General features: G+C 72.9%; 414 protein-coding genes, 6 pseudogenes and 1 riboswitch (1 of these 421 cut by a window edge). Of the genes and pseudogenes, 210 read left to right on the forward strand and 210 right to left on the reverse strand.

The features are described from left to right. Window positions 1-33 precede the first annotated feature (33 nt). Window positions 34-780, reverse strand: a complete 747-nt coding sequence (locus tag NI25_RS00805; protein ID WP_061440548.1) for a DUF1838 domain-containing protein — start codon at window positions 778-780, stop codon at window positions 34-36. A gap of 101 nt (window positions 781-881) precedes the next feature. Further along, complete coding sequence (locus NI25_RS00810) at window positions 882-3,104, reverse strand: bifunctional glycosyltransferase/CDP-glycerol:glycerophosphate glycerophosphotransferase (protein ID WP_061440549.1); 2,223 nt, start codon at window positions 3,102-3,104, stop codon at window positions 882-884. A gap of 164 nt (window positions 3,105-3,268) precedes the next feature. On the opposite strand from NI25_RS00810, the gene NI25_RS00815 reads away from it, so the two are divergent. Continuing rightward, window positions 3,269-3,922: a dihydrofolate reductase family protein gene (locus NI25_RS00815; RefSeq protein ID WP_061440550.1), complete on the forward strand. Its 654-nt coding sequence runs from the start codon at window positions 3,269-3,271 to the stop codon at window positions 3,920-3,922. Window positions 3,923-4,006: 84 nt separating this feature from the next. Further along, window positions 4,007-4,996 carry an NAD(P)-dependent alcohol dehydrogenase gene (locus tag NI25_RS00820; protein ID WP_061440551.1) on the forward strand — a complete coding sequence of 330 codons (990 nt, stop codon included), beginning with the start codon at window positions 4,007-4,009 and terminating at the stop codon, window positions 4,994-4,996. Between the two features lie 36 nt (window positions 4,997-5,032). Here the strand turns inward: NI25_RS00820 and NI25_RS00825 are convergent, their stop codons facing one another. Further along, window positions 5,033-6,049, reverse strand: coding sequence for a homoserine dehydrogenase (locus tag NI25_RS00825; protein WP_061440552.1), 1,017 nt, complete (start codon window positions 6,047-6,049; stop codon window positions 5,033-5,035). A 116-nt stretch (window positions 6,050-6,165) separates the two neighbouring features. After that, window positions 6,166-7,146, reverse strand: coding sequence for a PmoA family protein (locus NI25_RS00830; RefSeq protein WP_061440553.1), 981 nt, complete (start codon window positions 7,144-7,146; stop codon window positions 6,166-6,168). A 226-nt stretch (window positions 7,147-7,372) separates the two neighbouring features. Here NI25_RS00830 and NI25_RS00835 point away from each other — a divergent pair, with 226 nt between their 5' ends. The 3 genes from NI25_RS00835 (at window position 7,373) to NI25_RS00845 (ending at window position 9,079) form a co-directional block, all read left to right on the forward strand. Continuing rightward, window positions 7,373-7,603, forward strand: coding sequence for a hypothetical protein (locus NI25_RS00835; RefSeq protein WP_061440554.1), 231 nt, complete (start codon window positions 7,373-7,375; stop codon window positions 7,601-7,603). Between the two features lie 83 nt (window positions 7,604-7,686). Further along, window positions 7,687-8,523: an alpha/beta fold hydrolase gene (locus tag NI25_RS00840; RefSeq protein ID WP_061440555.1), complete on the forward strand. Its 837-nt coding sequence runs from the start codon at window positions 7,687-7,689 to the stop codon at window positions 8,521-8,523. Between the two features lie 22 nt (window positions 8,524-8,545). Beyond that, the gene (locus NI25_RS00845; RefSeq protein WP_061440556.1) at window positions 8,546-9,079 is read left to right on the forward strand and encodes a TetR/AcrR family transcriptional regulator; all 534 of its coding nucleotides are present in this window, start codon (window positions 8,546-8,548) and stop codon (window positions 9,077-9,079) included. 49 nt (window positions 9,080-9,128) lie between these two features. On the opposite strand, the gene NI25_RS00850 is transcribed toward NI25_RS00845, so the two are convergent. Continuing rightward, entirely contained in the window at window positions 9,129-10,073 is a 945-nt protein-coding gene (locus tag NI25_RS00850) for an aldo/keto reductase (RefSeq protein WP_061440557.1), read from the reverse strand. Window positions 10,074-10,157: 84 nt separating this feature from the next. Between NI25_RS00850 and NI25_RS00855 the strand changes: the two genes are divergently transcribed. Further along, window positions 10,158-10,781 carry a TetR/AcrR family transcriptional regulator gene (locus NI25_RS00855; RefSeq protein ID WP_061440558.1) on the forward strand — a complete coding sequence of 208 codons (624 nt, stop codon included), beginning with the start codon at window positions 10,158-10,160 and terminating at the stop codon, window positions 10,779-10,781. A gap of 14 nt (window positions 10,782-10,795) precedes the next feature. On the opposite strand, the gene NI25_RS00860 is transcribed toward NI25_RS00855, so the two are convergent. Then, entirely contained in the window at window positions 10,796-12,124 is a 1,329-nt protein-coding gene (locus NI25_RS00860; RefSeq protein ID WP_061440559.1) for an SGNH/GDSL hydrolase family protein, read from the reverse strand. A 292-nt stretch (window positions 12,125-12,416) separates the two neighbouring features. Between NI25_RS00860 and rpmF the strand changes: the two genes are divergently transcribed. Beyond that, window positions 12,417-12,587, forward strand: a complete 171-nt coding sequence (gene rpmF, locus NI25_RS00865) for a 50S ribosomal protein L32 (RefSeq protein ID WP_061440560.1) — start codon at window positions 12,417-12,419, stop codon at window positions 12,585-12,587. 22 nt (window positions 12,588-12,609) lie between these two features. Here rpmF and NI25_RS00870 read toward each other — a convergent pair whose 3' ends face one another. The 4 genes from NI25_RS00870 to NI25_RS00885 form a co-directional block, all read right to left on the reverse strand. Continuing rightward, the gene (locus tag NI25_RS00870; protein ID WP_061440561.1) at window positions 12,610-13,635 is read right to left on the reverse strand and encodes a DUF2891 domain-containing protein; all 1,026 of its coding nucleotides are present in this window, start codon (window positions 13,633-13,635) and stop codon (window positions 12,610-12,612) included. After that, on the reverse strand, window positions 13,635-14,285 hold the full coding sequence (pcp, locus tag NI25_RS00875) for a pyroglutamyl-peptidase I (RefSeq protein ID WP_061440562.1): 651 nt from the start codon (window positions 14,283-14,285) through the stop codon (window positions 13,635-13,637). Before pcp ends, NI25_RS00870 begins: the two co-directional genes overlap by 1 nt. An 81-nt stretch (window positions 14,286-14,366) precedes the next feature. Continuing rightward, the gene (locus NI25_RS00880) at window positions 14,367-15,341 is read right to left on the reverse strand and encodes a DUF979 domain-containing protein (protein ID WP_061440563.1); all 975 of its coding nucleotides are present in this window, start codon (window positions 15,339-15,341) and stop codon (window positions 14,367-14,369) included. Next, a complete protein-coding gene (locus NI25_RS00885) occupies window positions 15,338-16,057 on the reverse strand; it encodes a DUF969 domain-containing protein (protein ID WP_061440564.1) in 720 nt (239 codons plus the stop codon). The genes NI25_RS00880 and NI25_RS00885 overlap by 4 nt, the downstream gene beginning before the upstream one ends. A gap of 217 nt (window positions 16,058-16,274) precedes the next feature. Here NI25_RS00885 and NI25_RS00890 point away from each other — a divergent pair, with 217 nt between their 5' ends. From NI25_RS00890 to NI25_RS00900, 3 genes are read left to right on the forward strand one after another with little or no spacing between them, the layout of a single operon-like run. Further along, window positions 16,275-17,027: a LamB/YcsF family protein gene (locus NI25_RS00890; RefSeq protein ID WP_061440565.1), complete on the forward strand. Its 753-nt coding sequence runs from the start codon at window positions 16,275-16,277 to the stop codon at window positions 17,025-17,027. Further along, the gene (locus NI25_RS00895; protein WP_061440566.1) at window positions 17,024-17,806 is read left to right on the forward strand and encodes a 5-oxoprolinase subunit B family protein; all 783 of its coding nucleotides are present in this window, start codon (window positions 17,024-17,026) and stop codon (window positions 17,804-17,806) included. Before NI25_RS00890 ends, NI25_RS00895 begins: the two co-directional genes overlap by 4 nt. Continuing rightward, window positions 17,803-18,660, forward strand: coding sequence for a biotin-dependent carboxyltransferase family protein (locus NI25_RS00900; protein WP_061440567.1), 858 nt, complete (start codon window positions 17,803-17,805; stop codon window positions 18,658-18,660). Before NI25_RS00895 ends, NI25_RS00900 begins: the two co-directional genes overlap by 4 nt. Here NI25_RS00900 and NI25_RS00905 read toward each other — a convergent pair. Beyond that, the gene (locus NI25_RS00905; protein ID WP_061440568.1) at window positions 18,647-19,045 is read right to left on the reverse strand and encodes a DUF2809 domain-containing protein; all 399 of its coding nucleotides are present in this window, start codon (window positions 19,043-19,045) and stop codon (window positions 18,647-18,649) included. The two genes, NI25_RS00900 and NI25_RS00905, sit on opposite strands and share 14 nt — an antisense overlap. Before the next feature lie 145 nt (window positions 19,046-19,190). On the opposite strand from NI25_RS00905, the gene NI25_RS00910 reads away from it, so the two are divergent. After that, window positions 19,191-20,246 carry a helix-turn-helix domain-containing protein gene (locus NI25_RS00910; protein WP_078884470.1) on the forward strand — a complete coding sequence of 352 codons (1,056 nt, stop codon included), beginning with the start codon at window positions 19,191-19,193 and terminating at the stop codon, window positions 20,244-20,246. Here NI25_RS00910 and NI25_RS00915 read toward each other — a convergent pair. Both NI25_RS00915 and NI25_RS37150 read right to left on the reverse strand, forming a co-directional pair. Continuing rightward, window positions 20,183-21,481: a hypothetical protein gene (locus tag NI25_RS00915; protein WP_061440569.1), complete on the reverse strand. Its 1,299-nt coding sequence runs from the start codon at window positions 21,479-21,481 to the stop codon at window positions 20,183-20,185. The two genes, NI25_RS00910 and NI25_RS00915, sit on opposite strands and share 64 nt — an antisense overlap. Continuing rightward, the gene (locus NI25_RS37150) at window positions 21,475-22,857 is read right to left on the reverse strand and encodes a peptidoglycan recognition family protein (RefSeq protein WP_078884471.1); all 1,383 of its coding nucleotides are present in this window, start codon (window positions 22,855-22,857) and stop codon (window positions 21,475-21,477) included. Before NI25_RS37150 ends, NI25_RS00915 begins: the two co-directional genes overlap by 7 nt. A gap of 338 nt (window positions 22,858-23,195) precedes the next feature. Between NI25_RS37150 and NI25_RS00925 the strand changes: the two genes are divergently transcribed. The 3 genes from NI25_RS00925 to rhaS (NI25_RS00935) all read left to right on the forward strand — a co-directional run bounded on the left by NI25_RS00925 (window position 23,196) and on the right by rhaS (NI25_RS00935) (window position 26,301). Beyond that, entirely contained in the window at window positions 23,196-23,642 is a 447-nt protein-coding gene (locus tag NI25_RS00925; RefSeq protein ID WP_061440570.1) for a MarR family winged helix-turn-helix transcriptional regulator, read from the forward strand. 64 nt (window positions 23,643-23,706) lie between these two features. After that, window positions 23,707-25,053 carry an MFS transporter gene (locus NI25_RS00930; RefSeq protein ID WP_420710804.1) on the forward strand — a complete coding sequence of 449 codons (1,347 nt, stop codon included), beginning with the start codon at window positions 23,707-23,709 and terminating at the stop codon, window positions 25,051-25,053. Between the two features lie 168 nt (window positions 25,054-25,221). Next, window positions 25,222-26,301, forward strand: coding sequence for a rhamnose ABC transporter substrate-binding protein (rhaS, locus tag NI25_RS00935; RefSeq protein WP_061440572.1), 1,080 nt, complete (start codon window positions 25,222-25,224; stop codon window positions 26,299-26,301). 37 nt (window positions 26,302-26,338) lie between these two features. Here the strand turns inward: rhaS (NI25_RS00935) and NI25_RS00940 are convergent, their stop codons facing one another. Further along, window positions 26,339-27,328, reverse strand: coding sequence for an MASE1 domain-containing protein (locus NI25_RS00940; RefSeq protein ID WP_061440573.1), 990 nt, complete (start codon window positions 27,326-27,328; stop codon window positions 26,339-26,341). Window positions 27,329-27,367: 39 nt separating this feature from the next. After that, window positions 27,368-28,198 carry a PP2C family protein-serine/threonine phosphatase gene (locus NI25_RS00945; protein WP_061440574.1) on the reverse strand — a complete coding sequence of 277 codons (831 nt, stop codon included), beginning with the start codon at window positions 28,196-28,198 and terminating at the stop codon, window positions 27,368-27,370. 366 nt (window positions 28,199-28,564) lie between these two features. On the opposite strand from NI25_RS00945, the gene NI25_RS00950 reads away from it, so the two are divergent. From NI25_RS00950 to NI25_RS00985, 8 genes are all read left to right on the forward strand, one after another. Next, window positions 28,565-29,464 carry an NAD-dependent protein deacetylase gene (locus NI25_RS00950; protein WP_061440575.1) on the forward strand — a complete coding sequence of 300 codons (900 nt, stop codon included), beginning with the start codon at window positions 28,565-28,567 and terminating at the stop codon, window positions 29,462-29,464. Between the two features lie 143 nt (window positions 29,465-29,607). Beyond that, the gene (locus NI25_RS00955; protein WP_061440576.1) at window positions 29,608-30,897 is read left to right on the forward strand and encodes an ABC transporter substrate-binding protein; all 1,290 of its coding nucleotides are present in this window, start codon (window positions 29,608-29,610) and stop codon (window positions 30,895-30,897) included. A gap of 82 nt (window positions 30,898-30,979) precedes the next feature. Beyond that, window positions 30,980-31,921, forward strand: coding sequence for a carbohydrate ABC transporter permease (locus tag NI25_RS00960; protein WP_061440577.1), 942 nt, complete (start codon window positions 30,980-30,982; stop codon window positions 31,919-31,921). Window positions 31,922-31,935: 14 nt separating this feature from the next. Further along, window positions 31,936-32,763 carry a carbohydrate ABC transporter permease gene (locus NI25_RS00965; protein ID WP_061440578.1) on the forward strand — a complete coding sequence of 276 codons (828 nt, stop codon included), beginning with the start codon at window positions 31,936-31,938 and terminating at the stop codon, window positions 32,761-32,763. After that, window positions 32,760-33,803: a LacI family DNA-binding transcriptional regulator gene (locus NI25_RS00970; RefSeq protein ID WP_061440579.1), complete on the forward strand. Its 1,044-nt coding sequence runs from the start codon at window positions 32,760-32,762 to the stop codon at window positions 33,801-33,803. Before NI25_RS00965 ends, NI25_RS00970 begins: the two co-directional genes overlap by 4 nt. A 67-nt stretch (window positions 33,804-33,870) precedes the next feature. Then, the gene (locus NI25_RS00975; protein WP_061440580.1) at window positions 33,871-35,805 is read left to right on the forward strand and encodes a glycoside hydrolase 5 family protein; all 1,935 of its coding nucleotides are present in this window, start codon (window positions 33,871-33,873) and stop codon (window positions 35,803-35,805) included. After that, on the forward strand, window positions 35,802-38,105 hold the full coding sequence (locus NI25_RS00980) for a glycoside hydrolase family 3 N-terminal domain-containing protein (protein WP_061440581.1): 2,304 nt from the start codon (window positions 35,802-35,804) through the stop codon (window positions 38,103-38,105). The genes NI25_RS00975 and NI25_RS00980 overlap by 4 nt, the downstream gene beginning before the upstream one ends. A 15-nt stretch (window positions 38,106-38,120) precedes the next feature. Next, window positions 38,121-38,939, forward strand: a complete 819-nt coding sequence (locus NI25_RS00985) for a siderophore-interacting protein (RefSeq protein WP_061440582.1) — start codon at window positions 38,121-38,123, stop codon at window positions 38,937-38,939. Window positions 38,940-38,956: 17 nt separating this feature from the next. Here NI25_RS00985 and NI25_RS00990 read toward each other — a convergent pair whose 3' ends face one another. Together NI25_RS00990 and NI25_RS00995 are read right to left on the reverse strand one after the other, a co-directional pair. Next, window positions 38,957-39,889, reverse strand: coding sequence for a ketopantoate reductase family protein (locus NI25_RS00990; RefSeq protein ID WP_061440583.1), 933 nt, complete (start codon window positions 39,887-39,889; stop codon window positions 38,957-38,959). Window positions 39,890-39,942: 53 nt separating this feature from the next. Next, a complete protein-coding gene (locus tag NI25_RS00995) occupies window positions 39,943-40,773 on the reverse strand; it encodes an alpha/beta fold hydrolase (protein ID WP_061440584.1) in 831 nt (276 codons plus the stop codon). A gap of 292 nt (window positions 40,774-41,065) precedes the next feature. Between NI25_RS00995 and NI25_RS01000 the strand changes: the two genes are divergently transcribed. From NI25_RS01000 to NI25_RS01015, 4 genes are all read left to right on the forward strand, one after another. Next, on the forward strand, window positions 41,066-41,902 hold the full coding sequence (locus tag NI25_RS01000; RefSeq protein WP_078884472.1) for an alpha/beta fold hydrolase: 837 nt from the start codon (window positions 41,066-41,068) through the stop codon (window positions 41,900-41,902). A 9-nt stretch (window positions 41,903-41,911) separates the two neighbouring features. Then, on the forward strand, window positions 41,912-42,766 hold the full coding sequence (locus tag NI25_RS01005; RefSeq protein ID WP_107071579.1) for a helix-turn-helix domain-containing protein: 855 nt from the start codon (window positions 41,912-41,914) through the stop codon (window positions 42,764-42,766). A gap of 11 nt (window positions 42,767-42,777) precedes the next feature. Then, window positions 42,778-43,860, forward strand: coding sequence for a P1 family peptidase (locus NI25_RS01010; protein ID WP_061440585.1), 1,083 nt, complete (start codon window positions 42,778-42,780; stop codon window positions 43,858-43,860). A 214-nt stretch (window positions 43,861-44,074) separates the two neighbouring features. Further along, the gene (locus NI25_RS01015) at window positions 44,075-44,467 is read left to right on the forward strand and encodes a VOC family protein (RefSeq protein WP_061440586.1); all 393 of its coding nucleotides are present in this window, start codon (window positions 44,075-44,077) and stop codon (window positions 44,465-44,467) included. Between the two features lie 49 nt (window positions 44,468-44,516). Here NI25_RS01015 and NI25_RS01020 read toward each other — a convergent pair whose 3' ends face one another. Continuing rightward, window positions 44,517-44,924: a MerR family transcriptional regulator gene (locus tag NI25_RS01020; protein WP_186779130.1), complete on the reverse strand. Its 408-nt coding sequence runs from the start codon at window positions 44,922-44,924 to the stop codon at window positions 44,517-44,519. 395 nt (window positions 44,925-45,319) lie between these two features. Between NI25_RS01020 and NI25_RS01025 the strand changes: the two genes are divergently transcribed. After that, window positions 45,320-46,825, forward strand: a complete 1,506-nt coding sequence (locus NI25_RS01025; protein ID WP_061440587.1) for a SulP family inorganic anion transporter — start codon at window positions 45,320-45,322, stop codon at window positions 46,823-46,825. A gap of 46 nt (window positions 46,826-46,871) precedes the next feature. Here the strand turns inward: NI25_RS01025 and NI25_RS01030 are convergent, their stop codons facing one another. Together NI25_RS01030 and NI25_RS01035 are read right to left on the reverse strand one after the other, a co-directional pair. Continuing rightward, the gene (locus tag NI25_RS01030; RefSeq protein WP_061440588.1) at window positions 46,872-47,963 is read right to left on the reverse strand and encodes a ferritin-like domain-containing protein; all 1,092 of its coding nucleotides are present in this window, start codon (window positions 47,961-47,963) and stop codon (window positions 46,872-46,874) included. 195 nt (window positions 47,964-48,158) lie between these two features. After that, window positions 48,159-48,980 carry an inositol monophosphatase family protein gene (locus NI25_RS01035; protein WP_061440589.1) on the reverse strand — a complete coding sequence of 274 codons (822 nt, stop codon included), beginning with the start codon at window positions 48,978-48,980 and terminating at the stop codon, window positions 48,159-48,161. Window positions 48,981-49,493: 513 nt separating this feature from the next. Here NI25_RS01035 and NI25_RS01040 point away from each other — a divergent pair. Together NI25_RS01040 and NI25_RS01045 are read left to right on the forward strand one after the other, a co-directional pair. Beyond that, window positions 49,494-50,012, forward strand: coding sequence for a lytic polysaccharide monooxygenase auxiliary activity family 9 protein (locus NI25_RS01040; RefSeq protein WP_061440590.1), 519 nt, complete (start codon window positions 49,494-49,496; stop codon window positions 50,010-50,012). A 107-nt stretch (window positions 50,013-50,119) separates the two neighbouring features. Beyond that, on the forward strand, window positions 50,120-50,863 hold the full coding sequence (locus NI25_RS01045; protein WP_061440591.1) for a chitinase: 744 nt from the start codon (window positions 50,120-50,122) through the stop codon (window positions 50,861-50,863). A gap of 178 nt (window positions 50,864-51,041) precedes the next feature. On the opposite strand, the gene NI25_RS01050 is transcribed toward NI25_RS01045, so the two are convergent. From NI25_RS01050 to NI25_RS01065, 4 genes are all read right to left on the reverse strand, one after another. Continuing rightward, a complete protein-coding gene (locus NI25_RS01050; protein WP_061440592.1) occupies window positions 51,042-51,572 on the reverse strand; it encodes an ATP-binding protein in 531 nt (176 codons plus the stop codon). Between the two features lie 44 nt (window positions 51,573-51,616). Then, entirely contained in the window at window positions 51,617-52,612 is a 996-nt protein-coding gene (locus NI25_RS01055) for a helix-turn-helix domain-containing protein (RefSeq protein WP_061440593.1), read from the reverse strand. Between the two features lie 158 nt (window positions 52,613-52,770). Then, on the reverse strand, window positions 52,771-53,970 hold the full coding sequence (locus NI25_RS01060) for a S1 family peptidase (protein ID WP_061446687.1): 1,200 nt from the start codon (window positions 53,968-53,970) through the stop codon (window positions 52,771-52,773). A gap of 248 nt (window positions 53,971-54,218) precedes the next feature. Then, window positions 54,219-54,431: an MbtH family protein gene (locus NI25_RS01065; RefSeq protein ID WP_061440594.1), complete on the reverse strand. Its 213-nt coding sequence runs from the start codon at window positions 54,429-54,431 to the stop codon at window positions 54,219-54,221. 88 nt (window positions 54,432-54,519) lie between these two features. Between NI25_RS01065 and NI25_RS01070 the strand changes: the two genes are divergently transcribed. Further along, entirely contained in the window at window positions 54,520-55,635 is a 1,116-nt protein-coding gene (locus tag NI25_RS01070; RefSeq protein ID WP_061440595.1) for an alpha/beta hydrolase-fold protein, read from the forward strand. Window positions 55,636-55,680: 45 nt separating this feature from the next. On the opposite strand, the gene NI25_RS40715 is transcribed toward NI25_RS01070, so the two are convergent. The 9 genes from NI25_RS40715 to NI25_RS01110 all read right to left on the reverse strand — a co-directional run bounded on the left by NI25_RS40715 (window position 55,681) and on the right by NI25_RS01110 (window position 76,023). Further along, window positions 55,681-55,758 carry a 50S ribosomal protein bL37 gene (locus tag NI25_RS40715; protein WP_370454205.1) on the reverse strand — a complete coding sequence of 26 codons (78 nt, stop codon included), beginning with the start codon at window positions 55,756-55,758 and terminating at the stop codon, window positions 55,681-55,683. Window positions 55,759-55,889: 131 nt separating this feature from the next. Further along, complete coding sequence (locus NI25_RS01075; protein ID WP_061440596.1) at window positions 55,890-57,590, reverse strand: ABC transporter transmembrane domain-containing protein; 1,701 nt, start codon at window positions 57,588-57,590, stop codon at window positions 55,890-55,892. Further along, window positions 57,577-68,583, reverse strand: coding sequence for a non-ribosomal peptide synthetase (locus NI25_RS01080; protein ID WP_061440597.1), 11,007 nt, complete (start codon window positions 68,581-68,583; stop codon window positions 57,577-57,579). The genes NI25_RS01075 and NI25_RS01080 overlap by 14 nt, the downstream gene beginning before the upstream one ends. A 61-nt stretch (window positions 68,584-68,644) precedes the next feature. After that, complete coding sequence (locus tag NI25_RS01085; protein WP_061440598.1) at window positions 68,645-70,447, reverse strand: ABC transporter ATP-binding protein; 1,803 nt, start codon at window positions 70,445-70,447, stop codon at window positions 68,645-68,647. Then, window positions 70,444-71,502, reverse strand: a complete 1,059-nt coding sequence (locus NI25_RS01090; RefSeq protein WP_061440599.1) for an iron-siderophore ABC transporter substrate-binding protein — start codon at window positions 71,500-71,502, stop codon at window positions 70,444-70,446. The genes NI25_RS01085 and NI25_RS01090 overlap by 4 nt, the downstream gene beginning before the upstream one ends. 87 nt (window positions 71,503-71,589) lie before the next feature. Beyond that, on the reverse strand, window positions 71,590-72,453 hold the full coding sequence (locus NI25_RS01095) for an ABC transporter ATP-binding protein (RefSeq protein WP_061440600.1): 864 nt from the start codon (window positions 72,451-72,453) through the stop codon (window positions 71,590-71,592). A 38-nt stretch (window positions 72,454-72,491) separates the two neighbouring features. Then, window positions 72,492-73,583: a FecCD family ABC transporter permease gene (locus NI25_RS01100; protein ID WP_199561082.1), complete on the reverse strand. Its 1,092-nt coding sequence runs from the start codon at window positions 73,581-73,583 to the stop codon at window positions 72,492-72,494. A gap of 11 nt (window positions 73,584-73,594) precedes the next feature. Next, window positions 73,595-74,659: a FecCD family ABC transporter permease gene (locus NI25_RS01105; RefSeq protein ID WP_061446688.1), complete on the reverse strand. Its 1,065-nt coding sequence runs from the start codon at window positions 74,657-74,659 to the stop codon at window positions 73,595-73,597. 11 nt (window positions 74,660-74,670) lie between these two features. Continuing rightward, window positions 74,671-76,023 carry a lysine N(6)-hydroxylase/L-ornithine N(5)-oxygenase family protein gene (locus tag NI25_RS01110; protein ID WP_061440602.1) on the reverse strand — a complete coding sequence of 451 codons (1,353 nt, stop codon included), beginning with the start codon at window positions 76,021-76,023 and terminating at the stop codon, window positions 74,671-74,673. Window positions 76,024-76,201: 178 nt separating this feature from the next. On the opposite strand from NI25_RS01110, the gene NI25_RS01115 reads away from it, so the two are divergent. Next, window positions 76,202-77,149: a methionyl-tRNA formyltransferase gene (locus NI25_RS01115; RefSeq protein ID WP_061440603.1), complete on the forward strand. Its 948-nt coding sequence runs from the start codon at window positions 76,202-76,204 to the stop codon at window positions 77,147-77,149. An 87-nt stretch (window positions 77,150-77,236) separates the two neighbouring features. On the opposite strand, the gene NI25_RS01120 is transcribed toward NI25_RS01115, so the two are convergent. Both NI25_RS01120 and NI25_RS01125 read right to left on the reverse strand, forming a co-directional pair. Beyond that, window positions 77,237-77,476, reverse strand: a complete 240-nt coding sequence (locus NI25_RS01120; protein ID WP_061440604.1) for a DUF5302 domain-containing protein — start codon at window positions 77,474-77,476, stop codon at window positions 77,237-77,239. A gap of 38 nt (window positions 77,477-77,514) precedes the next feature. Then, entirely contained in the window at window positions 77,515-79,380 is a 1,866-nt protein-coding gene (locus NI25_RS01125) for a CocE/NonD family hydrolase (protein WP_061440605.1), read from the reverse strand. A 264-nt stretch (window positions 79,381-79,644) separates the two neighbouring features. On the opposite strand from NI25_RS01125, the gene NI25_RS01130 reads away from it, so the two are divergent. The 11 genes and pseudogenes from NI25_RS01130 (at window position 79,645) to NI25_RS01180 (ending at window position 92,587) form a co-directional block, all read left to right on the forward strand. Then, a complete protein-coding gene (locus tag NI25_RS01130) occupies window positions 79,645-80,079 on the forward strand; it encodes a PGPGW domain-containing protein (RefSeq protein WP_061440606.1) in 435 nt (144 codons plus the stop codon). A 169-nt stretch (window positions 80,080-80,248) separates the two neighbouring features. After that, entirely contained in the window at window positions 80,249-81,568 is a 1,320-nt protein-coding gene (locus tag NI25_RS01135) for a DEAD/DEAH box helicase (protein ID WP_061440607.1), read from the forward strand. Window positions 81,569-81,711: 143 nt separating this feature from the next. Next, entirely contained in the window at window positions 81,712-84,729 is a 3,018-nt protein-coding gene (locus NI25_RS01140; RefSeq protein WP_061440608.1) for a family 16 glycoside hydrolase, read from the forward strand. A 137-nt stretch (window positions 84,730-84,866) separates the two neighbouring features. Beyond that, a complete protein-coding gene (gene nadE / locus NI25_RS01145; RefSeq protein WP_061440609.1) occupies window positions 84,867-85,697 on the forward strand; it encodes an ammonia-dependent NAD(+) synthetase in 831 nt (276 codons plus the stop codon). Window positions 85,698-85,840: 143 nt separating this feature from the next. Continuing rightward, window positions 85,841-87,364 carry a glycerol kinase GlpK gene (gene glpK, locus NI25_RS01150; protein WP_061440610.1) on the forward strand — a complete coding sequence of 508 codons (1,524 nt, stop codon included), beginning with the start codon at window positions 85,841-85,843 and terminating at the stop codon, window positions 87,362-87,364. 117 nt (window positions 87,365-87,481) lie between these two features. After that, a complete protein-coding gene (locus NI25_RS01155; protein ID WP_061440611.1) occupies window positions 87,482-88,135 on the forward strand; it encodes a maleylpyruvate isomerase N-terminal domain-containing protein in 654 nt (217 codons plus the stop codon). Between the two features lie 226 nt (window positions 88,136-88,361). Then, the gene (locus NI25_RS01160; RefSeq protein WP_061440612.1) at window positions 88,362-89,015 is read left to right on the forward strand and encodes an ankyrin repeat domain-containing protein; all 654 of its coding nucleotides are present in this window, start codon (window positions 88,362-88,364) and stop codon (window positions 89,013-89,015) included. Beyond that, entirely contained in the window at window positions 89,012-90,166 is a 1,155-nt protein-coding gene (locus NI25_RS01165; RefSeq protein WP_061440613.1) for a YncE family protein, read from the forward strand. Before NI25_RS01160 ends, NI25_RS01165 begins: the two co-directional genes overlap by 4 nt. A gap of 60 nt (window positions 90,167-90,226) precedes the next feature. Continuing rightward, entirely contained in the window at window positions 90,227-90,799 is a 573-nt protein-coding gene (locus tag NI25_RS01170) for a TetR/AcrR family transcriptional regulator (RefSeq protein ID WP_061440614.1), read from the forward strand. Between the two features lie 95 nt (window positions 90,800-90,894). Next, a pseudogene (locus NI25_RS01175) lies at window positions 90,895-91,706 on the forward strand (SAM-dependent methyltransferase). 47 nt (window positions 91,707-91,753) lie between these two features. Further along, on the forward strand, window positions 91,754-92,587 hold the full coding sequence (locus NI25_RS01180) for an alpha/beta fold hydrolase (protein ID WP_061440615.1): 834 nt from the start codon (window positions 91,754-91,756) through the stop codon (window positions 92,585-92,587). 93 nt (window positions 92,588-92,680) lie between these two features. Here NI25_RS01180 and NI25_RS01185 read toward each other — a convergent pair whose 3' ends face one another. After that, window positions 92,681-92,884: a cold-shock protein gene (locus tag NI25_RS01185; RefSeq protein ID WP_061440616.1), complete on the reverse strand. Its 204-nt coding sequence runs from the start codon at window positions 92,882-92,884 to the stop codon at window positions 92,681-92,683. 331 nt (window positions 92,885-93,215) lie between these two features. Here NI25_RS01185 and NI25_RS01190 point away from each other — a divergent pair, with 331 nt between their 5' ends. Next, window positions 93,216-93,968, forward strand: coding sequence for a hypothetical protein (locus tag NI25_RS01190; RefSeq protein ID WP_061440617.1), 753 nt, complete (start codon window positions 93,216-93,218; stop codon window positions 93,966-93,968). A 37-nt stretch (window positions 93,969-94,005) separates the two neighbouring features. Here NI25_RS01190 and NI25_RS01195 read toward each other — a convergent pair whose 3' ends face one another. Next, window positions 94,006-95,427, reverse strand: coding sequence for a Gfo/Idh/MocA family protein (locus tag NI25_RS01195; protein WP_061440618.1), 1,422 nt, complete (start codon window positions 95,425-95,427; stop codon window positions 94,006-94,008). 186 nt (window positions 95,428-95,613) lie between these two features. Further along, window positions 95,614-96,459 carry a GntR family transcriptional regulator gene (locus NI25_RS01200; RefSeq protein WP_061440619.1) on the reverse strand — a complete coding sequence of 282 codons (846 nt, stop codon included), beginning with the start codon at window positions 96,457-96,459 and terminating at the stop codon, window positions 95,614-95,616. A gap of 227 nt (window positions 96,460-96,686) precedes the next feature. Between NI25_RS01200 and NI25_RS01205 the strand changes: the two genes are divergently transcribed. The 5 genes from NI25_RS01205 (at window position 96,687) to NI25_RS01225 (ending at window position 102,997) form a co-directional block, all read left to right on the forward strand. Next, window positions 96,687-97,955, forward strand: coding sequence for an extracellular solute-binding protein (locus NI25_RS01205; RefSeq protein WP_061440620.1), 1,269 nt, complete (start codon window positions 96,687-96,689; stop codon window positions 97,953-97,955). A 48-nt stretch (window positions 97,956-98,003) separates the two neighbouring features. After that, complete coding sequence (locus NI25_RS01210) at window positions 98,004-98,984, forward strand: carbohydrate ABC transporter permease (protein WP_061440621.1); 981 nt, start codon at window positions 98,004-98,006, stop codon at window positions 98,982-98,984. Further along, complete coding sequence (locus tag NI25_RS01215) at window positions 98,981-99,832, forward strand: carbohydrate ABC transporter permease (RefSeq protein ID WP_078884474.1); 852 nt, start codon at window positions 98,981-98,983, stop codon at window positions 99,830-99,832. The genes NI25_RS01210 and NI25_RS01215 overlap by 4 nt, the downstream gene beginning before the upstream one ends. Window positions 99,833-99,902: 70 nt before the next feature. Further along, the gene (locus NI25_RS01220) at window positions 99,903-101,474 is read left to right on the forward strand and encodes a beta-N-acetylhexosaminidase (protein ID WP_061440622.1); all 1,572 of its coding nucleotides are present in this window, start codon (window positions 99,903-99,905) and stop codon (window positions 101,472-101,474) included. A gap of 92 nt (window positions 101,475-101,566) precedes the next feature. After that, complete coding sequence (locus NI25_RS01225) at window positions 101,567-102,997, forward strand: cellulose binding domain-containing protein (protein WP_061440623.1); 1,431 nt, start codon at window positions 101,567-101,569, stop codon at window positions 102,995-102,997. 30 nt (window positions 102,998-103,027) lie between these two features. Here the strand turns inward: NI25_RS01225 and NI25_RS39900 are convergent. Next, window positions 103,028-103,250: pseudogene (locus NI25_RS39900) on the reverse strand (hypothetical protein). A 373-nt stretch (window positions 103,251-103,623) separates the two neighbouring features. On the opposite strand from NI25_RS39900, the gene NI25_RS01235 reads away from it, so the two are divergent. The 9 genes from NI25_RS01235 to NI25_RS01275 all read left to right on the forward strand — a co-directional run bounded on the left by NI25_RS01235 (window position 103,624) and on the right by NI25_RS01275 (window position 115,782). Beyond that, window positions 103,624-104,451: an endo alpha-1,4 polygalactosaminidase gene (locus NI25_RS01235; protein ID WP_061440624.1), complete on the forward strand. Its 828-nt coding sequence runs from the start codon at window positions 103,624-103,626 to the stop codon at window positions 104,449-104,451. Window positions 104,452-104,488: 37 nt separating this feature from the next. Then, window positions 104,489-105,817 carry an ABC transporter substrate-binding protein gene (locus tag NI25_RS01240; RefSeq protein WP_061440625.1) on the forward strand — a complete coding sequence of 443 codons (1,329 nt, stop codon included), beginning with the start codon at window positions 104,489-104,491 and terminating at the stop codon, window positions 105,815-105,817. Between the two features lie 14 nt (window positions 105,818-105,831). Continuing rightward, window positions 105,832-106,782 carry a carbohydrate ABC transporter permease gene (locus tag NI25_RS01245; RefSeq protein WP_061440626.1) on the forward strand — a complete coding sequence of 317 codons (951 nt, stop codon included), beginning with the start codon at window positions 105,832-105,834 and terminating at the stop codon, window positions 106,780-106,782. Next, entirely contained in the window at window positions 106,779-107,666 is an 888-nt protein-coding gene (locus tag NI25_RS01250) for a carbohydrate ABC transporter permease (RefSeq protein WP_061440627.1), read from the forward strand. The genes NI25_RS01245 and NI25_RS01250 overlap by 4 nt, the downstream gene beginning before the upstream one ends. 46 nt (window positions 107,667-107,712) lie before the next feature. Beyond that, window positions 107,713-108,669: a carbohydrate kinase family protein gene (locus NI25_RS01255; RefSeq protein ID WP_061440628.1), complete on the forward strand. Its 957-nt coding sequence runs from the start codon at window positions 107,713-107,715 to the stop codon at window positions 108,667-108,669. Beyond that, the gene (locus tag NI25_RS01260; RefSeq protein ID WP_061440629.1) at window positions 108,666-109,991 is read left to right on the forward strand and encodes an alpha-glucosidase/alpha-galactosidase; all 1,326 of its coding nucleotides are present in this window, start codon (window positions 108,666-108,668) and stop codon (window positions 109,989-109,991) included. Before NI25_RS01255 ends, NI25_RS01260 begins: the two co-directional genes overlap by 4 nt. 273 nt (window positions 109,992-110,264) lie before the next feature. Continuing rightward, complete coding sequence (locus tag NI25_RS01265; RefSeq protein ID WP_061440630.1) at window positions 110,265-112,931, forward strand: SpoIIE family protein phosphatase; 2,667 nt, start codon at window positions 110,265-110,267, stop codon at window positions 112,929-112,931. Between the two features lie 129 nt (window positions 112,932-113,060). Then, window positions 113,061-114,227, forward strand: a complete 1,167-nt coding sequence (locus NI25_RS01270; RefSeq protein WP_061440631.1) for a M23 family metallopeptidase — start codon at window positions 113,061-113,063, stop codon at window positions 114,225-114,227. Window positions 114,228-114,255: 28 nt separating this feature from the next. After that, window positions 114,256-115,782: a CYTH and CHAD domain-containing protein gene (locus NI25_RS01275; RefSeq protein WP_061440632.1), complete on the forward strand. Its 1,527-nt coding sequence runs from the start codon at window positions 114,256-114,258 to the stop codon at window positions 115,780-115,782. A 56-nt stretch (window positions 115,783-115,838) separates the two neighbouring features. Here NI25_RS01275 and NI25_RS01280 read toward each other — a convergent pair whose 3' ends face one another. Then, complete coding sequence (locus tag NI25_RS01280) at window positions 115,839-116,207, reverse strand: hypothetical protein (protein ID WP_061440633.1); 369 nt, start codon at window positions 116,205-116,207, stop codon at window positions 115,839-115,841. Window positions 116,208-116,417: 210 nt separating this feature from the next. On the opposite strand from NI25_RS01280, the gene NI25_RS01285 reads away from it, so the two are divergent. Then, on the forward strand, window positions 116,418-118,964 hold the full coding sequence (locus NI25_RS01285) for a discoidin domain-containing protein (protein ID WP_061440634.1): 2,547 nt from the start codon (window positions 116,418-116,420) through the stop codon (window positions 118,962-118,964). A gap of 64 nt (window positions 118,965-119,028) precedes the next feature. Here the strand turns inward: NI25_RS01285 and NI25_RS01290 are convergent, their stop codons facing one another. The 4 genes from NI25_RS01290 to NI25_RS01305 all read right to left on the reverse strand — a co-directional run bounded on the left by NI25_RS01290 (window position 119,029) and on the right by NI25_RS01305 (window position 125,086). Then, window positions 119,029-122,403, reverse strand: coding sequence for a pyruvate carboxylase (locus tag NI25_RS01290; RefSeq protein ID WP_061440635.1), 3,375 nt, complete (start codon window positions 122,401-122,403; stop codon window positions 119,029-119,031). A gap of 129 nt (window positions 122,404-122,532) precedes the next feature. Beyond that, complete coding sequence (locus NI25_RS01295; protein WP_061440636.1) at window positions 122,533-123,534, reverse strand: ACP S-malonyltransferase; 1,002 nt, start codon at window positions 123,532-123,534, stop codon at window positions 122,533-122,535. Further along, window positions 123,531-124,811, reverse strand: a complete 1,281-nt coding sequence (locus NI25_RS01300; protein ID WP_061440637.1) for a beta-ketoacyl-[acyl-carrier-protein] synthase family protein — start codon at window positions 124,809-124,811, stop codon at window positions 123,531-123,533. Before NI25_RS01300 ends, NI25_RS01295 begins: the two co-directional genes overlap by 4 nt. Continuing rightward, on the reverse strand, window positions 124,808-125,086 hold the full coding sequence (locus NI25_RS01305) for an acyl carrier protein (RefSeq protein ID WP_061440638.1): 279 nt from the start codon (window positions 125,084-125,086) through the stop codon (window positions 124,808-124,810). Before NI25_RS01305 ends, NI25_RS01300 begins: the two co-directional genes overlap by 4 nt. A 464-nt stretch (window positions 125,087-125,550) precedes the next feature. Between NI25_RS01305 and NI25_RS01310 the strand changes: the two genes are divergently transcribed. Then, entirely contained in the window at window positions 125,551-126,426 is an 876-nt protein-coding gene (locus NI25_RS01310; RefSeq protein WP_061440639.1) for a CAP domain-containing protein, read from the forward strand. 30 nt (window positions 126,427-126,456) lie between these two features. Here the strand turns inward: NI25_RS01310 and NI25_RS01315 are convergent, their stop codons facing one another. Next, window positions 126,457-127,785: a sensor histidine kinase gene (locus NI25_RS01315; protein WP_061440640.1), complete on the reverse strand. Its 1,329-nt coding sequence runs from the start codon at window positions 127,783-127,785 to the stop codon at window positions 126,457-126,459. Continuing rightward, a complete protein-coding gene (locus NI25_RS01320) occupies window positions 127,782-128,471 on the reverse strand; it encodes a response regulator transcription factor (protein WP_061440641.1) in 690 nt (229 codons plus the stop codon). Before NI25_RS01320 ends, NI25_RS01315 begins: the two co-directional genes overlap by 4 nt. A 36-nt stretch (window positions 128,472-128,507) precedes the next feature. Here NI25_RS01320 and NI25_RS39905 point away from each other — a divergent pair, with 36 nt between their 5' ends. Next, window positions 128,508-129,086 (forward strand): hypothetical protein, encoded by a 579-nt coding sequence (locus NI25_RS39905; protein WP_233520667.1) that lies wholly within the window; start codon window positions 128,508-128,510, stop codon window positions 129,084-129,086. Between the two features lie 36 nt (window positions 129,087-129,122). On the opposite strand, the gene NI25_RS01335 is transcribed toward NI25_RS39905, so the two are convergent. The 6 genes from NI25_RS01335 to NI25_RS01360 all read right to left on the reverse strand — a co-directional run bounded on the left by NI25_RS01335 (window position 129,123) and on the right by NI25_RS01360 (window position 136,888). Continuing rightward, window positions 129,123-130,829: a cellulase family glycosylhydrolase gene (locus NI25_RS01335; protein WP_061440642.1), complete on the reverse strand. Its 1,707-nt coding sequence runs from the start codon at window positions 130,827-130,829 to the stop codon at window positions 129,123-129,125. Between the two features lie 183 nt (window positions 130,830-131,012). Further along, window positions 131,013-132,614: a molybdopterin-dependent oxidoreductase gene (locus tag NI25_RS01340; RefSeq protein WP_061440643.1), complete on the reverse strand. Its 1,602-nt coding sequence runs from the start codon at window positions 132,612-132,614 to the stop codon at window positions 131,013-131,015. Between the two features lie 105 nt (window positions 132,615-132,719). Continuing rightward, a complete protein-coding gene (locus NI25_RS01345) occupies window positions 132,720-132,986 on the reverse strand; it encodes a hypothetical protein (protein WP_061440644.1) in 267 nt (88 codons plus the stop codon). Between the two features lie 58 nt (window positions 132,987-133,044). After that, window positions 133,045-134,046 (reverse strand): phosphotransferase, encoded by a 1,002-nt coding sequence (locus NI25_RS01350; protein WP_061446691.1) that lies wholly within the window; start codon window positions 134,044-134,046, stop codon window positions 133,045-133,047. 139 nt (window positions 134,047-134,185) lie between these two features. Continuing rightward, window positions 134,186-136,408, reverse strand: a complete 2,223-nt coding sequence (gene katG / locus NI25_RS01355; RefSeq protein WP_061440645.1) for a catalase/peroxidase HPI — start codon at window positions 136,406-136,408, stop codon at window positions 134,186-134,188. A 24-nt stretch (window positions 136,409-136,432) separates the two neighbouring features. After that, window positions 136,433-136,888: a Fur family transcriptional regulator gene (locus NI25_RS01360; protein WP_061440646.1), complete on the reverse strand. Its 456-nt coding sequence runs from the start codon at window positions 136,886-136,888 to the stop codon at window positions 136,433-136,435. A 211-nt stretch (window positions 136,889-137,099) separates the two neighbouring features. On the opposite strand from NI25_RS01360, the gene NI25_RS01365 reads away from it, so the two are divergent. Together NI25_RS01365 and NI25_RS01370 are read left to right on the forward strand one after the other, a co-directional pair. After that, window positions 137,100-138,200: a DUF475 domain-containing protein gene (locus NI25_RS01365; protein ID WP_061440647.1), complete on the forward strand. Its 1,101-nt coding sequence runs from the start codon at window positions 137,100-137,102 to the stop codon at window positions 138,198-138,200. A 98-nt stretch (window positions 138,201-138,298) separates the two neighbouring features. Beyond that, a complete protein-coding gene (locus tag NI25_RS01370; protein ID WP_061440648.1) occupies window positions 138,299-138,721 on the forward strand; it encodes a DUF350 domain-containing protein in 423 nt (140 codons plus the stop codon). Window positions 138,722-138,733: 12 nt separating this feature from the next. Here NI25_RS01370 and NI25_RS01375 read toward each other — a convergent pair whose 3' ends face one another. The 5 genes from NI25_RS01375 to NI25_RS01395 form a co-directional block, all read right to left on the reverse strand. Continuing rightward, window positions 138,734-140,167 (reverse strand): WGR domain-containing protein, encoded by a 1,434-nt coding sequence (locus tag NI25_RS01375; protein ID WP_061440649.1) that lies wholly within the window; start codon window positions 140,165-140,167, stop codon window positions 138,734-138,736. A gap of 112 nt (window positions 140,168-140,279) precedes the next feature. Then, window positions 140,280-141,440, reverse strand: coding sequence for an oxygenase MpaB family protein (locus tag NI25_RS01380; RefSeq protein ID WP_061440650.1), 1,161 nt, complete (start codon window positions 141,438-141,440; stop codon window positions 140,280-140,282). Window positions 141,441-141,453: 13 nt separating this feature from the next. Further along, window positions 141,454-142,512 carry a polyprenyl synthetase family protein gene (locus NI25_RS01385; RefSeq protein WP_061440651.1) on the reverse strand — a complete coding sequence of 353 codons (1,059 nt, stop codon included), beginning with the start codon at window positions 142,510-142,512 and terminating at the stop codon, window positions 141,454-141,456. Continuing rightward, window positions 142,505-142,789, reverse strand: a complete 285-nt coding sequence (locus tag NI25_RS01390; RefSeq protein WP_061440652.1) for a hypothetical protein — start codon at window positions 142,787-142,789, stop codon at window positions 142,505-142,507. The genes NI25_RS01385 and NI25_RS01390 overlap by 8 nt, the downstream gene beginning before the upstream one ends. Window positions 142,790-142,914: 125 nt before the next feature. Further along, window positions 142,915-143,988 (reverse strand): polyprenyl synthetase family protein, encoded by a 1,074-nt coding sequence (locus NI25_RS01395; RefSeq protein ID WP_061440653.1) that lies wholly within the window; start codon window positions 143,986-143,988, stop codon window positions 142,915-142,917. Between the two features lie 152 nt (window positions 143,989-144,140). Between NI25_RS01395 and NI25_RS01400 the strand changes: the two genes are divergently transcribed. Next, entirely contained in the window at window positions 144,141-146,126 is a 1,986-nt protein-coding gene (locus NI25_RS01400; protein WP_061440654.1) for a TerD family protein, read from the forward strand. 80 nt (window positions 146,127-146,206) lie between these two features. Here NI25_RS01400 and ykgO read toward each other — a convergent pair whose 3' ends face one another. The 5 genes from ykgO to NI25_RS01425 form a co-directional block, all read right to left on the reverse strand. Further along, window positions 146,207-146,329 carry a type B 50S ribosomal protein L36 gene (ykgO, locus tag NI25_RS01405; protein ID WP_003978293.1) on the reverse strand — a complete coding sequence of 41 codons (123 nt, stop codon included), beginning with the start codon at window positions 146,327-146,329 and terminating at the stop codon, window positions 146,207-146,209. A gap of 29 nt (window positions 146,330-146,358) precedes the next feature. Continuing rightward, on the reverse strand, window positions 146,359-146,523 hold the full coding sequence (gene rpmG / locus NI25_RS01410) for a 50S ribosomal protein L33 (protein WP_019330754.1): 165 nt from the start codon (window positions 146,521-146,523) through the stop codon (window positions 146,359-146,361). A gap of 104 nt (window positions 146,524-146,627) precedes the next feature. After that, complete coding sequence (locus NI25_RS01415) at window positions 146,628-147,965, reverse strand: M20/M25/M40 family metallo-hydrolase (RefSeq protein WP_061440655.1); 1,338 nt, start codon at window positions 147,963-147,965, stop codon at window positions 146,628-146,630. Next, complete coding sequence (locus NI25_RS01420) at window positions 147,962-149,356, reverse strand: cytosine permease (RefSeq protein ID WP_061446692.1); 1,395 nt, start codon at window positions 149,354-149,356, stop codon at window positions 147,962-147,964. Before NI25_RS01420 ends, NI25_RS01415 begins: the two co-directional genes overlap by 4 nt. A 2-nt stretch (window positions 149,357-149,358) precedes the next feature. Beyond that, window positions 149,359-150,312 carry a DUF1177 domain-containing protein gene (locus tag NI25_RS01425; RefSeq protein WP_061440656.1) on the reverse strand — a complete coding sequence of 318 codons (954 nt, stop codon included), beginning with the start codon at window positions 150,310-150,312 and terminating at the stop codon, window positions 149,359-149,361. Window positions 150,313-150,443: 131 nt separating this feature from the next. Here NI25_RS01425 and NI25_RS01430 point away from each other — a divergent pair, with 131 nt between their 5' ends. Both NI25_RS01430 and pepE read left to right on the forward strand, forming a co-directional pair. After that, a complete protein-coding gene (locus NI25_RS01430) occupies window positions 150,444-151,286 on the forward strand; it encodes an IclR family transcriptional regulator (protein WP_061440657.1) in 843 nt (280 codons plus the stop codon). A gap of 60 nt (window positions 151,287-151,346) precedes the next feature. Next, complete coding sequence (gene pepE / locus NI25_RS01435) at window positions 151,347-152,072, forward strand: dipeptidase PepE (protein ID WP_061440658.1); 726 nt, start codon at window positions 151,347-151,349, stop codon at window positions 152,070-152,072. 58 nt (window positions 152,073-152,130) lie between these two features. On the opposite strand, the gene NI25_RS01440 is transcribed toward pepE, so the two are convergent. The 6 genes from NI25_RS01440 to NI25_RS01465 are packed head-to-tail and all read right to left on the reverse strand — an operon-like array spanning window position 152,131 to window position 158,212. Beyond that, a complete protein-coding gene (locus tag NI25_RS01440) occupies window positions 152,131-153,006 on the reverse strand; it encodes a phosphogluconate dehydrogenase C-terminal domain-containing protein (protein ID WP_061440659.1) in 876 nt (291 codons plus the stop codon). Continuing rightward, entirely contained in the window at window positions 153,006-153,806 is an 801-nt protein-coding gene (locus tag NI25_RS01445) for a sugar phosphate isomerase/epimerase family protein (protein ID WP_061440660.1), read from the reverse strand. The genes NI25_RS01440 and NI25_RS01445 overlap by 1 nt, the downstream gene beginning before the upstream one ends. Next, window positions 153,806-154,591, reverse strand: coding sequence for a triose-phosphate isomerase (locus NI25_RS01450; RefSeq protein WP_061440661.1), 786 nt, complete (start codon window positions 154,589-154,591; stop codon window positions 153,806-153,808). Before NI25_RS01450 ends, NI25_RS01445 begins: the two co-directional genes overlap by 1 nt. After that, a complete protein-coding gene (locus tag NI25_RS01455) occupies window positions 154,591-155,100 on the reverse strand; it encodes a ribose-5-phosphate isomerase (protein ID WP_061440662.1) in 510 nt (169 codons plus the stop codon). The genes NI25_RS01450 and NI25_RS01455 overlap by 1 nt, the downstream gene beginning before the upstream one ends. Before the next feature lie 11 nt (window positions 155,101-155,111). Further along, entirely contained in the window at window positions 155,112-156,848 is a 1,737-nt protein-coding gene (locus NI25_RS01460; RefSeq protein ID WP_061440663.1) for a dihydroxyacetone kinase family protein, read from the reverse strand. Continuing rightward, entirely contained in the window at window positions 156,845-158,212 is a 1,368-nt protein-coding gene (locus NI25_RS01465; protein WP_061440664.1) for an MFS transporter, read from the reverse strand. Before NI25_RS01465 ends, NI25_RS01460 begins: the two co-directional genes overlap by 4 nt. 236 nt (window positions 158,213-158,448) lie before the next feature. Here NI25_RS01465 and NI25_RS01470 point away from each other — a divergent pair, with 236 nt between their 5' ends. Then, entirely contained in the window at window positions 158,449-159,210 is a 762-nt protein-coding gene (locus NI25_RS01470) for a FadR/GntR family transcriptional regulator (RefSeq protein WP_061440665.1), read from the forward strand. A gap of 92 nt (window positions 159,211-159,302) precedes the next feature. After that, on the forward strand, window positions 159,303-160,526 hold the full coding sequence (locus NI25_RS01475; RefSeq protein ID WP_061440666.1) for a cytochrome P450: 1,224 nt from the start codon (window positions 159,303-159,305) through the stop codon (window positions 160,524-160,526). Between the two features lie 13 nt (window positions 160,527-160,539). Here the strand turns inward: NI25_RS01475 and NI25_RS01480 are convergent, their stop codons facing one another. From NI25_RS01480 to NI25_RS01500, 5 genes are all read right to left on the reverse strand, one after another. Beyond that, window positions 160,540-161,802, reverse strand: coding sequence for a cytochrome P450 (locus NI25_RS01480; RefSeq protein ID WP_061440667.1), 1,263 nt, complete (start codon window positions 161,800-161,802; stop codon window positions 160,540-160,542). Further along, window positions 161,799-162,458, reverse strand: a complete 660-nt coding sequence (locus NI25_RS01485) for a GTP-binding protein (protein WP_228954666.1) — start codon at window positions 162,456-162,458, stop codon at window positions 161,799-161,801. Before NI25_RS01485 ends, NI25_RS01480 begins: the two co-directional genes overlap by 4 nt. After that, a complete protein-coding gene (locus NI25_RS01490) occupies window positions 162,439-162,795 on the reverse strand; it encodes a DUF742 domain-containing protein (RefSeq protein ID WP_031038983.1) in 357 nt (118 codons plus the stop codon). The genes NI25_RS01485 and NI25_RS01490 overlap by 20 nt, the downstream gene beginning before the upstream one ends. Then, window positions 162,792-163,211: a roadblock/LC7 domain-containing protein gene (locus NI25_RS01495; RefSeq protein ID WP_061446693.1), complete on the reverse strand. Its 420-nt coding sequence runs from the start codon at window positions 163,209-163,211 to the stop codon at window positions 162,792-162,794. Before NI25_RS01495 ends, NI25_RS01490 begins: the two co-directional genes overlap by 4 nt. 160 nt (window positions 163,212-163,371) lie before the next feature. Further along, on the reverse strand, window positions 163,372-165,102 hold the full coding sequence (locus NI25_RS01500; protein WP_061440668.1) for an ATP-binding protein: 1,731 nt from the start codon (window positions 165,100-165,102) through the stop codon (window positions 163,372-163,374). Window positions 165,103-165,423: 321 nt separating this feature from the next. Between NI25_RS01500 and NI25_RS01505 the strand changes: the two genes are divergently transcribed. Beyond that, complete coding sequence (locus NI25_RS01505; RefSeq protein WP_061446695.1) at window positions 165,424-166,257, forward strand: lysozyme; 834 nt, start codon at window positions 165,424-165,426, stop codon at window positions 166,255-166,257. Between the two features lie 30 nt (window positions 166,258-166,287). Here the strand turns inward: NI25_RS01505 and NI25_RS01510 are convergent, their stop codons facing one another. The 3 genes from NI25_RS01510 to NI25_RS01520 form a co-directional block, all read right to left on the reverse strand. Next, window positions 166,288-167,010 carry an FAD binding domain-containing protein gene (locus NI25_RS01510; protein ID WP_061440669.1) on the reverse strand — a complete coding sequence of 241 codons (723 nt, stop codon included), beginning with the start codon at window positions 167,008-167,010 and terminating at the stop codon, window positions 166,288-166,290. A gap of 109 nt (window positions 167,011-167,119) precedes the next feature. Further along, entirely contained in the window at window positions 167,120-167,935 is an 816-nt protein-coding gene (locus tag NI25_RS01515) for a hypothetical protein (protein ID WP_228954664.1), read from the reverse strand. A 106-nt stretch (window positions 167,936-168,041) separates the two neighbouring features. After that, window positions 168,042-168,782 carry a class I SAM-dependent methyltransferase gene (locus NI25_RS01520; protein WP_061440670.1) on the reverse strand — a complete coding sequence of 247 codons (741 nt, stop codon included), beginning with the start codon at window positions 168,780-168,782 and terminating at the stop codon, window positions 168,042-168,044. A gap of 44 nt (window positions 168,783-168,826) precedes the next feature. Between NI25_RS01520 and NI25_RS01525 the strand changes: the two genes are divergently transcribed. Further along, on the forward strand, window positions 168,827-169,432 hold the full coding sequence (locus NI25_RS01525) for a flavodoxin family protein (protein ID WP_061440671.1): 606 nt from the start codon (window positions 168,827-168,829) through the stop codon (window positions 169,430-169,432). Window positions 169,433-169,526: 94 nt separating this feature from the next. Continuing rightward, complete coding sequence (locus NI25_RS01530) at window positions 169,527-170,090, forward strand: Dps family protein (protein ID WP_061440672.1); 564 nt, start codon at window positions 169,527-169,529, stop codon at window positions 170,088-170,090. Between the two features lie 65 nt (window positions 170,091-170,155). Here the strand turns inward: NI25_RS01530 and NI25_RS01535 are convergent, their stop codons facing one another. Continuing rightward, entirely contained in the window at window positions 170,156-170,512 is a 357-nt protein-coding gene (locus NI25_RS01535; protein WP_061446697.1) for a PRC-barrel domain-containing protein, read from the reverse strand. A gap of 175 nt (window positions 170,513-170,687) precedes the next feature. Between NI25_RS01535 and NI25_RS01540 the strand changes: the two genes are divergently transcribed. The 3 genes from NI25_RS01540 (at window position 170,688) to NI25_RS01550 (ending at window position 172,964) form a co-directional block, all read left to right on the forward strand. Then, window positions 170,688-171,041 carry an STAS domain-containing protein gene (locus NI25_RS01540; RefSeq protein ID WP_061440673.1) on the forward strand — a complete coding sequence of 118 codons (354 nt, stop codon included), beginning with the start codon at window positions 170,688-170,690 and terminating at the stop codon, window positions 171,039-171,041. Beyond that, window positions 171,038-171,967, forward strand: coding sequence for an anti-sigma factor RsbA family regulatory protein (locus NI25_RS01545; protein ID WP_061440674.1), 930 nt, complete (start codon window positions 171,038-171,040; stop codon window positions 171,965-171,967). Before NI25_RS01540 ends, NI25_RS01545 begins: the two co-directional genes overlap by 4 nt. Before the next feature lie 151 nt (window positions 171,968-172,118). Beyond that, window positions 172,119-172,964, forward strand: a complete 846-nt coding sequence (locus NI25_RS01550) for an RNA polymerase sigma factor SigF (RefSeq protein WP_061440675.1) — start codon at window positions 172,119-172,121, stop codon at window positions 172,962-172,964. A 32-nt stretch (window positions 172,965-172,996) separates the two neighbouring features. On the opposite strand, the gene NI25_RS01555 is transcribed toward NI25_RS01550, so the two are convergent. Then, window positions 172,997-174,058 (reverse strand): Ku protein, encoded by a 1,062-nt coding sequence (locus tag NI25_RS01555; protein ID WP_061440676.1) that lies wholly within the window; start codon window positions 174,056-174,058, stop codon window positions 172,997-172,999. Between the two features lie 298 nt (window positions 174,059-174,356). On the opposite strand from NI25_RS01555, the gene NI25_RS01560 reads away from it, so the two are divergent. Continuing rightward, window positions 174,357-175,478, forward strand: coding sequence for a lipid II:glycine glycyltransferase FemX (locus NI25_RS01560; protein WP_061446698.1), 1,122 nt, complete (start codon window positions 174,357-174,359; stop codon window positions 175,476-175,478). A 154-nt stretch (window positions 175,479-175,632) separates the two neighbouring features. Here the strand turns inward: NI25_RS01560 and NI25_RS01565 are convergent, their stop codons facing one another. Beyond that, window positions 175,633-176,799, reverse strand: a complete 1,167-nt coding sequence (locus tag NI25_RS01565) for a GDSL-type esterase/lipase family protein (RefSeq protein ID WP_061440677.1) — start codon at window positions 176,797-176,799, stop codon at window positions 175,633-175,635. Window positions 176,800-176,984: 185 nt separating this feature from the next. Between NI25_RS01565 and NI25_RS01570 the strand changes: the two genes are divergently transcribed. The 7 genes from NI25_RS01570 to NI25_RS01600 all read left to right on the forward strand — a co-directional run bounded on the left by NI25_RS01570 (window position 176,985) and on the right by NI25_RS01600 (window position 183,159). Continuing rightward, window positions 176,985-177,923: a GlxA family transcriptional regulator gene (locus NI25_RS01570; RefSeq protein ID WP_061440678.1), complete on the forward strand. Its 939-nt coding sequence runs from the start codon at window positions 176,985-176,987 to the stop codon at window positions 177,921-177,923. 79 nt (window positions 177,924-178,002) lie between these two features. Beyond that, the gene (locus NI25_RS01575; RefSeq protein ID WP_061440679.1) at window positions 178,003-178,308 is read left to right on the forward strand and encodes a hypothetical protein; all 306 of its coding nucleotides are present in this window, start codon (window positions 178,003-178,005) and stop codon (window positions 178,306-178,308) included. 42 nt (window positions 178,309-178,350) lie between these two features. Further along, entirely contained in the window at window positions 178,351-179,328 is a 978-nt protein-coding gene (locus tag NI25_RS01580; RefSeq protein WP_061440680.1) for a hypothetical protein, read from the forward strand. 73 nt (window positions 179,329-179,401) lie between these two features. After that, window positions 179,402-179,740, forward strand: coding sequence for an SCO0607 family lipoprotein (locus NI25_RS01585; protein ID WP_199560795.1), 339 nt, complete (start codon window positions 179,402-179,404; stop codon window positions 179,738-179,740). A gap of 154 nt (window positions 179,741-179,894) precedes the next feature. Then, on the forward strand, window positions 179,895-180,698 hold the full coding sequence (locus tag NI25_RS01590; protein WP_061440681.1) for a hypothetical protein: 804 nt from the start codon (window positions 179,895-179,897) through the stop codon (window positions 180,696-180,698). Between the two features lie 78 nt (window positions 180,699-180,776). After that, window positions 180,777-181,640, forward strand: a complete 864-nt coding sequence (locus NI25_RS01595) for a DMT family transporter (protein ID WP_061440682.1) — start codon at window positions 180,777-180,779, stop codon at window positions 181,638-181,640. Between the two features lie 256 nt (window positions 181,641-181,896). Further along, on the forward strand, window positions 181,897-183,159 hold the full coding sequence (locus NI25_RS01600) for an arginine deiminase (protein WP_061440683.1): 1,263 nt from the start codon (window positions 181,897-181,899) through the stop codon (window positions 183,157-183,159). Between the two features lie 11 nt (window positions 183,160-183,170). Here the strand turns inward: NI25_RS01600 and NI25_RS01605 are convergent, their stop codons facing one another. Beyond that, window positions 183,171-183,455 carry a hypothetical protein gene (locus tag NI25_RS01605; RefSeq protein ID WP_061440684.1) on the reverse strand — a complete coding sequence of 95 codons (285 nt, stop codon included), beginning with the start codon at window positions 183,453-183,455 and terminating at the stop codon, window positions 183,171-183,173. Between the two features lie 295 nt (window positions 183,456-183,750). Between NI25_RS01605 and NI25_RS01610 the strand changes: the two genes are divergently transcribed. After that, entirely contained in the window at window positions 183,751-184,209 is a 459-nt protein-coding gene (locus NI25_RS01610; RefSeq protein ID WP_061440685.1) for a hypothetical protein, read from the forward strand. A gap of 21 nt (window positions 184,210-184,230) precedes the next feature. Here the strand turns inward: NI25_RS01610 and NI25_RS01615 are convergent, their stop codons facing one another. Both NI25_RS01615 and NI25_RS01620 read right to left on the reverse strand, forming a co-directional pair. Further along, window positions 184,231-186,609, reverse strand: a complete 2,379-nt coding sequence (locus NI25_RS01615) for a glycoside hydrolase family 65 protein (protein WP_061440686.1) — start codon at window positions 186,607-186,609, stop codon at window positions 184,231-184,233. Further along, complete coding sequence (locus NI25_RS01620; RefSeq protein WP_061440687.1) at window positions 186,606-188,996, reverse strand: phosphoketolase; 2,391 nt, start codon at window positions 188,994-188,996, stop codon at window positions 186,606-186,608. Before NI25_RS01620 ends, NI25_RS01615 begins: the two co-directional genes overlap by 4 nt. A 415-nt stretch (window positions 188,997-189,411) precedes the next feature. Here NI25_RS01620 and NI25_RS01625 point away from each other — a divergent pair, with 415 nt between their 5' ends. Then, window positions 189,412-190,794 (forward strand): MBL fold metallo-hydrolase, encoded by a 1,383-nt coding sequence (locus NI25_RS01625; protein WP_061440688.1) that lies wholly within the window; start codon window positions 189,412-189,414, stop codon window positions 190,792-190,794. Next, window positions 190,791-191,534 carry a sulfite exporter TauE/SafE family protein gene (locus NI25_RS01630; RefSeq protein WP_061440689.1) on the forward strand — a complete coding sequence of 248 codons (744 nt, stop codon included), beginning with the start codon at window positions 190,791-190,793 and terminating at the stop codon, window positions 191,532-191,534. Before NI25_RS01625 ends, NI25_RS01630 begins: the two co-directional genes overlap by 4 nt. A gap of 22 nt (window positions 191,535-191,556) precedes the next feature. Here the strand turns inward: NI25_RS01630 and NI25_RS01635 are convergent, their stop codons facing one another. Next, window positions 191,557-191,835 carry a metal-sensitive transcriptional regulator gene (locus NI25_RS01635; RefSeq protein ID WP_003978241.1) on the reverse strand — a complete coding sequence of 93 codons (279 nt, stop codon included), beginning with the start codon at window positions 191,833-191,835 and terminating at the stop codon, window positions 191,557-191,559. Window positions 191,836-191,987: 152 nt separating this feature from the next. Between NI25_RS01635 and NI25_RS01640 the strand changes: the two genes are divergently transcribed. From NI25_RS01640 to NI25_RS01650, 3 genes are all read left to right on the forward strand, one after another. Continuing rightward, on the forward strand, window positions 191,988-192,557 hold the full coding sequence (locus tag NI25_RS01640) for a rhodanese-like domain-containing protein (RefSeq protein WP_061446700.1): 570 nt from the start codon (window positions 191,988-191,990) through the stop codon (window positions 192,555-192,557). An 84-nt stretch (window positions 192,558-192,641) separates the two neighbouring features. Continuing rightward, window positions 192,642-193,319: a TetR/AcrR family transcriptional regulator gene (locus NI25_RS01645; RefSeq protein WP_061440690.1), complete on the forward strand. Its 678-nt coding sequence runs from the start codon at window positions 192,642-192,644 to the stop codon at window positions 193,317-193,319. Window positions 193,320-193,368: 49 nt separating this feature from the next. Continuing rightward, on the forward strand, window positions 193,369-194,982 hold the full coding sequence (locus NI25_RS01650) for an MDR family MFS transporter (RefSeq protein ID WP_061440691.1): 1,614 nt from the start codon (window positions 193,369-193,371) through the stop codon (window positions 194,980-194,982). A gap of 83 nt (window positions 194,983-195,065) precedes the next feature. On the opposite strand, the gene NI25_RS01655 is transcribed toward NI25_RS01650, so the two are convergent. The 7 genes from NI25_RS01655 to NI25_RS01685 form a co-directional block, all read right to left on the reverse strand. Then, the gene (locus NI25_RS01655; RefSeq protein WP_061440692.1) at window positions 195,066-196,070 is read right to left on the reverse strand and encodes a twin-arginine translocation signal domain-containing protein; all 1,005 of its coding nucleotides are present in this window, start codon (window positions 196,068-196,070) and stop codon (window positions 195,066-195,068) included. A gap of 34 nt (window positions 196,071-196,104) precedes the next feature. After that, window positions 196,105-197,385 carry a TRAP transporter large permease subunit gene (locus tag NI25_RS01660; protein ID WP_061440693.1) on the reverse strand — a complete coding sequence of 427 codons (1,281 nt, stop codon included), beginning with the start codon at window positions 197,383-197,385 and terminating at the stop codon, window positions 196,105-196,107. A 3-nt stretch (window positions 197,386-197,388) separates the two neighbouring features. Beyond that, on the reverse strand, window positions 197,389-198,003 hold the full coding sequence (locus tag NI25_RS01665; RefSeq protein ID WP_061440694.1) for a hypothetical protein: 615 nt from the start codon (window positions 198,001-198,003) through the stop codon (window positions 197,389-197,391). Next, window positions 198,000-200,129 (reverse strand): hydantoinase/oxoprolinase family protein, encoded by a 2,130-nt coding sequence (locus NI25_RS01670; protein ID WP_061440695.1) that lies wholly within the window; start codon window positions 200,127-200,129, stop codon window positions 198,000-198,002. Before NI25_RS01670 ends, NI25_RS01665 begins: the two co-directional genes overlap by 4 nt. Before the next feature lie 101 nt (window positions 200,130-200,230). Continuing rightward, window positions 200,231-201,829: an FAD-dependent oxidoreductase gene (locus tag NI25_RS01675; RefSeq protein ID WP_061440696.1), complete on the reverse strand. Its 1,599-nt coding sequence runs from the start codon at window positions 201,827-201,829 to the stop codon at window positions 200,231-200,233. Between the two features lie 38 nt (window positions 201,830-201,867). Beyond that, window positions 201,868-202,995 carry a LacI family DNA-binding transcriptional regulator gene (locus tag NI25_RS01680; protein WP_061446701.1) on the reverse strand — a complete coding sequence of 376 codons (1,128 nt, stop codon included), beginning with the start codon at window positions 202,993-202,995 and terminating at the stop codon, window positions 201,868-201,870. Window positions 202,996-203,169: 174 nt separating this feature from the next. Beyond that, window positions 203,170-203,691 carry a GNAT family N-acetyltransferase gene (locus tag NI25_RS01685; RefSeq protein WP_061440697.1) on the reverse strand — a complete coding sequence of 174 codons (522 nt, stop codon included), beginning with the start codon at window positions 203,689-203,691 and terminating at the stop codon, window positions 203,170-203,172. 327 nt (window positions 203,692-204,018) lie between these two features. Here NI25_RS01685 and NI25_RS01695 point away from each other — a divergent pair, with 327 nt between their 5' ends. Together NI25_RS01695 and NI25_RS01700 are read left to right on the forward strand one after the other, a co-directional pair. Continuing rightward, window positions 204,019-204,603, forward strand: coding sequence for a sigma-70 family RNA polymerase sigma factor (locus NI25_RS01695; protein WP_061440699.1), 585 nt, complete (start codon window positions 204,019-204,021; stop codon window positions 204,601-204,603). Continuing rightward, window positions 204,603-205,358 carry an anti-sigma factor gene (locus NI25_RS01700; protein ID WP_061440700.1) on the forward strand — a complete coding sequence of 252 codons (756 nt, stop codon included), beginning with the start codon at window positions 204,603-204,605 and terminating at the stop codon, window positions 205,356-205,358. Before NI25_RS01695 ends, NI25_RS01700 begins: the two co-directional genes overlap by 1 nt. Window positions 205,359-205,396: 38 nt before the next feature. Here the strand turns inward: NI25_RS01700 and NI25_RS01705 are convergent, their stop codons facing one another. From NI25_RS01705 to NI25_RS01725, 5 genes are read right to left on the reverse strand one after another with little or no spacing between them, the layout of a single operon-like run. Further along, the gene (locus tag NI25_RS01705) at window positions 205,397-206,212 is read right to left on the reverse strand and encodes a DUF1295 domain-containing protein (RefSeq protein ID WP_061440701.1); all 816 of its coding nucleotides are present in this window, start codon (window positions 206,210-206,212) and stop codon (window positions 205,397-205,399) included. Beyond that, window positions 206,209-207,513: an SAM-dependent methyltransferase gene (locus tag NI25_RS01710; RefSeq protein ID WP_061440702.1), complete on the reverse strand. Its 1,305-nt coding sequence runs from the start codon at window positions 207,511-207,513 to the stop codon at window positions 206,209-206,211. The genes NI25_RS01705 and NI25_RS01710 overlap by 4 nt, the downstream gene beginning before the upstream one ends. Continuing rightward, window positions 207,510-208,796 (reverse strand): SAM-dependent methyltransferase, encoded by a 1,287-nt coding sequence (locus tag NI25_RS01715; protein ID WP_061440703.1) that lies wholly within the window; start codon window positions 208,794-208,796, stop codon window positions 207,510-207,512. Before NI25_RS01715 ends, NI25_RS01710 begins: the two co-directional genes overlap by 4 nt. After that, the gene (locus NI25_RS01720) at window positions 208,793-209,536 is read right to left on the reverse strand and encodes a DUF1365 domain-containing protein (RefSeq protein WP_061440704.1); all 744 of its coding nucleotides are present in this window, start codon (window positions 209,534-209,536) and stop codon (window positions 208,793-208,795) included. The genes NI25_RS01715 and NI25_RS01720 overlap by 4 nt, the downstream gene beginning before the upstream one ends. Continuing rightward, complete coding sequence (locus NI25_RS01725) at window positions 209,533-210,816, reverse strand: NAD(P)/FAD-dependent oxidoreductase (RefSeq protein ID WP_061440705.1); 1,284 nt, start codon at window positions 210,814-210,816, stop codon at window positions 209,533-209,535. Before NI25_RS01725 ends, NI25_RS01720 begins: the two co-directional genes overlap by 4 nt. Window positions 210,817-210,989: 173 nt before the next feature. Between NI25_RS01725 and NI25_RS01730 the strand changes: the two genes are divergently transcribed. The 3 genes from NI25_RS01730 (at window position 210,990) to NI25_RS01740 (ending at window position 214,128) form a co-directional block, all read left to right on the forward strand. After that, window positions 210,990-211,751: an alpha/beta fold hydrolase gene (locus NI25_RS01730; protein WP_061440706.1), complete on the forward strand. Its 762-nt coding sequence runs from the start codon at window positions 210,990-210,992 to the stop codon at window positions 211,749-211,751. Window positions 211,752-211,953: 202 nt separating this feature from the next. Next, entirely contained in the window at window positions 211,954-213,588 is a 1,635-nt protein-coding gene (gene abc-f / locus NI25_RS01735; RefSeq protein WP_061440707.1) for a ribosomal protection-like ABC-F family protein, read from the forward strand. Window positions 213,589-213,672: 84 nt separating this feature from the next. Next, window positions 213,673-214,128: a flavodoxin family protein gene (locus NI25_RS01740; RefSeq protein WP_061440708.1), complete on the forward strand. Its 456-nt coding sequence runs from the start codon at window positions 213,673-213,675 to the stop codon at window positions 214,126-214,128. 86 nt (window positions 214,129-214,214) lie between these two features. Here the strand turns inward: NI25_RS01740 and NI25_RS01745 are convergent, their stop codons facing one another. Continuing rightward, window positions 214,215-214,577 carry a helix-turn-helix transcriptional regulator gene (locus NI25_RS01745; RefSeq protein WP_061440709.1) on the reverse strand — a complete coding sequence of 121 codons (363 nt, stop codon included), beginning with the start codon at window positions 214,575-214,577 and terminating at the stop codon, window positions 214,215-214,217. Between the two features lie 103 nt (window positions 214,578-214,680). Here NI25_RS01745 and NI25_RS01750 point away from each other — a divergent pair, with 103 nt between their 5' ends. Together NI25_RS01750 and NI25_RS01755 are read left to right on the forward strand one after the other, a co-directional pair. Continuing rightward, a complete protein-coding gene (locus NI25_RS01750) occupies window positions 214,681-215,064 on the forward strand; it encodes an STAS domain-containing protein (RefSeq protein ID WP_061440710.1) in 384 nt (127 codons plus the stop codon). A 1,169-nt stretch (window positions 215,065-216,233) separates the two neighbouring features. Next, window positions 216,234-217,418 (forward strand): AAA family ATPase, encoded by a 1,185-nt coding sequence (locus tag NI25_RS01755; protein WP_061446702.1) that lies wholly within the window; start codon window positions 216,234-216,236, stop codon window positions 217,416-217,418. A 636-nt stretch (window positions 217,419-218,054) separates the two neighbouring features. Here NI25_RS01755 and NI25_RS01760 read toward each other — a convergent pair. Continuing rightward, the gene (locus NI25_RS01760; RefSeq protein WP_061440711.1) at window positions 218,055-218,297 is read right to left on the reverse strand and encodes a DUF5133 domain-containing protein; all 243 of its coding nucleotides are present in this window, start codon (window positions 218,295-218,297) and stop codon (window positions 218,055-218,057) included. A 184-nt stretch (window positions 218,298-218,481) separates the two neighbouring features. Then, on the reverse strand, window positions 218,482-218,865 hold the full coding sequence (locus tag NI25_RS01765) for an STAS domain-containing protein (RefSeq protein ID WP_078884478.1): 384 nt from the start codon (window positions 218,863-218,865) through the stop codon (window positions 218,482-218,484). A 251-nt stretch (window positions 218,866-219,116) separates the two neighbouring features. Here NI25_RS01765 and NI25_RS01770 point away from each other — a divergent pair, with 251 nt between their 5' ends. Then, window positions 219,117-219,476 carry a helix-turn-helix transcriptional regulator gene (locus NI25_RS01770; protein ID WP_061440713.1) on the forward strand — a complete coding sequence of 120 codons (360 nt, stop codon included), beginning with the start codon at window positions 219,117-219,119 and terminating at the stop codon, window positions 219,474-219,476. A gap of 233 nt (window positions 219,477-219,709) precedes the next feature. On the opposite strand, the gene NI25_RS01775 is transcribed toward NI25_RS01770, so the two are convergent. The 6 genes from NI25_RS01775 to NI25_RS01800 all read right to left on the reverse strand — a co-directional run bounded on the left by NI25_RS01775 (window position 219,710) and on the right by NI25_RS01800 (window position 225,273). After that, window positions 219,710-220,483 (reverse strand): ABC transporter ATP-binding protein, encoded by a 774-nt coding sequence (locus NI25_RS01775; protein WP_061440714.1) that lies wholly within the window; start codon window positions 220,481-220,483, stop codon window positions 219,710-219,712. Next, window positions 220,480-221,556, reverse strand: coding sequence for a FecCD family ABC transporter permease (locus NI25_RS01780; RefSeq protein ID WP_061440715.1), 1,077 nt, complete (start codon window positions 221,554-221,556; stop codon window positions 220,480-220,482). The genes NI25_RS01775 and NI25_RS01780 overlap by 4 nt, the downstream gene beginning before the upstream one ends. Continuing rightward, window positions 221,553-222,629, reverse strand: coding sequence for an ABC transporter substrate-binding protein (locus tag NI25_RS01785; RefSeq protein ID WP_078884479.1), 1,077 nt, complete (start codon window positions 222,627-222,629; stop codon window positions 221,553-221,555). The genes NI25_RS01780 and NI25_RS01785 overlap by 4 nt, the downstream gene beginning before the upstream one ends. Before the next feature lie 63 nt (window positions 222,630-222,692). Then, window positions 222,693-222,879, reverse strand: a riboswitch (cobalamin riboswitch). A 65-nt stretch (window positions 222,880-222,944) separates the two neighbouring features. After that, the gene (locus NI25_RS01790; protein WP_061440716.1) at window positions 222,945-223,604 is read right to left on the reverse strand and encodes a fasciclin domain-containing protein; all 660 of its coding nucleotides are present in this window, start codon (window positions 223,602-223,604) and stop codon (window positions 222,945-222,947) included. Between the two features lie 301 nt (window positions 223,605-223,905). Next, a complete protein-coding gene (locus NI25_RS01795) occupies window positions 223,906-224,838 on the reverse strand; it encodes a M56 family metallopeptidase (protein ID WP_061440717.1) in 933 nt (310 codons plus the stop codon). Window positions 224,839-224,844: 6 nt separating this feature from the next. Next, window positions 224,845-225,273 carry a BlaI/MecI/CopY family transcriptional regulator gene (locus NI25_RS01800; RefSeq protein WP_061440718.1) on the reverse strand — a complete coding sequence of 143 codons (429 nt, stop codon included), beginning with the start codon at window positions 225,271-225,273 and terminating at the stop codon, window positions 224,845-224,847. Between the two features lie 94 nt (window positions 225,274-225,367). Here NI25_RS01800 and NI25_RS01805 point away from each other — a divergent pair, with 94 nt between their 5' ends. Beyond that, a complete protein-coding gene (locus NI25_RS01805; RefSeq protein WP_061440719.1) occupies window positions 225,368-225,943 on the forward strand; it encodes a TerD family protein in 576 nt (191 codons plus the stop codon). An 85-nt stretch (window positions 225,944-226,028) separates the two neighbouring features. Here NI25_RS01805 and NI25_RS01810 read toward each other — a convergent pair whose 3' ends face one another. The 3 genes from NI25_RS01810 to NI25_RS01820 form a co-directional block, all read right to left on the reverse strand. Further along, window positions 226,029-226,715: a lytic polysaccharide monooxygenase auxiliary activity family 9 protein gene (locus tag NI25_RS01810; protein WP_061440720.1), complete on the reverse strand. Its 687-nt coding sequence runs from the start codon at window positions 226,713-226,715 to the stop codon at window positions 226,029-226,031. A 230-nt stretch (window positions 226,716-226,945) separates the two neighbouring features. Then, entirely contained in the window at window positions 226,946-229,009 is a 2,064-nt protein-coding gene (locus NI25_RS01815) for a DUF1996 domain-containing protein (RefSeq protein WP_107071588.1), read from the reverse strand. A 109-nt stretch (window positions 229,010-229,118) separates the two neighbouring features. Next, window positions 229,119-230,132: a zinc-binding dehydrogenase gene (locus NI25_RS01820; protein WP_061440721.1), complete on the reverse strand. Its 1,014-nt coding sequence runs from the start codon at window positions 230,130-230,132 to the stop codon at window positions 229,119-229,121. A gap of 112 nt (window positions 230,133-230,244) precedes the next feature. Here NI25_RS01820 and NI25_RS01825 point away from each other — a divergent pair, with 112 nt between their 5' ends. The 21 genes from NI25_RS01825 (at window position 230,245) to catB (ending at window position 248,221) form a co-directional block, all read left to right on the forward strand. Continuing rightward, entirely contained in the window at window positions 230,245-230,829 is a 585-nt protein-coding gene (locus NI25_RS01825; RefSeq protein WP_107071589.1) for a TetR/AcrR family transcriptional regulator, read from the forward strand. 126 nt (window positions 230,830-230,955) lie between these two features. After that, window positions 230,956-231,759: an SDR family NAD(P)-dependent oxidoreductase gene (locus tag NI25_RS01830; RefSeq protein WP_061440723.1), complete on the forward strand. Its 804-nt coding sequence runs from the start codon at window positions 230,956-230,958 to the stop codon at window positions 231,757-231,759. 89 nt (window positions 231,760-231,848) lie between these two features. After that, window positions 231,849-232,502, forward strand: coding sequence for a class I SAM-dependent methyltransferase (locus tag NI25_RS01835; RefSeq protein ID WP_061440724.1), 654 nt, complete (start codon window positions 231,849-231,851; stop codon window positions 232,500-232,502). Between the two features lie 42 nt (window positions 232,503-232,544). Then, window positions 232,545-232,862, forward strand: a complete 318-nt coding sequence (locus tag NI25_RS01840; protein WP_061440725.1) for a gas vesicle protein — start codon at window positions 232,545-232,547, stop codon at window positions 232,860-232,862. Window positions 232,863-232,898: 36 nt separating this feature from the next. Then, window positions 232,899-233,384: a gas vesicle structural protein GvpA gene (locus tag NI25_RS01845; RefSeq protein ID WP_061440726.1), complete on the forward strand. Its 486-nt coding sequence runs from the start codon at window positions 232,899-232,901 to the stop codon at window positions 233,382-233,384. Beyond that, window positions 233,381-234,175, forward strand: coding sequence for a GvpL/GvpF family gas vesicle protein (locus NI25_RS01850; protein WP_061440727.1), 795 nt, complete (start codon window positions 233,381-233,383; stop codon window positions 234,173-234,175). The genes NI25_RS01845 and NI25_RS01850 overlap by 4 nt, the downstream gene beginning before the upstream one ends. Window positions 234,176-234,179: 4 nt before the next feature. Beyond that, entirely contained in the window at window positions 234,180-234,458 is a 279-nt protein-coding gene (locus tag NI25_RS01855; RefSeq protein WP_061440728.1) for a gas vesicle protein GvpG, read from the forward strand. Further along, window positions 234,455-235,060: a hypothetical protein gene (locus NI25_RS01860; RefSeq protein WP_061440729.1), complete on the forward strand. Its 606-nt coding sequence runs from the start codon at window positions 234,455-234,457 to the stop codon at window positions 235,058-235,060. Before NI25_RS01855 ends, NI25_RS01860 begins: the two co-directional genes overlap by 4 nt. After that, window positions 235,057-236,004: an SRPBCC family protein gene (locus NI25_RS01865; protein ID WP_061440730.1), complete on the forward strand. Its 948-nt coding sequence runs from the start codon at window positions 235,057-235,059 to the stop codon at window positions 236,002-236,004. Before NI25_RS01860 ends, NI25_RS01865 begins: the two co-directional genes overlap by 4 nt. A gap of 24 nt (window positions 236,005-236,028) precedes the next feature. Then, window positions 236,029-236,373, forward strand: coding sequence for a gas vesicle protein (locus tag NI25_RS01870; protein ID WP_061440731.1), 345 nt, complete (start codon window positions 236,029-236,031; stop codon window positions 236,371-236,373). Continuing rightward, on the forward strand, window positions 236,370-237,212 hold the full coding sequence (locus tag NI25_RS01875; protein ID WP_061440732.1) for a GvpL/GvpF family gas vesicle protein: 843 nt from the start codon (window positions 236,370-236,372) through the stop codon (window positions 237,210-237,212). The genes NI25_RS01870 and NI25_RS01875 overlap by 4 nt, the downstream gene beginning before the upstream one ends. Next, the gene (locus tag NI25_RS01880) at window positions 237,209-237,457 is read left to right on the forward strand and encodes a gas vesicle protein (RefSeq protein ID WP_203715430.1); all 249 of its coding nucleotides are present in this window, start codon (window positions 237,209-237,211) and stop codon (window positions 237,455-237,457) included. Before NI25_RS01875 ends, NI25_RS01880 begins: the two co-directional genes overlap by 4 nt. Next, window positions 237,454-237,765 carry a gas vesicle protein K gene (locus tag NI25_RS01885; protein ID WP_061440733.1) on the forward strand — a complete coding sequence of 104 codons (312 nt, stop codon included), beginning with the start codon at window positions 237,454-237,456 and terminating at the stop codon, window positions 237,763-237,765. Before NI25_RS01880 ends, NI25_RS01885 begins: the two co-directional genes overlap by 4 nt. A gap of 88 nt (window positions 237,766-237,853) precedes the next feature. After that, complete coding sequence (locus NI25_RS01890) at window positions 237,854-238,960, forward strand: substrate-binding domain-containing protein (RefSeq protein WP_061440734.1); 1,107 nt, start codon at window positions 237,854-237,856, stop codon at window positions 238,958-238,960. A gap of 125 nt (window positions 238,961-239,085) precedes the next feature. Further along, window positions 239,086-240,417, forward strand: a complete 1,332-nt coding sequence (locus NI25_RS01895) for an ABC transporter substrate-binding protein (RefSeq protein ID WP_061440735.1) — start codon at window positions 239,086-239,088, stop codon at window positions 240,415-240,417. A 26-nt stretch (window positions 240,418-240,443) separates the two neighbouring features. Continuing rightward, a complete protein-coding gene (locus NI25_RS01900; RefSeq protein ID WP_061440736.1) occupies window positions 240,444-241,430 on the forward strand; it encodes a carbohydrate ABC transporter permease in 987 nt (328 codons plus the stop codon). Then, complete coding sequence (locus NI25_RS01905) at window positions 241,427-242,290, forward strand: carbohydrate ABC transporter permease (protein WP_061440737.1); 864 nt, start codon at window positions 241,427-241,429, stop codon at window positions 242,288-242,290. Before NI25_RS01900 ends, NI25_RS01905 begins: the two co-directional genes overlap by 4 nt. Beyond that, the gene (locus NI25_RS01910) at window positions 242,287-243,318 is read left to right on the forward strand and encodes a hydroxyacid dehydrogenase (protein WP_078884481.1); all 1,032 of its coding nucleotides are present in this window, start codon (window positions 242,287-242,289) and stop codon (window positions 243,316-243,318) included. Before NI25_RS01905 ends, NI25_RS01910 begins: the two co-directional genes overlap by 4 nt. After that, window positions 243,315-245,210 carry a DUF2264 domain-containing protein gene (locus tag NI25_RS01915; RefSeq protein WP_061440738.1) on the forward strand — a complete coding sequence of 632 codons (1,896 nt, stop codon included), beginning with the start codon at window positions 243,315-243,317 and terminating at the stop codon, window positions 245,208-245,210. Before NI25_RS01910 ends, NI25_RS01915 begins: the two co-directional genes overlap by 4 nt. 368 nt (window positions 245,211-245,578) lie before the next feature. Then, the gene (locus tag NI25_RS01920; RefSeq protein WP_061440739.1) at window positions 245,579-245,806 is read left to right on the forward strand and encodes a hypothetical protein; all 228 of its coding nucleotides are present in this window, start codon (window positions 245,579-245,581) and stop codon (window positions 245,804-245,806) included. 135 nt (window positions 245,807-245,941) lie between these two features. After that, the gene (gene catB / locus NI25_RS01925; RefSeq protein ID WP_061440740.1) at window positions 245,942-248,221 is read left to right on the forward strand and encodes a catalase CatB; all 2,280 of its coding nucleotides are present in this window, start codon (window positions 245,942-245,944) and stop codon (window positions 248,219-248,221) included. A 54-nt stretch (window positions 248,222-248,275) separates the two neighbouring features. On the opposite strand, the gene NI25_RS01930 is transcribed toward catB, so the two are convergent. Together NI25_RS01930 and NI25_RS01935 are read right to left on the reverse strand one after the other, a co-directional pair. Then, the gene (locus NI25_RS01930) at window positions 248,276-249,157 is read right to left on the reverse strand and encodes a YegS/Rv2252/BmrU family lipid kinase (RefSeq protein ID WP_061440741.1); all 882 of its coding nucleotides are present in this window, start codon (window positions 249,155-249,157) and stop codon (window positions 248,276-248,278) included. A gap of 72 nt (window positions 249,158-249,229) precedes the next feature. Beyond that, on the reverse strand, window positions 249,230-250,828 hold the full coding sequence (locus NI25_RS01935) for an FAD-binding oxidoreductase (protein ID WP_061440742.1): 1,599 nt from the start codon (window positions 250,826-250,828) through the stop codon (window positions 249,230-249,232). 71 nt (window positions 250,829-250,899) lie between these two features. Between NI25_RS01935 and NI25_RS01940 the strand changes: the two genes are divergently transcribed. Both NI25_RS01940 and NI25_RS01945 read left to right on the forward strand, forming a co-directional pair. Continuing rightward, window positions 250,900-251,517: a TetR/AcrR family transcriptional regulator gene (locus NI25_RS01940; RefSeq protein ID WP_061440743.1), complete on the forward strand. Its 618-nt coding sequence runs from the start codon at window positions 250,900-250,902 to the stop codon at window positions 251,515-251,517. Then, window positions 251,514-253,133, forward strand: a complete 1,620-nt coding sequence (locus NI25_RS01945) for a glycerol-3-phosphate dehydrogenase/oxidase (protein ID WP_061440744.1) — start codon at window positions 251,514-251,516, stop codon at window positions 253,131-253,133. The genes NI25_RS01940 and NI25_RS01945 overlap by 4 nt, the downstream gene beginning before the upstream one ends. 127 nt (window positions 253,134-253,260) lie before the next feature. Here the strand turns inward: NI25_RS01945 and NI25_RS01950 are convergent, their stop codons facing one another. After that, complete coding sequence (locus NI25_RS01950; protein WP_061446706.1) at window positions 253,261-253,539, reverse strand: hypothetical protein; 279 nt, start codon at window positions 253,537-253,539, stop codon at window positions 253,261-253,263. A gap of 182 nt (window positions 253,540-253,721) precedes the next feature. On the opposite strand from NI25_RS01950, the gene NI25_RS01955 reads away from it, so the two are divergent. Then, window positions 253,722-254,087, forward strand: a complete 366-nt coding sequence (locus NI25_RS01955) for an STAS domain-containing protein (protein ID WP_061440745.1) — start codon at window positions 253,722-253,724, stop codon at window positions 254,085-254,087. A 5-nt stretch (window positions 254,088-254,092) separates the two neighbouring features. Here the strand turns inward: NI25_RS01955 and NI25_RS01960 are convergent, their stop codons facing one another. Both NI25_RS01960 and NI25_RS01965 read right to left on the reverse strand, forming a co-directional pair. After that, entirely contained in the window at window positions 254,093-254,521 is a 429-nt protein-coding gene (locus NI25_RS01960) for an ATP-binding protein (RefSeq protein ID WP_061440746.1), read from the reverse strand. Window positions 254,522-254,757: 236 nt separating this feature from the next. Continuing rightward, complete coding sequence (locus tag NI25_RS01965; RefSeq protein WP_061440747.1) at window positions 254,758-256,122, reverse strand: endo-1,4-beta-xylanase; 1,365 nt, start codon at window positions 256,120-256,122, stop codon at window positions 254,758-254,760. A gap of 277 nt (window positions 256,123-256,399) precedes the next feature. Here NI25_RS01965 and NI25_RS01970 point away from each other — a divergent pair, with 277 nt between their 5' ends. The 3 genes from NI25_RS01970 (at window position 256,400) to NI25_RS01980 (ending at window position 262,854) form a co-directional block, all read left to right on the forward strand. Beyond that, complete coding sequence (locus tag NI25_RS01970; protein WP_061440748.1) at window positions 256,400-258,982, forward strand: SpoIIE family protein phosphatase; 2,583 nt, start codon at window positions 256,400-256,402, stop codon at window positions 258,980-258,982. A gap of 130 nt (window positions 258,983-259,112) precedes the next feature. Continuing rightward, complete coding sequence (locus tag NI25_RS01975; protein ID WP_228956325.1) at window positions 259,113-261,848, forward strand: SpoIIE family protein phosphatase/ATP-binding protein; 2,736 nt, start codon at window positions 259,113-259,115, stop codon at window positions 261,846-261,848. 160 nt (window positions 261,849-262,008) lie between these two features. Further along, a complete protein-coding gene (locus tag NI25_RS01980; RefSeq protein ID WP_061440750.1) occupies window positions 262,009-262,854 on the forward strand; it encodes a chitosanase in 846 nt (281 codons plus the stop codon). A 115-nt stretch (window positions 262,855-262,969) separates the two neighbouring features. On the opposite strand, the gene NI25_RS01985 is transcribed toward NI25_RS01980, so the two are convergent. Next, a complete protein-coding gene (locus tag NI25_RS01985) occupies window positions 262,970-263,143 on the reverse strand; it encodes a CsbD family protein (RefSeq protein ID WP_061440751.1) in 174 nt (57 codons plus the stop codon). Between the two features lie 156 nt (window positions 263,144-263,299). Between NI25_RS01985 and NI25_RS38220 the strand changes: the two genes are divergently transcribed. Continuing rightward, window positions 263,300-263,446: a hypothetical protein gene (locus NI25_RS38220; protein ID WP_199560798.1), complete on the forward strand. Its 147-nt coding sequence runs from the start codon at window positions 263,300-263,302 to the stop codon at window positions 263,444-263,446. A gap of 37 nt (window positions 263,447-263,483) precedes the next feature. Here the strand turns inward: NI25_RS38220 and NI25_RS01990 are convergent, their stop codons facing one another. Further along, window positions 263,484-264,953, reverse strand: a complete 1,470-nt coding sequence (locus tag NI25_RS01990) for an MFS transporter (RefSeq protein WP_061440752.1) — start codon at window positions 264,951-264,953, stop codon at window positions 263,484-263,486. Between the two features lie 254 nt (window positions 264,954-265,207). Between NI25_RS01990 and NI25_RS01995 the strand changes: the two genes are divergently transcribed. Continuing rightward, on the forward strand, window positions 265,208-266,572 hold the full coding sequence (locus tag NI25_RS01995; RefSeq protein ID WP_061440753.1) for an FAD-dependent oxidoreductase: 1,365 nt from the start codon (window positions 265,208-265,210) through the stop codon (window positions 266,570-266,572). 110 nt (window positions 266,573-266,682) lie between these two features. Here NI25_RS01995 and NI25_RS02000 read toward each other — a convergent pair whose 3' ends face one another. Genes NI25_RS02000 through NI25_RS02015 form a run of 4 tightly spaced genes read right to left on the reverse strand, consistent with a single transcriptional unit; the run spans window position 266,683 to window position 268,850 of the window. Next, window positions 266,683-267,057, reverse strand: a complete 375-nt coding sequence (locus NI25_RS02000; RefSeq protein WP_061440754.1) for a hypothetical protein — start codon at window positions 267,055-267,057, stop codon at window positions 266,683-266,685. A 55-nt stretch (window positions 267,058-267,112) separates the two neighbouring features. Then, a complete protein-coding gene (locus tag NI25_RS02005; RefSeq protein ID WP_061440755.1) occupies window positions 267,113-267,637 on the reverse strand; it encodes a roadblock/LC7 domain-containing protein in 525 nt (174 codons plus the stop codon). Between the two features lie 38 nt (window positions 267,638-267,675). Further along, window positions 267,676-268,446, reverse strand: coding sequence for a hypothetical protein (locus NI25_RS02010; RefSeq protein ID WP_061440756.1), 771 nt, complete (start codon window positions 268,444-268,446; stop codon window positions 267,676-267,678). Continuing rightward, window positions 268,443-268,850, reverse strand: a complete 408-nt coding sequence (locus NI25_RS02015; protein WP_061440757.1) for a hypothetical protein — start codon at window positions 268,848-268,850, stop codon at window positions 268,443-268,445. The genes NI25_RS02010 and NI25_RS02015 overlap by 4 nt, the downstream gene beginning before the upstream one ends. A gap of 190 nt (window positions 268,851-269,040) precedes the next feature. Here NI25_RS02015 and NI25_RS02020 point away from each other — a divergent pair, with 190 nt between their 5' ends. Then, the gene (locus tag NI25_RS02020) at window positions 269,041-270,138 is read left to right on the forward strand and encodes a YihY/virulence factor BrkB family protein (RefSeq protein ID WP_061446707.1); all 1,098 of its coding nucleotides are present in this window, start codon (window positions 269,041-269,043) and stop codon (window positions 270,136-270,138) included. A 12-nt stretch (window positions 270,139-270,150) separates the two neighbouring features. Here the strand turns inward: NI25_RS02020 and NI25_RS02025 are convergent, their stop codons facing one another. Next, window positions 270,151-270,945, reverse strand: a complete 795-nt coding sequence (locus NI25_RS02025; protein WP_061440758.1) for an SDR family NAD(P)-dependent oxidoreductase — start codon at window positions 270,943-270,945, stop codon at window positions 270,151-270,153. 192 nt (window positions 270,946-271,137) lie between these two features. On the opposite strand from NI25_RS02025, the gene NI25_RS02030 reads away from it, so the two are divergent. The 11 genes and pseudogenes from NI25_RS02030 to NI25_RS02075 all read left to right on the forward strand — a co-directional run bounded on the left by NI25_RS02030 (window position 271,138) and on the right by NI25_RS02075 (window position 282,858). Beyond that, window positions 271,138-272,298 carry a hypothetical protein gene (locus NI25_RS02030; RefSeq protein WP_107071592.1) on the forward strand — a complete coding sequence of 387 codons (1,161 nt, stop codon included), beginning with the start codon at window positions 271,138-271,140 and terminating at the stop codon, window positions 272,296-272,298. A gap of 339 nt (window positions 272,299-272,637) precedes the next feature. Next, window positions 272,638-273,201: a (2Fe-2S)-binding protein gene (locus tag NI25_RS02035; RefSeq protein WP_061440760.1), complete on the forward strand. Its 564-nt coding sequence runs from the start codon at window positions 272,638-272,640 to the stop codon at window positions 273,199-273,201. Then, the gene (locus NI25_RS02040) at window positions 273,198-274,190 is read left to right on the forward strand and encodes an FAD binding domain-containing protein (protein ID WP_061440761.1); all 993 of its coding nucleotides are present in this window, start codon (window positions 273,198-273,200) and stop codon (window positions 274,188-274,190) included. The genes NI25_RS02035 and NI25_RS02040 overlap by 4 nt, the downstream gene beginning before the upstream one ends. A gap of 29 nt (window positions 274,191-274,219) precedes the next feature. Further along, window positions 274,220-276,349, forward strand: a complete 2,130-nt coding sequence (locus NI25_RS02045; RefSeq protein ID WP_061440762.1) for a xanthine dehydrogenase family protein molybdopterin-binding subunit — start codon at window positions 274,220-274,222, stop codon at window positions 276,347-276,349. An 828-nt stretch (window positions 276,350-277,177) separates the two neighbouring features. Continuing rightward, complete coding sequence (locus NI25_RS02050; RefSeq protein ID WP_019359437.1) at window positions 277,178-278,278, forward strand: NAD(P)/FAD-dependent oxidoreductase; 1,101 nt, start codon at window positions 277,178-277,180, stop codon at window positions 278,276-278,278. 134 nt (window positions 278,279-278,412) lie between these two features. Continuing rightward, window positions 278,413-279,246 carry an aldo/keto reductase gene (locus tag NI25_RS02055; protein ID WP_061440763.1) on the forward strand — a complete coding sequence of 278 codons (834 nt, stop codon included), beginning with the start codon at window positions 278,413-278,415 and terminating at the stop codon, window positions 279,244-279,246. Window positions 279,247-279,875: 629 nt separating this feature from the next. Continuing rightward, entirely contained in the window at window positions 279,876-280,352 is a 477-nt protein-coding gene (locus NI25_RS02060) for a hypothetical protein (protein ID WP_061440764.1), read from the forward strand. Between the two features lie 89 nt (window positions 280,353-280,441). Then, window positions 280,442-280,756, forward strand: a pseudogene (locus NI25_RS39910) (alcohol dehydrogenase catalytic domain-containing protein); the annotation flags it as partial. 118 nt (window positions 280,757-280,874) lie between these two features. Further along, window positions 280,875-281,519 (forward strand): zinc-binding dehydrogenase, encoded by a 645-nt coding sequence (locus tag NI25_RS39915; protein ID WP_228953077.1) that lies wholly within the window; start codon window positions 280,875-280,877, stop codon window positions 281,517-281,519. A 315-nt stretch (window positions 281,520-281,834) separates the two neighbouring features. Then, window positions 281,835-282,245 carry a GlcG/HbpS family heme-binding protein gene (locus NI25_RS02070; protein WP_061440765.1) on the forward strand — a complete coding sequence of 137 codons (411 nt, stop codon included), beginning with the start codon at window positions 281,835-281,837 and terminating at the stop codon, window positions 282,243-282,245. 304 nt (window positions 282,246-282,549) lie between these two features. After that, window positions 282,550-282,858 (forward strand): putative quinol monooxygenase, encoded by a 309-nt coding sequence (locus NI25_RS02075; protein WP_061446708.1) that lies wholly within the window; start codon window positions 282,550-282,552, stop codon window positions 282,856-282,858. Between the two features lie 329 nt (window positions 282,859-283,187). Here the strand turns inward: NI25_RS02075 and NI25_RS39925 are convergent. Next, window positions 283,188-283,339, reverse strand: a pseudogene (locus NI25_RS39925) (transposase); the annotation flags it as partial. A 572-nt stretch (window positions 283,340-283,911) separates the two neighbouring features. On the opposite strand from NI25_RS39925, the gene NI25_RS02085 reads away from it, so the two are divergent. Together NI25_RS02085 and NI25_RS02090 are read left to right on the forward strand one after the other, a co-directional pair. After that, complete coding sequence (locus NI25_RS02085; protein ID WP_019359430.1) at window positions 283,912-284,469, forward strand: type 1 glutamine amidotransferase domain-containing protein; 558 nt, start codon at window positions 283,912-283,914, stop codon at window positions 284,467-284,469. A gap of 189 nt (window positions 284,470-284,658) precedes the next feature. Beyond that, window positions 284,659-285,852 carry an alcohol dehydrogenase catalytic domain-containing protein gene (locus NI25_RS02090; protein ID WP_040247054.1) on the forward strand — a complete coding sequence of 398 codons (1,194 nt, stop codon included), beginning with the start codon at window positions 284,659-284,661 and terminating at the stop codon, window positions 285,850-285,852. A 707-nt stretch (window positions 285,853-286,559) separates the two neighbouring features. Here NI25_RS02090 and NI25_RS02095 read toward each other — a convergent pair. From NI25_RS02095 to NI25_RS02105, 3 genes and pseudogenes are all read right to left on the reverse strand, one after another. After that, entirely contained in the window at window positions 286,560-287,405 is an 846-nt protein-coding gene (locus NI25_RS02095) for an IS5 family transposase (RefSeq protein ID WP_061440767.1), read from the reverse strand. A gap of 64 nt (window positions 287,406-287,469) precedes the next feature. After that, the gene (locus NI25_RS02100) at window positions 287,470-287,889 is read right to left on the reverse strand and encodes a hypothetical protein (protein WP_061440768.1); all 420 of its coding nucleotides are present in this window, start codon (window positions 287,887-287,889) and stop codon (window positions 287,470-287,472) included. 2 nt (window positions 287,890-287,891) lie between these two features. Next, a pseudogene (locus NI25_RS02105) lies at window positions 287,892-288,892 on the reverse strand (DUF6192 family protein). Between the two features lie 1,053 nt (window positions 288,893-289,945). On the opposite strand from NI25_RS02105, the gene NI25_RS02110 reads away from it, so the two are divergent. Then, window positions 289,946-291,433, forward strand: a complete 1,488-nt coding sequence (locus tag NI25_RS02110) for an NF041680 family putative transposase (RefSeq protein ID WP_061440448.1) — start codon at window positions 289,946-289,948, stop codon at window positions 291,431-291,433. A 94-nt stretch (window positions 291,434-291,527) separates the two neighbouring features. Here the strand turns inward: NI25_RS02110 and NI25_RS02115 are convergent, their stop codons facing one another. Continuing rightward, a complete protein-coding gene (locus NI25_RS02115) occupies window positions 291,528-292,976 on the reverse strand; it encodes a hypothetical protein (protein WP_107071595.1) in 1,449 nt (482 codons plus the stop codon). A 203-nt stretch (window positions 292,977-293,179) separates the two neighbouring features. On the opposite strand from NI25_RS02115, the gene NI25_RS02120 reads away from it, so the two are divergent. The 3 genes from NI25_RS02120 (at window position 293,180) to tgmB (ending at window position 294,813) form a co-directional block, all read left to right on the forward strand. Then, window positions 293,180-293,500, forward strand: a complete 321-nt coding sequence (locus NI25_RS02120) for a YkvA family protein (protein WP_061440769.1) — start codon at window positions 293,180-293,182, stop codon at window positions 293,498-293,500. A 118-nt stretch (window positions 293,501-293,618) separates the two neighbouring features. Beyond that, a complete protein-coding gene (gene tgmA / locus NI25_RS02125; RefSeq protein ID WP_003978169.1) occupies window positions 293,619-293,810 on the forward strand; it encodes a putative ATP-grasp-modified RiPP in 192 nt (63 codons plus the stop codon). A 16-nt stretch (window positions 293,811-293,826) separates the two neighbouring features. Continuing rightward, entirely contained in the window at window positions 293,827-294,813 is a 987-nt protein-coding gene (gene tgmB / locus NI25_RS02130; protein WP_061440770.1) for an ATP-grasp ribosomal peptide maturase, read from the forward strand. Between the two features lie 45 nt (window positions 294,814-294,858). On the opposite strand, the gene NI25_RS02135 is transcribed toward tgmB, so the two are convergent. The 6 genes from NI25_RS02135 to NI25_RS02160 form a co-directional block, all read right to left on the reverse strand. Continuing rightward, a complete protein-coding gene (locus NI25_RS02135; RefSeq protein ID WP_061440771.1) occupies window positions 294,859-295,074 on the reverse strand; it encodes a hypothetical protein in 216 nt (71 codons plus the stop codon). Between the two features lie 108 nt (window positions 295,075-295,182). Further along, a complete protein-coding gene (locus NI25_RS02140) occupies window positions 295,183-295,668 on the reverse strand; it encodes a hypothetical protein (RefSeq protein WP_061440772.1) in 486 nt (161 codons plus the stop codon). 271 nt (window positions 295,669-295,939) lie between these two features. Then, window positions 295,940-296,200, reverse strand: coding sequence for a DUF5133 domain-containing protein (locus NI25_RS02145; protein ID WP_061440773.1), 261 nt, complete (start codon window positions 296,198-296,200; stop codon window positions 295,940-295,942). A gap of 171 nt (window positions 296,201-296,371) precedes the next feature. Then, entirely contained in the window at window positions 296,372-298,141 is a 1,770-nt protein-coding gene (locus NI25_RS02150) for an ABC transporter ATP-binding protein (protein ID WP_061440774.1), read from the reverse strand. Window positions 298,142-298,339: 198 nt separating this feature from the next. Continuing rightward, entirely contained in the window at window positions 298,340-298,885 is a 546-nt protein-coding gene (locus NI25_RS02155) for a hypothetical protein (RefSeq protein ID WP_061440775.1), read from the reverse strand. Between the two features lie 28 nt (window positions 298,886-298,913). Further along, a complete protein-coding gene (locus tag NI25_RS02160) occupies window positions 298,914-299,447 on the reverse strand; it encodes an ATP-binding protein (RefSeq protein WP_404963937.1) in 534 nt (177 codons plus the stop codon). Window positions 299,448-299,673: 226 nt separating this feature from the next. Here NI25_RS02160 and NI25_RS02165 point away from each other — a divergent pair, with 226 nt between their 5' ends. Both NI25_RS02165 and NI25_RS02170 read left to right on the forward strand, forming a co-directional pair. Beyond that, the gene (locus tag NI25_RS02165; protein WP_061440777.1) at window positions 299,674-299,901 is read left to right on the forward strand and encodes a DUF397 domain-containing protein; all 228 of its coding nucleotides are present in this window, start codon (window positions 299,674-299,676) and stop codon (window positions 299,899-299,901) included. A gap of 121 nt (window positions 299,902-300,022) precedes the next feature. Continuing rightward, the gene (locus tag NI25_RS02170; protein WP_061440778.1) at window positions 300,023-300,946 is read left to right on the forward strand and encodes a helix-turn-helix domain-containing protein; all 924 of its coding nucleotides are present in this window, start codon (window positions 300,023-300,025) and stop codon (window positions 300,944-300,946) included. A gap of 91 nt (window positions 300,947-301,037) precedes the next feature. On the opposite strand, the gene NI25_RS02175 is transcribed toward NI25_RS02170, so the two are convergent. From NI25_RS02175 to NI25_RS02215, 9 genes are all read right to left on the reverse strand, one after another. Beyond that, window positions 301,038-301,856 (reverse strand): SAM-dependent methyltransferase, encoded by an 819-nt coding sequence (locus NI25_RS02175; RefSeq protein WP_061440779.1) that lies wholly within the window; start codon window positions 301,854-301,856, stop codon window positions 301,038-301,040. A gap of 147 nt (window positions 301,857-302,003) precedes the next feature. Next, window positions 302,004-303,284 (reverse strand): ABC transporter substrate-binding protein, encoded by a 1,281-nt coding sequence (locus NI25_RS02180; protein WP_061440780.1) that lies wholly within the window; start codon window positions 303,282-303,284, stop codon window positions 302,004-302,006. Beyond that, entirely contained in the window at window positions 303,281-304,435 is a 1,155-nt protein-coding gene (locus NI25_RS02185; RefSeq protein WP_061440781.1) for a branched-chain amino acid ABC transporter permease, read from the reverse strand. Before NI25_RS02185 ends, NI25_RS02180 begins: the two co-directional genes overlap by 4 nt. Continuing rightward, window positions 304,428-305,327, reverse strand: a complete 900-nt coding sequence (locus NI25_RS02190) for a branched-chain amino acid ABC transporter permease (RefSeq protein WP_061440782.1) — start codon at window positions 305,325-305,327, stop codon at window positions 304,428-304,430. Before NI25_RS02190 ends, NI25_RS02185 begins: the two co-directional genes overlap by 8 nt. Then, window positions 305,324-306,133, reverse strand: a complete 810-nt coding sequence (locus NI25_RS02195; protein WP_061440783.1) for an ABC transporter ATP-binding protein — start codon at window positions 306,131-306,133, stop codon at window positions 305,324-305,326. The genes NI25_RS02190 and NI25_RS02195 overlap by 4 nt, the downstream gene beginning before the upstream one ends. Continuing rightward, entirely contained in the window at window positions 306,130-306,921 is a 792-nt protein-coding gene (locus NI25_RS02200; RefSeq protein ID WP_061440784.1) for an ABC transporter ATP-binding protein, read from the reverse strand. Before NI25_RS02200 ends, NI25_RS02195 begins: the two co-directional genes overlap by 4 nt. A gap of 420 nt (window positions 306,922-307,341) precedes the next feature. Next, window positions 307,342-308,625: a PucR family transcriptional regulator gene (locus tag NI25_RS02205; protein WP_061440785.1), complete on the reverse strand. Its 1,284-nt coding sequence runs from the start codon at window positions 308,623-308,625 to the stop codon at window positions 307,342-307,344. A 120-nt stretch (window positions 308,626-308,745) separates the two neighbouring features. After that, entirely contained in the window at window positions 308,746-311,526 is a 2,781-nt protein-coding gene (locus NI25_RS02210) for a helix-turn-helix transcriptional regulator (RefSeq protein WP_061440786.1), read from the reverse strand. A gap of 172 nt (window positions 311,527-311,698) precedes the next feature. Further along, window positions 311,699-312,631: an alpha/beta hydrolase family protein gene (locus NI25_RS02215; RefSeq protein ID WP_061440787.1), complete on the reverse strand. Its 933-nt coding sequence runs from the start codon at window positions 312,629-312,631 to the stop codon at window positions 311,699-311,701. A 389-nt stretch (window positions 312,632-313,020) separates the two neighbouring features. Here NI25_RS02215 and NI25_RS02220 point away from each other — a divergent pair, with 389 nt between their 5' ends. Further along, window positions 313,021-313,908 carry a Gfo/Idh/MocA family protein gene (locus NI25_RS02220; protein ID WP_061440788.1) on the forward strand — a complete coding sequence of 296 codons (888 nt, stop codon included), beginning with the start codon at window positions 313,021-313,023 and terminating at the stop codon, window positions 313,906-313,908. A gap of 6 nt (window positions 313,909-313,914) precedes the next feature. On the opposite strand, the gene NI25_RS02225 is transcribed toward NI25_RS02220, so the two are convergent. Beyond that, complete coding sequence (locus NI25_RS02225; protein ID WP_061440789.1) at window positions 313,915-314,283, reverse strand: hypothetical protein; 369 nt, start codon at window positions 314,281-314,283, stop codon at window positions 313,915-313,917. 132 nt (window positions 314,284-314,415) lie between these two features. Next, a complete protein-coding gene (locus NI25_RS02230) occupies window positions 314,416-315,315 on the reverse strand; it encodes a GNAT family N-acetyltransferase (RefSeq protein ID WP_061440790.1) in 900 nt (299 codons plus the stop codon). Window positions 315,316-315,708: 393 nt separating this feature from the next. Here NI25_RS02230 and NI25_RS02235 point away from each other — a divergent pair, with 393 nt between their 5' ends. The 3 genes from NI25_RS02235 to NI25_RS02245 all read left to right on the forward strand — a co-directional run bounded on the left by NI25_RS02235 (window position 315,709) and on the right by NI25_RS02245 (window position 318,592). Beyond that, window positions 315,709-316,917: a glycoside hydrolase family 64 protein gene (locus NI25_RS02235; protein ID WP_061440791.1), complete on the forward strand. Its 1,209-nt coding sequence runs from the start codon at window positions 315,709-315,711 to the stop codon at window positions 316,915-316,917. Between the two features lie 246 nt (window positions 316,918-317,163). Beyond that, window positions 317,164-318,294: a PP2C family protein-serine/threonine phosphatase gene (locus NI25_RS02240; protein WP_061440792.1), complete on the forward strand. Its 1,131-nt coding sequence runs from the start codon at window positions 317,164-317,166 to the stop codon at window positions 318,292-318,294. Window positions 318,295-318,370: 76 nt separating this feature from the next. Next, the gene (locus NI25_RS02245) at window positions 318,371-318,592 is read left to right on the forward strand and encodes a hypothetical protein (RefSeq protein ID WP_061446710.1); all 222 of its coding nucleotides are present in this window, start codon (window positions 318,371-318,373) and stop codon (window positions 318,590-318,592) included. A gap of 131 nt (window positions 318,593-318,723) precedes the next feature. On the opposite strand, the gene NI25_RS02250 is transcribed toward NI25_RS02245, so the two are convergent. From NI25_RS02250 to NI25_RS02265, 4 genes are all read right to left on the reverse strand, one after another. Further along, window positions 318,724-319,200 carry a DUF5709 domain-containing protein gene (locus NI25_RS02250; RefSeq protein WP_061440793.1) on the reverse strand — a complete coding sequence of 159 codons (477 nt, stop codon included), beginning with the start codon at window positions 319,198-319,200 and terminating at the stop codon, window positions 318,724-318,726. A gap of 73 nt (window positions 319,201-319,273) precedes the next feature. Beyond that, entirely contained in the window at window positions 319,274-320,770 is a 1,497-nt protein-coding gene (locus NI25_RS02255) for a hypothetical protein (protein ID WP_061440794.1), read from the reverse strand. Between the two features lie 147 nt (window positions 320,771-320,917). After that, complete coding sequence (locus NI25_RS02260; protein ID WP_061440795.1) at window positions 320,918-323,296, reverse strand: glycoside hydrolase family 65 protein; 2,379 nt, start codon at window positions 323,294-323,296, stop codon at window positions 320,918-320,920. Continuing rightward, the gene (locus NI25_RS02265; RefSeq protein WP_061440796.1) at window positions 323,293-324,033 is read right to left on the reverse strand and encodes a beta-phosphoglucomutase family hydrolase; all 741 of its coding nucleotides are present in this window, start codon (window positions 324,031-324,033) and stop codon (window positions 323,293-323,295) included. The genes NI25_RS02260 and NI25_RS02265 overlap by 4 nt, the downstream gene beginning before the upstream one ends. Window positions 324,034-324,087: 54 nt before the next feature. Here NI25_RS02265 and NI25_RS02270 point away from each other — a divergent pair, with 54 nt between their 5' ends. Then, window positions 324,088-324,786: a nucleoside/nucleotide kinase family protein gene (locus NI25_RS02270; protein WP_061440797.1), complete on the forward strand. Its 699-nt coding sequence runs from the start codon at window positions 324,088-324,090 to the stop codon at window positions 324,784-324,786. 46 nt (window positions 324,787-324,832) lie between these two features. Here the strand turns inward: NI25_RS02270 and NI25_RS39585 are convergent, their stop codons facing one another. Further along, window positions 324,833-325,003, reverse strand: a complete 171-nt coding sequence (locus NI25_RS39585) for a hypothetical protein (protein ID WP_199560799.1) — start codon at window positions 325,001-325,003, stop codon at window positions 324,833-324,835. A gap of 190 nt (window positions 325,004-325,193) precedes the next feature. On the opposite strand from NI25_RS39585, the gene NI25_RS02275 reads away from it, so the two are divergent. Beyond that, window positions 325,194-326,135 (forward strand): MurR/RpiR family transcriptional regulator, encoded by a 942-nt coding sequence (locus NI25_RS02275; RefSeq protein ID WP_107071597.1) that lies wholly within the window; start codon window positions 325,194-325,196, stop codon window positions 326,133-326,135. Between the two features lie 327 nt (window positions 326,136-326,462). After that, window positions 326,463-326,846, forward strand: a complete 384-nt coding sequence (locus NI25_RS02280; RefSeq protein ID WP_199560800.1) for a hypothetical protein — start codon at window positions 326,463-326,465, stop codon at window positions 326,844-326,846. 14 nt (window positions 326,847-326,860) lie between these two features. Here the strand turns inward: NI25_RS02280 and NI25_RS02285 are convergent, their stop codons facing one another. Both NI25_RS02285 and NI25_RS02290 read right to left on the reverse strand, forming a co-directional pair. Then, a complete protein-coding gene (locus NI25_RS02285) occupies window positions 326,861-327,352 on the reverse strand; it encodes a flavin reductase family protein (protein ID WP_061440799.1) in 492 nt (163 codons plus the stop codon). 65 nt (window positions 327,353-327,417) lie between these two features. Next, window positions 327,418-328,251: a hypothetical protein gene (locus NI25_RS02290; RefSeq protein ID WP_061440800.1), complete on the reverse strand. Its 834-nt coding sequence runs from the start codon at window positions 328,249-328,251 to the stop codon at window positions 327,418-327,420. A gap of 129 nt (window positions 328,252-328,380) precedes the next feature. Between NI25_RS02290 and NI25_RS02295 the strand changes: the two genes are divergently transcribed. Together NI25_RS02295 and NI25_RS02300 are read left to right on the forward strand one after the other, a co-directional pair. Next, window positions 328,381-329,106 (forward strand): TetR family transcriptional regulator, encoded by a 726-nt coding sequence (locus NI25_RS02295; protein WP_061440801.1) that lies wholly within the window; start codon window positions 328,381-328,383, stop codon window positions 329,104-329,106. Between the two features lie 142 nt (window positions 329,107-329,248). Continuing rightward, the gene (locus NI25_RS02300) at window positions 329,249-329,671 is read left to right on the forward strand and encodes a Zn-ribbon domain-containing OB-fold protein (RefSeq protein WP_061440802.1); all 423 of its coding nucleotides are present in this window, start codon (window positions 329,249-329,251) and stop codon (window positions 329,669-329,671) included. Window positions 329,672-329,678: 7 nt separating this feature from the next. On the opposite strand, the gene NI25_RS02305 is transcribed toward NI25_RS02300, so the two are convergent. Together NI25_RS02305 and NI25_RS02310 are read right to left on the reverse strand one after the other, a co-directional pair. Continuing rightward, entirely contained in the window at window positions 329,679-330,086 is a 408-nt protein-coding gene (locus NI25_RS02305) for a PPOX class F420-dependent oxidoreductase (protein WP_061440803.1), read from the reverse strand. 93 nt (window positions 330,087-330,179) lie between these two features. Next, complete coding sequence (locus NI25_RS02310; RefSeq protein WP_061440804.1) at window positions 330,180-331,361, reverse strand: MalY/PatB family protein; 1,182 nt, start codon at window positions 331,359-331,361, stop codon at window positions 330,180-330,182. A 131-nt stretch (window positions 331,362-331,492) separates the two neighbouring features. Between NI25_RS02310 and NI25_RS02315 the strand changes: the two genes are divergently transcribed. Next, complete coding sequence (locus tag NI25_RS02315) at window positions 331,493-332,836, forward strand: S1 family peptidase (RefSeq protein ID WP_061440805.1); 1,344 nt, start codon at window positions 331,493-331,495, stop codon at window positions 332,834-332,836. A gap of 72 nt (window positions 332,837-332,908) precedes the next feature. Here NI25_RS02315 and NI25_RS02320 read toward each other — a convergent pair whose 3' ends face one another. The 3 genes from NI25_RS02320 to NI25_RS02330 all read right to left on the reverse strand — a co-directional run bounded on the left by NI25_RS02320 (window position 332,909) and on the right by NI25_RS02330 (window position 335,183). Continuing rightward, window positions 332,909-333,094 (reverse strand): hypothetical protein, encoded by a 186-nt coding sequence (locus NI25_RS02320; protein WP_003978128.1) that lies wholly within the window; start codon window positions 333,092-333,094, stop codon window positions 332,909-332,911. Window positions 333,095-333,528: 434 nt separating this feature from the next. Continuing rightward, window positions 333,529-334,224 carry a L,D-transpeptidase family protein gene (locus NI25_RS02325; RefSeq protein WP_061440806.1) on the reverse strand — a complete coding sequence of 232 codons (696 nt, stop codon included), beginning with the start codon at window positions 334,222-334,224 and terminating at the stop codon, window positions 333,529-333,531. A gap of 158 nt (window positions 334,225-334,382) precedes the next feature. After that, window positions 334,383-335,183 (reverse strand): SDR family NAD(P)-dependent oxidoreductase, encoded by an 801-nt coding sequence (locus NI25_RS02330; RefSeq protein ID WP_061440807.1) that lies wholly within the window; start codon window positions 335,181-335,183, stop codon window positions 334,383-334,385. A 51-nt stretch (window positions 335,184-335,234) separates the two neighbouring features. On the opposite strand from NI25_RS02330, the gene NI25_RS02335 reads away from it, so the two are divergent. Next, window positions 335,235-335,774 carry a hypothetical protein gene (locus tag NI25_RS02335; RefSeq protein WP_061440808.1) on the forward strand — a complete coding sequence of 180 codons (540 nt, stop codon included), beginning with the start codon at window positions 335,235-335,237 and terminating at the stop codon, window positions 335,772-335,774. Here the strand turns inward: NI25_RS02335 and NI25_RS02340 are convergent. The 3 genes from NI25_RS02340 to NI25_RS02350 all read right to left on the reverse strand — a co-directional run bounded on the left by NI25_RS02340 (window position 335,758) and on the right by NI25_RS02350 (window position 338,550). Then, the gene (locus NI25_RS02340; protein ID WP_061440809.1) at window positions 335,758-336,684 is read right to left on the reverse strand and encodes an SDR family oxidoreductase; all 927 of its coding nucleotides are present in this window, start codon (window positions 336,682-336,684) and stop codon (window positions 335,758-335,760) included. The two genes, NI25_RS02335 and NI25_RS02340, sit on opposite strands and share 17 nt — an antisense overlap. A gap of 148 nt (window positions 336,685-336,832) precedes the next feature. Then, window positions 336,833-337,462, reverse strand: coding sequence for an MBL fold metallo-hydrolase (locus NI25_RS02345; protein WP_061440810.1), 630 nt, complete (start codon window positions 337,460-337,462; stop codon window positions 336,833-336,835). After that, window positions 337,462-338,550 (reverse strand): S-(hydroxymethyl)mycothiol dehydrogenase, encoded by a 1,089-nt coding sequence (locus tag NI25_RS02350; RefSeq protein ID WP_061440811.1) that lies wholly within the window; start codon window positions 338,548-338,550, stop codon window positions 337,462-337,464. Before NI25_RS02350 ends, NI25_RS02345 begins: the two co-directional genes overlap by 1 nt. 177 nt (window positions 338,551-338,727) lie before the next feature. On the opposite strand from NI25_RS02350, the gene NI25_RS02355 reads away from it, so the two are divergent. Next, window positions 338,728-340,482 (forward strand): ABC transporter ATP-binding protein, encoded by a 1,755-nt coding sequence (locus NI25_RS02355; protein WP_061440812.1) that lies wholly within the window; start codon window positions 338,728-338,730, stop codon window positions 340,480-340,482. Window positions 340,483-340,493: 11 nt separating this feature from the next. Here NI25_RS02355 and NI25_RS02360 read toward each other — a convergent pair whose 3' ends face one another. Beyond that, window positions 340,494-340,778 (reverse strand): hypothetical protein, encoded by a 285-nt coding sequence (locus NI25_RS02360; protein ID WP_061440813.1) that lies wholly within the window; start codon window positions 340,776-340,778, stop codon window positions 340,494-340,496. Between the two features lie 181 nt (window positions 340,779-340,959). Here NI25_RS02360 and NI25_RS02365 point away from each other — a divergent pair, with 181 nt between their 5' ends. Continuing rightward, window positions 340,960-341,325: a nuclear transport factor 2 family protein gene (locus NI25_RS02365; protein WP_061440814.1), complete on the forward strand. Its 366-nt coding sequence runs from the start codon at window positions 340,960-340,962 to the stop codon at window positions 341,323-341,325. Window positions 341,326-341,354: 29 nt separating this feature from the next. On the opposite strand, the gene NI25_RS02370 is transcribed toward NI25_RS02365, so the two are convergent. Beyond that, complete coding sequence (locus NI25_RS02370; RefSeq protein ID WP_061440815.1) at window positions 341,355-342,359, reverse strand: CU044_5270 family protein; 1,005 nt, start codon at window positions 342,357-342,359, stop codon at window positions 341,355-341,357. After that, window positions 342,352-342,930, reverse strand: coding sequence for an RNA polymerase sigma factor (locus NI25_RS02375; RefSeq protein ID WP_078884484.1), 579 nt, complete (start codon window positions 342,928-342,930; stop codon window positions 342,352-342,354). Before NI25_RS02375 ends, NI25_RS02370 begins: the two co-directional genes overlap by 8 nt. 105 nt (window positions 342,931-343,035) lie before the next feature. On the opposite strand from NI25_RS02375, the gene ctaD reads away from it, so the two are divergent. Both ctaD and NI25_RS02385 read left to right on the forward strand, forming a co-directional pair. Next, window positions 343,036-344,652 carry a cytochrome c oxidase subunit I gene (gene ctaD, locus NI25_RS02380; RefSeq protein WP_107071997.1) on the forward strand — a complete coding sequence of 539 codons (1,617 nt, stop codon included), beginning with the start codon at window positions 343,036-343,038 and terminating at the stop codon, window positions 344,650-344,652. Further along, on the forward strand, window positions 344,649-345,002 hold the full coding sequence (locus NI25_RS02385) for a hypothetical protein (RefSeq protein WP_061440816.1): 354 nt from the start codon (window positions 344,649-344,651) through the stop codon (window positions 345,000-345,002). Before ctaD ends, NI25_RS02385 begins: the two co-directional genes overlap by 4 nt. Here NI25_RS02385 and NI25_RS02390 read toward each other — a convergent pair. Continuing rightward, entirely contained in the window at window positions 344,999-345,688 is a 690-nt protein-coding gene (locus tag NI25_RS02390) for a TetR/AcrR family transcriptional regulator (protein WP_061440817.1), read from the reverse strand. The two genes, NI25_RS02385 and NI25_RS02390, sit on opposite strands and share 4 nt — an antisense overlap. 222 nt (window positions 345,689-345,910) lie before the next feature. On the opposite strand from NI25_RS02390, the gene NI25_RS02395 reads away from it, so the two are divergent. Continuing rightward, window positions 345,911-347,170: a YncE family protein gene (locus NI25_RS02395; protein WP_061440818.1), complete on the forward strand. Its 1,260-nt coding sequence runs from the start codon at window positions 345,911-345,913 to the stop codon at window positions 347,168-347,170. 261 nt (window positions 347,171-347,431) lie between these two features. Here the strand turns inward: NI25_RS02395 and NI25_RS02400 are convergent, their stop codons facing one another. Next, window positions 347,432-347,932, reverse strand: a complete 501-nt coding sequence (locus NI25_RS02400) for a metallophosphoesterase family protein (protein WP_061440819.1) — start codon at window positions 347,930-347,932, stop codon at window positions 347,432-347,434. A gap of 132 nt (window positions 347,933-348,064) precedes the next feature. On the opposite strand from NI25_RS02400, the gene NI25_RS02405 reads away from it, so the two are divergent. After that, window positions 348,065-348,649 carry a hydrolase gene (locus NI25_RS02405; protein WP_061440820.1) on the forward strand — a complete coding sequence of 195 codons (585 nt, stop codon included), beginning with the start codon at window positions 348,065-348,067 and terminating at the stop codon, window positions 348,647-348,649. Between the two features lie 85 nt (window positions 348,650-348,734). On the opposite strand, the gene rfbB is transcribed toward NI25_RS02405, so the two are convergent. The 5 genes from rfbB to NI25_RS02430 form a co-directional block, all read right to left on the reverse strand. Continuing rightward, window positions 348,735-349,709 (reverse strand): dTDP-glucose 4,6-dehydratase, encoded by a 975-nt coding sequence (gene rfbB / locus NI25_RS02410; protein WP_061440821.1) that lies wholly within the window; start codon window positions 349,707-349,709, stop codon window positions 348,735-348,737. A gap of 163 nt (window positions 349,710-349,872) precedes the next feature. Then, complete coding sequence (locus tag NI25_RS02415) at window positions 349,873-350,052, reverse strand: hypothetical protein (RefSeq protein ID WP_061446713.1); 180 nt, start codon at window positions 350,050-350,052, stop codon at window positions 349,873-349,875. Between the two features lie 117 nt (window positions 350,053-350,169). Next, on the reverse strand, window positions 350,170-350,592 hold the full coding sequence (locus tag NI25_RS02420) for a CBS domain-containing protein (RefSeq protein WP_061440822.1): 423 nt from the start codon (window positions 350,590-350,592) through the stop codon (window positions 350,170-350,172). Window positions 350,593-350,720: 128 nt separating this feature from the next. Then, window positions 350,721-353,207, reverse strand: coding sequence for a SpoIIE family protein phosphatase (locus NI25_RS02425; protein WP_061440823.1), 2,487 nt, complete (start codon window positions 353,205-353,207; stop codon window positions 350,721-350,723). Window positions 353,208-353,630: 423 nt separating this feature from the next. After that, the gene (locus tag NI25_RS02430) at window positions 353,631-354,896 is read right to left on the reverse strand and encodes a S1 family peptidase (protein ID WP_061440824.1); all 1,266 of its coding nucleotides are present in this window, start codon (window positions 354,894-354,896) and stop codon (window positions 353,631-353,633) included. A 605-nt stretch (window positions 354,897-355,501) separates the two neighbouring features. On the opposite strand from NI25_RS02430, the gene NI25_RS02435 reads away from it, so the two are divergent. The 9 genes from NI25_RS02435 to NI25_RS39590 all read left to right on the forward strand — a co-directional run bounded on the left by NI25_RS02435 (window position 355,502) and on the right by NI25_RS39590 (window position 364,972). Continuing rightward, window positions 355,502-355,717, forward strand: a complete 216-nt coding sequence (locus NI25_RS02435) for a hypothetical protein (RefSeq protein WP_061440825.1) — start codon at window positions 355,502-355,504, stop codon at window positions 355,715-355,717. Between the two features lie 99 nt (window positions 355,718-355,816). Next, window positions 355,817-356,623, forward strand: a complete 807-nt coding sequence (locus tag NI25_RS02440) for an HlyD family efflux transporter periplasmic adaptor subunit (RefSeq protein ID WP_061440826.1) — start codon at window positions 355,817-355,819, stop codon at window positions 356,621-356,623. After that, window positions 356,620-358,842, forward strand: a complete 2,223-nt coding sequence (locus tag NI25_RS02445; RefSeq protein ID WP_061440827.1) for an NHLP family bacteriocin export ABC transporter peptidase/permease/ATPase subunit — start codon at window positions 356,620-356,622, stop codon at window positions 358,840-358,842. The genes NI25_RS02440 and NI25_RS02445 overlap by 4 nt, the downstream gene beginning before the upstream one ends. Before the next feature lies 1 nt (window position 358,843). Then, on the forward strand, window positions 358,844-361,666 hold the full coding sequence (locus tag NI25_RS02450; protein ID WP_061440828.1) for an NHLP bacteriocin export ABC transporter permease/ATPase subunit: 2,823 nt from the start codon (window positions 358,844-358,846) through the stop codon (window positions 361,664-361,666). A 30-nt stretch (window positions 361,667-361,696) separates the two neighbouring features. Then, window positions 361,697-362,707, forward strand: a complete 1,011-nt coding sequence (locus NI25_RS02455; protein ID WP_061440829.1) for a hypothetical protein — start codon at window positions 361,697-361,699, stop codon at window positions 362,705-362,707. 76 nt (window positions 362,708-362,783) lie between these two features. Then, complete coding sequence (locus NI25_RS02460) at window positions 362,784-362,963, forward strand: hypothetical protein (RefSeq protein WP_061440830.1); 180 nt, start codon at window positions 362,784-362,786, stop codon at window positions 362,961-362,963. Between the two features lie 55 nt (window positions 362,964-363,018). Next, the gene (locus NI25_RS02465; RefSeq protein ID WP_061440831.1) at window positions 363,019-364,050 is read left to right on the forward strand and encodes an iron-containing redox enzyme family protein; all 1,032 of its coding nucleotides are present in this window, start codon (window positions 363,019-363,021) and stop codon (window positions 364,048-364,050) included. Window positions 364,051-364,080: 30 nt separating this feature from the next. Then, the gene (locus NI25_RS02470) at window positions 364,081-364,725 is read left to right on the forward strand and encodes a HemK2/MTQ2 family protein methyltransferase (protein ID WP_199560801.1); all 645 of its coding nucleotides are present in this window, start codon (window positions 364,081-364,083) and stop codon (window positions 364,723-364,725) included. Continuing rightward, window positions 364,706-364,972, forward strand: coding sequence for a CDGSH iron-sulfur domain-containing protein (locus tag NI25_RS39590; protein WP_061440833.1), 267 nt, complete (start codon window positions 364,706-364,708; stop codon window positions 364,970-364,972). The genes NI25_RS02470 and NI25_RS39590 overlap by 20 nt, the downstream gene beginning before the upstream one ends. Window positions 364,973-365,139: 167 nt before the next feature. On the opposite strand, the gene NI25_RS02480 is transcribed toward NI25_RS39590, so the two are convergent. Next, window positions 365,140-365,574, reverse strand: coding sequence for a protease inhibitor (locus NI25_RS02480; protein WP_061440834.1), 435 nt, complete (start codon window positions 365,572-365,574; stop codon window positions 365,140-365,142). A gap of 358 nt (window positions 365,575-365,932) precedes the next feature. On the opposite strand from NI25_RS02480, the gene NI25_RS02485 reads away from it, so the two are divergent. Further along, the gene (locus NI25_RS02485) at window positions 365,933-367,102 is read left to right on the forward strand and encodes a lactate 2-monooxygenase (protein ID WP_061440835.1); all 1,170 of its coding nucleotides are present in this window, start codon (window positions 365,933-365,935) and stop codon (window positions 367,100-367,102) included. A gap of 43 nt (window positions 367,103-367,145) precedes the next feature. Here the strand turns inward: NI25_RS02485 and NI25_RS02490 are convergent, their stop codons facing one another. The 3 genes from NI25_RS02490 to NI25_RS02500 form a co-directional block, all read right to left on the reverse strand. After that, window positions 367,146-368,753: an RICIN domain-containing protein gene (locus NI25_RS02490; protein ID WP_061440836.1), complete on the reverse strand. Its 1,608-nt coding sequence runs from the start codon at window positions 368,751-368,753 to the stop codon at window positions 367,146-367,148. Between the two features lie 341 nt (window positions 368,754-369,094). Next, window positions 369,095-371,338: a cellulase gene (locus NI25_RS02495; RefSeq protein WP_061440837.1), complete on the reverse strand. Its 2,244-nt coding sequence runs from the start codon at window positions 371,336-371,338 to the stop codon at window positions 369,095-369,097. Between the two features lie 157 nt (window positions 371,339-371,495). Continuing rightward, complete coding sequence (locus tag NI25_RS02500; RefSeq protein ID WP_061440838.1) at window positions 371,496-374,582, reverse strand: glycoside hydrolase family 2 TIM barrel-domain containing protein; 3,087 nt, start codon at window positions 374,580-374,582, stop codon at window positions 371,496-371,498. 279 nt (window positions 374,583-374,861) lie between these two features. On the opposite strand from NI25_RS02500, the gene NI25_RS02505 reads away from it, so the two are divergent. Next, window positions 374,862-377,243: a SpoIIE family protein phosphatase gene (locus NI25_RS02505; RefSeq protein ID WP_061440839.1), complete on the forward strand. Its 2,382-nt coding sequence runs from the start codon at window positions 374,862-374,864 to the stop codon at window positions 377,241-377,243. Window positions 377,244-377,434: 191 nt separating this feature from the next. Next, the gene (locus NI25_RS02510; protein WP_061440840.1) at window positions 377,435-378,100 is read left to right on the forward strand and encodes a DUF4232 domain-containing protein; all 666 of its coding nucleotides are present in this window, start codon (window positions 377,435-377,437) and stop codon (window positions 378,098-378,100) included. A 29-nt stretch (window positions 378,101-378,129) separates the two neighbouring features. On the opposite strand, the gene NI25_RS02515 is transcribed toward NI25_RS02510, so the two are convergent. The 4 genes from NI25_RS02515 to NI25_RS02530 all read right to left on the reverse strand — a co-directional run bounded on the left by NI25_RS02515 (window position 378,130) and on the right by NI25_RS02530 (window position 381,256). Continuing rightward, on the reverse strand, window positions 378,130-379,098 hold the full coding sequence (locus tag NI25_RS02515) for an aldo/keto reductase (protein ID WP_061440841.1): 969 nt from the start codon (window positions 379,096-379,098) through the stop codon (window positions 378,130-378,132). A 78-nt stretch (window positions 379,099-379,176) separates the two neighbouring features. After that, on the reverse strand, window positions 379,177-379,725 hold the full coding sequence (locus NI25_RS02520; protein WP_061440842.1) for a flavoprotein: 549 nt from the start codon (window positions 379,723-379,725) through the stop codon (window positions 379,177-379,179). Between the two features lie 82 nt (window positions 379,726-379,807). After that, a complete protein-coding gene (locus tag NI25_RS02525) occupies window positions 379,808-380,008 on the reverse strand; it encodes a ferredoxin (RefSeq protein WP_061440843.1) in 201 nt (66 codons plus the stop codon). 12 nt (window positions 380,009-380,020) lie between these two features. Further along, a complete protein-coding gene (locus tag NI25_RS02530) occupies window positions 380,021-381,256 on the reverse strand; it encodes a cytochrome P450 (protein ID WP_061440844.1) in 1,236 nt (411 codons plus the stop codon). Window positions 381,257-381,631: 375 nt separating this feature from the next. On the opposite strand from NI25_RS02530, the gene NI25_RS02535 reads away from it, so the two are divergent. After that, window positions 381,632-382,099 (forward strand): nitroreductase family deazaflavin-dependent oxidoreductase, encoded by a 468-nt coding sequence (locus NI25_RS02535; RefSeq protein ID WP_061446714.1) that lies wholly within the window; start codon window positions 381,632-381,634, stop codon window positions 382,097-382,099. A 90-nt stretch (window positions 382,100-382,189) separates the two neighbouring features. Here the strand turns inward: NI25_RS02535 and NI25_RS02540 are convergent, their stop codons facing one another. Beyond that, the gene (locus NI25_RS02540; RefSeq protein ID WP_061440845.1) at window positions 382,190-383,116 is read right to left on the reverse strand and encodes a cation diffusion facilitator family transporter; all 927 of its coding nucleotides are present in this window, start codon (window positions 383,114-383,116) and stop codon (window positions 382,190-382,192) included. A gap of 209 nt (window positions 383,117-383,325) precedes the next feature. Here NI25_RS02540 and NI25_RS02545 point away from each other — a divergent pair, with 209 nt between their 5' ends. Then, entirely contained in the window at window positions 383,326-384,351 is a 1,026-nt protein-coding gene (locus NI25_RS02545; RefSeq protein ID WP_061440846.1) for a glutathione S-transferase family protein, read from the forward strand. Window positions 384,352-384,416: 65 nt separating this feature from the next. Continuing rightward, a complete protein-coding gene (locus tag NI25_RS02550; protein ID WP_061440847.1) occupies window positions 384,417-384,725 on the forward strand; it encodes a DUF4235 domain-containing protein in 309 nt (102 codons plus the stop codon). Window positions 384,726-384,796: 71 nt separating this feature from the next. On the opposite strand, the gene NI25_RS02555 is transcribed toward NI25_RS02550, so the two are convergent. Both NI25_RS02555 and NI25_RS02560 read right to left on the reverse strand, forming a co-directional pair. Further along, entirely contained in the window at window positions 384,797-385,192 is a 396-nt protein-coding gene (locus NI25_RS02555; protein ID WP_061440848.1) for a VOC family protein, read from the reverse strand. A gap of 77 nt (window positions 385,193-385,269) precedes the next feature. Then, window positions 385,270-385,734 carry a pyridoxamine 5'-phosphate oxidase family protein gene (locus NI25_RS02560; RefSeq protein ID WP_061440849.1) on the reverse strand — a complete coding sequence of 155 codons (465 nt, stop codon included), beginning with the start codon at window positions 385,732-385,734 and terminating at the stop codon, window positions 385,270-385,272. Window positions 385,735-385,909: 175 nt separating this feature from the next. Between NI25_RS02560 and NI25_RS02565 the strand changes: the two genes are divergently transcribed. Beyond that, a complete protein-coding gene (locus NI25_RS02565; protein ID WP_061440850.1) occupies window positions 385,910-386,851 on the forward strand; it encodes an NADP-dependent oxidoreductase in 942 nt (313 codons plus the stop codon). Window positions 386,852-387,048: 197 nt separating this feature from the next. Further along, window positions 387,049-387,435: an anti-sigma factor antagonist gene (locus NI25_RS02570; protein WP_061440851.1), complete on the forward strand. Its 387-nt coding sequence runs from the start codon at window positions 387,049-387,051 to the stop codon at window positions 387,433-387,435. On the opposite strand, the gene NI25_RS02575 is transcribed toward NI25_RS02570, so the two are convergent. Further along, window positions 387,401-388,354, reverse strand: coding sequence for a ribose-phosphate diphosphokinase (locus tag NI25_RS02575; RefSeq protein WP_061440852.1), 954 nt, complete (start codon window positions 388,352-388,354; stop codon window positions 387,401-387,403). The genes NI25_RS02570 and NI25_RS02575 overlap by 35 nt on opposite strands. 202 nt (window positions 388,355-388,556) lie before the next feature. On the opposite strand from NI25_RS02575, the gene otr(A) reads away from it, so the two are divergent. From otr(A) to NI25_RS02595, 4 genes are all read left to right on the forward strand, one after another. Then, entirely contained in the window at window positions 388,557-390,428 is a 1,872-nt protein-coding gene (gene otr(A), locus NI25_RS02580; RefSeq protein ID WP_061440853.1) for a tetracycline resistance ribosomal protection protein Otr(A), read from the forward strand. A gap of 109 nt (window positions 390,429-390,537) precedes the next feature. Further along, the gene (locus tag NI25_RS02585) at window positions 390,538-391,221 is read left to right on the forward strand and encodes a DUF4230 domain-containing protein (RefSeq protein WP_061440854.1); all 684 of its coding nucleotides are present in this window, start codon (window positions 390,538-390,540) and stop codon (window positions 391,219-391,221) included. A gap of 418 nt (window positions 391,222-391,639) precedes the next feature. Further along, window positions 391,640-392,179 (forward strand): VanZ family protein, encoded by a 540-nt coding sequence (locus NI25_RS02590; RefSeq protein WP_061440855.1) that lies wholly within the window; start codon window positions 391,640-391,642, stop codon window positions 392,177-392,179. A 125-nt stretch (window positions 392,180-392,304) separates the two neighbouring features. After that, complete coding sequence (locus tag NI25_RS02595; protein ID WP_061440856.1) at window positions 392,305-393,561, forward strand: glycoside hydrolase family 16 protein; 1,257 nt, start codon at window positions 392,305-392,307, stop codon at window positions 393,559-393,561. A gap of 28 nt (window positions 393,562-393,589) precedes the next feature. Here the strand turns inward: NI25_RS02595 and NI25_RS02600 are convergent, their stop codons facing one another. Then, complete coding sequence (locus NI25_RS02600; protein ID WP_061440857.1) at window positions 393,590-393,826, reverse strand: hypothetical protein; 237 nt, start codon at window positions 393,824-393,826, stop codon at window positions 393,590-393,592. A 197-nt stretch (window positions 393,827-394,023) separates the two neighbouring features. Here NI25_RS02600 and NI25_RS02605 point away from each other — a divergent pair, with 197 nt between their 5' ends. From NI25_RS02605 to NI25_RS02620, 4 genes are all read left to right on the forward strand, one after another. Next, complete coding sequence (locus tag NI25_RS02605) at window positions 394,024-395,055, forward strand: PHP domain-containing protein (protein ID WP_061440858.1); 1,032 nt, start codon at window positions 394,024-394,026, stop codon at window positions 395,053-395,055. Window positions 395,056-395,106: 51 nt separating this feature from the next. After that, a complete protein-coding gene (locus NI25_RS02610; RefSeq protein ID WP_061440859.1) occupies window positions 395,107-395,763 on the forward strand; it encodes an HAD family hydrolase in 657 nt (218 codons plus the stop codon). A gap of 121 nt (window positions 395,764-395,884) precedes the next feature. After that, entirely contained in the window at window positions 395,885-397,114 is a 1,230-nt protein-coding gene (locus NI25_RS02615; RefSeq protein ID WP_199560802.1) for an FUSC family protein, read from the forward strand. Window positions 397,115-397,508: 394 nt separating this feature from the next. Next, on the forward strand, window positions 397,509-398,540 hold the full coding sequence (locus tag NI25_RS02620) for an SDR family oxidoreductase (protein ID WP_061440860.1): 1,032 nt from the start codon (window positions 397,509-397,511) through the stop codon (window positions 398,538-398,540). A 130-nt stretch (window positions 398,541-398,670) separates the two neighbouring features. On the opposite strand, the gene NI25_RS02625 is transcribed toward NI25_RS02620, so the two are convergent. Next, complete coding sequence (locus NI25_RS02625) at window positions 398,671-398,979, reverse strand: hypothetical protein (RefSeq protein WP_061446716.1); 309 nt, start codon at window positions 398,977-398,979, stop codon at window positions 398,671-398,673. A 103-nt stretch (window positions 398,980-399,082) separates the two neighbouring features. Next, complete coding sequence (locus tag NI25_RS02630) at window positions 399,083-400,372, reverse strand: ROK family transcriptional regulator (protein WP_061440861.1); 1,290 nt, start codon at window positions 400,370-400,372, stop codon at window positions 399,083-399,085. 183 nt (window positions 400,373-400,555) lie between these two features. On the opposite strand from NI25_RS02630, the gene NI25_RS02635 reads away from it, so the two are divergent. The 4 genes from NI25_RS02635 (at window position 400,556) to NI25_RS02650 (ending at window position 404,832) form a co-directional block, all read left to right on the forward strand. Further along, window positions 400,556-401,050, forward strand: a complete 495-nt coding sequence (locus tag NI25_RS02635; RefSeq protein ID WP_061440862.1) for an FBP domain-containing protein — start codon at window positions 400,556-400,558, stop codon at window positions 401,048-401,050. A 105-nt stretch (window positions 401,051-401,155) separates the two neighbouring features. After that, the gene (locus NI25_RS02640; protein WP_199560803.1) at window positions 401,156-402,412 is read left to right on the forward strand and encodes an FUSC family protein; all 1,257 of its coding nucleotides are present in this window, start codon (window positions 401,156-401,158) and stop codon (window positions 402,410-402,412) included. A 74-nt stretch (window positions 402,413-402,486) separates the two neighbouring features. Beyond that, a complete protein-coding gene (locus NI25_RS02645) occupies window positions 402,487-403,539 on the forward strand; it encodes a hypothetical protein (RefSeq protein WP_061440864.1) in 1,053 nt (350 codons plus the stop codon). A gap of 72 nt (window positions 403,540-403,611) precedes the next feature. Next, window positions 403,612-404,832, forward strand: a complete 1,221-nt coding sequence (locus tag NI25_RS02650) for a lactonase family protein (RefSeq protein ID WP_061440865.1) — start codon at window positions 403,612-403,614, stop codon at window positions 404,830-404,832. Here NI25_RS02650 and NI25_RS02655 read toward each other — a convergent pair. Then, on the reverse strand, window positions 404,800-405,525 hold the full coding sequence (locus NI25_RS02655) for a DUF2470 domain-containing protein (protein ID WP_061440866.1): 726 nt from the start codon (window positions 405,523-405,525) through the stop codon (window positions 404,800-404,802). The genes NI25_RS02650 and NI25_RS02655 overlap by 33 nt on opposite strands. Window positions 405,526-405,631: 106 nt before the next feature. Further along, window positions 405,632-406,240: a TetR/AcrR family transcriptional regulator gene (locus NI25_RS02660; RefSeq protein ID WP_061440867.1), complete on the reverse strand. Its 609-nt coding sequence runs from the start codon at window positions 406,238-406,240 to the stop codon at window positions 405,632-405,634. Between the two features lie 121 nt (window positions 406,241-406,361). Here NI25_RS02660 and NI25_RS02665 point away from each other — a divergent pair, with 121 nt between their 5' ends. Continuing rightward, on the forward strand, window positions 406,362-407,963 hold the full coding sequence (locus tag NI25_RS02665) for a cytochrome P450 (RefSeq protein ID WP_061440868.1): 1,602 nt from the start codon (window positions 406,362-406,364) through the stop codon (window positions 407,961-407,963). Here NI25_RS02665 and NI25_RS02670 read toward each other — a convergent pair. From NI25_RS02670 to NI25_RS02715, 10 genes are all read right to left on the reverse strand, one after another. After that, window positions 407,925-408,773 (reverse strand): pentapeptide repeat-containing protein, encoded by an 849-nt coding sequence (locus NI25_RS02670; protein ID WP_061446717.1) that lies wholly within the window; start codon window positions 408,771-408,773, stop codon window positions 407,925-407,927. The two genes, NI25_RS02665 and NI25_RS02670, sit on opposite strands and share 39 nt — an antisense overlap. A 71-nt stretch (window positions 408,774-408,844) precedes the next feature. Continuing rightward, window positions 408,845-409,774 carry an RNA polymerase sigma factor SigJ gene (sigJ, locus tag NI25_RS02675; RefSeq protein ID WP_061440869.1) on the reverse strand — a complete coding sequence of 310 codons (930 nt, stop codon included), beginning with the start codon at window positions 409,772-409,774 and terminating at the stop codon, window positions 408,845-408,847. A 4-nt stretch (window positions 409,775-409,778) separates the two neighbouring features. After that, entirely contained in the window at window positions 409,779-410,522 is a 744-nt protein-coding gene (locus NI25_RS02680) for a PIG-L deacetylase family protein (protein ID WP_061440870.1), read from the reverse strand. A 55-nt stretch (window positions 410,523-410,577) separates the two neighbouring features. Next, window positions 410,578-411,879, reverse strand: coding sequence for an alpha/beta fold hydrolase (locus tag NI25_RS02685; RefSeq protein ID WP_061440871.1), 1,302 nt, complete (start codon window positions 411,877-411,879; stop codon window positions 410,578-410,580). Window positions 411,880-412,006: 127 nt separating this feature from the next. Then, complete coding sequence (locus tag NI25_RS02690; RefSeq protein WP_061440872.1) at window positions 412,007-413,032, reverse strand: LacI family DNA-binding transcriptional regulator; 1,026 nt, start codon at window positions 413,030-413,032, stop codon at window positions 412,007-412,009. 87 nt (window positions 413,033-413,119) lie between these two features. Next, window positions 413,120-413,440, reverse strand: a complete 321-nt coding sequence (locus NI25_RS02695) for an L-rhamnose mutarotase (protein WP_061440873.1) — start codon at window positions 413,438-413,440, stop codon at window positions 413,120-413,122. An 81-nt stretch (window positions 413,441-413,521) separates the two neighbouring features. Further along, window positions 413,522-414,604, reverse strand: coding sequence for a rhamnose ABC transporter substrate-binding protein (rhaS, locus tag NI25_RS02700; protein WP_061440874.1), 1,083 nt, complete (start codon window positions 414,602-414,604; stop codon window positions 413,522-413,524). A 39-nt stretch (window positions 414,605-414,643) separates the two neighbouring features. Continuing rightward, complete coding sequence (locus tag NI25_RS02705) at window positions 414,644-415,657, reverse strand: ABC transporter permease (protein WP_061440875.1); 1,014 nt, start codon at window positions 415,655-415,657, stop codon at window positions 414,644-414,646. After that, window positions 415,650-416,690, reverse strand: coding sequence for an ABC transporter permease (locus tag NI25_RS02710; RefSeq protein ID WP_061440876.1), 1,041 nt, complete (start codon window positions 416,688-416,690; stop codon window positions 415,650-415,652). Before NI25_RS02710 ends, NI25_RS02705 begins: the two co-directional genes overlap by 8 nt. Continuing rightward, on the reverse strand, window positions 416,687-418,204 hold the full coding sequence (locus NI25_RS02715) for a sugar ABC transporter ATP-binding protein (RefSeq protein WP_061440877.1): 1,518 nt from the start codon (window positions 418,202-418,204) through the stop codon (window positions 416,687-416,689). The genes NI25_RS02710 and NI25_RS02715 overlap by 4 nt, the downstream gene beginning before the upstream one ends. Window positions 418,205-418,482: 278 nt before the next feature. On the opposite strand from NI25_RS02715, the gene rhaI reads away from it, so the two are divergent. The 8 genes from rhaI (at window position 418,483) to NI25_RS02755 (ending at window position 428,436) form a co-directional block, all read left to right on the forward strand. Further along, the gene (gene rhaI, locus NI25_RS02720; RefSeq protein ID WP_061440878.1) at window positions 418,483-419,643 is read left to right on the forward strand and encodes an L-rhamnose isomerase; all 1,161 of its coding nucleotides are present in this window, start codon (window positions 418,483-418,485) and stop codon (window positions 419,641-419,643) included. A gap of 107 nt (window positions 419,644-419,750) precedes the next feature. Further along, window positions 419,751-421,790: a bifunctional rhamnulose-1-phosphate aldolase/short-chain dehydrogenase gene (locus tag NI25_RS02725; protein ID WP_061440879.1), complete on the forward strand. Its 2,040-nt coding sequence runs from the start codon at window positions 419,751-419,753 to the stop codon at window positions 421,788-421,790. Then, window positions 421,787-423,241 carry a rhamnulokinase gene (locus NI25_RS02730; RefSeq protein WP_061440880.1) on the forward strand — a complete coding sequence of 485 codons (1,455 nt, stop codon included), beginning with the start codon at window positions 421,787-421,789 and terminating at the stop codon, window positions 423,239-423,241. The genes NI25_RS02725 and NI25_RS02730 overlap by 4 nt, the downstream gene beginning before the upstream one ends. Window positions 423,242-423,320: 79 nt before the next feature. Next, on the forward strand, window positions 423,321-424,076 hold the full coding sequence (locus NI25_RS02735) for a (Fe-S)-binding protein (RefSeq protein WP_061440881.1): 756 nt from the start codon (window positions 423,321-423,323) through the stop codon (window positions 424,074-424,076). Continuing rightward, a complete protein-coding gene (locus NI25_RS02740; protein ID WP_061440882.1) occupies window positions 424,073-425,566 on the forward strand; it encodes a LutB/LldF family L-lactate oxidation iron-sulfur protein in 1,494 nt (497 codons plus the stop codon). Before NI25_RS02735 ends, NI25_RS02740 begins: the two co-directional genes overlap by 4 nt. After that, entirely contained in the window at window positions 425,563-426,210 is a 648-nt protein-coding gene (locus NI25_RS02745; RefSeq protein WP_061440883.1) for a LutC/YkgG family protein, read from the forward strand. Before NI25_RS02740 ends, NI25_RS02745 begins: the two co-directional genes overlap by 4 nt. A 120-nt stretch (window positions 426,211-426,330) precedes the next feature. Then, the gene (locus NI25_RS02750; protein WP_061440884.1) at window positions 426,331-427,122 is read left to right on the forward strand and encodes an ABC transporter ATP-binding protein; all 792 of its coding nucleotides are present in this window, start codon (window positions 426,331-426,333) and stop codon (window positions 427,120-427,122) included. 3 nt (window positions 427,123-427,125) lie between these two features. Then, window positions 427,126-428,436, forward strand: a complete 1,311-nt coding sequence (locus NI25_RS02755; RefSeq protein WP_061440885.1) for an FtsX-like permease family protein — start codon at window positions 427,126-427,128, stop codon at window positions 428,434-428,436. 73 nt (window positions 428,437-428,509) lie between these two features. Here NI25_RS02755 and NI25_RS02760 read toward each other — a convergent pair whose 3' ends face one another. From NI25_RS02760 to NI25_RS02770, 3 genes are all read right to left on the reverse strand, one after another. Continuing rightward, entirely contained in the window at window positions 428,510-428,869 is a 360-nt protein-coding gene (locus NI25_RS02760) for a cupin domain-containing protein (RefSeq protein WP_061440886.1), read from the reverse strand. 79 nt (window positions 428,870-428,948) lie between these two features. Further along, on the reverse strand, window positions 428,949-429,926 hold the full coding sequence (locus tag NI25_RS02765) for a threonine/serine dehydratase (RefSeq protein WP_061440887.1): 978 nt from the start codon (window positions 429,924-429,926) through the stop codon (window positions 428,949-428,951). Window positions 429,927-429,934: 8 nt separating this feature from the next. After that, window positions 429,935-430,615, reverse strand: coding sequence for a helix-turn-helix transcriptional regulator (locus NI25_RS02770; protein ID WP_061440888.1), 681 nt, complete (start codon window positions 430,613-430,615; stop codon window positions 429,935-429,937). Window positions 430,616-430,761: 146 nt separating this feature from the next. Here NI25_RS02770 and NI25_RS02775 point away from each other — a divergent pair, with 146 nt between their 5' ends. From NI25_RS02775 to NI25_RS02790, 4 genes are read left to right on the forward strand one after another with little or no spacing between them, the layout of a single operon-like run. Beyond that, window positions 430,762-431,229 carry a GntR family transcriptional regulator gene (locus NI25_RS02775; RefSeq protein ID WP_061440889.1) on the forward strand — a complete coding sequence of 156 codons (468 nt, stop codon included), beginning with the start codon at window positions 430,762-430,764 and terminating at the stop codon, window positions 431,227-431,229. Beyond that, on the forward strand, window positions 431,226-432,116 hold the full coding sequence (locus NI25_RS02780) for an ATP-binding cassette domain-containing protein (protein WP_061440890.1): 891 nt from the start codon (window positions 431,226-431,228) through the stop codon (window positions 432,114-432,116). The genes NI25_RS02775 and NI25_RS02780 overlap by 4 nt, the downstream gene beginning before the upstream one ends. Further along, window positions 432,113-433,069 (forward strand): ABC transporter permease, encoded by a 957-nt coding sequence (locus NI25_RS02785; RefSeq protein WP_061440891.1) that lies wholly within the window; start codon window positions 432,113-432,115, stop codon window positions 433,067-433,069. Before NI25_RS02780 ends, NI25_RS02785 begins: the two co-directional genes overlap by 4 nt. Before the next feature lie 55 nt (window positions 433,070-433,124). Continuing rightward, window positions 433,125-433,925 carry a class I SAM-dependent methyltransferase gene (locus NI25_RS02790; RefSeq protein ID WP_061440892.1) on the forward strand — a complete coding sequence of 267 codons (801 nt, stop codon included), beginning with the start codon at window positions 433,125-433,127 and terminating at the stop codon, window positions 433,923-433,925. A gap of 49 nt (window positions 433,926-433,974) precedes the next feature. Here NI25_RS02790 and NI25_RS39935 read toward each other — a convergent pair. Then, a pseudogene (locus tag NI25_RS39935) lies at window positions 433,975-434,281 on the reverse strand (hypothetical protein). A 149-nt stretch (window positions 434,282-434,430) separates the two neighbouring features. Between NI25_RS39935 and NI25_RS02800 the strand changes: the two are divergent. Together NI25_RS02800 and NI25_RS02805 are read left to right on the forward strand one after the other, a co-directional pair. Then, on the forward strand, window positions 434,431-436,092 hold the full coding sequence (locus NI25_RS02800) for an alkaline phosphatase D family protein (RefSeq protein ID WP_061440893.1): 1,662 nt from the start codon (window positions 434,431-434,433) through the stop codon (window positions 436,090-436,092). A gap of 204 nt (window positions 436,093-436,296) precedes the next feature. Next, complete coding sequence (locus NI25_RS02805) at window positions 436,297-437,673, forward strand: alpha-lytic protease prodomain-containing protein (protein WP_061440894.1); 1,377 nt, start codon at window positions 436,297-436,299, stop codon at window positions 437,671-437,673. Between the two features lie 103 nt (window positions 437,674-437,776). On the opposite strand, the gene NI25_RS02810 is transcribed toward NI25_RS02805, so the two are convergent. From NI25_RS02810 to NI25_RS02840, 7 genes are all read right to left on the reverse strand, one after another. Continuing rightward, complete coding sequence (locus tag NI25_RS02810) at window positions 437,777-438,871, reverse strand: serine hydrolase domain-containing protein (RefSeq protein WP_061440895.1); 1,095 nt, start codon at window positions 438,869-438,871, stop codon at window positions 437,777-437,779. Next, window positions 438,868-439,788: a DUF6895 family protein gene (locus NI25_RS02815; RefSeq protein ID WP_061440896.1), complete on the reverse strand. Its 921-nt coding sequence runs from the start codon at window positions 439,786-439,788 to the stop codon at window positions 438,868-438,870. Before NI25_RS02815 ends, NI25_RS02810 begins: the two co-directional genes overlap by 4 nt. Then, on the reverse strand, window positions 439,785-440,762 hold the full coding sequence (locus tag NI25_RS02820; RefSeq protein WP_061446718.1) for a DUF6895 family protein: 978 nt from the start codon (window positions 440,760-440,762) through the stop codon (window positions 439,785-439,787). The genes NI25_RS02815 and NI25_RS02820 overlap by 4 nt, the downstream gene beginning before the upstream one ends. A 26-nt stretch (window positions 440,763-440,788) precedes the next feature. Continuing rightward, window positions 440,789-441,496 carry a hypothetical protein gene (locus NI25_RS02825; protein ID WP_061440897.1) on the reverse strand — a complete coding sequence of 236 codons (708 nt, stop codon included), beginning with the start codon at window positions 441,494-441,496 and terminating at the stop codon, window positions 440,789-440,791. Between the two features lie 20 nt (window positions 441,497-441,516). Continuing rightward, window positions 441,517-441,705, reverse strand: coding sequence for a hypothetical protein (locus NI25_RS02830; protein WP_030399561.1), 189 nt, complete (start codon window positions 441,703-441,705; stop codon window positions 441,517-441,519). Window positions 441,706-441,803: 98 nt separating this feature from the next. Beyond that, a complete protein-coding gene (locus NI25_RS02835; RefSeq protein ID WP_061440898.1) occupies window positions 441,804-442,451 on the reverse strand; it encodes a class I SAM-dependent methyltransferase in 648 nt (215 codons plus the stop codon). Window positions 442,452-442,592: 141 nt separating this feature from the next. Beyond that, window positions 442,593-443,594: a mechanosensitive ion channel family protein gene (locus tag NI25_RS02840; protein WP_061440899.1), complete on the reverse strand. Its 1,002-nt coding sequence runs from the start codon at window positions 443,592-443,594 to the stop codon at window positions 442,593-442,595. Between the two features lie 142 nt (window positions 443,595-443,736). On the opposite strand from NI25_RS02840, the gene NI25_RS02845 reads away from it, so the two are divergent. Both NI25_RS02845 and NI25_RS02850 read left to right on the forward strand, forming a co-directional pair. Further along, entirely contained in the window at window positions 443,737-443,949 is a 213-nt protein-coding gene (locus tag NI25_RS02845; protein WP_061440900.1) for a hypothetical protein, read from the forward strand. A 102-nt stretch (window positions 443,950-444,051) separates the two neighbouring features. Then, window positions 444,052-444,474, forward strand: coding sequence for a pyridoxamine 5'-phosphate oxidase family protein (locus NI25_RS02850; RefSeq protein ID WP_061440901.1), 423 nt, complete (start codon window positions 444,052-444,054; stop codon window positions 444,472-444,474). Between the two features lie 24 nt (window positions 444,475-444,498). On the opposite strand, the gene NI25_RS02855 is transcribed toward NI25_RS02850, so the two are convergent. Together NI25_RS02855 and NI25_RS02860 are read right to left on the reverse strand one after the other, a co-directional pair. Next, window positions 444,499-446,607: an MMPL family transporter gene (locus NI25_RS02855; protein WP_061440902.1), complete on the reverse strand. Its 2,109-nt coding sequence runs from the start codon at window positions 446,605-446,607 to the stop codon at window positions 444,499-444,501. 142 nt (window positions 446,608-446,749) lie between these two features. Next, a complete protein-coding gene (locus NI25_RS02860; RefSeq protein ID WP_061440903.1) occupies window positions 446,750-447,256 on the reverse strand; it encodes a MarR family winged helix-turn-helix transcriptional regulator in 507 nt (168 codons plus the stop codon). A 105-nt stretch (window positions 447,257-447,361) separates the two neighbouring features. Between NI25_RS02860 and NI25_RS02865 the strand changes: the two genes are divergently transcribed. Continuing rightward, window positions 447,362-448,903 (forward strand): SDR family oxidoreductase, encoded by a 1,542-nt coding sequence (locus tag NI25_RS02865; RefSeq protein ID WP_420710695.1) that lies wholly within the window; start codon window positions 447,362-447,364, stop codon window positions 448,901-448,903. On the opposite strand, the gene NI25_RS02870 is transcribed toward NI25_RS02865, so the two are convergent. From NI25_RS02870 to NI25_RS02880, 3 genes are read right to left on the reverse strand one after another with little or no spacing between them, the layout of a single operon-like run. After that, entirely contained in the window at window positions 448,900-449,343 is a 444-nt protein-coding gene (locus NI25_RS02870) for a hypothetical protein (RefSeq protein ID WP_061440905.1), read from the reverse strand. The two genes, NI25_RS02865 and NI25_RS02870, sit on opposite strands and share 4 nt — an antisense overlap. Further along, window positions 449,336-449,677 (reverse strand): DUF3140 domain-containing protein, encoded by a 342-nt coding sequence (locus NI25_RS02875; RefSeq protein ID WP_061440906.1) that lies wholly within the window; start codon window positions 449,675-449,677, stop codon window positions 449,336-449,338. Before NI25_RS02875 ends, NI25_RS02870 begins: the two co-directional genes overlap by 8 nt. A gap of 16 nt (window positions 449,678-449,693) precedes the next feature. Beyond that, window positions 449,694-449,921 carry a DUF2945 domain-containing protein gene (locus NI25_RS02880; protein WP_061440907.1) on the reverse strand — a complete coding sequence of 76 codons (228 nt, stop codon included), beginning with the start codon at window positions 449,919-449,921 and terminating at the stop codon, window positions 449,694-449,696. Window positions 449,922-450,102: 181 nt separating this feature from the next. Between NI25_RS02880 and NI25_RS02885 the strand changes: the two genes are divergently transcribed. Further along, window positions 450,103-450,906 carry a thioesterase family protein gene (locus NI25_RS02885; protein ID WP_061440908.1) on the forward strand — a complete coding sequence of 268 codons (804 nt, stop codon included), beginning with the start codon at window positions 450,103-450,105 and terminating at the stop codon, window positions 450,904-450,906. A gap of 79 nt (window positions 450,907-450,985) precedes the next feature. Here the strand turns inward: NI25_RS02885 and NI25_RS02890 are convergent, their stop codons facing one another. Next, window positions 450,986-451,669: the 3' portion of an NADPH:quinone reductase gene (locus NI25_RS02890; protein WP_061440909.1), read on the reverse strand. The gene runs 318 nt beyond the window's last position; only the last 684 of its 1,002 coding nucleotides appear in the window; the start codon falls outside the window, past its right edge; the stop codon is at window positions 450,986-450,988.

Below are 451,669 nucleotides of genomic sequence, written 5' to 3' on the forward strand. Positions count from 1 at the left end.
ACGGATGGGGCGAGCCCTCGACCGGGCGACGGTTCACGCGGGCGGGTTGAGCTTGCGGAAGTACGTCCAGCTGGTCTCGTTCGGCTCGCTCCACTTCCGCGGGGCCCGCGCGAACTGCGGGTGGTGCTCGGCGATGTGGGCCCGGGTCCGCTCGGGGACCTCGGTGTAGGCGTCGAGCTTGCGGCCCCTGCAGTGGTAGGCGAGGCCCCCCGGTCGCCCGCCGCGGGCCATCCACGGAACCCACGGGGACATCCGGGTCCACGACATGGTGGCCGGCACGCCGGGGGCCGGACCGGCGAGGTCCGCGCGGTGGGTGAAGAACTGGAAGAGCTCCAGGGCCCGGTAGGTGTCGCCGGCCGAGTGCTCGGGATACTGGGCGGCCGGCAGGGGCGAGGGGTAGGCCAGCGGGATCTCCAGGCTGAAGCAGACCTGCCCGTCGAGGTCGGTCGTCGGCACCGGGAAGGGGCGCCACTTCTGGTTCACCGGGTCGTTCCAGATGTGCACCACCGGCAGGTCCCGCCAGGTCTCCAGGATCTCGCCGGTGACCGGGTCGAGGTAGAAGGCCGCCTCGCGGCTGAGCAGCCGGTAGGAGCCGGGGCCGTCCTCGGCGTCGTGGACCAGGCGGGCGACGTTGACGCCCTCGAAGCCGAAGAGGCGCTCGTAGGGTTCGTCGGGTGCCCAGGAGTAGACGCTTCCGGACCACCAGTACGTGACGTCCGCTCCGTCGAGGGAGGCCCGGGTCCGGGCGAGGGAGCGGAGCGCGAGCTCGGGTGTCGTCATGGGCACCACTCTGCGCGGCGGCCGCCCGCGCCGGGCGGGAAACGCCGCGTCCCGCCCCGGAAACGGCCGGAAGCAGTCTTCCGGGGCGGGGCGCGTCCCGGTCAGCCGAGGGCCGGTGACGGCGCCGGGGTGCGCTGGGCGAGCGGGACCGTCGCCGGGCCGGCCTCCTGTCCGAGGAAGAAGTGGCGCACCACGCGCTCCGCGGCGTGCCCGTCGTCGTACTGGCAGAAGCGTTCACGGAAGGCGGCGCGCAGCGCGGCCGCCTCGGTCCCGCGCCAACGGCCGCTGCGGAAGGTGTCGATGAGTTCGTCCTCGGTGGTGGCGACGGCGCCCGGTGTGTCGCCGGGGCGGCCGGAGAGGAGGTCGAAGGTGACGCCGCGGACCTGGGAGTAGATCTCCCAGTCGTCGGCGTATATGACGATGGGCCGGTCGAGGTTGGCGTAGTCGAAGGTGATGGACGAGTAGTCGGCGACGAGCGCGTCGGCCGCCAGGCAGAGGTCCTCGACACTGGGATGGCGGGAGACGTCGACGACGGCGCCCCGGGCGGCGAGGTCGCTCAGCTCCGGATTCCGGTCGTAGAAGTAGTGGGTGCGGACCAGCAGCACGAAGTCGTCGCCCAGGGCCCTGGCCAGGCGGGCCAGGTCGAAGGAGGGCGTCCAGCCGGTCCGGTAGTCGCGGTGGGTCGGCGCGTACAGCAGGGCGGTCCTGCCCGGGGCTATGCCGAGCCGGGCGCGGATGGCGGCGATGTCCTCGGCGCCGGTGCCGTAGTAACGGTCGTTGCGGGGGTAGCCCGCCTCGAGGGACTCGTAGGAGCCGGGGTAGGCGCGCTCCCACTGCTTGGTGGAGTGCTGGTTGGACGAGACGCTGACGTCCCACCGGTCCACGCGGTCGAGGAGACGCGCGAAGTCCATGCCCCGGGCGGCCGCGGGATAGGCCTGCTGGTCCAGGCCCATGCGCTTGAGCGGCGTCCCGTGGTGCGTCTGGAGGTGGATCTGCCCGGGGCGCTTGACGATGTGGTCGGGGAAGTTGACGTTGTTCACGAAGTACCGTGCGCGGGCCATGACTTCCCAGTAGCGGCGTGAGTCGCGCACGACGTAGTCGATGCCTTCGGGCACCCGGCCGGCCAGTTCCTTGCGCACCACCCAGACGCCGTGCACGTCGGGGGCGAGTTCCCTGGCCTTGTCGTGGACGGCGAGCGGGTTGCAGGCCGGCAGCCGGTCCCAGTACGAGGTGTACACGGCGAGGCGGGGGTCCGTGGAGCGTCTGCGCTGGAGGGTGTACAGGCCCGCGTACGCGCGCCGGCCGGCCCGGGTCTTGGCCTTGAGCACCTTCTTGGGCCCGGCCGTCTTGGCCCGGGCCGCGAACTGGGTGGCCTGGTAGGCGCGGTAGAGACGTTTGGCCACGGCCCGCATGTACACGCCGGTTGGGCCGTCGGGCATCGTGAAGCCGTCCGGGACGTGCGCCGCGTAGAAGTCCGCGGTGCGGTCGAAGAACTCCTTGCGGTCGGCGACCCGCACCCGCTCGGGGCGCTTCAGCGCGAACAGCATGTGGGACACGGCCCGTTCGAACAGCATGGGCGTGGCCCAGGCCAGTTCGGGACGCTCCGCGAGGAACGCGAACAGCCCCTCGTACTGTCCGAAGATGTCGAAGTGCTTGCGCCCCGGCGTCTTCGTGATCGCGCCCTGGCGGCGCTGGCGGTACTCGACACCGACCCTGTTCAGACAGCCGATGCGTTCGGCCGTGACCATCGCCATGTGGGTGACCGGCGCGTCCTCGTACAGACCGGGGGCGTACTGGAAGCCGTGCTCGAGGAAGAACTCACGTCGGAAGGCCTTGTTCCAGGCCACCAGGAACAGTTCCACGTACTCGGGCCGGTCCTTGAGACGGAAGACGTCCGTGCCCGCCTTCTCGAACAGGCCCGCGGTCTGGCTGCGGCCGCCCGTGCCCCACCAGTAGGTGCGCACGTGGTCGAAGACGAGGATGTCCAGCTCCCCGACGGCGTCGAGCCGGCCGGCCAGCGCCTCCAGCAGGCCGGGGGTATAGGAGTCGTCGCTGTCGAGGAACAGGACGTAGTCGCCCCTCGCGTGCTGGAGCCCGGTGTTGCGCGCCCGGCCCAGGCCGACGTTCTCCGGCAGGTGCACGGCCCTGACGCGGGCGTCGCGGGCGGCGTACTCGTCGATGATCGCGCCGCAGGAGTCCGGTGAGCAGTCGTCCACGGCGATCACCTCGATGTCCCGGTACGACTGCCCCAGAACCGAGTCCAGGCACTCGCGAAGGTACCCCTGCACCTTGAACACGGGAATGACGATGCTGAACCGAGGCATGCGGACAACTCCAGGTGAAGCGTGGATTGAGCGAGGTTGAACAGGGAGACTCGCGACACTTGTGAAACGTTGTATGCGCACTGTGAATGTCTGGGGAGGGCCGGAACCGGCATGTGTCCCGCCGCGTGGCGATGAATTCGGGCGGCGCATCGGGTCGACCCTGTATGACTCACATCATCGCGGACATCTCGGTCTCCCTCGACGGCTACGTCACCGGTCCCGACCCCGGCCCGGGCAACGGTCTGGGCACCGGCGGCGAAGCCCTGCACACCTGGGCCTTCTCCGACGACCCCGAGGAACGCCGGATCGTGCGTGAGACGACCGCCCGCTCGGGCGCCGTCGTCCTCGGCCGCCGGCTCTTCGACCTCGTCGACGGACCGGGCGGCTGGGACGACACCGTCGGCTACGGCGCCGCGGAGGTGGGCAAACCCCCGTTCGTCGTCGTGACGGGCTCGGAGCCGGAGTCGGTCCGGCTCACCGGCCTCGACTGGACGTTCGTCACGACCGGCCTGCCGGACGCGGTCGCCGTCGCGCGCGGCCGTGCCGAGGCGGCCTCGGCGGATCGGGGCGAGGATCTCGACGTCGTCCTGATGGGCGGCGGCACCCTGATCGGTTCGGCCCTCGACGCCGGGCTGGTCGACGTGCTGTCGCTGCACCTCGCACCCGTCGTGCTGGGATCCGGAACACCGCTGTTCACCGGCGGGACCCCCCGCACACTGGTCCGGCGGAGCGCGACCCCAACGCCGAACGCCGTCCATCTCGCCTACGACGTCCGCCGCGGCGCGCGCGGGTGGAGCCCGGCCCGGTTCGGCCATTGACGGGCCTGGGCCGGGCCCCTACGGTGCCCTCACCGCGCGACCCGCGATCGGTCCCGGGGCCCCCGAGGGGATGGTGGCAGGGCGATGAAGGCAGTGGTCCAGGAGCGGTTCGGCCCGCCGGACAGCCTGCGGCTGCGGGAGATCGACCAGCCTGCCACCGGGGCCGGCCGGGTGCTGGTGCGCGTGCACGCGGCCGCGGTGAACCCCTACGACTGGCACATGCTGCGCGGAGACCCGTACGCGGCGCGGCTGTCGGGCGGCATGGGGCTCACCCGGCCCAAGCACCGGGTGGCCGGGATCGACGCGGCAGGCGTGGTGGAGCGGGTCGGCGCGGGCGTGCGGGAATTCAGCCCCGGCGATCCGGTCCTGGGCTTCTGCCACGGGGCCTTCGCCGAGTACGCGTCCACCACCGCGGCGCTGCTGGTGCCCAGGCCCGAGGGCCTGACCTTCGAACAGGCCGCGGCGCTGCCGATGAGCGCGGTGACCGCCCTGCGCGGTATCCGCACCGTGGGCCGGGTGCGTGCCGGGCAGCGGGTGCTGGTCAACGGATCGGGCGGCGGAGTGGGCACCTTCGCCGTCCAGATCGCGGCGGCCCTGGACGCGGAGGTCACCAGGGTGTGCGGCGCCCGCAACACCGGTCTGGTGCGTTCCCTCGGCGCCGCCCACGTCCTCGACTACGCGCGTGAGGACTTCACCGACGGACGCGAGCGCTACGACGTCGTCCTGGACCTCGTGGGCAACCACCCGCTGGGGCGGCTGCGACGGGTGCTGACCCCGGCGGGCGTGCTGGTGGCGGGTGGCGGCGGCGCTCCGGGCCGCGTGTTCGGGGCGATCGGCGCCATGGCGAAGGTGGCGGCGGTCAACGCGGTCACGCGCCACCGGCTGCGCCCGATCCTCCCGGCGACCCCGGACGGGCCGGCCCACGAGGACCTGCTCGCCGTCACCGCGCTCGTCGGCGCCGGGCAGCTCACGCCCGTGATCGGCCGGACCTTCGCCCTGGCCGGCACCGCGGAGGCGGTCCGGCACGTCGAGGAGGGGCACTCCCGCGGCAAGACCGTGATCACGGTGCCGTGAGCGTCCCGCACGCCGAGTCGGCACGGGACCCGCGGTTCAGCGAAAGCCGGTACGCGGGGCCGTGACCTCGACGGTGTCCTTCACCAGGGCCAGCGCCGCTCCCTCCGGGCTCGACCGTCCACCGCTCACGGTCACGTCCCCCGCGTCGGGGCAGCCGAAGACCACGGCCTTCTCCGGCCCGGTCAGCGCGTACAGCGGATCCCCCGGCTCCGTCTCCTCGAGCCGGACGTGCACGACGCCGGGCTCGTCCGCCGACGCCCCGGCGACGGCGCGCAGCCGGCGGGACCTGGAAGCCGCGTCGCGGGCCCGGTCCGCGGTGGTCTGGTCGACCGGCTGCGCCCGCACCCGCGCCTCGGAGGGGTCCCAGCCCCACGCCAGAGCGGCCAGCAGCCGCACCTTGGTGGCGGAGTCCTCGCCCGACAGGTCCGCCGAGGGATCCGCTTCCGCGATGCCCAGGAGCCGCGCTGCGCGGACCGCGTCGCCCAGCGTCCGGCCTTCGGCGAGGCGGTCGAGGACGAAGGTGGCGGTGCCGTTGGGACAGGCGCGGATCGTCCGGCAGTCCAGGCCGCGCAGGGAGGTGCGCGCGAGGTCGCCCGCCGGGAGGGCCGCACCGGTGGCCCCGGAAATCCTGATCATGCTGCCGCCCGCTCGCGCGGCCTCGTCCAGTTGCCGCCAGTGCGTGAGCAGGTGGCTCTTGGTGGCGGTCACCACGTGGATGCCCCGGCGCAGTGCGGTCAGGGCCTCCTCGGCCGCGCGCGGGCGCAGTTCGGGTGAGGACGGTACGGCCTGCACGAACACGCCCGCGCCGGTGCGGTCGAACGTCTCGCCCAGCGGCTCCGTGGGGCCCCAGTCCGGGCGCGGGGGCACCGACCCGTCGGCGGCGGGCCGGCACTGGGCCGCGCTCGCGCGTACGGCGGCCACCCGCGGCCGTACGCCGTAACGGTGTCCGAGCGCGGCGCCGTCCCGGGCCACCCGGTCGGCGAACGCCCGCCCCACCGGGCCGTACCCGGCGAGGACCACGGGGGTCCGAGTCTCTTCAGTGCCTTCACCCATGGACCCGGGATCCTCTCACATCGCCGGCGGCCGGATCCCGGGGGCGTTGACCAGGCGGGCGTGCCCGGTCAGGCGGGCGACGCCCACCGCGGCCGGGAAGCCGTCGTGGGCCGGGCTCACCACGCGAGGCCCTCGAGGTGCGCGGCGACCCGCGCACGGTCCCAGGCGCCGTCGGCTACGACCACGCGGTAGGTGCGGGCGAGGGTCTCGCCGGGCGGCAGGACCAGTTCCTCGTGGAAGGCCCAGGAGGGTGCGACCGCGGCGAAGGGGTCGCTGCGCACGAACCAGTGGGCCGGGTGGGCGCCCTTCACGCCCAAGTGGTCGTTGGAGGGGGCGTGTTCGAAGACGAGCGTGGCGTGTCCGTCCCGTCCGTCGTGCTCTCCGACGTAGGCCAGCCAGGGGGACTGCGAGCCCATCGGGTCGCCGCCGGAGGGCGCGGACGAGGCGGAGGAGGCGGAGGAGGTCGCGGACTCGGCGGACTCGGCCGGCTGCGCGGTGAAGACCCGGCCGCCGCGGAAGGCGCGCGGGCCGCGCCAGAACAGCCCGGTGTATCCCGCGGCGGGGCGTCCGTGGGTGGTCGGGCTGCCGAACCGCAGTGGTTCGGCACGCCGGTTGGTCACCGCCGACGTCCAGGTGAGCGTCCAGCTGCCGGTGTCCGGGTCGGCGTCGCCGGCCTCTATGCGGCGCTCCTCCTCGGCCCACAGTTCGCCGCCGTGCGGGTGCCAGGTCAGCTTCTCGGCGATGACGGCGCGGCCCCCCTCGACGCCGACTTCCCCGAAGGCCACGTGGGCCATCGAGCCGACGCGCTCCGGCAACGCGCGGTAGCCCTCGCCGTGGACGTAGGTGTTGCCGCCCCACAGGTTCTGGCCGGAGAGGTGGGAGGCGGTCAGCTGCAAGCCCTTGTGCCAGCGGTGGTCGTTGGGCCGGTAGTCCGTGACGAGAGCCCCGGAAAGCGTCCGGACCGGGTGGAGGTACGGCTTGGGCGCCTCCCAGTCGGCTTCGGGGCGGTAGACGTAGGAGAACAACTCGGTTCCGGCCGCCCCGTGGGACACGGTGACGCGATCGCCGTGAACATGGGTGAGCGAGAGACGCGTCATGCGTGGTCCTCTTCCTCGTAGCAACCGCTTACTATCCGGCGTTTCCACGTTCTAACCGGCGCGCGTCCGCACGGTCAAGCCCCTGGCGACGGGGGCGCGCCTCCGGCCCCGCGGCACCGCCGGGCCGCGTGGGCAGCGGCGGGGGCAACGACGAGTGCCCTCGTCAGGAGCACTTCCGCTCGACGGGGCACCGGAGCGAGCACCGTGTCGCCCTAGGTTTTCGACCATGGAAATCCCGAGACGACTCATCGAACTCAGGCGTGCCGTCGAGGCCGCCGACAACCGCTACCGCAACAACAGGGGCGAGAACGCCACGGTCGCCCTGGCGGTCTGGTCCGACGCCACCGCCGCCCTCGCCCAGGGCATCGCCGCCTACGCCGACGAGATCGGCGTCCCGCACCGCGAGGTGGAGTCGGCCGTACAGCGTGCGGCAGGACGGCGCACACCCGCCGACTGAGCGTCGCGGGTCCGCCGTTGACAGTCTTGGCTAACGTCAGTAGCTTTTAGTTAATGACGTTAGCCAAGACTGGGGAGCCGGGCATGACCGAGTACCTTGCCGTCGACGGCGGCACGATCGCGTACGAGGTGACGGGGTCGGGACCGCTGATCGTTCTCGCGCACGGCATGGGGGACAGCCGCGCCGCCTACCGTGCGGTGATTCCGCGGTTGGTGGCCGCCGGTCACCGGGTCGCCGCGGTGGATCTGCGCGGCTGCGGCGAGTCGGGGGCCGACTGGCCGGAGTGGAGCCGCACCGCCATCGCGGGTGACCTGCTCGCCCTGATCCGTCACCTGGGCGGTCCGGCGGTCCTCGTCGGCCACTCGGTCTCGGGCGGCGCCGCCACCATCGCCGCGGCACGGGAACCCTCGCTGATCACATCCGTCGTCGAGTTGGCGCCGTTCACCCGCAAGCAGTCGGTGCGCCTCGGGGACCTGCGGGTCAGGCGGTTCCGGCAGGGCATGCTGCGTCTGCTCGGTACGGGTCTGTTCGGCAGCCTGCCGCTGTGGCGCTCGTACCTCGACGTGGCGTACCCGGGCGTGAAGCCGGCCGACTGGTCCGAACGGCTCGGCCGCATCGAGTCCCTGCTGCGCGAGCCGGGCCGGATGAAGGCCATGCAGAACATGGGCCGCAGCGCGCCCACCGACGCCGGCGCACAGCTCGGCAACGTGCGCTGCCCCGTACTGGTCGTGATGGGCACGCTCGACCCGGACTGGGCCGACCCGCACGCGGAGGGCTCCGCGGTCGTCGAGGCCCTGCCGCCCGGGCTCGGCCGCCTGGAGATGATCGAGGGCGCCGGTCACTACCCGCACGACCAGTTCCCCGACCAGGTGGTCTCGCTCGTGCTGGCCTTCCTCCGCTCGGACGCCACCCGTGCCTAGGGCGGGGCTGGACGCGGCTGCCGTGGTCGCGGCCGGTGCCGCGCTGGCCGACGAAGTGGGCTTCGCCCGCCTCACGATGGGGCTGCTGGCCGAGCGGGTCGGGGTGCGCACCCCTTCCCTCTACAAGCACGTCGGCGGGCAGGACGACCTCAACCGGCGGATCGCGGCCCTCGCCCTGAACGAGGCCGCCGACGCCGTCGGTGACGCGGTCCGGGGGTACGCGGGCCGTGACGCCCTGGCGGCCGCGGCGCGCGCCTTCCGCGCCTTCGTCCTGGCGCATCCCGGCCGGTACGCCGCGACGATCGGCCAGGAACCGTCGGGACCGGAGGACCCGCTGGCCACCGCGGGACAGCGGCTGCTCGGCGCGTTCACCGCGGTCCTGCGCGGCTACGACATCCCCGACCACGAGGTGAACCACGCCCTGCGCCTGCTCCGCAGCCTCTTCCACGGCTTCGCCACGCTGCAGGCGGCGGACGGCTTCCAGTGGAGCACCGACGTCGACGAGAGCTTCGAGTGGCTCATCGCCTTCGCGGACCGGGGCCTGCGCACCTTGTGACACCGGCGCCGCCGCGCGTCCCCGGTCACGTCGCCGGGGCGGGGTTCGGTCAGCCGAGCCGCACGTCCGCGGAGCGGCTCCGCACGGCGTCGAGCGCCGCGAGGGAGGACTCGTCCAGGACGATGCCGCCCACGGCGAGGTTCGCGTCCAGGTGCTCGGGGTCGGCGGTGCCGGGAATGAGGAGCACGTTCGGGGCGTGGTGAAGCAGCCAGGCGAGGCCCACCTGGGCCGGCGTCGCGCCGAGCGCCTCGGCGACGGCGTGCACCGCGGGCTCGTCGGCGACCTTGGGCATGGCGGGGAACGCGCCGCCGAGCGGGAAGTACGGCACCCAGGCGATGCCCTCGGCGGTGCAGAGCGTCAGCATGTCCTCGTCGTCCCGGCTCACGACGCTGTACGCGTTCTGCACGCAGACGATGCCCGCCGGAAGGGCCCGGCGCAGTCCGTCCAGGGTCACGCTGCTCAGGCCGATCGCTCCGATCTTGCCCTCGTCGCGCAGCCGGGTCAGCTCGGCGAGCTGGTCGTCGAGGTCCACCGCCTGGTCGCCCTCGGCGCGCAGACCGGGGCCGGTGTCGAGGCGGCGCAGATTGACGACCGCGATCCGGTCGGTGCCGAGGCTCTTGAGGTTGTCCTCGACGCTCGCCCGCAGTTCCTCCGGCCGCTGGGCGGGGCGCAGCGGGAGGGGGCCGCCGGGGTCGGAGTCGGCGCCGACCTTGCTCACGACGACGACGTCGTCCGTGGGGCGCAGCGCCTCGCGGATGACCTCGTTGACGAATCCGTCGCCGTAGAACTGGGCGGTGTCGAGGTGGTCGACACCGCGGTCCACCGCACGGCGCACGAGGTCGACGGCGGCCGCGCGGTCGGAGCGCAGGCGTTCGAGCTGCATCGCGCCGTAGCCGATCCGCGAGACGGCGCGGCCGGCGAGCGACCCCGTTCCGCCGGGGCGCGGGGCGGCGTTCGTGGCGCGAGAAGAGGAAGAGGTACCGGATGACGTCATGGGAAGTCCGTCCTCGTGAGAAGATGACAGAAGCGGAGGACCCTCCGCTTCATCGACTGTAGCACTACCGGAGGACCCTCCGCTTTGAGTCCGGACCAGGAACCGAGCCACGCCGCCGATCGGCCCGACGAGCAGACCGGCGCCGAGCGGCCGCTGCGCGCCCACGCACGGCGCAACCGCGAGAAGCTCGTCGCCGCCGCACGGGCCGCGTTCACCGCCGCGGACGACACCGTCCCCCTGGACGGCATCGCCCGCGCGGCGGGTGTCGGCATCGGCACGCTCTACCGCCACTTCCCCACCCGGGAGGCGCTGGTCGAGGCCGTCTACGCCGCCGAGCTGGACGACGTCACGACCAGCGCCTCCGCCCTGCTGGACGAGCTGCCGCCCGAGCGGGCGCTGCGGGCCTGGATGGAGCGCTACGCGGCGTTCGTCGCGACGAAGCGCTCCATGCTCAACACCCTGCACAGCGCCTGGGCCTCGGGACGCCTCGCGACACCCGCCACCCGCGAGCGCATCACGGCCGCGATCGGCACCATGCTCGCGCAGGGGGCCCGGGCGGGCACCCTGCGCGCGGACGTGGCACCCGACGACGTCACCGCGATGCTGCTCGGCGTGTTCCTCTCGACGGCCGCCGACGACGAGCCGGAGCGCACCCGCCGGCTCCTCGACCTCGTCGTCGACGCCCTTCGCCCGCCCGGGAGTTCATGACCCGGACGGGCGGGTCACCGGCGGGCCGACGCGGCCAGCATCGGGAGCGAGACGATGTCGGCGAGGGCCTGCTGGCCGGCGATGTTGGCGTGGACGCCGTCACCGGTGTCGTACGGCGGGTGGATGCTGTTCGGCCGCACGGGGTCTTCGAGTACCTGGTCGAAGGGGAGGACCCCGTCACAGGTGCCGCCGCAGCTGTTCCACTTCGAGACGAACGTACCGACCGCGTGCCGGTCGCGGTTGTGCTGGTCCGTGTAGCCCGGGCGGGGGGTGATGGGCGTGACGTACACCTTGATGCCCGCGGCCCGCAGCCGCCGGAAGACCTCGCGGTAACTCGCCTCGATCTGCGCGGCGTCGCAGCCGGCCGGGAGGTCGTTGGTTCCGTAGTAGTAGAGGACCCCCGTGACTCCGTGCAGGGACAGGACGTCGCGCTCCAGCCGCGCGGCGGCGTCCAGGCCGCGCACCGGCTCACCGATGCCCGGACAGGTCGCGGCGCTGGTGGTGCCGCCGATCCCCGCGTTGGCGACGGCGAACTGCCGGGTGGGCGGCAGTTCGGAGGTGATCCGCCGGGCGAGGACGTCGGTCCAGCGCAGGTTGGCTCCGGGGCGGCTGCAGTCCGGCCCGCAGTTCGTCGATCCGGTTCCGTCGACGACGGAGCTGCCGTAGGCGACGAGGCTGCCCCGCAGGCGCGGGTTGCGCACGTCGACCGCGCTGACGAGGAGGGTCGAGCCGGTCGTCTCGGTGTACGCGGTGCCGGCCGGGTCGGCGGTGTGGTCGCCTGAGCCGGGCGGGGTCAGGTAGTTGGTGCGGAAGGCGGTGTCGTGCCGCCCCGGTGCCACCGTGCCGGAGACGGAGAGCGACACGGCGACGTCGTCCTGCGCGGCGGTGCGGAGCCCGGTGGTGTCGCTCCACACCTCACCGCCGGGCGGCACGACCACCCGGCGTCTGCCGTCGAACGTGACGGCGCGCGGGCGCCCTTCGGTCGCGGCGTCCTTGCCGTCGCTGTGTGCCACGGTCGCCGCGTCGACGGTCAGCGGTGTCTCGCCGAAGGTGTTCTGGACGCGTATCCGGACCGCGTCGCCGCCCTGGCTCAGGTGGGTGATCATGCGCAGTGACTGGTCGCGCAGCGGGGTGGGCGCGAGGTTCTGCTGCGAGGCGGCCCAGGAGGTGAACCAGGCACCGCCCCCGGGGCGCCGGTCCGGCCCGGCGCCGGCGGGAGCGGCGGCGGTGCTCGTGGAGGCGGCGAGGACGGAGGACGCCAGGGCGAGGGCCAGGGCGGCCGCGACGCCTCTGGCCAGGGACGCCCGGGCGGTGGGGAGTGATCGGGCGAGGAGACGGTGCATCGGTGCCTGCCTTTCCGACGTGACTGGAAGGGTGCGGACGAGATCCTCCCCGCCCCTCCCCCACCTCACGCCACACGGGGCGCCGCGGCCCCCGGCATCCCCGGCGCCAACTCCGCATGCATCAAAGGGTGTTGTGCGCGCCGACCGCCCGGACCGACGTGGGCGGCGCGGTCCGTCAGCGTGATTTCGTAATGAACACCGTTTTCATGTAGCGTCGTGGTCCCACGCACGGCTCCGCCGCTGCCCGAGCGCACGCGGAGCCGCCAGGCCGTCTGCCGAGAGGACCCCTGCCATGGCCGTTCCCAAGCGGAAGATGTCCCGCAGCAACACCCGTCACCGCCGGGCCCGGTGGAAGGCGAGTGCGCCGAACCTGGTGCCCGTGACGGTGGACGGGGTGACGCTGCGGGTCCCGCAGCACCTGGTGGCCGCGTACCGGCGCGGCCTCCTGCGCCCGGAGGACTGACGCGCCCCCGGACGCGGCTGCGTCAGTATCGCGCGACCGCCGGAGCCGGCGGGTCGAGCGCGAGTGCGGCGAAGGTCGCCAGCCAGTGGTCGGTGGTGAAGTCACCGCGCTCCACCGCCGGCAGGCCCGCCGCGAGGTGTGCGGCCGCCGCCTCGGCCAGGCGGGCGCGGACGGGACCGTCGGGCAGGGCCTCGGCGAGGGAGCGCAGCGCGGCGGCCCTGCTGAGCGTCAGACCGAGCAGATGGCCGATCTGCGGGTCCGCGTGGTCGGAGACCACCGGCACGTCCAGCAGCGCGCAGGGAGCGCCGGTGCCGAGCCCGGGCAGGAAGCGGTCGAGCCACTCCGCGAGCCGTTCGGGCGCGAGGACCCTGCGCATCGCGTCGGCCTCGGTGAGCGCCGGGGACAGGAAGTCCTGCCCCGACGGTTCCCAGTGCGCGGGCGCGTCGTGGTCGTCGGCGAACCAGCTCAGCAGGCGGTCCCGGACGGCCCGGTCGGTCCCGGCCGACAGCTCGCCCGAGTCCAGTGCGAGGCTCAGTGCGAAGGCGCTGTTGGGGTGGTTGCCGTGCCGTACGGGATAGGTGGCCTTGGGGAGCCAGTCGGCCAGCAGACCGTCGACGGCGTCCACGGCCGGCCGCAGTGCCCCGGTCCATCGCTCGCCCTCCGTGCCGCCGTACGCCCGGCACTCGGCGGCGAGCGCGAGCAGCCACGCCCAGCCGTAGGGACGCTCGAAGGAGGGGCGGTCGCGCAGGTAGGCGGCCTCGGTGTCGAGGTTGGCGGGGGTGAGGTGCCGGTCGAGGACGTCGACGACCGCCTCGGTGCCGGGGAGTGCGGAGGTGCCGCCGTACCGGCCAAGCAGGCGGACGAGCAGCCAGTGCATGTGCACCGAGGAGTGCCAGTCGTAGGCGCCGTAGAAGGCCGGATGCAGGGAGCGGGGTTCTTGGTGTTCGCCGGCCGAGGTGATCAGGTGGGCGGGGAAGTTGGGGTACTCGCGGGTGACGTTCGCCAGGGCGAGCTGGGCGAAGGTGGCCGCGTGGGCGCTCAGCGGCATCAGTGGGTGGCTCCTTCGGTGACCTTCAGGTCCTGCTCGGCGGTTGTGCGGGCGGCGACGGCCAGCAGGGCGCGCAGGCCGTGGGCGACGGTGGCGGGCGGCAGGGCGGGCGCGGTGCCGTCGGGCACCTGTTCCGGCGCCCAGGGCACGTGCGCGAACCCGCCGCGCAGGTGCGGGAACTCGGTGGCGATGAGGTGGCCGAGGCCGTACGCGACGTGGTTGCAGACGAAGGTGCCGGCCGTGTTGGAGACGGCGGCCGGGACGCCCGCCTCGCGCATCGCGGCGACGCACGCCTTCACGGGGAGGCTGGAGAAGTAGGCGGCGGGGCCGCCCGGGACCACCGGTTCGTCGATGGGCTGGGCGCCGGCGTTGTCGGGGATGCGGGCGTCGTCGACGTTGATGCCGACGCGCTCGACGGTGACGCCCGGACGCCCGCCCGCCTGGCCCAGACAGAGCACCAGGTCGGGTTCCCGGGCCCGGATCGCGTCGCGCAGGGCGTCGAGGGACTCGCCGAAGGCGCAGGGCAGTTCGGCGGCGCTGACCGTGAGCCCGGCCGGAGGTTCGGCGGCCACCAGGGACGCCGCCTGCCAGGACGGGTTCACGCGCTCGCCGCCGAACGGGGCGAAGCCGGTGATGAGGACACGGGTCATGGGCGTTCCTTGCCTTGCGGATCGGGTCGTACGGGTGCCGGCGCGGGCCGGGCCCGAGCCGGCGGTCGCCGGGCGGGAAGGTCAGAAGGCGAAGAGCGCCATGATGACCGTGCAGCAGCCGAGCAGGGCGATGCCCGTCGGGAGCTGTGCCTTGATCGGCCCGTACTGGTCCTTCAGTTCGAGCAGAGTGGCCGGGACGATGTTGAAGTTCGCGGCCATCGGGGTGCACAGCGTGCCGGCGAAGCCGGCCAGCATGCCGATCGCGAGGACGGCGGGCTCGTTTCCGTGCATCTGCTGGATGAGCACGGGCCAGCCGATCGCCGCCGTCATCACCGGGAAGGCGGCGAAGGCGTTGCCCATGATGACGGTGAACAGGAACATGCCCACGCAGTAGGCGACGACGGCGAGGTACTTGGAGTCGTCGGGCAGGACCTTGTTCATGATGTCGCCGACCTGGTCGCCGACCCCGGCGGCGGCGAAGATGGAGCCGAGCACGGCCAGGAGCTGGGGCAGCAGCAGGGCGGAGCCCATCGCCTCCAGCATGGAGCGGCCGGAGTGGATCGGGACGGAGACCTTCCTCTCGCCGGTCACCAGCATCCCGACGAGGAGCGCGGCGATGCAGCCGAGGCCGAGCCCGAGGAGGGTGGCCTTGCCCGTCTCGAAGAGTCCCGACTCGTCCAGCACGGAGGCGCAGACGATCGCGACGAGCGGGATGGTCAGCGCGGGGATGAAGATCTTGTTGCCGAGCCGGCCCGCGGCGGCCTCGCGCTGCTCGCCGGTGGTGGTGACCGGGACGCCCTTGCCGAGGAAGTTGAAGCCGGCCAGCACGATCAGGGCGAGGACGGCGACGCCGAGCGGTTCGGCGGGCAGGGTCCAGCCGCCGTTGCCCGCGGTGGCGTTGGCGACCCCGGTGCCGTAGGGGAAGGTCAGTCCGAGCAGGCCCCAGAACGCGGCGGACGTCCACCGCTTGGGGTTGCTGCGGTCCGCGGCCATCTGCACGGCCATGACGACGAAGACGAGGCCTATCAGCCAGTAGAGCCATTCGACCTTGATCACTTGTCGGCCCCCTCGGGAAGCGGAAGGTCGTGCTCGGCGGCGGCCTGCGCCATCTCGCGCTCAAGCTGCCTGTCCATGAGCAGCAGCCGGGCGCCGTGGATGAGGAAGGCGCAGACGGCGAGCGGGATCGCCCACAGGGCGAGCTGGGTCGGCTCGATGTCCTGGTGGTACGTGGAGTTCACGAAGCCGGTGATCAGCAGGATGGAACCGATGGCGATGAAGCAGTCCTCGCCGAAGAAGACGCCCACGGTGTCGGCCGAGGCCGAGTAGGAGCGGACCTTCTCACGCAACTTGTCGGGGAGCTTGGCCCCGGTGGAGCGTTCGGCGGCGGCCTCGGCCATCGGTGCCACCAGGGGCCGCACGGTCTGCGCCGGGCCGCCGATGCTGTTCAGGCCGAAGGCCGCGGTGACCTGCCGGACCAGCAGGTAGACGGTGAGGAACCGGCCGGCGCTGAGCTTGCCCAGGCGGCCGATGAGATTGCGGGCCTGCTCGCGCAGGCCGTAGCGCTCGAGCAGCCCGATCACCGGGAGCACGATGGCGTAGACGGTGACCGAGCGGCTGTCGGCGAAGGACCGGCCGAAGGCCGCGAGGACCTCCAGCGGGTCCATCTTGCCGAGCAGTCCGGTGACGATACCGGCGACGCCCACCACGAGGACGGGGTTGCGGCGCGTGACGAATCCGAGGATCACCACGACCACACCGAGGAGAACGATCATTCGGTGGCCTTCTTCAGGCATGAGGGGGCAGGGCACGGATCCGGAGCTTCGGAACGTGACTCATCGGTCCCGGGGACCATAGCTCCAGATACGTGGCAGATGCACGGACACTAGCGATCGTTGAACGATCTAACAAGAGGTGAATCCTCACCGATTCGGAAGCGGACAAGCCGGAGGTCCCTTGTCGGATCGTTCAACGATCGTCTACGTTCAAGGGGTGATCGACCTCAACGCAGATCTCGGTGAAGGCTTCGGCCGCTGGACCCTCACCGACGACGACGCCCTGCTCTCCGTCGTCACCAGCGCCAACGTCGCCTGCGGATTCCACGCGGGCGACCCCTCGGTGATGCGCCGCGTCTGCGACCTCGCCGCGGAGCGCGGGGTGCGGATCGGGGCGCAGGTGTCCTACCGCGACCTGGCGGGCTTCGGACGGCGCGCCATGGACGTGCCCGCCGACGAGCTGACGGCCGAGGTGGCGTACCAGATCGGCGCGCTCCGGGTCTTCGCCGAGGCCGCCGGGGCCACGGTCGCCTACGTCAAGCCGCACGGCGCGCTCTACAACCGCACCGTCCACGACGACGCACAGGCCCGTGCGGTCGTGGCCGGGGTACGGCTGGCGGGCGGCGCACTGCCGGTGCTGGGCCTGCCCGGCTCGCGGCTGCTCGCGGCCGCCGCGGACGCGGGACTCACCGGCGTCCCGGAGGCCTTCGCGGACCGCGCCTACACCTCGCGGGGCACCCTGGTACCCCGCAGCGAGCCTGGCTCGGTGGTGACGGACGAGGACGCGGTGGTACGCCGTGCGGTGACCTTCGCCGTGGAGGGCTCCGTCGAGGCCGTGGACGGCAGCACCGTCGCGGTCGCCGCCCGCTCGCTGTGTGTGCACGGCGACACACCGAACGCCGCGCGGATCGCGGCCCGGGTGCGTGCGGCGCTGGAGGCGTCCGGGGTCGGGATCGGGGCGTTCGCGTGAGCGGTGCCCGGTCCCTCACGGCGCGTCCCGCCGGTCGCCACGCCCTCCTCGTCGAGCTGGCCGACGCCGAGCACACCGCGGCCTTCCACGCCGAGGTGCTGCGCCGCCGTGCCGCCGGCACGCTGCCGCCGGTCACCGAGGTGGTGCCGGGGGCGCGGACCGTCCTGCTGGACGGCGTGCCGGACCCGCGGGCGCTGGCCCGCGCGGTCGCCGGCTGGGAGGTGCCGCCGGTCGCGGACGACACGGGCGACGTGGTGGAGATCCCCGTGTGCTACGACGGGCCGGACCTGGCCGAAGTGGCGGCCCTGTGGGGGGTCGCGCCCGACGAGGTCGGCGCGCGCCACCGCGCGCACACCTACCGGGTCGCGTTCTGCGGCTTCGCGCCCGGCTTCGGCTATCTCACCGGGCTGGCGCCCCGGCTGCACGTCCCGCGCCGGTCCACGCCCCGGACCCGGGTGCCGGCCGGCGCGGTGGCCCTCGCCGGTCCGTACAGCGCCGTCTATCCCCGCGCCACTCCGGGCGGCTGGCAGCTGATCGGCACCATGCCCGACCCGCGGCCGCTGTGGGACCCGGCGCGGGAGCGGGCCGCACTCCTCACGCCGGGGACGCGCGTGCGGTTCGTCACAGCGGACGACGTCACGACCACCGGCGCCCCGGGGGACGGCGCCACGGCCACCGGTCCCCCGGGGGACGACGTCACCGCCACCGGCGTCCCGGCGGAGGGCGCCACGACCGGCGACGGCAACGCGGCCGGGACGAGCCCGGAGGCCGGGGCATGACGGCCAAGCTGACGACGGTGCGCTCCGGTGCGCTCACCACGGTGCAGGACGCGGGCCGGCCCGGCCACGCCCACCTGGGCGTCCCCCGTTCCGGCGCGCTGGACGCGCCCGCGATGCGGCTCGCCAACCGTCTCCTCGGCAACGACCCCGACGCCGCCGTCCTGGAGACGACGGTGACCGGCTGCGCCCTGCGAGCCGACCAGGACGTCGCCGTCGTGGTCGGCGGGGCGCCCTGCCCGGTGACGGTCGACGGCCGGCCGGCCGCCTGGGGCTCCCCGGTACGGGTGCCGGCGGGCGCGGTCCTGGACGTCGGGACGGTGACCGCGGGCGTCCGCTCGTACGTCGCCGTCGCGGGCGGTGTCGCCGCCCAACCCGTCCTGGGCAGCCGCTCGACGGACCTGCTGTCGGGGCTGGGCCCCGCCCCCCTGCGGGACGGGGACGTCGTGGCGGTGGGCGCCCCTGCGGGGCCGGTGCCGCTGCCCGTCGCCGCCCCCTGGGCCGGGCCGCCCGCCGAACTGGTCCTGCCGGTGCGTCCGGGTCCCCGCGCCGACTGGTTCGCCCCGGCCGCGCTGCGCACGCTCACCTCGGCCGCCTACCGTGTCTCCCCGCACAGCAACCGCATCGGCCTGCGCACCGAGGGGCCGCCGCTGCGGCACACGTCGACGGGGGAACTGCCCAGCGAGGGCATGGTTCTGGGCGCCGTACAGGTCCCGCCGGACGGACGCCCGGTGATCTTCCTGCACGACCACCCGACGACAGGCGGATACCCGGTCATCGCGGTCGTCCCGGAGCCGGCTCTCGCGGCGGCGGCCCAGGCCGCGGTCGGGACACCGGTGCGCTTCAGCGTCGCCTGACGGCCAGCGGGCCGGTCACCGCGCCGACCGCGTACCAGAACAGGTCCGGTGCGTTGAAGGTGGACCCCAGGACCAGACGGGCAGCCGTGCTCTGCCGGGCGAGGTGTGCCGGCCCGTCGGTGAGCTGGAGGAACTCCACGCCCCAGCTCACCGCCAGGGCCAGTGCGGCGGCCCTGACCGGTGCCGTCCTCGGCGCCGCCACGAGGACGAGGGCGAACAGCAGCAGGGTGTACAGGGCGTCGCCGCCGTACTTGGCCACCTCCCCCGTCGCCACGGCCCTGAGCGTGAGTCCGGCACCGACGATCACCGCCGCGGCACCGGCGGCCGCCAGACGCGTCCGCGTCGGGGCGTCCCGCACGGCGGCCCTGGTGGAGGAGGAAGTCATGCGCCCATTGTGCGATCGGTTCCGTCGCCGATTTCCCGCGGGCTCTGGCGGACGCGCGTAGACCTCGGGCACCATCGTCTCGCGCCGCACGACTGCGCGGTCAGCTTCCGCGAGAACCCGCCGGGACGCGAGTGGAGTGGGGTCAGTGCTGCAAGTCGAGTTCGATCAGGGCGCGTTGGCCCGGTTACGGGTGGCCCGCGGCACCGACGCCCTCTGGGAGACGGTGCTGAGCCTCCAACTGCTCCAGAACGGCCAGGAGTCCCTGACCTACGACCCCTGGCGGCGCGAGGTGCGCCGGGCCCTGCACCGGGCCGGACTGGCCGGCGACGTCAGGGCGTTGATGCCGCTGTGCCCGGCCGTCGGCTACTTCCCGGACTTCCTGACGCCCGGTCACGGCGACCTCGGTCTCGAGGACGCCGTCGACCGGGTGCAGTCGACGCCCCGGCGCCGGCTCGTCGCCGAACTGGCCCGGTTGGGTGGCCGGTCGCACCGTCCCCTGCCGCGCAGCGTGCGCTGGGTCGCCACCGGGGAGCCGGCGGCACTGCGGTGGCTGGGCGGCACGCTGCGGAGGTACTACGCCCTCGCCGTGGCGCCGTACCTGCCCGTGATCCGCGCCCGGGCCGGTGAGGACCGTGCCCGCCGGGCCGAGGCGGCGCTCACCGGCGGGGCGGAGGCGCTGCTGGGGAGCTACGCGGAACTGCCGGGCTGGCGGCGGCCGGACCGCACCCGGCTCGCCGCCCCCTACCCCGAATCCCGGGTGCTGCGGCTGGGCGGGCGCCCGCTGACGCTGGTGCCCGCCTTCTTCTGCGTACGCGCCCCACTGGCCCTGGTGGACGAGTCGCTGCCGCAGGTGCTGGTGCACCCGCTGGCCCCGGAGCCCGGCTGGCTCCCGCGGTCGCGGGCCGGGGCGGCGGGGCCGTCCGTCGCTCGGCTGATCGGCACCTCCCGGGCCTGGATGCTGGAGTCCCTGGAGACGCCGATGACGACGACGGCCCTCGCCGGCGCGCTGCGCCTGGCCCCCTCCACGGCGAGCCGGCATGCCGCCGTGCTGCGCGAGGCGGGGCTGGTGAGCACCCGGCGCGAGGGCAACCGGGTGCTGCACCGCCGCACGGCGCTCGGATCCGCCCTCCTGGAGGCTCAGCAGGTGGGCACGCCCGGGAGCCAGGCGTCGGCCACGTCGATGAAGATGTTGGAGACGTAACCGCCGTAGTCGGGCAGGTAGGACCAGGCGTCGTTGCTGTAGCCGTCGTAGTTCACGAGCTGGCCGTGGACCTGGCACCGCACCCGCACGGTCGTCGGCCCGGGCAGACTCGCCACGCGCGTGGACGCGGTCGTCGCCTGCTGCCGGATGCTCACGTCGGTGCCCCAGGTCGGGAACGACGTGGTGTCGCCGCCGCCCTCGGTCCACAGGTAGGTGACGGTCACCCAGCCGTTGTCGTTCAGGCCGACGTTGTAGAAGGTGCCGTCGGCGAGGTCGATGCCGGCCGGGTTGGCGACCTGTCGGCCGAACTCGTCGCGTCCGCCGTTGTAGCCGTCCTCGTACGCGGCCTGCGCCTCGGGCAGACCCTGCGGGAGGTCCTTCCACTGCTCGCGCACCGACGAGGGGTTCCAGTGGTCGTCGTGGGTGTTCCACGGGCCGACGTCCCACACGGGCGCCGTCTCGCAGCGGGCCGGCCCGCACACCTGCACCGAGTACTGGCCGCTGCCGTTGGGTGACAGGGCGCGGCGGGAGGGGAGCGCCACGAAGTGGTCGTTGGCCTGGATGACGTGCCCGTTGGCGGTGGTGTGCCCGACGAGGCCCTCGCGGGTGGCGTAGACGCGCGCGGAGAACGCGGAGGCCCTGGTCGTCGGCGCCGGCTCGGCGGGGGCGGTGCCCGTGTCGTAGGCCGTCAGGGTCACCGCCCGTACGGCCGCGGTGGGTTCGCCCTCGGCGTTCCACAGGGTGAGCCGTGCCTGGACGTCGCCGACGTACCGGGGCAGGTCGGCCGGGGCACCGGCCGCCGCCCGCCGCCACTCGGTCCAGGTGCCGTCGGCCGCGCGTCCTCGCACGTCGACCTCGACGCTCGCCGCGTCGGGCACCGTCGCGTCGAGATCCACGGCGACCCGGTTCACGGGCCGGTCCACGCGGTGCGCCTCCAGTACGGCGGAGGCGTAGCCGCGGTCCCGGCCGAGGGAGGCGGGGCTGACGGAGCCGTCCCGCACCCGCAGGGCGCCCGCGTCGTACCGGACGTTGACGTCGTCGGCACCGGTGCGGGACAGGTCCGCGCGCCAGGTCACCGGGGCGGGCGGGGCCGCGGCGTCGGCGGCCGGGGCGGGGGCGGCGGCGAGGGCCGCACCGGCGAGGGCGAGCAGGCACACGGTGCCCGTCAGGGCGCGGGCGGTGCGGGGGCTGCGGCGCGGGGCGGATCCGCCGCGCCGGGAGGAAGGGGTCAGCATGCGGGCACTCCTGGGAGCCAGGCGTCGTCGACGTCGATGAAGATGTTGGAGACGTAACCGCCGTGGTCGGGCAGGTACGACCAGGCGTCGTTGCTGTAGCCGTCGTACTCGACGAGGCCGCCGTGGACCTGGCAGGCCACGCGGACGGTCGTCGGTCCGGGCAGACTCGCCACCCGTGCGGAGTCGGTCGTCGGCTGCCGGCGGACGCTCACGTCGCTCCCCCAGGTGGGGAAGGGGGTGCCGGCGGCGCCGTCGTCGTCGCCCCGGACCAGGCTCATGTAGTGGGCCCAGTCCCAGTTCGGGCCGGGATCGGTGTGGTCGTTGCCGGGGACCTCGCTGTGTCCCACGATGTGCGCGCGGTCCCTGGGGATGCCGTACTTGTCGGTGAGGTAGCGGGTCAGCGCCGCCGAGGAGCGGTACAGGGCTTCGGTGAACCAGGCGGGGTCGTCGACGTAGCCCTCGTGCTCCACGCCGACGGAGTAGGCGTTGGCCGAGCGGGCGTGCCAGGCGGTGTCGCCCTCGCGGACCGTCTGGGTGGTCTGCCCGTCGGAGGACCGCACCACGTAGTGCGCGCTGACCTGGGCGGAGGGGTTCTGGAACCAGCTGATGGACCCCGCGTAGGAGCCCTGGGTGACGTGGACGACCACGGTGGTGATCGCCGAGCCGCGGCCTGCGGTGTAGTTGCCGGAGTAGGCCGGATTCCACAGTGCCGAGGGGTATTCGGCGGCCGCGGCGAGCCCCGCGTCGGCGTCGGTCCCGGCGTACCGCCCGCGTTCGGGCCGCACCGTGCGCGGGGCGACGGCGACCCGTTCGCCGCCGTCGACGCGGGCCCGGACGCCGTCGGCGAGGAGGTCGTAGACGGCGTCGGCGTACAGCCGGGCCGTGGCCCCGTCGCCGGGGGCGCCGTAACGGGCGGTGACGGGATACCAGGCGCCGAGCCGGTCGCGGTCGGCGGCGTCGAGTCCGGCCTCGTCGGCCAGGGCGCGCAGTACGGCGGCGGCGCCGTCGATGTTGGCGCCGGTGTCCCGTCGGAGGTCGGCGAGGCTCGCGCCGGTGAGCCGCGCGGCCTGCTCCAGGGTGTGCCGTTCGGGGTTGCTGACCAGGTGCATCATGCCGTAGCCGTTGTCCTGGCTGGGCAGTCCGGCGTGGTCGTCGAGGCGGGTCTCGCCGTAGCCGACGGCGACCAGCAGGTCCCGGGGGACGTCGTGGGCCTCGGCGGCGCGGGCGAACGCCGTGGTGACGGAGGTGCCGGGCGGGGCCGACGGTGCGGCGACGGCCGGGGACGGGGGGCCGGTCAGGGGCAGGGCCAGGGCGGCCGCTACGGCCGTCGCGCACAGGGTGGTGCGCGCACGTCTGGCGGGGAGTCCGGAGGACATGTGGGGTGCTCCGCTCTCTCCGGTGCCCGTGGTGGGTGTGGCGACCGCACGGGCACCGGGAGGGTGCGGCCGGCCGGGTGCGGGGCCGAACCCACCTGTGAGGCACAGAAGTTGACCGCACACCGGCCGTCGCATGATGGATCGACCAACTTGTCGTGAGCAAGTCATTGCAGCGTGGGCGAAACACCTCGCCCTCACGCGCGCATCCCCGTGCGCAGCCGCGCCGCACCGGCCGGCAGACGCAGCGGACGGACGCAGCCGGCACGCAGCACGCACGCCCGCCGACACATGTGCAGTTAAGCCTGTACAGCCTGCCCTGTGGACATTAACCTGGAGCCATGAGCGAGAACGAGAGCCCTTCACCCTCCGCCGTCCAGGCGTCGCGCGAGGTCCGTGCCGTCATCAGCCGGTTGCGCCGCCGCATCCTGAAGGCGTCGGAGGTCGAGGACCTCACCCTGGGTCAGTCCTCGGTCCTGGCCAGGCTGTCCGACAAAGGGGGTGTCACGGCCAGCGAGCTCGCCGCCACCGAAGGCGTCCGCCACCAGTCGATGACGGCGACGATCGCGGCGCTCGCCTCCAAGGGACTGGTCGAGCGGCATCCCGATCCGGACGACGGGCGCCGCCTGCTGATCACGCTGACCGCTCAGGGCGTGCGACGCGTGGAGGAAGGGCGGCAGGTCCGGACGGAATGGCTCGCCGACCGGCTGCAGGCCAGGTGCACGGAAGAGGAGCGCCGCGCGGTGATCGCGACCATGGCCGTCCTGGAGCGACTGACCCGTGACTGACGCGAAGGCGGGCCCGGCGGTCGGAGCCGAGAAGCCCGGCTTCGACCGCGGACTGCTGCCGCCGATGCTGCTCGGTTCGGTACTGAACCCGATCAACTCCACGATCATCGCCGTCGCCCTGGTACCGATCGGGAGGGCGCTCGGCGCCCCCGCCTCGCAGACCGCCTGGCTGGTCTCCGCCCTCTATCTGGCCACCTCGCTCGGGCAGCCGGTCGTCGGCCGGCTGATCGACGTCTTCGGCCCGCGCCGGCTCTTCCTCCTCGGCACCGGCCTCGTGGGCGTCGCCGGCGTCGCCGGCGCCCTGGCCCCGAACCTGGGCATTCTGATCGGCGCACGCGTCCTGCTCGGGTTCGGCACCTGCGCCGGCTATCCGGCGGCGATGGCGCTGGTGCGCAGCGAGGCCGAGCGAACGGGGCGGGACGGTCCCGGCGGGGTGCTCACCGCGCTCGCGGTCGCCAACCAGACCATCGCCGTCGTCGGCCCGTTGCTGGGCGGTCTGCTGATCGCGGTGGGCGGATGGCGCGCCACCTTCGCGCTGAACGTGCCCCTGGCCGTCGCCGCCGTAGTGCTGGGCCTGCTGCGGCTGCCCAAGGCGTTGCCGACGAGCGGTTCCACGCGGCACGGAAACCTGGCCTCCCGGCTCGACCTGCCCGGCATGGGCCTGTTCGCCGCCCTGCTCGTCACGCTGCTGCTCTTCCTGATGAACCCGCATCTGCGCGACTGGTACCTGCTCGCCCTCTCGGCCGCCGCCGGAGTCGCGTTCGCCCTACGGGAGCTGCGGGCCGCCACCCCGTTCATCGACCTGCGCGTGCTCGGCGGCAACACCCCGCTGCTGGCCACCTACGGGCGGGCACTCGTCGCCTACGTCGTCGCGTACGCCTTTCTCTACGGCTTCACCCAGTGGACCGAGGAGGGATTCGGGCTGACGCCCTTCCACGCAGGTCTGGCGCAGACGCCGATGTTCCTGCTGGCGATCGGCGTCTCGATCGTGTCGGGACGCAGCACGGGCGTGCGGGGGAAGCTGCTGCTCGGCGCTGCCGGACAGATCGTCGCGTGCCTGGTGATGCTCACGCTGACCGGAGACAGCCCGCTGTGGACGCTGCTCCTGGTCGCGCTGGTCTTCGGCGTCCCGCAAGGGCTGAACAACCTGGCCCTGCAGAATTCCGTCTACTTCCAGGCCGATCCGGAGCGCACCGCCTCCTCGGCCGGGCTGCTGCGCACGTTCGCCTACATCGGCTCGATGGTCGCCTCCTCCGCCACCGCCGCCTCCTTCGGGCAACACGCCGACACCGGCGGCCTGCACCGGCTCGCCTGGGTCATGCTCGGCGCCGGTGTGCTCTACCTGCTGCTCACCCTCTTCGACCGCACACTCGGCCGGGCGTCGGGGACGGGCACACGGGCCCCGGCCTGAACGACTTCCGCAGGAGCACGCCCCCCGGGGGACCGCGGGCCCAAGAACTGTTTCCCGCAAGTGCATTGACCGCAACGATCTTTCTGCCTAACGTCCGGTCAAGCTTCATTGAATCCTTTCAGTGCCCCTGCCCCCCCACGCCAGGGCGGCCCCACGCGAAAGAAGCGCATGCACCAGTCCCCCTCACGCCGTGCCTCCGTACTCGTCGCCGCCGTTTCCTCCCTGAGCCTCCTCACCGCCGCGTGCGGTGACGGCGACGGCTCGGCGGGCGGCGACACGACGGCGAACGCCAAGAACGCCGAGGCCTCCCCCAACGCGCCCACCAGGACGGGCCTGACCGTCGGCTTCCTTCCCAAGCAGGTCAACACGCCGTACTTCTCGGTCGCCGACCGGGGCGGGGAGCGCGCCGTCAAGTCACTGGGCTCGACCTTCAGGGAAGTCGGTACGGACCAGGGCGCCGACGCCTCCGGGCAGGTGTCCCACATAGTCGACCTCACCGAGCAGGAGGTCGACGCCATCGCGGTCTCGGCACTGGACCCGGACACGCTGTGCGACGCCCTGAAGCAGGCCATGGACGAGGGCATCAAGGTCGTCACCTACGACTCCGACACGAAGCCGGAGTGCCGCTACGCCTTCGTCTCTCCCGCGAGCGCCGAGGACATCGCCGTACGGCAGCTGGAACTGCTCGGTGAGCAGACCGGCTACCAGGGGGACATCGCGATCCTGTCCGCCGCCCGGACGGCGACGAACCAGAACGCCTGGATCAGCAGCATCAAGAAGGAGCTGGAGGATCCGCGGTACAAGGACATGCGGCTGGTCGACGTCGTCTACGGGGACGACGAGGCGCAGGAGTCGTACCGGAAGACCGAGGAGCTGCTCCGGGAGCACGGGGACCTGAAGGGGATCATCTCCCCCACCACCAACGGGATCAAGGCGGCCGCGAAGTACCTCTCCCAGTCGTCGCACAAGGGCGAGGTGAAGCTCACCGGGCTCGGCGCGCCCAACGACATGCGTCCGTACATCGAGGACGGCACGGTGGAGGCGTTCCTGCTGTGGGACCCCGCCAAGCTCGGTGAGCTGGCCGGTCACGCCGCGGTGGCCCTCGCCTCGGGGCAGATCACCGGCCGGGAGGGGCAGATGTTCCTCGCCGGCGGCATGGGCTGGTTCAAACTCGGCGAGAACGGTGTCATCACCCTCGGCGACCCGACGGTCTTCGACGCCGGGAACATCGACGACTACGACTTCTGACCTCCCCGCGCCCGGCGGCGGGGCACCGCCGCCGGGCTCACGGGACGCCCCTCTCGTGCGGCCCCGGGCTGCCGGAGCCGCCGGCGTTCAGGTGCTGCAGCGCCTCGACCAGCTCCTGACAGGCCAGTTCCACCGACCGCCTGGTGTGCAGCTGTTCGCTGATCACCGCGGAGAGCAGGAGCGCGGTCAGTCCCAGCGTCCCGTTGAACGCCTGGAGCTTCATCATCGTCTCGACCTCGGTCAGCTTCCCGAAGGACCCGGCCTCCTGCCGGGCCACGACCGTGGCCATCACCGACACGAACAGGGCGCACGGGATGCCGCCCGCCAGCTGGAAGCGCAGCACCGACCAGATCAGGATCGGATAGGCCAGGAACAGCACGCTCACCGAGCTGTACATGATCAGCGGCACCAGGACGCACACGGCCGCGGTGAGCACGAAGGCCTCGGTCCAGCGCACGGACGGGGGCGGCAGGCGGGCGCGGTACAGCAGGAGCAGCAGCGGGGTGACGAGGACGACTCCCATCGCGTCGCCGACCCACCAGGCCAGCCAGACGATCCCGAGATGGTCGGTGGGGAGTTTGCCCGACAGCACGAGCATGCCCACGCCCGACCACGAGCTGATCAGCATGGCGGTCAGCGCCCCCAGGAAGACGAGCGCCAGCCCGTCCCTCAGGCGGCTCAGGCTCACGCGGAACCCCACCGCGCGCAGCATCAGCCAGGCGCAGACGGGGGCGGCGGTGTTGCCGGCCACGATGCCGGCGCTTGCGACGTCGGGGACTCCCAGGGAGAGGATGACCAGCAGCGCGCCGAGGGCGATGCCCGGCACGCACCAGGGCCCGAACAGGAGCAGACAGGTGACCGCGAGGCCGGTGGGCGGCCAGATGGGCGTGACGACCGCCCCGTCGGCGGTCAGCTGCTGGGACAGCCCGAGTTGCCCCGCCGCGTAGTAGCAGCCGGCGACCAGCAGCGTGGCACAGACGAGGACGACCGGTCGCGGCCATGCACGGATACCCACCACAGCAGCCATCAGACACCGGTGCCGCCGGGCGGGCGAGGCGGGAACGTCCTACGGCGTGACCGAACGCCCGTCATGGCCGACGACGAGCACGGCCGCGTCGTCCTCGTGCCCTATCAGCGCGGCGTTCTTGAGTACGGCGGCCGCCAGCGCGTGGGCCTCCATACCGACGGCGGCGGCGAGACTCGCCAGCCGCACCACCCTGTCCAGGCCTTCGTCGACGCTCAGGGACGGTCCCTCCACCACGCCGTCCGTGACCAGGACGAACACCCCGCCCGTACCCAGCCGGTACTGCGTCACGGGATAGTCGGTGCCCTCCATGACGCCCAGCGGAGGCCCGCCCTCGTCCCGGCAGACCTCCGCCCTGCCGTCCGCGGTGGCCCGGACACACGGGATGTGGCCGGCCCGGGCGCTCTCCAGCAGGCCGGTCGCCGGGTCGTACCGCATGAAGGTGCAGGTGGCGAACAGGTCCTTGTTGAGGGAGAGGACCAGTTCGTTCGTGCAGGCCAGGAGGTCGCCGGGTTCGCTGGTCACGGAGGCGAGCGCCCGCAGGCCGACCCTCACCTGCCCCATGAAGGCTGCGGCGTCGATGGCGTGACCCTGGACGTCACCGACGGAGAGGCCGATACGGCCGTCGGGGAGGGTGAAGGCGTCGTACCAGTCGCCGCCCACGTTGAGTCCGGCGTACGCGGGCGAGTAGCAGGCGGCCAGGTGGATGCCGGGTACGGCGGGGAGGGCCGCGGGGAGCATGTCGCGCTGCAGCGCGATCGCCAGCTCCACCTGGGACCGCCGCAGCTCGGCGAGCTCCTTCGCCTGAGTGGTCAGCGCGGCCAACCGGGCGAGCAGCTCCTCACCGTCAGGTGCGGGACTCTTGCGGAACATCGACCACTCCCCGCCAGGGCCGCCTCTCCCGGCAGGGCCTCTCGGCCCCCTGGACAGTGCCAAGTCTGTCACCCGGGAGGCGAAAGGTCATGCCGGAGCCGTCCGGGGCCGGGGCGGCGCACGGGTGCGTGTCAGGCCGGAAGCGCGGGGGGCGGCGGTTTGCGCCAGGACGGGAGGCACGGCGGCAGCCGTGTTGCCGGCGGCAGCCGTCGCGCCGGGACGCACGGCGGCAGGCGACGCGCCTCGCCCTCCGGGAGCACGGCGTCCGGCGCGGGACAGGCTCCCTCACGCCTTCGGCGCGCGGGGCCGGCGGGCAGCGCCGCCCCGTGGCGCCGGGAACGGCGGCGCGTTCCGTACCCTTGCGGCATGCGCATGCGCCCCACTCTGAGCTGGACCCCGGGAGCGGACCTGCCGCCGGGCACCACGGACCTGGCACCCGTCACCGACGCCCTGGCCGCCGGCGGCGTGCTGGTGCTCAGCGGGGCGGGCATCTCCACCGAGTCGGGCATCCCCGACTACCGGGGCGAGGGCGGCAGCCTGAGCCGGCACACGCCGATGACCTACCAGGACTTCACCGGCTCGTCCGACGCCCGCCGCCGGTACTGGGCGCGCAGTCACCTCGGCTGGCGCACCTTCGGCCGCGCCCGGCCCAACGCGGGTCACCGCTCGGTGGCGGCGTTCGGGCGGCACGGTCTGCTCACCGGTGTGATCACCCAGAACGTCGACGGTCTGCACCAGGCCGCGGGCAGCGAGGACGTCGTGGAGCTCCACGGCAGCCTGGACCGGGTCGTCTGCCTGTCCTGCGGCGCCTTCAGCCCGCGTCGTGAACTCGCCCGCCGGCTCGAGGAGGTGAACGCCGGTTTCTCACCGGTGGCCGCCGGCATCAACCCGGACGGCGACGCCGACCTCACGGACGAGCAGGTCGGGGACTTCCGGGTGGTGCCGTGCACGGTGTGCGGCGGCATCCTCAAACCGGACGTGGTCTTCTTCGGGGAGAACGTGCCGCCGCGCCGCGTCGAGCACTGTCGCGAACTGGTGCGTGCGGCGTCCTCGCTGCTGGTCCTCGGCTCGTCGCTGACGGTCATGTCGGGGCTCCGCTTCGTCCGCCAGGCGGCCGAGGCGGGCAAACCGGTTCTGATCGTCAACCGGGACGCCACGCGCGGGGACCGGCTGGCCGTCACCAGGATCGCGCTCCCGCTGGGACCGGCCCTCACAGCCGTGGCGGACCGGCTGGGCCTGACCGTCGCGTCCGCGACGACGGGCTGACCAGGCAGCTCGCGCCGCTCGCCCGGTACGCAATCTCCTCGCCTCACCCCCTTGACCGTGGTCCCTCCACTCCATATGGTCCTCGCACCTCACGAGGTACATCGATTAACCAATCGTTAACCGCTTGGTTGGAGACCACCCCTGTGCGCTCATCGCTGACACGGCGCGAACTGCTCGCCGCCGGTTCCGGTCTGGCCGCGGCCGCGGCCCTGCCCGCTCTGTCCGGCTGCTCGTCGCTGGCGTCGGCGGACTCCGACCCGGACACGCTCGTCGTCCACACCCAGCTCGGCACCACCGCGCCGGGCTCCCCCACGTACCTCGCGGCCGTGGACCGCTTCCGCGAGGAGAACCCGGGGGTGAAGGTCAAGAACCTGATCAACGGCGACGACCTCGCCCAGGTGTACGAGACCTCACGGCTGGCCCGCAAGGAGGCCGACGTCGTGATGGTCAACCTCTACGACAAGACGCTGGCCTGGACGGACGTGGGCGCGACCGTCGACGTCAAGCCCTACCTCGACGACTGGGGGCTGCGCGGACGGGTCCTGCCCACCGCGCTGGCCGACTGGACGGACGACCAGGGCCGGGTCCGGGCCTTCCCCTACTTCGCCACGAACTGGCCCGTCGCGTACAACCGCGCCCTGCTGGACCGGGCCGGGGTCGGCGAGATCCCCACCACCGGTGACCAGCTGATCGCGGCGGCCCGCAGGCTGCGCGCCAAGGGCATCGCCCCGGTGACCGTGGGCGGCAACGACTGGACCGGCCAGAAGCTGCTGGCGCAGATCATCCAGACCTTCCTGTCCCAGGAGGAGGCCCGGCACGTCTACTCGACGGGTGACTTCTCCGGGCGCGGCGCCCGCCGGGGCATCGAGTACTTCACGCACCTGCGCGACGCCGGCGTCTTCGCGGACAAGGCCCAGGGCCTCACCTCCGACTCGATGACGACGCAGTTCAACACCGAGGAGGCGGCCGTCCAGTCGGCGATGTCCTCCGCGCTGGCCAAGGTGCCCGAGCACGTGGCCCGGCACACGGAGGTCGGCGGCTGGCCACTCGCGGACGGGGCGGCGCACGACGGTCCGACCGTCATCCGCGCCTACACCCTCATCGGCTTCTGGATCAGTCCCAACGGCGTCCGCAAGATCGGGCACGTCGAGAAGTTCCTGCGGTTCATGTACCGCGAGGACGTCGTCGCGCGGTTCGTGACCGAGAGCGGCCGGGACATGGCCCTGCGCACGGACGCCGTCTCCACCGGCTTCCCGCTGGTCGGCGCGGCCCAGCGGCTCGGCTCCGAGGTGAGCCAGGTGCTGCTGCCCGACGTGTACGTGCCGCCCGCCGCGGCGCAACCGCTGATCACCGCGACCAGCACGTCGTTCACCCGCGGCACCAGTCCGGCCCGCGTGCGCGCCGCCCTCGAGTCCGCGTACCGGTCCGCATGAGCCGCCCGGACACCCCCGCGCTCGCCGCCCGGCGCCCTCTCGTCCCCCTCCCCCACTCCACCCGTTCTCCGGGAGTCACCGCATGACGACGCTCACGACGACGCCGGACGGGAGCGCGGCCCGCCGGTCCGCCCCGCCCGCCTCCCCCGTCCCGGCCGCGCGCCGGCCCCGGCAGGGCGGCACCGTCCTCGCGGTGCCCGCGCTGGTGTGGTACCTGGTCTTCATGGTCGGGCCGCTGCTCGCCATCTTCGTGATCGCGGCCCTGCACTGGCCGGGCATGCTCCAGCCGGTGTCCTTCGCGGGTCTCGACAACGCCCGGGTGGTGCTGGACGACCCGGTGTTCTGGGACGCGGTGCGCAACACCGCCGTGCAACTGGCCGTCGCCGTCCCGGTGATGATCGTCTGCGCCTACATGCTGGGGTACTACGTGGCCCAGCGGCCTCCCGGCCACCGGGTCCTCCGCTACCTGCTCTTCATCCCGGGGCTCATCTCGACGCCCGCGAAGGCGATGGTCTTCTACGCGGCCCTCTCCCCGGACGGCCTGCTCAACGGCGGTCTGGAGAGCGTCGGCCTCGGCTCCCTGACCGACGCCTGGCTGGCCTCGCCCTCGACGGCGCTGGCATGTCTGATCGCCCTGGACATCTGGGCCGGCATCGGCTTCACCGCCGTACTGTTCGCCGCCCGGCTGGGCAGCGTGCCGGACGAGCTGGGCGAGGCCGCGCAGCTCGACGGGGCCGGGCACTGGCGGACGATGTGGTCGGTCCACTTCCCCGTCATCCGCGACTACGTGGGCGTGGTGACGATGCTCCAGTTCCTGTGGACACTGTTCGGCTCCGCGCAGCACGTGCTGCTGCTCACGCAGGGCGGTCCGGGCACGTCGTCCACCACGCTGTCGTTCCTCGTCTACCAGAAGGCGTTCATCGCCGCCGACCTCGGCTACAGCCAGACCGTCGGCGTCCTCCTCTTCCTCGCCGGACTCGTCGGACTGCTGACGATCCGCCGCGTCTTCCGCCAGAACTACTGATCGGAGCAGCACTGATGAAGCTCGGCAAGCGCTGGCTCCCGGCCCACCTCCTGGTGTGGACGTACGCGGTGCTGCTCGTCGTCCCGCTGTACTACTTCCTGGCCTCGGCGTTCAAGTCCAACGACGAGATCTTCGCGCACCCCTTCGCCCCGCCCGCCTCGCTCGGGTTCGGCAACTTCCGTACGGCCTTCGAGAGCGCCGACCTCGGGCTCGCGGTCGTCAACTCGGCGCTGGTGACGGTGTTCTCGCTGGCGCTCACGCTGCTGCTGGCGATTCCGGCCGCGTTCGCGCTGGCACGGTCGACCGGGCGGCTGGCGGGCGCGGTCGAGAAGGTCTTCTCGCTGGGCTTCCTGATCCCGACGTTCGCGGCGCTCTTCCCCACCTTCCTCCTGGCGGCGGCCACCGGGCTGTTCCACACCCGGATCTTCATGGTGCTCTTCCTGCCGGCCACGGCGCTGCCGCTGTCGGTGGTGATCCTGGTGCAGTTCATGCGCACCATCCCGCCGGAGATGGAGGAGGCCGCCCGGCTGGACGGGGCGTCCACCTTCGCGGTGCTGCGGCACGTGTACACGCCGATGTGCCTGCCGGGCATCGCCACCGTGCTGCTGCTGAACTTTCTGACCTTCTGGAACGAGTACCTGTACTCGCTGGTCATCATCGGCCCGGACCCGGCGCAGCGCACGGTCCAGGTGGCGCTGCCCACGCTGAAGTCCATCACCGGCACGGACTACGGCGTGCTGACGGCGGGCACGGTGCTGACGCTGGTGCCGGTGTGGGTCGTCTACACCCTGCTCCAGAAGCGCATGCAGCAGGCCCTGGTCAGCGGGGCGGTGAAGATGTGAGCGTCTCCACCGAGCGGGCCGGGCGCCGGCCCACGATCAAGGCGGTCGCCGCGGCGGCCGGGGTGTCGACGGCCGCCGTGTCCCAGGCCTTCAACAACAAGGGCCGGCTCTCCGAGGCGACGCGCCGCCGGATCCTGGACGCCGCGCTGGAGCTGGGCTGGTCGCCCAGCGCCTCCGCCGCTGCACTGCGCAACGCGCGTACCCGCAGTCTCGCGCTGGTGGTGCGGCGCCCCACGGACGTGCTGGGCTCCGACCCGCACTTCAGCGAGCTGATCACCGGCATAGAGGGCGAGTTGGCGCCGCGCGGCTACGGCCTGCTGCTGCATCTGGTCAGCGGTCACCGCGAGGAGAACGCGCTGTACGAGCGGCTCGCGGCCGAGGGCCGGGTGGACGGCGCCGTGCTCACCGACGCCCGCGACGACGACGCCCGGCCGGCGCTGCTCGCCCGCCTCGGGCTGCCGGCGGTGCTGCTCGGTTCGCCCGACGACACGGCCGTCGTCCCGCGGGTCGGGCTGCGCGACCAGGGCGCGGGGATCGCCGAGGCCGTCACCCACCTGCTGGGCCTCGGCCACCGGCGCGTCGCCTACGTCAGCGGGCCGCCCGAGCTCCAGCACACCCGGGTACGCAGGGCGGCCTTCGAGGAGGCCCTGCGCGAGGCGGGCCTGCGCCCGTTCGCGGTCCTGCCCACCGACTTCAGCGAGCGGCGCGCCGTGGGCGCCACCGAGGCGCTCCTCGACTCCGCCGACCGGCCCACCGCGATCGTCTACGCCAACGACTCGATGGCGGTCTGCGGCATCGGCACCGCGCAGCGCGCCGGACTTGCCGTGCCCCGGGACGTGTCCGTCGTCGGCTACGACAACCTGCCCCTCGGTTCCTGGCTCCACCCGCGGCTGACCACGGTCGACCAGCAGGTGCAGCGGGTGGGGGCGGCCGCCGCCCGCATGCTGCTGGCCCTGTGCGGCGAGGAGGTCGAGGACACCGCCCTCGCCGAACGGCCGCGCCTGGTCGTCCGCGAGTCCACGGGGCCCGCCCCCGCCTGACCATCACCGGCCGCGACCGGCCGCGCCCGCCACGCACCATCCGCACCCCCACCACCCGAGAAGGACCATGCGACGCCACAGCGCCCAGCTCACCCACACCACCGACGTCCTGCCCTGGCTCGGCGCCAACTTCTGGTCCCGCACCGGCGGCCCGCTGATGTGGCGGAACTACGACCCGAAGACCGTCCGCGACGAACTGCGCGTCCTCGCCGACCACGGCCTCAACACGACCCGGTCCTTCTTCTACTGGCCCGACTTCCACCCGGAGCCGCACCGGATCGACGACGAACTGTGCGCGCGCTTCGAGGACTTCCTCGACGCCCACACGGAGACGGGCATGGGGACCATACCGACGTTCATCGTCGGCCACATGTCCGGCGAGAACTGGGACCCGGCCTGGCGCGGCAACCGCGACCTGTACGAGGACGTGTGGATGGTCGGCCGGCAGGCGTGGTTCGTCTCCCGCATGGCACGCCGCTTCAAGGACCACCCCGCGGTCACGGGCTGGCTGATCACCAACGAGATGCCGGGCTACGGCCGGATCTACCAGGTCGACCCGCCGTCCTGCGACGTGGTGACCGCGTGGGCCCAGGCCATGTGCAACGCGGTGCGCGCGACGGGCGCGACGCAGCCGGTGTCGCTGGGCGACGGCGCGTGGGGCATCGAGGTCACGGGCCGCGACAACGGGTTCTCGCTGCGGGAGACGGCCGAGTACGTCGACTTCGTGGGCCCGCACGTCTACCGCTCCGACACCGACCGGCCGCGGCAGCACTACCGGGCCGCGTTCGAGTGCGAGCTGGCCTCGGTGACCGGACAGCCCGTCGTACTGGAGGAGTTCGGACTGTCGACCGACACCGTCTCGGCCGCCAACGCGGGCGTCTTCTACCGGCAGACTCTGCACAACTCGCTGCTGGGCGGCGCCACCGGCTGGCTCGCCTGGAACAACACCGACTACGACGCCCTGTGGGACCAGTCCCCCTACGACCACCACCCCTTCGAGATGCACTTCGGCATCACCGACTCCACCGGGGCGCCCAAGGAACCGCTGCGGGAACTGGCCGCCTTCGCGGGGGTGCTGAAGGCGGTCGACTTCCCGCGCTGCTCCCGCGCCGACGCCGACGCCGCCCTGGTCGTCCCCGCCTTCCTCGAACGGGGTTACCCCTACAGCCGCCCCGCCGACCGGCCGCTCATCTTCACGTCCCTGCACCAGGGTTACGTCACCGCGCGCGCCGCCGACCTGCCGGTGGCCCTCACCCGCGAGGCCGACGGGCTGCCGGGCGAGGCGTCGCTCTACCTGCTGCCGGCCACCCGGCAGCTCACCACCCGCACCCGCAGGGAGCTGGCCCGCCGGGCCGCCGAGGGCGCCACCGTGTACCTGTCCTTCTGCTCCGGCGAGCACCCGGTCACCCGCGGCCCCTGGTTCGACGACCTCGACGGGCTCTTCGGCGTGGAGCTGCAACTGTCCTACGGCGTCGCCGAGCCGATCGAGGACGACGTGCTGGAGATGAGGTTCACCGAGGACTTCGGCGACCTGCGCGCCGGCGAGGTGCTGCGCTTCCCGGTCGCCGGGAACGAGGACAGCCGCGCCTATCTGCCCGTCGCACCGCGTGCGGGACGGGTCGTGGCCGTGGACGCCCACGGCCGGCCGGCGTTGATCGTCCATGAGACCGGAGTCGGCCGCACGGTGCTGGCCACCTATCCGCTGGAGCACATGGCGGCCCGCACCGCACGTGTCAACCCCGATGTCACGCAGCGCCTCTACGCCGCACTGGCCCAGGTGGCGGGGGCGCGCCGACCGGTCGTCGTCGCCGATCCGCACGTCTCGGCGGACGTCCTCGTCCACGCCGACGGCCGCCGCTTCGTGTGGCTGGTCAGCCAGAGTCCGGAGCCGCTCGTGGTCCGTCCGGACGCGGAGGGGAAGCTGCACGAGCTGACCGGCGGCCGCCCGGTCGAGGACGTGGCGCTCGACGCGTACGGCGTCGCGGTACTGGAGCTGCGATGACCCTCCCCCGCTACCGCGACCCCGCGGCGACGGTGCCGGACCGCGTCCGTGACCTGCTGGACCGCATGACCCTGACGGAGAAGGTCGGTCAGCTCAACCAGCGCATGTACGGCTGGGACGCCTACGAGCGCGCCGGGGACGGCCATCGCCTCACGGACGCCTTCCGCACCGAGGTCGCCGCCTTCGACGGCATGGGCGCGCTCTACGGACTGCAGCGGGCGGACGCCTGGTCCGGCGTCGGCTTCGCGGACGGCCTCGACGCACGGGACGGGGCGCGGACGGCGGCGGCCGTGCAGCGGTACGTCATGGAACACACCCGGCTCGGTATTCCCGCCCTGCTGGTGGAGGAGATGCCGCACGGCCACCAGGCGTTGGACGGCACGGTGCTCCCGGTGAACCTCGCGGCCGGCGCGACGTGGGATCCGGGGCTGTACGCCGATGCCGTGGCCGGGGCGGCGGCCGAACTACGGGCGCGGGGCGCGCACATCGCGTTGGTGTCGGCCCTGGACCTGGTGCGTGACCCGCGCTGGGGGCGCAGCGAGGAGTGCTTCGCGGAGGACCCGTACCTGGCGGCGCGGATGACCGAGGCGCTGGTCGAGGGCGCGGGGCGGGCCGGGGTGGCCGTGGTGCTCAAACACTTCGCCGGGCAGGGCGCCACGGTCGGCGGGCGCAACAGCGCCGCGACGGAGCTGGGCCCGCGCGAACTGCACGAGGTGCACCTGGCGGCGGCCAGAGCCGGGGTGGCGGCGGGCGCGGCGGGGGTGATGGCCGCCTACAACGAGTTCGACGGTCTGCCCTGCGTCGCCAGCCGGTACCTGCTGACCGACCTGCTCCGTTCGGAGTGGGGCTTCGAGGGCGTCGTCATGGCGGACGGCACGGCGGTGGACCGGCTCGTGCGGCTCACCGGTGACCCGGTGGCGGCGGGAGCGCTGGCCCTGGACGCCGGGTGCGACCTGAGCCTGTGGGACGACTCCTTCGCGCGGCTGGACGAGGCGGTGGACCGGGGCCTGGTGTCCGAGGCGGCCCTGGACGCGGCGGTGGCCCGGGTGCTCACGCTGAAGTTCCGCCTGGGCCTGTTCGAGGCGCCCCTGCCGCCGGCCGTACGGGGAAGCGAAAACCTGCCGGATCCCGGCGAGACGGGCGAGCGCCTCGCCCGTGCGTCGGTGACGCTGCTCTCCCACGAGGGCGGGGTGCTTCCCCTGTCCCGAGCGGTGCGGCGGATATCGGTCCTCGGACCGAACGCCGACTCCCTGGCGCAGCAGATCGGCGACTACACGGCGCCGCAGCGGCCGGGCAGCGGCATCACGGTGCTGGAGGGCATCCGCGCGGCGGTCGCGCCCGGCACCGAGGTGGTGCACGGCCCGGGGTGCGGTCTGGTGGGTGACGACGTGTCGGACGTCCCGGCGGCCGTGGCGCTGGCGGCCGGCTCCGACGTGGCCGTGCTGGTGCTGGGCGGTTCCAGCGCGCGCTCCTCGGACACGGTCTTCGACGCCAACGGCGCGGCCGTCACGGGGTCCGGAACGCCGTCGGGGATGACCTGCGGAGAGGGCGTCGACCTGGCGGACGTGGCGCTGCCGTACGGGCAACGGGCGCTGCTGGCGGCGGTGTCGGCGACCGGGACCCCGGTCGTGGTGGTGCTGGTCCAGGGCCGCCCGCACGCCCTTCCCGCGCCGGACGCGCCCGCGGCGGCGGTGCTGAGCGCCTGGTATCCGGGGCCGCGCGGTGGCCGTGCCGTGGCCGAGGTGCTGTTCGGGGACGCCGAGCCGCGCGGCCGGCTTCCGGTCTCCGTGCCCCGGTCGGCCGCCCAACTGCCCGTCCACTACAACGGCAAGGACCACCGCTATCGCGGGTACGTCGACCAGAGTGCCGTTCCGCGCCACGCCTTCGGGCACGGTCTGTCGTACACGAGCGTCGCCTACGGGGCACCGCGCCTGTCGCACGCGCGGGTCGGTGTGCGGGCCCCGCGGCTGACCTGCCGGGTCACGGTCCGCAACACGGGGGCCCGGACGGCCGAGGAAACGGTCCAGCTCTATGTGCGCCGCCTGTCCGGGGGCACGTCCTGGCCGCGCGTGCGCGAGCTGCGCGGTTTCGTCCGGCTGAGCATCTCCCCCGGCGAGGAGGCCGAGGCGGTCTTCGAGGTGGGTTTGGACACGCTGGCGTCGGTGGGGCGCGACCTCCGCCTCGCCGTGGAGCCGGGGGTGGTGGAACTGGAGACGGGCCCGGCGTCCGACCGGACCCGTGGCGCACGCCTGGAGATCACGGACTCGGAGATCACACCCTCGGAATCGAACGCAATTTAGGCTAGCCTTACCTTCATGGCGAAGGTTCGACGGCTCACGCCCCAGCACCCGCAGATGTTCCGCGCCCGCGTCGTGCGGACCGAGCGGGTCTCCCCGTCCATGCAGCGCGTCACGGTCTCGGGGCCGGCCCTGGGCGGCTTCCCGTGGCGGGGGTACGACCACTGGTTCCGGCTGTTCTTCCCGCTCCCCCACCAACGCGACCTGCGTCTGCCGGAGTTCACGGGCTCGCAGTGGTGGCAGCCGTATCTCGCGATCCCGGAGGAGGAGCGGCCGCACTGCGCCAACTACTCCGTGGCCGACTACCGCGCGCAGGCGGCCGAGCTGGACATCGACTTCGTCGTCCACCGCGGGCCCACCGGCGAGATCGAGGGCCGGGCCGCGGTCTGGGCCTGCGGCGCCCGCACCGGGGACACCCTCGCCCTGCTCGACCAGGGCATCCTCTTCGACTGCCCGCAGGACGCCTCGGAGGTCATCGTGGTGGCCGACGAGACCGGACTGCCCGCGACGGCGGGCATCATGCGCTCGCTTCCCCGAGGCGCCGTGGGGCGGCTCATCCAGGAGATCCCCACCGACGGCGACCGCCGCGAGCTGGACGCCCCGGCCGGCATGAGGGTCTCCTGGGTCGTACGGCGGGACGGCACCTCGGTCCCCGGGGCCGCCGCACTGCGTGAACTGCGCCGGCTGACCCGTGCCGACGCGACGGGATACGCCTTCGTGGTCGGCGAGTCGACGCTGGCCACCGAGGGACGCAGGCACCTGCACCGCCTCGGCCTGCCGAAGGAACGCATCACGTTCTCGGGGTTCTGGAAGCACGAGGCAATGGCGGCAGCCTGACTCCACCGCCGCCCCGGTCAGGAAACGGCGTCCGGGCGGCCGAGGACGTACGGCGCGAGGATGTCGGCCACCGTCCGGTTGCGCGGCGCGGGAACACCCAGCCGGTCGGCGAGGTCCGCCACGCCCCCGCTGAGCCAGGGCAGTTCGAGGCGGTTGCCCTTCTCCAGGTCGTTGTGCATGGAGGAGGTCATGGCGGCGGGGAGCGTGTCGCAGAAGCCGAGCCGGTCCTCGGCGAAACCGCTGTCCAGCCGCACACCCGACGCCTGCGCCACGGCCACCGTCTCGGCCATGACGTCGTAGAGCAGTCGCCGGCTCTGTTCGTTGGCGCGGATGACGCCGACCGGCTGGCGGACGGTCGCCGTGGTCGCCGACAGGCCCACGAGGAACACGAACTTCTCCCAGATCACCCTCTCGATGTCGTCGTCGGCCTCCGCGTCGATGCCCGCGTCCCGGAAGGCGGCGAGCACGGCCCGGACAGTCTCCGCCGGACCCGGCCGGTAGGAGCCGAGCACGATCTTCTGCAGGGTGCCGTTGTGCCTGACCACTCCCGGCTCCTCGATGAAGGCGGAGATGAAGCAGACACCGCCCAGGACCTGTTCGTCCGCCAGCCGGCCGCGCAGGACGGCGTCCTTGTGCACCCCGTTCTGCAGGGACAGCACCGTCGCGTCGCCCGCCGCCGAGGACTTGAGCTGCTCGGCGACGGACTCGGTGTCCCACAACTTGACGGCGACGAGGACCAGATCGGCGGGGCCGAGTTCGGAGACGCTCGCGACGACGGAGCCGGGCGAGGTGCGCAGGTCGCCCAGCGGACTGTGCACGACCAGACCCGACCGGCGGATGGCCTCGAGGTGGCCGCCGCGGGCCACGAAGGTGACCTCGTGCCCCGCCGCGGCCAGCCGGGCTCCGAAGCAGCCTCCGACTCCACCGGCCCCGATCACCGCGATGCGCATGCCCGTTCCCCCACTGCCTCGGCAACCGTCCGCACGGTCGCCATCATGCCCGCCTACGACTTCACGAAGTCCAGCAGGTCGGGGTTGAGGATCTCCGGGTGGGTCGAGAGCATGCCGTGCGGGAGTCCCTCGTACGACTTCAGGGTGCCGTTCCGCAGGAGCTCCACCGACCGGGGCGCCGCGTCCTCGTAGGGCACGACCTGGTCGTCCGTGCCGTGTGCGACGAGGACGGGGACGTCGATCCGCTTGAGGTCGTCGGTGAAGTCGGTCTCCGAGAAGGCCGCAATGCACTCGTAGTGCGCGTTGGCGGCGCCCATCATGCCCTGCATCCACCAGTGGTCGATCAGCCCCTGGGAGACCGTCGCGCCGTCCCGGTTGAAGCCGTAGAAGGGGCCGGACGGCACGTCGATGTAGAACTGCGCGCGATTGGCGGCCAGGGCCGCGCGGAACTCGTCGAAGACCTCGATCGGCAGTCCGCCGGGATTGGTCTCGGACTTCACCATCACCGGGGGGACGGCACTGACGAGCACGGCCTTCGCGACCCGGCCCGGCTTGGCGCGGGCCACATAGCGCGCCACCTCGCCGCCCCCGGTGGAATGCCCGATGTGCACGGCGTCCCGCAGGTCGAGGGCGTCGGTCAGCGCCGCGACGTCGGCGGCGTAGGTGTCCATGTCGTGGCCGCCGGAGGGCTGGCCCGAGCGTCCGTGGCCACGCCGGTCGTGGGCGATGACCCGGTAGCCGTGGGAGAGGAAGAACAACATCTGGTTGTCCCAGTCGTCGGCACTGAGCGGCCAGCCGTGGTGGAAGACGATCGGCCGGCCGTCGCGCGGCCCCCAGTCCTTGTAGAAGATGTCCGTGCCGTCGGAGGTGGTGACCGTGCCCATTGCCGTTCCTTCCGCGTGGATGACGCATCCCCGGCAGCCACCCTACGCCGGAAACCGGCATTCGACATTTTTCACCCATCTTGCTCCGGAGTGCTGGTCAGCCGGAAGCCGGTGGTCTGCGCCGTCACCCGAACTCCCCGCCCGCGGGCCACAGTCGTCCGCGGTGCGACGATGCCGCGAAGCGACACCGTGGGAGCGGCCGTCTCCGGGACCGCGGGTGATCGGGCGGCGGATCCCGGTCCGGCGACTTTTGTACAAGACCGGCGTCGGGTGCCCGGAGCAGCATCACCGCATGAGTCAGTACGACACCGGTCTCTCGCACGGAATGCACCTGGTCCACGACGGCCCGCCACAGGCACCGCCCATAGTGCTCATCCACGGTTCCGGCGCCTCGGGAGCCTTCTGGGCTCCGCTGGTTCCCGCGCTGGCCGAGCACCGGCACGTCCTGCGTGTCGACCTTCCGGGCTGCGGCAAGTCCCCGCCCGTCGACAGGTACGACGTGCCCCGGCAGGCGGGCCGGGTGGCGGCGCTCCTGGACGAACTCGGGCTGCGTCCGGTGACCGTGGTCGGCCACTCCAGCGGCGGCTACGTCGCCACGGCGCTCGCGGAGCTGCGCCCCGACCTGGTCGGCGCCGTCGCCCTGGTCAGCACGGGTCCGGGGCTGGACGCGTTCCTGCCCCAGCCGCTGATCCTCCGGCTGCTGCTGGCCCCGCCCTTCGGCCCGCTCCTGTGGCCGCGGCGTACGGACGCGATGCTCCGCAAGGGGATCGACGCGACGGCGGCCGGCCCCGTGGACGTGCCGGCCGGCCTGATCGAGGACCTGCGGGGGACGTCGTACCGCTCCTTCCGGACGGCCGCGCGCGGGAACACGGCCTACCTCGCCGAGCGCGGCGTGCCCGAACGCCTCGCCGCCCTCACCGTCCCGGTGCTGGTGCTCTTCGGCGCCGACGACCCGCGCTGGGAGCCGTCGTCGGCGCACCGGTACGAAGCCGTGCCCGACGCGCGGATCGAGATGCTGCCGGGGGTCGGGCACCTGCCCCCGCTGGAGGCACCAGGAGCGACCGCCGAGCTGCTGCTGGGTCTCACCGCACAAGGCGTCGACGTCCCGGCCGCCGGCCCCGAGACCTAGACTGGCGACGTGTCGTCCACCAGGGCACCCGACGGGGCGCCGCCCGACTGGTCGAGCGTGCACGTCGCGGTCCCGCCGCCCTCGGTCCGGCTGCCGGGGGTGAGCATGGCCGGGTTCAGTCAGCGCGTGCCCGCCTTCGTGGACATGGCCATGGTCGCGCATCCGTCCGTCACCGTGCTCATCGACCTGAGCGAGGGCGACGGCCTCCTGTACGGCGCCGCCGGCCGGCACGGCCACGGCAGCTTCGTCGTCGGCCTCGCGCCGGGAGACCTCAGGGCCGCCGGCCGGGTCGGCGCATGCCTGCAGATCCGGCTGGAACCGGCCGTGGCGGCCGCGGTGCTCGGCCCGTCGGGCGGGCTCGGCGGGCGGGTGGAGTCCTTCGAGGACGTCTGGGGCCGCGAGGCGGCGCGGGCCCAGGAGGAACTGCGCGCCGCCGGGTCCTGGGACGAGCGGTTCGCGGTCGCGGCGGACCTCCTGAGGCGCCGCACGGCGGACCGGTCGCCGGTCGATCCGGAGGTCGCCCACACCTGGCGGACGACACTGGTCAGCCGGGGGCGCGTACGGGTCGAGGATCTCGCCGACGAGGTCGGCTGGAGCCGCAAGCGGCTGTCGGCCCGCTTCCACGCCCAGCTGGGCATCACGCCCAAGCGGGCCGGCCGGCTGGTGCGGTTCGACCACGCCGCCCACCTGCTCGCGGCGGGTCTGGCCCCGGCCACCGTCGCCTTCGAGTGCGGCTATGCGGACCAGTCCCATCTCCACCGGGAGGTGGGGGCGTTCACCGGGCTCACCCCCACGGCCGTGGCCGGCGCCCCGTGGCTCGCGATCGACGACGTCGCGTGGCCGGGCCAGTCGCCCGGGGCGTAGCGTCTGGCCGCATGGGATCACCGCCTCGTCCGCACTCCGCGCCCGGCGCCGCCCGGTGCCGGGCCCGTGACCTGGGAATCGTCATCGGGTCCTGCGACACCGGGCCCTTGAACACGATCACCGACGTGCCCGGTGTCCGCGTCGGGCACACCACCGTGCGCCGGCCGCCGGAGGTGCACACCGGAGTCACCGCGGTCGTGCCGGACCTCGTCGGTCCCCGCACGCCGCTGCCGGCCGGGGTGTTCACGGGCAACGGCTACGGCAAGCTGATCGGTACCACTCAGCTCACCGAGCTCGGTGAGCTGGAGACCCCGGTGCTGCTCACCTCCACCCTGTCGGCGTTCCGGGCGGCCGACGCCCTCGTCGGCTGGGTGCTGGGGCGGCCGGGGTGCGAGGAGGTACGGAGCCTCAATCCGGTCGTGGGCGAGTGCAACGACGGCTTCCTGTCCGACATCCGGGCCCGGCCCGTCCACGAGGAGCACGTGCGGGCCGCCCTGGACACGGCTTCGGGCGGTCCGGTGGCCGAGGGGTGCGTCGGCGCGGGGACCGGCACCGTCGCGCTGGGGTTCAAGGCCGGTGTCGGCACCGCCTCCCGCGTCCCGGCCGTGGGAGACCGGCGCTTCACGGTGGGCGTGCTGGTGCAGGCGAACTTCGGCGGCACGCTTCGGGTCCTCGGCCGGACCTTCGCTCCCCCGCACCCGGGCGCCGCACCGGAGGGTCCGGGGCCGGACGCGGACGTCGGTTCCTGCATGATCGTGGTCGCCACCGACGCTCCCGTCGACTCCCGGCAGCTCACCCGGGTCGCACGGCGCGCCGTGTTCGCGCTGGCCCGCACGGGCGCGGCGTACAGCCACGGCAGTGGTGACTACGCCGTCGCCTTCGGCACACGGCCGCACGCCGGTCATCCGGTGGCGGACGCCGATCTGGGCCCGCTGTTCGAGGCCGTCCTCGACGGGGTCGAGGAAGCGGTGCTCAACTCGCTGCTCGCGGCGAGCACGACGACCGGTTTCGGCGGCCGTACGGTGCCCGCGCTCTCCGCGGAGGCCCTGGTCGCCGCCCTGGCCGGTCCGGTCCAGGGACTCGGCGGCCGTTGAACGGACGCGCACGGGAGGGCCCTCACGACGTCGTCCCGCCCCGGCCGGACAGTGACCGACCCGGCCGGATGCTCACCACCTCGGCTCCGGCCGAGGCCGGGGCCGTTTGCCGGACGCGCGGGCAGTTGATAGGGAAGTGGTGTCCCGGAGGGTTTCGGCCCGCCCGAGCACCTCGCGACCCGACGGCCCGGAACCCACGACCGGAGAAGCTCCCATGAAGATCCAGCTCACCAGCGTTTTCGTCGACGACCAGGCCCATGCCCTGCGCTTTTACACCGAGACGCTGGGCTTTGTGAAGAAGCACGACGTGCCCGTGGGGGCCGGAGGGGACCGCTGGCTGACGGTGGTCTCCCCGGAGCTTCCCGACGGGACCGAGCTGCTCCTCGAGCCCTCCGGTCATCCCGCGGTGGGGCCGTACCGGACCGCGTTGGCCCAGGACGGCATTCCCGCCGCCTCCTTCGCCGTGGACGACGTGCGGGCGGAGTACGACCGGCTGCGCGGACTCGGGGTGCACTTCACCCAGGAGCCGCTGGAGATGGGTCCGGTCACCACGGCGGTCCTGGACGACACCTGCGGCAATCTGATCCAGATCATGCAGGGCCAGTAGCCGCGAGCGCGTCCGGCGGAACATCCGGGGCCCGGGAGAACCCTCGTGCCTACGGAGCCGTCGCGCTCTCCAGCCGGTCGGCCAGCGTCGCGGCGAACTCCTCCGCCCGTGCCAGCTGGGTCCGCAGGTCGGCCACCCGCTGCCGGGCCGCCCGTTCGAAGTCTCGGACGCGTTCCAGGAGTTGCTCACGCTCGTCGGCCGGCAGCGGCCCGTCGCCGCGGTCCAGGCGGTCGGTGGCCTCCAGCAGATCGCGCATCTCGTCGAGGGTGAAGCCGAGCGGCTTCATGCGGCGCACGACCATGAGGCGGGCGACGTCGGCCTCCGTGTACAGCCGGAAGCCGCCCTGTGAGCGTGCGGAGGGGACGACCAGGCCGGTCTCCTCGTAGTGCCGGATCGTGCGCAGCGACAACTCGGTCCTGGCCGCCACCTCGCCGATCTGCATGTGCCCGCCGCTCACGCTGCGCCTTCCTCGTCGTCCGTCCTGCCGCCACCGCGACGGCTTGGATCTCTACCGTAACGTTAGGGTAGAGTTGCCCGGGTGCCGGGCCGCTGTGCCGTTCGGCACTCTATGGTGCGGGAGGCCCGACACGGTGCGGGAGACCCGGTCCACCATGCCACTGCCGGGGCCGAGGAAGCTCCCGGCGAAGACCGACGCCGGCAGGAGAGAGCGAGCGCATGCCCATGATGCCCCGCGCCGCCGTCTGCCCGCCGTGACGCTTCGCCCCTGAGCCGGCGGCCGTTCTCGACGGCACGCCGTGTTCTTCCCACCTCGGCCCACCACCGCGCGGCCCCCGCGCTTCCCCGCACGCCCCTCGCCGCCGGGCGTGCCCGACCACGACGGGTACCTCCCTCTTGTCTGCTCCCGCGCTTTCCCCCGCCGCGCGTCTGCGCGGCCTCAAGCCCGACTGGATCTCCGACCCCAAGGTGTGGCGCACCGAGGTCCTCGCCGGACTCGTCGTCGCCCTCGCCCTGATCCCGGAGGCGATCTCGTTCTCGATCATCGCCGGGGTCGACCCGGAGATCGGCCTGTTCGCGGCCTTCACCATGGCCGTCACCATCTCGGTCGTGGGCGGCCGCCGCGCGATGATCTCCGCGGCGACGGGCGCCGTCGCCCTGGTGATCGCCCCGTTGAACCGCGAGCACGGCCTGAGCTACCTCGTCGCGGCGGTCATCCTCGCCGGTGTCTTCCAGGTGGTCCTCGGCGCGCTCGGGGTGGCCAGGCTGATGCGCTTCGTGCCGCGCTCGGTGATGGTCGGCTTCGTCAACGCCCTGGCCATCCTCATCTTCATGGCGCAGGTGCCGGAGCTGACCGACGTGCCCTGGCCCGTCTACCCGCTGGCAGCGGGCGGGCTGGTGCTGATGGTGCTCTTCCCGAAGGTCACCCGGGTGGTCCCCGCGCCGCTCGTCTCCATCGTCGTCCTGACCGTCGTCACCGTGGCGGCCGGCATCGCCGTGCCGACCGTCGGAGACAAGGGGGAGCTGCCCCACGCGCTGCCGGTGCCGGGGCTGCCCGACGTGCCGTTCACCCTCGACACGCTGACGACCGTCGCCCCGTACGCACTCGCCATGGCGCTGGTCGGGCTCATGGAGTCGCTGATGACGGCGAAGCTGGTGGACGACATCACGGACACCCACTCCGACAAGACCCGCGAGTCGATCGGTCAGGGCATCGCCAACATCGTCACCGGCTTCTTCGGCGGCATGGGCGGATGCGCCATGATCGGCCAGACGATGATCAACGTGAAGGTGTCCGGCGCGCGTACCCGCCTGTCCACGTTCCTGGCGGGCTCGTTCCTGATGGTGCTGTGCATCGTCTTCGGCCCGGTCGTGTCCGACATCCCGATGGCCGCCCTCGTCGCGGTGATGGTGATGGTGTCGTTCACGACGTTCGACTGGCACTCCGTCGCCCCGAGGACGCTGAAGCGGATGCCGGCCGGTGAGATCCTCGTCATGGTGATCACCGTCGCGGTCGTGGTCGCCACCAGCAACCTGGCCGTCGGCGTCGTGGTCGGCTCCGTCACCGCGATGGTCGTCTTCGCCAGGCGGGTGGCCCGCCTGGCCGACGTCACCTCGGTGACCGACCCCGACGGCGGCCAGGTCGTCTACTCCGTCACCGGCGAGTTGTTCTTCGCCTCCAGCAACGACCTGGTCTCGCGCTTCGACTACGCCGGTGACCCCGACCAGGTGGTCATCGACCTGTCCGCCACCCACATCTGGGACGCCTCGTCCGTCGCCGCCCTGGACGCGATCGAGACCAAGTACGCGCAGCGCGGCAAGCAGGTCGAGATCGTCGGCCTCAACGAGCACAGCACCGTCATGCGCGAGAGGCTCGGCGGCACCCTCACCGGCAACCACTGACCCTCCGGGCCGTCACACGGGGCGGGCATCACGCGCGGGGCGGGCATCATGCGCGGGGCGGGCGGAACTGGGGGCCGTAGGTGCCGCGGGCTCCCGGGAGGGGGATTTCCATGAGCTCGAGCGCGGGGGCCTCCAGCCCGCCCATGGTCCGGACGGCGGAACCCAGGGTGCGGGCGTCGCCGTCGGCCCAGGCCGTCTCGAGGGTGCTCAGCACGTTGGCGTAGGCGGTGTCGAAGCGGTCGAGGAGATCCCGGACGCGCTGCGACGGGTCGGGCCATCCGCCGGCCGAGACCCGGGCCATGGGACGCGCGTCCGGGAAGGGCACGGGGGCGCCGGTGAACCGCCAGCCGTCGTCCTCCCGGCGCAGTTGCCGTCCGTGGTAGATCTCGCCGAAGGCGTAGTAGTGGGCCGGGTAGTCGTCCCCGAAGGCGTCCTCGGGGGAACTGGTGGTGCCCTCCCCCTGTTCCTTGATGGTCTCGATGGCCCGCTCGACGCCGTCGAGGTCGGTCACGGGTTCCAGGACGTCGGAGCCGATGCGCTGGGAGAGCTGCCCGCGGGCCGACAGTTCGGGCGCCGTGGACCGGAAGGCGCTCATGAGCTCGTCGTAGAAGTGGCCGATGCTGGGCGAGCCGTTCAAGCCGCGGGCGAGGGGCGCCTCGGGGGCTTCGATCGCCATCATCACGTCGTGCACGAAGGGCCTGTTGAGGCCCGAGAGGTAGACGTTCACCCCGTCGCGCACCCCGCCGGGCAGGGGGCCCGGGTAGGCGAGGGCCGCGTCCGTGATCCGCGGCCGGCCTCCCACGGCCACCAGCAGGTTGCAGACGACGCCCATGTGGTACATCTCGTCGCCGATGATGCGCCGGATGAGGCGCGCGACGTGGCTGGTGCGATCCCCCACGGACCACCATCCGCACAGGTAGGGCGGGATCGTGGCGAGTTCGAGGGCCACGGCGACCTGCAGGGCCTCCCGCAGCCAGCCGGCACCGCGGCCGCCGCGGGGTACGGCGAGCAGCCGGGCCACGGACCGGCAGCCGGAGACGGCACCTTCGGGCCGCCCGGCCGCCCGGACGGGCGCGGCGGCCGAGACGGGGGCGGCCGCCGAGAGGGGGGTCGCGGCCGTCAGGACGGCCGACGCCATGAAGGTCCTTCGCCCGAACGGGGCGCCCGTCCCCGACGCTTCCTCGCGCACACCAGTCACCCGTACTCCCTCTGCAAGCGATGCCCGCCTCTGACCGAGACGTCCGCGTTTGTCCGACGGCTGGCGAAACTAGCAGCGCCGAGGCCGTTTCCCGGGCGGGCGGCACCGAGCGGGGCATCCTCTACCCGGTCGGCCCTACCGGCGGCGCCCGGGTGCGGCGCCGAGTGGCTCACGTATCAGCGACAGCAGCAGCCCGTGCGTCTCGGCGTCGGCCGCCGCCACCAGCCCCCGGCCGGCGGGACCGACCGGGCCGCCGTCGACTCCGGTGACGACGCAGCCGACCGCCCGGCACAGCGCGATGCCGGCGGCGAAGTGCACGCTCTCCGTGAGGCCGGTGCCGTCGGTGACATAGGCGGCACGTTTCCCGGCCGCGACCCAGGCCAGTGCCAGTGTCGTCGACACCACCCGGGGCCGGAACTCCTGCCGGAACCCGGGGTGGGCGAGCAGGTCCACCGCACGGAACGCGGGCGCGCCGGGGAAGGGCGGATCGAGGTTCACGTCGACGAGCCGGGTGGCCGCGGTGGGCGCCAGTGCGGTGTCCCGGCCGTCGCGCCGTACCCGGGCGCGCTCCCCGTCGGTGTGGAAGACCTCGCCGCCGAACGGGTCGGCCACCGCCGCGGGGCCGCCGCGCAACGCCACGTTGACGGCCACGAGCGCGGTACCGACGGCGTAGTTGAGGGTGCCGCACAGGGGATCCACCAACCACTCCCGCCCGGCGTCGGCCGGTCCCCGCCGCCCGCTCTCCTCCCCGCGCACCGCGTCCCGCGGCCGGGCCGCATGGATGACGTCGAGGATCGCCTCCTCGGCCGCCACGTCGACGTCGGTGGCGAAGTCCCCACCCCCCTTGTCGAATCGGGCCAGCCGACGCCCGTACCGGGCCCGTACGATCTCCGCGCCGGCCCGGGCGGCGGCGATTGCGACCTCGGTGTCGCCATGACTCACAGGTGAGTTGATCACGGGTGCAGGGTAACGGCCGTCGCGGTCCCGGCCTGTCCGCACCCGTTCGCGGCCAGGGCACAATGCCTGCTGTGAGCCATCTCCTGTGCGGCGTCGCCGGACGACGGCCGCGGACTGGCGCCCGAGGCTGCCACCAACCCCCGGGGGCGTTCGCAGCCTTCCGGAGGAAATGACCCGGCCCGGGAAAGCGGCACGGGCATGAGAACACGGCGCGCAGCGCACTGAGCGAGATTGCCCGGCACCCCCGCGTCGACTTGCCCGGCCCACTGTTCGCCGTTGACACACTCTTGACACGGTCACGTCGACCGCTTGTATGGTCTAGTCCAACAGAACTCACCGCTCCGCTTGCGGAGTTGAGCCCTGCCGGGGTCCCCACGCCCCTGCGGGGACGGTGAGTGCGCGTCGCCTTCGCGCCTCCTGGCCCCACCCACGAGAGGCCGTACCGGCGTGCGCGCGGTCCCCCACACACGGCCGCGCGTGGCCCCGGGACGGCCGGAAGTGAAGGAGTTCCCCATGCACGCACGTCGGAAGACCGCTGCCCTGATCGGCGCGGCCCTCGCCCCTGTCGTGGCAGTGAGCCTGCCCGCCTCGTCGGCGAGCGCACACGGCTACATCTCCGACCCGCCCAGCCGTCAGGCCCAGTGTGCGGCGGGCACGGTGTCCTGCGGCGACATCACGTACGAGCCCCAGAGCGTCGAGGGTCCCAAGGGCCTGACCAGTTGCAGCGGCGGCAACAGCCGGTTCGCGGAGCTGGACGACGACAGCAAGGGGTGGCAGGTCACCCCGGTGTCGAAGACCACGACGTTCTCGTGGCGGCTGACGGCACAGCACGCCACCAGCACGTGGGAGTACTACGTCGGCGGTCAGCGGATCGCGCGGTTCGACGACGGCGGCGCGAAGCCGGACGCGGTCGTGAACCACCAGGTCGACTTCGGCGGGCTCACCGGGCAGCAGAAGGTCCTCGCCGTCTGGAACGTCGCCGACACGTCCAACGCGTTCTACGCCTGCATCGACGTCAACGTCGGCGGCTGACGGGCCGGGCGGAGCAGTCCGGGAGCGGCCACGTCCCCTCGCGGGTGCGCGGTCGCTCCCCTCCGCCGCCCCTGCCTCCTCCCTCCCACCGAGCAGGAGTCCCCACCGTGCAGCACCGCAAGCTCGCTCTGCTGGCCGCCACCGGCGCGGCCGCCGCCCTGTGCACCCTGACCATGGCTCCGACGGCCGTCGCCGAGAAGGCCGAGAAGCCGGGCACCCGGGCCACCGCCGCCGCATTCGTGGTCAGCGAGGCCCAGTTCGACCAGATGTTCCCGAACCGGAACTCCTTCTACACCTACAGTGGCCTCACCGCCGCGCTCAGCGCCTACCCGGGGTTCTCGAACACCGGCAGCGACACGGTGAAGAAGCAGGAAGCAGCCGCCTTCCTCGCCAACGTCGGCCACGAGACCGGCGGGCTGGTGCACGTCGTCGAGCAGAACACCGCCAACTACCCGCACTACTGCGACGCCTCCCAGCCGTACGGCTGCCCGGCCGGCACGGACAAGTACTACGGGCGCGGGCCCGTCCAGCTGAGCTGGAACTTCAACTACAAGGCCGCCGGGGACGCCCTCGGCATCGACCTGCTCAACAATCCCGACCTGGTCCAGAACGACTCGGCCGTGGCCTGGAAGACGGGCCTTTGGTACTGGAACACCCAGTCCGGACCCGGCACCATGACGCCGCACGACGCCATGGTCAACGGCGCCGGGTTCGGGGAGACCATCCGCGCCATCAACGGCAGCCTGGAGTGCGACGGGGGCAACCCCGGACAGGTCCAGAGCCGGATCGACAACTACGAGCGCTTCACCCAGCTCCTCGGCGTCGAGCCCGGCGGCAACCTGAGCTGCTAGGCGCCGGCCGGCCCGACCGCCCCCTCACGCCCACCGGCACGCCCGGCCGTGAGGGGGCCGTGCCGTCTGCGGAACCGGCGTCCCGGGCCGGGGCGCGACCTGCAGCGGTCGTGACGAGCCGCTCCGGATGCGCGGGGTCGACCGCGAGTACGACGCCCGCGGGGCGGGTGGCCCCGCCCTACGACGTCCACGACCGGGTCGGTCGTTCCGGCCCCGGGAGCAGCGCCCCCAGCAGCCGGCCCCCGGCCGGCGTGAGCGACCACCGCTCGTGCTCGGCGTCGTCGCCGGCGAGGGCGACCGGCGGCACCGCCTCCCCCTGCCGGACGGGGGCGTTGAGGTCCACGACCGCGAAGCAGCGCTTCCCGGTCTCCGTGGCCTCCGCACCCCGCAGGACGCACAGACCGTCAAGGACGGCGAGCCCGCGTCCTCCTTCGGCATCGGGGTCAGCACGGCGCCGCCGGGGCAGGCGCGGGTTCGTGTCGGACACCTCGACGACGAGGAGGTGTTCGTCCAGGACGACGTCCACGGCCAGCCGTCCCCCCGCGTGCAGCAGGCCGTTGGTCAGCAGTTCCGAGGCCACCAGTTCGAGACGTACGCGCTGTTCCTCGGACAGCAGGACACCCCACGACCGCACGGTGGCGGCGATCCTCTTGCGCCCGGCGCGGACGGTGGCGGGGGTGGCTTCCACGGTGAAGCGGGATCGAAGCATCGTTGTCTCCTGGCGGGGACGCGCACCGTCGTCGGCGGTGCGCGTCAGTCGGCCGAGTACTGCGGTGGCCGCTCGTGGGGCCCGGCGTTCTCCCGCCGGCCCCAGGCGATTCCGTAAATACCGGCCTGACATTTCGCGGGCAGTATGTGGACGCTGTGGGAAGCGTCCAGGCCGAGCGGACGGAGTTCCTCCCGCTCGGCTTCGGAATTGTGGCGGTAGTACCCGTGCACGGCCGACGGAAGGTACCGGGGATGGAAGAAGACGTGCAGGAGATACTGCCGGACCGGGACGGGCAGGGTGCGCTCGTGATGGTTCGAGGGCCGGCACCGGGGCCCGATGTCGAGGGTGTAGTCGATGATCGCGGTTTCGCCGCGCCGAAGGGCGCGCCCGAATCCGATGTCGAATACCGCGGAACTGACGTCCTGACGGAAACACAGTGCCTGCAGGCGCCCGCAATTCACGGTCACTTGCACGGAGGGCGTGCCGGGATCGTCCAGGTTGTGGTGGGCCGTCAGGTGCCGCACGTCGTCACGGGTGGCGCGCACCACGTGGTTGACCGTGTAGCGCTCGATGCACCCGTGGTCGTCGAGGTGCACGGTCTCCGACACGGAGAGGGTGAGGAGGTTCTCGTTGAACCGGTAGGCGTCCTCTCCCAGGGCCCGCTCGAGGGGCGCGCCGGGGCTCAGAACCCGCGAGAGGGCGTCCGGCACCCGGTTCGTCGGGGCGAGCGCCCTGCCGCGCGGGCGCCGGTGGGCCAGCAGGGACTGCAGCGTTCCCGGCGCCAGCTTCAGGATGACCTCGATCTCCGCCACCGCCCGCAGGGACTGCCGGCGCTCGGGCTGACTGCGGCCCCGCTGCCAGTGGCTCAACGTCACCGGACTCACCGAGATGCCGCGTTGCCCGAGGTGGTGGTGCAGACGCTGCAGGGACAGTCCGCGCGCCTTCAGCGCCCGTTGGAGGGCCTCCCCGAAGGTGAGCCCGTCCGCGCGCCCCGCCTCCTCGGGCGGGGCTGCCTCCGGCCGGTCGTCCCGCTGGTTCATCGACGGCTCCCGAACGGTTCTGTCAGGGGGCGGCAGGGCTGCCGCCGCCGGTGAGCGGGGCAGCCCTGCCGTCGTGGATCACCACAGGGTACGGGTGGTCCACCGGCTCGGCGCGGCGCCTGGGGAGAACGTCGCGCCGGGCCCGGTCCGCGGATCGGTCAGGCGGTGTTCAGGCTCAGCCCGTAGTACCGCAGCGCGTCGTCCAGCGGCTGGAAGTACGAGGTGCCCTGCCCGTAGACGCCGTTGCAGCGGTTGTCGGTCAGGCCGCCCGAGGTCAGGCCCTGGCCCTGGTTGCCGGAGATCCAGGGGCCGCCGCTGTCCCCGCCCAGGTCGCAGGCGTCGCTCAGCCCGAGGTCGGTCACGAGGGTGGCCGGCTGGCCGGGGTCGGTGTACGTCACCGAGTAGTCGTAGGCCTTGATGGAGCCGCAGGTCCAGCCGGAGGTGGCGCCGGACTTGCAGACGTCGGAACCGACCGGGGCCCGCCGGCTGCCCCGGACGGCGATGTTGCCACCGTTGCCCCAGGTGCCGACCTGGGGCGCGATGGTCGTGCCGGCGTCGACCGAGGCGAGGCCCATGTCGACGCTGTCCCGCCCGTGGTGGAACCGGGTGGTGGTGCCCTTGGCGAAGTGCGAGCCGTCGTAGTACAGGTCGGGCAGGTTCTCCACGCAGTGCCCGGCGGTGACCAGGACCTGCCGGCCCGACGAGTCGCGGGCGCCGTAGCCGACCGAGCAGTAGTGGTTGCCGTAGTCCATCCGGCTGCCGGGGTAGACGGTGCCGGCCATCGAGACGGCCTTGCCTTCGCTGTCCTGTACGGCGACCGCGGCCCCGTAGGACGCGGCCTTGTTCAGGAACTCGCGGTCGGCCGCCGTCGCCGTGTCGCGTACCCGGACGACCACCTTGTTCTTCACGGGGTCGACACCCCACCCCTGGACGCCGGTCGGCAGTTCCCGCTTCGCGGCCTTGTCCAGCGCCTCCTTGACGGCGTCCAGTTCGCCGGCGCTGTGCCGTGCTATGCGTGCCACGAGGCCGGCGGCCTCGACCTCACGGGCCGTGCTCGCGTCGGTGACGTTCACCGTCAGGCGGCCGTCGTCGAAGAAGGCCCCGCGCGGGTCGACACCGGAGGAACGCAGGGTGGCGAGCACCGACTGCTGACGGGCCTGCGAGTCGAGCCGCCGTGCGGCGCTCGCGTCGCTGATCCCCAGCGAGTCGCCGAGAGCCCGCACCATCTGCGCCGGGTAACGTCCGCCGGGCGCGGGAGAGTCCGCCCCGGTGGTGCCGTGTGCCGAGACCGCGCCCGAGGACACGACCAGCGCCGCCGCTGCGGCACCCGACGCCATGATCGCGCGTAGACGAAGCATCATTTCTCCATTTCCGGACAGCCGCCTGCGGCGGCTTGTGGGGGAAGTGCGGATCGAGGGCGAGGAGAGAAGGCCCTGTTCGCATGGAGAACTCTGCTGGCCGGACGCGCCCATGACAAGATCGGCGAACGGCGCAAAAATTAACAGAACTGCGGACTTCTGTTTCTGCGGGCAATTCACCGACGCACCGTCAGGCGCATTTCACGGGAGCGGAAAAGGGCGGGAATGGACGGCGGGGGCGGCGCCGGTCAGGAATCGGCGGACTCGGCCAGGGAACGGGGGCGCAGGTCCGTCCAGTTGGTCTCGACGTACTCCAGGCAGGCGTCCCGGGTGTTCTCCTCGAAGGCGACGGTCCATCCGCCGGGCACCTGGGCGAAGGAGGGCCACAGCGAGTGCTGTCCCTCGTGGTTGACGAGGACGAGGAAGCGGCCGTCGGTGTCGTCGAACGGGTTGGTGCTCATATCCGGAACCTCCCGTGGGATTAGGTTAGGCTCGCCTAATAACTGGCGAGCTTAGCCTTCGGGCTTCGCGCTCCACAAGGAGGCCTTCATGGAGTTGGCGGGGGAAGAGCCGTTCACCGGGTTCGGGCTGCCCGGCACTCCCGGTACGGACGCCTTCTGGGCCACCGCGCGCACGCCCGCGTCGGTGCCGGACGGCGCGGGCGGCTGGACGACACTGTTCCTGCGGCGCGGGTCCGAGGCGGCGACCGTCGCCTTCGAGAGCTGGTCGGAGCCGGTGCCGCTGCGCCGGTGGGGCGTCACGGACTGCTGGTACGCGCTGGTGCGCATGCCGGCCCGGCTGCGGGTGACGTACCGCTTTTTGGTGGGCGACGCCGCGTACGCCGACCCGTGCAACCCGGCCGGTGCGGGCGGCGAACGGTCCGTGGCCGCGACCCCGGACGCGCCGCCCCAGCCGCACTGGCCGGCGGTCGGCGCCGACGACGTCCTGCCCCTCCCCCGCACCCGGCTGCGGTGGACGAGCGAACGACTGGGCGGGCGGCGTACCGTGCGGGTCCACCCGGCGGGCGGGGGCGGACCGTTGGTACTGCTGCTCGACGGGGACGACTGGCTGCATCTGCACCCGGCCGCGACCGCGTTCGACTCGGCCGTCGAGAGCGGTGAGATGCCGCCGGTCACGCTGGTGTTCCTGCCCGCCAGGGACCGCGCGGCCGAGTTCGGCTGCCGGCCAGGACTGTGGGAGGCGGTGCGGGACGAGTTGCTGCCCCTCGTGGCCGAGAGCGGTGTGCCCGCCGACGCGGACCGGCTCGTGGTCGCGGGGCAGAGCCTGGGCGGGCTGAGTGCCCTCTACGCGGCGGTGGAGTTCCCCGGTCTGGTCTCGCGGGTGGCCTGCCAGTCGCCGTCGGTGTGGTGGACTCCGGAGGCCGTGGACCGGGCGGACCCGCTGGGCGGCCCGCTCGGCGGCACCCTCGCGGCCCGGCTGCGCGGGCGCCCCGACCTGTCCGGGCTGCGGGTGGCCTTCGACGTGGGCGAGCACGAGAGGCGGATGCTTCCGCACTGCTGCCTGGTGGAGGATCTCACCGAGCGGGCCGGTGCGACCGTGCGGGTCTCCAGGTCGGCGTCGGGCCACGACCGGGCGGGCTGGCGGCAGGCGCTCCTGCGGGACGTGGCCTGGGTACTGGCGCGGGACGGCGTGGCCGGAACGTGAGGGTGGGCGGCGCGGCCGCCGCCCACCCTCGACGCCGGGGCGTCCTCAGCTCTGGGGACGCTTGCCGTGGTTGGCGCCGTTCTTGCGGCGGGCCTTCTTCTTGCGACGTCGTTTCGAGGACATCGATACCTCCTTGCGCTCGGGTTACACACGATTTGCACCGGATTGTCGCCTCCGGTGATCACAGAGCCCCTTTCCTGTCGGCGCCGGGCCAAACATCCGGCGCGGGGGCACCTGGTCAACGGGCCGGCCGGTCATCTGGTCACTGCCAGGCGGTACTGCTCGTCGGTGGCCAGCAGGCGGCGGTGCGTGTCCTCGGCGGTGACGACGCCGTCGTCCAGGACGAGCACCCGGTCGGCGGCGTCCAGCAGGGCGGGGCTGCTGGTGATCACCAGGGTGGTGCGGCCCCGGCGCAGTTCGGCGACGCCCCGCGCGATGAGCTGTTCGGTGACGGCGTCGACGGCCGTGGTCGGGTCGCGCAGCACCAGGACGTCGGTGTCGGCGGCCAGGGCGCGGGCCAGGGAGAGCCGCTGGCGCTGGCCTCCGGAGAGGTTGGCGCCCCGGTCCCGGACGGCGTGGTCGAGCCCCTCCCGGTGCAGGGCGACGACGTCGGTCAGCATCGACGCCTCGACCGCTTCGGAGACGACACGGCTGGTGCCCGTCGGGTCGATGTTGGAGCGCAGGGTGCCCGCGAAGATCTCGCCGTCGTACGGGTTGACCAGCAGATGCTCGCGGACCGCCTCGACCGCGAGGTCCGCGACGTCGCGCCCGCCGACCCGCACCGTGCCCTCGTAGGCGTCGGGCGGGACGTTCAGGGCGAGGACCGCCGCGAGGTCGGCGGCGGCGCGCGGCTGGTACGCGGCGACGGCCACGAACTCGCCCGCGGACACCCGGAAGCGCACCTTGCGCAGTGTCCCGTGGCGGACGCAGTCCACCTCCAGGCCGGTGCCCCCGGCCGGCCGTTCCCGCCCCGGTGTCGTCACCGGCGGCGCGGTGAGGACCAGGGCCATCCGCTCGGCGGAGGCACGGGCGATCATCACGTACTTCGGCATCTCGGAGAACAGCTTCAGCGGTTCCATGATGAACTGCGCGAGACCCACGGCCATGACCAGTTCACCGACGTTGATCCGCCCCTCGAAGGCGAGCCACCCCGCCGTGAGGGTCACGGCCGCGGCGAGCACCGCGTTGAGGGCGAGGGCGGTGCCCGCGTAGACACCGCCCACGCGGGCCACGGTGACCGACTGGTGCTTCGCGTCGGTGCTGACCCGGCGGTAGGAACGGAACGCCGCGTGGTTGCCGCCGAAGCCGTGCAGGGGGCGCAGGCCGATGATGAGGTCGGCGACCTTGGCGCCCGCACGCGCCACCCGCGCCTGCTGCTCACGGGTGCTGGAGCCGATGCGTTTGGACATCACGCTCAGGACGGACAGGATCCCGACGGTGCCCACGATGACCAGCAGTCCGAGCCGCAGGTCGGCCAGCCCCAGGGCGAGGGCCGCGATCAGCACCGCCACCAGCGAGCTGATCAGCAGCGGCACCACCTCGATGATGTCGGCGGTCTGGTCGGCGTCCTCGGTGGCGATGGTCAGCACCTCGCCGGACTTGAGGTCGACGTCCCTGGCGACCGGCTGGAGTCCCGCGCCCGCGACCCGGACCCGCCAGCGGTGCGCCTCGGTCGTGTTGGCCTTCTGCAGGATCCGCATCCCGAACCGCCAGGACAGCGACACGGTCGTGATGATCACGGCCAGCGCGGCCACGGAGAGGCCGAGTGCGCCGGGGCTGCGGTGGCGCATGGTGTGCTCGACGATCAGGCCGAGCGCGATGGGGAAGGCGGTCTCACCGGCCTGGTAGAGACCCATGAGGACGGTGCCCCAGGCCATCGCGCCGACGTTGCGCCGCAGGGCGGTACGGAGGATGTCGGACCCCGCGCGGGGCCGCTGGGTGTCAGGAGTGGTCATCGAGGTGGCGGGCAATCGCTTCCGGGGTTCGCAGGGTGAACAGATCGCGAATCGTGATCACTGGACCGTACTCCCGGCGGAGCAGCCCGGTCAGCCGCACCGCCAGCATGGAGTGGCCGCCGAGGGCCGTGAAGTCGCTCACGGCGCTCACCTCGTCGTCGTCCAGGTCCAGGGCCTCGGCGAAGAGTTCGCACACCGTCGTCTCGGTCTCCGACTCCGGTGCCCGCTCCCCTGCCGTGGTCAGCGCGCCCAGCGGCTTGGCCTCCGGGAGCGCCTTGGTGTCGGCCTTCCCGTTCACGGTCAGCGGGATGCCGTCGACCTGGGCGTAGTGGGTGGGACGGAGGAAGTCCGGCAGTGCGGCGCCGACTTCGGCGGCGACCTCGGCCAGGTCCGCGCCGTCCAGGACGAGATACGCGGCCAGCCGGTGGGCGCCGTCGACCTGCGGATCGGGCTGGGCGACGGCGGCGACGAACCGCACCGCCGGGTGGGCGGCGAACGCGGCCTCGACCTCGCCGAGTTCGACCCGGTGGCCGCGGATCTTGACCTGCTGGTCGGTGCGGCCGAGGTAGGTCAGGTTCCCGTCCGGCCGCCGCGCCACCAGGTCCCCGGTGCGGTACATGCGCTCGCCGGGGGCGCCGAACGGGCAGGCGACGAAGCGGTGCGCGGTCTGCGCGGGCTGCCCGAGGTAGCCGCGCGCGATACCGATGCCCGCGACGTACAGCTCGCCGGGGACGCCGTCGGGCAGCGGTCGCAGCCACGGGTCCAGGACGTACACGTCCGTGTTGTCGATCGCCACGCCCACCACCGGGTCGGAGCACTCGAAGGTGCCGACGCCGAGGGTGTTGATGGTGTATTCGGTGGGCCCGTACAGGTTGTAGCCGACGGTGCCCTCGGTCTCGGCCAGCCGCGTCCACAGTGCCGGGGTGACGGCCTCGCCGCCCAGCAGCACCAGCGCGGGCCTGCGGGCCGGGTCGTCGAGCAGGCCCTCGGCGACCAGTTGCTGCGCGTAGGTCGGGGTGACGTTGACGACGTCGATCCCGTGCTCCAGGCAGTACTCGACCAGCCTGGGCGCGTCGCGGCGCAGTTCCTCGTCGCAGACGTGCACCTCGTGGCCGTCGGCGAGCCAGAGCAGTTCCTCCCACGACATGTCGAACGCGAAGGACACGGTGTGGGCGATGCGCAGGGTCCGGTGGCCGTGCGCCGCCAGGACGGGTTCGAAGATCCGCCGCCGGTGGTTGAGCAGCATGTTGGTGAGTCCCGCGTACTCGGTCACCACCCCCTTGGGCCGGCCGGTCGAGCCGGAGGTGTAGATGGTGTAGGCGGGGTGCCGCAGCCGGTCCGGGTCGTCCGGCGCGAAGGTCACGAACGGCTCGGCCTCGGGCAGCGGACGGTCCAGCTCGATCAGGTCGAGGCCGCCGCCGAGCCGGTGCGCCACCGTACTCACGGTGAGTACGGCGTCCGGGCGGGCGTCCGCGACGATCGCGGCGATCCGCTCGTCCGGGTGGTCCAGCTCGAGCGGCACGTACGCCGCGCCGGTGCGCAGCACGGCGAAGAGGGCCACGATCGAGTCGAGGGAGCGCGGGATCGCCAGGCCCACCGTCGTCTCCGGGCCGATGCCGCGCCGGACGAGCACACCGGCCACCGCCCGGCTGCGGTCCCGCAGTTCGGCGAAGGTCAGGGTCGATCCGTGGGCGACGAGTGCCGTCCGGCGCGGGGCGCGGTCGGCCGCCCGGTCGAAGCGGTCCACGACGGTGTCCGTGCCGACGTCGGTGCGTTCGGCGGGCTCGGGCGCCGGCGCCAGACCGGGAAGGGCCCCGATCGTCGCCGTGGGCCCGGCGGCCCCGGTCAGGTCGTCGAGCACGCGCAGGTAGTCGTCGAGGAGGCCGCGGGCGCCCGGGGTGTCGTGGTCGCGGTACTCCAGTTTGACGGTGAGCCGGTCGCCGGGGGTGACCACCCAGGTGAACGGATAGTGGGTCGAGTCGTCGGCGCGCACCGAGGTGATGCCGTGCCTGGCGTTCATCTCGGCGAGGGCGTCCAGGTCCAGGAAGTTCTGGAGGACGAACAGGTTGTCGAACAGCGTGTCGTGGCCGCCGGCCCGCTGGATCTCGCCGAGCCCGAGGTGCTCGTGCTCCATGGCCTCGACCCTGGCCGCCTGCACGGCCGTCAGATAGGCGCCGACCGTGTCGTGCGGCCGGGCCCGCGTCCACATGGGCACGGTGTTGAGCAGTACGCCCACGACGTCGGCCAGTCCCGCGCCCTCCCGGCCGGAGACGGTCACGCCGAAGACGGCGTCGGCTCGGCCGGTGCGCGCGCCCAGGAGCAGGCCGAAGGCTCCGGTCAGCACGGTGTTCAGGGTGACGCCGTGGGTCCGGGCCGCCTCGCGCAGGGCGTCCGACTGTCCGGAGGACAGCGTGTGCACGAGTGCGCGCGGCAGGGCGTCGGGAAGGGCGGGCGACGGTCCGGCGAGCAGGGTCGGGCCGGGCAGATGGGCGAGGTGCCGGGCCCAGAAGCGTTCCGCCGGGGCCGGATCCTTCGCGGCGAGGGCCCGGGCGTGGTCCTCGAATCGCGGGCCGGCCGGTACGGCGTCCAGGGGAGCGCCCTCCAGCACGGCACGGTAGGCGTCGAACAGGTCGCGCAGCACGATCTCCCGCGACCAGCCGTCCCACAGCAGCAGGTGGTAGCTGAGCAGCAGGCCGTCGCGGTCGTCGGGCAGACGGACCACGGTGAGCCGGATCAGCGGCGGTTCGCCGGGGTCGAATCCCGCCTCCCGGTCCCGGAGGCGGAGGGCGTCGGCCTCCGCCTCCGTCGCCGCCTCGACCGTGCGGACGTCCACCCGCCGGCCGGCGGAGAGGACCTGGACGGGGTTCCCGTCCTCGTCCGAGGTGAAGCCCGCGCCCACGGCCGAGTGCCGTGCGAGCACGTACGCCATCGCCTGGGACAACGCCTCGGGGTCCAGGCGCCGTTCGAAGGTGAACCAGCTCTGGGCGACGTAGTGCCCGGCCGGGCCCGCCAGCTGGGCCTGGAAGTACAGGCCCCGCTGGAGCGGGGTGACCGGCGCCGTACGCTCGGCCGTGCCGGCGGCGTCCGCGAGGTGTTCAAGGGCACGGTGCCAGTGCTCGGTGATCTCGTCGGGGACGCCCTCGGCGAGGGTGAAGGCCGCGTGCAGGCTGCCGGTGGCGGCGTCGGTCCAGGCGTTGACCTCGACGGCGTACGGACCGCCCGGGTCCGCGCCGGTGAGCCGCGGTGCCTCCGACTCGCCGCCCCGGCCCAGGTAATTGAACAAGACCTGCGGGTGGGCGGCGGCGAGCAGCGGGGCGGTCTGCGGGTTGAGGTACCTGAGCCCGCCGTAGGCGACGTGCGCGTGCTCGTCCGGCTGGCGTTCGGCGACCTCGCGGGCCGCGGCGACGGGGTCGGTGTGGGCGGTGAGCCGTACGGGCGCGATGGCGGTGAACCAGCCGACCGTGCGGGTGTAGTCGTGGTGCTCGAGGGCCGGGACCCTGCCGTGCCGCTCCAGGTCGACCGCCAGGTCGGTGGGCGACGGCTGGACGCGGGTCAGGGCGGTGCGCAGCGCGCCGCACAGCAGTTCGGTGAGACCGAGGCCCAGTGCGGCGGGCGCGGTGCGCGTGACGCGGTCGCTCACGTCGGGTGCGAGTACGACCGTCCGCTCGCGCGGGTTCCGGGCGGCGGGCAGCGGGGCGGGGGCCTGGAGCGTGGTGATCCAGTGGGCCAGGCCGTCGGACCCGCGAGTGGACCGGTGCGTGAGTGCTTCCGCGTACTCGGCGTAGGAGGTGGTCGGCGGGGCCAGGGCCGCACCGCGCATGGCGGTGGCCAGGTCGTCCAGCAGGATCAGCCAGGACACTGCGTCGACGGCGAAGTGGTGCACGACCACCACGAGGGTGCGGCTCGCCTCCAGCCAGGTGAACGCGATGACGTCGCCGGTCTCGGGGTCGAGCCGGCCGGCCGCCTCGTCGGCCGCGGTCGTCGCGTCCGTGCCGGCGGCGCGGGCGACCGTGACCTCGCGGACGGGGTCGGTGCGCAGGGACCACACCCCGTGGTCGGTCCGCAGCCGCAGTCGCAGCGCCGGGTGCGTGGCGACGACGGCCCGTGCGGCGCGCTCCGCGTCGGCGAGTCCTGTCCCGTCGGGTGCCGTCAGCGTTCTGGCCTGGGCGAACCGGGCGAGGGAGCCGCCCAGTCCCCGCCGGCGCAGGATGATCGGCGTGGGCGGCAGCGGGCCGTCCTCCTGGCGGGCGGGTGCGGGTGCCGTGGCACGGGGCGTGCGGGTGGCCAGGTGCTCGGCGAGCGCGCGCGGGGTGCGGAGCAGGAACACGTCGCGGGGTGCGACCGGCAGGCCCAGCGCCCTGGCGCGGTTGATCACGGTGATGGCGACGATGCTGTCGCCTCCGGCGGTGAAGAAGTCGGTGTCGGCGTCCGGGACGGAACCGGGCAGCGTGTCGGCGAAGATGTCGACGAGGGCGGCGAGGGCGGCGCCGTCCCCGCCCCCTGTCGCCCCGCCGTCCGGCGCAGCACCGTGCAACGCACCACCGATCGGCGCACCCGCGCTCGGCGCGTCCACGCTCGCGGCCGGTGGCAGCGCCGCGCGCTCGGCCAGCGCGTTGCGGTCCAGCTTCCCGTTGACCGTCAGCGGCAGGGCGTCCACCGTGAGGACCCGGCCGGGCACCATGTGCGCGGGCAGTTTCGCCGCCAGCAGCGCGGTGAGGTCCGCGGGCACCCGGCCCACGACGTGCGCGACCAGGTGGTCCTCACTGTCCGCCACGGTGACGGCGGCGTCGACCACGCCGTCGAGATCGCGGATCGCCGACTCCACCTCGCCCGGTTCGATGCGGAATCCCTTCAGCTGCACCTGGTCGTCGGCGCGGCCGACGAACTCCAGCTCGCCGCCGAACGTCCGGCGGGCGAGATCACCGGTGTGGTACATGCGGGAGCCGTCCGCCTTGAACGGGTCCGCCACGAACCTGCCCGCGGTCAGCCCCGGCCTGCCCAGGTAGCCGAGCGACACCTGGTCGCCGGCGACGTAGATGGCGCCCACCCGGCCGGGCGGCACCGGGCGCAGCCGGTCGTCGAGCAGGTGGGTGACGAGGCCGGGGACCGGTCCGCCCACCGGGCTGGCGGTGGCGGCGCCCGGAGCGAAGTCGGCGGCGGTCAGCACCCGTTGGGTGACGTGGACGGTGGTCTCGGTGATGCCGTACATGTTGACCAGCCGGGGCGAGTCGGTGCCGTGCCGTTCGACCCAGTCGCGCAGCCGCCCGAGGTCCAGCGCCTCCCCGCCGAAGATGATCCGGCGCAGTGCGGGCAGCGGCTCGCCCGCGTGCCGGTCGGCCTCGGCGAAGCGGTGGAACGCCGACGGGGTCTGGTTGAGCACCGTCACCCCGCGCTCGCGGACCAGGCGGTGGAAGTCGACCGGGGAGCGGGTCAGCCCGTAGTCCGGCACGAGCAGCTCACCGCCGTGCGCGAGGGCGCCCCACAGCTCCCAGACGGCGAAGTCGAAGGAGAAGGAGTGGAACTGGACCCACACGTCGTCCGGGCCGAAGGCCATCTCGGGCCGGGTGCGGTCGAGGAGCGTCACGACACTGGAGTGCGGGACGACGACGCCCTTGGGCCGGCCGGTCGATCCGGACGTGTAGATCACGTACGCCGGGTCGTGCCAACCGGGTCCCGGCTCCGGTTCCCCGGCGGGGTGCGGGTGCTCGTCGTGCTCCTCCCCCGGCACCAGCACGCGGGCCGGCACGCCGGTGCGGGCCAGCAGCCGGGTGAAGCGGTCGCGCTGCCCGGGGTCCACGAGGACGACCTGCGGGGCGGAGTCGGCGAGCACGTACTCCAGACGCTCGTCCGGGTACGCCGGGTCCAGCGGCACGTAGGCCGCGCCGGTGGCGACGACGGCGACCAGGGCGGCGACCTGTTCGACGGAGGGCGGTACGGCGACGGCGACCCGCTTGCCGGGGCCGGCGCCGGCCGCGCGCAGGACGGCGGCCAGGTCGTCCTTGGCCCGGGTCAGTTCGCCGTAGGTCACGGACCGGGTGGCGCCGTCGAGCGCGCACTGGGTGACGGCGGTGGCGGCCGGGGCACGGCGCGCCGCGGCGTCGAACAGTGCGCTCAGGGTCGTCGGTGCGACCGGTTCGGCGCGTCCGGCTCCCCCGGGCGCCAGGTCGTCCACCGGGGTGTCCGGCCGGGTGAGCAGGCCGGTGAGGTTGCTCGTGAACGTGTTCAGGATCCCGCGGACGTCGGTCTCCCGCAGCAGCTCGGCGTCGAAGATCAGATTGAAGCGCGCGGCGCCTTCCGGCGTACGCTCCACCACCAGGGTCAGCGGATAGTGCGGGGAGCCCTCGTTGACGACGTCGGTGACGACGAGTGTGTCGCCGGGGCGGCTCAGCGCGTGCACGTCGGCCGCCACGTCGAAGACCACCAGGGTGTCGAAGAGCGCACCGGTGCCGGCCCGGCGGGCGATGCGCGCCAGCGAGACGTGCTGGTGCGGCAGTACCGCGCTCTGGTGCGCCCGGACGGAGGCGAGCAGTTCGCGGGCGGTCGTGGTGGCGGTCCACCGGGCGCGCAGGGGGACCGTGTTGATGAACAGGCCCACCATGTCCTCGATGCCGGGCACGTCCGCGTCCCGTCCGGACACCGTGGAGCCGAAGACGACGTCGTCGCTGTGCAGGATGCCGCCGAGCGTGAGCGCCCAGGCGCTGTGCACGGCCACGCTCAGGGGCACACCGGCCGACCGGGCCGCCGCGTCGACGTCGGTGTCCGCCGTCACGGCGACGTCGGCGAAGTGCTCCGAGGGTGTGTGTCCTTCGGCGATCAGGGACGGCCCCGCAAGCCCGGCCAGTTCCCCGGCCCACACCCGGTCGCTCGCCTCGTCGTCCCGCGCCGCGAGACGGCGTGCGTGGTCGGGGAAACCGCCGCGCGCGTAACCGGACCCCGGGGCGTGGTACTCGGCCAGCAGGGTGCGCAGCATGGGCGGCACCGACCAGCCGTCGGCGACGATGTGGTGCACCGTCTGCACCAGGACGTGCCGGCCGGCTCCGGCGCGGATCAGCGTGTACCGCATCAGCGGGCCGGCGGCCAGGTCGAATCCCGCGCGGCGGTCGCGCTCGGCGAGCTCGTGGATCTCGTCGTCGGTGATGCCGGGACGGTCCAGTGTGGTGAAGGGCGCCTCGGCCCCGCTCTCCAGTACGCAGACCACGCGGCCGTCGGCGAGGGCCACGAAGCGTGCGGCCAGGTTCGGGTGCAGGGTGAGCAGCCGGGTGGCGGCCGCCGCCAGCCGGGCCGGGTCCGCCTCGCCCTCCAGGGTGAGCAGTTGCTGTTCGACGTATCTGCCGGTGGCTTCGTCGTAGACCGAGTGGAAGTACAGGCCTTCCTGCAGCGGTGTCAGGGGGAGGATGTCCCGCAGCGCCGGGCCGTCCAGGGCGTCGACGTCGTCCTGGGTGAGCGTCAGCGGGCGGAAGTCGCTGGGTGAGTGGCCGCCGTGCTCCAGCGCGGCCAGCCCGGTGAGCGCCTCCCGGTAGTAGGTGCCGAGGGTCGTGATGTCCGCGTCGGTGAACACGCCGTCGGGCCAGGAGACGGCGGTGACCAGTTCGTAGGCGCCGTCGGCCGCGGGTTCGGCGATCGCGTTGAACTCCAGGGCGCGGGGCAGGCGCATGCGCGGGTCGCGTTTCTCGCCCAGTTGTCCCGTGGTGCGGGCGAGTTGCCAGTCGGCGGACGTTCCCGCGTCGAAGCGGCCCAGGTAGTTGAAGAGCACCTGGGGTGCCGGGGCGTCGAAGGCGACCTGGGCCAGATGGCGCAGGGCGCCGTAGGAGACGCCGTTGTCCGGGACGCGCGCGAGGTCTTCCTTGACCGCCTTGAGGGCGGCGGCCAGGTATTCGGGTGCGGTGGGGTCGGCGGCCGTGCCGGGGTCGACGGTCACCGGGAAGAGGGTGGTGAACCAGCCGACGGTTCGGGAGAGTTCCGGCTCGAAGCCGGCGGACGGGGCGACGAAGCGCGGCTCACGGCCGTGGCCCTCGAGTTCGATGTGCGCGAAGGTCTGCTCCTGGCCGAGGTGGCGGCGCCATCGGGCGAGGGCGACGGCGAGCGCGGTCACCAGTACGTCGTTGACGCCCGCGTGGAACTTCGCGGGTGTCGCACCGAGGAGCGCGGCCGTGGTCCGGGCGTCGACCGGGAGGGCCCGGACCCGCTCGCGCGCCACGGTGTCGTCCGCGGTCAGGTCGCGTCTGCCGAGCGGTTCGTCCGGCCCGGGCAGCGGGCGCCGGTAGGGGGCGCCGTCCGCGTCGAACGCCGCGCGCTCGAGCAACTGGGTCCAGCGCCGGAACGACGTTCCCTCCGCCGCAAGTTCGATCGCCGCGCCGGAGGCGAGCTGTCGCCAGGCCGTGGCCAGGTCGTCCATCAGCACCCGCCAGGACACGCCGTCGATCACCACGTGGTGGACGACGAGGACCAGGTGCCGTGACGTGCGGCGCCAGACGGCGCGCAGCATCGCGCCGCCCGTCGGATCCAGCCCTTCGGTGGCGAGGGCGAGGCACGCTTCGAGCGGCAGGTCGCTCTCCTGCCAGAGCGCCGCTGCCGGTGCCGCGTCAGTGTCCGCGTCCGCGTCCGGGATGTCGAACCCCCAGCGCTCACCGCGCACGAGCCTGGCCCGCAGCATGGGATGGCGGTGGACGACCGCGGCGAGGATCGTGTCGAGGGCGTCGGCGGTCAGGTCCGCCGGGGTGTTGAGCACGACGGACTGGACGAAGCCGTCGACGGCGTCGGTGGTCTCGCCGAGCCACTGCACGACGGGGGAGCCCACGACGGTGCCCGTGGGCACGTCGCGGTGGTCCACGGCCGTGGTGTCCTCGCGACTCGCCACCGCCGCCAGCGCGCCCACCGTGCTGTGGGTGAAGATCTGCCCTGCCGTGACGTACAGTCCGGCGTCGCGCAGTGCGCTCAGCAGGGAGATGGCCAGGATGCTGTCTCCGCCGAGCCGGAAGAAGTCCTGGTCGACGCCGACCCGGTCGAGGTGGAGCAGTGCCGCGACCGCCGCGCACACCGTCCGCTCCTCGTCGGTGGTGGGCGGGACGACCGAGGCGGTGCCGACGACCGGCTCGGGCAGCGCGTTCCGATCGAGCTTGCCGTTCGCGGTGAGCGGGAACTCCGTCATCACGACGACGTGGGTGGGCACCATGTACTCGACCATGTGCGCGCCGGCCCAGGCCTTGACGTCGTCCGCGCGCAGGTCCTCGTGGCCGGCGGCCGGGATGACGTATCCGACGAGGTAGGTGCCGCCCGCCGTGTTCTTCTTCGCGACGACGCAGGTGTGCCGTACTCCGGGGTGCTCCGCGAGGCCGGCCTCGACGTCCTCGATCTCCAGCCGCATGCCGCGGATCTTGACCTGGTTGTCCGCGCGGCCGAGGAAGTCGAGGGTGCCGTCGGGGGCGAAGCGCGCGAGGTCGCCGGTCCGGTACAGCCGGGAGCCGTCGTTCGCGAAGGGGTTCGCCACGAACCTGGAGGCGGTGAGCCCCGGGGCGTTCACATAGCCGCGCCCCAGCAGCAGTCCCCCCGCGTACAGTTCGCCCCCGACGCCGACCGGGACCGGCCGCAGTTCGTCGTCCAGGACGTAGAGCTGGGTGTTGGGGTTGGCCCGGCCGATCGACGTCGACAGGCGCTCCGCCGCGCCCCGGTAGACGACGTGCGAGACCCCGATCGTCGTCTCGGCCGGGCCGTAGCCGTGGTACAGGGGGATGCCGAGTCGGGCTCGGAAGCGCTCGTACAGCTCGGGAGTGAGGACCTCGCCGCCGCACCAGACGTGCCGGAGGCTGTCGAGGCGTCCCGAGTCGCCCGCCATTTCCAGCAGTACGTCCAGCATGGACGAGACGAGGTAGGTGAAGGTGACGCGCTGTTCGGCGATCACACCGAGCAGGTGGTGCGGGTCGCGTTCCCCGCCGGGCCGCAGGACGACGAGCCTGCCGCCGCTGACGAGGGGCAGGAAGATCTCGTTGACGGAGATGTCGAAGGACAGCGGGGCCTTGAACAGGGACGCGTCGTCGTGCCCGAAGCCCAGGATCTCGTGGATCTGCCACAACAGGCGCTCGCTGATGGCTTCGTGCCGGATCATGGCGCCCTTGGGCCGCCCGGTCGAACCGGAGGTGAAGATGACGTACGCCAGTGAGTCGCCGGGGACGGTGACGCACGGCCCTTCGGTGGGGTGGGTCCCGAACCGCCAGTCGCCGAGGTCCACGGCCACGGCTTCCGGCTCGTTGGGGGCGTGCTCGCCCGAGGAGTTGAGCTGTAAGGCGACCCGGGCGTCCTCGACGACGACGGCCCGGCGCTCCGCGGGCCAGTGCGGGTCGAGCGGGACGAACGCGCCGCCCGCCTGGAGGACCCCCAGCAGCCCGATCACCATCTCGGCGGAGCGTTCCAGCGAGATGCCGACGACGTCTTCGGCGGTGAGCCCGCGGGCGACGAGATGGTGGGCCAGTTGCGCGGACAGCTCGGCCGTCTGGCGGTAGGTCAGGGTCCGGTGTTCGTCGACGACGGCCACGGCGTCCGGCCTGGCGCGGGCCTGTTCGCGGAACATCTCCACCAGGGTGGGGCGCACCCGGTCGGCGCCGGTGTCGTTCCAGCGGGCGAGGTCCTCCAGCCGCTCCGCCGGGCCGGACGGGCCGATGGTGCCGAGCGGCCGGTCCGGAAAGCCGGCCAGGTCGTCGAGCGCGCGCTGGACGTCGTCCGGTGCGACACCCTCCGGGAGGGTGATGCTCCGGCCGTCGGCGGCGACGGCCCAACCGCAGGGCGCCGTACCGCCGTTGTCGACCCAGGCGAGCACGTCGGTGAAGAGCGTGCCCGCGGTGAGGTCGAGGCCGGAGGGGCCCTGGCCCGAGGCCCAGTACGACAGTCCGACGGCGCACGCCTCGGCGATCACCCGGTCGGAGAAGCCGCCGGTGCGCCGGCGTATGTCGGTCAGCTGCCCAAGAGAGAGCCGGACGAGAGAAGCGGTCGGTTCCATCATCGAAGACTCAACGCCCCTTCCAAGGAATGAAGGCAGGCTAACCTAACTAAGGCTTGCCTAACTACCCCGCCCGGCCGCCCTCCCGCCAGGCCCGCCACAGCCGTGCGTAGCGTCCGCCCAGAGCCACCAACTCCTCGTGCGTGCCCTCCTCGACGACTCGCCCGGCATCCAGGACGGCGATCCGGTCGGCGGCCATGGCCTGGGTCAGGCGGTGTGCCACGAACAACGTGGTGCGGCCCGCGCACGCGGCCAGCACCGCGCGTTCCAGCTCTGCGGCGCCCTCGCTGCCCGCCTCCGCGGTCGATTCGTCGAGCACCACCACCGGCGTCCGGCCGAGCACCAGCCGGGCCAGCGCGACCTGCGCGACCCTGGTCCCGTCCAGACGCTCGCCGCCCTCCCCGACCAGGGTGTCCAGCCCGTCGGGCAGCGTGTCGGCCCACCCGGCGGCACCCACGGTGCGCAGGGCGTCCAGGAGTTCGGCGTCACTCGCCTCGGGCGCGGCCAGCCGCAGGTCGTCGGCGAGCGACCCGGAGAACACGTGCGTTTCCTGGGTCAGGATGCTCACCAGGGCTCGCGCCCCGGCCTCGTCCAGTCCCGCCAGGTCGGTCGGCCCGACGCACACCGATCCCGCCTGCGGGGTCCCGATGCCCGCGACCAGCGCGGCCAGCGTCGTCTTGCCGGCGCCGGTGGCGCCCACCAGGGCGAGCGAGCCGCCCGCGGGGATCGTCAGGTCGACGTCCCTGAGGACCGGTTCCTCGGCACCCGGATAGGTGAACGTCAGCCCCCGCACGGTCACCGGGTACGCTCCGGCCGCCGCCGTCCCGGCCGACGTGTCGCCCACCAGCCGGTCCTCCGCGTCCTCCCCCAGCACGCCGACCAGCCGGGTCAGGCTCGCGCCCGACTTCTGCGCCTCGTCGAAGGTGAACATGATGGCGCCGAGGGGGGTGAAGAGCCGGTGGAACAGCAGCGGGGCCGCCGACACCTCGCCCAGGGTGGCGGCGTCCGCCTCCAGCAGCGCGTAGCCCACCACGATGATGAGGGTCAGCCCGATGAACTCGGCGCGGTTCTCCCGGCCGACGAAGCGGCCGAAGAACCGGAACACCTCGATGCCGAGGTCGCGCACCCGCCAGGACTCCCGGGTGACCCGCTCGCGGAAGGCCTCCTCCAGCCGGTAGGCCCGGACCGTGTCGATGCCGTTCAGACCGCTGATCAGGGCCTGCGCCCGGTCGGCCTGGGCGGCCCGCTGCTCGCGGTACAGCGGCGCGGACCTCGGCAGGTACCAGCGCAGGGCCAGCGCGTACGCGGGCAGCGCGCCGGCACCCGCCAGACCGAGCCGCCAGTCGAGGCCGAACATGCCGGCCGTGGCGATGGCGACGAGGACGCCCGCGGAGAACACCGTGGGGACGGCCGTGCGGATGCCCTTGGAGATCACGGCGACGTCGTCACCGACCCGGGACAGCACGTCTCCGCGGCCCACCTGTTCCACGCGTGCACTGGGCATGCCGAGCACCGCGCGGACCGCGCCCTCCCGCAGCCGGGCGAGCAGGTCGGCGCCGAGCCGCCCGATCAGGTAGGTCGACACCGCGGTCGCCGCCGCGCCGAGCAGCGCGGCAGCGGCCATCAGGGCTCCGACGGTGACCAGGACCGACGGCGACTCGTCCCCGGCCACCGCGTCGACCACGCGGCCGAGCAGCAGCACCGGGAGCACCTGGAGCGCCGCTCCGGCCACCGTGCTGAGCACCGTGGCGGCCGTCAGCCACGGCATCTCGCGGCAGTGGACGGCGACCCAGCGGCCGGCCTGGCGTCCGGTCGCCGTGCGCAGGACCGCCGGGGCCGCGGCGACGCGGGGGCCGGCGACGCTCACACCTGCCCGGCCGACTTGACGAGTTCGTCGACGGCGTACGGCATGGACAGCAGGGTGCCCTGGGAGATGGCCGCGCCGACCGCCGGGCCCTCGCTGTCCAGCAGGTAGGAGACCTTGCCGTTCTTGACGGCGTCCAGGTTGGCGAACAGCTCGAACTTCTTCAGCGCGTCCTGGTCCGCCTTGTCGTTGATGACGAAGACGCGGTCCACGTCGACGAGGTCGACGCGCTCGGGCGAGAGCGTGGTGTAGAAGTCGCCGCCGGCGACCTCGTCGATCGCGGTCTGGTACTTGAACCCGATGCCGGTCACGAGCCGGCCGCGTACGTCGGTGGAGGTGAACGGAGCCACCGAGTCCTTGTACCAGGACAGGACGACCGCGGTCTGGTCGGCGAACTCCGGGTGCGCCTGCTTGGCGGCGTCCAGCTTGCCCTGGATGTCGGCCACCATCTTCTCGCCCTCCTCGGCCTTGCCGAGCGCCTTGGCGATGTGCAGCGCGTTGTCCTGCCACGGGGCGCTGAACGGCTCCTTCTCGCCCTTGGTGCGGCCCACCGTGGGCGCGATCTTGGAGAGCTTGTCGTAGGCGGCCCGGTCGATCTCGGAGTAGACCGCGATGATCAGGTCGGGGCGCAGGGCGGCGATCTTCTCGTAGTTGGGGCCCGAGTCACCGTTCTCCATGATGACCTCGGGCTTGGCGTCGCCCCACTTGTCCTTCACCCAGGGCCACTGGGTGTTGATGTCCGGGCTCTGGCCGGCCGGGTTGGGGTACTGGTCGACCATGCCGACGGGCTTGATGCCGAAGGCGAGGATGGTCTGGTCGTCGGTGTAGCCGACGGAGACGACCCGCTCGGGCGCCTCCTCGATCTTCGTCGTTCCGAACGCGTGCTCCACGGTGACCGGGAAGGCACCGGCGGCGGCCGGGGCTTCGCCGCCGCTCTTGTCCGCCGGGCCGTCCGAGTCGGAGCCGCATCCCGCGAGGAGGCCGACGCCGAGCGCGGCGGCCGACAGGACCGCCGCGATTCGTCGCCAGGGCTTCATACGCGTCGTTCTGAGGAGCATCCGGAGATCCCTTTGCTGTCGCGCCGTCCACTGGGCCCCGCCTGAGGGCAGCAAACCTTACCGCGCCCGAGTGAGGTTAGCCTACCCTCACCGCGACAACTCCGGTGCCGGTCGCACGAGTTCGGCGTGGGTACGCCCGATCGGCACGATGAGCGGACGGTCCCCGACCGGGTCGTCGATCACCTTGGCGCGCAGCCCGAACGCCTCGTGCAGCAGGTCGGCCGTGATCACCTCGCGCGGGTGTCCCTGGGCCAGGATCGCGCCCTCCCGCATGACGACGAGGTTGTCGCTGTAGCGCGTGGCCAGGTTGAGATCGTGCAGCACCATGACCACGGTGCACCCGGACTCGTGCAGGTCGTCGACCAGGTCGAGCACGTCGACCGCGTGCGCCAGGTCCAGATACGTGGTCGGCTCGTCGAGCAGCAGCAGGTCGGTGCCCTGGGCCAGGGTCATCGAGATCCACACGCGCTGACGCTGTCCGCCGGACAGCGAGTCGACCGGACGGTCCGCGAGGTCGGCGACGCCGGTCATGGCCAGTGCGCGCCGTACGACGTCGGCGTCGTCCGACGACCACTGCCGCAGCCAGCTCTGGTGCGGGTGGCGGCCCCGGGCGACCAGGTCGGACACCGTCAGGCCCTCCGGCGCCACCGGCGCCTGGGGCAGCAGGCCGAGCTTCTTGGCGACGTCGCGGGTTTTGAGCGCGGCGATGTCCTCACCGTCCAGGACCACCGTGCCGCTGGTCGGCCGCAGCAGCCGGGAAAGGGTCCGCAGCAGGGTCGACTTGCCGCAGCCGTTCGGTCCGATGACGGTGGTGATCACGCCGGGCGGGATCGCCACATCCAGGCCGTCGATGACGGACCGCGCCCCGTACCCGACGCTGACGCCCCGGGCCGCCAGCCGTGAGGTGCCGTCAATTCCCGTCTCGGTCCCGGTGATGGACTGAACGACCACAAGGCCCCCTCGATTAGGCTCACCTTACTTTGTACCAGCTATCTGCGGTTGGCCCGCACCAGCAGATAGACCAGGAAGGGCCCGCCGATGGCCGCCGTCACCACGCCGACCGGCAGCGAGACGGGCAGGGCGGTGCGCGCGACGAGGTCCGAGCCGGTCAGCAGCAGCGCCCCCACCAGGCCGGAGGCGACCAGGGGCGGCGTCGGGCAGCGTGCCAGCCGCATCGCCACCTGCGGCGCCACCAGCGCGACGAACGGCACCGGTCCGGCCGCACTCACCGCCACGCCGGCCAGCAGCACCGCGCACAGCAGCAGGACCGCCCGCACCGCGCCGTACCGGACGCCGAGCCCGGCGGCGACCTCGTCGCCGAAGTGCAGTGGCTTGAACTGGAAGGCGACACAGGTGACGACGGCCAGGAGGACGAGCGTGCACCACAGCGCGACGTGGACCTCGCTCCACGACCGGTCGTCCAGCGAGCCGACCAGCCACGCCTGGGCCCGCGCCACGTCCCTGATGTCGGCGGTCACCAGCAGCCAGGTCGTGATCGCCTGCATCACGGCGTTCACCGAGATGCCGATGAGGATGAGCCGGAGGCCGTCGATGCCGCGGCGCCACGCCATGAAGTACACCAGCAGACCGGTGCCGAGCCCGCCCGCGAGCGCCGCGGCCGAGAGGCCCACGGAGTCGACGACGGCCGTCGCGACACCACCCGACACCGTCACGAGGAACACCGCGACCGTTCCGGCACCGCTGGTGATGCCGAGGACGTCCGGGCTGGCCAGCGGGTTGCGGGCGATCGACTGGGTGAGGGCGCCGGACACCCCGAGCGCGACGCCCACGACGAGCCCCGCCAGGGCCCGGGGCATGCGCAGATCCATGATCACGAACTCGTCGACCTGCTCACCCCGGCCGAGGATCGTGGCGACGACCCGGGGCAGGCCGATGGGGAAGTCCCCGACGCCGATGGAGAGACAGAACACCAGGAAGCCCGCCACGGCGAGCAGGAGCGTGACGCCCGCGACCCAGGGCCGCCACACGAACGACACGCCGCCGAACCGCACACCGGGCGGGACCGACGCCTGTCCGTCCGCCTCCACGCCCGCTGCCGTGTCCGTCCCGCTCGCCTTCATGTCCGCCCCGTTCACGCGTTCTTGAACTTTCCGCGCCACACCAGGACGGCGAAGAACGGTGCGCCGAGGAGCGAGACGACGACGCCCGCGTCCAGCTCCCCCGGCCGTACGACCAGGCGCCCCACGATGTCGCAGACCAGCAGCACGACGGCCCCGAGCAGCCCGGCGTACGGCACCAGCCAGCGGTAGTCCGGACCGGTGAGGTACCGGGCGACGTGGGCCACCATGAGCCCGAGGAACGCGATGGGGCCGCAGGCCGCCGTCGCCGCCCCGGCCAGCAGGGTGATGGCGACAATGCCCACGGTGCGGGTCAGCGCGATGTTCACACCGAGTCCGCGGGCCACGTCGTCGCCGAGGTTGAGCAGGTTGACGGCGGGCAGCGTGATCAGTGCCGGCAGCAGCCCGGCGGCGACGAAGGCGGACACGGGCCAGATCACGTCGAAGCCGACACCGGTCAACGAGCCCGCGTTCCAGAATCGCAGCGCGTTCAGCGAGGCCTTGTCCGTCAGCGCGACCGCCGTGGTCATGGCCGCCAGGAACACCGTGACCCCCTGCCCGGCCAGCGCCAGCGTGAGCGGGTTGCCCGCGCCCCGGCCGATGCTCGACAGCCCGAACACGACGACACCGGCGACCGCCGCGCCCGCGAAGCCGAACCAGACGTACTGGAAGGGGCTGGTGAAGCCGAAGGCGGCGATCCCCGACACCACGGCGAACGAGGCACCGGAGTTCACTCCCAACAGCCCCGTGTCGGCGATGGGGTTGCGCGTGTACCCCTGGATCAGCGCCCCCGCGACGCCCAGCGCGACGCCGGCCACGACCGCGAGCACCGTGCGGGGCACCCGCACGGTCCGCACGATCAGCCGGATCTCGGTGAGCCGCTGGTCGGGTTCGGGCGCCGCGAACAGCCCGTGCCAGACCTCGGCGGGACTGAGCGCACGCGCTCCCACCGCCAGCGAGGCCGCCGCCGCCACCACGAGGAGCGCCGCCAGCACGCCCAGTCCGGCAACTCGACGTCGCCGGGCCTCGGTTGGGCCTCTCGGCGGGGACTCGGGGCGCTGGGCCGCAGTCGTGGTCATGGCGTCGTACACTAACGCGCGCCGGTGCCGGTCCCGTCGGCGACCGTACGGGCCTCGTCGGAGGCGGACTTGAGGCCCCCGAGGAGCGACTCGAGGATCTCGCCGACCCGGACGGCGGTGTTGGACAGCAGCGACGACGTGATGCCGTGCGTGTGTTCCGTGCCGCCCTGCAGATAGATGCCGCAGCGCAGACCGGGGTCCGTGGCGACCCGGTAGTCGCGTTCGACCCGGACCCGGCCCTCGTCGTCGCGCAGACAGCGGTCGGCGACCTGGCCGAGCAGTCCGAGGGGGTCGGCGGGGCCGTAGCCGGTGGCGAGGACCAGGACGTCCGCGTCCAAGCGGGTCTCCTCGCCGGTGACCAGCGAGGTCACCGTGGCGCGCACCCGGTCCGGCGTCTCCTCGACGTCGCCGAGCCGGGACACGTTGAGGAAGCGGAGCCGCTCGGTGCCGAGGACCTTCTCCCGGTACATCTGCCGGTACAGATCGTCGATGAGATCGATGTCCACCACGGAGTAGTTGGTGTTGCCGTGGTAGTCCATGAGCCGGCGTTTGACGCTGCCGGGCGCGGTGAAGTAGTCGTCGACCGCCGCCGGGTCGAAGATGCGGTTGGCGAACGCGCTGTCGTCGGCGGGGCTGTAGCCGTAGCGGGCGAAGACGGCGCAGACTTCCGCCCGCGGGAAGCGGCGGTGCAGGTAGGCGACGTTCTCGGCGGCGCTCTGCCCGGCACCGACGACGATGAACCGGGAGGGCGAGGTGCCCTCCAACGCGTCCACTCTGGCGAGCAGTTCGGAGTTGTGCCAGACCCTGTCGCCGCGCTCCACTCCCTCCGGGACGAGGGGACGCAGCCCGGTGCCGACGACGAGGTTGCGCGCCCGGTGGACCTCGAGCCCCTCTCCCGAGCGGACCGTCACCTCCAGGTGGTCCACGGCTCCGTCCCGCTCGACGGGCGCGACGCCGACGACCTCGTGGCCATAGGAGACCATGTCGTCGACCTTGGCCGCGGCCCACTCGAAGTAGTCGTGGAACTCGACCCGCAGCGGGAAGAGGTTCTTGTGGTTGATGAAGTCGATCAGCCGCCCCTTGCTCTGCAGATAGCAGAGGAAGCTGTACTCGCTGGCCGGATTCCGCAGGGTCACCAGGTCCTTGAGGAAGGACACCTGCATGGTCGCGTCGTCGATCAGCATGCCGCGGTGCCAGCCGAAGCGCGGTTGCTGCTCGAAGAAGCGGGCGTCGAGCGCCTCCTGCCCGCCGGTCTGTGCGTCGTGTTCGCGGATCGCGATCGCCATGGCGACATTGGACGGCCCGAAGCCGATCCCAATGAGGTCGTGGACCAGCGTCGAGTCAGCAGGAAGAACCTGTGACATGTCACTCCCATCGTGCGCGCCGGAAACTTAGGTGAGCCTAAGCTAATGAGATACGGCTGTCGATAGGGCGCACACGGGTCCGATTCCAGCCAACTGACGCCTTCAGTGCGGGTGTTGCGCACTAAGGTAAGGCTTGCTTAACTGCCCGGGTCAGTCCCTGCCTCGAGGAGGAACGCCCATGCGGGTCGTCATGTTCGGCTACCAGACCTGGGGGCACCGCACCCTGCGAGCCCTGCTGGACTCCGAACACGACGTGGTCCTGGTGGTGACGCATCCCAAGAGCGAGCACGCGTACGAGAAGATCTGGAGCGACTCCGTCGCCGACCTCGCCGAGGAGCACGGCGTCCCGGTGCTGATCCGCAACCGTCCGGACGACGACGAACTGTTCGAGCGTCTCAAGGAGGCCGATCCGGACATCATCGTGGCCAACAACTGGCGGACCTGGATCCCCCCGCGCATCTTCGGCCTGCCGCGCCACGGCACGCTGAACGTGCACGACTCGCTGCTGCCGAAGTACGCCGGGTTCTCCCCGCTGATCTGGGCGCTGATCAACGGAGAGACCGAAGTGGGCGTCACCGCGCACATGATGAACGACGAGCTGGACGCCGGGGACATCGTCCGCCAGGAGGCGGTGCCGGTCGGACCGACGGACACCGCCACCGACCTGTTCCACAAGACCGTCGACCTGATCGCCCCGGTCACCATCGGCGCCCTCGGGCTGATCGCCGCCGGGCAGACGGAGTTCACCCCGCAGGACCGGTCCGCGGCGAGCTTCTTCCACAAGCGGTCCGCCGAGGACATCCGCATCGACTGGAACTGGCCGGCGGAGGACCTGGAGCGCCTGGTCCGGGCCCAGTCCGAGCCCTACCCCAGCGCCTTCACCTTCCACCGGGGCAGGCGCCTCGAAATCCTCGCCGCCGTGGTCTCCGACGGCCGCTACGGCGGTACGCCCGGCCGGATCTTCTACCGCGAGGGCGAGGGTGTGGTGATCGTCGCCGGAGCCGACGCGCGCCGGGGCCGCAACCACGGCCTCGCCGTCACGCGGGTACGCACGGAGGACGGACGGGAGCTGGCCGCCACGGAGTACTTCACCTCCATGGGCGGCTACCTGACCGCCCGGGCTTGAACTCCCCCGTCCGGTCGGTTTCCGTGACGGACAGGGCCCGGCCGTGCCGACACGGCCGGGCCCTGCGTGGTGCGGTCGTGCGCGGCCTCAGCCGCTCTTGCGCCGGAACGAGCGCTGGCTGGCCGCGGGGCCGTGAGCACCCCGGATCTTGGCCACGTCGGCGGTGGCGGCGAGGGCCGCGGCCTCCGCCTGTTTGCCGCGCTTGCGCTCCAGGGCCTGCCGGAACTTGTCCTTCAGGTCGTACTGACCGTCGGCGCCGGGCGTCAGCGTGGCGCCCTCCCCCTCCGCCGGTTCCGAACCTGCCTGCGGTGAAGACTCTTCCGTCATGACGACCTCCTGGGCTCGGACAACAGGAGCACAGCTTGTCACGCCCGGCCGCCCGGAACCACCGAGAATGTGCCCGGGCCGGCCGGCAGGTTCACCGTGTACTGGCGCAGGTACGTGTCCAGGTACGGCGACCGGTCGCCGGGGGTGGCGACGTCGTCGGCCGGATCGTCCAGGGCGAGGCGCAGCTTCGCTCCCCTCACCTCGACGGTTTCGCCGGAGGGCGTGTCGCGCCAGGAACCGGTCTGGATGGATCCGATCTCCACGGCCAGGACGTGCCCGGCGGCGAGGGTCCAGTCGGTCGCCTTCAGGTCGACTCTCATCCGGCCGGGCTTCACCAGGGAGACCTGCTCGTCGAACATGACGGCGGTGCCGTCGGGGGCGACGTCGTACAGCTTGAGCATGACGTTGCCCTCGCCGCGGGCCGTCAGGGACACCTGCGGGGTGCCGGTGACGCGGGTGTCCTTCGCCAGCGGCTTCGACCAGACGAAGAAGCTGGAGGCGACCTCACCGGCGCGCTGGCGCTTCGCCGCCTCCGCGGCCAGCCCGGGCGGGGTCCGCTGCTCGGTCGCGGGCGCGTTCTCCATGTCCCACCGGCCGGTCGGCTGCGGCGGCGCCTTCGGTGCCGGGCTGCCGGACGCGGTCAGGGCCGCGCGGGCGGACGCGCCGCCGTCGTCCACGTAGGAGCCGCCGCCGAGCGGTACGGTGACCGGCCTCTCGCCGACGGGCCACGTGCGCTGGGCCCTCCAGGCGCCGGTGGAGTCCTCGACGGCGTAGGCCGGGTAACGCACGGCCGGCCTGATGCCCTTCAGGTACTGGTCGTAGAAGGAGAGGGTCTCCTCGTACCAGCCCTCGCGGCCCATGGCCAGGCGTCCGTCCTCGACGCGGTCGCCGCCGCGCACGTGATCCCACTGTCCGAGCCAGCCGCGCTCGGGGCCGTGGTGGTTGTCGAGGTACTCCTCCATCTCCTCGGGCTTGGTGTTGTTCTCGATGAAGCCCTGCGTGACGAAGAGCGGCGTGTCGCTGCCCCTGGCCATCCTCGCCAGGTCGCGGGAGGTCCAGTGCTCGTCCCGCTGATCGGATATCCGGTAGCCCGCCGAGTTCTCCGTCAGGCACTCCGGGTGACTCTCCTCGTAGCGCGCGGCGGCCCGGTACTGGGGATCGTCGTCCGCCATCGGGGGCATCGAGGCGATGGAGTTGTACGCGCCGGCGGTCCCGGTCACGTTCGGGCGGGGCACCCCGTTGGAGTAGATGTACTGGTACATGTCCCACAGGGGCTCCTGGGCCACGACGGCCTTGAGCGCGCGCTGGTCCAGGTTGTTGCCGATGAGGCCGGTGACGGCGTCGTACGACTTGCCGTACATGCCGACCGCGCCGGTGGACCACGGCTGCTTCGACGCCCAGTCGATCGCGGCCTTCACGTCCGCCTGTTCGCCGGGTCCGCCCCAGTCCAGGCAGCCGGTGGAGCCGCCGAAGCCGCGCAGGTCCACCATGACGAAGGCGTAGCCCTGTTCGAAGAGGTCGGTGCCCTCGATGAAGTCCTGGAAGCGGGCGGAGGGCCCGGTGTGCGTCCAGCCCTCGGGGCCGGTCTGGCCCGCGTGGGCGAAGTACGGGCCGATCGACAGGATGACCGGCACCTTCTCCTTCCGCTTCAGCCCTTCGGGGAGCAGGACGTCGGCATGGAGCCGGGTGCCGGAGCCGTCGGAGGACGGGAAGTAGTGCTGGGTCCAGACCGAGCCCTGTGGAACGCGGTCGTTCTGCTCGTGCGTGACGGGGCCGGTCCCGGTGGCGGCCGGCCCGGCCTCCGCCTCGTGCGCCGCGACGGCGGGGCCGCCGAGTCCGGCGGTCAGGGCGAGGGCGGCGACGAGTGCCGATGCGGTTCGTACGGCCGCGCGACGTGGTCTCACATGCTCCTCCTTGTAAGGCGGGTGCAGGTGGTACGGGTGGTGCAGGTCTAGCAGCGAAGTCCTCGCACGTCGATGGGGCGTTCCCACAACTGCCCGTCACACAGGGGGCATTGACGGACAGGGCGGGCGGAACGGCCCACGGGCGCCTGGCGGGACCCCCGTCTGCGGGCATGTGCCGGAATCGCCCGCGCGCCGATTGCTGCCTAAGGTTGGGCACGCCGACGGAAGCGGAGTCCTTTCCCGACCGCAGGAGAGTGGGGCGCCATGGCGCGGGGTGTCGAGTCGATCCGGCGGACTGCCCTCGGCGTCCTCGGGGCCGTCCTGCTGCTGATCGGCGTCGCCCTGCTGGTGCTGCCCGGGCCGGGCCTGCTGCTCGTGTTCGCCGGGGTGGTGCTGCTGGCACGCGCCGTTCCGGCCCTCGACCGGTTCGTGGCCCCGGTCCGTGTCCGGGCGATGCGCGCGGCGGAGGAGAGCGTCGCCTCCGGATGGCGGATCGCGGGCTCGGTGCTGGTGGGCCTGTTCCTCCTGGCCGCCGGGGTGGTGTGGGCCCTCGTTCCCGAACTGCCGTACTCCGGATGGGCGACCGGGGCGAGTCTGATCATCTCCGGCATCGTGCTGTTCGCCCTGCTCGTGTGGAGTCACCGCCGCGTCCGGGCGGCGCGGCGCGGCTCGCCGCCGGAGTCGGAAGCAGCGCGCTGAGCCGTCGGGACGGCGCTCGGCTCGGCCGACCGGTCCCGGGGCCCACGCTGGTGGAACCGGTCCCGGGGCTCACGCTGGTAAAATGGCGCCACGCTTTGAGGCGCCCGGGTCCGTACCGAGGGGTACGGACCCGGTCGCGTTCCGGGCGGCTGATCAGAAAGGTCCCCCCATGAACGCGAAGCCGACCGCATCCTTCGACGCCCTCGGGCTGCCACCGGCGCTGGTGGAGACGATGACCGGCCTCGGGGTGACGGAGCCGTTCCCGATCCAGGCGGCGACCCTGCCCGACGCGCTGGCCGGGCGGGACGTCCTCGGCCGGGCGCGGACCGGGTCCGGCAAGACGCTGGCCTTCGGGCTGCCCCTGCTCACCAGGACCGCCGGCCGGCGCGCGGAGTCGAAGCGGCCCCTTGCCCTGGTCCTGGTGTCGACCCGGGAACTGGCCCAGCAGGTGACCGAGGCGCTGACGCCGTACGCGCGCGCACTGGACGTGCGCCTGACGACGGTCGTCGGCGGCCTGTCGGTCAACCGGCAGGTGGAGGCGCTGCGCGCCGGCGCCGAAGTGGTCGTCGCGACGCCCGGACGGCTGGCCGATCTGGTGGCACGCCGGGACTGCCACCTGAACCGCGTGCGGATCACGGTGCTGGACGAGGCGGACCAGATGTGCGACATGGGGTTCCTGCCGCAGGTCTCCGGCATCCTCGAACAGGTGCCCTCGGACGGCCAGCGGCTGCTGTTCTCGGCCACTCTCGACCACGACGTCGACCAGCTGGTGCGCGACCACCTCCACGACCCGGTCCTCGTCTCGGTCGACCCGGCGTCGGCCTCGGTGACGACGACGGAGCACCACGTACTGCTCGTCCGTCCCGCCGACAAGTACGCGACCGCGACCGAGATCGCCGCCCGCGACGGCCGGGTGCTGATGTTCCTGGACACCAGGGCGGGCGTCGACCGCTTCACCCGGCACCTGCGCGACGCCGGGGTGCCCGCGGCCGCCCTGCACAGCGGCAAGCCGCAGCCGCAGCGCACCCACACCCTCGCCCGGTTCGCGGAGGGCGGGGTCACCGTGCTGGTGGCCACCAACGTCGCGGCGCGGGGCATCCACGTCGACGATCTCGACCTCGTCGTCAACGTCGATCCGCCGGCCGAGGCCAAGGACTACACGCATCGCGGCGGGCGTACGGCGCGCGCCGGCCGGGCGGGGAGCGTGGTCACGCTGGTCACCCCCGACCAGCGGCGCGAGGTGAACCGGATGATGTCCGAGGCCGGGATCCGGCCGACGGTCACGCCCGTGCGCTCGGGCGAGCAGAAGCTCACCGACCTCACCGGCGCGAAGCGCCCGCCGGCCGGCCGGGGCAAGGAGGGCGGCAACGCGCCCTTCCGCGGGATGGGCACCCGCCCGGGCCGCGCCGCCAAGGGGTCGCGCAAGGGCTCCGAGGCGCGCAAGGCGGCGGAGGCCCGCGCGGCGGCCCGGGTGCGCAGGGGCCGCTGACAGCCCAGAACTTTGAACACAGCGATGACAAAGTATGGACATGCCAAGCGGAAGTCTCCTACCTTGACGGCGGAACACCCGTCCCACCGCACAAGACCGGAGCGAAATCCGGCACGGTCCGGTCCCCACCTTCCGGAGGACCAATGCGCCAACGGCTGTTATCGCGTGCCCGAAGACACCTCATCCTCCTGCTGACGTCGGCCGTCTCGATCGGCGGTGTCTGGGCCGCCCCGGCGGCCTCGGCCTCCCCGGCGGCCTCCGCCGACATCCCGCCGCAGGAACCCGGCGTCACGCTGCGCGTGTTCGACGTCCAGACGCCCCTCGACGAACTGTGCACCCTCAAACCGGGCCAGACCCCCAACCACGACAAGCTGATGCCGACGGTCGACTGGTCCACCACCGCGGACTTCGGCGGCATCGCGGACAACTTCGTCTCCGAGGCCTCCGGTTATCTGGTCGCCCCTCGTGACGGCACGTATGTGTTCCGGCTGGTCAGCGACGACGGTTCCCGGCTGGCCCTCGACGGCTCCACGGTGATCGACCACGACGGACTGCACGGCGCGGAACCCAAGGACGGCACGGTCGAGCTCACCGCGGGCGCGCACCCGCTGCGCATCGAGCACTTCGACCGCGGCGGGGGCCAGCAGCTCCAGCTCTCCTGGATGCCGCCGGGCGAGAGCGCGTTCACCGTCGTACCCACCGAGGCGCTGAACACCGACGCCGGGGTCGTGCGGGTGACGGCGCCGGGCCGCAAGGAGTGCGAGGCCGGGCGCGACACCCCCGGCGACGGTCTGCCGCTCACCTCGGTGCGCCCCGACCTCGACCTCACCGACCTGCGCCCCGAAGGCTTCGAACCGCAGGTCACCGGCATGGACTGGCTGCCCGACGGCCGCCTGGCGATCAGCACCTGGGGCGGCACCGACAACGTTGCCGGAGAGGTGTACCTCCTGGACAACGTCACCGGTGACACCAGCCGCGACAAGGTGACCGTGGAGAAGGTGGCGAGCGGGCTGCGCGAGCCCATGGGCATCAAGTACGTCGACGGTTCGCTCTACGTCTCGCAGAAGCACGAGCTGACCCGGCTGGTCGACCGCGACGGCGACGACGTGACCGACGAGTACCGCACGGTCGCCACCTGGCCCTACGGCGGCAACTTCCACGAGTTCGCGTTCGGCCTGCTCTACCGCGACGGCTACTTCTACGTGAACCTCTCCGTCGCCATCGACCTCGGCGGCGCGACCACCAACCCGCAGCCTGCGCCCAACCGCGGGACGACCTACAAGATCAACAAGAAGACCGGGAAGATCAGCCCGGTCGCGGGCGGACTGCGCACGCCCAACGGAATCGGCTGGGGGCCGGGCGGCGGTCTGTTCGCCACCGACAACCAGGGCGGCTGGCTGCCCGCCTCGAAGCTCGTCCAGATCAAGCAGGACCGCTTCTTCAACCACTACACCGAGCCCGCCGGGCCCTTCGAGGACTCCCCCGTCACCGAGCCGGTGCTGTGGCTGCCGCAGAACGAGATCGGCAACTCGCCCTCCACCCCGCTGTACCTCACCAAGGGCAGGTTCGCGGGCCAGATGCTGATCGGCGACGTCACCTACGGCGGCCTGCAGCGCGCCTACCTGGAGAAGGTGAAGGGCCAGTACCAGGGCGCCGTCTTCCGCTACACGCAGGGCCTGGAGGCGGGCGTCAACCGGGTCTCCATGGGCCCCGACGGTGCGATCTACACCGGCGGCCTGGGCGCCGACGGCAACTGGGGGCAGGAGGGCAAGCTCAAGTTCGGCCTGCAGAAGCTGACGCCCAACGGGGGCAACACCTTCGACGTCCAGAAGATGCGGGCCGTGCCCGGCGGCTTCGACCTCACGTACACCCAGCCGGTGTCCGAGGAGACGGCCGCGGAGCTGGCCTCCCGCTACGAGGCCCAGCAGTGGCGCTACACGCCGACCGGCGACTACGGCGGCCCGAAGATCGCCGAGGAGGAGCTGGCCGTACGGTCCGCGACGCTCTCGGACGACGGCCGCACGGTCCGGCTGCGGCTGGACGGCCTCAAGCCGGACCGTGTCGTGCACGTGCGCTCGCCGCGCCCCTTCACCTCGGCCTCCGGCGAGACGCTGTGGAGCACCGAGGCCTGGTACACGCTCAACGAGATGCCCGGCAAGCAGCCGCCCGCCGCGACCCTCTACGAGGCCGAGGAGGCGCGCCTCACCGGGAAGGCGGGCGTCAACACCGACCACGTCGGCTACTCCGGCAGCGGGTTCGTCGACCGTTATGCCGCCGAGGGCAAGGTCACCACGACCTTCGACGTGACCGTCCCGAAGACCGGCACCTACGACGTGGGCCTGCGCTACTCCAACGGCCCGAACCCCTTCGAGGGCACGAAGTCGCTCTCCCTGTACGCCAACGGGAAGAAGGTGCGCCAGACACAGCTCCCCTCCACCGGGGACTGGGACACGTGGTCCACGCGGACCGAGAGCGTGCGACTGCGTGCCGGCCACAACACGGTCTCCTACCGCTACGACCCCGGTGACACCGGCCACGTCAACCTCGACCTGATCACCGTGCACCGGCAAGGCGCGGGGATCGCCCTGTTCGACGGCACCGCCGCCTCGCAGGAGCAGTGGCAGCACACGGACGGAAGGAAGGTCGCCTGGCCGCTGGCCGAGGAGCGGTCGATGGAGGTGTGCTGCGGCGACATCCGCACCAAGGACGCCTACCAGGACTTCAGGCTGCACGTGGAGTTCCGCGTGCCCCTGCTGCCGGACGACGTGACCGGACAGGACCGCGGCAACAGCGGCATCTACCTCCAGGACCGCTACGAACTGCAGATCCTCGACTCCTACGGCGACACCACCCCGGGCACGGACGAGGCCGGGGCGATCTATCTGAAGAAGGCACCCGACACCAACGCGGCGACGGCCCCGGAGACCTGGCAGACGTACGACGTCGTCTTCCGTGCCGCCCGCTTCGACGAGAACGGTGCCAAGACCGCCGACGCGCGGGTGACGGTGGTGTGGAACGGCAGGACGGTCCACGACGACGTCGCCCTCGACGGCCCCACCGCGGCGGGCCGGGCCGAGACGCCGGCCGCCGGGGCGATCCGGCTCCAGGACCACGGCAACAAGGTCCGGTTCCGCAACATCCGGGTCGAACCGCTGCACTGACCCACGGCCGTGCGGGGCGGTCGCTCAAGGCCGCCCCGCACCGCCCGTTGCCCGGATCCGGTGGGCGGGCCGGTGCCGGGGGCGCCTCTGGGTAGGCTGAAACGGGAAACACCCTGCCCGTCGAACAAGGAGCGGAATTGAGCGAGCCGGCGTCCATCGCCCTGCAGAAGGAGATCGCCCGGGAGCTGGAGGTCGCGGAGACCTTCGACGCCGAAGCGGAGATCGAGCGCCGAGTGGCCTTCCTCGCCGACCGGCTGACCTCCGCCGGTCTGCACGCCCTCGTGCTCGGCATCAGCGGCGGTGTCGACTCGACCACCGCGGGCCGGCTGTGCCAGCTCGCCGTGGAGCGGGCCCGCGCCGCCGGGCACGAAGCCCGTTTCTACGCGATGCGGCTGCCGCACGGGGTCCAGGCGGACGAGCACGACGCACAGCTCGCGCTCTCGTTCATCCAGGCGGACCACGTGCTGACCGTGGACATCAAGCCCGCCAGCGACGCGGCGCTCGACGCCCTGCTCGCCGCCGACGTGGCTTTCCGCGACGCCCACCACCAGGACTTCGTGCTGGGCAACATCAAGGCCCGGCAGCGCATGATCGCGCAGTACGCAGTGGCGGGTGCGCACGGCGGTCTGGTCGTCGGCACCGACCACGCGGCCGAGGCGGTCTCCGGCTTCTTCACCAAGTTCGGCGACGGCGCCGCCGACGTCGTACCGCTGACGGGACTCACCAAGCGCCGCGTCCGCGCCGTCGCGGAGGCGCTGGGCGCCCCGGCCGAGCTGGTGCGGAAGGTTCCGACGGCCGATCTGGAGACCCTCGACCCCGGCAAGGCCGACGAGGACGCCCTGGGAGTCACGTACGACGAGATCGACGACTTCCTGGAGGGCAAGCCGGTGAAGCAGGAGACCTTCGAGACGATCGTCACCCGCTACCGGCAGACCGACCACAAGCGCCGGCTGCCGATCGCGCCCTGACCCGCCGCCGGTGGCGGCGCCGCCGTCACCGGCGTCCCCGGCGCCCGCCCTGTCCTGTATATGCGGTTTGCCGGGACCCGCCTTAGTCTGTCCGAGGAGGTGCCCGAACCAGGACCTACACCGGCCGGAGAGGCGGAGCGAACATGGCGGACTTCATCGGCGCGGTGGACCAGGGAACCACCAGCACCCGGTTCATGATCTTCGACCACGGGGGCAACGAGGTCGCGAAGCACCAGCTTGAGCACGAGCAGATCCTCCCCCGCTCCGGGTGGGTGGAGCACGACCCGGTGGAGATCTGGGAGCGCACCAACTCGGTGATGCAGAACGCCCTGCGCAACGGCGGTCTGTCGGGGACCGACCTGGCGGCCATCGGCATCACCAACCAGCGGGAGACCACGGTGGTCTGGGACCCGCGCACCGGCCGTCCCTACTACAACGCCATCGTCTGGCAGGACACCCGCACCGACGCCATCGCGGCGAACCTGGAGCGGTCGGGCCGGGGCGACGTCATCCGCCGCAAGGCCGGGCTGCCGCCCGCGACGTATTTCTCCGCCGGGAAGATCCAGTGGATCCTCGAGAACGTCGACGGCGTACGTGAGGCGGCGGAACAGGGGCACGCGGTGTTCGGCAACACGGACTGCTGGGTCCTGTGGAACCTCACCGGCGGCCCCGACGGCGGCATCCACGCCACCGACGTGACCAACGCGAGCCGCACCATGCTGATGGACCTGGAAACGCTCGACTGGGACGACGAACTGCTCGGCTTCTTCGGCATCCCGCGCAGCATGCTTCCCACCATCAACCCGTCCTCGCACCCGGAGGCCTACGGCACGACCCGGACCTCCCGGCCGCTGCGCGCCGCCGTTCCCATCACCGGGGTCCTGGGCGACCAGCACGCGGCGACCGTCGGCCAGGTCTGCTTCTCCCCCGGCGAGGCCAAGAACACCTACGGCACCGGCAACTTCCTGGTCCTCAACACCGGCACCGAACTGGTCCGCTCCCAGCACGGTCTGCTGACCACCGTGGCCTACCAGTTCGGCGACAACCCGCCGGTCTACGCGCTGGAGGGCTCCATCGCCGTGACCGGGTCCGCCGTGCAGTGGCTGCGCGACCAGATGAAGATCATCAAGACCGCGGCCGAGAGCGAGGAACTCGCGCGCACCGTCCAGGACAACGGCGGCATGTACTTCGTCCCGGCCTTCTCCGGCCTCTTCGCCCCGTACTGGCGCTCCGACGCCCGGGGCGCGATCGTCGGTCTCTCCCGGTACAACGACAACGCGCATCTGGCCCGGGCGACGCTGGAGTCCATCTGCTACCAGAGCCGCGACGTCGTCGAGGCCATGGAGCAGGACTCCTCGGTCCACCTGGACGTGCTGCGGGTCGACGGCGGTGTGACCGCCAACGACCTCTGCATGCAGATCCAGGCCGACGTCCTCGGCGTGCCCGTCAGCCGTCCCGTCGTCGCGGAGACCACCGCCCTGGGCGCCGCCTACGCGGCGGGGCTGGCCACCGGTTTCTGGCGGGACACCGACGAACTGCGCACCCACTGGAGCGAGTCCAGGCGCTGGGAGCCCCAGTGGTCCGAGGAGCAGCGTGCACAGGGGTACGCGGGCTGGAAGACGGCGGTGGAGCGCACGCTCGACTGGGTCAAGGTCCCCGAGAGCTGATGCCGGCGGGCACCGTTCGCGAGCGCCGGCCACAGCGGGTGCCGTCGCCGCGGCGGCGTCCGGTGACACCGCGAAATCCGGTCGCGCGGGACCGGGCGGTGGTGTTGGCTGTCGGGCGTGGATGCCTTCACCCGTTCCTGGTCCGCGTTGCTCGCCGCGGTCGCCGGCCTCTCCGACGAGGACTTCTCCCGGCCGTCCGGCTGCACCGGCTGGCTCGTCCGTGACCTGGTGTGCCACCTGGTCATCGACGCCCAGGACGTCCTGATCACCCTGGCCACCCCTTCCGCCGGGGAGCCGACCCGGGACGCGGTGACCTACTGGCGGGTCGTCGAGCCCCCGACGGGGGACGACCCGCTGGACGCGCTGACCGTCCGGCTGGCCGCCGCCTACGAGCAGCCGGGACTGCTCAAGTTCCACCTGGACGACGTCGGTTCCGCCGCCGGGCGCGCCGCCGCGCTCGCGGATCCCGCCGGCCGGGTCGGCACCCAGGGCCAGGTGCTCGCGGCGGGCGACTACCTCTCGGCGTACGTCCTGGAGTGGACGCTGCACCATCTGGACCTGATCGCACACGTCCCGGGCGCGGTGGGACCGCCCGCGGAGGGGCTGGGGCACTCGCGGGAGCTGCTGGAAGGGGTCGTCGCGGCGACGTTTCCCGCGTCGTTCACCGACCGGGACGCGCTGCTGATCGGCACCGGTCGGCGCGCGCCGACCGCGGCGGAGACGGCCGCGCTGGGCGCGTTGGCGGCGCGGCTCCCGTTTCCGGTCGGCTGACCGGCGCGTCCGCGCGGGCGGCCGGCGGGTCGACGGGCCGGTGGGTGGCTCGGCGGGCCGGTGGGTGGCTCGGCGGGTCGTCGGGCGGGTCGGCGGGTCGTCCGATCGGACGACAGGGCCGTCGTCCGTCCGGCAGTCGCGAAGGAGCCGGTGCGCCGATCCGCCCCGGTGCCCGGCGGGTCCAGGCTGGAGGCACACGTCCCCGAGCCCGCGGAGCTGTCCGACCATGACCGCAAAGCCCCCCAACCCCGCCGACCTCGCCCTGTCGGACGCAGTCCGCCGCGGCGACGCCGACGCCGTCCGGGCCGCGTTGCGGGCCGGTGCCGACCGGGAACTGCGCGACGACCAGGGCCGCACACCGCTCCTGCTGGCGGCCCTGGGGGACCGGGTCGCGGTCGCCGAGGTGCTGGTCGCGGCCGGCGCGGACGTCAACGCGCAGGACGCGCGCGACGACAGCGCGTGGCTGGTCACCGGGGTCACGGGCAGCGTCGCGATGATGCGGGCGCTGCTGCCCGGCGGCCCGGACGTCACGCTCACCAACCGCTTCGGCGGCGTCTCGGTCATCCCGGCGAGCGAACGCGGCCACGTGGCGTACGTCCGGGCCGTGCTCGCGGAGACGGACATCGACGTCGACCACGTCAACCGGCTCGGCTGGACGGCGCTCCTCGAGGCGGTCGTCCTCGGCGACGGCGACCGTACGCACCTGGACGTCGTGGCGGCCCTGCTCGACGCGGGCGCCGACCCCTCGCTGCCGGACGGCGACGGTGTCACGGCCCGGGCCCATGCCGAGCGCAGGGGCTTCGGGGCCATCGCCGACCTGCTGCGGCGGGCCGGGTCACGCGACGGCGGCGGGGCTCGCGAAGAGGGCGGGCGGCGGTGAACCGGCGTTCCCCCGGGAGCCGTCTCGCCGCGCTGGCCGCCGTCGCCGCGGCGCTGGCCGGATGCGCGTCGGACGCCGGCGAGGACCGGACCGCGCCCGCGGTGTCCGCCCCCGCCTCCGGCACGTCCGGGCGCACGCACGACTCCGGCGGCGCCTCGGCGCGCACCCCGGAAGGCGCCCTGCTGGTCACGGACTTCGGCGCCGACACCGTCACCTTCGTCGACCCCGCCGGCCGGGGCGACGCGGCCGACCTCGGCTCGGTACGGGTCGGGACGGCACCGTACGGGATCGCCCTGGGCGAAGACGGCACGGCGTGGGTGGCGACCGCGGAGGGTGTGGCCGCGGTGGACACCCGCACCCGCGAGCGCACCGCCCTCATCCCCTACCGCACGGACACGGGCCCCGTTGCGACCGGCGAGTACCGGGGCGGCGGCATGGGCATCGCCCTGTCCCCCGACGGCAGCCGCGTCTACGTCGGGGTCAACGTCCCCGGCGGGAAGGGCACCCTGGAGGTCGTCGACACCGAACGGCGGGAGGTGACGCGGGTCCTTCCGGCCGGCCGCCGGCCCTTCGACGTCGACGTGTCGCGCGACGGGCGGCACGTCTACGCCACCAACCACGACTCCTTCGACGTGAGCGTCGTCGACACCGGCGACTGGACGACACGCCGCATCGAGGTCGCCCCGTACGGCACCGAGGGCGGCCTCGGCTCCTGGCTCAAGCCGCACTACACCGCCGTACGCCCCTCCGACGGTGCCCTGTTGCTGCCCTTCGAGGGCGAGCGCCTGGCGGTCGTCGATCCCGGCACCGGGCGCGTCCGCATCGAGGAGATGACCGCCGACACCCACCAGCACGGTGTCACGGCCGGTGCCGACGGCACGCTCTACGTGGTCGGCACCGGTCCGATCGACCCGTCCGAGGACGACGGCCCGTCCCTGACCGTTCGTACGCCCGACGGCGACGAACGGGTCATCCCCCTGGACGGCCCGCACGAGACCGTGGCCCTCTCGGCCGACGGCCGCACCGCCTACGTCTCGGGCGGCTTCACCCGCGACGGCTACTGGGACGGCCTGAGCGTCGTCGACGTCGGCACCGGCCGGGTGACCCGGCTACCGGTGGGCGAGCGGCCCCTGGCCGTCGCGGTCCTGTGAGCCGCCGCCGGGGGCGCATCGCCGCTCATGACAGTGGCTGCCCTCGCGTAGACTCGCGGCATGGGTCGATGGGAGCCGAACGCACGCGGCCGCCTGGAGCAGGCGGCGCTGGAGCTGTACGTGGAGCGCGGCTACGAACAGACCCCGGTGGCCGAGATCACCAAGCGTGCGGGACTGACGGAGCGGACCTTCTTCCGGCACTTCGCCGACAAGCGGGAGGTCCTCTTCGGCGGGTCCGGCAGGCTCGAGGAGCTCTGCGCGGGCGCCGTCGCGGCGGCGCCCGCCGCCGCCACGCCGATGGAGGCGGCGGTGGCCGCCCTCGACGCCGCGGCGGGCGTCTTCGAGGAGCGCGGGGACCTGGTCCGTCTGCGGCAGAGCGTCATCGACGCCAACGCGGAGCTGCGGGAACGCGAACTGATCAAGCTCGCGTCCCTCTCCGGTGCGCTCGCCGACGCGCTGCGCGACCGCGGCGTGCCGGACCTGACGGCGCGGCTGACCGCTGAGGCGGCGATCGCCGTGCTCAAGGTGGCCTTCGGGTGCTGGATCCACGGGCCCGGAAAGCGGACGCTGCGGCAGCTCGTCGGCGAGTGCGTCGACGCCCTGGGTGCCGCGGTGGCGGGCGAGCCGGCCTGACCGGTCCGGTGGGTCAACCGGTGTACAGGAAGGGGCCATTGCGACGTAGGTTGTGGTCAAGCACCCACGCCTCGGCTGAAAGACGGACCGCACCCATGAGCGACCCCTCGACCCCCGCCAACGCCGCACAGCAGAAGATCGACACGTCTGTGCCGCACTCGGCCCGGATCTGGAACTACTGGCTGGGCGGGAAGGACAACTACCCGGTCGACGAGCAGGCCGGCGACGCCTACACCGCCGTCTTTCCCGGCATCGTCACCGTCGCCCGCAGCAGCCGCGCGTTCCTGCGCCGCAACATCACCCACCTGGTGGCCGAGGCGGGCATCCGGCAGTTCCTCGACATCGGGACCGGCCTGCCGACCGCGGACAACACCCACGAGGTCGCCCAGCGCATCGCCCCCGAGGCGCGGATCGTCTACGTCGACAACGACCCGATGGTCCTCGCCCACGCCCGCGCGCTGCTCTACTCGACCCCGAGGGCGCGACCTCGTACATCGACTCCGACGTGCTCGACCCGGACACCGTCCTCGCGGCGGCCGCCGAGACGCTGGACTTCGACCAGCCCATCGCGTTGATCCTCAGCAACATCCTGGGGCACATCCCCGACTACGACCAGGCACGTTCCGTCGCCGCCCGGCTCGTCGACGCCCTTCCCTCCGGCAGCTATCTCTCGATCAACGACGGCTCGCGCGGCATCGACCCGGAGTTCGACCGGGCCCAGGACGCCTACAACGAGAGCGGTGCCGCACCGTACATCCTGCGCACCGTCGACCAGATCACGGCGTTCTTCGACGGTCTGGAGCTGGTGGAGCCCGGCGTGGTGCCGGTGACCCGGTGGCGTCCGGAGGCGGGCGCCGACCAGCCGGAACTCATCGGCGAGCACGGCGGACTCGCCCGCAAGCCGTGACGCCCTGACCCGCGCCGTACCGAGCCGTACCGGAAGGAGGCCGCACCATGTCCGCTTGGCCGTTGCCCGAGTCGTTCCCCAGCGCTTCGGGCACCGTCCGCTGGAACCGGCTGGGCACCCCGGACGGGCGCCCGCTGGTCCTGCTGCACGGCACGCCCTTCTCCTCGTACGTCTGGCGCGCGGTGGCCCGCTCGCTGGCACGCGACCACCTGGTGTTCGTCTGGGACATGCCGGGCTACGGACTGTCGGAGAAGGCCGACGGGCAGGACGTGTCCCTGGCTGCGCAGGGCCGCGTCTTCGCGGAGCTGCTGGAACACTGGGGGCTGCGGCGTCCCCTCGTGGCCGCCCACGACTTCGGCGGCGCCGTCGCGCTGCGGGCGCATCTGCTGCACGGCGCCCGGTACGGGGCGCTCGCCCTGGTCGACCCGGTCGCACTGGCACCCTGGGGGTCCCCGTTCTTCCGGCTGGTCCGGGAGAACGCCGAGGTTTTCGGGCGGCTGCCCGAGGGGCTGCACCGGGCGCTGGTGCGCGAGTACGTGGGTTCCACCGGCGGTCCGGGGCTGCATCCGGCGGTCCTGGACCGGCTGGTCGAGCCCTGGCTCGGCGAAACGGGTCAGCCGGCCTTCTATCGGCAGATCGCCCAGGCGGACCAGCGGTACACCGACGAAGTACAGGACCGGTACGCCGGTATCGAGGTCCCCACGCTGGTCTGCTGGGGTGAGGACGACGCGTGGATTCCCGTGGCCAAGGGACGCGAGCTCGCCGGTCTCGTCCCCGGCGCCCGGTGGGAGCCGATCGCCCATGCGGGCCATCTGGTCCAGGAGGACGCGCCCGCCGAGCTGACGGCGGCCCTGCTGGACTTCTTCCGCCGCGTTCCCTGACGGCCGCGCGCGGACTGCGGGGGCTGTGTGCCACGGGGCGGGCCCCGGGAAACCAGCGTTTCCCGGGGCCCGCCCCGCTGGACGGTCTCCCGGTCAGGCGGGGTTGATGTTCTCCGCCTGCGGGCCCTTCTGGCCCTGGGTGATGTCGAAGGTGACGGCCTGGCCTTCCTGCAGCTCGCGGTAGCCCGTGGCGTTGATGTTGGAGTAGTGCGCGAAGACGTCGGGGCCGCCGCCGTCCTGCGCGATGAAGCCGAAGCCCTTTTCAGAGTTGAACCACTTGACGGTTCCGCTGGCCATGCCTTTTGCCTTTCAGCCGTTATCGGATCCGCACCGCGCGAACCCGGAGGTGGTCGTCCTGGTCCTCCGGCATTGCACAGCAAACCGCCCGCACTCCGGCGCGGGCGGTCTGGGCGAACCACGACATCTGCTGCTGACGCTACACGGCATGTCCGAGCCCCACCAGTGAGTAAGGGGTGTGAGCGGCAACCATGTTGCCGAGTTGGCCCCCTCGGCCACCGCGGTGCGGGTCTGCGCTGCGCCATCCGGGGGAGACGGCGAGGCGGCCGCACAACCCGGTTCCGGAAGTGGTCTAGCTATGAAGAGTCCACCCACGGAGTCGGAGATCGATATGACCGTCAGGAAAGCGCTGGCCCTGGTGATCGGCGCCGTCATGTGCACCGGTGCGCTGGCGACCGGCTGCGCCCGGGAGCCCGCGGGCGCCTCCTCCCAGGACGCGCACGCACCCGCGAACTCCGCGGCCCCGCGCCCCGCTCCCCCGCGTTCCTTCCCCCGTCCACTGCCCGGCGTCGGGCCGGCCATGCGGGAGCGTCTCCCGGCCGGCACCCGGCAGGCCGTGGTGGTCACGGGCGAGACCGAGGACTCGTCCCGGGCCCGGGTGGTGCTCTACGAGCGGTATCCGGGCGAGGGCTGGCGGGCGGTCGCCGGTCCGTGGCCCGCCCACAACGGCCTGCGCGGCTGGACCGACGACCACGAGGCGGGCGACCTGCACACGCCCATCGGCGTCTTCGGCCTCAGCGACGCGGGGGGCAGGCTGCCCGACCCGGGCAGCCTGCTCCCTTACGACGAGGATCCGGAGTTCTCCGTGTCGGGCACCGGCTATCTGGGCGAACCCCTGGAGGGGTCGTTCGACTACGTGATCGCCATCGACTACAACCGGGTGCCCGGCACCACCCCGCTGGACAAGACGCGCCCCCTGGGCGAGGACAAGGGCGGCGGCGTCTGGATCCACGTGGACCACGACGGGCCGACCAACGCCTGCGTGTCCCTCAGCGAGGAGCACATGCGCACGTTGCTGACCACTCTGGACCCGGACAAGGAGCCGGTCGTCGTCATGGGCCCGGAGGAGGTCCTGGCTCGGTAGGGCGTCCCGGCCCGCATGGCGGACCGGTGTACCGTGCTCAGCCGACCGGCGGCATGTCGGTGGGCTCCGAGTCGAGGCCGGGCCTGCGCTCCCGCCAGGCACCCCGGGTGAAGTCCGGTATCTCGACGGGGCGGCCGCCCCTGGCCAGTGACGTGACGCTGAGGGGTACGGGCGAGCACCAGGCGGCCGAGTCGTAGACGTCGATGTCGGGCACCAGTCCCGCGCGCATCAGCTGGACGGTGCGCCACTGCAGCACGTAGTCCATGCCGCCGTGGCCGCCGTTGTTCGCGGCGTCGTCGCCGACCTTCCGCCACAGCCAGTGGTCGTATTCCTTGCGGTAGGTCTCGAAGTCGCGCCAGCTGTGGCCGCTGTGGTCCGGTTCGACGTAGATGCGGGCGCCGGTCGGGGCGGGTCCCGCGTAGTCCTCGACGATGCCGCGGCTGCCGGCGAGGGTGTTGATACGACTGTAGGGCCGGGGCGAACTCACGTCGTGCTCCGCCCGGATGGTCCTGCCCTTCGCGGTTTCGATCATGCAGGTGACCAGGTCACCGTTGATGTAGGTCTCCTTCCACGAGGGGTGGTCGCGCGGGACGAAGCGGGCCCGGTAGTCGGCGAGTCCCTTCGGGGCCGTCGTGGTGGCGCGCAGGGTGGTCATGCGGTCGCCGCGGTTGACGTCCATGGCGGCCGCGATGGGGGCAAGACCGTGCATGGGATAGAAGGAGGCGGTGCTGCGGGTGTGCCACAGGCGGCGCCAGGAGTCCGTGTAGTAGGTGTCGGAGAAGAGGAGCTCGCGCAGGTCGTGCAGGTAGCCGCCGTGGCCGTTGGTGATGTCGCCGAACAGGCCGTCGTGCGCCGCTTTCAGCATGGCCAGCTCGTTGCGGCCGTAGTTGCAGTTCTCGGACAGGAGCAGGTGCCTGCGGGTGCGTTCCGAGGTGTCGACGAGGTCCCACAGCTGGCGCAGTTCCGTCGCGATGGGGAGTTCCACGACGGCGTGCCTGCCGCTGAGCAGCGCGGCCCGGCCGTGCTCGTAGTGGAACTCCCAGGGCGTGGCGATGTACACGAGGTCGATGTCGTCGCGGCGGAGCATCCGGGCGTAGGAGTCGGCGGAGCCGCCGTACTCGGCCGGACGCGGCTTGCCCTTGCTCTCCAGGCGGTCGGCGGCGCGTTCCGCCCGGTCGGGGCGGATGTCGCAGACGGCGGTCACGGTGCAGCCGGGCACGGCCGCCCAGCCGGTGATCATGCCCCCGCCCCGGTTGCCGAGGCCGATGATGCCGACGCGGACGGTTCTGTGGGCGTCGAAGGGCACGCCGATCATCGACTTCTGGCCCGGCCTGCGGCGGGGCGCCTGCTCGGACGCCGCGGCGGAGGGGGCGGCGGCCCCGACCCCGGCCGCGAGGGCGCCGGTGGCGGCCGCGGAGCCCAGGAGCAGTCGGCGGGAGACAGCGGGCGTTCGGGACATGACGGCAACACTCCTCGTGGCGTTCGCATCACGGTCGGGGCGCGGTCGGGCGTTGTCGGGCAACGTCGGGCTGTCGAACACTTTCGGGGCATGACTCTGCGGGCTCCGCCGTGACATGTCAATACGTGCTCGATGTGCAGCCGTTCCGAGCATTTCCGCGCACCGGGAGGGTCGGAGGCGGTTGCGCTACATCCCGTCCTGCACCACTCCGCGCGTGGAGAGCGTGACGGGGTCCTTGGTGGTGAAGTCCCCCGGCGGGATGCCCGGGTGGTGCCCGTCGCCGGGTGGCGGCGCCTGGTCGCGCGGGCCGAGGGTGAGCCGGGAGACGATGCGGTAGCGGTCGCCCCGGTAGAGGGAGTGCACGTACTCGACGGGCCGCCCCCCGGTGTCGGTGGTCAGGCGCTCGAAGAGGAGCGCCGGGGAGAGTTCGGGCACGTCCAGCAGGTCGGCCTCCGCACGGGTGACCACGGTGGGCTCGATGGACTGCACGGCCTCGCTGACCCGGACGTCGTGCCGCGCGCCCAGGTGCTCGTACAGGTCGCCCTGCTCCAGTTCCTCACTGGTCAGGTCCGCGACGAGATCGGCCGGTACGTGCAGGTACTCGATGGCCATGGGCGATCCGTCGACCAGGCGCAGGCGCGCCACGTAGTGGATCTGCGCCGCAGGCGACATACGCAGTTTGCGGCCCACTCGGGCACCCGCGGGCAGGGTGCGGACCTCCAGGAGCCTGCTGGTCCAGGCGCCGGCGGCCGGCGGGAGGCTGAGGGCCTGCCGGCCGGAGACCAGTTCCTGGGTGATCTTCTCGGCGGCGACGAACGTGCCCCGGCCGTGCTCGCGCACCAGCACCCCGGCGACCACCAGTTCGTCGACCGCGGCCCGCAACGTGGGCCGCGAGACGCCGAGTTCGGCGCACAGGACGCGCTCCGAGGGGATGGCATCCCCCGGGCGCCGTTCCTCGACGAGTTCCAGGATGGCGTCGCGGACGCGCTCCCGCTTGAGCACCGCACCGGAGGCGGCGGCGTCGATCTCCATGCAGTACTCCCGTGACTGGTCCACTGGTCAACCGAGCTTACCTGTCCACACCGTTGCGAACCAGCCACACCTCGCGTCGGTGCGGCTGAAATCCCGTACATACGTGAGGGGTTGACGCCCTCATTGGTCCATGCCACCTTCGAGCAACAACGCGACTGGTAAGTAAAGCGCCCCTTACTGGTCAAGTGTGAGTGCGCCGTCCCTTCCCGCTCTCCCAGAGGTGAACCGTGAAGTACCGTTCGCTCGCCCTGCTCTCCGCGCTGGTGCTCGGCGCCGGGCTCACCGCCTGTTCCTCGTCCGGCGACGCCGCTTCGGACGGCGCCGACGGCAGCACCGCCCTCGACGTGTGGCTCATGCGCGACAGCGTCTCGGCCCGGTTCCAGAAGGAGTTCGAGACCGGGTTCGAGAAGGCCCACCCGGACATCGACCTGAGAATCCAGATCCAGGAGTGGGAGGGCATCGGCGAGAAGGTGACCGCGGCCCTGGCCAGCAACGACGCCCCGGACGTCATCGAGGTCGGCAACACCCAGGTCGCCCAGTACGCGCAGAGCGGCGGTCTCACCGACTTCACGGACCGGGTGGCGGAGCTGGGCGGCGGTGACTGGCTGGAGGGGCTCGCCGAGCCCGGGTCGTACGACGGCAAGCAGTACGGCATCCCGTACTACGCCGCCAACCGGGTCGTCATCCACCGCACCGACCTGTTCGAGAAGGCCGGTGTCGACGCCTCGCGGATCAAGACCCGGGACCAGTGGATCGCCGCCACCCGCAAGCTCAACAGGGGCGGGACCCAGGGCATTTACCTGCCCGGGCAGAACTGGTACGTCCTGTCCGGCTTCGTCTGGGACGAGGGCGGCGACCTGGCCGTGAAGTCCGGCGGCGCGTGGAAGGGCGGCCTGGACAGCCCCGGGGCGCTGCGGGCGATGGACTTCTACCGGCGGCTCCAGGCACTCGGCAAGGGCCCCAAGGACTCCGACGAGGCCCAGCCGCCGCAGGCCGAGGTGATGGCGAAGGGGCAGGTCGCCCAGATCATCGCCGTGCCGGGCGGCGCCAAGGTCATCGAGGAGAAGAATCCGGAACTCAAGGGCAAGCTCGGCTTCTTCCCGGTCCCCGGCAAGACCGCCGACCGGCCGGGCGCCGTCTTCACCGGCGGTTCCGACCTGGTCGTTCCGGCCGTCGCCGCCCACCAGGAGCAGGCGTTCACCTTCATCCGCGAACTGACGGGCGACGCCTGGCAGAAGAAGCTCGCCGTCGCCATGAGCTACGTACCCAACAAGACCACGCTGGCGGACGCCGTCGCCGACGACCCCGGCACCGCGGCCATGGCGGCCGGCGCGGCGAACGGTCATGCCACGCCCAACACGCCCCAGTGGGCGGCGGTCGAGGCCAAGAACCCGATCAAGGAGTACATGACGGCCGTACTCACCGGCGAGGACGCGGCGTCGGAGGCGGCGAGGGCCTCCCGGACCATCACCGAGACGCTGGGCGCCGACTCCTGACCTCGGCCGCGTCCGACACCACGACGAGCACCAGACCCAGGAGGCGACGTGCCGACCGTCCGTGAGCGAAGTGTGCCGCGCGCCGCCGGCCGCCGCCGACCCCCGCCCACGGGGCGCTCCGGCGGTCGCGGCGGGGCCGGGCGGGGCACCCTCTGGCCCTACCTGCTCATCGCTCCCGCGGTGCTGGGCATGCTCTACCTGCTGCTCTATCCGCTGGCCCGCGCCGTACTCATCTCCTTCCAGGACTTCCGTCTGCGTCAACTCATCCTGGGGGACGCCCGGTTCGTCGGCCTGCGCAACTACCGGACCCTGCTCGGGGACCCGGGGTTCTGGGAGGTGGTGCGCCGGACGTTCGTGTTCATGGCGGTCAACGTCGTCGCGATCATGGTGCTGTCCACCCTGGTCGCGCTGATGACCGAGCGGCTGGGCCGGGCGGCCAGGACCGTGGTCCTCAGCTCCCTGGTACTGGTCTGGGCGGTGCCGGTGGTCGCGGCGACCACCGTGTTCCAGTGGCTGTTCCACTCCGAGTTCGGCATCGTCAACGAGACCCTCACCGGGCTCGGCTTCGAGTCGTACGAGGGCTATCCGTGGTTCGCGCACGGCGGGGCGGCGTTCGGCATCGTGGTGGCCCTGATCGTCTGGCAGTCCGTGCCGTTCGCCGCGATCACGCTCTACTCGGCGCTGGTCACGGTGCCGACCGAGCTGTACGAGTCGGCCCGCATGGACGGCGCGGGGGCCGCGCGGGTCTTCCGCTCCGTCACCTTCCCGCTGATCCGCCCGGTCTTCATGCTGGTCCTGTCCCTCGAAGTGATCTGGACGTTCAAGGCGTTCGTGCAGATATGGGTGATGACCCGCGGCGGGCCGGGCGAGGCCACCACCATCCTGCCGGTGTACGCCGTGCAGACCGCGCTGGCGGGCCAGCGCTACGACCTGGGCTCGGCCGCCTCGATGCTCACGGTCCTGCTGATGAGCGGCGTCCTGGTCCTGTACTTCCGCCAACTGTTCCGTCAGGAGGGCGAGCAGCCGTGAGCACCCCGCGTCCCCCGCTGCGCCGCACGCTGCGCCGCCTCCCGCTCAACGCCGCCGCCGCGCTCACCGTGGTGATCTGCCTGTTCCCGGTGTACTGGATGGTCACGACGGCCTTCAAGCCGTCCACGGACATCCAGTCCTACGATCCGCGGCCGGTGCCCCGCAGCTGGACGCTGGACCACTTCCGCACAGCGGTCGGCGCCGACGGCTTCGCGCTCTTCTGGCGCAACAGCATCCTGGTCACCCTCAGCGCCGTCCTGCTCGCCCTGCTGGTCGCCCTGGGCGCCGCCTACGCCGTGGCCCGCATGCGCTGGCGCGGGCGCCGGCAGTTCATGCTGGCGGTGTTCGTCGCGCAGATGGCGCCCTGGGAGTCACTGATCATCCCGGTCTACATCATCTCCCGCGACACCGGGATGCTCGACCGGCTGCCGACGCTGACGCTGATCTACTTCATGATCACACTGCCGTTCACGGTGGTCGTGCTGCGGGGCTTCATCGCCGGCATCCCGCCGGAGCTGGAGGAGGCCGCGCAGGTCGACGGCTGCACCCGGGCCGGTGCCTTCCGCAGGGTGGCGTTCCCGCTGCTCGCGCCCGGTCTCATGGCAACCTCGCTGTTCGGCTTCATCACCGCCTGGAACGAGTTCACCTACGCCAACTTCCTCATCATCAAGCAGCAGGACAGCCGCACGCTGCCGGTGTGGCTCTCCTCGTTCCAGTCCACCTTCGGCACCGACTGGGGGGCCACCATGGCGGCCGCCACGCTCTTCGCCCTTCCCGCGCTGATCATCTTCCTCGCCCTGCAACGGCATGTGACGGCCGGGCTGGCCTCCGGAGGCGTCAAGGGCTGACCGCGTCCGCCGTCTCATCCGCTCTTCCTCCCCCTCACCTTCGTGCCCCGCCGACCACCGGAGCCGTCCCGTGGACCTGCCACGCCCCGAACTGTCCCTCGTTCCCCGCCCGACCCGCCTCTCCACCCGCTCCGGCCGTTTCCGCCTCGACGGAACGACCCGGCTGCGGGTCACCCCGGGGGCCGGTCCGGCCGCGAACCTGCTGCGCACCCTCCTCGCCCCGGCCACCGGACTGCGTCTGGACTCCGCCTCCGACGGGGCCTTCGTGCTCGCCCTGGACCCCGCCCTGGCCGGCCTCGGAGACGAGGGGTACGGCCTGACCGTGAGTTGCCGGGGTGTGCTGCTGCGGGCCGCCCGCCCGGCCGGTCTCCTGCACGGTGTGCAGACGGTGCGGCAGCTCCTGCCCTACGGCGCCCTGTCCGCGCGGCCGGAGCGCGGGGTGCCGTGGGAGCTGCCGGCCGTGGAGATCACCGACGTACCCCGCCATGCCTGGCGCGGCTCCATGCTCGACGTGGCCCGGCACTTCCAGCCGGTGTCGTTTCTGCGGCGCTACGTCGATCTGCTGGCGCTGCACAAGCTGAACGTCTTCCACCTCCACCTCACCGACGACCAGGGGTGGCGCATGCCGGTGGCCGCCCATCCCCGGCTCACCGAGGTCGGCGGCCGGCGCGCGGAGTCGATGGTGGGCCCGGCGGGCAGCGACCGCTTCGACGGCGTGCCGCACGACGGTGCCTACACCCGTGCGGAGCTGCGGGACCTGGTCGCCTACGCGGCCGAGCGCGGCGTGAGCGTACTGCCGGAGACCGGCGTGCCGGGGCACGTCCGCGCCGCCCTGGCCGCCTACCCGGAGCTGGGCACCGACCCCGAGCGCCGACTGGACGTGTGGACGCACTGGGGCGTGTGCGAGAACGTCCTCGGGCCCGGCGACCACGTCCTGGACTTCTTCCGCACCGTCCTGGACGAGGTGATGGACGTCTTCCCCTCGCCGTACGTCCACATCGGCGGCGACGAGGTCCCCACCACGGAGTGGGAGCGCAGCCCCCGGGCGCGTGCCCGTGCCGCCCGTGAGGGGCTCGCGGGGCCGCGCGCGCTGCACCCCTGGTTCATCGCGCGGTTCGCCGAACACCTGGTGCGCGCGGGGCGCAGGCCGGTCGTCTGGGCCGAGAGCGGCGTCACCCTGCCCCTTCACTGCACGGTGATGAGCTGGCGGGACCCCGCGCACGCCAGGGCGGCGGCCCTGCGCGGGCACCAGGTCGTGCACGCCGACCACCGCGCGACCTACTTCGACTACGCGCGGGGCCCCGGCCCCGGGGAACCGCCGGCACAGCCCGGCGGGATCGTGGACCTGCGCGCCGTCCACGACGTGGACCTCGCGCCGCCGGCGCCGGAGGCGGCGTCCCGGGTGCTGGGCGCCCAGGGCCAGTTGTGGACGGAGTTCGTGCGGACGCCGGAGCACATCGAGTACCTCACCTACCCGCGGCTGTGCGCGCTCGCCGACCGGGTGTGGGGCGGCACCCCGGACTGGCCGGGCTTCAGCGCCCGGCTGGCCGGACACCGGTCCCGCCTCGACGCCCTGGGCGTCCCGCACGCCGTCCCGCCGGCCCCTGCCCCGGTCCCGCCCCGCGTGGGCGGCGTCCACTGACCCGGTGGCGGCCGGCCCCCGTCGTTCCCCCACACCGCGCACCACCCACCGAGGCTTCCGCGCAGGCGGGAGCCGTGCCGAAAGGACCCCGCATGAGAAACCGACCCTCCGTCGGCCGCGCCCGCCTGGCGCTCGCCCTGTCCGTCCTCCTGGGCGGCGGTGCGCTGACCGCCCTCCCCGCCCAGGCCGCTCCCGCCGCCGACGGCCTCACCGTCCAGTACCGCACCAGCGCGAGCGGAGCCACCGCGGACCAGACGGAGCCCTGGTTCAAGGTCCGCAACACCGGCTCGTCCACCGTGCAGTTGAGCCAGGTGAAGATCCGCTACTACTTCAAGGCGGACTCCCCGAACGCCTCCTACCGCTTCGCCTGCTCCTGGGCGGTGCGCGGCTGCGCCGCCGTCACCGGCACGTTCGGCACCCTGAGCAACCCGACCGCGACGGCCGATCGCTACCTGGAGATCGGTTTCACGGCGGCGGCCGGCACACTGGCGCCCGGCGCGGACACCGGTGACCTGCAACTGCGCTTCTACCAGAGCGACTGGCAGACGCTCCGGCAGAGCGACGACTACTCCTTCAACGGCGCGCAGACCTCGTACGCGAGCTGGGACAAGGTCACGGCCCGGTTGGCCGGTGCCACCGTCTGGGGAACGGCTCCCGAGGGCAACGATCCCACCGACCCGACCGATCCCACCGACCCGACGGACCCGCCCGGTGGCGGTCAGACGCTGTTCGACGACTTCGACTACGGCTCGCACTCCGACCCCGCGCTCTCCGCGCACGGCTGGAGCGTGCGCTCTAACTCCGGCGGACCCGGCGTGCCCGGGGCGACCTGGGACCCGTCGAAGGTCACCTTCGTCTCCTCGGGCGGCAACTCGGTGATGAACCTGGAGACCTCCACGGCCGGCACCGGCGCCTCCACCACGCAGACCGAAATCCTGACCAAGTTCACGAAGTTCCGGAACGGGACCTACGCGGCCCGCGTGAGGTTCTCGGACACGCCGAAGTCGGGGCCCGACGGGGACCATCTGGTGCAGACGTTCTTCACCATCAACGACCTCAAGGCTCCGATGGCCGACGACTACGCCGAGTACGACTTCGAGTACCTGCCCAACGGAGGGTGGGGCGAGCCGTCGAACATCCTCTACACGACCTCCTGGGAGACCTACGACCCCGATCCCTGGCAGGCCGTCAACCAGCACTCGGAGCAGCGCAGCAGCTACGCCGGCTGGCACGACCTCGTGGTGACCATCGACGACAGCGCCATCACGTACTACGTCGACGGGCAGGTGTTCGGCACCCACGACGCGCGGTACCTGCCCGAGCGGCCGATGTCGATCAACTTCAACCAGTGGCTGATCGACCTGAACGGCCAGACGTCGACGACCCCGCGCGCCTACGACCAGCAGGTCGACTACGTCCTGCACGTCAAGGACCGGGTGCTCACCCCGGCCGAGGTCACCGCGAAGGTCGCCGGGTACCGCACCGCCGGCACCGGGTTCGTGGACGAGGTGCCCGCCTCCTGACCCTGGCGAGGAGGCACCGTGCGGGGACGGTCAGAACAACGGTTCCTGGGCCGCCGAGGGCCGTCCCCGCCCCTTGCGGCGCCGGGTGCCGGGCGCGGGTGCCGTCTCCCCGAACAGGGGGGGCGGTGCCGTACTCGTCCGGCTCGGCCGGGACGGTGGCGGGCCCGGTGCTCACGTTGAGGACCAGTGGGGCGTCCCGGTCGAAGTCGCCCGGCGTCATCGCCACCCACTCACGGTCCTGCCGCTCTCCCACGCACCGACACCTCTCTCGCGCCGCCCGCCGCGACCACGCGACGCTACCAGCCCCGCCGGGGCCGTGCGATCACGGCTCCCACCTGGCACGCGTCCATCGTTCCCGGACAGCCGGGGGCCGATGCATCGTGATTGATCCTGCATGGAAGAAGCTCCTTCCGATCATCTTCACGCACATGCTCTCTCGCTTCGAACCCTTGACAGGCGCTTGATCCGGTCGATTTACTCCCGATCAACGCCGATGTCGTGTGATCGGCGGCAGAGGTACGCCCAGCCGGTAGCTGGCCTCGCGCCAGAAGCCCGGACTGAGTCGCCAGGACGGCCACGCGCCTCCGAGGCGGGGACGTGCCCACCACCCCTCCGGAGCTCGAACCATGAGCCGTACGCAGGTGCACACCCGTAGAAAGCCGGTGCTGGCGGGCCTGGGCGCCACCGCCGTCCTCGTCACCGCCGCCGCCCTCCTCCCGGGCGGCGCCCGGGCCGAGGCGGCCGCCTACTCCCCGCCCCCCGCCCACGCGGGCTTCGACTACCAGATCGGCGGCGCCTACACCCCGCCGGCCGGCGTGGACGTGGTCAGCCGCGACCACACGGCCTCCCCCGCGCCGGGCCTGTACAACATCTGTTACGTCAACGCCTTCCAGGCCCAGCCCGGCGCCGAGGGCGACTGGGACGACGACCTGTTGCTGCGCGACGCCAACGGCGACGTCGTCTACGACACCGACTGGGGCGAGGCCTTCCTCGACATCCGCACCGCCGACAAGCGCGAGCGCGTCGCCGCGAAGGTCGGCACGTGGATCGACGGCTGCGCGGACAAGGGCTTCCAGGCAGTCGAGCCGGACAACTACGACAGCTACACCCGCGCCGGCGACCTGCTGGACGCCGCGCACGCGCAGGGCCTGATCAGGCTGCTGGCGGAGCGCGCGCACTCCGACGGACTGGCGATCGGTCAGAAGAACACCGTCGAACTGGCCCCGAACCGCGAGGAGAACGGGCTGGACTTCGCCGTCGCCGAGGAGTGCGGCGAGTGGGACGAGTGCGGCGACTACACGGCCGCGTTCGGCGACCGGGTGATCGTCGTCGAGTACACCGCAGAGGGCCTGTCGAAGGCGTGCGCGGGCTTCGGCGACGAGTTGAGCATCGTCCGGCGCGACCTGGACGTGGCGCCGAAGGGCAGCAGCGGCTACGTCCGTGAGACCTGCTGACACCGGCCGACGGCCAGTGAAGTCCTTGGAGGTACAGATGGATGCGGTCCGACGTGCCGCGCGCCCCTCGCGCAGGGGCGTGCTGCGGGCCGGCGGGGGCGCGGCGCTCGCGGCGCTCGCGGGCACCGCGGTGACCGGCTGCGGGGCCGGTACGGACGACGGCGTCGCGGCCGACGGCACGGTCACCGTCGAGATGTGGCACGGTCAGGCGGACACGGCGAAGAAGGCCCTGGAAGGGCTCGTCGCCGACTTCGAGCGGGCCCACCCGAAGATCAGGGTGAAGCTGGGCGGCGGGGTGCTCGCCGACGTGATGCTGCAGAAGGTGACGGCCGCCCTCGCCGCCGGCTCCTACCCGGACATCGCGTACATCTTCGGGTCGGACCTGGCCCGGGTGGCCCGCAGTCCGCAGGTCGTCGACCTCACCGGCACGGTCGGCTCGGGACCCGTGCCGTGGAAGAGCTACTGGGCTGCCTCCAGGGACGCCGTCACGCTCAACGGCAGGGTCAGGGCCGCACCCGCGGTGCTCGACTCGCTCGCCGTGGTCTGCAACAGGAAGCTGTTCCGCGAGGCCGGTCTGCCGCTGCCGAAGGCCGGCTGGACGTGGCAGGACTTCGTCTCCGCGGCCCGCACGCTCACCGAGTCGGGCCGGGGCCGGTTCGGCACCGGCTGGCCGGGCACGGGCGACGAGGACACCGTGTGGCGTCTGTGGCCGCTGATCTGGGACCTGGGCGGCGACGTCGTCGACAGCGGCGGCAAGGGCATCGGCTTCGCCGACACCGGCGCCCGGGCCCTTCAGGTGGTGGCCGAACTGGCCCGGGACAAGAGCGTGTACGTCGATCCCAAGCCCGGCAGCGAGCAGATGTACCAGGTGTTCCAGTCCGGCCGCATGGGCATGGTGGTCACCGGGCCGTGGCAGCTGCCCGACATCGAGACCGCCGGGATCGACTACCACGTCGTCCCCCTGCCCTCCTTCAGCGGGCGCCCGGTCACCATCTCGGGGCCGGACACCTGGACGGTGTTCGACAACGGCGAGGCCCGGTCGAAGGCCGCCCGCACCTTCCTGGCCTGGCTGGCCCGGCCCGAGCAGGACGTGCGCTGGGACATCGAGGCCGGCAGCCTCCCGCTCAGCCGCCGCACCGAGGCCCTGTCCGCCTGGCAGGACAAGGTCGCCCGCACCGAGGGCCTGAACGTGTTCACCAAGGCGTTGGAGACGGCGCGCGTGCGCCCCGTCCACCCGGCGTACCCGGAGGTCTCGCAGGCGCTGGGGCAGGCGGTCGTCGCCGTGCTCCTGGGGCGCAGCACCCCCGAGAAGGCGCTGCGGGCCTGCGCCGACGACGCCAACGCCGCCCTGCTCATACCGCGTTGAGGAGCCACACCGCCATGCCGCGCCTCCCCCGCCCCATCACCGTCGAGGGTCCGCCGCCGGACCCACGGCCGCTGCGCCGCAAGCGCCGCCGCGAGACCGGCACCGCCTGGGCGTTCGTCTCACCGGCGGTCCTGATCGTCCTCGGTCTGAGCATCGTGCCGGTCGTCTGGTCGCTGCTGCTGTCCTTCCAGGCCAGCGACCTGGTGACGCCCAGCCGCTGGGTCGGCCTGGACAACTACCGCGCCCTCGCCCAGGACCCGAACTTCAGCCAGGCGGTCCGCAACACCCTGCTCTACACCGTCCTGTACGTGCCGCTGAGCCTGCTGTTCGGCCTGGCCCTCGCCCTGGTCCTGAACCGGCGCATCCGCCTCGTCGGCCTCTACCGCACCCTGATCTTCGTGCCGTTCGTGCTGTCGGCGACCGCGCAGGGCGTGCTGTTCTCCTTCATCCTGGACCCGGAGTTCGGCGCGGCCAACTCGGTGCTGCACCGCCTCGGCGTCTCCTCGCAGGGCTTCCTGTCCGATCCCTCCCAGGCGCTGCTCGTGCTGGTGGCGATCACGCTGTGGAGCGGGACCGGGTTCTGCGTCGTGGTCTACCTCGCCGCCCTCCAGGACGTGCCGCAGTCGCTGATCGAGGCGGCCCGTCTCGACGGCGCCGGCCGCCGGCACCTGCTGCGCCATGTCACGCTGCCCACGCTCACCCCCGTCACCGTCTTCCTGGTGCTCTGGCAGGCCATCCAGTCCCTCCAGGTCTTCGACCTCGTGTACGTCACCACCAAGGGCGGCCCGCTCGGCTCGACGACGGTGGTCGTCTACTTCATCTGGGAGCAGGCCTTCAAGAACGCCACCGCCGGGTACGGGGCGTCGGCCGCGTACGTCCTGGCCGTCGCCCTCGCTCTGGTCGCGGGGGCCGTCCGTCTCGTCCGGCGTCGGGGACGCCACCGTCTCGAAGGGGCCCGATCATGACGGCGACCTCCGCCCGGCCGGGCGCGAGCACTGTGGCGACACGGCCCGCCGTCGCCGAACGGCGCCGCCCCCGGCTCCCGTTCAGCCCCTGGCACCTGCTGCTCGCCCCGCTCGCGCTGGTCTTCGCGGTGCCGCTGGTGTGGCTGGTGCTCAGCTCCGTGATGAGCAACGCGGAGATCAACCGGTTCCCGCCGGCCCTGTGGCCGTCCGGCATCGACCTCGGCGGCTACCGGTACGTGCTGGGCAACGCCATGTTCCCGCGCTGGTTCGTCAACTCGCTGATCGTCTCCGCCGTCACGGTCGCCGCGAACCTCGTCCTCGGCTCGCTGGCCGGGTACGCCTTCGCCCGGATGCGGTTCGCGGGCTCCCGGGTGCTCATGGGGCTGATGCTGGCCACCATGGCGGTGCCCTTCCAGCTGACGATGATCCCGACGTTCCTGGTGATGAAGAAGCTCGGCCTCATCGACACCCTGGGCGCGCTGATCGTGCCGTCGCTGGTCACGCCGTTCGCGGTGTTCCTGCTGCGGCAGTTCTTCCTCTCACTGCCCAGGGAGCTGGAGGAGGCCGCCTGGATCGACGGCTGTTCCCGGCTGCGGGTGCTGTGGCGGATCGTGCTGCCGCTGTCGCGTCCGGCGCTGGCCACGGTGGCCGTCCTGACCTTCCTGACCACGTGGAACGACCTGACCTGGCCCCTGATCGCCATCAACCACGACACGCAGTACACGCTGCAACTGGGGCTGACCACGTTCCAGGGGCAGCACCACACCCAGTGGGCGGCCGTGATGGCGGGCAACGTCATCACCGTGCTGCCGGTCCTGCTCGCCTTCCTCGGCGCGCAGAAGACCTTCATCCAGTCGATCACCTCCAGCGGACTCAAGGGCTGACCTCCCGCCCGTCGTCCGCCGTCCACCCTCACTCCAGGGAAGACCCATGCCGCACAGCCTCGACCTGCTCGTCGTCGGCGACGCCAATCCCGACGTCGTCGTGGGGCCCCTCGACGCCCCCCTCGCCTTCGGACAACGCGAGCAACTCGTCCCGGACGGCGCCCTCACGCTCGGCGGCTCCGCCGCGATCATGGCGTGCGGCGCGGCCCGCCTCGGTCTGCGGGTGGCGTTCGCCGGCCGCGTGGGCGACGACGACGCCGGCCGCTACGTCCGCGACACCCTCGACGCGCACGGGGTCGACACCGGTGCCCTGCTCGTCGATCCGCGGCTGCCGACGCCGCTCACCGTCGTCCTCACCCGGGCCGACGACCGTGCCATCGTCACCGCCCCGGGCACGCTCCCGGCCACGACGGCCGCGGACGTCCCGGCCGCGCTGCTCACCGCCGCCCGGCACGTGCACGCGGCGTCGTACTTCCTGCTGCCCGCGCTCGCCGCCGGCCTGCCCGAACTGCTGCGCACGGCGCGCTCGCACGGTGCGACGACGTCGCTGGACACCAACGACGATCCCTCCGGCCACTGGGACCCGTCCGGCCTGGACGCCGTACTCCCGCACACCGACTACCTGCTGCCCAACGCTGCCGAGGCACGGCGGCTGGCCGGGCTCGACGGCCCGGACCTCGGGAAGGCCGCCGCCGCGCTCGCCGACCGGGGGCCGACGGTCGTCGTCAAGAACGGCGCCGAGGGCGCCCTGTGCCACGACGGGCACACCCTGCTCACCACGCCCGGCATCCCGGCCCTGCCCGTGGACACGGTGGGCGCCGGCGACAGTTTCGACGCCGGGTTCGTGGCCGCGCTCCTCGCGGGGCTCGCCCTGCCCGAGGCCCTCGAACTCGCCGCCGTCTGCGGCGCGCTGTCCACCCGCGCGCACGGCGGCACCACCGCCCAGCCCACCTGGGGCGAAGCGTTCGCCCAGGTCACCCGCAACGGAGAGAACCCCGCATGAGCACCGCCCACCCGACCGCACCCAAGATCACCTTCGTCGGAGCCGGCAGCGTCGTCTTCACCCAGGGTCTGCTCGCCGACCTCTTCGCGTTCGACGAGCTGAAGTCCACGCACATCGCGCTGCACGACATCGACGCCGAGCGCCTGGCCACCGCGCGGGCGGCCGCCGAGTACATCGCCGCCGAACGCGGCGCGCGGCCCCGCGTCACCGCGCACGCGGACCGCCGCGAGGCCCTGGCCGGTGCCGACTTCGTCATCAACATCGTGCAGGTCGGCATGGGCGAGGCGACCCGCACCGACTTCGAGGTGCCGGCCCGCTACGGACTGCGCCAGACCATCGGCGACACCCTCGGCGTCGGCGGCATCTTCCGCGCGCTGCGCACCTTCCCGCTGCTCAAGGCGCTCGGGCAGGACATCGCCGAGGTCTGTCCGGACGCCTGGCTGCTGAACTACACCAACCCGATGGCCATGAACGTCCAGTACCTCGCCGAGGCCACCGGTCTGACGCGGGTGGTGGGCCTGTGCCACTCGGTCTACTGGACGGTCCAGGGCCTGTGCGAACTGCTGGAGGTCCCCTACGAGGAGGTCACCTACCGGGCCGCGGGCGTCAACCACCAGGCGTGGGTGCTGCGTCTGGAGCACGGCGGCGAGGACCTCCATCCGCGTCTCGACGCCCTCGTCGCCGAGGACCCGCAGCTGCGCCGCCGGGTCCGCATGGACATGTACCGGCGCCTCGGCCACTACCCGACGGAGACCAGCGAGCACTCCAGCGAGTACGTGCCCTGGTACCTGCACCACGACAGCGAGATCGAGCGGCTGCGGCTGCCCGTCGGCGCCTACCTGGGCATCGTGGACGAGAACGTGGCCGAGTACGAGCGCACCCGCGACGCGCTGGCCTGCGGGGCGCCGCTCACGGTCGAGGGCACCATGGAGTACGCGCCCCAGATCATCCACAGCATCGTGACCGGCACGCCCCGCACGGTCTACGGCAACGTGCCGAACCACGGCCTGATCGAGAACCTGCCCGCCCGTGGCACCGTCGAGGTGCCGTGCCTGGTCGACTCCGCGGGCATCCAGCCCACCCGGATCGGGGCGCTGCCCCCGCAGCTGGCGGCCCTGAACCGGGCCTACCTCAGTACCACCGATCTGGTGGTGCGGGCGGCCGTGGAGGACGACCCGCGGCACATCCGGCACGCGGCCATGGCCGACCCGGCGACGGCGGCGACGCTCAAGGTCGAGGAGATCTGGGAGCTGTGCGACGACATGGTCCGCGCCCACGGGGACCGGCTTCAGCCGGGGCTGCGGGGCGCGCTCGCCCGCTGAGCCGGCCGTCGCGCGGGGCGGCCTGGTGCGGCCCCGCGTACGGGGGAGAACGCGGGGCCGCACCAGCAAGCTATCGGAGTAACCGGCCGCCTGCCAGACCCGGCGCCGTACCGCGCACCGTCAACTCCCTCCCCCGGCCGCGACTCGGCCCCTCTGCCCCGCCTTCCACCGGGCGCCCGTCACCCGACCGGCGGACAGGAGCGCCGGCGGGAGCGGGACGCGCCGGGACGGCGCGCGCTGCGGGGCGGGCCGGGACGGGCACAGACTGGGGTCATGGGTTGCTCCGATCCGCCGTCGGCAGCGGTGTCACGGCGTTTTCCCGACGGGCCGACGAGCGTGGTGGCGGCCCGCCGGTTCGTGCGTGCCGCACTGGACGGTGCCGCCTCGGACCTGGTGGCCACGGCCGAGCTGCTGGTCAGCGAGCTGGTCACCAATGCGGTGCTGCACGCGCGCACCGAGGTGGAGGTGAGCGTGGCACGCCTCGACGGCCGGGTGCGGGTGCGGGTCGGGGACCGGCGGCCCGGCCGTGGACTCGTGCCGCAGCGCCTTACGCCGTACGCCGGTACGGGACAGGGTCTGGCTCTGGTGGAGCAGTTGGCCTCACGGTACGGGGCGGACGGCGGTGACGCGGGCAAGACGGTGTGGTTCGAGCTGTGGCACGACGGTCCTCCGCCGCCGTCGTCCGGGTGGGAGACCGCCGTGCCGCCGCGGGCGGCCGAACGGACGGTGACGCTGGTCGACGTGCCGACCGCCCTGGAGTCGGCGTGCCGGCAGCACCGGCACGTGGTGCTGCGCGAGCTGACCCTCGCCGCGTCCGCGGGAGACCTCCTGGGGGCAGCGCCCGAGGACCTCGCGGCCGCCAACGACGTCAACAACGTGATCAGTGCCGGTGTGACGGCCGCGCTGGAGGCGCCGCCTTCCGAGTCGGGGCTGCGCACCCTGTCCCTCTTGCTGCCGCCCGACGCCGGGCCCGCGGTGCGATCGCTGCGCCGCGTACTCGACCTGGCCGAGGAGCGGGCGCGGGAGGAACGGCTGCTGGCTCTGCCGGAGCTCCCCCGCGGCCGCGCCTTCCGGGAGTGGCTCTTCGACGAGATCGCCGGGCAGCTGACCGGGGCGCCGCCCGCCGCCTGGACCGTGGTCCCCCGCGAGCCGGAGATCAGCTCCGCCGAGCTCGTGCCGTGGGACGTCGGCCAGGTGCGGGCCAGCAGGATGCCGACCATCGCCGCCGACGAGGGCAACCGGATCGTCGCGGCCAACGGGGCGGCGGCCGACCTGCTGGGCTGGGGGCCGGACGACCTCGTCGGCCGCCGCCTGACCACCCTCATCCCCGAGCACCTGCGCGAGCGGCACACCGCCGCGTTCACCTCGATGCTGCTCACCGGCCGCACCCGCATCGTGGGACGCTCCGTGCCGCTTCCCGCGCTGCACCGCAGCGGACGGCTGGTGCCGGTCCGGCTGTACATCCAGACCCAGGAGACGGCCGACGGCCGCACCGTCTTCGTCGCCCAGCTCGTCCCGCGGGCGACCACGTTCCTCGACGGGCCGAGGACTCCCGGCAGGATCAGGGAGGCGGCGACCGGGGAGCCCGACGGCGGCCGGTCACCCGGCGTCCCGGAGGCCGGCCCCCGGGCGGCCGGTGCGCGGGGCGGCATGTCGGCGCTCGACCGGCTCACCCTCCTGGCCGAGTTGGGGGCGCAGCTCAACAACACGCTCGACCTGGACGAGGGGCTGCAGCGGGCGGGCCGGCTGCTGACGGAGCGCCTGGCCGACTGGTGCGTGGTGGACCTGTACACCACCGACGCGCGGGTGGACCGGGCCTGCGTCGTCCACCGTGACCCCCGCGCCCTGCGCCCGGGGGCGTACGAGGGAGCGCTGGCTGAAGTCTCCGAGGAGTCGCGCGGCCCGCTGGCCCGGGTGCTGCGCGGCGCCGGACCGCTCCTGCTCACGGGCCCTCCGCAGCCGGGCCGGACCGAGAGCGCGCTGGACCGGACGTACGTCGAACTGTTCCGGGAACTGCGGGCGGGCAGCGCCGTCGTCGCTCCGCTGCGGGCCCGCCGCCGGATCTTCGGGGCTCTCACCCTGGCGCGCGCGCCCGGCGGCCGGCCGTTCACGGAGGACGACCTGACACTCGTCGACGACCTGGTGCACAGTCTCGCGCTGGGGGTGGACAACGCCCGCCTGTACCAGGACACCCGCTCCATCGCCGAACGGCTCCAGCGTTCGCTGCTGCCGGCGCTGCCGGAGGTCGCAGGGCTGCGGATGGCCGCTCGCTACGCCGCCTCCTCGACCACCGCGCAGGTCGGCGGGGACTGGTACGACAGTTTCGTGCTGCCCGGCGGGAACACCGCGGTGATCATCGGTGACGTCACGGGGCACGATCTGGACGCGGCCATCGCGATGAGCCAGTTGCGCAGCATGCTCCGGGGCATCGCCGTGGACCGCGAGGAGCCGCCCGCCGAGGTGCTGCGCCGACTGGACCTGGCCAACCACAGCCTCCACCGGGAGGCCACCGGCACCTGCGTCTACGGCCTGGTCAAGGGGCCGGCGCACGGCCCCTGGGAGCTGACGCACTCCTCCGCCGGCCATCTGCCGCCACTGCTGGTCACCCGGGACGGCCGGGCCCGCTACCTCGACGGCGGCGCGGGACTGCTGCTCGGCATGGACCCCGACGCGGCCCGTGGCACGGCGCGTGACGCGCTGCCCGCCCACTCGACGCTGCTGCTGTACACCGACGGCCTCGTCGAGCGTCGCGACGAGCCCCTGGACGACGCGCTGGAGCGGTTGCGCCGGCACGCCGCCGACCTGGCCCACGAGCCCCTGGACGTGTTCTGCGACGAGCTGCTCATCGGCCTGGGGGCGGACAGCGCGGACGACATCGCGGTCCTCGCCGTCCGCCCCACACCGCCCTCGTCCGGGCACGACGCACCGGCCGAGGGGTGACGTTCGCGGCGCCGGGCGCCGCCCGGCCTGCCCGTTCGGGCATCTCCTTGTGCCTCGTAGGCTCCTGACGCCTGCGGGCGGGCGGCGTTAACGTCCCCTCGTGAGCATCACGTCCCGGCGAGCGGCCAGGTGAACGACGAGCGGCTGACCGTGGCGCGGGCGGCCGACGACACGGGCGGGCCACGGCCGGCACCGCACCGGCCCGGTCGGCCGGACCAGCCGGTCCCGCACGAACAGCCGGAGCGACCCCGCGGACGCAAGCGCCGTGGGCCGGGTCCGGTCACCCTGTTGCTGCTGCCGGCTCTCGTGACCGTCACCGGGGTGGCCGCCTTCCTCGCGCTGGGCGGGCTGCCGAGCCCGGGACCCGACGACGACTCCGCCACGGACCCGTCCGCCGCTGTCGACATCGACCCCTCGTACATCCCCTGGCTGCGCAAGGCGGCCTCGGCCTGCACCGTCCTCGAGCCGTCCGTGCTCGCCGCGCAGATCGACCAGCTCTCGGGCTGGAGCGACGACTCCGACGACCTCTCCGGGCAGAAGGGCATCGCCGCCTTCACCGACGACGAGTGGCGGGCCTGGGGCAAGGACGACGACGGCAACGGCCGGTCCTCGCCGCGCGACCCGGCGGACGCCATCATGGCGCTGGGCCGCCGGGACTGCTCGCTGGCCGGGAAGGTGACCGAACTGCGCACCGAGGGCAGGATCAACGGCGACCTGGTGGAACTGACGCTGGCCGCGTACGCCGTGGGAGAGGACGCCGTGACGGAGGCGGGGCGCGTACCGTCGGCGGCGAAGACGTACCTCGACGAGGTCCAGTCCCTGCTGCCCCGTTACGAGGCACTCGACCGGGAGGACTCCGGCGGCGGTGCGGGCGGGGCGGCCGGCGCCCTGCTGACCGCGCCGGTCAGCCCGCTCACCATCACCTCGCCCTTCGGGTCGCGGGAGCACCCGCTGACGGGGGTGACCAAGCTGCACACCGGCGTGGACTTCGCCGCGCCGCAGGGCGCGCAGGTCGTGGCGGCACGGCGGGGCCGGGTCGTGTTCGCCGCGCTCACCAGCGCGTACGGCAACCGCGTCGTGATCGACCACGGGACCATCCAGGGCAAGCGGGTGGAGACGACCTACAGTCACCTCTCCTCCCTGGGCGTGGCCGTGGGGCAGACCGTGGAGGCCGGGGCCCCGGTCGGACGGGTCGGCTCCACCGGCCTGTCCACCGGCCCGCACCTGCATTTCGAGGTCATCCTCGACGGGTACTACACGGATCCGCGCCCCTGGGTCGTGCCGAACGGGGTTTGATCCGGCGGATCGTGCCGAAGGACTGAGCATGACCCAGTCGAAGCGCGAGATTGAGCGGAAGTACGAGCCGCCCTCCGGCGGCGTCGCCGGGCTGCCCGACCTCACCGGCGTCGGGCCCGTCGCCTCGGTCACCACGGCCGGGCCCGAGGAACTCGACGCGGTGTACCACGACACCGAGGATCTGCGGCTCGCCGGGGCCTCGGCCACGTTGCGCCGTCGTACGGGCGGTCCGGACGCGGGCTGGCACCTGAAGCTGCCCCTGGGCGGGGACACCCGGGAGGAGGTGTGGGCTCCGCTCTCGGACGAGGTGCCGGAGTCGCTGCGCGAGCTGGCCCTGTCCCGTACGCGGGGCGCCGAGCTGCGTCCGGTCGTACGCATCCGGTCCACCCGGACGGTGCGGCAGTTGCGCGACGCGGAAGGCAGGGTGCTCGCCGAGCTGAGCCTCGACGAGGTGCGCGCGGACGCGGCGGCGTCGGGCGGTGGGCGTGCCGAGTGGGGCGAACTGGAGGTCGAACTCGCCGAGGGGGTCCACGCCGGGCTGCTGGATGTCGTCGAGAAGAAGCTGCGGAAGAGGGGAATCGTCCGCGCCGACAGCCCGTCCAAGCTCGTCCGGGCGCTGCGGGAGACGGGAGCGGAGGCGGGGGCGGAGCGCTGCCCGGAGGTGGTGGCCGGGTCTCCCGGCGCGTATGTGCTCGCGTACGTGCGGGAGCAGGCCGGCAGGCTGGTGTCGCTGGACCCGGCGGTCCGCGGTGACCTGCCCGACGCCGTGCATCGGATGCGCGTCCCGTGTCGACGGCTGCGCGGTTGCCTGCGCTCCTACCGGTCGGTGCTCGACCGGCGGGTCACCGATCCCGTGCGCGCGGAGCTGCGCTGGCTGGCGGGTGAGTTGGGAGTGGCGCGCGACCAGGAGGTGCTGGGCGAACGGATCGGCGCCGCGCTGGACCGGCTGCCGGACGAACTCGTGCTGGGTCCCGTCGCCGCCCGGCTGCGCGTCTGGGAGGTGTCCCACGGCGGCGAGGTGCGGTCCCGTACGCGGGAGGCTCTGGCCACGTCCCGTTATCTGCGCCTCCTGGACGCGCTGGACGCCCTGGTCCGGCAACCGCCCCTGCGGGCCGGGGCCGCTCGGAAGCCCGCCCGTACGATGGCCCGGGCGGTGCTCAAGGAGTACGGCCGTCTCGCCGGACGGATGGAGCTCGCACTGGCGCAGCCTGCGGGCCGGTCGCGGGAGACGGCGCTGCACGAGGCCCGCAAGGCCGCCAAGAAGCTCCGCTACGCGGCCGAGGTGGCGCGTCCCGCGCTCGGCAAGTCGGTCGCCCGCCTCGGCGAGCGCGCCAAGGCGGTGCAACTGCTGCTCGGCGAGCACCAGGACGCGGTGGTCGCCCAGGACATGCTGCGTGAGCTGGCGGTGGCCGCCCACGGGGCGGGGGAGTCCGCGTTCACCTGGGGGCTGCTGCACGGTCTGGAGCGAGCGGGGGCCGAGGCCCGGCAGCGGGAACTGCCCGAGGTGTGGCGGGCGGCGGCGGACCCGGCGCTGCGGGCGCCGCTCGGACACTGATGCGCGGTCGCGCCCCGCGTGAGACGGCCCTTCGCGCGCGTGCGGACGGTCCGCTCTCACGCCGCGCGCGCCCGCCGGGGCAGCGCGTGCAGCGGCGCCGCCGGGGTGCGGGTGGCGCTGACCCGGTAGGTGATCCGGTCCGGGTCGGCGAGCGGCTCGCCGAGTGTCGTCCGGCCCGCGGCGTGCAGCGCGTCGCACACCGCGGTCGGCAGCGCGACGTAGCAGCCGCCCCGGCCGGTGCCGGAGTCCAGGGGACGCCAGTAGCTGTATCTGCGCCGTCCGTCCGCCCGCACGGTGACGAAGACGGGTGTGCGCGCGTCGGTGACGATGCGCAGGACCTCGGCCTCGGCGGCACCGAGCGGGGCGGGGCGCCGCGCTCCGCGGAGGTCGGTGGTGTGCGGACGGGCGGCGGCGGTGAGCGGCATCGGCTGTGGCCTTTCCAGGTCAGTGACTCGAGAACGCCTACCCGGTCCGGCCGGTGTTGATCTCGATGGACCGCATTCTTCAGTACGGCACTGACAACTCCTGTCCGGAGTCTTGCCGGATCGATGGCTCACCACTTAAATCACACCTTGAACTAAGTCGCTGCGCAGCGCGATCGACCGGTCCTGTCCGCATCCTCAGAAAGCACTCGCATGAGACTGAGATCCTTGGGTGTCGCGCTCGCCGCCACGGCGGCGCTCGTCACCCTTCCCGCCCCGATGACGGCCACCGCGGCCGACACCCCCCTCTCCCAGGGCCGGACGGCCACGTCGTCGTCGGCAGAGAACGCCGCGACGCCGTCCGGCAACGCCGTCGACGGCGACGCGACCACCCGGTGGTCGTCGGCAGCGAGCGACGACGAATGGCTCCAGGTCGACCTCGGCACCACCGCCTCCGTCACCCGTGTGGTGCTCGACTGGGAGGCGGCCTACGGCAAGGATTACAAGATCCAGCTCTCCCAGGACGGGAGCGCCTGGACCGACGCGAAGACGGTCACCGGCGGCGACGGCGGCACCGACACGCTCGACGTCTCGGGGCAGGGCCGCTACGTCCGCATGCAGGGCGTCCACCGGGCCACGCCCTGGGGCTACTCCCTGTGGGAGTTCCAGGTCTTCGGCACCACCGGCGGCACCGCGCCGGGCGGCTCGTGCGACAGCGCCAATGCCGCTCAGGGCAGGCCCGCCTCCGCCTCCTCCGTCGAGAACGCAGGGACGCCCGCCGCCGCGGCCTTCGACGGCGACCCCGGCACCCGCTGGTCCAGCCAGGCCTCCGACCCCCAGTGGGTGCGGGTCGACCTCGGCGCCGTACGGGACCTGTGCGAGGTGGACCTGAACTGGGAGGCCGCGTACGCCGAGGACTTCCGGATCGAGGCGTCCCCGGACGGGCAGAACTGGCAGACGCTCAAGAGCGTCACGGGCGCGACCGGGGGCAAGTCCTCCTACGCCGTCAGCGGTTCCGGCCGCTACGTCCGCGTCCTCGGCACGGCCCGCGCCACCGGCTACGGCTACTCGCTGTGGGAGGTCGCCGTGCACACCGGCACCACCGGCACTCCCCCGGTCGAGGGCGGCGGCGACCTGGGTCCGAACGTCATCGTCGTGGACCCCTCCACGCCGAACCTCCAGCAGAAGTTCGACCAGGTCTTCGCCCAGCAGGAGTCCAACCAGTTCGGCAGCGGGCGCTACCAGTTCCTGCTGAAGCCGGGCACGTACAACGGGATCAACGCGCAGATCGGCTTCTACACCTCGATCTCCGGTCTGGGCCTCAACCCGGACGACACGCAGATCAACGGTGACGTCACCGTGGACGCGGGCTGGTTCAACGGCAACGCGACGCAGAACTTCTGGCGTTCGGCCGAGAACCTCGCCATCACACCGTCCAACGGCACCGACCGCTGGGCCGTCGCCCAGGCGGCCCCCTTCCGCCGGATCCACGTCAAGGGCGGTCTCAACCTCGCCCCCAACGGCTACGGCTGGGCCTCCGGCGGCTACATCGCCGACTCGAAGATCGACGGCACCGTCGGCCCCTACTCCCAGCAGCAGTGGTACACCCGGGACAGCTCGGTCGGCGGCTGGACCAACGGGGTCTGGAACATGACGTTCACGGGCGTCGAGGGGGCGCCGGCCGGCAACTTCGAGACCGGCCCGTACACCACGCTCGACACCACTCCGATCTCGCGCGAGAAGCCGTTCCTCTACCTGGACGGCGACGAGTACAAGGTGCGGGTGCCCGCCAAGCGGACCAACGCGCGCGGTGTCTCCTGGCCCGCCAACGCGGGCGGCACCTCGCTGCCGCTGAGCCGGTTCTACGTCGTCAAGCCCGGCGCGACGGCGGCGACCATCAACGCCGCGCTCGACCAGGGACTCAACCTGCTGTTCACGCCCGGCGTCTACCACATCGACCAGACCATCGAGGTCGACCGGGCGAACACCGTCGTGCTGGGCCTCGGTCTGGCCACGATCATCCCGGACGGCGGCGTCGACGCCATGCACGTGGCCGACGTCGACGGCGTACGGCTCGCGGGCTTCCTCATCGACGCGGGCCCGGTGAACTCCGACACGCTGCTGCGGATCGGGACGCCGGGCGGGAACGCCGACCACTCCGCCAACCCCACGACCATGCAGGACGTCTTCATCCGCGTCGGCGGTGCGGGACCGGGCAAGGCCACGGACTCCGTGGTGATCGAGAGCGACGACGTGCTGGTCGACCACACCTGGATCTGGCGGGCCGACCACGGCGAGGGCGTCGGCTGGGAGACCAACCGGGCCGACTACGGCCTGCGGGTCAACGGCGACGACGTGCTCGCGACGGGGCTGTTCGTCGAGCACTTCAACAAGTACGACGTGTACTGGAGCGGGGAGCGGGGGCGGACCGTCTTCTTCCAGAACGAGAAGGCCTACGACGCCCCGAACGAGGCCGCCATCACCCACGACGGCATCGTCGGCTACGCGGCCTACAAGGTCGCCGACTCGGTGGACGTGCACGAAGCGGTGGCCCTGGGCAGCTACTGCAACTTCACCGCCGACCCGAGCATCGTCCAGCACCACGGATTCCAGGTGCCGGTCAAGCCGGGGATCAGGATGCGCAACCTCCAGGTGATCTCGCTCGGCGGCATGGGCCAGTACCGCCATGTCGTCAACGACACCGGCGCGGCCACGTCGGGGACGGACACCGTGCCGTCCAAGGTCGTCCAGTTCCCCTGAGACGACGACGCGCCCCGCAGCGGTGCGGGGCGCGTCGCCCGTCGGGCCGAAGGGCCCGGGTCCCTCAGGCGAGTTGGACGAGGAGGTCGCCGCCCTCGACCTGCTGGATGCGGTTGATGGCGAGCCTGGTCACCTTTCCGGACTTCGGCGCGGTGATGGACGCCTCCATCTTCATCGCCTCGATGGTGGCCACGGTCGCCCCGGCCTCCACCTCGTCGCCCTCGGCGACGGCGAGGGTCACCACGCCGGCGAACGGCGCCGCGACGTGGCAGGGGTTCGTCCGGTCGGCCTTCTCCGTCACCGGGACGTCGGTGGCCGCCGACCGGTCGCGGACCTGGATCGGGCGGAGCTGACCGTTCAGGGTGGCCATCACGGTCCGCATGCCGCGCTCGTCGGCGTCGCCGACCGCCTGCAGTTCGATGAGGAGCCGCACGCCGGGGTCGAGGTCGACCGTGTACTCCTTGCCCGGGCGCAGCCCGTAGAAGAAGTCCTTGCTGTCGAGGACGCCGGTGTCGCCGAACGAGGCCCGATGGGTCTCGAACTCGCGGGCCGGGCCCGGGAAGAGCAGCCGGTTGAGTGTCGCCCGGCGGTCCTTCTCCAGGCCGGTGCGGTCGTCCTCGGACAGGTCGGCGAGCGGCTTGGCCTCGCCGCGGCCCCGCAGTGCCTTGGTGCGGAACGGCTCGGGCCAGCCGCCGGGCGGGGTGCCCAGCTCTCCGCGGAGGAAGCCGACGACGGAGTCGGGGATGTCGAACCGGTCCGGTTCCGCCTCGAAGTCCGCCGGGGAGACTCCGGCGCCCACCAGGTGCAGGGCGAGGTCGCCGACGACCTTGGAGGACGGGGTGACCTTCACCAGGCGGCCCAGCATCCGGTCGGCGGCGGCGTACATGGCCTCGATGTCCTCGAAGCGGTCGCCGAGGCCGAGCGCGATGGCCTGGGTGCGCAGGTTGGAGAGCTGGCCGCCGGGGATCTCGTGGTGGTAGACGCGGCCGGTCGGGGAGGCCAGGCCCGCCTCGAAGGGGGCGTAGACCTTGCGGACGCTCTCCCAGTAGGGCTCCAGGTCGCCGACGGCCTGGAGGTCGAGGCCGGTGGGCCGCTCGGTGTGGTCGGTGGCGGCCACGATGGCCGACAGAGAGGGCTGCGAGGTGGTCCCGGCCATGGACGCCACCGCTCCGTCGACGGCGTCCGCGCCGGCCTGGATCGCGGCCAGGTAGGTGGCGAGCTGGCCGCCGGTGGTGTCGTGGGTGTGCAGGTGCACCGGCAGGTCGAACTCCCGGCGCAGCGCGGACACCAGGGTCGCGGCGGCCGGGGCGCGCAGCAGTCCGGCCATGTCCTTGACCGCCAGCACATGGGCACCGGCGTTCACGATCTGCTCGGCGAGCCGCAGGTAGTAGTCGAGGGTGTAGAGCCGCTCGGACGGGTCGGAGAGGTCGGCGGTGTAGCAGAGCGCGACCTCGGCGACGGCGGTCCCGGTCTGCCGTACGGCCTCGATGGCGGGCCGCATCTGCTCGACGTCGTTGAGCGCGTCGAAGATGCGGAAGACGTCGATGCCGGTGGCGGCGGCCTCCTGCACGAAGGCGTCGGTCACCTCGGTGGGGTACGGGGTGTAGCCCACGGTGTTGCGTCCGCGCAGCAGCATCTGGAGGCAGATGTTGGGCACCGCCTCGCGCAGGGCGGCCAGCCGCTCCCACGGGTCCTCGGCGAGGAAGCGCAGCGCGACGTCGTAGGTGGCGCCGCCCCAGCACTCCAGGGACAGCAGCTGGGGCAGGGTGCGGGCGACGACGGGCGCCACGGCGAGCATGTCCTTGGTGCGCACCCGGGTGGCGAGCAGCGACTGGTGGGCGTCGCGGAAGGTGGTGTCGGTGACGCCGATGGTGGGCGACTCCCGCAGCCGGCGGGCGAAGCCCTCCGGACCCAGCTCGGTGAGCAACTGGCGCGAACCGGCCGGGGGTTCACCGGCGGGCACGGCCGGCAGCTTGGTCAGCGGGTCGATCAGCTCGGGGCGTTCGCCGTGCGGCTTGTTGACGGTGACGTCGGCGAGGTAGGTCAGCAGCTTGGTGCCGCGGTCGGCGGAGTGCCGGGCGGTGAGCAGGTGCGGGCGCTGCTCGATGAACGAGGTGGTGACCCGGCCCGCCTGGAAGTCGGGGTCGTCCAGGACCGCCTGGAGGAACGGGATGTTGGTGGCGACGCCGCGGATGCGGAACTCGGCGACCGCGCGCCGGGCCCGGTTCACGGCGGTGGTGAAGTCCCGTCCCCGGCAGGAGAGCTTGACCAGCATCGAGTCGAAGTGCGCGCTGATCTCCGTACCGGCGTGGGTGGTGCCGCCGTCGAGCCGGATGCCGGAGCCGCCGGGCGAGCGGTAGGCGCTGATGCGGCCGGTGTCCGGGCGGAAGCCGTTGGCCGGGTCCTCGGTGGTGATGCGGCACTGCAGGGCCGCGCCGCGCAGGGTGATGTTCTCCTGGGCGAGTCCGAGGTCGGCGAGCGTCTCGCCGGCGGCGATGCGCAGCTGGGACTGGACCAGGTCGACGTCGGTGACCTCCTCGGTGACCGTGTGCTCGACCTGGATGCGCGGGTTCATCTCGATGAAGACGTGGTTGCCGTCGCGGTCGACGAGGAACTCCACGGTGCCCGCGTTGCGGTAGCCGATCTGCCGGGCGAAGTTCACCGCGTCGGCGCAGATCCGCTCCCGCAGGGCCGGATCGAGGTTCGGCGCGGGCGCCAGCTCGATGACCTTCTGGTGGCGGCGCTGCACCGAGCAGTCCCGCTCGAAGAGGTGGATGACGTCGCCCTCTCCGTCGGCGAGGATCTGCACCTCGATGTGACGGGGTTCGACGACCGCCTTCTCCAGGAAGACCGTGGGGTCGCCGAAGGCGGAGGCGGCCTCGCGGGAGGCGGCCTCGATGGCCTCGCGCAGCTGGGCGGGTTCCTCGACGCGGCGCATGCCGCGCCCGCCGCCGCCCGCGACGGCCTTGACGAACACGGGGAAGCCGACCTCGTCGGCGGCGCGCACGAGTTCGTCCACGTCGGTGGAGGGCGCCGAGGAGCCGAGCACCGGCACGCCGGCCTCGCGGGCGGCGGCCACGGCACGGGCCTTGTTGCCGGTCAGCTCGAGGATGTGGGCGCTGGGCCCGACGAAGGTGATTCCGGCCTCTTCGCAGGCGCGGGCGAGTTCGGGGTTCTCGGACAGGAACCCGTAGCCCGGGTAGACGGCGTCGGCCCCCGCTCGGCGCGCGGCGCGGACGATCTCCTCCACGGAGAGATACGCGCGCACCGGATGCCCCTGCTCCCCGATCTCGTAGGCCTCGTCGGCCTTGAGCCGGTGCAGCGAGTTGCGGTCCTCGTGCGGGAAGACGGCGACGGTGCGCGCGCCGAGCTCGTAGCCCGCACGGAACGCACGGATCGCGATCTCACCGCGGTTGGCGACCAGCACCTTGCGGAACATTCTTGATCCCTTCAGCCTGCCGGGTGACGAGACCATGGTGTCGGCGCCGTCCTCGGTACGCCATGTGAGCCGGGCCACTCCCGGCTCCCTCATGTACGCGCGCCGTCGCCGTCGGGTCAAGGGCCTTCGTCACGGCAGGGCGGTGGCGAGGCGGCGGCGGATGCGGTCGAGGCCGGCCGGTGTGCGGGAGGGGGCGGCGGTGGTGCAGCCGGGCAGGCCGGCCTTGGCGAGGGTGCTCAGCAGGGCCCGGGGGCCGCTGTCGAGGTAGGTGGTGAACCCGGCCCGGCGCATCGCGTGCAGCGTGCGGGGGAGCGCGAGCGGCTCGGTGAGGTGGGCGGCCGCCACGGTGCGCAGGTGGGCCGGGGTACGGGCGGGCCCCGCCGTGGTGGCCGTGTACACGGCGAGGGCGGGCGGGGCGACGGGCTGCGCCCGCAGGAGGCGCCGGAAGGCCTGGTGGACCTCGGTGAGCAGCGGATGGTGGTAGGCGGTACGGCTGGTCAGCGGGGTGGCGCGGCGGCCGAGCGCCAGGGCGGTGCGCCGGACGGCGGCCAACTGGTCGTCGGGACCGGCCAGGACGGTCTGCCCCGGGGCGTTGCTGGCGGCGATGCGCACCTGCGGCAGGTCCTCGGCGCTCAGCAGGTCCGCCGCCTGCTCGACGGTGAGGTCGGTGGCCAGCAGGCCCGCCGCGGGCAGCGCGGCCTCGCGCAGCAGCCGGTCGCGGACGTGCAGCAGCCGGACCCCCTGTTCCAGGGTGACGGCGCCGGCCACGGTGAGCGCGGCGAGGTCGCCCATGCTGTGACCGAGCACCGCGTGGACGGGCGGTACGCCGAGGTCGAGCAGGACGGTGGCGCAGGCGACCACCGCGGCGTAGGTGGCCAGGTCGAAGCCCAGGGGGTCGGTGCGCACGAGGCGGCCGGGTTCGGGTGCCGCGGGGTCGGTGAGGAGGCCGGCGACGGACGCCCGGGGGCCGCCGAGTGCGGTGCTGTGGGTGTCCACCGTCCGCAGCACCCGGGCGACGGAGGGGACTTCGCCCAGATGGCGCAGGGCGCCGGGGAGGTAGGCCCCCTGGCCGGGGCACATCAGCACGGTGCGCGGTGTGCCGCCGGCGGGGGCCGGGAGGCCGTCCCTCATGAGGCGAAGGCGAGCGCCACGTTGTGCCCGCCGAAGCCCATGCTCGTGGTGATGGCCGCGAGCGGCCCGGAGGGCAGTGCCGCGGGGCTGCGGCCGACGACGTTCAGGCCGATCTCCGGGTCCACCCGTTCGAGAGTGCACGCGGGCGGTGCGGCCTTGTCCCGCAGGGCGAGGACGGTGAGGACCGCCTCGATGGCTCCGGCGGCACCGAGGGTGTGCCCGAACGCGGCCTTGGTGGCGCTGACCGCGATGTCGTCCACTCCCTTGGCGAAGACGCTGTGCAGCGCCTGCGCCTCGCCGAGGTCGCCGAGCGGCGTCGAGGTGGCGTGGGCGTTGATGTGCTGGACCTGCTCCGGGGCCAGCCCCGCGTCGCGCAGCGCGGCGTCGACCGCGGCCGCGCAGCCGGTTCCGCCGGGTGCCGGCTGGGCCACGTGGTGGCTGTCGTTGGTGATGCCGGCGCCGGTCAGCCGGCCGTGGACGCGGGCGCCGCGGGCCGCGGCGTGCCGGGCGCTCTCGACCACGAGCAGGCCGGCACCCTCCCCCATCACGAAGCCGTCCCGGTCGGCGTCGAAGGGCCTGGAGGCCCCCTTGGGGTCGTCGTGGCGCCGGGAGAGGGCCCGCAGCCGCGCGAACCCGGCCAGGGCCAGCGGATGCAGTGCCGCCTCGGCGCCGCCGGCGACCACGATGTCGGCGCGGCCGTCCCGGATCATGCCGAGGGCCTGGGCGAGGGCCTCGGCCCCGGAGGCGCAGGCGCTGACCGGGGCGTGCACTCCGGCCCTGGCGCCGACCATCAGCCCCACTTCGGCGGCCGGGTGGTTGGGCAGCATGACCGGGATGGCGCGGGGGCTCACCCGTCCGGGACCCTGCGTCCGCAGGCGGCGGTTCTGCTCGAGGATGCTGGTGAGTCCGCCCAGCCCCACCCCGACGACCACGGCCACGCGCGCGCCGTCCGCCGCGAGGGCCGACACGTCGGCGAACCCCGCGTCGCGCACGGCCTCCCGGGCCGCGACGAGGGCGAACTGCGCCGCGCGGTCGCAGTGCGCCGCCTTGGCGGGCGGCAGAACGCTCCCGGGGTCGACGGCGGCCGGGGCCGCGAGGTACTCCTGCGCGGGCCCGTCCGGCTCCCCGAAGTCGACCCGCTCGACGCCGCACACGCCGTCCAGCAGGGCCCGCCAGGTGGTGGGTACGTCCCCGCCCAGCGAGGTGGTCAGTCCGAGCCCGGTGACGACGGCGGCCCGCTCCTCGGGGTCCGGACCGGCCGCGTGCCGTGGGCTCACGCGGTGCCGCCCGCGGGGGCGGCGACGGCTTGGGCGAGGTGGGCGGCGATCTGCCGCACCGTCGTGAGCTGTTCCGCCTGCTCCTGGGGCACCTCGATCTGCCAGCGGTCCTCGATGGCGGCCACCAGTTCCAGCCGGGCCAGCGAGTCGACGCCCAGGTCGTCCTGGAGGGAGGAGTCGGGGTCGATCTCCTCCACGGTCAGGTCCTCGACCGTGGCGGCCAGCAGGTCACGTACTTCGTCGAGCAGCTGTGGTTCGTCGGCGGTGGACGGCATGTCCGGTTCCTCCTCGGTCGGTGCACGGTGCGCCCGGAAGCGGTGGGCGGGAGGACCCGGCCCCTGGGCGCACCGGTGGTGTCCGGCCGTCTGCCGGTTGCACGCCGACAGGCTGTCCGGCCGTCCGGGGCGGCAATCGCCGGGGCGGGGGTGACGGCGGAGCGTCGGGGGCACGTCCGGGTCCTCCCGTGGGCACCCGTGTCCTTCTTTCACTGTGAAGCGCCCCGCCGTGGACCGAGGGTGGCGGACGGCGGGTGCGTAAGGGGCGAGCGGGGGTGCCGTACTTCCTCAACGGACTTTGGCGGCTCTTTTAAGGCTTTCTGAAGATGACCTTCGAACTGCCGTTTCCACGCCGGTCCCGTCCTAGGCTCTCGAACACCCCCCACAGTCCCGGTGGGCGCACTCGCGTCCACCGGGTACAGGGGGACTCCGTCAGCCGACCGACAAGCCGAGGTGTCCTGCGCATGGGTTCCCGCCGAGCCGCTCGCCCGTCCCGCTCCCACGCCCGTCCCCGCGGCGGACTCAGGGCCCGGGGTACCGCGCTGGCCCTCGGCGCCGTCACCCTGACGGCGGGCGTCGGGATCACGCTGGCCGTCACCGACGGCGAGGACGGCGGGGCCTCGGACCGGGTCACCGCGAACGCCGCCGGCCAGGAACCGAACGCCGAGGACGCGGCGGGCGGAGCGGCGCCGCTCGCGCCCACGTCGGCGAGCCCGAGCGCCACGGCGAGCGGCTCCCCGAGCGAGAGCGCCGAGCCGGAGAGGAAGCCGGAGAAGACGGCGAGCCCGACGACCAGCGCCGCCAAGGCTCCGGCACCGGCCTCCAAGGCTCCCGTCAAGGTCACCACGAAGAGCGCCGGCGACGGGTCGGGCGGCAACGGCGCGTCCGGCGGGGGCAGCGGCTCGGGGGCGGGCGGCGGATCGGGCACCGGGTCCGGCTCGGGCTCCGGCGCGACCGGTGGGGCCGAGGCGCAGGTCCTGGCGCTGGTGAACGAGGAGCGGGCCGCGGCGGGCTGCTCGCCGGTCACCGCGAACGACAGGCTGACCCGGGCGGCGGACGACTACAGCGACGTCATGGCGAGCAGCGGTGTGATGTCCCACACGGGCCCCGACGGCTCCACCATGGCGAGCCGCGTCGAGGCCGCCGGCTACCGGTGGTCGACGCTGGGCGAGAACATAGCCCGTGGCCAGGCGGACGCCGCCTCGGTGATGGACTCCTGGATGAACAGCCCCGGCCACCGCGCGAACATACTCAACTGCTCCTTCAAGGAGCTGGGCGTCGGCGTCCACTTCGGCGACGGCGGCCCCTGGTGGACGCAGGACTTCGGCACCGGCCGCTGACCCCGGTCGGCCGGGGCCGCCCACGGCTCCTCAGCGTGTACCGCCGCCGGGTACACGCGCTTGCGCCAGCGCGAACGACACGGTCACCCGCGCTCCCCCGAGCGGCGCGCGGGCGATCGTCAGTTCGCCGTCCGCCGTACGGGCAGCCCGGGCCACGATGTCGAGGCCGAGCCCGGTGGAACCGCCGACGCTGACGCCCCGGGTGAGTGCCGCCTCCGGATCCGCCACCCCGGGCCCGGCGTCGTCGACGGTGAGGTGCACGTGCCTCTCCCGCCGTTCCACGCGCACGAGGAAGCGGGTGCCCTGCGGGGTGTGCCGGAAGACGTTGCCGATCAGGGCGTCGACGACGGCGGCGAGGTCGTCCTCGGGGAAGGCGACGGGCGTCGGCCGCGGGGTGAGGGAGCGCTCGAACGGACGCTGCTGCTGGGCGGCGAGGACCGACCAGAAGTCCAGGCGCATGGCGACCACCTCGGCGACGTCGCACGGTTTCGCCGTGCCCGGCCCGGACCCGGCGAGCTGCGCCGACGCCAGGGGCGTGCGCGCCGCCGCGATGATCGAGTCCAGCTCGCGCTCGAGCTGCCCGGCCGCCTCCGTGACCCGCTGCGCGCTCGGCGTCGCGCCCATCCGGTCGGCCTCCAGGTAGAGGGCGGTCAGCGGGGTTCGCAGCCGGTGCGAGAGGTCGGCGACCAGTTCGCGTTCGACGGCGAGCAGGTCGACGACCCGGTCCGCCATGGTGTTGAACGCCGCTCCCGCCTCCTGCAGCTCGGGCGGACCGTCCGGTTCCACCCGTACGCCGAGGTCGCCGGAGCCGAGGGCGAGCGAGGCCCGCTTCAGGCCCCGGGAGGACCGGACCACGCGGGCGCCGAGCCGGTCGGCGACCAGCACCGAGCCGCCCACCAGGCCGACGGCGAGCAGGGCCATCACGCCCCAGGAGGCCGCGACGCCCCGGGTGAGGTCCGCGGCGGGCACGTACGCCTCGACGACCGCGACCCGCTCGCCCCGCAGGACGACGGGCTGGAGGTAGGCCCAGCCGTCGGGGGTGTCGACGGCGAGGGTCTCGCGCCCCCGTACGGCGCGGTCGAGCGCCTCCTCGGACGCGTGGGGTGTCCCGACGAAGGTGCCGTCGGGCAGCCGTACGACCAGTTGGTCGGAGGAGCCGAGTTCCGCGACGGCCTGCTGGACGTCGGCACGCCGGGTGGTGAGGGCGAGCACCGGCGAGAGGGCCGCGGCGCGCTGTTCGGCGGCGGTGGTGACCCGGTCGCGGGCCTGTTCGCGGACGAGGAGGGCGAGCGGGATGAGGAACGACAGGGCCACCATGGACGTGACGGCCAGGGCGATCCCGGCGAGGGCTCGTCTCATGGCGCGCTGACCAGCTTGATGCCGATACCCCGCACGGTGTGGAGGTAGCGGGGCTTTCGCGGCTTCTCGCCCATTTTGCGGCGGAGTGCGGAGAGATGGACGTCGACCGTCTGGTCCTCCACGTACGGCTGCTGCCACACCTCGGTGAGGATGCGCTGCCTCGAGATGACCTGGTCGGCGTTGGCGGCCAGGTAGGCGAGCAGGTCGAACTCGCGCCGGGTGAGGCCGAGTTCCCGGCCGTCGAGGTGGGCGGTGCGCGCGGTGGGGTCGATGCGGAGGTCGGCGACCCGGAGGACGGGCGGCCGTGCGGCGGGGAGGTCGGCGGGCGCGGAACGGCGCAGCACGGCGGCGAGCCGGGCCGCGAGCTGACCGCCGGAGAACGGCTTGACCAGGTAGTCGTCGGCCCCGGCGTTGAGCAGCCTGATGATCTCGGACTCCTCGTCCCGGGCGGTGGCGACCAGCACCGGGACGCGGGATATCCCCCGGATCATCCTGAGCACGTCGAGTCCGTCGAGGTCGGGCAGCCCGAGGTCGAGCACGACGATGTCCGGCGGGCTCTGGGTGATGTCGCGCAGCGCCTCGAAACCCTGGTGTGCGGTCTTCACCGCGTAGCCGTGTCCGGTGAGGACCTCGATCAGCGCGGCCCGGATCACAGGGTCGTCCTCGACGACAAGTACGGAGGCCATGGGCAGGCACGTTAGCCGGTCCGTCACTATGGTGTCGTGTCCCGCCTCCTGCGCTACCTGATCATCTGGCTGTCCTGCACGGCGGCCAGTGTCACGGCCGTCATCATCACGATCCACTTCGTGGTGGGCTCGACCCGGCCGACCGCACCGGTCGCGCAGACGGCACCGAAGGAGCTCCCGGCCTCGCCCAGGCCGACCGTGTCCAAAACGGTGACGGCCACTCCCAGCCCGTCGCCCACCAGCCGGGCACCCCGCCCGACGCCGTCCCGTACCAGCGAGGAGCCGCCCGGGCCTGCGCCGACCCCCACGCCGACGCCGAGCGCCCGCACCACTCCCCCGCGGTCTCCCGGGAGCGGGGACGGCGACCCGGGGTGCGAGGAGGGCGGTGCGGGCGTCTACACGGTGCCGTCCGAGGGCGGCAAGGCGACCGTGCGGTTCGGCGGCGGCGGGGTCTGCCTGATCTCGGCGGTGCCGGACCAGGGCTTCACGGTGAGCACGGAGCAGAGCTCGCCGCAGACGCTGAAGGTGACGTTCGCGGCGAGCCGTCACCGTTCGGAGATCACCGCGACGACGCAGCCGCAGAGCCGGGCCGACGTCCGTGAGGTGTCCTGGTGACGTTCCTCACCCTCGCCCTGCTCTCCTCGCCCCGGGTCATGCGGTGACGCAGGAGGCCCCGTCGAGAGTGAACGCGGCCGGGGCGGTGTTGGTGTCGCCCTTCCGCGCCGTGAAGCCGAGGGTGACCGTGCCGCCGGCCGGGATGGTGGAGGTGTAGGGGGCCGGGGCGACGCTGACCGCGCCCGCGTCCTGGGTGGCGGTGCCTCCCCACATGTTCGTGATGCTCTGGCCGTCCGCGAAGGAGAAGGCGAGCGTCCAGGGACCGACGGCGGCGCTTCCGGTGTTCCGGACGGCGATCTCGCCCTGGAAGCCGCCGGGCCACTCGCCCACGACGCGGTACCCGACGGAGCAGGAGGCGTCCGGGGTGCCGCCGCCCTCGTCGGTGGTGACCTCCACGGCGGCGGAGCGGGCGGACCGGTTGCCCGCCGCGTCGCGGGCGTAGACCGCGAAGGTGTACGTGGTGCCGGCGGCGAGCCCGGTCACGGTGGCGGTGGTGCCGGTCGAGGAGGCGACCGTGGTCTCGGTGCCGTCGCCGACGCGGACGACGTCGTAGCCGGTGACCGCGGTGTCGTCGGTGGCGGCGGTCCAGCCGAGGGTGACGGAGGTGTCCGTGACCGCGGTGGCGGCCGGGGTGCCGGGTGCCGTCGGGGCCCGGGTGTCGCCGGGGGTGTCGCCGCCGTAGACGGTGGCCTCCTTCGAGGTCTGGGCGATGCCGTTGACGCCGTGGAAGATGCGTTCGCCCCAGTCGCTGAGCCTGTCCGGGTCGAAGTCGAGCGCCAGGTCGAGGACCGGGTCGGTGTTGCCGCTCCACGACCAGGCGAGGTAGCCGAGGCCGAGCTGCTCGGCGGTGGCCATCATGGTGTCCTCGTCCGGGTCGCCGTACTGGTCGGCGGGGCCGCCGAACTCGCCGATGAGGATGGGCAGTTTCGCGTCGACGAAGGCGTTCAGGTAGTCGGTGATCTCCTGGGCGGTGTCGAAGACGCTGTACATGTGGATGGAGAAGACGAGGTTGCCGGTGGGGTCGGCGTCGTAGACGGTCCGCGCGTTGGCGCGCATGACGCCCTGCCAGTCCTGGCCCCAGTTGGGGGCGTCCACCATGATCGTGTGCCGGAGTCCGGCGGCGCGCAGCTTCTCGACGGCCGCCGTGGTCGGCTCGGTCCAGCCGGCGGGGTCGGTGTTGCCCCAGGGCTCGTTGCCGATGTTGACGACGACGTAGTCCTCCTGGCCGGCCAGCACGTCCTTGAGGCCGATCCAGTAGTCGGCGGCGTGGTCGAGGGTGCCGGCCGCGGCGTCCTCGCCGTATCCGGTGGTGTCGTGCACCTCCAGGACGCAGATCAGCCGGTTGGCCTTGCACTGCTCGATGACGGCGGCGACGTCCTCCGGACCGTTCTCGCTCCAGCGGTGCCCGTCGGAGAGGACGACCCGGACACTGTTGGCGCCCAGCGCCTTGACGTCCGCGAGCGACTGCGTCTCGCCGGGGTACCAGGTGTGGGCGTGGTTGACCCCGCGCATGACGAAGTCGTTGCCGTTGCCCTCGATGAGCCGGCCGTCACTGATGTGCAGGCCGACCGCCTGCGCGCCCGCCGACGGGACGCCGGACGCCCGGGTGCCGGATGACTGCGCCAGGGCCGCTCCCGGGAAGAGTGCCCCGACGACGACCAGCCCGATCAGGGTGGCCAGTCCGGTCAACAGGCGGGCGGAGAGCGTCTTCGGTACGGGTGTATCGCGTCTTGCTGTGCGCACGGCGACTCCAGGGCGGATAGTGCGGACACGGACGGCGAACACTGTGGGAGCGCTCCCACAGACAGCACCATGAAACTGGCGCCGCCGCGTACACGTCAAGCCACGGGACAGAAAACGCTTGCCGTGTCCGGGCGGGCCGGGCGGACCGGGCGGGTCCCGACCCGGCGGCGGCGCCCGCCGGGGTCATCCGTCGACCGTCACCACCACGGAGTGCCGGCCGCTCGCGCCGTCGGGCACGGTGCGGGTGCGCTTGTCGGTCTGCACCTCGCCGGTGCGGTCGGTGGCCCGCACGGTGAGGGTGTGGCCGCCCTTGGTGGCCTGCCAGGCGTACGACCACTGCCGCCAGGTGTCGCGCGAGTCCTCGGCCGCGAGGGTGGCCTCCTGCCAGGGTCCGTCGTCGACGCGGATCTCCACCTTGCCGATGCCGCGGTGCTGGGCCCAGGCGACTCCTGCGACCATCACCGTGCCCGCCTTCGGCCGGGCGAACGGTTTCGGGGTGTCGATCCGGGACTGGGTCTTGATCGGTGCCTCGCGGGCCCAATCGCGCTCGACCCAGTACGCGTCGTAGGCGTCGAACGTGGTCAGCTCGACGTCCTCGATCCACTTGCACGCGGAGACGTAGCCGTACAGGCCGGGCACGAGCATGCGGACGGGGAATCCGTGGTCGAAGGGCAGGGGCTCGCCGTTCATGCCGACGGCGAGCATGGCGTCGCGGCCGTCCATGACCTCCTCGACCGGGCTGCCGATGGTCATGCCGTCCACGGAGCGGGCCACGAGCTGATCCGCCGGGCCGCCCTTCGACGGCGGCCGGACGCCGCACTCCTCCAGCAGGTCGGCGAGCCGGACGCCGATCCACCGGGCGTTGCCGACGTACGGGCCGCCCACCTCGTTGGACACGCAGGTGAGGGTGATGTCCCGCTCGATCAGCTCCCGCCGCAGAAGGTCGTCGAAGGTCAGCGTCTTCTCCCGGACGACCCCGTCGCCGTGGACGCGCAGCCGCCAGGTGGTGGCGTCCACCTTGGGGACCACCAGAGCGGTGTCGACCCGGTAGAAGTCGCCGTTGGGAGTGATGAAGGGACTGACCCCCTCCGCCCGGACCTGCGCCCGCCGGGGCACCGCCGGGGCCGGGGAGCCGGGCGGCGGAAGGGTGACGTTCTCGCGGGAGGCGACCGCCTCCCGGCCGCCCGCGCCGCTCAGGGCCCGGCCCAGGACTCCGGTCCCCGCCGAGGCCGCGGCCGCGGCGGTCGCCGCGAGGACGAAACGGCGCCGGTCCCAGCCCTCGCCCCGCTTCCCCGGATCCGTCCGGCGCGGTGCCGGGAGAAGGCCGACGAGGACGTACAGGAGCACCGCGCCGGCGATCGCCCCCAGAACGGAGGGGAAGGCGTCCGTGACACCGGCGGAGTCGGGCCTGCCGAGGGCCGCCGCTGCGCCGACGGCTCCGAAGACGAGGACGCCCGCGGCGCCGGTGCGCCGGTGGCGGACGGCGAACGCGCCGAGGGCCAGGGCGAACAGGGTCAGCACGGCGAGGATGCCGAGCTGGAGCACGAGCTTGTCGTTGGTGCCGAACGTGCGGATGGCCCAGTCCTTCACGGCGGTCGGCGTACGGTCGACGGCGGCTCCGCCGACCGCGACGACCGGCCCGGCCTGCGGGCGTACGGCCGCCGCCACCAGCTCGGCGACGGCCAGCGCGGCGCCGCCCGCCAGGAGACCGCTCAGCGCACCCGTCCCGAGGCGCATCCAGGTCCGGGCCGGCGCTTTGCGTGGGGTCGTGTCTTCGTCACTCACGTCGGTAATCCGGGGCCGCACGGCACACGGATTGGTGAGCGCCGTCGCCGGGGCGCGGCGCCGGGTCCGGGCGCGGCCGGCCGCCGGGACGGGACGAGGGCCGGATCACGGCACGTCACCCCGCCAGTCGAAGCGGCGCGCGTCGCCCGGCCTCGGGATGTAGGACGCGCGGCCGCCGGGGCCGTAGCGGCCTATCTCCGTCGCCAGCGCGACCCCGCGGTCGCGCTCCCGTTCCGTGAGGTCCGTGACGTCCAGCAGCAGGCCGTCCAGGGGGCCGCCCACCAGATGCGCGTACACGCGGCCGGCGCGCGGTCCGGGGTTGTCGTGGTCGGCGCCGTAGACCCTGCCGCGCATGAACTCCACCTCATCCATGCGTGAAGCGTCGCATCCACCACTGACAACGGCCCGTGCGACGGGGGCCGAGCCCCTGTTAGAACGGTGGCTCGTCCAGCAGTTCCAGCAGACAGCGCGCCCCCTCAGCGGCCGTCGTGGCACCGGCGGCACCGGCCGCGGTGGGGAAGAGCCGGCCGTACGCGGCGGCGCGGTTCAGGGCGCTGAGCCGCCAGGCGAGGCTCGCCGCGCGCCGCAGCTGCGCCGCCGTACGGCCGGTGTCCGTCCAGGGTTCGAGGTAGGCGTCGCGCAGGCGCGGCAGCACGTGCGGACCCTGGTGTTCGACGGCCCGGCGGGCGGGGACGACGAGGCCCGCGAAGGGGTGGGCGACGACGGCGTCGCCCCAGTCGAAGAAGGTGAACCTGCCGGGTGCGGGACGGAACGACTGCCCCTCGTGCAGGTCGGCGTGGTCGAGGGAGTCGGGAACGCCCAGGGCGTCGAGTTCCGCGCACCAGTCCAGCAGGCGGGGGCGCAGGTCCCGCAGCGCGACCCGGTCCCGGTGCGGCAGCGGGGTGTCGTCGAGCCGGTCGAGGACGCCGGGCAGCGCGCCCACGGGCACGGCCGGGACGCCCAGGCGTTCGATCTCTCCCGCCCGCGCGGTCAGGGCGTGTTGCACGGCCGCGTACTGGCGCACGAGTTCTTCCCACGCGCCGGGGGTGACCGTCTCCCGTGCGAGGACCTCGCGGAACAGCGGTCCGCCGTCGGGCAGAAGCGACCAGCCCCGGTCGGTGTCCACCGCCAGCGGCTCCAGTACGTGCCCGGGGACCCAGCGGGCCAGGGCCGCGGTCAGCGCGCCCTCGAAGGCGCTGCCCGGCGGGTTCGCCTTGAACCAGACCGCGTCGCCCTCCTCGACGGACAGCCGCAGCAGGACGGACCACGGCCGCAGCCGCACCCGCCGCTGTCCCGTCGGCCGCAGACCGCGGGCGGTGAGCCCGGACCTGACCCAGTCCAGGACCTCGGCGCGCCAGGCCGGTTCCTCCCACGGGGTGACGGTGTCCTGGTACCGCCCCCGGTCCACGGCCACCGGTGCGTCACTGAGCATCGGGCCATCCCAGCACGGCGCGCTGCCCGTGACCACCGGTTTTCCTCGCGCAAGAACCGCCGGGGCCCCGGACCGGCCGGTGCCGGCTGTTCCGGCACCGGCCGGTACGGCGGCCGTGGGACTGGGAGGGCGGGGCGGATCAGGCCAGGTCGAAGCGGTCGAGGTTCATGACCTTGACCCAGGCGGCGACGAAGTCGTGCACGAACTTCTCCTTGGCGTCGTCGCTCGCGTAGACCTCGGCGAGCGCCCGCAGTTCGGCGTTGGAGCCGAAGACCAGGTCGGCACGGCTGCCGGCCCACCTGACCTCGCCCGTGGCGGCGTCGCGGCCCTCGAACGTGGTCTGGTCCTCGGACGTCGACTTCCACGTGATGCCCAGGTCGAGCAGGTTGACGAAGAAGTCGTTGGTCAGCGAGCCGGGCGTCCGGGTGAACACGCCGAGCTGGGACTGCTGGTGGTTGGCGCCCAGCACGCGCAGGCCACCGACCAGGACGGTCATCTCGGGCGCGCTCAGGGTGAGCAGGTTGGCCCGGTCGAGGAGGAGGAACTCGGCCGGCAGCCGGTTGCCCTTGCCGAGGTAGTTGCGGAAGCCGTCGGCGGTCGGCTCGAGCGCCTCGAAGGACTCGGCATCCGTGTGCTCCTCCGTCGCGTCCACGCGTCCCGCGGCGAAGGGGACCTCCACCTCGAATCCGGCTTCCTTGGCGGCCTTCTCGACGGCCGCGGAGCCACCGAGGACGATCAGGTCGGCCAGGGAGACGTGCTTGGCGCCCGCGCCGGCGTTGAACTCCCGCTGGACGCCCTCCAGGACGCGCAGGACCCGGGCCAGCTCGTCGGGCTCGTTGACCTCCCAGCCGCGCTGCGGCTCGAGGCGGATGCGGGCGCCGTCGGCCCCGCCGCGCTTGTCGCTGCCGCGGAAGGTGGACGCGGAGGCCCAGGCGGTGGACACCAGCTGCGCCACGGACAGGCCGGACTCCAGGAGCTTGGTCTTGAGGATGGCGACGTCCTCGGCGTCGATGGCCTCGCCCTCGGGCTCGGGCAGCGGGTCCTGCCAGATGAGGGTCTCCTCGGGCACCTCCGGGCCGAGGTACAGCGACTTGGGGCCCATGTCACGGTGGGTCAGCTTGAACCAGGCGCGGGCGAAGGCGTCCGCGAACTCCTCCGGGTTCTCGTAGAACCGGCGGGAGATCGGCCCGTAGATCGGGTCGAGACGCAGCGACAGGTCGGTGGTGAGCATCCGGGGGCGGTGCTTCTTGGCCGGGTCGTGCGCGTCGGGGATGATCTCCGAGGCGTCCTTGGCCACCCACTGGTGGGCCCCGGCCGGGCTCTGCTCCAGCTCGTACTCGAATTCGAAGAGGTTCTTGAAGAAGCCGTTGCCCCACCGGGTCGGCGTGCTGGTCCAGGTCACCTCGAGCCCGGAGGTGATGGCGTCGCCGCCCCTGCCCGTGCCGTGGGTGGACTTCCAGCCCAGGCCCATCTGCTCCATGGGAGCGGCCTCGGGGTCGGCGCCGACGGCGTCGGCGGGGCCGGCGCCGTGGGTCTTGCCGAAGGTGTGGCCGCCGGCGATGAGCGCGACGGTCTCCTCGTCGTTCATCGCCATGCGGCGGAAGGTCTCACGGATGTCGCGGGCGGCGGCGAGCGGGTCCGGGTTGCCGTTGGGGCCCTCCGGGTTGACGTAGATCAGGCCCATCTGGACGGCGCCGAGCGGGTTTTCCAGCTCGCGGTCCCCGGTGTAGCGCCGGTCGTCGAGCCAGGTGGTCTCGGGGCCCCAGTAGACGTCCTCCTCGGCCTCCCAGACGTCGGCGCGGCCGCCGGCGAAGCCGAAGGTCTCGAAGCCCATCGTCTCCAGTGCGACGTTGCCGGTGAGGATCAGCAGGTCGGCCCAGGAGAGGTTCCGGCCGTACTTCTTCTTGACCGGCCACAGCAGGCGGCGGGCCTTGTCGAGGTTGCCGTTGTCCGGCCAGCTGTTGAGCGGGGCGAAGCGCTGCTGGCCGGCGCCCGCGCCGCCGCGGCCGTCGCTGATGCGGTAGGTGCCCGCACTGTGCCAGGCCATCCGGATCATCAGCGGGCCGTAGTTGCCGAAGTCGGCCGGCCACCAGTCCTGCGAGGTGGTCAGCACCTCGGCGATGTCCCGTTTCACGGCCGGCAGGTCGAGGGCGTTGAAGGCGGCCGCGTAGTCGAACTCCTCACCCAGCGGGTTGGCGACGGCGGGGTTCTTGGCGAGGATTTTCAGGTTGAGCCGCTCCGGCCACCACTGACGGTTCCCGCCGCCCTGCGTGGGGTGCGGGGCGCGTCCGTGGGTGACCGGGCAGCCGCCCGTCTCCTCGGCCTTCGCGTCGGTCACGATGGCGTCGTGGTTCTCGGACATGGGAATCCTTCCGAACGGGGCGGATCACGGTGCTGGGGAACTGCCGGGGATGGAGCAGTCGGGGCACAGGCCCCGGTAGATCACCTCGGCCTCGTCTATCACGAAGCCGTGGTCGTCGGAGGCGGTCAGGCACGGCGCGTCACCCACGGCGCAGTCGACGTCCGCGAGGGTGCCGCACGCCCGGCACAGGACGTGGTGGTGGTTGTCACCGACCCGTCCCTCGAACCGCGCCGGGCCGCCGGGGGGTTCGATACGGCGCACGAGCCGTGCGGCGGTCAGGGCGTGCAGCGCGTCGTACACGGCCTGGAGGGAGACGTGCCCCACCCGTCGCCGCACCCCCGAGGTGAGGGCCTCGGCGTCGAGGTGGTCGCCCTCCCGGACGGTCTCGAGCAGCGCGACGCGGGCGGCGGTCACCCGCAGTCCCGCTCGGCGCAGCTCGTCGGCGGTGGCCGGATTCCGGGAGCGCCGGGATGCCGTCATGGGGGCGAACCTACTCCCTGGAAGACGAACGACTCAAGGAAACGAGCGACTCAACGAAACGAGCGACTCCACTCTGGACGGCCGGCGCCGTCGGGCGTCCTCCGGAACGCCTGTCCGGGTGCCGCCGGACGAACGTGGTAGTAAACGTGCGTGGCGGGCACTGGCATGGGATGCCGCCCCGTATCAGCGCGACGACAGGAATGAGTTGCCGGTGCTTGTGAAGACGTTCCGCTGGGCCTTCGTGGTCACCGCCCTGGGTCTGGCCGCGGGGGTGTTCTACGACGGCTGGACCGCCCTCGGCATCGTGGCGATTCTCTCCGTCCTGGAGATCTCGCTGTCCTTCGACAACGCGGTGATCAACGCCGGGATCCTGAAGAAGATGAACGCCTTCTGGCAGAAGATCTTCCTCACCGTCGGCATCGTGATCGCGGTCTTCGGGATGCGGCTGGTCTTCCCCGTGGTGATCGTGGCGGTCAGCGCCCGGCTGAGTCCGTGGAACGCGGTGCACCTGGCGCTCACCGACAAGGACCGCTATCAGGAGCTGGTGACGGACGCCCATCCGTCGATCGCCGCCTTCGGCGGCATGTTCCTTCTGATGATCTTCCTGGACTTCGTCTTCGAGGACCGGGAGATCAAGTGGCTGGGGTGGCTGGAACGTCCGCTGGCCAGGCTCGGCAGCATCGACATGCTGTCGGTCTGCATCGCCCTGATCGTGCTGCTGATCTCGGCGACCACCTTCGGCGCCCACGCCCACCAGCACGGGGGCACACACGCCGACAAGGCCGAGACCGTCCTGCTCGCGGGCGTCGCCGGCCTCATCACCTACATGGTCGTCGGTGGCCTCTCCGGCTTCTTCGAGCAACGGCTGGAGCAGGAGGAGGAGCGCGAACAGGAGGCGGAGGACAAGGCGGAACGGGCGGGGAGGCGCGGGTCCCCCGTCCAGCTGGCGGGCAAGGCGGCCTTCTTCATGTTCCTCTACCTGGAGGTCCTGGACGCCTCCTTCTCCTTCGACGGGGTCATCGGCGCCTTCGCCATCACCAACGACATCGTCCTGATGGCCCTCGGCCTCGGCATCGGCGCCATGTACGTGCGGTCCCTGACCGTCTATCTGGTCCGCCAGGGAACCCTCGACGACTACGTCTACCTGGAGCACGGCGCCCACTACGCGATCGGCGCGCTGTCGCTGATCCTGCTGGTCACCATCCAGTACCAGATCAACGAGATCGTCACCGGCCTCGTCGGCGTCGTCCTGATCGGTGCGTCGTTCTGGTCGTCCGTGCGGCGCAACCGCGCGCTGCGGACCGCCTCTTGAGCGACATGGCGGGTGCGCTACATTTTGCAGCGCCTTGACCACGATCATTCGCGATCCCTGACGCGCGCGATCTCTCACGCTACGGAGCCGGCAACGCCATGACCGACATCGTCAACGGACTCGGCCGGGCCGCCGCCTACGGCGGCCTGGGGCTGGTCCTCCTGGTCCTCGGCATCGTCCTCGTGGACCTGCTGACGCCCGGAAAGCTCGGCCGGCAGATCTGGGAGCAGCGCAACCGCAACGCCGCCCTGGTGCTCAGCTCCGCGCTGCTCGGCATCGGCGGCATCGTCTTCACCTCCATATGGACGACGTACGAGGACTTCGGCAAGGGCCTGGTGTCCACGGCCGTGTTCGGGCTGCTGGGGCTCGTGATGATGGCCGTGGCCTTCCTGGTGGTCGACCTGATCACCCCGGGGCGGCTGGGCGCGACGCTGGTCGAGCCGGAGCCGCACCCGGCCGTGTGGGTGACGGCGTCGTGCAACCTGGCGGTCTCCGCCGTCATAGCCGCCTCCATCGCCTGACGCCCCTCCCCGTCACTGGAGGCGCCTGATGTCCCCGCGCACCCGGTAGAAGCCGCCCGACGCGGCGTGCAGGGCGTCGACCACGTACCGCGCGCCCGGTTCCCTGATCGCCCTCGGGAACTGGACGTTCCACGAGTGGTCGTACCCCTCCGACACCACGTGGATACGGGTACGGCCGTTCTCCTGGACGCACTCGACCACCACCGAGCCCGCGGGCGCCGCGGTCACGGTCGCCACGGAGGCGGCCGCGGTGGCCGGCGCGTACGTCGGCAGGGTGGCGGCGAGCTTGACGTCGCGGGCGACGGGAACCGAGCCCTGCTGCGCGGCCGCGACCGCCGTCTCGCTCGCGTCCACGCACACCAGGGAGCCGTCCGTGGTGACGAGGAAGAGCCGCTCGTCGCGGTACTGCATGGACAGGGCGGAGCCGCCGCCCGTGCCGAGCTTCCACAGGCGGGTGCCGTCCCGGTCGAAGCAGTACACCGAGGACGCGGAGTCCCCGGCGAAGACGAACCGGCCGCCGGGTGAGGTGGCGCAGGAGTAGACCGGGCTGTCGCAGTGGTAGGTCGCCTCGATGACGCCGGTCGCCTTGGACAGGCGCTGGACGGTGTGGCGCGCCGTGCCCGCGTACACCGCGTCGTCCTCCTGCCAGCCGAAGAGGACGGCCCCCTGGGTGGGGGTGTGCCACAACTCGGTGCCGCCGTCGGGTGCGTGGGCCGTCACGCCGCGGGTGTGCCCGTGGTAGACGGCGCGGTCGTCGGCGCGCACCATCCAGGCGTGCTCACCGCGCCCGCCGCGCGACCACTGGTGCTCGTCCTCGTGGTCGATGACGGTGAGCCGGCCGGCGCGGTCCGCGACGTTCAGCACGCCCTCGTGGATGTCGAGCCAGAAGATGTCCACGTCGGCGGCGATGTCGTAGGCGGCGAAGGGCAGTTTGGACGACAGGTCGTAGACCCGGCCGTCGTCGCAGCCGGCGTAGATCCAGAAGTCGTCGGCCACCAGGCACTTGACGCCGTCCGGCAGCTGGTAGCGCGCGAGGACCTCGCCGCCGTGGGCGAGGGTGTAGACGTCACCCGCCTGGTTGCCCACCCAGCACTTGTCCTCGTCGATGTGGATGCCGAACGCCGCGGAGCCGGTGCGGAACCGCCACAGGACCGGGGCGACCGCGCGGGCCGTGGAGGGTGCGGAGGCCACCTGCCGGCGGGTGACCGCGCGGGGCGCGCGCTGTCCCTGCACGGCCGGCTCGTAGCCCTTGCGGATCTTCTCGCCTATCTTCTTCGCCGCGGCGGCCTCGGCCTTCTGGGCGGTGGGGAAGGTGGACGTCTGGGTCTGCCCGGCGGCGCCGATCCGGCCGTAGCGCACCGACACGACCTGTCCCTGGACGGTGACTTCGTAGAACTTGTGCGCGCCCCCGCCGTCCTGCGACAGCTCCAGGTACGTCCTCGACATGGCAGACCTCTCCCCGGTCGGTCCCGCGGCGTGTTCCGCGGGTTCCACTGACAGAACCGTAGAAGGTGCCACTGACAATCGGCCGGGGCGGCGGACGGGGATGTGCGGTGGCTCAGGACACGGTCGCGGGCGGCGGTGTCCAGCGGCGGGTGCGGGCTGCGGTGCCGGCGACGCCGTATTCCTGTCTCAGCTGCTCGGGGATGGCGTAGTGCATGACGCGTCCGCGGGTGAGTGAGGAGAGTTCGAGGGCCGTGGTGAGGTGACCGAGCCGGTCCAGGGCCCATGCGCCCAGCGGTGAGCGGTCCTCGATCGTCTCCAGGACGCCGAGGAGGTGCGGGGCGGTCTTGACCACGGTGTCCCAGGCGGTGCGGGGCACCTCCAGCCAGTCGGCGCACGTGTCGCCGACGAGGTAGCGGATCAGCGCGGAGACGACCGGGTCGCAAAGGGTGCCGGGGACGACTTCCTCATACAGGTCGATCAGTTGCCGCGTCAGGTGGACGCCCTCCTCTGAGGGGCCCATGTGGCGGAGCATGTACAGGTCGAGAAACCGGCGTGCCTCGTCGATCGTGGCGGGGACGGCCGTCTGGTCGACGCCGAGGACGGCACCGACGACGCGCCAGGCGTAGTAGTAGGCGTCCGCGCCCTCGGCGGACATGTGGATGCCGAGCCGGTGCAGGCTGTCCAGGACGAGCAGCGAGAAGAACATCTGCCCGCCGATCATGTCCTCCTGGCAGATCGGTACGCCGAGGGTGTCGGTGTCCCAGCGGTCCTCCCGCTTCAGGTGGTGGCGGATGGCGGCGTGCAGCAGGCGTACCTTCTGGGCGGCCGGGATGAAGCGTCCGCCGGCCTCGAACGCGTCGGGCTGCATGAGGTAGACGGTGAACTGACCGGTCTCCGCCATGCGTTTGGAGGGGTAGTTCAGACCGTGGGTCGCCGACAACAGCCGGGCCACGTGCGGAACGACGTAGCAGGCGGGCATGGAGGCGAACGACAACGCGGTGGAGATGTGCACGTTGTTGTCGATGAAGAACAGGCGGGCCCGCTCCATCTCGTCCCAGTCCACCCAGGCCGGCGGGGTACCGGTCACCCTGAGGTACTCCCGGGCGACGCCGGGGAGGCCGTCCGGGAGTTCCTGGCCGGCGGTGGAGACGTAACGCATCAGGGAGTTGAAGGTGCCGACCTCGCCGCGCTCGAACAGGGTGGCGACGACCGCGTCGGCCAGTTCGTCACCGCTGCGGCGCAGGGCGTCCATCGACTGCTCGGTGTGGGTCATCCCGGTCTCCTCTTCAGTACGTACGGTCGGTGGCCTGCAGGGCGAGTTCGCGCAGCGCCCGACGCGCGTGCGGTGGCGTCCCGGCGGCGTCCAGGGCGCGGACGGCCCTCTCCACGCGGGTCGCGATCATCTGCTCGACCCGCTGTGGCGCCTTCAGCTCCACCATGAGCCGACGTACGTCCCGCAGGCGGTCCGAGTCCAGGTCGTCACGGTCCAGCAGGCGTCGCAGCCGGTCGCGTTGGGCAGCGTCGGCGGCCTTCCAGGTCTCCGCGAGCAATGCGGTGGGCCGCCGGGCGCGCAGGTCGTCCAGGGCCGCCTTCCCGGTGCGTTCCGGGTCCCCGAACAGGCCGAGCAGGTCGTCGCGCAGCTGGAAGGCTTCGCCGAGCGGCAGGCCGTAGGCCCGGTAGGTGTCCCGCAGTGCGGGGGCGGCGCCCGCGAGCAGGCCACCGATGAGCAGGGGATGCTCGACGGTGTACTTGGCGGTCTTGTAGCGGACGACCTTCAGGGACGTCTCGGTGTCCGGTGGTCCGCCGGTGTGCAGGAGCTCCAGGCACTCTCCGGCGATGAGTTCCCGGGCGAGGGCGGCCCACAGGTCCCGGGCGCGGGCCAGGTAGGCGGCCGGCAGGCCGCTGCTGGTGAACAGGCGGCCCGCGAGGACCATCAGGTGGTCGCCCACCAGCATGGCCAGGGATCGCGCCGCGGCCCGTGCCACGGGACGGCCGTCCCGGTCGAGTACGGCCTCCAGGGCCACGTGGGCGGTGGGCAGGCCGTGGCGCAGAGCGCTGTCGTCGATGAGGTCGTCGTGAACGATCGCGGCGGCGTGCACCAGTTCCATGGAGGCGGCCGCCCGCACCAGGGCTTCGCTCTCGGGCTGTCCGGCGGCCCGCCAGCCCCAGTAGCAGAAGGCCGCTCGCAGCCGTTTTCCGTGGTCGGCCGAGCTCCGCACTTGCCGGGCCACGGGCGCGAGGGCCTCGTCGACCGCGACGAGCCGGCGGGCCTCCTCCGCAAGGAAGTCCCGCAGGACGCGGTCGATGCGGGCCCTGAAGCCGGTCGGGTTCCAGGGGTCAGGCATCGTCGGCGCCGGCGGACCGTCGCGCGTTGACGTGCTGGGCGAGCACCTCCAGGTGGGCGGGGGGCACGTGCGCGCAGCGGTCCAGGGCCAGCCTGCCCCGCGCCCGCAGGTCCTGTTCCGCCTCCCGCAGCAGGTCGGTGGTGTCCGAACGGCCGAGGAGCCCGCGCAGCCCGCCCACCGCCGAGCCGATCGTGCTCACGGCCAGCTCGGCCAGCCCCGCGACCAGCAGCACGGCCCGGTCGCCCCCGTCCGGTTGCGGTTGTGTCGAACCAGTCATGCTTCTCTCCCGGGGGCCTCGTGATCACGGATGCGCCCGGTCGACGGCGCGTCCGCTCAGAGCATGACCGGACGCAAGGGGCGGAAGATCCCGAATACCCCTACGAGCGACGTGGGGAACAGGTGTCAGGCGGCCCGTTCGACGCTCCATCGCGGCAGTCGCTCGAAGAAGGCGACGGCGTCCTCGCGCCAGCGCGGACGCCAGCTTTCCGCCACCAGGCGGGCCCGTTCGGCGTACTGCCGCATGTCGGCGCGCATCCGGTCGGCGACGCCGGCCCGCTCGGCGATCGCCCGGATCTCGGCGATGGTCTGCTGTGTGCAGGCGGGGTCGCCGAGGGCCCGGTGCACGAAGTCCCGCTCGGTGCCGCTCACGGCGGACAGCAGCCGGACCACGGTGTAGGTGTGCCGGCCCTCGCGGATGTCGGTACCGGTCGGCTTTCCCATCGCCTCCGCGTCGCCGAACAGGTCCAGATAGTCGTCGCGCATCTGTCCGCAGATCCCGAGCAGGCGCGCGTAGTCGCTCAACCCGGGCTCGTGGGCGTCCGGTCGCTCGCCCGCGGCCAGGAGGCCGAGACGCAGGGGGGCCAGGACCGAGTAGCGGGCCGACTTGTGGTCGGCGACGGCGTGCAGGACGTCGTCGTCCGGGGGTGCGGCGGTGAAGTCGCGTTCCAAATCGACGATCTGGCCGACGAAGGTGTCGGCCGCGGCCCGGGTCTGGACCTCGACCATGGCCTGGCGCACCTCGGTGGGAAGCCGCGCCTCCAGCAGAACACGCAGGGAGAGGGCCAGGGCGAGATCGCCCGCGAGCACGGTGAGGGCGAGCGCGGCGCGGGGATGCCGGGGGAACTTCTCCCGGTAGGCGTAGTACGTGGTGGGGCCGCCCCTGCGGGTGGCGCTGTCGTCGATGAGGTCGTCGTGCACCAGGCCGTGGGTCTGGAGCAGTTCGACGCTCAGCGCGGCGGCGTCCAGCCCTTCGACCGGCTCGGCGGTCACCAGGCGGGCGGCCTCGTGCAGCAGGACGACCCGCATCCGCTTGCCGCCGCGCAGCGACAGGTCGCGCAGCAAGTTCACGCAGTCCGGGGTGAAACGGCTGAATGACGGGGTGTCCAGGGTCGCCCCCAGGGTGTCGAAGTACTGCGCGAAGAGCGTGTTGAACCGGCGCTCGTACCCGGCGACGCGGGCCGGCGGCTGCTCGGTCATGACGAAGTCCTCCTGTGGGCGGGGCGGATGACGCGCTCCGCAGTGTGTCAGGGCGGGCCGGGGGGTGTGCGACGCGGGTGGACAAGACCGCGAAACGGGAGGAATGGGCGTTGGAGTTGAAGGAGATGTGGATATGCCTCCATCCTTCCTTCATGTCTCTCGCGTCTGCCCCCTCCGACCTGTCCGACCTGCGCGACTACGCCTTCGAATGGGCGTTGGTCGACGTGGAGACCTCCGGCCTCGTACCGCGCCGCGACCGGGTGCTGTCCGTGGCCGTGGTGACCCTGGGCCCGGACGGCGAGCAGACCGGCGAGTTCTCCACTCTGCTGGACCCCGGCTGCGATCCGGGGCCGGTGCACGTGCACGGACTGACGGCGGAGCGGCTGCGCGGGGCGCCGGCCTTCGAACAGGTGGCGGAGCGGATCGGGGCCCTGCTGGAGGGCCGGGTGCTGGTCGCCCACAACGCCCAGTTCGACTACGACTTCCTCGCCCACGAGTTCGCACGGGCCGGGCTGCGGCTGCCCGTGGACAGGCGGCTGTGCACCCTGGCCCTGAACCGGCGCGTCGACCCGCCGACCGACGACCTGAAGCTCGGCACGCTCGCCGCGCACTACGGCGTGCCCCAGCTCAAGGCGCACGACGCGCTGGACGACACGCGGGTGCTGGCGGGGGTGCTGCGCGCCTCGCTGCGGGCGGCGGCCGGGCTCGACCTGCCGCTGCCCCTGGTGGCCTGCCCACCGCGGCAGGACCCGCGGTTCGCACCGAAGCCGCCGAAGACGCCGTGCGCCTTCCGCAACCCGGGGCGGCTGACCCCGGGCGGGCCGCTGGTGCAGGGCATGAAGATCGCCGTCACCGGGGAGACCGGGACCGCCCGCGCTGACCTGGTGCTGCGGGGCGTCGCGGCGGGCCTCAACATGATGGGCTCGGTCAGCAGGCACACCAGTGCCCTGGTCGCCAACGAGCCCTCCGGGGGCTCGGCCAAGGCGCGCCGGGCACGTGCCGAGGGCGTCCCGGTGATCGACGAGTCGGCCTTCCTGCGGCTGCTCGGCGACGTCCGCCCCGGCACCCCGCACGAGGGGGCGGCGATCCCGGAAACCGCGCGGCCCCCGCACCCCGTACCGGCCCCGGAACCCGCGCGGCCCCCGCACCCCGTGCCGCCGACCCCGGCAGCCGTACCGGACCGGGGACTCGCGCCGGTCCGGGAACCCGCACCGGCTCCGGAGCCCGCGCCCCCGTCCTCCCCCGCGCTCCCGGCCGTGCCGGCCCCGCGTGAACCCGACGCGGGCGGGGCCGCCGGTCCGAAGCCCGGCGCGAAGCGCTCCGCGAAGCCGCGCGGGCCACTGACCGGGCGCCGGGTCCTCGTGCTCGGCGGCACCCACCCCGACGCGGTGGCCGCCCGCACCCGTGTCGTCGAACTCGGCGGAGCCGCGGCCATCAACCTCTCCGCCGGTGTCACCGACGTGGTCGTCCTCGACGGCGGCCACGGCGACCGCCGCCTGGCGAGGATCACCGAACTGCTCCTGCCCGTCCATGACGCCGCGTGGCTGGTCGCACCGGTGGTCACGCAGGCGTCCGGGGCGGAAGGCCGGCGTGCGGCCGCCCATGTGCTGCCGCGCGGCGGTGTGGTCGACCTTCCGCTGCCCAGGGGCCGGGGACCTGCGGACCGCTGGACCGTCACCGCCTCCTGGGCCCAGCAGACGGCGTGCGAGATCGACGTGGTGGCGTTCGTGCTGGACGAGGACGAGCAGGTCTCCTTCGACGAGGACTTCGTCTTCTACGGCGCCCCGGAGAACCCGGGCGGCACGGTGCGACTGCTGAGCGACGGGCCGACCGAGCAGACCGTCAGCGTGGACCTCGCGACGCTGCCGCCCTCGGCCCGCAAGGTCGTCGTCGCCGCGGCGATCGACGGCTCCCCCGCCTTCGGCGACGTGGGCGCGCTGCACATCGTCTCCGGCCCCGGCACCAGCGCGGCCGCCCTCGCCCAGGCCACGCTGGACGCCGCCACCACCGAACGCACGATGCTCCTGGCGGAGATCTACCGGCGCGGGGAGAGCTGGCGGCTGCGCGCCGTCGGGCAGGGCTACGACCACGGCCTCGGCGCCCTCGCCCGGGGGTACGGCGTCGACGTGACCGACTGACCCCGGCCGCGTACCCGAACGGACACGCCTCGGCCCGGCCCCCCGTCGGCAGCGGGGACCGGGCCGTAAAGCGCGGCCGCTCAGCCCTGGCGGGCCTTGAAGCGCGGGTCCTTCTTGTTGATCACGTAGGTGACGCCACGGCGGCGCACCACCTGGGCGCCGGGCCGGGCCTTGAGGGCGCGCAGTGAGTTTCGGACCTTCACGACTGCCTCCTCCTGTTCCTCGGCGCCGTTCAGCGTTCCTCGCGGAACGGCACGTGCTCCCCCGCCACCGGGTCGTACTTGCGCAGGACGAGCCGGTCGGGGTCGTTGAGGCGGTTCTTGCGGGTGACGTAGGTGACGCCGGTGCCCGCCGTCGACTTCAGCCTGACGACCGGGCGTGCGGTGCTGCGTGCCATGGTGCTCCTTCCGACCGCGGCGCGGGCTGCCGTTCTGTCCCGCGCATGTCAGTCACCGGACACAACACGGACGGCCGCGGGGGCATTCCCCACGGCCGTACCGGTCAGCACTGCTGCCACAGCCGCGTCATCACCCGCACCCCGAAACGCAGGCCGTCCAGCGGCACGCGCTCGTCGACGCCGTGGAACAGCCTGCCGTAGTCGAGGTCGTGGGGCAGCTTGAGCCCCTTGAACCCGAAGCAGCGGATGTCCAGCTTGGTGAAGGCCTTGGCGTCGGTGCCGCCCGGGTTGCAGTACGGCACGGGGTGGCCGTCGGGGTCCTCGGCGCGCACGGCGGCACACATGGCGTCGACGAGCGGGCCGTCGAAGGAGGTCTCCATGGCGATGTCGTGGTTGACCCACTCGCGGGACACCGAGGGCAGGAGCAGGGCGTCGATCGTGTCGATCAGCTCCTGCTCGTGGCCCGGCAGGAAGCGGCCGTCCACGCGGGCGGTGGCCCGGCCCGGGATGACGTTGGTCTGGTAGCCGGCCGTGAACATGGTCGGGTTGGCGGAGTTGCGCAGCACGACCTGCATGAAGTCGGCCACGTGGCCCAGCTTGGCCAGCTCTGCGTCCAGATCCTCGGCGTTGAGGTCGAGGTCGACCCCCTGGAGGCGCGCGGCCTCGGCGAGCAGGGCGCGCACCGGCTCGATCAGGCGGACGGGGAAGGTGTGGCGGCCGATGCGGGTGAGGGACTCGGCGAGGTCGGTGACGGCGTTCTCGTCGTTGGGCGACGAACCGTGTCCGGCGCGGCCCGACGCCGTCAGCTCCATCCACGCCATGCCGCGCTGGGCGTTCTCGATCGGGTAGAGGCGCCGAGTGTCGTCCAGGGCGTAGCTGAAGCCGCCGCCCTCGCCGATCGCCTCGGTGACCCCGGCGAACAGCTCGGGCCGGTGCTCCACCAGCCAGTGGGCACCGAACCTGCCGCCCGCCTCCTCGTCGGCGAGGAAGGCGAGGACGATCTCGCGGGCGGGCCGGGTGCCGGTGCGGGCGAAGTGGCGGGCGGTGGCCAGCATGACCGCCACCGTGTCCTTCATGTCGATGGCGCCGCGGCCCCACAGGTAGCCGTCGCGGATCTCGCCGGAGAACGGCGGCACCCGCCACTCGGCCGCGTCCGCCGGTACGACGTCCAGGTGGCCGTGGACCAGCAGGGCACCCCGGGAGGCGTCGGCGCCGGGGATGCGGGCGACGACGTTGGCGCGGCCCGGGGCGCTCTCCACCAGCTCGGAGGCGATGCCCGCCTCGGCGAGCTTCGCGACGACCCAGTCGGCGCAGGCGCGCTCGTCGCTGGTCGGGTTGGAGGTGTCGAAGCGGATCAGCTCCGCGCACAGGCCGACGACTTCCCGCTGGGCCTCCTCGGAGGCCGGAACGGTGGGAACGGGACTGGGGACGGTGGTGCTCACGGTGCTCCTACGGTGGCCGTGCCGGAGGCGGCCGGGGTGGGTTCGGCGGTGTCGTCCAGGGCTGTGGTGCCGTACGCCCTGATCCAGCCGGCGAGGCCGAGGACGCAGTAGAGGACGAAGGCGGTCAGCAGGGAGTTCAGGGCGGGGATGCCGCCGTCGTAGAACTTTCCGACGCAGAAGGCGACCGCCCAGATGACCAGGGACATCGGCACCCAGGTCGGCGAGGTGGCGGGCAGGGTCTCCGCGGCGCGGGTGGCGTCCAGTGGCGCCCGCATGCGGCGCACCACCCAGTACTCCGCGACGATGATGCCGCCCACCGGCGGGATGGCGACGCCCAGCACGGACAGGAAGTCGGTGAAGTGGGTCATGATGCCGACGGCGGAGAGCAGGGTGCCCGCGATGCCGAGGACGATGGTGACCGCGCCGCGGTGCACGCGCTTGCCGAAGACGACCTGGAAGAAGTTGACGACGCCGAGCGAGGAGCCGTACAGGTTCCAGTCGTTGATCTTCGCGGTGGACATCAGGACGACGAGCACGCCGAAGACGCCGGAGGTGGAGAGCACGATCTGGGAGACCTGGCCGCTGCCGACCATGTGCCCGAGCAGCACGCCGGTCAGGCCGACGATGTACTCGGAGAGGATCATGGACGAGGCGCTCTGCAGGAAGACGTGACTGCCCTTGCGGTTGTAGCGGGTCATCTCCGGGGAGACGATCGCGCCGGTCATGAAGCCGCCCGCGATGGCGGTGGCGGCGACCGCGAGCGGGATGCTCTCGCCGGGCGCCGGGGAGTGGATCAGCTCGGAGAAGGAGTGGTCGCTCAGCGCGTCGGTGACCGACCAGGCGACCATGGCGAAGAACAGCGGCGTGACGATCTTCGCGAAGACGGCCATGTACCGGAAGCCGAAGATCACCAGCACGGTGATCCCGACCCCGGCGGCCGTGCACCACAGCCAGGAGGGGCCGCCGACGAGCGCGGACACGCTGTCGCCGAAGATCGTGTTCTGCACGCCGAACCAGCCGACGAGGCTGACCGAGATGACCAGGCTGACCAGGGCCGATCCGTTGCGGCCGAAGCCCGCCCAGCGGGTGAGCAGCGGGGTCGCCAGACCCTCGCGCATGCCCGCGAGGCCGATCGCGAAGATCACGACTTCCAGGATCACCGCGCCGAGGGTGAAGGCGAGGAACGCGTCGCCGAAGGTCATGCCGACGCCGATGGTGGCGCCGAGGGTGAACTGCGAGATGGAGCCGGACTGCGCGAGCCACTGCAGCAGCATGGTCCAGAAGCCGAGCCGCTTGTCGCGCGGGACGCGGGAGAGGGCGTAGTCGTCGCTGCCCACGGCTCCCGTGGCCGCTCGCGCCGATTCCGCGGCGGTGTTCTTGTCCATGGCCATGATCACGACCCCCCGGGTTCGCGGCCGAGGGTCTGCAGCCGGGTCAGCGAGCCGTAGCGGGACACGAGGGCGTCGAACTCCTGGTGGTCGTGGAAGTCGAGTTGTCCGCCGCCGAAGGCCTTGGCGGTCTCGACGGCGAACCGGGCGGCGGCCGCGATGTCGGTCTCGTGGCTCGCGCCCGTCTGGCAGCCGGGCACCGCCGCCGCCGAGGTGATCGCGAGGCCGACCACCGGAGCGGCCGTCGCCGTGGCCGGCTGCAGGATCGAATTGATGTGGTGTACACCGTTACCGTACGGGGTGATGTCCTGGGTGGTCACCGGGTACGTGACCAAGGGCTCACCGGTGACGACGGCCAGCAGCTCGCCGAGCCGCTCGCTCACCTTGAGCACCCAGCCCTCCTTCACGGTGGGCGACAGGGCGAGGCCCTTGTGGTTGACGATCCGGTTGCCCTTGGTGGTGTCGACGGAGAGCACGGCCTCCATCTCGCCGGTGACCTCGTGCCGGTTCATGGTCGCGATGTCGACCGGTGAGTCCATGAAGGGGACCGGGTCGTGCGGTGCGGTCGGGGCGTTCGGGCAGATGTGCGTGGCCACGATCACGTCGCCGTCGAGTACGTCGCCCCGGCGCCGCATGTCGAGGAGCTTGGCGGCGGTGGCGAGCGCCGCGACGGCGCCGTCCGCGTCGGAGACCAGCCCAACGGCCTCCGGGCGTGCCCCGACGCCGCCGAGGCGCCCCACCACGCCGAGCGTCCGCGCGGTACCACCGCTGCTGCGGCCCGCCCGGCCCGGTATGCGCACGAGCACGAAGTCCGTCGAGCCGCGCTCGCCGGTGACGGTGGTGACCTCGGCGCCGGAGCCCTCCGGGCCCGCCACGGAGTCGAGGTGGGCGGCGACGCGCTTGCCGTCGACGTCGGGATCGTCGAGCAGATCCACGAGGTCCAGGACGTACTTCAACATGGGCAGTTCTCCTGATCCGCACCGGGGGCGGTGCTCACAGCAGGTTCGGGATCGACTAGCGTTGTCCGCAACTGTTTCCCGTTATCTGCAATACGAGTCTGAATGGCGAGATGTGAAGGAGAGGAGCCGTCATGCCCGGTCGCCCCGTTGAGCCCCTGGACCGCCGGACACCGGCCGGGGCGCTGCAGACCGTCGACCGCGCCCTGCTGGTGCTGCTGGCGTTCGAGCGCACCCGTCCGGACTGGGGGGTCACCGAGATCGCCGCCGAGTTCGGCTGGGACACCTCGGTCGCCCAGCGGCTGCTCTCCACCCTCGCGGGCCGCGGTTTCCTGGTCTCCGACCCGGCGACCCGCCGTTACCGGATCGGCCCGGCCGCCCTGCGCCTGGGGCGTCTCTGGGAGCGTTCGGGATCCCTGGAACTGCTCGCGGAACCGGTCCTCCAGGAGTTGCGGGCGGCGACCGGCGACACGGTGCTCTTCTGCCTGCCGGACAGCTTCCACATGCGCTGTGTCGCGGCCGTCGAGGGCGAGGAGGGACCGCTGCGCTACTACCCGCTGGTCGGCGAGCTGTATCCGGCGCACGCGGGCGCCACCAGCAAGTCGTTCTACGCCTTCCTCCCCGACGACCAGCGCCACCGGCTCTTCCGCGGGCGCCCGATGGCACGCTTCACCGAGCGCACGGTCACCGATCCGGACCAGCTGGAGCGCGAGTTCCGCACCGTCCGCGCGCAGGGCTACGCGTGGACGGTCGGCGAGTACGACGCCGGCATCGGAACGGTCGCCATGCCGGTGTTCCTCGGCTCGGAGCCCTACGGCAGCCTCAGTCTCGGCGCCGCCAAGGAGCGCTTTCCCGAGGGGCCCGAGGACCGGCTGGAGGTGCTGCGCCGGGCCGTCCGGCTGCTGGAGCAGCGGCTGACGCATCCGCCCCAGCACCACCGACGCCCGCGTTCGCCGCGCACGCCTCCCAGCGCCTGACCCACCGCTTCACCCGACCCACCCGATCCGCCCGATCCACCCGTCTGCGAGGACCGACCCGTGAATCTTCTGCTCCTGTCCAACTCCACCCAGCACGGCCGCGGTTACCTGGAACACGCCCTCGACACCGTGACCGGCTTCCTGCCCACCGGGGCCCGGCTCGCCTTCGTGCCGTACGCGCTCGCCGACCACGACGCGTACACCGCCCGGGTGCGCGGCGCGCTGTCCGGCGCCGGGATCGAGGTGCGGGGCGTGCACGAGGGCGGCGATCCGCTCGCGCGGCTCGGCGAGGCGGACGCGGTGTTCGTCGGCGGCGGCAACTCCTTCCGGCTGCTGTCCGCGCTGTACCGCACGGGGATGCGAGAGGCGCTGATCAAGGCCGTGGCCGGCGGGCTGCCGTACATGGGGGCCAGCGCCGGGACCAACATGGCGGCGCCCTCGCTGCGCACCACCAACGACATGCCGATCGTCGAGCCGCCGTCCTTCGAGGCGCTCGGGCTGGTCCCGTTCCAGATCAATCCGCACTACCTCGACCCGGACCCGGCCTCGACGCACAAGGGCGAGACCCGTGAGGAGCGGCTCCGGGAGTTCCTGGAGGAGAACGACGTACCCGTGCTGGGCCTGCGCGAAGGCTCCTGGCTGCGGGTGGAGGGCGAGAGGGCCGTGCTCGGCGGCGAGCGCGACGCCCGGCTGTTCCGGCGGGGAGCCGAGCCGCGCGAGCTGGCGGTGGGCTCGGACCTGTCCGAACTGCTCGCGGTGCGGGGCGGGTTCGACATCCGATCCTGACAGCACGCGCGACGCCGGAGGCCCGTGCGGGTCTCCGGCGTCGGCCGTACGGGGTGGGTCAGCGCTTGATCTCCTTGATCTTCAGCATGCGCGTGATGACCTTGTCCAGCTCCTCGTCCTCGAAGACCTTCTTCCAGTCCTCGCGCACGATGGACTCGCGGCCGTAGTCCATGGCGATCAGGCAGGCGTCCGAGAACGGGTTGGAGCCCTTGAGGGTGTTGGCGAGGGCGACCTGGGTGTGGCCGAGCAGCATCGCGCGGGCGGCCTTCTCGGGGACGCCGACGGTGTGGACGGTCTCGTGCAGGGCCTCGGTGAGCAGGGCGCCGACCATGCAGGCGATGGTCTCGACGAGGGTCGGCTCCAGGACCGCGAGCTGCTTGACGGTGACCCAGTGGACGTCGACGACCGGGGCGTACATGACGCGGATGACGGAGTCGGCGAGTTCCCGCTTGGCGGCGTCCCCGCCCTCGTAGGCGGCGACGACCTCCTGCGGGGCGGCGATGCCGCCGAAGGTGTCCTGCCACTCCTCCTTGGTGGTGCGCTCCAGGAACACCGAGGGGTGGCAGGGGTGGGCGCAGGCGTAGTGGATGTCGTCGCGGGCGAGGAGCAGACCGGCGTAGGCGGCGGCCGGGTCGAGGGTGAGGACGACGGTGCCCGGCTTCATCAGCGGCACCAGTTCCTCGGAGACCTTGCCGAGGACCACGTCGGGCACGGCGAGGATGACGACGTCGGCCTCTGCTGCGGCCGCGGCGGACTCCGTCAGTTCACGCCCCAGGCCGCGGATCAGCTCCTGCCCCTTGGGCGACGCCTCGCTGAAGAGCACCCGGAAGTCGCTCTCGACCAGGTTGTTGGAGACACGCTGGCCCATCTTGCCGGCGGCCCCGATGACGGCGACGGTCGTGACGTCGGCCCGGGTCTGGATCTCGGTGGCCATTACTCGCTCCTCAGGAGGGTGTTGATGCTGTGTTGCGTCCACTGGTGTTCGAGCCGGGCGGTGGCGTCGTAGCCCTCGTCCTGCCACGGGAGCCAGTGCTCCACGATCTGGTTGACGCCGCGTTCCTCGGGTCCGACCGCGGCGATCATGGCGTCGTAGTCCAGGAGGCCCTCGCCGAGCGGGCAGCCGGCGTAGGTGAAGCCGACCCAGCCGTCGCGACGGGTGAAGGCGAAGTCCTTGACGTGGATGTTGACCACGTGGGGCGCGGTGGCGGCCACGACGTCGGCGGGTCGTTCGAGCCGGGCGACGCTGTTGCCGGGGTCGAGGACGATGCCGAGGTGCGGGTCGTCGACGGCGCGTACGACGCTCACGAGGTCGTCGGTGGCGACCTGTTCGTAGGTCTCCAGGCCGAGGGTGACGCCCGCGGCGGCGTAGCGCGGCACCGCTTCCTTCAGGAGGGCGACCGCCTCGGCGGTGCCCGGTCGGTGGTCGGCCGTGTTGAGCATCGAGCGGACCAGGGTCACGCCCAGTTCACCCGCCGTGTCGAGGTACTTGAGCAGGTGCTCGGGGCGGATGCCGCGGGTGCCGAGTTCCAGGGTCAGGCCGAGGTCGTCGGCGGTGGCTCGGAGGTCGGCGAGTCGCGCGCGGTCGTAGGACTCGATCGGCGCGTAGTCGCAGATCTGGAAGACCTCGCCGCCGAGTCCGGCCGTGTCGCGCAGCATCGCGGGCAGGGACATGGGCTCGGTGGCGCGGGCCGAGACGCGCCAGAAGTAGGCGTAGGTGCTGATGCCGTACGCCATCACGCCACCGCCGCCGGGGTCGTGGCCGGGGAGCGGATCTCGTCGAGGACGGCCTCGACGTTCGCCGGGTCGTGGGCGAAGCGGCCGAGGAAGAGGCCTCCGACGGTACCGTCCAGGCGGGTGAGCAGACCGGGGCCGGCGCTGCCGCCGTAGATGACGGTGGAACCGGCGTGCCGGGGCTGCGAGTCGAGCCAGCCGCGCAGGGCGGTGCAGACGGTCGCGATGTGGTCGGCGGAGGCGGGCCGCGGGGCACCGATGGCCCACTGCGGCTCGTAGGCCAGGACGACCGCGCCCTCCAGCCCGGCGAGCAGCCGCTCCGCCTCGGCGACCGTGCGGGCCGCGGCGTCGGCCGGGTCGGCCTCGTCTCGTTCGCCGACGCACAGGACGGGCGTGAGGCCGTTGCGCAGGGCGGCGGCGGTCTTGGCGGCGACGACGGTGTCGCCCTCGCCGTACAGGCGGCGGCGCTCGGCGTGGCCGACCTCGGCGTAACGGCAGCCGATCTCCTTGAGAAGGGGGCCGCCGACCTCGCCGGTGTAGGGGCCGGTGTCCTCGGTGGCGATGTCCTGTGCGCCGAGGGCGACGCCGTAGGGGGCGAGGATGCCGGTGGCCGGGACCAGGGCCGGGAAGGCGGGCAGGACGAAGAGGCGGGCGGCACCGGAGGTGACGGCGGGGTGGCGCTCGGCGAGGGCCGCGATCCTGCGGGACCAGTTGAGCGTCTGGTGGTGGCCGAAGTACATCTTGAGGCTCACCCCCAGCAGGAGGGGGGAGGCTGCGGGGGCGGGCATCAGGCGGCCGCCCCGTCACCGGCCGCGCTCCCGTCGCCCGGGGTCCCGTCGGCGGTCTCGTAGTCGCTCATCAGCTGGACCTTGGCGGCCGACGCCGAACTCTCGTCGAAGCGGTAGGTGAGCCACTCCGCGGCCAGGCGGCGGGCGAGTTCGAGGCCGACCACGCGCTGGCCGAAGGTCAGGACCTGGGCGTTGTTGGAGAGGATCGCCCGCTCGACGGAGAAGGAGTCGTGGGCGGTGACGGCCCTGATGCCCCTCACCTTGTTGGCGGCGATGGCGACGCCGAGGCCGGTGCCGCACACCAGCAGGGCTCGGTCGGCGTCGCCGCGGGCGACCATCTCGGCGGCGGCGATGGCCACCTTGGGGTAGGCGGTGTGTCCGTCGGCGTCGACGCCGACGTCGGTGACCTCGGCGACCAGGGCGCTGTCGAGGAGGTCCTGCTTGAGGGCTTCCTTGTACTGGTGGCCGGCGTCGTCGGAGCCGACGACGATGCGGAGCTTGTCGGTCATGGCGGCTTTCCTCAGTGGTCGAGCAGTGCGCCGTGGACGGCGCGGGTGATCAGGGCGAGCGAGTGGGCGCCCGCGTCGGGGGTGCCGAGGGACTTCTCGGCATGGGGGCGGGCCCGTCCCCGGCGGGGCAGCAGGTCCGCGGTCCCGGCGGCGGCCGCGGTCGCGACGGTGGCGGCCCGGTCCCAGGCGCCGGTGAGGGACAGCCCCTCGGCGGTGGCGGCGGCGAGCGCGTCGGCGAACGGGACCAGGACGTCCACCATGGTCTTGTCTCCGGTCTCGGCGCCGCCCAGCCGGCGTACGGCGGCGGAGGCCTCCGTGACCCCGTCGGCGACCCGGCGGGCGTCGGGGGCGTCCTGGTCCCCGAGGGCCGTGCCGAGCGAGCGCAGGATCATGCCCCACAGGGCGCCGGAGGTGCCGCCCGCCTTGTCGGCCCAGGCGTCGGCCGCACGGGCCAGGACGGTGCCCGCGCCCGCGCCGAGCCCGTGGGCGTCGGTGGCGGCCCGGTGGGCGGCGGTGGAGCCGCGCCGCATGCCGATGCCGTGGTCGCCGTCGCCGGCCACCGCGTCGATGCGGCCGAGTTCGTCGGCGTGGGCGTCCACCACGCGGGCCACCGCGTCCAGTGCGGCGAGGACGGTGGCGGCCGCCTCGCGGGAGGCGTCGGAGGCCGGGGGTACGGCGGTGGCGGCGGGTACGGCGGTGTCCTGGACCTGTGTGGTCACGGGCGCCTGCTCCGGGGTGCCGAGGGCGCCCTTGCGGTAGGCGGGCGTGTCGGCCGGAGCCCGCCACAGCTCCTCCAGCCGGTCGTCCAGCCAGGTCAGGGTGAGCGAGACGCCGGCCATGTCGAAGCTGGTGACCAGTTCGCCGACCTCGGGGTCGACGATCTCCACGCCAGCCTCGCCGAGGAGTGCGGCGACCTTGCGGTAGACGACGAACAGTTCCTCGTACTTGACGGAGCCGAGGCCGTTGAGGATGACGGCGGCGCGCTGTCCGGCCGCGTCCGCGACGTCCTCGGGGAGTTCCTTCAGCAGTGTCCCGACCAGCAGCCGGGCCGCCTCGTCGGCGGTGGGCAGCGCCTCCTCGCCGATGCCGGGCTCGCCGTGGATGCCGAGGCCCACGGCCATGCGGGCCTCGGGGACGGTGAACAGGGGGTGATCGGCGCCGGGCAGGGTGCAGCCGGAGAAGGCGATGCCGAAGGAGCGGGTGCGGGCGCCGGCCCGTTCGGCGACGCGCAGTACCTCGTCCAGCGGCAGGCCCTGCTCGGCCGCGGCGGCGGCCGCCTTGAAGACGGGCAGGTCACCGGCTATGCCGCGCCGCTTGGCGGACTCGTCGGGGCCCGCGCTGGAGATGTCGTCGGCGACGGCGAACGTGCGGGTGTCGATGCCGTCGGCGGCGAGCCGCTCGGCGGCCTGTCCGAAGTGCAGGACGTCACCGGCGTAGTTGCCGTACATCAGCAGGACTCCGGCGCCGCCGTGCGCGGCCCGGGCCACCGAGTGGATCTGCCGGGCGGAGGGGGAGGCGAAGACGTTGCCGACGGCCGCGCCGTGGGCGAGCCCGCGGCCGACCAGCCCGGAGAAGGCGGGGTAGTGGCCGGAACCGCCGCCGATGACCACGGCGACCTGACCGGCCGGTGTGGCCGCGGCCCGGACGACTCCGCCGGTGACCGGCCGCACCCAGCGCCGGTGCGCGGCGGCGAAGCCCTCCAGCGCCTCGTCGGCGAAGGCGGCCGGGTCGTTGAACAGGCGGGTCATCCTATGGCCTCCTTGGCCTGGTGCTCGGCGGCTGCGGCCGGTTCGTCGGTGCTGTGGCGCACGGCGAGCAGGATCATCAGTGCGGCGGAGAGCAGCATGAAGAAGCCGACGAGGTAGAGCGGTACGTAGTAGGCGCCGGTCCAGTCCTTGAGCCAGCCGGTGATGTAGCTGGACGCGAACCCGGCGATGTTGCCCGCGGTGTTGATGAGGGCGATGCCGGCCGCGGCGGCGGCTCCGGTCAGGAACCGGGAGGGCACCGACCAGAAGACCGGCAGGGCGGCGAAGATGGCGCAGGCGGTCACGGTGATGACGGCGACCGTGGCGGTCGGGGACCCCATGTAGAGGGCGAGCGGGATGGACACACCGCCGACGACGGCCGGTCCGGCCACGTGCCAGGTGCGGGTGCCGTGGCGGGTGGCGTGCCGGGTCCAGAAGAAGAGGACGATCGCGGCGGGCAGGTACGGGATGGCGGTGATCCAGGCCTTGTCCATGACGCTGAACGTGGTGTCGTACTGGTCCTGGAAGCCGTTGATGATGGTCGGCAGGAAGAAGGCCAGGGCGTACAGGCCGTAGACGAAGCCGAAGTAGACGGCGGCGAGGATCCACACGCGTCCGCTGCTGAAGGCCTTCTTGAGGTCGCCCTTGGCGTGCTTGCCCTCGTGGCCGGTCTTCCGGGCGTTCTCGGCGGCGAGTTCGGTGGTCAGCCAGTCGCGCTCGGCGGGGGTGAGCCACTTGGCGTCGGCGGGCTTGTCGATCAGGTAGAACCAGGCGACGACGCCCAGAATGATCGCGGGCAGCGAGACGAAGAGGAACATCACGCGCCAGCCCTCGAGGCCGAACAGGCCGTGCCGGCCGATCAGCCAGCCCGCGAGCGGAGCCCCGAACACCGTGGTCAGCGGCTGGGCCAGGTAGAACAGGCCCAGGATCTTGGTGCGGTGCCGGGAGGGCACCCACTGGCTGAGGAAGAGGATGGCGCCGGGGAAGAACCCGGCCTCCGCGACACCGAGCAGGAAGCGGAGCGTGTAGAGCTGGCCGCTGCTGCTGACCCACGTGAAGAGCAGGGAGACGATGCCCCAGGTCACCATGATCCTGGCGAGCCAGCGGCGGGCCCCGAAGCGGTGCAGGGCCATGTTGCTGGGGACCTCGAGCACGATGTAGCCGAGGAAGAAGATCCCGGACGCGAAGCCGAACTGGGCGGCGGTCAGGGCGAGGTCCTGGCCCATGCCGTTCGGTTCGGCGAACGAGACGGCCGTGCGGTCCAGGTAGTTCACGAAGAACATCAGCGCCACGAACGGCACGAGGCGGACTGAGACCTTCTTGATGGCAGTTCTCTCGACTGCCGCGGATGGCGCTTGGGCACCCATGGCGACTCCTCGGCTCGCCCGGACAACTCCGTCCGGGTTGGGTCACACCGGGCGGTCCGCCACGAAGGCGGCCGACCGGTTCGTCTTCACGCTATGCCTCCGGAGCCAAATTGGTCACCAATTTACCAGTGTGGCGAGGTTCATAGATCTTCCCTTGACCCGACTCTTGACAAACCACACCCGAAAACGCCATGAACTGCCTGGTCAGCCGCGTACGCGCGGCATCTGGTTGACTGGTGACCGTGACCAGTCAGCCTGATCAGCACAACTCCGCCGCCACGCCCGACCTCGCGCAGCTGCTGCGTCCCGTGGTGCGCGAGTCGTCCGTGAGCGAGGTCGCCAAGCGGCTCCTCGACCACCTCTCGGCCGGCGACATCCGGCCCGGCACCCGGCTGCCCGCGGAGCGCCAGCTGGCCGAGGCCCTCGGCGTCGCCCGCTCCAGCGTGCGCGGCGCCCTCTCGGCCCTGGACGTGCTCGGGATCATCGAGATCCGCCCCGGCTCCGGTTCCTACGTGCGCGAGGGCACCTCGGAGTTCCTGCCCCGTGCGATCAACTGGGGCCTGATGCTGGGCCAGCGGCGCACCCAGGACCTGGTCGAGGTCCGCACGTACATGGAGGGCGTCTCGGCCCGGCTGGCGGCCGAGCGGGCGAGCGACGAGGACGTGGCCCGGCTGGAGGAGCACCTGCGGCACATGCGGGACGCGGGCGGGGACGTGACGGCGTTCATCGACGCCGACATCGCCTTCCACCTGGAGACGGCCCGTATCGCCCGCAACACCGTGCTCAGCGACATCCTGCACAGCATCCGGGCGCTGCTCCAGGTCTGGATGGAGCGCGTCAGCGACATCGAGGGGACGGTCAGCGGCACGCTGTGCGAGCACGACGCGGTGCTTCAGGCGATCCGTGCCCGTGATCCGGAGGCGGCGGACCGGGCGATGGCCGAGCACATGCGGATGGCCAGCGCACGGCTGCGCGCCTCGGTGGACGGCGAGGCCTGACCCGGCCCGAACCGCCGCTCCGCGCGGTCTGTCGAAGACACCATGTCGTCAATAGCCTGGTGGGAAAAGGCCGTTGTCGACCGAGGAGTCTCATGTCCACCGCGCAGCAGGTCCCCGACATCCTCTCCCCCGAGTTCGCGGCGAACCCGTATCCGGTCTACCGGATGATGCGGGAGAGCGCGCCCCTCATCCGGCACGAGGCCACCCGGAGCTGGGTCGTCTCGCGCTACGAGGACGTGGAGCGCGTCTTCAAGGACCGCGCCGGTCAGTTCACGACCGAGAACTACGACTGGCAGATCGAACCCGTGCACGGCCGGACGATCCTCCAGCTCAGCGGCCGGGAGCACGCGGTCCGGCGCGCGCTGGTCGCCCCGGCCTTCCGCGGGTCCGAACTCCAGGAGCGGTTCCTGCCGGTGATCGAGCGCAACTCCCGTGAGCTGATCGACGCGTTCCGGCACACCGGCCGCGCCGACCTGGTCGCCGACTACGCCACCCGGTTCCCCGTCAACGTCATCGCGGACATGCTGGGTCTGGACAAGGCCGACCACGACCGGTTCCACGGCTGGTACACCTCGGTCATCGCGTTCCTGGGCAACCTCTCGGGGGACCAGGAGGTCGCCGCCGCCGGTGCGCGCACCCGCGTGGAGTTCGCCGAGTACATGATCCCCATCATCCGGGAGCGCCGCGAGAAGCCGGGCGACGACCTGCTGTCCACGCTGTGCGCCGCGGAGGTGGACGGAGTGCGGATGAGCGACGAGGACATCAAGGCGTTCTGCAGCCTGCTGCTCGCGGCGGGCGGCGAGACCACCGACAAGGCGATCGCCGGCATCTTCGCCAACCTGCTGGCCCACCCCGAGCAGTTGGCGGCCGTGCGCGAGGACCGGAGCCTGATTCCGCGTGCCTTCGCCGAGACGCTGCGCTACACCCCTCCGGTCCACATGATCATGCGTCAGACGGCGACGGACGTCACGCTCAGCGGCGGCACGATACCCGCCGGCGCCACCGTCACCTGTCTGATAGGAGCGGCCAACCGGGACGAGAGCCGCTACCGCGACCCGGACCGCTTCGACATCATGCGGGACGACCTGACCACCACCACCGCCTTCTCGGCCGCCGCCGACCATCTCGCCTTCGCGCTCGGCCGGCACTTCTGCGTCGGGGCGCTGCTGGCGAAGGCCGAGGTGGAGACCGGGGTCGGGCAGCTCCTGGACGCCCTGCCCGACCTGCGCACGGAGGACGGGTTCGAGGTCGTGGAGCGGGGCGTGTTCACCCGGGGCCCGCAGTCGCTGCCGGTGCGGTTCACCCCCGCTGCCTGACGGGCCGTGCGCGTCAGGCCACGACGGGCGTGAAGACGGCGGGCAGCGTCGTCAGACCGCGCATCCAGATGGACGGGCGCCAGGTCAACTCCCCCGGCTCGACGGCGAGTACGAGATCGGGGAGCCGTTCCAGCAGGGTCTCGACCGCGGTGCGGGCGATGACGTCGGCGAGCAGCGGCGCCGGGTAGGGGCACCGGTGCTCGCCGTTGCTGAAGGACAGGTGCGCGGAGTTCTCGGCGCCGACGTGGGCCTCGGGCCACAGCTGCGGGTCGGTGTTGGCCGCGGCGAGGCCGAGGACGAGGCAGTCGCCGGCCCGGATCTGCCGGCCGCCCAGCTGGGTGTCGCCCACGGCCCAGCGGCCGATGAAGTTCTGCGTGGGCGTGTCCAGCCACAGCACCTCGTTGAGGGCCTCCCCCACGCTCAGGCGGCCGCCGGAGACGTTGAGGGCGAAGCGTTCGTCGGTGAGCAGCAGGCGGAGCGTGTTGCCGATCCAGTTGGCGGTGGGCTGCTGGGCGGCGGCGATGACGGAGATCAGGTCCTGGACGATCTCCTCGTCGGTCAGCCCCGCCGGATGGGTCAGCATCCGGGAGGTGACGTCGGGTCCGGGGCGCTCGCGCTTGTGCCGGACCAGCCGGTGGATGCGCTCGCCCACGCGCGTGTACGCGGCGACCGGGTCGTCCCCCTCGGCCGCGTCGAGGGAGATCCGCAGGTCCTCGACGAGCTGCCGGGTCTCGGCACCGCCGTGCGGCATCCCGCACATGCGCACGGCGGCGATCATCGGCAGGGGGTGGGCGTAGCCGCTCATCAGCTCGGCGCGGCCGCTGCCGGCGAAGGCGGCGATGAGCCGGTCGGCGAGCTGCCGGCAGTCCCGGGCCAGTTCGAACTGGTCGATGCCGGCGAGTGCCTGGGTGATGACGCCGGCCCGCCGCCGGTGTTCCTCGCCCTCGGTGAACAGGACGGACGGCTGATGACCGACGTAGGGCAGCAGGGGCCAGTCGGGCGGGATGCTGCCCCACTGGTTCCAGCGGCGCGAGTCCCGGGCGAACAGGTCGTCGTGGCTGGTCACATAGCTGACCTCGGGATAGCCGAGGACCAGCCAGGCCGGGATGCCGCCGTCGAGGAGCACGGGTGCGACGGCGCCGTGTTCGGCACGCAGTCCTCGGTACAGCTCCGACGGTGTCTGCTGGTACTCCAGCCCGGCCAGCGGCACGGCGTCCGGGTGCGCGGGGCAGCCCGGCGCGGCGACGGGGTGGGGTGAGGGGTCTAGATCGGTCACGATGCGCTCTCCTGGGCCAGGGCCAGTTTGTAGAGGTGGTCCACGAGGGTGACCAGTACGTTCTTGCCCGACGTCCGCACCCGCGCGTCGCAGTCGACCAGCGGCACCTGGTCGGGCAGCGCGAGGGCCAGCCGGATCTCGTCCAGGGAGTGCCGGGCGGTGTCGTCGTCGAAGCGGTTCACGGCCACCACGAAGGGGGTCCGGTGGTGTTCCAGCCGGTCTATCGCGTACCAGGAGTCGTCCATACGGCGGGTGTCCACCAGGACGACCGCGCCGAGGGTGCCGGAGAACAGCCGGTCCCACAGGAACCAGAAGCGTTCCTGACCGGGGGCGCCGAACAGGTACAGCACCATGCGTTCGTTGAGGCTGATGCGGCCGAAGTCGAAGGCCACCGTGGTGGTCGTCTTCGCGGTGACCGAGCCGGTCTCGTCGACACCGACTCCGGCCTGGGTCATGACCTCTTCGGTGTTGAGCGGCCGGATCTCGCTCACGGAGCGGACGAGCGTGGTCTTGCCGACTCCGAAGCCGCCCACGACGACGATCTTCAGCCCGGTCTCCGCGGCGTCGGTCAGCGGCGTGCGGCCGGAGGGCGCGAGGGCTTCCGCGGCCGTGTGCGTGGCTGCGGAGGCCGTCGGGTCAGAGGTTGCGGAGTCCATGGAGCACCTCCTGGAGCAGGGCGGTATCGGGGTGCGACGCGGCGGTCTGCCCCAGGCGCGGGTGTCGGGCGGTGATGCTGCCGGTGGCCAGCAGGTCGCCGAGCAGGATGCGGACCACCGTGATCGGCAGGGCCAGTTCGGCGGCGAGTTCGACCACGGCCGTGGGGTGCCGGCACAGGTCGAGGATGCGGACGTGTTCCGACTGCATGCCGGCCGTCGGCCCGCACTCGGCGACCACCAGGGTGACGAGGTCGAACGAGTCGTCGGCACGGCTGCGCCCGCCCGTGACCGTGTAGAGCCGGTCGGGTGCGCCGGTGTCCACGGGCCTGCGCGTCACGACGAGCTGCTCCCGGGGACGGCGTGGCGCGGCTCGGCCCTCAGATGGTCGCCGATCTGCTCGACCATCTCGGTCATCTGGTGGCCGACGACACCGGGGTCGGCGTCCTCGACCGCGACGACGGCCAGGTGGGCGCCCTCACCCGCCTCCACGATGAACAGCAGGCCGCCGTGGAACTCGGTCATGGAGTGGCGCACGCCGCCGGTTCCGTTGCCGAACTCGACGGAGGCGCCCTGGGCGAGGGCCTGGATGCCCGAGCAGATCGCGGCGAGCTGGTCGGCCCGGTCCAGGGTGAGGTGCTCGGTCCAGCAGAGTTTGAGGCCGTCGCGGGACAGGACGAGGGCGTGGCGGGTACCGGGGGTGCGGTCCAGGAGGTTCTGCAGGAGCCAGGTGAGGCTGTTGTCGGTGGTCTGCATGGTGGGTTCCGGGCCGGTGGTTCCCGGTGCTGCGGTCACCGGCCCGTTCCTCCAATCTCACGAGCGGCACGAGCGATAGGGGCGAAAGGCGGGGCGAGGGACAGCCGACCAGCGCCGTCCGGTGCGAGGCGGCATGCCGGTACGGGTGTCGGCCCGGTTCCTAGTCCGGGGCGGGCGGTTCGGACTCCGGTGCCCCGACGGCCCCCGCGGACCGCCGTCCGCGGTGGAAGGCGCCGAAGCTGGCCCCGGCGTCGCGGTGGGCGGACGCCGCCGGGTCGGCGGGTCGCCGGTGGTGGTCCCGCCGTTCGCGCTCGGCCTCGGCCTCGGCCATGGTGCGGCCCGGGGAGCGCACGGGCAGGCCGCCGGGCGTGGCGGTCGCGGGGCCGGGACGCTCCGACTGTTCGGGCAGGACGACCCGCTCCACCGGCCGGACGTCGGGGACACGCCGCGCGCGTGCCGGGGCTTCCGCGGCGGGGGCCGGCCCGGGGACGGCGTGTCCTCCGCCACCGCCGAACGTACGGCCGGTCAGTGCGGGCCCCGGGTCCCGTTGCTGGGCGAGCAGCTGGGGCGGCACCAGGACGACGACGCCCGTACCCCCGCGCGACGAGGGCCGGTAGCTCACTCCGACGCCGTACTTGGCGGCCAGCCGTCCCACCACGGCGAGGCCGAGGCGGGTGCCCTGCAGGGAGGCCAGGTCGTTCATCCGCCCCGACACCGCCTCTTCGGCGTGGCGCATGGCGGCGTCGGCCATCTTCAGACCGCTGTCCTCGATGGTGACGACGATTCCGGCGGTACGTTCCTCCACGTAGACGTGGACCTCGTCGATGGGCGGCGAGAAGTTGGCCGCGTTGTCCATGAGTTCGGCCAGCAGGTGCATGACGCCCTCGGCCGCGTAGCCGGAGATCGCGGCGTCGGTGGAGCAGTGCATCCGGACCCGCCGGTAGGCGGCGATCCGGCCGACGGCGCCGCGCAGGATGCTCTCCATCACGATGGGCCTGTTCCACGCCCGGCTGGAGCGCCCGCCCATCAGGAGGGCCAGCCGGTCGGTGATGAGGCCGAGCTGCGAGGTGCTGTGGTCCAGGCGCAGCAGATCGCCGAGGACCTCCTCGCCGTGACGATCCTGCATCTCCCTCAGGTCGGCGAGCATGCTGACGGCCTTGGCCTGGACACGGCTGAGGGACTTGGCGGAGGCGGCCTGCGCGGCGGCGGTGCGGCGCTCGCTGTGGGCCAGTTCCCGGACGAACAGCTCGGCGCAGGCACGCGGCCCCGCTCCCCGCGGCCACTCCAGCTCGGACAGGACGATCTCCGCCGAGGTGCCGTCCCGCAGCTTCTCCACAGCGGCGGGCAGCGTGCTTCGGGTCAGCTGTTCCAGCTCGGCGGCGCTCCTGCTTGCCTCGTGCACCGCCTGCTGCCGTCGGGACTCGGCGTCCGCGGCCTGCCGTACCGCGTCCTCCACCAGGGCGGCGAAGCTCTGTACGACCTGGCGCAGGTGGGGGCCGGAGGCGGGGGCGGTGTTGGCGACGGCCTCCTCCGCACCGGTGCCGTCGCGGACCTGCTGCGCGATGCCCGGCAGCGCCACGTTGACGAGGTGGACGAGGCCGGCGTTCTCCTGCGCGAGCCGGCCCTTGAGGGCGCCGATCTCCGCCCGCCGGGCCTCCGCCGTCCGGCGCGCCCGTCCGACCAGGTGGGAGCCGAGAACGACGGAGAGAGCGACGCACAGCCAGGAGGTGACGGCGAGGGTCGCGGTCCAGCTCCGTGCGGTGTCGGGAGCGGCCGCCCAGGCGGCGCCCGCGGCCGCGGCGGCGGCCGGGAGCACGAGCAGCGGGACGGCCGGGGCGGAGCGGCCGGCTTTCTGCGTCCGGGGCGGGGTGGGGGGTGCAGACACTGACATTCCGCGGTCCCTCGGGTCCTTGAGAGCGGGGAGAAGGCCGGTCGACCTGGGGCGGCCGCGGGCCGGAGCCGTGCCACCGGCTGCGTGGTGATCACTCCGGTGGGCCTGTGGCTCATGCTAGTCAGCGCGTCGGCCTTCCATGCCGGACCGACCGCAGACCCCACCGAGGAGGGAACTTTCCCGGCATCTCGTCAATCGAACGCAGCGATGTGGTACTGGCGTTCTTGTCGTGGCGCAGGTTCTCCGGGCCGGACCGTCCGGCAGCACCGTCTGGACGAACGCGGGATGCGGTGGCGCCCGACTCCGGTTCGGATGGATGCCATGCGCAGACCCATAGCCGTGGCGAAACGCCACTCACGCCTGCTCACCTCAGGCGTCATCCTCGCCGCCCAGTCACTCCTCCTGACGCTGTCCGCCGTCCCGGCCTCGGCCGACGACACGCGGACGCCCGCCCGTGGTACCGCCCACATGGGCGCGGGTGTCCTCGCCCACGAAGGGGTCCAGGGCCGGCCCGTCGGCACCCGCGTCGCCCAGACCGAGGGGGTGGACGTCTCCAGCCACCAGGGGAACGTCGCATGGTCGACCCTCTGGAACAGCGGTGTGAAGTGGGCCTATGTGAAGGCCACCGAGGGGACCTCCTACCGGAACCCGTACTTCGCCCAGCAGTACGGCGGTTCGTACGACGTCGGCATGGTCCGCGGCGCGTACCACTTCGCGACCCCCGACACCGCCGGCGGCGCCGCCCAGGCGGACTACTTCGTCGACCACGGCGGGGCCTGGTCCAAGGACGGCAAGACGCTGCCGGGCGTCCTGGACATCGAGTACAACCCGTACGGGGCCACCTGCTACGGGCGGACGCACAGTCAGATGGTGAGCTGGATCCGGGCCTTCCTGGACCGGTACAAGGAGCGCACCGGCCGCCACGCCGCCATCTACACCTCCACCAACTGGTGGACGCAGTGCACCGGGAACTACAGCGGTTTCGGCGCGAGCAACCCGCTGTGGATCGCCCGGTACGCCTCGACCGTCGGGGAGCTCCCGGCCGGCTGGGACTTCCACACCATGTGGCAGTACACCTCGTCGGGGCCGACCGTCGGCGACCACGACAAGTTCAACGGGGCGCTGGACCGTGTGAAGGCCCTGGCCAACGGCTGACGCGCACCCGCGCCCTCGCCGGCCGTCGTCTCAGCGGCCGGCGAGGGCGCCCAGGATGTCGGCGACCTGCTCCCGGACCACGTCCCGGGCCCCCGCGGGCAGGGCGCCGATGTCCGTCCGTTCCAGGATGCCCAGGGCCTCGTCGGCGCCGGCGTCGCAGGTGGCGCTCTCGCTGAGCACGTCGTAGCCGTCGCGGACGGCGACGCGCAGCCGCTGCCTGCCGTCGCCGTCGGTGTGCACCGCGGTGGCGACCACCAGCGGCGGCGGTCCCCCGGCTTCGGCGGGCTGCTTGCGGTAGCCGCTGGCCAGGGGGGTGCGCCAGCGCAGACCGAGCATCAGGTGACGCTTCGCCATCACCTCGGCCAGATCGGTCTCGTAGGGGCGGTCCGGTCCCAGCACCGTGGCCCGGGCCTCCAGTACGAGGGCCGCGGGCAGCAGGCAGCGCAGGCTGCTGCCCACGAGGTTGCCGCCGACGGTGGCCGTCCGGCGTACCGCTCCGGTGCCCACCGAGCCCGCCGCCCGGCGCAGCACCTCCGGTACCCGGTCGTCTATGCGGTGCAGCACCACGGCCGCGCCCAGCGACTCGGGCTCGACGGTGTTCGCCTCCGGCAGGGCGCGCAGCGACATGGCCAGTTCCGGGAAGCCGTCGCGCTGCCAGGTGGCCCACACGAGCGTGGCCCCGCCGATGGGCACCGCCCCCCGCGCCATGCACTCCTGCGCTTCGGACACGGATGTGGGCTGACGCAGCAGCATGGCGATCGACCTGCTTCCCGGGAGTCGGCGGCCGGACGACACCGCGTCTTCCGCCGGGTGATCACGGTCACTGGGATTGTCCGCATCGCGGAGGGGGCGCGTACAGGGCTCACTCCGTTTCCGTGTGCGCCCTTGACGCGCCGAGCAGTGCGTCGATCAGTTCGGCGCGCAGGCGTTCGCCGTCCTTGCGGACGAGTGCGGGAACCCGTGCGTTCCACGCCCCCGCGGCCCGGTCCAGGGACTCGGCGCAGGCACGCCGGGCGCGGCGTCCCAGCAGCGCGGCAGCGAGGGGCAGGAGGGGGCGGGCGACCGAGCGGCCCCTGGCCCGTATCTTCACGGTCACCAGCCAGCGTCCGTCCGGGGCGGGGCGCGGCACCACCGTGACGCTGACGCGGGCGAGTGCGTGCGTCAGGGTTCCGCTCAGGGGCGCGCGGGACGGGTGGCGACCGTGGCCGGCCGCCTGCCACCATCTGCCGAGGTCGAGATGTGCACGTCCGGTGCCGCCCAGGTACTGCTCCCGCTTGCCGCCGCTCGGCGCCAGCGTCGCCGACAGCGACGCCTCGCGCGGCCGTTCGGCGCTCGTGAGCGTGAGGGCGCAGTCCAGCCGGGCGGGGTGGTCGGGGCCGCCGTCGACGGTGACGACCTCCAGTGCGGTCTCCCGGCGACGGTCCCAGGCGCGCACGGTGACGCACTGGTCCGCGTACGGCTGCCCGTCCTCCTCGTTCACGGGCCGGTACCGCGCGCCCGGCCGCAGATGCCGTCCCCGCGCCAGCACCAGACCGGGCAGCGGGCGGCCGTCGGGCAGCCGCAGGCGCGCTCCCTCGGCGTCCGTGCCCTCGGCCAGGTCGTGCAGCGTGGCGACGCACGACTCGAACCACCGGCGCGGGACGGGGGCGAGGGTCACGGTGTGCTGGAAACGGGCCATGCGGCGAGGGTGACCGTCCGGAGGGTGCCGTGTCAGGAGGGCGGCCTGGCAGTGACGAGGCGGCGTTGGCTGCCGGATTCCGGCGGTAGCCGCGGCGGGGGCGGCGTCAGCGCCCGTCCTCCTCCGGGCGCCGTGCGACGAAGACGAACTCCCGGCCCTCACGGTCCGGGGCCCCGCGCACCTCCCGCACCACGTACCCCTGTCCGGTCAGGTCGGCCGCCACCTCGTCCCGCTCCCGGAAGCGCAGCGTCGAGTCGGAGGTGAGCACCTGGCCGTCCGCCGTGAAGACGTAGGTCCACCGGAAGGTGACCAGCGCTCCGCTCACGTCCAGGAGTCGGCACCAGCTCTCGACGGGGCCCGTGCCGGGGACGTCCACCACCCGGCGGGTGTGTTCGGGGGTCCACTCCTCCCAGGCGCGCCGGGCCGGGTCCCGCGTCTCGAACACCAGGTGTCCGCCGGGCCGCAGGGCCTCGTACGCGCCGCGCAGCGTCGCCTGCCAGTCGGAGCGGCCGGTGATCGCCTGGGCGACGTTCGCCGTCATGGTCGCCAGGTCGACGCGCAGCGCGGGCAGCGAGGCGGCGTCGCCCTCGATCCAGCGCACCCGCTCGGCGCCCGGTTTGCCCCGGGCCACGTCGAGGCTGGCCCCGGCGGGGTCGACGCCGACGACGTCCCTGCCGCGCTCGGCCAGCAGCAGGGCGAACACACCGGTCCCGCAGCCGATGTCCAGCACGCTCCGCGCGCCGAGCTCGTCGGTCATGCCCAGGTACGGGCCGAGGTCGCCGCGGTCGGTGTCGAGCACGTCGTAGAGCGCGGCGAGCCGCGGATGCCGGAAGCACTCGTCAGCCATACGGCCGACGATAGCGCCGACCCGGCCGGGGAACAGGGGATTTTATGCGCGCACTCGTCATCAACTGCACCCTCAAGCCCTCGCCCCTGCCGTCCAACACGGAGGCGCTCGCCGCCACCGTGATCGCGGCGCTCAAAGGTCACGGAGCGGAGGTGGACGTCGTACGGGCCGTCGACCTGAATCTGAAGCCGGGGGTCGAGACCGACATGGGCGACGGGGACGACTGGCCGGGCGTGCACGAGAAGCTGCTGGCCTCGCAGATCCTGGTCGTCGCGTCGCCGACCTGGCTCGGCCGCCCGTCGTCCGTGGCCCAGCGGGTGCTGGAGCGCATGGACGCCATGCTGAGCGAGACCGACGACGAGGGCCGCCCGGTCGCCTACAACCGGGTCGCGGGCGTCCTGGTCACCGGGAACGAGGACGGCGCCCACCACGTCATCAGCGAGATCAGCGGCGGGCTCGCGGACATCGGCTACACCATCCCCGGCCAGGCCTGGACCTACTGGCACCTCGGCCCCGGTCCCGGTCCGGACTTCCTCGACGACGAGCGCGGCCACGACTGGTCGGTGTCCACCGGCCGGGCCATGGCGTCCAACCTCGTGCACGCGGCGCGCGCCCTCGGTGCGATGCCGCTGCCGGCTCCGCCGTCCTGATCGCGGCGCCGCACCGGCATGTCTGCCGATGCCGATACGGGGCATTCGTGCACGAGCAACGACGTACGCAACGCATGAGGAGCTGAGGTCCGCCATGACGCACGACCTGACCCCGAAGTACACGGTCCCCGGCATCGAGCGCGAGGCCGCCGGGCGGCTGATCGGTGTGCTGCGGCTGCGCCTGCACGCCCTCAACGACCTTCACCTGACGCTGAAGCACGTGCACTGGAACGTGGTGGGTCCGCACTTCATCGCGGTCCACGAGATGATCGACCCCCAGGTCGACCAGGTGCGCGACATGGCGGACGACGTCGCGGAGCGCATCGCCGCGCTCGGCGGGGTGGCCCAGGGCACCCCCGGGGCGCTGGTGGCCGAGCGGAAGTGGGACGACTACTCCATCGGGCGGGCGGACGCCATCGCCCACCTCGGCGCGCTGGACGTCGTGTACACCGGCGTGGTCGAGGGCATGCGTGCCGCGGTCGAGGAGGCCGGCAAGATCGACACCGCCACGGAGGACCTGCTGATCGGGCAGCTCAGGGACCTGGAGCAGTTCCAGTGGTTCGTGCGGGCCCACCTCGAGAGCGCGGGCGGCACCCTCGCCACGGGCAGTGCCACCTCCGAGACGGAGGCGGCGGCACGGGGCGCGGACGTCTCGTAACCGGGTCGTCCGGACCTGCGGGGGTGTGGCCCCGCCGTGCGGCGGGGCCACACCCCCGGGGCGCCTCAGCGCCGGCCAAGGCGCCGTTCGCCGCGGCTGCCCTGCTCGTAGGGCAGGTGGTAGTGGGCGAAGACCGCACCCTCGTCCTCGGCCGCGAGCTCACCGTCCGGGTCGATCCCCGGGGCGTCCTTGACCAGTGACTTGTCGTAGGTCACCTTCAGGTACTGCGGTCCGACGGTGGCCTTGTCCACCGGGACGAAGACGAGCCGCCGGCGGGTCGGCAGGCCGATCGTGACCGTGGCGAACGCGGGCCGGTCGGTGAGGGTGTCGAAGTAGATGGACTCCAGGGTCCCGATCTTGCGGCCGTCGTAGTCCACGACGTCGACGCCGCGCCAGTCACGAATGTTTTCGGCTTCAAACATGCCCATTCTTCCCTTCCGAGGACGCGCTCACTGTCGTGTTCCCCGCTTCGCCCCGCTGTCGCCCGTCTGTCCCCTCACCGGCGTACGGAGACGGATCCGGGATAGGCTGCCTGGCCGGAAGGAGCGCCCGGCCGGCGGACGGGTGCCGGGCGCGGCTCCGAAAGGGGGACCGAGTGTGGACGGTGCAGGCGCTCCGGGCGGCCCGGCCCGTGTGCGGACCGGGGCGGTGCTCGACGTGGGCCCGCTGTCCGGCCGTCCCGGCATCCGTGCCAGCGGTGAGATCAACGTGAGCACCCGGCTGTCCTGGGAGAAGGCCCTGACCGAGCTGTCCCGGCAGCACACCGACGTGTCCTACGTGGAACTGTCCGGCGTGCGGTTCGTCGACGTGGCCGGGGTGGCGGCGCTGGCCGTCACGGCCATGCACCTGCCCGTCGGCCGGGTCGTGGTGGAGCGCCCGCCCCCGCAGCTTCCGCGAGTACTGGACCTCTTCTGGCCGTCCCTGCACCGGATCGAGGTGGCGCCGCGATGAGCACGCCGACCACCGAGGAGACATTCACCCATCCGGCGCTGTTCTACCGCTCGGAGGCCGAGTACACGGACCGGACGGTGGCGTTCGTACGGGAGGGGCTGGCCGCGGGCGAGCCGGTGGCGGTGGCCGTGCCCGGCCCCAACCTGGAGCTGGTGCGGGAGGGACTCGGCGCGGACGGGCGGGACGTCACCTTCCTGGACATGACCGAGGCCGGGCGCAATCCGGGACGGATCATCCCGGGCGTGCTGCGCGCGTTCGCCGACGCGCACCCGCGGGTCCGGGCGCGGATCGTCGGCGAGCCGATCTGGGCCGGGCGCAGCGCCGCGGAGTACCCGGCGTGCGCCCAGCACGAGGCATTGATCAACGCCGCCTTCGCGGGCCGCCCCGCGACGATCCTGTGCCCGTACGACGAGACCCGGCTGGCCGCGAACGTCCTGGCCGACGCCCTGGCCACCCACCCGACCGTCATCGCCGGGGGGAGTGCGCGGGCCAGCGAGGCCTACGACTGGCGTGCCGTCGTCGCCCGCTACAACGAGCCGCTCGCCTGCCCGCCCGACGCCGGCGTCCTCGCCTTCGGGGCCGGGGAGTTGCCCGAGGCGCGCCGCTTCGCGGTCGACCGGGCGGCCTCGCTCGGGCTGGCCGGGCGGCGGCTGCAGGACGCGGAGCTGGCGGTGGCCGAGCTGACCACCAACAGCGTGATACACGGCGGAGGCGGTGGAACACTGGCGGTCTGGGCGGAGGCGGGACAGGTGGTGTGCGAGGTCCGCGACGGCGGGCGGCTGACGGATCCGCTCGCCGGCCGCCGGCCCCCGGAGCCCGGCCAGATCGGCGGCCGCGGCCTCCTGCTCGTCCACTACGTCGCCGACCTGGTGCGGGTGCACACCACCGACGGGGGCACCGCGGTCCGCTTCTGTCTCGGCCTGTGAGGCGCCCGCCGCCCGGCGTCGGAGGCACCGTCCCCGAGCCCCCGAAGGCCCTTCCGGTGTTTTCCATGCATGCACCGTCTGACTCGGGGTAGGCGACCGTGCGTCGGCCGACAGGGTGACAACGACGACCGATCAACCGGGAGGGCACATCATGACGACGACGACCGCGCAGACCACCGAGCACGCCACGGCGGAGATGCCGGAGATCGCGGACCCGTCCAAGGTGGCGCCCAAGGACGCGCGGGAGTTGTCGAAGCTGTTCTTCGAACAGCTGACGGTGCTGGAGGAGGGCACGCCCGAGTACCAGTACGCCCGCAACACGCTGATCGAGATGAACATGTCCCTGGTCCGCTTCGCGGCCGGCCGGTTCCGCAGCCGCGGACCGGAGGAGATGGAGGACATCGTCCAGGTCGGCATGATCGGCCTGATCAAGGCCATCGACCGGTTCGAACTCACCCGCGAGGTCGAGTTCACCTCCTTCGCGGTGCCCTACATCGTGGGTGAGATCAAGCGGTTCTTCCGGGACACCTCGTGGGCCGTGCACGTGCCCCGCCGTCTCCAGGAGGCCCGCGTCCAGCTCGCCCGCGCCACCGAGGAGCTCCGCAGCCGCCTCGGCCGCAACCCCACCACGCAGGAGCTCTCCGAGCTGATGAGCCTGCCGGAGGACGAGGTCGTCGAGGCCCGGCTGGCGGCCAACGGCTACAACTCCGCGTCCCTGGACGCCACCATCAACGGCAGCGAGGACGGCGAGTCCGCGCTCGCGGACTTCATCGGCGCCGACGACGCCGCGCTGGCCCTGGTCGACGACTTCCACGCTCTGGCTCCGATGATCGCCGAGCTGGACGAACGCGACCGGCAGATCATCCACTGGCGGTTCGTCGAGGAGCTCACCCAGAAGGACATCGGCGAGCGCCTCGGCGTCTCCCAGATGCACGTGTCCCGGCTGATCTCGCGACTGCTGGCCCGGCTGCGCGAGGGCATGCTCAGCACCACCTGAGGCGCCGGCCGGCTGCTCCGCGGTCCGGCGGCTCAGGCCGCGGTCGTCTTCTTCTTCCGGCGGCCGCGGCCGGCGCTGCCGCCGAGCGCGTCGACGAGTTCCTGGCGGCTCATCTTCGACCGGCCCGCGATGTCCTGTTCGGTGGCCCGCTGGTAGAGCTCGGCCTTGCTCAGCTCCCGCAGCTCGCCCCGGGAGGGAGCGGTGGCCTTCTTCCGGGGCTTGGCGGGCCGTTCGGCGTCCGCCTTCCGGGACTCGGACGCGGCCCGCTTGCCGCCGGGGCTCCCGGATCCGGACGCCGTCCGCTTGCCGCCGGTGCCCTTCGCCTGCTCCAGGCTGCCGCGCAGGACCTCCATCAGGTCGACGACGTTGGTGGCCTCGGGCGCCTCCTGCGCGACGGCGATCTCCTCGCCCTCGGCCTTGGCCCGGACCAGCTCGCGGACTTTCTCCTGGTAGGTGTCGCGGTAGCGGGCGGGCTCCCAGTCGCCGCTGAGGGCGTCGACGAGACGCAGTGCCATGTCCAGCTCCTTGCCGCGGCCCACCCGCTCCGACGGCAGTTCCGGCAGCTCGGCGACCGGGTCGCGCACCTCGTCGGCCCAGTGCAGCGTCTGGAGCAGCAGTACCCGGTCCTCTGCGCGCAGGGCGGTCAGGTACTGCCGGTTGCGCATGACGAAGGTGGCGACACCGACCTTGCCGGCCTCGGCGAGGGCGGTGCGCAGCAGTTCGTAGACCTTGAGGTACTCCTTGCCGCGCGGGGCCAGGTAGTAGGTGCGGCCGAAGTAGACCGGCTCGATCCGGTCGAGGTCCACGAAGTCGGTGATCTCGAGGGTGCGGGAGCGTCCCGGCGCGATCTCGTCGAGCTCCTCGGGTTCCACGACGACGTACTCGCCCTCGCCCGCCTCGTAGCCCTTGACGATGTCGGCGGCGTCGACCTCCTTGCCGGTGCGCTCGTTGACCCGGCGGTTGCGGATCCGGTCCGAGGTGCCGCGCTGGAGCTGGTGGAAGTGGACGGTGTGGTCCTCGGTCGCCGTGAACAGGCCGACGGGCACCGAGACCAGCCCGAAGGTGATCACGCCCGTCCAGATCGCCCGTGCCATCGCCGTCCGCTTTCTGTGTGCCGCCCGTACCGCCCGGTCCAGCCCGTACCGCCCGCACCGCGCGGTCCTGCCGCGCTGCACCGCGCGGTCCTGCCACGTTGCCATCCGGCCCGCTTCCCCGCGCGCCGGACGCAGCACACGGGTGGGCGGCCGGGTGACAGCGCGCGGATCGGCCGCGGCCGTTGTTCCCTGTGAGGTGCGGGACGGCAACCGCGACCAGCGCCTCCGCCGTCTCCCCCGTCGGACCGTCGAACGACGCCGCAGCGAGCCGCACCACCGCCGAACCGAGGGACGCCCCATGAGCTTTCGTCTGAAGCCGATCACCCGCGAGGAGCACCTGCGCTTCGTCACGGCCCGGCCTTCCGTGAGTCACCTGCAGGTCCCCGCCTGGGGCGACGTGAAGCCGGACTGGCGGGCGGAGAGCCTGGGGTGGTTCGACGAGGGCGGTGAACTGGTGGGGGCGGGGCTGGTGCTGCTGCGCCCGCTGCCGAGGCTGAAGCGGTACCTGGCCTATCTGCCCGAGGGCCCGGTCGTCGACTGGACGGCGGACGGCCTGGAGCGGTGGCTGGAGCCGATGCTCGCGCACCTGAGGGAGCGCGGTGCGTTCACGGTGCGGATGGGGCCGCCGGTGGTGGCACGGCGCTGGAGCGCCGACGCCGTCAAGGCGGCCATCGCCGACCCGGGGGCCCGGCGGCTGGGTGATGTGGAGGCGACGGTGTGCGAGCCCGGCGCGGACGAGGTCGCGCAGCGGCTGCTCCGGATGGGCTGGCGGCGCACGGAGGCGGGCGGCGAGGACGGCTTCGCCGCGGGCCAGCCGCGGTACGTGTGCCAGGTGCCGCTCGCGGGACGGACTCTGGAGGACCTGCAGAACGGCTTCAACCAGCAGTGGCGGCGCAACGTCAAGAAGGCCGAGAAGGCCGGCGTGAAGGTCGTCCGGGGCGACCGGGAGGACCTGGCCACCTTCTACGAGCTGTACGTCGAGACGGCGGAGCGGGACCGGTTCGTGCCGCGCCCCCTCGCCTACTTCGAGCGCATGTGGACCGCGCTGACGGCCGAGGACCCGGACCGCATGCGCCTGTACCTCGCCCATCACGACGGCGAGGTGCTCGCCGCGGCCACGATGCTGACGGTGGGTGAACACGTCTGGTACTCGTACGGCGCGTCGACCGGCCGTCGGCGCGAGGTGCAGCCCAACAACGCCCTCCAGTGGCGGATGATGTGCGACGCCCGTGAACTGGGCGCCGCCGTCTACGACTTCCGGGGCATCACCGACACCCTGGAAGAGGACAACCACCTGCTCGGACTGCTCCGGTTCAAGGTCGGCGCGGGCGGACAGGCCGTGGAGTATCTCGGCGAGTGGGACTTCCCGCTCAACAAGGTGCTGCACAAGGCCGTGGCCCTGTACCTGGCGCGGCGCTGAGTCAGCCCGACGGCCGTCGCCGGCCCTCATCTGCTCACCGGGCGCCGAGACGGCGTGGCGCACGGAGGCCACCACCCCGCCGGCCGGCGGGAGAGGTCGATGTCGCCCGGGGCGCGGGCGGTTCACGGTGGTACTCCTCGGCCCCGCCATGGGTTCAGTCCGCGAAGGCGCCCCGTCCGGTGAAGGCCCGTTCGGCGAACCGTTCGCCGATCAGACGGTGCGTGGCGGCGTCCGGGTGGACGCCGTCGGGCAGGGGCAGGTCCGCCGCGTCGGCCTCTCCGTAGAGTTCGCGGCCGTCGAGGTGGTGGAGGTTCTGGTCCTCGGCGGCCCTCTCCCCGACGATCCGGGACAGCTCGTCCCGGATGACGTTCAGGGTCAGCTTCCCGCTCGCGCGTTCCGCGGGGTCACCCGTGGCGACGAACCGCACGCGGCCGTCGGTGAAGTCGGGAGCCAGGGGGCCGGGGGTGTCCTCGTGCACGGGGCACAGGATGGGTGAGACGACCAGCAGCGGGGCGGTGGGATGGCCCTCCCGGACGGTGTCGAGGAAGCCGTGGACGGCGGGGCCGAAGGCGCGCAGCCGCATGAGGTCGGCGTTGACCACGTTGATGCCGATCTTGACGCTGATCAGGTCGGCGGGGGTGTCGCGCATGGCCCGTGCGGTGAACGGGTCGAGCAGGGCGCCGCCGCCCAGGCCCAGGTTGACCAGTTCGACGCCGCCGAGGGAGGCGGCGAGGGCGGGCCAGGTGGTCGTGGGGCTCGCCGCGTCGGAGCCGTGGCTGATCGAGCTTCCGTGGTGCAGCCAGATCCGGCGGCCAGGGTCCGGGGAGGGCGCCACGGGGGCGTTGGTGCGCAGCGCGACGAGTTCGGTGGTCTCGTTGTGCGGCAGCCAGATCTCGATGTCCTTGCTGCCCCCGGGCAGGTCCGTGAAGCGGAGGGTGCCGGCCGGACCGGGCTCGAGATCCGCCGTGCCGGCGGTCATGTCGATGGTGAGGGTGTTCCCGCCCGCGACGCTGCCCCGGCCCGCCGGGCGGCCGTCCACGAGCAGGTCGTACACGCCGTCCGGGCGCGGCGGGGCTCCGGCGTACACGCGCTTGGTGGGCAGCGTGTCCAGTTCGAGGGCGGTGGCGCGGGTACGCAGGGCCAGGCGCACTCCGGAGGGCTGGCTCTCGGCCATGGCCAGCTGTCCGTCGTTGTTCTGCGCGCGGGCGCGGGCGGGCAGTCGGTGGGGCAGCAGACCGCGCTCGGTCCGCTCCAGATCCAGGGCGCCCCGCAGAAGGTCAGGGGTGATCGGCGTGGTGATCCAGTCGTCCGTGGTGTTCATGTCGCCTCCGGCGGTGGTGCGTCTTGCGAATTGCCGCTCATTCCTTCGTCGATTATGCACAAACCTAAAAGCATTAGGCAAACCGCTTATCGCGGCAGACACCGTCCCGTGGCAGGAGTGACAACTTCCGACGGGAAAACGCCACGGCTGCCGGCCACCGCCCCGCGAAGAGGTACTTTCCCGCCATGCACACCGTCGCCGTTCTCGCCCTGGACCGGGTGATCCCGTTCGACCTGTCCACCCCGCTCGAGGTCTTCACCCGCACCCGGCTCCCCGACGGCAGCCCCGGCTACCGGATCCGCGTGTGCGCCGAGCACCCCGAGACCGACGCCGGAGCCTTCACGCTGCGGGCGCCCTGGGGACTGGACGGGCTGCGGGACGCGGACACGATCATCGTCCCCGGTACGGCCGCCGCGACCGCCCCGCCCTCCCCCGCCGTCCGCGACGCGCTGCGCACGGCCGCCGGGAGGGGAACACGGATCGCGTCCATCTGCTCCGGCACCTTCCCGCTGGCCGCCACCGGGCTGCTCGACGGGCTGCGGGCCACCACCCACTGGACCGCCGCCCAGACCCTGGCCGACACGCATCCGGACGTCGACGTCGACCCTCACGTCCTGTACGTCGACAACGGCCAGATCCTCACCTCGGCCGGCGCCGCCGCGGGCCTCGACCTGTGCCTGCACATGATCCGGCGCGACTACGGCTCGGCGGTCGCCGCGCACGCCGCCCGGCTGTCGGTGATGCCCCTGGAACGGGAAGGCGGGCAGGCCCAGTTCATCGTCCACGACTACACGCCCGTGCCCCGCGGCTCCGCCCTCGAACCCCTGTTGGCCTGGCTGCGGGAGAACCTGGCCCGCGACCTCACCCTGGCCGACATCGCCTCCCACGCGGGCATGAGCACGCGGACGCTGATCCGCCGCTTCCGGGAGCAGACCGGCAGCACCCCGCTGCAGTGGCTGCACCGGGCCCGGGTCCGGCAGGCACAGCACCTGCTGGAGACGACGCAGCACTCCGTGGAACGCATCGCCGCCCAGGTCGGCTTCGGCTCCCCGACGGCCTTCCGGGACCGCTTCAAACGCACCACCGGAGTCAGTCCGCACGCCTACCGGCGCGCCTTCGGCTGACGGGCACCGTGCCGGACCGTGCCCGGGGGCGGGCCCCGTCCGGGTCGCGGCGCGGCCGCGGGCGCCGTAGACAGGAGACGTGGACGCAGGCGACGAGGGGACCGGCACCGACAGGTCCCGGTTTGATCCGGTCATGTTCGGGATCGGCACCGCGGGACGCGCGGAGCCGGCCGGACTGCTGCGTGCCGCCGGTGTGGCCTCGGTGGCCGGCGTCAGGACCGCCCCCGGCAGCCGCCGCGACCCCGGCCTGTTCGCCGCCGCCGTGGACGAAGCGCCGGCCCAGGTGGCGGAGGAGCGCACCGCGGTCATGTACGCCGGCGGCGTGTGGTGGCGCCGGCACCGTCTCCTCGCCGACGTCACGGCGCCGGCGTCCGGACGGTCGTAGCGGTCGAGGCGGTCGAGGCGGTCGAAGCGGAGGCGGAGGACCATGCAGCGCAACGGCGGGCGTCGCGGGAAAGCGGGCGGGCAGGACGCCGAGACGGTCGAGGAGGTCCTGGACGAGCTCTTCACGACGCCTCCGCCCGCCTTCGTGGCCCGCCGTGAGGAACGCGCCGCGGCGGCCAGGACGACCGGCCGCAAGGAGGACGCCCGCCGCATCCACGCCGCGCGCCGGCCCACGCTCGCGGCCTGGGCGGCGAACCTGCTGGCGCACTCCCGGCCGGAGGAGACCCGGCGGTTCCTGGAACTGGGGCAGGCGCTGCGCCAGGCACACCGCACCCTGGACCCCGCCGGGCTCAAGGAACTCTCCGCGCAGCGCCGGCGCGTCGTGGCCGCCCTCTCCCGGCAGGCCGCTCAGTTGGCCGGCGAGGCGGGACACCGGCTCTCCCAGGCGGCGCAGCGGGAGGTCGAGTCGACCCTGCGTGCCGTCCTCGCGGACCCGGACGCGGCCGACGCGTGGGCCCGAGGGCGCCTGGAGGTCTCCCTGACCCCGCCGTCGGCCTTCCCCTCGGGCAGCGCTGCCCCACAACCCTCCCGGGCCGCACCCGAACCCGAGACCGCACCGCGCCCGGAGTCCACCCGCACCGCGTCCCGCACTCGGGCGAAGGACGAACTCGCCGAGCGGCGCCGCAGACGGCAGGAGGAACTCGCGCGTGCCGAACGGGAGGCCGATCGTGCCGCGCGGCACCTGCGCGACGCACGCGCAAAGCAGGCGGACGCCGAGGAGTCGCTGCGCGCGGCCGACGCCGAACTCGCCCACGTCCGGGAGACGGTGGCCGCCGCCGAGGAACGGCTGCGGGCCGCGCACGAGGACCGCGACCGGGCCGAACGGAAGCGGCGCGAGGCCGAGGAGCGCGGCCGTACGGCCGCACACACGGTGGCCGAGGCCGAGCGGGAGGCACGGGCGAGCACGCGCAGGGTGGACCGCCTGGGCGGCCGGGCCCGGTCATACGGCTCGTCCGTTTGAGTACCCGTACTCATGAGGTGCTCGCCTCCACCGGGGGACGCTTGCCGCACGAGCCACCCACAGGGAGTCAACCGTGCTTATCACCAACCGAGTTCACCGGTCGTCGGCTGCGCCCGTCGGCCGCGCCACCCGTTCCGTCCGCGGTCTCGTCCTGGCCTGTGCCGCCGCCGCGGCCGTCCTGACCGGCTGTTCCATGGAGGAGGCCACCTGCGGCGGCGGCGAGTACCCGGTCCTGACCATCGGTGGCACCGGCGCGGCATGTGTGCCCCATGGCGAGGAACCGCCCGAGGGTTACACCCGCTACCCCGAGGGCAAGGTCCCGGAACACGTGGGTGACAAGTGGGACACCTACTGGCGGACACACACCGTCGACGAGCACGGGAAGATCGTGGAGGTGCCCGGGGGCGGGTGACTGCCGCTCTCCGCGGTCCGAACACATGGGCGGGGTTGCGGCGGCACATACCACGGCAGCGGCCATACGTGGTATACCGACTCGGCAGCGCACAGGGCAACAACCGGGGCTGCACGTCAGCCTTCACGGCCGTGAACCAAGGAGAGTCACCACCATGTCCGAGAGCACCACGCAGTCCGCCACGGAACTGGCCTCGCAGTACAGCACCCAGGTCAACGACGACCTGGAGCGCAACGTCAAGGAGCAGGAACGTGTCAGCGCGGAGATCACGGCCCTCCAGCAGCAACTGGCCGCGCTGCAGCACGACCACGCCCTGCTGGTGAACATGCAGCAGGCACTCGGCATCACCTCACCGCCCCAGTCGCCCACCGCGCCGGAGCCCGCGGCCGAGAAGGCAACCGTGCCGGCGCCGCGGGGCGGCACCGCCGCGCAGTCGGCCAAGGGCAGGCGGACGCGGAGCAAGAAGACCACCACCGCGCCCAAGCGGGCCGCCGCCCCGAAGCCGGGTGCCAAGCCGGCTTCGAAGCCGGCCGCCAAGAAGGCCACCGGTTCGACGTCCACGACCGCGGCCGAGACGGCCGCCGAGGCACCCGTGAAGACGGCCACCAAGCCGGTCGCCAAGTCGGCCGCCAAGCAGGGGTCCAAGTCCGCCGGGAAGTCCGCGGCCAAGAAGGCACCCGGCCGGCCCACACTCGTGGAACTGGTGCGCGAGCACCTCGCCGGACAGCGGGAACCGCGCTCCGCCGCCGAGGTCACCACGGCGCTGGGTGAGGCCCACGCCGGACGCACCATCAAGACCACGGTCGTGCGCACCACGCTCGAGGGACTCGTCGCCAAGAACCAGGCCCAGCGCACCAAGCAGGGCACCTCGGTCTACTACAGCGCCACCGGAGCACCCGCGCCCGCGCAGCGGCAGGACGCCGCGGCCGAGGCCCCGTCCGCGCAGAGCGGCAGCTGAGCGACCCCGTCGCCCCCTCACCCCCTCACCCCGGTGCGACGCCGCGCGACCGGGCCGGAACGGGGTGAGTATCGGTGGATGGGTGTTGTACTGCCGGTGCTCTTCGCACTCCTCGCCGCGTTCAGCAACGCGCTGGCCACCGTGCTCCAGCGACGCGCCGCGCTGAGCGTGCCGCAGTCCCAGGGCTTCCGCCCCGGGCTCGTCCTGGATCTGCTGCGGCGGCCCGTGTGGCTCGGCGGCATGCTGGCCGTGGTGGTCGCCGGTGTCGGGCAGGCGGTGGCCCTGGCGACGGGGCCGCTGTCACTCGTACAGCCCTTGTTCGTACTGGAACTTCCGCTGGCCCTGCTGCTGGCCTCGCTGCTGACCGGCAGCCGGATGCCGGAGGCCGTGTGGCTCGCCGTGGGCGGGGTGGTCGTGGGGCTCGGTGTCGCGCTGGCCTCGGCGTCGCCGGACGGCGGGAAGGCCGACGTGCCCCTGGACCGCTGGGTGCCGGCGCTGGCGGCCTGCGCCGGGGCGGCCGTACTGCTGGCGGCGGTGGGTCTCAAGCGGCCCGTCGGCAAGGCCCGCGCCGGGTGCCTCGGCGCGGCCACGGCGGTGTGCTACGCGCTGACGGCCGCGCTGATGAAGGATTCCATGCGCATGCTGGACTCCGACGGCGTCGTCGGCTTCTTCACCGCCTGGCAGACCTACGGCTTCGCCCTGGCAGGGGTGTGCGCCGTACTCCTGCTGGAGCATGCCATGCAGGGCGGTCCGCTCGTCGCCTCCCAGCCTGCGCTCACCCTGGGCGACGCGACGCTGAGTCTCCTGCTCGGCGTGGTCCTGTACCAGGAGGATCTGCGCGGCCACTGGTGGGTCCTGCCGCAGTTGCTCGGGGTGGCACTCGTCGTCGTGGGCGTCCTCAACCTGGCCCGGCGCGGCGTGGATCTGCGCACCTCTCGGTGAACCGGCTCCCGGCCGGGGGCCGGTGCCCGGCCCGCACGGCCGACCGAGATGCCCGAAGCGACCACCTGATGCACAGTGGTCACGATCGACCGGCCGTCCGGAGGGACGGCATGCCGCAGGCCGCTGCTTGCGACGCGGGGCCGTTCATGCTGGGCACCGGTGCGGTCCGGACGCCGATGACGGCCGAGCCCCGCTTCGTCGCGGCCAAGGACGACGACATGCCGCACTTCGTGCGCCGCGCCCACAAGGAGGCCGTGTGTCCAGCAATGAGAGCGCCGTGCAGCCCGCGCTCGGTGTCCATTCCGAGGTCGGCAGGCTGCGCAAGGTCCTGGTGTGTTCTCCCGGACTGGCGCATCGGAGGCTGACTCCCACCAACTCCGGCGAGTTGCTCTTCGACGACGTCATGTGGGTGGAGAACGCCCAGCGCGACCACGCCGCGTTCGTCGGTGAACTGCGGCGGCGCGGGGTGGAGGTGGTGGAGCTGCACGACCTGCTGGCGCAGATCATGGCGATGCCCGAGGCGAAGGCGTGGCTCCTCGACCGGAAGATCGTCGCCAATCAGGTCGGCGTCGGCCTCATCGACGCGACCCGCGCCTACCTGGAGACCCTCTCGCCGAGGGAACTGGCCGAGTACCTGGTCGGCGGGCTCGCCACCGACGACCTGCCGGAGGACTTCCGCTCCCCGCACCTCGCACTGGCCCGGGAGGCCACCGGCGCCCGCGAGTACCTGATGCCGCCGCTGCCCAACACCCTTTACCCGCGCGACACCACCTGCTGGCTGTACGGCGGCCTCACCCTCAACCCGCTGTACTGGTCCGCGCGGCACGACGAGACGCTGCTGATGAAGGCGATCTACACCTTCCACCCCGACTTCAAGGGCTCGACGGTGTGGTGGGGCGACCCCGAGCAGGACTGGGGCCAGGCCACCCTCGAGGGCGGCGACGTCATGCCCGTGGGCAACGGGGTCGTCCTCATGGGCATGAGCGAGCGCACTTCCCGGCAGGCCATCACCCAGGTCGCTGCCGCGCTGTTCCGCAACGGGGCCGCCGAGCACGTCGTCGTCGCCGGGATGCCGAAGCTGCGCTCCGCCATGCATCTGGACACCGTCTTCACCTTCGCCGACCGCGAGGTGGTGACCCTCTACCCCCGCATCATGGACGCGGTGCGCACCTTCTCGCTGCGCCCCGGCGACCGGGGCCCCGGATTCGACGTCGTCGACGAGGGGACGACGCCCTTCGTCGACGTCGTCGCCAAGGCCCTCGGACTGGGGAAACTGCGGGTGGTGGAGACGGGCGGCGACGCCTACGCCTCCGAGCGCCAGCAGTGGGACGGCGCCAACAACGCCGTCGCCGTGGAACCGGGGGTGGTGCTCACCTACGACCGCAACACCCTGACCAACGCGCTGCTGCGCGAGGCCCGGGTGGAGGTCGTCACCATCGTGGGCGCGGAACTGGGCCGGGGACGGGGCGGCGGGCACTGCATGACGTGCCCGCTGGTGCGGGATCCGGTGGACTTCTGACCCCACCGCCCTCAGCGGCAGAACCCGTAGGCCTGCTCCAGCCAACGGTGGAGCGCCGTGTGCACACTGCCGGGGAGCACACTGAGCTGATCGATGGCGGCCCGGTCCCCGGCGGAGGGCGCGATACCGGCGGTGGTCAGCAGGGCGAGCAGGTCGAGACGGCGCAGGTCGACGGGGTCGACCCGACAGGCCACGCGCTCGGCGGGGTTGGGCGGCTGGAGCAGGAAGTCGCCCGTCGTGTCGCGGGAGCGCGAGGGCGTCGGGACGGTGGCGGTCGGAGCAGTCGTCGGGTGCATACCGCGGTCCTCCACTTGAGGGGTCGCCTGGACGGGTCCCCTGGTCGGGTCGCCGTTCTTGACGGCTGGAGACACCGGGGCGGCGACGGCGGTTGCGGACCGCCGCGAGGACCACACGGTGGATGCAATCGGCGTCTTGTCGCACGAACCGGGTGCCCGGCGCGGTACGCAGGCCGGCCCCCCGGGGCTCCCGGGGCTGCTCCGTACGAGTGGTGCGTTCCCCGACTCGGTCGTACGGTCGGAACGGAGAAAGGGGAAAGCGGAGACAAGCGACCCCGAGACGGCGGGAGCAGACATGGGCAGGAACCCGATGAGGGCAGCGGTCACACTCTGTGCCGCCGCCGCGCTGGCAGTCCCCCTCGGCACGGCCTCCGCCGCACCGTCGGCACAACCCGCGGCGCGGACCCAGCAGACCCAGGATCCGGTACTGATCGACTGCTCCGGGCAGCCGCAGATCGGGCCCGCGGCGTACGTGCTCGCCTGCGGCGACGGCAACAGCCGCCTGGTCTCGCTGCGCTGGTTCCGCTGGGACCCGCAGGCCGCCGTGGGCCGCGGCACGAACGCCGTCAACGACTGCGACCCGTACTGCGCCGCGGGCGCCTTCCACTCCTACCCGGTGACCGTACGGCTCGACATGCCGACGGGCGGGGAGCAGGGCACGGGCCAACCGCACTTCACCCGGATCACCCTCACCTACACCGACGGCAGGCCGGACGGGTCCCCGCGCACGGTGACCTACCCCTTGCCCGGCTGACCGGCCGGCGGGCGGGACCGGTCAGTCCGGCAGCACCAGCCGGCAGGTGTCCCCCGGCTGGAGGCGCACCTCGCGGTCCGGCAGCCGGACGTCGATCGGCAGCGGGCCGGCCGCGGGTACGGCGATCTCCAGCCGGCCGTGCTCCAGCCGGAACCGCACCCCCCAGTGGCCCTGGTAGCGCACGGAGAACCCGTACGACGACAGTTCGGGCAGCGGCACGGGGTCCAGCCACAACGCGCCCGCGCGGCTCTCCAGACCGGTCAGCCCGCGCTGGACCAGGTCGAGGGTGCCCGCCATGGCGCCGAGGTGGATGCCCTCCCCGGTGGTGCCGCCCTGGAGGTCGGCGACGTCGCCCTTGAGCGCCTCCTGGAAGTACGCCCAGGCCTCGGCGCGGCGGGCGCGGGCCAGGATCCAGCCGTGGACGAGTCCGCTGAGGGTGGATCCGTGGCTGGTGCGGGCCAGGTAGTGGTCGACGGTGCGCTGCCAGGTCTCCTCGTCGAGCCGGTACCCCAGGCGGCCGAAGAGGGCGCGGAGTTCGGCCGGGGAGAACAGGTAGCCCAGCATGAGGACGTCGGCCTGTTTGGACGCCTGGTAGTTGTTGACGCTGTCGTTCTCGGCCTCCAGGAGGCGGTCGAGGCGCCTGATGTCGCCGTACCGCTCGCGGTAGCCCGCCCAGTCGAGTTCGGCGAGGTCGCCGTACCCCTCGAACTGGCTGACGACGCCCTCGTGGAAGGGGACGTGGAGGGTGCGGGAGACGCTGTCCCACTGTTCCAGTTCCGCGTCGTCCAGCGCGGTGCGTTCGACGAGTTCGCGGCGGCGGGGCTCGGGCAGGCCGTCGAGGACTTCGAGGGTGCGGGACAGCACCCAGGCGGCGGTGACGTTGGTGTACGCGTTGTCGTCGAGACCGGGGCGGTCGGCGCCGGGGTAGGCCTCGTGGTACTCGTCGGGGCCGACGACGCCCCTGATGCGGTACCGGCCGACCTGTTCGTCCCAGGTGGCGGAGTCGGCCCAGAAGCGCGCGATCTGCAGCAGCATCTCGGCGCCCTTGGTGTGCAGGAACTCGGCGTCGCCGCTGGCCTCGCAGTACTGCCACACGTTGTACGCGATGGCGGAGCCCACGTGGTGCTGGAGGTGGGAGTGGTCGGGGAGCCAGCGGCCCGAGCGCGGGTTGAGGTGCAGCTGCTGGGTCTCCTCGCGGCCGTCGCTGCCGCTCTGCCAGGGGTAGAGCGCGCCGCGCCTGCCGATCGCGCGGGCCGCGGAGCGGGCCCTCTCCAGGCGGCGGTGCCGGTAGTGCAGCAGGGCCCGCGACACTTCGGGGAAGTGCAGGTTCAGGTAGGGCAGGACGAACAGTTCGTCCCAGAAGACGTGGCCGCGGTAGGCCTCCCCGTGCAGCCCGCGCGCCGGTACGCCCACGTCGAGGTCGGCGGTGTGCGGGGAGAGGGTCTGGAGCACGTGGAAGAGGTGCAGGCGCAGGATGCTGCCCGCCTCGCCGGGCACCTCCAGTTCGGCGCGGCGCCACAGCTGGCCCCAGGCGGTGCGGTGGGTGACCAGCAGGTCGTCGAAGCCGGGGGCTTCGGCCACCCGGTCGACGGCGGCCTGGAGCGGGTCGCTGATCGCCGGGTCGCGCGAGGTGTGCAGGGCCACGACCTTGTCGACGACGGCGGTGCGGCCCGGCTCCACGCGCAGGACGGTGCGCTGGGTGACGCACAAGTGCTCGCGTGCCGCGGTGACGGGCGCGTCGGCGGTGGTGCGGGCGGCCATGCCGATCCGGGTGTCCGAGGTCCGGGTCCGGCAGCGCAGCCACACGGTGTCGGCGGCGTCGGCGCCGCCGGTGTGCACGTGGGTGAGGTGGTGGCCGTCGAGTTCCCGGTAGCGCGGCACCCCGCTGTTGGTGACGCCCCCGTCGAGGGCCGCCTCCACCTCCAGGTCGGCCGGGCCGCCCTCGGCGGTGAACTCGGTGCGCAGGGCGGCGAGATGGGGGTCGGCCATGTGCACCAGACGCACCTGGCGCACGTACAGCACGCGTTCCCCGCCGAGCGCGAACCCGGTGCGGCGCTCCAGCACGCCCGTGTCCAGGTGCACGGTCTGGCGGTGGTCGAGCACCTCGGCGGTGTCGGGCGTGAGCCAGTCGCCCCCGGCGGGCCGGAAGCGCAGCGGCAGCCAGTTGGGCAGGTTGACCATGTCCTCGTTCTCGACCTCGCGCCCCGCGACGCCGGAGGTGAGCCGGTTGTAGCAGCCGGCGACGTAGGTGCCCGGGTAGTGCACGTCGTCGGCGGCGCACTCGGGCAGCGCGCCGCGGGTGGCGAAGTAGCCGTTGCCGAGGGTGCACAGGGACTCGCGCAGCCGTTCCTCCGCAGGGTCGTAGTGGTCGTAGTCCCAAGTCGACGGGGTCGCGGTCACCGCGAGCCGTCCCAGGTCCAGTCGGCGACCTCGGGCAGGTCCACGCCGTGCTCGCGGATCCAGTCGTGGTGCCGCAGGCGGGCGTCCTCCATGCGCTGCCGTACGGCCGCCGCGCGCACGGCGAGGCCGGGCACGCGGTCGATGACGTCCATGACCAGTCGGTAGCGGTCCAGGTCGTTGCCGACCACCATGTCGAAGGGTGTGGTGGTGGTCCCGATCTCCTTGTAGCCGCGCACGTGCAGGTGGGCGTGGCCGGTGCGCCGGTAGGCGAGCCGGTGGATGAGCCAGGGGTAGCCGTGGTAGGCGAAGATCACCGGTTTGTCGGCGGTGAACAGGCCGTCGTACTCGAAGTCGCTCATGCCGTGCGGGTGTTCGCCGCTGGGCAGCAGTCGGGCGATGTCGACGACGTTGACCACACGCACGGCCAGTCCGGGCAGGTGCTGACGGATGAGCTGTGCGGCGGCCAGGATCTCCTGGGTGGGGACGTCTCCCGCGCAGGCGAGCACCACGTCGGGTTCGCGGCTGCCGTCCTCGGTGCCGGCCCAGTCCCAGACGCCGGCGCCGCGCGCGCAGTGCACGCGGGCCTGCTCCATGGAGAGCCAGTCGAAGCAGGGCTGCTTGCCGGCGACGATCACGTTGACGTAGTCGCGGCTGCGCAGGGCGTGGTCGGCGACGGAGAGCAGGGTGTTGGCGTCCGGCGGCAGGTAGACCCGTACGGCTTCGGGACTCTTGTTGAGGATGTGGTCGACGAAGCCGGGGTCCTGGTGGGAGAAACCGTTGTGGTCCTGCCGCCACACGTGGGAGGTGAGCAGGTAGTTGAGGGAGGCGATGGGTGCGCGCCAGGGCAGTCGGCGGGTGACGCGCAGCCATTTGACGTGCTGGTTGACCATCGAGTCGACGATGTGCACGAAGGCCTCGTAGCAGGAGAACAGTCCGTGCCGGCCGGTGAGGAGGTAGCCCTCCAGCCAGCCCTGGCAGGTGTGTTCGGACAGGATCTCCATGACGCGGCCGTGCCGGTCCAGGTCCTCGTCGACGGGCAGCGTCTGTTCCTGCCAGGCCTTGCCGCTGGCCTCGTAGACGGCCTGGAGCCGGTTGGAGGCGGTCTCGTCGGGGCCGACGAGGCGGAAGTCGCGGCGGTCGGCGGTGGCGTCCATGACGTCCCGGAGCAGGTCGCCGAGGACCCGGGTGGGCTCGTGCATGCTCGCACCGGGCTCGCCGACGGGCACGGCGTACTTCTCCAGGGCGGGCAGGGGCAGCTCGCGCAGGAGGAGGCCGCCGTTGGCGAAGGGGGTGGCGCCGAGGCGGCGGGGCCCCTCGGGGACGGCGGCGAGGACGGCGGGCCGCGGGGCCCCGGCGTCGTCGAACAGCTCCTCGGGGCGGTAGGAGCGCAGCCACCGCTCCAGCTGCGCGAGGTGCTCCGGATCGGTCCGTACGGCGGGCAGGGGCACCTGGTGGGCGCGCCAGGTGTTCTCCACGGGCAGTCCGTCGACCTCGGCGGGGCCGGTCCAGCCCTTGGGGGTGCGCAGGACGATCATGGGCCAGCGGGGGCGGCCGGTGGCGCCCTCCTCGCGGGCGGCCCGCTGGATCGCGGCGATGCGGTCGAGGGCGGTGTCCATGGCCCGGGCCGTCGCACGGTGGACGGCGGCGGGCTCGTCGCCGGTGACGTGGATCGGGTCGTGGCCGTAGCCGCGCAGGAGTTCGTCCAGCTCGCCCTCCGGGAGGCGGGCGAGCACCGTCGGGTTGGCGATCTTGTAGCCGTTGAGGTGCAGGATCGGCAGGACGGCGCCGTCGTGCACCGGGTCGAGGAACTTGTTGGAGTGCCAGGACGTCGCCAGCGGGCCGGTCTCCGCCTCGCCGTCGCCGATCACGCAGGCGACGGTGAGGTCCGGGTGGTCGAAGGCTGCGCCGTAGGCGTGCGAGAGCGCGTAGCCCAGCTCGCCGCCCTCGTGGATCGAGCCCGGCGTCTCGGGCGCGACGTGGCTCGGTACGCCGCCGGGGAACGAGAACTGCTTGAAGAGCCGGGCCATCCCGGCCGCGTCCCGGGTGACGTCCGGGTAGGTCTCGGTGTACGAGCCCTCCAGCCACGCGTTGGCCAGGACCGCGGGACCGCCGTGGCCGGGGCCCCAGACGCACAGGGCGTCGAGGTCGCGCGCCTTGATCACCCGGTTGAGATGGGTGTGGACCAGGTTGAGGCCGGGTGAGGTGCCCCAGTGGCCGAGCAGCCGCGGCTTGACGTGCTCGGGGCGCAGGGGTTCGGCCAGCAGCGGGTTGGCCATCAGGTAGATCTGGCCGACGGAGAGGTAGTTCGCGGCTCGCCAGTGGGCGTCCAGGCCGGCGAGCTCCTCCTCGGTGAGGTCGGTGGGCGCCTGCTGCGTGTCGACGGACATCGGTGGTCCTTCCGTGTCGGGACAGCCGGTCGGGGCGCGCGGGCACGGGGTGCCCGTGCACATCCCAACCCTGCGCCGACCGGGCGGGTACCCGAGAGGACCGTTCGGGTCACGTCGTGTGCCGAACGGGTCACGGGCGCCGGTACCGGGAGGAGGCGGGCAACGGTGCGTGACGAGAACAGCACGGTCGTCACCGGCGCCGACCCCGGTGTCGACCGTGCTGGTGCACCGGATACCCCGACTTCTGCCCCGCACACGGCAGTTGTCCGAGTTCCGCGACAGGGTCCGGAACGGCGGCGAAGCGGGCCCGTGAAGCGGTGACCCCACCTCGGAGAATACCCCCGTGGGTATATCTGTTACGGTGGCCGGGAGTGATACCCCCGGGGGTAATTCGGAAGCGAAAGGAGAGAGCACGGTGTTCTTCGTCGACGTCCTGGAAACCGAGGGACTGGGCAACCGCAGCTATCTGGCGGGCGGTCCCCGCTCGGCCGTGGTCGTGGACCCGCCGCGGGACATCGACCGCGTCGTCGCCGCGGCCGCCCGGCGCGGGGTGCGGATCACCGCCGTCGCCGAGACCCACGTGCACAACGACTACGTCACCGGCGGCCTGGAGCTGGCCCGCCTCACCGGCGCGCGCTATCTGGTGCCGGCGGCGGCCGAGGTGGCGTACGCGCGGGTGGCGGTGTCGGACGGTGAGGTTGAGCCGGTCGACGCGGGGCTGGAACTGCGCGCGGTGGCCACGCCGGGCCACACCCCGCACCACACCTCGTACGTCCTCCAGGAGGCGGGGCGGGCCGTGGCCGCCTTCACCGGCGGTTCGCTGCTGATCGGCACCGTGGGCCGGCCCGATCTGGTGGAGCCGCGGCTGACCGAGGAGCTGGCCCGCGCCCAGCACGCCTCCGCGCACCGTCTCGCGGACCAGCTCGAGGACGGCGTGAGCGTGCTGCCCACCCACGGTTTCGGCAGCTTCTGCTCGTCCTCCTCCTCCGGCGGCGAGCACAGCACGATCGGCGCCGAGAAGGCCGCCAACCCGGCGCTCGTCCAGGACGTGGAGACCTTCGTCCGGGAGCTGCTGGCGGGGCTGGACGACGTGCCCGCCTACTACGCCCACATGGCACCGGCGAACTCCGAAGGACCCGCCCCGCTGGACCTGACCGAACCCCGGCGTGCCGACGCCGAGGAGATAGCCCGGCGGCTGGCCGCCGGCGAGTGGGTCGTGGACCTGCGCTCCCGGGTGGCCTTCGCCGCCGGTCATGTCGCCGGGTCGCTCAACTTCGAGCTCGACGGGCAGCTCGCGACCTATCTGGCCTGGATGATCCCGTGGGGCAGGCCGGTGGCGCTGCTCGCGCACAGCGCGGACGACCTGGCCCGCGCCCAGCGCGAACTGGCCCGGGTGGGCATCGACCGCCCGGCCGCGGCGGCGGTGGGCTCGCCGGCCGACTGGGTCGCGGACGGGGACCGGCCGGCCTCCTTCCGCCGTGCCGCGTTCGCCGAGCTGGCCGCGGCGCGGCGGGACGGCGAGGACGTGGTGGTCCTCGACGTGCGCCGGGACGCGGAACGCGCCCACGGGTGGATCGGGGGCAGCGTGCACGTGCCGGTCCACGAGCTGCCCCGGCGCCTGGACGAGGTGCCGCAGGGCACGGTGTGGGTGCACTGCGCGGGCGGGATGCGGGCGGCGGTCGCCGCGTCCGTGCTGGACGCCGCCGGCCGCGAGGTCGTCGCGGTCGACGACGGTTTCGCCGCGGCGGCCGAGGCCGGTCTGCCGCTCGTGACGCCCGCCGACGACACCGCCGCATGACGCCGCTGGTCCTCGCCCTGATCGCCGGCGCCGTGGCCGGTGTGTCCCTGGGCGCGCTGGGGGCCGGCGGCAGCATCCTCACCGTGCCCGCGCTCATCTACCTGCTCGGCTTCACCCCGGCGGCGGCGACCACCGCGAGCCTGGTCGTCGTGATCGTCACGTCGGTCACCGCGCTGGTGGCGCACGCCCGGGCGGGGGCGGTGCGGTGGCGGGCCGGGCTGCTGTTCGCGGCGGCGGGTGTGCTGCCGGCCGCCGTGGCCGGAGCCCTGTCGGCGCGGGTGCCCGAGGCGGTGCTGACCGTGCTGTTCGCGGCCCTGGCGGCCCTGGCCGGCCTGCACATGCTGCGCCGGCGCACGCCGCTGGAGACCGGCACCGTGTCGGGGACGCGTGCGGCCGGGGCCGGGGCCGGCCTCGGCGCGGTGACCGGGTTCCTCGGAGTCGGCGGCGGCTTCCTGGCGGTGCCCGCGCTGGTGACGGTGCTGGCGGTGCCGATGAGCGCGGCGGTGGGCACGAGCCTGCTGGTGGTGTCCGCCAACGCGCTGGTGGCCCTCGCCGGCCGGGCGCACAGCGCCGTGCACCTGGATCTCGGGCTGCTCCTGCCGTTCCTGGCCACCGCCGTCCTCGGGGCCTGGGACGGCAGGCGGCTGGCCGCGAAGGTCTCCGCGGGGACGCTGCGGCGCCTCTTCGGTGCCGTGCTGCTCGCCGTGGCCGCGGCGATGGGCGCGACGGCGGTACTGTGATCCGCCGCCCTGCCCGAGCGCGTCAGGCCAGGGACAGGAAGAGCTTCTCCAGACGGGCCCGCATCTGCGCCGAGTCCCGCACCTCCGGGTCGTCGCTGGTCATGCACTGCTGCAGCCCCGTGGCGATGATGGAGAACCCGGCCCGGTCCAGGGCCCGGGAGACGGCGGCGAGCTGGGTGACCACGTCCTCGCAGTCGCGGCCCTCCTCGATCATCCGGATGACTCCCGCGAGCTGCCCCTGGGCGCGCCGCAGCCGGTTCAGCGCCGACTTCAGTTCGTCGGCCGACATGTCGAGTTCCACGCTTCTCCCTCTCCTCCACCCGATGTCCAACTGATCACTAGCGGCCCCACATACCCCCGCGGGTATCCTACCGCGCGGGGGGACCGCAACGAGAAAGGTTTCCGTACGTGAGCACCCCCATCGAACCGGCCGCCCCCGCGACCGCCCCCACGGTGACCATCGCCACCGTGACCACCGAGCAGGCGGCGACCCGCCTCGGCGAGTTCACCGTCGTCGACGTCCGCTCGGCGGGCGAGTACGCCGGCGGGCACCTGCCCGGCGCGCACAACGTTCCTCTGGAGCGCCTCGACGAGGCCGCCGACGCCCTCGGGACGGCCGCCGCACGGGGACCGCTGCTGCTGGTGTGCGCCTCCGGGAACCGGTCCGCCAAGGCCTGCGCGCGCCTTGCGGGGCGGGGCACGGAAGCGGCCACGCTCGAGGGCGGCACCAGCGCCTGGGCGGCGGCCGGTCACCCCGTCGAGCGCCCGGCCGGAGCGCGTGCGCCGTGGCCCATGGACCGCCAGGTGCGCCTCGCCGCGGGGTCGCTCGTCGCCGCCGGTTTCGTCGCGGGCCGGTTCTGGCGCCCCGCGCACTGGCTGTCCGGCGCGATAGGCGCGGGACTGGTCTTCTCCGGGGTGACCGACACCTGCGGCATGGCCGCGGTCCTCGCCCGGCTGCCGCACAACCGCCCCGCCGGGAACGCCGTCACCTTCGAGGAGACCCTGGCGCGACTGGCGGCCTGAGACACAGCCGTGACGGCGGGCGCCGATCCCTCACTGGGGGGGGCGGCGCCCGCCTATTTTGCATGCCATGCATCTTTGCATACCATGCAACTTATGTCGGAGAAGAGTGCTGCCGGGGGCGGTCTGCGGGAGCGGAAGAAGCGGGCCACGCGTGCCGCTCTGGCCGAGGCCGCGGTACGGCTCGCCGCCGAACACGGGGCGGAGAAGGTCACCGTCGAGGCGATCAGCGCCGCGGCCGGGGTCTCCGTACGCACCTTCTTCAACTACTTCGACAGCCGCGACGACGCCTTCGTGGTGGTCGACGCGGACGCGGGCGCGCGCATGCGGCGCGCCGTCCTGGACGCACCGGCCGTTCTCTCCCCGTTGGAAGCCCTGCGCGAGGCCATGGCGGCGGAGCTGGCCGAGGCGGAACAGCAGCACGAACTGTGGCGGCTGCACGCCAAGGTCCTGCACGCCTCGCCGCACCTCCTGGCGCGGGGCGTCGGGGCCCACATGGCGGCCGAGGCGGACCTGGCCGACGCCATCGCCGAACGCCTGCGCGGGGTCGGCGACACGGGCGGCCCGGGCTCCGGAGCCGGGCCGGGGTCCGTGACCGGCCCCGGTTCCGGGCTCTACCCGCGGCTGCTGGCCGCGGTGGCGGGCGCCGCGGTGCGCACCAGCATGGACCACTGGTCCGCCCACCAGGAGGAAGCCGCCTTCCTCGACGTCTTCCACGAGGTGTTCACCCTCCTCGCCGCCGGTCTTCCGGCACCCTCCGCGTAGCTCCGCGCCGGGCTCGCGACCCAACAGGACCTGAACCGAAAGAGATTCCGTGACCGCTACCGAGGCGCCCGCCGACGCGCCGCCCACCTCCATGAACCACCGGCAGATACTCCAGGCGATGTCGGGCCTGATGGCCGGCATGTTCGTCGCGATCCTGGCCGGCACGGTCGTGGCCAACGCGCTGCCCACGATCATCGCCGACCTCGGTGCCAGCCAGTCGTCGTACACGTGGGTCGTCACCTCCGAACTGCTCGCGATGACCGCGACCGTGCCCCTGTGGGGCAAGCTCTCCGACCTCTTCAACAAGAAGCTGCTGCTCCAGCTGTCGCTGAGCATGTTCGTGGTCGGCTCGCTGCTGGCGGGCTTCTCGCACGGCGTCGGTCTGCTGATCTTCAGCCGGGTCGTGCAGGGCATCGGCGCGGGCGGTCTGACCGCGCTCGCGCAGGTCGTGATGGCCTCCGTCATCCCGCCCCGCCAGCTGGGCAAGTACGCCGGCATCTTCGGTGCCGTCTTCGCCGTGGGCACCGTGGCCGGACCGCTGGTCGGCGGTGTCCTGGTGGACACCTCGTGGCTGGGCTGGCGCTGGTGCTTCTTCATCGGCGTGCCGTTCGCGCTGCTCGCCATCGCCCTGCTCCAGCGCACCCTGCGCCTGCCCACGGTCAAGCGCGAGGTGCGCATCGACTGGCTCGGCGCGCTCCTGATCGTCGCCGGTGTCTGCGCACTGCTCATCTGGGTCTCGCTGGCCGGCAACGAGTTCGACTGGGCGTCCTGGCAGACCGGTGCCCTGACGGTCGGCGGCGTGCTGCTGCTGGTCGCCGCGGTGTTCGTCGAGGCCCGCACCCCCGAGCCGGTCATCCCGCTCGGCATCTTCAGGAACCGCACGGTCACCCTGACCACCGTCGCCAGTCTCCTGGTCGGTGTCGCCATGTTCGGCGGGACGGTCTTCCTCTCGCAGTACTTCCAGATCTCCCTGGGCAAGTCGCCGACCGTCGCGGGTCTGATGAGCCTGCCGATGATCCTCGGCCTGCTGGTGTCCTCCACCGTCGCCGGACAGGTGATCAGCCGGACCGGCAAGTGGAAGCGGTACCTGGTGGCGGGCGCGGTGATCATGGCCGTCGGCCTCGCGCTGCTGGCCACGATCGACGCGAAGACCAGCTTCGGCCTGCTGAGCCTCTACATGGCGGTCCTGGGTGTCGGCGTCGGCATGCTGATGCAGAACCTGGTGCTGGCCGCCCAGAACGACGTGCCCGCCACCGACCTGGGCGCCGCGACCTCCGTGCTGTCGTTCTTCCGCAGCATGGGCGGCACCATCGGCGTCAGCGTCCTCGGCGCGATCCTCGCCAACCGGGTCGCCGACGAGATGACCAAGGGTCTCAGCGCCGCGGGCGTCGCCGTACCGGGTGGTGGCGGCTCGGGCGAGGGCAGCGTCCCGGACATGTCCACGCTGCCCGGTCCGATGCGGACGATCGTCGAGCACGCCTACGCCGTCGCCACGGCCGACCTGTTCCTGATCGCCACGCCGTTCGCGGTGCTCGCGCTGGTCGCCGTCGTGTTCATCAAGGAGAAGCCGCTGAAGACCACCAGCGGCATGGAGCGCCTGGCCGAGGAGTCCGGCGAGGGCCCCGCCGCGCCGACCGGCAAGGACGCGGCGCCGGTCGCCTGAGGCGCCCGGCGGGAAGACAGCGGGGCCGCCCGTCCGATCCGGACGCGCGGCCCCGTTGCCGTTGTACGGCGGCGCAGTGGGGGTCAGCCGCGGGCCATGGCGATCGATCCGGCCAGCCGCTCCCCCGCCTCGTAGATCATGTACGGGACGCCGTGGTCGGTGCCGAAGGACGGGGAGGCGGCGCGGCCGTTCTCCGGCGCGGAGGCCCGGGAGTCGTAGAAGACGCCGAGGTGCCTGCGGAGCGAGAAGTCGTTGCCGACTTCCGTGATCATCAGGTCGCCGCCGCTCTCCTTGTCCTTGTTGTAGACGACGTACGTGCTGTTGTTCCGGTGCAACAGGTGCGGACCGCCCACGTTGACCGCGCCCACGTCGCCGTGGCGGACCAGGGGCTCCTGGGAGAACGTCCAGGTGCGGCCGTCCGCGGACCAGCCCCAGCCGATGTCACGGTGGTTGGTGGTGTTGTTGACCATGAAGACCATGACGTAGTGGGCGCCGCGCGAGGGCAGTTCGTGCGGGAAGACCCGGGCGTAGGAGGTCTCGGTGGTGCCGGACGGCAGCATCGAGGTGTTCAGCACGACCTTGTCGTAGGTGAAGTGGATGCCGTCGGTGGAGCGGGCGAGCCGGGTCGTGGTGTTCTCGCCGTGGAAGTACAGCCACATCTCCTTCCGCCCGGCGTGCCACATCACGTGCGGGGAGGAGACGTGGCTGACGGAGTAGTGAGGCGACCAGTTGTTGGAGACGATCGGGTTGTGCGGGTACTCCGTGAAGGGCCCCTCCAACGAGTCGCCGTAGGCCAGGCAGATGCCGCCGGGGGCGTCGTGCGGGGCGTAGTACAGGTAGTAGCGGCCGAGCCGGCCGCTCGCGGGCAGCCGGTCGTAGACGCCCCTCACGGTCGGGAAGATGATCTCACCGGTGGGGTTGTAGGCCAGCTGGGACGGCGTGAGCAGGGTGCGGACGTAGGTGTAGTCGGGGAAGCCGCCGGGTGCGGCGGAGGCGGCGGGCGCGGCGGTCGCGCCCAGTGCGAGGGCGGCGCCGGTGACGGCCGTGCCCTTCAGGAACAGACGGCGGTCGAGGTGCGGCTCGTGCATGTCGACTCCTGGGAGAGGCTGGGAGAGGGGGATGTCACAGGTAGAGGGCGGCGGTGACGCACATGCCGCCGAGGGCGACCAGCCACACGTAGGGCAGGGTGCGGACCATGACCTGCTGCGGGCTGACGCCCGCGTACTGCGCGGCCCACACGGTCTGGGTGCTGGTCGGGTCGGCGACGCCGAAGACCTGGTTGTACGAGGTGGCCATGCCGAGGACGGCGACGGCCGGGTAGATGCCGGTGGCGATCAGGACGCCCGCGATGCCCGCGCCGAGCCCGAACACGTTGAGCGGCCCGCGGTACAGGCACAGCGGCACCAGCACGGTGAAGACGACGACGAACAGCACCGGGTTCTGCGGGCTGACCGCCTTCATCAGCGGCTCGAGCGCGTCCACCGCGCCGGGCAGTTTGACGGCCGCGAGCAGTATGCCGATGGCCACGAACAGGGCGAGCGGCGGCGCGGCCACCTCGAAGCCGCCGTACAGGGTGCGCAGCAGGCGCTTGTTCATCTCGCCGGGCCGGGTGGTGGTGACCAGCGCGTAGAGCACGCCGGCCAGCATCGAGGGGATGATGGCCACTTCCAGGCCGAGGGCCAGGACGAGCGGGACCACCGGGGCGAGCAGCGCGTACCAGGGCGCGTCGCCGAGCCGTTCGCGGCGTGAGGACGGGCGGGCGGAGACCGACGTGAGGGACCAGGCGTGCTCGGTGCCGCGCCGCCGGTTCTCGACGACGACGTAGGCGACGGCGGCGACCAGGGCGAAGGGGAAAAGCTTCACCATGAAGCCGCGGACGGTGTCGACGGGCAGGTCGAGAGCGGTGGAGAAGAACTGCCACACCGGCAGTTCGAAGGGGACCCCGACCGCGATGCCCATCAGCACCGTGCCCGCGGCGGTCACCTTGGGCACGCCGACCGCGACCATCGCGGGGATGCCGATGATGCCGGCCAGCATCGCGGCCGGCGCGGAGCCGGTGACGGTGCCGACGAGCGCCGAGACGGCGAGGACGCCGAGGGCGACGACGGTGGGGCGGTCGCCGCCGAACTCGACGATCTTGCGGACGAGGGTGCCGGCGATGCCGGTCTCGTCGAGCAGTCTGCCGAGCCAGGAGCCGAGGATGATGGCGACCATCGTCGCCGCGAGCGCCGGGGCGCCCTCCTGGAGCACCGTGTCCAGGACGCTGTTCTCGCCGGTCAGGGGCGCGCCGGAGAGGAAGGCGATGACCACGGCCAGCAGCACCAGCGCGAACGCGGTGGGCAGCTTGCGGGTGAGCATCGCGGCGACGCCGGCCGCCATGACGAGGAGGATGACGACACCCATGGGTCAGTTCTCTCTTCTTGCGTCACGTGCGGGTGGTGGGGTGGACGTGCCCTCGGCCTCGGCGGCCAGGGCGGCGGTCAGCAGCAGGGGGCTGCGCCCGAGCCCGCAGACGGTGCGGGCGTAGGCGTGGGCGGCCACCTCCTCGGCGCCGGCGACATGGCCGGGTACGCGCAGCCGGCCCAGGCGCAGGGCGCTGTGGCCGAGGGCGTGCCTCAGGGCGGCCTTCGCGCGGCCGTGGTGGAGGTGGACGTGCACCGCCTCGTGGGCGAGGGCGGCCGCCCGCACGGAGCCGGGCGGGTACCAGTCGCGCCAGCCGCGGGCGTCGACGACCCGTTCGGCGAGCGCGAGGGTGTCGGTGAACAGCTCCACCGTGGGCGGTCTGGAGGTGTAGCGGGCGAGCAGCCCCCGCTCCAGACCGCCGTCGCGCTCCACGACCCTCGCCTCGCAGCCGACGGGCGCGAGCGCGGCGCCGAACGCGTCGGCCGCCCGCGCCCACCGGCGCAGCAGCTCCGGGTCGCGGTGCTCGTGGGTCGGGGTGGCGGCCAGCAGCCGTACGGCCCAGCCGATGTCGTCGGTGTCGGCGAGACCGTCCGTCACCGGGGCCCGGGACGCGCTCATTCCCGCACCTCCAGTACGGCGACCACCGGTTCGTCGGCGGCGCGGGAGCGCAGTTCGCTGCGCGCGAGGGCGAGCAGCGGCTGCGGGTCGAGGACGCCGGAGAGGTCGGCGATGCGGGAGCCGAGCAGCAGCCGCACGGCGGGGGCGCGGACGCCTCCGTCGCCGTAGGAGGTGTGCTCGGCGACCAGCTTGGCCAGCACCTCGGGGGCGGCGGCGACGGTGGTCGCCTCGACCCGGGCGTCCGGCGCGTGGTGGCGCACGACCCCGTCGGCGTCGACGACCCGCACCGGGTGGCGGACCGGCCGGAAACGGCGGTGGACCTCGGTGCCGTAGACGGTGTGGGCCGGGGTGCCCGCCAGGACCTGCACCTTCGACGGGTCGGTCCTGAGGCTGGCGGCGGCCAGCCGCAGACGCTCGGCGTCGTCGGTGCGGTGGGCCCGGTCCTGGGTGCGCAGTTCGGTGGCGCCGGTGGCGACGGCGCGTACGACGTTGGTCTGCGGGTCGACGGTGACCTCGACCTCGACGCCGTCGGCGGCGGCGCCCTGTGCGACCACGGCGCGCTCTGCCTCGGCGCGGACGGCGAGGATCTGCTCCTGGGTGGCACCCGGCACGATCCGCTCGACCTGTTCGCGGACCAGGGCGAGGGCGACGCCGATGGGGCTGATGACCTCGTTGTGCCGTGCGATGCGGCCGGTCATGTCGGTGCGGGCCGCCAGGTGCGGAGTGACGGAGGCGGCACCGCCGCCCCCGCCGACCAGGACGGCGGCGTCGGTGTCCAGCCGGTACTCGCGTACGAGGTCGTCCACGACGGACTTCACCTGGTCGGTGCCGGCGTCCAGGAGCCTGGTGGCGGCGGTGTCCACGTCCGTGCCGAGGGCGGCGGCGAGCGGGGCCAGCGCGGCGCGGGCGGTGGCGGGGTCGGCGTGGGCGAAGTCCCCCTCGGGGACGCGGCCGAGCGCGTTGGCGGCGCACGTCATGGTGAGGGCGAACCGGCCGCCGGCCGCGTCGAGCACGGCGTAGTCGGCGGGGTCGCCGGGCAGCGGGCTGACGGTGGTCAGCTCGGCGTCCCGCAGGTCGGCCGGGTCGGCGTAACAGGCGTACGGCAGCCCGGCGATGTGCGCGCTGCGCGGCCCGGTGCCGGTGACCCGGCCGCCGGAGACCCGCACCATGGAGCCGCCGCCGACGCCGACGGTGCGGACGTCCAGGGCGTTGAGGTAGGAGGTCCGGCCGAGCAGCACGGCGTGCCGTACCGCGACCTTGCCGCGCTTGACGACGCTGATGTCGGTCGAGGTGCCCCCGGTCTCCAGGAACACGCCCTCGCTGACGCGTTCCTGCATCAGCGCGCCGGCGACCCCGGCGGCCGGTCCGGACAGCACGGTCAGCAGGGGCCTGCGGCGCATCTCGTCCAGGGACATCACTCCCCCGTCGCAGCGCATCACCATCAGCGGGGCGGTGACACCGGCCTTGGTGATGGAGGCGTCGACGAGGTCGGCGGTGGCCAGCATGCGCGGCAGGATCGCCGCGTTGACGACGGCGGTGCGGGTGCGCTTGCGCAGACCGTACAGGGATGTGATCTCGTGCGCCGCGGTGGTCGGCAGGCCGGTGGCGCGGGCCGCGTCGGCGACCGCCTCCTCGCCCTCGGGCCGGTCGACGCCGAAGGGTTCGCTGGCGACCAGGGCCTTCGCTCCGGCGGCGGTGAGCTGTTCGACGGCGGCCCGTACGGCGGGGGCGTCCTCGGGGTCGGGCACGTGGGCGTAGTGCAGCGGGAGCCGTGTGCCGGGGGTGAGTTCGAGCTTGGCGAGGGTGGCGAGCCTGCGGGTGAAGTACGTCCCGGCGCCGGTCCCGATGCCCAGCAGGCCGACGGTGGCGACGTCGCCCTCCAGCAGGGCGTTGGTAGCCTGGGTCGTGCCGTGTGCCAGGAAGGCCACGTCGGCGGGTGCGTGTCCGGTCTGCGTCAGCAGCCGGTCGAGCGCCTCGACGATGCCGTGCGCGACACCGTCCTCGTGATGGTGGCTCGTGGGGACCTTCACCTGGCCCACGAGTCGGAGCGTCGTGGCGTCGACCGCCACGGCGTCGGTGAAGGTTCCGCCCACGTCGATGCCGACGCGGATGCGGTGGGTGGTCATGTCCGGGCACCTCCTTGTGCTGGGTCGGTCCGCGCGCGGGCGGTCACCGGGCGGGGCAGGTGGTGCTGCCCCGCCCGAACTCGCACCCCACGCGGGGTCGTTCAGTAGCCCCTGACGTCGGGCCAGTGACGCTGTACGCCGTCGCGGTCGAGCACCCTGGCGAACTCCTCGAACCTCTTGTCCTCGGACTGCACCTGGTGCGGCTCGACGTCCTCGGCGAGGCAGTGGGCGGCGAGGGCGCCGGCGACCTCGCCGACGTTCCACTCCACCGGGTGCAGGCGGTAGCAGCCGTTGGTGATGTGGGTGGTGCCGAGGTTCTTGCCGGCCGGCAGCAGGTTGCGCACCCGGCGCGGGACGAGCGCGCCGAGCGGTATCTCGAAGGGGACGGAGCCGATGTCGATGTAACCGTCGCCGCCGGTGGAGGGGTGCAGGTCGATGCGGTAGTTGCCGACGCCCACGGAGTCGCGGTGGCGGGTGCGGCCGTAGGGGCCGAGCAGGTCGATGGAGACGTCGTGCTCGGTGACGGTGGTGACGGCCTTGATCCGGCGGGACTCGCGGACGTAGGCCGCCTTGGCGAGGCCGTCCGCGGTACCGGTCACGTCGGGGCGCGGGCGCAGCCCGGGGAAGCCGGTGCCGCCGTCGGTGCGGGGCGCCTCGGTCTGGAGCCAGTAGAGCACCGACAGGGACAACTGCCGCGCCTCGCGCAGGGCTTCGGCCTCCTGGCCGATGTAGGGCCTCAGCCAGTAGTCGTTGAGCGGCCAGTTGACGAGGGTGATGTCTGAGTCGAAGGCGCCGTCGGTGTGCAGCTTGCGGGCGAGGATGCGGCGGAAGCCCCACAGCTCCTTGTCGCCCGCGTCCGCGCTCTGGTCGGCGCTGACGGCCAGGGGGTCGAGGTCGGGGTTGGGTTCGAAGGTGCGCGGCACCGGTTCCAGGGTGCGCGGGTCGGGGGCCTCGAAGCCGAGCAGCGGTCCCGGCCAGAAGTCGGGCTTGTAGTCGCGCCAGAAGTCGTAGTCGGCGGGACGGTCGATGGTGTGGTCCTCGCGCTCGTGGTGGGAGAGGGCGAAGCAGACGGTGATGCCCTGCTGGTTGCCCGGCTGCGCCAGGTCGGGGGCGTGCGGCTCGTCGAACTCTGCCCGGGACTCGGCGCCGTTGACGTGCTCGACCCCGGCGAGGTGGAGCAGTTCGCCGGTCTCGGTGGCGTCCAGCACGTAGCGGGCGGGGACGGTGCGCCGGGTGCCGTCGCGGAGGTCCTCCAGGGTGACGGCGCGTACGACATCGTTGTCGGCCTCGGCGGCCACCGGCCGGTGCTCGGTGAGAACGGTGAGCCGTCCGGCTGCGCGGTGCGGGGCGAGCATGCCCTCCAGGACGGCGAGGGCGACGCGCGGCTCGTGGCAGAGCTTGCTGACCCGGCCGGCGCCCGGGTTGAGGTCGGTGAGGGCGGCGGCCTCGGCGCGCAGCGGGTACCACTGGCGGTAGTACTGTCGGATGCCCTCGCGCAGTCGCCGGTAGGCGGCCGTGGTGCCGAACTGTTCGACCCACGGGTGCTCGTCGGGCGGTACGGCCTGGCTGGTGAGCTGGCCGCCGATCCAGTCCGTCTCCTCGGTCAGGACGACGCTGCGGCCGGCCCGGCAGGCGGCGAGCGCCGCGGCGACGCCGCCGAGGCCGCCGCCGACGACGAGGATGTCGGGTTCCGGTATCACGCTGCTGCTCCTTAGGTGGTGCGGTGGGTGTGGTCGGTTCAGGACGACGGGTGTGGGGTTCGGGGGCTGGGCGGTGGACCCGCGGTCGCGCCCGGTCTGAAGGCGCAGGCGACGAGGGTCCCTTCGGCGGGCCCGCCCGCGATGCGGGAGGCGAGCAGCCGCACGGCCTCGGCGCCCAGCGCGGGGCGCGGGATGTCGAAGCCCATCGGCGCGGGTTCGTCCGCGAGGTCGGCGGGCGGGCTGCCGAGCAGCGCGAGCGACACCTCGCCGGGACAGTCCAGGCCCGCCGCGTCGACGGCGGCACGCAGGGCCCGCCAGGCGGCACCGGTGTCGGTCTCCTCGGCGACGAAGGCGGTGACGCCCTCGGCCACCCAGGCGCGGACCCGCTCGGCGGTGAGGTCGTGGCGCGGATCCCCGGACCGGTACACGGCGTCGGAGCCCGCGGGCAGTCCGCTGTCCGCGAGCCCGTCGAGGAAGCCGCGTTCGCGGTCGGTGGAGGCGGGGGCGTCGTCGTCCTCGCGGACGAGGAGGACGCGCCGGTGGCCGAGCCCGGCGAGCGCGGCGACGACCTCGCGGCTGGCGCTCACGTAGTCGGCGCCCACCCAGGCGAGGCCCTCCGGTTCGTCGCGCCGGCCGACGTGGACGACGGGGAAGTCGTCGGCGACCAGTCGGCGCAGTTCGTCCGCGGGGGCGTGGCGGCCCAGGAAGAGGCAGCCGTCCGCCAGCCGTACGCGGCTGAGCGCGCCGCCCCCGGCGCCCGCTCCCCCGGTGCTCGACCCGGTGAACAGCACTAGGTCGTAGCCCTGCGCGGCGGCCTCCTGCTCCACGCCGACGAGGAACGGGTAGTACGAGTGCCGGACGTCGGTCGGGAAGGTCGCGGTGAAGCTGAAGACGCCGAGCAGATTGTTGCGGGCGGCGGCGAGCCGGCTGGCGGCCGGGTCGGGGACATAGCCGAGGCTGTGGGCGGCGTCCAGGACCTTCGCGCGGGTCTCCGCCGAGATCGGCCGGCCCGTCGCGAGATCGCGTCCGGACAGCACCAGGGACACCGTCGCCTGCGAGACACCCGCGAGCCTGGCCACCTCCGCCTGCCTGGGCCGGGCCCGGCGGCCGGCCGGCGCGGGGGCCCTCCCCGGCCTGGCACGCCCTGCGGCTTCCTTCGCCACCACCACTCCTCTCCGTCGCTCCCTCGCCCGGTCGCACCGTGGCGAGGTGTTAATGCGCATTACCTAATGCGCATTAACGAGTAATCTGAAGGACCGCGGGCGTCGGGTCAAGGGGTTGCGCGGAGGAAATGCCGGGTGGCGGCGGAAGAGACGCCCGCCGCCACCCGGCCTGCCGGATCAGATGCCGAACGGCGCCGCGTACCGGACGGTGCCCGCGGGCAGCGGGTGGGCGGCGTCCAGGGTGAGGGCCATCAGGGCCTCGTCCGGGACGTCGATGGTCAGCCCGATGCCGTGGGCGGAGGCCCTGCCGAAGCCGAAGCGGGGGTAGTACTCGGGGTGCCCGAGGACGACGACGTGGTGTTCGCCGAGGCGCTCGGCCGCCAGGAGCGCGGCCCGGACGGCGGCCCCGCCGGCACCGGTCCTCTGGTGCTCGGGCCGGACGGCGACGGGGGCCAGACACAGCGCGGGACTGTCCCCGATGTGGCAGCGGGTCAGCAGGGCGTGGCCGACCGGGCGGTCGGCGTCGTCCACCGCGACGAGGGACAGGCCCTCGATCCACGCCCCGGTGTCGGCGCGCAGCGCGTCGACGAGGGCGGCTTCCTCCGGCGTGGGGAAGGCGGCCCGGACGATCTCACGGATGACGGGGACGTCGGCGCCGGTCTCGGCGCGGGTGTTCCAGGAAGAACGGGAAAAGGACATGGCGGAATGAGGATCCGTTTCTGAGGTTGCGTTCGTGGGAGGCGGGGTCAGGCCGCCGCTCGGGACGCGAGGGAGACCGCGAGGGACATCCGGGCATCGCGAAGGACGGCGTCGAGCACGGTCATCAACCTCACCTCCCTGTCTTCCCGCTCCTGTGGAGCCCGATCGAACGCGAACGGCGTCAGTGTACCCGGGTCGCCCGTGGGAAGGTGGGCGTCGGGCGGGATCACCGCGACTTCCGGGAGCCCGGGACCAATCCGCAGGCCGCGCGGCCCCGGATTACGCGGGGACATCCCCGCCCGTCGCACATCCTTTGGAGCGCCCGTCGTGAAGGAAGCCGTACACATCGGCAGAAATCCATCCGCCCAGCCCGATCTGCAGCAGCTGATCCGTGAGGTGGCCCTGGGCGACCAGGACTCCTTCGCCGCCGTGTACGACGCGGTCGCGGGGCCCGTGCTCGGGGTCGCCCGGGCGGTGCTGCGCGACCAGGCCCAGTCGGAGGAGGTGGCGCAGGAGGTGCTGGTCGAGGTGTGGCGCACGGCGCCCCGCTACCGGCCGGAGCGCGGCACGGTGGTCAACTGGATCCTGACCCTGGCCCACCGGCGGGCCGTGGACCGGGTGCGGTCGGTGGAGGCCGCCGCGGCCCGGGACCACAAGGCCGCCCTGCTCGACCGGACGCCCGAGTACGACGAGGTGACCGAACAGGTCGAGACCCGGCTGGAGCGGGAGCAGGTGCGGCGCTGTCTGCGCACCCTGACCGAGATCCAGCGCCAGTCCGTGACCCTCGCCTACTACCGCGGCCTGACCTACCGGCAGGTGGCCGAGGCGCTCGCGCTGCCGCTCGGCACGGTCAAGACACGGCTGCGAGACGGTCTCATCCGGCTCCGCGACTGCCTGGGGGTGAGCGCGTGATGCGCACCGAGGACCTGCACAGCCTGACGGGCGCCTACGCCCTGCACGCCCTGTCCGACGACGAGCGGGACGCCTTCGAACGCCATCTGGCGGACTGCGCCGACTGTGCCCGGGAGACCAGGGAGTTCGCCGCCGCGACGGCCCGGCTGGGGCTGGCCGCGACGGTGGTGCCCGGCACCGCGCTCAGGGAACGGGTGCTGCACCGCATCACCGCCGTGCGCCAGGTCCCGCCGGGTGGCGGCACCGTGGAGAAGGCCGCGCGCCGCGTCGTGCCCCGGCGGCGCGGACTGGCCCGCTGGGCGCTGGCCGCCTGCCTGGCCGCGGCGGTGGGGCTCGGCGGCACGGCGGTGTGGCAGTACGAGCGGGCGCAGGACGCCGGGGAGCGGGCCGCGCAGGCCGAGCGGCGGGCCGAGACCCTCGCCGGGGTGCTGGCCGCGCCGGACGCCGAGTCGCGTACGGCACGGCTGGCCGACGGTGCGAGCGGGACGCTGGTCGTCTCCGAGCGTCAGGACCGGGCGGTCTTCCTGGCCTCGGGCCTGGCGGAACCGCCGCGGGGCAAGGTCTACCAGCTCTGGTTCGACGACCACGGCACGATGCGCCCGGCCGGCCTGATGGACCCCGGCGACACCAGCCAGGCGGTGCTGATGGAGGGGGCCGTCGGCGGTGCGGCGGGCGTGGGCATCACGGTCGAGCCGGCCGGCGGCTCGAAGCAGCCGACGTCGGACCCGATCGCGCTGCTGGGCATGCCGGCCTGACGGGGGCGAGGGCCGCGGCCCTCGCCCCCTGCCGAGTCCTACCGGGACCGGCGCGGCGGACGCGGGAGGAAGCCGCTGGTGCGCGCCGCGTACGCGGCCCATCCCGGCCGGTCCGCCATGCGTCGCTCCACCAGCCGCTTCCCGCTGCCGCCGATCAGCAGGTACGTCATCGCCAGCGGGGAGACGACGGACACCGTGGCGGCGGCGAGGCCCGCGTCGCAGGCGACCAGGAACAGGCCCCACCAGACGCAGAAGTCACCGAAGTAGTTGGGGTGCCGGGTCCAGCCCCACAGTCCGCGGTCCATGAGGCGGCCCCGGTTGGCCGGGTCCGCCTTGAACCGGGCCAACTGGGCGTCCCCGACGGCCTCGAAGGCCAGCCCCACCGCCCACACGACCGTTCCGGCCCAGGCCAGGACCGACAGCGGTCCCGGCCCGTACGCGGCGGTCTGCACCGGCAGCGACACCAGCCACACCAGGGCACCCTGGAGCAGGTAGACCATGCGCAGGGCGTACAGGTTCCGGTTGCCGGGGGCCCTGGCGAGCATCGCGTCGTAGCGCGGGTCCTCGCCGTGCCCCCGGCCGCGCCGCGCGATGTGCGCGGCCAGCCGCAGGCCCCATACGACGGTCAGGACCTCCACCAGCGTCCGGCGGCCCGCGTCGCCCTCCCCGGCCGCCGCCGCGACCACGCACGTCACGAGGGCGACGGCGGCGAAGCCGAGGCCCCAGGCCACGTCCACGACCCGGTGCACGCCCCTGCGCACGGCGACGGCGAAGGTGGCCAGCATGACGGCGAACGCGGTCGCCGCCGCCCAGCCGAGGCCCACGGCGAACGCGCCCCACGGGAAGCCGCTCACGGGCGGTCCAGCCGCTCGTACCACTCCCCCGGGGTCGCGGGCATGCCGCTGACGCCCTCGGCGGTGGGCCGGACGCCCAGGATCTGGTCGACGCCCATCCGCCGCTGCTCGAAGGCGAGTGCCCCGCCCACCAGGTACAGCCGCCACACCCGTGCGGTCTCCTCGCCGACCAGCGCGACGAACTCGTCCCAGCGCTCCTCCAGGGTGCGTTCCCAGGCGGCGACCGTGCGGACGTAGTGCTCGCGCAGCGACTCGACGTGCCGCACCTCGAGACCGGCGTCCTCCAGGAGCTGGACCGTCTCGCCGAGCGGCCGCATGTGCATGTCGGGCGCGATGTACGCCTCGATGAAGGCGCCGCCGCCGGGCGCGTTGCGCCCCCGGGACATCTGCTGCACCAGGACGCGTCCCCCGGGACGGACCCTGCGGTGCAGGGCGGCGGCGAAGGCCGGGTACTCGGCGTCCCCCACGTGCTCGCCCATCTCGACGGTGCAGACGGCGTCGTAGTCCCCGCCCGTGATGTCGCGGTAGTCCTGGCGGACGACCTCCACGCGGTCCTCCAGGCCGCGCTCCCGCACCTGTTCGCGGACGTACGCCGCCTGCTCCGCGGCGAGGGTGACGGCGGTGACCTTCGCCTTGTGCCGTTCGGCCGCGTACAGGGTGAGCGACCCCCACCCGCAGCCGATGTCGAGCAGACGGGAACCGGCGGCGAGGCCCAGTTTGCGGCAGATCAGCTCCAGCTTGGCCCGCTGTGCGTCGGCGGCGTCGGCGTACGTGTCCTGCCACACTCCGCACGAGTAGGCCATGGTCTCGTCGAGGAGGAGGCGGTAGAAGTCGTTGGAGAGGTCGTAGTGGTGGCTGATGGCGGCGCGGTCGCGGGACTTGGTGTGCAGGCCGCCGCGCAGCCGGGCCTGGGAGCCGGGCGTCGCGGGACGCGGACCGACGGCGCCGAGGCGGACGGCGGTGCCGGCCGCACGGGCCCGGTCGGCGAGGGAGAGGCGGGGCGGGTGCACCCGGCGTTCGCGGGCGGCCGCCCACATCCGGCGCAGGCCGTCGGCCAGGTCGCCGTCGACGTCCAGTTCGCCCGTGACGTAGGCCTGCGCCAGGCCCAGTTCGCCGGGCCGCCAGCACAGGCGGCGCAGGGCGCGCCGGGAGCGGACGACGACCACGGGGCCGTCGGCGGGGCCGGTCTCGGATCCGTCCCAGGCGCGCAGCCGGACGGGGAGCGGGCCGCCGAGCGCGCCCTCGACGAGCGCGGCGAGCCGGTGGGCGGCGCCGGGCCTGGTGGAGCGGACGGTGCTCATCGGGCGGGGCCCTCCTTGGTGAACAGGTACTGCTGGACGTCGAGATAGGCGGCGCGGAAGCCGGCCTCGGAGTAGGCGAGGTAGAAGGTCCACAGGCGCCGGAAGGTCTCGTCGAATCCGAGGGCGTCCACTTCCGCGGCGGAGTCGGTGAACCGCTCGCGCCACAGCCGCAGGGTCTCGGCGTAGTGCGCGCCGAAGGCGTCGCGGCGGGCGACGCGCAGGCCGGTGTGGTCGCGGACCGTCGTCTCCATCGCCTCGGTGGAGGGGATCAGGCCGCCGGGGAAGACGTACTTCTGGATCCAGGTGTGGGTGTGGCGGGCGGCGAGCATGCGGTCGTGCGGCATGGTGATGGCCTGGAGGGCGACCCGGCCTCCGGGGGCGAGGCGCTCGTCGAGGGTGCGGAAGTAGACCGGCCAGAACTCGGCGCCGACGGCCTCGATCATCTCGACGCTGACGATCGCGTCGTAGGTGCCGTTCTCCTCGCGGTAGTCGCGCAGTTCCACCCGGACACGGTCGGCGAGGCCCGCCTCGTGGGCGCGTTCGAGCGCACGGTCGCGCTGTTCGCGGGAGAGGGTGAGGGAGGTGACGTCGGCGCCGCGCGCGGCGGCGCGCAGGGCGAGTTCGCCCCAGCCGGTGCCGATCTCCAGGAGCCGGGTGCCGTCGCCGACCCCGGCGAGGTCGAGCAGCCGGTCGATCTTGCGGTGCTGGGCGGCGGCGAGGGACTCGCGGCGGGCCGGGAAGACGGGGAAGACGGCGGACGAGTAGCTGAGGGTGTCGTCCAGGAAGAGGGCGAACAGGTCGTTGGACAGGTCGTAGTGGCTGCTGATGTTGTCCCGGGCACCCTCGGGCGTGTTGCGCAGGGCGGCGGGCCGGCGCTGGTGCCACAGGCCGCGCAGCCGCTGGAGCGGGGCGGGTACCAGTCGCGCGGCGTTGGCGGCGAGCACGGTGAGCGCTCCGACCAGGTCCGGGGCGTCCCACTCACGGGCCATGTAGGACTCGCCGAAGCCGATGAGGCCCTGGGCGCCGATCCGCCCGTGGAAGGCGTCCGGGTCGTGGACCTCCACCAGCGGACCGCCGAGGCCCACGGTGTCGCCGTCGGCGAACCTGACCCGCAGCGGCAGCCGGTGCAGGGCGCGGCGCACGACGGCGGCCGCGGTGACGCGGCGGACGCGGGAGGCCCGGGGCGGGGCTGCGACGTCGGGCCAGCGGCGCGGGTCGACGGGGGTGACGCGGCCTTCCGGGGCCGGGGTCGCGGCGGCGGGGCGTGGGTGGGTTGCGGTCATGTGGCCTTCTCCGTGGTGCGGTGACTCGGGCGCGGCTGGACGGGCAGGCCGCGCAGGTAGAGGCGGATGCCGTGGCGGCGGATGCCGGCCGACACCGCGAGGGTCGACAGGGGGTGCCGCACGGCCAGTCGCAGGAGGGCGGCGGGCGTCGCCTCGCGCCGGGTGCCCCGTACCGTCGCGGTGAACGGCCGGGCGCCGGGCCGGTCCAGGCGTACGGTCAGGTCGAGGCGGTCCGCGGGCAGCGGGAGGCGCATGCGGTAGGCGCCGTCGACGGGGAAGAACGGGGAGACGTAGAAGTCCTTGTCGACGTGCGCGACGCCCGCCTCGTCGGGGTGCAGCAGGTAGGTGTGGCGTTCGCCGTAGGTGTTGTGCACCTCGGCGACCACGCAGCGGGGTGTGCCGTCCGGGTCGTGACACCAGTACAGGGTCAGCGGGTTGAAGACGTACCCGAGGACGCGGGCGTGGGTGAGCATCAGCACCCGGCCGCCCGCCAGGTCGACCCCGCGGGAGGCGAGGAAGCGCTCCAGGCCGGCCCGCAGCGAGGGGGCGTCGCCGGTGAAGTGGTCGCGGGCCCGGAAGCCCGCCAACGGGCGTAGCGGGCGAGGCGGTTCGGGGAGGTGGTCGAGGTCGACGAGCCACATGTAGGTGCGGTGGCGCAGGGTGTACCGGACGGGATCGAGGCGTATGTGCCCGATCTCGCAGGGGTAGAGGCCGGGGCGTGCCGTCGGGGCGGGGGTCACCAGGTCACTCCGAGCGCCGCGGCGGCCTCCGCCCCGGAGCGGCAGCCGTCCTCGTGGAACCCCCAGCCGTGGTAGGCGCCGGCGTAGGCCGTGACCGGGGTGCGCAGTTCGGGCAGACGGCGCTGGGCGGCCACCGACTCGGGCGTGTAGACGGGGTGTTCGTAGGTCATGCGGGCCAGCACCCGGCCGGGGTCGACGCGGTCCTCGCCGCCGAGCGTGACGACGTGGGTGTCTGCGGCGTCGAGGCGCTGCAGCCGGTTCATGTCGTAGCTGACCCGGACCCGGTCGGCGCCCGCGTCGCAGGCCGGCATGAGGTAGTTCCAGGAGGACCGGGCTCCGCGCGAGCGCGGCAGCAGGGCCGTGTCCGTGTGCAGCAGGGTGGCGTTGCGCAAGTACCGGAAGGCGCCGAGGACGTCCTTCTCGTCGGGCGTCGGGTCGGCCAGCAGCTCCAGTGCCTGGTCCGGGTGGACGGCGACCACGAGGTGGTCGTAGGTGTCGGTGGTGCCGTCGGCGGCGGTGACGTCCACGCCGCCCGCGTGCCGGGCCACCGAGCGGACCGGGGTGGCGGTGCGCACGTCGGGCAGCCGCTCGGCGATCCGGTCGACGTAGGAACGGGAGCCGCCGGTGACCGTGCGCCACACCGGGGAGCCGCCGACGGCGAGCATGCCGTGGTGGTGCAGGAAGCGGAACAGGTAGGCGGCCGGGTAGCGCAGGGCGGTGGCGGCGTCACAGGACCAGACGGCGGACACCACGGGTGTCATGAAGTGGGCGCGGAAGTACGGCGAGAAGTCCTCGCGGTCCAGGAACTCGCCCAGGGTCAGCGTCTGTTCGGCGGCGTTCCCGGCGAGCAGTCGGCGGGCGGCGCGGTGGAAGCGGGGCACCTGGGCGAGCATGCGCAGGTAGGGGCCGTTGAGGGCGTTGCGCGGGCGGGCGAGCAGTCCGGCGGGGCCGCGGGCGCCGGCGTACTCCAGGCCGCAGCCCTCGCACCGCACCGACATGCTCATCTCCGACTCCTGGGTGGCCACGCCGAGTTCGCCGAAGAGGCGCAGCAGGTTCGGGTAGGTGCGGCGGTTGTGCACGATGAAGCCCGAGTCGACCCGGTGAACCCGGCCGTCGGACGCCGTCAGCTCGTGGGTGTGGGCGTGCCCGCCGAGGCGGTCGTCGGCCTCGTAGAGGGTGACGCGGTGCTCGCGGCCCAGCACGTACGCGGCGGTCAGACCCGCCACTCCGCTGCCGACGACGGCGGTGCGGCGTGCGGCCTCCCCTGACGCTCGCGGCATGTCCCTGCTCCTCCACCCCACGGTGATCAACGCTTGCGTGGGTAATCCGGAGCCGCGGGCCGGGCGGATTGGAGCAGGTTGCGGACGGCTGGGAGGACCAACCAGTCCGGGAGCGGCGCGGCAACGGATCATCCGAGACGGGCAGGGCACGGCAGCGAGGGAAGGGGACCGACATGAGCGCTGAGGACGATCCGTCGACGGGTGGGGCGCTTCGGGTGCGGCGCCGGCCGGCGCGGCCCCGCGCGGCGGTGCTGGTGCTGCACGGCGGCCGGGCGGAGAGCCGGGGCACCGCACGGCCCTGGCAGCTCGCGGCGCTGCGCATGCACCCGTTCCTGCGGGCACTGGAGGCGGCTACCGGTCGCGACGACGTGTTCCTCGGCCAGGTGCGCTACCGCAGCCGCGGCTGGAACGGCGCCGCCGCGGAGCCGCTGCGGGACACCCGGCGCGCCCTCGCGGAGCTGCGCGGCCTCGTCGGTGACGTGCCGGTGGTCCTGCTCGGCCACTCCTTGGGCGGCCGGGCGGCCCTGCGCGCGGCGGACGCCGACCGGGTGCGCGGTGTCGTGGCCCTCGCGCCCTGGTGCCCGCCGGGCGAGCCCGTCGCCCAGCTGCGGGGCCGGGACGTGCTCGTCCTGCACGGCGACCGCGACCGCGTCACCGACCCCGCCGAGTCGGCGGCGTACGTCGTGCGGGCCCGCGCCGCCGGGGCCCGGGCGGGCATGCTGCTCGTGGCGAACGGCGACCACGCCATGCTCCGCCACCCCACCCGGTGGCACCGCACCGCGACCGCGGCCGTCGGCCACCTGCTGGCCCCGGAGACGGCGCCCTGCGAGCCGTTCGTCCGGGCCCTGGCCGCGGCCGAGCCTCCGGTGCTCCGCACGGCACGGCGCACCCCGTCCGGCCCGGCACCCGGACCGGTGCGGGAGCCCGGCTGTTAGGCTGGTGGAATCGTTGATCGTGCGGTGAGGAGTGGCGGACATGGTGGGTGACGACGACATCTCCGGGTGAGATCCGGTTCCGGTAGGCCGCAGCGGGCGTTTGTGAGCGCCGTCGCAGTGGCCCCTTCGTCGTTCCCTTTCCCTGTCTTCCGCTCCGGGCAGAGGTCTGTCTCCTGCCCCTCATCCCCACGAGGTCGTCTCCATGTCCGACGCAGTCCTGCGCTGCTCCCAGCTGTCCTTCTCCTGGCCCGACGACACCCCCGTCTTCGAGGACCTGTCGTTCACCGTGGGCGCGGGCCGTACGGGTCTCGTGGCCCCCAACGGGGCCGGCAAGTCCACCCTGCTGAAACTGATCGCCGGTGAGCTGCGGCCCACCGCGGGCTCCGTGACGGTCTCCGGCGTCCTCGGCCATCTGCCGCAGACCCTCCCCCTGACGGGCGGCCTCACCGTGGCCGAGGTCCTCGGCGTCGACGCCGTGATCCGGGCCATCGACGCCGTGGAGTCCGGTGACGTGGCCGAGGAGCACTTCACCACGATCGGCGACGACTGGGACATCGAGGAACGCACCCGTGCCCAGCTCGACCGCCTGGGCCTGGGCCATCTCGCCCTGGACCGGCGGCTGAGCACGCTGAGCGGTGGGCAGATCGTCTCCCTCGGGCTCGCCGCCCAACTGCTGAAGCGGCCCGACGTGCTCCTCCTCGACGAGCCCACCAACAACCTCGACGCGGACGCCCGCGGCAGGCTCCAGGACGTGCTCACGGACTACAACGGCTGCCTGCTGCTGGTCAGCCACGACCGCGAGCTGCTCGACCGCATGGAGCGCATCGCCGAACTGGACCGTGGCGAACTGCGCTTCCACGGCGGAAACTTCACCGCGTACGAGGAGGCGGTCCGTGCCGAGCAGGAGGTCGCCGAGAAGAACGTCCGCAACGCCGAGCAGGAGCTGAAGCGGGAGAAGCGGGAACTGCAGCAGGCCCGGGAGCGTGCCGACCGCCGCGCGAGCAACGCCGCCCGCAACCTCAAGAACGCCGGGCTGCCCCGCATCTTCGCGGGCAACATGAAGCGCGGGGCCCAGGAGTCCGCGGGACGGGCGGGTCAGACCCACGCCAACCGGGTGGGCGAGGCGAAGGCACGGCTGGACGAGGCGGAGCGTTCGCTGCGGGAGGAACAGCGCATCGCGCTGGACCTGCCGGAGACCGACGTCCCCGCAGGACGCACCCTGTTCCTCGGTGAGCGGCTCCGGATCCGGCTCGGCGAGCGGGAGGTGTTCGCCGGAGCGGGCGTCGACCTGACGGTCCGGGGGCCCGAGCGGATCGCGCTGACCGGGGCCAACGGCGCGGGCAAGAGCACGCTGCTGCGACTCCTGAACGGTGACCTGGATCCGGAGAGCGGCGACATCCGGCGCGCCGACGGGCGCGTCGCCTACCTCTCGCAGCGGCTCGACCTGCTGGACGAGGAGCGCACCGTCGCCGAGAACTTCGCCGCGTACGCCCCGCACCGGCCGGAGGCCGAGCGGATGAACCTCCTCGCGCGCTTCCTCTTCCGGGGTGCCCGAGCCCATCTGCCCGTCGGCCTGCTCTCGGGCGGCGAGCGGCTGCGGGCCACGCTGGCCTGTGTGCTGTGCGCGGAGCCGGCCCCGCACCTGCTGCTCCTGGACGAGCCGACGAACAACCTCGACCTGGTCGGCGTGGGCCAGCTGGAGAGCGCCCTGAACTCCTACCGGGGTGCGTTCGTGGTCGTCAGTCACGACCGGCGGTTCCTGCGCGAGATCGGCGTCGACCGCTGGCTGCGGCTGGCCGACGGCGAGCTGGCGGAGACGGGGGCACCCGAGGAGTAGGGGGGGGCGTCGGCGGGGATGCGGCCTCGCGGGCGCCATCGTGTCCGTTTGCGGTCGGGGGGTGCCGGGCGGCAGGCTGCCGGTGTGGCCACTTTGCTGATCGTGCATCACACGCCGTCGCCGAACTGTCAGGCGATGCTGGAATCCGTCGTGTCCGGGGCGACCGCGCCCGAGATCGAAGGGGTGCGGGTGGTCCGGCGGGCGGCCCTGGCGGCCACGGCCGTCGACGTGCTGGAGGCGGACGGTTTCCTGCTGGGCACCCCGGCCAACCTGGGCTACATGTCGGGTGCGCTCAAGCACTTCTTCGACCAGGTCTACTACCCCTGCCTGGACGAGACGCGTGGCCGCCCGTTCGGTTACTGGGTGCACGGGGGCAGCGACACCACGGGCGCGGTGCGCGGCATCGAGTCGGTCACGACCGGTCTCGGCTGGCAGCGTGCGGCCCCCGCGGTGAGCGTGGCCGGTGAGCCCGGCAAGGCCGACCTGGAGGCCTGCTGGGAGCTGGGGGCCACGCTCGCCGCCGGTCTGATGGACGACTGAGCCCGCCGGGGCGGCCGCTCGCAGCCGCTCCCAGGAGCTGTTCGGGCGATCGTGCGTGTTCCGGCCCGGGCGGCACGGCCCCCTCGCTATCGCGCGCCGCTGGCACCGGTCAGGCGGGATGCGTGGCCGGCGGGACCGTGTGCGCGGTCGGTCTCGTCCTGTACGAGCAGGGAGAGGAGCGAGGCCACGGTCAGGCCCGCCTCCGCGGGGTGGCGCAGGACCTTGTCCGGCTGGATGCGGTAGGTGTTGGTACGTCCGTCACGGGTGTGCGAGAGGTACTCGTCCTGCTCCAGGTCGGAAATGATCCGCTGGACCGCGCGCTCGGTGAGCCGGCAGCGGGCGGCGATGTCACGGATCCGGACGTTCGGATTGTCGGCGATGGCGGCCAGCACGCGCGCGTGGTTGGTGACGAACGTCCATCCGGTGTGAGATCCAGGCACTTCTACCATGCACGGCATTCTAGGGACCCCCTTTGCGCGACACACGATGCATGACATACTTTTCGCGCAACAGGCGACATGATTCGTTCGGGAGCCAGAGGAGGGGCCTGAGGTGTCTGTGGACACAGCGGTGGCGAGGGACCCGATGAGCGTCGGCGGGAGCCGAGTGCAGGTCCTGGACGAGGCCACGGTGGTGCAGTACGAACGGTGCGGCGCGTGGGTGGTCAGCCCGCGAGGCCCTTACGACATGTCCACGATCACGCAGCTGGCGGACGCGCTGGACACTGCGGCCAAGGAGCATCCGAAGGTGGTCCTCGACGCCTCCGGCATCACCTTCGCGGACTCGGCGCTGCTGAACCTGCTGATCCTCACCCACCAGGCAGCCGAGTTCCGCGTGGCCGCACCCCCGCGGCAACTGAGGAGGCTGCTGCAGCTCACCGCGGTCGACACCGTCCTGAAGATAAGGGAAACGGTGGACGATGCCGCTGCCTGCTAGGGACGTCCCGCGCCCACCACGGCGTGGCTGGACATCGTCGTGATCCTTCCAGCAGAGAAGAAGCATGCTCCGCCTCACCGAGGACGCGATCTTCGACGGCTCCGGTGAAGCTGTTCGTGACGATCGGGGCACGTAACCGTTCCCCGTCGCCCGCCGCAACGGCACCGTCGACCTGCTCGTCGCCGCTGGTGCGCGGGAAGATCGCCCGCATCTCCTGGGTGGTTGCCGCCCTGCTGACGGCGTTCGGCACGTTCCCCCCGGCCGCCGTCGCGATCCTCGTGCCGACCGGCGGGGTGCCCTTGGTGGTCCTGCCCTGGTCGTGGCGCACAGAGCGGCAGCGCAACACCTGTCCGGCCGGTCGCGGCGGGGCGCCCCATAGCGACAGTCGGCGAGCCGGGACCGGCCTGCCTCAGCGCCGGCCTGCGGTGTTCGTGTCAGCTCTCCTCGGCATCGGAGCCGGCTGTGGAACGAGCGCTTGGGGTTCGGACGGTCAAGCGCTTCGCGGGCCTTGCCGTGGGAGTCGGGATGCCTGTACTCCAAGGCTCGCCGATAGGCCCCTTGGGCGCTCTTTCGATCCCCCATCCGCTCCAGCAGCCGTCCCAGGCTGACCGCTGCGATAGGCGCACATTCCGGGTCGCCCCGTTTCAGGGCCTCTTGACAGGCAGCACGAGCTCCCTCCGGATCACCCCGCTCCCCCAGCACACCGGACGCGTCGGACTGTGACGGCCCCGGCCCGGTCCCGCCCCCTCCGCCCGACTGACGGCGGCCTTCACGACACGGCGCGTACCGCGTACGCCCTGCGCGCGGCCGTGAGAACGGTCCGCGACAGGCTGCCGCGTACCCCTTGCGTGGGGGCGGCCTACCTCCATGTCGGGGCGTGAAGACGACGGTTGAGCCAGACTGAGCGGGCAGAGACCGCGGAGAAAGCCGGGTTGCGTCCTGCGTGTACTGATCGACGCAGTCCTCTGGTCCTCCAGAGGGCGGCGGTGCTCGGCGCCTGGTCCTGCTCCTCGTGGGGCGTTTCGCGTGCGCGCCGAAATCCGTCGACAGGTACGTGCGCGACGGAGAGAATCCGGGACCATGGTCTTCGTCATCGGGTCCGTGCCTCGAGGGCTCACCGCGCCTCGCGCGGATCTGGCGGCAAACCGGTGAGGAGTGCTGTGTTCCCCGTGTTGTGGCTCTGCGGCCCGCCAGGAGTCGGTAAGACCACGGTCGCCTGGGAAATGTACTCGCGCCTCGTGCGGGCCGGGATCGCGAGCGGCTTCGTCGACATCGACCAGTTGGGGATCTGCTACCCGGAGCCTGTGGGAGATCCAGGGCGGCACCGTATGAAGGCGCACAACGTCGATGCGGTGGTGGCCGGTTTCCGGGCGGCCGGAGCGCGGTGTCTCATCGTCTCGGGTGTCGTCGATGCCGCCCGTGGAGTGCACGTCGATCTGATGCGGCAGGCCGCGGTGACGGTCTGCCTCCTGCGCGCCGACCGGGAGGTGCTTCGGCAGCGGTTCACCGGTCGCGGGGGACCTGCCGGGTTGGTCGAGGAGCTGCTGCGGGAAGCCGACGCCCTGGACGCCGCCACCTTCGCGGACACCTGTGTCGACACGAGCGATCTGCCGGTGAATGAGGTGGCGCGGCATGTCGAGGAGCGAACCGGCGGATGGCCCGCCTCGGCTCTGGGCCGGTCGTGCGACGTGGCCGAGCCGTCCGTGGTCACCGCTGCGGGCGGGAACTCGGCCTTGTCACAGACGGAGCCTTCCGCCGAACTTCCGGTTCTGTGGCTGTGCGGCGTGACCGGCGTCGGCAAGTCGACGGTCGGCTTCCAGGTCTACCAGAGGGTCCTGGGCACTGGTGCCACCGCCGCGTATCTCGATCTCGACCAGCTCGGCTTCTGCCGCCCGGCTCCGGACGATCCCGGCAATCACCGGGTCAAGGCCCGCAATCTGGCTGCGGTGTGGCGGTCTTATCGTGCCGCCGGGGCCCGGTGCCTGATCATGTCCGGTCCCGTCGAGGACGAGGCCACGGTCAAGGCGTACACCGACGCGATTCCTGCTGCCGAGCTCACGCTGTGTCGTCTGCACGCCGGACGGCAGCACTTGACGGAACGCATCATGTCCCGCGGGCAGGGCGGCAGTTGGCCTCAACCGGGCGACCCGTTGCGCGGGCAGTCCGTCTCGTTCCTGCTCCGCGTCGCCGACCAGGCGGTGACATCGGCAGCCGTCCTGGAAGATGCCGGGATCGGTGATCTGCGCATCGACACCGACGGACGTACCGTCGAGCAGGTGGCCGACGCGATCACCGTCGATGCCGCGTCCTCGCTGTGCCGGGTCGGCGCATCGGACACCTCGTCGGGAGGCTAACCCGGACAGGCCCGGGCGATCCTGCCAGGCCCCGCCATCGGGTGTGGCACGGTGTCGTGCCCGCCCATCGCTCGCATCCAGCTCCTCGCCGCCCCGCTGCTGGCGCCCGTGCTGGAGGTCTCCGGTCCCGCCGACCTCACCCCGGCTCAGGGGGCGTGCGTCGTGGGACTCGCCTCGGGCGACGATGTCGGCACATCCGGCGCGCCGGGCGGGTACTCACACGGCCCTCCGGCTCGGTCGGCGACCGCCGCGCCGACGGCGCGCTCCGGTGACGTACTCGGACCGGCCCCGCGCTTCTTCGGTGACGGTCTGCTCATCGGGGCCCCAGTCGGGGGCCAGGAAGAGGTTCCGCCACTGTGGTGCCGGGATGCCGGGGTCCGGCCTGCTGCTCGCCTCGGTACGCCGCCGAAGCCGGGTGTCGCCCATGTCTGTCTCACTTCCTCATGTGCTCGGGTCGCCGCCGCTCCGGCACCGTCTGCGACTCGCCGTCACCTACGGGGCACTCGCCCACGGCCCGTCGGACCGCGGCCCGGCCGGTTTCTGACGCTCACCCGACTGGGATTGACGTGGTGCCATCGCCCAGTCACTCGGCTGCGTCGCCGGGGGCGGTGGGAGAGCCGGGTGGCCGTCACCGGCTCATGCGGCCAGGGTCTCGTCCTCCACGGAGACGGTGACGCGTCCGGCGTACTGTTCAAGCAGCGTGTCCGCCGTGCGCAGGGCCTGTTCCGCGGTGCGGGCCCCGGTCAGCACGCACAGCGTGTACGTGGCGTCCTCGAGGATCCTGCTCGTGGAGCCGGTGGGACACACGTCGTGGTCGATGCGCGCCTGGGCGAACCGAGCCAGCACCGTGCGCAGTTCCCTCTCTGCCGGAAGGATCATGGATGTCTTTCCTCTCCCCTCGCAAGTCCTTCCTCCGGCACGGCCGGCCGTGCCACGGGGAAGTGACTGTTCTCCATGACGCCTGACGGCCACGGATCCAAGCCGGGAGCGTCAGGCAGAACATCGGATGCCCTGTATCCGCGTCTCCAAGCGACACGGCTCGCGTTCGGTCGGGGCCCCGTGGTCAGTAGTCGCTAGCGGCCTCCTCCACCGTCGCCCCCAGCTTCAGGACGGTGTCGACGCCGGTGATGTGCAAGAGCCGCTGAACCTGCCGCGTCGGCGCGGCCACCCGGAAGTCGGTCGCCTGGTGGGTGAGGATCAGCAGATTCAGCAGGGTGGAGTCGGCGAAGGCGATGCCGGAGGCGTCCAGGACCACCCTCGGGAATTCCTTGGTCGCGGCTTCCAGTGCGACGGCCAACGGCTCGATCGAGTGCATGTCGTACGAGCCCCGAGCGCAGACGACCCCGGCTCCGTGCAGCTCGTACTGCGCCTGTGTGGGTCGGTCCGTGACCGGGAGCCGGCCCTGGCCGGTGTGCGAGCACGCTGCGACCGCTTCGTCCAAAGACACTCTCGAGCCTCCTCCGTCTCACCCTGGACGGAACACGTCACCTTTAGCGCGAAAAGTATGTCATGCATTTGCCGTCACGCAAAGACGGTCCCACGACTGTGCGTGCGGGCCACTGGCCGACGCCGGGTCAGGACGGCGAGCACCGGCACCCCATCGATCCCGGCACCCCCTCGCGTCCGCACCAGTGACATTGCGCGACACATGTGTCACGTATAAAGTGTCTGCTAAAAGTAGTCCCTAGGATGCTGCGTATGGTTGAAGTGCCTGAATCTCACTCCGGATGGACGTTCGTCACCAACCACGCACGTGTGCTGGCGGCCATCGCCGACAATCCGAACGTGCGGATCCGGGACATCGCCGTCCACTGCAGACTCACCGAACGCGCCGTCCAGCGGATCATCTCCGACCTGGAGCAGGACGGCTACCTCTCCCACACCCGCGAGGGACGCAGCAACACGTACCGCATCGAACCGGACAAGGTCCTCCGCCACCCGGCGGAAGCGGGCCTGACCGTGGCCGCGCTACTGTCCCTGCTCGTACAGGACGAGACGGACCACAGACGGCCTGCCGGCTCCGCCTCCCGTGCGGCCCGCTTCAGCGCCGCGCGATAGACGGGCCGGACGGTCCCGCTCTCGTGGAGTTCCCCGCGCCGTTCTCCAGTAGGGAGGCGACGACTCCCGGAGGGGGCGATGACGTCCTGCGTGCACTCCAGTACCACGACGTCCATTGCCCCCCGGCGGGAACGGCCGCAGCCGGTCCCACCCGGCATCTGTCACATCGCCCGGCCTTATGCCCACGACAACGACCCGGACACGGGGCGGTCACATGATCGCCCGTACAGTTCCTAGCCCCGCAGTGTGCCCAGGAAGCGCACGTGCGGGCGGCCGGACGGGCCGGCGGGAGTGATCTCGGCGTCTACGCGGTAGACCTTCGCGACCAGGTCCGCCGTCAGGACCTCGGCCGGATCGCCGCAGGCCACGACCCGCCCTTCCGAGAGGACGACGAGGTGGTCGCAGTACATCGCGGCGAGGTTGAGGTCGTGCAGGGCGACCACGCTGGTGACGGGCAGGGCGGCGACGAGGGCCAGCACGTCCAGTTGGTGCTGGATGTCGAGGTGGTTGGTCGGTTCGTCGAGCAGGAGTTCGCGCGGCTGCTGGGCAAGGGCGCGGGCGATCTGGACGCGCTGGCGTTCGCCGCCGGAGAGGGTGTGCCAGAGGCGGCCCGCTTGGCCCGTCAGACCGGTGCGGTCCAGGGCGTCCGTCACCGCCTCCTCGTCGGCCGCCGACGCCGGTGTCCAGGCGCTGCGGTGCGGGATGCGGCCGAGCCGCACGACGTCCCGGACCGTCAGTTCCACCTGGGTGTCCGCCTGCTGCTCCACCACGGCGACGCGCCGGGCTACGTCCTTGCGGCTCACCCGGTCGAGGGGGCGTCCGTCGAGGGTGACGAGGCCGGAGGTGGGGACGAGGACGCCGGCGAGCAGCCGCAACAGGGTGGACTTGCCGGAGCCGTTGGGCCCGAGCAGCCCCGTCATGGCGCCGGTGCGCGGGCTCAGGTCGACGCCGTCGAGGATGAGCCGGCCACCGGTGGTGCGGGAGACCCGCTCGGCGTTCAGGGTCACCGTGCCCTCCGGGTGCGGTACAGCACGAGCACGAACGCCGGTACACCGATCAGCGAGGTCACCACGCCCACCGGGACCTCTTGGGGTTCGAGGACGGTACGTGCCAGGGTGTCGACCCACACCAGGAACACGGCACCGGCGAGCGCGCAGACGGGCAGCAGCCGGGCGTGACCGGGGCCGGTGAGGGCCCGTACCGCGTGCGGCAGCACCAGTCCGACGAAGCCGATGGCGCCGGCCGACGCGACCAGGGCCGCGGTGAGCAGGGCAGTGGCGCACAGCAGCACCAGCCGGGTACGGGCCACGTGGACACCGAGTGCGGCCGCCGCCTCCTGGCCGAAGGCGAAGGCGTCCAGGGTCCTGGCGTACCCGAGGCACACGGCGAGGACCAGTACCAGGATCGCGGCGGTGGTCCACACGTCGCTCCAGCCCGCGCCGCCGAGCGAGCCGAGCAGCCAGAACAGCACGCCGCGGGTGGTCTCGGCGTCGGCAGCGGTCATGACCACGAAGGAGGTGAGCGCGGAGAACAGCTGCATCGCCGCCACGCCGGCGAGGACCACCCGGTCCGTGGTGCCGCCGAGGCTGTGGCTGAGCAGCATCACCAGCGCGAAGGAGCAGACCGCGCCGATGAACGCCCCGCCGGGGACGGACAGCGCGCCGCCGCCCACGCCGAGCACGACGACCAGGACGGCGCCGGTCGAGGCGCCGGAGGAGACGCCGAGGACGAAGGGGTCGGCGAGCGGGTTGCGCAGCAGGGACTGGAGCACGGCACCGCACACGGCGAGTCCGGCGCCGCACACCGCGGCGAGAAGGGTGCGGGGCAGCCGCAGGTCCCAGACGATGCCGTCGCGGATCGGGGACACGTCGCCGGCGGTGGTGCCGGCGCCGAGGTGGGCGGCGATCACGGACCACACGTCGGCGACGCCGATGTCCGCAGGCCCGATGGTGACGGCGACGGCCACGGAGGCGCACAGGGCGACGATCCCGGCCGCAGCCCACGCGAGAGGGGCGCGGCGGAGTGCGCGTATGCCGGGGACGGAGTCCCGGGCCGAGGCCGCACGGCCCGCGGACGTCACTTGGCGAGTCCGAACTCGCGCAGCGCCGCCGCCACCTGCTCCACGCCCTCGACGGTACGGACGGTGGGGTTCATGGCCTGCCCGCTGAGCAGCACGTAGCGTTTCTCGCGGACGGCCGTCATGTTCCTGGTGACGGGGTTGGACTCCAGGAACTCGATCTTCTTCGCGGCCGTCTCGGCCGTCTGGGACCTGCGGGTGAGGTCGCCGAGGACCAGGACGTCGGGATCCCGGTCGGCGACGGTCTCCCAGCCGGCCTGTGGCCACTCCTCGTGGGTGTCGTCCATGGCGTTCCGGGCGCCGACCGCGCGGGTGATGACACCGGGGGCGCCGCAGCAGCCCGCGAGGTAGGGCGAGGCGGAGTTGGCGAACCAGTACATGAGGGTGACACCGGAGGCGTCGAGGCCGGATGTCGCCTTGGCCACCCTGGACTTGAGCTCGGCGACCAGCTTCTCGCCGCGCTGCTCGACGTCGAAGAGGCGGGCCAGGTCGCGGACTTCGCCGTAGACGGTGTCCATGGTCAGGGCCTCGGACCGGACGCCGTCGCCGTCGCCGCTGTTGTCCTTGCCGGCGCAGTCGGACGGGGACAGGTAGGCCGGTACGCCGAGTTGCGTGAACTGGTCGCGGGTGGCCACGCCGCCGGTGCCGAGCGTGGAGGCGAAGGAGGCGGCGACGAAGTCGGGTTCGGCGTCCAGGACCGTCTCGAAGGACGGCATGTCGTCGGCGAGCCGGGGGACGCCGGCGTTCGCCTTCTCCAGTCCCTTCATGACCGGGTCGGTCCAGGTGGCGGTGCCCGCCATGCGGTCGGCGAGGCCGAGCGAGAGCAGGATCTCCGTGGTGCCCTGGTTGAGGGAGACGGCCCGGCGCGGCGGCGCGTCGACCCGGACGTCGTGGCCGCAGTCGTGGACGGTGCGTGGGTAACCGGCCGCGTCGGCCCGGGCGGCCGGGTCGTCGCCGGCCGCGCCGGAAGCACAGCCGGAGGCCAGCAGGGCGCCTGCCAGGAGCAGTACGGGACCGCGCGGGGCACGGTGGGAAGGGCGGAGGCGTCGGGAGCCGGCGGGGGGTGCTGCGGGCAAGGAAGGATCCTCTGGCGTCGAGGGCTCATGCGCGAAGCCCGTCCGTACGGTGCGGCCCGCGCCGCACGCGGCACGGGTGCCAGCAGGTCTTCGGACTCGGGTTCGACCGGACGGAACGCCTTCCCGGGCGGCGTACGCCGCCCAGTGGCCCGTGTCCCGCCCGTCCCCCTCACCGCTGCGCGTCAGTTCCGGATTCGCACCGGATTCCCTGACCCACCAGGTGGGTTCGACTGGCTTCCGCAAGCTACCACAGGGCCCCCGCCCCGCCGGGGGGCGGGCCACTGCCCGACCCTCCTCCCCCCGGCGGGCCGTGCGTCAGCTCTTGGGCATGAGGACGGTGTCGATGATGTAGACGTTGGCGTTGGCGGTCTTCACGTTCCCGCAGACGACCTTGGCGGAGTCGTTGACCGTGTAGGACCCGTCCGAGCCCGACGTGGTCAGCCTGGACTTCTGCAGCGTCTCGAAGGAGCCGTTCTCCAGGTCCTTCGGTGCGAGCTTCCGGCCCACGACGTGATAGGTCAGGATGTCGGTGAGCATCTCCTTGTCGTTGAGGACCTTGTTCAGGTCGGCCTCCGGGATCTTGGCGAAGGCGTCGTCGGTGGGCGCGAACACGGTGATGTTCTCGGCGTTGTTGAGGGTGTCGACCAGACCGGCCTTCTTCACCGCGGACACCAGCGTGGACAGGGCCGGGTTGTTCGAGGCGGCCGTGGCGACCGGGTCCTTGGCCATGCCGTCGAACGAACCGGCGCCCTCCTTCGGCACCGTGGAGCAGGCCGGACCGAACGGCTCGTCGGAGTCCGCCGTGCCGCCGGAGGCGTCGGCCGACTGGTCGCCGGTCGCCGCGGGGGCCGAGGAGGCGGCCTGCGCGGAGTCCGAGGAACCGCTGTCGCCGTCGTCGGAACAGGCGGCCAGGGACAGGGGCAGGACGGCGGCCGCGACGACGGCGACGGCGGAGCGGCGGATACGGGCGTTCATGGAACATCTCCCTGAAAACGGGCAGCACGAAGGCTGCGTCGGTACGGAGTCCTGGTACAGAGCTGAAGGGGTGTGCGGCGGGCCGCCGAGGAAGCGGTGCCGTTACGCGGCGGCCGGCCGACCCGGGTCCGGGGTCAGCCGCCCGTTCGCGGTCGGCACGGTCTCGATTCTTCCCTCACACGGGGAATCCGGAGCAGGCCCCACCCCGGATTGGTCTCTCACTCGATCGAGTGAGGAAGTTGCGACGGAGCTCCTGTGGCCTGCGGGTTCCCCGGGGTTGCCGTCGGAGGGTGAGGGGCGCTCAGAACGGCGTCGCGGCCCGCAGGATGAGGAACATGGTGACGGCGGCGTTCGCGGACGACATCGCCGAGACGGCGGTTCCGGCGGCCGCGGCCCACGCCGCCAGGCCCACCGAGGTGAACGCCGGGGGCCAGGTGCGCACGGCGGGAGCGGGGCCCAGCAGGGCGGCCACCCGACGGGGCACCGGGCCGGGCGCCGCGAGACCGGCGAGGGTGGCGACGGGAGTGCCGCGGGAGACGAGGGCCGCCTTGCCGATCGCGGTCGCCACGGCGCGGCGGTCACCGACCGCGCGGGCGGCCGCCTCGTCCGCCCACCGCTCCGCCGTGTAGGACACGGCCGTGCGCAGGGGGCGCAGGAACGGGTTGGCCAGCGCGGCGAGCCGGACGGCGAGCAGGTAGCGGTGGTGCCGGGCGGCGAGATGGGCGCGTTCGTGGGCGAAAAGGGCGCGCCGTTCCCCCGGTTCGAGGCAGTCGAGCAGGGCGGTGCTCACCACCACGCGGTCCCTTCGGCCGCCGGGCAGCGCGTAGGCGTAGGGCACGTCGTCCGGCAGCACGGCCACCCCGGTGCCCGGCAGTCCGGCCAGCGCGCGGTGGGCGCGACGGCGCACCCTGCCGTGTCGCCACAGGGTTCGCGCCGAGGCCGCGACCACCGCGCAGAGCGCGGGAATCGCGGCCTTGCCGACGACCTCGTCGTAGGGCACCGCTGCCCGTACCTCGGGGTCCGACCAGCCGTCGGGCAGCGGGTTGCCCGGGAGCTGGGCGGTGCCGACGACCATCACCAGGGCCAGGCACACGGTGCTGCACAGGGCCATCACGGCGGCGACGGCGGTGAGCAGCCTGGTCGCGGTGCGCGGGTGCAGGTGCTGCTCGGCCAGTCTGGCGATCGGCCACGCCGTCAGCGGCAGGACCAGGGGCAGGAAGACGAAGACGCCCATACGGTGTCAGCCGTCCTCCGCGGCGCGCGCGTGCCCGAGCAGTGCGCGCAGCAGTCGCTCGTCGTCCGGGTCGAGGCCCGTGACGAAGCTGGCCAGCACCGCCTCGCGGTCGCTCTCGGCGTCCAGGACCTTGCGCATCTTCCGCGCGGCGAGTCCGGCCTGGTCCGAGGCGGGCGTCCAGGCGAAGGACCGGCCCGCGCGCTCACGGCTGACGGCGCCCTTCTCGAGGAGCCGGGTCAGGATCGTGATCACGGTGGTGTAGGCGAGGTCGCCGCCGAGGCGTTCTTGCACCCAGCCGGCCGTCGCGGGCCCGTCCGCCTCGCGCAGCGCGGACAGCACCAGCGCTTCCAGCTCGCCCTGCCCCCGTCGCCGCGGACGCCGGTCATCCCTCACGGCCCGCCTCCTTCCGCCGCCGATCGTCTTCCGGAGCGACATCGTATAGAAGGCTTACTTCTACAGTGTTGTAGATTTACGGCAGGCAGCACGCACGAGGAACACGAACGCAGCGAACGCGACGAAGGAGAACACAGTGGGAGTTTCCCTGGCCAAGGGCGGCAACGTCTCGCTCAGCAAGGAGGCGCCCGGCCTGACCGCCGTGCTGGTCGGTCTGGGCTGGGACGTGCGCACCACGACCGGCACCGACTACGACCTGGACGCCTCCGCGCTGCTCCTGGACGCGTCGGGCAAGGTGCTCTCGGACCGGCACTTCGTCTTCTACAACAACCTCACCAGCCCCGACGGCTCGGTCGAGCACACCGGCGACAACCTCACCGGCGAGGGCGAGGGCGACGACGAGGCGGTCAAGGTGAACCTGGCCGGCGTCCCGGCCGAGGTGGACCGGATCGTCTTCCCGGTCTCCATCCACGACGCGGAGAACCGCGGCCAGAGCTTCGGCCAGGTCCGCAACGCCTTCATCCGCGTCGTCAACCAGGCCAACAACCAGGAACTCGCCCGCTACGACCTGTCCGAGGACGCCTCGACCGAGACCGCGATGGTCTTCGGCGAGCTGTACCGGCACGGCGCCGAGTGGAAGTTCCGGGCGGTCGGACAGGGGTACGCCTCGGGCCTCGCGGGCATCGCCGCGGACTTCGGCGTCAACGTCTGATCCGGCACCCCGGCCCGACGGCAGGACCGGTGTCCCCGCCGGGCGCGGGGCGCCCGGCGGGGGTGGGGGGAGGGAGTGGCGCGGGTCAGCCGAAGTCGACGTCGCTGCACAGGAAGTACGTCTGGTCCATGTGTGACGCCTGCCAGATCGTGTAGACGACGTGCCGGCCGCTCAAGCCCGAGGTACTCACCGGGATCTCGTAGTTCTGGCTGGGCGCGTAGCTGCCCGTCCGGGCGACCTGCTGGAGGCTGTCCCAGGTCAGGGCCTGGGTGGCGGGGTCGAAGCCCTCCTTGGTGACGTAGACCAGGAAGTAGTCGGCGCCGTGGCCGGCCTGGTCGTGGAGCCTGACGGTGAAGTCGTCGGCGACGTCCGTGGTCTGCCAGGGGCCCACGGCGTCGAGGGAGTTGTAGCGCCCGCTCTCGGTCCGGCCGCCGCTGCAGAGCTGGCCGTCGGGGACCACGGCCTCGAAGTTGCCCGCCGAGCCGTTGCGGTACAGGCCGTTCCAGTTCCACATGGCGTTGGGGTTGTCCTGCCACGCCTGCCAGCACATGGGATCCTCGTCGGCCATGGCCGGGTTCTGGAAGTCGTCGCCCCAGCGCTCCCAGCAGCCGTAGTTGCGGGAGGCGGGGTCGACGACCGAGCCGTGGGCGACGGCGGTGCCGCTCCAGGGGATCAGGGTGAGCAGGGCCGCGGTCAGCGTGCCGAGGGCGAGGGTCGTCGCCCGGCGGGCCCTTCGGACCGGCTGCGCATTGATGCGATCATGACAACTCATGGGGTGCCCTTTCGCGTGGGGGGACCGTGCCGGCTTCGCAGGCGCCGATGGGAGCGCTCCCAAGACGCCGCAGACCAGGCTGCGCCCGGGTAGAGGGATCGGCAACACCCCGAATGAGCCAGTTCTCGCGGTGCGGTGGCGTGTTCGGCACCGTCGGCGCGTGCGGACCCCGACGGGTGGGCGGGGGACGCCGACCCCGCCCACCCGTCGTCATGCCGCCGCAACAGCCGTCACAGCGCACGCCGCCTGGAACGGACCAGCAGAACGCATCCGCCGGCGAAGAGCACGCCTCCGACCGCCGCGGGCCACAGTCCGAGCCCGGAACCCGTCTCGGCGAGTCCGCCCTGCGCCTGCGGTTCGGACGCCGCCCCGGAGCCGCCCCCGTCGCCGCTGTCGCCCGTGTTGCCGGTCTTCTCCGGTACGGCCGCGGCGCCGCTCACGTCGTTCGGGGCGTCGGCCGGTGTCGTCGCGGCCCTGGGTTCGGCGCTCGTGGAGGCGCCGGTGTCCCGCGTCTCGGTGGCCGGGGACGGCGTCTCGGCACCGCCGGGCCGCACGTCGTCCTGACCGTCGCCGCCGCCGTCGTCCTGGCCCCGCGCCGGAGGCTTGCCGTCGCTCTTCCCGTCGTCCGCGGGTGCCGAGGCCGTGGCGGTCCGGTCGGCCGGGGGCTCGGCGGTCTGCCCGCCGTCGTTGCCGCCGGGCTGCTCCTCGCCCTCGCCCGGGCGGGACCCCGGGGGCGTGTCCCCGCCGCACTCGCGGCCGGAGTTGATGCACTCGACCATCTCGCGCATCAGGTCCTCGTCGAAGACGTTGATGAAGTCGCTGTGGTCGGTGACCGGCTTGTGCAGCTGCTCCGGGAAGGAGTCCACGGCGAACAGCGGAACGGTCCTGCCCCCGTCCGCGAGGCTCGGCGCGGCCACGTCGTACACGACCCGCTGCACCAGTCGCGGAACGGGCCGGAACCCCTCCGGGCAGCTGCCGTCGGCCGCGGCGAAGGCCATGTGGGTGCGGTGGTTGGCGCTGTCGATGTTGCGCCCGTCCCAGCAGCTCTGGAAGGTGAAGGTGCGCACCACGTCGCTGCCCGAGGGGCAGAGCGGGTACTTGTCCTTCAGCTGCCGGTCCTCGAAGCCGGTGCAGCTCCAGGAGGCGTTCGCGTTGGTGTCGCCGTTGACGAACGCCTTGGCGTCGCCGGTGATGATGCGCAGCAGCCGCGGCATCTCGGTGACCTTGCCGCGCTCGTTGCCCTCGAACGTCAGGGTGACCTCGGCCGGCGTGACGATCTCGCCCGCGTTGCCCTCGATGCCGCCGCCGGGTGACCGGGCGTCCTGTTCGGCGGTGCCGTTCTGGAGGCGCAGCACGGGCCAGTAGTACGAGGACTTGTCACGCTGGTCGGCACAGCTGGTGTCGGCTGCGGCCAGGTCCTCGTCGCTCGCGAAGGCGTCGTTGGCCTGGTTGCCGACGTAGTCGTGGAAGTGGTGGGCGCCGTTGCCGACGCCGGGGGCGGCGATCAGGTTGTCCGAGTTGAACAGGCCCTCGGCGTTGACGCCGCAACTGGTGGCGAAGGAGCCGGTCGAGGCGTTCCGCTGCCGGGGCGCCCGTTCGACGTTGGGCTGGACGGATTTGATGTCGGCGTAGTCCGCGGCCACGGGGCCGTTGCCCGCCTGCCCGCCGTTGCCGGCCTGCTCCCCCTTGCCGTCCTCCTGCCCCTGTTCCTGGTCCTGGCCCTGTTCCTGGCCCTGTTCCTGGCCTTGGTCCTGGCCTTGGTCCTGGCCTTGGTCCTGTCGCTCGTCCCGGCCTTGCTGGTCCGGGCTGCCGCTCCCCGCGGCGGTCGACGCGGTCTCGGTGCGGCGCAGGGTGCACTCGGCCAGGGCGTCCAGGCCCTCGGGGCGGTCGCCGGCCTTGTCGACGGCGGCGGCGATGCGCTCGATCGTCGCCGCGCGCTCCTTCTTCAGCGGACCGAGGATCGCGCCCTCGTCGAGGGTGCCGTCGTCCGCGGTGCGGGCGGCCTCCTGGAGCTGCCGGTAGGCCGCGGCGACCTGCTCGTCGAGGTGCGCGAGTCCGGCGTCGACCTCGGGCCGCGCCTGCTCCGGAACGGCCGTGAGCCGCTCGGTCAGGTCGGGGCAGTCGACGGTGGCCGCGACTCCGGAACTGCCCAGGGGGACGGCGGCGTTGCCGGACTCCGTCGCGGAGGCGAAGACGTTCGCGGCCACCAGGCCGCCGCCCCCCAGTATCAGCGCGACCGCTGCGAAGGTCGCGCGCCGCGCCCCGGTCGGGCGTCTGCGCCTGTTGTGTCCCAAGGCGTGCTCCTGTGTCATGACGGACTCGGACGTGAAATGCCCCCGGCTCCATACGGAACCGGGGGCCGGAGCGTTCAACCGCCTCTGGAATTCTCGGTTTTCCCTCACCTCACGGGCGCAGGACCAGCCGGATCGGGTCGCCCTCCTTCTTCTCCAGCCGGGCGACCGCTTCGGCGGCGTCGGCGAGCGGCAGCACTCCGCTGACGGAACCGGAGAAGTCCAGCCGCCCGCCCTGGATCAGCCGCAGCAGCTGCGGCAGGGCCACCGGCATGTCGGAGCCGTAGTGGCCGAGGACGCGCTGCTGGAGGTAGCTGAAGCGGGTGCCGTCCGTGACGGTGAGCGGCTTGTCGGTCAGGCCCACCAGGACCAGCCGCCCCTTGGGTGCGAGGACGGAGACCGCCTGCTCCCGCACGGGCGGCACGCCCGCGAAGTCGAAAGCGGCGGCGAGCCCCGCACCGCCGGTGGCCGCACGGACCCTCTGCCGCAGCTCGGGATCGGCGGAGTCCAGGGCGAGGTCGGCGCCCGCGGCCAGGGCACGTTCGCGGGCGACCGGGTTGGGGTCGACGGCGACGACGGGGCAGGCGCCGATCGCCCGGAGCAACTGCACGGCGTGGACACCGAGGCCGCCGACGCCCCACACGCCCACCGCCTCGGCGGGCCGGACCGCGCCGGTCTCGGTGATCGCGCCCCACGGGGTGGACACGGCGTCCGGGATGATCGCGCCCTGCTCGAACGGGATGGCGTCGGGCAGCACCGTCATGGCGTCGGCGGCGGACAGGGCGTACTCGGCCCAGCCGCCGTCGTAGTCGACGCCGCGGGTGTAGGTGACGCCGTCGCGCATCTCGCCGGCGTGCAGCACGACCCGCTGCCCGGGCGACCAGGCGGTGACGCCCGCACCGGTCTCGACGACGGTGCCGGAGACCTCGTGCCCGAGCGTGACGGTGTCGCCCTGGAGGAGCAGCGGGGTGAGGGTGCCGTCGATGAGGTGCACGTCGGACAGGCAGACGCCGGCCGCCTCGACCTTGACCAGCGCCTCCCCCGGGCCGGGCTGCGGGCGGGGCACCTCTTCGAGCCGCAGGGTGCGGCTCGGGACGTGCAGGCGGGCGGCGAGCATCTGTGCCATGACGGGACCTCCTCGGTGGGGCGGCGACCCGGACGGCCCCCAGCGGTCCATCGCAGGTCGACTTGCGTTAACCGTACACCCAACGCAGGGCGACTTGCTTTACGCTGTTCCGATGAGCTCACCGGACCCCGTCGCCCCTCCCCTGCGCCGCCGCGGGGAGCGCATGCGGCGGGCCGTGCTGGCCGCCGCGGTGGACCTGCTGTCGAGCCAGGGGCTGGCGGGCGCGACCGTCGGCGCCGTGGCCCGGGCGGCCGGGGTGCACGAGACCTCGGTGTACCGGCGGTGGGGCACGCGCGAGAACCTGATCCTGGACGCGCTGACCACGGAGCTGGACGCCGCGCTGCCGGTCCCGGACACCGGGCGGGTCCGGGACGACCTGCTGGCGTTCTTCTCCGCCCTGGCCCGGCTCCTCGCCACCCCGCAGGGCCGGGCGCTGCTGCGGCTGAGCGTCGAGCACGACGACACCCTGGAGGACCGGCGCGGCCCCTACTGGAGCGAGCGCCTGGACCGCGCGGTGGTAATGGTGCGGCGGGGCGTCGAGCGGGGCGAGCTGGCGGCGGACACCGATCCCGGGCTGCTGATCGAGGCGGTGAGCGGTCCGCTGTTCGTGCGGGTGCTGCTCAGCGGGGCACCGCTGGACGACGTACTCGTACGGGGTCTGGTGGACCTGGCCCTGACCGGCGCCCGTCCGCGGTGAGCGCGCCGGCCGGTGCCGGACGGCGGTGCTGCGGAGGCGGGGATGGCACCGTGGTGACGTGAAGGCAGGGATCGGGGGAACCCGGCGGGCCGCAGGGGGCGCGGGTGCGCCGAGGACGGAGGAACCATGGACGGCAGCAGGCCGCTCGCCCTGGTCACCGGGGCCTCCAGCGGTATCGGGTACGAACTCGCCGCGCTGTTCGCGGAGCACGGCTACGACCTCGTGGTCAACGCCGAGGACGAACGGCTGGAGCACGCCGCCCAGCGGCTGCGGGAGACCGGCGTGGAGGTGCGGGCCGTACGCGCCGACCTCCGGCGCCCCGAGGGCGTGGACCACCTGGTCGCCGCCCTGACCGGGCTCGCGGTGGACGTGGCGGCCCTCAACGCCGGGGTGGGGCAGGGCGGCGCCTTCGTCGACACCGACCTCGCGGACGACGAGTCCGTCATCGACCTCAACGTGACGTCGACCGTGCGGCTCGCCAAGCCGCTCCTGCGGGACATGGTGGCGCGCGGGGTGGGGCGGCTCATGTTCACGTCCTCGGTCGCGGCGACGATGCCGGGCTCGTTCCAGTCGGTCTACAACGCGTCGAAGTCGTTCGTGCAGTCCTTCGCGCAGGCGCTCCAGGAGGAGGTCGGGGACACCGGTGTCACGGTCACCTCCTTCATGCCGGGGCCGACGGAGACCGACTTCTTCCGGCGGGCCGGCATGTCGGACACCAAGGTCGGCACCATGCCGAAGGACGACCCGGCGCAGGTGGCCCGGCAGGCGTTCGACGCCGTCATGAAGGGCCGCGGCAAGCTGGTCACCGGCTCGGCGAAGACCAAGGCGCAGGGGGTGGCCGACAAGGTGCTGCCCGACCGCGTCAAGGCGGCCGTGCACCGCCGGATGGCCGAGCCCGGGACGGCACGGGACGACGGCGGGGACCGCTAGGAAGATGTCGCCCGAAGGGCCCCTTGTCGGCGACTCGTTCCCGGTGGAACGATGCCCGGGCACCGGCTCACCGCACCGGAGGGAACGCCGTGACCGACGACCGCGAACGCCCACGGGCCGCCGCCGCGTTCGACGCGCTGGGCGCCGAGTACGAGAAGGCGTTCGCCGGGTCGAAGACCCACCGCCGCTCACTGGAGTGGCTGCTGGCGCGGCTCGCGCCGGGCAGCCGGGTGCTGGACGTGGGCAGCGGCACGGGCCGGCCCACCGCCGAGACCCTCTCGAACGCCGGGCACGCGGTGCTGGGCATCGACATCTCGCCCGTCATGGTGGAGCTGGCCGCGCGGCAGGTGCCGGGCGCCACCTTCCAGTGCGCCGACGTCCGTGACGTACCGCTCGCGGACGCCTCGTTCGACGCCGTCTGTGTGTACTTCTCGCTGCTCCAGCTGGACCGGCGCGAGCAGCGGGATCTCGTACGGCGGCTGGCGCGGCTGCTGAAGCCGGAGGGCTACCTGGTCCTGGCCACCGTGCCGCTGGACGTGGACGGCGTCGACGCCACCTTCATGGGCCAGCCGGTGCGCGTGACCAGCTTCCCCGCGCAGGAGCTCGTCGCCCTGACCGAGGAGGCGGGCCTGGAGGTGCTGGCGCAGGAGGCGTCGATGTTCACCCCGGCCCACCCGGACGCCCGGCCGGAGCCGCACCTCTTCCTGCACTGCCGGCGCCCGGGGCAGCCTCGGATGGGGTAACTGCGCACGCGCGGACCGGGGTCCGCGGTCAGAGTGGGCAGCATGACAGAACCTGGCGAGCGACGGCGCCGTACCACTTCCACGGCCACGCGCGAGCGTGGCGTGCGGGGCGCCCGTGACGCCGCCCGGCACGCCGCCGACGCCCTGTCCGAGCTGATCCGGCACCACCTCGAAGGGGTCTCCGCGGTGTGCCGGAGCGAGGACGGCGGCTGGATCGTCCACGTGGACGTGCTGGAGGTGGCGCGCATCCCCGACACCACCAGCCTGCTCGCCACCTACGAGGTCGAGCTGGACCCGGCGGGCGACCTGGTCCAGTACCGCAGGATCGCGCGCTACCGGCGCGGTGCCCAGGACCAGTGAGCGGACCGTGAGGCCCGCACCCGGAAGGACCACCGCATGATCACCTACGACGACGAGGTCGTCTGCGCGCCCCGCGCCGGAACCCTCTACGACGTCCTCGAACTCATTCTCGACCGCGGCATGGTGATCGACGTCTTCGTGCGCGTCTCCCTGGTCGGCATCGAGATCCTCAAGGTGGACGCGCGCATCGTGGTCGCGAGTGTCGACACGTATCTGCGCTTCGCCGAGGCCTGCAACCGCCTGGACCTGGAACACGACGTGCGTTCCAAGACCGTGCCCGAGATGTTCGGCAGCCCGGTCGCCAAGACCGTGGGCAGGGCGGGCGCCAGGCGGACGGCGCGCTCCCTGACCGACAAGGTGCGCGACGTCCTCGCGCCCGAGCACGAGGAGGCGGCGGAGGCGGAGGCCCGTACCCGTGAACGCGCGGAGCGGCCCCGCAGCCGGCCCGCCGCACGCCCCCGCGGCGAGGACGACCGCCCCCGTTCCCGCCCCCGCCGGCGCACCGAGACGGAGGACGAATGACCGCGCCCACCACCACCGCCCCCGAATCCGCTCCCGAATCGGCCCCCGAATCCGCCGCCGCACCGAAGGCGCTGTACGTCTACGGCATTGCCCCCGCCGGCATCCGGACCCCCCGGTCCCGAGGCGTCGACGGCGCTCCCGTGCGGCTGTTGACCGAGGCCGGGCTGTGCGCCGCGGTGTCGGCCGCGCCCCCGCGGCTGCGGCCCCGGCGCCGTGATCTGCTGGCCCACCAGGCAGTCCTGGACGAACTGGCGGAGCAGGGACCGGTGCTGCCCATGCGGTTCGCGGTCCTCAGCCCCCGGACCGACACCCTGCTCACCCAACTGCGCTCCGACGCCGCTCATTTGACACAACAGCTCGACGGCGTACGCGGTTGTGTGGAACTGAACGTCAAGGGAACGGTGGTGCCCGGCCACTTCGCCGACCTGGTGCGCCGGGACGACAGGCTGCGGACCCTGGCCCTGCAGACGCGGCGCCGGCCGGACTACGAGGCCAACGTCCGGCTGGGCGAGGCGATCGCCCTCGGTGTGCGCCGCGAGGCACGACGCGCCGCGCGGGAGGTCGTGGACCGGCTGGCCCCGCTCGCCGTGCGCACGGTCCAGGGAGCGACCGACGACGAGCAGGTGCTCAGCGCGTCGTTCCTGCTGCGTTCCGCTGACGAGGCGCGGTTCCGGGAAGCCGTGGCGGAACGGGCCCGGGCCTGCGGCGACCGGCTGGCCCTCAGCGTGACCGGGCCGCTGCCCTGCTACAGCTTCGTCGACCCGCGTCCCGCGTCGCCGGCCGGCCGGTGACCGCATGGGCCTCGTGAGCGGTCTCCTCCTGCTGCCCCTCGCGCCGGTGCGCGGCACGGCCTGGATCGCCGACCACCTGCTCCAGGAGGCCCGGCGCCAGGCTCACGACCCGCGCGCCGTGCAAGCGCGGCTGGCCGCCCTCAACCGCGCCCTGGACGAGGGCGCCCTCGACGAGGCGGCCTTCGAACGGGAGGAGGAGCGCCTGCTCACCCTCCTTGAACGCCCCACCCGGTCCCCCGGCCGTACCACCACCACGAATCCAGCACGGAGACGACACGTATGAACGACAACAGGGCGGCCATGGCGGCGGCCGTGGCGGGCGGATACCTTCTGGGGCGCACCAAGAAGGCCAAACTCGCCTTCGCGGTCGGCTCCTACCTCGTGGGCAGACGCGCCGGCCTCTCCCCCGGCCGGATCCTCGGCCAGGGGCTGGGCGGCCTGCAGCGGACACCACAGGTGCGGGAGCTGACGGACCAGGTGCGGGGCGAGCTGCTGACCGCCGGAAGGGCGGCCGTCACCGCCGCGGCGAACCGCCGCCTCACCGGCCTCGCGGACACCCTCCGCGACCGCACCGACGCGCTCACCGGTGAGAGCCGCCGGAACGACGACTACGGCGACCACGACGACTACGGCGACACCGACGGCTCCGGTGACTCCTGGGACGAGCAGGCTCCGGACGAGGACGCCTACTTCGACGAGGAGGACCGGGAAGAGGATCGGAGGCCCGCGTCGGCGCCGCCCCGGAAGACGGCCGAGAAGACTCCTCCGCGCAAGGCCGCCCCTCCCGCGAAGAAGGCGGCGAAGAGGGCGGCCGCCGCCAAGAAGGCCGCACCGGTGAAGCGGCCGGCGGGCCGTGGTGTCGGACGTGGGGGTGGGCTCCGATGACCCCCGACCGGCAGGGCGACGGCGCACCGTCCCCCTTCGGCGACCTCAAGGACGCCCTGGGCGGCTATCTCTCCGCGGCGGGGCACAGCCTCGTCGGCAGGGCGGGGGAACGGGTCGGGTCCCTGACCGACCGCCTGACCGAGTCGGTCGACGCAGGGGGGTCCAGGGGCCGCGGCAGTGGGTCCAAGGGCGGTGGCGGTGGGTCCAAGGGCGGTGGCGGTGGTTCCGGGAGCGGCGGCGGCAGCGTCAAGGCGACGCACATCATGGAGACCGTGGACATCGGCGTCCCCCTGCGCACGGTCTACGACCAGTGGACGCAGCTCCAGGATTTCAGCGGCTTCACCAAGGGCGTCCAGAGCGTCAGTCCCCAGGACGAGGTGACCTCGGACTGGACCGCCAAGATCGCCTTTTCGACCCGCAGCTGGAAGGCGACCGTCCGGGAGCAGATCCCCGACCAGCGGATCTCCTGGACCTCCGAGGGCGCCAAGGGCAGTACCAACGGTGTGGTCACCTTCCACGAACTGGCGCCCCGGCTGACCCGGGTCGTCGTGGTCGTCGAGTACTACCCGGCGGGCTTCTTCGAGAAGACCGGCAACCTCTGGCGCGCCCAGGGACGCCGGCTGCGGCTGGACCTGAAGCACTTCGCGCGGCACGTGACCCTGACGGACGGCGAGGACGTCGAGGGCTGGCGCGGCGAGATCCGCGACGGCGAGGTCGTCAGGAGCCACGAGGAAGCGCTGGAGGAGGAGAACGCCGAGGAACCCGAGGAGTTCGAAGAGTCCGAGTACGAGGACGACGAAGACGACGCGGACGACGACGAGAGCGCCGACGACGCGGAGGACGCGTACGAGGACGACGAGGACGGCGAGTACGACGACGAGGAGGAGCCGTATGCGGACCAGGAGGAGGGCGAGGACGACGAACGTGTCCGCCGCCGTCGCTGACCACGCAACCGTTAGGGGTGCGCGGTGACCGACCTGGAACACCGTTACCCGGCCCGGGAGACGGAGCCCTACGGGCCTCCCTCCGGCAGCCTCGCCGACCTCCTCGAACGCGTCCTCGACAAGGGCATCGTCATCGCCGGCGACATCAAGATCGACCTGCTCGACATCGAACTGCTGACGATCCGGCTGCGGTTGTTCATCGCCTCGGTGGACACCGCGAAGAAGGCCGGCATCGACTGGTGGGAGACCGACCCGGCGCTGTCGTCCCGGGCCGCGCGGGACGCGCTCGCCGAGGAGAACGCGAGGCTGCGGGAACGCCTCGACGCGCTGGAGAGTGCCGCCGAGGAGACGACGGGAGCCGTGCGATGAGTACCACCGCCGCCGGGCCGGAGGCTCCCGGCATCGTCTGCGCCTTCGCCGTCTCCCGCACCCCGCCGGACCCGGCCCTCCTGGCGGCGGCGCGAGGGCACGAGGAGGGCGGTCCGCTGCGCGCGGTGCGCGCGGGCGGCCTGTACCTGGTCGTGCAGGACGTCCCCGCGGCCCTGTTCGGCGAGGAGGCGCTCACGGAGCGCCTCAACCGGCCCGGCGACCTGGAACGCTGCGCCCGCGCCCATCACCGGGGCGTCGAGGCGGCGGCCGGGCGGGGCCCCGTCGTGCCGCTGCCGATGGCGACCCTGTACCGCGGCGACCTGACCGCGGTGCGGGCCGTCACCGCCCGGCAGCCGGTCCTGGAAACGCTGCTCGCCCGCCTGTGCGACCGTACGGAGTGGGCGGTGAAGGTGCACGCCGCCGAGGCGCCGCCCGAGTCCGCCACGGATCCCGGAGCCCGCACCGCTCCCGGCGGCGGTGGCCGTGCCTACCTCAGCCGGGTCAGCGCACGGCGGCGTGACCGGCGGGGAGCCCACGAGAAGGCGCTGGCCGAGGCGGAGGCCGTCGACGCCGAACTGCGCCGGTACGCGGTCGCCGCGACACGGCACCGCCCGCAGAGCGAGCGGCTGACGGGCCGCCGGGCCCCGCAGCTCCTGAACATCGCCTACCTGGTGGACGACGCCCGGCGCGCCGACTTCACCGAGGCGCTGGCCCGGATCGCCGCCGACGGCGGGCGTCGGGCCGTCCGGGTCGACGCCTCGGGCCCGTGGATCCCGTACTCCTTCGCCCGCTGGGACGAGGATCCGCAGGCCGGCCCGGAGCAGGAGGTCCGTCCATGACCGTTCCGGACGCCCGTACGCCCGGCCCGGCGCCCGTGCCCTGGGGCGGCGCCGAGCCGTACGCACCGGTCGGCGTGCCCCTGGTCGACCTGCTGGACCGGGTGCTGGCGACCGGCGTCGTGGTCAGCGGCGATCTGGTCCTGGCCATCGCGGACGTGCCGCTGGTGCGGATCTCCCTGCACGCGCTGCTGTCGTCGGTGAACGAGCGGGTGCCCGCCCCCTGGCCGGACAGCGGGCCCCTGTGACCGCGCCCCGGGCCCATGCAGCCCCAACCGCCCACGCCCTGGACCTGGACCCCGAGCGGGTCACCAACGACCTGGCCGCGCTGGTCCTCACCGTGGTGGAACTGCTGCGCCAGCTCATGGAACGCCAGGCCGTGCGCCGCTTCGACGAGGGGACGCTCAGCGCGGAGCAGGAGGACCGGCTCGGCACGGCGCTCATGCTGCTGGACGAGCGGATGGACGACCTGTGCGCCCAGCACGGTCTGAGCCGCTCCGACCTGAACCTCGACCTCGGCCCGCTGGGCCCCCTCCTCGCCGACCCGGATCCCTAGGGTGGTGAAAGCCCCGGGCACCCCGCGCGAGCGATCGTTATGATGACGCGGAATCGCTCAAACGAACATTCCCGGGTGGGGAGGCCTGATGCGGGAGCCGGTCGATCTCAGGCGCCAGCGGATACTGGCGGCGGTCCAGGCACGCGGTACCGCGCGGGTGCGCGACCTCGCCGACGAGTTGCAGGTCTCGGTGGTCACCGTGCGCCGCGACGTGGAGGAGCTGACGCGGGAGGGGCTGCTGAGCCGCGGCCACGGGGTCGTCCGGTCGGCGCTGTCCGCCCAGGAGACGGCCCACGACCCGGCCCCGGCGGGCAGGGACCGGGTGGCCGTGGTGGTTCCCGTACGGCACTCGTACCTGACGGAGACCCTGCACGGGGCCCGCACGGTCCTGGAGCGGGCCGGCGTGCGCATGGCCCTGCACCTCGCGCCGCAGGCGTCCGGCGCGGAGCGACCGCTGGTGGAACGGGCGCTGTCGGACGGCGCGGACGGGCTGCTGATCGCCCCGCGGTGGCGCGGCCGGGCCCACGAGGAGGCCGACCACGAGTGGCTGGCCGGGATCGGGGTTCCGACGGTGCTGATGGAGCGCCGGCCGTGGCGCGGCAGCGCGCTGCACGCCCTGGACTCGGTCTGCTCGGACCACTGGTACGGCGCGCACCTGGCGGTGGAGCACCTGGTGGGGCTCGGCCACCGGCGCATCGTCTTCGCCACCCGGCACGACAGCCCCACCGCCCGCTCGCTGCGGGCCGCCTTCACCGGGATCGCCGGGGCGCATCCGCTGGTGGAGCAGTGGGCGTGGGCGCTGGTCGCGCCGGAGGCCGGCGCCGACGGGCCGTATGCGGCGGACGAGACGGCGGAGCCGCCGGCGTTGATGCGCAAGGTGGGTGCGACCGCGATGGTGCTGCACGGCGACGTGGACGCGCTGATGGTCGTCCAGCGGCTCGCGGAGGAGGGGGTCCGGGTGCCGGAGGACTGCTCGGTGGTGGCGTACGACGACGTGGTGGCCGGTCTTGCCTCGCCCCCGCTGACGGCCGTGTCGCCGCCGAAGGCGGACGTCGGTCACGCGGCGGCGGAACTGCTGCTCCAGCGGCTGTCCGAGGCGCCCGGCAGCCGGCAGCCGGGCCGGCGGATCGAGCTGCTGCCGCGGCTGATGGTGCGGGGGTCGACGGCCCGGCCGGCCGAACTCCCTGACGAATGAGCGTTTGAGCGTTTCATTTTCTTCTGATCGATCTATTGACCGTTTGGGTCGGGGCGTTCAGGATTCCGGTGTCTCGAAGAGTCGCGTCCGCCCCCGCGCGGACCCGCAGGAGCCGCGGAGGCGCCATGCCCGGACGACCCAGCCGTCGCTCCGTGCTCGCCGCGATGACCGCCCTCCCCCTGACAGGAGCCGTGAGCGCCTGCAGCGGGGGGAACAGCGCATCGTCGGCCCGTACGGGCAGCACCACCCGCATCACCTTCTGGTCCGCCCTGCGCGGCAGCCAGGAAGTGGTCGACGCGTTCAACCGGACCCACCGCAACGTCCAGGTGGAGTTCCAGCAGATCCCCTCCGGCGGGCAGGGCGGCTACGCCAAGCTCAGCAACGCCGCCCGGGCGGGCAACGCGCCCGACGTCGCCACCCTCGAGTATCCGCAGGTACCGGGGTTCGCCATCGACGGTGTCGCCCGCGACATCACCGACCTGGTCAGTGACCGTCTGCGCCGCAAGCTGCTCCCGCAGGCGCTCGGCCTGACCACCTTCGAGCGCCGGGTGTTCGCCGTGCCGCTGGACGTCGAGCCCATGGTGATGCACTACCGCGCCGACCTGTTCGACCACTACGGGCTCCGAGTCGCCCGCACCTGGGACGAGTTCGCCGAGCAGGCCGCGACCGTGCGCCGCAAGGCCGCCGACCGCCGGCTGGTGCTCTTCCCGACCGACGGGATGACGCAGTTCGCCTGTTACGCCTGGCAGGCTGGCGCCCAGTGGTTCGACACCTCGAAGGGGGCGTGGAACGTCTCCCTCGCCGACGCGCCCTCCCGGCGGGTCGCGGAGTACTGGCAGGGGCTGATCGACCGGGACGACGTCTTCATGAACGCCGTCGAGAGCAGACAGTCCGACGCGCAGATCGGCAACGGACTGGTCCTCACCCGGCTCACCGGCGCCTGGGACGCCGGTGCCCAGATGAACGCGCGTCCCGGGCAGAAGGGCCGGTGGCGGATCGCCCCCATGCCCCAGTGGGACGCCTCCGCCCCCTCGACCGGTACACACGGCGGCTCGACCTTCGCGGTCACCGAGGACAGCCGGCACCCGGAGGCCGCGATGGAGTTCATCGAGTGGCAGGTCTCCCACCCCGACGCCCTGCGCGCCCGGCTCTCCAGCGGCACCAGCAGCCAGTACCCGGCCGCGCCCGGCCTGGTCGCGGTGGGCCGCGACGCCTTCGACCGCTCGTACTACGGCGGTCAGGACATCTACAGCCTGTTCGAGCAGGAGGCCGAGAAGATCGGCGACCAGTGGCTGTGGGGGCCCCGGATGAGCGCCACCCAGAAGGTCATGCAGGACTCCTTCGCCCGGGTCAGCGGTGGCCAGGGCAGCCTCGTCGAGTCGCTGCGCACCGCGCAGGAGGGCACCATGCCCGACCTCAGGGCCCTCGGCCTGTCCACCACCCAGCACAGCACCTGAGCCGACGAAAGGCAGGTGACACACCCATGACCGCGACCACCCACGCACGGGTGCCGGCCGGCGCCGCCCGCGCCGCCTCCCCGGCACCTTCGGACTCGGGCCTGCGGGCCCGCAGAGCGGCCAAGCGCCGTCAACTGACCGCCGCCGGCGTCCTCATGACGCCGTTCTTCGCCCTGCTGGTCACCGTCTTCCTGGTTCCCGTCGGCACCGCCGTCTACCTCAGCTTCTTCAGCGACGACCAGCCGGGCCTCGGCTTCGGTCCCGAGCGCACGGTCTTCGTCGGGCTGCGCTCCTACGCGGCCGTCCTCACCGACCCCACGTTCCTCGGCGGGCTCGGCACGGTCGCCCTGTACTGCCTCATCTACATCCCGCTGATGGTCGTCGGCGCGCTCGCCCTCGCCCTGCTGCTCGACTCGGGCGTGGTCCGGCTGCGCGCCTTCGCCCAGCTCGGCCTGTTCCTGCCGCACGCGGTGCCCGGCATCATCGCGGCGCTGATCTGGCTGTACCTGTACACGCCCGGCATCAGCCCGGTGATCGAGCTGTTCGCGAAGGGCGACATCACGATCGACTTCCTGGGCGTGCACACGGTGGTCCCGTCCATCGTGAACATCGCTCTGTGGAGCAACCTCGGCTACAACATGGTGGTCTTCTACGCCGCCCTCCAGGCCGTGCCGCGCGAGGTGATCGAGGCGTCCGTCGTCGACGGCGCGGGGCCGGTGCGCACGGCGCTCCAGGTCAAGACGCCGCTGGTGCGGGCCTCCATCGTGATGGTCTCGATCTTCACGCTAATCTGGGCGCTCCAGCTGTTCACCGAGCCGATGCTGCTCAGCCAGTCCTCCCCGATGATCAGCTCTCGGTTCTCGCCCAGCATGTACATCTACGACGCGGCCTTCACCCGCAACAACTACAGCCTCGCGGCGGCCGCCTCGGTGGTCCTGCTGGTGTGCACCATCGCCCTGTCCTACGGCGTCACCCGCTTCACCAGCCGCGCCGACTCCGAGGAGGCCCGATGAGCGCCGCCGACAGTTCCCTGCTCCGCCCCAAGCTGCTGGGCCCTGCCACCGTCAACGTGGTCGTCGCCGTCTCCGTGCTCTACACGCTGCTGCCGGTGCTGTGGCTGGTGCTGGCCTCGGCCAAGAACCGCGACGCGCTCTTCAGCAGCGACCTGCTCTCCCTGAGCGACTTCTCCTTCCTGCAGAACCTGAAGGACCTGTTCGCCATGGACGGCGGGCTGTACGGCCGCTGGTACGTCAACAGCCTGCTGTACGCGGTCCTCGGCGCGGCCGTCGGCGCGCTGGTGAGCGTGGCCTGCGGCTACGCCTTCGACAAGTACCGCTTCCGGCACAAGGAGAAGCTGTTCGGCCTGGTGCTCGCGGCGGTGATGGTGCCGCAGACGGTGCTCGCGCTGCCGCTGTACCTGATGGCCTCCGAGGCCGGCCTGGTCAACACCTTCTGGGCGGTCTTCATCCCGGTGCTGTTCAATCCGTTCGGCGTCTACCTCGGCCGGATCTTCGCGCGGGGCTACGTGCCCGACGAGGTGCTGGAGGCGGCGCGCGTGGACGGGGCCGGCGAGCTGACCACCTACGCGCGGGTGGCGCTCAGGATGCTCGGACCCGGTCTGATCACCGTCTTCCTCTTCCAGCTCACCGCGATCTGGAACAACTTCTTCCTGCCCATGGTGATGCTGTCCGACCAGGACCTGTATCCCGTCAGTCTCGGCCTGTACCAGTGGAACAGCTCGGCGTCCGTGTCCCCCGAGTACTACCCCGTGGTCATCATGGGCTCGCTGCTCGCCGTACTGCCGCTCATCCTCGCCTTCGTGCTGCTCCAGCGATTCTGGCGCAGCGGCCTGACCGCCGGAGCCGTCAAGTGACCGTGCACGACCCCGGACCCGGCCACCGGCCCCGTGCCGCCGTGGCCATGTCCCCGGACGCCGCCTCGGCCGTCCTCGACCCCGAGTCCCTCGCCGCCTTCCGCCGGGTCTGCGACCTCGCGCCGTTCCCGGTGCTCGACGACCTGACCACGGCGCGGGCGAAATCCGTCCTGGCGGACGTGGAGCTGCTGATCACCGGGTGGGGCTGCCCGCCGCTGGACGCGGAGGCGCTGCGGTCGGCGCCCCGGCTGCGGGCCGTGGTGCACACGGCGGGCAGCGTCCGCGGGCACGTCACGGAAGCGTGCTGGGAGCGCGGCGTCGAGGTCTCCTCGGCCGCCGCGGCCAACGCGCTGCCGGTGGCCGAGTACACCCTCGGCATGATCCTGCTGACCGGCAAGCGGGTGCTGGAGCGGGCCCGCGACTTCCGGGTCTCCCGCACGCGCGGCAACTGGCTGCGCACTCCGCGCGGCGTCGGCAACTACCGGCGCACGGTCGGCATCCTGTCGGCCTCGCTGATCGGCCGCCGGGTCGTCGAACTGCTGCGGCCGCACGACGTGGAGGTCCTGCTGCACGACCCGTACGTGAGCGAGGCGGAGGCCGCCGAGCTGGGCGTCGAGAACGTGGGGCTGCCCGAGCTGTTCGCGCGCTGCGACACCGTCAGCGTGCACACGCCGCTGCTGCCGGAGACCCGGCACCTGGTCGGCCGTTCGCTGATCGACGCGATGCCGGCCGACGCGGTGCTGATCAACACCTCCCGGGGGGCGGTGATCGACCAGGACGCGCTCACCGAGGCCGTACTGGCGGGCCGCGTCCGGGCCGTCCTCGACGTCACCGACCCCGAGGTGCTCGCGCCGGACCACCCGCTGTGGGACTGCGAGCACGCCCTGATCACCCCGCACCTGGCCGGCTCCGAGGGCAACGAATGGCGCCGTCTCGCCGACCTCGCCCTCGCCGAGACGACCCGCTGGGCCGCCGGTTCCGGCTTCCTCCATCCCGTACGACGCGAAAGGCTGGCGTTCCTGGCATGAGCATCCCGTTCGAACTGCCCACCGAGGACCGTGCGTCGAGCCCGTACACCGGTTACACCCGCGCCCACTGGGAGGCCGTCGCGGACGGGCTGCTGTGGGCCGCGTGGCGCTGGAGCACCCCGGGCCGCGCCCTGCTCGACCTGCCGGGACGTCCCTCGCGCTCGGGAGTGCGCTCCGACGGGCTGGAGGGCTTCGCGCGGACCTTCCTCGCGGCGGGCTTCCGCGTCGCCGGTGCGGACGGCGCGGACCCGCACGGCTGGCTGGACCGCTACGCGGAGGGTCTGGCCTCGGGCACCCGCACCCCCGGGCGCGACGACACCGAGTCCTGGCCGCTGATCCTCGACCACGACGTGCAGGGCCAGCCCATGGTCGAGTCGGCCTCGGTGGCACTGGGACTGCGGCTGACCGCGCCGTGGCTGTGGAAGAACCTCGACGCCGGGGTCCAGGACCGGGTGGAGGAGTGGCTGCGCGGGGCGCTGCGGCACGTGCCGGCGCCGAACAACTGGTACCTGTTCCCGTACACGGTCGCGGGATTCCTGGAGTCGGTCGGCCGCGGCGACGCGGAGACGGCCGCGGCCCGGCACCGGGCGCTGGAGTTGATGGAGGGCTGGTACCGGGGCGAGGGCTGGTACGCCGACGGCGACGGACGCGCCTTCGACCACTACAACGGCTGGGCGCTGCACCTCTACCCGGTGCTCGACGCCCACCTCGGCGGTGACGCCGGCGCCCTCGCCCGTTACGGCGAGCGGCTGCGCGCCCATCTCGACGGCTTCGCCCTGATGTCCGGGGCCGACGGTGCGCCGCTGCACTTCGGCCGCTCCCTCACCTACCGCTTCGCCGCGTCGTCGGCCGTGGCCCTGGGCGCGCTGACCGGGCACACCCCGCTGACGCCGGGCGCGTCGCGGCGGCTGGTGAGCGGCAGTCTGCGGTACTTCGTGGACCGCGGGGCGCTGACGGACGAGGGGCTGCTGAGCCTGGGCTGGTACGGCCCGCACGAGGCGACCCTGCAGGAGTACTCGGGCCCGGCCTCCCCGTACTGGGCGTCGAAGGCCTTCGTGTCGCTCCTCGCCCCGGCGGACCACCCGCTGTGGACGGCGACGGAGGAGCCCGCGCCGGTCGAGGAGGGCGACCGGGTGCTGGCGCTGACGGCACCCGGGCTGCTGGTGCAGGCGACCCGCGGCGACGGGATCGTACGGCTGCACAACCACGGCAGCGACCATGTGCGCCCGCACGAGGGCGAGTCGGCGGCCGAGGACGACCCGCACTACGGCCGGCAGGCCTATTCGACCCGGACGGGTCCCACGGCCCGCGAGAACGTGGCGGACAACCACCTGTCGGTCGAGGTGAACGGCCGGTCCAGTGTGCGGCGCCGCATCCATCCGCTGGGGGCGGGAGGCGGCGACGGCTGGGGCTGGGCGGCGTCCTGGCACCGGCCCGTCTTCGTGGCCGGGCCGCCGATGGTCCCGGGGCTGCGGGTGGAGAGCGTGACGGTGGCCCGGGGGCCGTACGAGCTGCGGGTGCATCGGGTGGTCGGGGCGCCGGCCGGGGCGCGGGTCACGCACACCGGGTGGGCCACCGGCCCCGAGGAGCCCCTGGCCTCCGTGCTGCACGGCCTGTACGGCTGGGAGCCGGAGGCGGAGACGGTGCGCGCACCGCAGGGCACCGCGTTCGTGCCGTGGGCGGAGCTGCCCCGGCTGTCCGGCGCGGCGGGCGGCACCTCCGTGCACGTCAGCCTGGCCGCACTGACCGGCGAACCGGTGCACGTCCCGGTGGCCGACGCGGTCGCGGAGGTGGTGCCCGGCGAGGACGGTGTGGAGGTGGTCTGGGCGGCCGACGGCGCCCGCACCCGGGTCTCGTTCGGGCCGGTGGGGGTGACGCACGCGGAGGGCTAGGGCCTGCTACGGCGGATCAGGTCGCAGGACAGGCACGGCACCTCGTCGACGCTGGTGAGCGGGGTCTGGTGCGTGCAGCCGCAAGGCGGAGGAGGGCGTCGACGCGGAGCGTCGGCAACCGACGACAACGCCGCGGACGCGCGTGCCGGGCCCCGCGTCCGGGGCATGATCCGCCGGACAGGCCCTATGGCCTGCTACGGCGTTTCGAGGACTCCGACGCGTGTCCGCGGTCGGAGCCCTCCCGCATGTGCCCCTCCCGCGTGCGCGCCCCTGCCCGCATGCGCCCTCCCCCGTGCGCCCTCCCCCGGTGGCGCGCCCCGGCCGGGACGGTGACGCTGGAACGGCACCCGTGAGAAGGAGCCGTCTCCATGCGCAAGTCGTCGTGCACCGTGATCGCGGCCGTAACCCTGTGGATCCTGTGCGCCGCCGGAGCGGAGGCCGCGGAGCCCGGCGCCCCGGGGCTTCCGGGCGAGGTGACGGCGACCGAGTGCATCGAGGGCGGCGGAGTGATCATCATCTCGGCGGACGGGGACGGGACGGGCTCCTTCACGGCGCTGTGCCGGGGCGGCACCCACGACGGACAGACCGTCACCTGAGCCCACCGCCTCCGCTCGTCACGCCCATGCCTTGAGTCCCGAACGCTGGGTACGCGGTCACGGCCCACCACGGCAGTCGGTACCCGAACACGACCGGGCGCGTGCAGCGGCCCGTCCAGAAACGGAGAATGGCCGATGAGCGAGGCCAACCCCCTGAAGCGAGCAGCCCGCAAGGTGACCGAGGGCCTGCACGGCGAGGCCGGCGGGCCGCCGGACGGAATTCCCGGCCGGCCCGGTCCCGAGTCGCCTCCCGTCGCCGAACCCACCGAGCCCCGCGAGCCGCTGCCCCCGAAGCCGGACCAGACCGGCCCGGACACCGTGTCGCCGACCGGACAGCCCACGGGTGCGGACCAGGCACGGGTGGCACAGTCCGGCAGCTACCTGACGGACGCCCAGGGGACGCGCCTGTACGACACCGACCACTCGCTGAAGGCCGGGCCGCGCGGGCCCGTACTGCTGCAGGACCACCATCTGCGCGAGAAGGTCATGCACTTCGACCACGAGCGCATCCCGGAGCGCGTGGTCCACGCCCGGGGCGCCGGCGCGCACGGGGTGTTCCAGAGCTACGGCACGGCGGCCTCCGTGACCAAGGCCGCTTTCCTGGCCGCCGACGTGGAGACGCCGGTGTTCACGCGGTTCTCCACGGTGGTCGGCTCGCGCGGGTCGTCGGACACCGTGCGGGACACACGCGGCTTCGCGACGAAGTTCTACACCAGTGAGGGCGTCTTCGACCTGGTCGGCAACAACATCCCGGTCTTCTTCATCCAGGACGCCATCAAGTTCCCGGACGTGGTGCACGCGGCGAAGCCGCACCCGGACCGGGAGATCCCGCAGGCGCAGAGCGCCCACGACACCTTCTGGGACTTCGTCTCGCTGCACACCGAGGCGACGCACCACACCATCTTCTTCATGGGCGACCGGGGCATCCCGCGCTCCTACCGGATGATGGAGGGCTTCGGCGTCCACACCTTCCGGCTGGTGAACTCCGAAGGTGCCACGACGCTGGTGAAGTTCCACTGGAAGCCCAAGCTGGGCGTGCACTCGCTGGTCTGGGACGAGGCCCAGATCATCAACGGCGTCGACCCCGACTTCCACCGCCGGGACCTCGCGGACGCCATCGAGGCGGGCGCGTACCCGCAGTGGGAGCTGGGCATCCAGACCTTCCCCGACACCCCGGAGCAGACCTTCGAGGGGATCGACCTGCTGGACCCGACCAACCTCGTGCCCGAGGAGCTGGCACCGGTGCAGCCGGTCGGTCTGCTGACCCTGAACCGCAACCCGTCCAACTTCTTCGCCGAGACCGAGCAGGTCGCCTTCCACGTCGGCCACCTGGTGCCCGGCATCGACGTCACCGACGACCCGCTGCTCGCGGGGCGGCTCTTCTCGTACCTGGACACGCAGATCACCCGTCTGGGCGGCCCCAACTTCCCGCAGCTGCCGATCAACCGGCCGCAGGCACCGGTCAACGACATGCTGCGCGACGGCATGCACCAGACGGCCGTGCACCGGGGTGTGGCTCCCTACCGGCCCAACTCCCTGGACGGCGGCTGCCCGTTCACCGCGGGTGCGGACACCAACGCGTTCATCGAGGCTCCGGTGCGGGTGCCGGAGGGGAGGAAGGTCCGCGAGGCGCCCGAGTCGTTCGCGGACCACTTCAGCCAGCCGCGCCGGTTCTGGCTGAGCATGAGCCCGGTGGAGCGCGAGCACATCATCGGCGCCTACACCTTCGAGCTGGGCAAGTGCTACGAGCAGGCCATCCGGGAGCGGACGCTGCAGGTCCTGGCCAACATCGACCCCGAGCTGTGCGCGGGTGTCGCCGAGGGCCTCGGCCTGCCCGCCCCGGAGCCGACCGTGCCGCCGGCCGACGTCGAGCCCAGTCCGGCGCTGTCCCAGGTCGGCGGGACCTGGCCGCTGGACGGCAGGGTCGTCGGCATCGTGACCGGCGGGGCGGACCTGGAGGGCGTGGCGGCCGTGCGGGAGGCGGTGCTGAACGCCGGGATGGTGCCGCTGATCGTGGCACCGACCGGCGGCACCCTCGGCTCGGGCGACGCCGCGCTGACCGTGCAGCGCAGCTATGTCACCGCGCGGTCGGTCGAGTTCGACGCGGTGCTGGTCGCGGGGACGCCCGACATGGGCGGCGACGCCTACACCCCGCGGGACTACAAGGCGGGCCCGGCGCCCTCGGGTCCCGGAACGGTCGACCCGCGGGTGAGTCTGCTGCTGTCGGAGGCGTTCCGGCACGGCAAGGCGATCGGGGTCTGGGCCGGCGGGACACCGGCGCTGGAGGCTTCCGGTGTGCCCGCCGACGCACCGGGCGTGATCGTCGCCGACTCCGGTACCGCCGCGCTGGAACAGATCACGGAACTGATGGGCTCGCACCGGGTGTGGGAACGCTTCACCACGCCGCGGGGCTGATCCACCGGACCGTGGGGCCGGGCACCGTCGTGGGTGCCCGGCCCCCTGGTGTGTTCAGCACAGGACGCGCAGCGCGCCGGGCAGCACCCTGGCCGTGACGGGCACGACGGCCTCGACCTCGCCGTCGGCGCCGTAGGGTATCGCCCGGTTCGCCTCGATGCGGACCTCCCGGCCGCGCAGGACGTGCACTTGGGGGCGGTGGACGTGGGCTCCCGTCGCCAGTTCGCTCATCAGGGCGAAGAACAGCCGCCGCGGCGCCTGGTGGATCATCACCACGTCGAGCAGGCCGTCGTCCACGCGGGCTGAGGGGGCGATGAGACGGTTGAAGCCGTAGTAGCCGGAGTTGGCGGCGACCACCGTGTAGCCGGTGAAGGCGTGCTCCTCGCCGTCGACCGTGACGCGGTAGCGCGTCGCGCGCCACCCCGCCACGGCCCGGACCGCCCCCGCGTAGTAGGAGGCGGCACCGCGCAGCAGGCGCGTGGTGTTGGCGTGCCGGTTGGCGAGCGCGTCGACACCGGCGTACACGCTGCCGAGGACGACGGTGCGGTCGTGGACGGCGGAGGTGACCTCGACCGTGTCGACGGGCCGCGGGTCGCCGTGCAGCAGCACCTCGGCCAGGGCGGCCGGCTCGGTGGGCAGCTTCAGGGCGCGGGCGAAGTCGTTGCCGCGCCCGGCCGGGACCAGGCCGAGCACGGCGCCGGTGCCACTGAGGGCGCCGCCGATCCCGCCCGCCATGCCGTCGCCGCCGACGGCGAGCACCACCCGCCCCGACGCTCCGGCCCGCCGGGCGAGTTCGCGGGCGTGGGCGAGGCTGTGGCTGTACTCGGTCTCCAGCTCCGCGCCGGCCTCCCGCAGCAGCCGGGCCACCCCGAGCAGCGCGGCGGCCGAGGTGGCGCCGCCCGCGGTGGGGTTGACGACGGCGGTGAACTGTCGCATCGGTGTGCCTCCGGGCTGACGGGTGGTGCCGGACTGTTGTCTCACGGGGTCGGGGTGCTCGGTCGGGCGGGGTCAGTCCGCGGGCAGCAGGACGCCCGGACTGAGCAGTCCGGTGGGGTCCAGGCTCCGCTTGACCGCGCGCAGCGCCTCGACGCCGAGGGGGCCCGCCTCCCGGACGTACCAGTCGCGGTGGTCGGTGCCGACCGCGTGGTGGTGGGTGATGGTGCCGCCGGCGGCGAGGATGGCCTCGTTGGCGGCGTGCTTGGCCCGGGTCCAGTGCGCCACGGCGTCCTCGCCCTGGGCGGAGACGACCGTGAAGTAGAGGGAGGCTCCGTTCTCGTAGACGTGCGAGATGTGGCACATGACCAGGGGCGGGGTGCCGGCCTCGGTGAGGGTGCCGGTGAGCGCCTCGCGGACGGCGGCGTACAGGGCGGGCAGGCGGGACCAGTAGGCCGCCGTCTCCAGGGTCTCGGCGAGCGCGCCGGCGTCGAGCAGGGAGTCGCGCAGGTACGGCGCCGAGTAGCGGCCGCGGGCCCAGCGCTCCCCCGGTTCGTCGCCGGCGAAGGTGCCGCCGCTCTCGCGCAGGACGGCGGCGGCGCCCTCGCGGCGGTGGGCGGTGTCCTCCTCGGTGCCCTCGAAGCCGACGACCGCGAGGCAGCCGGCGTCCTGCTGGTCCAGTGAGGCTCCGACGGCGTCGGGCTGGGCGAGGCCGATCAGGGTCTCGGTCTCGTCGGACAGCCGCAGCACCGTGGGCCGGGGGCCGTCCTGGGCGAGCCGGCGCAGGGCCGCGGCGCCCTCGTCGAAGGAGGCGAAGCGCCAGCCCTCGTAACGGCGGACCTTCGGCACGGGCCGCACCCGCACGGTGACGGCGGTGATGACGCCGAAGGCGCCCTCCGAGCCCAGGACGAGCTGGCGCAGGTCGGGGCCGGCGGCCGAGCGCGGGGCGCGGCCCGTGTCGAGGGTGCCCGAAGGGGTGGCGAGGGTGAGGCCGAGGACCATCTCGTCGAAGCGGCCGTAACCGGCGGAGGCCTGGCCGCTGGAGCGGGTCGCGGCGAAGCCGCCGACGGTGGCCCACTCGTAGGACTGGGGGAAGTGGCCGAGGGTGTACCCGTGCTCGGCGAGCAGCGCCTCGGCCTCGGGGGCGCGCAGCCCCGGCTGGAGGGTGGCGGTGCGGGAGACCTCGTCGAGGCCGAGCAGGCGGTTCATGCGGCGCAGGTCGAGTGCGACGAACGCACCCTCGCGGCCGGGCGCGAGACCGCCGACGACGGAGGTGCCGCCGCCGAACGGGACGAGGGCCAGCCCGTGTTCCGCGCAGGCGGCCAGCACGGCGAGCACCTCGTCGTGGCCGTCCGGCAGGACGACGGCGGCCGGGGTGTCGGCGGTGTCGCCGGCCCGCATGCGCAGCAGGTCGGGAGTGGACTTCCCGCGGGTGTGCCGGACGCGGCTCTCCGCGTCCGTGCGCACGTCGTCCGCGCGGCCGCCGACGGCTGCTTCCAGTGCGCGGCGGGCGTCCTCGCCCAGCGGCGAGACGGGTACGGCGATCTCCGGCAGCGGGAGCGCGGCGGCTTCGCGGGGTGTGACACCGAGCAGCTCGCGCAGCAGTCCGGTCACCGTGTCGGGCAGCGGCGTCGCCCTGGCCGGGTCGCCCCAGCCGTTCCACAGCATGTCCATCGCCTGTCGTCCTCACGGTCGCTTCGGGGAATGCCGACCGCATCACCCCGCTAGGCGTTACACTGTGACACATGACGCCCAACCGTCACAACCATGCGAGCAGGCAGACCCCCGCGGACAACGACACGGTGCTGGACGCCGTGCGCGACTGCGTGATGGCCGTCGGGGTGCGCCGTACGACGATGACCGACGTCGCCCGCCGCGCCGGTGTCTCCCGGATGACGCTGTACCGGCGCTGGCCGGACGTGCGGTCGCTGGTCGGCGACCTGATGACCCGGGAGTGGATCGCGGTGGCCACCGGCGCGATCCCCGGGCCCGGGGAGGCCACCGGCACCCGCTCGCGCATCGTCGACGGCCTGGTGGCCGGGGTGGAGGCGTTCCGCGCCCACCCCCTCTTCCGCAAGATCGTCGACGTCGACCCGGAGCTGCTCCTGCCCTACGTCCTCGACCGGCGCGGGGCCAGCCAGGAGGCGCTCCTCGAGCTGCTGGCCGACGCGCTCGAGGAGGGCCACGCCGACGGGTCGGTGCGCACGGTGCACACCGGGCGGCAGGCCCGGTCGGTGCTGCTGCTCGTCCAGTCCTTCGCCCTGTCGCTGCGGACCATGACCGACGAGGACGACGCCGAGCTGACCCCCGCGGCCCTCCTCGCGGAGCTGCGCATCATCCTGGAGAGGACCCTCACGCCATGAGCACCGCCGACCGCCCCGCCGCCGGGGCCTCCCTGTCCGCCGCACGGCGCTCGCGCGAGGTGGCCGACACCGTCGGCGGCCCCGTCGTGGACGTCCTCGTCGTCGGGCTCGGCGCGACCGGCGCGGGCGCCGCCCTGGACGCCGCCGCCCGTGGCCTGAGCGTCGCCGCCGTGGACGCACACGACCTGGCCTTCGGCACCTCCCGCTGGAGCTCCAAGCTCATCCACGGCGGCCTGCGCTACCTCGCCTCCGCGCAGCTGGACGTCGCCCACGAGAGCGCGGTGGAACGCGGGGTGCTGATGGAGCGCACGGCACCCCACCTGGTGCGCGCCCAGCCCTTCGTACTGCCGCTCACCCCGCTCGTGTCCCGCGGCCAGGCCGCCCTGGCGTGGGCGGGGTTCCGGGCCGGCGACACCCTGCGGCTCGCGGCGCGCACCGCACGGGCCACGCTGCCCGCGCCGCGGCGCCTGTCCGCCGTGGAGACCCGCCACCTCGCCCCGGCGCTGCGCTCCGACCGGCTGCGCGGCGGACTGCTCTCCTGGGACGGCCGGCTCACCGACGACGCCCGGCTGGTGACGGCGCTGGCCCGGACCGCCGCGGCCCGCGGAGCTCGGATCCTCACCCGCGTCAGGGCCCTGGAGCTGACCGGGTCCGGCGCCCGCGTGCGGGACGAGCTGACCGGCGAGGAGGGCGTGATACGGGCCCGCGCGGTGGTCAACGCATCCGGGGTGTGGGCCGGCGACCTCGTGGACGGCATCCGGATCCGCCCCTCCCGCGGCACCCACCTCGTCCTGCGCTCCGAGCACCTCGGCCCGCTCCCGGCGGGCCTGCACGTGCCGGTCCCCGGCGAGACCAACCGCTTCGTCCTCGTACTGCCCCAGGGCGACGGCCGTGTCTACGTGGGTCTCACCGACGAGCCCGTGGACGGGGACGTCCCGGACGTGCCCGACGTGCCCGAGACCGACGTCGGCTTCCTGCTCGACGTGCTCGGCTCGGTGCTGGAGGTGCCGGTCCACCGCGAGGACGTGGTCGGCGCCTTCGCGGGACTGCGCCCGCTGCTCGACACCACACCGTCGAACCGGTCCGGCGCCGGGCCCCGCACGGCGGACGTCTCCCGCCGGCACGCCGTGCTCACCTCGCCGGAGGGCGTGATCACCGTGGTCGGCGGCAAGCTCACCACCTACCGGCGCATGGCCGAGGACGCCGTGGACGCCGCCGTCGCCGCCCGGGGCCTGGCCGCCGGACCGTCCCCCACCGCCGCGCTGCCCCTGGTCGGCGCCGCCGCCCCGCACGCCCTGGCCCGGGTCCGGGCGCCGCGCCGCCTGGTGCGGCACTACGGCACCGAGGCGCCGGCGGTGCGGGCCCTCGCCGCCCGCGATCCCCGTCTCGCCGAGCGGGTGCTGCCGGGCCACCCCGTCACCGGGGCCGAACTGCTGTGGGCGCTGCGTCACGAGGGCGCCCTGGACGCGGCCGATCTGCTCGACCGGCGCACCCGCATCGGTGTGGTTCCCGAGGACCGCGCGGCGGCCCTGGACGCGGTGCGCGCCCTCGTCGGCGAGACCGGCGGGACGGGCGGGACCGGCGGCGCCGGCGAGGTCACGGCGGACCGGGGCTGATACCGGCCGCGGCTCCCGGTCCGTACGCATCCGCCCGGCCCGACGGGCTGGGGCGTCGGGCCGGGCGGGCCGGCCGAGCGGGGTCGGCCGGCGCGGCAGGCGGCCGGAGGGGCGGGCGCCTGCCCGGTCAGGTGTCGCGGTCGTCCTCCTGGACGGCCTTGCGGAGTTTCGCCTCGACTTTGTGCTGGGACTGGCCTCCCTCCTTGACGTACTCCGTCATCGCGGTCCGCGCGTCCCGGTCCAGGTCGCGCCAGGCCCGTACGGCCGTCTCGTAGGTGCGGGACTGCCGCGGGGTCCACTGGTGCTGCGTGGGCGGCCCGTACGAGTCGCGCAGTTCCTCGACCCGGTGCTGTGCCAGGTCCGCCGCGCGGCGCTTGTGCACGAGCTCCTCGAATGTGTGTGCCACCACACCTCGACGGTAGTCAGTGGAGCGCCCGGGCGCGCGTCGAACCCGCGGCGGCCGGTGTGCCGGTGCGTGCCGATGCGCTCCGGTCCGCACAAGTGGTCCACGCGGGCGGCGAAGAGCCTTAACATCAAGCCACCGACGACGGCCGGGCACGGGCGGCACACACGAGAGCTGAGGGCAGCGTGGCGGAGACCGAGGGAGCGGCGGTACCGGAGCGGCTGCTGATCACCCGTACCACCACGGGCGACGGCGTCAGTCTCGTGGTCCTCGCCGGAGAAGTCGATCTCGACGGCAGCGGCCGGCTGCGGGAGGTCCTGCTGGCCTCGGTGGAGTCCGCGCCCGGCACGGTGGTGGACTTCGGCGAGGTGGGGTTCCTGGACTCCAGCGGCATCAACGTCCTGATCTCCGCCCACCGGGCCGCCGAGTCCCGCGGCGTCTGGTTCCGGCTCGCCGCCCCGCGCGACGCCGTCGAACGCGTGCTGCGGCTGGTGGGCGTCGACGCGCTCATCCCCTGCTACCCGAGTGTGGAGCGGGCCCTGACCGCCTGACCGCGTCAGGTCAGCGGCAGGCGCGCGTACACCGTCTTGCCCGTCGCGTGCGGCTTGGTGATCACCTCGTCGCACAGCCGTGTCACGATCTCCAGCCCGTGCCGGCCGACGCGGACGGGGTCGCGCGGCAGGAAGGTGGGAAACGCGTCCCCCGTGTCCGACACCGCGATCTCCACACCGTCGCCGACCAGGGTCAGCTCCAGCCGGCAGGGGCCGGGCGCGTGCCGCAGCGCGTTCGTCACCAGCTCGCTCGCGACCAGCCGGGCGGCGTCCAGGAAGGTGTCCGCCGGCTTCACGCCCCGCTCGGCGAGACGTGCCGCGAATCCGCGCACGGCGTCCCTGGCAGCGGGGATCATCGCGGATCCGCCCCTGAAATCCACCACCGCGCAGACGACGGAGCCGTCCGCGGTGTCGGGTCCGTGCGCCGGGGTCATACCGAGCCTCACCGTCCGGTCCGGGGCCGAGTGGGGAGCGAAGGTCCCCCACTCTCACGATACGCACCGGCGCGCCTCCCACGATCCCTTCGCCCCAACTTCCGCCGCACGCGCCGTTTTCCGGGCGGCACCGCCTCACATCGCGAGAACCGGACACCGCCCCCGTCCCGATCGGCGCGCGGGACGGGGGCGGGGCCGGAGACGGAAGCGGTCGAACGGCCAGCCGGAGGGCCGGATCAGGAGGCGGTGCAGGTGCCGAGCGTGGGCGCGGCGTCGCTGCCGTTCTTCGCCGCGGTGAACCCGAAACCGGTCGACGCGCCGGCCGCCAGGGCCCCGTTCCAACTCGGCCTCACCGTCATGACGTTGCCGCTCCAGGTGGGCGTGCCGTTCCAGAGGGAGGAGACGGACTGCTGCGCCGGCAGGGTGACCGTCACGGTCCAGGCGCTGACCGGCTCGTCGCCCGCGGTGATGGTGACCTGGCCGTTGTAGCCGCTGTTCCAGTCCGCGGTCCTGGTGTACGTGGCGGTGCAGGTCACGGTGGCGTCGCCCGGGTCACCGGGGTCTCCGGGATCGCCCGGGTCACCCGGGCCGTCCGAGCCGCCGAGGGCGGACAGGACGGCGTCGTAGGCCGGCTTCTCCTGGTAGTTGCCGTCGAACAGCAGCGGGGTGCCGCCGCTGCGCCACGAGTACTTGTCGGTGACGCCCCAGACGGTCATGCCGGTACAGCGGTCGACCGCGAGGCAGGCCTCGACGACCTTCCGGTAGTCGGCGGCCTGGGCCGAGCCGGAGCCCTCGATGTCCAGCTCCGTGATCTGCACGTCCACGCCGAGGTCGGCGAAGCGCTGGAGGTTCTGCCGGTAGTCGGACGGGACCGGGGAGTTGCTGTTGAAGTGGGACTGGAAGCCCACGCAGTCGATGGGCACGCCGCGGGACTTGAAGTCCTTGACCATGGCGTAGACGGCATCGCTCTTCGCGTTGACGCCGTCGGTGTTGTAGTCGTTGTAGCAGAGCTTGGCGGCCGGGTCGGCGGCGCGGGCGGTGCGGAACGCCTCCTCGATGAAGCCGTCGCCCAGCTTGTCCTGGAAGGGCGAGCTGCGCCGCGCGCCGCTGCCGCCGTCCTGGAACGCCTCGTTGACGACGTCCCAGCTGTGGATCTCTCCCTTGTAGTGGCCCATCAGGCCGTTGATGTGGTCCTTCATGGCGGTGCGCAGGTCGGAGGCGCCCAGCGAGCTCACCCAGGAGGGCAGTTGGGAGTGCCAGACCAGGGTGTGGCCGCGCACGTCCATGCCCCGGCTCTGCGCGTGGTCCACGATCCGGTCGGCGGAGGTGAAGGTGAAGGTGCCGCGGCTGGGTTCGGTGGCGTCCCACTTCATCTCGTTCTCGGGGGTCACCGAGCTGAACTCGCGGTCCAGCGTGGCGGTGTAGTCGGCCTCCCCGAGGTGGCTCGCCGCGACGGCGGTGCCGAAGTAGCGGCCCTGTCCGGCGGCCGCGGACCCGAGCGTGTCGGCGGCTTCGGCGGAGTGGGCCGCGGCCGTCAGAGCGGCCGCGGCCACGAGACCGGCGGTGGCCGCTCTCGACAGGCGTCTCAACTTCATGCTCATGTCATCCCGTTCCTTGAATCGGTGCGCGGAGGCCGTCCGGAAGGGCGGAAGCCGCCGAACTCCACCCCGAGAGGCCGAAAGTTTCGGTCGTATTTCCGAATGTCGCGGAGGAGATTACGGACTCCCGTGCGGGAGGTCAACGCCCCGTCACGGTGACGTCACGGTCACCCGTGCGACCCGACCGCGTGCGCGACCGGGCGCGGGGGGCGCATTCTGGCTGTGTCGCCCGCACGGCCCGTGTCGTCCCGCGCGGCGGCGCACGGACGAGGTGGGGCCGATGAGCACAGGCGCCGGGAACGCCGGGCGGACCGACCGGGTGCCCGGGCGGCTGACCGCGGCGCTGATCGACGCGTCGACCCGGGCGATCGGAGCGGCCGGCGGCCACGTGGGCGGTGTGTACCTGCGCTCCTCCGCCCCCGGCGTGCTGCGGCTCGCCGTCCTGGCCGGACTGCCCGGACCGCTGTTCCGCCCCTGGTGGCGCCTGCACGCCGACAGCCCGTTCCCGGTCGCCGACGCCTACCGGCTGGGAGTCCACGTGGTGCTGCCCAACGCCGCCGAGACCATGCGCCGGTACCCGCAGTTCGCGGCCGGTCTCCCCTTTCCCTTCGGCTCCCTGTACGTACCCCTCTCCGGTGCGAGCCGGGCCTACGGCGTGCTGACCGTCCTGCGGCCCGCGGCCCCCCACGCCGCCGACGTGCTGGAGGGCGCGGACCGCTTGGCCGGGCTGGCGCAGGACCTGGGCGCGGCACTGGAGCGGCTGGAGGCCGACGCCGACGCGCCGCCGGTCGTCTGGGAGGGCGAGCCGCTGTGCGTACGGCCGCCGGCCGCGGGCCGGCGCGCGCAACGCGCCGGAAGTTTCGGCTGGGATCCGGACACCGGCGCCGTCACCCTCGACGAGCCGCTGTGCGCGCTGCTCGGCATCGCGGCCGGGCACACCGGAGCGCCGGCGGGGCTCGGGACGCTCACCGGTGTGCTGGCCCCCGACGACGGTCACCGGATCGCCGCGGCGCTGCGGGAGACCGCCGCGGGCCGGCCGCCCCGGCTGCCCCTGTACGTACGCACCGTGGACGGTTCACTGCGCCTGGTGGAGCTGTGGCGGCCGCCGTCGGCGCCGCCCGCGGGCGGGCCGGTGCGCGGCGCCGTGCGCGACCCCTCCGACGGCACCGTGGCCGACGCCGCGGCCGACCTGCTGCCGGAGGGTGTCCTGTGCGTCGACCGGCTCGGCACCGTCGTGTACGCGAACCCCCGCGCCGCCCGGTTGCTGGGCGGGCCGCGGGCGGGACTGGCCGGCCGCTCCCTGTGGGAGGCCGTGCCGTGGCTGGACCAGCCCGCCTACGAGGATCATCTGCGCGGTGCCCTGCTCTCCCCGGAGCCGGTCCGCTTCCACGTCCGGCGACCGCCCGACGCCGGCCGCCGGAGCACGCCGCGGCCCTACGAGGGCGACTGGCTCGCCGTCAGCGTGTATCCCGGGCCGGACTTCCTGACGGCCACACTCCGCCCGGCCAACCGGGTGGCCGACGCGTCGGCCGGACTCACGCCCGAGCACGGCGTACCGGCAGGGGGCGGGACCGAGGCGGCCCCCGAGCCGGACGCGGGTGACCCGGCGCCGCCGGTCGCCACGACGGCACCGGAGTACCGCCCCATCGTCCTGGCCGTGGCCCTCACCGAGGCGGTCACCGCCCGCCAGGTGTCCGCCGTGGTCGTACGGGAGCTGCTGCCGGCGTTCGGCGGCCGCCGGCTCGCCATCTACCTGCTCCAGGACCGCCATCTGCATCTGGCGTGGGAGACGGGCTTCCCGCCCGGCTTCCTGGCGCCCTTCGAAGGGGTGCCGCTGGACGCCCGGCTGCCCGGGGTGGAGACGCTGACCAGCGGCCGGCCGCTCTTCTTCGACTCGATGCAGGACCTGGCCGCCGCGTATCCGGGCATTCCGCTGGACGCCACGGAGGGTGCCCGTGCCTTCCTGCCGCTGATCGCCTCCGGGCGGCCGGTCGGCTCCTGCATCCTCGGCTTCGAACGGTCCCGGGGCTTCGGCGCCGAGGAGCGCACGGTGCTCACGGCGCTCGCCGGCCTCGTCGCCCACGCCATGGAGAAGGCCCGGCGCTACGAGTCCGAGACCGCGCTCGCCCGCGGGCTGCAGGAGGCGCTGCTGCCCCGGCGGCTGCCCGCGCACCCGCTGCTGGAGACCGCGGGCCGCTATCTGCCCGGCACCGCGGGCATGGAGGTGGGCGGGGACTGGTACGACGTGGTGGCCTCCGGGGAGAGCATGGCACTCGTCATCGGGGACGTGCAGGGCCACGGCGTGCAGGCCGCGGCGACCATGGGGCAACTGCGCAGCGCGGTGCGCGCCTTCGCCCTCGGCGACCGTCCGCCCGACGAGGTGATGAGCGGCGTCAACCGCCTGCTGGCCGATCTGGACCCGGGCCTGTTCGCGAGCTGCTGCTACATCCGGCTCGACCCGGCCACCGGACGGGCCTGCGCGGCACGGGCGGGACACCCGCCGCCGCTGCTGCGCCACCCGGACGGACGCACCGAGACCCTCGACCTGCCCGGCGGGGTGGTGCTCGGGGTGGACCCGGGCGCGCCCTACCCGCTGACCGATTTCGTGGTCGAACCCGGCGCCGTGCTCGCCCTGTACACCGACGGTCTCGTGGAGCGGCCCGGCGCCGACATCGACGACGGGATCAACGCGCTGCGGCTCGCGCTGGCCCGGGCCGGCGCGCCCGCCGTACGGCCGGGGAGCCGTTCGCTGGCGGGTGTCGCGGACCGGATCGTCGTGACCGCCCGCCACACCGCGGACCGCCCCGACGACATCGCCCTGCTGCTCGCCACCCGCCGCATCCGCCCCGGAAGCCCCGGGTGAGGCCGGCCGTGCACGTCCTGGCGCCCGGCGCGGACACCCGGGTGCCCCGTCCGGCGGTCCGCCGTGTCCCACGGGGCGCCCCTCGCCTCCCGGGGCCCGGCAGTGTAGACATGAGCACATGGTCCGACTGATGGGTCGATCGGGAGAACGGTCACCCCGTCGTCCCGGCGGCCCGCACGTCCGACACCGGCAGGACGCGGACCGGTCACGGCGGGGAGCGGACGCGGGGCGGTCCGCCTCGGCGCTGCGCTCGGCGCTGTCCGGACGCAGCGTGGCCGGCCAGGTCTTCGTGATGAACGTGGTCATCGTGCTGCTGCTCGTGGTGGCCGCGGCGGTCGCGCTGGTGCTCCAGGTGCGGCACGACAGCACGGTGGAGGCCCGCAACCGGTCCGTCTCGGTGGCCGCGACGTTCGCCAACTCCCCCGGCATCCTCCAGGCGCTGCGCGGTCCCGACCCCACGGCGGTGCTCCAGCCCCGCGCCGAGTCGGTGCGCAAGGCCACCGACGTGGACTTCGTGGTCGTCACGAACCCCGAGGGCATCCGCTATACGCATCCCAAGCCGGACCGCATCGGCAAGAAGTTCGTCGGGAACATCGCGCCCGCGCTGGCCGGCAAGACGGTGACCGAGGAGATCGAGGGCACCATCGGACCGCTCGTCCAGGCCATCGTGCCCGTCAAGGCGCCCGACGGGAAAGTGGTGGGCCTGGTCTCGGCCGGCATCACGACCGAGAACGTGGGCGGGGCCGCCGACCGCCAGCTCCCCCTCGTCCTGAGCGCGGCGGCCGTCGGGCTGGCCCTCGCGACCGGGGGCACGGCCCTGGTGAGCCGGCGGCTGCTGCGGCAGACGCACGGCCTGGGGCCGAACGAGATGACCCGGATGTACGAACACCACGACGCCGTCCTGCACAGCGTCCGCGAGGGCGTGCTCATCGTCGGCGGCGAGGGCAGGCTGCTGCTGGCCAACGACGAGGCGCGGCGCCTGCTCGCCCTGCCGCCGGACGCCGAGGGCCGGCACGTCGGCGCCCTCGGGCTGCCGTCCGACCTGGCGGAGCTGCTCGCCTCCGGCCAGGCCGCCACCGACGAGGTGCACCTGGTCAAGAACCGGCTGCTGGCCATCAACCAGCGGCCCACGGACGTACGGGGCGGACCGGCCGGCAGCGTCGCGACGCTGCGCGACTCGACCGAGCTGCGGGCCCTGTCCGGCCGGGCCGAGACCGCCCGGGAGCGCCTGGACATCCTGTACGCGGCCGGGGTGGGCATCGGCACCAGCCTCGACGTCACCCGCACCGCCGAGGAACTGGGCGAGCTGGCCGTGCCCCGGTTCGCGGACTACGTCACCGTGGACCTGTTCGACACCGTGCTGGCCGGCGGTCAGCCGGACAGTGCGACGCCGCTGCGCCGCACCGCGCGCAGCGGCGTCAGCGAGGAGGTCCCGCTCTATCCCGTGGGCCGGCAGATCCGTTACGTCGACTCCTCGCCGCAGGGCCGCACGCTGCGGACCGGCCGGGCCGTCCTGGAGCCCCGCCTCGGCGAGGCGCCGGGCTGGCAGGCGCAGGACCACGAGCGCTCCGCGCAGGTGGTGGAGTACGGCGTCCACTCGCTGATCACCGTCCCGCTGCGTGCGGGCAGCCTGGTGCTCGGGGTGGTGAGCTTCTGGCGTTCGGACAAGCCCGAGCCGTTCGACGAGGACGAGCTGGCGCTCGGCGAGGAGCTGGTCGCGCGGGCCGCGGTCTCCATCGACAACGCGCGCCGCTACACCCGCGAGCACAGCATGGCGGTGACCCTCCAGCGCAGTCTGCTGCCCCGCAGGCTGCCGGACCAGAACGCCCTGGACGTCGCCTACCGCTACCTGCCCGCGCAGGCCGGGGTCGGCGGGGACTGGTTCGACGTGCTGCCGCTGTCCGGGGCCCGGGTCGCGCTCGTCGTCGGCGACGTCGTCGGGCACGGGCTGCACGCCGCTGCCACCATGGGCCGGCTGCGGACGGCGGTGCACAACTTCACCGCTCTCGATCTCCCGCCCGACGAACTGCTCGGGCTCCTGGACGAGCTGGTCGGCCGCATCGACCAGGACGAGGCGGCCGACGACAGCAGCGCCCCGGTGACCGGTGCGACCTGCCTCTACGCGATCTACGACCCGGTCGCCGGCTCCTGTGTGATGGCCCGGGCGGGCCATCCGCCGCCGGCCCTGATCCGGCCCGACGGCACGGTGGAGTTCCCCGAGGTGCCCGCGGGGCCCCCGCTGGGCCTGGGCGGTCTCCCGTTCGAGACGACGGAACTGCGGCTGGCGGAGGGCAGCCGGCTCGTGCTGTACACCGACGGGCTGGTCGAGGACCGCCTGCACGACATCGACGTCGGCCTGGAACAGCTGCGCCGGGCACTGGAGACGGCCGGCGAGACGCCCGAGGAGACCTGCCGGACCGTCCTGGACGCCCGGCTCCCGGACCGGCCGGGCGACGACATCGCGCTGCTGGTCGCCCGCACCCGGACGCTGGGCCCCGACCAGGTCGCGGAGTGGGACGTCCCGAACGATCCCGCGGCGGTCGGCGAGGTGCGTTCCCAGGTCACCCGGCGGCTGGGCGAGTGGGGCCTGGACGAGCTGGTGTTCACCACGGAGCTGATCCTCAGCGAGCTGGTCACCAACGCCATCCGGTACGGCGGCGAGACCGTCCACGTCCGGGTGGTGCGCGACCGCAGCCTGATCTGCGAGGTGTTCGACAGCTCCAGCACCTCGCCGCATCTGCGGTACGCGGCCATGACGGACGAGGGCGGGCGCGGCCTGTTCCTGGTCGCGCAGCTCGCGGAGCGCTGGGGCACCCGCTACACCCCGGCGGGCAAGGTCATCTGGGCGGAGCAGCCGGCGCCCTGACGGCCGCGGAGGCCCTCCCCCGGACCGACCCGGGAGCCTCGGTCGCCCTCGGTCCGTACCGATTCCGTGCGAGACGGGTGTCCGGCGGGCCGATTGTCTGGTAGGAAACTTTCCTATCAGTGCCCGGCACTCCCGACCCCCCACCACACCTGGAGATTCCGTGAGGCACCCCTTCCCCGACCCGGCGCGCCCCTCAGGCCCCTCGCGCCGTACCGTGATCGCCATGGCATGCGCGTCCCTGGCGACAGTCCCTCTCCTCACCCCCTCGCGGGCCGCGGCGGCCTCCGCGCGGGCGACGGGGCTCGACGACCCGGCGAAGAAGGAGATCGCCATGCAACTGGTGTCGAGCGCGGAGAACTCCTCGCTCGACTGGAAGGCGCAGTACCGGTACATCGAGGACATCGGCGACGGCCGCGGCTACACCGCCGGCATCATCGGCTTCTGCTCCGGCACCGGTGACATGCTCGACCTGGTGGAGCTGTACGCCGAGCGCAACCCCGGCAACCTGCTCGCGCCCTATCTGCCCGCGCTGCGCCGGGTGGACGGCTCCGACTCGCACGAGGGCCTCGACCCCGGCTTCCCGGACGACTGGCGCCGGGCCGCCGACACGGACCCCGGGTTCCGCCGGGCGCAGGACGACGAGCGCGACCGCGTCTACTTCGACCCCGCCGTACGGCGCGGCAAGGAGGACGGGCTGCGGACGCTGGGGCAGTTCGCGTACTACGACGCGATCGTCATGCACGGCGACGGCGGCGACCGTCTGAGCTTCGGCAGCATCCGCGAGCGCGCCCTGGGCCGGGCCCGGCCGCCGGCCCGGGGCGGGGACGAGGTGGCCTATCTGCACGCCTTCCTCGACGCGCGGGTGTGGGCCATGAAGCAGGAGGAGGCGCACAGCGACACCAGCCGGGTCGACACGGCCCAGCGCGTCTTCCTTGACGAGGGCAGCCTGGACCTCGAGCCGCCGCTGGACTGGCACGTGTACGGGGACGCCTATCACATCGGCTGACCCCGCGCCCCGGTGAGGCCGGCGGCCTCACCGGGGCCGCCGGGCACGACGCGGGCCGCGGAACCCGGCCGTCGCCCGGTTCCGCGGCCCGTGGGCCGTCCCGTCCGTTCCGGTGTCAGTGCCGGAACACGTCCTTGCCCTTCTCCTTGGCCTGCCGGGCGTCGCCCTTGGACTGCGCGGCGCGGCCCTCGGCCGTCATCCTCTCGTTCCCGACGGCCCGGCCGGCCGCTTCCTTGGCCTTCCCCTTGGCCTGCTCCATCTTGGCCCTGGACTTCTGGTTGCCGGCCACAGTGGTTCACCTCTCGGCGTTGGGTGAGCGATGTCCTGCCCCGCGGGTCGCCCCGCGCGGCGGGTCCAAACGTGCGAACGCCCGGCAGGGGTGTCCGGCGGGGCAATGGGTACGAGCACCGGCAAGGGAAGCACCTCGTCGACTCGGAGGAACGTCATGGCCGGAGTACTGGACCAGATCAAGCGGTTCGCGCGCAGTCCGCAGGGCCGCCGGGCGGCGGAGCAGGTGCGCCGGGCCGCCTCGGACCCCCGCCGCCGCGCACAGGCACAGGAGATGCTGCGCAAGTTCGGCAAGCGCCGCTGAGCGCGACTCGCCGCCGCGCCGCCGAGCGACGGGAGGGTCAGTTCTGGCCGGCGTGGGTGTGGCTGTGGGACGTCTCCGGCGGGCAGTTCCGGTCGTGACCGGGACGGTCCCGCCGCCAGTCGCGGACCGCGACGGTCAGCGCGCACAGCATGGCGGCGACTCCGGTACCCACCGACAGGGCCACGGCCTCGTGGTAGTCGTCGTGGGTGGCGTTCAGCGTCAGGTAGAAGAGCCCCGGCAGCGCGGCGGTGCCCACGGCGCCGCCCAGCCGCTGGCCGGTCTGCAGGGCGCCCCCGGCCGCGCCCGCCATCCGTACCGGCACGTCGCGCAGCGTCATCGTGATGTTGGGGGAGATCACGCAGCCGCTGCCCAGCCCGCCGAGCAGCAGCGCCGGGGCCGCGAACCAGGCGGCCTGGCCGGAGGGCGCGAGCCAGAGCAGCAGCGCGGTCGTGCCCAGCCCCGCCATGACGGCGACCAGTCCCCACACGGTCAGCAGCCGCCCCAGGCGTTCCACCAGTCGGCCCGCCACGGCCGCGGCGACGGCCGAGCCCACCGCGAACGGGGTCACCGCCAGGCCCGACATGAGCGGTGAGTAGCCCAGCCCGTTCTGGAAGAAGAGCGCGAAGACGAGCCACACCCCGCTGAAGCCGACGAAGTACAGGGCTCCGAGCCCCGCGCCGGTGGCGTAGCCGCGGGTCTCGGTCAACAGTCCCGGTTCCAGGAGCGGCTGGCCGCCCCGGAGGGCGACGCGGCGCTCCCAGCGGGCGAATGCGGCCAGGACCAGCGCTCCCACCGGGAACAGCCACCACGCCTTGGTCAGACCCCCGCCCTCGGCGAGGACCAGCGGCAGCATCACCGCCAGGATGCCCGCGCCGAGCAGTGCCACCCCCACCGGATCGAGGCGTCCCGGGCCGCCGGGCGCGACCCGCGGCAGCAGACGGAAGCCCAGGAGCAGAGCCAGCAGGCCGACCGGCACGTTCACGTAGAAGATCCACCGCCAGCCCTCGGGGCCGGCCAGCGCCAGGATCAGGCCGCCCACGACCGGCCCCACGGCGCTGGAGACCCCCACGGTGGCGCCGAAGAGGCCGAACGCGCGCCCGCGTTCCGCGCCCCGGAACAGCTGCTGGATCAAAGCCGAGTTCTGCGGTGCCAGGCTGCCCGCGGCGACGCCCTGGGCGAGGCGGGCCGCGACGAGCAGCTCGATGCCGGGCGCGGCCCCGGCCGCGGCGCTGAAGAGCACGAAGGCGGCCAGGGCGACGAGGAAGACGCGGCGCCTGCCGAACGCGTCGCCGATCCGCCCCGCGGTCACCAGGGTCAGGGCGAACGCCAGCGCATAACCGGAGACGACCCACTGCACGGACGCCGGCGAGGCGTGCAGCCCCTCTTGCATGGAAGGCAGGGCCACGGCGACGATCGTGACGTCCAGCAGGGTCATGAACCCGGCGACCAGGGTGACCCACAGGGCCCGCCACCGGCGGGGATCGGGTTCGTCGTCCGGACGCTGCACACGGGCTCCCCTCGTGAGGCTGCACGGGACGCGCCACTTCGCCCCACGCCTGCGTCACCCGTGACCGGCCCTTCAAACACCGGTCCGTGCCCGTGTCCCCGCCCGGGTCGCCGGCCCCAGCCCCAAACCTGAACCATGAGATCCCATAAGGTGTACTTATGACCTCATAGACCGGACCCGCGTACCGACTTAGGCTTGCCTTAGCTTAGGCTTCCCCGAGAGTCGATCTGTTACCGCTCGAAGGGAACATGAACATGCCCCGCCCACTGCGGGTGGCCATCGTCGGATCCGGCCCGGCCGGGATCTACGCCGCTGACGCCCTGCTCAAGTCCGAAGTGGCCGCCGACCCCGGTGTTTCCATCGACATCTTCGAGCGCATGCCCGCCCCGTTCGGGCTCATCCGCTACGGCGTCGCGCCCGACCACCCGCGGATCAAGGGCATCATCACGGCCCTGCACCAGGTGCTCGACAAGCCGCAGATCCGCCTCTTCGGCAACGTGAACTACCCGAGCGACGTCAGCCTGGACGATCTGCGCGCCTTCTACGACGGTGTGATCTTCGCCACCGGCGCCACGGCCGACCGGGCGCTGTCCATCCCCGGCATCGACCTCGACGGCTCGTACGGCGCGGCCGACTTCGTCGCCTGGTACGACGGCCACCCGGACTTCCCGCGCACCTGGCCGCTGGAGGCGGAGAAGGTGGCCGTCCTCGGTGTCGGCAACGTCGCCCTGGACATCGCGCGCGTCCTCGCCAAGACCGCGGACGAGCTGCTGCCGACCGAGATCCCGCCGAACGTGTACGAGGGCCTGAAGGCCAACAAGGCGCTGGAGGTCCACGTCTTCGGCCGCCGCGGCCCGGCCCAGGCGAAGTTCAGCCCGATGGAGCTGCGGGAGCTGGACCACTCCCCCAACATCGAGGTGATCGTCGACCCCGAGGACATCGACTACGACGAGGGCTCGATCGCGACCCGGCGCGGCAACAAGCAGGCCGACATGGTCGCCAAGACCCTGGAGAACTGGGCCATCCGCGACGTCGGCGACCGGCCGCACAAGCTGTTCCTGCACTTCTTCGAGTCGCCCGCGGAGATCCTCGGCGAGGACGGCAAGGTGGTCGGCCTGCGCACCGAGCGCACCGAGCTGGACGGCACGGGCAACGTCAAGGGCACCGGCGAGTTCAAGGACTGGGACGTCCAGGCGGTCTACCGGGCCGTCGGCTACCTCTCCGACCAGCTTCCCAAGCTGCCCTGGGACATCGACTCGGGCACGGTCCCGGACGTGGGCGGCCGGGTCGTCCAGGAGTCCGGCGAGCACCTGCAGTCGACGTACGTCACCGGCTGGATCCGGCGCGGCCCGGTCGGCCTGATCGGCCACACCAAGGGCGACGCCAACGAGACGGTCTCCAACCTCCTGGACGACTACGCGAACGGCCGCCTCCAGACGCCCGCCTCGCCCGCTCCGGAGGCCGTGGACGCCTTCCTCGCCGAGCGGAACATCCGCTTCACCACCTGGGACGGCTGGTACAAGCTCGACGCCGCCGAGAAGGCACAGGGCGAGCCGCAGGGCCGTGAGCGCGTGAAGTACGTCGAGCGCGAGGACATGCTCCGGGAGAGCGGCGCCTGAGCCGCTGCCCGTCCCGGCACGCAGGTGCCCGCCACCGGCACGGGCGGGCGGCGGGCGGGGCCCGGCGGCACGACGGGGCGCCGGGCCCTCGAGGGTCGTCCGCGGTCGGTTCAGACCTCCAGGTCGCCCTCGATGCGGCGCAGCTGGTGGCGGGCCATGGCCAGGTTGGCGCGGCTCGCGTCCAGGACCAGGTAGAGGAAGAGCCCGTTGCCGCCGCGGCCCTTGAGCAGGCGGATCATGTGGTACTGGGTGTTGAGCGTGATCAGGATGTCCTCGATCTCGTCCTTGAGCCCGAGGTGCTCCATCGTGCGCAGTTTGGACCGCACGACGTCGGTGTTGCCCGCGGCGGCGACCTCCAGGTTGAAGTCCTTGCCGCCGCCCAGGGTGCCGAGCGCCATTCCGCTGGTGTAGTCGACGAGCGCGACGGCGGTCGCTCCGTCGATGGAGCCGAGGCATTCCTTGAGCGAGGTCTCCAGGTTGGCCATGGTGGTTTCCTTTCCGGAAGTGATCGGTGTGCGCGTTCGGTACGCGATCGGCGGGTCAGGTCGGCCGGTGGTGGCCGCCGGCCTGGGGAGCGGGCTGGTGGGCGGGGCGCTGCGGGGTGCGCACCGGAAGGGTGCCGATGGGGCGGGCCGCCGGGTCGGGGAGCGCCGTGACGGGTTCGGCGGCCGGGGCGCGGCCGCGTTCGGGACCGAGACCGGCCGCGACCAGTTCCCCTATCCGCGCGCCGCTGCGCCGGCCCTCCAGGTGCAGCCGGCCCACGTTGACCCGGCCGTCGGCGAGCAGGGTGAGCACGGCGGCCGGACCGGCGGCGTACGTGGCGACGTAGCCGTCGGCCCCCCGCAGGAGCAGTTCGCGGAAGCCGCCGCGCGCGGTCGCCTCGGCCATGCGGTACGCGACGCCGAGGGCGGCCGCGGTGAGCGCGGCGAGGCCCTCGGGCTCGGTGCCCGGCGCGTCGTGGGCCAGGACGAGCCCGTCCACGGTGGCCGCGAGCGACCCGGTCAGCTGGGGCACGCGGTTGCGCAGCCGGTGCAGTTCGTCCAGGACGTCGCTCTCGACGGCCATGAGCAGTCTCCTTTCGTCGCGCCTGCGACGCGCGCGGATCACAGGGCCTCCAGGGCGTCTCGGAGCCGTCGCAGCAGGGCCGTGTCGGGGTCGTCCCACACGACCCCCGGCGGTTCGGGTCCGGGCGGCGGGACCGGGGCCGTGGGGACCGCCGTGCGGACGAGGCCGTCGGCGGCCAGGCGGCGCAGTTCGACGAGGGTGTGGTAGGTGCGGCAGGCGAGCGCCGAGGCGATCTGGGCGGCGGTGCGCACGCCGTCGACCTGGGTCAGGATGCGGCTCCGCCGCGCGGGCAGGGCGGCGGAGCCGGTGCCGGGCACCCGGGTCAGCGGGAGGGTGTCGACGGCGGGGTCGGGCCATATGCGGTCCAGCAGCGCGCGCCGGCGCCCGGACTCGCGCACGACGACGTCCACCGGCACGGAACGGACCGCGCCGAGCCAGTGCACCGCCCCCGGCCGGAAGCGCTGCGCGCGGGTGTCGTGGGCCAGGACGAAGTAGGCGGCGTCGAACAGCGCGCCCAGGTGACAGACCTCCAGCGCGCCGGCGGCGAGCCTGCCGCTGTCCACGAGCCGGTGGCCGACCCGGTGCTGTGTCCCGCCCCGGTCGACCGCCTCCCACCAGCCGTCCGGCGGGACCGCGCCGCTGCGGGTGAGCAGCGCGCCGAGGTCGGGCGCGAAGGCCGATTCCACGTGCACGACACGGCCCGCCTTGAGGTAGACGATGCCCCGCTCGCCCGACAGGGCGCCGGTCGCCCCCTCGGCGGCGAGGGCGGCGAGGGCGTCCGCGGTCCAGGTGGTCGTCACCCGGGTCATCCGAGCACCAGCCGGTCGGCCATCTCGGCCAGCCGGATGCGGGCCAGGGCGAGGTTGCCGTCGTTGCGGTCGAGCCACAGGTGGAGGAAGACGGTGCTGTCGAACGGGGTGCTGACGAACCGGAGCAGGTGGTAGGCGTCGCCGGTGGTGGCGATCAGGTCCTCCACCGGGGGTTCCTTCCCGGGCTCGGCACCGCCGCCTCCCGGGCCGCCCGCCGCCAGGGAGCCGCTCTCCGCGACGTGCCTGCCCAGCTCCGCCGTCTCCGCGGCGGTCGCCTCCCAGTCGCCGCCCGGCGCCTCGCCGACGGCGCCGAGAGCGAGCCCGCTGATCCAGTCGACCAGCGAGGCGCCGCGCGCGCCGGGCAGCCTCATGGCTTCCAGCAGACTCTCGTCGATTCCGGGCACGCCGGATCCCCTCCCCTGCACGGCAGTACCGCGAACGTGACGACGACACTACGGAAAGTGCACGCATCCGGTGAGCGCTTTGGCATTTTCCAGAGGAACGTGCCCGCGCTGAGGGATACTGCGGGGTTCGGCCCCGGTACGGGTGCCGGTGGACGCGCGTGTCCCCGCCGAGACGGGCAACCCGGGGGGCATGGCCCGACCGCATCTTCCCCGTGGCGGGAAGCACACCAAGGACACACCGGCGGACGAACCGGCGAGCGCACCGGATTCCGGACGGCCGGACGACGACTACGGCCCGGACGCCGCCGCCGAGGACGCCGCCCCGGACTCCCCGACCGAACTGCCGAAACGTTCGTGGACCGCGCTGCTGCGGCGCGTGGTCGCCGAGTTCAAGGACGACGAGCTGACCGACCGCGCCGCCGCCCTGACCTACTACGGGATCCTGGCGCTCTTCCCGGCCCTGCTGGTGCTCGTGTCGCTGCTCGGCATCGCCGGGGAGTCCGCCACCCAGGAGGTCCTGGACAACGTGAAGAAGCTGGCACCCGGCTCCGCCCGGGACGTCCTCACGAACGCGGTGGAGCAACTGCAGGCCAGGGCGGGCCTGGGCTCCGCGCTCGCGGTGGTCGGCCTGGTGGGTGCCGTCTGGTCGGCGTCCGGCTATGTCGCCGCCTTCATCCGGGCGGCCAACGCGGTCTACGACATGCCCGAGGGGCGCCCGGTGTGGAAGGTGCTGCCGCTGCGGGTGGGGCTGACCGTGGTGCTGCTCGTGCTCGCGGTGGTCAGCGCGCTCATCGTGGTCTTCACCGGGAGCCTGGCCCGGCAGGCGGGCACCGCCCTCGGTGTCGGGGACACCGCCCTGACCGTGTGGTCGATCGCCAAGTGGCCGGTGCTGGTCCTGCTGGTCACGTTCATGATCGCGATCCTGTACTGGGCCGCGCCGAACGCCCGGGTCAAGGGCTTCAAGTGGATCTCCCCGGGCAGCCTGCTCGCGCTGCTGATCTGGCTGCTCGCCTCCGCCGGGTTCGCCTTCTACGTGGCCAACTTCGGCTCGTACAACAAGACGTACGGCACCCTGGCCGGCGTGATCATCTTCCTGGTCTGGCTGTGGGTCACGAACCTGGCCATCCTGCTCGGCCTGGAGTTCGACGCGGAGCTGGCCCGGCAACGCGTCATCGACGGCGGCCATCCGCCCGAGGAGGAACCGTACGTGGAGCCGCGCGACACGCGGGCCTGGGACGAGGCGGACCGGCGGCGCGCGGACGGGGACGAGTGCGACGGGCCCGGATGAGGCGGGGGACGCCTACGGGAGGATCGAGTCCACGTAGCCGCCGTCCACCCGGACGGCGGCCCCGGTGGTGGCGGACGCGAGGGGGGAGCTGAGGTACACCACCAGGTTGGCGATCTCCTCGGGTTCGATCAGCCGCTGGAGCAGGGACTGCGGCCGGTGTTCGCGCATGAAGACGCGCTGTGCCTCGTCCCAGGGGAGGTCGCGGTCGACCAGCTGGTACACGAAGTCCTCGACACCCTCGGTGTGAGTGGGACCCGCGATGACGCAGTTCACCGTGACGCCGCTGCCCGCCGCCTCCTTGGCGAAGCCGCGGCCGACTCCGAGCAGGGCCGTCTTGGAGACTCCGTAGTGGATCATCTCGGCCGGGATCACGACGGCCGAGTCGCTCGCGATGTACAGCACCCGGCCCCAGCCGCGGTCCCTCATCCGGGGGAGATGGGCGCGCGTCAGCCTGACCCCGGCGAGGACGTTGATCTCGAAGTAGCGGCGCCACTCGTCGTCGCCGATCTCCAGCGCGGGCGCGGCGCCGAAGACGCCGAGGTTGTTGACGAGGACGTCCACGTCGGGCATGGCCTCCAGGGCCCGCTCGGCGCCCTCAGCGGTCCCGAGGTCGGCCGCGACCGGCACGAACACGCCGTCCGGCACCTCGGCCCGAAGCCTCTCGACGCTCTCCGCCAGGCGCCCGGGGTCGCGCCCGTTGACGCCCACGGTGGCACCGGCCCGGGCCAGCCCGGCGGCGATCGCCGCCCCGATGCCCTGCGAGGAGCCCGTCACCAGTGCGGTGCGTCCGCCGAGGTCGAGGTTCATCAGGTCACTCCTGTCGTGTCGTACGGTCGGTCGGGTTGCTCCTGCCCACCCTCGCCCACGGCACGTCGTGGCCCGGCCGGCCGCACCGTGCGCCGCGCCGCGGCACGCCCGGTCGGCGGACCCCCGGTGCTCTCGGCTGACCTGCGGCGACAATACTTGCCTACGTCCGTGCCCCTGCTGCCCGATGGACCCATGCCGACCTCTCCCACCGCCCGCCCCATGTACCCGCCCACGCTGTGGGCCGCTCGCGGCCGTCATGTCGGCTCCGCGGCCGAGGACACCGTCCGGCGCACGCTGCAGCGGCTCAAGGACGACCACGTCGTCGACGACTTCCTCGAGCCGCCCGACGAGCCGACGGAGGAGTCCGGGCCCGCGGGGACGCCGGGACCGCGGATCTTCGAGGCGCGCTGGAGGGCTCCCGGGGACGTGACCGTGCGGGCCCGGCTGATCCTCGAGCCGGCCTCGGCCGGCGGGCAGGAGTGGACCCTGCTCGCGGAGGCCGAGGAGGCCTGGGACCTGGCCTGGCCCTCTCCCGCGACCGTGTTCTGGCCGGACGACCCGGACGTCACCTGGGACCGGGACACCGCCACGGGGCTGAGGCTGCGGGGCATCAACACCCTGCCGGACGACGACAAGGCCGTACGCAGGCTGCTCAAGGAGGCGGGGCGCAGCCCCTGGAACATCCACGTCGTGGTGCACGAGGCGATGACCCCGGACCACCGCGGCCGGGTTCCCCTCGCGCAGTGGCTGCCGCCCGGCCTGCGGCACCGGGTGGTCGAGCACCGCGCGGCGCCGCAGCAGTTGCGGGTGGTGAACTGGGCCCTGGAGGACTTCGGCGTCCAGGTACCGCGCGGCGGCGCCGTGGTACTGCCCGGCACGCCCGCCCCGGACGACTACGCGGCCGGTGACTTCTCCGTCCGCACCGTCTTCCTGGACGGCTCCGAGCCCACCGCGCTGATCGCGGCGGTGACCTCCTTCGCCGCGTTGGCCAGGCCGCTGCCGGACGACGCGGTGGCGGCGCTCGGCTCGCTGCGGGAGGACTGGCGCCTGCTGACGCTGGAGGAGGAGCTGGCGCGCGAGCGCAAGCTGGTGGCGATGTACGCCGAGGCGCTCGAGGCGATGACCCAGTCCCGTGACCTGTACCGGGAGGCGGCGGAACGGGCGGCCGAGGCCCTCGCCGTGTACCGCGAGTCCGCCGGCGCCGCCCCGGCCGGGCCGCCCCCGGCCGATCCGCCGGCGTCCCCGCTGCGCGGGCTGACCCGCACACTGGACCGGTTCCGGGGCGTCGCCCGCGCACCGCGCCCCCGGTCCGACGGCGGGGCCGCCGGCGAACCTCCCCGGCCCGGCGAGTGATCCCGCCGCCCCGCCGACGGGCGGGGTGGCCCCCCGGCCGCGGCCGGCCGTGCTCTCCCGGTCGCAGCCGGTCGGCAGCCGGGACTCCTCGTCCCCGAGCGGGCGGACGACGCCGGCCGGCGCCTCGCAGGCGTCACGCACGACGTGCGCCGGTCCCGTGAGGTCTCCGCATCGCGTGGTCATGGCGTCATTCCAGAGGCGTCGTCCCGATCAGCCGGCGCCGGTCCGGGACCGCGGCCGCCGGGACCCCGCTGAGGGCACCCTCACGTGTCATCCGGCGCGAGGTGGATACGCGGACGGCACAGGAGCCCCGGCCCGTCCCGGAAGGTCAGCGACGCCATGGACAGCCAGCACGAGAGCGCCCCCGCTTCCCACCCACCGGAGTCCTCCCGTTCGGAGACCACGCTCCGCGTCAACGGCAAACCCCACACGCTCACCGTCGACCACCGCCGCGTTCTGCTGGACCTCCTGCGGGAGGACCTCGGTCTGGCGGGCGCCAAGAAGGGCTGCGACCACGGGCAGTGCGGCGCCTGCACGGTCCTGGTCGACGGACGGCGGGTCAACAGCTGCCTGCTGTTCGCGGTCGCCCTGGACGGGTGTGAGATCACCACGGTCGAGGGCCTCGCCGGGGACGGCGAGGAACTGCACCCGGTGCAGCGCGCCTTCCTCGACCGCGACGCCTTCCAGTGCGGCTACTGCACGCCGGGCCAGATCTGCTCCGCGGTCGGCGCGCTCGCCGAGGCCGCGGCCGGGCACCCGTCCCACGTCACCGACCCGGCGACGCCCTCCGGGGCGCCGGTCGAGCTGGACCGGGAGGAGATCCGGGAGCGGCTGAGCGGCAACCTGTGCCGGTGCGGTGCGTATCCGCGCATCGCCGACGCGGTCGAGGACGTGATCCCGTGAAGCCCTTCGCCTACGTACGCGCGGGCAGCGTCGAGGAGGCCACCGACGCGTTCGCCGCCCACCCCGGCGCCCGCTTTCTCGGCGGCGGGACCAACCTCGTCGACCTGATGAAACTCGGCGTGGAGACGCCGGCCGCCCTCGTCGACGTCACCCGGCTGCCGCTGGACACGGTGGAGGAACTGCCCGACGGCTCGCTGCGGGCCGGGGCGATGGTCCGCAACAGCGACCTCGCCGCCCATCCCGCCGTGCGCGACCGCTACCCCGCCCTGTCCCAGGCGCTGCTGGCCGGCGCCTCCGGGCAGTTGCGCAACGCCGCCACGACCGGCGGCAACCTGCTCCAGCGCACCCGCTGCCCCTACTTCCAGGACGTGTCCAAGCCGTGCAACAAGCGCGAGCCCGGCACCGGCTGCGGCGCGTTGCAGGGTGTGCACCGCGACCATGCCGTACTGGGCCATTCCGACCAGTGCATCGCCACCCACCCCTCGGACATGGCGGTGGCGCTGGCCGCCCTCGACGCGCGCGTGGAGCTGCACGGCCCCGAGGGCAGCCGCAGTGTGCCGGCCGCCGACTTCCACCGGCTGCCCGGCATGCACCCGGAGCGGGACACGGAGATCCACCCCGGCGAGCTGATCACCGGCGTGGTGCTGCCCGCGGCCACCGCGGGACTGCCCTCGGCCTACCGCAAGGCCCGCGACCGGGCGTCGTACGCCTTCGCGCTGGCCTCCGTCGCCGTCGTGCTGCACCTGGCGGACGGCGTGGTGGAGCGGGCCGGGATCGCCTTCGGGGCGCTGGCGCACCGGCCCTGGCGGGCCCGGCGGGCGGAGGACGCGCTGGTGGGGGCGGCGCCCACCACCGCGGCGTTCGAGCACGCCGTCGACCTGGAGCTGGCCGCGGCCGAACCGCTGCGGGACAACGCCTACAAGGTGCCGCTGGCCCGTCGGCTGGCCCTTGACGTACTGGGCCGGCTCGCTCCGCCGGCCACGAACTGACCGCCCCCGGCGTCCACGAGGAGGACTCCATGACCGCCACCGATGCCGTCCTGGGCGCTCCCGTCGAGCGCCGGGAGGGGCGGGAGAAGGTCACCGGCACCGCCCGCTACGCCGCCGAGTTCGATGCGCCCGGCCGCGCCCAGGCCTGGCCCGTGCCGGCGACGGTCGCGCGCGGCCGCGTGACCGGCGTCGACACCGCGCCGGCGCTCGCGCTGCCCGGCGTGCTCGCGGTGCTCACGCACGAGAACGCCCCCCGCCTCGGCGATCCCGACGACCCGACCCTGGCGGTGCTGCAGGGCCCGCACGTCCCGCACCGGGGCTGGTTCGTGGGCGTGGTGGTGGGCGAGACGCTGGAGGCGGCCCGCGCGGGTGCCGCCGCCGTCCGCATCGCCTACGAGGAAGATCCCCACGACGTGGCGCTCACTGCCTCGCATCCCGAGGCGTACGTCCCCGAGTCGGCCAACGGGGGCTTTCCGGCCGTCACCGAGCACGGCGACCCGGACGCCGCCTTCGCCTCCTCGGCGACCCGGGTGGACGTCGAGTACTCGGTGCCGCCTCTGCACAACCACCCCATGGAGCCGCACACCAGTACGGCGCAGTGGGACGGCGACCGGCTGAGCGTGCACTGCTCCAGCCAGGGCACGACGGCGGTGCAGAAGGAACTGGCGCGCCTGTTCGGACTGCCCGAGGACCGGATCACGGTGCGTGCCGAGCACGTGGGCGGCGGGTTCGGCTCGAAGGGCACCCCGCGTCCCGAAGTGGTGCTGGCCGTGATGGCGGCGCGCGAGACGGGGCGGCGGGTGACCGTCGCGCTGCCGCGCCGCTACCTGCCGGCCGTCGTCGGGCACCGTGCGCCGACCCTGCACCGGCTGCGCCTGGGCGCGGACGCCGGCGGCCGGCTCACCTCACTGGTGCACGAGGTGACGACGCACACTTCGCGGGTGAAGGAGTTCGTGGAGCAGGCCGCGGTCCCCGCCCGCGTCATGTACGGCACCCCCGCGCTGCGCACGCTGCACCGCGTGGCGGCGCTGGACGTGCCCACGCCGTCGTGGATGCGCGCGCCGGGCGAGTGTCCCGGCATGTACGCCCTCGAGTCCGCCATGGACGAACTGGCCGCGGAACTCGGCGTCGACCCGGTGGAGCTGAGGATCCGCAACGAACCGGAGACCGAGCCGGACAGCGGAAAGCCCTTCAGCAGCAGGCACCTGGTGGAGTGTCTGCGCGAGGGCGCCCGGCGCTTCGGCTGGGAGGACCGCGATCCCCGTCCCCGCTCCCGCTCCGCCGGGCCCCTGCTCGTCGGCAGCGGGGTGGCCTCGGCGACCTACCCGGTGCTGGTCTCCCCGTGCGTCGCCTCGGCGCGCGCCCTGCCGGACGGCGGTTTCCTGGTACGGGTCAACGCCACCGACATCGGCACGGGCGCCCGTACGGTGCTCGCGCAGGTCGCCGCCGACGCCCTCGGCGCCCCGCTGGAGCGGGTGCGGATCGAAGTGGCCGACAGCGGCATCGGATTCGCCCCGATGGCCGGCGGTTCCTCGGGCACCGCGTCCTGGGGGTCGGCCGTGCACGAGGCGTGCGCCCGGCTGGCCGGCCGGCTGGCGGAGCACTCGGGGCCGCTGCCCGACGAGGGGGTCGCCGCCGAGGCCGACACCTCCGGCACGGCGGACGCCGAGAGCCCCTACGCCCGGCACGCGTTCGGCGCCCACTTCGCCGAGGTGACCGTGGACACCGTCTCCGGCGAGGTACGGGTGACCCGGCTGCTCGGCGTCTTCGCCGCCGGGCGCATCCTCAACGCCCGTACGGCCCGCTCCCAGTTCATCGGCGGCATGACGATGGGCCTGGGGATGGCGCTGACCGAGGACAGCACGGTGGACCCGGTCTTCGGCGACTTCGTCGAGCGCGATCTGGCGTCGTACCACGTGCCCGCGCACGCGGACGTCGCGGACCTGGAGGCGCACTGGGTCGACGAGGAGGACGGCCACCTCAATCCCATGGGCAGCAAGGGGATCGGGGAGATCGGGATCGTGGGCTCGGCGGCGGCCGTCGGCAACGCCGTCCACCACGCCACCGGCATCCGCTTCCGCGAACTGCCGCTCACCCCGGACCGGGTGCTCACCGCCCTGCTCGCACACGAGCATCCCCCGGGCATGCTGGGGGTCTGAGCACCAGTCGGGGTCTGAGAAGTTGTTTTCGATCTCGGAGCGTCTGAGGTGTGACTGAGCGCGATAGCTGGCCCTTGATCGCGCCAGCTGGCCGCAGAGCGCGCGATGGCCCGCTTGACGTCGTCCTGAGTGATCTGACGAGGCGCAGGCCGGGAGTGGGCGACTTGGCACCTGGCCGCCCCGGGCCTCGTGGGGCTCGGCATGTCACGCCCACCCTGGACCGGACCAGGCCACCGAGGCCGCACTTGTCCTGCCGGTAGCCCTGAACTCTGTCGTTTCCCCGTCCTGATGTACGACTTCGCCTGGCCGGTGACTGGCGTGCACAGACCTCCCCCTCGCGCACGCTACGGGCTGGCCAGAGCACGGGGAACGACACGATGAGCCTGGACTCTGATGTGCAGGATGTCCTGGCTGCGGAAGCTGCCAGGCTGATCATGATGCAAGGTCATTCCGCACCCATCGCTCCGATTGCCGTCACCACGTCCGGCGGGTCGACATCTCGGCCGAGCGGAAGCCCTGCAGCCCGCTGGTCTGGACAGCGACGGAATCGCCAGCCGGCCGATGTACTGCTCAGACTCCTCCTGCTGTGCCTTGACCGGACGTCCGACCCGCGGCTCTCCGCCGGTGGGTCACGATCGTTGTCCGAGGTGACCGGTTGACATATTTCGTACCGGTGTGAGGCTGGAGGAGGCAGGGTTACGCCGCCAAGTCACGTAGAACTGGCAATGCTCATGGGGTCCAGTCACCCACCCGTTCGCGGCGGCGACAGATGAACTTAGTCCCTGGCCCGCAGGGGGACGGCTCCGGGACGCGAAGTGAGGCGATCGAATGGACCGGGTTCCCGAGGTGGCCGTGGTCGGGGCCGGCATCGTCGGACTCTGCACCGCCTACGCACTGGCCGAACGCGGAACGGCGGTGCGGGTCTACGAGAGCGGCGTTCCAGGCCACGGGCAATCCGGTGGCCAGTCCCGCATATTCCGCCACGCGCACGACGACGCCCGCCTGGTGGAATTCACCCGGGAGGCCCGCGCCGTTTGGGACGAGTGGGCCGACCGGTTGGGCGCAGAGCTGGTCTCCCGGGACGGAGTGGTCGCACTGGGCAGTACCGTTCCTGGGAGACTGCGCATTCTGCAGGATGCCGGCGGCATACCGGCCCGCACCGTGGACAGCGCCGAGCTTCACGCGCGCATGCCGCTGCTCGCCGACTACCGCGGTCCCGCGATGCTCGATGAGGGCGGCGGTGCCATCCGCACCCGTGCCGCGGTCGAGCGGCTGGCCGATGCGCTGGGTGACTCGCTGGTCACCGATGAAGTCATCTCGCTGTATCCGACGGGCCGCGGCACGGTGGAGGTGGTCAGTAGCGTCGGCCGCGAAGAGTACGCGACGGCCGTGGTGTGCGCGGGCGTGGGCACCGCGCGGCTGGCGCGCAACGTGGGGCTTTCGCTGCCGGTACAGCCGGCGGCCCACGTCCGCCTCACCTTCCAGGTCAGGGGAGCGCCCCCGGAACGGGTCGCCTGCCTGCAGGACAGCAGCGGCGACTTCGGTGAGGTTGGCGTCTACGCAGCCCCTTACCCGGGCAACAGCCGGTATGCGGTGGGGCTCAGCGAAACGGTCGAGGTGCGGGAGGACGGCAGCTTCGCGGACGCCGAAGCCTTGACGGCACTCAGTGACCGCGCCCGCGCGTACATCTCCCACGCATTGCCCGGCCTTGACCCCGAGCCCGTCGAGCGCCTCAACTGCTGGGTGACAAGCCTGCCGTGGAGTGAGGACGGCATGGCGGTCTGGGAAGCCGACAGAATCTTCTTCGCCGCCGGGCACAACCTCTTTAAACAGGCACCTCGACTGGGACGGGCCTTGGCCGGCGCGGCCATGGACGATGAACTCGAGGAGAACCTGCGGCCGGCGGCAGCACTCGGCCAGCCCCGCTGAACGCCCCAACAGTCGGCGCATCCTGCTCCGACGACGTGGTACCTACGTCGGTGATCGCGGTGCCATCCGATGCGCGATCGTGGTGCTGTTGGTGGTTGGCAGTCTTTGGCCACCGTTACATCCAGGAGGAAGCCATGGCGGATCCGAGGACGGTCATCCTTCCTTGCGGGATTGCGGTCACGGTGCTCGGTCAGGGCACCTGGGGGATGGGGGAGGATCCCGGGCGCCGCGCGGCCGAGGTGTCGGCCCTGCGCGCCGGGCTGGACCTGGGGATGACCCTCGTCGACACCGCGGAGATGTACGGGGACGGCGCGGCGGAGGAAGTGGTGGCCGAGGCGGTGGCCGGACGGCGGGACGAGGTCTTCTTGGTCAGCAAGGTGCTCCCCACCCATGCGGACGCCGGTGGAGTGGCCGAGGCATGCCGGGGGAGCCTGCGTCGTTTGCGCACGGACCGGATCGATCTGTACCTGCTGCACTGGCGTGGAGCCGTGCCGCTGGAGGAGACGGTCGAGGCATTCGAGTCCCTGGTGCGGGAGGGTGCCATCCGCTCCTGGGGAGTGAGCAACCTGGACGGGGATGATCTCGCGGATCTGCCGCCCGGAGCCGGGCCGCAGACCGACCAGGTGCTGTACAACCTCAGCCGTCGAGGGCCTGAGTACGGTCTGCTGCCCAGGTGCCGTGAACTGTCGATCCCCGTCATGGCGTACTCGCCGGTCGAGCAGGGCCGTCTGCTCGGCCACCCGGCGTTGCGGGACGTGGCAGCTGCCCACGGTGCGACGCCCGCGCAGATCGCCCTGGCCTGGGTCCTGCGGCACGAGGACGTCATCGCGATCCCGAAGGCGTCTTCCCGCGCGCACGTCGAGGAGAACAGAGCAGCTCTGGAGGTGGACCTGACCGCCGAGGACCTCGCGACGCTGGACCGGGCGTTCCCGCCGCCGGAGAGCAAACGGCCGCTGGAGATGCTGTGACACCCCTGCAGCGTGCCCGACCGGGCTCCGCCCGGAGCCGGGTGGCCCGACCTCACCGGTGGCGGCAGAGGGCGTCGCACTGTTCCTGCAAACGCGGGCATTTTCCACAACGCCCTTGGACTTCGCCGAGACCGTCCGCCAGCTGCTGGAAGAGGGCTGGACGATCGAGCCGGAGGACCTGGCGCGCATCTGGCCGTACCTGACCGAGCACATCAATCGGTTCGGTGAGTACTCCACACATGAGCTCGGTATCCAGCCCGAGGTGTCCGACCGAAGCTGGACGTGGACTGCACTCCGCTGCGAGAGCAGGACCTCACGGCGGCCGGCTTCGGTCAGACCGCCTGACTGGCCGGGGCCGGGTCGTCGCCAAGGCCACCCAAGGATCGTGATGACCTGGGACGAGCGCCTGGGCATCATCTCCAACCCGAACACCCACAGAACTTGGTCAAGTCCTGTTCGGGGTCGGCGCGGCCGTTAGAGCGGAGTCCAGAGAGTCGCCGCCTGGTCCACGAATCGGACGCTGGTCACCCGCGGACTGCGTTTGCACGTGAGGCGAAGCCAGGTGACGGTGGAGACAGCTCGAACACTTTCACGGCGGCGAGCCACTTCGCCCCGGAGAGGAGCACGCGATGAACGGCAAGGCACTGACGTTGAGCGGCCTGGCTGTGGGCGGCGGGGCAGCGGTGATGATCCGCCGGTGGAAGGGTGAGTCGAGCGGGGCCGCCAGCGGGCACAGCGATCGCTGGCACACGGTAACGATCAACCGTCCGTCGGACGAAGTCTCTGCGAACGGACGGCTCCCCGAGCCGCTCGCGAAGCTCGGCGACAAGATCGAGGTCCAGGTTCGGCCGGCTCCCGGAGACCGCGGCACCGAGGTCGCAGCCCGCCTGCGCGAACCCGTGCCCTCCGGACCGGGAGGCGCCGCGGCCCGGCTCAAGGGCCAGGACCCGCGCGGGCCGGTCCGCCGGGCTCTGCGCGATTCCCGGGCGCTACTCGAGACGGGCGAGGTACTCAGCCCCGACAAGCCGCCAACGACCCACCCCGGTCCGGGCGGAAAGCTGATCTCTGCCGCCACCGCGCGCGCACGCGAGGAGGGAAGGCTGTGAGAGCACTCACCTGGAACGGAGTCAACGACCTGACCGTCGAGCGGGTCCCCGACCCCCAGATCATCAACCGCCAGGACGCCATCGTCAAGGTGCGCCTGAGCTCGGTCTGCGGCTCGGACCTGCACCTGATCGGCGGCTACATGCCGGCCATGGAACGCGGTGACGTACTCGGTCACGAGTTCATCGGCGACATCGTCGAGGTCGGCTCCGACGTCCACAGGCGCTCGGTCGGAGAACGGGTGGTCGTGTGCTCGTTCTTCGGCTGCGGTCAATGCTGGTACTGCCAGAACGACCTATGGTCGCTGTGCGACAACGCGAACACGAACCCGGGCCTCACCGAGCTCACTTACGGCCAACCGCTCGGCGCCTGCTTCGGCTACTCACATGCCCTCGGCGGCAACGCCGGCAGCCACGCCGAGTACATCCGCGTCCCCTACGCCGATCACGGAGCCTTTCCCGTGCCCGAGGAGGTCTCCGACCAGGCCGCGGTGTTCGCCTCGGACGCGGCACCCCACCGGCTGGATGGGCGCCGACCTCGGCGGCGTCAAGCCCGGCGATGTCGTCGCGGTCTGGGGCTGCGGCGGCGTCGGCCAGATGGCGGCCCGGGCGGCGATGCTCCTCGGGGCCGAGCGAGTGATCGCCATCGACCGCTTCCCCGAGCGTCTCGCCATGACCGCCGAGCACGTCGGCTGCGAGACGATCGATTACACCCAGACCGACGTCAGCGGAGAGCTGCTCGAGCGCAGCGGCGGGCGCGGCCCCGACGTCTGTATCGAGGCCGTCGGCATGGAAGCGCACACCGACGGACCGGTCAACCTCTACGACAAGGCAAAGCAGCAGCTCCGTCTCGAGTCCGACCGGCCCAGCGCCCTGCGCGAAGCGATCTACCACTGCCGCAAGGGCGGGTCGGTATTCTGCCTCGGCGTATTCGGCGGCCTGATCGACAAGTTCCCCATGGGCGCGCTCCTGAACAAGGGCCTGACCCTCCGCGGCGCCCAGCAGATGGGACAGAACTACATCCCCATGCTGCTCGAACGCATCGCCACTGGCGAGCTCAAGACCGATCACCTCATGACCCACCCGATGTCCCTCGACGAGGGACCCAAGGGCTACGACATGTTCAAGAACAAGAAGGACGGCTGCGTGCGCGCTGTCCTGCAGCCGTAGGCCACCGCACCCTGGACACAGCTGAGCTCGACAAGTCTCAGCGAGCGCCATCCCACGACCGAAATAACGGTCAAAGAGCACGTATGGACGCGATCCCCAGAGCCGGTGCCGGCAGCTCCGCGGGCTCATCGAGCGGGGGAAGGTCCAAACGTCCTGAATCGTCTCCCACGAACTGCCACGGGATCAGGCCCCCCGGAGGGCTACCAGCACGTCGACCAGCGCGACAACAGTTGGACCAAGGTCCTGCTTCACCCCGACGGCGGCTGAAGCGCTGGCCCATATCCCCGGAAACGACTTCAAGAAGGAGCGCGCGCCATGACCAGCATCGAAAGCATCTCCCTTCAGGACGCTCGGCGGGTTATCGACGCGGGAGAGAAACGAGCGCAGGAGCTCGGGCAGCCGAGCAACATCGCCGTGGTCGACGCTGGCGGCAACCTCGTCGCCCACGCCCGCATGGACGACGCATGGCTCGGCAGCGTCGACATCTCCATCAACAAGGCCTTCACCGCCCGCGCCTTCGACATCAGCACCGCTGACCTCGCCGCGAACGCCACTCCCGGGCAGCAGTTCTACGGCATCAGCGGCTCCAACCAGGGCCGCGTGATGATCTTCGCCGGCGGCCTGCCGCTCCACCGCAACGGACAGGTGGTGGGCGCCGTCGGGGTGAGCGGAGGGTCAGGGGACCAAGACCAGAGCGTCGCCCAGGCGGCTGCCGCAGGCTTGTAACCCCCCGCGTATCCCGCCCGCGTCGCGAACCGCGCAGGAGAGCACAGGAGTCGTGCGAAAGCCGCGTAGGAGAGCAGAGGAGTCGTCATGACGGGCAAGCGCGGGTGTGCCGCCACCTCGGCCGATGTTGATGATGATCTTCGTTTGTGGCATCCCGCTCCCCCACGACGGCCAGGTCCTGGGGCTCGGTAGGAGTGATGGGGGGCAGCGGCGAGCAAGATCAGACGGTCGCCGAGGCGGCCATAGCGGCGTTCTGATGATCGCGGCGACGCGAACCAAGGAAAAGGAAGAGGAGAGACCCAAGATGGCAACACAGGTCAGCAAAGCACTTCTGGTACGCCTCGAAGCACTTCCCGGCAGGGAGGACGACGTCCAGGACTTCTTGAACCAGGGGCTGTCGATCGTCGAGGGGGAGCCCAAGACCGTCAGGTGGTTCGGAATCCGGTTCGGACCCTCGTCGTTCGGAATCTTCGACGCCTTTCCCGACGACGACGGACGCCAGGCGCATCTGTCGGGTGAGGTCGCGCAAGCGCTCGCTGAGAACACGGGTGAGCTCTTCGAGGAGCCCACGATCGAGCAGATCGATGTCCTCGTGGAGAAGCCGCCCGCCTAGAGCAGGTGCTGCCCGCGGGGCGGCGTGGTCAGCCGTAGCTGTCGCGGATAGTTGGTGGAGAGCCGGGGCTCGATTGACGTTCTGGTGGGGCGGTGCCGGATGTGGGGAGTCCGACGAGGGCTTCAGGGTGGGGCGAAGGGCTGGGGGCCGTGCCACTGGAGGAGGACGGTGGTGGCGTCGTCGCAGAGGTGTCCGTGGTGGCTGTGCATGAGGCGGCGCAGAGTCTCGGGGAGGGGCACGCCTTCATCGATGTGGCCGGTGAGGAAGGCAAGGAAGCGGTCGAGGCCGAATTCCTGGCCGGTTCGGGAGCGGGCTTCAGTGATGCCGCCGACGACGTATCGGATCGCGTCGACGATTTCGCGACGGGAGTGCTTCTCCGGCAGGCCACCGCGAGCCGTGTCGCAGGCCGCCAGCGGCAGCAGCGGTTCGACCAGAGCCCAGTGGCATCAGTGGTATCCGACGGATAGCGAGGATGACGCATGACGGCCGCCCCAGCGATGTGACGGAGGCCGGCCGATCGGCGACGGACGGTCCCCTTGCGGACAAGATCTCCGGGACCGGCTATGAAATCGAGGGTCGCTCGAAAGAGTTGAGCTGGGCGACGATGTGATTGACCCGCTTGTCGTTCGGCTGGACAACGCTCCGAGACCGTATCTGACCTGGTAGGCGGACAGGTCCGTCGCGCGGACGAGCTGGCCGAAGTCCAGCCCGGCCGAGCGGTCTTCGAGGAGCACGAAGCGGACGGTGTCACCGCGGCGTCTGGCCGCATCTCCCTTCCTGCCGTGGTCTGTCGTGGGCCGGGCAGGCCGGGTTCCCGGCGCGCCACCGACCAAGCGAGACAATTCGCACCTTTTGACGTGTCTTGTGAGGGTGGGACAGTGGGAGTGGTGAGGTCGTTATGTGGGTGACGTGCCCACCAGACATGGGGACGGGCCAGGCCAACCAGGCTGATCGAGCAGGGCAAGGACCAAGGTCCTCCTCCCCGACGGCAGCTGAGCGGAGGGCACGGACCCGAACCGGTCCTCCGCCGATCACCGGAAGGAACCACGCACCATGACCAACGAACTGCACGGCAGGAAGGTCGCAATCCTGGCCACGGACGGCGTTGAGCGCGTCGAGCTCGAAGAGCCTCTCGGCGCACTGCTGGGCGCTGGAGCGCAGGCTGAACTCCTGTCCCTCCACACCGGCGAGATCAACGCGCGCCAGATGGACATCGACCCGGCCGGAACCTTCACCGTGGACAAGAAGGTCGCCGACGCACGCGTGAGCGACTACGACGCGCTCCTGTTGCCCGGCGGAACCATGAACCCCGACCAGCTGCGAACCGACCCCGACGCCGTCGCCTTCGTGAGGGAGTTCGTGGAGACCGGCAAGCCCGTTGCCACCATCTGCCACGGACCCTGGACCCTGGCAGAGGCAGACGTGCTGCACGGCCGCCGCCTCACCTCCTGGCCCAGCATTCGTACTGACCTGCGCAACGCCGGCGCCGAGGTCGTCGACGAGGAGGTCGTGATCGACCGCCAGCTGATCTCCAGCCGCGGCCCGCAAGACCTCCCCGCCTTCTGCAAGGCGATCATCGAACACTTCGTCAACGCACCGCAACCCGCCTGATCGGCAGAAGACGCGCTTGACCGGGCGCTTGGCACGCAGCGTTAGTGCGATGGCACGCAAGAGGGTGTGGCGCCGGCCTGCATACCTCGGATGGAGCCCTACGTTAGGAAACCCGAGGTCGCAAAGTCGCCCAAATGACCGCCGACACTGACTCGGCCGAGTCACCGTGAATCAGCAGAGGAGATCGTCATGGCAAGCAGCAACCGTGCTGTCACCTTCCAGAACCCGAAAGACATGCGCGTCGAGTCGCTCGACTTCCCGAAGCTTCAGATGCCGAACGGGAAGAAGGCCCCGCACGGAGTCATCCTCAGGATCGTCGCCACCAACATCTGCGGGAGCGACCTGCACATCTACCGCGGGTCCTTCCCAGTGCCCCAGGGCATGGTGATGGGGCACGAGATGACCGGTGAGGTCATCGAGGTCGGCCCCGACGTCGAGTTCCTCAGTGAGGGCGACCTCGTCTCAGTCCCGTTCAACGTCGCCTGCGGCCGATGCCGCAACTGCAGGGCGCGCCGGACCGAAGTCTGCGAGACCACAAACCCCAAGGTGTCCTGCGCAGCGTACGGCTTCAACCTGGGCGACTGGACCGGCGGCCAGGCCGAATACCTATTCGTCCCCTACGCCGACTTCCAGCTCCTGCGCTTCCCGGACAGGGACCAGGCCATGGCGAAGATCCGTGACCTGGCGCTGCTCTCGGACATCCTGCCCACCGCGTTCCACGGTCTCATGGAGGCCGGCGCCAAGCCGGGCTCGACCGTGTACATCGCCGGCGCCGGACCGGTCGGCCGCTGCGGCGCAGCAGCTGCGCGCCTCCTCGGGGCGTCCTGCATCATCGTCGGCGACTACCACAAGGACCGCCTGGAGCTGGTGAAGAAGAACGGCTGCGAGACGATCGACCTGAGCCAGGACGCGGCGCTCACCGACCAGATCGAGGCCATCCTGGGCGAACCCATGGTCGACTGCGCAGTGGACTACGTCGGCACCGAGGCACACGGCATCGGCCGCGAGGCCGAGGACATGGACCCGGCCCACGCCATCAACCAGGTGCTCGACGCCACCCGCGCGGGCGGGGCCACCGGAGTCATCGGCGTCTACGGCGCCGACCCGCTCGCGAAGTCGAAGGCCGAGCAGGAGGGAACGTACCCGATCGACTTCGGCAAGGCGTGGATCAAGTCGCCGCGGATCGCCGCCGGGCAGGCACCGATCATGCACTACAACCGCGAGCTGATGATGGCGATCCTGTGGGACCGCATGCCCTACCTGAGCGCCATGCTCAACACGAAAGTGATCAGCCTCGACGACGCCCCCGACGCCTACGCGACCTTCGACACGGGAGTGTCCGAAAAGTTCATCATCGACCCCCACGGCCTCATTCCCGCCTGAGGCCCGCCCTCATCCGTCCCTGCGAACTCATAAGCGACGGCGTAGTGGGCAGTCCGTCACCCCCGACGACGCGACGGACTGCCCAGGTGCCCCAAGGGGCGGTTAGTACCCGCTGACGCCGTAGGCGCTCAGCGCATCAGCCATCGGTTGGAAGAAGATCGTGCCGCCGCAGCGCAGTCGCCGACCGCGACAGGTGGGCGGGAGGCGTGGGCGGCGCTGTGCCTCGCGCCAGTGCAGGACTCCTGGTAGAAGACGTTGCCGGAGCGTGCGGCCGTTATCTGCCGAGCTGACTGGGGTCCATGCTTTCTTGGACGAGCGCTTCATCGTCGGTCGTCGGTACGGCGGGAGACGCGATTGCGGCTGCTGTATCTCAAGCGCCGCACCGACTGTGTTACCAAACGCCGACTCGTTTCGCTGGCGCCGGTTCTGCCGTACCCCGGTGCCGCAGCGGACCGCGGACGGTGGATGAGCTCGGACACGACGGGCGTGCAAGCACACTGGCCCTCCTCGACCTCATAGCTGACCGCTACCGGTGCTCCGGACCCGAAAAGAGCTTGCGGTCTCTCGGGCCAGCGGCACGTTCACCCGGCCAGCCAAGGCACAGGCTGCGGACCGTGCTTCCTCCACCCAGACGCCCCTGGCGGTCCTTGATCAGCAGCCTTCGACCTGTACGCGTGGCCCGGCCCGGAGCCGGGCGAATAACCAGTTCAGGCGCACGTACTGGGCTTGCTGGCCCAGGCGGAGCCCGCCCCGTTGCGGGTCAGACGCTTGGTCATCAGCGTGATCGCCGCCCAGGTGATCAGCGTTTCGGAGTGCTGGACGAGCCGTTCGTAGTCCCTCGCGTGCCGGCGGGCGTTCATCATCCATGCCAGCGAGCGTTCAACGACCCAGCGGCGGGGCAGCAGGACGAACCCGGAGGAGTCCTTCGGGCGGGCAACGGTCTTGATCGTGAGGTTCAGATGCTTCTTCGCCCAGGTAATGAGCTTGCCCGCGTAGGCGCGGTCGGCCCAGACGATGGTGATCTCGGGGTGCATGAGACGGAGACGGAAGAGGACTTCCTTGGCCGCGGCGGAGTCATGCAGATCGGCCGGGGTGACCATGACCAGCAGCGGCAGGCCGCGGGTGTCGACCACGAGATGCCGTTTGCGGCCATTGATCTTTTTGCCTGCATCGTAACCGCGGGAGTTCTTGCCGACGGTCGATGCCGCTTTGACTGACTGCGAGTCGATGATCGTCGCGACGGCTCTGGAGCCTTTGCCCACCTCGCGGCGGATCCGCTGGGTCAGGGCGTCACGGATCTGACCGATGACACCGCGGGCAGCCCAGCGGGCCATGAACCCCCAAACGGTCCTCCAGGGCGGGAAGTCCGCGGGTAGGGCCCTCCACTTGCAGCCGGTGTCCACGACATATCGAATCGAGTCGACGATCTCGCGCCGGGGGTGCTTCTCCGGCCGGCCGCCGCGGGCGGTGTCGCAGGCCGGCAGCGGCAGCAGCGGTTCGATCAGGGCCCACTCGTCATCCGTCATGTCCGACGGATAGCGGCGCTGACGCACTTCCCCTCCCGTCTGTGACCTGCTGCGGGGCCGGCCGGCTTCGCCGGTCGGCCCCGTGGATCGGTCAGGCGCTGGCGATGAGGTCGAGGGTGGATTCGATGGAGTTGAGCTGGGCGACGATGTGCCGTACCCACTTGTCGTTCGGGTGGGCGGCGGCGTGCGGGGCGACCGTGCCGGTGATGAACCGCCGGAACTGGGTCAGCTTCTCGCCCACGACCTGCCGCTCGTAGGCTTCGAGCGCGGCCCGCTCCGCTCCGAGCTGGTAGCCGTCGAGACGGTTCCAGATCAGCGGAGGCCAGCCCTTGGACGCGGCCTCGTCCTTCAGCGCGGCCAGGCCGGAGCGGACCTGGTGCGGGGAGAGCGCGCTCGCACGGACCAGCTGGTGAAACTCCAGCCCGGCCGGGCGGGCCGCGAACAGAACGAAGCGGACGGTGTCCGCGTGTCGTCTGGCCGCGTCCCCTTTGCGCCGGGAGGCGCGGGGCACGACTACTCGCCCCGCAGGATCGCCGCGAGCTCGTCGTCCATGTCGACCTTGCCGGTGTCGACCGCCGTTTCGATCCAGTCCAGAGTCGCTTTCACCTTGGCTACGTTCTGGTGGACGATGGTGCGTTCGCCTCCGACAGTTGGCGGTCGCGCAGGCCGGGGACGGTTCGGCCAGCTGCGGCGACGAACGCGTGGAAGGCGGTCACCAAGTCAAGGAACTCCACCGTCCGGTCGATGTTGCGGACTGCCGGGGCGACGGGGTTCGAGCGCTCGAAGTGGTCAAGGGCTTGCCGACTGCGCTCGGCCTGGGCAGAGTTGACCTGGAAGCGGGCGGTGTCATCGCTCATCGCCTTGAACGCGACGTCCGGCCTGCGGAGCAGGCTGGTCGCGGCGGTCGTCGCGACCTGCTCGTCGCGGGTGAATTCCTCCACCACCCGGACCTTGTCCTCCGAGGACACCTTGGCCGCGACCTGGGGACGCTTCAGGAAGTCGGTGGTCACCGCAGCCGCGACCTCGGCGTCCCGGGCCAGCGAGTGGATCGCGGTAACCTTCTCCTGCGGGGTGATGGGCGTCTCGACCTGCTGGCCGACCTGTCGATTGGCGTCGTCCTTGGTCCAGCGGGCCTTTCCCTCCGGGAGCGTCAGGATCGTCGCGAACCGCCTCTCCTCGTCCTCGATACTCGCCAGCGACCGGTGGACCGTGTAGGACGCGAGCTCGGGACGGCGTCGTTCCTTCGGCCACCGCGACGCCACCCACCTGGCCGTCTTCACCGTGGAGAACCTCAGGCCGATGTCCTCGGCCAGGCGCGTCAGCGATTCCTCGACCGTGTACTCGCTGTCCCCGGTTTCGCCGCCCCGCTGCCGCATCGGTTCGACCTCCAGGGCCCGGTCCCCGATCGTGAACTGGCCGCGGGTCTGCTGTTCGACGACGTCCCGCAGCTCGGCCACGATCTGCTCGTAGCGAGACTGGCTGACGGCGCCGATGGTCTCGTTCTCCTCGGACATGGCTTTCACCATCCAAGTGCGCTCCCAGGCGCGGCACTTCGGGCCGTGACAGGACAGGGACCGCATCTGTTTCCGAGAGTCAGACCGTAAATATGAAGATCGCAAGGAATGACCGCAATTGACCGTTCCGTGAACGAAACTGGTCCAAGGATGCGTTCGCTCAGTGGTCACTGTGCACGATCCGCGTACGGATCCTTCCGCTTCCGCCAGGCCCCCACGACGCAGCGCCGCGAGCAGAACCGGGCGTCCGAACGACGGTCGACACCCGCCACCCAGCGGGCCCCGCACTCGGGGCACTCGACCAGGCCGACCTTGTCCCGGACAGCTGCCAACCGCTTCCGCAGCCGCTGTTCCTTGCGCCACTGCCTGGAACGACAGACCGACGAGCAGAACACCGCCTCGGGCCGGGCGTCCGGCCTCAGCCGTTCACCACAAGCCGGACAGTCCCTCACTCTGGCCCTCTCGGCACCCTCAGACACCGGTCCAGGCTAGGGGGCAAATCTACCCAGAACCTTGGATCGGAAACAGCTACTGAGCTTGTTCTTTATCTTCGGTGGTCTGTGGCCGGGTCAGCCGGGCCCATGCAGGCGTCCAGATCTTCGATGAGCTTTCGGAGTTCGCGGGCTCCGCGAGGTGACATTGCTCGGATCACGTCGTCGAGTAGGGCACGGCCATCGAGAGGGTTGCCGCAGCAGTACCAGTGCACGTTGCCGAACTCGTCGTCGTGCCAGAGTTCGCGTGCGGGGCGGTGGACGTAGTCCTTCCACAGGCGCAATGCCGCGCTGGTGTCACCCGGCTGGAGATAGTTCCGAGTGCGTTCAAGGCGAACTATCTCGGCCAACGCTCGTGAGGAGAGGCGGTCGATGGCTGGCCTTGAGTGCTGTGACTGCTGTCGGTCCGGGATGCTGGCCCGGATGCGTCCTGGCCGTCTACGCGGCATGGACCTTTCGGTTGGTCGTCATGCCGTACATGGTGCCACGACCTCGAACAGTCCCTCGAACGGATTCGCTCGCCTGAGGGTTCACCGGACGTGAGGGCGGCCTTCGTCTGATCATGTGCTCCGACCAAGGTGCACGTGAACACGACGAAGGCCGTGAGGTGAGTCTGCTGCCTGAGGCTGTCCGGAGGGAAGCGTTCGCGGAAGCGTCACGCTTCCGGGGCGAGTTTTACGAGTGTCTGACTGCCCGGCGGGATGAGTTGTTCGAACTGGCCGACGCCGTGCTGTGTGCGGACGGTGCGGTGAGGTCCCCGGTGGACCTGACGCTGTTGCCCGAGCATCGTCGTGGGCACGGAGCGATGTACGGCGGCCTGAACCACGGCCGGATCGACGTCGGCCGGCTGCGGGCCGTGCTGGCCGGACTGCCACTGCCGCGTTTCGACGGCGGGCGCCTGGTCCTGGCGGTCGATGTGTCGCCGTGGCTCCGGTCGGACGCGCCGTGCTCGGCGGATCGGCTGTTCTGCCACGTCTACGGGCGTGCGAAGACGGCCTCGCAGTTCATTCCGGGCTGGCCCTACTCCTTCGTCGCAGTGCTGGAGCCGGGTGCCACATCCTGGACCGCGATCCTGGACGCAGTCCGGCTGGGACCTGCCGACGACGCGACCGCGGTCACCGCCGCCCAGCTGAGAGAAGTGGTTGAGCGGCTCATCGCCGCTGGTCAGTGGCAGGACGGGGACCCGCACATCGTGGTCGTGAGCGATGCCGGCTACGACGTCACCCGCCTGGCCTGGGTTCTGTGCGACCTGCCGGTCGAGCTGGTGGGCCGGGTCCGCTCCGACCGTGTGATGCGGCTGCCGAAGCCGCCGCGGAAGCACGGCGTCAACGGCCGCCCGCCCAAGCACGGACCTGAGTTCCGCTTCACGAAGCCGGAGACCTGGCCCGAGCCCGCGATCACCACCGTCACCGACACCACCAACTACGGCAAGGCCGAGACCCGGGCGTGGGACCGGGTTCACCCCCGGCTCACCCACCGCTCTTCCTGGCTCGACCACGACGGTGAACTCCCAGTGGTCGAGGGGACGTTGATGCGGCTGAAGGTCGAGCATCTGTCGAAGGACCGGGATGCCCCGCCAGTGTGGTTGTGGTCCTCCAAGACCAGTGCCACCCCGGACGACGTGGACCGCTTCTGGCAGGCATTCCTCCGCCGTTTCGACCTGGAACACACCTTCCGGTTCGCGAAGCAGACCCTGGGCTGGACCACCCCGAAACTCCGTACTCCCGAGGCCGCGGACCGCTGGACTTGGATCGTGATCGTGGCTCACACCCAGCTCCGGCTCGCCCGGCCTCTGGCTGCGGACCTCCGCCGCCCCTGGGAGAAGCCCGCCGCATCCGACCGGCTCACCCCGGCCCGGGTCCGCCGGGGGTTCAGGAACATCCGCGCTCACCTCGTCTGCCCGGCCCGTGTTCCCAAACCCCGAGGCGCCGGCCCTGGACGGCCACCCGGCGTCAAGAACAGACACCGGGCACCCCGCTACGACGTCGGCAAGACCGTCAAACGCCCCGAAACTCTCAAGGCCATCGGCAAGCCCGGAAGATCTTGGTAGATAAAGAACAAGCTGAGCACCAGTGCCCGCGGCCCGTGCCGGACGATCGTCCGGCACGGGCCGCGTCGTGCACGCGTGTGCGGGCGGACGGCGCTCAGTCCGCCGCGGTACGGCTCGCCACGGCCACACGGCGGGCCGGCCCGCGCCGCGCGGCGGCCGGCGCGGCCACCCGCACGCACAGCGCCGTCAGCGCGACGAGCGAGGCGGCCACGGCCACCGCGACCGCGATCCAGGTCGGGGCGAGCGTGAGATCCGTGACCGGGGACACCCGCGCCGAGGGGGTGGCGCTGCCGTAGAGCTTGGCAGCGGCCAGCGCCGCCGGTCCCACTACCGCGGCGGCCAGCAGGGGTACGGCCGACCGCACGGTCAGCAGCAGGGCCAGCACCAGGCAGAGCGCCGACAGGCCGAGGGCCACTCCGTACGCCTGTGCGGAGGCGTCGCCGCGGTGCAGCGGGAAGTAGACCACGCCGCACCCGGCCAGGACCGCGGCGGTGAGCCAGGCCGGCCACACCGGGCCCCGGGCGGCCCGCCGAGCCGCACGGGCCTCGTCGCGGTCGCGCGCGGCGCGGGTCTGGTCCCGGTCGCGCGCCGAGCGGGTCCCGCCGCCGTCGCGCGCCGCGGCGTCCCGGTCGCGTCCCCGGCGGAACGGGCGGGGCGGCCTGCGGCGTTCGCGGCCGCGGCGGTCCGTTCCGGTGGACGCGCCGCCGCGTCCCGCCGACCGGGCGGCGGGCTCCCGTCCGTCGTCCTCGTCGGCCGCGTCCTGGGCCGCCCGCAGGTGCCGGGCGTCGGGCCGCTCCGGGCGTACGTGTCCGTCCTCGGCGAGCCGGCCGATCAGTTCGACCAGTTCCTCGACCGGCCGGCCGGTGGCGGCGGCCCGCACGGCCTCCTGTCCGCAGTGCGGTTCCAGCGGCGTGCGGTGCAGCAGCGCCATCAGCCGGGTCACGTCCTCCACGGAGCGGCACTCCGCCGCGGCCCGGATCGCCTCGTCCGCGCTGTCCGAGTGGCGCGGCGGCCGGGTCAGCAGGCCCACCAGCCGGGTGACGTCCTCCACGGACCGGTTCACGCCGACGGCACGGAGCGCGTCGATCGTGGCCTGCGCGTACTGCGGCGACTTCTCCAGCGTCGTGATCAGGTCGACGACGTCCTCCAGCGGCCGGTCGGCCACGGCGGCGCGCACCAGGTCGCCGACGGGATCGCCGTAGGCCCGCGCCGCCGCGTCGTGGACGTCGGCGTGGGCGTGCGGGTCGGCGTCCGCGTCGGCCTCGCGGGGGCCGGGCCCGGGCTGCCGGGGGCCGGAACCGTCGGGGCCGGAAGCGGGGAGGTCGGGGTCGGGCTCGAGTTCGGGGAGGTCGGCGTCGTCGAGGTCGACGTCCCACATGTCGCCGTCCCGCTCGGGCGAGGGCCGTTCCGCGGAGGGCCGGGCGCCGGGATCCGCGCCCGGCGGTCGTGCCGTGCCGGTGGTCGTGGTCGTCTCCCCGGTGGGCAGGTCCAAGGCGGATATGGCGTACTCGGGCGAGCGAGCTGATGAAGAGCCGGTGGTCATGATCTCTCCGTGTGATGGGGGTGCGGCCGCCCTGCGTCCCCGACATGCGACTCGCGCTGTGTGCTGCCATTACTAGGCACGTCCACCGCGCCGTGCCACTCCGGTGGGCCACAGGGATGAGAGACCCCGTCCGGCGGTCTTGCGGCCGCCGGGAGCGGGCATCCGGTCAATGAGGCGCGTGCCGCGCCGCGGAGGAGGGGTCCGTGGATACGACCACTGTGATCGTCGTGACCGTGCTGCTCGCGGCGCTCGTCCTCGCGGCGGCGGTCGCCGTGCTGGTGCGTCTGGTCCGCACCCGGCGGGACCTCAGGCGGGCCGGCCTTCCCACGGGGCCGCGCTGGGTGTTCTGGGGAGCCGTCCTCTACCTGGTGCTGCCGGCGGACCTGTTGCCCGATCCGGTCTACCTGGACGACATCGGTGTGCTGCTGCTCGCGCTGCGCTCCACGCGCGGCCGGATCGGCGGCCGGCGCGAAGCCGTCGAACGGCGTCGGACCACCGGCTCGCCCGGTGACTACGCAGCGTAAGGAAACCAATCACCCGTTCGATTCGTATAAGTCTCTGGAAGCCGAAGGAAGTCGGCGGACCAGACGACGGCGTGAAGGGCCGTCGGCTGATCGGCGCAGCACCGACTAGGGAGAGACGATGCAACCGTTCGCGCTCAACTACGCACGGCCCGCAGTGGAGTTGGAAGCCACCACTCCGTACGTCTACGACTCCGGGCTGCAGTTGAACGTGCTCCTCGACGGGCGGGTGGCCGCCTGCGACCACGCGCTGCTGAGAGAGCTGGGGACCACGACCTCCACCGCGGGGTCGAAGACTCACTTCGACGACTGAACACGGGCCGCCGAGAATGACCGTGTTGATCCTGACCAGTGAAGAGGACGTCACCGCGGACATGGTGGTGGTGCACCTGAACGCGTCGGGAGTACCGGTGGTCCGCCTGGACCCCGCCGACCTCACCGACTCCGTCGCGCTGTCCGGCGAGTTCGTGCACGGCTCCTTCCGGGGCCATCTGTCCTCGGGGGGACGTCTGGTGAGCATCGGCGGGCTGCGGTCCGTCTGGGTGCGCAGGCCGGGCGGCGCGGCCACCAGGGCCGCCGAACCGTCCGCGTGGCTGACCGAGGAGTCCGGCCAGGCGCTGTACGGCATGCTCCGCGGCTCGGGGGCGCGCTGGATGAACCAGCCCGATGCCGCGCACCGGGCCAGGTACAAGCCCTGGCAACTGCGTCTCGCCCAGCAGTGCGGGCTGCCGGTGCCGGCGACGCTGATCACGACGTTTCCCCGGGCGGCCCGCGAGTTCGCCGAGCGCTACCCGGACCTGGTGGTCAAGCCCGTCTCGGGCGCCCATCCGCAGGATCCGCCCCTGGCCGTGCCGACCAGCCGGGTGCCGCCCGAGGCGGACTTCTCCGCCGTCGCCCACGGCCCGACGCTGCTGCAACGCCGGGTCGCCAAGCGTGCCGACATCCGGCTGACGGTGGTCGGCGAGGAGTTGCTGGCCGCCCGCAAGACGACGCTCGCGCACCTGGGCCCCGACGAGGTGGACGTCCGTTTCACCGCGTCGGGCGAACCGTGGCGCCCGGCCGAGGTGCCGCCGCGTGTCGCCGAGGGGGTCCGGGCCTACCTGCGGGCGGCCGGGCTGGCCTACGGCGCCCTGGACTTCGCCGAGGATGGCGACGGCACCTGGTGGTTCCTCGAGTGCAACCAGTCGGGGCAGTTCGGCTTCGTCGAGGTGGACACGGGCCAGCCGATCGCCCGGACCATCGCCGAGTGGCTGGCCCGGCCCGGCGCCGCGGATCCGGTGGAAACGGAGGGTCCGGGCACGGTGGCGGCCGGGTGAGGGCCGGTGCGCCCGTCACGTGCCCTCCCGCGACGTGGCCGTCCGTCAGCTCGGGCGCGGGCCCGGGAGCAGGGCGGTGCGCTGCCAGCCGGCGCCGGGGGACGGCCGGCGTTCGGCACCGGGCAGGTGTCCCGGGGCGCGCAAGGGACGCATGACCACCTCCAGTTCCCTGCTCACACGCTCGGCGTCCCGCCGCACCTGGTCGGGGACGTCACCGCGTTCGGCGACGAGTCGGTCGTAGATGGGGGAATCCTGGAACACCCGTCAACGTGCCTTTCGTGTCGTCCGCCCCCGTACGGAGGCGCGACTGAGCAGTCTAGGCGCCCGTTCACGCGGGGGTGCTCATTCCGCCGGGATGTGAACGGTCCTTCAGGCACCGGTGGTGGAGCCGGGCCGCACGATCATGAGTACGGTCACCGTGGCCCACAACAGGTTGAACACCCCGGTGAACATGGCCAGCCGGGCCGTACGGGCCCGCTCGACGGGCCGCAGTTCGGTCAGCTGTTCCAGGAGCTCCTCCTGGCGCGGCAGGACGAAGGCCACCAGGAGTCCCGCGGCGGCCGCGGTGAGGGTGATGGACGCGACGAGCCAGGCGTCGCCCAGGACGCCCATCGAGGCGCCGGTGGCGAAGCCGAGGACCGGCACCGCGATGCCGAGAGCGGCGTAGACCCGGCAGATGCGGTGCAGCAGCCGGACGGTACTCGTGTCCCCGGTGTCCGCCCCGTCCCCTCCCCCGGCGGTCACGCCCACCGGCACCCGGCGGACGGCCGCGGGGAACATGCTGGCCGCGACGGTGACGGGCCCGACGGCGAGGATGGCCGCCAGGACGTGAAGGGACAGCAGGATCTTGGTCATGGGCCGGGCTCCGGAAGGCAGTTCGGGCGGTGCGGTGATCGAAGTCCAAGGTAGGAAGCCGGCGGGCGGCCGCCCAGCGGCGGAAACGCCAGCTTCCAACGGATTCTCGCCAGCACCTCGCCCGGGGTGACGCCCACGCACTCGGTGGCGCTCCTGGGCCTCGCGAGCACGGTGACCGTGCCGGGGCGCTCCAGGGGGGCGGTTACCGTGTCGTGGTGCGGGCCGGCGCGGCCGGTTCACACCACGACACGGGTCGTGCGGTGCGGCGGTGTCACACGGCCAGCGACAGGCCGCTCTCCCCGTCCGCGTCCAACGAGCCGACTTCCTGCGCGCGTCCCTTGGCGAGCAGCAACGCGTCCGCCCTCGCCACCGCGTCGTGGACGGCGGTCGTCGCCATCATCACGCACAGGGTGTAACTGACGTCCGCCAGCTCCCGCGCCGCCTCCGGCCTTTCCCTCTCCGCCTGAGCGATCCTCAGCGACGCGTACCGCGTCAGCAACTCCCTGACGACCTTCGGGTCCGGTTCGAGCACGAAGCGCCCCTCTCTCGGTTTTCGCTGCGTATGCCCGAACCCAGGGGAAACAGTCACACCACGTACGGTCGCGTTCGCAATTGACCAGATCCCGACCTTTCCTGTCCGAACGCCATCATGAGCGGTCGCCGAGTCGGTTGAAAGCGGACGGATCGGCGGCCTCCGAGACGGTCAGGCGACCTGGCCGCTGTGCAGTGCGCTGTATGCCCCTCCTCCGGCGAGGAGTTCCTCGTGCGTGCCGGTCTCCAGGATGCGGCCCTCACCCATCACCACGATCCGGTCCGCGCCCCGCACGGTGGACAGCCGGTGCGCGACGACAAACGTGGTGCGCCCGCGCAGCAGCCGGGCCAGTGCCTGCTGGACCAGCGCCTCCGAGCGGGTGTCCAGCGCCGAGGTCGCCTCGTCCAGAATCAGCACCCGGGGGTCGCGGATCAGGGCGCGGGCGATGGCGAGGCGCTGGCGCTGGCCGCCGGACAGCCTGGCCCCGTGCTCCCCGACCAGGGTGTCCAGGCCCCGCGGCAGCCGGTCGACGAACTCCAGGGCGTTGGCGTCGCGCAGGGCGGCGCGCACCGTCTCCTCGTCGGCGTCGTCCATGCCGTAGGCGACGTTCTCCCGGATCGTGCCGTCGAACAGGATCGACTCCTGCGGCACCACCGAGACGAAGCGTCGGTAGGTGCGCAGGTCGAGGGTGTTCATGTCGGTGCCGTCGAGCAGCAGCCGGCCCGAGGTCGGCCGCAGGAAGCCGATCACCAGGTTGAGCACGGTGGACTTGCCGGCGCCGGACGCGCCCACCAGGGCGATGGTCTCACCGGGTTCGACGGAGAGGGTGAAATCGCTGACGGCGGGCCGGCCGTCGCTCTCGTAGACGTGCCCGACCCCCTCGAAGGTGACGGCTCCGCGCAGCGAGGTCAGCTCCGCCTTGCCCTCGTTGTCCTCGAGTTCGGGCGCCTGGAGCACCTCGCCGACCGAACGGACGGACTCCAGGCCCTTGGTGATGACCGGGGCGAGGCCCGCCAGCGTCGTCGTGGAGTTGGTGAGGGTGGTCAGGAAGGCGCTGAGCATCACGACGTCGCCGGCGGTGACTCCCCAGACGTCGTAGTAGGAGATGAGCGCGGCTCCCGCGAGGACCAGCACCCCGACCACGTTGAGCACGACCCAGGACAGCGAACCGAAGCGGCCGTTGACCAGGTCCAGGCGCATCCCGGAGGTGAGGAGCCGGTCCAGGGTGCCGTCCATGCGGCGCAGCGCCTTGCCCTCCAGGCCGTGGGCGCGGGTGACCGGGATGAGCCGGGTCATCTCGGTCACCCGGGAGGAGAGGGTCTCGACCTCGTGGCGGAAGTGTTCGTTGTGGGTCCGCAGCCGGGCGCGGAGCCTGGCCACGAGGAGGGAGGCGGCGGGAACGACGACGAGGAAGACGGGCAGGAACTCGGGGGTGCGCACGGCGATGATGACGAGACCGCCGGTGAGGACGGTGAACGCGCCGAGGCCGGTCTCGGCGGTCTGCTGCACCATCTGTTCCACCGTCTCCACGTCCCGCACGACTTTCGCCTGCAGGACGCCCGCACTGACCCGCGAGTGGTAGCCGATGGAGAGTTGCTGCATACGCGTGCACAAGGCGGAGCGCAATGCGGTGCCCATGCGGCGCACACTGCCGTAGAGAAGGCGTACGTACAGCAGGTGCAGCGGGTAGTTGACCACCAGGATGAACATGATGATCCCGGTGCTGGCCCACAGGTCCTCGATCGGGCCGTGCTGCACCACGGTGTCGATGATGGCGGCGGTGATCAGGGGCAGCAGCCAGACGGGACTGTGCTTGACGGTGAAGACGGCGACCGCGCCCGCCAGTCGGCGACGGTCGGCGCGGAACAGGTAGACGAGGGTGCGTATCGGGTGCTCGCCCCGGTAGCGGTGGTCGAGCGGCTTTTCGGGCGGCGACGCCATCGGCGTGGTCCTCCTGGTGACCGAGTGGGGAAAGCGCTTGCTTCCCGCGCTTTCCTACCCCGTCGGCCAGGAGTACGCCACACCGTTCCGCACCGTGGAAGGCCGGTGAAGACCCTGGCGGGCCGAGAAGGGGACCCGCGCCTTCTCCCCCGTGGAGGGCGCGGGTCCCGGTCTCCTCGGTCCTCGAGTGTGCGGGGGTCAGTCCCGGAGGGTGCGGGCGAGTTCGGTGCTGGCGCGCATGATCTCGGTGTCGTCCTCGGCCAGCAGCCGCTCCAGCCCGTCCCGCCGGGCGCGGACGGCCTGCCGGGCCGCACGCTCCCAGGCCACCGGGTTCTCACGGTGGTTGAGCAGCTTCGGGTAGACGGTGGCGGTGGTCTCCCACTGCCGGGCGTCGGCGATGTTCTTCAGCAGCTGGATGATCTGCGCCCGGCAGCTCACCTGGGGCCGCTGTGCCAGCTCCCACAGGAAGGGCACGGTCGCGGCGGTCGCCTGCTCGACGACGAAGCCGTACTGGCAGATGCGCTTGCGCAGGTCGCCGAGGGCGGCACGGGCGGTTTCGGCGTCGCCCCGGGCCACCTTGCGCAACAGCCGGGGAATGGCCGCCGCCGAGCCGGTGGAGTCCTGGATGTCGCCCCAGGGCACGCCGTCCAGGCCGGCGAGCAGGGCGGTGGTGCGGTGCGCGCCGGGTGGCGCGTGACGGTCGGGGCGCTGGATGCTCGGCTCGGGTGTCGGAGCGCTGCGCATGGTGTGGGGCCCTTCCGCGGCAGTCGGGTCAGGTGAGGGGACGGGTCGACAACGTGGCCCAGACCGTCTTGCCCGCCGGAGGACGCGGGACCCAGCCCCACTCCTCCGCGAGCGCGTCGACGATGCACAGGCCGCGTCCGTGCTCCCGGAGTGCGGAGCCTTCGGACGGGTTGAACACGGGCGCGTCGTCCCCGGGGTCGGCGACGGTCAGGGTGAACCGGGCCGGGCCCAGGGCGAGCCCGAGCCTGACCTCCGGCACGCCGGCCGCAGCCGACGGCACCGCGTGCGTCACGGCGTTGGAGACCAGTTCGGTGACCACGAGGACCGCGTCGTCACCGCGGTGTTCGAGCGACCACCCGCGCAGCGTCTCCCGCGTGAAGACCCGCGCCCGGGCGAATCCCTCCCGGCTGCACGCGACGCGCAGCACGGCGGAGGCCGGCCCGCCGCCGAGGGCGGGACGGCTCCTGCAGGAGGGGGACAGCGACCGGTCGGTCCGGTCGACGGCCTCTCGCGCCGAGTGGGGGAGCCCTGTCCGGCGGCTCGCCGCGCCTGCCTCCGACACGGGTTCGCCGGGCGACCGGAGCGTTGGATGCGCAGGTGACGGCACAGCATCTCCCTGATGCGACGTCAGAACGGGACCTCAACCGGGGGGTTGACGCCACAGCTATTATCCACGCTTAGAGCGCTCGCGTGCAATTGCACGAGAAATTGCGCGAAAAAAGTCGGATGGGGGCGCTCGGGGACCGGCACGGCCCGGTCCGCTCCCCCCGAACAGCAAGGAGACCGCGGTGCCACCAGTGCGCAACGGAGTGCAGGCCAGCTTGTTGGACGCCTGCTGGAAGAAGAGTCGGCACAGCAACGCCGAGGGCAACTGCGTGGAGGTGGCCCTCGTGGACGGAGGCATCGCGATGCGCAACTCCCGTTATCCGGACGGTCCCGCGCTCGTCTACACGCCGGCCGAGGTGGCCGCCTTCCTCGCCGGGGCGAAGGACGGCGAGTTCGACCACCTGCTGTAGGGCGGGGCGGCGCGGCGGCCCAAACGGAGCCCAACTACCCGATTTCTACAGGCGGATGCGGCGGACACCCATGGGATGAGATAGTGTTCCCTTCAAGTCTGCCGGTCTGCTGGGAGTCAGGATGTCCGCCGCGTCGCATCGCATCTCCCGTCTCGAGCCCTACCTGGAGCGGGCCGAGCCTGCTCCGACCCTGCTGAAGATGCTCGTCGGCGTCCAGCTGGCGGGTTTCCGCGAGGACGCCGGCCTCTCCCAGGACCAGGCCGCCCGCGCCGTGGGGTTCAGCGGCGCGAAGCTCTCGCGCATCGAGTCGGGCAAGGGCCGCAAACCTCCCACGGAGACCGACGTACGCGCGCTCCTCGAGCGGTACGGCACCGATGCCTACGAGGCCTCGGTCCTGCTCAAGCTGTTGCGGCGGGCCGGGGAACCGGGCTGGTGGCAGCGGTACGACAAGCGCCTGATGCCCGAGTGGTTCGACCGCCTGGTCGGCCTTCAGGAGGCCGCGTCGACCATCCGTACCTTCGAGATCCAGTACGTCCCCGGTCTGCTTCAGACCCCCGCCTACACCGAGGCCGTGGTCGAGCGCGGCCTGCCCAACGCTCCCGCGGCAGAAGTCCGGCGCCGCGTCGAACTGCGCAAGCGCCGCGCGGAGTTGCTGAGCCGCGCCGACGCCCCGCAACTGTGGGCGATCATCGACGAGTCCGTGCTGCTGCGCGTGCTGGGCAGCCGCGAGGTCATGCGGGAGCAGCTGGAGCACCTCGTCGCGATGACGGAGAAGCCCCATGTGACGCTGCAGATCGTGCCGCTGGACGTGACGAACGCGTCGGCGCCCGCGATTCCCGTCACCTATCTGCGTTTCGGCGGCGCCGATCTGCCCGACGTGGTCTACCTGGAGCACATCGGGAGCGCCAACTTCCTGGAGGACCGGGACGAGACCGAGCAGTACCGGGTCGCGCTGGACCGGCTGGCCGACGAGGCGCTGACACCGCGCGAGTCACTGAACCGGCTGCGCGAGACGATCGCGATGCGCTACGCCGTCGGCAAGTAGCGAGCGGCAACCGCACGAAGGGCCACACACGGTGCGTGTGGCCCTTCGAGGTGTCCGTCGCGGTGAACCGGTCCGTCGGTGCCCGCCGCGCTCAGCGCAGGCGCCCCAAGCCGCCGAACTCGATCCACTCGTCCGTGAGCTGGCGCGGCGCCACCTCCGTGTCCGGGCGCCAGGTGGAGACCTCCACGAGACCCGGTTCCAGGATGTCCATCCCCTCGAAGAGCGCTTCGACGTCCTTCGGCTCGCGCACCCGGCCCCAGTGGCCCTGGGTCGCCTGGTCCATGAAGTCCGTGACGAACTTCCGCACCTCGGGGTCGTCGCTGACCAGCTGGCACATCACGGCGAAGCTGCCGGGCACGAGCCGCTCGGTCACCCGGCGGACGACGGCCTGGGGCCCGTCGGTGTCGCTGTCCGGGATGCAGTGGAAGACCGAGTTGAACAGCACGGCGACCGGCTGCGAGAAGTCGATCAGGCGCTGGGTGTCCGGGTGGGAGAAGATCTCCTCGGTCGCGCGCATGTCGGCGTGTATGACCGCGGTCTGGTCGTTCTGGTCGAGCAGCGCCCGGCCGTGGACCAGGACCATCGGGTCGTTGTCGACGTAGACGACGCGGGACTCGGGGGCGACGCGCTGGGCGATCTGGTGCACGTTGTCCTGGGTGGGCAGGCCGGAGCCGTGGTCCAGGAACTGGCGGATGCCGTAGTCCTCGGCCAGGACGCGGACGACGCGCTGGAGGAATCGCCGGTTGTTCAGCGCCAGCCGACGCGTACTGGGGACGACCTTGTCGAGTTCACCGACGGCCGCCCGGTCGGCAGCGTAGTTGTCCTTGCCGCCCAGATAGAAATCGTACATACGCGCCGCTGTGGGCACGTTGGCGTCGATCTCCGTGGACAGCTGCTTGTCGGCTTGCATCGTTCCCCCAGCTCCGTACGGGCGCCAACTGGACTGGCATGACAGACAGTACATCCTAAAGACCTAGTGGTCAGCCAAACCAGAGGCCGGATTCAGTGGCCGCCAAGTCGTCTGTCACGACGTTCAGTTGGCGGCCACTGGACCGGGTCAGCCGCGCGCGGCCAGATACGCGTCCACTCCGGCCGCCTTGTGTGCCTCCTCCACGCCGGCCAGACCGCCCAGCGCCTTTGCGTCGGGCTTGAGCACATAGGTGGACCGGCTGGCCGGCGCGGTCACGTAGGTGAAGTTCTGCGGGGTGCCGAGTCCGGTGTCGGCGTTCTTCTGCGAGCGGTGCGCCTTGACCACGTCCTGCCGGGTGAGGCTGCCGCCCTCGCAGGCCTTCTTCAGGTCGGCCTCCATCAGCCGGGCGGCGTTGTAGCCGGAGAGCACGCCGGAGTCGACGGGCTCGCCCGGGTACGCCTTCTGGTAGGAGGCGGCCATCTTCTTGACGCCCGGCAGGTCGGAGCTGACCGCCGGTGCGGCGCTGACCACGTGGACCATGGCCTCCAGGGCCGGCGCCGCGGGTGTCTTCAGCAGCTGGGGGGCGTAGCCGGGCGCGCTGGTGACGATCGGCACCTTCAGGCCGCGGGCCGCGGCCACTCCGGCGAGGGAGGCGGTCTGGGCGGGGCCGGCACTGATCAGGACCGCCTTGACCCCGGCCTTGCTCAGCGCGGACACCTGCGCGGTCAGATCGGTGTCCGTGGCCTTGATCTTCTGCCCGACGACCTTCATCCCCGCCTGCTCGGCGGCCCATTCGGAGCCCTCCAGCGCGTTGGCGCCGTAGTCGCCCTCGAAGTAGACGTGACCGATCGTGTCGCCCTTGGCCAGCTTCTCGGTGCGGGTGAGGAAGTCGACCGCGGCGATCATGTCGATGTCGTAGGTGGTGCCGAGGACCTGGACGGAGTCCCGGCCGAGCAGGGAGGCCGCCCAGGCCTGCGGGAAGGTGAGCATGTGGTCCCGCTCAATGTCGTCGAGCAGGGCGGCGACCACCGGGGAGCCGATCACCTGGGGCAGGGCGACGACGTCCGGTGCGATGTCGGCGTAGGCGGTGACCGCCTTCTGCACGTCGTAGCCGTGGTCCTTGACGACGATCTCGACCTGGCGTCCGCAGATGCCGCCCGCGGCGTTGGTCTCGTCGGCCCACATCTGCTGGGCCTGCACGATGCTCTTGCCGAGGGTGGCGTAGGGGCCGGTGAGATCGGTCAGGGCGCCGAGTCTGATGCTCTTCTCGCTGACTCCGGGGCCGGCCTTGACGCCGTCGGCGGCGTCGTCGCCGCTCCCGCCGTCCGCCTTGGAGCTGCAGGCGGTGCCCGCGAGCAGCACGGCGGCCAGTGCCGCGGCCAGGGCGGTGGTGCGGGCGGTGCGGGGCCTGGGGTGCGTGACGTTCACGGAGTGTGCTCCTTGGCTCGTGCGGTGGTGTCGGAGGTGGCGTGGGTGGCGGTGCCGGCGGTGACCGGCCCGGTGCCGCCAGGCCGGGTGGCGGGGGGCCGGCGGCGCAGGCGGGCCCGGGTGCGGCTTGCCAGTCCGTGCAGGCCGTCGGGGGCGTAGAGGAGGATGACGACGATCGCCGCGCCGTAGAGGTAGCGGGACGCCTCGGTCGGGCCGATCGAACCGTCGCCGGAGCCGGGCGCCGCCACCAGCGGCAACTGGTCGGCGTAACGGGTCATCAGCAGGGGCAGCGCGGTGACGAAGACGGCTCCGGCGGTGGCTCCGGCCACCGAGCCGAGGCCGCCGATGACGATCATGGCGAGGTAGTCGACGGAGAGCGCGAGGGAGAAGTAGTCGGGCACCACGCGCCGGAAGGAGAGGGCGAGCAGGACGCCGGCGAGCCCCGCGTACATCGACGAGACGACGAACGCGGCCGAGCGGTACCGGGCCACGTGCACTCCCATGACGGAGGCCGCCGTCTCGCTGTCGCGCAGGGCGACCAGGGCGCGTCCGGGCCGTCCGCGCAGCAGTCCGCGCGCGGTGAACCAGGTCACGGCGAACAGGGCGAGTCCGAGGTACCAGAGCCGCTCCTCGGCGCCGAACGGCACGCCCAGGACGGTGAGTTCCGGACCGGACTCGGCAAAGGTGAAACCGCCCAGTTCGAGGGGCGGCACCGAGCGGCCGTTGAAGCCGCCGGTGACGGAGTCCGCGGTGAGCAGGACGTGGTGGCCGAGGAAGACCAGCGCGAGGGTGGCCACGCCGAGGTAGATGCCCTTGACGCGGCCGGCGACGGGGCTGAACAGGCCGCCCGCCGCCCCGGCGAGCAGTACGGCGAGGACGAGCGCCACGGCGGGCGGCAGCCCGGGGCCGGGCTCGCCCGCCAGCCAGACGTAGCCGTAGGCACCGACGGCGAGGAAGAAGGCGTGCCCGAGGGAGAGTTGCCCGGCGGTGCCGCTGAGCAGGCCGAGCCCGACGGCGCCGATGGCGGCGGCCATGGAGAACAGGCCGATGCGGAGCCAGAAGGCGTCCAGGTAGAAGGGCAGGGCGCACAGGAGCAGAGCGGTGAGCAGAAGCGGGCCGCGCTTGAGGAGGTGGGGTCGCGGGTCAGACACGGGCCGCTCCCTTCGCCGCGAAGAGTCCGGCGGGGCGCACCAGCAGGACGAGCACCATCACGGCGTACGGCGCGACGTCGCCGAAGCCCTCTCCGAGGACGTGCAGATCGGTCTGGTAGCCGGCGACGAAGGCCTCGGTGAGGCCGATCAGCATGCTGCCGACCAGGGCGCCGACCGGTGAGGTCATGCCGCCGAGGATGGCGGCCGGGAAGGCCTTCAGCGCGATCTGGCCGGTGGTGCGCTCGAGACCGGGCGCCGGGAAGGCGACCAGGAAGACGGCGGCGAGTGCCGCGAGGCCGCCGGCCAGGCACCAGGCGGCGGTGCGGACGCGGGTGAGCCGTACGCCCATGAGGGCGGCTGCCTCGCGGTCCTCGGCCGCCGCGCGCAGCGACAGGCCCCAGGGTGTGAACCGGAAGAGGGCGAAGGCGCCGCCGATGGCGACGGCTGACACGAGGATCGCGGCGATACGGCTGTCGGCCACGGTCACCGGGCCGAGGTCGGTCACGGCGGAGCCCCAGGGGTCGCCGAGCGGCAGCAGGTCTCCGCCGATGCGCCGGGCGAGGTCGGTGACCAGGACGATGTCGACGCCGATGGTGACGATGGTCTGGACGTGGGCGGCGTGCGGGTCGGTGCCCCCGGCGCGTTGCAGCACCAGCCGGTCCAGCGCCCCGGCCGCGGCGGCGGTCACGAGAACCGCGACGGCGAGCGCCCCGGCGAAGCCGATGTCGTCGTGGAGGACCGCGACGAGGTACCCGCCGAGCAGCAGCAGCGAACCGTGGGTGAAGCTCAGGACGCCGGAGGCCTTGAAGATGGTGACGAAGCCGAGGGCGATGAGGGCGTAGACGGACCCCAGGGCGAGGCCGCCCAGCAGGCTGTCGAGGAAGCCGGTCATGCCGCGTCCTCCCCCGTGGTGGTGCCCAGGTAGGCGCGGAGCACCTCGGGCTCGCGCCGGACCTCGTCGGGGGTGCCGTGGGCGATGGCGCGGCCGAAGTCGAGGACGGTGACCTCGTCGGCGAGGCGCATGACCAGGCCCATGTCGTGCTCGACCAGCACGACGGACAGGCCGAGTTCGGCGCGGATCTCCCCTATCACCCGGGTCGTCCGGGTGCGTTCGGCGGCGTTCATGCCGGCCACGGGTTCGTCGAGCAGCAGGACACGGGGCTCCAGACACAGGGCGCGGGCGAGTTCGACGCGCTTGCGGTCGCCGTACGACAGCAGCGCGACGGGTGAGTCGAAGTGAGCGCCGAGACCGGTGAGTTCGGCGATCTCGCGGGCCTTGGCGAGGTGTTCGCGCTGTTCACGCACGGCGCGCGGCAGCCGCAGGGCACTGGCGGCGAAACCGGAGTGGGACAGGGCGTGGCGGCCGAGCATGAGGTTGTCGGCGACGGTGCCCTGGGTGGTGACGATGTTCTGGAAGGTGCGGGCGACGCCGAGGGCGGCGATACGGTGCGGGGCGAGCCGGGTCAGCTCGGCGGCGCCGAGCCGTACGGTGCCGGCGGTGGGGCGGTACAGGCCCGACAGGACGTTGAAGCAGGTGGACTTGCCGGCGCCGTTGGGGCCGATGACGGCGTGCACGGTGCCGGGGGCGACGGTGAAGGAGACGTCGTCGAGGGCGAGGAGACCGGCGAAGCGCACGGTGACGCCACGTACGTCGAGCGCGGGTGGTGCGGGCGCGGTGCGGGCGGCGGGGGCGGTCACGCGGCCCCCTTGCCGTCGGCGGCGTCGGTGGTCTCGCCCAGGTAGAGGCGGCGTACGGCGTCCGTGCGCGCGAGTTCCGCGGCGGCGCCCGACAGCCCGATCTCGCCGACCTCCAGGACGTAGGCGTGTTCGGCGAGGGACAGCGCCATGCCGGCGTTCTGTTCGACGAGGAGTACGCCGGTGCCCTGGGCGTTGATCTCGCGGACGACCTCTCCGATGCGGTCGACCATCATCGGGGCGAGCCCGAGGGAGGGTTCGTCGAGGAGGAGCAGGCGGGGCGCCGCCATCAGGGCGCGGCCGATGGCGAGCATCTGCTGCTCGCCGCCGGACAGCAGGCCGGCGGCCTGGCGGGTGCGCTCGGCGAGTCTCGGGAAGAGGGTGAGGACCCGCTCCCTGGCCTCGCGGACCTGGGCCGGGGCGCGCCGGTTGAGGCCGAGTCCGCCGGCCCGCAGATTCTCGTCGACGGTCAGACCGGCGAACACCCGCCTGCCCTCGGGCACCTGGACGACTCCGGCGCGTACGGCGGCGACCGGGTCGCGGCCGTCGAGGACCGTGTCGCCGTAGCGGACGCGACCGGCCGTGATCGCACCGCGGTGCAGGCGCAGGGTGCCCGAGACGGCCCGCAGCAGCGTCGTCTTGCCGGCGCCGTTGGCACCGAGCAGCGCGACGACGGCGCCGTGCGGGACGGTCAGGGACACGGAGCGGAGGGCGGACAGTGCGCGCCCGTACGTCACGTCGAGGCTTTCGACGTGCAGCGCGGGCGCGCCGTCCGGTGGTGCTGAGGGCATCGCGGCTCCTTGGGACCGGGCCGGGAAGGCACGGTGACGGGTGGTCGGGGGGAGCTCACGACAGCACGGGGTCGCGTGGCCGTACAGGGGGGCCGGGCAGGGTCGCTGCGGGGTCCCAGTCCGGGGCGGATGAGTCTGTGCGGATGCCCAGCGGGCGGTGGCGGAGCGGCCTGGTCCCGGCGTTCCCACCGGCGGTGGGGAACGGAGGCCGGGGGCGACCCGTAGCGGGTGACGGGCGGGGCCGGAGACACGCGGACGCACCGGGGCCCCTGACGGACGGCAGGCGGGGGCATCGACCGGCGGGAGGCCGTCGGGGACTCGCCTGCCGGGCCGGTGAGGGGGCGGTCCTCCCCGCATGGCACACCGCCGGCCCGGGGCGAACCGTCCCGTGGTGGCACGGGGGTCGTCCCCCCGCCCGTCTCAGTCGCGCAGGACGCGGCGCGCCGTCAGGGCCAGGCTGAACTCCACGACGTCGGCCGGGCGGGCCAGGGAGCGGCCGGTGAGCTGTTCGCAGCGGCGGAGGCGGTTGAGGACCGTGTTGCGGTGGCAGTAGAGGCGCTCGCCGGCGCGCTGGGCCGAACCGTCGCACTCCAGCCACGTGGTGAGGGTGTCCAGCAGGATCTCGCGGTCGGCCGGCTCGAGGCGGAGCAGGGGGCCGAGCACCTTCTCGGCGAGGGCCCGCCCCAGCTCGGGGCTGGAGACGACCAGGGCGGCGGGGAGCTGGTCGTCCAGTCGTACCGTGCCGCCGGCCGCGGGGCAGATGTCCAGGGCCGTGTCCGCGAGCCTGCGGGCGTCGCCGACGGCGGCGAGTCCCTCGACCGGGCTGCCGACGCCGATCCGCAGGCCCGGGAAGGGAGCGTGGGACGCGGTCCCGGGCGGCCCCGGGTCCGTGAGCCCTTCCACGGTGCCGACCAGGACGATGCCGTAGTCGACCTCGGGCCCGGCGTGCCAGTGGACGCGCGCTGCGGGCGGTACGGCGGCGGCGCGGGCGGCGTCGGACCGGGCCGGGGGGCCGCCGGCGACGGCGACGACGACGTATCGGCCCTGTTCCGGCAGGTCCAGGGCCCGGGCGGCCTCCGGCAGGTCGGCGATGCGGCCGGTGCCGTCGAGCAGCCCGGCCGCCAGCAGCCGGGCCCGGTTCTCGCGGCGCCGGCCGATCCGCCACTCGGTCTGCCGGTAGGCGTCCGCGACCAGGGTGCAGTGCTCGTCGACGAAGTTCCACACGTCGGCGGCCACGTGCACGAGGAGCCGCACGTCCTCCGGGGCGGCCCTGGACGTCTCCTCCACCAGCCGCTGCCACACCAGCGAGCCGCCCAGGCGGAAGGCGTGCAGCAGGGCGTCCAGCGGGAGCCCCTGCTCGGCGCGGGCGGCGCCGATCCGCCAGGTACAGCGGCGGGCCGCGTCCCGGGCACCGCGCGGGTCGAGCAGCGAGGCCACACTGTGCCGCAGGGAGCGGTGGGCCTCCTGCCAGGTGGCGGAGGGGTCCTTCGCGAGGGCGGGCCGGTAGGCGGGCTCCTGCTCCTGCAGCAGGGCCACCAGGCGGTCGGTCAGGTCGGGCAGGTCGTCGAGCAGCGTGCGGGCGGCCCGGTGCAGGACCCGCAGGGCGTCTGCATCGATCAACGACGTGACGCCGGGTGTCCGCGGGCGTGGAACGGGCGTCAGCCCGGTGCGGATCGCTGCTCGTGACCGTACGGCGTGCTGCATCGCGGTCCTCCCCAGGGCAGGGCTTGCGGAGGCGCCGCCCCGCGGCGGGCCGTCCCGCCGCGCCGGGTCTGCCCCCTGACTCGTCCTGCCCCGAAGGATGACATACCGTCCGGTCGGTCCCTAGGGTCGTGCACCGGTCTTTTCCTGGTGCGCGGCCGTCCGCCGGGCCTCCCGGCCCTGTTCCGCCTGCCCGACGACGCGGGCCAGCTCCAGCCGGGACCGGATGCCGAGTGCGGCGAACACCTTGCGGAGGTGGTAGTCGACGGTGCGGGTGCTCACCGCGAGGGTCAGCGCGACCTCACGGTTGGTGGCGCCCTCGGCGACGTACCGTGCGATGCGCAGTTGCTGCGGGGTCAGACGGGACAGACGGGCCGGTGTCGCGGCGCCGCTGGCGTGCGGGGCGGCCCCGAGGGCGCGCAGTTCGTCGCGGGCCTGGGCGGCCCAGACGCCGGCGCCGCACCGTTCGAAGCCTGCCAGCGCGGCGCCGAGCCGGTCGCGGGCCTCGCGCGGTCTGCGCCGCCGGCGCAGCCACTTGCCGTACAGCAGCGCGGTGCGGGACCGTTCGAAGTCGCCGCCCGCCTCGTCGTGCCGGGCGAGCGCCTGGCGGTAGAGGCCGTCGGCGCGGTCGGGCGGTGCGAGGAGGGCCTGGCAGCGGGCCAGTTGGGCGGCTGCCTGCGGGTCGGCGCCGAACGCCGCCCAGCCGGCGAAGTCCGTGAGAACCTCCCGGGCGTCCTCCTGGCGTCCGGCGAGCACCGCGGCCTCCACGAAGCAGGGCACGGCCAGCCGCCACACCGCGAAGTGGCCCCGCCCCGGCCCCGGGAGGACCAGCAGACCCAGCCGGTCCGCGGCGTCGAAGGGGCGTCCCCGTCCCAGGTCGGCGCGGGCCGCCGCCCACTGGGCCAGGGTGGCCGCCTGGGCGAGCCCGTGCCGCCGGGCCGTGTCCAACGCCTCCGTGACGTGCCGGGCGACGGCGTCCGGTTCCTCCTCGATCGACGCCGCGAGGGCGAGCACGGCCCGGTGGTGCGCCGCCGTGTTGCGCTGCCCGGTCCGCAGCGCCGTGCGCAGCCCCTCCTCCGCGTGGGTGCGGGCCTGCGGGTGCCGGCCGGCGCGCAGTTCGGCGTAGGCGAGGTACTCCAGCGCCCGCGGCTCCAGCGACTGGGACCCGAGGTGCCGGGCGGCGGCCAGGGCCCGGGCGCCGGCTCGGCGGGCCGCGTCCACGTCACCGAGCAGCAGCGCGGCCGCCGCCGCCCGCAACAGCGGCTCGGGCCGGTCCTCGGTCCTGCCCCGCTCCACCACCTGACGGAGCGGCGCACCGGCCCGGTCGAGTCGCCCTTCGAGCAGCGCCCGCATGCCGACGCGGTGGTCGCGCATGACGGCCGCGTGCACCGTGGTGGTGGACCCGTGCGGCCGCCGGGGCGAGGTGGCCGCGACGGCGGCGGCCGCGGTGCGGCGAGGTGGTTGCGGGGCGAGCGTGGCCAGGCACGCGGACAGGTCGCCCGCGGCCCAGGCCGCGTCGGCTGCCGCCAGAGCGGCGGTCGAGGCCTCGGCGGGCGCGTCCGCGGCGAGCAGAGAGGCCGCCAGCAGGAGGGACTGATGGGCGTCGCCGACCGGGCCGTCCCCGAGTTCCACGAGCCCGCGCACCAGTTCGGCCCGTCCCCGTACGGCGGCGGGTACGGCGCGGTCCCGGGCCGCGGCCAGCAGCGGCCGGGCCTGTTCGGGTCGCCCCGCGTGCAGGGCCAGCTCGGCCGCGACGGTGCGGCGTTCCGCCCGCACCGCCGGGTCGGCCGTCAGTTCCGCGGCGCGGGCGTACGCCGTCCCGCGCAGCCCGTACGAGGCCGGCACCGTGCCGTCGGCCGCCACCGCCGCGAGCCGGTCCGCCTGTGCGGGAGCCGGCGCCGGACCGCTCAGGGACCAGGAGCGGTGCAGCAGTCCCGGAAGCCGGTCGCCGCCGCTGTCCAGCACGTCGGCCAGCGCTCCGTGCACGGCGCGGCGCACCTCCGGCGGGGCGGTGGCGTACACCGTGCGGCGAACCAGCGGGCTGTGGAAGCGGAGCCGGTCGCCGTCCCGGGCGAGCTGCCCGGGGAGCGCTTCCGGACCCGCGCCGGGTTCCCGTGCCGGCCGCCGGCGCCGCAGCGCGTCACGGACGAGGCCGGCGTCGACGTCCGGACCGTCCGAGGCCCGTAGGGCCGCCGCCACCGTCAGGAGCATGTCGCGGGCATGGGCGGACGGGGTTACCGCAGCGGCACCCGCGACCCTGACGAGGGTCGCGGCGTCGGCCAGCGGACGAGGCAGGGGGCGGTGTCCGCGCAGCTCGGCCGGTGACAGCCTGCGCGTCAGGGCGACGAGGAGGGCGGGGTTGCCCTCGGCCTCGGCCAGGAGCTGCTCGCGGACGGCCGGGGCGGCGGCGCCGTCGGTCAGGTCGTCGAGCAGGGCGGCGGCCCGCGGCGGTGCCAGCGGGTCCAGGCGGACGACGGGCAGGTGGGCGAGGTCCGGGTCGGCGGCGCGGTCCGAGGCGGCGGAGACGAGCAGACCGACCCGCCCGGCGCTGCCCAGGTGTTCCGCCGCACGGCCGAGCGCGCTGCGGGCGGGGGCGTCCCACAGGTGCGCGTCGTCCACGCACACGAGCAGGGGTGCTCCGCCGGCCGCCGCCCGCAGGGTGTCGAGCAGGTGCCTCGCGGTCGCGGGCGCGTCGGGGTCCGGGCCGAGGTGGAGTACGGGACCGGCCCGGAAGGAGCGGGCGGCCCACTGGAGCAGAGTGGTCCGGCCCAGTCCGGGTTCGCCGGCCAGCAGCAGCCGCCCGCCGTGGGCGGGCAGCCCGTCCAACAGTGCGCGCAATGCCTTGCGTTGTGCGCCGTGGCCGTGGATCCGCACGGCCGTGCGTACGGTCGTCTCTCCGGTCATTCCCGGGAGGTTACGCGTGCGTAACCCGAGGCGGAAGGCACCGGTCCGCCGGTGCCCGCCCGGGCATCGGCGCCGTCACCTGCGGTGGTGCGCCCGGACGGGCCGCAGGAGCGCTGTGCCGACGCCCAACCGGCCCCGGTCCCGGTCGTGCGCCGGCACAGCGGTGCGGGGGTCAGGAGCCGTGCGGGCAGTTGCCCCGGTACTCCTCGATCGTCAGGCTCGGCCGGGGCAGCGGGCACAGGAACTGCTCGTAGCGGGTGTCGTTGTCGATGAACCGCTTGAGCCAGGAAATGCTGTACTTCGCGATCGTCGTGTTGGACGTGTTGGGCGAGAAGTGGGTCGCGCTGTTCAGCTCCAGGTAGGCCCGGTCGGTCGCGGAGGGCAGGCTGGAGTAGAACGGCTCGGCGTGGGAGGCCACGGGGGCGATCGTGTCGCCGTCGGCCCCCACGATCAGTGTCGGGGTGCTGACCTCGGGCCAGCTCTTGTCCAGGTTCCAGGGCGTGAGGGGGATCGCCGCCTGGAGGGACGGACGGGACTTGGCGGCCTCCAGGGTGCCTCCGCCGCCCATGGAGTGGCCCATCACGCCGAGGCGGCTGCTGTCGATCCGGCCGCGGACGGAGCTGCGCTCGGTGAGGTAGTCCAGGGCGGCCAGCAGTTGGCGGCCGCGTGAGTCGGGCTGGTCCAGCGTGGTGTTGGTGTCGATGGTGAACACGACGAAGCCCTGGGAGGCCAGCCGCGGCCCGAGCCAGGCCATGGAGGACTGGTACGCGGTGAATCCGGGCGCGATCGCGACGGCGCCGAAGGTGCCGTCGCTCGTGCTGGTCGGGTAGTAGATGGTGCCGCCGCCGAAGCCGGTGACGGCGAGCGAGGAGACCCGGGTGTCGGCCACGGAGTAGGGGCCGCGCAGCGCCTCGATGCTCGACTCGGTGGGTGCCGGGCCGCGCTCGTACGGGTTGTCGGCGGCCTGGGCCCCCGGGCCGGTGAGGGTGCCGAGCGCGAAGACCGCGGCCACGGCGGCCGTCACGCCGGCGAGTCGCCGCCGGGTGCCGCGGAAGGCGGGGCGTGGGACCTCGGGGGTGGCGTGGGCGTGGGGGTTCTGCTGCACGAGGAGTGGTCCTCTCGGTCGTGGCGAGCGGCCGGCCGGTGGTCGCACACGGCCCGGAACGCGTGGGGTCGCGTCCCTGGACATCCGCCGGACGGGCTTCGCCGATGAGTTGGCGGTGCCACTGTCGACGGGCGGGGCGGCCGAGGGGATCGGCAGAATCACCGGTCTCGTACGCGTCGGGCCGCCGGTCCGGGGGCCGGCACGCCCACCCCGGGTGCCGCCGCCCCGTCGCCGGACGCACCGTCCTCCCGCCGGCGCACACCGTCCGCCCTGTTCGCGCGCCCCGTCGGTGTGGCACGCTCGGCGGCGGCCGGGTGTCACGCGCCGGCGGTCATGGAGGAACATCGGCGGGCCCCGTACCGGGTCCGGCACTGCGGAGAGGCGACGGGATGCGCATCGGACTGCTCGGCACCGGCCCCTGGGCGGACATGGCACACGCCCCCGCCCTGGCCGGACACGGCGGGCTGGACTTCGTGGGGGTGTGGGGGCGTCGCCCCGACGCCGCGAAGGCACTGGCGGAGCGGCACGGCACGCGCGCCTACGACGACGCCGACGCCCTGCTGGGCGACGTGGAGGCCGTCGCCGTCGCGCTGCCCCCGGCCGTGCAGGCCGACCTGGCGGTGCGCGCGGCGCGGGCCGGGCGGCATCTGCTGCTCGACAAGCCGCTCGCGTCGACGGCGGCGCAGGGGCGGGCGGTGGTGGAGGCGGTGCGAGCGGCCGGCGTGGCCTCGGTGGTCTTCTTCACCACCCGCTTCCAGCCCGAGACCGAGGCGTGGATCACCGAACAGGCCGCTGCGGAAGGCTGGTTCACCGCCCGGGCGCAGTGGCTCGGAGCCGTGTTCGGCGACGGCGACAGCCCCTTCGCCGCCTCGCCGTGGCGCCGGGAGAAGGGCGCCCTGTGGGACGTGGGGCCGCACGCCCTGTCCGTACTGCTGCCGGTCCTCGGTGACGCCCGGCGCGTCGCGGCGGCCGCACCGGGGCCCGGGGACACCGTCCACCTCGTGCTGGACCACACGGGCGGGGCGTCCAGCACGCTCACGCTCAGCCTGACGGCGCCGCCCGCCGCGGCGGGTGCGTCGGTGGAGCTGCGCGGCCGGGCCGGCGTGACGCTGCTCCCGGAGACCACGGAGGGTCCGGTGCCCGCGCTGCGCCGGGCCGCGGACGCGCTGCTCGACGCCGCAGGCGGTGGGCGCCCGCATCCGTGCGACGCCGCGTTCGGGCTGCGGGTGACCGAGATCCTCGCCGAGGCCGAGGCCCTGCTGACCGACCGGGATTGACGGAACTCAGCGGTCGGTTCCCTCCGGCTCGAAGGGTTCGTCGCTCCACCGGAACCAGGCCCGGTCGCCCTCGATGTGCAGCAGGAACCCGGCGACCGGCCCGTCGGGCGACACCAGCCGCACCCGTCGTGCGATCCCGGCGTAGACCGTCTCCCACTCCGCCCAGTGCTCGGCTCCGTCCCGTTCCGCGAGGGCGAGTTCGCGGGCGAACAGGTCCCGGACGGCGTCGAAGGCGGGTCCGGCGCGGAAGCGCCCCGACAGCCAGGGGAAGTCGGCGTCCTCGATCAGGATCTCCCCGATCTCCGTGTCGGCTCCCCCGTCCTCCCCGGTGTCCGGCACGCCCCGCACGTGCCAGGTCTCGCCCTCGAACCCCATGTCGCCTCCGCCGGACCCGCGCTGGTGATCATCCGTGCGGCGCCAGCATGCCATCTGCCGCCCGGACCGGGCCGGAGTCGCTCCGGCCCGGTCCGGCTCGATCCGGCTCGATCGGGATTCAGCCCGATCCGGTCAGCGCACGGCCGCCGCGGGACGGAAGTTGATCCGTTCCCGCACGACCGGGTAGCCGGCCTTGGCGAAGTTGGCGGCCATGGGATGGTTCCCCCGGTCCGTCGCGGCGGAGACGAACTCCGCGCCCCGCTCGACCAGGAAGTGGGTGCACTCGGCCAGCAGGTCGTAGGCGTATCCCCGCCCCCGGTGTTCCGGCAGGACGCCGATGAAGCCGACGCACGGGCCGGACGGGTTGTGCGCGGGGATGTGCATGCCCGCCAGTTCGCCCTGCGAGGTGTACGCCAGCTGCCACCACTCCCGCGGTGACGGGCACCAGTGGAAGAAGTCGAGCTCCGCCTGTGCGGCCCGGTCGAGTCCGCCCTCCGCGATGTCCATCAGCGCGTGGGCGTCCAGGGTGACGGAGTGGATGCGGCGCAGCGCGTCGAAGAACACCGCGTCGTCGGGCTCCGGGCGGAAGACCAGTCGGCCGGACCGCTCGGGGAGCCCGCACTCCGGTGTCCACCGGTATAGGAAGCGCTCGACCAGCAACTCGTATCCGGCCGCCCGCGCGGCCGTGAAGCGTGCCTCGGTGGCGGCGCGCACGGCGGGGTCCTCGCGCCAGGTGCCGGGCGGGTTCAGTTCGAGTTCGACCTGCCAGGGCGCGGTGCGCAGGAGTTCGGCTCCGGCTTCCTCCTCGCCCTCCGCCACGTCGAACCAGTTGACGTTGACGGGTTCGGTGTCGTCGGGGCCGCCCCACCACGCCGCGCGGGCGACGACGGTGCCGTCGCGCAGGGCGATCCGCTTCCAGTCGGGACGGTGGTGGGTGCGCCGGTGGCCCTCACGGGCGCCCAGCGGGTCGGGCAGGGTGTCGAAGAGATGGGCGTCGCTCGCGTCGAGCGCGCGGATGACCAGATCGGTCACGGTTCCTCCGGGAATGCAAGTGTGGTGCGCTCCCGGTCAGTCGAGGTACGCCGGGACTACGGGGAGGGAGCGCGAAAACGAGGTGAACTGCACGGCTCTGCCCTCCTTCCGTGTGTCTCAGGGCGTCGGGCACACACTAGTGGTCGCCGGGCGGGTACGGCCACAGCTTTTCGGGCGCGGACCGCGGGGGCGCGGATTAAACCGGCCTTAAACAGCGGTTAAGCGTTCCTCCGCTCGTCGCACCCGCCCCAACTCCCATCTGGGACAACGTCTTTGGGGACCGTCGGAGGTGGTTGGCCGGCCCGTGGCCGCCGCCTAGCATCGGCCCACGCCGTGAGAGCGCTCTCAGGACTCTCACGCTGCCATGCCCCGATCATTCTGGAGACCCCCCACATGCCCCCTCGTCACCAGCGTCCGCTCGCCCGCCGCAAGCTCCTCGTCGCCCTCGGCGGCATGGTCGTGGCCGCCCCGGTCGCCGCCGCCGTTGCCCCGCACGCCCTCGCGGAAGCCGGCTCGGACGACGCGTCCCCGAAGGCCGGGGCGGCCGGCGCCCTGCCCCTGACGATCGTCAACGGCACCGGCTCCTTCGGCAACGCCGACGTGCACGTGTACATCGTCGGCAACGTGGACGGCCGCCAGGTACGGGTCACCCCCGACGGCACCGTGGCACCCGTGGCCCTCTCCGACAACGGCGCCGACGGCTACGCCGACTACGCGATCGGCCTCGCCGGCAGCGGCGAGACCAGGCTGAGCCTGCCCCGCCTCTCCGGCCGGATCTACGTGTCCCTCGGCGAGAAGCTGAAGTTCAAGGTCGTCGCCGACGGTGCGGGCAACGCCGCGCTGCAGTACCCGGCGGGCTGGGTCGAGTCCGACCCCAACTACGGCGTGCTGCACGACTGTGCGGAGTTCACGTACAACTCCTCCGGGATGTTCTGCAACACCACCATGGTCGACATGTTCAGCGTGCCGCTGAGCATCCGGCTGACCGGCGCCGAGGACCAGACGACCGGCACCATACGCCCGGGCGGCCGGGCAGCCGTTTTCGACGCGGTGCGGAAGGTGGAGGAGTTCGCGCCGCTGGTCGTGGACGACACCCGCGTGATCGCCCCCGGCCACGGGCTGGACGCCGGTCTGTTCCCCGGGGACTACCTCGCCCCGTACATCGACGAGGTGTGGAGCACGTACACCGGCAAGGACCTGAGGATCACCACGAATGCGGGGTCCTTCACCGGGCGGGTGCGCGGGGACCGGCTGACCTTCGACGGACCCGCCCAGGTGTCCTTCGCCAAGCCGTCCACCCGGGACGTGCTGTTCTGCGACGGCGCCCTCGCCGCGCCCAACGACGGCACCACCGGCCCGGTCGCCGCGGTCCTCGGTGCGGGCTTCAACCGCTCCACGCTGGTCTCCTCGGCCGACCAGCCCACGACCGACCCGGCGACGTTCTACGGGACCGCGCTGACCAATCACTACGCCAAGGCGGTGCACGCGGCCACCGAGGACGGCAGGGCGTACGGCTTCGCCTTCGACGACGTGGCCGACTTCGCCTCGTACATCCAGGACACGGCGCCCACCGGCTTCCGGCTGACGCTCGGCGCCGTCTAGGGCCTGTCCGGCGGATCATGCCCCGGACGCGGGGCCCGGCACGCGCGTCCGCGGCGTTGTCGTCGGTGCCGACGCTCCACGTCGACGCCCTCCTCCGCCTTGCGGCTGCACGCACCAGACCCCGCTCACCGGCGTCGACGAGGTGCCGTGCCTGTCCTGCGACCTGATCCGCCGGACAGGCCCTGGACGCGCGGCGGGCCCGCTCCCCCGCGTGCGCCCGGTGCTCCGGCGTAGGAGCGTGGTGGTGTGCGAAAGGTGCCCGCCCTGTCACCGCGTCCGGGCGAGGACCGGCGGAGCTGGCTGAGCGGGGCGCCGCCGCCCCGCTGGGTCCGGGTACTCCCGCCGGCCCTCGTCGTGGTGATCTGCGCGGCCACCCTGCTCAGTCACGAGCCGCTGGAGATCGGCTTCCTGCTGGGCGCCATCCCGCCGCTTGCCGTCCTGTCGTACGGCCCGCTGGCGACCGCCGTGCTGGGCGGTGTGGTGATCGCGCTGCTGCACATCCCGGCGCTCCGGCTCGACCGGCCGGGCGACGCCGACCTGCTGACCATCGTCTTCGTCGCCGTGCTCAGCGTCTTCGTGTCCTTCGTGCGCAGCCGCCGGGACGCGCAGCTGGGTCTGGAGCGCACGGTCGCCGAGGCCGCGCAGCGGGCCGTCGCTCCTCCGCTGCCGGAGCGCGTGGGCGCGGTGCGGTGCACGGGGCTGTACCGGGCGGCGCAGCGCGGGACACTGGTCGGGGGCGACTTCTTCGACGTCCGGGACGGTCCCTTCGGTGTACGGGTCGTGACGGGAGACGTACAGGGGCACGGCCTGTCGGCGGTGGCGACGGTCGCCTCGCTGCTGGGGGCGTTCCGGGAGGCGGTGCTCGACCAGCCGGACCTCGCGTCGGTGGCGGGGCGGCTGGACCGCAGGCTGCTGGTGGACTCGGCGGACGCTCGGCACGCCGAGCTGTTCGCGACGGCGGCGCTGCTGGAGTTCTCCGCCGACGCCCTGGAGGTGCGGGTCGTGGTGTGCGGCAACCCGCCGCCCCTGCTGCTGCGGGGCGCGGACGCCACGGAGCTGGAGGTGTCGCCGTGGACGCCCCTCGGACTCGGCCTCGCGGACGCGGGGGCGATCGAGGCGTGCACGGTGTCGCTGCGCCCCGGCGACCGGCTCTTCCTGGCCTCGGACGGGGTGGTCGAGGCCAGGGACGACAGCGGCGCCTTCTATCCCCTGGCGGAGCGGCTCCGCGGCTTCGCGGGCGAGGATCCCGCCGCGCTCGTGGACCTGGTCTGGGCGGACCTCGTGCGGTTCTGCCCCGACGTGCAGGACGACGTGACGATGCTCGTGCTCACTCCCGCGCCACCGGCGCTCGGGATGCGCGGGCCGGTTCCGCATTGAATGGTGTTATCGGGATATTCGGGACCGAACAACAGCACGGCACCGAAGCAGCGATCCGGATCCGAGGAGCATGATCATGTCGACGTCACAGCCCGACGCCTCCCGACCCTCCGAAGCCCGCGCGGACGACGACCGCGCCACTCCGGACGGCCTGCTCCACGCCCGCACCGGCACGGAGGTGTCCCCGGAGGATCTCGTCCTGGCGGCCGGCCGGGACATCACTCCGCGGAATCTGGAATGGGCCAGGCGCAAGCTGGCCGAGGAGGGCCCCTCGGCCCTCGACAAGCTGCTGCCCTGACCGCCGGGAGCCCCGGCCGGACGTGTGTGCGTCCGACCGGGGCTCCCGGCTTGTTTCCAGGGTGCCCAGGACTTCGGGGTCCAGGACTCCGGGGTGCACAGGACTCCGGGGTGTCTAGGAATCCGGGGTGTCTAGGAATCCGGCAGCTCCGTCTCGTCCTCCACCACGTGCATCGCGGCCTCCTCGGCGCCCGCGGCCCCGCCGTCGATGCCGACGTCCTGCGCGACCGTCTCCTTGGTCGTGTCGGTGCGTACGCCTTCGTCGGGGGCGACGAGGCGGCCCGAACGGTCGGTTCCCGCTTCCCGGTCGACCGGCTCGCCCTCGCCCTCGGGCTCGTCGCCCACGCCGTCCCCGTCGGGTGCCGAGACGTCGGGCACCTCCTCGGCCAGCCGTTCGTCGAGGGTCTCGCCCTCGTGCTGCTCGGCCGCGGTGGTGCCGTGCTTGGTCACGCCCAGGGGCCTCTCCGGCGGGGAGTAGCCCTCGTCGAGCGTGTCGTCGTAGGTCCGCTCGTCGACGGCGTCCTGGAGGTCGAGGGGCGCGGCGTCCTCCTGCTCCTCGTTGCTGCCGGTGGGCTGGTAGACGTCGTCGGCCATCGGGTCCGTGCCCATCGCTGCCTCCCTCTCGCGCTCGCGTCGGCTCGGTGGTCTCGCTGTCCGGTTCGCGTTTCCCGATACGCGATCTCTAACCCGGGGGCGCGACGCGGATCTCCAGGTCGGTGATGTGGTGGGGCTCCCAGTCGCGGGCGTAGGCGGGCGGGGTGCCCCCCGGTCCGGTGAGGGCGGCGACCGGGATCCGGCGGGCGGTGTCCACGATCTCGGCGGCGGTGGTGTTCTCGTTGTTGCCGCCGGTGGAGCCGGAGGAGCAGCCGGTGTAGTAGCCGATCGGGATGGACTCGTGCCCGGTGAGCAGACAGGGCGGGCGGACGCCGAGCCGGTGCAGCTCGTCGGCGACGCGGGCCCAGTCCTCACGGCTGTCGACGTTGCCGTTCACGGTGCCCACGAGGACCGAGAACTGGACCGCCAGATGCCCGGCCACCGCGAGCGCGACCAGCGTCGCGGCCACCGGCCGCCGGCGGTCGCGTCCGGTTCTGGCCAGGTGCCACAGCGCGTCGGCGACCGGGAGCGCGAGCAGGGCGTAGGCGGGCTGGAGGAAGCGGGGCGCCGCGTAGCCGATCAGGAACAGGTACGGCACCGCGGCGGTGACGGCGCAGGCCAGGGGTACCAGCGTCGCGGTGGCGCGCCGGGCCCGGACCGCGACGACCGCGCCGAGGATCGCGACGGCCGGGAGGAGCGGCCACCACAGGGTGACCAGCGGGTGCGGCATGTCTCCGGTGCACGGGCGGCACAGACCCCGGCCGCCCAGGCTGCGCATCTGGTCGTCGACGGCGATGTTCCAGCCGAGGCCGCCCTGGATCTCGGAGGCCCTCCGCAGCCGCTCCCCGAGCCCCCCGTACCAGGCGTACGCCTCCACCGCCCACTCCCCTCCCCCGACCGCCAGACCGCCCGCGAGGGCGAGCAGCAGCGGCCAGTGGCGGCGGACGAGGACCAGGACCAGCAGAGGGACGCTCACCCAGACGGCGTCGGCGGGCCGCATCAACGCCATCAGCAGGGCCCCGGCGGCGGCTCCCCACAGCGCGCCCCGGGCGGAGCGCATCCGCCTGGATTCCGGGCCGCCGAGGGCACGCAGGGCGCAGCCCACGGTGATCAGGGCGCCGATCGCGACCCAGTAGTTGGGCATGGCCTGCGGGCCGTAGAAGAGGGTCACCCACAGGGTGGCGAAGAACGCGCCGGCCGTGGCGAGGACCCGGGGCGGGAACAGGCCCTTCCAGGCGCGCAGGGCGAGGTACAGCCCCAGGCCGGAGAGCACGGCGAGGTAGACGCGCAGCAGTTCGGTGGAGGCCGACCAGGAGGCCACGGGCGCCACCAGCAGCGAGACGCCGCGGGACCGGGGGGCGCTGAAGAACGCGGCCGGGTGGTGGGTGGTGACCTGGCTGATGTACACGATCTCGTCCCAGCCGAGCCCCATCGAGGGGTGGACGAGGACCAGCTGGGCCAGGGTGAAGACGCCGGCCACCGCCGCGATCAGCGCGTCGCCGCGCGGCCGCCGCGGGGTGCGGGAGGCCTTCGCCGCTTCGTCACTCCGTCCGTCGACGAGAATGGCGTTCACGCCGTCGGCCATCGTGCACCCCTCACCCCCGCTCGTCGCGGGGCCGCTCGTCCCTCACCTCCTGCCGCCCGTGGCGGGAGCCCGGATTCCGGGAAAACATGGTCAAACTACCCCGCGTGCCCCGGACGTGCAGGACAGAACTCGGCCAGTCACGCCCTGTCATTCCTCGCCGGGCCCCGGACGGTCGGGGACGCCCGGGCGGCGGTGCGGGGGCTGCTCGGGCGTGGGCCGCCACTTCGGCGCGGAAATGCCGAGGGTGACGGGCTCGTCCCCGTCCACGCGCACCTCAGTCCCGTGGTGATGGATCGTCAGCGGCGGTCCGGCCAGCAGCGAGTACGAGGCCCGGTCGGGGCCGATCTCCACCTGCAGGCACCGGCCGCGGAACTGGAGCCGGAAGGCGAGGCGGCTGAACTTCTCGGGCAGGCGGGGCGTGAAGCGCAGGCTGTCGCCGTCCCGCCGGGTGCCGCCGAACCCGGCGACCAGCGCCATCCAGGTGCCGGCCAGCGAGGCGATGTGCAGTCCGTCGCGGGTGTTGTGCTCCAGATCCGCCAGGTCCATCAGCGCGGCCTCGGTCGCGTAGTCGTAGGCCAGCCGCAGATGTCCCGTCTGCGCGGCGACGACGGCCTGGCAGCACGCGGACAGGGAGGAGTCGCGTACGGTCAGCGGCTCGTAGTAGGCGAAGTTGGCCGCCATCTGCTCCTCGTCGCAGTGGGCGTCGAACCAGCTGCCGCAGGTGTACATGGCCAGCACGAGGTCCGATTGCTTGATCACCTGTTTGCGGTAGATGTCGAAGTACGGGAAGTGCAGCATCAGCGGGTACTGGTCGGCACCCGTGTTCGCGAAGTCCCAGCGCTGGTGGCGGGTGAAGCCCGCGTGCTGCTCGTGGACGCCGATGTCCTCGTTGTACGGGATGTGCACGGCCTCGGCGGCGTCCCGCCACGTCGCGCTCTCCTCCTCGTCCACGCCGAGCCGGGCGGCCTCCTCGGGATGGCGTTCGCACACGTCGGCCGCGGCGAGGAGGTTGGAGCGCGCCATGAGGTTGGTGTACGTGTTGTCGTCGACGACGGCGCTGTACTCGTCGGGGCCGGTGACGCCGTCGATGTGGAAGACGCCGTGGGGGTCGTGGTGGCCCAGTGAGCGCCACAGCCGGGCGGTCTCCACCAGGAGTTCCAGGGCGGTCTCGCGTTCGAAGTCGGTGTCGCCGGTCGCCGCCGTGTAGCGCACCGCGGCGTGCGCGATGTCGGCGGCCACGTGGAAGGCGGCCGTGCCGGCGGGCCAGTACGCGGAGCCCTCCGAGCCGTCGATGGTCCGCCACGGGAACGCGGCGCCGCGCAGCCCGAGCTGGGTGGCGCGGTCCCGGGCGGCGGGGAGGGTGTCCTGCCGCCAGCGCAGTGCTTCCGCGACGGCCTTGGGGGCGGTGTAGGTCAGCAGGGGCAGCACGAACATCTCGGTGTCCCAGAACGCGTGACCGTCGTATCCGGAGCCGGTCAGTCCCTTGGCCGGAATCGCGCGCTGCTCGGCGCGGGCCCCGGCCTGCAGCACATGGAACAGGGCGAAGCGGACGGCCTGCTGGATCTCCTCGTCGCCGTGCACCTCGACGTCCGCGCGGGCCCAGAAGTCGTCGAGGTAGTCCCGCTGTTCGGCCACGAGCCCGTCCCAGCCGCCGTGCGCGGCGGCGGCCAGCGCCGCCTCGACCTGGTCGCTCATCGCGGGGCGGGAGCGGGCGCCCGACCAGCCGTGGGCGACGGTCTTCTGCACCCGCAGCCGCTGTCCCGGGTCCAGGACCGAGGTGATGGTCAGGCGGGAGACGTCCGTGTTGCTCTCGCTGCTGGTGGTGATCTCCCCGGGTGCGTCGACGACGTGGTCGGCGGCGACGGCGACCCTGAGGCCGCTGCGCCGGGTGCGGTGGACCAGCCGCAGCCGCGACCCGATGGCCAGGTCCTCCTCCGGCTCGAGCGGGGACCGCAGGGCCTTGGCGGTCCGCGGGTCGCCGTCGGAGGAGGGCAGGCTCTCGTTGGCGACCAGTTCCGACTGGATGACCACCCGGGTCCGGCTGTCGAGGGGCTCGACCTCGTACTCGACGGCGGCGATGGCGCGCTGGGTGAGCGAGACCAGCCGGGTGGAGCGCACCCGGACGGTCGTGCCGGCCGGGGAGGTCCACTCGCAGGTGCGCTCCAGCACGCCGCGCCTGAGGTCCAGGGTGCGTTCGTGCTTGCCGAGCCGCCCGTAGCGCAGATCGAAGGGCTCGTCGTCGACCAGCAGCCGCAGCAGCTTGCCGTTGGTGACGTTGATGACGGTCTGGCCCGACTCCGGGTAGCCGTAGCCCGCTTCGGCGTACGGCAGCGGGTGGAGTTCGTGGACGCCGTTGAGGTAGCTGCCGGGCAGTCCGTGCGGTTCGCCCTCGTCGAGGTTGCCGCGCCAGCCGACGTGGCCGTTGGACAGGGCGAAGACGGACTCGCTCTGCGCGAGGAGGTCGAGGTTGAGGGCGGTCTCGCGCACCCGCCAGGGCTCCACGGTGTACGTCCGGTTGGTGATCACGCGTGGCCTCCCAGCTCGGCGAGGTCCTTGACGACGCGGTCGGCGCCGTGGGCGTACAGGGCGTCGGTCTGGCCGACGCGGTCGACGCCGACGACGTAGCCGAAGTGTCCGGAGCGGCCCGCGTCCATGCCGGCCAGCGCGTCCTCGAAGACCGCGGCGCGGGAGGCCTCGACGCCGAGGTCGCGGGCGGCGGCGAGGAAGGTGTCGGGACGGGGTTTGCCGGGCAGTTTCCGCTCCCGGGCCACCACGCCGTCGATCCGTACGTCGAACAGCCGCTCGGCGTCGATGGAGCGCAGCACGTCCCGGGTGTTGGCGCTGGAGGAGACGATCGCGGTGGCGAGGCCGGCGGCGCGGACGGCGTCGATGTAGCGCAGCGTGCCCTCGTAGGGTTCCACGCCGTCGGTGCGGATCTTCTCCAGGAGGAGTTCGTTCTTGCGGTTGCCGACGCCGTTGACCGTCCGCGCGTCCGGGGGGTCGTCGGGGGTGCCCTCGGGCAGTTCGATGCCGCGGGAGGCGAGGAAGGAGCGGACGCCGTCGGCGCGGGGGCGGCCGTCGACGTACTGGTCGTAGTCGGAGTCGGTGAAGGGACGGAAGCCCGCGCCGTCCCGCTCGCGCAGGAAGGCGTCGAAGGTCGCCTTCCAGGCGGCGGCGTGCACCACCGCGGTCCTGGTGACGACCCCGTCGAGGTCGAAGAGGCAGGCCTGGATGTCGTCGGGAAGTCCGAGCTGCGTCGTCATACCCCCCACAGTTCCCCGTCGGGGCGGCTCCGATCAGGTGACACACTGTGGGACGTGCCGCTGACGTTCGAGGACCTGCTCGCCCGTGCCCGCCGCCTGCCCCGGGACGGACGGCGCGCGATCCTGGGCATCGCGGGCCCTCCCGGTGCGGGAAAGTCGACGCTCGCGGGGAATCTGGTGCGGGAGCTGAACGGCACGGGCGAGCCCTGGGTGGCGCACGTGCCGATGGACGGTTTCCACCTGGCCGACGCCGAACTGGACCGGCTGGGCCGCCGGGACCGCAAGGGGGCGCCGGACACCTTCGACGCGGCCGGGTACGCGGCGCTGCTGGAGCGGTTGCGCCAGCAGGACACGGGGTCCGACGGCGACGTCGTGTACGCGCCCGGCTTCGAGCGGGTGCTGGAGCAGCCGATCGCCGGGGCCCTGCCGGTGCCGCCGGCCGCCCGGCTCGTCGTGACGGAGGGCAACTACCTGCTGCTGGAGAGCGGGGCCTGGGCGCGGGTGCGGCCCCGGCTCGACGAGGTGTGGTTCTGCGCGCTGGAGGAGACGGAGCGCGTCCGGCGGCTCGTGGCGCGGCACGAGCGCTTCGGCAAGTCACCGGCGGACGCGGCCGCGTGGGCGCTGGGGCCCGACCGGCGCAACGCCGAACTGGTCGCCGCGACCCGGCACCGGGCCGACCTGGTGGTACCGGCGGACGCCGTGACCGGCCCGCCCCCGGAGTCGCGGGGACCGGCGCCCTCAACGCCCGGCTGAGGCGGTCACTGCCGGTCCGGTACGGTCACTCCTCGTCCGCGACGGGTCACTCCTCGTCGAAATCGTCCGGGCGGACGTGCGCCTCCTCCAGGGCCTCGCGCAGGGTCCGGCCGGTGCCGCCGGGCGGGCGGGGCTCGTCCTCGCGGCGGCGTGCGGGTTGCTCGAGAACGTCGTCGGTGGTGTCGGTCTTCGGCCGGTTCTCTTCCGGGACGGTCATGACGTCGGCTCCTCGTCCGTGTCTGCGGGTCCTTGTGGGGCGGCGGGTTCCCGTGCGACGCGGTGCTATCCCCGTCCGGGACCGTGCGGTTCCCCTCCGGGCGGCGCGATGCCGTCCGGGGCGTGCCGCGTGTGCGGTGGTCCGCCCTGGCCGGCGCCGGGGGTGAGCTATGTTGACCTCCGTGGGAGACATGGGAGACAGAGGAGACGCACCCGTGCCATCGCCGCAGCAGGCACGCGCACAGGCGTCGGCGATCACGTCCGGACGGGCGGCCCCCGAGTCGGAGATCTCCCCCACCTCCCGGCTCCGGACGCTGTTCGACCGGCCCCGCCTCTCCCCGGGACAGCGGCGCATCGCCCAGTACCTCATCGAGCACCTCACCGAGGCGGCGTTCCTGTCGATCACCGACCTGGCCGACCGGGTCGGCGTGAGCCAGCCCTCGGTGACGCGGTTCGCCTCGGCGGTCGGCTTCAGCGGCTACCCGGCGCTGCGGGAGCGGCTCCAGGCGATCGCGCTCGGCGGCCGGGGCGGTATCGCGGCCGAGGAGAGCCGCGGCAACGAACTCCAGGCGGCCGTGGACGCCGAGATCGAGAACCTGGAGAACCTGCGGCGCGACTTCGCCGACGCCGACCGGGTGATCGACGTCGGCCGCCAACTGGCCGCCTCCGCGCCACTGACCGTCCTCGGGCTGCGCATCTCCGTCTCGCTCGCCGAGTACTTCGCCTACGCGGCCCGCCGTATCCACCCCGACGTACGCCTGGTCACCCTGGGCGGCACCGTCGCCTACGACGCCCTGCTGCAGTCCAGGGAGGCCGGCGGCACCTGGGTGCTGGCCTTCTCCATGCCCCGGCACGCCCACGAGACGCTGGGCGCCGTGCGCGTGGCACGCGGTGCCGGACTGAAGGTGGCGTTGATCACCGACCTGGCGCTCGGCCCCGTCGTGGACGAGGCCGACGTCACCTTCGCCACGGGCACGGGGTCCCGGCTGGTCTTCGACTCCTACGCGGCGCCGGGCGTGATGTGCGCGGCGCTGCTCCAGGCCATGACGGACGCCGACCCCGGACGGACGCAGGCCCGGCTGGAGGAGTACGAGCAGGTCGCCGACCAGCACCAGTTCTTCCTGCGGGACTGAGCCGGCCCCGCCGGGGCGGTCCTGCGACGGCGACGGGCGGTGCGCACGAGGGGCCGCTCCCGTCAAAGCAGGAATGAATGTTTTCATACTCCTTGCAAAGCAGATGGCATATATAAATACTGCTCACGGATCGCGCCCCGGCCGCCCCGGAGCGCGTCCACCACCTGCCGCGAACACTCGGCCGCCGACTCCTACCCGCTCCGGCGCACCAGGTGTTCCGGTCGGGCGTCGCATGCGCGAGCGCCCGCGGCGGTCCCGGTCGTCCCCTGGACCGGGGCCGCCCCCCCACCCGTCGCCCACCCCGTCGACGCCGCACCCCCGGAAGCGATGATCATGCCCCTGACGACCACGCGCATCAGCCCGGACTGGCCCTGCCAGGTCAAGACGCCCGGCAGCTACGACTGGGAACGCTCGGCCACCAGGTGGCTGCGCGAGCTGGTGCCGGCCCGCTACGCCGGCTATCCGGCCCTGATCCGCCACCCGGTGCTGCTCGCCCGGCATGCGCAGCTCCAGGTCCAGCAGGAGATCCGGGTGGCCCGCACCGCGTTGCAGACCGCCCGCGCGGACCTGCCCCGGCTCGGGCTGCAGGAGGCGGCCATCGAGCACACCATCAAGCTGTACGCGGCGGAGGTCCTCCAGTTGCAGCACATCGCGCGCAGCGTGCGGGCGGTCACCGAGGCACTGGCCGAGCGGGGCTCCGCCGGACGCTGACCGGCCGGACCGCCTCAGTCGACCGGGTGTCCCGGCCGGATGGTGCGGGCGTCGGCGAGTCGCAGCAGCGGGCCGCCGGCGGCCTTCTCGCGGCCGCCCCACTCGACGGGCTCGAGGACGAAACCGGTGTGGTCGCCTCCCCGGACCCGCTCCAGGACCCGGCCGACGAACCACGCCTCGGCGTCCTCCAGCACGACGGCCCCGCCGTACGCCTCCCGCCAGTGGACCCGCCGGAACTTGTCCTCGTCGTCGCCGGTGTGCCCGCCGAACAGCTCGGCCGTCTCCCGCCGGTCGCGGGCGAGCAGATGGACCGCGAGGACGTCGGCGGACCGTGCGACGCGGAAGGTCCGGTTGACGTCGGAGATCCAGACGGCGTACCGCACGGGCCGGATGGAGCACTGCGAGGAGAAGCCGACCAGGCAGCCGGCCCGTTCCCCGTCCGCGGCGGCCGTGACGACGCACATGTCCGGGTCGAGCCGGTCCAGGAAGACGTCCATGGCGGCCATGTTAGGCACGCCGGGGCGGCACCGGGCGGGGCGGGCGGGCGGCTCGGGCGGGCGGCTCCGACGGCTCAGGTGGCGAGAAGGCGGCGCAGAGCCGTGCGCAGCGCGGTGACGAAGGCGTCGCGGGCGGGCTCGTCGAGGGCGTCCAGGGACAGGTAGGGATTGAGGTCCTCCAGTTCGACCAGCAGCAGCTCACCGTCGGGCGCGCGGCAGGCGTCGACGCGCTGGATGCCGTGGTCGACGCCGTTCCACTCGATGAACCGCCGCGCGAACCCGAGGTCGGCCACGGTGGCGTCGTACGGCTCCAGTTGCCAGCGGCGGTCGGGGTTCGGCGCGTGGAGGGCGTACTGGTAGTCGTGGTCGACGAAGTAGAAGGAGACCTCGTAGGCGAAGTCGACGCGCGGCTGGACGAGCAGGTCCGCGGCGGCGCCCAGCGCCTGAGGCACGTCCGCCGCCGGGACGATCCGCAGACCCTCCGAGTCGGCGCCGAGCCTGGGCTTGACGACGTACTCGTCCGCGACGGGCAGCAGGTGCAGGTCCTCGGCGCGGTCGACGGTCGGGATGACCGGGAATCCCGCCGCGGTCAGATCGAGCAGGTACTGCTTGCCGAGCATGTCCGCCCGCCCGGTGAGCTGGTTGTAGACGCGCGTTCCGCGCTCGGCCGCGCGCTCGCGGAAGGCGTCGTAGGAGGCCTTGTACTCCCGCACGGGACCGCTGTTGCGCACGACGACGGCGTCGAAGCCGTCCAGCAGCGCGGCGGCGTCCCTGGGGTGGCACAGGGCCAGGTCGAACTCCTCGCGCAGCCGGGAGGTCAGGAAGACGTCCTCGTCGCAGTACCGCCGTCCGCGCGCCTGGTAGGCCAGGTCGGTGACGTACAGGATGCGGGGGCGGGCGAACGGCATGCGGAACTCCTCCGGGGCTGACCGGAAGTGATCGTATGCGATCGGCGAAGGCCGAACACGGGGCACTCGGTTCCCTCCTTTCACTGCACTGAGTGCCATCGACCTCGCGGGGCTGCTACGTTCCCCTCCATGAGCACCAGCAGTGCGGCACCCCGCCGCGGGGACGGGACGGATGCGGCACAGGTCCGGCCGCCGATGCGGGACGCGCTGGTCGCGGCGGCGTTCCGGCTGTTCCTCGAGCGGGGGTACGAACAGACCACCGTGGACGACATCGTCGCCCTGGCCGGCGTCGGACGGCGGTCCTTCTTCCGGTACTTCCCGTCGAAGGAGGACGTGGTCTTCCCCGACCACGAACGGTGCCTGACGGACATGAAGGCGTTCCTGGCCCGCTCCCCCGAGGACGCCGACCCGGTGCGGCGGGTCTGCGACGCGGCCCGGCTCGTCCTCGGCATGTACGCCGAGAACCCGGCGTTCTCCGTACAGCGGTACCACCTCACCAAGAAGGTCCCGGGGCTGCGCGCCTACGAGTTGTCGGTGGTGTGGCGCTACGAGCGCGCGCTGGCGGAGTATCTCCGCGGGCGGCTCGGCGGGCGCCCGGACGGGATCCTGCGCGCCGACGTGATCGCGGCCGCGGTGGTCGCGGCGCACAACAACGCCCTGCGGTCCTGGCTGCGTTCCGACGGCCGCGACGACGCGGGCGCCGCGGTCGACCACGCACTGGCGTACGCGCAGTCCGCGTTCGGGGACGTGCCCGCGGCGCCCCGCGGCGAGTCGCCGGAGGACGTGGTGGTCGTGGCCGCGCGGCGCGGGACGCCCCTGTGGCAGGTCCTGCGGGAGATCGAGTCCGCGTTCTGAATCCAGGGTACCGAGTGCCTTTACGTGTGACACTCAGTGCCATACGCTGTGGTGCGTGCACGGTGGCACGGTGAGCCGCGCACACGCGTGCCCGGTGACCGCGCACGCGGGATTCCGGCCCGAGTGCAGGGAGTTGACCAGCGTGTACCACTCAGGAAACGTCGCTCAGCAGGCAGCCGGCCCCGCGACGGGCCTGCTCGACCCGCGAACCGAGGGCCAGGACCCGGACACCGAGGCCGTCTTCTACCAGCGCTGCACCTGGTGCGGCACCGCCATGTACCACCGGGTGCTGTGTCCGGTCTGCCGCGGCAGCGAGCTGCGGACGGAACGGAGCGAGGGCACCGGGACGGTGCGCCACGCCACCGTGGTGCACCGCAACACCCCTGCCGCACGCAACGTCTCGCTCATAGAAATGTCCGAGGGTTTCGTGCTGCGCGGCCGGGTCATGGGCCCGCTCATCGGCATCCACAGCGGCGACCGGGTACGGCTGTCCACGGCCAAGGACCCGGTCCGGGGCGAGCCGGTCTTCCAGCTGGTCGACGAGCCCTACCGGGCCTGGACCTGAGGGCCGGTCAGCCGCCGGCCACCGGTCCGGACGCCAGCGTGATGCGGACCCCCACGGTGCCGTCGAGTCCCCGGCGCAGCCTGCTGCCGAGGAGGGTGAGCAGGCCCACGACCCCGTACTTGCGGATCAGCAGCTTCCGGTAGCGGGCCGTGGTGGCCGGGTCGCAGATCTCCGCCGTCCCCGGGACCCCTTCGCCGGTGGGCCTGCCGCGCACGTCGCACGGGCCCACCAGGACGTCGGCGCGGTTGCGGACGCGCTTGACCTTCCAGGAGTCGGCCACCGTCCAGATCCCGAGCGCGTCCCCGTCCCGCACGACCCACACCGGGGTGGCGACCGGGGTGCCGTTCTTGCGGTAGGTCGTGACCAGCAGGTACTTGCCGGTGCCGAGCCGTTCCAGTGACGCGTCGTCGTCCATGATCCGGAAGTCTAGACCCGTACGCGGACGGGCCGCGGTGCGTAGGTCCGGGGTGCGCGGGGCCCGCCGTGCGCGGGCCCGCGGCCCCTCGCGTCACCTCAGGGCCGCCGCCATCCTCCCGACCGCCTCCGTGAGCACCTCCGGTGAGGTCGCCAGGTTGAGCCGTACGTGTCCCGCTCCGCCGCTGCCGAACGGGATGCCTGAGCTGAGGGCCACCCGGCCCCGGTCGAGGAAGACCTCCGCCGGGTCGTCGCCGAGGTCCAGGGCACGGCAGTCGAGCCAGGCGAGGTAGGTCGCCTCCCCCGGGCGGTGGACGACCCCGGGCAGCCGCTCCGCGAGCAGGCCGGTGAGCAGCCGCCGGTTCTCGTCGAGCCCGGCGAGCACGGCGTCCAGCCAGGCGGTGCCGTCGCGCAGGGCGGCGGTGTGGGCGAGGACGCCGATGTGGCTGGGTCCGTGCCCGACCTCCTCGGGCATCCGCGCCAGGTCGGCGGCCGCGCCGGGTCCCGCGAGGGCCAGTGCCGCCTTGAGGCCGGCCAGGTTCCAGCCCTTGGAGGCCGACATCAGGGCGAGGCCGCGCTCGGCTCCGGGCACGCTCAGGTAGGGCACGAACCGCGCGTCGGGCGCGGTGACGACGGGTGCGTGGATCTCGTCGGCGACGACCCGGACGCCGTGGCGCTCGGCGAGGGCGGCGACGGCCGCCAGTTCGTCGGCGGTGTGCACGGTGCCGGTCGGGTTGTGCGGGTTGCACAGCAGGTAGGCGGCCCGGCCGCCGCCCGCGACGGCCCGCCGGAACGCCTCTTCCAGCACACCGAGGTCGATCCGCAGGCCGGGGTCCAGCGGCGCCTCGACGACGCGCCGGTCCATGTGGGTGACGAAGGCGTAGAACGGCGGGTACACCGGCGGGTTGACGATCACCGGGTCGCCGGGCTCGGTGACCAGCTTGAGCATCTCGACGACGCCGAGCATCACGTCGGGCACGATCGCCGTGCGCTCCACGGCCAGGTCGTCCCAGCCCCACCGCTTGCCGGCGAACGCGGCCAGCGCCTCGGTGTAGGCGGTGCCGAAGGGGTAGCCGGTGTCGCCGAGTTCCATGGCCTGGGTGACGGCGCGCACCACGGGCCGGGCGAGCGGTACGTCCATCTCGGCCACCCACAGCGGCAGTACGTCCTCGGGATGGGTGCGCCACTTCATGCTCGTACGGCGGCGAAGTTCGTCCAGGGTCAGCGCGTGCAGGGGGTTGGTTTCTCCGGACTGGTCCCGCGGGGTGCTGGTCATGGGCCCAAGATAGGACCCGCCGACGGGCGGGGTGAACACCGCGCGGCCCGCCGCCGTATGGGAGGAGGGTGCTCGACGTCCGGAGGCCCCCGCGGCGGCGACGCCGCGTGGTCGGGTTCGGGAGCGCACGCATGAGGCACGCACGACGACGCATCGTCCGGCGAGTGGCACGGCTGGCGGCCGTCGGCGGGCTGCTGCTCGGGGGGACGATGGTCACCCGGGCGGTGGCGAGTGAACCTCCCGGTCCGTCCGCCGCGCCGCGCGCCCTCGCGCAGACCGCGTCCGGCGCCGGTGCCGCTCTCGTGGCCCGGCTGGGCGGCGACCGTACGGCGGGGCACTGGGTCGACGCCGACGGGCGGCCGGTCGTGGCGGTCACGGACGGGGCCGCGGCCGACGCGGTACGGCGGGCCGGCGCGACCGCGAAGACGGTGCGGCACAGCATGTCCGAGCTGACGTCGGCGGCCTCGACGCTGCGTTCGGCCCCCCGGGTGCCCGGTACGGCGTGGGCGCTGGACTACCGGTCGAACGAGGTGGTGGTGCGCGGCGACCGCACGGTCTCCGGGGCCGACTGGTCGCGGCTGACGGGCGTCGCCGAGGGGATCGGGGAGTTCGTCCGCATGGAGCGCGTCGAGGGGACGTTCAGCACCCGCCTGAACGGGGCGGAGCCGATCCTGTCCACGGCGGGGCGCTGCTCGGCGGGGTTCAACGTGACGGACGGCACGAACGACTTCATCCTGACCGCGGGCCACTGCGGACCGACGGGTTCCGTCTGGTTCGGTGACGGCGAGGGGGACCGGCAGGTCGGCGAAACGGTCGCCGGGAGCTTCCCCGGGGACGACTTCTCCCTGGTGGAGTACGCGGGCGGCAAGGCGGGCGGCGACGCCGACGTGGTGGCCGTCGGCGCCGGCAAGGGCGTGCGCATCACCGGGACGGGCGAACCGGCGGTGGGGCAGCGGGTGTTCCGCAGCGGAAGCACCAGCGGGCTGCGGGCCGGCCGGGTGACGGCGCTGGACGCGACGGTCAACTATCCGGAGGGCACGGTCACCGGCCTCATCGAGACGGACGTGTGCGCCGAACCGGGGGACAGCGGCGGGCCGATGTTCTCCGAGGGCCTCGCGCTCGGCGTGACGTCGGGAGGCAGCGGTGACTGCGCCGAGGGCGGCACGACGTTCTTCCAGCCGCTGCCGGAGGCCATGGAGTCGCTCGGGGTCCGGCTGATCGTCTCCGGCCGGGAAGGCGCCGCGGCCGGTACACCGGCGCCCTCGGCGTCGGGCGCCGTGGGAGCGGGGGCGGCGGCCCCGGGGACGGGCGCGGACGGCACGCCGCTGCTGGCCCGGCTCACGGACCGCCGGAACGTCGGGCCGGGGCTGCTGGTCGTTGCGGGCAGCCTGGTCGCGCTGGTGGCGACGCGGTGGATCCGGACGGAGCAGGACCGCAAGGCCTACCGGCGGCAGTACTCGGCGACATGGGGCTGACCCGGGCCGGTACGAGGGCCGGCCGCGCTGCGGCGGCCGGCGGGCCGGGGGCGAGCAGTCTCCGGGCGCCGGTCAGGCGGCCTTCACGGACTCCGGGGCCGCGTTGGCCCACTCCATGACGAGCCGCTGGTACTCCGCGCGCTGCTCGACGCTCAGTGTCCCGCCCGACCGGAGCCACAGGGCCCGGATCTCCTCGTTGACCTCGGCTGCCGATCGCTCGGAGGAAGGTTCAACAGTGGTGGACATGCTGTGAAGCATACGGCTCCCGACGTGAAGACGATGTGAGTAATCGCGAGCCAAGCGGACATATCGGACCGTGTTACTGATCACGTCGATCTTGTCATCTGTCAAGACCTGCGGGCGAGTTCGTTCCCGCCGATGTGTCCTGCCGCACACGGACCGTCTGTTCACCCCTGCGCCTTCACCCCTGCGGCTTCATTCGTGCGCCGCCCCAGCACCAGGACCTGCATTCCAGCACGGCGGCACCGCGCGCCCAGTCGCGCCTTACCGGGCTACGAGGCGATGCCGGAGTCCGAGGCCGTCGAGACGCCGTCGCGATCTTCACGCAGCGCTGGACCCACGGCTCTGCTACGCCGTCCGCCCGCCAGGGCGGGGTCCGGCTCGAGGTCCCCGGCTTCGGGGACTCCCCCGACCCGTGAGGCGCCGCGGCGCGAGCCGGGCGCCCCCGTCCGTCAGGTGCCCGGCTTGCGCCCGTACACGTAGACGTCGTCGCCCTTCTTCAGCAGCGACCAGTACTTCTTGGCGTCGGCCTTCCTCATGTTGACGCAGCCGTGCGAGCCCGGCGGGTTCCACATGCTGACGCCGACGGAATGGAAGGCCTGGCCGCCGTCGAAGAACTGACTGTAGGGCATCGGCACGTGGTAGATGGTCGAAACGTGGTCGATGTTGCGCCAGTAGACCTTCTTCAGACCGGTGCGGGTCTCGTAGCCGTTGCGCCCGGTACGGACCGGGACCGGCCCGTACACCAGCTTCTTGCCGTCCTGGATCCAGCTCAGCTGGAGGCTGAGGTTCACACAGGCGATACGCCCCTTGTTGGTGGGGCACTTGCCGGATTTGTTCGGGTTTTTGCCGACGGCCTTCTGCTTCGTCATCAGGTCCATCACTCCCCAGGTGACGGGTCCCGCGTAGCCGGCGTTGGGCGTGATGCCGTGCTTGGTCTGGAAGGCGCGGATGGCCTTGCAGTCGGCGGTGGACTGCTTGCCGTCGGCCTTGCGGCCGAGGAACTTCTCCACCTTCTTCTGGTACGGGCCCGCCTTCGCGCCGCAGCTCGCGGCCTGCGCCGGTGCCGCCGTGAGCGCGAGTGTCAGCGGTGCCACCAGTGCCGTGATCCCGAGTGCGACGGCTCCCCGTCTGCGTGTGTCCCCCATGGCCGGTCATGCCTTTCGCGTCGCGGCGGTGCGCCGTGCAGAAGGTCGCCTTCGTGCGATCCCGGCCTGCTAGACCGCCGTCCGGCGGCTTTGGTTGCGTACCGCCGGCCGCCGCGACGCAACCGTGACAAACACCACCGGACCGCCCGTCGTCATGGTCAGCCCGTGCCCTCCGCCTCCGCGATCGCTCGCCGGAAGCCGGTGTTGACCGCGGTGAGGCCGCCGTCGACCACCAGGGTGGTCCCGGTGATCCAGGAGGCGTCGTGCGAGGCGAGGAAGGCGACGGCCGCCGCGACGTCGTCGGGCTCACCGACCCGCCCGAGCGGGTACAGCCCCCGCACCGCCGCCAGTTCCCCGTCCCGGCCCTCCCAGGCCGTGGTGCGCACCGTGCCCGGCGTCACCAGATTGACGCGGACGCCGCGTGGGGCCGCGTGTCCGGCGAGGGTGCGGGTCAGGGAGCTCAGCCCGGCCTTCGCTGCGCTGTAGGCGTGGTTGCCGAAGTCCTGGACCCCGTTGACCGAGCCGATGCTGACGATCGCGCCGCGCCCCGAGGCCGCGAGGTGGGGCAGGGCGGCCCGGCAGCAGCGGTAGGCGCCGGTGAGGGTGACATCGAGGTCGCGGGCCCACACTTCGTCCGGTTCGTCCTCGAAGAGCGGGGCGTCGGGCGTGCAGGCGAAGGCGTTGTTGACCAGCACGTCCAGGCCGCCGTAGGTGTCGGCGGCGTGGGCGACGGCCGCCTCCACGGACGCGCGGTCGCCCACGTCGCAGGCGAACGCGGCCGCGTCGAGCCCGTCGTCCGCCAGTTCCTCCGCCGTCCGCCGCGCCGCGGCGAGGTCCACGTCGGTCAGCAGTACCCGGGCCCCCTCGGTGGCGAGCCGGCGTGCGATGGCCGCGCCGATGCCCCGGGCCGCGCCCGTCACGAGTGCCGAGTGGTCGGTGAAACGCCTGGTGTCCGTCATGGGCCAGACGGTAGTACCGCGACGATCACCGGGGCAGATACCGTGCGGGCCATGTCCGCGTTCCTGCAGCAACTCCCCGCGCTCATAGGCGTCGTCATCGGCGCGCTCGGTTCCTACCTCGCCGTGGTCCACGGTGACCGGGTCCGGTTCCGGCGGGAGCGGGAGGCCCGTTGGCAGGAGCGGAGGTTCACGGTGTACGCGGACTACGCGCGGGCGGTGAAGACGTCCGTGACCCTGACCTACCGGGGGGCGTCCGCCCTCGGCCTGGATCCGCACCCCCAGCCGCTGCCGCCCCGGGAGGCCGACGTCTCGATGGCCGCGGCCACCGCGGCCCGCGACCCCCACTGGGAGGCACTGCTCCTGCTGGGCAGCCCCGAGGTGGTGGAGAGGGCGCGGGCCTGGGTCGTCGTCCTCATGGACATGGAGCGGCTGGTCCGCGACGAGCGCCGCGAGCGTCCGGCGTGGCAGGACCTGCTCGAACGGCAGCGTGCCGCGCGGGCCGACTACTACGCCGCCGTACGGGCCGACCTGGGCCTGCCCACCGGTCATTCCGCCCGCCTGCCCCTGCCGACGCTCAGCGATACCCCGTGACGTCGGCCGGCTTGCCCGGGTCCTGCACCTCGACGAGGTAGCGCCAGGCGTCCGGGCGGCTGCCGTCGAGGTCGGTGAAGCCGTACTCCTGGGCGAGGGAGCCGCTGGAGAGGGATTGGCCGTTGAAGCGTGCCACGTGGGGGTCGGCGGCGAGGGCGGTGACCGCGCGGCCGACGTAGCGGGGAGTCTCGGAGATGGCGAAGTGCGGGACGCGGTCGAGGGCGTCGCGCCAGTTCTCCTCGCGTACGCCGAAGTGGTCGAGCATCATCTCCGAGCGGAGCCAGCCGGGGGTCAGCGCGACCGCCGTGGCGCCGCGGGGTCCCAGTTCGTGCCCGAGGGAGAAGGCCATGCGCAGGACGGCCGTCTTGGCGAGGTCGTAGAAGAACGAGTTGCGGTAGTGGTCGCGGTTGTAGGAGTCCGTGCCGTCGGTCATCTCGACGACCAGTCCGCCGGGGCGGCGCAGCAGCAGCGGCAGGGCGTGATGGCTGGTGATCGCGTGGGTCTCGACGGCGAGCCGCAGCAGCTTCAGGCCGTTGTCGAGGTCGTGCTCCCACACGGGGCTGTCCCACTCGAAGAGGTGCTCGCCGCCCCAGATGTCGTTGACCAGGACGTCGAGGCGTGCCTGTTCGCGGGCGATGCGGTCGACGAGGCCGGCCACCCGCGCCGGGTCGAGATGGTCGACGGGTACGGCGATGCCGTGGCCGCCGGCTTCGGTGACCAGGTCGGCGGTGTCCTCGACGGTCTCGGGGCGGTCGTACTCCGAGCGCCGGGCGCGAGTGCTGCGGCCGGTGACGTAGACGGTGGCGCCGGCCGCGCCCAGTTCCACGGCGATGCCCCGGCCGGCGCCGCGGGTGGCCCCGGCGACCAGCGCGACCCTGCCTGCCAGCGGACCCTTCGATGATCCTGTCATGTCCCGCTCCCGTTCCTCTCCCTCGTGCCGTGCGGCTCATGCCCCGCACGGGCGATGTCGAGTTCGAGGGTGCCCGGGAAGCCGGACATCTTCTGTCACCTTTACCGCGTGTCCGGGGCGATCTTCACGGAGACCGCCCCGGTCGCCGTCAATGCCCGCGCTTGATCCACTCCTCCAGATGCGGTGCCTCGGCCCCGATGGTCGTGGAGTCCCCGTGGCCGGTGCGGACCTCGGTCTCGGGCGGCAGGACGAGCAGCTTGTCGCGGATGGAGTCGATGATGGTCGGGAAGTGCGAGTAGGAGCGGCCGGTGGCGCCGGGTCCGCCCTGGAAGAGGGTGTCGCCGGTGAAGACGGTGCCGAGACCGGGGTCGTAGAGGCAGACCGCGCCGGGCGCGTGGCCCGGGGTGTGCAGGACGGTCAGGTCGGCGCCGGCGGCCTCGATGACGAGTTCGTCGGTCAGCCAGGCGTCCGGCTCCCGGTCGGGGTGGGTCTGCTGCCACAGCGGCAGGTCGTCGCGGTGCAGCCAGATGGTGGCGCCGGTGCGCTCGGCGAGCGCGGGCGCCGCGTTGACGTGGTCGTTGTGGGCGTGGGTGCACACGATCGCGGTGAGCCGGCGGTCCCCGACGGCCTCGGCGATGGCGTCGGCGTCGTGGGCGGCGTCGATGACGACGACCTCGTGGTCGTCACCGACGAGCCAGACGTTGTTGTCGACGTCCCAGGTGCCGCCGTCGAGGCTGAACTGCCCCGAGGTGACGAGGCGTTCGATGCGCGGGGCCATCAGAGCACCACCACCGAACGCAGTACGTCGCCGGCGTGCATCCGGTCGAAGGCCTGCTCCACCTCGTCCAGGCGGATGGTCTCGGTGACGAACTTGCCGAGGTCCAGGCGGCCCTGGAGGTGGAGGTCGATGAGCATGGGGAAGTCGCGGGAGGGGAGGCAGTCGCCGTACCAGGAGGACTTGAGCGAGCCGCCGCGGCCGAACACGTCGAGCAGCGGCAGTTCCAGCTTCATCTCGGGGGTGGGGACCCCGACGAGGACGACGGTGCCGGCCAGGTCGCGGGCGTAGAACGCCTGCCGGTAGGTCTCCGGGCGGCCGACGGCCTCGATGACGACGTCGGCGCCGAAGCCGCCGGTCAGTTCGCGGATCGCCTCGACGGGGTCGGCCTCGCGGGAGTTGACGGTGTGGGTGGCGCCCATGCCCCGGGCGGTCTCCAGTTTGCGGTCGTCGATGTCCACGGCGATGACCTTCGAGGCGCCCGCCAGGTACGCCCCGGCGATCGCCGCGTCGCCGACGCCGCCGCAGCCGATGACGGCGACGGTGTCGCCGCGGCCGACGTCGCCGGTGTTGATGGCGGCGCCGATGCCGGCCATCACCCCGCAGCCGAGGAGACCCGCCACCTCGGCGGAGACGGCCGGATCGACCTTGGTGCACTGCCCGGCGGCGACCAGCGTCTTCTCGGCGAAGGCGCCGATGCCGAGGGCCGGGGACAGCTCCTGGCCGGTCGAGGCGAGGGTCATCTTCTGCTCGGCGTTGTGGGTGTCGAAGCAGTACCAGGGCCGCCCGCGCAGACAGGCCCGGCACTTGCCGCACACGGCGCGCCAGTTGAGGATCACGAAGTCACCGGGGGCCACGTCGGTGACACCGGCGCCGACCGACTCCACGACACCCGCGGCCTCGTGGCCGAGCAGGAAGGGGAAGTCGTCACTGATGCCGCCCTGCTTGTAGTGCAGGTCGGTGTGGCACACACCGCAGGCCTGGATCTTCACCACGGCCTCGCCCGGACCGGGGTCCGGCACGACGATCGTCTCGATCCGGACCGGCTCGTCCTTGCCCGGCGCGATCACGCCGCGTACTTCCTGCGCCATGCTTCTGACCCCTTCCTCGGCCGTACAGCGTTCCCCCAGACCCTACGCTCAAGTGATTGGAAAGGGGCAGGTGACAGGGCGGTTTGCGGGGTGCGGCCGGCCTGCCGTACTCCGGCGGCCCGCCCGGCCGGGCGCCCACGTAGCCTGAGTGCCCCGTCCGCGTGCCGAAGGAGCGACGTGACCACCGCAGAGCCGGAGACCGGCACGCCCGCCTGGCGGCTGCTCCTGTCCTACATACGACCGCACCGCACGGCCCTGTTCGCGGGCGCCCTGCTCTCCCTGGTCACCGGCGCCACGGGGCTGTTGCTGCCGCTGGTGGCGCGGGAGCTGATCGACGACCTGGCGCACGACCGGGCCGTCACCGGGGCGCTGCTGGCCATGTCGGGGCTCGTGGTCGCCAACACGGCGCTGGGCGCGCTGGGTTCGTACGTGCTGCGGCGCACCGCGGAGTCGGTGGTGCTCGGCGCGCGGCGCACCCTGTCGTCGTATCTGCTGCGGCTGCGGATCGCGGCCGTGGACCGCACGGAGCCCGGTGACCTGATGGCCCGGATCACCTCCGACACGACGCTGCTGCGCGAGGTCACCACGGACTCCCTCGTCGGCCTGGGCACCGGCGGGCTGACGCTGGTGGCGACGCTGGTGATGATGGGTGTGGTCGACGCGGTGCTGCTCGGGGTCACGCTGGCGGTGGTCGTGGGGGCGGGCACGGTGCTGGGGCTGATCGTGCCGCGCATCAACCGCGCAAGCCGGCAGGCGCAGGACGCGGTGGGGCTGATGGGCGCCGCGCTGGAGCGGATCCTCGGGGCGCTGCGCACGGTGAAGGCGTCGGGCGCCGAGCCCCGGGAGGAGCGGGCGCTGCACGACGCGGCCGAGGAGTCCTGGCGGCAGAGCGTGCGCGCCGCCAAGTGGTCGGCCGCCGCGGGCAACACGGCGGGCCTGGCGATGCAGATCGCCTTCATCACGGTGCTCGCGGTGGGCGGGGCGCGGGTGGCGACGGGGGCGATCGACGTGGGCACGCTGGTCGCGTTCCTGCTGTTCGTCTTCTATTTGATGTCCCCGATCCAGCAGGTCGTCGGCGCGATCACGCAGTACCAGACGGGCCGGGCGGCGCTGGGCCGGATCCAGGACGCGCTGCGCCTGCCCGCGGAGCCGCCGGCCCGGCCGGTTCCGCTGCCGTCGCCCGGTGCGCGGCCGGCGTCCGTCGCCTTCCACGACGTCCGCTTCCGCTACGCCGACGACCTGCCGTACATCCACCACGGGGTGAGCTTCGAGGTGCCGGCCCGGGGGATGACGGCGTTCGTCGGCCCGTCGGGCGCGGGCAAGACCACCGTCTTCTCCCTCATCGAGCGGTTCTACGACCCGAGTGCCGGGGAGATCACGCTGGACGGACGGAGCCTCGCCGAGTGGGAACTGGCCTCGCTGCGGGCCGCCATCGGTTACGTGGAGCAGGACGCCCCGGTGCTCTCCGGTTCCCTGCGGGACAACCTGCTGCTGGGCAATCCGGAGGCGGACGAGGGCACGCTCACCGCCGTGCTGAAGACGACGCGTCTGGACGCCCTGGTGGAGCGGCTGCCGAGCGGCCTGGAGACGCTGGTCGGGCATCGCGGCACCAAGCTGTCGGGCGGTGAGCGCCAGCGGGTGGCCATCGCCCGGGCGCTGCTGCGCCGTCCCCGGCTGCTGCTGCTCGACGAGGCCACCTCGCAGCTGGACGCGGTCAACGAGGCGGCGCTGCGCGACACCGTGGCGGACGTGGCCCGGACGACCACGGTGCTGGTCGTCGCGCACCGGTTGTCGACGGTGACGATGGCCGACCGGATCGTGGTGATGGACGCGGGGCGGGTGCGCGCGGTCGGCACCCACCGGGAGCTGGTGACCGCCGATCCGCTGTACGCGGAGCTGGCGGCCACCCAGTTCCTGGCGTCCGGTGGCTGACGCCGCCGGCGTCAGCCCAGTGCGGGGACGACGCCGAAGAGGGGCGAGACCAGGCCGGTGACCTGCTGGAGCTGCTGCAGGTCCCGGAGCCGGTTCAGCTGCTGGGACGGGAGCGGCATCTGTGCCCGGTCCTCGGCGGGCATGTCACCGACCGCGAGTGTGTCGAGGGTGTGCGTCACGCTGAGCTTCTCCGTGCCCAGCGGGCCCCCGCCGGCCGCGCTCGCCATCGGGGCGGCGAGGCCGGTGACACCGGCGGCGAGCCCTACGGCGGCGACGATACGTCGTGTTGAGATCATGTGCTGAGCAACGCCGGCGGGCCGGTGGCGGACACGGGCGGGCGGTGCCGGTCACCCGTGAGGACCAGTGTCGTGGTCGGCGTTGCCCCGGGCGGTGAGACGGAGGAAGCTCGAAGGGAGAGGGCCGAGGCGGCCCGTCTCCGCTGCGGGCCGCGGCCTTCGACGTCCGAAGGAGGTCGTCATGAGCACCACGGCAGGTCCCGGCTTCGACACCGAAGCACTGCGCCGGGGCATCGAAGGAGAGACGGCGGCACCTCTGTTGTCGCTGTACGCGCGGGACGCGGAGGTCCGCATCGTCGACCGGTACGACCAGCCCAGCCGCCCCAAGGTCCTGCACGGCCGGGACGAGATCGCCGAGATGCTCGACGACGTCTACAGCCGCGACATGACCCATCGGATGGAACGCTGCGTGGTCCAGGGCGACCAGGTCGCGTTCAGCGAGCAGTGCACCTACCCGGACGGGGTGCGGGTCCTCGCCGAGTCGATGCTGACGCTGCGCGACGGCGAGATCGTCGAGCAGACCATGATCCAGGCCTGGGACGAGTAGGTTCCGGGGCGCTCCGGCAAGCAGCCGGGTCAGCGTGTCCAGGCGCTGTACTCCATGACGTCGCCGGCGGCGACGCCGTACTCCGGCTGCGCCCGGGTGAAGGTGGTCTCCAGGCCGAGGACGGCGCCGGTGTCCGGATTCACGATCAGCATGCGGCGCAGGCCGGTCCCGTCGTGGACGTAGGCCTCGCCGCGCCGCCCGAGGCGGTCGGTGACCTGTCCGGCGGGCCGCAGTCCGCCGGTGTCCGCGAGGAGGCGGACGAGCGCCGCCGACTCGCGGGCGCCCAGGGTCCAGTTGTCGAGAAGCAGGCCGGTCGCGTCGAGCAACTGGGACGTGTCCATGGAGCCGGTGTGCCCGGCCTCCTCCAAATAGGCGCGCAGCCGGTCCGCATCGTGCGGCGGACGGGAGTGCGGCGGGGCGTCGCTCCAGCTCGGCGGGTAGGTCGTGTCGCTGATGACATGGCCGTCCTCGACCTGGCGGGGGTTGCCGTCCTCGTCCTCGCCGAGGACCGGGCGACCGGGGTGGCGCGGGTCGGTGGCGACCACCAGTTCGGTGTGCCGGCCGTCGGCCGTCCAGCGCACGACGCGCTCCTCGGGCAGCGTGACCGGCGGCGCGTCGTCGGACATGCCCAGGCTCCAGGACCGCACGTGGGTGCCCTTGCGCAGCGCGGGCCCGCCCTCCTCCGCGGCCGCCTCGGCGCGCTCGGCGAGCCGGTCCAGCGGCACGGGGGTGGCGTCGGCTCGTACGACGAGGGGGCGGGGTGCGGCGACGGCGTGCGGGGTGCTCGGGCCGCCGAGCAGCAGGGCCAGCGCGGTCGCGGCGACGACGGCGGTGGCGGCGAGGCCCCAGGCCAGTCGTACGCCGCGGCGGGACCGCGAGCCGCGCAGTTCCCGTGAGGGCGGGGAGATCGTCTGCTCGTGCAGCAGCCGGTGCAGGTGCCGTTCGGCGCGGCGGTCGAGCGGTCCGTCGGCGTGGGGCGGGGCGTCGGCCGGTACCGGGTTGGCGCGGCGCAGGAGTTCGAGTTCGTCAGCCATGGCCGTGCTCCTTCGCGGGGGTGGCGTCGACGGCGGTCGCCGGTCGCGGGCGGTGCGGGGCGGCGGGGGCCGGGCCCAGGCGGGCGATCTCCGTCCTCAGCCGGGCGCGGGCGCGGTGCAGCCGCATCGACGCGGCCCGGCTGCCGCAGCCGAGGGCGACGGCCAGCTCGTCCACGCCGAGTTCCTCCCAGGCCGTCAGCCGCAGCACCTCCTGGTCCTTGGCGGAGAGTCTGGCGAGGGCTTCGTGCACCCAGCCGCCGGGCGGCTCCGCCTCGGGCCCCGAAGTGACGTACCGCCCGTGTGCGGCGTCGTCGTTGCCCAGCCGGGCCAGGAGCCGGCGTCGGCGTCCCTGGCCGCGTACCGCGTTGGCCAGGCAGTTGCGTGCCACGCCGTACAGCCAGGGCAGCGGGGCGCGCGGCAGTTCCGCACGGCGGCGCCAGGCCACCGTGAAGACCTCCGCCACCACCTCCTCGACCTCGCCCGCATGCCCGGCCAGCCGACGCGCCACGTAGCGGGTGACCGCCCAGTAGTGCTCCCGGTAGGCAGCGGCGAAGATCTCGTCGTCGCTCATGTTCCGTATCTGTCCGGCACCCTCGTGATCGTCACGGGTGCTTTCGTGACGCTCGTCTCGTCCGTCGAGTGTGACGTGCGGGCCGGGCGCGGACACAGGCGGGGCGTGAGGAACCTCGAGAGCATCAAGTGGCTGACGACCACGGACCACAAGACGATCGGCACGTTGTACCTGGTGACGTCGTTCGCCTTCTTCTGCGTCGGTGGCGTGATGGCGCTGTTCATGCGTGCGGAGCTGGCCCGGCCCGGTCTGCAGATCATGTCGAACGAGCAGTTCAACCAGGCGTTCACGATGCACGGCACGATCATGCTGCTGATGTTCGCGACGCCGCTGTTCGCGGGCTTCGCGAACTGGATCATGCCGCTGCAGATCGGCGCGCCGGACGTCGCCTTCCCCCGGCTGAACATGTTCGCCTACTGGCTGTACCTGTTCGGCTCGACCATCGCGGTGGGCGGGTTCCTGACCCCGCAGGGCGCGGCCGACTTCGGCTGGTTCGCCTACTCGCCGCTGTCCGACGCGGTGCACTCGCCGGGCATCGGCGGTGACCTGTGGATCATGGGTCTGGCCTTCTCCGGCTTCGGCACCATCCTCGGCTCGGTCAACTTCATCACCACGATCATCTGCATGCGCGCGCCGGGCATGACCATGTTCCGCATGCCGATCTTCACCTGGAACGTCCTGCTGACCGGTGTGCTGGTCCTGCTGGCCTTCCCGGTGCTGGCCGCGGCCCTGTTCGCGCTGGAGGCCGACCGCAAGTTCGGTGCCCACATCTTCGACTCGTCCAACGGCGGCGCGTTGCTGTGGCAGCACCTGTTCTGGTTCTTCGGGCATCCGGAGGTGTACATCATCGCGCTGCCGTTCTTCGGCATCGTCAGTGAGATCATCCCGGTCTTCTCCCGCAAGCCGATCTTCGGCTACATGGGTCTGATCGGCGCGACGATCGCGATCGCGGGCCTGTCGGTGACGGTGTGGGCCCACCACATGTACGTCACGGGCGGCGTGCTCTTGCCGTTCTTCTCCTTCATGACCTTCCTGATCGCGGTCCCGACCGGTGTGAAGTTCTTCAACTGGATCGGCACCATGTGGAAGGGATCACTCAGCTTCGAGACGCCGATGCTGTGGTCCACCGGCTTCCTGGTCACCTTCCTCTTCGGCGGGCTCACCGGGGTGATGCTGGCGTCGCCTCCTGTCGACTTCCACGTGTCCGACTCGTACTTCGTGGTGGCGCACTTCCACTACGTGGTGTTCGGCACCGTGGTGTTCGCGATGTTCGCCGGCTTCCACTTCTGGTGGCCCAAGTTCACCGGCAAGATGCTCGACGAACGCCTCGGCAAGATCACGTTCTGGACGCTGTTCGTCGGCTTCCACGGCACCTTCCTCGTCCAGCACTGGCTGGGCGCGAACGGCATGCAGCGCCGGATCCCGGACTATCTGGCCGTGGAGGGGCTCACCGCGCTGAACACCGTGTCGAGTGTCTTCTCCTTCCTGCTCGGCATGTCGCTGCTGCCGTTCTTCTACAACATCTGGAAGACGGCCAAGTACGGCAAGAAGACCGAGGCGGACGACCCCTGGGGCTACGGCCGTTCGCTGGAGTGGGCGACCTCCTGCCCGCCGCCCCGGCACAACTTCCGCACGCTGCCGCGCATCCGCAGTGAATCCCCCGCCTTCGACCTGCACCACTCCCCCACGGCGGGCGCGGAGCGGGAGCTGACCCTCCGGTGACCGGCGGGGACCGTCTTCCCCCGGCCGCCCGGGCGCTCGTCGACGAGATCGAGGGCCATCTGCTCGTCGCCGCCACCCGCGCCGAGGGGCGCACGGCCGCCGCACGCTTCACGGCGCCCTTCGACTGGCTGGGCGACGACCGGCGTCAGGAGGTGGCGGAACGTTACGAGGCCGAGTACCTCGCCCTCGCCCGTGACTCCTGGCAGCGCACGGCCGAGCGCGCCGGGCGACTGCGCGGGGAGTACGAGGAGCGGTACCGGGCGCTGCGGCGCCGACTGCTGGCCGGATTCCTGCTGGGGGCGTGCGCGGTGCTCGGGTGCGCGGGTGCCCTGGTCCTGGGGCGGGGCTAGGGGCTGTCCGACGATTCCCGTCTGCCGCGCGCCGCCGGGCTCCAGCCGGGTGGGCGCAGCAGGGCCAGGAGCTGGCGGACCAGTTCCTCGACGACCTCGTCGAGGGTGGCGTCCACCCAGCCGGCGCTGTAGTCGTGCAGGAGGCCGTTGACGCCGCCGATGAACGCGGTGGCGGCCAGCCGGTAGTCACGGGGTGCCGCCTCACCCCGTACGGCGGCCGCGTGGGCCTCGGCGCGGATGAGGTCCACCCAGCGGGCGCGGCGGGCCAGCCGCTGCTCCTCCAGGCGCGGGCTGACGCCGATGATCTCGACGAAGGTGATGCGGACGCGGCGTGGATCGGCGGTGACGTTGCCCGCGTAGGCGCGGAAGATCGCGGCGGCGCGGTCGGGCAGCGGCAGGTCGCGGGTGCCGTCGGCCGCGGTGCGGACGGCTTCCTCGGCCCAGTCGTTGACCTGGAGGTGGAGTGCGGCGAGCACGTCCTCCAGGGTGCGGAACTCCTCGTAGAACTGGCGGGTGGACAGGCCTGCCGCGTCGCTGAGGGCGGCCACCGTGGTGGCGCGGTAGCCGGGGGTGTCGCCGAACAGCTGGAGGGCCGCGTCGAGGAAGCGCCGGCGGCGCTCGGCCTGGCGCTGTGCGGCCGACTTGCCGCCGTAGCGGCCCGTCGGTGCCCTGAGCCTGCCCGCCACCCGCTCCCCCCTCTCGGCGCTCTCCGCGCTCTCCGCGCCAACTCCTCGTCGTGCAGCCGATTTTGTCGCGTCCGCGGCCTTGTGGAGAAGGGAGCTCTTTCCTTACTTTGCAGTAAGTTCACTCTGAAAGCGGCTGTGTTCAGATTGCGCGCTCGATCGCGCCATCGCCCCATGGCTCCAGCGCTCCATCGCCCCCACCACCCCCTGCCGGAGGAGAGCAGCATGCCCGCCTTCACGAGACGGCATCTCGGCGCCGTCGCCACCGCCCTCGCCCTCGCCCTCACCGTCGCCGCCCCCGCCGCCACCGCCTCGGCCACCCCGGACGCCCGTGCCGGCCTGCGCGAGGTGATGTTCGTGGGCAACAACTGGGACGGCACCGCGGACGTCATCCGGTCCACCGGCGACTTCGCGAGGATCGGCCGGATCGACGTAGTCCCGGACCGGGCCGAACGCATGGCGGAGATCAACGCCGACCCGATCAAGTGGATCTACTTCCAGGCCATCCGCAACGGTGTCGGCGAGGGGCACGACCAGCTCGTCGACGACATGTACTCGACGCCGGACGGCACCTCGGTGGTCGTCTCCCGGCCGAGCTTCGCCGACGTGGTGTCCATCGACCTCGCCACCGGCGACATCGAATGGCGCTTCCCCGTCTCCGGATACCGCTCCGACCACATGGCGGTCTCCCCCGACGGCACCCGGGTCGCCGTCTCGGCCTCGACCTCCAACACCGTGCACGTCCTGGACATCGAAACGGGTGACCAGGTCGGCTCGTTCGCCACCGGAGACAAGCCCCACGAGAACATCTTCACCCGCGACGGCAAGTACATCTGGAACATGTCCATCGGCGAGGTGAACACCGCGCTCGACGCCCCCTGGCTCGACTGGACGAAGGGCGACCGGCGCATCACGATCGTGGACGCGCGGACGTACGAGCGGGTCAAGGTCGTGGACATGCGCGAACGGCTCGACGCGATCGGTCTCGGCGACCACTCGGACGCGGTGCGGCCCGCCGTCTTCTCGCCCGACGAGTCGAAGCTGTACTTCCAGGTCTCGTTCTTCAACGGCTTCTTCGAGTACGACGTGGCCACCGACCGGATCACCCGGACGAAGACCCTGCCGAAGAACCCCGCCACGAGCGAGGACCGCACCACGTGGGTCAACGACTCGCGGCATCACGGCCTGTCCATGAGCCCGGACGGCACCAAGATCTGCGTGGCGGGCACGATGGACGACTACGCGACGGTGGTCGACCGCGGCACCCTCCAGGAGGGCCCGCTGGTGTCCGCCGCCAAGCCGTACTGGGCCACGGTCAGCGGCGACGGCACGCACTGCGTGGTCTCCGAGAGCGGCGCCGACCGGGTCACGGCCATCGACTTCGCCACCGGCGAGAAGTCGGTCTCCGCCCCCGTGGGCGACCACCCGCAGCGAGTCCGCATCGGCCATGTGACGGCCGGCTGGACGGGACCGTCGGCCCGCTGAGGCACCGTGCCGTCCGCGCCCCGCATGTCACCGGCGCCCGAAGGTGTGAGCCGGCCCGGCACGGGTAGTCGCCCGGCGACGGACGAGGCATGCATGCCCTCGGTACCACCCCCGGAAGGAGGTCCGTGACAGCGCACTCCAGAAGAAGCGCCCGGGCCGCTCCCTCCGACACGGGGCGGCCCGGTCCGCCCCCGGGCGGCGTCCTCACGGGCGCCGCCCGTCCCTCTTCCCGCCCCTTCTCGCCCTCTTCCCGCCTTCTCCTCACCGAGGCGGCAGCCGGTGCAGCTCGACGTCCTCGAGCCGGCCGTCGGAGACCGTGACGGTCATGTAGGTGCGGTACGGCTGACGGCGCCGGTCCGTGGGCGAACCCGGGTTGAGCAGCCGCAGGCCTGTCGCCGCGGTGGTGTCCCAGGGGATGTGGCTGTGCCCGAAGACGAGGACGTCCAGGTCGGGGAAGCGGGCGGCGCAGCGTGCCTCCCGCCCCTGTGCGGCGCCGGTCTCGTGGACGACGCCGAAGCGCAGGCCGCCGAGATCCGCGTACGCCACCTCGGGCAGCCTGGCGCGCAGTGCGGGCCCGTCGTTGTTGCCGTACACCCCGACGAGCCGACGGCTGCGGCTCTCCAGCAGGTCGAGGGTGGCGGTGTCGACCCAGTCCCCGGCGTGCAGGACGACGTCCGCACGAGGAAGCTCCGCCAGCAGGGGCGCCGGCAGTTCCTTGGCACGCTTGGGCAGGTGAGTGTCGGACGTGATCAGCAGAAGCACGCGTCCCAGTTTAATCGACAGGTAAAACTGTGCAGTCTCGACTGGACAGTCTTACCTGTCGAATTTACCGTGGCAGGGGGCGCCGGCCGGCCACCCCGAACCGTCCGAGATCCGTCTGAGAGGCACCACCCGATGTCCGTCACCGCCCTGGACCCCCGCACCGCCCTCGTCGTGATCGATCTCCAGGCCGGTATCGTCGCCGCGCCGACCGAGCCGTACTCCGGCGCCGAGGTCGTCGCCCGGAGCGCCGAGCTGGCCGAGGCCTTCCGGGCCCGCGGCCTGCCGGTGGTGCTGGTCCGGGTCTCCTTCGCCGCCGACGGGGCGGACGCCGTGCCGGGTCGTACGGAGGCGGGGGGCGCCGGCGGTCCGCGGCCCGAGGGCTGGGACGTGATCGTCGACGAACTGGCCGGGCATCCCGGCGACATCACCGTCACCAAGCGCAACTGGGGCGCCTTCCACGGCACCGGCCTCGACGTCCAGCTGCGCCGCCGCGGCGTCACCCAGATCGTGCTGACCGGCATCGCCACCAGCATCGGCGTGGAGTCCACCGCCCGCGCCGCCCACGAGCACGGCTACCACGTCACGCTCGCCACCGACGCGATGAGCGACATGAGCGCCGAGGCGCACCGCGGCAGCGTCGAGCGGATCTTCCCGCGCCTGGGCGAGACGGGTACGACGCGGGAGATCCTGGAGTTGCTCGCCAAGACGCACGACTGAGCCGCACGACTGGGACCCACGCTCGGGACCCACGGCTTCGACCCACGCTCGGGACGCACGGCTGACGAGTGGAACGCGCCGCCCGTCAGACCACGTCCGTGCGCCGCTTGAGCGGCTCCCACCAGGCCCTGTTGTCCCGGTACCAGGCGACGGTCTCGGCCAGCCCCGTCGCGAAGTCGCGCCGGGGGCGGTAGCCGAGTTCCTCGCGGGCCTTGCTCCAGTCGACCGCGTAGCGCAGGTCGTGGCCCTTGCGGTCCTCGACGTGATCCACCCGGTCCGGGCCCGCGCCGCAGGCGTCCAGGAGCAGGCCGGTGAGCTCGCGGTTGCTCAACTCGGTGCCGCCGCCGATGTTGTAGACCTCGCCGGCCCGGCCCCTGGTGCGGACGAGGTCGACGCCCCGGCAGTGGTCGTCGACGTGCAGCCAGTCGCGGACGTTGCGTCCGTCTCCGTACAGCGGGACCCGGTGGCCGTCCAGGAGGTGGGTGACGAACAGCGGCACGAGCTTCTCGGGGAACTGGTGCGGGCCGTAGTTGTTGGAGCACCGGGTCACCCGTACGTCGAGGCCGTGGGTGCGGTGGTAGGACAGGGCCAGCAGGTCGCCCGACGCCTTCGACGCGGCGTACGGGGAACTCGGCCGCAGCGGATGCTCCTCGGTGGCCGAGCCGGACTCCACCGAGCCGTAGACCTCGTCGGTGGAGACGTGGACGAAGGGCCCCACGCCATGGCGCAGGGCGGCGTCCAGCAGGTTCTGGGTGCCGACGACGTTGGTGAGGACGAAGTCGGAAGCGGCGTGGATCGAGCGGTCCACATGGGACTCGGCCGCGAAGTGCACCACCTGATCCGCCTCGGCCGTCAGCTTGTCGACGAGCGCCGTGTCCCGGATGTCACCGTGCACGAAGTCCAGCCGGGGGTGGCCGATTTCGAGGTTGGCGGTGTTCCCCGCGTAGGTGAGGGAGTCCAGGACGGTGACCCGCGGTGCCCCCGGTCCGTCGGCGGCGAGGAGGGTCCGGACGTACCGGGAGCCGATGAATCCGGCGGCGCCGGTGACCAGGATGTTCATGAGCGGTTCCGTGCCTTGCTGCGGTCGGGGACGTGCGGTGCGGGCGCCTGTGACGCTACAACGCTACCGGTGCGTCCACCGCCCTCCGTGACCCGCCCGGAACGCGCACCGCGCCGGCCACAGGGCCGGCGCGCTGGGCGGTGTCACCGCCCTCGGGGCTCGTTCAGTCCTCGCCCCGGACGATGTTGGACTCCCGGCCCGGTTGCGGTGCGCGGGTGGTGCTGCCGTCCTCGACGGCCGGCACACAGGTGCGCGGCAGACCCCTGCTCCGCAGGCGGCGGGCTTTCGACCAGCCGGTCTCCAGCCGGCGGACAACCGGTTTGCCGCTGGTGTCCGTGGTCACGAGCATCATCTTCCTTCTGGTTCCGCGTCTTCCGCGTCTTCCGCGCCTGGTGCGCTCGCCCTGCCGGGTCCCCGTGCGGCGCCCCGTGAAACACCGTGCGCAGCTGCCCGGCGGTGCCTACGGGTTGGGCCGGGCCGCGCTGATGTCGCCCAGCGCCGACTCCGGGTCGCGCTCGACGGCCAGGTCACCGAGGGAGACGATGCCGACCGCGTCGCCGTCGTCGTCGACGACCGGGACCCGGCGTACGGCGTGCTCGCGCATCAGCTCGACGGCGTGGCTCAGCTCCTCGTCGGACCGCACGGTCACCAGGTCGTCGCTGCACGCGCCGGCGACGGTGGTCCGCTCCGGGTCACCGCCCTCGGCGAGCGACCGGACCACCAGATCGCGGTCGGTGACCAGGCCGCGCAGCCGGTCGCCCTCCGTGACCAGGACGGCTCCGAGGTCCCGGTCGCGCATGAGGCGGGCCACGGCCGTGACGGAGGTCAGCGGCTCGACGGCGACCGGGTCGCCGGTCATGACGTCGCGGACGAACTGGGTCATGGGGTACTCACTCCTCGGTTGCCGGGTTCCGCACGCTCTCGTGGTCGACCGGGCGGGTACCCGGCGCGGCGCCGCCCGCACTTCGGCGGGGGGGGCGGCCCCGCCGGGCTCGGCCCCGGGCGGGGCGCTCAGCCGCGGCGCACCGGAATCTCGCTCCACACCTGCTTGCCCCCGCTGACCGGCAGCGTCCCCCAGGTCGCCGACATCGCCTCGACCAGGAGGATCCCCCGCCCGCCCGTGGCCTCCCAGCCGATACTGGTCGGCTTGACGGGTGTGCGCGGCGAGGCGTCGGCGACCGCGACGCGCAGCCGGCCGCTGATCAGGGTGAGGTCGAGCCGCACCTTGCCGTCGGTGTGCACCAGGGCGTTGGTGACCAACTCGGAGACGATCAGCAGCACGCCGTCGACGTCGTCGTCGGGTACGCCCCAGGAGCGCAGGGTGCGCCGGGTGAAGCGGCGGGCGTGCCGCACGGCCTCGGGCAGTCGCCACACCGACCAGCTCTCGCGCAGCGGGCGCAGGGCCATGCCGTCATAGCGCACCAGCAGCAGGGCGACGTCGTCGTTGCGGCGGGCGTTGCCCAGCAGGGCGTCGGCGACCAGTCCGAGGTGGGTGGGGTCGGAGACGGCCAGCGCGTGCGCGAACCGGTCCATGCCCTCGTCGATGTCGGCGCCGGGCGACTCCACGAGGCCGTCCGTGGTGAGGGCGACGAGCGTGCCGGGCCGCAGCCGCAGCGGGCTCATCGGGAAGTCGGCCTGGGTGACCACGCCGAGCGGCGGTCCGCCCTCCACCTCGGCGATCTCCGTACTCCCGTCGGGGTGGCGCAGCACCGGCGGCAGGTGCCCGGCGCGCACACACCAGGCGGAGCCCTCCTCCATGTCGAGGTCGACGTAGACGCAGGTGGCGAAGAGGTCGGTCTCCATGCCGGTCAGCAGCCGGTTGGCGTGGGAGACCACCACGTCCGGCGGGTGCCCCTCGACGGCGTAGGCGCGCAGGGCCGTGCGCATCTGGCCCATGAGGGTGGCCGCGCCGGCGCTGTGGCCCTGGACGTCGCCGATGACGAGGGCGACGTGGTGGTCGGGCAGCGGGATGACGTCGTACCAGTCGCCGCCCAGCTCGAGTCCCGCCGTGCTGGGCAGGTAGCGGGCGACGGCGACCGCGCCGGGCAGCTTCGGCAGCCGGCGCGGCAGCAGCTGGCGCTGGAGCATGCCGACCAGTTCGTGCTCGGCGTCGAAGGCGTGGGCACGCATCAGGGCCTGCCCGGCGAGGCCCGCCGAGGCGGTGAGCAGGGCGCGCTCGTCGGGGCCGAAGTCGTGCGGGGCGTCCCAGCCGATCAGGCAGGCGCCCGCCATGCGTCCGCCCGCGGGCAGCGGCAGCACGGCCAGACCACCGGGACCCACGTCGGCCAGGGCGGGCTCCAGGTCGCCGGTGCCCGCCGGCCAGATCCGGGCGCGTCCCTCACGCAGCGCGGCGGCGAGGGTGGGCATGGCCCGCACCGGCGCGTCCGGCCACTCGGTCCGCCACTCCAGGCGCCACAGCTCGGGCCAGGACTCGGGGTCGGGCGGATCCAGGACGGTGACGACGAGCCGGTCGTTCTCCAGCTCGGCCAGCGCGATCCGGTCCGCGCGCAGCGGTCGGCGCAGGGCGGCGACCACGGCCTGGCTGACGTCGCGCACGGTCCCGGCCGTGGCCAGCGCCGCGGCGAGCCGCTGGACGCGGGCGACGTCGGTCACGTCCGGGCGCAGGGTGGAGGCGTCGGCGACGGTGCCGACCAGGCGGGCGGGCCGGCCGTCGCCGGCGGGCAGCAGGCGTCCGCTGAGCCGGAGCCACTTCGGCGGGCCGGTGGGCTGCAGCACCCGGAACTCCAGCTCGCGCTCGCCGATGGTCATGTGGTCGGACTCGGTCACCGACATCAGCGACGGCAGGTCCTCCGGCACGGTGAGCCCGAGCAGCGTCTCCACCTTGCCGTCGAACTCCTCGGGGGCGAGGCCGAACAGACGCAGGATGCCGTCGCCGACCTCCGCCCGGCCGGTGTCCATGGCCAGTGTGAAGGCGTCCGGCTGGAGGTCGCCGGACTCGGCCGTCCCGACGGCCTCCGCCGGGGCGGGGCAGGTCATGGCCTCGGCGATCAGCTCGAGGCACCCGCGGTCGTCGGCGTCGAACCCGCCCGGGCGCTCGGTCAGGACGAGGAGGCAGCCCCCGCCGTCCCCGCGCACGGGCAGGACCGCCAGTGAGAAGCCGCTGGACGGCACGTGCCGGGACTCGGCCGATCCGGCGAACTGCTCCGGCCCGATCCACACCGCCTCGCCGGCGCGGTGGGCGTCGGCGACCGGAGAGCCGCCGGCCGCGGGATAGCTGTCGCGTACGCCGTACAGGGTGCGCGGCGCACCGGCCGAGACGGCCAGACAGAGCAGCTCGGGGTCGTCGCCGGGTGTGTAGAGGGCGGCGAAGGAGGCGCCCGCGAAGACCAGTGCCTGCTCGAGGATCCCGCGCAGCCGCTCCTGGGGCTCCGGGCCGGCCGCGATCGCCTTGAGGGCACCCTCGGCACGCAGCGCCCTCGGTCCGCGTTCCGCAGTGCCCTCTTCGACCACGTCGCCATTACAGCGCTTATGGGACATCCGCGCAGCCCCTACGGATCGGGTACCGCGACCAGGAGCACATCGGGGCTCGGCCACGGACGCTCCGCGCCGCCGGGCGCGTGCGGAGTACTGCCGCTGAGCACGGGGCGGACACGCGCCGGTACGCGGGGCTCGGGGCGGACACGGCGGGTACGCGGGGACACGGCCGGTACGCGGGACACGGACCGGCACGCGGGCGAAACCGCGAGGTCGGTACCGCGGACGAGGCGGGCGCGACCGGGAACGGACCGGCCGGGCAGAGCGGACCGGGAGGCCCGGGGCCCGCGCGCCCTGCCTTCCGGACCTGCGGGGGCGCCAACACCCGCCACCGGACGCCGCCCGCCCGGTCGGTACGTGTGCCGCCCCCCGGACCGCCGCACGGTCCCGGCAGGGGCCGGGAGCGGCGGTCCGGGGGGCGTGCCGTCAGCCCGTCGGCCCCGACCCGTCGTCGCCGACGCCCGCGCCCTCCCCCGCGCCACCGGCACCGGCACCGGCACCGGCACCACCAGAATCGCCGGCACCAGCACCAGCACCCGCCTCACCCGCACCGGCACCGGCCCCCGCGCCCTCGTCGCCGAGGCTGGCCCCGACCGCCTCCAGGGCGGTGGTGACCGGCTGGAAGAAGGTTTCGCCGCCCACCGTGCAGTCGCCGCTGCCGCCGGAGGTCAGCCCGATCGCCAGGCCGTCCCGGGTGAACAGGGAGCCGCCGCTGTCGCCCGGCTCGGCACAGACGTCGGTCTGTATGAGGCCGGTGACGGTGCCCTCGGGGTAGTTGACGGTGGCGTCCAGACCTAGGACCTGGCCGTCGGCCAGTCCGGTCGTGCTGCCCATGCGGAAGACCTCCTGGCCGACCGTCGCCTCGGCGGCCCGGCTGATCGGCAGGGTCTGGTCGCCGAGGTTGACCTCGCTCGGGGCCTCGGTCGCCGGATCGTCGTACGTGACGAGCGCGAAGTCGCCCTGGCCGGGGAAGACCGCCTGGTCGACCGTGGCGATCGGCTGTCCGCCCTGCGCATCGGACCACTGGTCGGCGGCGACCCCGCAGTGGCCGGCCGTCAGGAAGGCGGGCGAGCCGTCGCCCGCGGTGACGTTGAAGCCGAGCGAGCAGCGCGCACCGCCGCCGAAGATGGCGTCCCCGCCCGACGCGAAGGTCTTGAAGGTGCCGGCGGACTTCCTGACCGTCGCCATGCCGTCGCCGAGGCCCTCGACGGTGGACTCGAGGCGGTCCCACCGGTCGCCGGTGACGGTGCTGTCGGCGGTGACCAGGATCTTGTTGGTGCGCGGGTCGATCGCCCACGAGGTGCCCGGCATGCTCGCCTCGGACTTCAGGGTCCGCGCGCCGCTCCGCAGCTCACTCATGCTGTTGTCGACCTCGCGGACCTGGGCGCCCGCCTTCTTCGCCCGCACGACGACCTGGTTGTCGTCCCCGGGGACGACGTTGACGACGAGTTGCTGCGTGCCGGAGTCGTAGTAGGAGCCGGCGAAGGTGTCGCCGAGCAGGCCGGCGAGCCGTGAGGCGAGATCCGACGCGTCCGCCGCCTTGAGGGTCCTGGGCGCCGCGGCGGCGTCGTCCGGGGAGCCGCCGTCCTGGGAGGCGTTGGCGTTCGGCAGCAGGACGGCGGCCGCGCCGAGTGCGACCGCGCCGCCCGCCGCAATCGCGGCCTTGCGCTTGGGGATTCGCTTGTGACTCAACCTACTCGACCTCCTGGGACCGGGGTTGGCACCCGCCGGTCCGGCAGCTGTTGGGGGCGCCTGGACGGCTGTTGGTACGCACGGGCCGGGCGGGGTGTTCAGACGGGCCGTCGAGCCGGACCCCCGCACACGCCGTTTCGCACTCCCCTTCGGCACCCTCCGCGTTCACGCGGCGACGCTCTGTCGCGCCCACGGAGCGGAATGACGGCTTCAGCGAATCTGCACATCGAATGCCCAACCCGGTCACCCCCGCCCGGGCATCTGCACAAGCCGACGAGAGCCCGTACGCCTTTGGGACCGGAGTGTCCCAATCGCCTCCGCACGGGCAAGGGATCGCACGAGCCGATGTCGCGCACCGTGTGAAGAAGTCGCCGCGAAGGCGTGCGCGCTCCTGCACTCTTGGGTGCCCCGGCGTCGCAAGTGCGCTGGTGGGAGGGGTGATTGATTGGAAGCCCGGACCGGCCGCGTGCTTTGATCCATCGCACCGCGGGGGCCGCGGAGGGCTCTGGAAACGGGCGCCCGGCGCCCGCGGTCGCGGCCGTCATCTGTCCCCAGAGGGGGCCGCTCCCCCCTTGTGAAATGGCTATACGAAGGGAAGTTCCATCATGAACTCCACCCCCCAGGTTGAGACCGTCGAGATCTCCGACGCCGACCTCGACAACGTCTCCGGCGGCCTGAACGTGAACGCCGTCGGCACCGTCACCGGCCTGGTGGACGGCATCGCCCCGGTCTCCGGCCTGGTCAACACGGTCGTCGGCACGGTCGAGGGTGCCACCGGCCTGAACACGGCCCCGGTCACCAACCTGGTCGCCGGTCTCTGATCGCGCCCTTGCGTCGCTGAGTCCCGGAGCCTGCCTGGCTCCGGGACTTTTCGGCCGTTCTTCCGCGGCCGTTCTCGTCGAGCCCTGGATACGTCAGCCGTGCAGTTCCGCCAACAGGCCCTCGCAAAACTCCAGTCACCGGAGGACCTCGATCTTCCGGTGCGTTTCGCCCGTCCCCAGGGCTGGCTGGTGCTGTCCGTGACCCTGGTCGCGATGACCGCCGCGTCCGTGTGGGCGGTGGGCGGCTCGGTGGCCTCCACGGTCTCCGCGCCCGCCATCCTCACCCATGGACAGGGCAGTTACCTCCTCCAGAGCCCCGTCTCCGGTCAGGTCACCGCGGTCCTGGCCCGCCCGGGTCAGCGGCTCGCCGCCGACGCCCCGGTGCTGAAGGTCCGCACCGCCGAGGGCGAGAGCGTGGTCCGCACGGTCGACGCCGGCCGGGTCAGCGCGCTCGCGGCCACCGTCGGGCAGATCATCAGTACCGGCGCCAACGTCGCCTCGGTGGAGAAGGTCGCCCACGCCGACGACCCCCTCTACGCCACCGTCTACGTCCCCGCCGAGAACGCCGCCGCCATCCCCGCGCACGCCTCCGTCGACCTGACCGTGCAGTCGGTGCCGACGCAGCAGTACGGCGTCCTGCACGGCGAGGTGAAGTCCGTGGACCGCTCGGCCCAGTCGGCACAGACGATCGGCGCCTTCCTCGGGGACAGCGCGCTCGGCGAACAGTTCACCGAGGACGGCAGGCCGGTCGCCGTGACGGTACGGCTGGACACCTCCAAGTCCACGAAGAGCGGCTACGAGTGGTCCTCGGCCGACGGACCGCCGTTCGAACTGACCTCCATGACCCTGGCCTCGGGCTCGATCCGCCTGGCCGACCAGCGTCCCGTCGATTGGCTGCTGCCGTGAGCACCGCACAGGAGAAACGGGGCAGGCGCCGCGCCGCCCCGCCGAGACGCAGCGTGCCGAAAAGCCGGGCGAGGACCGTCCGGACACCCACCGTGCTCCAGATGGAGGCCGTGGAGTGCGGCGCCGCCTCCCTCGCGATGGTGCTCGGGCACTACGGGCGGCACGTCCCCCTGGAGGAGCTGCGGATCGCCTGCGGCGTCTCCCGCGACGGGTCCCGGGCGAGCAACCTCCTCAAGGCCGCTCGGAGTTACGGCTTCACCGCCAAGGGCATGCAGATGGACCTGGCCGCGCTCGCCGAGGTGACGGCACCGGCCATCCTCTTCTGGGAGTTCAACCACTACGTCGTCTACGACGGCATGGGCCGCCGCTTCGGGCGGCGCGGGGTGTTCATCAACGACCCGGGCAAGGGCCGCCGTTTCGTGTCCCTGGAGGAGTTCGACGGGTCCTTCACGGGCGTCGTGCTGACCATGGAGCCCGGTGACGGCTTCACTCGCGGCGGCCGCAGGCCCGGGGTGCTCGGCGCGATGCCGGCCCGGCTGCGCGGCACCGCCGGCACGCTGCCCGCGGCCGTGCTGGCGAGCCTGCTCCTGGTGGCGGTCGGCGCGGCGGTGCCCGCGCTCAGCCGTACCTACATCGACATGTTCCTGATCGGCGGGCAGACCTCGCTGCTGGGCGTGCTGTTCGCGTCGATGGGCGCCTGCGTGCTGCTCACGGTGGTGCTGACCTGGCTCCAGCAGGCCAACCTGCTGCACGGCCGCATCATCTCCTCGACCCTGTCCAGCGCCCGGTTCCTGCGGCACCTGTTGCGGCTGCCGGTGACCTTCTTCTCCCAGCGCAGCCCCGCCGACCTGGTGCAGCGGCTGCAGTCCAACGACGCCGTCGCCGAGACTCTGGCCCGGGACCTCGCCGCGGCGGGCGTGGACGCGATCGTGGTGGTCCTGTACGCCGTGCTGCTGTACACGTACGACCCGCAGCTCACCTTCGTCGGCATCGGGGTGGCGCTGCTCAACATCCTCGCGATGCGGGTCGTGATCCGGCTGCGCGCGACCCGTACGGCGAAGCTGCGGGCGGACACGGCACGGCTGACCAACACCGCGTACACCGGCCTCCAGCTGATCGAGACGATGAAGGCGACCGGCGGGGAGGACGGCTACTTCCGCAAGTGGGCCGGCCAGCACGCCACCACACTGGAGGAACAGCAGCGGCTCGGGGTGCCGAGCGCCTGGCTGGGCGTGGTCGCGCCGACGCTCGCGACGCTGAACAGCGCGCTGATCCTGTGGATCGGCGGTATGCGCGCGGTCGAGGGCCACATCTCGGTCGGTCTGCTGGTCGCCTTCCAGGCGCTGGTGGTCCGCTTCACGGCCCCGCTGACCCGGCTGAACGGCGTCGCGGGCCGCATCCAGGACTTCGCGGCCGACGTGGCGCGGCTGAAGGACGTGGAGAACTTCCGGGCGGACCCGCTCTACGACCGCCCCGGCGGCGCCGACTCCACACGTCGGCTGCACGGTCACGTCGAGTTGCAGAACGTCTCCTTCGGCTACAACCCGCTGGACAAGCCGCTGCTCACCGGCTTCGACCTGACCGTCGGTCCCGGGCAGCAGGTGGCGCTGGTGGGCGGTTCGGGCAGCGGCAAGTCGACCGTGTCGCGGCTGATCTCGGGCCTGTACGCGCCCTGGGACGGGGTGATCCGCGTCGACGGGCAGCGGCTGGACGACATTCCGCGCGGGGCGCTGGCGTCCTCTGTCTCCTTCGTCGACCAGGACGTGTTCCTGTTCGAGGGCTCGGTGCGCGACAACGTGGCGCTGTGGGACCCGTCGATTCCCGACGACGCCGTGGTGGACGCGCTGAAGGACGCCGCGCTGTACGACGTGGTGATGCGCAGGCCGGGCGGCATCCACAGCCCGGTCGAACAGGACGGCCGGAACTTCTCCGGCGGACAGCGCCAGCGTCTGGAGATCGCGCGGGCGCTGGTGCGCAGGCCGAGCATCCTGGTGCTGGACGAGGTGACCAGCGCGCTGGACGCGGAGACCGAACTGGTGGTCATGGACAACCTGCGCCGGCGCGGCTGCGCCTGCGTGGTGATCGCGCACCGGCTCAGCACCGTGCGGGACAGCGACGAGATCGTCGTCCTGGAGCACGGCACGGTGGTGGAGCGCGGGCGGCACGCGGAGCTGGTGGCACACGGTGGCGCGTACGCGGCGCTGGTCAGGGAGCGGTGAGATGACGACCGTGCACGAGGGACAGGGCGACCTGGTCCTGGGGGCGCTCGGCGCGCTGGGTACGCGCGTCGACTGCGCCGGGTTCAACCGGCTCGACCTGGAAGGACCCCAGGTGCTGTGGCTCGTGGTGTCCGGTGCGGTGGACCTGTTCGCGGTGGACGCCGCGGAACAGGGCCACTGGCACCACCTGGGTCGTCTGGAGGCGGGCTCGATGCTGCTCGGGCCGGTCGCCGGGCCGCAGCACACGCTGGTGGCGCGTCCGCTGCGGGACTGCGTCGTCCACCGCATCGCGCTGCGCGAGCTGTACCAGCCGGCGCACACCCAGACGTGGTCGTACGACGCGTACGGCAACCCGCAGTACGTCCCGCCGACGACGAGCCCGCTGGAGTACGCCCTCGCCCTCGGAGTGGGCCGGGGCCTCACCGTCCTCTTCCAGGCGCCGATGGCCGGCGAGCGGGCCGACGCACCCACCGACGACGACGTCTTCTGGATGCAGGTGCCGCCGGGCAGCGTGCAGTACGGGGCGGTGTACGGCGAGGAGGCGGCCGCCGACCTGCTGATGGACCCGGCGCTGTGGCAGAGCATGGTCGACCAGCAGTACCGGCTGCTGACCACCCTGGACCGCTGGATCGAGCAGCTGGAGCGCACCCACGAGACGCGGACCGCGGCCGGCATCAAGGCCGGTGAGGCGGTGCGCGCCCAGGCCGACCGGACGCTGCTGGCCTCCATCGGCAAGCGGTCCGGGCAGCGCACCACGGCGGCCGACGCCGACGCCACGTACGCGGCCTGCAAGCTGGTCGCCCGCGCCGCCGGCATCCCGCTCGCCGAGCCGGCCCAGGGCGGCACGGAGAGCGACCGGCTCGACCCGGTGGAACGCGTCGCGCTCGCCTCGCGCGTGCGGACCAGGCCGGTACGGCTCGAGGACGGCTGGTGGCGGGAGGACGTGGGGCCGCTGGTCGGGCAGCGGACCCTGTCGGGGGCGCCGGTGGCGCTGCTGTGGCGGCGCGGCGGCTATGTGGCGGTGCATCCGGCGACCGGGCGTGAGACGCCGGTGGAGAAGGCGAACGCCGGGGAGTTCGAGCCGCGCGCCGTGATGTTCTACCGTCCGCTGCCCGAGCGCCGGCTCGGTCCGCTGCGCCTGCTGCGGTTCTGTCTGGCGGGCACCCGCGGGGACCTGACCGGTCTCCTGCTCGCCGGTCTGGTGACGGTGGGGCTCGGGGCACTGGTGCCGATCGCGACGGGCAAGGTGCTCGGCGAGTTCGTGCCGAAGGCGCAGACCGGGCTGATCGTGCAGGTGTGTCTCGCGGTGATGCTCAGCAGCGTCGTCGCGGCGGCCTTCATGCTGCTGCAGAACCTCACCATCCTGCGCCTGGAGGGCCGGATCGAGGCGACGCTCCAGCCCGCCGTGTGGGACCGGCTGCTGCGGCTGCCGACGAAGTTCTTCACCGAGCGCTCCACCGGCGAGCTGGCCAGCGCGGCCATGGGCATCAGCGCGATCCGCAGACTCCTTGCGGGGGTGGGTCCGACGGTGGCCCAGTCGGTGACCGTCGGGGCGGTGAACCTGGTGCTGCTGCTCTGGTTCAGCGTGCCGATGGCGCTGGCGGCGATCGGCATGCTGGTGGTCGTCGCCGGGGTGTTCCTGGGGCTCGGGCTGTGGCAGGTGCGCTGGCAGCGGCGGCTGGTCAAGCTCACCAACAAGCTGAACAACCAGGCGTTCCAGACGCTGCGCGGGCTGCCCAAGCTGCGGGTGGCGGCGGCCGAGAACTACGCCTACGCGGCGTGGGCGGAGCGGTTCGCGCACAGCCGCGAGCTGCAGCGGCGGGCGGGGCGGATCAAGAACCTGAACGCGGTGCTCGGCGCGGTCTACCTGCCGTTGTGCACGCTGCTGATGTTCATGCTGCTCGCCGGTCCGGCACGCGGTTCGATGTCGGCGGCCGAATTCCTCACCTTCAACGCCTCGGTGACGATGCTGCTCACCTCGGTCACCCAGCTGACCGGCGCGTTCGTGTCGGGGGTGGCGGCGCTGCCGCTGTTCGAGGAGATCCGGCCGGTGCTGGACGCGACGCCCGAGGTGCGGACGGCGAGCACCCGGCCGGGGCCGCTGTCGGGGGCGATCGAGGCGCGCCGGCTGTCGTTCCGGTACACCGACGACGGTCCGCTGGTCCTGGACGACGTCTCCTTCGACGTGCGACCGGGCGAGTTCGTCGCGGTCGTCGGGCCCAGCGGCTGCGGCAAGTCGACCCTGCTGCGGCTGCTGATCGGCTTCGACCGTCCGCTGTCGGGCAGCGTCCTGTACGACGGCCAGGACCTGGCCGCCCTCGACCAGTCGGCGGTGCGCCGGCAGTGCGGGGTGGTGCTCCAGCACGCGCAGCCGTTCACGGGGTCGATCCTGGACGTCATCTGCGGCACGGAGCCGTACACGCCCGAGGAGGCGATGGCGGCGGCCGAGATGGCGGGGCTCGCGGAGGACATCAAGCGGATGCCGATGGGCCTGCACACCATCGTCTCGGGCAGCGGCGCGGTCTCCGGGGGCCAGCGGCAGCGGCTGATGATCGCGCAGGCGCTGATCCGCCGGCCGCGCATCCTCTTCTTCGACGAGGCCACCAGCGCCCTGGACAACGAGACGCAGCGCACGGTGATCGAGTCCACCAAGGCGCTCAACGCCACCCGGGTCGTGATCGCGCACCGCCTGTCCACGGTCCTGGACGCCGACCGAGTGATCGTGATGGAGGACGGCAGGGTCGCCCAGCAGGGCCCGCCGGCCGAGCTGCTCGCCGACACGAACGGCCGGCTGCACGAGCTGGTGCGGCGGCAGCTGGCCTGACCGGCGCTCGATTGGGTACCTGTTGCCCTCATGCGGATCAGCGTGGTGGATGTGGGGTCGAACACGGTCCGGCTCATGGTGGCGGACGCCGAGGGCGGGGTCCCGCTGCCGGTGCACACCGCCAAGTGGCGGCTGCGCCTCTCCGAGCAGGTCAGGCCCGGTGGCCCGGTCCCCGAGGAGGCCTTGGAGCGGCTCGTCGAGGCGGTCGCCGGTGCGAGCAGGACCGCGGACCGGTGGGGGGCGTCGGGGCCGCTGGCCTTCGCGACCGCCGTGGTGCGCGCCGCGCCGAACCGGCGTGAGGTGCTGCGCACCGTCCACGCCCGCACCGGCGTGCCGCTGTGCACCCTGCCGGGCGAGGTGGAGGCGGAGCTGACGTTCCTCGGGGCCCGGCGCTGGATGGGCTGGCGGTCCGGGCCGCTCGCCCTGCTCGACATCGGCGGCGGCTCGCTGGAGGTCGCGTTCGGGCGCGGGCGGCTGCCCGACTTCGTGGCCTCGCTGCCGCTGGGGGCGGCCCGGCTGACCCACGAGTTCCTGGCGGGCGGCCGGGACCCGGCGTCGCCGGACCAGGTCAAGGCGTTGCGCCGCAAGGTCCGCCACCAGCTGCGGGACGTGGCGGCGCGGATCCGCTGGGAGGGGCCGCGGACCGCCGTGGCCACCTCGCGGACCTTCCAGCAGCTGGGCCGGCTGTGCGGCGCCCCGCCCGGCCGGCACGGGCCCTTCACGGAGCGGCGGATGCTCTGCTCGGACCTGGGGGACGCGGTGGGCCGGCTCGCCGCCCTGTCCGCCGCCGAGCGGGCCCGGCTGCCCGGCATCTCCGCACCGCGCTCGGCGCAGAGTCTGGCCGGCGCCGTCGTGGGGCACACGGCGATGAAGCTGACCGGTCTGGAGTCGGTGACGCTGTGCCCCTGGGCGATCCGGGAGGGGGTCCTGCTGCGCCACATCGAGGACGGCCCGTCCTGGTGGGCCGAGATGGTCCGCCGCAGCGACGAGGCCGTGGTCCCGGCGCCGGTGCCGCTGCGCCTGGCGTCCACGTCGAACTGAACCGCCCGGACATACGAAACCGAGGACGAGAGCGGCCGTACGAAACCGTACGACGAGAAGCGAGAAGGAGGACTCCGTGTCCGAGAACGGCGAGCACGACCACAAGGAGCCCGAGACCGCCATCGAGGAGGTGCTGCGCGAGATCGGGGAGGCCAGGCCCCGCGACGCGGAGTCCGACCAGGGCGAGCACCGGGGCGAGGCGGGGGACGCCACCTCGCCGAACACCGGCGCCCAGAAGGACGTCGAGGGCGAGTGACGCGCCGCTGAGCGCGGCCGGGGGTGCCGCGGCCGCGTCCGGGTACTCGCGGCACATGGAGTACGACCGTGAAGGACCACAGCTGCCGACGCCCCGGGGACCGGTCTCCGGGGCCGTCGGCGCCCATCTGCGCGGGACGGGCCCGCTGCCGGCCCCCGAGGCCGTCGCCGCCGCCCCGGTGTACGGCGACGACCTGCAGCTCGCCCTGTACCAGTGCTACGAGCTGCACTACCGGGGCTTCGCGGGGGTCTGTCCCGACCTGGAGTGGGACCCCGCGCTGCTGGGCGTGCGGGCCGCGCTGGAGCGGCGCTTCCTGGCCGCCCTGCGAGCCGACACCCCGGTCCACGAGAGCGTCGCGGACGCGGTCGGGGCGCTGCTCGTCGAACCCGTGCACGGCGAGGGCGTGAGCCACTTCCTGCGGGACGGGGGCGAGTTGTGGCAGCTGCGCGAGTACGCGGCCCAGCGCTCTCTGTACCACCTCAAGGAGGCCGACCCGCACGCCTGGGTGCTGCCGCGGCTGTGGGGCCGCGCGAAGGCGGCGATGGCGGCGGTGGAGTTCGACGAGTACGGCGGCGGCCGCGCCGAGCGGGTGCACGCCCGCCTGTTCGCCGACCTGATGACGGACCTGGGTCTGGACACCACGTACGGCGCCCATCTGGACGCGGCCTCGGCGGAGTGCCTGGCCACGGTGAACATGATGTCCCTGTTCGGTCTGCACCGGTCGCTGCGCGGCGCCCTGGTGGGACACTTCGCGGCGGTGGAGATCACCTCGTCGCCCGGTTCCCGGCGGCTCGCCGAGGCAATGCGCCGCACCGGTGCCGGACCGGCCGCCGAGCACTTCTACGACGAGCACGTCGAGGCCGACGCAGTGCACGAGCAGATCGTGCGGCACGAGGTGATCGACGGGCTGCTGGAGCAGGAACCGCACCTCGCGGCGGACGTCGTGTTCGGCATCGACGCCACCGGGCACCTGGAGGACCGCTTCGGCGCCCGGCTGCTCGCCGACTGGCGGGCGGGGCGGTCGTCGCTGCGCACACCGCTGCCAAACGCGCCGCGCGTACATGCGGAAACCGCTCATACTTCGTGACCGCCGGGGTACCTGAGGTCCGTGAATTTCATGGTGCTACCGGGCGTGTACGCCCCTCAGGAGGACACCGCCCTGCTGGCCGGGGCGCTGTCCGACGAGTCGCTCCCGCCGGGCGCGGCCGTGCTCGACGTGGGCACCGGCACGGGCGCACTCGCCCTGGCGGCTGCGCTGCGGGGCGGCCGGGTGACCGCCGTGGACGTGTCGTGGCGCGCGGTGTGGGCCGCGCGGCTCAACGCGGCGCGGGCCGGGGTACGGATCCGCGTCCGGCACGGCAACCTCTTCACTCCCGTCCGCGGTCAGTCCTTCGACCTGGTGCTGGCCAATCCGCCGTACGTGCCGTCGCCCACCGGTGGCCGACGGCCGCGGGGCGCCGCCCGGGCCTGGGACGCGGGCCACGACGGCCGCATGGTCCTGGACCGGATCTGCCTGGAGGTGCCTGGGTTGCTGCGGCCCGGCGGCGTGCTGCTGCTCGTGCAGTCGGCGCTCAGCGACCCGGCGAGGACCGAGGCGCTGCTGCGCGAGGCGGGCCTGAAGGCCGCGGTGACCCGGCGGCGGCGGATCGCGTTCGGTCCCGTGGTGCGCGGCCGGGAGCGCTGGCTGCGGCAGCGCGGGCTGCTGTCCGGGGCCGCGCACGACGAGGAGCTGGTGGTGGTCCGTGCCGAACTCCCCGTCTGACGCCCCGCGCCCGGCCGGTGATCCAGGCCCGGCGGACGCTCCGCGCCGGATCAAGGTCCAGCGCCGGGGGCCGATCCTGGTGGAAGGCCCGGTGGAGGTGGAGCTGGAGGACGGGACGACGGTGTCCTCCGACCGCTTCCGGGTGGCGCTGTGCACGTGCCGTCGCAGCCGGCGCTACCCCTGGTGCGACACCAGCCACCGCGCCCGGTCGTCCGGGACCGGTGAAGGGCGGGCCGGGAGGGAGTGACGGGCGCTGCCGTGCGGACCGGAGGCGTCGCGAACCGGGAGGACGGCGGACGGCCCCACTCCGTCCGCCGTCCCCGGTGCGGGCCCGCGGGACCCGTACGGCGGCCGCTCGCACTCCCCAGTAGCGAGCAGCCGGTCACGCCGCACGGTCCCGGCGGTCCCGGTCCCTCAGAACGTGAAGACGCTCGCGCTGCCCGCGTTCTTCACGCACTCGTTGGCGAAGGTGCGTTCGTAGGAGAGGCGCCGACCCTGCCAGACCCCGTCGACGGTGACGACCACGGGGGCGTACTCCCGGGTGCACATCACGGCGTCGTCGGCGGCCAGGGCGCTCGGGTCCCCGTGCGCGGCGCGCAGTTCGGCGCAGGCCGCGTCGGCCGCCGGGTGGGTGCCGGAGGCGGTCGGGGCGCAGGTCAGGGTGACCGCGCGCAGGGGTGCGGCGGTGGCAGCGCTCTCTCCGTGCCCCACGGTCAGCACCAGGGCCGAGGGGGCGTAGAGCGACGCGGGGGCGGTGGCCGGGGAGGCGAGGGAGGCCCCGGCGAGGGGCCCGCAGACGGCGGTGGCCGTCAGGCCCAGAGTCGCTGCCCAGCGCGCGGTGTTCCGCATTGTGTGCATCCTTCCGCTCGTTTCGAGGGTGGTGCCGGCCCGGCTCGGTCGGTGCCGGAACGGCGAGCGCGAGTCTGCCGAGTCCGGCACCGAAACTCATCTCGACCCCACGGATTTCGGTAACCTTGGGTATTCAATCAGTGGCGTGAAGTTACGGAGTTAGAACGTTCCAAGTCCGGAACTGGGCGTTTCTTGATCGATTATCGAGAGCAGAACTGGCCGAATGGCGTGATCCGCACGTTCGCCAATAGGCCGGAAACACCCCTGAAACAGCCCCGCCGCCCCTGACGGCCACCCCACGCATACCGCCGGGTATGGTGCCCGCAGCGCGAGCTCGACGACGAGAGGCGGACGTGGGATGCCGAAGCACTGGGCGGACTTCCAGTACGAGATCTACCTGAACGGCATGACGGGCGCGGTTCCGCGACTGCCCACCGACCTGACCCGGCTGGAGGAGCTCACCGAACGGCGCCTGGGCCCCGGCCCCTTCGGGTACGTGGCCGGCAGCGCGGGTGACGGCAGCACCGCCCGCGCCAACCGGGCGGCGCTGGCCCGGCGCCGGATCGTCCCGCGCATGCTGCGCGACGTGCACGAGCGCGACCTGCGCGTCGAGGTGCTGGGCCGCGATCTGCCCGCCCCGCTGGCGCTGGCGCCGGTCGGCGTCCTGTCGATCATGCATCCCGACGCGGAGCCCGCCGCCGCCCGGGCCGCGGCCGCGCAGGGGGTGCCGTACATCCTGTCCTCCGCCTCCAGCACGCCCATGGAGCAGGTCGCGGAGGCGATGGGCGACGCCGAGCGCTGGTTCCAGCTGTACTGGCCCAAGGACCGCGAGGTGGCGCGCAGCTTCCTGGACCGCGCCCGGGCGGCCGGGTACACGGCGCTGTTCGTCACGCTGGACACACCCCTGCTGTCCTGGCGCCCGCGCGATCTCGACCAGGCGTACCTGCCGTTCCTGCACGGGGTGGGCACCGCCAACTACTTCTCGGACCCGGCCTTCCAGGCCGGTCTGGCCAAGCCCGTGCACGAGGACCCGAACGCGGCGGTGATGCATTTCGTCGGCATGTTCTCCGATCCCGCCAAGTCCTGGCCGGATCTGGCCTTCCTGCGGGAGAACTGGGAGGGTCCGATCGTCCTCAAGGGCGTCCTGCACCCGGACGACGCGCGGCTCGCCGCCGACGCGGGGATGGACGGCGTGGTCGTCTCCAACCACGGCGGCCGCCAGGTGGCCGGTTCCGTCGCGGCGGCCGACGCCCTGCCGCGCGTGGTGGAGGCGGTCGGCGACCGGCTCACCGTGCTGTTCGACAGCGGCGTCCGTACCGGCGACGACGTCTTCAAGGCCCTCGCGCTCGGTGCGGAGGCGGTGCTCCTGGGCCGTCCCTACGTCTATGGCCTCGGCCTGGACGGACAGGCCGGCGTCGAGCACGTGATCCGCTGCCTGCTCGCCGAACTCGACCTCACCCTGGCCCTGTCCGGGCACGCCTCACCGGCCACGCCGGGTCCAGCCGACCTCGTCGAGGACCCGGCGTGAGGGGACGGCGACGCCGCCGTCCCCCAGGACGGTGCGGGTTCCCTCAGCCGGCGGACAGGTCCACGGCCCGCGCGCCCGGCGCGTCGGTGCGGTCGATCGACAGGGAGCCCTCCGCCGCCGGTACCGGCTCGGTGCGCCAGTGCTGGTCGTCGGACCCGTCGTGCACCTTGACGACGACGTCGGCGTCCGGCGCGCGGGTGGTGGTGGCGAGCGCGAGCAGTTTCTGCCCGCGCGGCACCAGCTCCCCCTCCTCGGTGAGGTCGTAGCGCACGTCGTCGCCCCGCTCGGTGCCCTCGTCGGCGCAGGTACCGAGAACGACGACTCCGGCGTCCGCCCGCGAGTCCAGGCACAGCCCCGGGTCGGCGACGCTGCGCAGCAGCCCGTCGTCCTCGTGGGTCCACTGCTGGGTCCACGCCTCGGAGCACTTCGCCAGCCGGGCGCCGGCTCCGGCCCTGGGCTCGCCGCGCACGTCGAGGCAGAGGTCCGCGGCGACGTTGCGCAGCCGCGTGCGGTCGGCGGACGTGGGCATCCCGGCGGTGCCGGGCGGTTTGGGGCGGCTCGTCGCGGACGTCTCGCCCTTGCCGTCGACGGCGCTGGTGGAGGCGGCCGGATCTGCGCCGTCCCCGTCGTAGGACCACACGCTCACCACCAGCACGACGGCCAGCACTCCGGCGGAGGCCGCGCCGAACTGCCTGAGCACCGACCGCCCCGAGCGCGGCCGGCCCACCGTCCTGCGCACGGGCACGGGGAGCCTTCCCAGCAGCCCGGGGCGCGAGCCGCGGTGCCGGGCGGCGCCCTTGGCCAGCGCGCCCAGCGTCGCGCGCCCCGGACGGGAGTCGAGATAGCGCCGGGCGCCCCAGCCGAGCACCGCCTCGGCGATCAGTGTGCCCAACTCACGCTCGAAGTGGCCGAGTTGGTCGGCGGCGTGCCGGCAGTGACGGCAGTCCGCCAGATGCTTGCGGACGTCCGGCAGCAGGGCGCCGCCGCGGCGGATCGGCACGTCGAGCAGTCGGCTCTGGAAGCGGCACTCCTGACTCGGCGCGAGCTGCCTGTGGGCGTGCAGACAACCCTCGCGGAATTTCTCACGCGCCTGTTCGAGAGTGGCCGACGCGGTGTCGGTATCCATACCGAGCAGACCGGCCGGGACACTTATCGACTCCCCTTCGACTTCCGTGTGCCACAGCAAACACCGGGCCGGTCCGGGAAGAGAGGCGAATGCGCGGGCGGCCAGCGTGCGGTTTTCCGGGGTGAGGGACTTCGCCGCCCGCATACCGCGCCCGCCGGCGGGTTTGAGCAACTGCGGCAGGACGCCGGATATCGCGTCGTCGGCGGACCACTGCCGGACCGTGTCGCGCACGGCCACCAGCAGCAGCGGACGCAGCGCGGTGGCCGGTTCGCCCTGGGCGAGACGGGCCAGCACCCGATGCCAGGCCGCGGCGGTGACCATGCCGGTGACCTCGGCCGACGTGGCCAGGCAGATGGCCGAGTAGTCGTGCGCGGGCTGCCAGTGGCGGGCCATCAGCAGCGCGGCGGTCCGCGGCGCCTCGCTCTGCGGACCGTCCCGGAGCCGTGCGGCCAGCAGCTCGTCGGACTCCCCGGGGGCCCCGCCGGAGGGCGGGTACGCGGGCCGAGGGGGGTGGGGGGTGGGCACTGAGATGTTTCCTTCCCACGCGCAGGTGACTCAGATGTTCGGATCGCCGGAAAGGACCCACGGATTGGTGTGTACCTCTTGGGCGTGGCGCGGAAGGTGTGAATTCGCCATGGCGAAATCGGACCCGGCCCGTCAAAGCGCGTGCGAGACCCGGCCTTTACCCCCCGCACGGGTGCTTCACTCTCGCACAAACCACTCATGGTCAACAAGGCGAGCGGACAACCTCGGCCGCCTTTGAAAGAAGGTCAGAATCCCGGCACGCCAAGAGGGCCGCACCGGCATTCCGCTTTCTGCTGCGGAAGCGGCGCGGCCCTCGACGGGGAGCGGGGGGTGTCGGCCGGTCAGCCCTGGTCGGCCACGAAGGAGGCCATCCGGGCCAGTGCGGCGTTCCAGTTGATGGTGTGCTCGTTGGTCGACCAGGACTGGATGTCGTCGATGAAGCAGAACTGACCGACGCAGCCCTGCAGTTTGCTCTGCGCGTAGGGGTCCTGGATGCTCGAGTTCGGGCCGCCGGACAGGGTGCCGTCGGGCGGCGCGGGCAGCGCCGGGTCGAGCTGGTGGGCGTACCAGCGGCTGTGCTGGTTGTGCGCGTTGACCTCGCCGTATCCGGTGACGTACGACATGTTCAGCGCGTTGCGGCCCAGGATGTAGTCCATGCTCTGGACGGCGCCGTCACGGTACCCGGGGCCGCCGGTGATGTCGTAGGCGGTGGCGATGACGACCGCGTTGTTCAGGATCTGGTGGCTGGAGCCCCAGTCGTACACGTTGCCGGCGGGGGCGTAGGGCATGCCGTACGGGTGCGCCTTCAGCGTGGCCAGGTAGCCGTCGGCGCCCTCCACGACGGAGCGGCGGACCTTGTCCCGGCCGGGGAGCCGGCTGGGGACGGTTGCCAGGTCGAGGCGGGCGGGAACCGCGGTGCTCGCCCAGTCGAAGCTGATCGGCCCGAAGATGTCGGCGGTGTGCACCGGGGACTTCAGCACGTAGTCCTTGAAATCCCGCTCCCCCGTCGTCAGGTACAGCTCGGCCGCGGCCCAGTAGAAGTCGTCGGCGACCTTGGCGTCGGGGTAGGCGCCGCCGCCGATGCCGTCGTTCTCGTCGGCGAGCAGGTCCGGATGGGCGAGCGCCGCCTTCCAGGCGGTGCGGGCCGCGTCGAGCGCCTTCGCGGCGAACTCCCGGTCGTAGGGGCGGTACAGGCGTGCGGCCTGCGCCGCCGTCGCCGCCAGGTTGAGGGTCGCGGCCGTGGTCGGCGGGTGCAGTTCACGCTTCTGCGGGTCGTCGCTCGGCAGCAGCGGCAGCCCGGTCCACTGCTCGTCGTGGATCTTGTGGTGCGCCATCCCGGCCAGCGGCTGTCCCTGCGGCACCTGCATCTTCAGCAGGAACTCCAGCTCCCAGCGGGCCTCGTCGAGGATGTCCGGCACCTTGTTGCCGCTCTCGGGGATGTCGAGCGAACCGTCGCCGAGTCTGCGGGGTTCCCCGGTGCGGGCGTGCAGCGAGCGCTCGTAGGTGCTGAGCAGCTCCCAGGTGGAGATGCCGCCGTTGACGACGTACTTGCCGTGGTCTCCGGCGTCGTACCAGCCGCCGGAGACGTCGAGGGTGTAGTCGCACACGCCGGGCTGACAGGGCACCTCGGTGTCGCCCTGGTTGGGTGCCGTGCCCACGTGGCCGGCCGGGCGGCCGTAGCCCGGGCGGAGTTCGTCGCTGATGGCGATGCCGCTGCGCTGGGTGTAGTAGTACTTCGCCGAGTCCAGGCGCAGCCGCTCGTAGGCGGCCGTCCCGATGTCGAACGGGCGGCTGGTCTCGCCGTCGGCGACGAGCGTGTAGCCCTCGCCGCGCTTCTTGTAGCGGCCGAAGTCGATCGAGTGGACGTTCTGTCCGGACGAGGCGTCGACGCCGCGCGGCCTGCTCCAGCCGTGGGCGACGACCCGCCCGCGTTCGTTCTTCAGCTGCCAGCGCAGACGCGAGGTCGCGTCGGTGACGAGCGTGGCGTTCTTCGGGCCGGACGGCAGGTAGGCGACCTGGTTGACCCGCACCCGCGGCCCGGTGTCCGGCACATAGGGCTCGGGCGCCACGCCGCCCAGCAGGGACACGTCGTCCACGCAGAACCGCCAGGCGTCGGGCGTGCCGCCCAGCTGGAAGCCGACCTGGCCCTGGTTCGTGTCGACGGGCGAGGTGAAGGTGTACGAGTAGGTGTTGCCGGAGACGCTCAGCTGCGGGCTGATCTCGTAGTAGGTGTCGTAGGGGGACACCGACAGGCCGACGATCGCCCGGACCACGTGGTCGGCGGGCGTACCGGTGGCGGTGAAGGAGAACTTGTACGACTCTCCCGCGACCAGGGTGATGTCGTTCTGGCCGAGGGCGGCGTCCCAGCGGTTGGCGGTGCCGCCGGGGGCGTCGGCGCACAGCCGGCCGTCGGTCACCGCCGCGGTGACGTTGCTGCTCGTCCACCAGGAGTCGGTGCCGTTGTCGAAGGTACCGTTCCTGACCTGCTCGGTCTCCTCGGCGCCGGCCGGGGCGGCGGGCAGCGCGGTGACGGCCGCCGCCAGCAGGGCCGTCAGGGAGACGAGCGCGGTTCTGCGTCTTTTCACGTCCGGGCTCCTCGGGGGAGGTGGCGCTCACCATGGGAATGGGAGCGCTCCCAAATGCGGTCGCAGGACATGCTTGTGGCAGACATGACACGCCGTCAACGGTCAGGACGGGACCGGTTTCCCGACCGGTCCCGTCCGACGGTGGTTTTGCGGCGGCTCAGACGGCGGGCGCCTCCAGGCGGCTGACGCGGATTGCTCCCCGCGGCTCGCCGGGGTGGCGGCTGGTGAACGTGAGGCGGATGCGGGAGCCGCGCAGCCGGTCGAAGGTGATGACCGTGGGCGCGTCGGACGCGGTGGCCCAGTCGGTCCGCGTCCCCTTAGCGGCACGCCAGGCACGGCCGTCCCAGACAGCGACCTCGACGGCGGCGGGCAGGCTGTGCCCGTCGTCCGCGGTGAAGGAGACCTCGACCCGTGCGTAGCCACGCGTGCGTCCGTGGTCGACCGAGATCCAGTCCTCGGCGCGCGCCCCGTCGAAGGCGGGCAGCAGGGCGGTGGCCGCCTTGTGGAAGCCGTTGGACCAGCCGGTGGCCGGGTCGCCGTCCAGCACGGCGGCGGGCAGGGTGTCGGGCCGCCCGGAGTAGCTCGCGTCCGCGTGCGGGTGGTCCACGGAGGCGGGGTGCTCGGGGCGGAACTCCGGGGCCGGTGTCGTCGCCCGGTCCGTGACCCGCCGGGCGCGGACCGCGGCCGTGCCGGTGCGCAGCCCGTCCGCGCGGGCCGTCACCCGTACCGTGCCCGGCCGGGTGCCGGACCGGACGATCGCGAGCGCCTTGCCGTGGAAGGCGGTGCGGGTGCTCGCCTGGTAGCGCTCGGCACTCTCCTGGCGGCCGTTGTCGAGTCCGGCCAGCGAGCCGCCCGCGACGTCGAAGGAGATCAGGTGCTCGGCGCCGGGCACCACCACGCCGTGCCGGTCGACCACCTCGGCGGTCACGAAGACGAGGGAGCGGCCGTCCGCGTCGACGGTCTCGCGGTCCGGGGTGAGGCGCAGGGCGTGGGGCGTGCCGGCGGTGCGCAGGACGTCGGTGGCGACCGTCCTGCCGCCGCGCCGGGCGACGGCCTTCAGCTCGCCCGCCTCGAACGGCACCTTCCAGGTCAGGTGCAGCTTGCCCGCGCTGCCGTTCGGGCTGGTGTAACTGCCGGGGTAGGGGCCGTCGGTGAAGGTCTTGTCGTCGCCGGTGGGCTCGGTGGTCTCCAGGTAGGTCCGGCCGTCGACGGTCTTCTTCCGGTCGAAGCGGCGGGTGCCGAGGGACTTCCCGTTCAGGTACAGCTCGACGGTGTCGACGTTGGCGTAGGCCCAGACCTCGACGGTGTCGCCCTCGCGGTGGTTCCACGTCGTCGGCAGCAGGTGGACCATCGGCTCGTCCGTCCACTGGCTGCGGAACAGGTGGTACATGTCCTTCGGGAAGCCCGCCGTGTCGACGGCGCCGAAGAAGGACGCCTTCACCGGGAAGACGTCGTACGGCGTGGGCTCCCCGATGTAGTCGATGCCGGACCACAGGAACTGCCCGGCGAACCACCTGCGGTCCCGGTCCTTCTTGTGGCCGTACTCGCCGCTCATCGTCCAGGAGGCGAGGTTGTTGTCGTAGGACGAGGTGGCCCGCCTGCCCGGGGTGTGGTTCTCGCCGGTGTTCAGGTGCTCGGGCTCCTGGTAGGTGCCGCGGGTGGAGGTCTCGGAGGACGACTCGGACTCGAAGAGGAACAGGTGCGGGTAGGCCGCGTGCAGGTCGTCCACCGACTTGGCCGTGTTGTAGTTGAGGCCGAGCCCGTCCAGCTTGGCCAGCATCAGGTCGGCGGCGGAGCCCTTGGCGGGCAGCCGGCGGTACTTGTCGGAGCCGATGACCAGCGGGCGGGTGTCGTCGGCGGCCCGGATGGCGTCGATGATGCGGTCGGCCATGGCGAGTCCGGCGGCAGAAGTGGAGTCGGGGACCTCGTTGCCGATGGACCACATGACGACGGCGGGCGAGTTGCGGGCCGCGAGGACCATCTCGGTGGCGTCCTTCTCGCACCACTCGTCGAAGAACCGCCCGTAGTCGTAGCGGTTCTTGCCGGTGCGCCAGCAGTCGAAGGCCTCCACCAGCATGATGATGCCCAGCTCCTCGCAGACCTCGATCATCTCGGGCGAGGGCGGGTTGTGCGAGGTGCGGAAGGCGTTGACGCCCATCGACTTCATGAGGGTCATCTGGCGGCGGACGGCGTCGATGCTGACGGCGGCGCCGAGCGCGCCCAGGTCGTGGTGCAGGTCGACGCCCTTGATCTTGGCGTACCCGCCGTTGAGGTGGAACCCCTCGTCGGGGTCCACCCGGAAGGTGCGGACGCCGAACGGGGTGCGGTACGTGTCGACACTTCGGCCGCCGACGCGCAGTTCGGTGTGCAGGGTGTAGCGGTGCGGGTCGGCGAAGTCCCACAGGCGCGGGCGCCGGACGGTGAGCTCGTGGGTCCCGGTCGTCGCGTCGGTGACGTCCACCGTGGAGGCGGCGCGGGCCACGGTGCGGCCGTCGGCGTCCTCGACCGTCGAGCGGATCTCGACCTCCAGCGCGGCGCCCGAGGCGTTCACGACCGACGTCTCCACCCGGACGACGGCGCGGTCCTCGCTCACCCGGGGCGTGGTGACGTACGTGCCCCAGCGCCGTACGTGCACCGGTTCCGTGACGACGAGGCGGGCCTCGCGGTAGATGCCGCTGCCGGAGTACCAGCGGCTGCTGGGCAGCCGGTTGCGCACCTGGACCGCGAGGACGTTCTCGGTACGGCCGTCGGTGTGCACGAGGTCGGTGAGGTCGAGGGCGAAGCCGGTGTAGCCGTAGGGGTGGTGGCCGGCCTCCCGGCCGTTGCAGTGGACGCGGGCGTCCATGTACACACCGTCGAACTCGACCGAGATCCGCTTCCCGGTGAACGCGCGCGGCAGCGTGAACGCGAACCGGTACCAGCCGAGGCCGCCCGGCAGGAAGCCGGTCCCGCTGGTGGTGCCGTGCTCGGTGGTGGGCGTCTGCTCGATGCTCCAGTCGTGCGGGACGGCGACCTCGCGCCACTCCGAGTCGTCGTGGGCGGGGTCGGCGGCGTCCGTGGTGTCCTCGGCCGCTCCGTCGGGGTCGACCAGCCAGAAGCGCCAGCCGTCGCGCAGGGCGACGGTGCTGCGCCCCGCGGAGCCGCCGGTTGCGTCCGCGGCCCGCGCGGACGGGGCGGCGAACGCCATCCCGGCCGCGGGCGTGGCGGCGGAGGCGATCAGAACCGATCTGCGCGTGACCGTCATGGCGGATCTCCCTCATCAGAAATGCGTCGAGGCTCAACGGAACATCAGAAGTACTCACAAGCGATCGTGAACAAACAGATTCTGACGTCGGCCCATGCGCGCCCGTCAAGGCCGCGGAAAGCACTTTCTGTCCTGTGCCCACCGGACCCTCCGGTGGCCTGCGGAGCGGCCGGTCTCCGTGCGGCCGGTGGGTTCGGGTCCGCGCCGGGCCCGAACCCACTAGGCTTGGAACAAGGTGACGCGCTGATCACTGTGGGTGTGCGCAATGGAGTGGCGACGATGAGTCCGGTCAACCCGTTCGACGATGCCGCCACGGCCCGCGCCGTCGTCGACGGCTCCGGCACCTTGCGGGAGTGGAACGAGGGCGCCCGCCTGCTGCTCGGCCATCCGGCCTCCGAGGTGGTGGGGCGCCCCGCCGCCGACCTGCTCGCGGGCGACCGCGACGACACGCCTCCCGGGCGCGACGACGACCGGTGGAGCGGCACCCTGGCCCTGCGGCACCGCGACGGGCACACCGTGTCGGTGTGGGTGCTCGCGCACCGCAGACCCGCGGCGGACGACACCCCGGCCGCGTGGCTCGCCGTCACCCCGCTGGAATCCGGTCCCGAACCGGAGGACGACCCCCTGGTCCGAGCGGCCCTCACCCAGTCGCCCTGCGCCACCATGATCTTCGACGACCGGCTCCTGCTGCGCGGCGTCAACGACGCCATGGCAGAGCTGCTGGGGCTCCCGCCCGACCGCCTGCGCGGCCTGCGGGTCACCGACTTGAGCGACCGGCCGCAGAACGCGGAGCTGGAACGCCAGATGCGTCGCGTGCTGACCACCGGGCGCCGCCACGACATGCAGACGCGCCTCAGGGCGGTCGGCGAGAGCCGCGCCCACGCGTGGAACGCCCGGATCGCGCCGCTCACCGACGCCGACGGCCGGGTGTGCGGCGTGTGTGTCAGCGCCCACGACTTCACGGAGCAGCACCGCGCCCGCGAGCGGCTGCAACTGGTCAACGAGGCCAGTGTGCGCATCGGCACCACCCTCGACGTCACCCGTACGGCGCAGGAGCTGGCGGACGTGTGCGTGCCCGCGCTCGCCGACTTCGTCAGCGTCGACCTGCTGGACCCGCGCGAGCACGGCGGTGAGCCCGCCGCCGTGGTCGAGCCGCCGGTCGGCCTGCGCCGCACGGCGCACCGGTCGGTCACGGAGGACTGCCCGCAGTCGGTGTCCGAGATCGGGCGCCTGGACGTCTATCCGGCCGGGTCCCCCCAGGCCGAGTGCCTGCTCTCGGGGCAGGCGATCGTGGCCTCGGTGGCCTACGGCGACCTCGAACGCTGGCTGCGGTGGGACCCCGTCCGCCTGCGGCGGGTGGAGGAGTACGGCATCCACTCCACGATGTCGGTGCCGTTGCAGGCCCGCGGCACCACCCTCGGCGCCGCGGTCTTCACCCGGTTCCGGCGTCCCGACCCGTTCACCCACGACGACGTGCTGCTGGCCGAGGAGGTCAGCGCCCGCGCCGCCGTCTGCATCGACAACGCCCGCCGGTACTCGCGCGAGCGCGAGGCGACGCTGACCCTGCAGCGCAGCCTGCTGCCCCGGTGGCTGCCGCCCACCGCCGCGGTGCAGGCGGCCTCCCGCTACCTTCCGGCGGCCCGCTCGGGCGTCGGCGGCGACTGGTTCGACGTCATCCCGCTGTCCGGCATGCGGGTCGCCATGGTCGTGGGGGACGTCGTCGGCCACGGCATCCCGGCCTCGGCCACCATGGGCCGGCTGCGCACCGCCGTACGCACCCTCGCCGACATCGACCTGACGCCCGAGGAGTTGCTCACCCACCTCGACGACCTGGTGGTGCGGCTGTCCGAGGAGTCCGGGGACGACCGGGCGGGCGAGGTCGGCGCGACGTGTCTGTACGTGGTGTACGACCCGGTCTCGCGGCACTGCTCCATGGCCCGGGCCGGCCACCCGGCGCCCGTGCTGATCCCGCCGGACGGCCCTCCCGAGCAGGTCGAGCTGCCCTCCGGGCCACCGCTGGGGGTGGGCGGACTGCCGTTCGAGTCGGCCGAGCTGGAGCTGCGCGAGGGCAGTGTGCTGGCCCTCTACACCGACGGCCTGGTCGAGAGCCGGGACCGGGACACCGACGCCGGCCAGGCACTGCTGCGCGAGGCGCTGGCCGTCCCCGTCGATTCCCTGGACGCCGCCTGCGACCGCGTCCTGCACACTCTGCTCCCCGCGGGCAGCGCCGCCGACGACGTGGCCCTGCTGCTGGCCCGGACCCGGGGACTGCCCGCCGGACAGGTCGCCACCTGGGACATCCCCGCCGACCCGTCACTCGTCGCGCCGGTACGCAAGCAGGTCCTCGACCGGCTGTCCGACTGGAACCTGCTGGAGGCGACGTTCACCGCCGAGCTGGTCGTGAGCGAGCTGGTCACCAACGCCATCCGGTACGGCTCCCCGCCGATCCGGCTCCGGCTGATCCACGACACGGCCACGCTGATCTGCGAGGTCTCCGACACCAGTCACACCGCGCCGCACCTGCGCCGGGCCAGGACCTGGGACGAGGGCGGGCGCGGTCTGCTCCTGGTGGCCCAGCTCACCCAGCGCTGGGGAAGCCGGCACACGACCGAGGGCAAGACGATCTGGGCGGAGCTGGGGCTGCTCGACGAGGAGGAGTGAGCCGGGCGTGCGCGGGGCGCGAGCGCCTCACGCCGGTATCCCGCTTCGACGACTCGCGCCGGTGGGCCCGCTCTGATGCGGAGGGCGCCCCCTCGTTTCCCGGACCGCACGACGGGACACTCGAAAGGACGGGCCACACGGTGCCGTTCACAGGACCGTGTGCGAGAACCTGACGGGAGTGTGGAGAAGCGATGGGTGACACGTCCCAGCCGCTGCGCCGGGCGGCTCTGCTCGCGAGCGGGGTCGCGCTGCTCGGTCTGCTGACCGCCTGCGGCAGCGAGAGCGCCTCGTCGAGCGGCACACCGGAGCCCGGCAAGGCCGCCCGCAGCAGCAGCGCCGAGCCGGGCGGCGGCAGCGCGACGCCCGGCGACACCGCCCCGGCCGTCGGCTCCGCGCCCAGCGACACCGCGGGCTCGGCCTCCGCCTCGGCCCGCACCGACGGCCGCTGCCACACCTCCGAACTGCGCGCCTCCGTCGGCCGCGTGGACCCGGGCGCCGGTCAGCGCAACTTCCCCGTCGTGCTGACCAACACCTCGGAGCGCACCTGCTCGGTGTACGGCTATCCCGGCGCCGCGTTCGTGGACGCCTCGGGCAAGCAGCTGGGCCCCGACCCCGAACGCGCGCCCGGCTCCCCGCGGACGGTCACGCTGACGCCGGGCGAGAGCGCCTGGTCCGGGCTGTCGTTCTCCAGTCCGCAGATCAGCGGTGCCCGCACGGCCGCTCCGGCGGTGTTGCTCGTCACCCCGCCGGACGAGCGGGAGCCCCTGAAGGTGAAGTGGACGGCCGGCGAGGTCCCGGTCGGCGGCAACGAGTCGTCGGTGTCCGTCACCGCCCTGTCCCCGGGCACCGGCCCCTGAGGCACGCCCCGAAGGCGCCGGTCCCGTGATCAGTGACCGGCGATCGGGTGCGGCGCGTAGGGCCGTTCCAGCTCCTCGATCTCCTTGTCACCGAGCGTCAGTTCGACCGCTGCCACGGCGTCCTCGAGGTGGCCCGGCCTGGAGGCGCCGACGATGGGCGCGGTCACCGTGTCCTGGTGCAGCAGCCACGCCAGGGCCACCCGGGCGCGCGGCACGCCGCGCTCGCCGGCGATGCGGGTGACCGCCTCGACCACGGCGCGGTCGCCCTCCTGGTACAGGGTGCTGCCGAAGTTGTCGGTGGCGCTGCGCTCGGTGGAGGTGTCCCAGTCACGGGTGAGCCGGCCGCGGGCGAGCGGGCTCCAGGGCAGCACGCCGACGCCCTGGTCCGCGCAGAGGGGCAGCATCTCGCGCTCCTCCTCGCGGTAGACGAGGTTGTAGTGGTTCTGCATGGACACGAACTTCGTCCAGCCGTGCCGCTCGGCGGTGTGCTGCATCTTGGAGAACTGCCAGGCGTACATGGAACTGGCCCCGATGTAGCGGACCTTGCCCGCCTTCACCAGGTCGTGCAGGGCCTCCATCGTCTCCTCGACCGGGGTGTGCGGGTCGAAGCGGTGGATCTGGTAGAGGTCGACGTAGTCGGTGCCCAGGCGGCGCAGGCTGTGGTCGATCTCGGTCATGATCGCCTTGCGGGAGAGTCCGGCGCCGTTCGGCCCGGGGCGCATCCGGCCGTGCACCTTGGTCGCGAGCACGACGTCGTCCCGGCGCGCGAAGTCGCCGAGCGCCTTGCCGACGATCTCCTCGCTGGTGCCGTCGGAGTAGACGTTGGCCGTGTCGAAGAAGGTGATCCCGGCCTCCAGCGCCTGCCGGATCAGCGGGCGCGAGGCCTCCTCGTCGAGGGTCCATTCGTGCGTGCCGCGGTCGGGAACGCCGTAGGTCATGCAGCCCAGGCAGATCCGCGACACGTCCAGGCCCGTCGAACCGAGCTTCACATACTGCATCGTTGCCGCTCCTGTCTTCGCCGATCATCGGTACCTGAGCGAGCGTACGTCGTCGTGCGGGCTCGAACCGCCTGCGGGTCAGCGCCGTTCGAGCAGGTCCAGGGCGTTCTCCCAGCCGAAGTCCGGGCGCCCTCCGCCCTCCTGCGCGTCACCGGTGTACGGGTCGCCGAAGCGCACCCCCATCCCGCGCAGGCGGGCCAGACTCTCCCGGTAGGCGGGGTGCACGGCCAGCGCGTCGGCGACGCACGGCAGGACGGCGACCGGGACGCCGAGGCCGCTCGCCTCGCACAGGGTGGCCACGGCGAGGGTGTCGGCCAGGCCCGCGGCCCACTTGTTGATCGTGTTGAAGGTGGCGGGCGCGGCCACGACGGCGTCGGGCGCCGGGAAGGGCCTCGGATCGTCCGGCGTGCGCCAGGCCGAGCGGATCGGGCGGCCGGTCCGCGCCTCGACGGCGGCCACGTCGAAGAAGCCGCCCATGGCGACCGGTGTCGCTATGACCCCGACGTCCCAGCCGCGTTCCCGCGCCGCGTCGACCAGCCGGCCGACGCCGTCGGCCACGCCCGCGGCGCAGACGACGACGTAGAGGAAGGGCCTTGCGCCGTCGTCACTTGCCGCCTGTTCGCTCACCCCGGCACCCTACTCAACCGCCGGACGCCGGCGCCGGGACGGGTGGGGCGAGAAGGGGAGGGACGAGGTGCGGGTGCCGGGGTCAGCCCACCCGCTCCGACACGGTGATCGCCCCCACGGGGCACGCACGGGCCGCCTCCCGTACGAGGGCGCTGCCGCCTCCGTCCTCCCGGCCGGGCACGAGGGTGCTGTAGCCGTCGTCGTCCTGGGTGAAGACGCCGGGGGCGGTCAGGGCGCACTGGCCCGCGCCGATGCAGGTGTCCTTGTCGATGCCGATCCGCATGTCCGCAGCCTCCTACCAGGTCACGGGGAGTTCCAGCATCCCCTGGATCGTGTCGCCGGGCTTGAAGGGGATCTCGTCCGCCGGGGCGGCCAGGCGCAGCGTGGGCAGCCGCTCGAAGAGGCTGTGCAGGGCGATCTCCAGTTCGGCGCGGGCCAGGTTCTGGCCGAGGCACTGGTGGATGCCGAACCCGAAGGCGACGTGGTGGCGGGCGGGGCGGTGCCAGTCGAGGGCGTCCGGGTCGGGGTAGACGGACTCGTCCCGGTTGATGACCGAGGTCGCAAAGACGACCGCGTCGCCGGCCCGGATCGTCTGCCCGTCCACGTCGATGTCCTCCGTGGCCAGGCGCAGCAGCCCGTCCGCGATCGACAGGACCCGCATCAGCTCCTCCACGGCGCCGGGCAGCAACTCGGCGTCGGCGCGCAGTTCGGCCAGCCGCCGCGGGTTGGTCAGGAGGGTGTAGGTGCCCAGCGAGATCATGTTGGCGGTGGTCTCGTGGCCCGCGACCAGCAGGATCACCGCGAACGCGACGAGCTGCTCCCGGTCGACCGTGCCCTCGTCCAGCTGCCGCCGGACCAGGTCGTCCAGCAGGCCCTCGCCGGGGGCCTCACGCTTGCGGTCGACCAACTCGCCGAGATACGCCTCCAGTCGGTCGCGGGCGTCGAGGGTGTCGGCGGGGAGGGGGCCGCGCAGCAGCCGCCGGGACTGCTCCTCGAAGAACTCGTGGTCGGCGTACGGCACGCCGAGCAGGGCGCAGATCACCATCGAGGGCACGGGCAGCGCGAAGGCCGTCACCAGATCGGCGGGCGGCCCCTGCGCGACCATCGCGTCGAGCCGTTCGTCGACGATGCGTTGGATGTGCGGCCGCAGAGCGGCGGCGCGCCTCAGGGTGAACTCCGGCAGCACCATCCTGCGCTGGGTGCGGTGCTCGGGGTCGTCGACGCCGAGCAGGGCGGTCTTGCGTCCGCGTACGCCGGCCAGCCGCGCCGTGGTGACGGGAAAGCCGTCGCGGGTCCGGTCGGTCGACAGGCGTTGGTCGGCCAGCAGCCGACGGGCGGCGGCGTGTCCGGTCACCAGCCAGGCCGGGCGGCCGTCGTAGAGCGTGATCCGGGCCAGCGGCCGGGCGGCGCGCAGCGGGTCGTAGGCGGCGGGCGGGTGGTAGGGGCAGGTCCGGTCCTGCGGGAAGGCGACGGGGGACGCGGCCCTCTGGTCCGTTGCCGGGCCCGCGTCCGTCGTGGGGGTGTCCGTCATGGAAGACCTCGCAGACGAAGAGTGCGTCGTGCCGATCTTCATTAGATGCCTCGGGCATCTATGGGGCGACGGCAAGTTCGGCCAGATCGGTGGCGCGAGCAGACTGGCCGGGGACCATCGGTCCGGGCGGCGGGAACGCTGCCGTGCCGGTCGGAACGGCGGCGCGCGTGGCGCGATCGGGACCTCCGGCGCCCCCGGCCGGGCCCTGGAACTGGCCGGGCGGCGCGGGGTGACGACCGACGGCCGGAGCAGTCGCGTCCGGATCTCCTCACGAGCGCGGGGTAGGAGGGACAGGATGCACGGTAAGGATGGATGCGCCGGCCGTCGGTGCCCACCCGGCCGGCCTCGGATCACGACGAACACGGACGGACACACATGCCTCTTGACGGCGAGTACGAACCCAGCCCCACGCAGTGGGTGCGCGAACAGGTCGAGCTGTACGAGAGCTCGGGCGGCACCAAGGGCACGACTCTGAGGGACACCGGCCTGCCGGTGATCGTGCTGACCACCCGGGGCGCGCGGAGCGGCAAGGTTCGCAAGACGCCGCTGATGCGCGTCGAGCACGAGGGCCGCTACGCCGCGGTCGCCTCCCTGGGCGGGGCTCCCAAGCACCCGGTCTGGTACTTCAACGTGCTCGCCGATCCCCGGGTGGAGCTCCAGGACGGCCCGGTGAAGCGGGACATGACGGCCCGTGAGGTCACCGGCGCGGAGAAGGCGGAGTGGTGGGAGCGCGCGGTCGCGGCGTTTCCGCCGTACGCCGACTACCAGAAGAAGACGGAGCGGGAGATCCCGGTCTTCGTCCTGGAGCCGGCCGACGCGGGCCGCACCGGACGCGGGGACTGAGGCCGGGGGGACCGGGCGGGAGTGCACCCGGGCGCGCGAAAGTTTCCCGGACGGGTGTGCATGGACCGGCGGGTGCCGGGAACACGTCGTTCAGGCCCCGCCGCGTTCCCCCGTCGCGGCGGGGCCTTCCGCCGCTTCCCGCGTCGATCGGTCGGTGACGTCGAGGAAGACCTGGCGCGCCTCGGGGACGGTGTGGGTGATCGACCGCTTGATGCGCACGGCGACCTCTTCCACCCGTTCGCTGTCCAGGCCCGGCACGAGGTCGACGCGTGCGGCCACCAGGGCGGAGTCCAGGCCGGTCTTCATGGTGAACAGCGCCTCGACGCTGTCGATCTCCGGCTGGGCCCCCAGCAGCGCCCGGATGCGGCCGCTGGCCTCGGGGTCGGCGGCCTCGCCGATCAGCTGGTCGCGGGCCTCGCGACCCAGCCGGTACGCCACGTAGACGAGCAGCGCGCCGATGGCGAGCGAGGCGCAGGCCTCCCACACCACCTGCCCGGTGACCATGTGCAGCACCATCCCGGTCATGGCGAGGGTGACGCCGAGCACCGCGGTGCCGTCCTCGGCGACGACCGTGCGCAGCGCCGGGTCGCGCAGCCCGTCGGCGAGCCCGCCCTGGCTCCGTACCTGGTGCAGGGCGCGCAGCAGGGAACCGCCCTCCGCCAGCAGGGCGACACCGAGCACGATCAGTCCGGCCACGTAGCCGCTGCGGCTCTCCTCCGCTCCGTTGCGCAGGGCCTCGGCGCCCTGGAAGAAGGAGAAGCAGCCGCCCATGACGAAGATGCCGACGGCCGCGAGCAGCGACCAGAAGAACCGTTCTTTCCCATAGCCGAACGGATGCTTCCGGTCGGCGGGGCGGCGGCTGCGGCGCAGTGCGGCGAGGAGGAAGATCTCGTTCATGCTGTCCGCGACCGAGTGCGCCGCCTCCGACAGCAGCGCGGGCGAGCCCGCGATGAACCCGCCGACCGCCTTGGCGGCCGCGATCACCACATTGGCCGCCAGGGCCACGAGTACGGTCACGCGTGTGCTGCGGTCGGCCTTCCGGCCCGGCTTCTCTTCCCCGGCTGTCCCACTCACGAAGCCCCGACTGCCCCGGCCGGCGCGACTCACACCCCGCCTCGCGGGTGTCCACCAGTGCCGACGGGCGAAAACGGGGAACGCCTACACAGGGGCACACGGACGCCGGGAACGGCTGCACAGGGACACACGGACGGCGGAAGGGCAGGGTCATGAGTGGTGACGACGGCACCCGGGGCAACAACGACTACGGGAAGAAGGCGTTCAAACGGTCCCGGAGCCATTTCGCGGACCGGATCACCGCGGACGGCCGGGACGGCTGGCCGGTGGAGGCCGGCCGCTACCGCCTGGTGGTCAGCCGCGCCTGTCCGTGGGCGAGCCGGGCCCTGGTCTCCCGGCGGCTGCTCGGTCTGGAGGACGCCCTGTCCCTCGCGGTCGCCGACCCGGTCCAGGACGACCGCAGCTGGCGCTTCACGCTCGACCCGGACGGCCGCGACCCGGTCCTCGGCATCCGCTACCTCAGCGAGGCCTACGACCGGCGGGAGACGGGATACCCGGGCGGGGTGAGCGTGCCCGCGATCGTGGACGTGCCCAGCGGGGCGCTGGTCACCAACGACTACCAGCAGATCACGCTCGACCTCGCGACCGAGTGGACCGAACTGCACCGGCCCGGCGCCCCCGACCTGTATCCGCGGGCCCTGCGCGAGGAGATCGACGAGGTGATGGCCGGGGTCTACGAGGACGTCAACAACGGGGTGTACCGGGCGGGCTTCGCCACCGGCCAGGAGGAGTACGAGACCGCGTGCGCGGGGGTGTTCCGGCGGCTGGAGCAGCTCACGCCCCGACTGGAGCGGCAGCGCTACCTGGTCGGCGACACGATCACGGAGGCCGACATCCGGCTGTTCACGACGCTGGTCCGCTTCGACGCGGTCTACCACGGCCACTTCAAGTGCAACCGCTGGAAGCTGACGGAGAACCCGGTGCTGTGGGCATACGTCCGCGACCTGTTCCAGACGCCCGGGTTCGGGGACACCGTCGACTTCGACCACATCAAACGCCACTACTACCAGGTGCACACCGGCATCAACCCGACCGGCATCGTCCCCATGGGCCCGGACCTGACCGGCTGGCTCACGCCCCATCACCGGCAGGAGCTGGGCGGCCGCCCGTTCGGCGACGGCACACCGCCGGAGCCGGTACGGGCCGACGAGGAGGTACCGGTGCGGGGCAGGCCCTGATCCGGTACGCACACGACCACCCGACGCGCACGAACGCGCGGCACACACGAGGCAAGGAGATTCCCATGGCGAAGAAGGCGAAGAAGAAGCAGAAGCTCCCCCTCGCCTACAAGCCCGTCGGCTTCGCGCTCGGCTGGCTGGGCGGCACGCTGGCCGGGATGACGTTCCAGAAGACCTGGAAGGTGATCCGGCACGAGGACGACGCGCCGGACGCCCTGGACCCGGACCGCGGCTGGGGCGAGATCCTGCTGGCCGCGGCGATCCAGGGCGCCATCTTCGCCGCGGTGCGCAGCGCGGTGGACCGCACGGGCGCCAAGGTCGTCCAGCGCTCCACCGGCACCTGGCCGGTCGCCGGGAAGGGCGGCCGGGACTGAACCGCGGGACGCCCAAGTGATCTGAGTCAGAGATTCGTCGGCAGTAGGCGGCGAATCTCTGACTCAGATCACTAGCCCTGTTTGGGTGCCGTGGGTGCGAGGGCGCGGCGGAGGGTGAAGGAGTGGCCGGCCGGGTCGGAGAAGCCGCGCTCCTCGTGCGGTCCGACCGGGTCCTTCGCCTCCACCGGACGCCCGCCCAGCCCCACGATCACCCGCTCGGCCTCGTCCATGTCCGCCACCACGAAGTCCAGGTGGACCTGGAGGGAGTTCTCCGGGCGCGGCCAGCTCGGCGGGGTGGCGTTCACGTCCCGCCGGAAGGCCATGCGGAAGCCGCGGGGACCCTCGATCTCGATCCGGTTGGCGCTCACGTCGCTCTCCTCCGCGCCCAGCAGCCCCTTGTAGAACTCCGCGAGCCGCTCGGGTTCGGCGCAGTCGAGCACCACGACGCCCGCGTTGACCAGTGCCATGTCTCCTCCGAAGGATTCCGGGGCGCGGGACGTCGTGCCCGTGCCCTCTGCCTTGCGGATATCCCGGCCCGGCGGAATCAGTCGGTGGGCAGCCACCGGCCGTCACGCATCAGGTCGCGTCCGGCGAGCTCGTTCGCCTCGCGCCAGGCCTGGACGCGCTGCGGGCGGATGCGGAAGTACCGGTAGGGCGTGGCGAGCCGGCGCGGGTCGAAGCCGGTCTTGGAGGCGAACAGTTCGGCGTCCTGTTCGGGCAGGTCGGCGGGTTCCACGGTCTCGACGGTGCCCTCGACCATCACCACGTCGCGGGTCGGGCCGATACCGATCCGCGCCCGGCCGCTCGCCGCCAGGTTCCGCCCGGTGGGGCTGGCGGCGGGCGTGGCGAACAGAAGAGTCGAGCCGTTCCAGTGGAACGACAGGGGGACGAGGTAGGGCTCGCCGGACTCGCCGTCGGCCGTGGCCACCCAGGCGTCCTCGTCGTGGTCCAGACGGTGCAGGGTGTCGTGTCTGCGCTGTTCGGCGGTGCGGGCGGGCGGCGGGGTCATCGGCGAACGTCCTCCTGACACGATGTCATGAACGGTGGGTGACGATGCTGCCACAGCGGTCCCGCCCGTTCGCGACCGCGTCGGCCCGCGATGCCGGGCGGCGCCGGGAATGGCACGATCACGTCGGAGGTTGCAGACCGTGCCACCCTTCCCCTCCCGGAGTTGCGAGGTCCCGATGAACACCATGCGCGCCATCAGCCAGGACGTACTCGGCGGTCCCGAGGTCCTGAAGGAAGTACGGCTCGAGCGCCCCGAGCCGCGCCCGAACGAGGTACTGGTCCGGGTGCGTGCGGCCGGCGTGAACCCGACCGACTGGAAGCACCGGGCGACCGGCGGCTTCCTGGGCGAGCCGCCCTTCGTCCTGGGCTGGGACGTGTCGGGCGTGGTGGAGTCGGTGGGGATCGGCGTCGCCGCGTTCCGGCCCGGCGACGAGGTCTTCGGCATGCTGTCCTACCCCTTCGGCCACGGCTCCCACGCGGAGTACGTCACCGCCCCGGCGCGCACCTTCACGCACAAGCCGGCCGGGATCGACCACGTTCAGTCGGGCGCGCTCCCGCTGGTGTCGCTGACGGCGTGGCAGGCCCTGGTGGAGCGGGCGGACGTGCAGCCGGGGCAGCGGGTGCTCGTCCACGCGGCGGCCGGCGGCGTGGGCCATGTGGCGGTGCAGATCGCCAAGGCCCGGGGCGCCCATGTGATCGGTACCGCCAGTGCGGGCAAGCACGAGTTCCTGCGCTCGCTCGGGGCGGACGAGGCCGTGGACTACCGGGAGACGGACTTCGCCGAGGCCGTGAAGGACGTCGACGTCGTCCTGGACACCATCGGCGGCGACACGTCCCTGCGGTCCCTGCGGGTACTGCGTCCGGGCGGCGTGGTGGTGTCGATCCTGCCGGTCGGGTCGGACGACTTCTTCGAGGAGGCCGACCGGCTGGGCGTACGGGCGGTGCGGATGCTGGTGGACGCCGACCGGGCGGACATGAAGGAGATCGCCCGTCTGGTCGAGTCGGGGAAGCTGCGGGCCGAGATCGCGGGGACGTTCCCGCTGGCGGAGGCGGCGCGGGCGCACGAGCAGGGCGAGACCGGTCGCACGACGGGCAAGCTCGTCCTCGTGGTCGACTGAGTGATGCGACCGGGTGGTCGGCCGGCGCCGTCTCCCCGGCTCGGCGGCGACCCGTCGGGGCGGCTGTGAGATTTCGATGACATATGTCAATCGAACATGCTCAAGTTCGCTCGATCGGGGTAACTTTCCGAGCGGACTGGGTAGTTGAGCCCCCGGAAGCAGGCCCAGGAGGCCGGGACAGGCTGGAGGCAAGGTTCGTGCGGCAGGAATCGGCGTCGCCCACCCGGCACCTCCGTGTGCGCCATCACCGGGGGCACACGGTGCTGGAGTTCCGGGGCGAGATCGACATCGCCTCGGCGGCGGAGATCACCCCGCACCTCGACCGGGAGACCCGGCGTCCCGGCGCCCGGGTGGTCGTGGACCTCGGCGGCATCGAGTTCTTCGACTGCTCCGGGCTGCGCCTGCTGTACCGGGCCCGCAGTCAGGTACTCGAACAGAACGGGCAGCTGCACCTGGTGTGCGCCCACCCGCTGACCCTGCGCATGCTGCGGATCACCGGCCTGGGGCGGCTGCTGCCGCCCTCGCCGACCCTGGACGAGGCCCTCGGCGTCACCCGGCCGGCGGGGCGTCGAACAGGGCACTGACCGACTCGCCGTTGTGGATGCGGCGCACCGCCTCCGCGAGCGCCGGTGCGATGGACAGGATCCGCAGCTTGTCCGTGTGGTCGTCCACCGGCACCGGCACGGTGTTGGTGCACACGATCTCCAGCACGTCCGGCTGCTCGCTGAGCCGCCCCAGCGCACCGGCCGCGAACAGCCCGTGCGTACAGGCGACGCGGATGGTGCGCGGGCCCGTCTCCCGCAGCCGGTCGAGCAGCTCCAGCACGGTGCTGCCCTTGGCGATCTCGTCGTCCAGCACGATGACGTCCCGGCCCGTGACGTCCCCGATCACCGAGCTGATGCTGACCCGGTCGTCCGCGTACCGCTGCTTCGCCCCGGCCGCCACCTGGGCGCCGAGCATCCGGGCGAACGCGGCGGCCTCCTTGGCGTTGCCCAGGTCCGGCGAGACGACGGTGGCGCGGGAGAGGTCGTACTGCCTGAAGTGCGCGGCGAGTTCCCGCAGCGCGTGCAGGTGGTCGACCGGGACGGAGAAGAAGCCGTGCACCTGGGGCGAGTGCAGGGTCATGGCGAGCACCCGGCTCGCTCCCGCCGCCACCAGCAGGTCGGCCACCAGGCGCCCGCCCAGCGAGATGCGCGGGGCGTCCTTCTTGTCGGAGCGGGCGTAGGAGTAGTGCGGCATGACCACGGTGATGCGGCCGGCCGACGCCCCGCGGGCCGCGTCGCACATCATCAGCAGCTCGACCAGGTGCTCCTGGACCGGCTTGACCAGCGGCTGGACGAGGAAGACGTCCCGCTCGCGGCAGTTGGCCATCAGCTGCACCTCGAGGCAGTCGTTGGCGAACCGGCTCACCCGGGTGGGGCTGAGCGGCACGCCCAGCTGGGCGCAGACCTCCTCGGCCAGCTCGGGATGGGCACTACCGCTGAACACGGCGATGTCTCGCACGGACCGCTCCTCGCGTGATCCTGTCCGGCCGGGAGCCCCAGCTTACGGAAATCCCGTTGCGCCGCGCCCGGGGCCCGGGGTCATGATGGCGCCGTCCGTGCTCCCTCCATGCCCCTCACGTCAGGAATCCCCAGCATGCGCCGACTCCTCGGAATCCCCCAGCGCCCCTTCCGGCCCACGGCTTTCGAGGACTCCTGCACGCATGCGTACCCTGAACATCGGCATTCTGGCCCACGTCGACGCCGGTAAGACCAGCCTCACCGAGCGGCTCCTGTTCGACCACGGGGCCGTCGACCGGCTCGGCAGCGTCGACGCCGGCGACACCGTCACCGACGACGGCGGCATCGAGCGCCGCCGCGGCATCACCATCCGTTCCGCCGTCGCGTGCTTCACCGTCGGCGACACACGCGTCAACCTGATCGACACCCCGGGACACTCCGACTTCGTGGCCGAGGTCGAGCGCGCTCTGGAGGTGCTCGACGGCGCGGTGCTGCTGCTGTCCGCCGTCGAGGGCGTACAGGCGCGGACCCGCGTCCTCATGCGCACCCTGCGGCGGCTGCGGCTGCCCACGCTCGTGTTCGTCAACAAGATCGACCGGGCCGGCGCACGCACCGACAACCTGCTCGACGACGTCCGGCGCCTGCTGACACCGCACGTCGCGCCGCTGACCGAGGTGGCGGGTGCCGGTACCGCGCACGCCCGGGTCACCCGCCGCCCGCCCGACGGCCGGACGGCGGAGGCGCTCGCCGAGGTCGACCCGGACGTCCTGGCCGCGCTGGTCGACGGCCCCGAGCCGACCGCGCGGGACCTGGCCGCCGCCCTGTGCGCCCGTACCGCCGACGGCTCGTTCCACCCGCTCTTCCACGGCTCCGCGCTCGGCGGCCAGGGCGTCGCGGAACTGGTCGAGGGCCTGGTGACGCTGGTCCCGGCCGCACCCGGCGGGACGGCGGCCGGGCCCCTGGAGCCGCGCGGCACGGTCTTCGCGGTACGCCCCGGGCCCGCCGGCGAGCGCAGGGCCTACCTCAGGCTGTACGCCGGTGAGGTGCGCCCGCGCCGACGGCTCACCTTCCTGCGGCGGGAGGCCGACGGGCGGACCACCGAGGTGTCCGGCCGGGTGACCCGCCTCGACGTGGTCGGCGGGGACGCCACGCTCACCGCCGGGAACATCGCCGCGCTCACCGTTCCCGGGGGCCTGCGCGTCGGCGACCGGCTCGGTGAACCGGCGGACCGGGCACCGCGGTTCGCGCCGCCGACCCTGCGGACACTGGTCCGGGCCCGGCGCCCGGAGCAGGCGGCGGCACTGCGCTCGGCCCTGCTGGCGCTGGCCGACCGGGATCCGCTGCTGCACGCCCGCCCGGCCGCGTCCGGCGCCACCGCGCTGCTCCTGTACGGCGAGGTCCAGATGGAGGTGCTCGCGGCGACGCTGGCCGAGGAGTTCGGCATCGAGGCCGAGTTCGCGCCTGGCCGGGTCCGGCTCCTGGAGCGCCCGGCGGGCACGGGTGAGGCCGCTCAGGAGATGCCGTGGCTGGACCACACCCGGTACTGGGCGACGATCGGGCTGCGCGTCGAACCGGGGCCGTACGGCTCGGGCGGGGTCTTCGGGTACGAGACGGAACTCGGTGCGCTGCCCCGCGCGTTCCACCAGGCGGTCGAGGAGACGGTCCACGCCGCCCTGGCGTCCGGGCTCACCGGCGCGGCGGTCACCGACTGCCGGGTGACGCTGATCCGCTCCGGTTTCGACTCGGTGCTCAGCACCGCCGCCGACTTCCGCGAACTGACGCCGATCGTGCTGCGTCGTGCCCTCGCCCGGGCGGGGACCGTGCTGTACGAGCCGTACCTGGCCTTCGAGGCGGAGGTCCCGCCGGACGCGCTGGCCGCCGTGACGGGCCTGCTGGCCTCGCTGGGCGCGGACGTCAGCGGGACGGCGGGCGGTGACCCCGCGTGGTTCGTCACCGGCGAGCTGCCCGCCCGGCGGGCGCGGGAGGCCGAGCTGCGGCTGCCGGGGATCACGCGCGGGGAGGCGGTCTGGTCCGCGCGCCCGTCCGCCGACCGTCCGGTCAGGCCGGGACGCTGAGCCGGCGACGTACGCCCCGTGGGCTCCCGCTCCCGGCGTTGTGCGCCAACTGCTCGGTCTGGCCAGGGAGATGGCGGGCATCCGGTCTATAGGAAGGAGGGCCGTCGCCATGACGACTCCCGTCAGGAAGCCCACGAGTTCCGTCGAACGGCCCGCGCGGCGCATGCCCGGCTGGGCCAAGGCGCTGACCGCGGTGGTGCTGGTGCTCGTCGTGCTCTTCGCGGGGCTGCGGCTGAGTCTCGTGCCGGGCCTGAAGGACCTGTTCGGCTCCGAGACCCGGGACCGTTCGGGGCCCGCGCTGCTGAAGTCCGTCCAGGACATCAGCCGTTACGGCGCGGCCTCCGGCAACTTCCAGGTCGTCGTGGACCTGGAGAAGGACGCCAGGTTCCTCCCCGACGCGATCCGCGGCACCCGCACCCTGTACGTGGGTGCGGGCACCGTCGACGCCTACGTGGACCTCGGGAAGGTGGACGAGGACGACGTCACGGTCGACGAGCAGCGGACGTCGGCCACGCTGCGTCTGCCGCACGCCGCGCTGGGCGAGCCCGCTCTCGACCCCGACCGCTCCTACGCCGTCTCCAAGCAGCGCGGGCTGCTCGACCGGCTCGGCGACCTGTTCTCGGACAATCCGAACGGCGAACAGGCCGTGCAGAAGCTCGCGGCCCGGCACATCGGCGAGGCGGCGAAGGACAGCGAGCTGAAGGCACGGGCCGAGAGCAACACCACCGCCATGCTGCGGGGGCTGCTGACGTCCCTGGGCTTCGAGAAGGTGCGGGTGACCTACGGAACGTGAGCCCCGCCGGCGGACACGGAACGGCTCACCCGGACAGGACCGCCGAGGGCCGGCGCTCCCAGCACGGTGGTGCCCACCGGGAGCCATGCCACGTAGTCGCCGATGTGCCCGGACTGCGGCAGCCGCAGACTGCGGCCGCCGCAGCGGCAGCGCCCAGGTGGGCGCGGCGAGCAGCCCGGGCCGGGCGACGGCGACCGCGGCCGGCGCGGCGGCCAGGACCTCTCGACAGCACGGCCGACGGCGGCGCGCGGTGGCGCCGCCGGCCGGAGCGCCCCGGCCGGGCGAGGGAAAACCGGGGGCGGGGCGGTGACAGGGCGGCATCGACCGGCGTGACCGGTCGATGCCGCCCCGGGCATCCTCGGCGGTTCGGCGGGTAACCGCCCTATCACGCGGGGAAGTTGACGACTGGAGGACCGATATGGCTCGCGCCGTCTCACGGCTGCGTCTGCGGCCGCGCCCCCGCGCCGCCGGGGCGCGGGAGACCGACCGTCGCGAACGGCACGCGCTCGCCCTGCCGTTGCGGCTGCTGGCGACGGCGTGCGCGTTCGTCTTCATGGTGGCGTTCGCGGTGGTGCTGGCGCGTCTGACCCTGCACCCCTCCCCCGCCTCCGAGGCCCTGACCCACACCAACCTGCATCCGGGGCGCTCGCTGAGCGCGTATCTGGACCAGCCCGCACTGCGCGACGCCGTCAAGCAGATCGGCGGGAACATCCTGCTGGGGGTGCCGTTCGGCGTCCTGGTCCCGGTCGTCGCCCCGCGCACCCGCGGGGTGCTGCGGGTGCTGCTGCTGACGGCCGTCGTGATGCTGCTGGTGGAGTTCGCCCAGGGCGCCCTCGTCACCGGGCGGGCCTTCGACATCGACGACGTCATCCTCAACACGGGCGGCGCGCTGATCGGTTACCTGCTTCTGGGGCGGCGGATGAGCCGCACCGTGCACGCGCGGCGGGCGCGCACCTGAGAGTGGAACATCTGGTCCGTACCAAGATATTGACCGACCCTTACCTCACTACTTGAATAAAGAGGCGACACCTCCACCCCCACCTCGGTCGGCGCCCCCGCGGGCGCCGTACGGAAGGGAGAGCCGTGGCCCGCCCACGCCTGCTCCGCAGATGTCTCCTCGCCGCCGCCCTGTCCGCCGGGCTGGCCGCGTCCCTCGTGACCGGCCCTGCCCAGGCGGAACCGGACGGCCCCCGCACGGTCGGCTCCTCGTCCTCGACGGCCGCCGCCGTGACCTTCTCCGACACCTTCGACGGTCCGGCCGGAGCCGCCGTCGACTCCTCGAAGTGGCAGATCGAGACCGGCGACAACGTCAACAACCACGAACGGCAGTACTACACCTCCGGCAACAAGAACGCCGCCCTGGACGGCCAGGGCCACCTGGTCATCACCGCCCGCAGGGAGAACCCGGCCAACTACCAGTGCTGGTACGGCACCTGCCAGTACACCTCCGCCCGGCTCAACACCTCGGGCAGGTTCACGGCGCAGTACGGGCACGTCGAGGCGAGGATGAAGGTGCCTCGCGGGCAGGGCATGTGGCCGGCGTTCTGGATGCTGGGCACCCCGGTGAACTGGCCGGACTCCGGCGAGATCGACATCATGGAGAACGTCGGCTTCGAACCCTCCACCGTGCACGGCACCATCCACGGCCCCGGCTACTCCGGCTCCGGGGGCATCGGCGCCGGCTACACGCTGCCGGGCGGCCAGGCCTTCGCGGACGCCTTCCACACCTTCGCCGTCGACTGGGCGCCCGACTCGATCACCTGGTCGGTCGACGGCAACGTCTACCAGCGGCGCACGCCGGCCGACCTGGGCGGCAGGCAGTGGGTGTTCAACAAGCCGTACTTCCTGATCCTCAACCTCGCGGTCGGCGGCTACTGGCCGGGCGACCCGGACGGCTCCACGGTCTTTCCGCAGACCCTCGTCGTCGACCACGTCTCGGTGACCACGGGCGACTCCTCCTCAGGCGGCGCGATCCGGGGCCTGGCCGGCAAGTGCGTGGACGTCGCCGCGGCGAACACCGCGAACGGCACCCCCGTACAGCTCTACGACTGCAACGGCACCGCGGCCCAGCGGTGGACGGTGGGCTCCGACGGCACCGTCCGGGCGCTCGGCAAGTGCCTGGACGTAGACGCCGGCGGCACGGCGGACGGCACAGTCGTCCAGCTGTGGGACTGCAACGGCACGGCCGCCCAGCAGTGGGTCGTCACCGCCGCGCACGACATCGTCAATCCTCAGGCCGACAAGTGCCTCGACGTCACCGGCAACAACTCGGCCAACGGCACCCGGCTGCAGATCTGGACCTGCACGGGCGGCGCCAACCAGAAGTGGACGGTCGGCTGAGGCACCGGGCGGGGCGGCCCGGACCGTCCTAGTGCGCGGTCCAGGTGAACTTGTCCCCGCCCACCCAGCGGACGACCTCCGGGTCGTCCAGGTCGTGGACGGTGATGCCGAAGGCGGCGGCGGCCTCCAGCACGTCGACGACGGTCCTGGCCTCGCCGACCACCTGGCCGTCGATCTCCACGATCCGGAACGGGGGCGGACCCGCCTGCACCCCGAAGACGAGGATCCGCGGATTGCCGATGTGCGGGCTGTCGATCTCGGTCATGCATCGAGGGTAGGCCGGAACCCGTTGAAGCGAGGAACCGCCGAAACGGGGAAACGGCCGAACGCGAAACCGTCCCCCAGGCCGGTACGGCTACGGGGCGCCCGTCTCGTGGTGCGGTTCCCCCCGCTGTGGGGAACCCTGGACGTGCCGGTGCAGGTCGGTGGGAGGGCCGGCCCAGGTGGGACGAGGAGGCGGCGATGGACCCCGTCGAGGCGCTGGAACGGATCGCGTTCCTCCTGGAGCGGACCCGGGCGCCGACCTACCGCGTCCGCGCCTTCCGCACCGCGGCCGGCGTGCTCGGGGGGCTCTCGGCCGCCGAGCTGCGCGAGCGGGCCGGCTCGCTCGAGTCGCTCAAGGGTGTCGGGCCGAGGACGGCGCAGGTGGCGCGCGAGGCACTGGACGGACAGGTGCCCGGCTACCTCGCGAAACTGGAGGAGGAGGCGGACACTCCGCTCGCCCGCGGCGGTGAAGGGCTGCGGGCGCTGATACGCGGCGACTGCCACCTGCACTCGGACTGGTCGGACGGGGGCAGCCCGATCGAGGAGATGGGCCGCACCGCGGCGGCACTGGGGCACGAGTGGGCGGCCCTGACCGACCACTCGCCGCGGCTGACGGTGGCCCGCGGCCTCTCCCCCGCGCGGCTGCGCGAGCAGCTGGACGTGGTGGCGGAGCTCAACGCGGCCTGGGCGCCGTTCCGGCTGCTCACCGGCATCGAGTGCGACATCCTCGACGACGGCTCGCTCGACCAGGAGCCGGAGCTGCTGGAGCGGCTCGACGTGGTGGTCGTGTCGGTGCACTCCAAGCTGCGCATGGACGCCCGCTCGATGACCCGCCGGATGGTGACCGCCGTTCGCGACCCGCACGCGGACGTCCTCGGGCACTGCACCGGGCGGCTGCTGACCGGGCGGGGGCGGCCGGAGTCGGAGTTCGACGCGGACGAGGTGTTCGCCGCCTGCGCGGAGTCCGGCACGGCCGTGGAGATCAACAGCCGTCCGGAGCGGCTCGATCCGCCCCGGCGGCTGCTGCGCCGGGCGGTGGCGGCCGGCGTGCTGTTCTCGATCGACACCGATGCACACGCACCCGGTCAGCTCGACTGGCAGATCCACGGGTGCGCCCGGGCCGAGGAGTGCGGGGTGCCCCCGGAGCGCGTGGTCACCACGTGGTCGCTGGACGAGCTGCTGGACTGGACGCGCGAAGGCCGTACACCGTCCGGAGTGGCACGGCGCTGACGTGGTACCCGCCCGTCGATCCAGACTCCGCGGACCGGGAAGGGACAGTGCATGGAACGGGCGGCCGTGTTCGACGTCGACGGAACCCTCGTCGACACCAATCACCTGCATGTGATCACCTGGTGGGAGGCGTTCCGGCAGGCCGGTCACCGGGTGCCGATGCACGCGGTCCACCGCGCGGTGGGGCTCGCCTCCACCGACCTGATCGCCCATCTGCTGGGCGAGGACCGGGACACGGACCGGGACGCCGGGCTGAGCGCCGCCCACAAGGCGCTGTACGGCCAGTACTTCGACCGGCTGCCCGCACTGCCGGGCGCCGGGGACCTGCTGCGCCGCCTGGCCGGCGACGGCTGGAAGGTGGTGCTCGCCACCTCGGCGGGCGGCGCGGAGCTGGGCGCGCTGCGGCGGGCCATCGACGCGGACGACGCCATCGCCGCCACCGCGAGCGCCGACGACGTGGCCGCGGGCAAGCCCGCACCGGAGCCGGTCGAGCACGCCCTGGAACTGGCCGGGGTACCGGCCGAGCGGGCCGTCTTCGTCGGAGACACCGTGTGGGACATGCGCGCGGGCAGCCGGGCCGGGGTGCGCTGCGTGGGCGTGCTCTGCGGCGGTCTGCCGCGCGCCGACCTGGAGGAGGCGGGTGCTCGGGCGGTCTACGCCGACCCTGCCGACCTGCTGGCCTCCCTCGACGGAAGCCCGTTCGCATGAGGCGCGGGTCCGTGTGCCACCGCGGGAGGTTCCACCGCGCAACGGTCCGCCACGAGGCGCTGCGATGCGAGACGTTCCGATGCGAGACGAGTCCGCCGGCCGTGCGGACGGCCGGCACCGCATGACCGCTGTGGTCCACAGCCTCCGGGAAGCACTCCGGGGAAGGCGGCCCGCGGCCGCGGTGTGGTGGGAGGCGTGTGCCGTCGGACGGGCCGCGCGGGCCGCCTGGCGGGGCCCGGGGCGCGAACGCGACCTGATCGTGCAGTCGCTGAAGGCCGCGGGCGCGGCGCTGATCGCCTGGGCCGTGGCGGGCGTCTGGCTGGGCGACCCGATGGCGCTGATGGCGCCCTGGGTGGCGCTCGTCCTCGTGCAGGCAACCGTCTACAGCTCGGTGCGCCAGGCCGGACAGCAGTTCGCGGCGATCTGCGCCGGTGCGCTGGTGGCGTCGGTGGCGCAGGGGATCACGGACGACAACACGGGAGCGCTGGCGCTGTCCCTGCCGCTGCTGATGCTGGTGGCGAACTGGTCCCGGTTCGGCCGGCAGGGCATCTACGCGGCCACCACGGCGGTGTTCGTCCTGGCCTCCGGCACGGCGGTGTCGGCCGCGGCGGTCGGTCACCGGGTGGGACAGGCGGCGCTCGGCGCGGTCGTCGGCGTGGCCGTCAACGCCCTGGTGCTGCCGCCGATCCACCTGAGGGACGTACGGGAGAACCTCGCGGCGCTGGCCCGGGAGTCGGGCGACCTCCTGTGCACCGTCGCCGGCGACCTGCGGGAGACCCAGTGGGACGCCCAGAGCGCGGCCTCCTGGTCGAGCGGCGCCGCTCGACTCCAGCGGCGCCTCGACGCGCTGTACTCGGCCCGGTCGTGGAGCCGGGAGAGCCTGCGTCTGACCTCGGGCCCCCTGCGCCGGCTGCACCGCGGGCCCACCGTGGCGCCGCCGGAGGACGAGGACCAGCGGTGGAGCCGGGTCACCGGGAACCTCACGGCGCTGACCCGGACCCTGGCGGTCGCGGCCGACGAGCACCGGACACCCGCGCCGCCCGAGGGGCCGGTCCTCGACCTGTACGCACGCCTGCTGCGGCTGATCGGCGGGGCCTGCCACGCCGAGGCGGACCGGCTGGTGGGCGAGCGCACCGACGGCGACACGGAGGAGGCCACCGAGGAGACGATGGAGGAACTGCACCGGCGGCTGCAGGAAGGGCTGCGGGACCACGCCGGGCAGGAGGCGGCGGCACGGACCGCGGTCCTGGGCACGCTGCTGCTCCAGGCGGAGAACCTGTGGGCCGAGGTCGTGCCCGAGCCCCACGACTCGGCCGACCCGCACGAGTCGGCTGACCCCCGGGAGCAGTGACGCACATCACCCCAAACCGCGACAGACGGTGGAACACCGGCAGGTCGTTCGCCGTTGAACAGACCGTGGGTACGGATGGGACAGTGTCCCCGGGCCTCACCTATTGCCCACAGGGACGATCGTTCGGCTGAAGCCCTGTGGAGCCTTTCGCCGAGAGGCGACCGCCATCCGTATCCACCAACAGCCGCCCCGGCCGTGATTCCCCCGTCGCGGTCGGGGCTTCTCCTTGCGCGCCTCCCGGGCGCCCGCCTTCCCCCGCGCGTGGCTTTCCCCGGCGCCCGCCTTCCCCCGCGCCTGGCTTTCCCCGGCGCCCGCCTTCCCTCCGCGCGTGTCTGTGTCCGGCGGCGGGTACCCGGTGCTCTCCGTACGGGCAGGCGGCCGAGAGGAGCACAGGGTGAGCAGCGCAACGGGCAGCAGGATCGTGGTCACGGGCGCCACGGGCAACGTGGGCACCAGCGTGGTGCGCCTCCTTTCCGAGGACCCGGAGGTGGGGTCCGTGCTGGGGCTGGCCCGGCGGATCCCCGAGTGGTCGCCCGCCGGGACGGAGTGGGCCGCGGTCGACCTCGCCTCGCAGCAGAGCGACCTGACCGGGCACTTCGCCGGCGCCGACGCCGTCATCCATCTGGCCTGGGCATTCCAGCCGACGCACGATCCGGCGACGACCTGGCGCACGAACGTCCTCGGCTCCATCCGGGTCTTCGAGGCGGTGGCCGCGGCCGGGGTGCCCGCGCTGGTGCACGCCTCGTCGGTCGGCGCGTACTCGCCGGGGCCGAAGGACCACGCGGTGGACGAGTCGTGGCCGACGCACGGCTGGCCGGACGCCGCGTACTGCCGGGAGAAGGCCTATCTGGAACGGGCCCTGGACACCTTCGAGCGCGACCATCCGGGAATCCGGGTGGTGCGGATGCGGCCCGCCTTCCTGTTCAAGCGGGAGTCGGCGAGCGAGCAGCGCCGGATCTTCGGCGGCCGGTTCCTGCCGGGTCCCGCGGCGCGTCCGGAGCTGCTCCCGTTCCTGCCGGACGTCCCCGGCCTGCGTGTGCAGGCCCTGCACACGGACGACGCGGCGCACGCCTACCGGCTGGCCGCGCGTTCCGGGGAGGCCCGGGGCGCGTTCAACCTCGCGGCCGAGCCGCCGGTGGATGCCGCGCTGCTGGGCGAGCTGACCGGGAAACGTCCCGTCCGGCTGCCGCGCACCGCGGCCCGCTCGGCCGTCGCCGCCGCGTGGGGGCTGCGGCTGCTGCCGGCCTCGCCGCATCTGTTCGACGCGGTGCTGCGGCTTCCGATCATGGACTGTACGCGGGCGCGGGTGGAACTGGGCTGGCGCGCGACGCGTACGGCCACGGAGGTGCTGGAGGAGTTCCTGCGGGGTTTGCAGGAGGGTGCCGGGGCGGCCACGGAGCCGATGCGCGGGCGAAAGGTCGGCTGAAGCGGCGCACGGGGACGGTCACAGGGGCGGCGGGCGGGTGCCCGCCGCCCCTGTGACTCGTTCAGGCGGCTCGTTGCTCGTCTGTCGCTCGTTGCTCGTCTGTGGCTCGTTCGGGCGGCTCGTTGCTCGTTCAGCCGGAAGACTCGTCGGGCACCGGGTGCTCGGGGTGGACGGCACCCGAGTGCGGTGCGCCCTGGCGGCCCGTGCCGGCCTCGTCGGTGTCGGGTACGTCGGTCGCGGGTCCGGTCTCCGCGTCGCCGGCGGCTTCCCCGTCGCCCTCGGACCGTTCGTCGTCGAGGCCCTGACGGTGTTCGCGCTGCTCGCGGGTGGGCGAGGCGGCCTCCCACGGGTCGTCGTGGTCCCCGGCCTGCTGGTCCGGCATGTCGCGCGGGACGGGGGCACCGTTCTCCCCCGGCCCTTCGTGGCGGTGGTCGGACACGGCGCGCTCCTTCCCGTGGTTCTCCGTTCGTCCGAACCCGTCGGGCAGTGCTCCCACGGCCTTCGGAGCGGCGTCGGGTACCTCCCCGGTGACGGGCGAAACCTCAGTGCGGGGCCCGCTCGTCGAGCGCCGTCCGCCAGGCGGGAACCGGGTACTGGGGAGCCGTCTCGGGACGTCTGCCGCCGCGCGCGAAGAAGGCGGCCAGGGGCAGGATCGCGGCGCCCACCGTGACGGCGTCCGGGCCGAGCCGCCCCAGGCCGATCGTCACCTTCCCTGCCGGGTGGCGCAGCGCGTAGGACGCGGCGTGCCGGCGTACGGCGGGCAGGAAGCGGGTGCCGAGCTGCAGGCCGGCCCAGCCGCCGATGAGGATGCGCTCGGGCTGGAAGAGGTTGATCAGGTCGGACAGGCCGGCGCCCAGGTACTCGGCGGTCTCCTCCAGGACGGCGAGCGCGACCGGGTCGGCCGCCTCGCCGCCGGACGGGTGGGCGGCGGCGAGCAGCGCGGTGAGGCCGCCCTCCTCGTCGGTCCCCTCCGGCACCCGGCCGCCCTCCTCCCGCCAGCGGGCCAGCAGTGACTCGGCGCCCGCGTACGCCTCCAGGCAGCCGAGTGCGCCGCAGCGGCAGCGGCGGCCTCTGACCCGGACGGTCAGATGCCCCCACTCCACCGCCCGGCCCTGCTCAACCTCGGGCGTGACGAGGCTCGCGCCGACGCCGGAGCCGAAGAGGACCACGACCGCGTTGCGGGCGCCGCGTCCGGCGCCGAACCACATCTCGGCCTGCCCGAGGGTCTTGGCGCCGTTGTCCACGAGGTAGGGGACGCCGTCGGGCAGCGGGGAACCGGCGCGGAGCAGTGCCTCCAGCGGAACCGCGTCCCAGCCGATGGTCTGGCCGTGCACCACGGCGCCGCGGTCGGCGGTGTGCTCGACGATGCCGGGGACGCCGATCCCGGCGCCGAGCAGCCGTTCGGGCGGGAGCCCGGCCGTGGCCAGCACCTCGGCGATGCCGTCACGGATGTGGCCGACGATGACGTCGACGTCGTAGCGCTGCTGGGCCAGGGGACGGTCGGCACGGGCGAGTTCGGTGAGCGTCAGGTCGAACAGTTCGACCCGTACCCGGGTCTCGCCGACGTCCACGCCGATCATGTGGCCGCTGGTGGGGGCGACGCGCAGCAGGGTGCGGGGCCGGCCGCCGTCGGACTCGACGCTGCCGGCCTCCTCCACCAGGCCGTCGGCGACCAGGTCGGCGACCACGTTGCTGACGGAACCGGAACTGAGGCCGGTGGCCGGGCCCAGTTCGAAGCGGCTGAGCGGTCCGTCGAAGTAGAGCCGCTGCAGCACGGCCGTACGGTTGGCCCTTCTGAGGTCGCGCACCGTGCGCCCGTTCCGCCCCGCCATGTGACTCCTCCCCTGCTGTGTCCGGTCTGCAACCTACCTCTGCGGGAAGGCCGCGCTCCCCGGAATTCGGTGGCGACTCACCCGTGGGCTATCTACGCTAGGCGAAAACCTAGAGACCCTAGGAAGGCCGGAACCCGGGACGACGGTCCCGGGACGGCCTTCTTCGACCCGGAGGAGACTCCCATGAGAGCACTCGACGAGCGGGCCATCCGCTCCTCCTTCATCAACTGTTCGAAGGGCGAGGCCAAGCGGCTGACCGTGCCCCGCGACCTCGACGAGCGTCCGTGGGACGATCTCGACTTCTTCGGCTGGCGGGATCCCGGGGCGCCCGACCGCAGCTATCTGGTCGCCGACCTCGACGGGCGCCTCACCGGTGTGGCGCTGCGGTTCCAGCAGGCCCGCAGCGGCTTCTTCCAGCGCAGCATGTGCGGACTGTGCCTGACCACCCATCCCCGGGGCGGGGTGTCGCTGATGACGGCGCGCAGAGCGGGTGCGGCGGGCCGCGAGGGCAACTCTGTCGGCCTGTACATGTGCACGGACCTCGCCTGTTCCCTGTACCTGCGGGGCAGGAAGACGCCGGAGGGCGGCGGCCGGTTCGAGGAGAGTCTCACCCGGGAGGAGCAGATCGCCCGCACGCTGGGCAATCTCTCCGCGTTCGTCGCCAAGGTGACCGGCTGACCCGTCCGGCGGCGCCCGGCGCGTGAGAGGGGCCCGGCCGCCCGCGTCCGGTTACCGTCCTGATCGGACACGTTCGAGGCGCCTGCGGAAGGGAACAGCCCGAGGATGCGGGATGTGCGGGAGGCCGCCAGGGCGGCTTGGCGGCGGGTGAAGTGGCTCAGGGACCCCATGGTCGTGCAGGCCCTGCGCTCCGCCGCCGCGGCTTCGATCGCCTACGTCATCGCGGTGCGGCTGTCCCCCGACAAGTCGGCGGCGCCGCTCACCGCTCCCCTGACCGCCCTGCTGGTGGTCCAGGTCACCCTGTACGCCACGCTGAAGATGAGCTTCCGCCGGGTGAACGCCGTGGTGGCCGGTGTCCTGGTCGCCATCGCCTTCAGTCAGCTGGTCGGGCTGAGCTGGTGGAGCCTGGCCCTGATCATCGTGGCCGCGCTGGGCGTCGGGCACCTGGTGCGCGCCGAGGAGTTCACCGCCGAGGTCGCGATCAGCGCGATGCTGGTGCTCGGCGTGACCTCGCACGGGAGCCTGGCGTGGGCCCGGGTGGTGGAGACGCTGATCGGGGCGATCGTCGGCCTCGTCTTCAACCTGATTCTGGCGCCTCCGGTGTGGGTGGAACAGGCGGGCGAGTCGGTCGTGGGGCTGGCCCGGCAGGTGCGGCAACTGCTGCTGCGCATGGGCGAGGAGGCCGCCGGCAGCACGCCGTTCCACGAGGCGGCGGCCCGGCTGCACGAGGCGCGCCGGCTCGACCACGACATCGGCGAGGTGGACGAGGACCTCCGCCAGGCCGAGGACAGCCTGCGGCTCAACCCCCGGGTGCGCGAGGGACTGCTGCACCGGGTCGTGCTGCGCACCGGCCTGGACACCCTGGAGATCTGCACGGTGGTCATGCGGGTCCTCGCGCGCAGCTTCACCGACCTGGCCAAGGAACGGGAGCCGGAGCCCCTGTTCGCGCCGGAGACGGGAGTCGCCATCCAGCAGCTGCTGTCCGAGATCGCGGACGCCGTGGTGAGCTTCTCGGTACTGGTCACCAGCAGCGTGAGCGAGAACGCCGAGTCCGCGGAGGAGCGGCTGGCCGCCGAGTTGCGCCAGGCCGCGGCCACCCGGGACAGGCTGGCCGACCTGCTGCTCGAGGAGGTCCGGCGCGACGCGAGGCAGTGGCAGCTGCGGGGCGCGGTGCTGGCCGAGGTGAACCGGATCATCGACGAGATGGACACCGAGCACCGCTCCCGCCGCCTCCTGGAGGAGCTGGACCGCCACACGCGCGAGCAGCGCGAACGGATGCCGCGGCTGACCCGGCTGCGGGACGGGGTCAGGGCCCGGCTGCGCCGGCGGAACCGCGGCGCCGCCGCCCGGCGTTCCTCTTGAGGGGCCTTGAAGGACCTTGAAGGACGAGGAACGGTTCACGAGGAACGGTTCACGGCGAGTGAGGGGGCGTTCGGATGACCGACACCAGTGTGCGGATCGACGGCAACCGGCTGACACTGCCGGGCGGTGCGACGGTGCGTTTCATACGCACCCTGCGGCTGCCGGAGACAGGAACGCACCCGCTGCCGCCGGGGCTCGGCGAGTTCCCGGTCCGCCGGGTGTCGGACTACGCCGACACCGTGCCCGAGGAGTGGCGTGCGCGCGGCGGTGTGATGCTGCCGGTGTATCTGCGGGAGGCCATGTGGCTGAGTTTCGCGGGCACGCGGGAGCCCGCCGCCCTCCAGGTGGGGGTGGGCAAGGTGTGCGCGGTCTCGGGCAGGCCGTGGAGCGACCGGCTGTCCCGCGATCCGCAGAACTACGTGGTCCTCCCCCGCCAGCCCTGGCTGGACGGCATCAACTCCGGTTCCGGCACGGTCCGTCAGTTCGTGGCGGTGCCGCTCGGCATGGGCGCGACCGTCGAGGGCCAGGTCACCGGTGAGGAGGTCTGGGGAGGGGTCCAGCTTCAGGCGTTCACCCTGAGCGCCCCCGAGCTGGCCCGCTGGCGCGAGGAGGAGCGGCGCCGCAGGGAGGCGGCACCCCGGGGAGCGCTCTCGGCCGGGGCCTTCGGGGCTCCGGCGCCGGGGGCAGCACCGGCCGCCCCCGGTGCGGCTCCGGGCTACGGGGGGACGGTCCGGCGCCGGTCCGCGCCCGCCATGGGTCTCGGGGTCGGCGGCTCCATGCGCCAGGAGGTGTACCGCGACCATCGGCCGCCGACGGACTGGGCCGAGCAGCCGGCCGGCCGGGTCTTCGTGCACCTGGTGACGCCGCCCGAGTGGCGCCGCATCACCGGGGAGGCGCCGCCGCCGTCCCCCGTGGACCGGGCCGCGTACACCCGGGCCGGTCTGCCCTGGTACGACTACTACGACCAGGACGCCCACGACCTCGCCCCCGCCGAGCCGCTCCAGGACGTCAAGCCGGTCGGGGACTGGATCGGCGACGACCACGAGGCGTGGCAGCCGCCCGCGCCGCACCAGGTCCACCCCCTCAAGGACGCTCCGGGCAAGCCCGTGCAGGACGGGGACTGGTAGCGGCGGCGGCGCGGAGCCGCGAGGACGGCTCGCGTGGCCGTCGGGACCGGGACGGGAGGACGGGAGGACGGTATGAGCGGCGACGGGTGGAGCAGGCGGCGGTTCGTCGGGGTGCTCGCACGGGCGGCCGGCGCGGCAGCGGCCCTTCCGGCGGCGGCCTGTGACGGGCCGCCGGAGCCGGAAGGGCCGTCCCCGGCGGCCACCGGGCCCGCGGCGAGCAGTGGCGCGTCGGGGCGCCGGCGGGAGACCTCCGGACCGCGTCGGCTCCTCCTCGGCACCTACACCTCGGCCGAGGGCGGCGGCACGGGCGTCGGACTCGCCGAGTACGACCCCGGTACGGGCCGGATCACCGGCCGGGGCGTCCTCGCCAAGATGGACGACCCCTCGTATCTGGCGGTGCACCCCGACGGCCGCACCCTGTACGCGGTCAACGAGCGCGCGGAGGGGGCGGTGACCGCCGTCCGGCTGTCGGACCGCAGGGTGCTGGGCAGCCGGAGCACCTCGGGAGCGGCGCCCTGCCACCTGTCCGTGCATCCGGGCGGACGCTGGCTGTTCAGCGCCAACTACGGCTCGGGCAGCGTCGCCGTGCACCCGGTCGACGCCTCGGGCGCACTCGGGGAACGCACCGGCCTGGTCACGCACTCCACTCCCCCGCCCGGCCCCGGACAGCAGGGCCCGCACGCCCACCAGGTCCTCACCGCTCCGGACGGAGGCCATGTCCTGGCCGTGGACCTCGGCACCGACACCGTGTACACCTACCGCCTGGACGAGGACGCGGGGACCCTCGCGGAGGTCTCGCGGGCACGGACCCGGCCGGGCGCCGGGCCCCGGCACCTGGCGTTCCACCCCGGCGGGCGTCACGCCTATCTCGCCAACGAGGTCGACAACACCGTCGCGGTCTGCGCGTACGACCCGGGGACGGGACGTCTGACCGTGGGCGACGCGCAGTCCACCGGGGCGGAGCCGGGCCCGGGGTCAGGCGCCAACTACCCCGCACAGCTCCTCGTCACGTCCGACGGCGCGTACGCCTTCCTCGCCAACCGGGGGCACGACAGCATCACGCGGTACGCGGTGGAGGCCGGGGGCGCGCGGCTCCGGCTCCTCGACACGGTGCCCGTGGGCGGCGGCTTCCCTCGGCAGATCGCCTTCTCCCCGGACGGCGGGCTGCTGTTCGCGGCCAACCAGCGCTCCGGAACCGTCAGTGTGTTCCGGGTGAGCGGGGACGGCGGTGGGCTGCGCCTCGTGGGAGAGCCGTTCGCCTCACCCGTCGCCGTCTGCGCGCTGCCGCTGTAGGGCCCGCGGGCAGGAGGCGGTGCCCGCCTGCGCGAGGAGCACGTGCACCCGCTCGGTGAGCTGCGCGATCTCGTCGGCGGGCGCGTGGAACGGCAGGCGTACGTCGCCGTGGTCGCGAACGCGTTCGATGCGCAGGGTGAGGCCGTGCCGGTCGACGGCGAGGGGCCGCACCCGGACCGCTCCGTGCAGGCTGTCCGGGTCGACGAGCCGGGTCAGCCGCTGGACGGCGTCGTCGTGGCAGTCGGCGAGGTGGGTCAGCAGCCGCGCCTCGGCCAGCGCCAGCGGATCGGGCGCGGCGGCGGTGAACTCGTCGACGTCGACCACCACGGCCCCGGAGGGACGCCGCAGCACCACGCGGGCGGGCCGGAAGGCCAGGTGTCCGTCCTCCACGGCCAGCCGGCCGGCAAGCCAGAGCCGGGCCCTGATCCGGCCGCGAACCGGGACGGGCGCCACGTCGGCGAACTCCAGCACCGCGGACGGCTCTCCGCGGGGCGCGCACAGCGCCGTGGCGAGCAGCGCGCTGTCCTCGGGCACGTGCAGGAGCACCCGGCCGTCGTCGGCCACGGTGTGCGCGCCGACGAACTCCTCGCGGCCGCCCTCCGCGGTCACCGCGCAGGACCAGGCGGCGGCGAGCACGGACCGGGCCTGTTCCGCCGCGGCCGGCGCGGCCGTCCAGGCGTGGCTGTCACCCATCCCAACCTCCGTTCGGCAATTCATTAGGTAAGGCTCACCTAACCTATCGGAGATCAAGGGGCACGCCAACCACGGCACCTCCTCGAACCGGCGCCCGAACAGGCGCTCAGGGCGCGATGGCCCCCAGCAGCGCCCGTGCACACAGGTCCCGCACCTGCTCGCGGGCCGGTTCCGGGTCCCGCAGCCACTCCAGGCAGACCGCGGTGGTGAAGGCCAGCCAGCCGCGCACCGCCAGCCGTACGTCGCCGCGCTCCTCGAAGGCCGGACCGAACTCCGGGTCGGCGGCCAGGGCGGCGAGGATCTGCCGCTCCTGCGCCGCGAGCGCCTTCCGGTAGACGCGGCGCACGGCCTGGTCGCCGGTCGCGTCGGCGCGGTGGAAGGCGCGGTAGCCGTGCGCGTGGGCCCGGACGTACTCCAGGTACGCGTCGAGGCCCGCGGTGAGCTGCTCGCGGACCGGGACGCCGGGCACGGCCGCCGTCATCCGCAGCATGCGCTCGCTCTCCCGCTCTACGACCGCGGCGAAGAAGTCCCGCTTGTTGGGGAAGTAGTGGTACAGCAGCCCGCGGGAGACCCCGGCGATCTCGGCGACCCGCTCGATCCGGACCTCGTCGTAGGGACTGTCCGAGAACAGCCGCGCGCCCACCGAGAGCAACTGCTCCCGGCGCTCGGCGGTGCTGAGCCGGCGGCGGGTGCGCTCGCCCTGGTTCACGACCATGCCCGCACCTTACTTGACGCCGGTTCAACAACGGGACGAGACTGTGACGCGTTATTGAATCCATGTACAACACGCTCGCCTCGGTCGTGCAACACGCCGCTGCGTCAAGGGAGATCGCGTCATGGCTCAGACAGCGAGGGAAACGGCCCGGGACGGACTGCCCAAGGGCTTCCGCAGCGCCGAGCTGGGCTGGCCCGAACTGCGCCGCATCCCGCACCCGCCGTACCGGCTGCCCCTGCTCGGCGACGTGGTGGGGGCGAGCAGGCGCACTCCGATGCAGGACTCGCTGCGGTACGCGCGGAAGCTGGGGCCGATATTCAGGCGGCGGGCCTTCGGCAAGGAGTTCGTGTTCGTGTGGGGCGCCGCCCTCGCCGCCGACCTGGCGGACGAGACGCGGTTCGCCAAGCACGTCGGCCTGGGGGTGGCCAACCTGCGGCCGGTCGCCGGGGACGGGCTGTTCACGGCGTACAACCACGAGCCCAACTGGCAGCTCGCCCACGACGTGCTGGCCCCCGGGTTCAGCCGCGAGGCGATGGCCGGATACCACGTGATGATGCTGGACGTGGCCGCGCGGCTCACCGACCACTGGGACCTGGCGGAGGCGTCGGGCCGCGCGGTGGACGTGCCCGGCGACATGACCAAGCTGACGCTGGAGACCATCGCGCGAACCGGCTTCGGGCACGACTTCGGCTCCTTCGAACGCTCCCGCCCCCACCCCTTCGTCACCGCGATGGTGGGCACGCTCGGGTACGCGCAGCGCCTGAACACGGTGCCCGCGCCGCTCGCTCCGTGGCTGCTGCGTGAGGCGGGCCGTCGCAACGCCGCCGACATCGCGTACCTGAACCGCACGGTCGACGACCTCGTCCGCGAACGCCGGGCGGGCGGCGGCACGGGCGGCGAGGGCACGGGCGGCGGCGACCTGCTCGACCGCATGCTGGAGACGGCCCATCCGGAGACCGGTGAGCGGCTGTCGCCCGAGAACGTGCGCCGGCAGGTCATCACCTTCCTCGTCGCCGGGCACGAGACGACCTCGGGCGCGCTCTCCTTCGCCCTGCACTACCTCGCCCAGCACCCCGACGTCGCGGCCCGCGCCCGTGCCGAGGTGGACCGCGTCTGGGGCGACACCGAGGCGCCCGGCTACGAGCAGGTGGCCAAACTGCGCTACGTGCGCCGGGTGCTCGACGAGTCGCTGCGGCTGTGGCCGACCGCGCCCGGGTTCGCCCGGGAGGCCCGCGAGGACACGGTGCTCGGGGGCTCGTATCCGATGCGGCGCGGGGCCTGGGCGCTGGTGCTCACGGGCATGCTGCACCGCGATCCGGAGGTGTGGGGGACGGACGCCGAGCGGTTCGACCCGGACCGCTTCGACGCGAAGGCGGTACGGTCGCGCGCCCCGCACACGTTCAAGCCGTTCGGGACGGGGTCGCGGGCGTGCATCGGGCGGCAGTTCGCGCTGCACGAGGCGACGCTGGTCCTCGGGCTGCTGCTGCGCCGCTACGAGCTGCGGCCGGACCCCGGCTACCGGCTGCGGGTGACCGAACGGCTGACGCTGATGCCTCAGGGGCTGCGCCTGCACCTGGCCCGGCGGACGCCGCCGGCGCCGGTACGCGCTTCCGGCACGAAGGACACCGGGAAAGCCGCGGACGACACCGGGGAAGCAGGAAAGGAAGGCGCCGGGAAGTCCGTGTCAGCCCCCCGCTGCCCAGTGCACCGGGCGGCCGACTGACTCCGGCAGCCTGGTGCCGGGACCGCCCCGGGCCGCGTTGACCTGAGGCTGGGTCAGGAAGAAGGCTCCGGTCAGATCCGCGTCGGTCAGGTCGGCGTCGCGCAGGTCCGCGCCGATCAGGTCGGCGCCCCGCAGGTCGGCTCCGGTGAGGTCGGCGGCGATGAGGTAGGCCCCGCGCAGATCGGCGCCGGCCAGATCGGCACCCTTCAGGCGGGCACCCATCAGGTCGGCGTTGCGGCGGTTCTTCTTCCGGCCGCGGGTGCCCGACCGGGCCAGCTCGCTGGTGCGCAGCAGGAGCGCGTTGACGCGCTGCCGGTGTGCGGGCACGTCGAGGGCGGCCAGCTCCTCGGGGGTGCCCTCGGCGAGGCGCTCGGTGTCGGCGAGGGCCCGGCGCAGGTCGGCGTGGACCGGGCGGGCGGCGGGAAGGGACAGCGCCTCCGTCAGGTACCAGAGCAGCTCGTGCAGCTGGCGGACGACCGGGAACACGTCGAACATGCGACGCCTGTGCTCGGGCGGGCCGTCGCGCCAGTCCTCGCCGCCGAAGGTGACCTGCGAGACCCGCTGCCCGGCGCCGAAGCAGTCGTAGACCGTGCAGCCCGTGAAGCCGCGTTCCCGAAGCGTCGCGTGGATGCCGCAACGGTGGTCGGTGCGCAGGTTCGTGCAGGGTGTGCCGGCGTCCTTGTCGAGCGCGAAGTCCGCCGAGCGGGCGAACGGCAGGGCCACGCAGCACAGGCCGAAGCAGCTCCCGCAGTCGCCGCGCAGTTGCGTCCCGGGCCGCGCGTCCGACCGGTCCGCCGTGTGTTCTCGCATGTCGCCGAGGATACGGGCCGTCACCGCCCCGGCCGTCACCGCCCGGGCCGGGGCCGGCCCCGCGCGGGCGGTCAGGCCTCCAGCGCGGACAGGTCCAGCCGGGCCAGCCGCTCCGGGTCGGAGAGGATGTACAGACCCGTGATGAGACCGTCGGCGACGGTGACGTAGGTGACCGACCGCGCCTGTCCCTCGGACACCGCGACGGTGCCGACCGCGCCGTTGACCAGGACGACGCGGGCGAACCCGGCGAGGTGGCGGAAGTGGAACGCCCCGGTGGCGACCGTCCGCGCTCCCTGCACCACCTTGGACGCCGCCACGCCCCGGGCGAGCGCGCCGGCGTCGGCCCGCAGCACCACGTCCGGGTGGAGGACGGACACCAGGGCCTCGAAGTCACCGGCGCGGCTCGCGGCCAGGAACGCCTCGACCACCCGGCGCTGGCGGCCCAGGTCCGGTTCGGCGGCGGGGGTCGCCTCGCGCACCCGGCGCCGGGCCCGGCTGGCGAGCTGCCTGGTGGCGGCAGGGGTGCGCTCGACGACCGGTGCGATGTCGTCGAAGGGCACGGCGAACATGTCGTGCAGCACGAACGCCAGTCGCTCGGCCGGTTCCAGGGTCTCCAGGACGACCAGCAGGGCGATGCCGACCGAGTCGGTGCGGAGGGCCTCCTGCTCCGGATCGGCCTGCGGCAGGGCTCGCAGCACCGGGTCCGGCACGAAGGTGTCGAAGCCCTCGGTCATCGGCTCCTCGCGGCGCGCGGTACGGGAGCGCAGCAGGTCCAGGCAGATCCGGCCGGTCACGGTGGTCAGCCAGGCTCCGAGGTTGTCGATGCCGTCCTCGCCGGAGCGGTCGAGCCGCAGCCAGGCCTCCTGGACGGCGTCCTCCGCCTCGGCCAGTGAGCCGAGCATGCGGTAGGCCACCGCCTTGAGCTGTCCGCGGTGCTCCTCGAAGCGCTCCGCGAGACGCTGCTGCCCCTGTACGTCGTGCACGTCCTGCTCCCCCACCATGCCGCTACCGTCCGAAGACTTCGAAGGTCACTGCCGGCTTGCCGCCGAACCGCTCCCCGGCGGCCTGGGCGAAGCCGGTGAGGAAGCCGCGCACGTACGTCTCCGGGTCCTCGTCGGTCAGCACCTCGATGTAGGTGCGGTGTTCCAGCAGCGAGCGCACCGCGCGCTCGAGGCCCGGGGTGGCGTCCACGGCGTGGGTGGGCGAGGAGGAACCGGCGACCGCGACCCAGCGCACGCCGTTCCACGGTTCGAGGCCCTGCTCCGCCAGCTCCGGGAAGATCCACCGGTTGCCCGCGTCGGCCACCGCGTCGAGCGTGGCGCGGCCGACGGCGACGTGGTCCGGGGTGTTCCAGGCGACGCCGCCCCAGGTGTCCCGGTGGTTCATGGTGATGACCAGCTCGGGCCGGTGCCGGCGGATCGCGGCGGCGATGTCGCGGCGCAGCGCGGTGCCGTACTCGATGACACCGTCCCGGTGGCCGAGGAACTCCACCTCGCTCACCCCGACGACGGCGGCACTGGCGCGCTGCTCCCGCTCACGCAGCGGTGCGCACTCGTCCGGCGGCAGCGTGTCGATGCCCGCCTCGCCCCGGGTCGCGAGCACGTAGGCGACCTCGCGTCCCTCGTCGGTCCAGGCCGCGATCGCCGCCGAGCAGCCGTACTCCAGGTCGTCCGGGTGGGCCACGACGGCGAGGGCGCGGCGCCAGTCTCCGGGCATGGGCTCCAGTTGCGTGATCGTCGGCTCCGTCATGCCCGCACACTAACCCGCGCCGCCGACATCCCACCCGGTAATTCCGGGAGTGCCGTCATGCCTCGTCGCGGGCGAGTGCGAGCAGCCGGTCCAGGACACGGGGGCCGCCGACCCGTACGCCGTCGTGCTCGAACTCGTCGGTGACCCAGGTGCGCAGACCCCGGATCGCGCGGGCGGTGGTCAGCGCGTGCGCGGTGTCGACGTACATGTCGTCGTGGTAGACGGCCGCGGCGGCGGGCACCTCGTTGGCGGCCAGGCGGGCCGGGTCGTACAGCGGGGTCCAGTCGGTGCGGGCGGCGAGCAGTTCCGCCGTCTCGCGCAGCGGGCGCAGGGCCGGGTCGCAGTCGTACATCCAGGGGTGGATGGTCTCGCCGGTGAACAGGAGCGGTTCGTCGCCCGCGAGGGCCTTGGCGGCGTCGAAGCGCGGGAACTCGGCGCGGACCCGCTCGGCGGACCAGGCGGTGGGGCGCGCGTCCTGGCCGTAGATGGCCTCGTGGACGAGGGCGTACAGCGGCCGGCTCGCGTACGACAGCAGTCCCTGGACCTGTTCCTGGAAGGCGTCGGAGAGCTCGTGCCCGTTCGGGGTGCGGACGAAGGCGTCCTCCAGGAGGAAGTGCAGCTGGTGGCTGCCCTCGCCGCCGCCGAGCATGATGCCGAGGGACTGGAAGGCCTCCACGGTGAGGCGGTAGCCGTTCGGCAGGACCACGTCGTGGGTGAGGAGGTGGTCGGCGATGCGGCGGGCGCGTTCGACGTCCTGCGGATAGCGGGCGTAGTGCGCGGCGACCTTGCGCTCGATGCGGGGGTAGGCGGCCCGGTAGACGTCGTCGGCGTGGGCGTCGAGGGAGGGCAGACCGCCGGTGATCAGCGCGGTGCGCACGCCCCCGGGGGCGAGCGACAGGTAGGTGACGGTGCAGAAGCCGCCGAAGCTCTGGCCCAGGACGGTCCACGGGGCGCCGCCGGTGACCTGGGGGCGGATGGCCTCGCAGTCCCGGACGATGGCGTCGGCGCGGAAGTGGGCGAGGTAGTCGGCCTGCTCGGCGGGGCCGCCGCGCAGCGGGAGGGTCTGGCGGTTCGCCGGGGTGGAGGCACCGGTGCCGCGCTGGTCCAGGAGCAGCACGCGGTACTCCTCGAGGGCGCGGCCGAACCAGGCGGGGCGGCCGACGAAACGGTTCGCCTTGCCTCCGGGGCCGCCCTGGAGGTACAGCAGCCACGGCAGGTCCTGGTCGGCCTTGTCGCTCGCGACGGCCTCGCGGGCGTACAGCTCGATCGTCTCGCCGCTCGGGTCGGCGTGGTCGAGGGGCACGGTGAAACGGCGGTCGGTGAGGACGACGCCTGGCTGGCGGTAGCTGACGCTCAACGGGGCTCCCGGGGCGGACGGACGCGACGGCCGATTCTTTCGGCCGTGTCCCAGTTCAGCACACCGTCCTGCGGCGTCCGACCCCCGGGATCATGAAATCGTTTCGAACGGTCTGCTGAACGCCGGGTCAGCGGGCGCCGAGGCTGGAGTGCCGCACCACCAGTTCGGGCTGGAGGACGACCCGGCGGTGCGGGTGGGCCCGGTCCGTGCCCTCCAGCTCGGTCTCCTCCAGGAGCAGTTCGGCTGCCATGGCGCCCATGGTGACGGCGGGCTGGCGCACGGAGGTGAGCGGGACGGCCGCGGCGGCGGCGAACTCGATGTCGTCGTAGCCCACGATCGCGAGGTCGTCCGGGACGCCGACCCCGGCGGCGTACATGGCCTGCAGGACTCCGAGGGCGAGCAGGTCGTTGGCGCAGAAGACGGCGGTCGGCCGGTCGGCGAGGCCCAGCAGGCGGGCGCCGGCGTCGCGGCCCGCGGCGACGTCGAGCCGCTCGGTGGGCAGTTCGCGCAGCGCGTCGGGGCCGAGCCCGGCCTCGGCGAGCGCGGTGAGGGCGCCGGTGCGGCGGTCGCGGACCTGGTTGAGGCCGGGCGGGCCGCTGACGTAGGCGATGGAGCGGTGTCCGGCGTCCACGAGGTGGCGCACGGCCAGCGCGCCGCCCGCGACGTCGTCGACGGAGACCGAGCACTCGGTGGTGCCCTCGGCGACCCGGTCGACGAGCACGAACGGGATGTTGTGGCGCCGGAAGCCCTCGATGTTGCGGCCGGTGGCGTCGGCGGGGGTGAGCAGGACGCCGCGGACCCGCTGCTCGGCGAAGAGCGAGAGGTACTCGGCCTCCTCGGCCGGGTTCTGGGCGCTGTTGCAGACCATCACGCCGAGCCCGGCCTGGCGGGCGGCCCGTTCGGCACCGCGTGCGACGTCGACGAAGAACGGGTTGCCCATGTCCAGGACGAGCAGCCCCATGATGCGGCTGCGGCCCGCGCGCAGCTGGCGCGCGGACTCGCTGCGGACGTAGCCGAGCCGGTCGATCGCGGAGAGCACCCGCGCCCTGGTCTCGGTCGCCACGGTGTCGGGGCGGTTGATGACGTTGGAGACCGTGCCCACGGAAACTCCGGCGGCGCGGGCGACATCCTTGATACCCACGGAATGGGCCATCGGGCAGGGACCTCCGAGGTCGGGGTGGGTGTGGGGGCGGCCGCAGGACTTTCACACAGTACCCGGGCCGCCCCGGCCGGGCCCCCGTCAGGCGAGGTGGAACACCTCGGTGAGCGGTTTCATCGCTTCGTCGGGGCGGGCCCCGTCGAGGGACTCGAAGAGCGGGCCCATCTCCGCCTGCCAGCGGGCGTTGACCTCGGTGGCCTCCATGCCCGCCCGCGCGGCGGCGAAGTCGTCGGTCTCCAGGTAGCCGACGAGCAGGCCGTCGTCGCGCAGGAAGAGCGAGTAGTTGTGCCAGCCGGTGGCGGAGAGTGCCTCGCACATCTCGGGCCACACGGCGGCGTGGCGTTCGCGGTACTCCGCGATGCGGTCCCGGCGGACCTTGAGCAGGAAACAGACGCGCTGCATGAAGTACCGCTCCCGTACGAAGGGTGGGGACTGTACGAAGGTGGGACTGTACGAAGGTGGGGACTGTGCGAAGGACGGGGCCTAGAAGTTGTACTGGTCGACGTTGTCGGCGGTGAACACGGTCGGCTTGCCGAGGTCGATCACGCCGTCCTTGCCGATGGTGTACTCGCCCAGGGCGCCGGCCTCGAAGGTCTCGCCCTCCTTGCCGGTGATCTGGCCGGAGGCCAGGGCGACGGCGGTGCGCGCGGCCAGTTCGCCGAGCTTGGCCGGGTCCCACAGCTCGAACGCCTCGACGGTGCCGTTCTTGACGTACTTGCGCATGTCGTTGGGGGTGCCGAGGCCGGTCAGCTTGACCTTGCCCTTGTACTTGGAGCCGGACAGGTACTGGGCGGCGGCCTTGATGCCGACGGTGGTCGGGGAGATGATCCCCTTCAGGTTGGGGTGCTCCTGGAGCAGGCCCTGGGTCTGCTGGAAGGACTTCTGGGCGTCGTCGTCTCCGTAGGCGACCTTGACCAGCTTGATGTCCTTGTACTTCGGATCCTTCAGCTCGTCCTTCATGATCTCGATCCAGGCGTTCTGGTTCGTCGCGGTCTGCGCGGCGGACAGGATCGCGATCTCGCCCTTGTTGCCGATCTGCTCGGCCAGCTGCTGCACCTGGGTGCGGCCGATGTCGTCGGCGGAGGCCTGGGAGATGAAGGCGTTGCGGCACTCGGGGTTGGTGTCCGAGTCGTAGGTGACGATCTTGATGTCGTTCTTCATGGCCTGCTTGAGCGCGGTGCACAGCGCGCCCGGGTCCTGCGCGGAGACGGCGATGGCGTCGACCTGCTGCTGGGTGAGCGTGTTGACGTAGGAGACCTGGCCGGCGGTGTCGGTGCCGCTGGAGGTGCCGACCTCCTTGTAGCTGGAGCCCAGCTCCTCGAGGGCCTTCTCGCCGCCCTTGTCGGCGACGGTGAAGTAGGGGTTGTTGACCTGCTTGGGCAGGAAGCCGACGGTCAGCCCCTTCTTCGTCGCGGCGTTGGGGTCGGCCTTGCCCGCGGCGGCGGCCTTGCCGCCCTCGTCCTTGACGTCCTCCTTGGTGGTGCCGCCGCAGGCGGTGGCCGCCAGGGCGAGGGAGGTGACGGCGGCGAGTGCCGCGCAGGTACGGCGGATGGACGACTTGCGCATGGTGGGTTCCTTACGGGGGTGGACGGAGCCGGTGACGGGTTACGGGGTGGGCGCGGGCGTCTTGGACGGGGGCGCCGTCGCCGCCCTGCGTCCGGCCCTCGCGAGGGAGACCTGCCGCGCGACCCGGGGGCCGAGCACGGAGAGGACGAGCAGGACGCCGGTGACGACGATCTGCGACTGGGCGGAGACGTCCCGCAGGCTCATCACGTTCTGCAGCGCGCCGAGCAGGAACACGCCCGCGATCGCCCCGCCGAGGGTGCCCTTGCCGCCGTCGAAGTCGATGCCGCCCAGGAGCACGGCGGCGACGACGGAGAGTTCGAGGCCGGTGGCGTTGTCGTAGCGGGCGCTGGCGTAGTGCAGGGCCCAGAAGACGCCGGTGAGGGCGGACATCAGGCCGGTCAGCGTGAACAGGATCAGCTTCTGCCGCTTGACCCGGATGCCGGCGAACCGGGCGGCCTCCTCGCTGGCGCCGATGGCGAACAGCGAGCGGCCGAACGGCATGGCGTGCAGGGCGAGGACGGCGACGGCCAGCAGCACGAGGAAGGGCAGGAAGGCGTACGGGACGAAGGTGCCGTCGATGCGTCCGGCCGCGAAGTCCAGGTACTGCGCGGGGAAGTCGGTCACCGCGTCGGAGCCGAGCACGATCTGCGCGATGCCGCGGTAGGCGGCCATGGTGCCGATGGTGACGGCGAGGGAGGGCAGCCCGAGCCGGGTGACGAGCAGGCCGTTGACCAGGCCGCAGACCACGCCGAGCAGCAGGCAGATGGGGATGATCGTCTCGATGGTCATGCCCTGGTTCCACAGCGCGCCCATGACCGCGCCGGACAGACCCGCGGTGGAGGCGACCGACAGGTCGATCTCGCCGGAGACGACCAGCAGCGTCATCGGCAGGGCGATGAGTGCGATCGGCAGGGTGTTGCCGATGAGGAAGGACAGGTTGAGGGCGTTGCCGAACCCGTCGACAAAGCCGAAGGAGAGCAGCAGGACGACCACGAGGAGGGCGCCCACCACGGTGTCCCAGCGGACGGCGCGCGTCAGGGAGGTGTCAGCCATGGCGGGCGTTCCTCTTCTTCAGGGCGTTGGCCACGCGCAGGGCGACGATCCGGTCGACGGCGATGGCGAGGATGAGCAGAATGCCGTTGATGGCCAGCACCCACACGGAGCTGACGCCGAGGGCGGGCAGCACGCTGTTGATCGAGGTGAGCAGGAGCGCGCCGAGGGCCGCGCCGTAGACGCTGCCGGAGCCGCCGGTGAAGACGACGCCGCCGACCACCACGGCGCTGACGACGGTCAGTTCGTAGCCGTTGCCGGTGCCGGAGTCCACGTTGCCGAAGCGGGCGAGGTACAGGGCGCCGGCGAGTCCGGCGAGGGCGCCGCAGAAGGTGTAGGCGGCCAGGATGCGCTTGCGGACCGGAATGCCGGCCAGGCGGGCGGCGTCGGGGTTGGAGCCGAGCGCGTACAGCTCGCGTCCGCTGCCGAAGTGCTTGAGGTAGTACGCGGTGGCGACGAGCACCGCGAGGGCGATCAGCGCCAGCCACGGTACGGCGGAGATGCCGCCGGAGCCGAAGTCGACGAAGCCGCCGGGCAGGTCGGCCGCGGTGATCTGCCGGGAGCCGACCCAGATGGAGTCGATGCCGCGGATGATGTAGAGGGTGCCGAGGGTGACCACCAGGGCGGGCACCTGGCCGAGGCTGACCAGAAGGCCGTTGAGGAGGCCGAAGCCGACGCCCGTCAGCACCGCGAGCAGCACCGCGACGACGGGGTTGCCGCCGTCCTGGAGCCAGACGCCGGCGGCGAAGGCGCTGATGCCGAGGGTGGAGCCGACGGACAGGTCGACGTTGCGGGTGATGACGACCAGGGACTGGCCGGTGGCGACCAGGACCAGGATGGTCGCGTTCAGCAGGAGGTCCTTGATGCCCTGCTCGGACAGGAACTCGCTGTTGCCGGCCTGGGTGATGGCGATCATCACCAGGAAGACCAGCAGGATGGCCAGTTCGCGCATCTTGAAGATGCGGTCCACGAGCCGGGTCGCACCGGCCCCCGGCACGTCGGCCACGAGGGCCTTCTCGGGTGCGGTGACCGTCATGCGGCGGCCCTCCCCGTGGCTGCGGCCATCACGGTCTCCTCCGTGGCGTCGGCGCGGGCTATCTCGGCGGTCAGGCGCCCCTCGTGCATCACCAGGACGCGGTCGGCCATGCCGAGGACCTCGGGCAGGTCGGAGGAGATCATCAGGACGGCCACGCCGTCGGCGGCGAGCTGCGAGAGCAGTCGGTGCACCTCGGCCTTGGTGCCGACGTCGATGCCGCGGGTGGGCTCGTCGACGATCAGTACCTTGGGGCCGGTGGCCAGCCACTTGGCGAGTACGACCTTCTGCTGGTTGCCGCCGGACAGGGTGGCGACGGTGTCGGCGATGCGGGCGTACTTGACCTGGAGCTTGACCGCCCAGTCGAGGGAGCGGCTGCGTTCGGCGCCGCGGTCCACGAACCCGCCCTTCACGGTCGTCCGCAGGCCGGTGAGGCCGATGTTGCGCTCGATGGACATGTCCATCACCAGGCCCTGGGCCCGGCGGTCCTCCGGGACCAGGGCGAGGCCCGCGGCCATCGCGGTGGAGGGCGCGCCGTTGACGAGCGGCTTGCCGTCGACCTCTACCTCCCCCGCGTCCCAGCGGTCGACGCCGAAGACGGCGCGGGCGACCTCGGTGCGTCCGGCGCCGACCAGTCCGGCCAGCGCGACGATCTCACCGCGCCGCACCTCGAAGGAGACGTCGGTGAAGACGCCCTCGCGGGTCAGGCGGCGCACGCTGAGCGCGGTCTCGCCGGGGGTGACCTCCTGCTTGGGGTACAGCTCGTCGAGATCGCGGCCGACCATGCGGCGCACCAGGTCGTCCTCGGTCATGCCCTCGAGGGGCTCGCCTGCGATCCAGGCGCCGTCGCGCAGGGTGGTGACCCGCTCGCAGATGCGGAAGATCTCCTCCAGGCGGTGGGAGACGAACAGCACCGCGGCGCCCTGTTCGCGCAGGGTGCGCACCACGCCGAAGAGGCGGGCCACCTCGCTGCCGGTGAGGGCGGCGGTCGGCTCGTCCATGATCAGGACGCGGGCGTCGAAGGAGAGCGCCTTGGCGATCTCGACGATCTGCTGGTCCGCGATGGACAGGCCGCGCGCGGGCCGGCCGGGGTCCAGCTCGACGCCGAGGCGCAGCATCAGTTCGGCGGTGGCGGCGTGGGTGGCCTTGTGGTCGATGCGGCCGAGGGCGCGGCGCGGCTGGCGGCCCATGAAGATGTTCTCGGCGATCGACAGGTCGGGAAAGAGGGTGGGCTCCTGGTAGATCACGGCGATGCCGGCGTCCCGGGCGTCGCCGGGACCGTGGAAGACGACCGGTGCGCCGTCGAGCAGCACCTGGCCGGCGTCCGGCCGGTGCACACCGGCCAGCGTCTTGATGAGGGTCGACTTTCCGGCGCCGTTCTCGCCGGCGAGGGCGTGCACCTCGCCGGGGAACAGCTCCAGGGAGACGTCCCGCAGCGCACGGACCGCGCCGAAGGACTTGGAGACGTCCCTGAGCGCCAGAACCGGGGCCGAACCCGTGTCGGACGGGTGGGTCATTGGGGGCTCCTCGACGACGCCGGGCGGGGCGGCCCTCACGGCATCGTGAAAGGTTTCAACTCGGTTGCCGGGGACGTTAGGCAGCGAGGGTATGTCACGTCAATGGTTCCGCGTCGAAAAAGTTTCGAACTCCGAAGGTCACGGCGGAGTCACGGACAGCCGGGGCGGCGAGAAGGGTTGACACCCTTTCGAGGGGCTCATAACTTCGCGTTCTGAATCGTTTCATCCATGGTCGTGCTCACAGCGGGAACACGACCCGATGCCACAGGAGCGCCGAAGTGACCGAGCTCGCCGCGGTGAAAGCCGCGCTCAAGACCCAGGCCGTCGAGACGCCGTCGTGGGCGTACGGCAACTCGGGCACCCGCTTCAAGGTGTTCGCCCAGGCCGGTGTGCCGCGCGACCCCTTCGAGAAGCTGGACGACGCGGCGAAGGTGCACGAGTTCACCGGCGTGGCCCCGACCGTGGCCCTCCACATCCCCTGGGACCGGGTCGAGGACTACGCCGCGCTGGCCGCACACGCCGAGAAGCGGGGCGTGCGGATCGGCGCGATCAACTCCAACACCTTCCAGGACGACGACTACAAGCTGGGCAGCATCTGCCACCCCGACGCGGCGGTGCGCAGGAAGGCCGTCGACCACCTGCTGGAGTGCGTCGACATCATGGACGCCACCGGGTCGCGCGACCTGAAGCTCTGGTTCGCCGACGGCACGAACTACCCCGGCCAGGACGACGTCCGTTCCCGCCAGGACCGGCTGGCCGAGGGCCTGGCCGAGGTGTACGAGCGGCTCGGCGAGGGGCAGCGGATGCTCCTGGAGTACAAGCTCTTCGAGCCGGCGTTCTACACGACGGACGTGCCGGACTGGGGCACGGCGTACGCGCACTGCCTGAAGCTGGGCGAGAAGGCACAGGTCGTGGTCGACACGGGGCACCACGCGCCGGGCACGAACATCGAGTTCATCGTGGCGACGCTGCTGCGGGAGGGGAAGCTCGGCGGGTTCGACTTCAACTCGCGCTTCTACGCGGACGACGACCTGATGGTGGGCGCGGCCGACCCGTTCCAGCTGTTCCGGATCATGTACGAGGTGGTGCGCGGGGGCGGGTTCACGTCCGACGTGGCGTTCATGCTCGACCAGTGCCACAACATCGAGGCGAAGATCCCGGCGATCATCCGGTCGGTGATGAACGTGCAGGAGGCCACGGCGAAGGCGCTGCTGGTCGACGGTACGGCGCTGGCCGCCGCGCAGGCCTCGGGGGATGTGCTGGAGGCCAACGCGGTGTTGATGGACGCGTACAACACGGACGTGCGTCCGCTGCTGCGGGAGGTGCGGGAGGAGTCGGGGTTGGACCCCGAGCCGATGAAGGCGTATCGCTCCTGCGGGTGGGCGGAGAAGGTTGTCACCGAGCGGGTTGGCGGGCAGCAGGCGGGGTGGGGGGCGTGACCATCTGCCTGGTTCCCGTTGTTCGCGGACTGCGGGTTGTTCGTGGTTGATCGCGCGGTTCCCCGCGCCCCTGAAAGTCACCCCCGTTCACAAAGGACTGTAAAGACATGGCGACCCACCCTGCGGCCGACGCCCTCCTCGCCCGTTCCCATCGGCTCGGCGCCGATCCGCGCAACACCAACTACGCCGGCGGCAACGCGTCCGCCAAGGGCACCGGGACCGACCCCGTCACGGGAGGTGATGTCGAGCTGATGTGGGTCAAGGGGTCCGGCGGGGATCTCGGGACGCTCACCGAGGCGGGGCTCGCCGTGCTGCGGCTGGACCGGATGCGGGCGCTCAAGGGCGTCTACCCGGGCGTCGAGCGCGAGGACGAGATGGTCGCCGCCTTCGACTACTGCCTGCACGGCAAGGGCGGCGCCGCGCCCTCGATCGACACGGCGATGCACGGGCTGGTCGAGGCGGCGCACGTCGACCACCTGCACCCGGACTCCGGGATCGCGCTGGCCTGTGCGGCGGACGGCGAGAAGCTGACCGCCGAGTGCTTCGGGGACACCGTGGTGTGGGTGCCGTGGCGGCGTCCCGGGTTCCAGCTCGGGCTGGACATCGCCGCCGTGAAGGAGGCCAACCCGCAGGCGATCGGCTGTGTGCTCGGCGGGCACGGCATCACCGCCTGGGGCGACACGTCCGAGGAGTGCGAGCGCAACTCGCTGCACATCATCCGCACCGCCGAGGCCTTCCTGGCCGAGCGGGGGAAGGCCGAGCCCTTCGGTCCGGTGATCGCGGGGTACGAGGCGCTGCCCGCGGCCGAGCGGCGGGAGCGGGCGGCGGCGCTGGCTCCGTACGTCCGCGGTCTGGCGTCCCGGGACCGGGCGCAGGTCGGGCACTTCACCGACTCCGACGTGGTACTGGACTTCCTCGCGCGGGCCGAGCACCCGCGGCTCGCCGCGCTCGGCACCTCCTGCCCGGACCACTTCCTGCGGACGAAGGTGCGGCCGCTGGTTCTGGACGTGGCCCCGTCCGCACCGCTGGAGGAGGCCGTCGCCCGGCTCAGGGAGCTGCACGCGGCCTACCGCGAGGAGTACGCCGCGTACTACGAGCGGCACGCCGAGCCCGGCTCCCCCGCCATGCGCGGTGCCGACCCGGCGATCGTGCTGGTGCCGGGCGTGGGCATGTTCAGCTTCGGCAAGGACAAGCAGACCGCCCGGGTGGCCGGCGAGTTCTACGTCAACGCGATCAACGTGATGCGCGGCGCCGAGGCGGTGTCGTCGTACGCGCCGATCGAGGAGTCGGAGAAGTTCCGCATCGAGTACTGGGCGCTGGAGGAGGCCAAGCTCCGGCGGATGCCGAAGCCGAAGCCGCTGGCCACCCGGGTCGCCCTGGTGACCGGCGCGGGCAGCGGGATCGGGAAGGCCATCGCGCGCCGGCTGGCCGACGAGGGGGCGTGCGTGGTCGTGGCCGACCTGAACGCCGAGAACGCGGCCGCGGTCGCAAAGGAGCTGGGCGGGGACGACAAGGCCGTGGCCGTGCGCGTCGACGTCACCTCCGAGGAGCAGATCGCCGACGCCTTCCGGGCGGCCGTGCTCGCCTTCGGCGGGGTGGACCTGGTGGTCAACAACGCGGGGATCTCGGTCTCCAAGCCGCTGCTGGAGACCACCGCGAAGGACTGGGACCTGCAGCACGACATCATGGCCCGGGGTTCCTTCCTCGTCTCGCGCGAGGCGGCCCGGGTGATGACCGCGCAGGAACTGGGCGGCGACATCGTGTACATCGCGTCGAAGAACGCCGTGTTCGCCGGCCCGAACAACATCGCCTACTCCGCCACCAAGGCCGACCAGGCCCACCAGGTGCGCCTCCTCGCCGCCGAACTGGGCGAGCACGGCATCCGGGTCAACGGCGTCAACCCCGACGGTGTGGTGCGCGGTTCCGGGATCTTCGCGGGCGGCTGGGGCGCCGAGCGCGCCGCCGTGTACGGGGTGCCGGAGGAGAAGCTGGGCGAGTTCTACGCCCAGCGCACGCTGCTCAAGCGCGAGGTGCTGCCCGAGCACGTCGCCAACGCCGTGTTCGCGCTGACCGGCGGCGACCTGACTCACACCACCGGTCTGCACGTCCCGGTCGACGCCGGCGTGGCCGCCGCGTTCCTGCGATGAGCGCCGCCGTGGACCTCACGTCGTACGCCGCAATCGACCTCGGCGCGTCCAGCGGGCGCGTCATGGTCGGCCGCGTCGGCCCCGGCCGGCTGGAGCTGACCGAGGCGCACCGCTTCCGCAACCGGCCGGTCCGTACGCCCGACGGGCTGCGCTGGGACGTCCTCGCGCTGTACGCCGGGGTGCTGGACGGGCTGCGGGCGGCCGGGCCGGTGGCCTCGGTGGGCGTGGACAGCTGGGCCGTCGACCACGGCCTGCTGGACGCGGACGGGGCACTGCTCGGCAACCCCGTGCACTACCGGGACGCCCGCACCGAGGGCGTCCCGGAGAAGGTGTGGGCCACGCTGCCGGCCGGGGAGCTGTACGCGGCGACCGGGTTGCAGTACGCGCCCTTCAACACCCTGTACCAGCTCGTCGCCGCCCGGGGCACGGCCCAGTTCGCGGCGGCCCGGCGGCTGTTGCTGATCCCGGACCTGCTGACGTACTGGCTGACCGGCGAGCAGGGCACGGAGCTGACCAACGCCTCCACGACCCAGCTGATCGACCCCCGCACCCGGGACTGGTCCCGTCAGGTCGCGGACCGGCTGGGGATCGACCTCGGCCTGTTCGCACCGCTGCGCCGGCCCGGCGACCCGGCCGGGCTGCTGCGGCCGGAGGTGCTGGAGGAGACCGGCCTGGCGGGGCCCGTGCCGGTGACGGCGGTCGGCTCGCACGACACCGCCTCCGCGGTGGCCGCCGTACCGGCCGCGGACGAACGGTTCGCCTACATCTGCACCGGCACCTGGTCGCTGGCCGGGCTGGAACTGACCGCGCCGGTGCTGTCGGAGGAGAGCCGGGCCGCCAACTTCACCAACGAGCTGGGGCTGGACGGCACGGTCCGCTACCTGCGCAACATCATGGGTCTGTGGCTGCTCCAGGAGTGCCTGCGGGAGTGGGGCGACCCCGGTCTGGGCGGGCTGCTGACCGAGGCGGCCCGGGTGCCGGGGCTGCGGTCGGTGGTCGACGCGGGTGACGCGGCGTTCCTTGCGCCGGGGCGGATGCCGGAGCGGATCGCGGAGGCGTGCCGCGCGTCCGGGCAGCCGGTGCCCGAGTCGCCGGCCGAGGTGACGCGATGCATCCTCGACTCGCTGGCGCTGGCCCACCGCAGGGCCGTGGCGGACGCCCAGCGGCTCGCCGGGCACCCCGTCGACGTGGTGCACGTGGTCGGCGGCGGCACCCGCAACGCGCTGCTGTGCCAACTGACGGCCGACGCCTGCGGGCTGCCGGTGGTGGCGGGGCCGACGGAGGCCGCCGCGCTCGGCAACGTCCTCGTGCAGGCCCGCGCCCACGGCCTGGTCGGCGACCTCGCCGGCATGCGGCGGCTGGTGTCGCGCACCCAGTCGCTGACCCGCTACGAACCGGCCGGCGACACGGCGCGCTGGCGGGCCGCCGAGGCCCGACTCGCCCACCGGTGAACCGGGTCTCCCCCGCCCTCCACCCCGACGACTACCCTGCTCTGGGCATGCGCCCGACGATCGAACACGAGGAGCCGCGATGCGTGTCGCCCTGTTCCTGACCTGCGTCAACGACACGCTCTATCCGGACACCGGCCGGGCGGTGGTGAAGCTGCTCACCCGGCTGGGTGTCGACGTCGACTTCCCCATGGCCCAGACCTGTTGCGGTCAGGCGCACTACAACACCGGTTACCGGCACGAGGCCGAGCCGCTGGCCCGGCGCTTCGCCGACGTGTTCGCGGGCTACGACGCGATCGTGACGCCGTCGGGCTCGTGCGGGGCGATGGTGCGGGAGCTGTATCCGCGGATGGGCGAGCGGGCGCGGGCGGAGGGGCGCGGGGACGGGCTCGCGGCCACGCTGGCGCCGGTGGTCCCGAAGACGTACGAGCTGACGGAGTTCCTGGTGGACGTGCTGGGGGTGACCGACGTGGGGGCGTACTACCCGCACACGGTGACGTACCACCCGACCTGCCACGGTCTGCGCAGCCTCGGCCTGGGCGACCGGCCGAGGCGCCTGCTGGAGGCGGTGAAGGGGCTCGAACTGGTGGAGCTGCCGGGCGCCGAGGAGTGCTGCGGCTTCGGCGGGACCTTCGCCGTGAAGAACTCCGACGTGTCGGCGGCGATGGGCGCGGACAAGGTGCGCAACGCCCAGTCCACGGGCGCGGAGGTGCTGTGCGCGGCCGACAACTCCTGTCTGATGCACATCGGCGGGACCATGGCGCGGCTGCGCACGGGCATGCGGCCGGTGCACATCGCGGAGATTCTGGCGAGCACTCAGGAGGCGGTGACCGCGTGAGCGGGACGTTCGTGGGAATGCCGGCCTTTCCCGAGGCGGCGCGGGAGGCCGTGGGCGACGAGACGTTGCGCGGCAACCTGCGTCACGCCACGCACACCATCCGGGACAAGCGGGCCCGCGCGGTCGCCGAGCTGGACGACTGGGCGGCGCTGCGCGAGGCGGGGAAGCGGATCAAGGACCACACGCTGCGCCATCTCGACCGGTACCTGGTGCAGGTGGAGGAGGCGGTGACGGCCGCCGGCGGCACCGTGCACTGGGCCGCCGACGCGGACGAGGCCAACGAGATCGTCGCCCGGCTGGTCAAGGAGACCGGCGAGAGCGAAGTCGTCAAGGTCAAGTCGATGGCCACGCAGGAGATCGCCCTCAACGAGGCGCTCCAGGCGCAGGGCATCCGCGCCTACGAGACCGATCTCGCCGAACTGATCGTGCAGTTGGGCAAGGACCGGCCCTCGCACATCCTGGTGCCGGCCATCCACCGCAACCGGGGCGAGATCCGGGACATCTTCCGCTCCGAGATGAGCGAGTGGGGCCGTCCGGCGCCCGAGGATCTGACGGACACGCCCGCCGAACTCGCGGAGGCGGCCCGGCTGCACCTGCGGGAGAAGTTCCTGCGGGCCAAGGTCGGCATCTCGGGCGCCAACTTCGTGGTGGCCGAGACCGGCACGCTGGTGGTCGTGGAGTCCGAGGGCAACGGGCGGATGTGCCTCACCCTGCCCGAGACGCTGATCTCGGTCGTCGGGATCGAGAAGATCGTGCCGAGGTGGCAGGACCTGGAGGTGTTCCTGCAGACCCTCCCCCGCTCCTCGACGGCCGAGCGCATGAACCCGTACACGTCCATGTGGACGGGCACCGGCGGCGGCCGGAACGGGGAAGGGGACGGTCCGCGCACGTTCCACCTGGTGCTGCTGGACAACGGCCGCACCGACACCCTCGCCGACGAGGTCGGCCGCCAGGCCCTGCGCTGCATCCGCTGCTCGGCCTGCCTGAACGTGTGCCCGGTGTACGAACGGGCCGGCGGCCACGCCTACGGCTCGGTGTATCCGGGCCCGATCGGCGCCATCCTCAGTCCCCAACTGCGGGGCACCGAAAGCGAGATCGACGCGTCCCTGCCGTACGCCTCCTCGCTGTGCGGGGCGTGCTACGAGGTGTGCCCGGTCGCCATCGACATCCCCGAGGTGCTGGTGCACCTGCGGGAACGGGTGGTGCAGGGCGGACCGGCCGTACGGAACGGCAACCGGGTGGTGCTGAAGCCGGCCGGGGGACACGCGGCCGAGCGGGCGGCGATGCGGGCGGCGCAGTGGGCGTTCACGCACCCGGGCGCACTGCGGACCGGGCAGCGCCTGGCCTCGCGCACCCGCCGTCTGCATCCGCGCACCCTGCCCGGTCCCGGCCGGGCGTGGAGCGGCAGCCGGGACCTTCCGGCGGTGCCCGCGGAGCCGTTCCGGGACTGGTGGCAGCGCACGCGCGGTGGAAGGGACGGGGCGAAGTGAGCAGCAGGGAACGTATCCTGGGCCGGGTCCGGCGGGCGCTGGCGGACGTGCCGGACGACGCGAGGCCCTACGAGGAGACCATCGTCCGGGGCTATCTGCGCGAGCACGGGCAGCGGTCCGCCGCTCGGACGGTGGACCTCCTCGCCGAGAACCTGGCCGACTACCGGGCGATCGTGCACCGGTGCGCGGACGGGCAGTTGCCCGAGCTGCTCGCCCGTCTCCTGACCGCGCACGGCTCGCGGAGCGTGGTGGTACCGCCGGGGTTGCCGAGCCGGTGGCTGGGGGCCGTCGACGCGCCGCTCGTCCAGGACCTGGCGGCGAGTACGGCGGCGGAACTCGACGAGGTCGACAGCGTGGTCACCGGCTGCGCCGTGGCCGTCGCCGAGACCGGCACGATCGTCCTGGACGGCTCCCCCGACCAGGGACGGCGGCGCATCACCCTGGTCCCGGACCACCACGTCTGCGTGGTGCGCGTACCGGACCAGGTGGTGTCGTCGGTCCCGCGGGCCCTCGAACGCCTCGACCCGAAGCGGCCGTTGACGTGGATCTCCGGGCCCTCCGCGACCAGTGACATCGAACTGGACCGGGTCGAGGGGGTGCACGGTCCGCGCACCCTGGAGGTGGTGCTGCTGGGCGGCTCGTAGCACGGCCGGGGTGTCGCTGGGTACACCCCCCGATACGGGCTCTGCGCCCAGTGTGGCCCGGCCCCGCTCTCCGTAGCGTCTTCCACGAGGCACCGCACAGGGCGGGCCGCACGGAAGGTGATGACCATGTTTCGCTCCGGAGCACGAGGCAGCCACGACCCGGGCCCCGCCCCCGAGGCCCTCCGGCTCGTCAAGGTGACCCGTACGTACGGCTCGGCGGAGAACGCCGTGAGGGCCCTGGACGGTGTGACGCTGAGCCTGGGGCGCGGGACGTTCACCGCGGTGATGGGGCCGTCGGGTTCGGGCAAGTCCACGCTGCTGCAGTGCGCGGCCGGCCTCGACCGGCCGGACAGCGGCATCGTGTGCGTGGACGGCAAGGAGCTGACGGGTGGCGGCGAGGCGGAGCTGACGAAGTTCCGGCGCGGCCGGGTCGGGTTCGTGTTCCAGCAGTACAACCTGCTGGAGACGCTGACCGTCGCGCAGAACACGGTGCTGCCGCTCAAGCTGGCCGGACGGCGCGTCGACCGGAAGCGGGCGCGGGAGATCCTGACCTCGGTCGGTCTGGGGGACCGGCTCGGTCACCGTCCCGACCAGCTCTCCGGCGGTCAGCGGCAGCGGGTGGCGATCGCCCGGGCCCTCGTCACCGAACCCCGGGTGATCTTCGCGGACGAGCCGACCGGTGCCCTGGACACGCGCAGCGCCCGGCAGGTGCTGCTGCTCCTCCAGGAGGCGGTGCGGGTGCACGGGCGGACCGTGGTGATGGTGACGCACGACCCGGTCGCCGCCTCGTACGCCGACTCGGTGGTCTTCCTCGCCGACGGCCGGCCGGCGGGGCGGATGGACGCCCCGACGCCGGACGCGGTCGCGGAACGCCTCGCGCACCTGGGCGACGACGTGCCGGCGGGGGTGTGAGCGATGTTCGTACTGGCTCTCCGGTCGATCCGGCGCCGTCCCGGACGGTTCCTCGCGACGCTGCTGTCCGCCTTCCTGGGGGCGGGGATCATCATGACGTTCAACTCGATGCACGACACGGCCGGACAGGCCGGCGTCGACCCGGTCAGTTCGGAGACTCTGGGCACGGCGGCGGGGGTGGTCGGCGGGTACGGGACCCTGCTGGTGTTCTTCGCGGTGGCCTCGACGCTGACGGTCAACGTGCGTCAGCGCACCGCCGAGCTGGAGCTGCTGCGCTGCTCGGGGGCGACCCCGGCGCAGATCAAGCGGATGGTCGTGGGTGAGGCGGTGGCCGTGGCCCTGGTGGGCGCGGCGCTGGCGATCGGACCGGCGATGCTCGGCGGACGGGCCCTGCTCGGCCTGTTCCAGGACAGCGGCCAGGTGGCGCGGTCCGTGGACTACTCCTTCGGTCCGGTCGCGCTGCTGAGTGGTGTGGACATCACGCTGCTGGCGTCCGCGGGCGCCGCGTTCCTGGCGGTGCGGCGGCTGACCCGGGGCCGTCGGGAGCGGACCGGGGCCAAGCGGTTCCTGGCGTGTGCGGCACTGGTCACCGGTGCCCTCGGGGCCTGCTCCACCTTCCTGTTCTCCGCGACGGACGAGGCGCTGATGGCGGCGCCGGCCTACGGGGCGATCCTGCTGTCGGTCGGTTTCGCGCTGCTGTCCCCGCGGCTGCTGAAGGGCGTGCTCGACCGGCTGCCGCTGAGCGGCGCGAGCGGCTGGCTGGCCGTGCGGAACCTGCGGGAGCGGGCGGATCAGCTGGCCGGGATCCTGGTGTCGCTGATCATGTTCACCGCCGTGTCGACGGCGACGGTCACGATGCAGGCCGTGGAGAGCGACGCGGTGAAGGCCTCGGGTCTGGTGAAGTCGGTCGACGCGAAGAACCTGGAGACGCTCAACCTCACGGTGGTCGGCATCATCGCGGTGTTCGTGTGCGTGATGCTGGTCAACTCGCTGTACGCGGCGACGACGTACCGGGCGCGTGAATTCGGTCAACAGCGGCTGGCGGGGGCGACGCCGGGACAGGTGCTGGGCGTGGTGGCCGTCGAGGGCGTGGTTCTCACGGTGACGGGCGTGTTCTTCGGGACGGTGGCCGCGCTGGCCGGTGTGGTGCCGTTCACGGTGGTCCGCACCGACGCCGTGCTGCCGGACCAGTTCTTCGGCGTGTGGCTCGCGATGGTGTCGGTGTCGGCGGCGGCGACGCTGGGCACGAGCCTGGGCACGGCCCGGCGGGTGCTGCGGACACCGGCGGTGGGGGCGGTGACGGCGGCCGCGTGAACGGCGGAAGGGGAGAGGGGGCGGCCACAGTGACGGTCGCCCCCTCTCCCCTCCCTGTCTTCCGGTTCTCCGGTCAGTCGGCCTTGGCGTACTCCTTCGCCATGCCGCCGGCGAAGTCGTACACGACGCACTGTCCGTCGCCCACGACCCAGGCGTCGTGGCCCGGTGAGCAGACGAAGACGTCGCCCGGTCCCACTTCGCTCTCGGTGCCGTCGTCCATGCGGACGTGCATGCGTCCCTCGACGACGTAGCAGTTGTGGTGGATCATGCAGCTGTCGGTGCCGGCGATCGGCGCCACGGACTCCGACCAGCGCCAGCCCGGTTCGAAGGTGGCGACGGCGAAGTCGAGCCCTTCCATGTGGACGGCCTCGATGTGCCCGCGCGGAAAGTCGCGCCGCTCGTCCGGCTTGTCGAGCGTCTTTGCCTCCAGCATGACGCTCCTCCTTTCCCTGGCCCCACCACTCCATCGTCCGCCTGTCAACTCGGGGGCGCCATCCGGGGGACCCGCGGCGTCAGCGGGGCCCGCCGCAGAGTTCGGCGAAGCGGGCGGCGTCCACGTTGCCGCCGGAGAGGATCACGCCGACGCGGCGGGGCAGGGGGTCGATCCGGCCGCTGAGCAGAGCGGCCAGCGGGGTGGCCCCGCTGGGTTCGAGGACGGTCTTCAGCCGTTCGAAGGCGAACCTCATCGCGTGCCGGATCTCGTCGTCCGAGACCAGCACGATCCCGTCCAGGAGTCTCCGGTTGAGGGAGAACGTCAGCTCGCCGGGGGTGGGCAGGGCCTGGCCGTCGGCGATGGTGCGGGGGACGGGCACGGTGACGCGCCGGCCGGCTTCCAGGGAGCGCCTGGTGTCGTCCCCGGCCTCCGGTTCGACGCCGATCACCCGGGTCCCTGGGTACAGGGCCTTGACGGCGGTGGCGCTCCCGGCGATCAGTCCGCCGCCGCCGACCGGCGCGATCAGCGCGTCGAGTTCTCGCGTTTCCTCGACCAGTTCCAGGGCGGCGGTGCCCTGGCCCGCGATGACGTGCGGGTGTTCGTAGGGCGGGATCAGGGTCAGGCCCCGGTCGGCGGCCAGAGCCCCGGCGATGGCCGCGCGGTCGCCGGTGTAGCGGTCGTAGGTGACGATCTCGGCGCCGTAGCCGGCGGTGGCCTCCCGTTTGGAGGGCGGCGCGTCCTCGGGCATCACGATCACGGCGGTGGTGCCCAGCTCGCGTGCGGCCAGGGCGACGGCCTGGGCGTGGTTGCCCGAGGAGTAGGCGGCGACGCCCCGGGCCAGCTGCTCGGGCGCGAGGCGGGAGGCGGCGTTGTAGGCCCCCCGGAACTTGAAGGCGCCGACCCGCTGGAGGTTCTCGCACTTGAGGTGGATTTCGGCGCCGACGAGGGCGTCCAGGGTGCGCGAGCGCAGGACGGGGGTGCGGTGTGCGACGCCCTCGACGCGGGCGGCGGCGGAGCGGACGTCGTCGAGGGTGACCGGCGGGGTGGTGGACGTCACGGGTGTCCTCAGGGGGTGTCGGCGGCCGGGCCGGGGACGGCGCGGGCCTGGGAGAGGTAGTGGTAGGCGGAGGCGCGGGAGATGCCGAGCCGGGCGGCGACGTGCTCGACCGAGCGGCGTACGGCGAAGACCCCGCGCCCGTCGAGGTCGCGGAACAGCTCCAGTCGCCGCTCCCGGTCCAGCGCCGCCCAACTGGTGTCCCGGCGCAGCGGGTGGTCGTCGACGATGGCGTCCACCACGGCGTCGATGTCGTCGCCGAAGGTGGTGGCCGGGACTTCGGCGGGGGTGCGGGCGGTGCCCGCGAGGGCGCCGAGGAGGGCGTGGGCGCGGTCGACGGCGCTGACGTCCAGGTTGACGCACAGGGCGCCGAAGACGGCGCCCGTGGAGTCGCGCAGCACCATGGTGGACGACTTGAGCAGGGTGCCCCCGGGCGTGCGGGTGACGTAGTTCAGCTCGTCGCGGGCCTCGTCCCCGCGGGCCAGCACGCGCATGCCGATCTCGCTCATCGCGCCGCCCACGGTCCGCCCGGTCACCGACCCGGCGACGGCCACGACCGAGTGCTCGGGGTGCCGGTAGTCGTGGAGCACCACCTCGCAGACCGGTCCGAACGTCGCGGCGACGCCGTCGACCACCGGTCGCAGCGCGGCGAGGACGGCGTCGCGTTCGGCGTCCAGTGCGGGTTCCGTCATCGGTCCCTCCTCGTGCGGACTCCAGGACAGGACTCCAGGAGATGAGCCAGACTACACGTCCATCTTCTGGACGGACAGTCCAGGCGCTCGACGTTTGACATCCGGGTGCGGTGTGATCATGCTTCTACTAATGAATTAATGAAAGCATGGAAGGTGACGTGGTCGAGTACCGAATCGATCGGCAGAGCGGCATCCCGGCCTACGTGCAGATCGTGCGGCAGACCGAGCAGGCGCTCCGGATGGGCGTGCTGCGGGTCGGGGACAGGCTCCCGACGGCCAAGGAGGTCGTCGCCGCCACCGCCATCAACCCCAACACCGTGTTCCGGGCGTACCGCGACATGGAGCAGGCCGGACTGGTCCGCTCCCGGCGCGGGCTCGGCACCTTCGTGACGCGGTCCCTGGCGCGCCCCGGCGCGGAGGACGACTCGCCGCTGCGGGCCGGCCTCGCCGAGTGGGTCGCACGGGCCCGGTCGGCCGGACTGGAACGGGACGACGTTCTCGCCCTGGTCACGGCGGCCCTCGACGAGCACGACACGCAACACGAGCGACATGAGCGACACGAGCGACACGAGAACGACCCGGGCGACCGGGAACGGAATCAGGAGGACGCATGACCGGGCCTGACGAGCCCGCCGCGCTGCACGCAACGGACCTCGGGTTCCGCTACCGGGCCCGCGGCACGTGGGCCCTGCGGGAGTGCGGGTTCACGGTGCCCCGTGGCCGTATCACCGCCCTGGTCGGCCGCAACGGCGCCGGCAAGAGCACCCTGCTCCACCTGGCCGGCGGCCTGCTGCGCCCCGCGCACGGGGAGATACGCGTCCTGGGCACCGCCCCGGACGGTGCGGCCGCGCGCACCCGCGTCGCCCTGCTCACCCAGGACAAGCCCCTCTACCCGCGTTTCACGGTGGCCGACACCCTGCGCATGGGCGGCAAGCTGAACGCCGCGTGGGACCGGGCGGTCGCCGAGCGGGTCGTGCGCGAGGGCGGCATCGCGCCGTCCGTCCGGGTGGGCGAGCTGTCCCCGGGCCGGCGCACCCGCGTGGCGCTCGCCCTGGCGCTGGGCAAGCGGCCGGAACTGCTCCTGCTGGACGAGCCGCTCGCCGACCTGGACCCGGTGGTGCGCGGCGAGATCATGGCGACGCTGATGGCCGAGGCGGCGGAGCGCGAGGTGAGCATCGTGCTGTCCTCGCACGTCCTGCCCGACCTGGAGCAGACCTGCGACTGGGTGACGCTGCTGCGGGCCGGCCGGGTGGAGCTGAACGAGGACGCCGACGCGCTGCGCGAGGGCCACCTCCTGCTCACCGGCCACGCCGACGAGGAGCCGGCGCTGCGGGAGCACACCGTGGTGCACCGCCGGGTGCACGGGCGGCAGCTGACCGCGCTGGTCCGGCCGCGCGGCCCGGTCGGCGGCGCCTTCCACGTGGAGCGGCCCGGCCTGGAGGAGATCCTGCTCGGCCACCTCCAGGGCGCCGCCGGCGGTGCGAAGGGGGCGGCGGCGTGAAGGGGACGCTCTGGCTGGCCTGGCGCCAGCAACGGGCCCTGGCCGGCTGCGCCGCCGCGGTCCTGCTGGCCGCCGTCGCGCTCGCCGCGTACTTCCGGGCGGGCATGCTCGACGACCTGCACAGCGGGGTGTTCGACCACTGCGACCCGGGGCCGCTGTACTGTTCCCGGCCCCAGGACGGCCTGCCCCAGTTCCTGGACGTCGAGCCGCTCAAGCTGCTGGGCGCGCTCAACATGGCGCTGCCCGCCCTGGTCGGCATGTTCTGGGGGGCGCCGCTGCTGGGCCGGGACCGGGAGCTGGGCACCCACCGGATGGTCCTGTCCCAGGGCGTCGGCCGCGCCCAGTGGTTCGCCTCCCGGTTCGCCCTGGCGGCGCTGGGGACGGTGGTGCTGTCCGGGTCGCTCGCCCTGCTGTTCCGCTGGTGGTGGGAGCCCGCCGTCAACCGCAGTTACGGCGTCTTCTGGTACGAGGCCACCGCCCTGACCGGCTCGGGCCCCTCCCTGGTCGCCGCCGCGCTGTTCGGCCTGTCCGTGGGCACCCTCGCGGGCCTGCTCACCCGCCGGGTGCTCTCCGCCGCGGCCCTGACCCTGCTGGTCACCGGCGCGGTGGCGGTGCTGGTGCAGTGGACGCACCGGGCCCGCCTGCTGGTACCGCCGCAGCGCTACGTCAGCGCCGGCTGGCGGCCCAAGGAGCCGATGGGCGACAAGTGGTCCACCGGGCACTACGGCCTGATCACCGGTTCCGGCCGCCGGGACTCCGTCCTGGAGTGCCCCTACCCCTCCGGCCGCGAGCTGCGAGAGTGCATGACCGGGAACGGGTATGTCTCCCGCTACTACGAGGCCAACCCGGCCGGCGACTACTGGGCCTTCCAGTGGGCCGACACGGCGCTGCTCGGCGGCCTCGCCCTCGTCCTCGTCCTCGTCACCGTCCTGCTGCTGCGCCGCCGGGTCTGACCCGCCGCCCGGCACCCCTCACCCGTCCGCTTCACCGTACGGAGGTAACCTCCCCATGCCCAAGGACGCCAAGTCCCCGAAGAAACTGCGCAGCAACCGTGCCGCGCTCACCCACAAGGTCGGGTACGCGCTGCGCCATCCCGAGCGTGTCGGCCCGTACGTGCGGCGGGCCGGCCGGGACGCGTGGCTGCGGATCAAGCATCCCGACCACGTCGGCTACTACCGGGCGGTGATGGCCTCCGACACCCGGCGCAACCCGGAGGCCGCGGTCGGCAGCCGGACCCACGACCGCTGGCTCGCGCTCGGGCAGATGCAGTTCGACTACCTGATCGAGCACGGGCTGCGCCCCGGGCACCGCATGCTCGACATCGGCTGCGGCAACCTGCGCGGCGGCTGGCGCTTCATCGACCACCTCGACACCGGTCACTACTACGGCATCGACATCTCGCCGGACATCCTGATCGCCGCCAAGCAGACCCTGACGGAGCGCGGGCTCCAGGCGAAACTGCCCCACCTGACCATCACCGGGGACCTGCGGCTGGAGTTCCTGCCCGACCAGCACTTCGACGTCGTCCACGCGCACAGCGTCTTCTCGCACTCGCCGCTGAGCGTCATCGACGAGTGCCTGGCGCACGTCGGCCGCGTCCTGACCGACACCGGGTTCTTCGACTTCACCTTCGACCGGACGGAAGGCGCCGAGCACCAGGTGCTCCGGGAGGACTTCTACTACCGCACGGACACCCTGCTCACGCTCGCCGCCCAGCACAACCTGCACGCGCGGTTCATGGAGGACTGGGAGAAGCGGCCGCACGGCCAGTCCAAGATCCGGGTGAGCCGCTCGCCGCTGCCGTCGTAGTCGACGGACCGGGTGAAACCGTTCAGGGGCCGGACCGCGCGTCCGGCCCCTACGGGCGCGGGTTGACGCGCCGCCAGGCGGGCCGGGAGTCCGCGCCCCGGCGTCCGGCCGCGGCGCCACAGCGGGGGCAGACGCGGCCGGACGGCGTCGGCGGCGCCGCCGGACTCGGGCAGCACTTCGGTCCAGGTGACGGCCGGGAAGCGGGAGAGCCCGGAGCGGTGGAGGGACAGCCCGCACACGGTCTCGTTCCTGCCCTGCTCCCAGGCGTGCACCTCACCGGCCGGCAACCAGCGGCCGTCCTCCTCGTCCCACCAGCGGCCGGAGGCCGCCACGTCGTAGCGCCGTGTTCTGGCCATGGCTCCCGGGTGCCCCGGAGGGACCGCGCCCACACGCACACACGTACCTCCGCCTGTGTGATCACTCAGCAAGCCCTTCCGGTTCAAGGCGTTTTGTCTGCTTAGCATGCGGGGTCCGCGCATCGCCCCGTTGTACGAGAGGACCCCAGATGGCGCCCACGGGCCGTCCCAGCGCACTGGCCGAACACGCCTTCTCCCCGCACGACGCCGTGATGGGCGCCGCCGTCCGGCACCTCGGCCGCCGGCGCTTCCTCACCGTGACCGCGGCCGCCGCCGCGCTCGCCTTCACCACCAACCTGCCGGCGCGGGGCGCGGTCGCCGCCCCCGAACGTGCCGCCCGGATCAGCAAGGACCCCTTCACCCTCGGTGTCGCCTCCGGCGATCCCCTGCCGGACTCGGTGCTGCTGTGGACCAGGCTGGCGCCCCAGCCGTTCCTGGAGGACGGCGGGATGGGCACGGAGCGCGTCACGGTGGAGTGGGAGGTGGCCCTGGACGAGTACTTCGCGGGCGTCCTGTTCCGGGGCACCGCCGACGCGCACGCCGAGTACAACCACAGCGTCCACGTCGACGTGAAGGGCCTGACGCCCGGGACGGTCTACTACTACCGCTTCCGCGCCGGTGCCTGGCTCAGCCCGGCGGGCCGGACCCGCACCGCGCCCGCGGCGGGCAGCGCCACCTCGTCGCTGAAGCTCGCGGCGGTCGCCTGCCAGGCCTACATGGACGGCTACTACACCGTGCTCCGTCACGTCGCCGAGGACGACGTGGACGTGGTGTTCCATCTCGGCGACTACCTGTACGAGTACGCGGTGAACTCCGAGGGCGGGGAGCGCCACTACACCGACGTCACGCTGCCCGACGTGTTCAACCGCGAGACGATGACCCTCGCGGACTACCGGCTGCGCTACTCGCTCTACAAGACCGACGAGGACCTGCGGGCCGCGCACGCCCGGCATCCGTTCGTCGTCGCATGGGACGACCACGAGACCGAGAACAACTACGCGGGCAGCATCCCCGAGAACGACATCCCGCCGTCGGAGTTCCTGCTGCGCCGGGCCGCCGCGTACCGCGCGTACTGGGAGAACCAGCCGCTGCGCGCCGCGCAGCTGCCGCAGGGTCCCGACGCACGGCTGTACCGCCGGCTGCAGTGGGGCACGCTCGCCCAGTTCGACATCCTCGACACCCGCCAGTACCGCTCCGACCAGGCCTACGACGACCGGCCGCACGCCCCCGGGGCCGAGTCGGACGACCCGGCGCGCACCATCACCGGCACCGCGCAGGAGCAGTGGCTGCTCGACGGCTGGAAGGCCTCCACCGCGCTGTGGAACGTGATGCCCCAGCAGGTGTGCTTCTCCCAGCGCAAGTTCGACGTGACCGCCGACGCCGCGCTCTCCATGGACGCCTGGGACGGCTACCGGGCCTCCCGCGACCGGGTGGTCGCCGGGGCGAAGGCCGCCGGCGTCGACAACTGGCTGATCCTCACCGGCGACGTGCACGTGGGCTACGCCCTCGACGTCAAGGAGGACTTCGACGACCCGGCCTCCGCCACCGTCGGCACGGAGGTCACCTGCACGTCCGTGGCCAGCGGCCGGGACGGTGTGGAGAAGCCCGCCAACTGGGACCTGTACATGCGGGCGAACCCGCACATGAAGTTCTACAACGGCAAGCGCGGCTACGTCCGGGCCGAACTGGGCCGTCAGGCCACCCGTCTCGACTTCAGGACGGTCTCCGCCATCAGCACGCCCGGCGCCGCCGTCACGACCGCCGGGTCCTTCGTCACCGAGGCGGGCGAACCGGGGCTGAAGCCCGCCTGATCCCCGGTCCCCGCCGCGCCGCGGGAGCGCGCCGCGTACTGCACATGGCACCCGCGGCGTCCCCCATCGCGCGAAACAGACCGGGGCCGGGCATCCTCGCGGATCTTTGCGGCAAGGCCTGTGACTTCGCCGCAGGCGCACCGTGACCCACGGTCGCCCACCGAACACCGCTGTCTCGCACAGCACTCGAAGGAGGCACATCGCATGGTCGGCAGACATGCCGCGCGCAGCCGCCGCGCAGCCCTCACCGCGCTCGGCGCCCTGGCCCTGACCGCACTCCCCTCGGCCGCGTCGGCCGCCCCGCCGCCCGTCCCGGAACCGCGGCCCGCCGTGGCCCGTACGCCCGACGCCGCCGCGGCCCCGGCACGCATGCTGAGCGCGATGGAACGCGACCTGGGGCTGGCGCCGGGACAGGCCGCGGCCCGGCTGGTCAACGAGGCGGAGGCGGGCACCCGTGCGGGCATGCTGCGCAACACGCTGGGCGACCGCTTCGCCGGGGCGTGGGTGAGCGGCGCCACCTCGGCCGAGCTGACCGTCGCCACCACCGACGCCGCGGACACCGCGGCCATCGAGGCCCAGGGCGCCGAGGCGGCCGTCGTCGACCGCAACCTGGCCGAGCTGCGCGCGGTCAAGGAGAAGCTGGACGCCGCCGCCGTCCGGACCCGGACCCGGCAGACGCCGGTCTGGTACGTCGACGTGAAGACCAACCGGGTCACCGTCCAGGCCACCAGCGAGTCGGCGGCGAACGCCTTCCTCGCGGCCGCCGGGCTGGCGGGCCAGGACGTGGGCGTCCGGGTCTCGCCGGACCAGCCCCGGGTCCTGGAGGACCTCGTCGGCGGCGACGCCTTCTACATCAACGACCAGGCCCGCTGCTCCATCGGGTTCTCCGTCACCAAGGACGACCAGCAGGGCTTCGCCACGGCCGGGCACTGCGGCGACCCGGGCGCCACCACCACCGGGTTCAACGAGGCCGCTCAGGGCACCTTCCAGGCCTCGACCTTCCCCGGCAAGGACATGGCCTGGGTGGGCGTCAACTCCGACTGGACCGCGACGCCGGACGTCAAGGCGCAGGACGGCGAGAAGATCCAGATCACCGGTTCGGTGGAGGCGCTCGTGGGGGCCTCGGTGTGCCGTTCCGGCTCGACCACGGGCTGGCACTGCGGGACCGTTCAGCAGCACGACACGAGTGTCACCTACCCGCAGGGCACCGTCGACGGGCTGACCCAGACGACGGTGTGCGCCGAACCCGGCGACTCCGGCGGCCCCTACGTGTCGGGCACCCAGGCGCAGGGCACCACGTCCGGCGGCTCGGGCGACTGCACGAACGGCGGGACGACCTTCTACCAGCCGATCAATCCCCTGCTCAGCGACTTCGGCCTCACCCTGAAGACCACTTCCGCCGCTTCGCAGACGCCGGCGCCGCAGGACAACGCGGCGGCGGACGCGTGGACGGCGGGCCGGGTCTACGAGGTCGGCACCACCGTGTCCTTCGACGGTGTGCGTTACCGGTGTCTGCAGAGCCACCAGGCGCAGGGCGCCGGATCACCGGCGGACACTCCGGCCCTGTGGCAGCGGGTCTGACGGACGGCAGACGCCCTCCGGCACACGACACACGCCTCAGGACACACGGCACACGGCGCACGGCGCGGGGTCGCTCGACGCGGCCCCGCGCCCACGCGTGTCGCTATCCCTCCGCCAGGAGCGCGTAGGCGGTGGCGATGAACGGGTCACGGGCGCGGAACCGCCGGGTGCACACCGCGGCCAGCGCGGTGTCCGTGTCGGGCCGGAAGCCCAGGAACGCCTGCTGGCCCAGGGTGGCGCCACTGTGGAAGTACATCGGTCCGCCGTCGGTGGGGTGCCGGAACCAGCCCACGGTGTGCACGTGCCGGTGCCCGAGCCCCCGCCGCAGCACCGGCACCCGCACCGCCCGCAGGGCGCCCGCGGCAGGTGAGCGGGCCGGGTCGAGGTGGGCCTCGAGGAAGGTGAGCAGGTCGTTGGGGGTGGACCGGACGGCTCCGGCCGCCTGGAAGCCGCCCGCGTCGAAGGCCGGCACCGGGGTACGGCCGTCCTTGCGGTGGCCGACGGCGTCGGTCTCGGGCCCCTCCGCGCGCAGCGCCGTTCCGCTGAGGCCGAGGGCGCGCAGCACCTGCCCTGTGATCAGGTGGTCCCAGGGGGTGCCGGTGGCCGCGGCGACGGCGTGGCCGAGCACGGAGACGCCGTAGTTGGAGTAGTGCCAGCGGGTCCCGGGGCGGTGCCTGGGCGTGTGGTGCAGGAAGGTGTCGACCAGCCGCTCGGCGGAGTACCGGGCGTAGGGGTTGGTGCGCCAGGCGGGCAGGCCCCGGCGCAGGAAGTCGGCGGGCAGCGCGGGCAGTCCCGACGTGTGGGTGATGAGGTGGGCGAGCGTGACGGGGTGCGGGCCGGGCCGCGTGCCGGGGTCCAGGCAGGTGGCGGCCGCCTCGCCGCCGGTGAGCACGCCGCGCCGGATCAGGCGGGTGAGCAGCAGTGCGGTGAAGGTCTTGGACGCCGACCCGGTCTCGTAGCGCAGGTCCTCGCGGGGGACGTCGGGGGGCGGGGCGGTGCCGCCGCTGTGCAGGGTGCGCCGACCGCGCCGGGAGACGGCGAAGACGACGTCCGGGGCGTCGCAGGCGTGCACGGCCTCGGTCAGCCGCTCGCGCAGGGCCGCGTCGTCGGCCGGGGCGGACTCCCTCGGGGTGTCGGCGTCCGGGGCGCGTTCGTCGGTGGCGGGGACGCCCGGCCAGGGCGTGCGACGGCCGGTCACGACGCGGAGTGCGCCAGCTCGGTGAGGGCGCGTGAGGTGGCCAGCAGGGAGGCGAAGGCGGCGACCAGGGTCGGGTGGTAGACCACGTCGAACACCGCGTCGGGCTCGCCCTCGGGCATCGTGCGTACGGCGGGCATGGCACCGTCGGGCTGCTGCGCGGCGGCGAAGCCCCGCCAGGCGGCCTCGTCGAGGGTGGGGCTGGGCAGGCAGGCGTCCACGACGAGGAGTTCGCCGAGCAGGTCCCAGCGTTCGAGGTCCAGCCAGTCGTCGATCCAGACCGGGAGCCAGGTGGCGAGGTAGCCGGCGACGTCGGGCGGCAGCCCGTCGGGGTTCTCGCCCCAGTCGGTGAGGTGGAAGACGGTGTGCGTGATGTCGTACGCGGTGTGGCCCTCGACCGTCCACGGCTCGGGGGTGCCGGCCAGCCAGGTGGCGGCGACCAGTTCGGCCTCGGGCGGGCGTGCGGTCAGGCCGAAACGGCGCTGGAAGGCGGACAGGCCGAGGCGCCGGGTGGGGGTCACCGGCATGCGCGCCCAGCTGTCCAGCCGGTGGTTGAGGACCGTGGCGTTCTCGATCTCGGGCTGGCTGTATCCCAGTTCCCTGAACGGCAGGTAGACCTCGAAGGGGGCGGGCGAGAAGGGCTCGATGCGCTGGCCGCGCACCAGCATGCGGCCGCCGTCCAGGGTCTCGCGCCAGGTGTGGTCGAGCAGTTGGCGCGCGAGCTGGGCCTGCCGGGAACCGGCGACGCCCTCGCGGAAGAGCACCTTGCAGATGAGGGCGAGTTCGCCGATCGGCTTGAAGCGTTCCAGGAAGCCGATCTCCGGGTCCACGTCCGGCTCCAGGCGGAATCCGTCGCGGTGGGCCCACAGCCACTCCAGGGCACCGGCTCCGACGCGGTGGATCAGGCGGGTGTCCGTCATCCCGGCGCTCCTTGTCCGGCGTGCTGTCCTGTGCGGGGTGCGGGGTGCCGCACGTCCGGCGGTGGCGCCGTCGCCGCCGTGGTGAGGGCCGCCGCGAAGGCGGCCATGAGGGTGGAGTGGTAGCAGTCGGTGAAGTCGTAGGGGTCCGGTCCCGGGTCGGGCCCGGCGGCGTCCTGGGCGGCGCCCTCCTCGGGGATCGCGCCGGACGGGGTCTGTGCGGCGGCGACCCGCCGCCAGGCGTCCTCCAGGACGGCCGTCCCGCAGGGACGCGGCAGGCTCGCCGCGACCGCGAGCAGCTCGCAGCTCAGGTCGTACATCCGTGCGTCCAGGCAGGTGTCGAGCCAGGGCGGGAGCCAGTGCAGCAGGTAGTCCACCAGCTCCGCCGGCACGCCCCGGGCGGTGCGTCCCCAGTCGGTGAGGTGGAAGACGACGTGGGTGAGCGCGTAACCGGCCTGGCGTTCGAAGGTCCAGGGTTCCGGCAGGCCGCCCAGCCAGGTGCGGTCCAGCGCCTGCGGCACGCCCCCGTGCGGCCGGATGCCGCTGCGCCGCTCGGCCTCGAGCACGCCGAGGCGCCGGGTGGGGTACTGCTCGGTCAGCCGCCAGCCGCGGGTGCGGGCCACCACGGCGGCGGACGCCTCATAGCCGGGGTGGCGCAGTCCGGCCGAGGCGAAGGCCGCGTACACCTCCAGCGGGTAGGTGGCGAAGGGTTCCAGCGACTGCATGAGCGCGAAGAGTTCGCCCCGGTGGGTCTGCTGCCAGGCGAAGTCCAGCAGCTCGGACGCGCGGGCGTGCAGCGGGTCCCCGGGCGGGGTGCACCGGGACACGGACGCGCAGACCTGGGTCAGCTCGCCGAGGGGCTTCCACGTCCGGTTGACCTGGCCGTCGGCCGCCAGGGCGTCGTCGCCGAGCGCGAAGCGGTCGCGGTGGGCCCACACCCAGTCCAGTGCGGCCGCCTCGACCTCGCGGACGCGCACGTCGTGCGCGCTCGCGTCCCGGACGTTCACAGGAGGACTCCGGCGGGCATCAGACGCGCCGCTTCCAGTTGCAGGGCCACCCGCGGGTCGGAGCCGCCCATGAGGCGGACGAAGTCCAGCCCGGCCTCGAGGCCGAGGGTGTCGGGCACCCCGTCCAGCAGGGTGAGCCAGCGTCCGGCGCCTGCCGCCTGCTGCCAGTCGCGGCGGCGCACCGCCCGTACGAAACCGCGGGCGACGTCCACGGGCCGGGCGCGCGCCACGCGGGTCACGGCGCACTCCTCGCCGGGCAGCGCGAGCGGGGCCAGGACGGCGAGCTGGTGGGTCAGGAACTGCCAGGACGCGTCGTCGAGCCAGCGGGCGTCGGGTTCGGTGCCCGGCTCGTCGGCGAGCGGGCCGCCCAGGGCTCGCTCGGTCCGGCGCAGGGCGCGGGTCATGGCCCAGTGGCTCCACACGACGGTGGGTGCCGCGTCGTCGCGCGGCGGGTGGGCCGCCACGGCGTCCTTGAACACGGCGAGTTGCGCGGGCTCGGGCGGCACGCGCAGCAGGACGCTGGGCAGCAGGGTGTCGGCGCCCAGGACGCGTACGGCCGCACGTGCGACGCCTTCTCCGGCGCCGCCTCCCGTCAGGGTGCTCCCCGCTCGCACGTGGTCTCCGCTCCGAAGAGCGGAGACCACGTCGGAGGCGAGGTCAAGCACCGTTCCCTGCAGGAGGGCCGATGTGCTCGACTGCTCCATCTCGTTCTCCCGTCGGTCCGTCAGCCCTTCTTCGGGCGCGGGGTCGGCGGCGAGAGCAGGAGGTTGGTACCTCCGGACTGCAGGGCGAGCGCGGCGCACTCGCGGCTGTCGCGGAAGACTCCGTCGGGCTCGGCGGGGTCGAGAACCGCGTCGATGTCGATGTTCTCGGTGCGGGTGACTTCCTCGAGCACCTTGTCCTTGGAAGGCATTTCACCATCTCCCTCTGGTAGCCAAATGGCCTTCACACCCAAGGGTGTCCGGTAAGTCCCAGAACATGCCTTTCTTCACAAAATTCTCAGAAGGTCACTCATTCAACGACGGGCACCCGCGCGAGGCGCCACACGTGGTCCTCGCGGAAGCCCTCGACACCCTCGGGCGAGACGCTCGGCCGTCGATCGGTCCGACGCGTCCTGACGCTCCACTCCCCCTCGGGCAGGGCGAGTTCGGCGAGAACGCCGTCCAGGGTGGGGAAGACCGCCTCGAAGGGCGGCTCGGTCTGCCAGGAGGGCCAGCCGGCGTGCATGACGACCAGCAGGGTGCCGCCCGGCGCCACGGCCCGGGCCGCGGCGCGCAGCACCCCCTGCTGGTCGAGCGCGACCGGAGACTGCAGGTAGTGGGCGCTCACCAGGTCGAAGGAGCCCTCCGGGAACGAGGGTCCCAGCTCGTGGCGTTCCCAGGCGACGCGGTCGCCGACTCCGGCCTCGGCGGCGTGCCCGGCCGCGCGTTCGAGGGCGGTGGCGGAGATGTCCACGCCAGTGACCCGCCAGCCCCGCGAGGCCAGCCACACGGCGTCCGCGCCCTCTCCGCAGCCGAGGTCGAGCGCGGTGCCGGGGGCGAGGCCGGACGCCTCCTGGACCAGCAACTCGTTGGGGCGGCCGCTCCAGACGCGGCCGGTGTCGCGGTAGCGGGCTTCCCAGAACTCCGCGGCCGGGGCCGCGGCGGGGGTGTCGGTCATGGTTCCTCCTGAGCGGGCGGGGCCGTCTGCACGCGGGGCGCGTTTCGCTCGCGCGTCCCGTGTGCAGGCTGCCCCCGCCGGCCAGGGGGTGCCAAAGATGTTTGCCGGTCCGGCAAATCCGGCGTCGGCGGGCCGTCCCCGTCAGCGCGTCAGCGCCTGCGGCTCGCCCTCGGGATCGTCGGTGCGCAGCCACACCGTCCGCCGCGGGAAGGGGATCTCGACGCCCGCGTCGTCCAGCGCCTCCTTGACCCGGCGGCGCAGCTCCCGGGTGACGCCCCACTGCTGGAGCGGCACGGTCTTGACGGCGAGGCGCACCAGCACCCCGTCGGCGTCCAGGGACTGCACGCCCCACACCGCGGGGTCCTCCAGCAGGACGTCCGCGAAGTCGGGGTCCTCGCGCAGCGCGCGGCCGGTGTCCTCCAGGACGCGATACACGGTGTCGAGGTTCGCCTCGTGGGCCACGGCGACGTCGAGGACGGCGCGGGCCCACTCCTGGCTGTCGTTGCGCACGCGCAGGATCTCGCCGTTGCGGATGTGCCACAGGCCGCCGTTGAGGTCGCGCACGTGGGTCAGGCGCAGGCCGACGTGCTCCACCTCGCCCACGGCCTCGCCGAGGTCGACGGAGTCGCCGACGCCGTACTGGTCCTCGACCATGATGAGCAGCCCGGACAGATAGTCGGCGACCAGGCTCTGGGCGCCGAAGCCGATGGCCAGGCCGACCACCCCGGCGCTGGCCAGCAGCGGGCCGAGGGCGATGCCGACCTGGTCGAGCACCATGGCGACGCCGACCATGAAGAGCACGATGGTCACGGCGCTGCTGAGCACCGAGCCGATCGTGCGGGCCCGCTGCTCGCGGCGCTGCCGGGCCCGGGACCGGTCGCGGTGCAGGACGGCGGCGCCGCGGGCCGGCCTGCGGGGGCGGCTCTGTCCGGCCTCGCCCGCCGACGGTTCCAGGACCCGCTGGACGACCCGGGTGATGGCCCGCTTGGCGACCGCGCGCAGCACGAGCAGGATCACGACGATGAGCGCGATGCGCAGGGGTATCCCGATCAGTGCCGCGGTGTGGTCGCCGATCCAGTCCGGCCACGAGGCCGCCAGGTGCGGGGTCGTGGCCGGTTCGGCGGGCGGGGAGGTGTGCGACATCGGCTCGGCTGCTCCGTTCCTCGGGGACTACTCGTCTGCCGTCGGGGCCCCCTACCCGGGAAGCGCCCGAACATGACGGCTTTGGCCGGCGCGCACCTGGGCACCCGCGGGAAGTCGTCCCACAACGGAAGGGGCCCGCGGCGTGGTTACCGTTGCCGTCCTGCTACTGCCCGGACTGGGGCTGCTGTTGTTCGGCATGACGTGTCTGGAGGACCGGCTGTTCGGTGATCCGGCGCCGCGCCGGCACGCGCGGCATCGGCATCTGCGCCTGATCCCCGGCGGCCGGAGCCACCGCTCCCCGGGCCCGCGCCCGGAACCGGCGCGGGCGCACGCGTCCGAACGGGACGCCGCCTGAGCGCAGCGTTCCGCCGTCGGCCCGACCCCGCCGGGCGGGTCTGCGGCCGGCCGGGCCATGCTGTTCCGCAAGGAACGCACGCGGCGCGGGTGAGGAGAGCGGATGGACACCGGGGAACGGCATGAGGTGGACGAATTCGTCCGGTTCTGGCAGGAGCGCCGGATCTGCTTCCTGTCGACGCCACGGGCCGACGGGACGCCCCACCTGGTCCCGGTCGGGGTGACGTACGACCACGCCACCCGCACGGCGCGGGTCATCACGAGCCGGGACACGACGAAGGCCCGCAACGCGCGGCGGGCCGCCGGAACGGTCGTCGCCGTGGGCCAGGTGGACGGCAGGCGCTGGTCCACGCTGGAGGGCGTCGCGTCGGTACGGGACGACGCCGCGGCGGTCCGCGACGCGGAGGCCCGGTACGCCGCCCGCTACCGGCAGCCCCGGGAGAACCCGGAGCGGGTCGTCATCGAGATCGCCGTACGGCGCTTCCTCGGCACGGTGCGGCCCCTGCCGGACCGCCCGGACGCCTGAGGCGTGCGGCCGGGCAGGGGCCGCTCACCCCTGCCCGGTTCCGGTACGCCGTCCCAGCCGTCCCAGCCGCCCCGGCCACCACGCGACGGCACCGAGGTCGCGGGCGAGCGCCGGGACCAGCAGCGAGCGCACGACCAGGGTGTCCAGCAGTACCCCGAAGGCCACGATGAAGGCGATCTGCACCAGGAAGGCCAGCGGAATCACCCCCAGCGCGGCGAAGGTGGCGGCGAGGACGACGCCGGCCGAGGTGATCACGCCCCCGGTGGCCGTCAGACCGCGCAGGATGCCCTCCCGTACCCCGTGGCGCAGGGATTCCTGCCGCACCCGGGACATGAGGAAGATGTTGTAGTCCACGCCGAGGGCGACCAGGAAGACGAAGCCGTACAGCGGGACGGAGGCGTCCGTGCCGCTGAAGCCGAAGACGTGGGTGAAGACCAGGGCCGAGACGCCCAGGGTGGCCAGGAAGTTCAGCGCCACCGTCGCCACCAGCAGCACGGGCATCGGCAGCGAGCGCAGCAGGGCGATCAGGATGACCAGGATGATGGCGAGGACCACGGGCACGATGAGCGTCCGGTCGTGCTCGGCGGTGCGCTGGGTGTCGTACTGCTGGGCGGTGTAGCCGCCGACGAGGGCGTCCGCGCCCGGCACCTCGTGGACGGCCGTCCTGAGGCGGGCCACGGCGCTCTTGGCGGCGTCGCTGTCGGCCGGCGCCTCGAGCGTCGCGTCGATCCGCACCCGCCCGTCGACCACCTCGGGCTCACCACCGCCGGGCCGGCCGGAGGCGGTCACCGGGGCGGCGGAGGCGACGCCACGGGTGTCGCGGGCGGCGGCGAGGACCGGGCCGAGACGGTCGGCCTCGGCGATGATCACCGCCGGGTTGCCGGAACCGCCCGGGAAGTGCCGGGCCAGGGTCTGCTGCGCGGCGACCGACGGGGTGTCGTTCACGAAGATCTCGTCCAGGGGCACGCCCTTGGAGGTCAGGGTCGGCGCGAAGGCGGCGCAGGCGAGCAGCGCGGCCAGCGAGAGCGCCCAGATGCGGCGCGGGGCCCGGTCCACCAGTGCGGCGACGCGGTGCCACAGCCGGTGTCCGCCGGCCGCCTCCGGGTCGCCGGCCGGTGCGGGCCGCGCGGGCCAGTACGCGGCCCGGCCGAGGAGGACCAGGACGGCGGGCAGGAAGGTGAGGGTGCTCAGTACGGCGCAGACGATGCCGATGGCGCCGACGGGTCCGAGCGCGCGGTTGTTGGTGAGGTCGCTCAGCAGCAGCGCCAGCAGGGCGAGGGCGACGGTCGCGGCGCTGGCGACGACGGCGCTCCAGGAGGCCCGCAGCGCGGCGCGCACCGCGGTGAAGCGGTCGGCGTGCCGGGCCAGCTCCTCGCGGAAGCGGGCGGTGAGCAGCAGCGCGTAGTCGGTGGCGGCGCCGATGACCAGGATGGAGAGGATGCCCTGGACCTGCCCGTCGACGCGTACGACGTCGCGCTCGGCCAGCGCGTAGACGATCGCGCAGGCCAGCCCCAGGGCGAAGACGGCGCCCAGGATGATGACGAGGGGCAGCAGGACGCTGCGGTAGACGAGCAGCAGGATCACCAGCACCGTGATCAGCGCGACGCCCAGCAGCAGTCCGTCGATGCCGGAGAAGGCGTCGGAGAGGTCCGCCTGGGAGGCCGCGGGACCGGCCAGCTGTGCGTGCGTGCCGGGCACCCTTTTGGCCGCGTCGCCGATCCGGGCCAGGACGTCGGGCAGCGCGTCGCCGAGGTCGGGCTCGACCTGGACGACGGCCTGGAGGGCCGCGCCGTCCTCGGAGGGCAGCGCGGGCGACGCCTGCCCGACGACACCCGGTTCGCCCTTCAGGGACGCGAGGGAGCGGGTGGCCTCGGCCCGGTGGCCGGTGACGGAGCCACCGCCGTCGGCGGTCCACACGACGATCACCGGGAGGGTCTCGTTCTGCTGGAAGGCCTTCTGGGCGTCGATGACCCGCGTGGACTCCGCGCTGCGGGGCAGGAAGGCGGCGCGGTCGTTGGTGGCGACCTCGCCGAGCTTTCCGGCGTACGGACCCAGCGCTCCGCCGATGCCGAGCCAGACCAGGAGCAGGACGGCGGGGACGAGCCATCGGGCCCGTCGGGAGGGATGGGACATCGGTGGCGGATCTCCAGGTCTGCGGGGCGACGGCGAGGTGGCTCGATCATAAACAATCTCAATGATTGAATTACTTCGCCCCGCCGGGTGACACACCGCCTGTGCCCCGGTCATTCGTCCGTATGCGGTAGTGCCGGAAGGCTCAGCCCTCGTCCGACGGCACGAGACGCAGGTTCTTGTTCATCGCCGTCAGGAAACGGATCACGACCGCGAGTTCGTCGTCGTCGAAGCGCGCACGGGTGGTGGCGGCCGCCTCCGCCAGCGGGAGGAAGTACCTCCGGGCCGCCTCCTTGGCCTCGGGCACGTAGCGCAGGTGGACGACCCGGCGGTCGGCGCTCTCGCGGACCCGGCGCACGTGCCCCGCACGCTCCAGCCGGTCCACGCACGCCGTCACCGCGCCCGAGGTCAGCCCCAGGTGCTCGCGCAGCCGCCCGGGGGTCATGGGCTCGCGCGCGTCCAGGATCGCGGCGAGCGCCTGCACGTCGGTGGCGTGCAGGCCGTGGCTGCCGGCGAAGCCGTGCACGAGTCGGTTGATCTCACCGTTCATCCGCCTCAGCTGTGCGGCGAGCACGTGCAGGTCGCTCCCCTCGGCGCCGGGGCCGGTCCTCCGCTCGTGCGCGTGCTGTCCGCGCTGGTTCGCTGTCGCCACGCGATCAGCGTATAGAAGGGGCCGACCCGGGCCCGCGGGTGTCCGGCACGGCCCGCCCGGGGGAAGGGGTCACGGTGACGAGTGTCCCGCGAGCGACGGAGCCCCATGAGCCAGACAGGCACAGGACCGGACCGGATGAACGACGAGAGCGGCGGCGCGGGCCTGCGCTGCCTGGTCACCGGCGCGACGGGCTACATCGGGGGCCGTCTCGTGCCCCAACTGCTCGACGCCGGGCACCGGGTGCGGTGCCTGGCCCGCTCCCCGCACAAGCTGCGCGACCATCCGTGGGCCGGCCGGGCCGAGGTGGTGCGCGGCGACGTCACGGACGCCGACTCGGTGGCGGCGGCGATGGAGGGCGTCGACGTCGCCTACTACCTGGTGCACGCGCTCGGCACCGGCGACGACTTCGAGGCGACCGACCGGCGGGCGGCGCGCATCTTCGCCGAGCGGGCCGAGGCGGCGGGTGTGCGGCGCATCGTCTATCTGGGCGGCCTGACCCCGTCCGGCGTGCCGGAGGGCGAGCTGTCGCCGCACCTGCGTTCTCGGGCCGAGGTCGGCCGCATCCTGCTGGCCTCCGGCGTGCCCACGACCGTGCTGCGGGCGGCGGTCGTCATCGGCTCCGGGTCGGCGTCCTTCGAGATGCTGCGCTACCTCACCGAGCGGCTGCCGGTGATGATCACGCCCAGCTGGGTCCACACCCGCATCCAGCCGGTCGCCGTCCGGGACGTCCTGCGCGCCCTGGTCGGCAGCGCCACCATGCCGGAGGAGGTGTCCCGGTCCTTCGACGTCGGCGGCCCGGACGTCCTCACCTACCGGGACATGATGGTCCGCTACGCCGAGGTCGCCGAGCTGCCCCGGAGGCTGATCCTCCCGGTGCCGATGCTCACCCCCGGGCTGTCCAGCCACTGGGTGGGGCTGGTCACGCCGGTCCCGGCGGCCATCGCGCGCCCGCTCACCGAGTCGCTGCGGCACGAGGTGGTGTGCGGGGAGAACGACATCGTGCGCTACGTTCCGCCGCCGCCGGGATACCCGCTCGGCTTCGACGACGCGCTGCGGCTGGCGCTGCGACGGGTGCGGGAGGCCCGGGTCACCACCCGCTGGTCGTCCGCCTCCGTCCCGGGGGCGCCCAGCGATCCGCTGCCCACCGACCCGGACTGGGCCGGCGGCAGCCTCTACACCGACCACCGCGCCCTGACCGTCGACGCGCCGCCCGAGGCACTGTGGCGGGTCGTCGAGGGCATCGGCGGCGACAACGGCTGGTACTCCTTCCCGCTGGCCTGGGCGGTACGGGGCCGGCTCGACCGGCTGGTGGGCGGGGTGGGCCTGCGCCGGGGACGCCGGGACGCCGCGCGGCTGCGGGTCGGCGACTCGCTGGACTTCTGGCGGGTGGAGGAGATCGTCCCCGGCCGGCTGCTGCGGCTGCGCGCCGAGATGCGGCTGCCGGGACTGGCCTGGCTGGAGATGTACGCCGAGACGGACGGCGACGGGCGGACGCGGTACCGCCAGCGGGCGCTGTTCCACCCCCACGGGCTGGCGGGCCATGCGTACTGGTGGAGCGTGTGGCCCTTCCACGCCGTGGTCTTCGGCGGCATGGCCCGCAACATCGCCCGCGCCGCCGCCCGCGCCGCCCCGAACCACCGGGCTTAGTCAGGCGGCCTGTCGGGGCTGTCGGGCCGGGACGTGTGGTCAGGGTGGTCGTGGGTCCGGCGGGCCTCCTTCAGCTCCGCCTCGTACAGGTGGTCGCGGCCTCCGGCCAAGTGCGCCACCGCTTCCCGCTCCAGGTCCCGGAACGCCTGGTAGTACGTCCGGTCGTAGGCCTCGACGATCTGGAACGTCCAGTGGCCCGGGATCACGTTGCGGCCCAGGATCTCCGTGCGGACGCGCTCCGCCCAGTCCTCGTGACCGGCGGCGCGCAGCAGTTCCACCGCGCGGTCCAGCTCGAAGTCGGCGGAGCCGGTGAACTGGTGGAAGGCGAACAGGTGGCCGCGGGCGCACTCGGTCGTCTCCAGCGCCTTGGACAGGGACCCGAGGGCCTCCACCGTCGCGTCGCTGACGCCCTCGGGGCGCCGGTGCCGGTCGTCATCCATGGTGCTCCAGGGGGTCGTGGCCCCAGTTCATGAGCGAGTACCGCCATCGGGTCTCCCGGACGTCGCCCGACGGGCGCTGGGCCAGGTGCCGACGGACGTAGCCGACGACCTTGCGCATGTGCTCGTAGTCGTCGTCGGAGAGGTCGCCCTTCTTCTTCCGCAGGATCTCGACGATCCGGCGGCCGGACCCGTGCCCGACGGACTCGCCGCCGTCCTGGTGGTGCCCGGCGTCGCGGGACTCGTCGGTGTCGAGCCACTTGTCCAGTTCGGCCGGTGTCATGTTCACCAGCTCGTGGAACGCGTCCCGGGTCTCGTCCTGCTCGTCGCCGTCCATGTCGCCTCGCCTCCTGTCACTTCTTCTTCAGCGCGGACGGCTTGTGCACCGCCGACCTGCCCGACTTCTCGCTGCGGACCTGGTACTGCGGGTCGTCGGGAGAGGCGTCCACGGTGCGGCCCGCCGCCTCGGTGCGCTCGGTGATCTTCTTCTCCACCTCGCCCCCGGTGCGCGAGCCGTGACTGCTCCAGGTGACCTTGTCGCCCTTCTTCAGGCGCTCGCCGTCGTCGCGGTTCTTCGCCATCGCGGTACTCCTTCGCCTGCGATCCCCCTCGCGCTTCCTGGACGGCCTGGGTTCCCCGCCGAGGGGGCCCCACTCGGGCCGGGACCGATTCGGCGCCGAACTATCCTGGTCGCGGCCCCGGCGCCGCCGTCCCGGCCCGCCGCCGTCGTCCTCGCACCGCCGTCGTTCCAGGAGCAGCCCGTTGAACACCAGCACAGCGACCCCGGACAGCTACTACGAGCGGATCGACGAGCACCGCTACAAGCCCACGCCGCACGCGGGCGGCGCGTGGAGCGCGGACGAACAGCACTTCAGCCCGCTCGGGGGTCTGATCGTCCACGCCGTGGACCGCCATCTCGCGGACCGTCCCGGTGCGGCGGACATGTCGTTGAGCCGGATCAGCTTCGACATCCTGGGCCGCCCGGCGCTGGACGAGTGCGAGATACGGGTGGAGACGGTACGTCCGGGGCGCACCATCGAGCTGGTCGAGGCGACGGTGCTCATAGCCGGCCGCTCCGTGGCGCGGGCCAGGGCGTGGCTGCTGGCGGACGGGGACACGAGTGCCGTCGCCGGTGGCGGTGCCGACCGGCTCGCCGCGCCGGACACGCTCCCCCGCTGGCCGATGGAGACCGAGTGGCCCGGCGGCTACATCGCCTCCCTGGACGTACGCCCGCTCGCACCGCCCTCCCCCGGCCGCACCACCGCCTGGATCTCCACCGGCCTCGACCTGGTCGCCGGGGAGAGCGCGAGCCCTCTGGCCTCGTACGTGGCACTGGTCGACACGGCCAACGGCATCGCGGTGCGGCAGTCGCCGCGGGAGTGGATGTTCCCGAACGTCGATCTGACCCTGCACCTGCACCGCGCGCCGCGGGGCCGCTGGACCGGACTGGACACCACCGTCGTCTTCGGTCCCACCGGTCAGGGCGTCACCAGCACCGTGCTGCACGACGTGGACGGCCCCGTCGGCCACGCCCAGCAGCTGCTCACCGTCCGTCCGCAGCCCTGAGCGGCCCGGGCCCGGCGCGACGCCTCGGCCCTGCCCCGGTCCGGCGGGCGTATCGGCGTCCGGCCCGCCGGAAAGACGATCAGGACGGCGTGAGCACCAGCCGGCCCCGCACCCGACCGGCCTCCAGTCTGTGGTGGGCCTCGGCCGTCCGCGACAGCGGCAGGCGGTCGGCTATGCGCGGGCGCCACTGGGTGCCGGTGAGGACGTCCACGACCCCCCGTGCCGCCTCGGCGAGGTCGGCGGTCGTGGCGTTGCTGATGGCGAAGCCCACGATGCTCGCGTCGCGGGTGTAGAGCCGGCTCACCGGCAGTGCGGCGGGCCCGGCGCCCAGTCCCACCATGGCGACCAGGCGCCCACCCCGGGCCAGCGACTCCACGGCGTCGGCGAGCACCCCGCGCCCGGACGTGTCCAGATGCACGTCGTAGCCGTCGGGGGCGGCTGCGCGCACGCGGTCGCCGAGGTCGGGCGCCTGGTGGTCGAGGACCTCGGCGGCGCCCAGCTCGCGCACCGCCTCGGCGTCCCGCGCACGCGCCGTGGCGACCACGCGGGCCCCTGCCCGGGCGGCGAGGGAGACGGCGGCGCCGCCGACGTTCCCGGCGCCGCCCCCCACGTACACGGTCTCCCCGGCCCGCAGCCGCCCGTGCCGGAACAGGGCGAGCCAGGCGGAGGCGGCCGGGTGGGCGGCCGCCACCAGGTGTTCCTCGTCGACGCCGGACGGCGCCGGGTAGAGGCGTTCGGCGGCGACCGTCGCGTACTGGGCGAA

It is taken from the genome of Streptomyces sp. CCM_MD2014, assembly GCF_000772045.1.
Classification (GTDB): Bacteria; Actinomycetota; Actinomycetes; order Streptomycetales; family Streptomycetaceae; genus Streptomyces; species Streptomyces salinarius.

Coding starts and splice junctions, on each gene's coding strand:
- NI25_RS00805 (WP_061440548.1), bottom strand. CDS start 780: ATGACGACACCCGAGCTCGCGCTCCGCTCCCTCGCCCGGACCCGGGCC.
- NI25_RS00810 (WP_061440549.1), bottom strand. CDS start 3,104: ATGCCTCGGTTCAGCATCGTCATTCCCGTGTTCAAGGTGCAGGGGTAC.
- NI25_RS00815 (WP_061440550.1), top strand. CDS start 3,269: ATGACTCACATCATCGCGGACATCTCGGTCTCCCTCGACGGCTACGTC.
- NI25_RS00820 (WP_061440551.1), top strand. CDS start 4,007: ATGAAGGCAGTGGTCCAGGAGCGGTTCGGCCCGCCGGACAGCCTGCGG.
- NI25_RS00825 (WP_061440552.1), bottom strand. CDS start 6,049: ATGGGTGAAGGCACTGAAGAGACTCGGACCCCCGTGGTCCTCGCCGGG.
- NI25_RS00830 (WP_061440553.1), bottom strand. CDS start 7,146: ATGACGCGTCTCTCGCTCACCCATGTTCACGGCGATCGCGTCACCGTG.
- NI25_RS00835 (WP_061440554.1), top strand. CDS start 7,373: ATGGAAATCCCGAGACGACTCATCGAACTCAGGCGTGCCGTCGAGGCC.
- NI25_RS00840 (WP_061440555.1), top strand. CDS start 7,687: ATGACCGAGTACCTTGCCGTCGACGGCGGCACGATCGCGTACGAGGTG.
- NI25_RS00850 (WP_061440557.1), bottom strand. CDS start 10,073: ATGACGTCATCCGGTACCTCTTCCTCTTCTCGCGCCACGAACGCCGCC.
- NI25_RS00860 (WP_061440559.1), bottom strand. CDS start 12,124: ATGCACCGTCTCCTCGCCCGATCACTCCCCACCGCCCGGGCGTCCCTG.
- rpmF (WP_061440560.1), top strand. CDS start 12,417: ATGGCCGTTCCCAAGCGGAAGATGTCCCGCAGCAACACCCGTCACCGC.
- NI25_RS00870 (WP_061440561.1), bottom strand. CDS start 13,635: ATGCCGCTGAGCGCCCACGCGGCCACCTTCGCCCAGCTCGCCCTGGCG.
- pcp (WP_061440562.1), bottom strand. CDS start 14,285: ATGACCCGTGTCCTCATCACCGGCTTCGCCCCGTTCGGCGGCGAGCGC.
- NI25_RS00885 (WP_061440564.1), bottom strand. CDS start 16,057: ATGATCGTTCTCCTCGGTGTGGTCGTGGTGATCCTCGGATTCGTCACG.
- NI25_RS00900 (WP_061440567.1), top strand. CDS start 17,803: ATGACGGCCAAGCTGACGACGGTGCGCTCCGGTGCGCTCACCACGGTG.
- NI25_RS00905 (WP_061440568.1), bottom strand. CDS start 19,045: ATGACTTCCTCCTCCACCAGGGCCGCCGTGCGGGACGCCCCGACGCGG.
- NI25_RS00915 (WP_061440569.1), bottom strand. CDS start 21,481: ATGCTGACCCCTTCCTCCCGGCGCGGCGGATCCGCCCCGCGCCGCAGC.
- NI25_RS37150 (WP_078884471.1), bottom strand. CDS start 22,857: ATGTCCTCCGGACTCCCCGCCAGACGTGCGCGCACCACCCTGTGCGCG.
- NI25_RS00925 (WP_061440570.1), top strand. CDS start 23,196: ATGAGCGAGAACGAGAGCCCTTCACCCTCCGCCGTCCAGGCGTCGCGC.
- NI25_RS00930 (WP_420710804.1), top strand. CDS start 23,707: ATGCTGCTCGGTTCGGTACTGAACCCGATCAACTCCACGATCATCGCC.
- rhaS (WP_061440572.1), top strand. CDS start 25,222: ATGCACCAGTCCCCCTCACGCCGTGCCTCCGTACTCGTCGCCGCCGTT.
- NI25_RS00940 (WP_061440573.1), bottom strand. CDS start 27,328: ATGGCTGCTGTGGTGGGTATCCGTGCATGGCCGCGACCGGTCGTCCTC.
- NI25_RS00945 (WP_061440574.1), bottom strand. CDS start 28,198: ATGTTCCGCAAGAGTCCCGCACCTGACGGTGAGGAGCTGCTCGCCCGG.
- NI25_RS00950 (WP_061440575.1), top strand. CDS start 28,565: ATGCGCATGCGCCCCACTCTGAGCTGGACCCCGGGAGCGGACCTGCCG.
- NI25_RS00960 (WP_061440577.1), top strand. CDS start 30,980: ATGACGACGCTCACGACGACGCCGGACGGGAGCGCGGCCCGCCGGTCC.
- NI25_RS00965 (WP_061440578.1), top strand. CDS start 31,936: ATGAAGCTCGGCAAGCGCTGGCTCCCGGCCCACCTCCTGGTGTGGACG.
- NI25_RS00975 (WP_061440580.1), top strand. CDS start 33,871: ATGCGACGCCACAGCGCCCAGCTCACCCACACCACCGACGTCCTGCCC.
- NI25_RS00980 (WP_061440581.1), top strand. CDS start 35,802: ATGACCCTCCCCCGCTACCGCGACCCCGCGGCGACGGTGCCGGACCGC.
- NI25_RS00985 (WP_061440582.1), top strand. CDS start 38,121: ATGGCGAAGGTTCGACGGCTCACGCCCCAGCACCCGCAGATGTTCCGC.
- NI25_RS00990 (WP_061440583.1), bottom strand. CDS start 39,889: ATGCGCATCGCGGTGATCGGGGCCGGTGGAGTCGGAGGCTGCTTCGGA.
- NI25_RS00995 (WP_061440584.1), bottom strand. CDS start 40,773: ATGGGCACGGTCACCACCTCCGACGGCACGGACATCTTCTACAAGGAC.
- NI25_RS01000 (WP_078884472.1), top strand. CDS start 41,066: ATGAGTCAGTACGACACCGGTCTCTCGCACGGAATGCACCTGGTCCAC.
- NI25_RS01010 (WP_061440585.1), top strand. CDS start 42,778: ATGGGATCACCGCCTCGTCCGCACTCCGCGCCCGGCGCCGCCCGGTGC.
- NI25_RS01015 (WP_061440586.1), top strand. CDS start 44,075: ATGAAGATCCAGCTCACCAGCGTTTTCGTCGACGACCAGGCCCATGCC.
- NI25_RS01030 (WP_061440588.1), bottom strand. CDS start 47,963: ATGGCGTCGGCCGTCCTGACGGCCGCGACCCCCCTCTCGGCGGCCGCC.
- NI25_RS01040 (WP_061440590.1), top strand. CDS start 49,494: ATGCACGCACGTCGGAAGACCGCTGCCCTGATCGGCGCGGCCCTCGCC.
- NI25_RS01050 (WP_061440592.1), bottom strand. CDS start 51,572: ATGCTTCGATCCCGCTTCACCGTGGAAGCCACCCCCGCCACCGTCCGC.
- NI25_RS01055 (WP_061440593.1), bottom strand. CDS start 52,612: ATGAACCAGCGGGACGACCGGCCGGAGGCAGCCCCGCCCGAGGAGGCG.
- NI25_RS01060 (WP_061446687.1), bottom strand. CDS start 53,970: ATGCTTCGTCTACGCGCGATCATGGCGTCGGGTGCCGCAGCGGCGGCG.
- NI25_RS01065 (WP_061440594.1), bottom strand. CDS start 54,431: ATGAGCACCAACCCGTTCGACGACACCGACGGCCGCTTCCTCGTCCTC.
- NI25_RS01070 (WP_061440595.1), top strand. CDS start 54,520: ATGGAGTTGGCGGGGGAAGAGCCGTTCACCGGGTTCGGGCTGCCCGGC.
- NI25_RS40715 (WP_370454205.1), bottom strand. CDS start 55,758: ATGTCCTCGAAACGACGTCGCAAGAAGAAGGCCCGCCGCAAGAACGGC.
- NI25_RS01075 (WP_061440596.1), bottom strand. CDS start 57,590: ATGACCACTCCTGACACCCAGCGGCCCCGCGCGGGGTCCGACATCCTC.
- NI25_RS01080 (WP_061440597.1), bottom strand. CDS start 68,583: ATGATGGAACCGACCGCTTCTCTCGTCCGGCTCTCTCTTGGGCAGCTG.
- NI25_RS01090 (WP_061440599.1), bottom strand. CDS start 71,502: ATGCTCCTCAGAACGACGCGTATGAAGCCCTGGCGACGAATCGCGGCG.
- NI25_RS01100 (WP_199561082.1), bottom strand. CDS start 73,583: ATGAAGGCGAGCGGGACGGACACGGCAGCGGGCGTGGAGGCGGACGGA.
- NI25_RS01105 (WP_061446688.1), bottom strand. CDS start 74,659: ATGACCACGACTGCGGCCCAGCGCCCCGAGTCCCCGCCGAGAGGCCCA.
- NI25_RS01110 (WP_061440602.1), bottom strand. CDS start 76,023: ATGTCACAGGTTCTTCCTGCTGACTCGACGCTGGTCCACGACCTCATT.
- NI25_RS01115 (WP_061440603.1), top strand. CDS start 76,202: ATGCGGGTCGTCATGTTCGGCTACCAGACCTGGGGGCACCGCACCCTG.
- NI25_RS01120 (WP_061440604.1), bottom strand. CDS start 77,476: ATGACGGAAGAGTCTTCACCGCAGGCAGGTTCGGAACCGGCGGAGGGG.
- NI25_RS01130 (WP_061440606.1), top strand. CDS start 79,645: ATGGCGCGGGGTGTCGAGTCGATCCGGCGGACTGCCCTCGGCGTCCTC.
- NI25_RS01135 (WP_061440607.1), top strand. CDS start 80,249: ATGAACGCGAAGCCGACCGCATCCTTCGACGCCCTCGGGCTGCCACCG.
- NI25_RS01140 (WP_061440608.1), top strand. CDS start 81,712: ATGCGCCAACGGCTGTTATCGCGTGCCCGAAGACACCTCATCCTCCTG.
- glpK (WP_061440610.1), top strand. CDS start 85,841: ATGGCGGACTTCATCGGCGCGGTGGACCAGGGAACCACCAGCACCCGG.
- NI25_RS01160 (WP_061440612.1), top strand. CDS start 88,362: ATGACCGCAAAGCCCCCCAACCCCGCCGACCTCGCCCTGTCGGACGCA.
- NI25_RS01170 (WP_061440614.1), top strand. CDS start 90,227: ATGGGTCGATGGGAGCCGAACGCACGCGGCCGCCTGGAGCAGGCGGCG.
- NI25_RS01180 (WP_061440615.1), top strand. CDS start 91,754: ATGTCCGCTTGGCCGTTGCCCGAGTCGTTCCCCAGCGCTTCGGGCACC.
- NI25_RS01185 (WP_061440616.1), bottom strand. CDS start 92,884: ATGGCCAGCGGAACCGTCAAGTGGTTCAACTCTGAAAAGGGCTTCGGC.
- NI25_RS01190 (WP_061440617.1), top strand. CDS start 93,216: ATGACCGTCAGGAAAGCGCTGGCCCTGGTGATCGGCGCCGTCATGTGC.
- NI25_RS01195 (WP_061440618.1), bottom strand. CDS start 95,427: ATGTCCCGAACGCCCGCTGTCTCCCGCCGACTGCTCCTGGGCTCCGCG.
- NI25_RS01200 (WP_061440619.1), bottom strand. CDS start 96,459: ATGGAGATCGACGCCGCCGCCTCCGGTGCGGTGCTCAAGCGGGAGCGC.
- NI25_RS01225 (WP_061440623.1), top strand. CDS start 101,567: ATGAGAAACCGACCCTCCGTCGGCCGCGCCCGCCTGGCGCTCGCCCTG.
- NI25_RS01235 (WP_061440624.1), top strand. CDS start 103,624: ATGAGCCGTACGCAGGTGCACACCCGTAGAAAGCCGGTGCTGGCGGGC.
- NI25_RS01240 (WP_061440625.1), top strand. CDS start 104,489: ATGGATGCGGTCCGACGTGCCGCGCGCCCCTCGCGCAGGGGCGTGCTG.
- NI25_RS01245 (WP_061440626.1), top strand. CDS start 105,832: ATGCCGCGCCTCCCCCGCCCCATCACCGTCGAGGGTCCGCCGCCGGAC.
- NI25_RS01250 (WP_061440627.1), top strand. CDS start 106,779: ATGACGGCGACCTCCGCCCGGCCGGGCGCGAGCACTGTGGCGACACGG.
- NI25_RS01255 (WP_061440628.1), top strand. CDS start 107,713: ATGCCGCACAGCCTCGACCTGCTCGTCGTCGGCGACGCCAATCCCGAC.
- NI25_RS01260 (WP_061440629.1), top strand. CDS start 108,666: ATGAGCACCGCCCACCCGACCGCACCCAAGATCACCTTCGTCGGAGCC.
- NI25_RS01265 (WP_061440630.1), top strand. CDS start 110,265: ATGGGTTGCTCCGATCCGCCGTCGGCAGCGGTGTCACGGCGTTTTCCC.
- NI25_RS01275 (WP_061440632.1), top strand. CDS start 114,256: ATGACCCAGTCGAAGCGCGAGATTGAGCGGAAGTACGAGCCGCCCTCC.
- NI25_RS01280 (WP_061440633.1), bottom strand. CDS start 116,207: ATGCCGCTCACCGCCGCCGCCCGTCCGCACACCACCGACCTCCGCGGA.
- NI25_RS01285 (WP_061440634.1), top strand. CDS start 116,418: ATGAGACTGAGATCCTTGGGTGTCGCGCTCGCCGCCACGGCGGCGCTC.
- NI25_RS01290 (WP_061440635.1), bottom strand. CDS start 122,403: ATGTTCCGCAAGGTGCTGGTCGCCAACCGCGGTGAGATCGCGATCCGT.
- NI25_RS01295 (WP_061440636.1), bottom strand. CDS start 123,534: ATGAGGGACGGCCTCCCGGCCCCCGCCGGCGGCACACCGCGCACCGTG.
- NI25_RS01305 (WP_061440638.1), bottom strand. CDS start 125,086: ATGCCGTCCACCGCCGACGAACCACAGCTGCTCGACGAAGTACGTGAC.
- NI25_RS01310 (WP_061440639.1), top strand. CDS start 125,551: ATGGGTTCCCGCCGAGCCGCTCGCCCGTCCCGCTCCCACGCCCGTCCC.
- NI25_RS01315 (WP_061440640.1), bottom strand. CDS start 127,785: ATGAGACGAGCCCTCGCCGGGATCGCCCTGGCCGTCACGTCCATGGTG.
- NI25_RS01320 (WP_061440641.1), bottom strand. CDS start 128,471: ATGGCCTCCGTACTTGTCGTCGAGGACGACCCTGTGATCCGGGCCGCG.
- NI25_RS01345 (WP_061440644.1), bottom strand. CDS start 132,986: ATGGATGAGGTGGAGTTCATGCGCGGCAGGGTCTACGGCGCCGACCAC.
- NI25_RS01350 (WP_061446691.1), bottom strand. CDS start 134,046: ATGCTCAGTGACGCACCGGTGGCCGTGGACCGGGGGCGGTACCAGGAC.
- katG (WP_061440645.1), bottom strand. CDS start 136,408: ATGTCCGAGAACCACGACGCCATCGTGACCGACGCGAAGGCCGAGGAG.
- NI25_RS01360 (WP_061440646.1), bottom strand. CDS start 136,888: ATGACGGCATCCCGGCGCTCCCGGAATCCGGCCACCGCCGACGAGCTG.
- NI25_RS01370 (WP_061440648.1), top strand. CDS start 138,299: ATGACCGACATCGTCAACGGACTCGGCCGGGCCGCCGCCTACGGCGGC.
- NI25_RS01375 (WP_061440649.1), bottom strand. CDS start 140,167: ATGTCGAGGACGTACCTGGAGCTGTCGCAGGACGGCGGGGGCGCGCAC.
- NI25_RS01380 (WP_061440650.1), bottom strand. CDS start 141,440: ATGACCCACACCGAGCAGTCGATGGACGCCCTGCGCCGCAGCGGTGAC.
- NI25_RS01385 (WP_061440651.1), bottom strand. CDS start 142,512: ATGCCTGACCCCTGGAACCCGACCGGCTTCAGGGCCCGCATCGACCGC.
- NI25_RS01390 (WP_061440652.1), bottom strand. CDS start 142,789: ATGACTGGTTCGACACAACCGCAACCGGACGGGGGCGACCGGGCCGTG.
- NI25_RS01395 (WP_061440653.1), bottom strand. CDS start 143,988: ATGACCGAGCAGCCGCCGGCCCGCGTCGCCGGGTACGAGCGCCGGTTC.
- NI25_RS01400 (WP_061440654.1), top strand. CDS start 144,141: ATGTCTCTCGCGTCTGCCCCCTCCGACCTGTCCGACCTGCGCGACTAC.
- rpmG (WP_019330754.1), bottom strand. CDS start 146,523: ATGGCACGCAGCACCGCACGCCCGGTCGTCAGGCTGAAGTCGACGGCG.
- NI25_RS01420 (WP_061446692.1), bottom strand. CDS start 149,356: ATGGCCATGGACAAGAACACCGCCGCGGAATCGGCGCGAGCGGCCACG.
- NI25_RS01425 (WP_061440656.1), bottom strand. CDS start 150,312: ATGTTGAAGTACGTCCTGGACCTCGTGGATCTGCTCGACGATCCCGAC.
- NI25_RS01430 (WP_061440657.1), top strand. CDS start 150,444: ATGCCCGGTCGCCCCGTTGAGCCCCTGGACCGCCGGACACCGGCCGGG.
- NI25_RS01440 (WP_061440659.1), bottom strand. CDS start 153,006: ATGGCCACCGAGATCCAGACCCGGGCCGACGTCACGACCGTCGCCGTC.
- NI25_RS01445 (WP_061440660.1), bottom strand. CDS start 153,806: ATGGCGTACGGCATCAGCACCTACGCCTACTTCTGGCGCGTCTCGGCC.
- NI25_RS01450 (WP_061440661.1), bottom strand. CDS start 154,591: ATGCCCGCCCCCGCAGCCTCCCCCCTCCTGCTGGGGGTGAGCCTCAAG.
- NI25_RS01455 (WP_061440662.1), bottom strand. CDS start 155,100: ATGACCGACAAGCTCCGCATCGTCGTCGGCTCCGACGACGCCGGCCAC.
- NI25_RS01460 (WP_061440663.1), bottom strand. CDS start 156,848: ATGACCCGCCTGTTCAACGACCCGGCCGCCTTCGCCGACGAGGCGCTG.
- NI25_RS01465 (WP_061440664.1), bottom strand. CDS start 158,212: ATGGGTGCCCAAGCGCCATCCGCGGCAGTCGAGAGAACTGCCATCAAG.
- NI25_RS01475 (WP_061440666.1), top strand. CDS start 159,303: ATGTCCACCGCGCAGCAGGTCCCCGACATCCTCTCCCCCGAGTTCGCG.
- NI25_RS01485 (WP_228954666.1), bottom strand. CDS start 162,458: ATGGACTCCGCAACCTCTGACCCGACGGCCTCCGCAGCCACGCACACG.
- NI25_RS01495 (WP_061446693.1), bottom strand. CDS start 163,211: ATGCAGACCACCGACAACAGCCTCACCTGGCTCCTGCAGAACCTCCTG.
- NI25_RS01500 (WP_061440668.1), bottom strand. CDS start 165,102: ATGTCAGTGTCTGCACCCCCCACCCCGCCCCGGACGCAGAAAGCCGGC.
- NI25_RS01505 (WP_061446695.1), top strand. CDS start 165,424: ATGCGCAGACCCATAGCCGTGGCGAAACGCCACTCACGCCTGCTCACC.
- NI25_RS01510 (WP_061440669.1), bottom strand. CDS start 167,010: ATGCTGCTGCGTCAGCCCACATCCGTGTCCGAAGCGCAGGAGTGCATG.
- NI25_RS01515 (WP_228954664.1), bottom strand. CDS start 167,935: ATGGCCCGTTTCCAGCACACCGTGACCCTCGCCCCCGTCCCGCGCCGG.
- NI25_RS01520 (WP_061440670.1), bottom strand. CDS start 168,782: ATGGCTGACGAGTGCTTCCGGCATCCGCGGCTCGCCGCGCTCTACGAC.
- NI25_RS01525 (WP_061440671.1), top strand. CDS start 168,827: ATGCGCGCACTCGTCATCAACTGCACCCTCAAGCCCTCGCCCCTGCCG.
- NI25_RS01530 (WP_061440672.1), top strand. CDS start 169,527: ATGACGCACGACCTGACCCCGAAGTACACGGTCCCCGGCATCGAGCGC.
- NI25_RS01535 (WP_061446697.1), bottom strand. CDS start 170,512: ATGTTTGAAGCCGAAAACATTCGTGACTGGCGCGGCGTCGACGTCGTG.
- NI25_RS01545 (WP_061440674.1), top strand. CDS start 171,038: ATGAGCACGCCGACCACCGAGGAGACATTCACCCATCCGGCGCTGTTC.
- NI25_RS01550 (WP_061440675.1), top strand. CDS start 172,119: ATGACGACGACGACCGCGCAGACCACCGAGCACGCCACGGCGGAGATG.
- NI25_RS01555 (WP_061440676.1), bottom strand. CDS start 174,058: ATGGCACGGGCGATCTGGACGGGCGTGATCACCTTCGGGCTGGTCTCG.
- NI25_RS01560 (WP_061446698.1), top strand. CDS start 174,357: ATGAGCTTTCGTCTGAAGCCGATCACCCGCGAGGAGCACCTGCGCTTC.
- NI25_RS01565 (WP_061440677.1), bottom strand. CDS start 176,799: ATGAACACCACGGACGACTGGATCACCACGCCGATCACCCCTGACCTT.
- NI25_RS01570 (WP_061440678.1), top strand. CDS start 176,985: ATGCACACCGTCGCCGTTCTCGCCCTGGACCGGGTGATCCCGTTCGAC.
- NI25_RS01580 (WP_061440680.1), top strand. CDS start 178,351: ATGCAGCGCAACGGCGGGCGTCGCGGGAAAGCGGGCGGGCAGGACGCC.
- NI25_RS01590 (WP_061440681.1), top strand. CDS start 179,895: ATGTCCGAGAGCACCACGCAGTCCGCCACGGAACTGGCCTCGCAGTAC.
- NI25_RS01595 (WP_061440682.1), top strand. CDS start 180,777: ATGGGTGTTGTACTGCCGGTGCTCTTCGCACTCCTCGCCGCGTTCAGC.
- NI25_RS01605 (WP_061440684.1), bottom strand. CDS start 183,455: ATGCACCCGACGACTGCTCCGACCGCCACCGTCCCGACGCCCTCGCGC.
- NI25_RS01610 (WP_061440685.1), top strand. CDS start 183,751: ATGGGCAGGAACCCGATGAGGGCAGCGGTCACACTCTGTGCCGCCGCC.
- NI25_RS01620 (WP_061440687.1), bottom strand. CDS start 188,996: ATGTCCGTCGACACGCAGCAGGCGCCCACCGACCTCACCGAGGAGGAG.
- NI25_RS01630 (WP_061440689.1), top strand. CDS start 190,791: ATGACGCCGCTGGTCCTCGCCCTGATCGCCGGCGCCGTGGCCGGTGTG.
- NI25_RS01645 (WP_061440690.1), top strand. CDS start 192,642: ATGCAACTTATGTCGGAGAAGAGTGCTGCCGGGGGCGGTCTGCGGGAG.
- NI25_RS01655 (WP_061440692.1), bottom strand. CDS start 196,070: ATGCACGAGCCGCACCTCGACCGCCGTCTGTTCCTGAAGGGCACGGCC.
- NI25_RS01660 (WP_061440693.1), bottom strand. CDS start 197,385: ATGGGTGTCGTCATCCTCCTCGTCATGGCGGCCGGCGTCGCCGCGATG.
- NI25_RS01665 (WP_061440694.1), bottom strand. CDS start 198,003: ATGAGCGCGTCCCGGGCCCCGGTGACGGACGGTCTCGCCGACACCGAC.
- NI25_RS01670 (WP_061440695.1), bottom strand. CDS start 200,129: ATGACCACCCACCGCATCCGCGTCGGCATCGACGTGGGCGGAACCTTC.
- NI25_RS01685 (WP_061440697.1), bottom strand. CDS start 203,691: ATGTCCTTTTCCCGTTCTTCCTGGAACACCCGCGCCGAGACCGGCGCC.
- NI25_RS01700 (WP_061440700.1), top strand. CDS start 204,603: ATGCGCACCGAGGACCTGCACAGCCTGACGGGCGCCTACGCCCTGCAC.
- NI25_RS01710 (WP_061440702.1), bottom strand. CDS start 207,513: ATGAGCACCGTCCGCTCCACCAGGCCCGGCGCCGCCCACCGGCTCGCC.
- NI25_RS01715 (WP_061440703.1), bottom strand. CDS start 208,796: ATGACCGCAACCCACCCACGCCCCGCCGCCGCGACCCCGGCCCCGGAA.
- NI25_RS01725 (WP_061440705.1), bottom strand. CDS start 210,816: ATGCCGCGAGCGTCAGGGGAGGCCGCACGCCGCACCGCCGTCGTCGGC.
- NI25_RS01730 (WP_061440706.1), top strand. CDS start 210,990: ATGAGCGCTGAGGACGATCCGTCGACGGGTGGGGCGCTTCGGGTGCGG.
- abc-f (WP_061440707.1), top strand. CDS start 211,954: ATGTCCGACGCAGTCCTGCGCTGCTCCCAGCTGTCCTTCTCCTGGCCC.
- NI25_RS01745 (WP_061440709.1), bottom strand. CDS start 214,577: ATGGTAGAAGTGCCTGGATCTCACACCGGATGGACGTTCGTCACCAAC.
- NI25_RS01760 (WP_061440711.1), bottom strand. CDS start 218,297: ATGATCCTTCCGGCAGAGAGGGAACTGCGCACGGTGCTGGCTCGGTTC.
- NI25_RS01770 (WP_061440713.1), top strand. CDS start 219,117: ATGGTTGAAGTGCCTGAATCTCACTCCGGATGGACGTTCGTCACCAAC.
- NI25_RS01790 (WP_061440716.1), bottom strand. CDS start 223,604: ATGAACGCCCGTATCCGCCGCTCCGCCGTCGCCGTCGTCGCGGCCGCC.
- NI25_RS01795 (WP_061440717.1), bottom strand. CDS start 224,838: ATGGGCGTCTTCGTCTTCCTGCCCCTGGTCCTGCCGCTGACGGCGTGG.
- NI25_RS01800 (WP_061440718.1), bottom strand. CDS start 225,273: ATGTCGCTCCGGAAGACGATCGGCGGCGGAAGGAGGCGGGCCGTGAGG.
- NI25_RS01810 (WP_061440720.1), bottom strand. CDS start 226,715: ATGAGTTGTCATGATCGCATCAATGCGCAGCCGGTCCGAAGGGCCCGC.
- NI25_RS01820 (WP_061440721.1), bottom strand. CDS start 230,132: ATGGCACAGATGCTCGCCGCCCGCCTGCACGTCCCGAGCCGCACCCTG.
- NI25_RS01825 (WP_107071589.1), top strand. CDS start 230,245: ATGAGCTCACCGGACCCCGTCGCCCCTCCCCTGCGCCGCCGCGGGGAG.
- NI25_RS01830 (WP_061440723.1), top strand. CDS start 230,956: ATGGACGGCAGCAGGCCGCTCGCCCTGGTCACCGGGGCCTCCAGCGGT.
- NI25_RS01840 (WP_061440725.1), top strand. CDS start 232,545: ATGACAGAACCTGGCGAGCGACGGCGCCGTACCACTTCCACGGCCACG.
- NI25_RS01845 (WP_061440726.1), top strand. CDS start 232,899: ATGATCACCTACGACGACGAGGTCGTCTGCGCGCCCCGCGCCGGAACC.
- NI25_RS01850 (WP_061440727.1), top strand. CDS start 233,381: ATGACCGCGCCCACCACCACCGCCCCCGAATCCGCTCCCGAATCGGCC.
- NI25_RS01855 (WP_061440728.1), top strand. CDS start 234,180: ATGGGCCTCGTGAGCGGTCTCCTCCTGCTGCCCCTCGCGCCGGTGCGC.
- NI25_RS01860 (WP_061440729.1), top strand. CDS start 234,455: ATGAACGACAACAGGGCGGCCATGGCGGCGGCCGTGGCGGGCGGATAC.
- NI25_RS01865 (WP_061440730.1), top strand. CDS start 235,057: ATGACCCCCGACCGGCAGGGCGACGGCGCACCGTCCCCCTTCGGCGAC.
- NI25_RS01875 (WP_061440732.1), top strand. CDS start 236,370: ATGAGTACCACCGCCGCCGGGCCGGAGGCTCCCGGCATCGTCTGCGCC.
- NI25_RS01880 (WP_203715430.1), top strand. CDS start 237,209: ATGACCGTTCCGGACGCCCGTACGCCCGGCCCGGCGCCCGTGCCCTGG.
- NI25_RS01890 (WP_061440734.1), top strand. CDS start 237,854: ATGCGGGAGCCGGTCGATCTCAGGCGCCAGCGGATACTGGCGGCGGTC.
- NI25_RS01895 (WP_061440735.1), top strand. CDS start 239,086: ATGCCCGGACGACCCAGCCGTCGCTCCGTGCTCGCCGCGATGACCGCC.
- NI25_RS01900 (WP_061440736.1), top strand. CDS start 240,444: ATGACCGCGACCACCCACGCACGGGTGCCGGCCGGCGCCGCCCGCGCC.
- NI25_RS01905 (WP_061440737.1), top strand. CDS start 241,427: ATGAGCGCCGCCGACAGTTCCCTGCTCCGCCCCAAGCTGCTGGGCCCT.
- NI25_RS01915 (WP_061440738.1), top strand. CDS start 243,315: ATGAGCATCCCGTTCGAACTGCCCACCGAGGACCGTGCGTCGAGCCCG.
- NI25_RS01920 (WP_061440739.1), top strand. CDS start 245,579: ATGCGCAAGTCGTCGTGCACCGTGATCGCGGCCGTAACCCTGTGGATC.
- catB (WP_061440740.1), top strand. CDS start 245,942: ATGAGCGAGGCCAACCCCCTGAAGCGAGCAGCCCGCAAGGTGACCGAG.
- NI25_RS01930 (WP_061440741.1), bottom strand. CDS start 249,157: ATGCGACAGTTCACCGCCGTCGTCAACCCCACCGCGGGCGGCGCCACC.
- NI25_RS01935 (WP_061440742.1), bottom strand. CDS start 250,828: ATGGACATGCTGTGGAACGGCTGGGGCGACCCGGCCAGGGCGACGCCG.
- NI25_RS01940 (WP_061440743.1), top strand. CDS start 250,900: ATGACGCCCAACCGTCACAACCATGCGAGCAGGCAGACCCCCGCGGAC.
- NI25_RS01945 (WP_061440744.1), top strand. CDS start 251,514: ATGAGCACCGCCGACCGCCCCGCCGCCGGGGCCTCCCTGTCCGCCGCA.
- NI25_RS01960 (WP_061440746.1), bottom strand. CDS start 254,521: ATGACCCCGGCGCACGGACCCGACACCGCGGACGGCTCCGTCGTCTGC.
- NI25_RS01965 (WP_061440747.1), bottom strand. CDS start 256,122: ATGAGCATGAAGTTGAGACGCCTGTCGAGAGCGGCCACCGCCGGTCTC.
- NI25_RS01970 (WP_061440748.1), top strand. CDS start 256,400: ATGAGCACAGGCGCCGGGAACGCCGGGCGGACCGACCGGGTGCCCGGG.
- NI25_RS01975 (WP_228956325.1), top strand. CDS start 259,113: ATGGGTCGATCGGGAGAACGGTCACCCCGTCGTCCCGGCGGCCCGCAC.
- NI25_RS38220 (WP_199560798.1), top strand. CDS start 263,300: ATGGCCGGAGTACTGGACCAGATCAAGCGGTTCGCGCGCAGTCCGCAG.
- NI25_RS01995 (WP_061440753.1), top strand. CDS start 265,208: ATGCCCCGCCCACTGCGGGTGGCCATCGTCGGATCCGGCCCGGCCGGG.
- NI25_RS02000 (WP_061440754.1), bottom strand. CDS start 267,057: ATGGCCAACCTGGAGACCTCGCTCAAGGAATGCCTCGGCTCCATCGAC.
- NI25_RS02005 (WP_061440755.1), bottom strand. CDS start 267,637: ATGGCCGTCGAGAGCGACGTCCTGGACGAACTGCACCGGCTGCGCAAC.
- NI25_RS02010 (WP_061440756.1), bottom strand. CDS start 268,446: ATGACCCGGGTGACGACCACCTGGACCGCGGACGCCCTCGCCGCCCTC.
- NI25_RS02020 (WP_061446707.1), top strand. CDS start 269,041: ATGGCCCGACCGCATCTTCCCCGTGGCGGGAAGCACACCAAGGACACA.
- NI25_RS02025 (WP_061440758.1), bottom strand. CDS start 270,945: ATGAACCTCGACCTCGGCGGACGCACCGCACTGGTGACGGGCTCCTCG.
- NI25_RS02030 (WP_107071592.1), top strand. CDS start 271,138: ATGCCGACCTCTCCCACCGCCCGCCCCATGTACCCGCCCACGCTGTGG.
- NI25_RS02035 (WP_061440760.1), top strand. CDS start 272,638: ATGGACAGCCAGCACGAGAGCGCCCCCGCTTCCCACCCACCGGAGTCC.
- NI25_RS02045 (WP_061440762.1), top strand. CDS start 274,220: ATGACCGCCACCGATGCCGTCCTGGGCGCTCCCGTCGAGCGCCGGGAG.
- NI25_RS02050 (WP_019359437.1), top strand. CDS start 277,178: ATGGACCGGGTTCCCGAGGTGGCCGTGGTCGGGGCCGGCATCGTCGGA.
- NI25_RS02055 (WP_061440763.1), top strand. CDS start 278,413: ATGGCGGATCCGAGGACGGTCATCCTTCCTTGCGGGATTGCGGTCACG.
- NI25_RS02060 (WP_061440764.1), top strand. CDS start 279,876: ATGAACGGCAAGGCACTGACGTTGAGCGGCCTGGCTGTGGGCGGCGGG.
- NI25_RS39915 (WP_228953077.1), top strand. CDS start 280,875: ATGGGCGCCGACCTCGGCGGCGTCAAGCCCGGCGATGTCGTCGCGGTC.
- NI25_RS02070 (WP_061440765.1), top strand. CDS start 281,835: ATGACCAGCATCGAAAGCATCTCCCTTCAGGACGCTCGGCGGGTTATC.
- NI25_RS02075 (WP_061446708.1), top strand. CDS start 282,550: ATGGCAACACAGGTCAGCAAAGCACTTCTGGTACGCCTCGAAGCACTT.
- NI25_RS02085 (WP_019359430.1), top strand. CDS start 283,912: ATGACCAACGAACTGCACGGCAGGAAGGTCGCAATCCTGGCCACGGAC.
- NI25_RS02090 (WP_040247054.1), top strand. CDS start 284,659: ATGGCAAGCAGCAACCGTGCTGTCACCTTCCAGAACCCGAAAGACATG.
- NI25_RS02110 (WP_061440448.1), top strand. CDS start 289,946: ATGTGCTCCGACCAAGGTGCACGTGAACACGACGAAGGCCGTGAGGTG.
- NI25_RS02115 (WP_107071595.1), bottom strand. CDS start 292,976: ATGACCACCGGCTCTTCATCAGCTCGCTCGCCCGAGTACGCCATATCC.
- tgmA (WP_003978169.1), top strand. CDS start 293,619: ATGCAACCGTTCGCGCTCAACTACGCACGGCCCGCAGTGGAGTTGGAA.
- tgmB (WP_061440770.1), top strand. CDS start 293,827: ATGACCGTGTTGATCCTGACCAGTGAAGAGGACGTCACCGCGGACATG.
- NI25_RS02140 (WP_061440772.1), bottom strand. CDS start 295,668: ATGACCAAGATCCTGCTGTCCCTTCACGTCCTGGCGGCCATCCTCGCC.
- NI25_RS02150 (WP_061440774.1), bottom strand. CDS start 298,141: ATGGCGTCGCCGCCCGAAAAGCCGCTCGACCACCGCTACCGGGGCGAG.
- NI25_RS02155 (WP_061440775.1), bottom strand. CDS start 298,885: ATGCGCAGCGCTCCGACACCCGAGCCGAGCATCCAGCGCCCCGACCGT.
- NI25_RS02170 (WP_061440778.1), top strand. CDS start 300,023: ATGTCCGCCGCGTCGCATCGCATCTCCCGTCTCGAGCCCTACCTGGAG.
- NI25_RS02175 (WP_061440779.1), bottom strand. CDS start 301,856: ATGCAAGCCGACAAGCAGCTGTCCACGGAGATCGACGCCAACGTGCCC.
- NI25_RS02190 (WP_061440782.1), bottom strand. CDS start 305,327: ATGACCGGCTTCCTCGACAGCCTGCTGGGCGGCCTCGCCCTGGGGTCC.
- NI25_RS02200 (WP_061440784.1), bottom strand. CDS start 306,921: ATGCCCTCAGCACCACCGGACGGCGCGCCCGCGCTGCACGTCGAAAGC.
- NI25_RS02205 (WP_061440785.1), bottom strand. CDS start 308,625: ATGCAGCACGCCGTACGGTCACGAGCAGCGATCCGCACCGGGCTGACG.
- NI25_RS02210 (WP_061440786.1), bottom strand. CDS start 311,526: ATGACCGGAGAGACGACCGTACGCACGGCCGTGCGGATCCACGGCCAC.
- NI25_RS02220 (WP_061440788.1), top strand. CDS start 313,021: ATGCGCATCGGACTGCTCGGCACCGGCCCCTGGGCGGACATGGCACAC.
- NI25_RS02225 (WP_061440789.1), bottom strand. CDS start 314,283: ATGGGGTTCGAGGGCGAGACCTGGCACGTGCGGGGCGTGCCGGACACC.
- NI25_RS02235 (WP_061440791.1), top strand. CDS start 315,709: ATGCCCCCTCGTCACCAGCGTCCGCTCGCCCGCCGCAAGCTCCTCGTC.
- NI25_RS02245 (WP_061446710.1), top strand. CDS start 318,371: ATGTCGACGTCACAGCCCGACGCCTCCCGACCCTCCGAAGCCCGCGCG.
- NI25_RS02250 (WP_061440793.1), bottom strand. CDS start 319,200: ATGGGCACGGACCCGATGGCCGACGACGTCTACCAGCCCACCGGCAGC.
- NI25_RS02255 (WP_061440794.1), bottom strand. CDS start 320,770: ATGGCCGACGGCGTGAACGCCATTCTCGTCGACGGACGGAGTGACGAA.
- NI25_RS02265 (WP_061440796.1), bottom strand. CDS start 324,033: ATGACGACGCAGCTCGGACTTCCCGACGACATCCAGGCCTGCCTCTTC.
- NI25_RS39585 (WP_199560799.1), bottom strand. CDS start 325,003: ATGACCGTCCCGGAAGAGAACCGGCCGAAGACCGACACCACCGACGAC.
- NI25_RS02275 (WP_107071597.1), top strand. CDS start 325,194: ATGGGAGACAGAGGAGACGCACCCGTGCCATCGCCGCAGCAGGCACGC.
- NI25_RS02280 (WP_199560800.1), top strand. CDS start 326,463: ATGATCATGCCCCTGACGACCACGCGCATCAGCCCGGACTGGCCCTGC.
- NI25_RS02285 (WP_061440799.1), bottom strand. CDS start 327,352: ATGGCCGCCATGGACGTCTTCCTGGACCGGCTCGACCCGGACATGTGC.
- NI25_RS02290 (WP_061440800.1), bottom strand. CDS start 328,251: ATGCCGTTCGCCCGCCCCCGCATCCTGTACGTCACCGACCTGGCCTAC.
- NI25_RS02295 (WP_061440801.1), top strand. CDS start 328,381: ATGAGCACCAGCAGTGCGGCACCCCGCCGCGGGGACGGGACGGATGCG.
- NI25_RS02305 (WP_061440803.1), bottom strand. CDS start 330,086: ATGGACGACGACGCGTCACTGGAACGGCTCGGCACCGGCAAGTACCTG.
- NI25_RS02310 (WP_061440804.1), bottom strand. CDS start 331,361: ATGACCAGCACCCCGCGGGACCAGTCCGGAGAAACCAACCCCCTGCAC.
- NI25_RS02315 (WP_061440805.1), top strand. CDS start 331,493: ATGAGGCACGCACGACGACGCATCGTCCGGCGAGTGGCACGGCTGGCG.
- NI25_RS02320 (WP_003978128.1), bottom strand. CDS start 333,094: ATGCTTCACAGCATGTCCACCACTGTTGAACCTTCCTCCGAGCGATCG.
- NI25_RS02325 (WP_061440806.1), bottom strand. CDS start 334,224: ATGGGGGACACACGCAGACGGGGAGCCGTCGCACTCGGGATCACGGCA.
- NI25_RS02330 (WP_061440807.1), bottom strand. CDS start 335,183: ATGACGGACACCAGGCGTTTCACCGACCACTCGGCACTCGTGACGGGC.
- NI25_RS02335 (WP_061440808.1), top strand. CDS start 335,235: ATGTCCGCGTTCCTGCAGCAACTCCCCGCGCTCATAGGCGTCGTCATC.
- NI25_RS02340 (WP_061440809.1), bottom strand. CDS start 336,684: ATGACAGGATCATCGAAGGGTCCGCTGGCAGGCAGGGTCGCGCTGGTC.
- NI25_RS02345 (WP_061440810.1), bottom strand. CDS start 337,462: ATGGCCCCGCGCATCGAACGCCTCGTCACCTCGGGGCAGTTCAGCCTC.
- NI25_RS02350 (WP_061440811.1), bottom strand. CDS start 338,550: ATGGCGCAGGAAGTACGCGGCGTGATCGCGCCGGGCAAGGACGAGCCG.
- NI25_RS02360 (WP_061440813.1), bottom strand. CDS start 340,778: ATGATCTCAACACGACGTATCGTCGCCGCCGTAGGGCTCGCCGCCGGT.
- NI25_RS02365 (WP_061440814.1), top strand. CDS start 340,960: ATGAGCACCACGGCAGGTCCCGGCTTCGACACCGAAGCACTGCGCCGG.
- NI25_RS02370 (WP_061440815.1), bottom strand. CDS start 342,359: ATGGCTGACGAACTCGAACTCCTGCGCCGCGCCAACCCGGTACCGGCC.
- NI25_RS02375 (WP_078884484.1), bottom strand. CDS start 342,930: ATGAGCGACGACGAGATCTTCGCCGCTGCCTACCGGGAGCACTACTGG.
- NI25_RS02395 (WP_061440818.1), top strand. CDS start 345,911: ATGCCCGCCTTCACGAGACGGCATCTCGGCGCCGTCGCCACCGCCCTC.
- NI25_RS02405 (WP_061440820.1), top strand. CDS start 348,065: ATGTCCGTCACCGCCCTGGACCCCCGCACCGCCCTCGTCGTGATCGAT.
- rfbB (WP_061440821.1), bottom strand. CDS start 349,709: ATGAACATCCTGGTCACCGGCGCCGCCGGATTCATCGGCTCCCGGTAC.
- NI25_RS02420 (WP_061440822.1), bottom strand. CDS start 350,592: ATGACCCAGTTCGTCCGCGACGTCATGACCGGCGACCCGGTCGCCGTC.
- NI25_RS02425 (WP_061440823.1), bottom strand. CDS start 353,207: ATGTCCCATAAGCGCTGTAATGGCGACGTGGTCGAAGAGGGCACTGCG.
- NI25_RS02435 (WP_061440825.1), top strand. CDS start 355,502: ATGAACTCCACCCCCCAGGTTGAGACCGTCGAGATCTCCGACGCCGAC.
- NI25_RS02450 (WP_061440828.1), top strand. CDS start 358,844: ATGACGACCGTGCACGAGGGACAGGGCGACCTGGTCCTGGGGGCGCTC.
- NI25_RS02455 (WP_061440829.1), top strand. CDS start 361,697: ATGCGGATCAGCGTGGTGGATGTGGGGTCGAACACGGTCCGGCTCATG.
- NI25_RS02465 (WP_061440831.1), top strand. CDS start 363,019: ATGGAGTACGACCGTGAAGGACCACAGCTGCCGACGCCCCGGGGACCG.
- NI25_RS02470 (WP_199560801.1), top strand. CDS start 364,081: ATGGTGCTACCGGGCGTGTACGCCCCTCAGGAGGACACCGCCCTGCTG.
- NI25_RS02480 (WP_061440834.1), bottom strand. CDS start 365,574: ATGCGGAACACCGCGCGCTGGGCAGCGACTCTGGGCCTGACGGCCACC.
- NI25_RS02485 (WP_061440835.1), top strand. CDS start 365,933: ATGCCGAAGCACTGGGCGGACTTCCAGTACGAGATCTACCTGAACGGC.
- NI25_RS02500 (WP_061440838.1), bottom strand. CDS start 374,582: ATGACGGTCACGCGCAGATCGGTTCTGATCGCCTCCGCCGCCACGCCC.
- NI25_RS02505 (WP_061440839.1), top strand. CDS start 374,862: ATGAGTCCGGTCAACCCGTTCGACGATGCCGCCACGGCCCGCGCCGTC.
- NI25_RS02510 (WP_061440840.1), top strand. CDS start 377,435: ATGGGTGACACGTCCCAGCCGCTGCGCCGGGCGGCTCTGCTCGCGAGC.
- NI25_RS02515 (WP_061440841.1), bottom strand. CDS start 379,098: ATGCAGTATGTGAAGCTCGGTTCGACGGGCCTGGACGTGTCGCGGATC.
- NI25_RS02525 (WP_061440843.1), bottom strand. CDS start 380,008: ATGCGGATCGGCATCGACAAGGACACCTGCATCGGCGCGGGCCAGTGC.
- NI25_RS02530 (WP_061440844.1), bottom strand. CDS start 381,256: ATGACGGACACCCCCACGACGGACGCGGGCCCGGCAACGGACCAGAGG.
- NI25_RS02535 (WP_061446714.1), top strand. CDS start 381,632: ATGCCTCTTGACGGCGAGTACGAACCCAGCCCCACGCAGTGGGTGCGC.
- NI25_RS02545 (WP_061440846.1), top strand. CDS start 383,326: ATGAGTGGTGACGACGGCACCCGGGGCAACAACGACTACGGGAAGAAG.
- NI25_RS02550 (WP_061440847.1), top strand. CDS start 384,417: ATGGCGAAGAAGGCGAAGAAGAAGCAGAAGCTCCCCCTCGCCTACAAG.
- NI25_RS02555 (WP_061440848.1), bottom strand. CDS start 385,192: ATGGCACTGGTCAACGCGGGCGTCGTGGTGCTCGACTGCGCCGAACCC.
- NI25_RS02560 (WP_061440849.1), bottom strand. CDS start 385,734: ATGACCCCGCCGCCCGCCCGCACCGCCGAACAGCGCAGACACGACACC.
- NI25_RS02565 (WP_061440850.1), top strand. CDS start 385,910: ATGAACACCATGCGCGCCATCAGCCAGGACGTACTCGGCGGTCCCGAG.
- NI25_RS02585 (WP_061440854.1), top strand. CDS start 390,538: ATGACGACTCCCGTCAGGAAGCCCACGAGTTCCGTCGAACGGCCCGCG.
- NI25_RS02590 (WP_061440855.1), top strand. CDS start 391,640: ATGGCTCGCGCCGTCTCACGGCTGCGTCTGCGGCCGCGCCCCCGCGCC.
- NI25_RS02600 (WP_061440857.1), bottom strand. CDS start 393,826: ATGACCGAGATCGACAGCCCGCACATCGGCAATCCGCGGATCCTCGTC.
- NI25_RS02605 (WP_061440858.1), top strand. CDS start 394,024: ATGGACCCCGTCGAGGCGCTGGAACGGATCGCGTTCCTCCTGGAGCGG.
- NI25_RS02610 (WP_061440859.1), top strand. CDS start 395,107: ATGGAACGGGCGGCCGTGTTCGACGTCGACGGAACCCTCGTCGACACC.
- NI25_RS02615 (WP_199560802.1), top strand. CDS start 395,885: ATGACCGCTGTGGTCCACAGCCTCCGGGAAGCACTCCGGGGAAGGCGG.
- NI25_RS02630 (WP_061440861.1), bottom strand. CDS start 400,372: ATGGCGGGGCGGAACGGGCGCACGGTGCGCGACCTCAGAAGGGCCAAC.
- NI25_RS02635 (WP_061440862.1), top strand. CDS start 400,556: ATGAGAGCACTCGACGAGCGGGCCATCCGCTCCTCCTTCATCAACTGT.
- NI25_RS02640 (WP_199560803.1), top strand. CDS start 401,156: ATGCGGGATGTGCGGGAGGCCGCCAGGGCGGCTTGGCGGCGGGTGAAG.
- NI25_RS02645 (WP_061440864.1), top strand. CDS start 402,487: ATGACCGACACCAGTGTGCGGATCGACGGCAACCGGCTGACACTGCCG.
- NI25_RS02650 (WP_061440865.1), top strand. CDS start 403,612: ATGAGCGGCGACGGGTGGAGCAGGCGGCGGTTCGTCGGGGTGCTCGCA.
- NI25_RS02655 (WP_061440866.1), bottom strand. CDS start 405,525: ATGGGTGACAGCCACGCCTGGACGGCCGCGCCGGCCGCGGCGGAACAG.
- NI25_RS02660 (WP_061440867.1), bottom strand. CDS start 406,240: ATGGTCGTGAACCAGGGCGAGCGCACCCGCCGCCGGCTCAGCACCGCC.
- NI25_RS02665 (WP_061440868.1), top strand. CDS start 406,362: ATGGCTCAGACAGCGAGGGAAACGGCCCGGGACGGACTGCCCAAGGGC.
- NI25_RS02670 (WP_061446717.1), bottom strand. CDS start 408,773: ATGCGAGAACACACGGCGGACCGGTCGGACGCGCGGCCCGGGACGCAA.
- sigJ (WP_061440869.1), bottom strand. CDS start 409,774: ATGGTGGGGGAGCAGGACGTGCACGACGTACAGGGGCAGCAGCGTCTC.
- NI25_RS02680 (WP_061440870.1), bottom strand. CDS start 410,522: ATGACGGAGCCGACGATCACGCAACTGGAGCCCATGCCCGGAGACTGG.
- NI25_RS02690 (WP_061440872.1), bottom strand. CDS start 413,032: ATGGCCCATTCCGTGGGTATCAAGGATGTCGCCCGCGCCGCCGGAGTT.
- NI25_RS02695 (WP_061440873.1), bottom strand. CDS start 413,440: ATGCAGCGCGTCTGTTTCCTGCTCAAGGTCCGCCGGGACCGCATCGCG.
- rhaS (WP_061440874.1), bottom strand. CDS start 414,604: ATGCGCAAGTCGTCCATCCGCCGTACCTGCGCGGCACTCGCCGCCGTC.
- NI25_RS02705 (WP_061440875.1), bottom strand. CDS start 415,657: ATGGCTGACACCTCCCTGACGCGCGCCGTCCGCTGGGACACCGTGGTG.
- NI25_RS02710 (WP_061440876.1), bottom strand. CDS start 416,690: ATGACGGTCACCGCACCCGAGAAGGCCCTCGTGGCCGACGTGCCGGGG.
- NI25_RS02715 (WP_061440877.1), bottom strand. CDS start 418,204: ATGACCCACCCGTCCGACACGGGTTCGGCCCCGGTTCTGGCGCTCAGG.
- NI25_RS02725 (WP_061440879.1), top strand. CDS start 419,751: ATGGCGACCCACCCTGCGGCCGACGCCCTCCTCGCCCGTTCCCATCGG.
- NI25_RS02730 (WP_061440880.1), top strand. CDS start 421,787: ATGAGCGCCGCCGTGGACCTCACGTCGTACGCCGCAATCGACCTCGGC.
- NI25_RS02735 (WP_061440881.1), top strand. CDS start 423,321: ATGCGTGTCGCCCTGTTCCTGACCTGCGTCAACGACACGCTCTATCCG.
- NI25_RS02750 (WP_061440884.1), top strand. CDS start 426,331: ATGACCATGTTTCGCTCCGGAGCACGAGGCAGCCACGACCCGGGCCCC.
- NI25_RS02755 (WP_061440885.1), top strand. CDS start 427,126: ATGTTCGTACTGGCTCTCCGGTCGATCCGGCGCCGTCCCGGACGGTTC.
- NI25_RS02760 (WP_061440886.1), bottom strand. CDS start 428,869: ATGCTGGAGGCAAAGACGCTCGACAAGCCGGACGAGCGGCGCGACTTT.
- NI25_RS02770 (WP_061440888.1), bottom strand. CDS start 430,615: ATGACGGAACCCGCACTGGACGCCGAACGCGACGCCGTCCTCGCCGCG.
- NI25_RS02775 (WP_061440889.1), top strand. CDS start 430,762: ATGGAAGGTGACGTGGTCGAGTACCGAATCGATCGGCAGAGCGGCATC.
- NI25_RS02780 (WP_061440890.1), top strand. CDS start 431,226: ATGACCGGGCCTGACGAGCCCGCCGCGCTGCACGCAACGGACCTCGGG.
- NI25_RS02790 (WP_061440892.1), top strand. CDS start 433,125: ATGCCCAAGGACGCCAAGTCCCCGAAGAAACTGCGCAGCAACCGTGCC.
- NI25_RS02800 (WP_061440893.1), top strand. CDS start 434,431: ATGGCGCCCACGGGCCGTCCCAGCGCACTGGCCGAACACGCCTTCTCC.
- NI25_RS02805 (WP_061440894.1), top strand. CDS start 436,297: ATGGTCGGCAGACATGCCGCGCGCAGCCGCCGCGCAGCCCTCACCGCG.
- NI25_RS02815 (WP_061440896.1), bottom strand. CDS start 439,788: ATGACGGACACCCGCCTGATCCACCGCGTCGGAGCCGGTGCCCTGGAG.
- NI25_RS02825 (WP_061440897.1), bottom strand. CDS start 441,496: ATGGAGCAGTCGAGCACATCGGCCCTCCTGCAGGGAACGGTGCTTGAC.
- NI25_RS02830 (WP_030399561.1), bottom strand. CDS start 441,705: ATGCCTTCCAAGGACAAGGTGCTCGAGGAAGTCACCCGCACCGAGAAC.
- NI25_RS02835 (WP_061440898.1), bottom strand. CDS start 442,451: ATGACCGACACCCCCGCCGCGGCCCCGGCCGCGGAGTTCTGGGAAGCC.
- NI25_RS02840 (WP_061440899.1), bottom strand. CDS start 443,594: ATGTCGCACACCTCCCCGCCCGCCGAACCGGCCACGACCCCGCACCTG.
- NI25_RS02850 (WP_061440901.1), top strand. CDS start 444,052: ATGGACACCGGGGAACGGCATGAGGTGGACGAATTCGTCCGGTTCTGG.
- NI25_RS02855 (WP_061440902.1), bottom strand. CDS start 446,607: ATGTCCCATCCCTCCCGACGGGCCCGATGGCTCGTCCCCGCCGTCCTG.
- NI25_RS02865 (WP_420710695.1), top strand. CDS start 447,362: ATGAGCCAGACAGGCACAGGACCGGACCGGATGAACGACGAGAGCGGC.
- NI25_RS02870 (WP_061440905.1), bottom strand. CDS start 449,343: ATGGATGACGACCGGCACCGGCGCCCCGAGGGCGTCAGCGACGCGACG.
- NI25_RS02875 (WP_061440906.1), bottom strand. CDS start 449,677: ATGGACGGCGACGAGCAGGACGAGACCCGGGACGCGTTCCACGAGCTG.
- NI25_RS02880 (WP_061440907.1), bottom strand. CDS start 449,921: ATGGCGAAGAACCGCGACGACGGCGAGCGCCTGAAGAAGGGCGACAAG.